The 461,373-nt window shown below is 26.2% G+C and carries 566 protein-coding genes, 11 pseudogenes, 2 riboswitches and 1 other annotated feature (2 of these 580 cut by a window edge); of the genes and pseudogenes, 311 read left to right on the top strand and 266 right to left on the bottom strand.

What is annotated here, in order from left to right; genetic code table 4:
- The 7 genes in view from ACFEL4_RS07735 to ACFEL4_RS07705 are tightly spaced (at most 35 nt apart) and all read left to right on the top strand, a layout consistent with a single transcriptional unit that may run on beyond the window.
- A protein-coding gene (locus ACFEL4_RS07735; RefSeq protein ID WP_375317283.1) for a hypothetical protein crosses the window boundary here: on the top strand, positions 1 to 255 show its 3' end. It extends 531 nt beyond the left edge of the window; 255 of the gene's 786 nt are visible here — the last part of the coding sequence; the start codon falls outside the window, past its left edge; the stop codon is at positions 253 to 255.
- Positions 189 to 4,289, top strand: a complete 4,101-nt coding sequence (locus ACFEL4_RS07730) for an ABC transporter permease (protein WP_375317282.1) — start codon at positions 189 to 191, stop codon at positions 4,287 to 4,289. Before ACFEL4_RS07735 ends, ACFEL4_RS07730 begins: the two co-directional genes overlap by 67 nt.
- 15 nt (positions 4,290 to 4,304) lie before the next feature.
- Entirely contained in the window at positions 4,305 to 5,243 is a 939-nt protein-coding gene (locus ACFEL4_RS07725) for a hypothetical protein (RefSeq protein ID WP_375317281.1), read from the top strand.
- 27 nt (positions 5,244 to 5,270) lie between these two features.
- The gene (locus tag ACFEL4_RS07720) at positions 5,271 to 6,809 is read left to right on the top strand and encodes a lipoprotein (protein WP_375317280.1); all 1,539 of its coding nucleotides are present in this window, start codon (positions 5,271 to 5,273) and stop codon (positions 6,807 to 6,809) included.
- Between the two features lie 35 nt (positions 6,810 to 6,844).
- Positions 6,845 to 7,255 carry a hypothetical protein gene (locus tag ACFEL4_RS07715; RefSeq protein ID WP_375317279.1) on the top strand — a complete coding sequence of 137 codons (411 nt, stop codon included), beginning with the start codon at positions 6,845 to 6,847 and terminating at the stop codon, positions 7,253 to 7,255.
- On the top strand, positions 7,227 to 7,523 hold the full coding sequence (locus ACFEL4_RS07710; RefSeq protein ID WP_375317278.1) for a transposase: 297 nt from the start codon (positions 7,227 to 7,229) through the stop codon (positions 7,521 to 7,523). The genes ACFEL4_RS07715 and ACFEL4_RS07710 overlap by 29 nt, the downstream gene beginning before the upstream one ends.
- Before the next feature lie 5 nt (positions 7,524 to 7,528).
- Positions 7,529 to 7,714, top strand: coding sequence for a hypothetical protein (locus ACFEL4_RS07705; RefSeq protein ID WP_375317277.1), 186 nt, complete (start codon positions 7,529 to 7,531; stop codon positions 7,712 to 7,714).
- A gap of 933 nt (positions 7,715 to 8,647) precedes the next feature.
- Here the strand turns inward: ACFEL4_RS07705 and ACFEL4_RS07700 are convergent.
- Positions 8,648 to 8,932, bottom strand: a complete 285-nt coding sequence (locus tag ACFEL4_RS07700) for a hypothetical protein (protein ID WP_375317276.1) — start codon at positions 8,930 to 8,932, stop codon at positions 8,648 to 8,650.
- A 271-nt stretch (positions 8,933 to 9,203) separates the two neighbouring features.
- Here ACFEL4_RS07700 and ACFEL4_RS07695 point away from each other — a divergent pair, with 271 nt between their 5' ends.
- From ACFEL4_RS07695 to phoU, 6 genes are all read left to right on the top strand, one after another.
- Positions 9,204 to 9,608: a hypothetical protein gene (locus ACFEL4_RS07695; RefSeq protein ID WP_375317275.1), complete on the top strand. Its 405-nt coding sequence runs from the start codon at positions 9,204 to 9,206 to the stop codon at positions 9,606 to 9,608.
- Between the two features lie 133 nt (positions 9,609 to 9,741).
- Entirely contained in the window at positions 9,742 to 9,933 is a 192-nt protein-coding gene (rpmB, locus tag ACFEL4_RS07690) for a 50S ribosomal protein L28 (protein WP_308149722.1), read from the top strand.
- A gap of 259 nt (positions 9,934 to 10,192) precedes the next feature.
- Positions 10,193 to 11,167 (top strand): PstS family phosphate ABC transporter substrate-binding protein, encoded by a 975-nt coding sequence (locus ACFEL4_RS07685; protein ID WP_375317274.1) that lies wholly within the window; start codon positions 10,193 to 10,195, stop codon positions 11,165 to 11,167.
- A 3-nt stretch (positions 11,168 to 11,170) separates the two neighbouring features.
- Entirely contained in the window at positions 11,171 to 13,219 is a 2,049-nt protein-coding gene (gene pstC, locus ACFEL4_RS07680; protein ID WP_375317273.1) for a phosphate ABC transporter permease subunit PstC, read from the top strand.
- 59 nt (positions 13,220 to 13,278) lie between these two features.
- Positions 13,279 to 14,133: a phosphate ABC transporter ATP-binding protein PstB gene (gene pstB, locus ACFEL4_RS07675; protein WP_375318375.1), complete on the top strand. Its 855-nt coding sequence runs from the start codon at positions 13,279 to 13,281 to the stop codon at positions 14,131 to 14,133.
- Between the two features lie 42 nt (positions 14,134 to 14,175).
- A complete protein-coding gene (phoU, locus tag ACFEL4_RS07670; protein ID WP_375317272.1) occupies positions 14,176 to 14,868 on the top strand; it encodes a phosphate signaling complex protein PhoU in 693 nt (230 codons plus the stop codon).
- A gap of 51 nt (positions 14,869 to 14,919) precedes the next feature.
- Here phoU and ACFEL4_RS07665 read toward each other — a convergent pair whose 3' ends face one another.
- Positions 14,920 to 15,786 carry a DegV family protein gene (locus tag ACFEL4_RS07665; RefSeq protein WP_308149726.1) on the bottom strand — a complete coding sequence of 289 codons (867 nt, stop codon included), beginning with the start codon at positions 15,784 to 15,786 and terminating at the stop codon, positions 14,920 to 14,922.
- A gap of 624 nt (positions 15,787 to 16,410) precedes the next feature.
- Entirely contained in the window at positions 16,411 to 16,710 is a 300-nt protein-coding gene (locus ACFEL4_RS07660) for a hypothetical protein (protein WP_375317271.1), read from the bottom strand.
- On the opposite strand from ACFEL4_RS07660, the gene ACFEL4_RS07655 reads away from it, so the two are divergent.
- Both ACFEL4_RS07655 and ACFEL4_RS07650 read left to right on the top strand, forming a co-directional pair.
- Positions 16,710 to 17,246, top strand: a complete 537-nt coding sequence (locus ACFEL4_RS07655; RefSeq protein ID WP_375317270.1) for a hypothetical protein — start codon at positions 16,710 to 16,712, stop codon at positions 17,244 to 17,246. The genes ACFEL4_RS07660 and ACFEL4_RS07655 overlap by 1 nt on opposite strands.
- The gene (locus ACFEL4_RS07650) at positions 17,141 to 17,677 is read left to right on the top strand and encodes an IS1595 family transposase (protein ID WP_375317269.1); all 537 of its coding nucleotides are present in this window, start codon (positions 17,141 to 17,143) and stop codon (positions 17,675 to 17,677) included. The genes ACFEL4_RS07655 and ACFEL4_RS07650 overlap by 106 nt, the downstream gene beginning before the upstream one ends.
- A gap of 270 nt (positions 17,678 to 17,947) precedes the next feature.
- Here ACFEL4_RS07650 and ACFEL4_RS07645 read toward each other — a convergent pair whose 3' ends face one another.
- The 4 genes from ACFEL4_RS07645 to ACFEL4_RS07630 form a co-directional block, all read right to left on the bottom strand.
- Positions 17,948 to 18,160 carry a hypothetical protein gene (locus ACFEL4_RS07645; RefSeq protein ID WP_375317268.1) on the bottom strand — a complete coding sequence of 71 codons (213 nt, stop codon included), beginning with the start codon at positions 18,158 to 18,160 and terminating at the stop codon, positions 17,948 to 17,950.
- 258 nt (positions 18,161 to 18,418) lie between these two features.
- On the bottom strand, positions 18,419 to 18,703 hold the full coding sequence (locus tag ACFEL4_RS07640; protein WP_375317267.1) for a hypothetical protein: 285 nt from the start codon (positions 18,701 to 18,703) through the stop codon (positions 18,419 to 18,421).
- Between the two features lie 8 nt (positions 18,704 to 18,711).
- Positions 18,712 to 19,026, bottom strand: coding sequence for a hypothetical protein (locus tag ACFEL4_RS07635; protein ID WP_375317266.1), 315 nt, complete (start codon positions 19,024 to 19,026; stop codon positions 18,712 to 18,714).
- A gap of 144 nt (positions 19,027 to 19,170) precedes the next feature.
- Positions 19,171 to 19,410 carry a hypothetical protein gene (locus ACFEL4_RS07630; protein ID WP_375317265.1) on the bottom strand — a complete coding sequence of 80 codons (240 nt, stop codon included), beginning with the start codon at positions 19,408 to 19,410 and terminating at the stop codon, positions 19,171 to 19,173.
- An 18-nt stretch (positions 19,411 to 19,428) separates the two neighbouring features.
- Here ACFEL4_RS07630 and ACFEL4_RS07625 point away from each other — a divergent pair, with 18 nt between their 5' ends.
- The 5 genes from ACFEL4_RS07625 to ACFEL4_RS07605 all read left to right on the top strand — a co-directional run bounded on the left by ACFEL4_RS07625 (position 19,429) and on the right by ACFEL4_RS07605 (position 25,484).
- Positions 19,429 to 20,250 (top strand): IS1595 family transposase, encoded by an 822-nt coding sequence (locus ACFEL4_RS07625; RefSeq protein WP_375317264.1) that lies wholly within the window; start codon positions 19,429 to 19,431, stop codon positions 20,248 to 20,250.
- A 396-nt stretch (positions 20,251 to 20,646) separates the two neighbouring features.
- The gene (locus ACFEL4_RS07620) at positions 20,647 to 21,366 is read left to right on the top strand and encodes an ATP-binding cassette domain-containing protein (RefSeq protein ID WP_375317263.1); all 720 of its coding nucleotides are present in this window, start codon (positions 20,647 to 20,649) and stop codon (positions 21,364 to 21,366) included.
- Positions 21,350 to 22,348 carry a hypothetical protein gene (locus ACFEL4_RS07615; RefSeq protein WP_375317262.1) on the top strand — a complete coding sequence of 333 codons (999 nt, stop codon included), beginning with the start codon at positions 21,350 to 21,352 and terminating at the stop codon, positions 22,346 to 22,348. Before ACFEL4_RS07620 ends, ACFEL4_RS07615 begins: the two co-directional genes overlap by 17 nt.
- Positions 22,349 to 22,353: 5 nt before the next feature.
- Entirely contained in the window at positions 22,354 to 24,885 is a 2,532-nt protein-coding gene (locus ACFEL4_RS07610; protein ID WP_375317261.1) for an endo-beta-N-acetylglucosaminidase, read from the top strand.
- Between the two features lie 125 nt (positions 24,886 to 25,010).
- A complete protein-coding gene (locus tag ACFEL4_RS07605; protein ID WP_375317260.1) occupies positions 25,011 to 25,484 on the top strand; it encodes a hypothetical protein in 474 nt (157 codons plus the stop codon).
- 656 nt (positions 25,485 to 26,140) lie between these two features.
- On the opposite strand, the gene ACFEL4_RS07600 is transcribed toward ACFEL4_RS07605, so the two are convergent.
- Positions 26,141 to 26,530, bottom strand: a complete 390-nt coding sequence (locus ACFEL4_RS07600) for an IS1595 family transposase (protein ID WP_375316929.1) — start codon at positions 26,528 to 26,530, stop codon at positions 26,141 to 26,143.
- Positions 26,425 to 26,961: a hypothetical protein gene (locus ACFEL4_RS07595; RefSeq protein WP_375317259.1), complete on the bottom strand. Its 537-nt coding sequence runs from the start codon at positions 26,959 to 26,961 to the stop codon at positions 26,425 to 26,427. The genes ACFEL4_RS07600 and ACFEL4_RS07595 overlap by 106 nt, the downstream gene beginning before the upstream one ends.
- A gap of 104 nt (positions 26,962 to 27,065) precedes the next feature.
- Between ACFEL4_RS07595 and ACFEL4_RS07590 the strand changes: the two genes are divergently transcribed.
- From ACFEL4_RS07590 to ACFEL4_RS07505, 18 genes are all read left to right on the top strand, one after another.
- Complete coding sequence (locus ACFEL4_RS07590; protein ID WP_375317258.1) at positions 27,066 to 27,755, top strand: hypothetical protein; 690 nt, start codon at positions 27,066 to 27,068, stop codon at positions 27,753 to 27,755.
- Between the two features lie 202 nt (positions 27,756 to 27,957).
- On the top strand, positions 27,958 to 28,104 hold the full coding sequence (locus ACFEL4_RS07585; protein ID WP_375317257.1) for a hypothetical protein: 147 nt from the start codon (positions 27,958 to 27,960) through the stop codon (positions 28,102 to 28,104).
- A gap of 183 nt (positions 28,105 to 28,287) precedes the next feature.
- The gene (locus tag ACFEL4_RS07580) at positions 28,288 to 28,719 is read left to right on the top strand and encodes a hypothetical protein (RefSeq protein WP_375317256.1); all 432 of its coding nucleotides are present in this window, start codon (positions 28,288 to 28,290) and stop codon (positions 28,717 to 28,719) included.
- An 879-nt stretch (positions 28,720 to 29,598) separates the two neighbouring features.
- Positions 29,599 to 30,012 carry a hypothetical protein gene (locus ACFEL4_RS07575; RefSeq protein WP_375317255.1) on the top strand — a complete coding sequence of 138 codons (414 nt, stop codon included), beginning with the start codon at positions 29,599 to 29,601 and terminating at the stop codon, positions 30,010 to 30,012.
- 16 nt (positions 30,013 to 30,028) lie between these two features.
- Positions 30,029 to 30,451, top strand: coding sequence for a hypothetical protein (locus tag ACFEL4_RS07570; protein WP_375317084.1), 423 nt, complete (start codon positions 30,029 to 30,031; stop codon positions 30,449 to 30,451).
- Between the two features lie 4 nt (positions 30,452 to 30,455).
- Positions 30,456 to 30,749, top strand: coding sequence for a hypothetical protein (locus ACFEL4_RS07565; protein ID WP_375317254.1), 294 nt, complete (start codon positions 30,456 to 30,458; stop codon positions 30,747 to 30,749).
- Between the two features lie 2 nt (positions 30,750 to 30,751).
- A complete protein-coding gene (locus ACFEL4_RS07560) occupies positions 30,752 to 30,985 on the top strand; it encodes a hypothetical protein (protein WP_375317253.1) in 234 nt (77 codons plus the stop codon).
- Positions 30,986 to 31,020: 35 nt separating this feature from the next.
- The gene (locus ACFEL4_RS07555) at positions 31,021 to 31,173 is read left to right on the top strand and encodes a hypothetical protein (protein WP_375317252.1); all 153 of its coding nucleotides are present in this window, start codon (positions 31,021 to 31,023) and stop codon (positions 31,171 to 31,173) included.
- 8 nt (positions 31,174 to 31,181) lie between these two features.
- Positions 31,182 to 31,460, top strand: a complete 279-nt coding sequence (locus ACFEL4_RS07550) for a hypothetical protein (protein WP_375317251.1) — start codon at positions 31,182 to 31,184, stop codon at positions 31,458 to 31,460.
- Between the two features lie 185 nt (positions 31,461 to 31,645).
- A complete protein-coding gene (locus tag ACFEL4_RS07545; protein ID WP_375317250.1) occupies positions 31,646 to 32,053 on the top strand; it encodes a hypothetical protein in 408 nt (135 codons plus the stop codon).
- A 212-nt stretch (positions 32,054 to 32,265) separates the two neighbouring features.
- Positions 32,266 to 32,946 carry a hypothetical protein gene (locus ACFEL4_RS07540; protein WP_375317249.1) on the top strand — a complete coding sequence of 227 codons (681 nt, stop codon included), beginning with the start codon at positions 32,266 to 32,268 and terminating at the stop codon, positions 32,944 to 32,946.
- Between the two features lie 171 nt (positions 32,947 to 33,117).
- Entirely contained in the window at positions 33,118 to 33,342 is a 225-nt protein-coding gene (locus ACFEL4_RS07535) for a hypothetical protein (RefSeq protein WP_375317248.1), read from the top strand.
- On the top strand, positions 33,332 to 33,577 hold the full coding sequence (locus ACFEL4_RS07530) for a hypothetical protein (RefSeq protein WP_375317076.1): 246 nt from the start codon (positions 33,332 to 33,334) through the stop codon (positions 33,575 to 33,577). Before ACFEL4_RS07535 ends, ACFEL4_RS07530 begins: the two co-directional genes overlap by 11 nt.
- Positions 33,578 to 33,589: 12 nt before the next feature.
- The gene (locus ACFEL4_RS07525) at positions 33,590 to 33,973 is read left to right on the top strand and encodes a hypothetical protein (protein WP_375317005.1); all 384 of its coding nucleotides are present in this window, start codon (positions 33,590 to 33,592) and stop codon (positions 33,971 to 33,973) included.
- A gap of 15 nt (positions 33,974 to 33,988) precedes the next feature.
- A complete protein-coding gene (locus ACFEL4_RS07520; protein ID WP_375317247.1) occupies positions 33,989 to 35,188 on the top strand; it encodes a hypothetical protein in 1,200 nt (399 codons plus the stop codon).
- Between the two features lie 14 nt (positions 35,189 to 35,202).
- Entirely contained in the window at positions 35,203 to 36,555 is a 1,353-nt protein-coding gene (locus ACFEL4_RS07515) for a hypothetical protein (RefSeq protein ID WP_375317246.1), read from the top strand.
- The gene (locus tag ACFEL4_RS07510; RefSeq protein ID WP_375317245.1) at positions 36,549 to 36,896 is read left to right on the top strand and encodes a hypothetical protein; all 348 of its coding nucleotides are present in this window, start codon (positions 36,549 to 36,551) and stop codon (positions 36,894 to 36,896) included. The genes ACFEL4_RS07515 and ACFEL4_RS07510 overlap by 7 nt, the downstream gene beginning before the upstream one ends.
- Before the next feature lies 1 nt (position 36,897).
- Entirely contained in the window at positions 36,898 to 38,589 is a 1,692-nt protein-coding gene (locus tag ACFEL4_RS07505; RefSeq protein WP_375317244.1) for a hypothetical protein, read from the top strand.
- 40 nt (positions 38,590 to 38,629) lie between these two features.
- Here ACFEL4_RS07505 and ACFEL4_RS07500 read toward each other — a convergent pair whose 3' ends face one another.
- The 4 genes from ACFEL4_RS07500 to ACFEL4_RS07485 all read right to left on the bottom strand — a co-directional run bounded on the left by ACFEL4_RS07500 (position 38,630) and on the right by ACFEL4_RS07485 (position 40,365).
- Positions 38,630 to 39,019, bottom strand: coding sequence for a transposase (locus tag ACFEL4_RS07500; RefSeq protein ID WP_375316919.1), 390 nt, complete (start codon positions 39,017 to 39,019; stop codon positions 38,630 to 38,632).
- A complete protein-coding gene (locus tag ACFEL4_RS07495) occupies positions 38,914 to 39,450 on the bottom strand; it encodes a hypothetical protein (protein WP_375316920.1) in 537 nt (178 codons plus the stop codon). Before ACFEL4_RS07495 ends, ACFEL4_RS07500 begins: the two co-directional genes overlap by 106 nt.
- A 94-nt stretch (positions 39,451 to 39,544) precedes the next feature.
- Entirely contained in the window at positions 39,545 to 40,081 is a 537-nt protein-coding gene (locus ACFEL4_RS07490; protein WP_375317243.1) for an IS1595 family transposase, read from the bottom strand.
- Entirely contained in the window at positions 39,994 to 40,365 is a 372-nt protein-coding gene (locus tag ACFEL4_RS07485; RefSeq protein ID WP_375317242.1) for a hypothetical protein, read from the bottom strand. The genes ACFEL4_RS07490 and ACFEL4_RS07485 overlap by 88 nt, the downstream gene beginning before the upstream one ends.
- Positions 40,366 to 40,383: 18 nt before the next feature.
- On the opposite strand from ACFEL4_RS07485, the gene ACFEL4_RS07480 reads away from it, so the two are divergent.
- From ACFEL4_RS07480 to ACFEL4_RS07470, 3 genes are all read left to right on the top strand, one after another.
- Entirely contained in the window at positions 40,384 to 41,403 is a 1,020-nt protein-coding gene (locus ACFEL4_RS07480) for a hypothetical protein (protein ID WP_375317241.1), read from the top strand.
- 138 nt (positions 41,404 to 41,541) lie between these two features.
- Complete coding sequence (locus ACFEL4_RS07475) at positions 41,542 to 42,753, top strand: hypothetical protein (protein WP_375317240.1); 1,212 nt, start codon at positions 41,542 to 41,544, stop codon at positions 42,751 to 42,753.
- Complete coding sequence (locus ACFEL4_RS07470; RefSeq protein WP_375317239.1) at positions 42,725 to 43,252, top strand: hypothetical protein; 528 nt, start codon at positions 42,725 to 42,727, stop codon at positions 43,250 to 43,252. Before ACFEL4_RS07475 ends, ACFEL4_RS07470 begins: the two co-directional genes overlap by 29 nt.
- Before the next feature lie 18 nt (positions 43,253 to 43,270).
- On the opposite strand, the gene ACFEL4_RS07465 is transcribed toward ACFEL4_RS07470, so the two are convergent.
- Together ACFEL4_RS07465 and ACFEL4_RS07460 are read right to left on the bottom strand one after the other, a co-directional pair.
- Positions 43,271 to 43,681 (bottom strand): IS1595 family transposase, encoded by a 411-nt coding sequence (locus ACFEL4_RS07465; protein ID WP_375317080.1) that lies wholly within the window; start codon positions 43,679 to 43,681, stop codon positions 43,271 to 43,273.
- Positions 43,576 to 44,112 (bottom strand): hypothetical protein, encoded by a 537-nt coding sequence (locus tag ACFEL4_RS07460; protein ID WP_375317079.1) that lies wholly within the window; start codon positions 44,110 to 44,112, stop codon positions 43,576 to 43,578. Before ACFEL4_RS07460 ends, ACFEL4_RS07465 begins: the two co-directional genes overlap by 106 nt.
- Positions 44,113 to 44,130: 18 nt before the next feature.
- Here ACFEL4_RS07460 and ACFEL4_RS07455 point away from each other — a divergent pair, with 18 nt between their 5' ends.
- Positions 44,131 to 45,678: a hypothetical protein gene (locus ACFEL4_RS07455; protein ID WP_375317238.1), complete on the top strand. Its 1,548-nt coding sequence runs from the start codon at positions 44,131 to 44,133 to the stop codon at positions 45,676 to 45,678.
- A gap of 1 nt (position 45,679) precedes the next feature.
- On the opposite strand, the gene ACFEL4_RS07450 is transcribed toward ACFEL4_RS07455, so the two are convergent.
- Entirely contained in the window at positions 45,680 to 45,880 is a 201-nt protein-coding gene (locus ACFEL4_RS07450; RefSeq protein ID WP_375317237.1) for a hypothetical protein, read from the bottom strand.
- A gap of 95 nt (positions 45,881 to 45,975) precedes the next feature.
- Positions 45,976 to 46,551, bottom strand: a complete 576-nt coding sequence (locus ACFEL4_RS07445; protein ID WP_375317236.1) for a hypothetical protein — start codon at positions 46,549 to 46,551, stop codon at positions 45,976 to 45,978.
- Between the two features lie 314 nt (positions 46,552 to 46,865).
- Here ACFEL4_RS07445 and ACFEL4_RS07440 point away from each other — a divergent pair, with 314 nt between their 5' ends.
- A complete protein-coding gene (locus ACFEL4_RS07440) occupies positions 46,866 to 47,903 on the top strand; it encodes an Mbov_0401 family ICE element transposase-like protein (RefSeq protein ID WP_375317235.1) in 1,038 nt (345 codons plus the stop codon).
- 335 nt (positions 47,904 to 48,238) lie between these two features.
- Here the strand turns inward: ACFEL4_RS07440 and ACFEL4_RS07435 are convergent, their stop codons facing one another.
- Together ACFEL4_RS07435 and ACFEL4_RS07430 are read right to left on the bottom strand one after the other, a co-directional pair.
- Positions 48,239 to 48,655, bottom strand: a complete 417-nt coding sequence (locus ACFEL4_RS07435) for an IS1595 family transposase (protein WP_375317234.1) — start codon at positions 48,653 to 48,655, stop codon at positions 48,239 to 48,241.
- A gap of 3 nt (positions 48,656 to 48,658) precedes the next feature.
- Complete coding sequence (locus ACFEL4_RS07430) at positions 48,659 to 48,964, bottom strand: hypothetical protein (protein WP_375317233.1); 306 nt, start codon at positions 48,962 to 48,964, stop codon at positions 48,659 to 48,661.
- A gap of 18 nt (positions 48,965 to 48,982) precedes the next feature.
- Here ACFEL4_RS07430 and ACFEL4_RS07425 point away from each other — a divergent pair, with 18 nt between their 5' ends.
- Positions 48,983 to 49,126 (top strand): hypothetical protein, encoded by a 144-nt coding sequence (locus ACFEL4_RS07425; RefSeq protein WP_375317232.1) that lies wholly within the window; start codon positions 48,983 to 48,985, stop codon positions 49,124 to 49,126.
- Positions 49,127 to 49,459: 333 nt separating this feature from the next.
- On the opposite strand, the gene ACFEL4_RS07420 is transcribed toward ACFEL4_RS07425, so the two are convergent.
- Entirely contained in the window at positions 49,460 to 50,602 is a 1,143-nt protein-coding gene (locus ACFEL4_RS07420) for an Mbov_0401 family ICE element transposase-like protein (protein WP_375317231.1), read from the bottom strand.
- A 124-nt stretch (positions 50,603 to 50,726) separates the two neighbouring features.
- On the opposite strand from ACFEL4_RS07420, the gene ACFEL4_RS07415 reads away from it, so the two are divergent.
- The 13 genes from ACFEL4_RS07415 (at position 50,727) to ACFEL4_RS07355 (ending at position 63,903) form a co-directional block, all read left to right on the top strand.
- Positions 50,727 to 51,092 (top strand): hypothetical protein, encoded by a 366-nt coding sequence (locus ACFEL4_RS07415; protein WP_375316878.1) that lies wholly within the window; start codon positions 50,727 to 50,729, stop codon positions 51,090 to 51,092.
- Between the two features lie 138 nt (positions 51,093 to 51,230).
- Positions 51,231 to 51,761: a hypothetical protein gene (locus tag ACFEL4_RS07410; protein WP_375316879.1), complete on the top strand. Its 531-nt coding sequence runs from the start codon at positions 51,231 to 51,233 to the stop codon at positions 51,759 to 51,761.
- Positions 51,762 to 51,773: 12 nt separating this feature from the next.
- Positions 51,774 to 53,093 (top strand): hypothetical protein, encoded by a 1,320-nt coding sequence (locus tag ACFEL4_RS07405; protein WP_375317230.1) that lies wholly within the window; start codon positions 51,774 to 51,776, stop codon positions 53,091 to 53,093.
- Between the two features lie 2 nt (positions 53,094 to 53,095).
- Positions 53,096 to 53,377 carry a hypothetical protein gene (locus ACFEL4_RS07400; RefSeq protein ID WP_375317229.1) on the top strand — a complete coding sequence of 94 codons (282 nt, stop codon included), beginning with the start codon at positions 53,096 to 53,098 and terminating at the stop codon, positions 53,375 to 53,377.
- Positions 53,346 to 53,513 (top strand): hypothetical protein, encoded by a 168-nt coding sequence (locus tag ACFEL4_RS07395; protein WP_375317228.1) that lies wholly within the window; start codon positions 53,346 to 53,348, stop codon positions 53,511 to 53,513. The genes ACFEL4_RS07400 and ACFEL4_RS07395 overlap by 32 nt, the downstream gene beginning before the upstream one ends.
- A gap of 221 nt (positions 53,514 to 53,734) precedes the next feature.
- Complete coding sequence (locus ACFEL4_RS07390) at positions 53,735 to 54,166, top strand: hypothetical protein (protein ID WP_375317227.1); 432 nt, start codon at positions 53,735 to 53,737, stop codon at positions 54,164 to 54,166.
- Positions 54,166 to 55,071, top strand: a complete 906-nt coding sequence (locus tag ACFEL4_RS07385) for a hypothetical protein (RefSeq protein WP_375317226.1) — start codon at positions 54,166 to 54,168, stop codon at positions 55,069 to 55,071. Before ACFEL4_RS07390 ends, ACFEL4_RS07385 begins: the two co-directional genes overlap by 1 nt.
- Complete coding sequence (locus ACFEL4_RS07380; protein ID WP_375317225.1) at positions 55,072 to 55,641, top strand: hypothetical protein; 570 nt, start codon at positions 55,072 to 55,074, stop codon at positions 55,639 to 55,641.
- Positions 55,589 to 55,930, top strand: coding sequence for a hypothetical protein (locus tag ACFEL4_RS07375; protein ID WP_375317224.1), 342 nt, complete (start codon positions 55,589 to 55,591; stop codon positions 55,928 to 55,930). Before ACFEL4_RS07380 ends, ACFEL4_RS07375 begins: the two co-directional genes overlap by 53 nt.
- A gap of 41 nt (positions 55,931 to 55,971) precedes the next feature.
- Positions 55,972 to 58,185 (top strand): hypothetical protein, encoded by a 2,214-nt coding sequence (locus ACFEL4_RS07370; protein WP_375316886.1) that lies wholly within the window; start codon positions 55,972 to 55,974, stop codon positions 58,183 to 58,185.
- Between the two features lie 4 nt (positions 58,186 to 58,189).
- Positions 58,190 to 59,662 carry a hypothetical protein gene (locus tag ACFEL4_RS07365; protein ID WP_375317223.1) on the top strand — a complete coding sequence of 491 codons (1,473 nt, stop codon included), beginning with the start codon at positions 58,190 to 58,192 and terminating at the stop codon, positions 59,660 to 59,662.
- Position 59,663: 1 nt separating this feature from the next.
- Complete coding sequence (locus tag ACFEL4_RS07360; protein ID WP_375317222.1) at positions 59,664 to 61,019, top strand: hypothetical protein; 1,356 nt, start codon at positions 59,664 to 59,666, stop codon at positions 61,017 to 61,019.
- A complete protein-coding gene (locus tag ACFEL4_RS07355) occupies positions 60,973 to 63,903 on the top strand; it encodes a hypothetical protein (protein ID WP_375317221.1) in 2,931 nt (976 codons plus the stop codon). The genes ACFEL4_RS07360 and ACFEL4_RS07355 overlap by 47 nt, the downstream gene beginning before the upstream one ends.
- A 485-nt stretch (positions 63,904 to 64,388) precedes the next feature.
- Here ACFEL4_RS07355 and ACFEL4_RS07350 read toward each other — a convergent pair whose 3' ends face one another.
- From ACFEL4_RS07350 to alsS (ACFEL4_RS07270), 17 genes and pseudogenes are all read right to left on the bottom strand, one after another.
- Positions 64,389 to 65,012 carry a hypothetical protein gene (locus ACFEL4_RS07350; RefSeq protein WP_375317220.1) on the bottom strand — a complete coding sequence of 208 codons (624 nt, stop codon included), beginning with the start codon at positions 65,010 to 65,012 and terminating at the stop codon, positions 64,389 to 64,391.
- Between the two features lie 114 nt (positions 65,013 to 65,126).
- On the bottom strand, positions 65,127 to 65,321 hold the full coding sequence (locus tag ACFEL4_RS07345) for a hypothetical protein (protein ID WP_375317219.1): 195 nt from the start codon (positions 65,319 to 65,321) through the stop codon (positions 65,127 to 65,129).
- A gap of 3 nt (positions 65,322 to 65,324) precedes the next feature.
- The gene (locus ACFEL4_RS07340) at positions 65,325 to 65,519 is read right to left on the bottom strand and encodes a hypothetical protein (protein WP_375317218.1); all 195 of its coding nucleotides are present in this window, start codon (positions 65,517 to 65,519) and stop codon (positions 65,325 to 65,327) included.
- An 11-nt stretch (positions 65,520 to 65,530) separates the two neighbouring features.
- Positions 65,531 to 65,692, bottom strand: a complete 162-nt coding sequence (locus ACFEL4_RS07335; protein WP_375317217.1) for a hypothetical protein — start codon at positions 65,690 to 65,692, stop codon at positions 65,531 to 65,533.
- A gap of 19 nt (positions 65,693 to 65,711) precedes the next feature.
- Positions 65,712 to 65,930 (bottom strand): hypothetical protein, encoded by a 219-nt coding sequence (locus tag ACFEL4_RS07330; protein WP_375317216.1) that lies wholly within the window; start codon positions 65,928 to 65,930, stop codon positions 65,712 to 65,714.
- Positions 65,930 to 66,217 (bottom strand): hypothetical protein, encoded by a 288-nt coding sequence (locus ACFEL4_RS07325; RefSeq protein ID WP_375317215.1) that lies wholly within the window; start codon positions 66,215 to 66,217, stop codon positions 65,930 to 65,932. Before ACFEL4_RS07325 ends, ACFEL4_RS07330 begins: the two co-directional genes overlap by 1 nt.
- A gap of 314 nt (positions 66,218 to 66,531) precedes the next feature.
- Positions 66,532 to 67,371, bottom strand: a complete 840-nt coding sequence (locus tag ACFEL4_RS07320; RefSeq protein ID WP_375317214.1) for a recombinase RecT — start codon at positions 67,369 to 67,371, stop codon at positions 66,532 to 66,534.
- Entirely contained in the window at positions 67,349 to 68,020 is a 672-nt protein-coding gene (locus ACFEL4_RS07315; protein WP_375317213.1) for a PD-(D/E)XK nuclease family protein, read from the bottom strand. Before ACFEL4_RS07315 ends, ACFEL4_RS07320 begins: the two co-directional genes overlap by 23 nt.
- Complete coding sequence (locus ACFEL4_RS07310) at positions 67,998 to 68,168, bottom strand: hypothetical protein (RefSeq protein ID WP_375316903.1); 171 nt, start codon at positions 68,166 to 68,168, stop codon at positions 67,998 to 68,000. The genes ACFEL4_RS07315 and ACFEL4_RS07310 overlap by 23 nt, the downstream gene beginning before the upstream one ends.
- Positions 68,169 to 68,257: 89 nt before the next feature.
- On the bottom strand, positions 68,258 to 68,479 hold the full coding sequence (locus tag ACFEL4_RS07305; protein WP_375316904.1) for a hypothetical protein: 222 nt from the start codon (positions 68,477 to 68,479) through the stop codon (positions 68,258 to 68,260).
- Positions 68,480 to 68,499: 20 nt separating this feature from the next.
- A complete protein-coding gene (locus tag ACFEL4_RS07300; RefSeq protein ID WP_375316822.1) occupies positions 68,500 to 68,691 on the bottom strand; it encodes a hypothetical protein in 192 nt (63 codons plus the stop codon).
- An 11-nt stretch (positions 68,692 to 68,702) separates the two neighbouring features.
- Positions 68,703 to 68,876 carry a hypothetical protein gene (locus tag ACFEL4_RS07295; RefSeq protein ID WP_375316906.1) on the bottom strand — a complete coding sequence of 58 codons (174 nt, stop codon included), beginning with the start codon at positions 68,874 to 68,876 and terminating at the stop codon, positions 68,703 to 68,705.
- Positions 68,866 to 69,033, bottom strand: a complete 168-nt coding sequence (locus ACFEL4_RS07290) for a hypothetical protein (RefSeq protein WP_375317212.1) — start codon at positions 69,031 to 69,033, stop codon at positions 68,866 to 68,868. Before ACFEL4_RS07290 ends, ACFEL4_RS07295 begins: the two co-directional genes overlap by 11 nt.
- Positions 69,034 to 69,039: 6 nt before the next feature.
- Positions 69,040 to 69,528, bottom strand: coding sequence for a hypothetical protein (locus ACFEL4_RS07285; protein ID WP_375316908.1), 489 nt, complete (start codon positions 69,526 to 69,528; stop codon positions 69,040 to 69,042).
- Between the two features lie 408 nt (positions 69,529 to 69,936).
- Positions 69,937 to 70,164: a hypothetical protein gene (locus ACFEL4_RS07280; protein WP_375317211.1), complete on the bottom strand. Its 228-nt coding sequence runs from the start codon at positions 70,162 to 70,164 to the stop codon at positions 69,937 to 69,939.
- Positions 70,165 to 70,377: 213 nt separating this feature from the next.
- A complete protein-coding gene (gene budA / locus ACFEL4_RS07275) occupies positions 70,378 to 71,100 on the bottom strand; it encodes an acetolactate decarboxylase (RefSeq protein ID WP_375317210.1) in 723 nt (240 codons plus the stop codon).
- A 19-nt stretch (positions 71,101 to 71,119) separates the two neighbouring features.
- Positions 71,120 to 72,785, bottom strand: a pseudogene (gene alsS / locus ACFEL4_RS07270) (acetolactate synthase AlsS).
- A 171-nt stretch (positions 72,786 to 72,956) separates the two neighbouring features.
- On the opposite strand from alsS (ACFEL4_RS07270), the gene ACFEL4_RS07265 reads away from it, so the two are divergent.
- The 3 genes from ACFEL4_RS07265 to ACFEL4_RS07255 all read left to right on the top strand — a co-directional run bounded on the left by ACFEL4_RS07265 (position 72,957) and on the right by ACFEL4_RS07255 (position 75,955).
- Complete coding sequence (locus ACFEL4_RS07265) at positions 72,957 to 73,763, top strand: ABC transporter ATP-binding protein (RefSeq protein WP_375317209.1); 807 nt, start codon at positions 72,957 to 72,959, stop codon at positions 73,761 to 73,763.
- Complete coding sequence (locus ACFEL4_RS07260) at positions 73,714 to 74,490, top strand: hypothetical protein (protein ID WP_375317208.1); 777 nt, start codon at positions 73,714 to 73,716, stop codon at positions 74,488 to 74,490. The genes ACFEL4_RS07265 and ACFEL4_RS07260 overlap by 50 nt, the downstream gene beginning before the upstream one ends.
- Before the next feature lie 124 nt (positions 74,491 to 74,614).
- The gene (locus ACFEL4_RS07255) at positions 74,615 to 75,955 is read left to right on the top strand and encodes a DUF2130 domain-containing protein (protein WP_375317207.1); all 1,341 of its coding nucleotides are present in this window, start codon (positions 74,615 to 74,617) and stop codon (positions 75,953 to 75,955) included.
- A gap of 494 nt (positions 75,956 to 76,449) precedes the next feature.
- On the opposite strand, the gene ACFEL4_RS07250 is transcribed toward ACFEL4_RS07255, so the two are convergent.
- A complete protein-coding gene (locus ACFEL4_RS07250; RefSeq protein WP_375316929.1) occupies positions 76,450 to 76,839 on the bottom strand; it encodes an IS1595 family transposase in 390 nt (129 codons plus the stop codon).
- A gap of 58 nt (positions 76,840 to 76,897) precedes the next feature.
- Positions 76,898 to 77,269, bottom strand: coding sequence for a hypothetical protein (locus tag ACFEL4_RS07245; RefSeq protein ID WP_375317206.1), 372 nt, complete (start codon positions 77,267 to 77,269; stop codon positions 76,898 to 76,900).
- Between ACFEL4_RS07245 and ACFEL4_RS07240 the strand changes: the two genes are divergently transcribed.
- A complete protein-coding gene (locus ACFEL4_RS07240; protein WP_375317205.1) occupies positions 77,269 to 78,786 on the top strand; it encodes a hypothetical protein in 1,518 nt (505 codons plus the stop codon). The two genes, ACFEL4_RS07245 and ACFEL4_RS07240, sit on opposite strands and share 1 nt — an antisense overlap.
- A 346-nt stretch (positions 78,787 to 79,132) precedes the next feature.
- Positions 79,133 to 79,942 carry a hypothetical protein gene (locus ACFEL4_RS07235; RefSeq protein WP_375316922.1) on the top strand — a complete coding sequence of 270 codons (810 nt, stop codon included), beginning with the start codon at positions 79,133 to 79,135 and terminating at the stop codon, positions 79,940 to 79,942.
- Here ACFEL4_RS07235 and ACFEL4_RS07230 read toward each other — a convergent pair.
- Complete coding sequence (locus ACFEL4_RS07230; protein WP_375317204.1) at positions 79,848 to 80,417, bottom strand: recombinase RecT; 570 nt, start codon at positions 80,415 to 80,417, stop codon at positions 79,848 to 79,850. The two genes, ACFEL4_RS07235 and ACFEL4_RS07230, sit on opposite strands and share 95 nt — an antisense overlap.
- A 417-nt stretch (positions 80,418 to 80,834) precedes the next feature.
- Positions 80,835 to 81,527 (bottom strand): superoxide dismutase, encoded by a 693-nt coding sequence (locus ACFEL4_RS07225; RefSeq protein WP_375317203.1) that lies wholly within the window; start codon positions 81,525 to 81,527, stop codon positions 80,835 to 80,837.
- A 157-nt stretch (positions 81,528 to 81,684) separates the two neighbouring features.
- Here ACFEL4_RS07225 and ACFEL4_RS07220 point away from each other — a divergent pair, with 157 nt between their 5' ends.
- Genes ACFEL4_RS07220 through ACFEL4_RS07205 form a run of 4 tightly spaced genes read left to right on the top strand, consistent with a single transcriptional unit; the run spans position 81,685 to position 86,442 of the window.
- Entirely contained in the window at positions 81,685 to 82,770 is a 1,086-nt protein-coding gene (locus tag ACFEL4_RS07220) for a CPBP family glutamic-type intramembrane protease (protein WP_375317202.1), read from the top strand.
- A 23-nt stretch (positions 82,771 to 82,793) separates the two neighbouring features.
- Positions 82,794 to 83,723, top strand: a complete 930-nt coding sequence (locus tag ACFEL4_RS07215; RefSeq protein ID WP_375317201.1) for an RluA family pseudouridine synthase — start codon at positions 82,794 to 82,796, stop codon at positions 83,721 to 83,723.
- A 37-nt stretch (positions 83,724 to 83,760) separates the two neighbouring features.
- The gene (locus ACFEL4_RS07210) at positions 83,761 to 85,683 is read left to right on the top strand and encodes a hypothetical protein (RefSeq protein WP_375317200.1); all 1,923 of its coding nucleotides are present in this window, start codon (positions 83,761 to 83,763) and stop codon (positions 85,681 to 85,683) included.
- 21 nt (positions 85,684 to 85,704) lie between these two features.
- On the top strand, positions 85,705 to 86,442 hold the full coding sequence (locus tag ACFEL4_RS07205; protein WP_375317199.1) for an Abi family protein: 738 nt from the start codon (positions 85,705 to 85,707) through the stop codon (positions 86,440 to 86,442).
- 111 nt (positions 86,443 to 86,553) lie between these two features.
- On the opposite strand, the gene ACFEL4_RS07200 is transcribed toward ACFEL4_RS07205, so the two are convergent.
- From ACFEL4_RS07200 to ACFEL4_RS07190, 3 genes are all read right to left on the bottom strand, one after another.
- Positions 86,554 to 86,961 carry a hypothetical protein gene (locus ACFEL4_RS07200; RefSeq protein ID WP_375317198.1) on the bottom strand — a complete coding sequence of 136 codons (408 nt, stop codon included), beginning with the start codon at positions 86,959 to 86,961 and terminating at the stop codon, positions 86,554 to 86,556.
- Between the two features lie 207 nt (positions 86,962 to 87,168).
- Positions 87,169 to 87,504 carry a transposase gene (locus tag ACFEL4_RS07195; protein WP_375317197.1) on the bottom strand — a complete coding sequence of 112 codons (336 nt, stop codon included), beginning with the start codon at positions 87,502 to 87,504 and terminating at the stop codon, positions 87,169 to 87,171.
- On the bottom strand, positions 87,476 to 87,991 hold the full coding sequence (locus tag ACFEL4_RS07190) for a hypothetical protein (RefSeq protein WP_375317196.1): 516 nt from the start codon (positions 87,989 to 87,991) through the stop codon (positions 87,476 to 87,478). Before ACFEL4_RS07190 ends, ACFEL4_RS07195 begins: the two co-directional genes overlap by 29 nt.
- A 224-nt stretch (positions 87,992 to 88,215) precedes the next feature.
- Here ACFEL4_RS07190 and ACFEL4_RS07185 point away from each other — a divergent pair, with 224 nt between their 5' ends.
- From ACFEL4_RS07185 to ACFEL4_RS07175, 3 genes are all read left to right on the top strand, one after another.
- Positions 88,216 to 88,944 (top strand): hypothetical protein, encoded by a 729-nt coding sequence (locus ACFEL4_RS07185; RefSeq protein WP_375317195.1) that lies wholly within the window; start codon positions 88,216 to 88,218, stop codon positions 88,942 to 88,944.
- A gap of 699 nt (positions 88,945 to 89,643) precedes the next feature.
- Complete coding sequence (locus ACFEL4_RS07180) at positions 89,644 to 89,988, top strand: hypothetical protein (protein WP_375317194.1); 345 nt, start codon at positions 89,644 to 89,646, stop codon at positions 89,986 to 89,988.
- 178 nt (positions 89,989 to 90,166) lie between these two features.
- Positions 90,167 to 90,466 carry a transposase gene (locus ACFEL4_RS07175; protein ID WP_375318374.1) on the top strand — a complete coding sequence of 100 codons (300 nt, stop codon included), beginning with the start codon at positions 90,167 to 90,169 and terminating at the stop codon, positions 90,464 to 90,466.
- Between the two features lie 144 nt (positions 90,467 to 90,610).
- On the opposite strand, the gene ACFEL4_RS07170 is transcribed toward ACFEL4_RS07175, so the two are convergent.
- The 4 genes from ACFEL4_RS07170 to ACFEL4_RS07155 form a co-directional block, all read right to left on the bottom strand.
- Positions 90,611 to 90,892, bottom strand: a complete 282-nt coding sequence (locus ACFEL4_RS07170; protein WP_375317193.1) for a hypothetical protein — start codon at positions 90,890 to 90,892, stop codon at positions 90,611 to 90,613.
- Positions 90,893 to 90,911: 19 nt separating this feature from the next.
- Complete coding sequence (locus ACFEL4_RS07165; protein ID WP_375317192.1) at positions 90,912 to 91,271, bottom strand: hypothetical protein; 360 nt, start codon at positions 91,269 to 91,271, stop codon at positions 90,912 to 90,914.
- A gap of 169 nt (positions 91,272 to 91,440) precedes the next feature.
- Complete coding sequence (locus tag ACFEL4_RS07160) at positions 91,441 to 91,812, bottom strand: hypothetical protein (protein ID WP_375317191.1); 372 nt, start codon at positions 91,810 to 91,812, stop codon at positions 91,441 to 91,443.
- A gap of 156 nt (positions 91,813 to 91,968) precedes the next feature.
- Positions 91,969 to 92,709: a hypothetical protein gene (locus ACFEL4_RS07155; RefSeq protein WP_375317190.1), complete on the bottom strand. Its 741-nt coding sequence runs from the start codon at positions 92,707 to 92,709 to the stop codon at positions 91,969 to 91,971.
- A 458-nt stretch (positions 92,710 to 93,167) separates the two neighbouring features.
- On the opposite strand from ACFEL4_RS07155, the gene ACFEL4_RS07150 reads away from it, so the two are divergent.
- The gene (locus ACFEL4_RS07150; RefSeq protein WP_375317189.1) at positions 93,168 to 93,875 is read left to right on the top strand and encodes a hypothetical protein; all 708 of its coding nucleotides are present in this window, start codon (positions 93,168 to 93,170) and stop codon (positions 93,873 to 93,875) included.
- Between the two features lie 71 nt (positions 93,876 to 93,946).
- Here the strand turns inward: ACFEL4_RS07150 and ACFEL4_RS07145 are convergent, their stop codons facing one another.
- Positions 93,947 to 94,750 carry an IS1595 family transposase gene (locus tag ACFEL4_RS07145; RefSeq protein WP_375317188.1) on the bottom strand — a complete coding sequence of 268 codons (804 nt, stop codon included), beginning with the start codon at positions 94,748 to 94,750 and terminating at the stop codon, positions 93,947 to 93,949.
- Positions 94,751 to 95,358: 608 nt separating this feature from the next.
- Complete coding sequence (locus ACFEL4_RS07140; RefSeq protein WP_375317184.1) at positions 95,359 to 95,673, bottom strand: transposase; 315 nt, start codon at positions 95,671 to 95,673, stop codon at positions 95,359 to 95,361.
- 814 nt (positions 95,674 to 96,487) lie between these two features.
- On the opposite strand from ACFEL4_RS07140, the gene ACFEL4_RS07135 reads away from it, so the two are divergent.
- Positions 96,488 to 96,907, top strand: a complete 420-nt coding sequence (locus tag ACFEL4_RS07135) for a TIR domain-containing protein (RefSeq protein ID WP_375317187.1) — start codon at positions 96,488 to 96,490, stop codon at positions 96,905 to 96,907.
- 172 nt (positions 96,908 to 97,079) lie between these two features.
- Positions 97,080 to 97,406, top strand: a complete 327-nt coding sequence (locus tag ACFEL4_RS07130) for a hypothetical protein (RefSeq protein WP_375317182.1) — start codon at positions 97,080 to 97,082, stop codon at positions 97,404 to 97,406.
- 107 nt (positions 97,407 to 97,513) lie between these two features.
- Here the strand turns inward: ACFEL4_RS07130 and ACFEL4_RS07125 are convergent, their stop codons facing one another.
- A complete protein-coding gene (locus ACFEL4_RS07125) occupies positions 97,514 to 97,873 on the bottom strand; it encodes a DHH family phosphoesterase (RefSeq protein ID WP_375318386.1) in 360 nt (119 codons plus the stop codon).
- Between ACFEL4_RS07125 and ACFEL4_RS07120 the strand changes: the two are divergent.
- From ACFEL4_RS07120 to ACFEL4_RS07110, 3 genes and pseudogenes are all read left to right on the top strand, one after another.
- A pseudogene (locus ACFEL4_RS07120) lies at positions 97,852 to 98,229 on the top strand (ATP-binding cassette domain-containing protein); the annotation flags it as partial. The gene ACFEL4_RS07125 and the pseudogene ACFEL4_RS07120 sit on opposite strands and share 22 nt — an antisense overlap.
- Positions 98,169 to 98,705 carry a hypothetical protein gene (locus ACFEL4_RS07115; RefSeq protein WP_375317181.1) on the top strand — a complete coding sequence of 179 codons (537 nt, stop codon included), beginning with the start codon at positions 98,169 to 98,171 and terminating at the stop codon, positions 98,703 to 98,705. The pseudogene ACFEL4_RS07120 and the gene ACFEL4_RS07115, both read left to right, overlap by 61 nt.
- Positions 98,600 to 98,989 (top strand): IS1595 family transposase, encoded by a 390-nt coding sequence (locus tag ACFEL4_RS07110; RefSeq protein WP_375316929.1) that lies wholly within the window; start codon positions 98,600 to 98,602, stop codon positions 98,987 to 98,989. Before ACFEL4_RS07115 ends, ACFEL4_RS07110 begins: the two co-directional genes overlap by 106 nt.
- A 513-nt stretch (positions 98,990 to 99,502) precedes the next feature.
- On the opposite strand, the gene ACFEL4_RS07105 is transcribed toward ACFEL4_RS07110, so the two are convergent.
- From ACFEL4_RS07105 to ACFEL4_RS07095, 3 genes are all read right to left on the bottom strand, one after another.
- On the bottom strand, positions 99,503 to 99,742 hold the full coding sequence (locus tag ACFEL4_RS07105) for a hypothetical protein (RefSeq protein ID WP_375317180.1): 240 nt from the start codon (positions 99,740 to 99,742) through the stop codon (positions 99,503 to 99,505).
- A 170-nt stretch (positions 99,743 to 99,912) separates the two neighbouring features.
- Positions 99,913 to 100,284: a hypothetical protein gene (locus tag ACFEL4_RS07100; protein WP_375317179.1), complete on the bottom strand. Its 372-nt coding sequence runs from the start codon at positions 100,282 to 100,284 to the stop codon at positions 99,913 to 99,915.
- Positions 100,285 to 100,595: 311 nt separating this feature from the next.
- On the bottom strand, positions 100,596 to 101,006 hold the full coding sequence (locus ACFEL4_RS07095) for a hypothetical protein (RefSeq protein ID WP_375317186.1): 411 nt from the start codon (positions 101,004 to 101,006) through the stop codon (positions 100,596 to 100,598).
- Positions 101,007 to 101,637: 631 nt separating this feature from the next.
- Here ACFEL4_RS07095 and ACFEL4_RS07090 point away from each other — a divergent pair.
- The gene (locus ACFEL4_RS07090; protein ID WP_375317185.1) at positions 101,638 to 102,366 is read left to right on the top strand and encodes a hypothetical protein; all 729 of its coding nucleotides are present in this window, start codon (positions 101,638 to 101,640) and stop codon (positions 102,364 to 102,366) included.
- A 514-nt stretch (positions 102,367 to 102,880) separates the two neighbouring features.
- On the opposite strand, the gene ACFEL4_RS07085 is transcribed toward ACFEL4_RS07090, so the two are convergent.
- Positions 102,881 to 103,195: a transposase gene (locus ACFEL4_RS07085; RefSeq protein WP_375317184.1), complete on the bottom strand. Its 315-nt coding sequence runs from the start codon at positions 103,193 to 103,195 to the stop codon at positions 102,881 to 102,883.
- Between the two features lie 814 nt (positions 103,196 to 104,009).
- Between ACFEL4_RS07085 and ACFEL4_RS07080 the strand changes: the two genes are divergently transcribed.
- Entirely contained in the window at positions 104,010 to 104,429 is a 420-nt protein-coding gene (locus ACFEL4_RS07080) for a TIR domain-containing protein (protein WP_375317183.1), read from the top strand.
- 172 nt (positions 104,430 to 104,601) lie between these two features.
- On the top strand, positions 104,602 to 104,928 hold the full coding sequence (locus ACFEL4_RS07075; RefSeq protein WP_375317182.1) for a hypothetical protein: 327 nt from the start codon (positions 104,602 to 104,604) through the stop codon (positions 104,926 to 104,928).
- A 107-nt stretch (positions 104,929 to 105,035) separates the two neighbouring features.
- Here ACFEL4_RS07075 and ACFEL4_RS07070 read toward each other — a convergent pair whose 3' ends face one another.
- Positions 105,036 to 105,395 carry a DHH family phosphoesterase gene (locus tag ACFEL4_RS07070; protein WP_375318386.1) on the bottom strand — a complete coding sequence of 120 codons (360 nt, stop codon included), beginning with the start codon at positions 105,393 to 105,395 and terminating at the stop codon, positions 105,036 to 105,038.
- Here ACFEL4_RS07070 and ACFEL4_RS07065 point away from each other — a divergent pair.
- From ACFEL4_RS07065 to ACFEL4_RS07055, 3 genes and pseudogenes are all read left to right on the top strand, one after another.
- A pseudogene (locus ACFEL4_RS07065) lies at positions 105,374 to 105,751 on the top strand (ATP-binding cassette domain-containing protein); the annotation flags it as partial. The gene ACFEL4_RS07070 and the pseudogene ACFEL4_RS07065 sit on opposite strands and share 22 nt — an antisense overlap.
- Positions 105,691 to 106,227 (top strand): hypothetical protein, encoded by a 537-nt coding sequence (locus tag ACFEL4_RS07060; protein WP_375317181.1) that lies wholly within the window; start codon positions 105,691 to 105,693, stop codon positions 106,225 to 106,227. The pseudogene ACFEL4_RS07065 and the gene ACFEL4_RS07060, both read left to right, overlap by 61 nt.
- The gene (locus ACFEL4_RS07055; protein ID WP_375316929.1) at positions 106,122 to 106,511 is read left to right on the top strand and encodes an IS1595 family transposase; all 390 of its coding nucleotides are present in this window, start codon (positions 106,122 to 106,124) and stop codon (positions 106,509 to 106,511) included. Before ACFEL4_RS07060 ends, ACFEL4_RS07055 begins: the two co-directional genes overlap by 106 nt.
- A gap of 578 nt (positions 106,512 to 107,089) precedes the next feature.
- Here the strand turns inward: ACFEL4_RS07055 and ACFEL4_RS07050 are convergent.
- From ACFEL4_RS07050 to ACFEL4_RS07040, 3 genes are all read right to left on the bottom strand, one after another.
- The gene (locus ACFEL4_RS07050) at positions 107,090 to 107,329 is read right to left on the bottom strand and encodes a hypothetical protein (RefSeq protein ID WP_375317180.1); all 240 of its coding nucleotides are present in this window, start codon (positions 107,327 to 107,329) and stop codon (positions 107,090 to 107,092) included.
- Positions 107,330 to 107,499: 170 nt separating this feature from the next.
- Positions 107,500 to 107,871 carry a hypothetical protein gene (locus ACFEL4_RS07045; protein WP_375317179.1) on the bottom strand — a complete coding sequence of 124 codons (372 nt, stop codon included), beginning with the start codon at positions 107,869 to 107,871 and terminating at the stop codon, positions 107,500 to 107,502.
- A 509-nt stretch (positions 107,872 to 108,380) separates the two neighbouring features.
- Positions 108,381 to 108,593 carry a hypothetical protein gene (locus ACFEL4_RS07040; protein ID WP_375317178.1) on the bottom strand — a complete coding sequence of 71 codons (213 nt, stop codon included), beginning with the start codon at positions 108,591 to 108,593 and terminating at the stop codon, positions 108,381 to 108,383.
- A 631-nt stretch (positions 108,594 to 109,224) separates the two neighbouring features.
- Here ACFEL4_RS07040 and ACFEL4_RS07035 point away from each other — a divergent pair.
- Positions 109,225 to 109,953 carry a hypothetical protein gene (locus ACFEL4_RS07035; RefSeq protein ID WP_375317177.1) on the top strand — a complete coding sequence of 243 codons (729 nt, stop codon included), beginning with the start codon at positions 109,225 to 109,227 and terminating at the stop codon, positions 109,951 to 109,953.
- A gap of 514 nt (positions 109,954 to 110,467) precedes the next feature.
- Here ACFEL4_RS07035 and ACFEL4_RS07030 read toward each other — a convergent pair.
- A complete protein-coding gene (locus tag ACFEL4_RS07030) occupies positions 110,468 to 110,782 on the bottom strand; it encodes a transposase (RefSeq protein WP_375317176.1) in 315 nt (104 codons plus the stop codon).
- A 614-nt stretch (positions 110,783 to 111,396) separates the two neighbouring features.
- Here ACFEL4_RS07030 and ACFEL4_RS07025 point away from each other — a divergent pair.
- The 3 genes from ACFEL4_RS07025 to ACFEL4_RS07015 all read left to right on the top strand — a co-directional run bounded on the left by ACFEL4_RS07025 (position 111,397) and on the right by ACFEL4_RS07015 (position 114,035).
- Entirely contained in the window at positions 111,397 to 111,915 is a 519-nt protein-coding gene (locus tag ACFEL4_RS07025) for a hypothetical protein (RefSeq protein ID WP_375317175.1), read from the top strand.
- A gap of 194 nt (positions 111,916 to 112,109) precedes the next feature.
- A complete protein-coding gene (locus tag ACFEL4_RS07020; RefSeq protein ID WP_375317173.1) occupies positions 112,110 to 112,931 on the top strand; it encodes an IS1595 family transposase in 822 nt (273 codons plus the stop codon).
- A 165-nt stretch (positions 112,932 to 113,096) separates the two neighbouring features.
- On the top strand, positions 113,097 to 114,035 hold the full coding sequence (locus ACFEL4_RS07015; protein ID WP_375317174.1) for a TIR domain-containing protein: 939 nt from the start codon (positions 113,097 to 113,099) through the stop codon (positions 114,033 to 114,035).
- Positions 114,036 to 114,684: 649 nt separating this feature from the next.
- Here the strand turns inward: ACFEL4_RS07015 and ACFEL4_RS07010 are convergent.
- Positions 114,685 to 115,506 carry an IS1595 family transposase gene (locus tag ACFEL4_RS07010; protein WP_375317173.1) on the bottom strand — a complete coding sequence of 274 codons (822 nt, stop codon included), beginning with the start codon at positions 115,504 to 115,506 and terminating at the stop codon, positions 114,685 to 114,687.
- Here ACFEL4_RS07010 and ACFEL4_RS07005 point away from each other — a divergent pair.
- The gene (locus ACFEL4_RS07005) at positions 115,487 to 115,708 is read left to right on the top strand and encodes a hypothetical protein (protein ID WP_375317172.1); all 222 of its coding nucleotides are present in this window, start codon (positions 115,487 to 115,489) and stop codon (positions 115,706 to 115,708) included. The genes ACFEL4_RS07010 and ACFEL4_RS07005 overlap by 20 nt on opposite strands.
- A 25-nt stretch (positions 115,709 to 115,733) precedes the next feature.
- Positions 115,734 to 116,072: a hypothetical protein gene (locus ACFEL4_RS07000; protein ID WP_375317171.1), complete on the top strand. Its 339-nt coding sequence runs from the start codon at positions 115,734 to 115,736 to the stop codon at positions 116,070 to 116,072.
- A gap of 172 nt (positions 116,073 to 116,244) precedes the next feature.
- Here the strand turns inward: ACFEL4_RS07000 and ACFEL4_RS06995 are convergent, their stop codons facing one another.
- The gene (locus ACFEL4_RS06995) at positions 116,245 to 116,946 is read right to left on the bottom strand and encodes a UPF0236 family transposase-like protein (protein ID WP_375317170.1); all 702 of its coding nucleotides are present in this window, start codon (positions 116,944 to 116,946) and stop codon (positions 116,245 to 116,247) included.
- Between the two features lie 124 nt (positions 116,947 to 117,070).
- Here ACFEL4_RS06995 and ACFEL4_RS06990 point away from each other — a divergent pair, with 124 nt between their 5' ends.
- The 6 genes from ACFEL4_RS06990 to ACFEL4_RS06965 all read left to right on the top strand — a co-directional run bounded on the left by ACFEL4_RS06990 (position 117,071) and on the right by ACFEL4_RS06965 (position 120,348).
- Positions 117,071 to 117,436, top strand: a complete 366-nt coding sequence (locus ACFEL4_RS06990) for a hypothetical protein (RefSeq protein ID WP_375317169.1) — start codon at positions 117,071 to 117,073, stop codon at positions 117,434 to 117,436.
- Positions 117,437 to 117,808: 372 nt separating this feature from the next.
- On the top strand, positions 117,809 to 118,105 hold the full coding sequence (locus tag ACFEL4_RS06985; protein ID WP_375317168.1) for a hypothetical protein: 297 nt from the start codon (positions 117,809 to 117,811) through the stop codon (positions 118,103 to 118,105).
- Between the two features lie 12 nt (positions 118,106 to 118,117).
- Positions 118,118 to 118,654, top strand: coding sequence for a hypothetical protein (locus tag ACFEL4_RS06980; RefSeq protein ID WP_375317167.1), 537 nt, complete (start codon positions 118,118 to 118,120; stop codon positions 118,652 to 118,654).
- Positions 118,623 to 119,450, top strand: coding sequence for a hypothetical protein (locus ACFEL4_RS06975; RefSeq protein WP_375317166.1), 828 nt, complete (start codon positions 118,623 to 118,625; stop codon positions 119,448 to 119,450). Before ACFEL4_RS06980 ends, ACFEL4_RS06975 begins: the two co-directional genes overlap by 32 nt.
- Positions 119,450 to 119,869: a hypothetical protein gene (locus ACFEL4_RS06970; RefSeq protein ID WP_375317165.1), complete on the top strand. Its 420-nt coding sequence runs from the start codon at positions 119,450 to 119,452 to the stop codon at positions 119,867 to 119,869. The genes ACFEL4_RS06975 and ACFEL4_RS06970 overlap by 1 nt, the downstream gene beginning before the upstream one ends.
- A gap of 98 nt (positions 119,870 to 119,967) precedes the next feature.
- Positions 119,968 to 120,348 (top strand): hypothetical protein, encoded by a 381-nt coding sequence (locus ACFEL4_RS06965; protein WP_375317164.1) that lies wholly within the window; start codon positions 119,968 to 119,970, stop codon positions 120,346 to 120,348.
- 40 nt (positions 120,349 to 120,388) lie between these two features.
- Here ACFEL4_RS06965 and ACFEL4_RS06960 read toward each other — a convergent pair whose 3' ends face one another.
- Positions 120,389 to 121,210, bottom strand: a complete 822-nt coding sequence (locus tag ACFEL4_RS06960) for an IS1595 family transposase (RefSeq protein ID WP_375316797.1) — start codon at positions 121,208 to 121,210, stop codon at positions 120,389 to 120,391.
- A 93-nt stretch (positions 121,211 to 121,303) separates the two neighbouring features.
- Between ACFEL4_RS06960 and ACFEL4_RS06955 the strand changes: the two genes are divergently transcribed.
- From ACFEL4_RS06955 to ACFEL4_RS06945, 3 genes are all read left to right on the top strand, one after another.
- Positions 121,304 to 121,570, top strand: coding sequence for a hypothetical protein (locus ACFEL4_RS06955; protein ID WP_375317163.1), 267 nt, complete (start codon positions 121,304 to 121,306; stop codon positions 121,568 to 121,570).
- A gap of 263 nt (positions 121,571 to 121,833) precedes the next feature.
- Positions 121,834 to 122,175 carry a hypothetical protein gene (locus ACFEL4_RS06950; RefSeq protein WP_375317162.1) on the top strand — a complete coding sequence of 114 codons (342 nt, stop codon included), beginning with the start codon at positions 121,834 to 121,836 and terminating at the stop codon, positions 122,173 to 122,175.
- 105 nt (positions 122,176 to 122,280) lie between these two features.
- Positions 122,281 to 122,565, top strand: coding sequence for a hypothetical protein (locus tag ACFEL4_RS06945; RefSeq protein ID WP_375317161.1), 285 nt, complete (start codon positions 122,281 to 122,283; stop codon positions 122,563 to 122,565).
- On the opposite strand, the gene ACFEL4_RS06940 is transcribed toward ACFEL4_RS06945, so the two are convergent.
- Entirely contained in the window at positions 122,562 to 122,951 is a 390-nt protein-coding gene (locus ACFEL4_RS06940; RefSeq protein WP_375317160.1) for an IS1595 family transposase, read from the bottom strand. The two genes, ACFEL4_RS06945 and ACFEL4_RS06940, sit on opposite strands and share 4 nt — an antisense overlap.
- Positions 122,846 to 123,382 carry a hypothetical protein gene (locus tag ACFEL4_RS06935; protein ID WP_375317159.1) on the bottom strand — a complete coding sequence of 179 codons (537 nt, stop codon included), beginning with the start codon at positions 123,380 to 123,382 and terminating at the stop codon, positions 122,846 to 122,848. Before ACFEL4_RS06935 ends, ACFEL4_RS06940 begins: the two co-directional genes overlap by 106 nt.
- Between ACFEL4_RS06935 and ACFEL4_RS06930 the strand changes: the two genes are divergently transcribed.
- The 8 genes from ACFEL4_RS06930 to ACFEL4_RS06895 all read left to right on the top strand — a co-directional run bounded on the left by ACFEL4_RS06930 (position 123,382) and on the right by ACFEL4_RS06895 (position 127,682).
- On the top strand, positions 123,382 to 124,263 hold the full coding sequence (locus tag ACFEL4_RS06930; protein WP_375317158.1) for a hypothetical protein: 882 nt from the start codon (positions 123,382 to 123,384) through the stop codon (positions 124,261 to 124,263). The genes ACFEL4_RS06935 and ACFEL4_RS06930 overlap by 1 nt on opposite strands.
- A gap of 89 nt (positions 124,264 to 124,352) precedes the next feature.
- Positions 124,353 to 124,889, top strand: coding sequence for a hypothetical protein (locus ACFEL4_RS06925; RefSeq protein WP_375317157.1), 537 nt, complete (start codon positions 124,353 to 124,355; stop codon positions 124,887 to 124,889).
- Positions 124,890 to 124,968: 79 nt separating this feature from the next.
- Entirely contained in the window at positions 124,969 to 125,565 is a 597-nt protein-coding gene (locus tag ACFEL4_RS06920) for a hypothetical protein (RefSeq protein ID WP_375317156.1), read from the top strand.
- Positions 125,565 to 125,741 (top strand): hypothetical protein, encoded by a 177-nt coding sequence (locus ACFEL4_RS06915; protein WP_375317155.1) that lies wholly within the window; start codon positions 125,565 to 125,567, stop codon positions 125,739 to 125,741. Before ACFEL4_RS06920 ends, ACFEL4_RS06915 begins: the two co-directional genes overlap by 1 nt.
- Position 125,742: 1 nt before the next feature.
- Positions 125,743 to 126,735 (top strand): hypothetical protein, encoded by a 993-nt coding sequence (locus ACFEL4_RS06910; RefSeq protein WP_375317154.1) that lies wholly within the window; start codon positions 125,743 to 125,745, stop codon positions 126,733 to 126,735.
- The gene (locus ACFEL4_RS06905; RefSeq protein WP_375317153.1) at positions 126,690 to 127,097 is read left to right on the top strand and encodes a hypothetical protein; all 408 of its coding nucleotides are present in this window, start codon (positions 126,690 to 126,692) and stop codon (positions 127,095 to 127,097) included. Before ACFEL4_RS06910 ends, ACFEL4_RS06905 begins: the two co-directional genes overlap by 46 nt.
- On the top strand, positions 127,051 to 127,293 hold the full coding sequence (locus ACFEL4_RS06900; protein ID WP_375317152.1) for a hypothetical protein: 243 nt from the start codon (positions 127,051 to 127,053) through the stop codon (positions 127,291 to 127,293). The genes ACFEL4_RS06905 and ACFEL4_RS06900 overlap by 47 nt, the downstream gene beginning before the upstream one ends.
- A 176-nt stretch (positions 127,294 to 127,469) precedes the next feature.
- Entirely contained in the window at positions 127,470 to 127,682 is a 213-nt protein-coding gene (locus ACFEL4_RS06895; RefSeq protein WP_375317151.1) for a hypothetical protein, read from the top strand.
- Positions 127,683 to 127,980: 298 nt separating this feature from the next.
- Here ACFEL4_RS06895 and alaS read toward each other — a convergent pair whose 3' ends face one another.
- Entirely contained in the window at positions 127,981 to 130,707 is a 2,727-nt protein-coding gene (gene alaS / locus ACFEL4_RS06890; protein ID WP_375317150.1) for an alanine--tRNA ligase, read from the bottom strand.
- Positions 130,708 to 131,211: 504 nt separating this feature from the next.
- Positions 131,212 to 131,973, bottom strand: a complete 762-nt coding sequence (locus tag ACFEL4_RS06885; protein ID WP_375317149.1) for an IS1595 family transposase — start codon at positions 131,971 to 131,973, stop codon at positions 131,212 to 131,214.
- On the opposite strand from ACFEL4_RS06885, the gene ACFEL4_RS06880 reads away from it, so the two are divergent.
- Complete coding sequence (locus tag ACFEL4_RS06880; RefSeq protein WP_375317148.1) at positions 131,954 to 132,079, top strand: hypothetical protein; 126 nt, start codon at positions 131,954 to 131,956, stop codon at positions 132,077 to 132,079. The two genes, ACFEL4_RS06885 and ACFEL4_RS06880, sit on opposite strands and share 20 nt — an antisense overlap.
- Positions 132,080 to 132,813: 734 nt before the next feature.
- Entirely contained in the window at positions 132,814 to 133,023 is a 210-nt protein-coding gene (locus tag ACFEL4_RS06875) for a hypothetical protein (protein ID WP_375317147.1), read from the top strand.
- A gap of 783 nt (positions 133,024 to 133,806) precedes the next feature.
- Here ACFEL4_RS06875 and ACFEL4_RS06870 read toward each other — a convergent pair.
- Both ACFEL4_RS06870 and ACFEL4_RS06865 read right to left on the bottom strand, forming a co-directional pair.
- A complete protein-coding gene (locus ACFEL4_RS06870) occupies positions 133,807 to 134,172 on the bottom strand; it encodes an IS1595 family transposase (RefSeq protein ID WP_375317146.1) in 366 nt (121 codons plus the stop codon).
- Entirely contained in the window at positions 134,067 to 134,537 is a 471-nt protein-coding gene (locus ACFEL4_RS06865) for a hypothetical protein (RefSeq protein ID WP_375317145.1), read from the bottom strand. The genes ACFEL4_RS06870 and ACFEL4_RS06865 overlap by 106 nt, the downstream gene beginning before the upstream one ends.
- Positions 134,538 to 134,601: 64 nt before the next feature.
- On the opposite strand from ACFEL4_RS06865, the gene ACFEL4_RS06860 reads away from it, so the two are divergent.
- From ACFEL4_RS06860 to ACFEL4_RS06830, 7 genes are all read left to right on the top strand, one after another.
- Positions 134,602 to 134,778, top strand: coding sequence for a hypothetical protein (locus ACFEL4_RS06860; protein WP_375317144.1), 177 nt, complete (start codon positions 134,602 to 134,604; stop codon positions 134,776 to 134,778).
- Positions 134,765 to 134,935, top strand: coding sequence for a hypothetical protein (locus ACFEL4_RS06855; protein WP_375317143.1), 171 nt, complete (start codon positions 134,765 to 134,767; stop codon positions 134,933 to 134,935). Before ACFEL4_RS06860 ends, ACFEL4_RS06855 begins: the two co-directional genes overlap by 14 nt.
- Before the next feature lie 6 nt (positions 134,936 to 134,941).
- Positions 134,942 to 135,145, top strand: a complete 204-nt coding sequence (locus tag ACFEL4_RS06850) for a hypothetical protein (protein ID WP_375316826.1) — start codon at positions 134,942 to 134,944, stop codon at positions 135,143 to 135,145.
- Positions 135,146 to 135,160: 15 nt separating this feature from the next.
- Entirely contained in the window at positions 135,161 to 135,943 is a 783-nt protein-coding gene (locus ACFEL4_RS06845; protein WP_308149493.1) for a recombinase RecT, read from the top strand.
- 192 nt (positions 135,944 to 136,135) lie between these two features.
- Positions 136,136 to 136,651 carry a hypothetical protein gene (locus ACFEL4_RS06840; protein ID WP_375317142.1) on the top strand — a complete coding sequence of 172 codons (516 nt, stop codon included), beginning with the start codon at positions 136,136 to 136,138 and terminating at the stop codon, positions 136,649 to 136,651.
- A gap of 474 nt (positions 136,652 to 137,125) precedes the next feature.
- The gene (locus ACFEL4_RS06835) at positions 137,126 to 137,383 is read left to right on the top strand and encodes a hypothetical protein (protein WP_375317141.1); all 258 of its coding nucleotides are present in this window, start codon (positions 137,126 to 137,128) and stop codon (positions 137,381 to 137,383) included.
- Positions 137,384 to 137,385: 2 nt separating this feature from the next.
- Positions 137,386 to 138,207, top strand: a complete 822-nt coding sequence (locus ACFEL4_RS06830) for a hypothetical protein (protein WP_375317140.1) — start codon at positions 137,386 to 137,388, stop codon at positions 138,205 to 138,207.
- A 27-nt stretch (positions 138,208 to 138,234) separates the two neighbouring features.
- Here ACFEL4_RS06830 and ACFEL4_RS06825 read toward each other — a convergent pair whose 3' ends face one another.
- Entirely contained in the window at positions 138,235 to 138,423 is a 189-nt protein-coding gene (locus ACFEL4_RS06825; RefSeq protein ID WP_375317139.1) for a hypothetical protein, read from the bottom strand.
- Between the two features lie 552 nt (positions 138,424 to 138,975).
- Between ACFEL4_RS06825 and ACFEL4_RS06820 the strand changes: the two genes are divergently transcribed.
- From ACFEL4_RS06820 to ACFEL4_RS06795, 6 genes are all read left to right on the top strand, one after another.
- Positions 138,976 to 139,608 carry a hypothetical protein gene (locus ACFEL4_RS06820; RefSeq protein WP_375317138.1) on the top strand — a complete coding sequence of 211 codons (633 nt, stop codon included), beginning with the start codon at positions 138,976 to 138,978 and terminating at the stop codon, positions 139,606 to 139,608.
- Positions 139,608 to 139,733 carry a hypothetical protein gene (locus tag ACFEL4_RS06815; protein ID WP_375317137.1) on the top strand — a complete coding sequence of 42 codons (126 nt, stop codon included), beginning with the start codon at positions 139,608 to 139,610 and terminating at the stop codon, positions 139,731 to 139,733. Before ACFEL4_RS06820 ends, ACFEL4_RS06815 begins: the two co-directional genes overlap by 1 nt.
- Positions 139,734 to 139,988: 255 nt before the next feature.
- Positions 139,989 to 140,129 (top strand): hypothetical protein, encoded by a 141-nt coding sequence (locus tag ACFEL4_RS06810; RefSeq protein ID WP_375317136.1) that lies wholly within the window; start codon positions 139,989 to 139,991, stop codon positions 140,127 to 140,129.
- Positions 140,130 to 140,197: 68 nt separating this feature from the next.
- On the top strand, positions 140,198 to 140,455 hold the full coding sequence (locus ACFEL4_RS06805; RefSeq protein WP_375316817.1) for a hypothetical protein: 258 nt from the start codon (positions 140,198 to 140,200) through the stop codon (positions 140,453 to 140,455).
- A 15-nt stretch (positions 140,456 to 140,470) separates the two neighbouring features.
- A complete protein-coding gene (locus ACFEL4_RS06800) occupies positions 140,471 to 140,632 on the top strand; it encodes a hypothetical protein (RefSeq protein WP_375316816.1) in 162 nt (53 codons plus the stop codon).
- Positions 140,633 to 140,739: 107 nt separating this feature from the next.
- Complete coding sequence (locus ACFEL4_RS06795; RefSeq protein ID WP_375317135.1) at positions 140,740 to 141,114, top strand: hypothetical protein; 375 nt, start codon at positions 140,740 to 140,742, stop codon at positions 141,112 to 141,114.
- 370 nt (positions 141,115 to 141,484) lie between these two features.
- Here the strand turns inward: ACFEL4_RS06795 and ACFEL4_RS06790 are convergent, their stop codons facing one another.
- Entirely contained in the window at positions 141,485 to 141,871 is a 387-nt protein-coding gene (locus ACFEL4_RS06790) for a hypothetical protein (protein ID WP_375317134.1), read from the bottom strand.
- On the opposite strand from ACFEL4_RS06790, the gene ACFEL4_RS06785 reads away from it, so the two are divergent.
- The 3 genes and pseudogenes from ACFEL4_RS06785 to ACFEL4_RS06775 all read left to right on the top strand — a co-directional run.
- A complete protein-coding gene (locus tag ACFEL4_RS06785; RefSeq protein ID WP_375317133.1) occupies positions 141,871 to 142,281 on the top strand; it encodes a hypothetical protein in 411 nt (136 codons plus the stop codon). The two genes, ACFEL4_RS06790 and ACFEL4_RS06785, sit on opposite strands and share 1 nt — an antisense overlap.
- Positions 142,253 to 142,690: an IS1595 family transposase gene (locus ACFEL4_RS06780; protein WP_375317132.1), complete on the top strand. Its 438-nt coding sequence runs from the start codon at positions 142,253 to 142,255 to the stop codon at positions 142,688 to 142,690. The genes ACFEL4_RS06785 and ACFEL4_RS06780 overlap by 29 nt, the downstream gene beginning before the upstream one ends.
- A gap of 85 nt (positions 142,691 to 142,775) precedes the next feature.
- A pseudogene (locus tag ACFEL4_RS06775) lies at positions 142,776 to 143,021 on the top strand (alanine--tRNA ligase-related protein); the annotation flags it as partial.
- A 637-nt stretch (positions 143,022 to 143,658) separates the two neighbouring features.
- On the opposite strand, the gene ACFEL4_RS06770 reads toward ACFEL4_RS06775, so the two are convergent.
- From ACFEL4_RS06770 to ACFEL4_RS06760, 3 genes are all read right to left on the bottom strand, one after another.
- The gene (locus ACFEL4_RS06770; protein WP_375317131.1) at positions 143,659 to 144,282 is read right to left on the bottom strand and encodes a hypothetical protein; all 624 of its coding nucleotides are present in this window, start codon (positions 144,280 to 144,282) and stop codon (positions 143,659 to 143,661) included.
- Entirely contained in the window at positions 144,254 to 144,553 is a 300-nt protein-coding gene (locus ACFEL4_RS06765; RefSeq protein ID WP_375317130.1) for a hypothetical protein, read from the bottom strand. The genes ACFEL4_RS06770 and ACFEL4_RS06765 overlap by 29 nt, the downstream gene beginning before the upstream one ends.
- An 85-nt stretch (positions 144,554 to 144,638) precedes the next feature.
- Positions 144,639 to 144,833 carry a hypothetical protein gene (locus tag ACFEL4_RS06760; RefSeq protein WP_375317129.1) on the bottom strand — a complete coding sequence of 65 codons (195 nt, stop codon included), beginning with the start codon at positions 144,831 to 144,833 and terminating at the stop codon, positions 144,639 to 144,641.
- Between the two features lie 253 nt (positions 144,834 to 145,086).
- Here ACFEL4_RS06760 and ACFEL4_RS06755 point away from each other — a divergent pair, with 253 nt between their 5' ends.
- Complete coding sequence (locus ACFEL4_RS06755) at positions 145,087 to 145,245, top strand: hypothetical protein (RefSeq protein ID WP_375317128.1); 159 nt, start codon at positions 145,087 to 145,089, stop codon at positions 145,243 to 145,245.
- 189 nt (positions 145,246 to 145,434) lie between these two features.
- Here ACFEL4_RS06755 and rpoC read toward each other — a convergent pair whose 3' ends face one another.
- The 4 genes from rpoC to rplJ all read right to left on the bottom strand — a co-directional run bounded on the left by rpoC (position 145,435) and on the right by rplJ (position 154,025).
- Positions 145,435 to 149,187 carry a DNA-directed RNA polymerase subunit beta' gene (gene rpoC / locus ACFEL4_RS06750; RefSeq protein WP_375317127.1) on the bottom strand — a complete coding sequence of 1,251 codons (3,753 nt, stop codon included), beginning with the start codon at positions 149,185 to 149,187 and terminating at the stop codon, positions 145,435 to 145,437.
- A 17-nt stretch (positions 149,188 to 149,204) separates the two neighbouring features.
- Positions 149,205 to 152,915 (bottom strand): DNA-directed RNA polymerase subunit beta, encoded by a 3,711-nt coding sequence (locus ACFEL4_RS06745; RefSeq protein WP_375317126.1) that lies wholly within the window; start codon positions 152,913 to 152,915, stop codon positions 149,205 to 149,207.
- Positions 152,916 to 153,104: 189 nt separating this feature from the next.
- Entirely contained in the window at positions 153,105 to 153,485 is a 381-nt protein-coding gene (locus tag ACFEL4_RS06740; RefSeq protein WP_375317125.1) for a ribosomal protein L7/L12, read from the bottom strand.
- A 48-nt stretch (positions 153,486 to 153,533) separates the two neighbouring features.
- Entirely contained in the window at positions 153,534 to 154,025 is a 492-nt protein-coding gene (rplJ, locus tag ACFEL4_RS06735) for a 50S ribosomal protein L10 (RefSeq protein WP_375317124.1), read from the bottom strand.
- A 37-nt stretch (positions 154,026 to 154,062) separates the two neighbouring features.
- Positions 154,063 to 154,194 (bottom strand) — a sequence feature (ribosomal protein L10 leader region).
- A gap of 463 nt (positions 154,195 to 154,657) precedes the next feature.
- Here rplJ and ACFEL4_RS06730 point away from each other — a divergent pair.
- The 8 genes from ACFEL4_RS06730 to ACFEL4_RS06695 all read left to right on the top strand — a co-directional run bounded on the left by ACFEL4_RS06730 (position 154,658) and on the right by ACFEL4_RS06695 (position 158,044).
- Positions 154,658 to 154,816: a hypothetical protein gene (locus tag ACFEL4_RS06730; protein ID WP_375317123.1), complete on the top strand. Its 159-nt coding sequence runs from the start codon at positions 154,658 to 154,660 to the stop codon at positions 154,814 to 154,816.
- Positions 154,817 to 154,880: 64 nt separating this feature from the next.
- Complete coding sequence (locus ACFEL4_RS06725) at positions 154,881 to 155,048, top strand: hypothetical protein (protein ID WP_375317122.1); 168 nt, start codon at positions 154,881 to 154,883, stop codon at positions 155,046 to 155,048.
- Positions 155,049 to 155,307: 259 nt separating this feature from the next.
- Complete coding sequence (locus tag ACFEL4_RS06720) at positions 155,308 to 155,607, top strand: SemiSWEET family sugar transporter (RefSeq protein ID WP_375317121.1); 300 nt, start codon at positions 155,308 to 155,310, stop codon at positions 155,605 to 155,607.
- A complete protein-coding gene (locus ACFEL4_RS06715) occupies positions 155,600 to 155,794 on the top strand; it encodes a PQ-loop domain-containing transporter (protein WP_308149359.1) in 195 nt (64 codons plus the stop codon). The genes ACFEL4_RS06720 and ACFEL4_RS06715 overlap by 8 nt, the downstream gene beginning before the upstream one ends.
- 114 nt (positions 155,795 to 155,908) lie before the next feature.
- The gene (locus ACFEL4_RS06710; RefSeq protein WP_375317120.1) at positions 155,909 to 156,394 is read left to right on the top strand and encodes a DUF1905 domain-containing protein; all 486 of its coding nucleotides are present in this window, start codon (positions 155,909 to 155,911) and stop codon (positions 156,392 to 156,394) included.
- A 7-nt stretch (positions 156,395 to 156,401) separates the two neighbouring features.
- Entirely contained in the window at positions 156,402 to 157,124 is a 723-nt protein-coding gene (gene plsY / locus ACFEL4_RS06705; protein ID WP_375317119.1) for a glycerol-3-phosphate 1-O-acyltransferase PlsY, read from the top strand.
- Positions 157,125 to 157,261: 137 nt separating this feature from the next.
- Positions 157,262 to 157,528 (top strand): 30S ribosomal protein S15, encoded by a 267-nt coding sequence (rpsO, locus tag ACFEL4_RS06700; protein ID WP_375317118.1) that lies wholly within the window; start codon positions 157,262 to 157,264, stop codon positions 157,526 to 157,528.
- A gap of 273 nt (positions 157,529 to 157,801) precedes the next feature.
- A complete protein-coding gene (locus ACFEL4_RS06695) occupies positions 157,802 to 158,044 on the top strand; it encodes a hypothetical protein (protein WP_375317117.1) in 243 nt (80 codons plus the stop codon).
- A gap of 227 nt (positions 158,045 to 158,271) precedes the next feature.
- On the opposite strand, the gene ACFEL4_RS06690 is transcribed toward ACFEL4_RS06695, so the two are convergent.
- The 9 genes from ACFEL4_RS06690 to ACFEL4_RS06650 form a co-directional block, all read right to left on the bottom strand.
- Positions 158,272 to 158,505: a YneF family protein gene (locus ACFEL4_RS06690; protein WP_375318373.1), complete on the bottom strand. Its 234-nt coding sequence runs from the start codon at positions 158,503 to 158,505 to the stop codon at positions 158,272 to 158,274.
- A gap of 2 nt (positions 158,506 to 158,507) precedes the next feature.
- On the bottom strand, positions 158,508 to 160,529 hold the full coding sequence (gene tkt / locus ACFEL4_RS06685) for a transketolase (RefSeq protein WP_375317116.1): 2,022 nt from the start codon (positions 160,527 to 160,529) through the stop codon (positions 158,508 to 158,510).
- Positions 160,530 to 160,679: 150 nt separating this feature from the next.
- Positions 160,680 to 162,605, bottom strand: a complete 1,926-nt coding sequence (locus ACFEL4_RS06680; protein WP_375317115.1) for a hypothetical protein — start codon at positions 162,603 to 162,605, stop codon at positions 160,680 to 160,682.
- 283 nt (positions 162,606 to 162,888) lie between these two features.
- A complete protein-coding gene (locus ACFEL4_RS06675; protein WP_375317114.1) occupies positions 162,889 to 164,280 on the bottom strand; it encodes an MFS transporter in 1,392 nt (463 codons plus the stop codon).
- 719 nt (positions 164,281 to 164,999) lie between these two features.
- Positions 165,000 to 166,148 (bottom strand): hypothetical protein, encoded by a 1,149-nt coding sequence (locus ACFEL4_RS06670; RefSeq protein WP_375317113.1) that lies wholly within the window; start codon positions 166,146 to 166,148, stop codon positions 165,000 to 165,002.
- A gap of 170 nt (positions 166,149 to 166,318) precedes the next feature.
- On the bottom strand, positions 166,319 to 167,056 hold the full coding sequence (locus tag ACFEL4_RS06665; protein ID WP_375317112.1) for a pseudouridine synthase: 738 nt from the start codon (positions 167,054 to 167,056) through the stop codon (positions 166,319 to 166,321).
- Positions 167,049 to 167,627, bottom strand: a complete 579-nt coding sequence (gene scpB, locus ACFEL4_RS06660; RefSeq protein ID WP_375317111.1) for an SMC-Scp complex subunit ScpB — start codon at positions 167,625 to 167,627, stop codon at positions 167,049 to 167,051. The genes ACFEL4_RS06665 and scpB overlap by 8 nt, the downstream gene beginning before the upstream one ends.
- Entirely contained in the window at positions 167,620 to 168,324 is a 705-nt protein-coding gene (locus ACFEL4_RS06655; protein ID WP_375317110.1) for a segregation/condensation protein A, read from the bottom strand. The genes scpB and ACFEL4_RS06655 overlap by 8 nt, the downstream gene beginning before the upstream one ends.
- Before the next feature lie 83 nt (positions 168,325 to 168,407).
- A complete protein-coding gene (locus ACFEL4_RS06650) occupies positions 168,408 to 168,560 on the bottom strand; it encodes a hypothetical protein (protein ID WP_375317109.1) in 153 nt (50 codons plus the stop codon).
- Here ACFEL4_RS06650 and ACFEL4_RS06645 point away from each other — a divergent pair.
- The gene (locus tag ACFEL4_RS06645) at positions 168,560 to 169,132 is read left to right on the top strand and encodes a hypothetical protein (protein ID WP_375317108.1); all 573 of its coding nucleotides are present in this window, start codon (positions 168,560 to 168,562) and stop codon (positions 169,130 to 169,132) included. The genes ACFEL4_RS06650 and ACFEL4_RS06645 overlap by 1 nt on opposite strands.
- Positions 169,133 to 169,380: 248 nt before the next feature.
- Here the strand turns inward: ACFEL4_RS06645 and ACFEL4_RS06640 are convergent, their stop codons facing one another.
- The 3 genes from ACFEL4_RS06640 to acpS form a co-directional block, all read right to left on the bottom strand.
- Positions 169,381 to 170,610 (bottom strand): hypothetical protein, encoded by a 1,230-nt coding sequence (locus tag ACFEL4_RS06640; protein WP_375317107.1) that lies wholly within the window; start codon positions 170,608 to 170,610, stop codon positions 169,381 to 169,383.
- A 71-nt stretch (positions 170,611 to 170,681) separates the two neighbouring features.
- On the bottom strand, positions 170,682 to 171,983 hold the full coding sequence (locus ACFEL4_RS06635) for a thymidine phosphorylase (RefSeq protein WP_375317106.1): 1,302 nt from the start codon (positions 171,981 to 171,983) through the stop codon (positions 170,682 to 170,684).
- Positions 171,984 to 172,103: 120 nt separating this feature from the next.
- Positions 172,104 to 172,424 carry a holo-ACP synthase gene (acpS, locus tag ACFEL4_RS06630; protein WP_308149774.1) on the bottom strand — a complete coding sequence of 107 codons (321 nt, stop codon included), beginning with the start codon at positions 172,422 to 172,424 and terminating at the stop codon, positions 172,104 to 172,106.
- Between the two features lie 129 nt (positions 172,425 to 172,553).
- On the opposite strand from acpS, the gene ACFEL4_RS06625 reads away from it, so the two are divergent.
- The 5 genes and pseudogenes from ACFEL4_RS06625 (at position 172,554) to ACFEL4_RS06605 (ending at position 176,931) form a co-directional block, all read left to right on the top strand.
- Positions 172,554 to 173,447, top strand: a complete 894-nt coding sequence (locus ACFEL4_RS06625) for a hypothetical protein (protein ID WP_375317105.1) — start codon at positions 172,554 to 172,556, stop codon at positions 173,445 to 173,447.
- Between the two features lie 282 nt (positions 173,448 to 173,729).
- Positions 173,730 to 174,551: an IS1595 family transposase gene (locus ACFEL4_RS06620; RefSeq protein WP_375317104.1), complete on the top strand. Its 822-nt coding sequence runs from the start codon at positions 173,730 to 173,732 to the stop codon at positions 174,549 to 174,551.
- Positions 174,552 to 174,686: 135 nt separating this feature from the next.
- Positions 174,687 to 175,637 (top strand): annotated as a pseudogene (locus ACFEL4_RS06615) (L-lactate dehydrogenase).
- Positions 175,638 to 175,796: 159 nt separating this feature from the next.
- Positions 175,797 to 176,516: a formate/nitrite transporter family protein gene (locus ACFEL4_RS06610; protein WP_375317103.1), complete on the top strand. Its 720-nt coding sequence runs from the start codon at positions 175,797 to 175,799 to the stop codon at positions 176,514 to 176,516.
- A 103-nt stretch (positions 176,517 to 176,619) separates the two neighbouring features.
- Positions 176,620 to 176,931: a single-stranded DNA-binding protein gene (locus ACFEL4_RS06605; protein WP_308149770.1), complete on the top strand. Its 312-nt coding sequence runs from the start codon at positions 176,620 to 176,622 to the stop codon at positions 176,929 to 176,931.
- A gap of 182 nt (positions 176,932 to 177,113) precedes the next feature.
- Here the strand turns inward: ACFEL4_RS06605 and ACFEL4_RS06600 are convergent, their stop codons facing one another.
- The gene (locus tag ACFEL4_RS06600; protein WP_375317102.1) at positions 177,114 to 177,620 is read right to left on the bottom strand and encodes a hypothetical protein; all 507 of its coding nucleotides are present in this window, start codon (positions 177,618 to 177,620) and stop codon (positions 177,114 to 177,116) included.
- On the opposite strand from ACFEL4_RS06600, the gene ACFEL4_RS06595 reads away from it, so the two are divergent.
- Positions 177,601 to 178,422 carry an IS1595 family transposase gene (locus ACFEL4_RS06595; RefSeq protein ID WP_375317101.1) on the top strand — a complete coding sequence of 274 codons (822 nt, stop codon included), beginning with the start codon at positions 177,601 to 177,603 and terminating at the stop codon, positions 178,420 to 178,422. The two genes, ACFEL4_RS06600 and ACFEL4_RS06595, sit on opposite strands and share 20 nt — an antisense overlap.
- A 190-nt stretch (positions 178,423 to 178,612) precedes the next feature.
- Here the strand turns inward: ACFEL4_RS06595 and ACFEL4_RS06590 are convergent, their stop codons facing one another.
- Positions 178,613 to 179,167 carry an inorganic diphosphatase gene (locus ACFEL4_RS06590; RefSeq protein ID WP_375317100.1) on the bottom strand — a complete coding sequence of 185 codons (555 nt, stop codon included), beginning with the start codon at positions 179,165 to 179,167 and terminating at the stop codon, positions 178,613 to 178,615.
- 98 nt (positions 179,168 to 179,265) lie between these two features.
- On the opposite strand from ACFEL4_RS06590, the gene ACFEL4_RS06585 reads away from it, so the two are divergent.
- From ACFEL4_RS06585 to ACFEL4_RS06575, 3 genes are all read left to right on the top strand, one after another.
- Positions 179,266 to 179,901, top strand: a complete 636-nt coding sequence (locus ACFEL4_RS06585) for an ECF transporter S component (RefSeq protein ID WP_375317099.1) — start codon at positions 179,266 to 179,268, stop codon at positions 179,899 to 179,901.
- Between the two features lie 281 nt (positions 179,902 to 180,182).
- Positions 180,183 to 181,241 (top strand): IS256 family transposase, encoded by a 1,059-nt coding sequence (locus ACFEL4_RS06580; protein ID WP_375318372.1) that lies wholly within the window; start codon positions 180,183 to 180,185, stop codon positions 181,239 to 181,241.
- Between the two features lie 62 nt (positions 181,242 to 181,303).
- The gene (locus ACFEL4_RS06575; protein WP_375317098.1) at positions 181,304 to 181,456 is read left to right on the top strand and encodes a hypothetical protein; all 153 of its coding nucleotides are present in this window, start codon (positions 181,304 to 181,306) and stop codon (positions 181,454 to 181,456) included.
- Here the strand turns inward: ACFEL4_RS06575 and ACFEL4_RS06570 are convergent.
- From ACFEL4_RS06570 to ACFEL4_RS06560, 3 genes are all read right to left on the bottom strand, one after another.
- Positions 181,422 to 182,114, bottom strand: coding sequence for an IS1595 family transposase (locus ACFEL4_RS06570; RefSeq protein ID WP_375317097.1), 693 nt, complete (start codon positions 182,112 to 182,114; stop codon positions 181,422 to 181,424). The genes ACFEL4_RS06575 and ACFEL4_RS06570 overlap by 35 nt on opposite strands.
- 93 nt (positions 182,115 to 182,207) lie before the next feature.
- Complete coding sequence (locus ACFEL4_RS06565) at positions 182,208 to 182,597, bottom strand: IS1595 family transposase (protein WP_375316929.1); 390 nt, start codon at positions 182,595 to 182,597, stop codon at positions 182,208 to 182,210.
- Positions 182,492 to 183,028, bottom strand: coding sequence for a hypothetical protein (locus tag ACFEL4_RS06560; RefSeq protein WP_375317096.1), 537 nt, complete (start codon positions 183,026 to 183,028; stop codon positions 182,492 to 182,494). The genes ACFEL4_RS06565 and ACFEL4_RS06560 overlap by 106 nt, the downstream gene beginning before the upstream one ends.
- Positions 183,029 to 183,223: 195 nt before the next feature.
- Between ACFEL4_RS06560 and ACFEL4_RS06555 the strand changes: the two genes are divergently transcribed.
- On the top strand, positions 183,224 to 183,901 hold the full coding sequence (locus ACFEL4_RS06555) for a hypothetical protein (RefSeq protein WP_375317095.1): 678 nt from the start codon (positions 183,224 to 183,226) through the stop codon (positions 183,899 to 183,901).
- A 79-nt stretch (positions 183,902 to 183,980) separates the two neighbouring features.
- Here ACFEL4_RS06555 and ACFEL4_RS06550 read toward each other — a convergent pair whose 3' ends face one another.
- Together ACFEL4_RS06550 and asnS are read right to left on the bottom strand one after the other, a co-directional pair.
- Positions 183,981 to 184,229 carry a hypothetical protein gene (locus tag ACFEL4_RS06550; RefSeq protein WP_375317094.1) on the bottom strand — a complete coding sequence of 83 codons (249 nt, stop codon included), beginning with the start codon at positions 184,227 to 184,229 and terminating at the stop codon, positions 183,981 to 183,983.
- A gap of 12 nt (positions 184,230 to 184,241) precedes the next feature.
- Positions 184,242 to 185,657, bottom strand: a complete 1,416-nt coding sequence (gene asnS, locus ACFEL4_RS06545; protein ID WP_375317093.1) for an asparagine--tRNA ligase — start codon at positions 185,655 to 185,657, stop codon at positions 184,242 to 184,244.
- Positions 185,658 to 185,853: 196 nt separating this feature from the next.
- Between asnS and ACFEL4_RS06540 the strand changes: the two genes are divergently transcribed.
- Positions 185,854 to 186,414, top strand: a complete 561-nt coding sequence (locus ACFEL4_RS06540) for a hypothetical protein (protein ID WP_375317092.1) — start codon at positions 185,854 to 185,856, stop codon at positions 186,412 to 186,414.
- A gap of 40 nt (positions 186,415 to 186,454) precedes the next feature.
- Here the strand turns inward: ACFEL4_RS06540 and ACFEL4_RS06535 are convergent, their stop codons facing one another.
- Complete coding sequence (locus tag ACFEL4_RS06535; protein ID WP_375317091.1) at positions 186,455 to 187,276, bottom strand: IS1595 family transposase; 822 nt, start codon at positions 187,274 to 187,276, stop codon at positions 186,455 to 186,457.
- 79 nt (positions 187,277 to 187,355) lie between these two features.
- Here ACFEL4_RS06535 and pnuC point away from each other — a divergent pair, with 79 nt between their 5' ends.
- The 3 genes from pnuC (at position 187,356) to ACFEL4_RS06520 (ending at position 189,552) form a co-directional block, all read left to right on the top strand.
- Entirely contained in the window at positions 187,356 to 188,264 is a 909-nt protein-coding gene (gene pnuC / locus ACFEL4_RS06530; protein WP_375317090.1) for a nicotinamide riboside transporter PnuC, read from the top strand.
- Positions 188,265 to 188,288: 24 nt separating this feature from the next.
- On the top strand, positions 188,289 to 188,789 hold the full coding sequence (tsaE, locus tag ACFEL4_RS06525; protein ID WP_308149318.1) for a tRNA (adenosine(37)-N6)-threonylcarbamoyltransferase complex ATPase subunit type 1 TsaE: 501 nt from the start codon (positions 188,289 to 188,291) through the stop codon (positions 188,787 to 188,789).
- A gap of 112 nt (positions 188,790 to 188,901) precedes the next feature.
- Positions 188,902 to 189,552, top strand: coding sequence for a hypothetical protein (locus ACFEL4_RS06520; protein ID WP_375317089.1), 651 nt, complete (start codon positions 188,902 to 188,904; stop codon positions 189,550 to 189,552).
- A 76-nt stretch (positions 189,553 to 189,628) separates the two neighbouring features.
- Here the strand turns inward: ACFEL4_RS06520 and ACFEL4_RS06515 are convergent, their stop codons facing one another.
- The 5 genes from ACFEL4_RS06515 to ACFEL4_RS06495 all read right to left on the bottom strand — a co-directional run bounded on the left by ACFEL4_RS06515 (position 189,629) and on the right by ACFEL4_RS06495 (position 196,705).
- Positions 189,629 to 190,990: a hypothetical protein gene (locus ACFEL4_RS06515; RefSeq protein WP_375317088.1), complete on the bottom strand. Its 1,362-nt coding sequence runs from the start codon at positions 190,988 to 190,990 to the stop codon at positions 189,629 to 189,631.
- Positions 190,990 to 191,916, bottom strand: coding sequence for an RluA family pseudouridine synthase (locus tag ACFEL4_RS06510; RefSeq protein WP_375318371.1), 927 nt, complete (start codon positions 191,914 to 191,916; stop codon positions 190,990 to 190,992). The genes ACFEL4_RS06515 and ACFEL4_RS06510 overlap by 1 nt, the downstream gene beginning before the upstream one ends.
- The gene (lspA, locus tag ACFEL4_RS06505; protein WP_375317087.1) at positions 191,798 to 192,502 is read right to left on the bottom strand and encodes a signal peptidase II; all 705 of its coding nucleotides are present in this window, start codon (positions 192,500 to 192,502) and stop codon (positions 191,798 to 191,800) included. The genes ACFEL4_RS06510 and lspA overlap by 119 nt, the downstream gene beginning before the upstream one ends.
- Before the next feature lie 12 nt (positions 192,503 to 192,514).
- A complete protein-coding gene (gene ileS, locus ACFEL4_RS06500; protein ID WP_375317086.1) occupies positions 192,515 to 195,289 on the bottom strand; it encodes an isoleucine--tRNA ligase in 2,775 nt (924 codons plus the stop codon).
- 1,200 nt (positions 195,290 to 196,489) lie between these two features.
- Complete coding sequence (locus ACFEL4_RS06495; RefSeq protein WP_375317085.1) at positions 196,490 to 196,705, bottom strand: hypothetical protein; 216 nt, start codon at positions 196,703 to 196,705, stop codon at positions 196,490 to 196,492.
- A 199-nt stretch (positions 196,706 to 196,904) separates the two neighbouring features.
- Here ACFEL4_RS06495 and ACFEL4_RS06490 point away from each other — a divergent pair, with 199 nt between their 5' ends.
- The 4 genes from ACFEL4_RS06490 to ACFEL4_RS06475 are packed head-to-tail and all read left to right on the top strand — an operon-like array spanning position 196,905 to position 198,266.
- On the top strand, positions 196,905 to 197,327 hold the full coding sequence (locus ACFEL4_RS06490; protein WP_375317084.1) for a hypothetical protein: 423 nt from the start codon (positions 196,905 to 196,907) through the stop codon (positions 197,325 to 197,327).
- Between the two features lie 4 nt (positions 197,328 to 197,331).
- Entirely contained in the window at positions 197,332 to 197,625 is a 294-nt protein-coding gene (locus ACFEL4_RS06485) for a hypothetical protein (protein ID WP_375317083.1), read from the top strand.
- Between the two features lie 2 nt (positions 197,626 to 197,627).
- On the top strand, positions 197,628 to 197,864 hold the full coding sequence (locus ACFEL4_RS06480; RefSeq protein WP_375317082.1) for a hypothetical protein: 237 nt from the start codon (positions 197,628 to 197,630) through the stop codon (positions 197,862 to 197,864).
- Positions 197,865 to 197,879: 15 nt separating this feature from the next.
- A complete protein-coding gene (locus ACFEL4_RS06475) occupies positions 197,880 to 198,266 on the top strand; it encodes a hypothetical protein (protein ID WP_375317081.1) in 387 nt (128 codons plus the stop codon).
- Here ACFEL4_RS06475 and ACFEL4_RS06470 read toward each other — a convergent pair.
- Both ACFEL4_RS06470 and ACFEL4_RS06465 read right to left on the bottom strand, forming a co-directional pair.
- Positions 198,241 to 198,651, bottom strand: coding sequence for an IS1595 family transposase (locus tag ACFEL4_RS06470; protein ID WP_375317080.1), 411 nt, complete (start codon positions 198,649 to 198,651; stop codon positions 198,241 to 198,243). The two genes, ACFEL4_RS06475 and ACFEL4_RS06470, sit on opposite strands and share 26 nt — an antisense overlap.
- Positions 198,546 to 199,082 (bottom strand): hypothetical protein, encoded by a 537-nt coding sequence (locus tag ACFEL4_RS06465; RefSeq protein WP_375317079.1) that lies wholly within the window; start codon positions 199,080 to 199,082, stop codon positions 198,546 to 198,548. Before ACFEL4_RS06465 ends, ACFEL4_RS06470 begins: the two co-directional genes overlap by 106 nt.
- Between ACFEL4_RS06465 and ACFEL4_RS06460 the strand changes: the two genes are divergently transcribed.
- The 10 genes from ACFEL4_RS06460 (at position 199,082) to ACFEL4_RS06415 (ending at position 209,386) form a co-directional block, all read left to right on the top strand.
- Entirely contained in the window at positions 199,082 to 199,678 is a 597-nt protein-coding gene (locus tag ACFEL4_RS06460) for a hypothetical protein (RefSeq protein ID WP_375317078.1), read from the top strand. The genes ACFEL4_RS06465 and ACFEL4_RS06460 overlap by 1 nt on opposite strands.
- Before the next feature lie 18 nt (positions 199,679 to 199,696).
- Complete coding sequence (locus tag ACFEL4_RS06455; RefSeq protein ID WP_375317077.1) at positions 199,697 to 199,909, top strand: hypothetical protein; 213 nt, start codon at positions 199,697 to 199,699, stop codon at positions 199,907 to 199,909.
- A gap of 2 nt (positions 199,910 to 199,911) precedes the next feature.
- Entirely contained in the window at positions 199,912 to 200,157 is a 246-nt protein-coding gene (locus tag ACFEL4_RS06450) for a hypothetical protein (RefSeq protein WP_375317076.1), read from the top strand.
- A 12-nt stretch (positions 200,158 to 200,169) separates the two neighbouring features.
- Entirely contained in the window at positions 200,170 to 200,553 is a 384-nt protein-coding gene (locus ACFEL4_RS06445) for a hypothetical protein (RefSeq protein WP_375317005.1), read from the top strand.
- 16 nt (positions 200,554 to 200,569) lie between these two features.
- Positions 200,570 to 201,769: a hypothetical protein gene (locus ACFEL4_RS06440; RefSeq protein ID WP_375317075.1), complete on the top strand. Its 1,200-nt coding sequence runs from the start codon at positions 200,570 to 200,572 to the stop codon at positions 201,767 to 201,769.
- Between the two features lie 14 nt (positions 201,770 to 201,783).
- Entirely contained in the window at positions 201,784 to 202,911 is a 1,128-nt protein-coding gene (locus ACFEL4_RS06435) for a hypothetical protein (protein WP_375317074.1), read from the top strand.
- A 23-nt stretch (positions 202,912 to 202,934) separates the two neighbouring features.
- Positions 202,935 to 203,477 (top strand): hypothetical protein, encoded by a 543-nt coding sequence (locus ACFEL4_RS06430; RefSeq protein ID WP_375317073.1) that lies wholly within the window; start codon positions 202,935 to 202,937, stop codon positions 203,475 to 203,477.
- A 1-nt stretch (position 203,478) separates the two neighbouring features.
- The gene (locus tag ACFEL4_RS06425; RefSeq protein WP_375317072.1) at positions 203,479 to 206,058 is read left to right on the top strand and encodes a hypothetical protein; all 2,580 of its coding nucleotides are present in this window, start codon (positions 203,479 to 203,481) and stop codon (positions 206,056 to 206,058) included.
- Between the two features lie 138 nt (positions 206,059 to 206,196).
- Positions 206,197 to 207,405, top strand: a complete 1,209-nt coding sequence (locus ACFEL4_RS06420) for a hypothetical protein (protein ID WP_375317071.1) — start codon at positions 206,197 to 206,199, stop codon at positions 207,403 to 207,405.
- Positions 207,380 to 209,386 carry a hypothetical protein gene (locus ACFEL4_RS06415; RefSeq protein WP_375317070.1) on the top strand — a complete coding sequence of 669 codons (2,007 nt, stop codon included), beginning with the start codon at positions 207,380 to 207,382 and terminating at the stop codon, positions 209,384 to 209,386. Before ACFEL4_RS06420 ends, ACFEL4_RS06415 begins: the two co-directional genes overlap by 26 nt.
- Positions 209,387 to 209,429: 43 nt before the next feature.
- On the opposite strand, the gene ACFEL4_RS06410 is transcribed toward ACFEL4_RS06415, so the two are convergent.
- The 3 genes from ACFEL4_RS06410 to ACFEL4_RS06400 all read right to left on the bottom strand — a co-directional run bounded on the left by ACFEL4_RS06410 (position 209,430) and on the right by ACFEL4_RS06400 (position 211,823).
- Positions 209,430 to 209,684, bottom strand: coding sequence for a hypothetical protein (locus ACFEL4_RS06410; RefSeq protein ID WP_375317069.1), 255 nt, complete (start codon positions 209,682 to 209,684; stop codon positions 209,430 to 209,432).
- A 26-nt stretch (positions 209,685 to 209,710) separates the two neighbouring features.
- On the bottom strand, positions 209,711 to 209,968 hold the full coding sequence (locus tag ACFEL4_RS06405; RefSeq protein WP_375317068.1) for a hypothetical protein: 258 nt from the start codon (positions 209,966 to 209,968) through the stop codon (positions 209,711 to 209,713).
- Between the two features lie 148 nt (positions 209,969 to 210,116).
- Positions 210,117 to 211,823, bottom strand: a complete 1,707-nt coding sequence (locus ACFEL4_RS06400) for a hypothetical protein (RefSeq protein ID WP_375317067.1) — start codon at positions 211,821 to 211,823, stop codon at positions 210,117 to 210,119.
- A gap of 74 nt (positions 211,824 to 211,897) precedes the next feature.
- On the opposite strand from ACFEL4_RS06400, the gene ACFEL4_RS06395 reads away from it, so the two are divergent.
- Together ACFEL4_RS06395 and ACFEL4_RS06390 are read left to right on the top strand one after the other, a co-directional pair.
- The gene (locus ACFEL4_RS06395; RefSeq protein ID WP_375317066.1) at positions 211,898 to 213,058 is read left to right on the top strand and encodes an Mbov_0401 family ICE element transposase-like protein; all 1,161 of its coding nucleotides are present in this window, start codon (positions 211,898 to 211,900) and stop codon (positions 213,056 to 213,058) included.
- 308 nt (positions 213,059 to 213,366) lie between these two features.
- Positions 213,367 to 213,588 carry a hypothetical protein gene (locus tag ACFEL4_RS06390; RefSeq protein ID WP_375317065.1) on the top strand — a complete coding sequence of 74 codons (222 nt, stop codon included), beginning with the start codon at positions 213,367 to 213,369 and terminating at the stop codon, positions 213,586 to 213,588.
- Positions 213,589 to 213,628: 40 nt separating this feature from the next.
- Here the strand turns inward: ACFEL4_RS06390 and ACFEL4_RS06385 are convergent, their stop codons facing one another.
- Positions 213,629 to 214,450 (bottom strand): IS1595 family transposase, encoded by an 822-nt coding sequence (locus ACFEL4_RS06385; RefSeq protein WP_375316797.1) that lies wholly within the window; start codon positions 214,448 to 214,450, stop codon positions 213,629 to 213,631.
- Positions 214,451 to 214,538: 88 nt separating this feature from the next.
- On the opposite strand from ACFEL4_RS06385, the gene ACFEL4_RS06380 reads away from it, so the two are divergent.
- Together ACFEL4_RS06380 and ACFEL4_RS06375 are read left to right on the top strand one after the other, a co-directional pair.
- Positions 214,539 to 214,685 (top strand): hypothetical protein, encoded by a 147-nt coding sequence (locus tag ACFEL4_RS06380; RefSeq protein WP_375316824.1) that lies wholly within the window; start codon positions 214,539 to 214,541, stop codon positions 214,683 to 214,685.
- A 641-nt stretch (positions 214,686 to 215,326) separates the two neighbouring features.
- On the top strand, positions 215,327 to 215,557 hold the full coding sequence (locus ACFEL4_RS06375; RefSeq protein ID WP_375317064.1) for a hypothetical protein: 231 nt from the start codon (positions 215,327 to 215,329) through the stop codon (positions 215,555 to 215,557).
- A gap of 546 nt (positions 215,558 to 216,103) precedes the next feature.
- Here ACFEL4_RS06375 and greA read toward each other — a convergent pair.
- Positions 216,104 to 216,625, bottom strand: coding sequence for a transcription elongation factor GreA (greA, locus tag ACFEL4_RS06370; RefSeq protein WP_375317063.1), 522 nt, complete (start codon positions 216,623 to 216,625; stop codon positions 216,104 to 216,106).
- Between the two features lie 123 nt (positions 216,626 to 216,748).
- Positions 216,749 to 217,132 carry an HPr family phosphocarrier protein gene (locus ACFEL4_RS06365; protein ID WP_308149330.1) on the bottom strand — a complete coding sequence of 128 codons (384 nt, stop codon included), beginning with the start codon at positions 217,130 to 217,132 and terminating at the stop codon, positions 216,749 to 216,751.
- A gap of 282 nt (positions 217,133 to 217,414) precedes the next feature.
- Here ACFEL4_RS06365 and ACFEL4_RS06360 point away from each other — a divergent pair, with 282 nt between their 5' ends.
- From ACFEL4_RS06360 to typA, 3 genes are all read left to right on the top strand, one after another.
- Entirely contained in the window at positions 217,415 to 217,786 is a 372-nt protein-coding gene (locus tag ACFEL4_RS06360; RefSeq protein WP_375317062.1) for a hypothetical protein, read from the top strand.
- 58 nt (positions 217,787 to 217,844) lie between these two features.
- Complete coding sequence (locus tag ACFEL4_RS06355) at positions 217,845 to 218,234, top strand: IS1595 family transposase (protein WP_375317061.1); 390 nt, start codon at positions 217,845 to 217,847, stop codon at positions 218,232 to 218,234.
- A 244-nt stretch (positions 218,235 to 218,478) separates the two neighbouring features.
- Positions 218,479 to 220,323 carry a translational GTPase TypA gene (typA, locus tag ACFEL4_RS06350; RefSeq protein ID WP_375317060.1) on the top strand — a complete coding sequence of 615 codons (1,845 nt, stop codon included), beginning with the start codon at positions 218,479 to 218,481 and terminating at the stop codon, positions 220,321 to 220,323.
- 80 nt (positions 220,324 to 220,403) lie between these two features.
- On the opposite strand, the gene ACFEL4_RS06345 is transcribed toward typA, so the two are convergent.
- Entirely contained in the window at positions 220,404 to 220,931 is a 528-nt protein-coding gene (locus ACFEL4_RS06345; RefSeq protein ID WP_375317059.1) for a hypothetical protein, read from the bottom strand.
- Between the two features lie 135 nt (positions 220,932 to 221,066).
- On the bottom strand, positions 221,067 to 221,273 hold the full coding sequence (locus ACFEL4_RS06340; RefSeq protein ID WP_375317058.1) for a hypothetical protein: 207 nt from the start codon (positions 221,271 to 221,273) through the stop codon (positions 221,067 to 221,069).
- A gap of 80 nt (positions 221,274 to 221,353) precedes the next feature.
- Here ACFEL4_RS06340 and ACFEL4_RS06335 point away from each other — a divergent pair, with 80 nt between their 5' ends.
- The gene (locus ACFEL4_RS06335; RefSeq protein ID WP_375317057.1) at positions 221,354 to 221,890 is read left to right on the top strand and encodes a hypothetical protein; all 537 of its coding nucleotides are present in this window, start codon (positions 221,354 to 221,356) and stop codon (positions 221,888 to 221,890) included.
- On the top strand, positions 221,785 to 222,174 hold the full coding sequence (locus tag ACFEL4_RS06330) for an IS1595 family transposase (protein WP_375317056.1): 390 nt from the start codon (positions 221,785 to 221,787) through the stop codon (positions 222,172 to 222,174). The genes ACFEL4_RS06335 and ACFEL4_RS06330 overlap by 106 nt, the downstream gene beginning before the upstream one ends.
- Here ACFEL4_RS06330 and ACFEL4_RS06325 read toward each other — a convergent pair.
- Entirely contained in the window at positions 222,171 to 222,326 is a 156-nt protein-coding gene (locus tag ACFEL4_RS06325; protein ID WP_375317055.1) for a hypothetical protein, read from the bottom strand. The two genes, ACFEL4_RS06330 and ACFEL4_RS06325, sit on opposite strands and share 4 nt — an antisense overlap.
- 381 nt (positions 222,327 to 222,707) lie before the next feature.
- Here ACFEL4_RS06325 and ACFEL4_RS06320 point away from each other — a divergent pair, with 381 nt between their 5' ends.
- From ACFEL4_RS06320 to ACFEL4_RS06310, 3 genes are all read left to right on the top strand, one after another.
- Entirely contained in the window at positions 222,708 to 223,967 is a 1,260-nt protein-coding gene (locus tag ACFEL4_RS06320; protein ID WP_375317049.1) for a DEAD/DEAH box helicase, read from the top strand.
- 121 nt (positions 223,968 to 224,088) lie between these two features.
- Positions 224,089 to 224,910, top strand: coding sequence for an IS1595 family transposase (locus tag ACFEL4_RS06315; protein WP_375317054.1), 822 nt, complete (start codon positions 224,089 to 224,091; stop codon positions 224,908 to 224,910).
- A gap of 143 nt (positions 224,911 to 225,053) precedes the next feature.
- Entirely contained in the window at positions 225,054 to 225,407 is a 354-nt protein-coding gene (locus tag ACFEL4_RS06310) for a hypothetical protein (RefSeq protein ID WP_375317053.1), read from the top strand.
- Between the two features lie 3 nt (positions 225,408 to 225,410).
- Here ACFEL4_RS06310 and ACFEL4_RS06305 read toward each other — a convergent pair whose 3' ends face one another.
- Together ACFEL4_RS06305 and leuS (ACFEL4_RS06300) are read right to left on the bottom strand one after the other, a co-directional pair.
- Positions 225,411 to 226,124: a sugar phosphate nucleotidyltransferase gene (locus ACFEL4_RS06305; RefSeq protein ID WP_375317052.1), complete on the bottom strand. Its 714-nt coding sequence runs from the start codon at positions 226,122 to 226,124 to the stop codon at positions 225,411 to 225,413.
- Positions 226,125 to 226,137: 13 nt separating this feature from the next.
- Complete coding sequence (leuS, locus tag ACFEL4_RS06300) at positions 226,138 to 228,576, bottom strand: leucine--tRNA ligase (RefSeq protein ID WP_375317051.1); 2,439 nt, start codon at positions 228,574 to 228,576, stop codon at positions 226,138 to 226,140.
- A gap of 243 nt (positions 228,577 to 228,819) precedes the next feature.
- Here leuS (ACFEL4_RS06300) and ACFEL4_RS06295 point away from each other — a divergent pair, with 243 nt between their 5' ends.
- The 4 genes from ACFEL4_RS06295 to ACFEL4_RS06280 all read left to right on the top strand — a co-directional run bounded on the left by ACFEL4_RS06295 (position 228,820) and on the right by ACFEL4_RS06280 (position 232,612).
- Entirely contained in the window at positions 228,820 to 229,587 is a 768-nt protein-coding gene (locus ACFEL4_RS06295) for an IS1595 family transposase (RefSeq protein ID WP_375317050.1), read from the top strand.
- A 550-nt stretch (positions 229,588 to 230,137) separates the two neighbouring features.
- Positions 230,138 to 231,397, top strand: a complete 1,260-nt coding sequence (locus ACFEL4_RS06290; RefSeq protein ID WP_375317049.1) for a DEAD/DEAH box helicase — start codon at positions 230,138 to 230,140, stop codon at positions 231,395 to 231,397.
- A gap of 121 nt (positions 231,398 to 231,518) precedes the next feature.
- Complete coding sequence (locus tag ACFEL4_RS06285; RefSeq protein WP_375317048.1) at positions 231,519 to 232,340, top strand: IS1595 family transposase; 822 nt, start codon at positions 231,519 to 231,521, stop codon at positions 232,338 to 232,340.
- Between the two features lie 143 nt (positions 232,341 to 232,483).
- The gene (locus ACFEL4_RS06280; protein WP_375317047.1) at positions 232,484 to 232,612 is read left to right on the top strand and encodes a hypothetical protein; all 129 of its coding nucleotides are present in this window, start codon (positions 232,484 to 232,486) and stop codon (positions 232,610 to 232,612) included.
- A gap of 242 nt (positions 232,613 to 232,854) precedes the next feature.
- On the opposite strand, the gene ACFEL4_RS06275 is transcribed toward ACFEL4_RS06280, so the two are convergent.
- Positions 232,855 to 233,568, bottom strand: a complete 714-nt coding sequence (locus tag ACFEL4_RS06275; RefSeq protein WP_375317046.1) for a sugar phosphate nucleotidyltransferase — start codon at positions 233,566 to 233,568, stop codon at positions 232,855 to 232,857.
- 71 nt (positions 233,569 to 233,639) lie between these two features.
- On the opposite strand from ACFEL4_RS06275, the gene ACFEL4_RS06270 reads away from it, so the two are divergent.
- Positions 233,640 to 233,774, top strand: a complete 135-nt coding sequence (locus ACFEL4_RS06270) for a hypothetical protein (protein WP_375317045.1) — start codon at positions 233,640 to 233,642, stop codon at positions 233,772 to 233,774.
- Positions 233,775 to 233,777: 3 nt separating this feature from the next.
- On the opposite strand, the gene leuS (ACFEL4_RS06265) is transcribed toward ACFEL4_RS06270, so the two are convergent.
- Positions 233,778 to 235,478 carry a leucine--tRNA ligase gene (gene leuS, locus ACFEL4_RS06265; RefSeq protein ID WP_375317044.1) on the bottom strand — a complete coding sequence of 567 codons (1,701 nt, stop codon included), beginning with the start codon at positions 235,476 to 235,478 and terminating at the stop codon, positions 233,778 to 233,780.
- Between leuS (ACFEL4_RS06265) and ACFEL4_RS06260 the strand changes: the two genes are divergently transcribed.
- Complete coding sequence (locus ACFEL4_RS06260) at positions 235,459 to 235,995, top strand: hypothetical protein (protein ID WP_375317043.1); 537 nt, start codon at positions 235,459 to 235,461, stop codon at positions 235,993 to 235,995. The genes leuS (ACFEL4_RS06265) and ACFEL4_RS06260 overlap by 20 nt on opposite strands.
- Positions 235,890 to 236,234 carry a transposase gene (locus tag ACFEL4_RS06255; protein WP_375317042.1) on the top strand — a complete coding sequence of 115 codons (345 nt, stop codon included), beginning with the start codon at positions 235,890 to 235,892 and terminating at the stop codon, positions 236,232 to 236,234. Before ACFEL4_RS06260 ends, ACFEL4_RS06255 begins: the two co-directional genes overlap by 106 nt.
- 82 nt (positions 236,235 to 236,316) lie before the next feature.
- On the opposite strand, the gene ACFEL4_RS06250 is transcribed toward ACFEL4_RS06255, so the two are convergent.
- From ACFEL4_RS06250 to ACFEL4_RS06215, 8 genes are all read right to left on the bottom strand, one after another.
- The gene (locus ACFEL4_RS06250) at positions 236,317 to 236,790 is read right to left on the bottom strand and encodes a hypothetical protein (RefSeq protein WP_375317041.1); all 474 of its coding nucleotides are present in this window, start codon (positions 236,788 to 236,790) and stop codon (positions 236,317 to 236,319) included.
- A 14-nt stretch (positions 236,791 to 236,804) separates the two neighbouring features.
- A complete protein-coding gene (locus ACFEL4_RS06245; RefSeq protein WP_375317040.1) occupies positions 236,805 to 237,149 on the bottom strand; it encodes a hypothetical protein in 345 nt (114 codons plus the stop codon).
- Between the two features lie 69 nt (positions 237,150 to 237,218).
- Entirely contained in the window at positions 237,219 to 237,374 is a 156-nt protein-coding gene (locus tag ACFEL4_RS06240) for a hypothetical protein (protein ID WP_375317039.1), read from the bottom strand.
- A gap of 33 nt (positions 237,375 to 237,407) precedes the next feature.
- On the bottom strand, positions 237,408 to 237,887 hold the full coding sequence (locus tag ACFEL4_RS06235; protein WP_375317038.1) for a hypothetical protein: 480 nt from the start codon (positions 237,885 to 237,887) through the stop codon (positions 237,408 to 237,410).
- Between the two features lie 168 nt (positions 237,888 to 238,055).
- Positions 238,056 to 238,529 carry a hypothetical protein gene (locus tag ACFEL4_RS06230; RefSeq protein WP_375317037.1) on the bottom strand — a complete coding sequence of 158 codons (474 nt, stop codon included), beginning with the start codon at positions 238,527 to 238,529 and terminating at the stop codon, positions 238,056 to 238,058.
- 119 nt (positions 238,530 to 238,648) lie between these two features.
- Positions 238,649 to 238,876 carry a hypothetical protein gene (locus ACFEL4_RS06225; RefSeq protein ID WP_375317036.1) on the bottom strand — a complete coding sequence of 76 codons (228 nt, stop codon included), beginning with the start codon at positions 238,874 to 238,876 and terminating at the stop codon, positions 238,649 to 238,651.
- A 38-nt stretch (positions 238,877 to 238,914) separates the two neighbouring features.
- Positions 238,915 to 239,073, bottom strand: coding sequence for a hypothetical protein (locus tag ACFEL4_RS06220; RefSeq protein ID WP_375317035.1), 159 nt, complete (start codon positions 239,071 to 239,073; stop codon positions 238,915 to 238,917).
- A 15-nt stretch (positions 239,074 to 239,088) separates the two neighbouring features.
- Positions 239,089 to 239,325: a hypothetical protein gene (locus ACFEL4_RS06215; protein WP_375317034.1), complete on the bottom strand. Its 237-nt coding sequence runs from the start codon at positions 239,323 to 239,325 to the stop codon at positions 239,089 to 239,091.
- Positions 239,326 to 239,791: 466 nt separating this feature from the next.
- On the opposite strand from ACFEL4_RS06215, the gene ACFEL4_RS06210 reads away from it, so the two are divergent.
- Positions 239,792 to 240,547, top strand: coding sequence for an IS1595 family transposase (locus ACFEL4_RS06210; RefSeq protein ID WP_375317033.1), 756 nt, complete (start codon positions 239,792 to 239,794; stop codon positions 240,545 to 240,547).
- 54 nt (positions 240,548 to 240,601) lie between these two features.
- Here the strand turns inward: ACFEL4_RS06210 and ACFEL4_RS06205 are convergent, their stop codons facing one another.
- Entirely contained in the window at positions 240,602 to 240,997 is a 396-nt protein-coding gene (locus tag ACFEL4_RS06205) for a hypothetical protein (RefSeq protein ID WP_375317032.1), read from the bottom strand.
- Between the two features lie 240 nt (positions 240,998 to 241,237).
- Positions 241,238 to 241,522: a hypothetical protein gene (locus tag ACFEL4_RS06200; RefSeq protein ID WP_375317031.1), complete on the bottom strand. Its 285-nt coding sequence runs from the start codon at positions 241,520 to 241,522 to the stop codon at positions 241,238 to 241,240.
- Positions 241,523 to 241,619: 97 nt separating this feature from the next.
- Here ACFEL4_RS06200 and ACFEL4_RS06195 point away from each other — a divergent pair, with 97 nt between their 5' ends.
- Positions 241,620 to 241,871, top strand: coding sequence for a hypothetical protein (locus ACFEL4_RS06195; RefSeq protein WP_375317030.1), 252 nt, complete (start codon positions 241,620 to 241,622; stop codon positions 241,869 to 241,871).
- On the opposite strand, the gene ACFEL4_RS06190 is transcribed toward ACFEL4_RS06195, so the two are convergent.
- Positions 241,795 to 241,953, bottom strand: a complete 159-nt coding sequence (locus tag ACFEL4_RS06190) for a hypothetical protein (RefSeq protein ID WP_375317029.1) — start codon at positions 241,951 to 241,953, stop codon at positions 241,795 to 241,797. The two genes, ACFEL4_RS06195 and ACFEL4_RS06190, sit on opposite strands and share 77 nt — an antisense overlap.
- A gap of 43 nt (positions 241,954 to 241,996) precedes the next feature.
- Here ACFEL4_RS06190 and ACFEL4_RS06185 point away from each other — a divergent pair, with 43 nt between their 5' ends.
- The 3 genes from ACFEL4_RS06185 (at position 241,997) to udk (ending at position 244,624) form a co-directional block, all read left to right on the top strand.
- Positions 241,997 to 242,440, top strand: coding sequence for an IS1595 family transposase (locus tag ACFEL4_RS06185; RefSeq protein ID WP_375318370.1), 444 nt, complete (start codon positions 241,997 to 241,999; stop codon positions 242,438 to 242,440).
- A 1,117-nt stretch (positions 242,441 to 243,557) separates the two neighbouring features.
- Positions 243,558 to 243,989 (top strand): Holliday junction resolvase RuvX, encoded by a 432-nt coding sequence (ruvX, locus tag ACFEL4_RS06180; RefSeq protein ID WP_375317028.1) that lies wholly within the window; start codon positions 243,558 to 243,560, stop codon positions 243,987 to 243,989.
- Between the two features lie 11 nt (positions 243,990 to 244,000).
- On the top strand, positions 244,001 to 244,624 hold the full coding sequence (udk, locus tag ACFEL4_RS06175) for a uridine kinase (protein WP_375317027.1): 624 nt from the start codon (positions 244,001 to 244,003) through the stop codon (positions 244,622 to 244,624).
- A 14-nt stretch (positions 244,625 to 244,638) separates the two neighbouring features.
- On the opposite strand, the gene ACFEL4_RS06170 is transcribed toward udk, so the two are convergent.
- Positions 244,639 to 245,349: a hypothetical protein gene (locus tag ACFEL4_RS06170; protein ID WP_375317026.1), complete on the bottom strand. Its 711-nt coding sequence runs from the start codon at positions 245,347 to 245,349 to the stop codon at positions 244,639 to 244,641.
- Positions 245,350 to 245,611: 262 nt separating this feature from the next.
- Here ACFEL4_RS06170 and ACFEL4_RS06165 point away from each other — a divergent pair, with 262 nt between their 5' ends.
- On the top strand, positions 245,612 to 246,433 hold the full coding sequence (locus ACFEL4_RS06165; protein WP_375317025.1) for an IS1595 family transposase: 822 nt from the start codon (positions 245,612 to 245,614) through the stop codon (positions 246,431 to 246,433).
- Positions 246,434 to 246,559: 126 nt separating this feature from the next.
- On the opposite strand, the gene ACFEL4_RS06160 is transcribed toward ACFEL4_RS06165, so the two are convergent.
- The gene (locus ACFEL4_RS06160) at positions 246,560 to 249,628 is read right to left on the bottom strand and encodes a DNA polymerase III subunit alpha (protein WP_375317024.1); all 3,069 of its coding nucleotides are present in this window, start codon (positions 249,626 to 249,628) and stop codon (positions 246,560 to 246,562) included.
- A gap of 459 nt (positions 249,629 to 250,087) precedes the next feature.
- A complete protein-coding gene (locus ACFEL4_RS06155; protein ID WP_375317023.1) occupies positions 250,088 to 250,267 on the bottom strand; it encodes a hypothetical protein in 180 nt (59 codons plus the stop codon).
- Positions 250,268 to 250,285: 18 nt separating this feature from the next.
- On the opposite strand from ACFEL4_RS06155, the gene ACFEL4_RS06150 reads away from it, so the two are divergent.
- From ACFEL4_RS06150 to ACFEL4_RS06140, 3 genes are read left to right on the top strand one after another with little or no spacing between them, the layout of a single operon-like run.
- On the top strand, positions 250,286 to 250,489 hold the full coding sequence (locus tag ACFEL4_RS06150) for a hypothetical protein (protein ID WP_375317022.1): 204 nt from the start codon (positions 250,286 to 250,288) through the stop codon (positions 250,487 to 250,489).
- Positions 250,420 to 250,821, top strand: coding sequence for a hypothetical protein (locus tag ACFEL4_RS06145; RefSeq protein ID WP_375317021.1), 402 nt, complete (start codon positions 250,420 to 250,422; stop codon positions 250,819 to 250,821). Before ACFEL4_RS06150 ends, ACFEL4_RS06145 begins: the two co-directional genes overlap by 70 nt.
- The gene (locus ACFEL4_RS06140; protein WP_375317020.1) at positions 250,716 to 251,105 is read left to right on the top strand and encodes an IS1595 family transposase; all 390 of its coding nucleotides are present in this window, start codon (positions 250,716 to 250,718) and stop codon (positions 251,103 to 251,105) included. The genes ACFEL4_RS06145 and ACFEL4_RS06140 overlap by 106 nt, the downstream gene beginning before the upstream one ends.
- Positions 251,106 to 251,236: 131 nt before the next feature.
- On the opposite strand, the gene ACFEL4_RS06135 is transcribed toward ACFEL4_RS06140, so the two are convergent.
- From ACFEL4_RS06135 to ACFEL4_RS06110, 6 genes are all read right to left on the bottom strand, one after another.
- The gene (locus ACFEL4_RS06135; protein WP_375317019.1) at positions 251,237 to 251,365 is read right to left on the bottom strand and encodes a hypothetical protein; all 129 of its coding nucleotides are present in this window, start codon (positions 251,363 to 251,365) and stop codon (positions 251,237 to 251,239) included.
- Between the two features lie 43 nt (positions 251,366 to 251,408).
- Entirely contained in the window at positions 251,409 to 252,587 is a 1,179-nt protein-coding gene (thiI, locus tag ACFEL4_RS06130) for a tRNA uracil 4-sulfurtransferase ThiI (protein ID WP_375317018.1), read from the bottom strand.
- 21 nt (positions 252,588 to 252,608) lie between these two features.
- A complete protein-coding gene (locus ACFEL4_RS06125) occupies positions 252,609 to 254,270 on the bottom strand; it encodes a hypothetical protein (RefSeq protein WP_375317017.1) in 1,662 nt (553 codons plus the stop codon).
- Between the two features lie 104 nt (positions 254,271 to 254,374).
- A complete protein-coding gene (locus tag ACFEL4_RS06120; protein ID WP_375317016.1) occupies positions 254,375 to 255,118 on the bottom strand; it encodes a type III pantothenate kinase in 744 nt (247 codons plus the stop codon).
- 14 nt (positions 255,119 to 255,132) lie between these two features.
- Complete coding sequence (locus ACFEL4_RS06115) at positions 255,133 to 255,810, bottom strand: diadenylate cyclase (protein ID WP_375317015.1); 678 nt, start codon at positions 255,808 to 255,810, stop codon at positions 255,133 to 255,135.
- A gap of 176 nt (positions 255,811 to 255,986) precedes the next feature.
- Positions 255,987 to 256,670 carry a hypothetical protein gene (locus tag ACFEL4_RS06110; protein ID WP_375317014.1) on the bottom strand — a complete coding sequence of 228 codons (684 nt, stop codon included), beginning with the start codon at positions 256,668 to 256,670 and terminating at the stop codon, positions 255,987 to 255,989.
- Between the two features lie 18 nt (positions 256,671 to 256,688).
- On the opposite strand from ACFEL4_RS06110, the gene ACFEL4_RS06105 reads away from it, so the two are divergent.
- Positions 256,689 to 257,225 carry a hypothetical protein gene (locus ACFEL4_RS06105; RefSeq protein ID WP_375317013.1) on the top strand — a complete coding sequence of 179 codons (537 nt, stop codon included), beginning with the start codon at positions 256,689 to 256,691 and terminating at the stop codon, positions 257,223 to 257,225.
- Positions 257,120 to 257,509 carry an IS1595 family transposase gene (locus ACFEL4_RS06100; RefSeq protein WP_375317012.1) on the top strand — a complete coding sequence of 130 codons (390 nt, stop codon included), beginning with the start codon at positions 257,120 to 257,122 and terminating at the stop codon, positions 257,507 to 257,509. The genes ACFEL4_RS06105 and ACFEL4_RS06100 overlap by 106 nt, the downstream gene beginning before the upstream one ends.
- A gap of 83 nt (positions 257,510 to 257,592) precedes the next feature.
- Here the strand turns inward: ACFEL4_RS06100 and gmk are convergent, their stop codons facing one another.
- Positions 257,593 to 258,165, bottom strand: coding sequence for a guanylate kinase (gene gmk / locus ACFEL4_RS06095; protein WP_375317011.1), 573 nt, complete (start codon positions 258,163 to 258,165; stop codon positions 257,593 to 257,595).
- An 82-nt stretch (positions 258,166 to 258,247) separates the two neighbouring features.
- Complete coding sequence (locus ACFEL4_RS06090) at positions 258,248 to 258,520, bottom strand: RsmD family RNA methyltransferase (protein WP_375317010.1); 273 nt, start codon at positions 258,518 to 258,520, stop codon at positions 258,248 to 258,250.
- A gap of 270 nt (positions 258,521 to 258,790) precedes the next feature.
- Here ACFEL4_RS06090 and def point away from each other — a divergent pair, with 270 nt between their 5' ends.
- The 9 genes from def to ACFEL4_RS06045 all read left to right on the top strand — a co-directional run bounded on the left by def (position 258,791) and on the right by ACFEL4_RS06045 (position 268,320).
- Positions 258,791 to 259,381 carry a peptide deformylase gene (gene def, locus ACFEL4_RS06085; RefSeq protein ID WP_308149351.1) on the top strand — a complete coding sequence of 197 codons (591 nt, stop codon included), beginning with the start codon at positions 258,791 to 258,793 and terminating at the stop codon, positions 259,379 to 259,381.
- A gap of 167 nt (positions 259,382 to 259,548) precedes the next feature.
- Positions 259,549 to 261,264, top strand: a complete 1,716-nt coding sequence (locus tag ACFEL4_RS06080; RefSeq protein WP_375317009.1) for a ribonuclease J — start codon at positions 259,549 to 259,551, stop codon at positions 261,262 to 261,264.
- 1,169 nt (positions 261,265 to 262,433) lie between these two features.
- Entirely contained in the window at positions 262,434 to 262,856 is a 423-nt protein-coding gene (locus tag ACFEL4_RS06075) for a hypothetical protein (RefSeq protein ID WP_375317008.1), read from the top strand.
- A gap of 3 nt (positions 262,857 to 262,859) precedes the next feature.
- Positions 262,860 to 263,186, top strand: a complete 327-nt coding sequence (locus ACFEL4_RS06070; protein WP_375317007.1) for a hypothetical protein — start codon at positions 262,860 to 262,862, stop codon at positions 263,184 to 263,186.
- Positions 263,155 to 263,613: a hypothetical protein gene (locus ACFEL4_RS06065; protein ID WP_375317006.1), complete on the top strand. Its 459-nt coding sequence runs from the start codon at positions 263,155 to 263,157 to the stop codon at positions 263,611 to 263,613. Before ACFEL4_RS06070 ends, ACFEL4_RS06065 begins: the two co-directional genes overlap by 32 nt.
- Before the next feature lie 2 nt (positions 263,614 to 263,615).
- Positions 263,616 to 263,999: a hypothetical protein gene (locus ACFEL4_RS06060; RefSeq protein WP_375317005.1), complete on the top strand. Its 384-nt coding sequence runs from the start codon at positions 263,616 to 263,618 to the stop codon at positions 263,997 to 263,999.
- 15 nt (positions 264,000 to 264,014) lie between these two features.
- Positions 264,015 to 265,214, top strand: a complete 1,200-nt coding sequence (locus ACFEL4_RS06055) for a hypothetical protein (protein ID WP_375317004.1) — start codon at positions 264,015 to 264,017, stop codon at positions 265,212 to 265,214.
- A gap of 14 nt (positions 265,215 to 265,228) precedes the next feature.
- Complete coding sequence (locus ACFEL4_RS06050; RefSeq protein WP_375317003.1) at positions 265,229 to 266,164, top strand: hypothetical protein; 936 nt, start codon at positions 265,229 to 265,231, stop codon at positions 266,162 to 266,164.
- Positions 266,165 to 266,262: 98 nt separating this feature from the next.
- Positions 266,263 to 268,320, top strand: coding sequence for a hypothetical protein (locus tag ACFEL4_RS06045; protein WP_375317002.1), 2,058 nt, complete (start codon positions 266,263 to 266,265; stop codon positions 268,318 to 268,320).
- Here the strand turns inward: ACFEL4_RS06045 and ACFEL4_RS06040 are convergent.
- The gene (locus ACFEL4_RS06040; protein WP_375317001.1) at positions 268,317 to 268,754 is read right to left on the bottom strand and encodes an IS1595 family transposase; all 438 of its coding nucleotides are present in this window, start codon (positions 268,752 to 268,754) and stop codon (positions 268,317 to 268,319) included. The genes ACFEL4_RS06045 and ACFEL4_RS06040 overlap by 4 nt on opposite strands.
- Positions 268,726 to 269,136: a hypothetical protein gene (locus ACFEL4_RS06035; protein WP_375317000.1), complete on the bottom strand. Its 411-nt coding sequence runs from the start codon at positions 269,134 to 269,136 to the stop codon at positions 268,726 to 268,728. Before ACFEL4_RS06035 ends, ACFEL4_RS06040 begins: the two co-directional genes overlap by 29 nt.
- On the opposite strand from ACFEL4_RS06035, the gene ACFEL4_RS06030 reads away from it, so the two are divergent.
- From ACFEL4_RS06030 to ACFEL4_RS06010, 5 genes are all read left to right on the top strand, one after another.
- Entirely contained in the window at positions 269,136 to 269,543 is a 408-nt protein-coding gene (locus ACFEL4_RS06030) for a hypothetical protein (RefSeq protein ID WP_375316999.1), read from the top strand. The two genes, ACFEL4_RS06035 and ACFEL4_RS06030, sit on opposite strands and share 1 nt — an antisense overlap.
- Positions 269,544 to 269,681: 138 nt before the next feature.
- The gene (locus ACFEL4_RS06025) at positions 269,682 to 270,890 is read left to right on the top strand and encodes a hypothetical protein (protein WP_375316998.1); all 1,209 of its coding nucleotides are present in this window, start codon (positions 269,682 to 269,684) and stop codon (positions 270,888 to 270,890) included.
- Complete coding sequence (locus ACFEL4_RS06020; protein WP_375316997.1) at positions 270,865 to 271,131, top strand: hypothetical protein; 267 nt, start codon at positions 270,865 to 270,867, stop codon at positions 271,129 to 271,131. The genes ACFEL4_RS06025 and ACFEL4_RS06020 overlap by 26 nt, the downstream gene beginning before the upstream one ends.
- Positions 271,132 to 271,173: 42 nt before the next feature.
- Positions 271,174 to 272,469: a hypothetical protein gene (locus ACFEL4_RS06015; RefSeq protein ID WP_375316996.1), complete on the top strand. Its 1,296-nt coding sequence runs from the start codon at positions 271,174 to 271,176 to the stop codon at positions 272,467 to 272,469.
- Positions 272,447 to 273,268, top strand: coding sequence for an IS1595 family transposase (locus ACFEL4_RS06010; protein ID WP_375316995.1), 822 nt, complete (start codon positions 272,447 to 272,449; stop codon positions 273,266 to 273,268). Before ACFEL4_RS06015 ends, ACFEL4_RS06010 begins: the two co-directional genes overlap by 23 nt.
- A 510-nt stretch (positions 273,269 to 273,778) precedes the next feature.
- On the opposite strand, the gene ACFEL4_RS06005 is transcribed toward ACFEL4_RS06010, so the two are convergent.
- Positions 273,779 to 274,027 (bottom strand): hypothetical protein, encoded by a 249-nt coding sequence (locus tag ACFEL4_RS06005; RefSeq protein ID WP_375316994.1) that lies wholly within the window; start codon positions 274,025 to 274,027, stop codon positions 273,779 to 273,781.
- A gap of 182 nt (positions 274,028 to 274,209) precedes the next feature.
- On the bottom strand, positions 274,210 to 275,136 hold the full coding sequence (locus ACFEL4_RS06000; RefSeq protein ID WP_375316993.1) for a hypothetical protein: 927 nt from the start codon (positions 275,134 to 275,136) through the stop codon (positions 274,210 to 274,212).
- 600 nt (positions 275,137 to 275,736) lie between these two features.
- Between ACFEL4_RS06000 and ACFEL4_RS05995 the strand changes: the two genes are divergently transcribed.
- Positions 275,737 to 277,653, top strand: coding sequence for a hypothetical protein (locus ACFEL4_RS05995; RefSeq protein WP_375316992.1), 1,917 nt, complete (start codon positions 275,737 to 275,739; stop codon positions 277,651 to 277,653).
- A 92-nt stretch (positions 277,654 to 277,745) separates the two neighbouring features.
- On the opposite strand, the gene ACFEL4_RS05990 is transcribed toward ACFEL4_RS05995, so the two are convergent.
- On the bottom strand, positions 277,746 to 278,024 hold the full coding sequence (locus tag ACFEL4_RS05990; protein WP_375318369.1) for a transposase: 279 nt from the start codon (positions 278,022 to 278,024) through the stop codon (positions 277,746 to 277,748).
- A gap of 15 nt (positions 278,025 to 278,039) precedes the next feature.
- Complete coding sequence (locus ACFEL4_RS05985) at positions 278,040 to 278,567, bottom strand: hypothetical protein (RefSeq protein WP_375316991.1); 528 nt, start codon at positions 278,565 to 278,567, stop codon at positions 278,040 to 278,042.
- Positions 278,568 to 278,741: 174 nt separating this feature from the next.
- On the opposite strand from ACFEL4_RS05985, the gene ACFEL4_RS05980 reads away from it, so the two are divergent.
- Entirely contained in the window at positions 278,742 to 279,023 is a 282-nt protein-coding gene (locus tag ACFEL4_RS05980) for a hypothetical protein (RefSeq protein WP_308150224.1), read from the top strand.
- A gap of 65 nt (positions 279,024 to 279,088) precedes the next feature.
- Here the strand turns inward: ACFEL4_RS05980 and ACFEL4_RS05975 are convergent, their stop codons facing one another.
- The 6 genes from ACFEL4_RS05975 to ACFEL4_RS05950 form a co-directional block, all read right to left on the bottom strand.
- Positions 279,089 to 279,985 carry a hypothetical protein gene (locus tag ACFEL4_RS05975; protein WP_375316990.1) on the bottom strand — a complete coding sequence of 299 codons (897 nt, stop codon included), beginning with the start codon at positions 279,983 to 279,985 and terminating at the stop codon, positions 279,089 to 279,091.
- Positions 279,964 to 280,527, bottom strand: coding sequence for a hypothetical protein (locus ACFEL4_RS05970; protein ID WP_375316989.1), 564 nt, complete (start codon positions 280,525 to 280,527; stop codon positions 279,964 to 279,966). The genes ACFEL4_RS05975 and ACFEL4_RS05970 overlap by 22 nt, the downstream gene beginning before the upstream one ends.
- Positions 280,528 to 280,758: 231 nt before the next feature.
- Positions 280,759 to 281,226 (bottom strand): IS1595 family transposase, encoded by a 468-nt coding sequence (locus ACFEL4_RS05965; protein WP_375318368.1) that lies wholly within the window; start codon positions 281,224 to 281,226, stop codon positions 280,759 to 280,761.
- On the bottom strand, positions 281,207 to 281,578 hold the full coding sequence (locus tag ACFEL4_RS05960) for a hypothetical protein (protein WP_375316988.1): 372 nt from the start codon (positions 281,576 to 281,578) through the stop codon (positions 281,207 to 281,209). The genes ACFEL4_RS05965 and ACFEL4_RS05960 overlap by 20 nt, the downstream gene beginning before the upstream one ends.
- A 65-nt stretch (positions 281,579 to 281,643) precedes the next feature.
- Positions 281,644 to 283,179 carry an ABC-F family ATP-binding cassette domain-containing protein gene (locus ACFEL4_RS05955; RefSeq protein WP_375316987.1) on the bottom strand — a complete coding sequence of 512 codons (1,536 nt, stop codon included), beginning with the start codon at positions 283,177 to 283,179 and terminating at the stop codon, positions 281,644 to 281,646.
- A 631-nt stretch (positions 283,180 to 283,810) separates the two neighbouring features.
- Positions 283,811 to 284,632, bottom strand: a complete 822-nt coding sequence (locus tag ACFEL4_RS05950; protein ID WP_375316797.1) for an IS1595 family transposase — start codon at positions 284,630 to 284,632, stop codon at positions 283,811 to 283,813.
- On the opposite strand from ACFEL4_RS05950, the gene ACFEL4_RS05945 reads away from it, so the two are divergent.
- Entirely contained in the window at positions 284,632 to 284,814 is a 183-nt protein-coding gene (locus ACFEL4_RS05945; protein ID WP_375316986.1) for a hypothetical protein, read from the top strand. The genes ACFEL4_RS05950 and ACFEL4_RS05945 overlap by 1 nt on opposite strands.
- A 139-nt stretch (positions 284,815 to 284,953) precedes the next feature.
- Positions 284,954 to 287,581 carry a DNA polymerase I gene (gene polA, locus ACFEL4_RS05940; RefSeq protein WP_375316985.1) on the top strand — a complete coding sequence of 876 codons (2,628 nt, stop codon included), beginning with the start codon at positions 284,954 to 284,956 and terminating at the stop codon, positions 287,579 to 287,581.
- A gap of 5 nt (positions 287,582 to 287,586) precedes the next feature.
- On the opposite strand, the gene ACFEL4_RS05935 is transcribed toward polA, so the two are convergent.
- Complete coding sequence (locus tag ACFEL4_RS05935) at positions 287,587 to 287,892, bottom strand: hypothetical protein (protein WP_375316984.1); 306 nt, start codon at positions 287,890 to 287,892, stop codon at positions 287,587 to 287,589.
- 182 nt (positions 287,893 to 288,074) lie between these two features.
- Entirely contained in the window at positions 288,075 to 288,896 is an 822-nt protein-coding gene (locus ACFEL4_RS05930; RefSeq protein ID WP_375316797.1) for an IS1595 family transposase, read from the bottom strand.
- Here ACFEL4_RS05930 and ACFEL4_RS05925 point away from each other — a divergent pair.
- The 9 genes from ACFEL4_RS05925 to ACFEL4_RS05885 all read left to right on the top strand — a co-directional run bounded on the left by ACFEL4_RS05925 (position 288,877) and on the right by ACFEL4_RS05885 (position 296,207).
- Positions 288,877 to 288,999, top strand: a complete 123-nt coding sequence (locus ACFEL4_RS05925) for a hypothetical protein (RefSeq protein WP_375316983.1) — start codon at positions 288,877 to 288,879, stop codon at positions 288,997 to 288,999. The genes ACFEL4_RS05930 and ACFEL4_RS05925 overlap by 20 nt on opposite strands.
- Positions 289,000 to 289,103: 104 nt before the next feature.
- Positions 289,104 to 289,934, top strand: coding sequence for a DNA-formamidopyrimidine glycosylase (gene mutM / locus ACFEL4_RS05920; RefSeq protein WP_375316982.1), 831 nt, complete (start codon positions 289,104 to 289,106; stop codon positions 289,932 to 289,934).
- 176 nt (positions 289,935 to 290,110) lie between these two features.
- Entirely contained in the window at positions 290,111 to 291,220 is a 1,110-nt protein-coding gene (locus ACFEL4_RS05915) for a DnaD domain protein (RefSeq protein WP_375316981.1), read from the top strand.
- 43 nt (positions 291,221 to 291,263) lie between these two features.
- Positions 291,264 to 292,184 (top strand): ATP-binding protein, encoded by a 921-nt coding sequence (locus ACFEL4_RS05910; protein ID WP_375316980.1) that lies wholly within the window; start codon positions 291,264 to 291,266, stop codon positions 292,182 to 292,184.
- A gap of 153 nt (positions 292,185 to 292,337) precedes the next feature.
- Positions 292,338 to 292,874 carry a hypothetical protein gene (locus ACFEL4_RS05905; protein ID WP_375316979.1) on the top strand — a complete coding sequence of 179 codons (537 nt, stop codon included), beginning with the start codon at positions 292,338 to 292,340 and terminating at the stop codon, positions 292,872 to 292,874.
- Positions 292,769 to 293,158: an IS1595 family transposase gene (locus ACFEL4_RS05900; protein WP_375316978.1), complete on the top strand. Its 390-nt coding sequence runs from the start codon at positions 292,769 to 292,771 to the stop codon at positions 293,156 to 293,158. The genes ACFEL4_RS05905 and ACFEL4_RS05900 overlap by 106 nt, the downstream gene beginning before the upstream one ends.
- 397 nt (positions 293,159 to 293,555) lie before the next feature.
- Positions 293,556 to 293,696, top strand: coding sequence for a hypothetical protein (locus tag ACFEL4_RS05895; RefSeq protein WP_375316977.1), 141 nt, complete (start codon positions 293,556 to 293,558; stop codon positions 293,694 to 293,696).
- Positions 293,697 to 293,859: 163 nt separating this feature from the next.
- Positions 293,860 to 294,867, top strand: coding sequence for a type I glyceraldehyde-3-phosphate dehydrogenase (gap, locus tag ACFEL4_RS05890; protein WP_375316976.1), 1,008 nt, complete (start codon positions 293,860 to 293,862; stop codon positions 294,865 to 294,867).
- 149 nt (positions 294,868 to 295,016) lie between these two features.
- Entirely contained in the window at positions 295,017 to 296,207 is a 1,191-nt protein-coding gene (locus ACFEL4_RS05885) for a phosphoglycerate kinase (RefSeq protein ID WP_375316975.1), read from the top strand.
- Here the strand turns inward: ACFEL4_RS05885 and ACFEL4_RS05880 are convergent.
- A complete protein-coding gene (locus tag ACFEL4_RS05880) occupies positions 296,191 to 296,343 on the bottom strand; it encodes a hypothetical protein (protein WP_375316974.1) in 153 nt (50 codons plus the stop codon). The genes ACFEL4_RS05885 and ACFEL4_RS05880 overlap by 17 nt on opposite strands.
- 18 nt (positions 296,344 to 296,361) lie before the next feature.
- On the opposite strand from ACFEL4_RS05880, the gene ACFEL4_RS05875 reads away from it, so the two are divergent.
- Together ACFEL4_RS05875 and ACFEL4_RS05870 are read left to right on the top strand one after the other, a co-directional pair.
- Positions 296,362 to 296,547, top strand: coding sequence for a hypothetical protein (locus ACFEL4_RS05875; RefSeq protein ID WP_375316973.1), 186 nt, complete (start codon positions 296,362 to 296,364; stop codon positions 296,545 to 296,547).
- 15 nt (positions 296,548 to 296,562) lie between these two features.
- Positions 296,563 to 297,183 (top strand): IS1595 family transposase, encoded by a 621-nt coding sequence (locus ACFEL4_RS05870; RefSeq protein WP_375318367.1) that lies wholly within the window; start codon positions 296,563 to 296,565, stop codon positions 297,181 to 297,183.
- 983 nt (positions 297,184 to 298,166) lie between these two features.
- Here ACFEL4_RS05870 and ACFEL4_RS05865 read toward each other — a convergent pair.
- A pseudogene (locus ACFEL4_RS05865) lies at positions 298,167 to 299,225 on the bottom strand (IS256 family transposase).
- A 280-nt stretch (positions 299,226 to 299,505) separates the two neighbouring features.
- Positions 299,506 to 299,679 carry a hypothetical protein gene (locus ACFEL4_RS05860; RefSeq protein ID WP_375316972.1) on the bottom strand — a complete coding sequence of 58 codons (174 nt, stop codon included), beginning with the start codon at positions 299,677 to 299,679 and terminating at the stop codon, positions 299,506 to 299,508.
- Between the two features lie 99 nt (positions 299,680 to 299,778).
- Here ACFEL4_RS05860 and ACFEL4_RS05855 point away from each other — a divergent pair, with 99 nt between their 5' ends.
- The gene (locus tag ACFEL4_RS05855) at positions 299,779 to 299,910 is read left to right on the top strand and encodes a hypothetical protein (RefSeq protein ID WP_375316971.1); all 132 of its coding nucleotides are present in this window, start codon (positions 299,779 to 299,781) and stop codon (positions 299,908 to 299,910) included.
- On the opposite strand, the gene ACFEL4_RS05850 is transcribed toward ACFEL4_RS05855, so the two are convergent.
- Together ACFEL4_RS05850 and ACFEL4_RS05845 are read right to left on the bottom strand one after the other, a co-directional pair.
- Complete coding sequence (locus ACFEL4_RS05850) at positions 299,907 to 300,296, bottom strand: IS1595 family transposase (RefSeq protein ID WP_375316970.1); 390 nt, start codon at positions 300,294 to 300,296, stop codon at positions 299,907 to 299,909. The genes ACFEL4_RS05855 and ACFEL4_RS05850 overlap by 4 nt on opposite strands.
- Positions 300,191 to 300,727 (bottom strand): hypothetical protein, encoded by a 537-nt coding sequence (locus ACFEL4_RS05845; protein WP_375316969.1) that lies wholly within the window; start codon positions 300,725 to 300,727, stop codon positions 300,191 to 300,193. Before ACFEL4_RS05845 ends, ACFEL4_RS05850 begins: the two co-directional genes overlap by 106 nt.
- Here ACFEL4_RS05845 and ACFEL4_RS05840 point away from each other — a divergent pair.
- Positions 300,708 to 300,923 (top strand): hypothetical protein, encoded by a 216-nt coding sequence (locus ACFEL4_RS05840; protein WP_375316968.1) that lies wholly within the window; start codon positions 300,708 to 300,710, stop codon positions 300,921 to 300,923. The genes ACFEL4_RS05845 and ACFEL4_RS05840 overlap by 20 nt on opposite strands.
- Here the strand turns inward: ACFEL4_RS05840 and arcC are convergent.
- From arcC to ACFEL4_RS05825, 3 genes and pseudogenes are all read right to left on the bottom strand, one after another.
- Positions 300,885 to 301,824, bottom strand: a pseudogene (gene arcC / locus ACFEL4_RS05835) (carbamate kinase). The gene ACFEL4_RS05840 and the pseudogene arcC overlap by 39 nt on opposite strands.
- 28 nt (positions 301,825 to 301,852) lie before the next feature.
- Positions 301,853 to 303,010 (bottom strand): YfcC family protein, encoded by a 1,158-nt coding sequence (locus tag ACFEL4_RS05830; protein ID WP_375318366.1) that lies wholly within the window; start codon positions 303,008 to 303,010, stop codon positions 301,853 to 301,855.
- Positions 303,011 to 303,112: 102 nt separating this feature from the next.
- The gene (locus ACFEL4_RS05825; protein WP_375316967.1) at positions 303,113 to 303,934 is read right to left on the bottom strand and encodes an IS1595 family transposase; all 822 of its coding nucleotides are present in this window, start codon (positions 303,932 to 303,934) and stop codon (positions 303,113 to 303,115) included.
- On the opposite strand from ACFEL4_RS05825, the gene ACFEL4_RS05820 reads away from it, so the two are divergent.
- Positions 303,915 to 304,136, top strand: a complete 222-nt coding sequence (locus ACFEL4_RS05820) for a hypothetical protein (RefSeq protein ID WP_375316966.1) — start codon at positions 303,915 to 303,917, stop codon at positions 304,134 to 304,136. The two genes, ACFEL4_RS05825 and ACFEL4_RS05820, sit on opposite strands and share 20 nt — an antisense overlap.
- Before the next feature lie 168 nt (positions 304,137 to 304,304).
- Here ACFEL4_RS05820 and ACFEL4_RS05815 read toward each other — a convergent pair whose 3' ends face one another.
- The 4 genes from ACFEL4_RS05815 to ACFEL4_RS05800 form a co-directional block, all read right to left on the bottom strand.
- The gene (locus ACFEL4_RS05815) at positions 304,305 to 304,649 is read right to left on the bottom strand and encodes a hypothetical protein (RefSeq protein WP_375316965.1); all 345 of its coding nucleotides are present in this window, start codon (positions 304,647 to 304,649) and stop codon (positions 304,305 to 304,307) included.
- 172 nt (positions 304,650 to 304,821) lie between these two features.
- Positions 304,822 to 305,637, bottom strand: coding sequence for a hypothetical protein (locus ACFEL4_RS05810; RefSeq protein WP_375316964.1), 816 nt, complete (start codon positions 305,635 to 305,637; stop codon positions 304,822 to 304,824).
- A gap of 54 nt (positions 305,638 to 305,691) precedes the next feature.
- Positions 305,692 to 307,347 (bottom strand): DAK2 domain-containing protein, encoded by a 1,656-nt coding sequence (locus ACFEL4_RS05805; RefSeq protein WP_375316963.1) that lies wholly within the window; start codon positions 307,345 to 307,347, stop codon positions 305,692 to 305,694.
- Between the two features lie 21 nt (positions 307,348 to 307,368).
- On the bottom strand, positions 307,369 to 307,704 hold the full coding sequence (locus ACFEL4_RS05800) for a hypothetical protein (RefSeq protein WP_375316962.1): 336 nt from the start codon (positions 307,702 to 307,704) through the stop codon (positions 307,369 to 307,371).
- A gap of 761 nt (positions 307,705 to 308,465) precedes the next feature.
- On the opposite strand from ACFEL4_RS05800, the gene ACFEL4_RS05795 reads away from it, so the two are divergent.
- The 5 genes and pseudogenes from ACFEL4_RS05795 (at position 308,466) to ACFEL4_RS05775 (ending at position 310,743) form a co-directional block, all read left to right on the top strand.
- Positions 308,466 to 308,885: an NfeD family protein gene (locus tag ACFEL4_RS05795; RefSeq protein WP_375316961.1), complete on the top strand. Its 420-nt coding sequence runs from the start codon at positions 308,466 to 308,468 to the stop codon at positions 308,883 to 308,885.
- 15 nt (positions 308,886 to 308,900) lie between these two features.
- A pseudogene (locus ACFEL4_RS05790) lies at positions 308,901 to 309,816 on the top strand (SPFH domain-containing protein).
- A gap of 107 nt (positions 309,817 to 309,923) precedes the next feature.
- Positions 309,924 to 310,046, top strand: coding sequence for a hypothetical protein (locus ACFEL4_RS05785; protein ID WP_375316960.1), 123 nt, complete (start codon positions 309,924 to 309,926; stop codon positions 310,044 to 310,046).
- A 5-nt stretch (positions 310,047 to 310,051) separates the two neighbouring features.
- Positions 310,052 to 310,459 (top strand): hypothetical protein, encoded by a 408-nt coding sequence (locus ACFEL4_RS05780; RefSeq protein WP_375316959.1) that lies wholly within the window; start codon positions 310,052 to 310,054, stop codon positions 310,457 to 310,459.
- A complete protein-coding gene (locus ACFEL4_RS05775; protein WP_375316929.1) occupies positions 310,354 to 310,743 on the top strand; it encodes an IS1595 family transposase in 390 nt (129 codons plus the stop codon). Before ACFEL4_RS05780 ends, ACFEL4_RS05775 begins: the two co-directional genes overlap by 106 nt.
- Before the next feature lie 231 nt (positions 310,744 to 310,974).
- Here the strand turns inward: ACFEL4_RS05775 and hpf are convergent, their stop codons facing one another.
- Both hpf and ACFEL4_RS05765 read right to left on the bottom strand, forming a co-directional pair.
- Entirely contained in the window at positions 310,975 to 311,379 is a 405-nt protein-coding gene (gene hpf, locus ACFEL4_RS05770) for a ribosome hibernation-promoting factor, HPF/YfiA family (RefSeq protein WP_375316958.1), read from the bottom strand.
- 137 nt (positions 311,380 to 311,516) lie between these two features.
- The gene (locus tag ACFEL4_RS05765) at positions 311,517 to 313,442 is read right to left on the bottom strand and encodes a hypothetical protein (RefSeq protein ID WP_375316957.1); all 1,926 of its coding nucleotides are present in this window, start codon (positions 313,440 to 313,442) and stop codon (positions 311,517 to 311,519) included.
- A gap of 258 nt (positions 313,443 to 313,700) precedes the next feature.
- Between ACFEL4_RS05765 and ACFEL4_RS05760 the strand changes: the two genes are divergently transcribed.
- Together ACFEL4_RS05760 and ACFEL4_RS05755 are read left to right on the top strand one after the other, a co-directional pair.
- Positions 313,701 to 314,093 (top strand): hypothetical protein, encoded by a 393-nt coding sequence (locus ACFEL4_RS05760; protein WP_375316956.1) that lies wholly within the window; start codon positions 313,701 to 313,703, stop codon positions 314,091 to 314,093.
- A gap of 172 nt (positions 314,094 to 314,265) precedes the next feature.
- Complete coding sequence (locus tag ACFEL4_RS05755; protein ID WP_375316955.1) at positions 314,266 to 315,159, top strand: hypothetical protein; 894 nt, start codon at positions 314,266 to 314,268, stop codon at positions 315,157 to 315,159.
- 457 nt (positions 315,160 to 315,616) lie between these two features.
- Here the strand turns inward: ACFEL4_RS05755 and ACFEL4_RS05750 are convergent, their stop codons facing one another.
- The gene (locus ACFEL4_RS05750) at positions 315,617 to 315,739 is read right to left on the bottom strand and encodes a hypothetical protein (RefSeq protein WP_375316954.1); all 123 of its coding nucleotides are present in this window, start codon (positions 315,737 to 315,739) and stop codon (positions 315,617 to 315,619) included.
- An 18-nt stretch (positions 315,740 to 315,757) separates the two neighbouring features.
- On the opposite strand from ACFEL4_RS05750, the gene ACFEL4_RS05745 reads away from it, so the two are divergent.
- The gene (locus ACFEL4_RS05745; protein ID WP_375316953.1) at positions 315,758 to 316,579 is read left to right on the top strand and encodes an IS1595 family transposase; all 822 of its coding nucleotides are present in this window, start codon (positions 315,758 to 315,760) and stop codon (positions 316,577 to 316,579) included.
- 216 nt (positions 316,580 to 316,795) lie between these two features.
- Here ACFEL4_RS05745 and ribF read toward each other — a convergent pair whose 3' ends face one another.
- The 7 genes from ribF to ACFEL4_RS05710 form a co-directional block, all read right to left on the bottom strand.
- Positions 316,796 to 317,701, bottom strand: coding sequence for a riboflavin biosynthesis protein RibF (ribF, locus tag ACFEL4_RS05740; protein WP_375316952.1), 906 nt, complete (start codon positions 317,699 to 317,701; stop codon positions 316,796 to 316,798).
- Positions 317,664 to 318,611 (bottom strand): tRNA pseudouridine(55) synthase TruB, encoded by a 948-nt coding sequence (truB, locus tag ACFEL4_RS05735; RefSeq protein ID WP_375316951.1) that lies wholly within the window; start codon positions 318,609 to 318,611, stop codon positions 317,664 to 317,666. The genes ribF and truB overlap by 38 nt, the downstream gene beginning before the upstream one ends.
- A 17-nt stretch (positions 318,612 to 318,628) precedes the next feature.
- Entirely contained in the window at positions 318,629 to 320,578 is a 1,950-nt protein-coding gene (gene topA, locus ACFEL4_RS05730; protein WP_375316950.1) for a type I DNA topoisomerase, read from the bottom strand.
- A 341-nt stretch (positions 320,579 to 320,919) separates the two neighbouring features.
- Complete coding sequence (locus ACFEL4_RS05725; protein ID WP_375316949.1) at positions 320,920 to 321,957, bottom strand: MSC_0882 family membrane protein; 1,038 nt, start codon at positions 321,955 to 321,957, stop codon at positions 320,920 to 320,922.
- A gap of 19 nt (positions 321,958 to 321,976) precedes the next feature.
- Complete coding sequence (locus ACFEL4_RS05720) at positions 321,977 to 322,282, bottom strand: hypothetical protein (RefSeq protein WP_375316948.1); 306 nt, start codon at positions 322,280 to 322,282, stop codon at positions 321,977 to 321,979.
- A gap of 141 nt (positions 322,283 to 322,423) precedes the next feature.
- Positions 322,424 to 323,629, bottom strand: a complete 1,206-nt coding sequence (locus ACFEL4_RS05715) for a prolipoprotein diacylglyceryl transferase (protein WP_375316947.1) — start codon at positions 323,627 to 323,629, stop codon at positions 322,424 to 322,426.
- Between the two features lie 311 nt (positions 323,630 to 323,940).
- A complete protein-coding gene (locus ACFEL4_RS05710) occupies positions 323,941 to 324,762 on the bottom strand; it encodes an IS1595 family transposase (protein WP_375316946.1) in 822 nt (273 codons plus the stop codon).
- Between ACFEL4_RS05710 and ACFEL4_RS05705 the strand changes: the two genes are divergently transcribed.
- Entirely contained in the window at positions 324,762 to 324,926 is a 165-nt protein-coding gene (locus tag ACFEL4_RS05705; protein WP_375316945.1) for a hypothetical protein, read from the top strand. The two genes, ACFEL4_RS05710 and ACFEL4_RS05705, sit on opposite strands and share 1 nt — an antisense overlap.
- Before the next feature lie 544 nt (positions 324,927 to 325,470).
- Positions 325,471 to 325,719 carry a hypothetical protein gene (locus ACFEL4_RS05700; RefSeq protein ID WP_375316944.1) on the top strand — a complete coding sequence of 83 codons (249 nt, stop codon included), beginning with the start codon at positions 325,471 to 325,473 and terminating at the stop codon, positions 325,717 to 325,719.
- Positions 325,720 to 325,745: 26 nt separating this feature from the next.
- Here ACFEL4_RS05700 and lepA read toward each other — a convergent pair whose 3' ends face one another.
- The gene (lepA, locus tag ACFEL4_RS05695; protein ID WP_375316943.1) at positions 325,746 to 327,557 is read right to left on the bottom strand and encodes a translation elongation factor 4; all 1,812 of its coding nucleotides are present in this window, start codon (positions 327,555 to 327,557) and stop codon (positions 325,746 to 325,748) included.
- Between the two features lie 187 nt (positions 327,558 to 327,744).
- Here lepA and ACFEL4_RS05690 point away from each other — a divergent pair, with 187 nt between their 5' ends.
- Positions 327,745 to 328,407, top strand: a complete 663-nt coding sequence (locus ACFEL4_RS05690) for an IS1595 family transposase (protein WP_375316942.1) — start codon at positions 327,745 to 327,747, stop codon at positions 328,405 to 328,407.
- Positions 328,320 to 328,565 carry a transposase gene (locus tag ACFEL4_RS05685; protein ID WP_375316941.1) on the top strand — a complete coding sequence of 82 codons (246 nt, stop codon included), beginning with the start codon at positions 328,320 to 328,322 and terminating at the stop codon, positions 328,563 to 328,565. The genes ACFEL4_RS05690 and ACFEL4_RS05685 overlap by 88 nt, the downstream gene beginning before the upstream one ends.
- Before the next feature lie 92 nt (positions 328,566 to 328,657).
- Here ACFEL4_RS05685 and ACFEL4_RS05680 read toward each other — a convergent pair whose 3' ends face one another.
- From ACFEL4_RS05680 to ACFEL4_RS05660, 5 genes are all read right to left on the bottom strand, one after another.
- Positions 328,658 to 329,200 (bottom strand): hypothetical protein, encoded by a 543-nt coding sequence (locus ACFEL4_RS05680; protein ID WP_375316940.1) that lies wholly within the window; start codon positions 329,198 to 329,200, stop codon positions 328,658 to 328,660.
- 90 nt (positions 329,201 to 329,290) lie between these two features.
- Positions 329,291 to 330,238 (bottom strand): methionyl-tRNA formyltransferase, encoded by a 948-nt coding sequence (gene fmt, locus ACFEL4_RS05675; protein WP_375316939.1) that lies wholly within the window; start codon positions 330,236 to 330,238, stop codon positions 329,291 to 329,293.
- Between the two features lie 439 nt (positions 330,239 to 330,677).
- Positions 330,678 to 332,441, bottom strand: coding sequence for a DUF2779 domain-containing protein (locus ACFEL4_RS05670; protein WP_375316938.1), 1,764 nt, complete (start codon positions 332,439 to 332,441; stop codon positions 330,678 to 330,680).
- 27 nt (positions 332,442 to 332,468) lie between these two features.
- A complete protein-coding gene (locus tag ACFEL4_RS05665; RefSeq protein ID WP_375316937.1) occupies positions 332,469 to 333,080 on the bottom strand; it encodes a hypothetical protein in 612 nt (203 codons plus the stop codon).
- 18 nt (positions 333,081 to 333,098) lie between these two features.
- Positions 333,099 to 333,380 carry a hypothetical protein gene (locus tag ACFEL4_RS05660; RefSeq protein ID WP_375316936.1) on the bottom strand — a complete coding sequence of 94 codons (282 nt, stop codon included), beginning with the start codon at positions 333,378 to 333,380 and terminating at the stop codon, positions 333,099 to 333,101.
- Positions 333,381 to 333,549: 169 nt separating this feature from the next.
- Between ACFEL4_RS05660 and rpsT the strand changes: the two genes are divergently transcribed.
- Positions 333,550 to 333,810, top strand: coding sequence for a 30S ribosomal protein S20 (rpsT, locus tag ACFEL4_RS05655; protein ID WP_375316935.1), 261 nt, complete (start codon positions 333,550 to 333,552; stop codon positions 333,808 to 333,810).
- Positions 333,811 to 334,174: 364 nt separating this feature from the next.
- Here rpsT and ACFEL4_RS05650 read toward each other — a convergent pair whose 3' ends face one another.
- From ACFEL4_RS05650 to ACFEL4_RS05595, 12 genes and pseudogenes are all read right to left on the bottom strand, one after another.
- Complete coding sequence (locus tag ACFEL4_RS05650; protein ID WP_375316934.1) at positions 334,175 to 337,729, bottom strand: ABC transporter permease; 3,555 nt, start codon at positions 337,727 to 337,729, stop codon at positions 334,175 to 334,177.
- 119 nt (positions 337,730 to 337,848) lie between these two features.
- Positions 337,849 to 338,544 (bottom strand): ribonuclease III, encoded by a 696-nt coding sequence (gene rnc / locus ACFEL4_RS05645; RefSeq protein ID WP_375316933.1) that lies wholly within the window; start codon positions 338,542 to 338,544, stop codon positions 337,849 to 337,851.
- 20 nt (positions 338,545 to 338,564) lie between these two features.
- Positions 338,565 to 339,596: a phosphate acyltransferase PlsX gene (gene plsX / locus ACFEL4_RS05640; protein WP_375316932.1), complete on the bottom strand. Its 1,032-nt coding sequence runs from the start codon at positions 339,594 to 339,596 to the stop codon at positions 338,565 to 338,567.
- A gap of 609 nt (positions 339,597 to 340,205) precedes the next feature.
- Complete coding sequence (locus tag ACFEL4_RS05635; protein ID WP_375316931.1) at positions 340,206 to 340,454, bottom strand: hypothetical protein; 249 nt, start codon at positions 340,452 to 340,454, stop codon at positions 340,206 to 340,208.
- 69 nt (positions 340,455 to 340,523) lie between these two features.
- Positions 340,524 to 341,573 carry an energy-coupled thiamine transporter ThiT gene (locus tag ACFEL4_RS05630; protein ID WP_375316930.1) on the bottom strand — a complete coding sequence of 350 codons (1,050 nt, stop codon included), beginning with the start codon at positions 341,571 to 341,573 and terminating at the stop codon, positions 340,524 to 340,526.
- 64 nt (positions 341,574 to 341,637) lie between these two features.
- A riboswitch (TPP riboswitch) is annotated at positions 341,638 to 341,726 on the bottom strand.
- A 178-nt stretch (positions 341,727 to 341,904) separates the two neighbouring features.
- The gene (locus tag ACFEL4_RS05625) at positions 341,905 to 342,294 is read right to left on the bottom strand and encodes an IS1595 family transposase (RefSeq protein WP_375316929.1); all 390 of its coding nucleotides are present in this window, start codon (positions 342,292 to 342,294) and stop codon (positions 341,905 to 341,907) included.
- Positions 342,189 to 342,446, bottom strand: coding sequence for a hypothetical protein (locus tag ACFEL4_RS05620; protein WP_375316928.1), 258 nt, complete (start codon positions 342,444 to 342,446; stop codon positions 342,189 to 342,191). Before ACFEL4_RS05620 ends, ACFEL4_RS05625 begins: the two co-directional genes overlap by 106 nt.
- Before the next feature lie 87 nt (positions 342,447 to 342,533).
- The gene (locus ACFEL4_RS05615) at positions 342,534 to 342,725 is read right to left on the bottom strand and encodes a hypothetical protein (RefSeq protein ID WP_375316927.1); all 192 of its coding nucleotides are present in this window, start codon (positions 342,723 to 342,725) and stop codon (positions 342,534 to 342,536) included.
- Positions 342,726 to 342,811: 86 nt separating this feature from the next.
- The gene (locus ACFEL4_RS05610; RefSeq protein WP_375316926.1) at positions 342,812 to 343,879 is read right to left on the bottom strand and encodes a hypothetical protein; all 1,068 of its coding nucleotides are present in this window, start codon (positions 343,877 to 343,879) and stop codon (positions 342,812 to 342,814) included.
- Positions 343,880 to 343,932: 53 nt separating this feature from the next.
- Positions 343,933 to 344,517: a DUF2130 domain-containing protein gene (locus ACFEL4_RS05605; RefSeq protein WP_375316925.1), complete on the bottom strand. Its 585-nt coding sequence runs from the start codon at positions 344,515 to 344,517 to the stop codon at positions 343,933 to 343,935.
- Between the two features lie 130 nt (positions 344,518 to 344,647).
- Complete coding sequence (locus ACFEL4_RS05600; RefSeq protein ID WP_375318385.1) at positions 344,648 to 344,788, bottom strand: hypothetical protein; 141 nt, start codon at positions 344,786 to 344,788, stop codon at positions 344,648 to 344,650.
- A 23-nt stretch (positions 344,789 to 344,811) separates the two neighbouring features.
- Positions 344,812 to 345,057, bottom strand: a pseudogene (locus ACFEL4_RS05595) (ATP-binding cassette domain-containing protein); the annotation flags it as partial.
- 123 nt (positions 345,058 to 345,180) lie between these two features.
- On the opposite strand from ACFEL4_RS05595, the gene alsS (ACFEL4_RS05590) reads away from it, so the two are divergent.
- From alsS (ACFEL4_RS05590) to ACFEL4_RS05580, 3 genes and pseudogenes are all read left to right on the top strand, one after another.
- Positions 345,181 to 346,845, top strand: coding sequence for an acetolactate synthase AlsS (alsS, locus tag ACFEL4_RS05590; protein WP_375316924.1), 1,665 nt, complete (start codon positions 345,181 to 345,183; stop codon positions 346,843 to 346,845).
- A gap of 19 nt (positions 346,846 to 346,864) precedes the next feature.
- Positions 346,865 to 347,617: pseudogene (budA, locus tag ACFEL4_RS05585) on the top strand (acetolactate decarboxylase).
- Between the two features lie 315 nt (positions 347,618 to 347,932).
- The gene (locus ACFEL4_RS05580) at positions 347,933 to 348,502 is read left to right on the top strand and encodes a recombinase RecT (protein WP_375316923.1); all 570 of its coding nucleotides are present in this window, start codon (positions 347,933 to 347,935) and stop codon (positions 348,500 to 348,502) included.
- Here the strand turns inward: ACFEL4_RS05580 and ACFEL4_RS05575 are convergent.
- Complete coding sequence (locus tag ACFEL4_RS05575; protein WP_375316922.1) at positions 348,408 to 349,217, bottom strand: hypothetical protein; 810 nt, start codon at positions 349,215 to 349,217, stop codon at positions 348,408 to 348,410. The two genes, ACFEL4_RS05580 and ACFEL4_RS05575, sit on opposite strands and share 95 nt — an antisense overlap.
- Before the next feature lie 346 nt (positions 349,218 to 349,563).
- The gene (locus tag ACFEL4_RS05570) at positions 349,564 to 351,081 is read right to left on the bottom strand and encodes a hypothetical protein (protein WP_375316921.1); all 1,518 of its coding nucleotides are present in this window, start codon (positions 351,079 to 351,081) and stop codon (positions 349,564 to 349,566) included.
- Between ACFEL4_RS05570 and ACFEL4_RS05565 the strand changes: the two genes are divergently transcribed.
- Entirely contained in the window at positions 351,081 to 351,617 is a 537-nt protein-coding gene (locus ACFEL4_RS05565) for a hypothetical protein (protein ID WP_375316920.1), read from the top strand. The genes ACFEL4_RS05570 and ACFEL4_RS05565 overlap by 1 nt on opposite strands.
- Positions 351,512 to 351,901, top strand: coding sequence for a transposase (locus ACFEL4_RS05560; protein WP_375316919.1), 390 nt, complete (start codon positions 351,512 to 351,514; stop codon positions 351,899 to 351,901). The genes ACFEL4_RS05565 and ACFEL4_RS05560 overlap by 106 nt, the downstream gene beginning before the upstream one ends.
- Positions 351,902 to 352,536: 635 nt before the next feature.
- Here ACFEL4_RS05560 and ACFEL4_RS05555 read toward each other — a convergent pair.
- Entirely contained in the window at positions 352,537 to 352,743 is a 207-nt protein-coding gene (locus tag ACFEL4_RS05555; protein ID WP_375316918.1) for a hypothetical protein, read from the bottom strand.
- Positions 352,744 to 353,053: 310 nt separating this feature from the next.
- A complete protein-coding gene (locus ACFEL4_RS05550; RefSeq protein WP_375316917.1) occupies positions 353,054 to 355,126 on the bottom strand; it encodes a hypothetical protein in 2,073 nt (690 codons plus the stop codon).
- Between the two features lie 192 nt (positions 355,127 to 355,318).
- On the opposite strand from ACFEL4_RS05550, the gene ACFEL4_RS05545 reads away from it, so the two are divergent.
- The 4 genes from ACFEL4_RS05545 to ACFEL4_RS05530 all read left to right on the top strand — a co-directional run bounded on the left by ACFEL4_RS05545 (position 355,319) and on the right by ACFEL4_RS05530 (position 359,968).
- On the top strand, positions 355,319 to 356,203 hold the full coding sequence (locus ACFEL4_RS05545) for a hypothetical protein (RefSeq protein WP_375316916.1): 885 nt from the start codon (positions 355,319 to 355,321) through the stop codon (positions 356,201 to 356,203).
- Between the two features lie 12 nt (positions 356,204 to 356,215).
- Positions 356,216 to 357,334 (top strand): YitT family protein, encoded by a 1,119-nt coding sequence (locus ACFEL4_RS05540; RefSeq protein ID WP_375316915.1) that lies wholly within the window; start codon positions 356,216 to 356,218, stop codon positions 357,332 to 357,334.
- 238 nt (positions 357,335 to 357,572) lie between these two features.
- The gene (locus tag ACFEL4_RS05535; protein WP_375316914.1) at positions 357,573 to 359,099 is read left to right on the top strand and encodes a TrkH family potassium uptake protein; all 1,527 of its coding nucleotides are present in this window, start codon (positions 357,573 to 357,575) and stop codon (positions 359,097 to 359,099) included.
- 20 nt (positions 359,100 to 359,119) lie between these two features.
- Positions 359,120 to 359,968, top strand: coding sequence for a bifunctional 5,10-methylenetetrahydrofolate dehydrogenase/5,10-methenyltetrahydrofolate cyclohydrolase (locus ACFEL4_RS05530; RefSeq protein WP_375316913.1), 849 nt, complete (start codon positions 359,120 to 359,122; stop codon positions 359,966 to 359,968).
- Between the two features lie 30 nt (positions 359,969 to 359,998).
- Here the strand turns inward: ACFEL4_RS05530 and ACFEL4_RS05525 are convergent, their stop codons facing one another.
- Positions 359,999 to 360,577 (bottom strand): hypothetical protein, encoded by a 579-nt coding sequence (locus ACFEL4_RS05525; RefSeq protein ID WP_375316912.1) that lies wholly within the window; start codon positions 360,575 to 360,577, stop codon positions 359,999 to 360,001.
- On the opposite strand from ACFEL4_RS05525, the gene ACFEL4_RS05520 reads away from it, so the two are divergent.
- Positions 360,558 to 361,094, top strand: coding sequence for a hypothetical protein (locus ACFEL4_RS05520; RefSeq protein ID WP_375316911.1), 537 nt, complete (start codon positions 360,558 to 360,560; stop codon positions 361,092 to 361,094). The genes ACFEL4_RS05525 and ACFEL4_RS05520 overlap by 20 nt on opposite strands.
- Complete coding sequence (locus tag ACFEL4_RS05515) at positions 360,989 to 361,378, top strand: IS1595 family transposase (protein ID WP_375316910.1); 390 nt, start codon at positions 360,989 to 360,991, stop codon at positions 361,376 to 361,378. The genes ACFEL4_RS05520 and ACFEL4_RS05515 overlap by 106 nt, the downstream gene beginning before the upstream one ends.
- Before the next feature lie 54 nt (positions 361,379 to 361,432).
- On the opposite strand, the gene ACFEL4_RS05510 is transcribed toward ACFEL4_RS05515, so the two are convergent.
- Positions 361,433 to 361,714, bottom strand: a complete 282-nt coding sequence (locus ACFEL4_RS05510) for a hypothetical protein (protein WP_375316909.1) — start codon at positions 361,712 to 361,714, stop codon at positions 361,433 to 361,435.
- A 673-nt stretch (positions 361,715 to 362,387) separates the two neighbouring features.
- Between ACFEL4_RS05510 and ACFEL4_RS05505 the strand changes: the two genes are divergently transcribed.
- From ACFEL4_RS05505 to ACFEL4_RS05430, 16 genes are all read left to right on the top strand, one after another.
- On the top strand, positions 362,388 to 362,876 hold the full coding sequence (locus tag ACFEL4_RS05505) for a hypothetical protein (RefSeq protein ID WP_375316908.1): 489 nt from the start codon (positions 362,388 to 362,390) through the stop codon (positions 362,874 to 362,876).
- Positions 362,877 to 362,894: 18 nt separating this feature from the next.
- The gene (locus ACFEL4_RS05500) at positions 362,895 to 363,059 is read left to right on the top strand and encodes a hypothetical protein (RefSeq protein ID WP_375316907.1); all 165 of its coding nucleotides are present in this window, start codon (positions 362,895 to 362,897) and stop codon (positions 363,057 to 363,059) included.
- Positions 363,040 to 363,213 carry a hypothetical protein gene (locus tag ACFEL4_RS05495; RefSeq protein WP_375316906.1) on the top strand — a complete coding sequence of 58 codons (174 nt, stop codon included), beginning with the start codon at positions 363,040 to 363,042 and terminating at the stop codon, positions 363,211 to 363,213. Before ACFEL4_RS05500 ends, ACFEL4_RS05495 begins: the two co-directional genes overlap by 20 nt.
- 11 nt (positions 363,214 to 363,224) lie before the next feature.
- Positions 363,225 to 363,410: a hypothetical protein gene (locus tag ACFEL4_RS05490; RefSeq protein ID WP_375316905.1), complete on the top strand. Its 186-nt coding sequence runs from the start codon at positions 363,225 to 363,227 to the stop codon at positions 363,408 to 363,410.
- 20 nt (positions 363,411 to 363,430) lie between these two features.
- Positions 363,431 to 363,652, top strand: coding sequence for a hypothetical protein (locus ACFEL4_RS05485; RefSeq protein WP_375316904.1), 222 nt, complete (start codon positions 363,431 to 363,433; stop codon positions 363,650 to 363,652).
- A gap of 89 nt (positions 363,653 to 363,741) precedes the next feature.
- Positions 363,742 to 363,912, top strand: coding sequence for a hypothetical protein (locus ACFEL4_RS05480; RefSeq protein ID WP_375316903.1), 171 nt, complete (start codon positions 363,742 to 363,744; stop codon positions 363,910 to 363,912).
- Complete coding sequence (locus ACFEL4_RS05475; protein WP_375316902.1) at positions 363,890 to 364,561, top strand: PD-(D/E)XK nuclease family protein; 672 nt, start codon at positions 363,890 to 363,892, stop codon at positions 364,559 to 364,561. The genes ACFEL4_RS05480 and ACFEL4_RS05475 overlap by 23 nt, the downstream gene beginning before the upstream one ends.
- A complete protein-coding gene (locus tag ACFEL4_RS05470) occupies positions 364,539 to 364,877 on the top strand; it encodes a recombinase RecT (protein ID WP_375316901.1) in 339 nt (112 codons plus the stop codon). Before ACFEL4_RS05475 ends, ACFEL4_RS05470 begins: the two co-directional genes overlap by 23 nt.
- Positions 364,878 to 364,929: 52 nt before the next feature.
- Entirely contained in the window at positions 364,930 to 365,292 is a 363-nt protein-coding gene (locus ACFEL4_RS05465; protein ID WP_375316900.1) for a recombinase RecT, read from the top strand.
- Positions 365,285 to 365,419: a hypothetical protein gene (locus ACFEL4_RS05460; RefSeq protein ID WP_375316899.1), complete on the top strand. Its 135-nt coding sequence runs from the start codon at positions 365,285 to 365,287 to the stop codon at positions 365,417 to 365,419. The genes ACFEL4_RS05465 and ACFEL4_RS05460 overlap by 8 nt, the downstream gene beginning before the upstream one ends.
- Complete coding sequence (locus tag ACFEL4_RS05455) at positions 365,412 to 366,065, top strand: hypothetical protein (RefSeq protein ID WP_375316898.1); 654 nt, start codon at positions 365,412 to 365,414, stop codon at positions 366,063 to 366,065. Before ACFEL4_RS05460 ends, ACFEL4_RS05455 begins: the two co-directional genes overlap by 8 nt.
- Positions 366,065 to 366,226: a hypothetical protein gene (locus ACFEL4_RS05450; protein ID WP_375316897.1), complete on the top strand. Its 162-nt coding sequence runs from the start codon at positions 366,065 to 366,067 to the stop codon at positions 366,224 to 366,226. Before ACFEL4_RS05455 ends, ACFEL4_RS05450 begins: the two co-directional genes overlap by 1 nt.
- Positions 366,227 to 366,237: 11 nt before the next feature.
- A complete protein-coding gene (locus ACFEL4_RS05445; RefSeq protein ID WP_375316818.1) occupies positions 366,238 to 366,444 on the top strand; it encodes a hypothetical protein in 207 nt (68 codons plus the stop codon).
- A gap of 3 nt (positions 366,445 to 366,447) precedes the next feature.
- Positions 366,448 to 366,705, top strand: coding sequence for a hypothetical protein (locus ACFEL4_RS05440; RefSeq protein ID WP_375316896.1), 258 nt, complete (start codon positions 366,448 to 366,450; stop codon positions 366,703 to 366,705).
- Between the two features lie 332 nt (positions 366,706 to 367,037).
- Complete coding sequence (locus ACFEL4_RS05435; RefSeq protein WP_375316895.1) at positions 367,038 to 367,232, top strand: hypothetical protein; 195 nt, start codon at positions 367,038 to 367,040, stop codon at positions 367,230 to 367,232.
- Positions 367,233 to 367,351: 119 nt separating this feature from the next.
- On the top strand, positions 367,352 to 367,747 hold the full coding sequence (locus tag ACFEL4_RS05430) for a hypothetical protein (protein WP_375316894.1): 396 nt from the start codon (positions 367,352 to 367,354) through the stop codon (positions 367,745 to 367,747).
- A gap of 30 nt (positions 367,748 to 367,777) precedes the next feature.
- Here ACFEL4_RS05430 and ACFEL4_RS05425 read toward each other — a convergent pair whose 3' ends face one another.
- The 16 genes from ACFEL4_RS05425 to ACFEL4_RS05350 form a co-directional block, all read right to left on the bottom strand.
- Positions 367,778 to 368,089 carry a hypothetical protein gene (locus ACFEL4_RS05425; protein WP_375316893.1) on the bottom strand — a complete coding sequence of 104 codons (312 nt, stop codon included), beginning with the start codon at positions 368,087 to 368,089 and terminating at the stop codon, positions 367,778 to 367,780.
- A 53-nt stretch (positions 368,090 to 368,142) separates the two neighbouring features.
- Positions 368,143 to 370,338 carry a hypothetical protein gene (locus tag ACFEL4_RS05420; RefSeq protein ID WP_375316892.1) on the bottom strand — a complete coding sequence of 732 codons (2,196 nt, stop codon included), beginning with the start codon at positions 370,336 to 370,338 and terminating at the stop codon, positions 368,143 to 368,145.
- 17 nt (positions 370,339 to 370,355) lie between these two features.
- Positions 370,356 to 370,481 carry a hypothetical protein gene (locus tag ACFEL4_RS05415; RefSeq protein WP_375316891.1) on the bottom strand — a complete coding sequence of 42 codons (126 nt, stop codon included), beginning with the start codon at positions 370,479 to 370,481 and terminating at the stop codon, positions 370,356 to 370,358.
- A gap of 109 nt (positions 370,482 to 370,590) precedes the next feature.
- Positions 370,591 to 371,064: a hypothetical protein gene (locus ACFEL4_RS05410; RefSeq protein ID WP_375316890.1), complete on the bottom strand. Its 474-nt coding sequence runs from the start codon at positions 371,062 to 371,064 to the stop codon at positions 370,591 to 370,593.
- 147 nt (positions 371,065 to 371,211) lie between these two features.
- A complete protein-coding gene (locus ACFEL4_RS05405; protein WP_375316889.1) occupies positions 371,212 to 372,033 on the bottom strand; it encodes an IS1595 family transposase in 822 nt (273 codons plus the stop codon).
- Positions 371,973 to 373,322, bottom strand: a complete 1,350-nt coding sequence (locus ACFEL4_RS05400; protein WP_375316888.1) for a hypothetical protein — start codon at positions 373,320 to 373,322, stop codon at positions 371,973 to 371,975. Before ACFEL4_RS05400 ends, ACFEL4_RS05405 begins: the two co-directional genes overlap by 61 nt.
- A 1-nt stretch (position 373,323) precedes the next feature.
- Positions 373,324 to 374,796 carry a hypothetical protein gene (locus tag ACFEL4_RS05395; protein ID WP_375316887.1) on the bottom strand — a complete coding sequence of 491 codons (1,473 nt, stop codon included), beginning with the start codon at positions 374,794 to 374,796 and terminating at the stop codon, positions 373,324 to 373,326.
- 4 nt (positions 374,797 to 374,800) lie between these two features.
- Positions 374,801 to 377,014 (bottom strand): hypothetical protein, encoded by a 2,214-nt coding sequence (locus tag ACFEL4_RS05390; RefSeq protein ID WP_375316886.1) that lies wholly within the window; start codon positions 377,012 to 377,014, stop codon positions 374,801 to 374,803.
- A 41-nt stretch (positions 377,015 to 377,055) separates the two neighbouring features.
- Positions 377,056 to 377,397: a hypothetical protein gene (locus ACFEL4_RS05385; RefSeq protein ID WP_375316885.1), complete on the bottom strand. Its 342-nt coding sequence runs from the start codon at positions 377,395 to 377,397 to the stop codon at positions 377,056 to 377,058.
- A 3-nt stretch (positions 377,398 to 377,400) separates the two neighbouring features.
- The gene (locus tag ACFEL4_RS05380) at positions 377,401 to 377,925 is read right to left on the bottom strand and encodes a hypothetical protein (protein ID WP_375316884.1); all 525 of its coding nucleotides are present in this window, start codon (positions 377,923 to 377,925) and stop codon (positions 377,401 to 377,403) included.
- On the bottom strand, positions 377,926 to 378,810 hold the full coding sequence (locus tag ACFEL4_RS05375) for a hypothetical protein (RefSeq protein ID WP_375316883.1): 885 nt from the start codon (positions 378,808 to 378,810) through the stop codon (positions 377,926 to 377,928). It lies immediately after the preceding gene.
- Positions 378,810 to 379,637 (bottom strand): hypothetical protein, encoded by an 828-nt coding sequence (locus tag ACFEL4_RS05370; RefSeq protein WP_375316882.1) that lies wholly within the window; start codon positions 379,635 to 379,637, stop codon positions 378,810 to 378,812. Before ACFEL4_RS05370 ends, ACFEL4_RS05375 begins: the two co-directional genes overlap by 1 nt.
- Positions 379,606 to 379,887, bottom strand: a complete 282-nt coding sequence (locus ACFEL4_RS05365; RefSeq protein WP_375316881.1) for a hypothetical protein — start codon at positions 379,885 to 379,887, stop codon at positions 379,606 to 379,608. Before ACFEL4_RS05365 ends, ACFEL4_RS05370 begins: the two co-directional genes overlap by 32 nt.
- A gap of 2 nt (positions 379,888 to 379,889) precedes the next feature.
- On the bottom strand, positions 379,890 to 381,209 hold the full coding sequence (locus ACFEL4_RS05360) for a hypothetical protein (protein ID WP_375316880.1): 1,320 nt from the start codon (positions 381,207 to 381,209) through the stop codon (positions 379,890 to 379,892).
- 12 nt (positions 381,210 to 381,221) lie between these two features.
- Positions 381,222 to 381,752, bottom strand: a complete 531-nt coding sequence (locus ACFEL4_RS05355; RefSeq protein WP_375316879.1) for a hypothetical protein — start codon at positions 381,750 to 381,752, stop codon at positions 381,222 to 381,224.
- Positions 381,753 to 381,890: 138 nt separating this feature from the next.
- Positions 381,891 to 382,256 (bottom strand): hypothetical protein, encoded by a 366-nt coding sequence (locus ACFEL4_RS05350; RefSeq protein ID WP_375316878.1) that lies wholly within the window; start codon positions 382,254 to 382,256, stop codon positions 381,891 to 381,893.
- Positions 382,257 to 382,381: 125 nt separating this feature from the next.
- On the opposite strand from ACFEL4_RS05350, the gene ACFEL4_RS05345 reads away from it, so the two are divergent.
- On the top strand, positions 382,382 to 383,524 hold the full coding sequence (locus tag ACFEL4_RS05345; protein WP_375316877.1) for an Mbov_0401 family ICE element transposase-like protein: 1,143 nt from the start codon (positions 382,382 to 382,384) through the stop codon (positions 383,522 to 383,524).
- Positions 383,525 to 383,667: 143 nt separating this feature from the next.
- Here ACFEL4_RS05345 and ACFEL4_RS05340 read toward each other — a convergent pair whose 3' ends face one another.
- The 4 genes from ACFEL4_RS05340 to ACFEL4_RS05325 form a co-directional block, all read right to left on the bottom strand.
- Positions 383,668 to 384,162, bottom strand: a complete 495-nt coding sequence (locus tag ACFEL4_RS05340) for an AAA family ATPase (RefSeq protein ID WP_375316876.1) — start codon at positions 384,160 to 384,162, stop codon at positions 383,668 to 383,670.
- On the bottom strand, positions 384,093 to 384,398 hold the full coding sequence (locus ACFEL4_RS05335; protein ID WP_375316875.1) for an ATP-binding cassette domain-containing protein: 306 nt from the start codon (positions 384,396 to 384,398) through the stop codon (positions 384,093 to 384,095). Before ACFEL4_RS05335 ends, ACFEL4_RS05340 begins: the two co-directional genes overlap by 70 nt.
- A gap of 164 nt (positions 384,399 to 384,562) precedes the next feature.
- Positions 384,563 to 385,009 carry a hypothetical protein gene (locus tag ACFEL4_RS05330; protein ID WP_375316874.1) on the bottom strand — a complete coding sequence of 149 codons (447 nt, stop codon included), beginning with the start codon at positions 385,007 to 385,009 and terminating at the stop codon, positions 384,563 to 384,565.
- 265 nt (positions 385,010 to 385,274) lie between these two features.
- Entirely contained in the window at positions 385,275 to 385,505 is a 231-nt protein-coding gene (locus tag ACFEL4_RS05325) for an HNH endonuclease signature motif containing protein (RefSeq protein WP_375316873.1), read from the bottom strand.
- Between the two features lie 18 nt (positions 385,506 to 385,523).
- On the opposite strand from ACFEL4_RS05325, the gene ACFEL4_RS05320 reads away from it, so the two are divergent.
- Positions 385,524 to 386,060, top strand: coding sequence for a hypothetical protein (locus tag ACFEL4_RS05320; RefSeq protein WP_375316872.1), 537 nt, complete (start codon positions 385,524 to 385,526; stop codon positions 386,058 to 386,060).
- Positions 385,955 to 386,344 (top strand): IS1595 family transposase, encoded by a 390-nt coding sequence (locus ACFEL4_RS05315; protein WP_375316871.1) that lies wholly within the window; start codon positions 385,955 to 385,957, stop codon positions 386,342 to 386,344. The genes ACFEL4_RS05320 and ACFEL4_RS05315 overlap by 106 nt, the downstream gene beginning before the upstream one ends.
- Positions 386,345 to 386,595: 251 nt before the next feature.
- On the opposite strand, the gene ACFEL4_RS05310 is transcribed toward ACFEL4_RS05315, so the two are convergent.
- From ACFEL4_RS05310 to ACFEL4_RS05290, 5 genes are all read right to left on the bottom strand, one after another.
- Positions 386,596 to 388,962, bottom strand: a complete 2,367-nt coding sequence (locus ACFEL4_RS05310) for an extracellular solute-binding protein (protein ID WP_375316870.1) — start codon at positions 388,960 to 388,962, stop codon at positions 386,596 to 386,598.
- On the bottom strand, positions 388,962 to 389,594 hold the full coding sequence (locus ACFEL4_RS05305) for an ABC transporter permease (RefSeq protein WP_375316869.1): 633 nt from the start codon (positions 389,592 to 389,594) through the stop codon (positions 388,962 to 388,964). Before ACFEL4_RS05305 ends, ACFEL4_RS05310 begins: the two co-directional genes overlap by 1 nt.
- 164 nt (positions 389,595 to 389,758) lie before the next feature.
- On the bottom strand, positions 389,759 to 390,085 hold the full coding sequence (locus ACFEL4_RS05300) for a hypothetical protein (RefSeq protein ID WP_375316868.1): 327 nt from the start codon (positions 390,083 to 390,085) through the stop codon (positions 389,759 to 389,761).
- A gap of 1 nt (position 390,086) precedes the next feature.
- On the bottom strand, positions 390,087 to 391,139 hold the full coding sequence (potA, locus tag ACFEL4_RS05295) for a spermidine/putrescine ABC transporter ATP-binding protein (RefSeq protein WP_375316867.1): 1,053 nt from the start codon (positions 391,137 to 391,139) through the stop codon (positions 390,087 to 390,089).
- Between the two features lie 21 nt (positions 391,140 to 391,160).
- Positions 391,161 to 391,694, bottom strand: coding sequence for a helix-turn-helix domain-containing protein (locus ACFEL4_RS05290; RefSeq protein WP_375316866.1), 534 nt, complete (start codon positions 391,692 to 391,694; stop codon positions 391,161 to 391,163).
- 469 nt (positions 391,695 to 392,163) lie between these two features.
- Between ACFEL4_RS05290 and ACFEL4_RS05285 the strand changes: the two genes are divergently transcribed.
- Positions 392,164 to 392,286, top strand: coding sequence for a hypothetical protein (locus ACFEL4_RS05285; RefSeq protein ID WP_375316865.1), 123 nt, complete (start codon positions 392,164 to 392,166; stop codon positions 392,284 to 392,286).
- Here ACFEL4_RS05285 and ACFEL4_RS05280 read toward each other — a convergent pair.
- Positions 392,283 to 393,104 (bottom strand): IS1595 family transposase, encoded by an 822-nt coding sequence (locus ACFEL4_RS05280; RefSeq protein ID WP_375316864.1) that lies wholly within the window; start codon positions 393,102 to 393,104, stop codon positions 392,283 to 392,285. The genes ACFEL4_RS05285 and ACFEL4_RS05280 overlap by 4 nt on opposite strands.
- Between ACFEL4_RS05280 and ACFEL4_RS05275 the strand changes: the two genes are divergently transcribed.
- From ACFEL4_RS05275 to ACFEL4_RS05260, 4 genes are all read left to right on the top strand, one after another.
- A complete protein-coding gene (locus tag ACFEL4_RS05275; RefSeq protein ID WP_375316863.1) occupies positions 393,085 to 393,249 on the top strand; it encodes a hypothetical protein in 165 nt (54 codons plus the stop codon). The genes ACFEL4_RS05280 and ACFEL4_RS05275 overlap by 20 nt on opposite strands.
- Positions 393,203 to 393,454, top strand: a complete 252-nt coding sequence (locus ACFEL4_RS05270) for a hypothetical protein (protein ID WP_375316862.1) — start codon at positions 393,203 to 393,205, stop codon at positions 393,452 to 393,454. The genes ACFEL4_RS05275 and ACFEL4_RS05270 overlap by 47 nt, the downstream gene beginning before the upstream one ends.
- A complete protein-coding gene (locus ACFEL4_RS05265) occupies positions 393,394 to 395,565 on the top strand; it encodes a hypothetical protein (protein WP_375316861.1) in 2,172 nt (723 codons plus the stop codon). The genes ACFEL4_RS05270 and ACFEL4_RS05265 overlap by 61 nt, the downstream gene beginning before the upstream one ends.
- A 323-nt stretch (positions 395,566 to 395,888) precedes the next feature.
- Positions 395,889 to 396,572 carry a hypothetical protein gene (locus ACFEL4_RS05260; RefSeq protein WP_375316860.1) on the top strand — a complete coding sequence of 228 codons (684 nt, stop codon included), beginning with the start codon at positions 395,889 to 395,891 and terminating at the stop codon, positions 396,570 to 396,572.
- A gap of 18 nt (positions 396,573 to 396,590) precedes the next feature.
- On the opposite strand, the gene ACFEL4_RS05255 is transcribed toward ACFEL4_RS05260, so the two are convergent.
- Both ACFEL4_RS05255 and ACFEL4_RS05250 read right to left on the bottom strand, forming a co-directional pair.
- Positions 396,591 to 397,001, bottom strand: coding sequence for an IS1595 family transposase (locus ACFEL4_RS05255; RefSeq protein ID WP_375316859.1), 411 nt, complete (start codon positions 396,999 to 397,001; stop codon positions 396,591 to 396,593).
- Positions 397,002 to 397,059: 58 nt separating this feature from the next.
- Positions 397,060 to 397,431: a hypothetical protein gene (locus tag ACFEL4_RS05250; protein WP_375316858.1), complete on the bottom strand. Its 372-nt coding sequence runs from the start codon at positions 397,429 to 397,431 to the stop codon at positions 397,060 to 397,062.
- Here ACFEL4_RS05250 and ACFEL4_RS05245 point away from each other — a divergent pair.
- Complete coding sequence (locus ACFEL4_RS05245) at positions 397,412 to 397,612, top strand: hypothetical protein (RefSeq protein ID WP_375316857.1); 201 nt, start codon at positions 397,412 to 397,414, stop codon at positions 397,610 to 397,612. The two genes, ACFEL4_RS05250 and ACFEL4_RS05245, sit on opposite strands and share 20 nt — an antisense overlap.
- A 278-nt stretch (positions 397,613 to 397,890) precedes the next feature.
- On the opposite strand, the gene ACFEL4_RS05240 is transcribed toward ACFEL4_RS05245, so the two are convergent.
- Positions 397,891 to 398,331, bottom strand: coding sequence for a hypothetical protein (locus ACFEL4_RS05240; protein WP_375316856.1), 441 nt, complete (start codon positions 398,329 to 398,331; stop codon positions 397,891 to 397,893).
- 305 nt (positions 398,332 to 398,636) lie between these two features.
- Between ACFEL4_RS05240 and ACFEL4_RS05235 the strand changes: the two genes are divergently transcribed.
- Complete coding sequence (locus ACFEL4_RS05235) at positions 398,637 to 400,328, top strand: hypothetical protein (protein ID WP_375316855.1); 1,692 nt, start codon at positions 398,637 to 398,639, stop codon at positions 400,326 to 400,328.
- A gap of 176 nt (positions 400,329 to 400,504) precedes the next feature.
- On the opposite strand, the gene ACFEL4_RS05230 is transcribed toward ACFEL4_RS05235, so the two are convergent.
- Positions 400,505 to 400,927: a hypothetical protein gene (locus tag ACFEL4_RS05230; RefSeq protein WP_375316854.1), complete on the bottom strand. Its 423-nt coding sequence runs from the start codon at positions 400,925 to 400,927 to the stop codon at positions 400,505 to 400,507.
- 112 nt (positions 400,928 to 401,039) lie between these two features.
- On the opposite strand from ACFEL4_RS05230, the gene ACFEL4_RS05225 reads away from it, so the two are divergent.
- From ACFEL4_RS05225 to ACFEL4_RS05215, 3 genes are read left to right on the top strand one after another with little or no spacing between them, the layout of a single operon-like run.
- Positions 401,040 to 401,576, top strand: coding sequence for a hypothetical protein (locus ACFEL4_RS05225; RefSeq protein ID WP_375316853.1), 537 nt, complete (start codon positions 401,040 to 401,042; stop codon positions 401,574 to 401,576).
- Positions 401,471 to 401,860 carry an IS1595 family transposase gene (locus ACFEL4_RS05220; RefSeq protein ID WP_375316852.1) on the top strand — a complete coding sequence of 130 codons (390 nt, stop codon included), beginning with the start codon at positions 401,471 to 401,473 and terminating at the stop codon, positions 401,858 to 401,860. The genes ACFEL4_RS05225 and ACFEL4_RS05220 overlap by 106 nt, the downstream gene beginning before the upstream one ends.
- A 2-nt stretch (positions 401,861 to 401,862) precedes the next feature.
- The gene (locus ACFEL4_RS05215; protein ID WP_375316851.1) at positions 401,863 to 402,069 is read left to right on the top strand and encodes a hypothetical protein; all 207 of its coding nucleotides are present in this window, start codon (positions 401,863 to 401,865) and stop codon (positions 402,067 to 402,069) included.
- A 15-nt stretch (positions 402,070 to 402,084) separates the two neighbouring features.
- Here ACFEL4_RS05215 and tpx read toward each other — a convergent pair whose 3' ends face one another.
- Positions 402,085 to 402,591 carry a thiol peroxidase gene (gene tpx, locus ACFEL4_RS05210; protein ID WP_308149573.1) on the bottom strand — a complete coding sequence of 169 codons (507 nt, stop codon included), beginning with the start codon at positions 402,589 to 402,591 and terminating at the stop codon, positions 402,085 to 402,087.
- Positions 402,592 to 402,680: 89 nt separating this feature from the next.
- Between tpx and ACFEL4_RS05205 the strand changes: the two genes are divergently transcribed.
- From ACFEL4_RS05205 to ACFEL4_RS05185, 5 genes are all read left to right on the top strand, one after another.
- A complete protein-coding gene (locus ACFEL4_RS05205; RefSeq protein WP_375316850.1) occupies positions 402,681 to 404,312 on the top strand; it encodes a YhgE/Pip family protein in 1,632 nt (543 codons plus the stop codon).
- A 120-nt stretch (positions 404,313 to 404,432) separates the two neighbouring features.
- Positions 404,433 to 405,185, top strand: coding sequence for a hypothetical protein (locus ACFEL4_RS05200; protein WP_375316849.1), 753 nt, complete (start codon positions 404,433 to 404,435; stop codon positions 405,183 to 405,185).
- A gap of 88 nt (positions 405,186 to 405,273) precedes the next feature.
- Positions 405,274 to 406,287 (top strand): glycosyltransferase family A protein, encoded by a 1,014-nt coding sequence (locus ACFEL4_RS05195; RefSeq protein WP_375316848.1) that lies wholly within the window; start codon positions 405,274 to 405,276, stop codon positions 406,285 to 406,287.
- 6 nt (positions 406,288 to 406,293) lie between these two features.
- Complete coding sequence (locus tag ACFEL4_RS05190; RefSeq protein ID WP_375316847.1) at positions 406,294 to 406,986, top strand: RDD family protein; 693 nt, start codon at positions 406,294 to 406,296, stop codon at positions 406,984 to 406,986.
- 36 nt (positions 406,987 to 407,022) lie between these two features.
- Positions 407,023 to 409,209, top strand: a complete 2,187-nt coding sequence (locus ACFEL4_RS05185; protein ID WP_375316846.1) for an ATP-dependent helicase — start codon at positions 407,023 to 407,025, stop codon at positions 409,207 to 409,209.
- A 92-nt stretch (positions 409,210 to 409,301) separates the two neighbouring features.
- Here the strand turns inward: ACFEL4_RS05185 and ACFEL4_RS05180 are convergent, their stop codons facing one another.
- Both ACFEL4_RS05180 and ACFEL4_RS05175 read right to left on the bottom strand, forming a co-directional pair.
- On the bottom strand, positions 409,302 to 409,517 hold the full coding sequence (locus ACFEL4_RS05180) for a hypothetical protein (protein ID WP_375316845.1): 216 nt from the start codon (positions 409,515 to 409,517) through the stop codon (positions 409,302 to 409,304).
- Positions 409,518 to 410,214: 697 nt separating this feature from the next.
- Positions 410,215 to 411,036: an IS1595 family transposase gene (locus ACFEL4_RS05175; protein WP_375316844.1), complete on the bottom strand. Its 822-nt coding sequence runs from the start codon at positions 411,034 to 411,036 to the stop codon at positions 410,215 to 410,217.
- Between the two features lie 119 nt (positions 411,037 to 411,155).
- Here ACFEL4_RS05175 and ACFEL4_RS05170 point away from each other — a divergent pair, with 119 nt between their 5' ends.
- Both ACFEL4_RS05170 and ACFEL4_RS05165 read left to right on the top strand, forming a co-directional pair.
- Positions 411,156 to 411,548: a hypothetical protein gene (locus tag ACFEL4_RS05170; RefSeq protein ID WP_375316843.1), complete on the top strand. Its 393-nt coding sequence runs from the start codon at positions 411,156 to 411,158 to the stop codon at positions 411,546 to 411,548.
- A gap of 57 nt (positions 411,549 to 411,605) precedes the next feature.
- A pseudogene (locus tag ACFEL4_RS05165) lies at positions 411,606 to 412,626 on the top strand (IS256 family transposase).
- Positions 412,627 to 412,683: 57 nt separating this feature from the next.
- On the opposite strand, the gene ACFEL4_RS05160 reads toward ACFEL4_RS05165, so the two are convergent.
- The 5 genes from ACFEL4_RS05160 to ACFEL4_RS05140 form a co-directional block, all read right to left on the bottom strand.
- On the bottom strand, positions 412,684 to 414,042 hold the full coding sequence (locus tag ACFEL4_RS05160; RefSeq protein ID WP_375316842.1) for a Sapep family Mn(2+)-dependent dipeptidase: 1,359 nt from the start codon (positions 414,040 to 414,042) through the stop codon (positions 412,684 to 412,686).
- Between the two features lie 61 nt (positions 414,043 to 414,103).
- Positions 414,104 to 415,093, bottom strand: coding sequence for a hypothetical protein (locus tag ACFEL4_RS05155; protein ID WP_375316841.1), 990 nt, complete (start codon positions 415,091 to 415,093; stop codon positions 414,104 to 414,106).
- 102 nt (positions 415,094 to 415,195) lie between these two features.
- Entirely contained in the window at positions 415,196 to 415,474 is a 279-nt protein-coding gene (locus tag ACFEL4_RS05150; RefSeq protein WP_375316840.1) for a hypothetical protein, read from the bottom strand.
- A gap of 15 nt (positions 415,475 to 415,489) precedes the next feature.
- A complete protein-coding gene (locus ACFEL4_RS05145; RefSeq protein ID WP_375316839.1) occupies positions 415,490 to 415,699 on the bottom strand; it encodes a hypothetical protein in 210 nt (69 codons plus the stop codon).
- 53 nt (positions 415,700 to 415,752) lie between these two features.
- Positions 415,753 to 415,911, bottom strand: coding sequence for a hypothetical protein (locus tag ACFEL4_RS05140; RefSeq protein ID WP_375316838.1), 159 nt, complete (start codon positions 415,909 to 415,911; stop codon positions 415,753 to 415,755).
- Positions 415,912 to 416,414: 503 nt separating this feature from the next.
- On the opposite strand from ACFEL4_RS05140, the gene ACFEL4_RS05135 reads away from it, so the two are divergent.
- On the top strand, positions 416,415 to 416,735 hold the full coding sequence (locus tag ACFEL4_RS05135; protein WP_375316837.1) for a hypothetical protein: 321 nt from the start codon (positions 416,415 to 416,417) through the stop codon (positions 416,733 to 416,735).
- A 71-nt stretch (positions 416,736 to 416,806) separates the two neighbouring features.
- On the opposite strand, the gene ACFEL4_RS05130 is transcribed toward ACFEL4_RS05135, so the two are convergent.
- From ACFEL4_RS05130 to nusA, 6 genes are all read right to left on the bottom strand, one after another.
- Positions 416,807 to 417,610, bottom strand: coding sequence for an IS1595 family transposase (locus ACFEL4_RS05130; protein WP_375316836.1), 804 nt, complete (start codon positions 417,608 to 417,610; stop codon positions 416,807 to 416,809).
- A 559-nt stretch (positions 417,611 to 418,169) separates the two neighbouring features.
- Positions 418,170 to 418,508 carry a hypothetical protein gene (locus tag ACFEL4_RS05125; protein ID WP_375316835.1) on the bottom strand — a complete coding sequence of 113 codons (339 nt, stop codon included), beginning with the start codon at positions 418,506 to 418,508 and terminating at the stop codon, positions 418,170 to 418,172.
- A gap of 123 nt (positions 418,509 to 418,631) precedes the next feature.
- Positions 418,632 to 418,991, bottom strand: a complete 360-nt coding sequence (gene rbfA, locus ACFEL4_RS05120) for a 30S ribosome-binding factor RbfA (RefSeq protein WP_375316834.1) — start codon at positions 418,989 to 418,991, stop codon at positions 418,632 to 418,634.
- Position 418,992: 1 nt separating this feature from the next.
- Positions 418,993 to 420,825, bottom strand: coding sequence for a translation initiation factor IF-2 (gene infB, locus ACFEL4_RS05115; protein ID WP_375316833.1), 1,833 nt, complete (start codon positions 420,823 to 420,825; stop codon positions 418,993 to 418,995).
- A gap of 27 nt (positions 420,826 to 420,852) precedes the next feature.
- Positions 420,853 to 421,143 carry an RNase P modulator RnpM gene (gene rnpM, locus ACFEL4_RS05110; RefSeq protein WP_308150027.1) on the bottom strand — a complete coding sequence of 97 codons (291 nt, stop codon included), beginning with the start codon at positions 421,141 to 421,143 and terminating at the stop codon, positions 420,853 to 420,855.
- Between the two features lie 16 nt (positions 421,144 to 421,159).
- Positions 421,160 to 422,341 (bottom strand): transcription termination factor NusA, encoded by a 1,182-nt coding sequence (gene nusA / locus ACFEL4_RS05105; protein ID WP_375316832.1) that lies wholly within the window; start codon positions 422,339 to 422,341, stop codon positions 421,160 to 421,162.
- A 389-nt stretch (positions 422,342 to 422,730) separates the two neighbouring features.
- On the opposite strand from nusA, the gene ACFEL4_RS05100 reads away from it, so the two are divergent.
- A complete protein-coding gene (locus ACFEL4_RS05100; protein ID WP_375316831.1) occupies positions 422,731 to 423,039 on the top strand; it encodes a hypothetical protein in 309 nt (102 codons plus the stop codon).
- Here ACFEL4_RS05100 and ACFEL4_RS05095 read toward each other — a convergent pair.
- Both ACFEL4_RS05095 and ACFEL4_RS05090 read right to left on the bottom strand, forming a co-directional pair.
- Positions 423,036 to 423,857, bottom strand: a complete 822-nt coding sequence (locus tag ACFEL4_RS05095) for an IS1595 family transposase (protein ID WP_375316830.1) — start codon at positions 423,855 to 423,857, stop codon at positions 423,036 to 423,038. The genes ACFEL4_RS05100 and ACFEL4_RS05095 overlap by 4 nt on opposite strands.
- Before the next feature lie 39 nt (positions 423,858 to 423,896).
- Positions 423,897 to 427,184, bottom strand: a complete 3,288-nt coding sequence (locus ACFEL4_RS05090; RefSeq protein ID WP_375316829.1) for a DEAD/DEAH box helicase — start codon at positions 427,182 to 427,184, stop codon at positions 423,897 to 423,899.
- A gap of 225 nt (positions 427,185 to 427,409) precedes the next feature.
- Here ACFEL4_RS05090 and ACFEL4_RS05085 point away from each other — a divergent pair, with 225 nt between their 5' ends.
- Complete coding sequence (locus tag ACFEL4_RS05085) at positions 427,410 to 427,670, top strand: hypothetical protein (RefSeq protein WP_375316828.1); 261 nt, start codon at positions 427,410 to 427,412, stop codon at positions 427,668 to 427,670.
- On the opposite strand, the gene ACFEL4_RS05080 is transcribed toward ACFEL4_RS05085, so the two are convergent.
- The 7 genes from ACFEL4_RS05080 to ACFEL4_RS05050 all read right to left on the bottom strand — a co-directional run bounded on the left by ACFEL4_RS05080 (position 427,585) and on the right by ACFEL4_RS05050 (position 430,860).
- Complete coding sequence (locus ACFEL4_RS05080; RefSeq protein WP_375316827.1) at positions 427,585 to 428,340, bottom strand: recombinase RecT; 756 nt, start codon at positions 428,338 to 428,340, stop codon at positions 427,585 to 427,587. The two genes, ACFEL4_RS05085 and ACFEL4_RS05080, sit on opposite strands and share 86 nt — an antisense overlap.
- Before the next feature lie 15 nt (positions 428,341 to 428,355).
- Positions 428,356 to 428,559 (bottom strand): hypothetical protein, encoded by a 204-nt coding sequence (locus ACFEL4_RS05075; protein WP_375316826.1) that lies wholly within the window; start codon positions 428,557 to 428,559, stop codon positions 428,356 to 428,358.
- Between the two features lie 6 nt (positions 428,560 to 428,565).
- The gene (locus ACFEL4_RS05070) at positions 428,566 to 428,724 is read right to left on the bottom strand and encodes a hypothetical protein (RefSeq protein WP_375316825.1); all 159 of its coding nucleotides are present in this window, start codon (positions 428,722 to 428,724) and stop codon (positions 428,566 to 428,568) included.
- Positions 428,725 to 429,358: 634 nt separating this feature from the next.
- Positions 429,359 to 429,505 carry a hypothetical protein gene (locus ACFEL4_RS05065; protein ID WP_375316824.1) on the bottom strand — a complete coding sequence of 49 codons (147 nt, stop codon included), beginning with the start codon at positions 429,503 to 429,505 and terminating at the stop codon, positions 429,359 to 429,361.
- Between the two features lie 13 nt (positions 429,506 to 429,518).
- Complete coding sequence (locus ACFEL4_RS05060) at positions 429,519 to 429,767, bottom strand: hypothetical protein (RefSeq protein ID WP_375316823.1); 249 nt, start codon at positions 429,765 to 429,767, stop codon at positions 429,519 to 429,521.
- A complete protein-coding gene (locus ACFEL4_RS05055; protein ID WP_375316822.1) occupies positions 429,746 to 429,937 on the bottom strand; it encodes a hypothetical protein in 192 nt (63 codons plus the stop codon). The genes ACFEL4_RS05060 and ACFEL4_RS05055 overlap by 22 nt, the downstream gene beginning before the upstream one ends.
- Positions 429,938 to 430,383: 446 nt before the next feature.
- Positions 430,384 to 430,860, bottom strand: a complete 477-nt coding sequence (locus ACFEL4_RS05050; RefSeq protein ID WP_375316821.1) for a hypothetical protein — start codon at positions 430,858 to 430,860, stop codon at positions 430,384 to 430,386.
- A 452-nt stretch (positions 430,861 to 431,312) separates the two neighbouring features.
- Positions 431,313 to 431,482: riboswitch (M-box (ykoK) riboswitch) on the top strand.
- Between the two features lie 108 nt (positions 431,483 to 431,590).
- On the opposite strand from ACFEL4_RS05050, the gene mgtA reads away from it, so the two are divergent.
- The 6 genes from mgtA to ACFEL4_RS05020 all read left to right on the top strand — a co-directional run bounded on the left by mgtA (position 431,591) and on the right by ACFEL4_RS05020 (position 436,624).
- Entirely contained in the window at positions 431,591 to 434,308 is a 2,718-nt protein-coding gene (gene mgtA / locus ACFEL4_RS05045; protein WP_375316820.1) for a magnesium-translocating P-type ATPase, read from the top strand.
- An 880-nt stretch (positions 434,309 to 435,188) separates the two neighbouring features.
- The gene (locus tag ACFEL4_RS05040; RefSeq protein ID WP_375316819.1) at positions 435,189 to 435,599 is read left to right on the top strand and encodes a hypothetical protein; all 411 of its coding nucleotides are present in this window, start codon (positions 435,189 to 435,191) and stop codon (positions 435,597 to 435,599) included.
- Positions 435,599 to 435,724: a hypothetical protein gene (locus ACFEL4_RS05035; RefSeq protein ID WP_342218012.1), complete on the top strand. Its 126-nt coding sequence runs from the start codon at positions 435,599 to 435,601 to the stop codon at positions 435,722 to 435,724. Before ACFEL4_RS05040 ends, ACFEL4_RS05035 begins: the two co-directional genes overlap by 1 nt.
- Positions 435,725 to 435,979: 255 nt before the next feature.
- A complete protein-coding gene (locus ACFEL4_RS05030) occupies positions 435,980 to 436,186 on the top strand; it encodes a hypothetical protein (protein ID WP_375316818.1) in 207 nt (68 codons plus the stop codon).
- Positions 436,187 to 436,189: 3 nt separating this feature from the next.
- Positions 436,190 to 436,447: a hypothetical protein gene (locus ACFEL4_RS05025; RefSeq protein WP_375316817.1), complete on the top strand. Its 258-nt coding sequence runs from the start codon at positions 436,190 to 436,192 to the stop codon at positions 436,445 to 436,447.
- A gap of 15 nt (positions 436,448 to 436,462) precedes the next feature.
- On the top strand, positions 436,463 to 436,624 hold the full coding sequence (locus ACFEL4_RS05020) for a hypothetical protein (protein WP_375316816.1): 162 nt from the start codon (positions 436,463 to 436,465) through the stop codon (positions 436,622 to 436,624).
- Positions 436,625 to 436,733: 109 nt separating this feature from the next.
- Here the strand turns inward: ACFEL4_RS05020 and ACFEL4_RS05015 are convergent, their stop codons facing one another.
- Positions 436,734 to 437,537, bottom strand: coding sequence for an IS1595 family transposase (locus ACFEL4_RS05015; protein WP_375316815.1), 804 nt, complete (start codon positions 437,535 to 437,537; stop codon positions 436,734 to 436,736).
- Here ACFEL4_RS05015 and ACFEL4_RS05010 point away from each other — a divergent pair.
- Both ACFEL4_RS05010 and ACFEL4_RS05005 read left to right on the top strand, forming a co-directional pair.
- Positions 437,518 to 437,655 (top strand): hypothetical protein, encoded by a 138-nt coding sequence (locus tag ACFEL4_RS05010; RefSeq protein WP_375316814.1) that lies wholly within the window; start codon positions 437,518 to 437,520, stop codon positions 437,653 to 437,655. The genes ACFEL4_RS05015 and ACFEL4_RS05010 overlap by 20 nt on opposite strands.
- A gap of 43 nt (positions 437,656 to 437,698) precedes the next feature.
- Positions 437,699 to 438,226, top strand: a complete 528-nt coding sequence (locus tag ACFEL4_RS05005; RefSeq protein WP_375316813.1) for a hypothetical protein — start codon at positions 437,699 to 437,701, stop codon at positions 438,224 to 438,226.
- A gap of 239 nt (positions 438,227 to 438,465) precedes the next feature.
- Here the strand turns inward: ACFEL4_RS05005 and ACFEL4_RS05000 are convergent, their stop codons facing one another.
- The 8 genes from ACFEL4_RS05000 to ACFEL4_RS04965 all read right to left on the bottom strand — a co-directional run bounded on the left by ACFEL4_RS05000 (position 438,466) and on the right by ACFEL4_RS04965 (position 443,439).
- Positions 438,466 to 438,633 carry a hypothetical protein gene (locus ACFEL4_RS05000; RefSeq protein WP_375316812.1) on the bottom strand — a complete coding sequence of 56 codons (168 nt, stop codon included), beginning with the start codon at positions 438,631 to 438,633 and terminating at the stop codon, positions 438,466 to 438,468.
- A 50-nt stretch (positions 438,634 to 438,683) separates the two neighbouring features.
- Positions 438,684 to 439,928, bottom strand: coding sequence for a hypothetical protein (locus tag ACFEL4_RS04995; RefSeq protein ID WP_375316811.1), 1,245 nt, complete (start codon positions 439,926 to 439,928; stop codon positions 438,684 to 438,686).
- A gap of 27 nt (positions 439,929 to 439,955) precedes the next feature.
- Positions 439,956 to 440,237 (bottom strand): hypothetical protein, encoded by a 282-nt coding sequence (locus ACFEL4_RS04990; protein WP_375316810.1) that lies wholly within the window; start codon positions 440,235 to 440,237, stop codon positions 439,956 to 439,958.
- A gap of 109 nt (positions 440,238 to 440,346) precedes the next feature.
- Positions 440,347 to 440,628, bottom strand: a complete 282-nt coding sequence (locus tag ACFEL4_RS04985) for a hypothetical protein (protein ID WP_375316809.1) — start codon at positions 440,626 to 440,628, stop codon at positions 440,347 to 440,349.
- A complete protein-coding gene (locus ACFEL4_RS04980) occupies positions 440,571 to 440,819 on the bottom strand; it encodes a hypothetical protein (protein ID WP_375316808.1) in 249 nt (82 codons plus the stop codon). The genes ACFEL4_RS04985 and ACFEL4_RS04980 overlap by 58 nt, the downstream gene beginning before the upstream one ends.
- Complete coding sequence (locus ACFEL4_RS04975; RefSeq protein WP_375316807.1) at positions 440,773 to 441,165, bottom strand: hypothetical protein; 393 nt, start codon at positions 441,163 to 441,165, stop codon at positions 440,773 to 440,775. Before ACFEL4_RS04975 ends, ACFEL4_RS04980 begins: the two co-directional genes overlap by 47 nt.
- Positions 441,166 to 441,267: 102 nt before the next feature.
- Positions 441,268 to 442,113, bottom strand: a complete 846-nt coding sequence (locus tag ACFEL4_RS04970) for a hypothetical protein (protein WP_375316806.1) — start codon at positions 442,111 to 442,113, stop codon at positions 441,268 to 441,270.
- A gap of 480 nt (positions 442,114 to 442,593) precedes the next feature.
- Positions 442,594 to 443,439, bottom strand: a complete 846-nt coding sequence (locus ACFEL4_RS04965) for a hypothetical protein (protein ID WP_375316805.1) — start codon at positions 443,437 to 443,439, stop codon at positions 442,594 to 442,596.
- Between ACFEL4_RS04965 and ACFEL4_RS04960 the strand changes: the two genes are divergently transcribed.
- On the top strand, positions 443,439 to 444,260 hold the full coding sequence (locus ACFEL4_RS04960; protein WP_375316797.1) for an IS1595 family transposase: 822 nt from the start codon (positions 443,439 to 443,441) through the stop codon (positions 444,258 to 444,260). The genes ACFEL4_RS04965 and ACFEL4_RS04960 overlap by 1 nt on opposite strands.
- Here ACFEL4_RS04960 and ACFEL4_RS04955 read toward each other — a convergent pair.
- Positions 444,257 to 444,427 (bottom strand): hypothetical protein, encoded by a 171-nt coding sequence (locus ACFEL4_RS04955; protein WP_375316804.1) that lies wholly within the window; start codon positions 444,425 to 444,427, stop codon positions 444,257 to 444,259. The two genes, ACFEL4_RS04960 and ACFEL4_RS04955, sit on opposite strands and share 4 nt — an antisense overlap.
- Before the next feature lie 78 nt (positions 444,428 to 444,505).
- Positions 444,506 to 445,603 (bottom strand): Mbov_0401 family ICE element transposase-like protein, encoded by a 1,098-nt coding sequence (locus ACFEL4_RS04950; protein WP_375316803.1) that lies wholly within the window; start codon positions 445,601 to 445,603, stop codon positions 444,506 to 444,508.
- A 744-nt stretch (positions 445,604 to 446,347) separates the two neighbouring features.
- Between ACFEL4_RS04950 and ACFEL4_RS04945 the strand changes: the two genes are divergently transcribed.
- The 5 genes from ACFEL4_RS04945 to ACFEL4_RS04925 all read left to right on the top strand — a co-directional run bounded on the left by ACFEL4_RS04945 (position 446,348) and on the right by ACFEL4_RS04925 (position 450,576).
- Positions 446,348 to 446,737, top strand: coding sequence for a terminase small subunit (locus tag ACFEL4_RS04945; protein WP_375316802.1), 390 nt, complete (start codon positions 446,348 to 446,350; stop codon positions 446,735 to 446,737).
- On the top strand, positions 446,731 to 448,089 hold the full coding sequence (locus ACFEL4_RS04940; RefSeq protein ID WP_375316801.1) for a phage terminase large subunit: 1,359 nt from the start codon (positions 446,731 to 446,733) through the stop codon (positions 448,087 to 448,089). The genes ACFEL4_RS04945 and ACFEL4_RS04940 overlap by 7 nt, the downstream gene beginning before the upstream one ends.
- A 3-nt stretch (positions 448,090 to 448,092) precedes the next feature.
- On the top strand, positions 448,093 to 448,569 hold the full coding sequence (locus tag ACFEL4_RS04935) for a hypothetical protein (RefSeq protein WP_375316800.1): 477 nt from the start codon (positions 448,093 to 448,095) through the stop codon (positions 448,567 to 448,569).
- Between the two features lie 181 nt (positions 448,570 to 448,750).
- A complete protein-coding gene (locus ACFEL4_RS04930) occupies positions 448,751 to 449,455 on the top strand; it encodes a hypothetical protein (RefSeq protein ID WP_375316799.1) in 705 nt (234 codons plus the stop codon).
- Between the two features lie 152 nt (positions 449,456 to 449,607).
- Positions 449,608 to 450,576: a hypothetical protein gene (locus ACFEL4_RS04925; RefSeq protein WP_375316798.1), complete on the top strand. Its 969-nt coding sequence runs from the start codon at positions 449,608 to 449,610 to the stop codon at positions 450,574 to 450,576.
- Here ACFEL4_RS04925 and ACFEL4_RS04920 read toward each other — a convergent pair.
- The gene (locus ACFEL4_RS04920; RefSeq protein ID WP_375316797.1) at positions 450,573 to 451,394 is read right to left on the bottom strand and encodes an IS1595 family transposase; all 822 of its coding nucleotides are present in this window, start codon (positions 451,392 to 451,394) and stop codon (positions 450,573 to 450,575) included. The two genes, ACFEL4_RS04925 and ACFEL4_RS04920, sit on opposite strands and share 4 nt — an antisense overlap.
- Here ACFEL4_RS04920 and ACFEL4_RS04915 point away from each other — a divergent pair.
- The 8 genes from ACFEL4_RS04915 to ACFEL4_RS04880 all read left to right on the top strand — a co-directional run bounded on the left by ACFEL4_RS04915 (position 451,394) and on the right by ACFEL4_RS04880 (position 456,921).
- Positions 451,394 to 451,567 carry a hypothetical protein gene (locus ACFEL4_RS04915; protein WP_375316796.1) on the top strand — a complete coding sequence of 58 codons (174 nt, stop codon included), beginning with the start codon at positions 451,394 to 451,396 and terminating at the stop codon, positions 451,565 to 451,567. The two genes, ACFEL4_RS04920 and ACFEL4_RS04915, sit on opposite strands and share 1 nt — an antisense overlap.
- An 18-nt stretch (positions 451,568 to 451,585) precedes the next feature.
- Positions 451,586 to 452,029 (top strand): hypothetical protein, encoded by a 444-nt coding sequence (locus tag ACFEL4_RS04910; protein ID WP_375316795.1) that lies wholly within the window; start codon positions 451,586 to 451,588, stop codon positions 452,027 to 452,029.
- Positions 452,030 to 452,033: 4 nt separating this feature from the next.
- Positions 452,034 to 452,666, top strand: coding sequence for a hypothetical protein (locus ACFEL4_RS04905; protein WP_375316794.1), 633 nt, complete (start codon positions 452,034 to 452,036; stop codon positions 452,664 to 452,666).
- A gap of 386 nt (positions 452,667 to 453,052) precedes the next feature.
- Entirely contained in the window at positions 453,053 to 453,223 is a 171-nt protein-coding gene (locus tag ACFEL4_RS04900) for a hypothetical protein (protein WP_375316793.1), read from the top strand.
- A 5-nt stretch (positions 453,224 to 453,228) separates the two neighbouring features.
- On the top strand, positions 453,229 to 453,963 hold the full coding sequence (locus tag ACFEL4_RS04895) for a hypothetical protein (RefSeq protein WP_375316792.1): 735 nt from the start codon (positions 453,229 to 453,231) through the stop codon (positions 453,961 to 453,963).
- 31 nt (positions 453,964 to 453,994) lie between these two features.
- Positions 453,995 to 456,106, top strand: coding sequence for a hypothetical protein (locus ACFEL4_RS04890; protein ID WP_375316791.1), 2,112 nt, complete (start codon positions 453,995 to 453,997; stop codon positions 456,104 to 456,106).
- Positions 456,107 to 456,162: 56 nt separating this feature from the next.
- Positions 456,163 to 456,594 carry a hypothetical protein gene (locus ACFEL4_RS04885; RefSeq protein ID WP_375316790.1) on the top strand — a complete coding sequence of 144 codons (432 nt, stop codon included), beginning with the start codon at positions 456,163 to 456,165 and terminating at the stop codon, positions 456,592 to 456,594.
- Positions 456,595 to 456,696: 102 nt separating this feature from the next.
- Positions 456,697 to 456,921 (top strand): hypothetical protein, encoded by a 225-nt coding sequence (locus ACFEL4_RS04880; protein WP_375316789.1) that lies wholly within the window; start codon positions 456,697 to 456,699, stop codon positions 456,919 to 456,921.
- A 90-nt stretch (positions 456,922 to 457,011) separates the two neighbouring features.
- Here ACFEL4_RS04880 and ACFEL4_RS04875 read toward each other — a convergent pair whose 3' ends face one another.
- Entirely contained in the window at positions 457,012 to 457,614 is a 603-nt protein-coding gene (locus ACFEL4_RS04875) for an FMN-dependent NADH-azoreductase (RefSeq protein ID WP_375316788.1), read from the bottom strand.
- Between the two features lie 244 nt (positions 457,615 to 457,858).
- Between ACFEL4_RS04875 and ACFEL4_RS04870 the strand changes: the two genes are divergently transcribed.
- The 4 genes from ACFEL4_RS04870 to ptsP form a co-directional block, all read left to right on the top strand.
- Complete coding sequence (locus ACFEL4_RS04870; RefSeq protein ID WP_375316787.1) at positions 457,859 to 458,146, top strand: hypothetical protein; 288 nt, start codon at positions 457,859 to 457,861, stop codon at positions 458,144 to 458,146.
- Positions 458,147 to 458,197: 51 nt separating this feature from the next.
- Positions 458,198 to 459,019 (top strand): IS1595 family transposase, encoded by an 822-nt coding sequence (locus ACFEL4_RS04865; RefSeq protein ID WP_375316786.1) that lies wholly within the window; start codon positions 458,198 to 458,200, stop codon positions 459,017 to 459,019.
- A gap of 101 nt (positions 459,020 to 459,120) precedes the next feature.
- Positions 459,121 to 460,089: an ankyrin repeat domain-containing protein gene (locus ACFEL4_RS04860; protein WP_375316785.1), complete on the top strand. Its 969-nt coding sequence runs from the start codon at positions 459,121 to 459,123 to the stop codon at positions 460,087 to 460,089.
- A 136-nt stretch (positions 460,090 to 460,225) separates the two neighbouring features.
- A protein-coding gene (gene ptsP / locus ACFEL4_RS04855) for a phosphoenolpyruvate--protein phosphotransferase (protein ID WP_375318365.1) crosses the window boundary here: on the top strand, positions 460,226 to 461,373 show its 5' portion. It continues 574 nt past the right edge of the window; the window shows 1,148 of its 1,722 coding nt (coding positions 1-1,148); the start codon lies at positions 460,226 to 460,228; its stop codon lies beyond the right edge, outside the window.

Raw genomic sequence — 461,373 nt, 5'->3', positions numbered from 1 at the left:
TTTAATTTAAAATCATTTACTTTAAAATTATTGATTAATTTCAAGGTAAATTATATTTTAGTCAATGCTTTACAATGATTAGAAATTTTTCGTAAATCACAAAAATTAAATAATACTAAAAAGGCTTGTGCACCTGGTATTATCCCTGTTTTTAACAGTCCAATCGTTTTTAAAATAGGGAGAAGTATATGATTAAAATTAAATTGTTATTTAAAAATAACTTTAAAAATACAACCAAAAATAAAATTCAACTAGTTAGTTTAGTTATTTTAGTTTTTTTATCTTCACTAGTTTTTAGTATTATTGAAACTTCTAAAACGCGTGTTACTAATAGTTATAATGATTTTATTGCTGCTGAGCAAAGTAATCAACACGATTTTATTGTTGATTTTTCTAACACTAGTTATGTTGTTGATGGGAAAGATAACTTTACTAATGTCAGTAATTTAGAAGAACGTCAAAATGCCGTGCTTGATGATATTAATCAAAAATTAAAAACAAATAATACCATAGATAGTTTTACTTATGGCCGAGTAGAAGCAAGAACTTTTTATGCTGGTAATAATAATCAAAAAATTTTAAAAGCTGTTACTTTAAATCCAGAACAACAAACTGATAAGTTTATTGTGACGCAAGGCATGCCTTTAAGTTTATGAAGTAAGTACCAACAAGCTGTTAATCGTTATTCAGAACGATGAGTTTATTTGAATTCTAAATTTGCTGCTAATAATAACATTAAGATTAATGATATTATTAGGTTACAAAGTGATAATTATGGTCATGCCATTCTAGTTAAAAATGATCTCGATATTAGTAAATATCAAAAACAAGATATTAATCAATGATTACCTAATTCCCCTTATGCCAGTGCCAATTGATTTCGTGTTGTTGGATTTGGCGCTTCAGCTGATTTAATAACACCAATTATTGATGCTACTCATCCGATTCCTGATATGAAAAATCAAGGTTTAGTTTATCTTGATCCAATTTTGTTTGGATTAGAACAAAAAACTATTACTTTACCTGATAATTCTAAAGTTAATATTATTAGCACTAATCATAATCAACAATTAGTAACATCAAGTTCTAGTGATCGTGAAGTTTATTATGTTGGTAAGTTTTACGATAATAAAAATCCAGTAGTAGCAAGTACTAGAATTAATCAATTTCTTAATTCAAATGTTGAAATTGACAAAATTAAATTAGGTTCACATTTTGTGAAAATTGGTGACGCTAATCATCCTTTAGCGACATATAAAGATGATCATAAATATTCTTTAGCAAGTCGAATTACCTTTTTAGAAACAACTTTAAAAACTTTTTTTTTAGGTTCATATTTAATTATTAGTACAACTTTATTATTATCAGTTTTTGCTTTAGTGCTGGTATTAAAAAAACAAATTGAAAATACAAGAATTCAAAATGGGATTTTAAGAAGTCTTGGTTATCATAAACATAATATTATTTTAAGTTATTTTAGTTATCCGTTAATGATTGCTTTAATTGGAGGAATTAGTGGGTATGTAATTGGTTTAGCATCACAGCAGTTTGTTATGATGTTCTTTCAAAATTATTTTAATTTTGTTTTTCAACCATTTGCCTTTACTATAACTTCGCTAATGGTTTGTGTTTTTGCTATCTTTATTTTATTAAGTTTAGTTACTACGATTACTTGTGCGATCATGATGTTGAAAAATCCAGTAGTAATGATTAATGGTGATATGATTAATGCTACCTTTATGATTAAACAAAAAATTAAAAAGAAAATAACTTTTAAAAATAATTTTAATAGTCGTTTTAAAGCTGCTTTATTTAGTAATTCAATTGGAAAAATGACAGGAGTATCATTAACAATGATTGTTGTTACTGCTTTAATAGCAGCAACCACCACGATTCCCATGATTTTACAAGATAATTTGAAATATTCATATATAGGTGATAATTATCAAACCAAGATTGAATATTATAATCCTACCTATAATATTCCAACTAGCTTTTATAAAACCTATGATCCATCACAACCAGCATGAACTACTAATGATAATAGTTATTATATGCACTTTGCAGATGGTAATACCAACATGATTGATAATTTAGATCAATTAATGAATCAATATCAAACAGGAAAAATTAATAGTGAAACTTACAGTCCCACTTTTAATGCTACTGATTTAACTAGTCTATTATATAAAAACATTAGCAAACAATATTTAACAAGTAATAAAATTACGATTCCCCAAACATCACAAATCCTAACACCAATCATTATTAGTAGCATTTGAAGTGATTATCATAGCATGGGTTTAGATAATTTTAATAATAAATCATCAGTTGAAACAATTGTTGGAACTTATCCAGATGCTCAAAAAAATGTTAAACAATTAGATTTATTAAGAAGTTTTTATTTAAAATATCGTACTACTATTGGTTTAGACCTCCAAAATCCAAAGTACTTCTCTTCTGATAAAAGTGCCATTAAAATTAATGATAATCCTGATGATTTTTTTACAAGTCTTGAATATCTTAATAAAGGTATTCTACCTGGTAATGATTTAACAGATGGTCATTTAACAGATGAAAAAAATGTTTATACACCTTTTAGCCAAATTGTTAATGACCCAGTTACTGGTTATGATACAGTAGAAAAGTTAACATATGATATTTGTAATTGATACAAGGCTTATTTCATTGATAATATTGAACAAGGATTTATGCAAGGGATTTACAGCCAAGCCCCCGACAGTTTACGAGCAACAATTGCGCAGAATTTTAAAAATCCCAATGCTAATTACAATATTTTATTTGGTGTTGTTCCTTATAATCCTGTTAACGATGATTTAGGCACTTACTTTAATGCTAGTTATAGTAACCAAAATTTTAAAGTTTACGGTATTAAACAAAATAGTAAAACTCAAAAATTAACTAACAATAGTAGTGATGACTTATTATCACAACTATATAATAGTGATGATAATGGCATTATTCTTAATGCTAGTTTAGCCAAATTATTAAATGTTGCCGTTGGTCAAACTATTACTTTAAACCAATCGCGTAATGTTTTAAAACAAAACAATCAAATAATTAATCCAAATAGCTGGGATACGAGAGAATTAAGTGCAAGTGACCCGCTAGGTAATGATAGTTACACTAATAGTAAATACTTATATAGCACTTTATCAGGGAGTCATCTTAACGATAATGTCAATTGAATTAATAAAGATATTGTTAATAATAATCAAGATTTTGTTTTAAAATCAAATATTAATCCAACTAATCCAACTCCAGTAACAGCTACTTCAGTAGAAAAAGATGCTTCATCAGGTTCTTTAATCATTAATAGTGAAAAAGTACTTGCTAATAGCACTTATGTTGTGAAAGGAATTACTAATCAGTATGGTGATAATAAAGCTTGAGTTAAAGAAACACAAGCAGAAAAAGTAGCAGGTTATAACGAAATTAAACCTACTTTATTTCAAACATTCTTAAAAGAATGAACTAAACCATACGATGTTAATGCTTCACAAACCGTCAAATCTCAAGTCCAAGTTTTAAATAGTAGTGGTTTTGCAACTAATAATCTAGTTTATTATCAAGCAAAATATAATGATTTCATAAGTAAATCAGTTAATGATCCCATTATTAACATATGACAACAAATCTTTAATAACGAATATCCTGTTTTTAATTATAAATTATCACAATCTAATGTCATTGATGATTTAACTAATGGTATTAGTACTAGTCAAGTTTATGGTGATTACTCAGTTAATGGTTTAGTTGGTGGCAGTGATATTAGTGGTAACCAATATAATGCTTATAAAATTATTAGTGTTAATAATTTATTACCCATCATAACAGCACAAGGAATCTTACAACATATTTATCAAATTATTAATACTATCTTATTTGTTGCAATTATTATTGCTTGTTTGCTTGCTTTATTAATAATTATTTTAACAAGTAATGTCATTATTGCTGAGAATTTAAAAGTTATTTCCACAATGAAAGTTTTAGGATATAGTAATAAATCTATTACTAAATTAGTATTAGGAATTTACTTTCCAATTGTTGTTTTAAAAACCATTATTGGTTTTCTTTTCGGATGAGGTTTATTATTATTTGGTACCAGTTTCTTATTGCATCATGCTATTGTTATTCCTTTAATTATGAAATGGTGATTACCACTTATTTCTATTGTTATTAGTTATTTATTATATTCTTTAGCTTATTTAATGAGTTGAAAAATTATGACTAAAGTTAATAGTTTAGACGTTATTACTGCGATTTAAAGGAGGATATAATTAATGAAAAAATTAATAAAATTACTAGCAATATTTATTGCTAGCACTCCTGTTATGTTAAATGTTACAGCATGTAGTAATGAACCAAATTGAAATAACATTCCAATTCCACCACCTCAAATTCCAATTGAAGTTACTGGATTTCAAGGTGTTGACTTTGCTACTATGAACATTAAAGATTATGATACTGTTGCTAGTTTATTTTCAGCAATTAAAAATAAATTACAAGATAGTCCCTGAAAAGATAAAACAGCCACTACTTGAACAGGAACTAAAGATGGAAAGGTAATTGCTGATTTAAATGCTTCTGATTTAAAACGTAATGCGCAATATACGTTTGAAATTAAATCAAACATTACTCTACCAGGTGACGCTAAATTTATCATTACCATTACTAGTTCTCATCATATTGCTGATAATATAAGTGTCACTAACTTAAATCAAATTGATGATACTAATGATAAAACTATCTTAATTGCTTGTGTTTTTAAAAATATGAACTTAGTAAGTAAAATTAATGAAATTGCTGATGAATATTTAAATCATATTGCCATTAAAACTGATGGCAAGCCTAATTATGATAGACCAGTTACTGGTACAGCAACTTTAACTAATCCTACTAGCGCTAAGCAAGAACCTTACTTTTATGGTTCAATTACCGTTAATTTTACTGTTAAACTAAAAAAATCACCAAAAAACCCAACTGACCTTAAGTCAGTAATCAAAGTTCCAGACTTAGGAATTATTCCTGATAATCGGCCATATACAATATTAATGTACGTTATTATTAAGAATTTCGTTACTCAACTTGACTTATTAGCAGAAATTGTTAATAATTTAAACATTACTAATCCAACAAAAGACAGCGCTGAACTTAGTGGTGTTAAAGATTCGGAATATTATAGTGGTCATATTACACTAAAATTCCAAATTTCAAAATAGATTTTAAATATAAGGGAGAAAACAATTATGAGAAAATTATTAAGCCTTTTAGGTGTACTAACTTTAGGAAGCATAACAACAACAAATGTGGTTGCATGTTCTAATAAACCACAAGTAGATCCAACAAACCTTGCAGATCAAAGTAAATTACCATTTTTATACCATGAAGTTAAAGTTACTAACTTAGGTGATGTTAAAAATGATGCTCGTGATATCTTAACTGCTTTTCAAAACCAGAATTCTAATATTAAAGATGATACATTAAAAGTAACAGATATTACTAATAAAACAGCTACTATTAATGTTGACCAATATGATACTCATTTTAAAAAAGGAACATTACATGTTACTTTTAATAGTATTGAATCAAAAGATTTAACAAAATTAATTACAGTAAAAAATGTCTATGCTAATAGAAATCTAGAAGGATTATATCCTGTACCTACAAAAATTAAGGAACAGGATGTTTTAGATGGAGTTAATGCTTTAAATGGTTTAAATTTAACTTTACAAGATGTTACAGTTACATTGCATAATCAAGATAATAATCCTGCAACATCAGCTACAATTACAGCAAAAGGGTCACAATATCAAGGAACAGACATTCCAGTAATTTTAAATAAAAATCTTGATATTGCTCAAATTTTTACTAATACCTATATTGGTGATGTTTATTTACCACAAGAACTAATAGGTAAAATTAAAGAAGAAGGTTCTGCAATAGCAATTAAAGCATTTTTAACTGAATTTATTGGTGATGCTAATCCTTTATTACAAGAATTTACTGACTTAGTTGCAGGAGTTCAATTTGTAGACGGTGTAATAACTTTTGATAAAAATCAATTAACTATTGATGCTAATGTTAATCCCACAGATAATACTTTACATAAAGTTTTTACTAATAAAGTAACTTTTAATTTTAATATTAATGTTGATAATCGTCTAAGTATTGATAAGGCAATTAAAACTATTGATTTGAAAAAACCTGCAAGCACTAATTTAGTAACAATCAAACAAGCAATTATTGACCAAAATCAAGATCAATTAAAATCATTTAGTAGTGAAGAAGTAAATAATTATTTAATTGTTACACTGCCTGATAAAACTAATAGTGCATCAGTTAATGTTAGTTGATTACCTGGTTCAAAAAACTTTTTAGGTCATGATCCACTTGCTGCTGCTATTTCTGGTGTAACTAACATGCCACCACTAAATATTAATGTTTATTTTGGAATTATTAAAAACGATTTTGTTATTCAAAATGCAGCTACAGGAAAAACAATTTTTGATAATCTTCATAGTTATTTAAAAAATACTTATCAATTAAGCAATGATGATAGTGCTGCTGCCATTGCTGATTTTGCGGTATGATACGATGGTGAAGAAATTAGTAATGATGATAAAACACAAATAAGTACTGAAGGTAATAAACCAGTAACAATTAAAATTACTTTAAAAACAAATGTTGATGATAAGTATAAAACAGATTTACAAAAATTAATTGACAATGGATTTACTGTTGGAAAGACTTATGTTAGCAATACTGATGTAACTGATAAAAAATAACGGACTTCTCCCCACATGTACTTGTGGAGGAAACAATGAAATTGAATGAGTTCAATAATACTTTTCAAACTGAAAAACAATGTCTTGCATATATAGCAAGTTTGAAACAAAGCAAATGTATTAGGTGTTCTAGTTTTAATTTGAATACTTCTAATTTAAGAAAAATGAGATGTTTGAAATGTCATCAAACATTCAGTATTCTCACGGGCACTATATTTTCAAAGTCACAAACACCTTTAATATCTTGGTTTTATCTCATCTTTAGATGAATAAACACCAAACATGGAATTCCATCAACTGATGTTGCAAAAGAATTGGGAGTGACCTTGAAAACAGCTTGAAGAATGGGTCATAAAATCCGAAGTGCCATTGCTAAACAAGAACCTCAATTCATTGTTGAGGGCATAGTGCAAATGGATGAAATGTATCTTTCACATATGGGTTAAAAAACAAGGAAGATCCTTGTTGAACAAAACCTTGATTATCGGTATTTATGAACAAACAACCAACAATCTGATTGTGAAAGTATTGAAAAACGCAAACAGTAAAAATCTTTTGCAGTTTGCAATAAACCACATTTCTTCAAAGTGTGATGTACATACTGATTCTTGAAAAGGATATCGCGATTTGAAATCGGTTTTCACTAAGCATGAAACAGTTAACCATCAAGATGGCTATGTTTCAAAAACTGGTGTAAATACCAACCAAATTTAGTCAGTATGAAAACATATACGAAGAACATTAAAACACATATCAAAGTTGCAAAACATCATATTAATTTATATGCAAAAGAAGCTGCATATAAATTCAATAACATACCTAGTTTTGAAACTGTAATGCTATGTTTAATTTCAAAATGTGGGGAGAAGTCCGTAGATAGGCTTTTCTCAGCATTTATGTGATAAAATTTAAAAATAGTACATAAAGGGAGAAAAGCCAAATTAATTTTAGTAATACTTATCATGCTATTAGTAATCCTAAAATTTGAACTTCAACAACCATGTATATTGCTATATTTGTGTTTTTATTCGTATCTTTTTTTGATACTACCGGTACTTTATATTCAATTTCTCATCAAATTAGTGACAAAACTGGTATTAATTATCAATTGGGTGAATAAAGTTAATAGTTATAATTTAATTTTCTTTAAATAAAAGACAACATTAAACTATTTAATTGTTGCTATAATTATATCATATTATAGTTAATAAACAAGTATTTTAATGTTTTATTTTATTATTTTATAACAAAAATTCCTAACTATTTAGGTTTAAGATTTATTAAGTTTTTAAAATAGGCTTAAATTTTATTGGATTAGTAGTAGATTTGATTATTATTAAGAATAAATGTGATAATTTAATAAAAGAAATAGGGCATGATAAATTTAAAATAAATTTTTACAAGTTTAAATTCAAAAGAAAATCTAAAAAAAATACTATTACCCCACAATCTTAAATATTAATGTATAATTTAAGTAATCTATTAGAATAGATAAATAGATTAAATTTAAGGTTAAAAAGTTATCATAAAGATAACTTTTTTTAATCTTTATCATGATATGGTATATATTTTTAAATATGTTAATATTTAAACATACTAGTTAATTAGATACTATGTTAATTCAAAAATTACATAGAATAAATATTATTTGTTTTTCATTTTGTGGACAAGCATGTTGAACCTCATAATACACGCACAGTTGCTCTATATAATGATGGTCTTTCATATATAACATCACTAATATTTATATAACTAGCGTAGCGAAAGCAATATCCATATTTGTATCTAGATATGGTCTATAAATTTTAATTAAAACACTTAATAAAATAAGTGTTTTTTTATATAGAATATTTTTCAATTAAGTAATTATCAACATTATTGTCATTTATTAAATTTATATTATTTTCAGTAAAAAATAATTTTTTAAATTTTTCTTCTATTTCTTTTCTTAAATCTTCTGAAAGTCTAGCATATTTATAACTATTTTCATTATATTCAAGTGCAGGCTTTATTATTTTATTTATATGTATTCTTTGAATATTATTTAATTTAGCACGATTTTCTTTTTTATTTAATAAAAATTTAACATCACTTCAATGTTCTTTTTCGATTTTAGTTGTCAATAGTATTATTATTGCATTATTCCCTATAATATATAAAACTATAATAGGACGTGGTTTTCATTTGTTGCTATCAATATAATGAATATTAGCAATATAAATACTTCATTTATATATTATTAATTTATTTTCGGACTTCTCCCCACATGTACTTGTGGAGAGAAGTCCGATATTTTATTAAATCTAACTATTAACTTGATACACCCAACCCATTGTTTGTTTTTTAAGCATTGGATTTTAGTTTTTAAGATTTAAAAGAAAGAGATAATTATATATGCCAAACAGTAATCAAAATGAATCAAATAACTTTAATATAAAATTACTAGTGTATAGTGGAGTAATTGGTGCAGCAGTAGGAGGAATGTCTGGATATTTATTAGCAGATAATATTCCTAATCAAATTATAGGTAACACAAACTTAGACAAAACATTTTTTTCTGCCATAGGAGGATGGTTTTTCGGAAGTTTAGTAGGCAGTTGTTTAAATTTATGCAACTTATTAATTTATAAATTTTGTCATAATGAAGTAAATAATCAAAATAATAATAGATTTGCAAACCAAAGAATCATCATTATTGATAATGATAGTGGTCATGGTTCTGATTTTGATATAGAAGCAGTAAATCAATTTAATGATGAAGTACATGAAAATGTTGGACTTATTAGAAATGTTGTCTAATCAAAAATAAAAAACGAAAAGACATGTTTTAAGATACAGGAATTTTAAAAAGAAATTTATTTATTTTTTTTACTAAATTATAAATAAATATGATATTATTTATTAGTTAAAACATTAATAAGGAGAAAAAACTATGTCAAGAAAATGTGCATTAAGTGGCATTGGCCCACTTTCTGGAAATACGCGTTCACACGCAATGAACTCTTCTAAAAGAAAATGAAACCCAAACTTACAACCAGTAAAAATTGGTGGAAAAACTTTAATGATTAGTGCTCGTACTTTAAAAACTTTAAAGAGAAATAATGCTTTAGGTAATAGTAAATAATAATTGCTTTTAGTCTTTAGAATTATGTGAGGATAAAAATGTTAGGAATTAGTTCCTAACATTTTTTAATTATCACCAAGAATTGAAAGCATAGTTTATTTTATCATTGATATTTCTGCTACAATTTATTTTATATAAAATCATACTCTTTATTGATTAATGAGTTTAAAATTGTAATATTTTTTTTAATTTTTGTTAATTATCTTGTTATAATACGTTTATATAATAATTAAAGTTCAAAGCTTAGGTGAATGTATATATGTGACAAAAACGAATCTTAGGTTCATTATGAATTATGACAATGCTTATTATTTTTATTGTCACATTTGTTAATAATAAACCTTATTTTATTATGGGTGGTTCAACTTCTGTTTCACCATTAATGCACACTTTAATGGATGGTTATCCAGAAAATCATAAAGATGCTGATTTTACATATAATAGTTTGGGTTCTGATGCAGCTATTATTCCCGTTGATAAAGGCATGTTTGGTATTGGATGATTATCAAAAGAATATACTACTAGTAATCCAAACCAAATTAGTTTTGTATTGTCACTTGATGGGATGATTTTAGTTTATAATTTACCACCATCTGAACTGGGGAATGATAATCCATTGAACTTTAACCAAGAAATTGTTAAAAAAATGTATTTAACAAATGGTAATGTTTATTGAAAAGATTTATTTCCCCAAGACCCTGCTCATCCAAATGAAGGATGGGTTAAGCCAACTTCAACTTTAAAAGTTACAACTTATACGCGCGAAAATGGTTCGGGAACCCGTGATGTTTTTAATGAAAAAGTATTAGGTGATAAAACAGCATATTATCCGCAAGCCACAACTGTCAATTCAAGTACCCAAATGTTTAGTATGGCACCTGGTGGTATTGGTTATAGTTCTTATTCTGACAAAAAACAGTTAGATAGTAATCCTTCGTTTGCTAATGTTTATATGGGTAATTGAGAACATACTATTCCAACACTAGATAATATTAGTCACAAAAGATATGGATTAGCACGACCCTTTACTGGAGTAATTAATGAAAAATATAAACAAATCAATACATTAGTTAAATTTTTAAAGTTCTTGTTTTACCCATCTGATCCCAATCATCATATTGTTGATGCTGCTTTTAGTGAAGCTAACTATGCCCAAGCAGCAGTACCATTAGATGATCATAGTGGTGTGAATAATAAATTAGATACATGATTAAAGAATTTTCCAGAGGTATAGTAAATGAAACCCAAGTCTTTTCAAAACTTTTGACACAAAATAACATTCAATCGTTTTAATAAAAATTATGAAGTAAAAAATGTTGTCATTAGTGAACAAAAAAAACATATTCAAGATTTAATTGTTAAAATTACGATTTTAGGTTTATCATCATTAGCTTTATTTGCTCTGGCTTTATTAATTGGTTTTGTTGTTGGTCAAACATTTAGCGATATGAGTTTTTTAACTTGATTAAAAATGTTGGGCAGCAGCAAATGGTTACCTAGCGGCAATAGTTTTGGTGTAATTGCCTTTGTGGTCGCAACATTTTGAGTAGCATTAATTTCGATGTTAATTGCTGTACCATTAAGTTTATTAACATCATTATTTATTTGTGAGTTTTTACCACGACGACTAAAAAAGGTAACTTTAACATTAGTTGAGTTATTATCAGGTATTCCTTCTGTTGTCTTTGGTGCGTTTGGATTAATGACCATTGGTCCCATTTTTGTCAAAATGGGTGCTCCCACTAAAGAAAATATGATGACTGCTAGTTTTATCTTATCAATGATGGCACTACCAACTATTATTTCTTTATCTGTGAATACGATTAATAGTGTTCCTAAGTCGTATCGTTACGCATCATTAGCTTTAGGTATTAGTCATACTCATACTAGTTTTAAAGTTGTTTTTAAAGCAGCACTTCTGAAAATTATTGGAGCAGTTATCTTTGGTTTTGGGCGCGTAATTGGTGAAACGATGGCTGTTGTTATGATTGCTGGTAATAGTACTTTAGTTCCTAATTTTAAAGATGGTCCTTTAGGATTTATTTTCAGTTCCGTCTCCACATTAGCAGGGGTAATCGGACTAGAAATTGGTGAAGCTGTTAGTTCTCAACAAATATCAGCATTATATGGCATTGGTTTATTTTTATTTATTATCGTTTCAGTTATTAATGTAGTAGTATTATTAATTTATAAACGTACAGAAAAGAAATTCAAAGGTCATCATAAACCACGTAACTATTATTTAAAAACTTTAAAGTTATCTAATCAACAAATGACTAATAGCATTCATGAAAAGAGTATTAAAAATCGTCAGTGAAAACAGTTTAAAGATTATGTTCGACTTTTTTTCATGAGTATTTCTTGTTTTATTACTATGGGTTTAATTGTTTGAATTATTGGTGATATTATTATTAATGGGATATTTAATATTAGTGGTACTGCTGGTAGTGGTGCTTTCAATTTTAATTTTCTGGCATTATTCCAAACAACGGGTGATGAGGGATATTTATCAATTGTCGCTATGACGTGCTTATTAGTCTTAACAGCAATTACCATTGCCATGCCATTGGGCATTATTGGTGCCATTTACTTACATGAATATGCTAAAGATAATAAATTTGGAGGGATTTTACGATTTGTTTTAAACACTTTAGCATCAACGCCATCCATTATTTTTGGAATGTTTGGTTTTAGTTTATTTATTGTTTTTTTAGGAATGAGTTTTAGTGCCATTACGGCAGGTTTAACGTTGACAATTGTTGTGTTACCACTTATTATTAGAGCAGTAGAAGATACGCTAAAATCAGTACCTGTGGAATATCGTGAAGCTTCATTAGCATTAGGTGCTAGTAAGTTTGAAACCATTAGAAAAGTAGTAATTCCGAATGCGATTGGTGGGATTGTTACGAGTATGATTTTATCAATGGGAAGAATTGTTGGAGAATCAGCACCAGTATATTTAACATTAGGAAGTACAGTTGGATTTCCTAACAAAGGATTTCTAAGTTCGGGTCAAACTTTAACGACTCATATTTTACTAATTAATAAAGAATCAAATGACCCTAATAAACTAGGAATGATGTACCAAACTGCGTTAATAACGGTGGCCTTAATATTTATTTTAAATTTCTTAGCAAAACATTTTGAAAAAAGTTTAACAACAGGAGTGGGGGTGAAAACAAAATGTTCGATGGAACTAATCAAGGAAAAAATAACAGCAATGAAGAACAAACACCACAACAAACGTCAGACCAAAAAACAACTCAAAAGTGAAATGAAAAAGTAATTGTTAAAATTAAAAACTGATTCAAAAAAATTAAAAACATCTTTAAACAACAAAACCTAATGCCAGTAGTTATTGAACAACCACCAATAGTTACTAATAGTGCCATCATAAAAACTAAATCTTCAATCAAAAAAGAAAAAGAACTATTGCCAGAAAGTTATGTTTTTAATATCAACAATTTAAATTTCTTCTATAATAATGGTCAAAAACAAGCGTTATTTAACATTAATTTAAATATCATTCGTCACCAAGTTACAGCCTTTATTGGACCAAGTGGTTGTGGAAAATCAACATTACTACGAACATTAAATCGGATGAATGATTTAATTGATGGTATTAAAATTAATGGTGAAGTTATCTTTAATAACCAAAACATTTATGAAAATAAAAAAAAAATTATTTTATTACGCACTAAAGTCGGAATGGTTTTTCAAAAACCAAATCCTTTTCCAATGTCAATTTATGATAATGTTGCGTATGGTCCTAGAAACCAAGGTATTAGAAATAAGAAAATCTTAAATCAAATTGTTGAGGACTCATTAAAAAAAGCAGCCTTATGAGATGAAGTAGCCAAGAATTTATATGACTCAGCGTTATCATTATCAGGTGGTCAACAACAGCGTTTATGTATTGCTCGTGCTATTGCTCTAAAACCTGAGGTGTTACTAATGGATGAACCAACCTCGGCGCTAGATCCCATTGCTGCTGCTAAAATTGAAGATTTAATGAATGATTTAAAAAATGATTTTACTATTATTATTGTTACCCATTCCATGCAGCAAGCAGCACGGATTTCTGACAAGACTGCTTTCTTTTTAAACGGTGAAGTAATAGAATATAATGATACAAAAAAAATCTTTTCACGTCCTAAAGATAAAAGAACTGAGGATTATATTACTGGTAGATTTGGTTAAAACAAACTATAATTAAATTGTGTATTGCAAAGGGGGAAAATAATGAATATTATTAATCGACGATTTGATTTAGATATTGAAAATTTAAAACAAAATTTATTAAGTTTATTAACAGAAGTTAAAAAAGAGCATGAAGATGCCCTTGTGGCTATGGAAAATAGTGATTATGATTTTTCTAAAAAAATCATTCAAACTGACAAAGAAATTAGAAATATTGCTGAAAGTTTAACGATTACTGCTGTGTGAAATATTGCTCAACAAAATCCTTTTGCTCGTGATTTAAGAACTATTATTGGATATATTAATATCATTCGCGATTTAGAACGTATCTCTAACTATGCGAAAAATATATCGGTTTTTAATGTTAAATATCGACCTGAAACAAAGTTAACTTCACAATTAGCGGGATTGATGAAAAAAACCTTTACGATGATGGATTTAATTGCGCAAGCGATTGATACGAATGATATTAAAAAAGCATATGAAGCAGCTGAGTTTGATGCATATATTGATGTTCATTTTCGTGAATCAATAAACAATATTGTTAGTATGTTTAAAAAAAATAAAAATGAAGAACAGTTTTCGCAATATACATCAGCTATGCAACAACTAAAGTATATTGAACGGCTAGGTGACCATTTAGTTAATATTTGCGAAACTATTGTTTATATTATTAAAGGTAAATTTTATGATTTATCAACAACTTTATATGTGCCACCTGTTAAAAAGGGATAGTGGGGTATTTAAAAACAGAAAGTTAAACTTTCTGTTTTTAATATATGTGGTTTATACTTCTGTTATTCATTGATTAGGAAGTAAGGTGAAACCAATTGTATTATTACCAGTATGAGTTTTTAAAATATTACATAGTGGTTCAATCTTATATTTAGTAAATCCTAATTGTTGCACTTTACTAATAGCAATTTCAAGAACTTTTTTATCACATCAACCATCAATAATATAAATAGTTTCTTTGGTTGCATTTTTGATATTAACAATAGTTTCTAGTATTTTATCCATGGCGCCACTTAAGGTTCTAACGGTTTTAGCCATGATGATTTGTTCTTTGCATTTCAAAATAGGTTTAAATTTTAGAATATTTCCCATCAGCGCTTTTGTTTTTGGTAATCTACCACCGCGAGATAAAAATTTCAAGTCATTAGGGGCAATGAAACATTCATAATTTTTACGAAATTCAGTTAATGCACTTAAAATGTCATCAATGCTTTTTTGTTCTTTGGCTAATTTTAGGGCGATTAGTGACATATATTTTAGTGGCATCATAGCAGCACCAGTTTCTAAAACATGAACTTTATCTTTAAAATTATCTTCTGTTTGTAACACCATAGCACTTTTATATTGACCTGAAGCGTTATCAGCAATTGGTAAAAATAAAATTTTATCGTATTTAGTTAGCGCTTGTTCTCAATATTGAGCAAGGACAGCACGGTTAGTTTGACTAGTTTTTAAATGAGCGTGTTCTTTAATCATTTTTTGAAATATAGAGTCACTGTCAATTTCTTGATTATCATCTTCATAAACTATACCTTTAGGGTCACTGATAATTAACGGAACAACTGTTAGTTCAGGATATTTTTTCATTTCTTCAAGTGAAAATCCAGTTGATGAATCTGTTATTATACCAATCTTCATATTTTTACTCCTAACATTTTTCAAAATAAATTATAATAAAATTATAGCAAATTTATTAATCAATATATTATTTTGTTTATATTACTGTAATAGGTTTATTGTATAACTTAAATTAAAAATTACTTATAAAAAATGATTTTAAATAAAGAGCAATTAACTTACTATTTATCAGTTAGTGTTGGTAAAATATTGCTATAAGATAAATTACAAATTTTATTACAAGAATATTAAATTTTTGAGGTAATGTAAGTGAAACTTTTGTTGATTTTAAATAAGATTACTCATAAAGAAACACAAATCATTAAACAGTTAAACCCTGAACTAAAACATTTAACTTTAAAATTAACATTTAGTTCATTTTAGAATGAATTGCCTTACCAAATATATCTTTTTCTAATAATATTAGTTATAAAGGAACTATTGAAATAAAAAGCATAATTTATAATTATGAATTAAGTGGTTGAATTGGCATTAACTCCTCTATATAGGGTGATAAGTTTATAAACGAAAATGAAAAAACATATAGTAAATTTTATAATCCTAGTCAGTTAAGACTGTACATACGAAATAAGTTAGCTGTTGAAAATATTTTACCTAAAATAAAAATACACCAGTTTTTGCAAATTATATTGAAGCTGAAATATTTTTTAATATACTAGATGATAATAATTTAGAAGATATAACAACATCTAATAGACAAGACATAGATGAAAATGATGTAAGAGTTATAAAATTAGTAGAAATTGTAAAAGTAATAGTTAACCAATTAATTAAAGACCGCGTTAATATAGGTAATCAAATCAAAACTACAGAAGAAAAAATTAAAGAATCGATAGAAACTAAAAATAAAACAGAATTAATAAAATCAGCAAAACACAATAATTTTAACGGACTTCTCCCCACATGTACTTGTGGAGGAAACAATGAAATTGAATGAGTTCAATAATACTTTTCAAACTGAAAAACAATGTCTTGCATATATAGCAAGTTTGAAACAAAGCAAATGTATTAGGTGTTCTAGTTTTAATTTGAATACTTCTAATTTAAGAAAAATGAGATGTTTGAAATGTCATCAAACATTAATTATTCTCACGGGCACTATGTTTTCAAAGTCACAAACACCTTTAATATCTTGGTTTTATCTCATCTTTAGATGAATAAACACCAAACATGGAATTCCATCAACTGATGTTGCAAAAGAATTGGGAGTGGCCTTGAAAACAGCTTGAAGAATGGGTCATAAAATCCGAAGTGCCATTGCTAAACAAGAACCTCAATTCATTGTTGAGGGCATAGTGCAAATGGATGAAATGTATCTTTCACATATGGGTTTAAAAAACAAGGAAGATCCTTGTTGAACAAAACCTTGATTGTTGGTATTTATGAAAAAACAACCAACAATCTGATTGTGAAAGTATTGAAAAACGCAAACAGTAAAAATCTTTTGCAGTTTGCAATAAACCACATTTCTTCAAAGTGTGATGTACATACTGATTCTTGAAAAGGATATCGCGATTTGAAATCGGTTTTCACTAAGCATGAAACAGTTAACCATCAAGATGGCTATGTTTCAAAAACTGGTGTAAATACCAACCAAATTGAGTCAGTATGAAAACATATACGAAGAACATTTAAAACACATATCAAAGTTGCAAAACATCATATTCATTTATATGCAAAAGAAGCTGCATATAAATTCAATAACATACCTAGTTTTGAAACTGTAATGCTATGTTTAATTAAAAATGTGGGGAGAAGTCCGTTAAAAAATATGCAATTAATCAAAAAACTAGATAGTATTGAAAAATGAGAAAACGTAGATAAAACAATTATTGATCTATGGAATAAACATTTTAATAGTAAAATTCAACCAATTGAAAAACAAGAATAATTTATAATTCAAAACAAATAATAAAATGAAAACCCCTTAATTTTAAGGGGTTTTCCAGTAGATTTTAAAAGTCTAAGTTATTCAATGAATGATCCTAATGGATCTGCCTCTTTGCTAAATAAATTTTCTTACTTTCGTAAGTAATACTCCTTGCAGGTACAACTCACCTCTTAATTAACTAAGAGCATCATTTTCATGATATGTAAATTATAAAATGAGTTAAATATTTGTCAATAGCTATTAGTTATCTTTAACCTAGGGTAAATAAAGTTATGTTTTTTCTTTAGCATAATTTTCTGTACCATTATAAGAAATTGCTGTTTTTCATTTAGGATAATCAGTTCCTTTTTTAATAGCATTATTAACGTTTAATGGTTTAAGATTGGCTAACATTTTGGTTCCCCCATTAATAAGAGGTTTTTCATAAACAATTGTTCAATTAAAACTTTTAATGTTACCATCGCTATTTTCAATACTATTCACAAATGCTTTTTTAAAAATAAGTGCTCCTGCATAATCTTTACGGTATAATTGTGGATTAAATTGTGAAACAATTTCCCCTTTTTCTCATATTTCTTCAATTTGTTCTTTTGTTCAAATTGTAAGTTTAGTGGGGTCAACGGGTAATAACGCTGCTACTGTGGTTTAAGTTTGTTTATTATTTACTTGTGCTTTTATTTTCATTGTTGAAAATGGATTAGATTTTGATTTTGCATTAAGTTCATTAACATTAACAGTTAATTAGAGTTCTGCATTATCTGAATTAACAAATGGATTTTTGGTTTCAATGATAAAAGGTTCTTCAATTTTTATGATTTTATCATCAGTTTTTGATTTTAAAAAAATATGAACTAAAAGTCAAAAACAATTTAATAGTAAAAAAATAGCATAAATTATTTCTAAAATTCAAGGAATAACAAATATTGCCAAACTGTTAAAAGAATAATTAGTGATATATTCTACTAAACCTTTTCGAATAATAATGAAAAACATAATTGAACCAAAAATCATAGTTAATCCAATCATTAATCCAATTATACCCAGAAAAATAGCTTTAACATTCTTTTTTTCAAAAATAAAAAGGGTATAGAAATCGAAAATATATTAATAGTAGCAAAAATTAATACACCAATTGTTAATTCTTGAAATTCAAACTTAAAATTTAAATTTTTATTAATAACACTTAAAATATTATTAATATCATTACGATATAAATCAATTCAAATAATTCAGGATACTAATAAACTAACAGAAATTAAAAAAGAACTAATAATTAAACCAAAACGATTACGAATGTTGATATCTATAAATTTATTTTTATTTTTTAATTCAATGTCTTCTTGGTTCATGAAAAACTCCAGTTCACTTTTTTCTCTACTCTATAAATATTAATAACTGTTTTTTTAGTTTTTCTAGAGAGTTAATAAATTCCTCATAACCGTTACCTATAATTAAATTGACATGAGGAATTGTGTTTTTATTAAAATGATATTTTATTTAGGTCATGTACTATCATCATTGTCATTAGTAATAGTTAATTGCGTTATATTAGTATAACCATTATTGCTAAAATAAAAGTTAAAACCATTAATATTAATATTAGTAAAAATTGGTCGTCCTCCATAAAAAGTTGTATAAAAACTATTCTTGTTGTATATTGAAGAAAGTTTTTTATCTAAGATTTTTTCATCACCGCCAACAATACCAAATTTGAATCGGACTTCTCCCCACATGTACTTGTGGAGGAAACAATGAAATTGAATGAGTTCAATAATACTTTTCAAACTGAAAAACAATGTCTTGCATATATAGCAAGTTTGAAACAAAGCAAATGTATTAGGTGTTCTAGTTTTAATTTGAATACTTCTAATTTAAGAAAAATGAGATGTTTGAAATGTCATCAAACATTCAGTATTCTCACGGGCACTATATTTTCAAAGTCACAAACACCTTTAATATCTTGGTTTTATCTCATCTTTAGATGAATAAACACCAAACATGGAATTCCATCAACTGATGTTGCAAAAGAATTGGGAGTGACTTTGAAAACAGCTTGAAGAATGGGTCATAAAATCCGAAGTGCCATTGCTAAACAAGAACCTCAATTCATTGTTGAGGGCATAGTGCAAATGGATGAAATGTATCTTTCACATATGGGTTTTAAAAAACAAGGAAGATCCTTGTTTTTTAAAACCTTGATTGTTGGTATTTATGAAAAAACAACCAACAATCTGATTGTGAAAGTATTGAAAAACGCAAACAGTAAAAATCTTTTGCAGTTTGCAATAAACCACATTTCTTCAAAGTGTGATGTACATACTGATTCTTGAAAAGGATATCGCGATTTGAAATCGGTTTTCACTAAGCATGAAACAGTTAACCATCAAGATGGCTATGTTTCAAAAACTGGTGTAAATACCAACCAAATTGAGTCAGTATGAAAACATATACGAAGAACATTTAAAACACATATCAAAGTTGCAAAACATCATATTCATTTATATGCAAAAGAAGCTGCATATAAATTCAATAACATACCTAGTTTTGAAACTGTAATGCTATGTTTAATTTAAAAATGCGGGGAGAAGTCCGTTATATATATAATTATTAAGTTCAGTCTTTAATATTAGGAAATAGGAGATTATGATTGCTTATGGAAACTGTTAGTAATTCTTTTAGTAACAAAGCAAGTTGATTTAGACTATTTAAGTTTATTTTAATCAAAATTACTCATTCTTTTATCGCGGTATTTTTATTGTTATTATCTTTATTTGTAACAATTGTTATAAATATCGTTTTATTACTATTAGATTTAGAGCCTAATTATTTATTAAAATCTTTTGTTTTTATTTCTAAAAAGTTATATTAGGTCATTATCATAAGATAAAACGACACACTTAGCTATTAAAATACAATTTCAAAATTAATTATTTGTATTTTTATATATTTTACGTATAATAATACTCATTATGAAAAAGATAATTGAAATTTCCAACCTAACTAAACGCATTAGAAAATTAGTCATCATTAATAATATTAACCTTGATATTTTTCGTGGTGAACGAATTGCTATTCTTGGTGCCAATGGTTCTGGTAAAACCACACTTATTGAATTAATTTCTAATATAACTATACTCAGCACAGGTACTATTAAAATCTTTAGCGATCAAGAAAAATTAAAACGCATTGGTCTGCAATTTCAAGAAGGATATTGACCGAAAGGTGTAACTCCTAAATCAATCATTAAATATTATGTGGGACGAAAAGTTTGAAAGACCCAACCTATCACTGATCTTATTAATATTTTTGATATTGCTAGCATTATCAATAAAGATTTAAATAATTTATCAGGTGGCGAAAAACAACGTTTTAATGCCATGCTGTCTATTATTAATGCTCCTGAAATTTTAATCTTAGATGAGTTAATTACTGGTTTAGATTTGAAAATGCAAGTTAAATTAATTAATTTTTTCAAAACTTACTTGCAAGATAATAATAAAACCTTACTAATGATTTCCCATATTCCTGAAGAAGTTGAAGCATTATGTCAACGTGTAATTTTACTAGAAAAAGGTAACATCATCCATGATAAGTCCCTAATAGAAATTCGAAAAGAATTTGGTACCGTTCGTAAGTTTATGCGTACATATTACGAGATGCAGGAGGTTGACAATGAAAATACTCAATAAATTTAAAAAATCTAAACCAGAAATTAATAGCCAACAAGTGAATGGCAGTAATAATTCAGATATTAAAACCAAAAAATTTACTTTGTCTGCCTTAAGTTGACCAAAGTTCAAAAAAGATTATAAAGAATTTAATATTTTCTTAGGTAAAAACTTAACCCTGCTATTGGCTTCCATTTTTAAAAATTTACGAACATATATTTATGTTTATGTAATTCCTATTACTTTATTATTAATTATTTACACTTTCCAATCATTTGGTGGTATTAATAAGTTGTTGCCTCCCATTGTTGCTGGTTATTTGTTAATTCCTGGGTTTGGCATTACCATCTTGCTTAATACTTTAATTTCAGAATGAAAAGCTTCTATTTTTCTAAAGCGAATTCATGTTATTGGAACAAGTAAATATCAATTTATTTTATCAATTTGAATTGTTGGGTATTTACTCGGAATGTCTTCAATATTTTTAGGTTCATGTTTGTTGCTAGGAATAGCACCTTTAATTAATAGTACTAGTAATGTTTTTCTAGAAACTTTTAGTTTTTTTAGTTATGGTAGTGCTAGTGAAGTTTTTGTGTCATGATTTGGTTTTTTTATTGCTGCTAGTATTATTACTTTGTCAGGAATTGGAATTGCTACTTTAATTGCTGGCGCTTTTAAAAGTTTATCATTGTGTCAAAGCTTAACCATTTTAATAATCTGTGGTTGTATTATGTTATCAGATTTATTTTTAAGTCCCACAATTACTTCTAAGTCTTCATTTGTGGTTTATATTAGTTATTTAATTCCGCAAAAATATGGTGCATGGACAGTGTTTTATAGTTCTGCAGCAGGTAATATTAATTATTTTATTGATAACCCTACTTCCAAGTTAGCAACTATTAGTTTTGCAAATATTTATGGTCCATTATTTGGTGGCATAACTTATTGCATTGGTTTATACGTTGCTTCATTATTCACGTTTAATTGAAACAATCGAGGTTAGAAATTATGAAGAAGAAAATTTATGCTTTATTAGGAGTTAGCATTTTCTCTCCGCTTACGATGATGACTATTAGTTGTTCTTTTAATTTCTTAGGGATTGATGTAAAAAATTTACCTAATTATGACTGAAGTGCAGAAGAACCTTACGGTTCTAGTTACCAAAAAGTTAATGATATTGCTAATGTCACTAATATGGGTAATGTTAATATTAAACATAATCAACGTTATCTTGATTATCATAATTTTAATACTGGATACAAAAATGATGTTGGTATTAAAAAACAAGCAGTTACTGGTATCCCATTAAACTCAGCATTTTTACCTAACGGTAACGAGCGAAGAGATTTCGGTGAAACTGATAAAAATAAAATGTTTGAATCGATTAATAGTATTCTCGATTGAAATCCTGCTATTGATCATGATGCTAAATATAATCAAAGTGATGTTCCATTACTTGCAACAAAAAAAGTTGCTGTCAAATGAGTTAATAGTCAAAATGAAAACCTTAAAACCCTTGATTTAGGGCTAAGCGTTAAAGCAACTAGTGGTACTAATACTATAGTGGGTACGAAACGTACTTTTGATTATAACTTTAATAATTGACAATATGTTGATACTTTTGTTGCATGATCTGGTGCTATTAGTGAAGGAATTATTGTTCCACCTGCTGCTGCTGATATTAATCAAGCTCATATTAATGGTACAAGAATTTTAGGTACCATTTTTCTAGATGGCTTTCATGGTTTAAGTAAAAGTGATTTAAGAGATTATGTTAAAACTGACAAAGATGGTAATTATTTAATTGTTGATGTGTTAATTAACATGGCTAAATATATGGGATTTGATGGTTGAATTTATAATAATGAACCTAATGGTGGTTCACCTAATGGTTTAGTTATGGATAGTCAAAATTCAATAAACATTGTTCAGCAGTTTACTAACAAAACCAAAAATAGTAGTGATGAGTCAATTAAAAACTTACAAATGATTACTTATAAGAATGATGGTAACTTAAAATACCTATCTAATGGTAAGCTTTTAGATAATGAAGCTGATAGTTTATCAAAAGCTGCTGATGGTCGTTTTTTACAAGATTTTTATACTTATCCTAATGATAGTGCCCAATGAAATGCTAATCATCAGCAATATAATAAGTTTGATACGTACAACTTATACAATCTTGGTGGTTGAGTAGGTGGTCAAGTTTTTTACAATGAAACGCGAATGGGAACGCGTAATATTAATGAGTTAACACAAGAACATTTTGACAGTTTTGGTAATCGTTATCACGACCCGATTCAAGAACAAAATGATTATCAAAATAATAAATGAACATTTAGTGGTCAAGATATTAATTCCATAAGTATGTTTGCTTCGACAACTCCTGTTGATTTGGCACGGATGTATTTAGAAAACTTAGATCATCCCATTACGATTACTGATGATACATATGCGACAGTTTATGCTAACTATCTTGATGATATGGTCTATACTGGTCACAATCGTCATTTAAATGATGATGATAAAGGTACTACGTCATGATTACCAGAAACTGATGTTAGTGGTTTAAGTTATGGCATTGGAGATAAGGAATTAGAAAATACCGTTTTATTTGATAATGATGTCCATGCATTACAACAATTTAAAACTAATTTTTCGACAGGTAACGGTCAAATTTTTGTGAACAATGATGGTCAACAAATTAATAATTATCCTTGAAACAATCGTCGGATTGCTGATACGACACTTACTTACAAATGAGATATTAAAGATAGTACTACTAATGATAATGATAAAAACATCTTTGGTTTTTATGATTACTATCATGCTTATCGCAAAGGTAATGCTTTAGCATTAGGTAGTGGTTTTGATAAGAGTGGTAAAATTTTACCTGTTAAATTTAATAGTGAAAAACAATGAAATATTATGGGTACTAACTATAGTAATAATGATAAAATTATTAATTGAAAATACAAAGTTAGTGATAATCATAATTGTGATTTTGATGTTAATTTAGGAGTTACTTTTGATGATGGTACTTATCATTCATTAGCACCTGTTAATAGTGATGGAGGTAATGGTTGAGTTAGTATGACTGTCAACTTAGATTCTTTAACAATCCCTGCTAATACAAAGATTGCTAAATTAGGATTAGATATTAAACCACATAATAATATTAAAGCAACACCTGTTACTTTTGATATTGGTGAGTTACGAATTAATTATCCTTGTAGTGTTAATAATAGTAAAGATGACATTATCCCACCAATTAATAAACTTATTAGTGAGTATGCCATCACTCGTGATAATTTAACGAGTATTAGATTAAACTGAGATGTTAACCCCATTAAGAAAGAAAATATTGATTATTATGAAATTTATTTACAACAAGGTGGTAATTACTACCGTTTAGGTGAAACTACTAATTGTAATTATTATGTTAAAAATTTAACACTAAATAGTAGTAAAATTATTATTAAAAGTGTTAATAAATATAATAACAATAATGATATTTATCAAAGTTGAAATATTGTTTAATTATCGTTGCAATTGTATTAATGACCTGTCATATTGTTGTTATTTCCTATTATTAGTGTTTTAAATTAATCAATTTATGCTATACTTAATTAAATTACATAACAGACAGATTGGAAGATTTAAAGATGAAAAATTTAATACGAATACTACCAACACTATTTTTATTAACACCAGGTTTAACAGTAAATACTAACAATACGCAAATTAATATTAATGCTAATGACAACCAATTTCATGCTATGACTGGTACAAATGAACTTATTATTACTTTAACAAGTGATAAAGAAGGTAATATTTATGCTGGTACTTATTTACATGTTTATAAATGTTTAGCTGGTGAAAATGATTTTAAAGTTATTAGTAATCTAAACTATGCTAATGATTTAACTTCTGATAGCTATGGTAATATCTATGCTGCTACAAGAAGTGGTGTCTTCGAATGTTTAGCAGTAAGTTCTGAATTTAACTTAGTAGCAAATTTTACTAACTATGCAACAAAACTAACAATTGACACAAATAACACACTTTATGTTGCAACTAATGATGGTGGGCGTATCAAGTTAATGGTTAGATTTAATAAAAATATAAATGAGAGATAATACTCTCATTTATAATAAAAGTAGTTTAGTATTTATTGGTGATGGTGCACCTTGAATTAAAACTTCTGCTAAAAAAGAAAACATTCCTTATGTAATTGATAGACACCATGTTTTTAAAGCACTAAAAAAAGTATTTATTTTTAATAGAAAAGTATGGATGGTCTAATTTTCGCCATCACACTAAATACATAGAATGAATTTTTCTTAATTTTTTCTGATAAATTTTTAGTGTTAATTTATGAATTATTTAACACTTTATTATTTATCAATACTTTTGTTATAAATTAAACTCTATTTTTCTTATCATTTTCTTTTTTTCAAACTACATCCATAATTTTTCCTTAATTTATATTTTAAATTACTCAAGATAATAATGTTATATCATATATGAATATAGAATTAATGGAACTAAAAAACATAATTTTTACCTTACTAAATATGAGATAAAATACTAAAAAATAAAAATTAATTGTTGATAGACAATAAATAAAAACACTAAAACACGTATTATATCAAATATACATTATGATTTTTAAAATTTGTTAAAGTTTATTCATAAACTAAATATAGTTGGCTTTTCTCCCTTTATGTACTATTTTTAAATTTTATCACATAAATGCTGAGAAAAGCCTATCTACGGACTTCTCCCCACATTTTTAAATTAAACATAGCATTACAGTTTCAAAACTAGGTATGTTATTGAATTTATATGCAGCTTCTTTTGCATATAAATGAATATGATGTTTTGCAACTTTGATATGTGTTTTAAATGTTCTTCGTATATGTTTTCATACTGACTCAATTTGGTTGGTATTTACACCAGTTTTTGAAACATAGCCATCTTGATGGTTAACTGTTTCATGCTTAGTGAAAACCGATTTCAAATCGCGATATCCTTTTCAAGAATCAGTATGTACATCACACTTTGAAGAAATGTGGTTTATTGCAAACTGCAAAAGATTTTTACTGTTTGCGTTTTTCAATACTTTCACAATCAGATTGTTGGTTGTTTTTTCATAAATACCAACAATCAAGGTTTTGTTCAACAAGGATCTTCCTTGTTTTTTAAACCCATATGTGAAAGATACATTTCATCCATTTGCACTATGCCCTCAACAATGAATTGAGGTTCTTGTTTAGCAATGGCACTTCGGATTTTATGACCCATTCTTCAAGCTGTTTTCAAGGTCGCTCCCAATTCTTTTGCAACATCAGTTGATGGAATTCCATGTTTGGTGTTTATTCATCTAAAGATGAGATAAAACCAAGATATTAAAGGTGTTTGTGACTTTGAAAATATAGTGCCCGTGAGAATACTGAATGTTTGGTGACATTTCAAACATCTCATTTTTCTTAAATTAGAAGTATTAAAATTAAAACTAGAACACCTAATACATTTGCTTTGTTTCAAACTTGCTATATATGCAAGACATTGTTTTTCAGTTTGAAAAGTATTATTGAACTCATTCAATTTCATTGTTTCCTCCACAAGTACATGTGGGGAGAAGTCCGATATAGTTTTTAACCCATTACTTTATTTTTTGAAGTAAATGGGTTTTATTTTGAAAAGGAGTGAAAAATATGCCTTTATTTAATGATGAAGAAACATTAAAAATAGAAATTGAAAATTTAGAAGAAAAAAATAAAGAATTAGATAAAAATATTTTTGTTTTTGATAAGGAAATTGACAATCTAATTGAACAAATTCAAAGCATAGAATATAAAATTAATAACTTAAGAGAACAAAAAAAGCAAGATGATTGACAACTAACCTTCTTAAATGTTATTTCTATAGGATTATTTAAATTTTTCAGAAATAAAAATATTAATTCACAAATTAAAAGTTTAAAAACTAAAGTCAGAACTTTAAAAATAAAAATAAAAGAAAATGAAGAAAATAAACAACCTCTGAAAGATTTAAAAATATCAATTTTAGAAAGGATTAAAAATTCTTGAAAAACATTATTTCTGAAAAATGAAAAACAAAGAATGAAAAAAATTTCTGAAAAATTAGATTTAATTTTAGAAAATCAAAAAAATAAAAAAGTACCTACCCGTAGTATTGACTATCCACCAAGTAAAAATTCATTTGAAGAAGAATTTTCTTCTACAGTATTAACCAACAGTAGTGTTAGTGATTTACCCTTTGATAATAACAATAACTACTATCCAAATCCTTTAAATCCTTTTTCAGAAACAGATGAAGAAAATAAAATTGCAATAATTAATGAATTTGAAGAAAAAAAATGTGATTTAAGAAATCAATTATAAAATAACAGTCCTGATAAAGGGTTCGATACTATTTCAATAAATAGTGATAGTGAAGAAAGTATTGAGGTACTAAGTCGTACTAGTTCACAACAAAGTATTTTACAGTAATTATAAAAATTAATAGGGATAATTCACGACTTTTATCTTTTTTCAAAATCTATGTTCTATGTTGTAAAATTATAGAAAAGGATTTGATGCTAAAATGAAATACACCTACACATGAGCTAAGATGGTTAGCGACAATAATATGAATTATGAAATATTACAACCAGGAAAAATAATTTCTTCTAAAATTTCTGATGATAAAAAATTAGCAAGAAATAAAGTATTAGTTAGAAGAAGAGAATAAAGAGTTTAGAAAAGAAGTTCAAAACTTAAAAGTGAATAATGAATTTATAAAAAAGCGCATACGATCATGATTGAAACCAGACAAGAACAAGGAATAGTTAATCATGATCTTAAAACTACTTTAAATTTAAGAAAATTAAGTTACAAAATAAAATTATAATGCAAAAAATTATATCTCGAATTTATGGGTAAAATTAAACAAAAAATCATGCTTAAATACCTACCTATTACCAAACCTACGTTTTCAAAATTAAAGGGTAATGACCATGGTAGCAAAACCCCAATCAAAATCAATCCCTTTGAGTTAAAAATTAAAGAAGAAATTCTTAAATTAGCACTAACGCCAACTGTAGGTAAAAACGTTGGCAAAAGTTTTTTAAGCATTCTAAAACTATTAATTGCTTTAAGGAGTAAAGAAATATACGTTTCTTATTATCCTATTAAACAAATTTTTATTGAAAATAACATTACTAACACAATTAGAAAATCTAAAAAATATAACTCTGATAATAAACCTACTGAAGAATCAAATTTTCCTGATTTAATTAAAGAGTACAAAGAGGAAAAAATAAGGCTTTTCTCCCTTTATGTACTATCTTTAAATTTTATCACATAAATGCTGAGAAAAGCCTATCTACGGACTTCTCCCCACATTTTTAAATTAAACATAGCATTACAGTTTCAAAACTAGGTATGTTATTGAATTTATATGCAGCTTCTTTTGCATATAAATGAATATGATGTTTTGCAACTTTGATATGTGTTTTAAATGTTCTTCGTATATGTTTGGGCGCTTGTCAAATTTACTAAATAATTAATTACTACATTGATAACTTATTTCTAAATGAATTATTATTGAAAAATAATGAACATTAGACAAAATTATTCTCTTAACCCTTAAATTTATATTCGACATATTTTTATAAATTAAAATTAGTAAGGAAAAAGACAAGAAATAATCTTGTCTTTTTTTGTAATTGTAAAATTTGCAAATTTTATAACCGTCTTTACCACTATTATCAACACGTGTTAGGGACATAAAACAGTGAACCATAACACAGTTGTTCAAAATAGTGGCTAGCATGTGGACTTGCATGTAAAAATAAAAAGTGGAGTGATACCTAACAAAATATACTAACCATGAATAATGGTAATCCTTGGGGTGGCAGCGGATTGGCAACTAGTGTATATAATACCCGCTAGGGGACGTATTGTAATTAATTCTTTATTCAACAGCACTGCCACTTTCAGTGAGCAGTTGCTGATTTATTTTTTTTCAAAATTTTACAATTTATTTACGAGCCCACTTTTTCTAGAAAATATTAATTATATTAGTGTTAATAAAATATATATCCTTTACGCTGTATGCGACAGGATATATAAAAAAAGAAATGATTTTAAAATGCAAATAGAATTTCAAAAATAACAAATTACTGAAAAATCAAATTCTATTTTGATTAATTATGGCGAATATAAATTGTCGGTTCCAAATTGAATGATTAAAAACAATAGTTTTATGGTTGATGATAAATATACATATTGAGTTTTTAATTTAGAAAATGTTAAAAGGGAAATGAATGGGCAAGAGTTATTAAATTTATTACAACCATTTCTTGCTAAGCAAAAAATAACGGTTAATAAACCCCCTGCTAAAAAAGAATATTATATTAATGAAACTAAATTAGAAGAACTTACATTTTACGAAGAACATAATGGGTGATTTATTGGAGAAATAAAAGACCCAAAAACAAACATTATTAATCCATGTTTTAAATACAATGTTAAATGAGTTGAAAATAATAAATCATACAAGATTATTGAATACAATCATAATGATTTACCCACTAATTACTTAATTACTACATATAAACATATTTCAACTCATAATGAAGAATTATTTTTGTTATAAAGGAATCAATAATGAAATGCAATATGACTTAATTATCGGAATTGACCCCGCAGGAATTGGTAATAATGGAATTGTTATATATTCAAGCGAAACTAATAATATTATTTTTAATGAAACATTTAAAACAAAAACTGTTCTAGAAAGTAAAAATCTATTTAAAGAATACTTTTTAATAATTAAACAACATTTTGAAAATAAAAAAATCTTAGTTATTGTAGAAAATTTCTTTTTAAATTCAAAACAATTATTAACTAATCCCCTAGCAACACCGAAAATTATTGGTGCTTTAATGGTATTAATTCAAGATGTAATGAATTGAGATTATCAAGAAAGTGAACCAAAAAACAAAAATAAAATAGAAAATTATAATGGAAATATAAAATTTACAAAACATGAACAAGATGCTTATAAGCACATTCAATATTATTTAAGGAACTAAAAAAATGAAAGATAAAGTGAATTACATTAAATTAACAGTAAAACTTAGTAACACTATAGAAGCAAAATATCATGAGAAAGTTAATAAAGAATTATATTATACTGTTCGTGCTCAATGAAATGGATTAAACTATGTTACCTTAATTTTTAATAATCCCAAATTTTATAAACGATGTATTTTATTAAACAAAAATGATGAAATTATGGTAACTGGACAAATCTTTAATACTTTAAATATTCCAAAAAATCGTGCATTTTGTTCCATTAATGTTAAATGATTTAAAAAATGAAAGGAATAAATATGATTATACTACCTACTTTATTTGGAGATAAAGATGAGATTGAAATATTATCACCATCTCCGCAGGCACTTCATACACATAATGATATTAGAGCAATTATCCTGATGAAATATCCTAATGTTAAATCAAAACATATAGTTATTTCTGACCCCGAAGATAATGTTGCTTTAATAGTTGGTGATAATGAAGTCTATCAAGGATGAGTCAAAGTTTGAATTAAAAAACAAACTTAAATAATACAGAAAAATAGGAATGGGAGGTTAAAAATATGGATAATTATATAATGCATGAATTACTTAGTCAAATTGATTTAGTAAGAAAATCATTAATTATTATTAATGATGAAAATTTAAAAAAATTAGATGTAGAAGATTTATTAATTGAATTATTAATGAAATTAAAATTAAAAGAAAATTTTTAAATTTAATTATGAATAAAGAAAATGACTATATTTTTACATATAAAGAATGTCAATTATTAGAAGAGAAATATAAATTAGATTTTCTTTATTATGTTAGTAATAAATTAAGAAGTGAATGTGATGAGTGTAAAGATATTACTGATAATGATGTATTAGATTTAATTAATGAAGAAATGGCAAAAGTTAAAAATTTATTAAAAAAATATAAAAATAAAAAAATGTTAAAAGGTTATTATTTAGGATTAGAAACTGCAAAATCTTATTTTGTTTGTAGAGAGGGGCAATAATTATGAATAACTACTTATTATCGGTAGACCCAAGTATGAAAAATACTGGGTTTACATTATGAGAAAAAAATATAAGTAAAGATTGAAAAAAAATCAAGATAATACACCATATGAATATCGAAAACCAATATTAATTAGTAGTTGTAGTTTTAAAAAAAAATTCTATTGATAATTTTTATAGAGATATGCATTATGTTATATATGGTACTTTAGAATTAAAAAATGAATTAACTAATTCTAAAAATAATTTTGATTTAATTATTGAACGTGGTACTTTTCATAGTAAAAATGGTATTGGTTATGAAACTCAAGACCATTTACGTGGTTTTATTGCTGGACAATTTAATAAATTATTAACAAAAGATATGTTAATTAGTAGTAGTGAATGAAGAAAATGATATAAAGAAAAACAAGAATTACTATTACCAATATATACAAGTTATTCTAAAATTAAAAAATGAGATAAAGATTTTAGTATTATGTTTGCAACTAGTTTAATTAAGAAAAATAATTGAAATATAGAAATTAAAGACCATGACCAAGCAGAAAGTTTATTAATTGGTTGATATTATTTGAATAAGGAAGTGAAATAAAATGACAGTATATTGATGTAATGAATGTGAAACTGACTATATACATTGTGAATGTAGAAACTCTAAAAATTGAGAAAAATTAGACTAAAGGAAAAAAGAAAATGAAAACTAAATTAAAATGTATAGTTAAAAATTGAAAAAAATAAAAGAAGAGAAAATAAGGAGTAAATAATGAGAAATATGAAATTTAAATTTATAAAAGGAGAATAAATATGGAAACAAATAATTATACTTTAACTAAATTAATAAGAACTGGAATTAGTCCAATTTCAGCAATGATAGGTACAAGTGCTTATTATGGACAATTAATAGGTAATCCAATACTTGGCAGTATTAATAGTTTATTATTTGGTAAAAAATTAGGTTTTGATATATGAAATTTAAATCAAAGACCTTCTGCTAAAACTAAACTAATTAATAGTTCTAAAAAAATATTATTAGGTTTAGGAACAATTGGGTTAGCAAATTATACTAAATGAATAGAAAATAATATTAATCCAACTCCTAGTCCATTACCAATTACGACAACTCCAATTCCAACTACTACCACAGAAACACCACCATGACCATTAATGGTGAATGAAAATAATAATCTTAATAATTTAATGGATTGAGATACTTATATTTCATTAAATGCTTATGGTATTTCAAATCTTATAGCAGGAATTACTGAATTAATACCTAATAGATTTGAAACTATTCGTAAAGTAGCAAATATAGCAAATGGTGGATGTTTAATATCAACTGGTGTTGCTATTGGTATTAATAATGGTTTTGATAATGCAAGTGCTATTCCTACTATTATTGCTGGTGCAAGTGAAATTACACATAGTTTATTACCGATAGAAACAAATCATGATAGAGAAATGCAAGAAACATCATTTACTAATTAAACAGCAAGATTAATTAATAATGATATTGATAATAGATTTACCATCAATAGCGAAACAAATAGTCAATATGGTAGTGATAATATGAGTGAAGTACAATTAAACCATGCTGATAATCATTAATTAAATTGAGATTATAATCACATGAGTTTATAACAGAAAGGAAAACATAAAATGAAAGAATTTATCCATGAACTAATTATCATAGGAACATCTGTAGGAACATTAATTTGTAGAGAAATTATTGTAATTTTAAAAAAATATATTACAACTCCAAAACATGTACGTTCTTATAATAAAATGAAAAAACATGAAAATAAGTTAAATAAACAACAAATAAAACTAGAAAAAATTATGCAAAAAGACAAAACAAGGAAGTGAAATAACTATGGAAAATAATGAAATTGGCATGACAACTAACATGAAACAAATTTATTTGTTAATGTATAAAACTAATCAAAGTGATGATATGAAATATAAATCATTTGAAACATTAGAATTAGCAACATTATTTCATTTAGGTTTTAAAGAAGTAGTTACTAAAATCGGCTATCCTAATCGTGAAATTATTCATTATCAAATTTTAGCAATTCCATTTAATTTAGATGAAAGCAAAATGTTAAATTTTAATTAAGGAGGATTAAACATGATTGAAAATGAAACTAATGTAAAAAATGAATTTTTAACTGAAAATAATGCTGAACAAAATCAACCTGATAATGAAATTAATCAAAAAATTAATGAAGCAGAAAATAAGTTAAATAAAATTAATCAAGAACTTAAAGAACAACAAATGATTAATATTTTTAATAAATATCAAATTAAAAAAGAATTTCATGATTATTTAAAGTTTAAAACAAAAGATACTAAAAGTGAAGAAATAGAAAATACTATAAAACAATTTATTAAAGAACAGCCAGTATTAAGAACACCAATGAATACTGGCGGTAATCAACAAACAATTATTAATAATCAAATACCAACAAAAATTAATCCATTATTGGATTATAAAAAGAAAAATTATTTATAGAAAAGGAAAGTTAAAATGGCAGTAAATATTCAAACAAACTTAAATAATACAGAAAAATTAGTAGAAGCTCCTGAATTCATTGAATTTTTTAAACAATCAAATAGTCCATGAGCAAGTTTTTTTCCAATCGAAATGATTAATTCTACTACAATTGAGTTTATTATTAAATTACCAAAAGACCCAAAAATTAAAGTACTTCCATGAATTGATAAAAGTACAAGACTTGATGTTAGTTATGCAGAAACTGATAAAATTCAAAAATTTATTGAAAAATTATATGTTGCAGGTGAAACAATTTCTGCTGTTGATTTATTAGGAGAAAATCGTCAAAATTTATTAGATACAATGCAATATGAAATTGCAAATGATTTAGCAAACAAATTGGCAAGTGATGATACTAATATAATTTCTCAATTTGCTACTAAGGTAATAATCGATAAGGCAACAGAACTCAAAGAGCAAGCAATTAAATATTTAGAAGCAATGTTATCTTCTTGAAATACTTTATTTCAATTAAGAAATGATGTTAATTCTCGTTTCTTTATTACTAATAGTACTTATGATAGTCTTGTTTATTTAGCAGATAATAAAGGATTAATTACTGATAATCAAATAGCACAACAATTAAGATTAAATGGTAATGATTTGTATATAAAAGGTGTATTATGTCAAATTGTAATGGATGATTATATGACCTTTACTAATGATAAAAATGAAAGTGAAATTATGTCTTTTATTTTAGCAACACCAAAAGCAATGAAAAGATATATGGTACAACAAACAATTGTTTATGTTCAAGAAATTGCTGATGATAAAGTTGGTAGAGCATACAAAGTTGGTGGTGAAGTATTAGGTCAATCAATTCCTTATATGTCAAAAAAAGAAACAACATCACGTTGAATGTTATGTGGCATTATTAAAACGGATAAAACTGATTTAAAAACTAAATTAACAACTTTAATAACTGATTTTACTGCTAAAACAGATAAAATAAATAAAGAATTAAGTGAAAATATTATGTATGCAAAAGAAGTTAATGGTTTAAATCCTGGTTTAGTAAATCCTATAATTACTTTTTTTAGTGATGCCCAAGGTAAAAATAATATAACTAGTCAAAAACAAAAAGCAGGTGACTTATATGTAGTTATTAGTACAAGTGTTAATGACTTAAACTATAAAGGCTCAACAAATCCTATTAAAATAATGATTAAATAAATGAAATTAATACCATGCCAATTGGTACTACTAGCACTGCTATAATTTTAAACATAAATAAACCAAAACATACTAGAATAAGTAAACAACAAGAAAATAAAAGTTTATGATTAGAAATTCTAGAAATGCTAAGTGTACAAGTAATAGCAGTTGCCCTTGCTCCTTTTACTGGTGGTTTAAGTGAAGATATAGCACTTACATTAGGTGCAAGTGATTTGCTTGCTAGTATTAGTGCAACAAGTATTGAATTTGCAACTGATTTTACTATTAATCAAGTTTATGATTATTTAAAAGGAAATGTTACAAAATTAAATACTTTCTTTAATGTATTACCAGCGTTTGCTGGACTTAATAAAATTACTCGTGGTTTTCGTACTACTAAATTTATTAAATTAGCACAAAAAACTAAAACATTAGAAAAAATTGGCATTAAAGAAGCAAAAAATTTACAAGATGTTATTAATCAAGTAACAGGTAAAGAAATTTTAACTGATAAAATTATTGGTAAACAACGATATTTATCTAACTATTCAGTTGCACCTAATCGTGAAACAATATTGCAAAACTTAGGTTATATTGCTCAAAGACAATTTCATAATAATTTTAAAAAATTAGAAGAACAAGAGTTAAAAGATTACTTGTTATTACAAAATACATTAATAAAGTTAAGTCCACAATTCACTCCAAAATTTAAAATCAAAGATATAGATAGAGTAAATAACTTTTTAAAACAATATAATATTGAATTTAAAGAAGTATTAAATATGAACCAACATGAATGATTAAATTTAGTTCATACTTTACAAATACAAAATAAGGGTAAAACGTTGATTTTAACTTTAGAACAAATACGTGCTAATGCAATAAAATTTAATTTTAAAAATAGTAATATTCATAAATTTGTTTTAAAAACTAATAAAACTTTTAAATATTTTGACATTAGATTTTATTTAAGAACAGGATTAAATAAATTTTGAAAAAATACACCTTATTTTGAAAAATTACGAGAGAAAATCTATAAAATACAAGAAAGGTTTGAAAAGTTAGAAGAAAAAGCAATAGCAAAAATTAATAAATTAAAAGAAAAAGCAAGTGATTTATTTACTAGTGCTGAGAAAAAAGCAATTAAACATGCACAATTAATACCTTTAAATTCACCAGTATTTATGGGATGTAAAATTCAACCATTATCACTAGATAAATGTGCTATTACTATTTATCACCGTAATCCTAAATATAAGCCATTTGTTGTTATTGATACTTTTATTAAAGCAGAAACTTTCGTTACACAAGTACATCCTTTTCATTGATATCGCTGAAATAGTGGTTGATATATTGGTTATGGAGTTAATACTAATAAATGATAAAAACAATAGCATTTGCGCCACCAGTTGTTCAACAGATTATAAGAGATGCTTTTAAGGTGCATCGCGAAATATTAAGAATAATAAGAACTTATCATAAAGTTATTAATGTTATTAATAATCCGTTAGAAAATGTTACTAAATCTTTTAAAAGTGTTAGTTTAAAATTTGGAGTTTATACATTATTTGGTACTGGTTTATTACATCATGTAGAAAAATTTGCTTATAGTCAAGTTGTTGAAAAAGATAAGAAAAAATTACAAAAAGAAATTATACATATAGCACATAGAAAAACTAAACAACGTACTAAACATTATAAAAAAGCATTTTTTAAGGAATGATAATATGATAAAAGAACTTTGAACTGATATTAGTTTAGAAAATTATAATAAGTGGTATCCATTAACTGGAATAATTAATGATACTCCACAACAATATGTAAATACATGACCAAATGCTAATGAATGATTTACTACATTTGCTATTCGCGCACAAAATGATATTAATGCTTATCTTAATTTTATTTTATATAAATTTCATTTTGATAGTTTTAAAGATAAATTAATTCAAGAAACATTAAGAGATATGGTTTATGTAATGATAGAACATTGAGTATTTAATCGTACTCCAATTGAATTTAATGTTGATGCTAATATTCAATTTAATAATGGTACACAGTTTAGTGCAAGTAGTATTCCAACAATTAATGTTTGAGATTTAGCACCAAGTAGAATGAAAATACTAGCTCAATTAACAAAATTAAAAGAGTTACTAATGAGTTATGATGAACAAGAAATTGATGTTGATAAAATTGATTTAGAAGCATTTTATACAAGAAATCAAGTAGATGAATTAATTGAAAATGAAAAAGAACAAAGAATTAGTGGTGATAAAGATAATCATGATTTTATATTAACTAAACAAATAAAATTATATGATGATGTTGTAAGTGAAAAAGAACATGAAGTATTTCGTGGTGCAGTTACTAAACTTGTAAATAAAAGTTATGTAGCAACTGAATATGACCCTGAAACTGAAACAATGATTTTAAATTGACCAAGTGAAATTGGTACATTACCACCTGAAGCATTACAAAATAATCCACAAGAGGGTGATTTTACTCATGCTCCAACTGCTGATTTTTCTGCTAAACAACAAAAACGGATTACTAGTAATGAAAATAATATTAAGTTAGCAAATACAGAAATTGAAAATATTAAAAATAATTGATTTAATATCGAAACAAGTCCTTTATGGAAACGTATCGATGAGCAAATTCCAATTCCTAATGATGATATTAACAAATGATTTATAGTTTTTTGAGATTATGGATTTCAGAATTATGATGATTTATATCTTGTTAAAAAAACTTCAAAATTTCAATTCGTTAAAAATCAAAATATCTCACCAACAGATGTCATATTAGATAAATTAATCTTAAAAGATAATGTTATTATAACATTATTGCTAAATCTTAAGACAAACATAATTTATTTCAATAGTAATAGTAATAATTATGGCACCAATATTGATAAAATATATAAATATCAAGGCATAGGAAAACCTACTGAACTTATAGCAGAAACTAATAATAATGATAATTATTATAATAAACAAGAAACTAATGAACTATTAGATAAAAAACAAAATATTAGTGACGAAAATTTACAAACAAAAAATAAAACTATTGTTAGTGCTATTAATGAAGTTAAAAATGTTAATGATACACAAGATTTACATATTAGTCAAATTAAGACTGAAGTAACTAATGTACAAGGTGTTTTAGTTTTAAAACAAGATAAATTAATAGCGGGTACTAATATAACTATTGATAAAGAAACTAATACTATTAGTGCTACTGGTGGTAAAACTGATTTAACTGATTATTATAAAAAAGAAGAAACAAATAAATTATTAGATAAAAAACAAGATAAAATAGAGAATTTACAAGATAAAATTTGGCTTTTCTCCCTTTATGTACTATTTTTAAATTGGCTTTTCTCCCTTTATGTACTATTTTTAAATTTTATCACATAAATGCTGAGAAAAGCCTATCTACGGACTTCTCCCCACATTTTTAAATTAAACATAGCATTACAGTTTCAAAACTAGGTATGTTATTGAATTTATATGCAGCTTCTTTTGCATATAAATGAATATGATGTTTTGCAACTTTGATATGTGTTTTAAATGTTCTTCGTATATGTTTTCATACTGACTCAATTTGGTTGGTATTTACACCAGTTTTTGAAACATAGCCATCTTGATGGTTAAATGTTTCATGCTTAGTGAAAACCGATTTCAAATCGCGATATCATTTTCAAGAATCAGTATGTACATCACACTTTGAAGAAATGTGGTTTATTGCAAACTGCAAAAGATTTTTACTGTTTGCGTTTTTCAATACTTTCACAATCAGATTGTTGGTTGTTTTTTCATAAATACCAACAATCAAGGTTTTGTTCAACAAGGATCTTCCTTGTTTTTTAAACCCATATGTGAAAGATACATTTCATCCATTTGCACTATGCCTTCAACAATGAATTGAGGTTCTTGTTTAGCAATGGCACTTCGGATTTTATGACCCATTCTTCAAGCTGTTTTCAAGGTCACTCCCAATTCTTTTGCAACATCAGTTGATGGAATTCCATGTTTGGTGTTTATTCATCTAAAGATGAGATAAAACCAAGATATTAAAGGTGTTTGTGACTTTGAAAATATAGTGCCCGTGAGAATACTGAATGTTTGATGACATTTCAAACATCTCATTTTTCTTAAATTAGAAGTATTACAATTAAAACTAGAACAACTAATACATTTGCTTTGTTTCAAACTTGCTATATATGCAAGACATTGTTTTTCAGTTTGAAAAGTATTATTGAACTCATTCAATTTCATTGTTTCCTCCACAAGTACATGTGGGTAGAAGTCCGTTTAAATTTTATCACATAAATGCTGAGAAAAGCCTATCTACGGACTTCTCCCCACATTTTTAAATTAAACATAGCATTACAGTTTCAAAACTAGGTATGTTATTGAATTTATATGCAGCTTCTTTTGCATATAAATGAATATGATGTTTTGCAACTTTGATATGTGTTTTAAATGTTCTTCGTATATGTTTTCATACTGACTCAATTTGGTTGGTATTTACACCAGTTTTTGAAACATAGCCATCTTGATGGTTAACTGTTTCATGCTTAGTGAAAACCGATTTCAAATCGCGATATCCTTTTCAAGAATCAGTATGTACATCACACTTTGAAGAAATGTGGTTTATTGCAAACTGCAAAAGATTTTTACTGTTTGCGTTTTTCAATACTTTCACAATCAGATTGTTGGTTGTTTTTTCATAAATACCAACAATCAAGGTTTTGTTCAACAAGGATCTTCCTTGTTTTTTAAAACCCATATGTGAAAGATACATTTCATCCATTTGCACTATGCCATCAACAATGAATTGAGGTTCTTGTTTAGCAATGGCACTTCGGATTTTATGACCCATTCTTCAAGCTGTTTTCAAGGTCACTCCAATTCTTTTGCAACATCAGTTGATGGAATTCCATGTTTGGTGTTTATTCATCTAAAGATGAGATAAAACCAAGATATTAAAGGTGTTTGTGACTTTGAAAATATAGTGCCCGTGAGAATACTGAATGTTTGATGACATTTCAAACATCTCATTTTTCTTAAATTAGAAGTATTCAAATTAAAACTAGAACACCTAATACATTTGCTTTGTTTCAAACTTGCTATATATGCAAGACATTGTTTTTCAGTTTGAAAAGTATTATTGAACTCATTCAATTTCATTGTTTCCTCCACAAGTACATGTGGGGAGAAGTCCGTAAAATTTTTAATAATAAAGATGATAAAGATAGTACTACAAGATTAGTTAATGATGTTATAAATGTTGGAAATAGAACATTAATTTATAAAAATAAAAGTGGTCCTTCAGTAACAGATGATAATGATATTCCAAATAAAAAATATGTTGATGAAAAAATAAAATCTTTAAATGTTATTAAATGAAAAAATGTTGGTACAAAAGAAAGTAACATTAAAATTAATTATGATTTTAAAGTAAATACTTTATATAGAGTTGGTTATTGTTGAAAAAATGTAGAAAAAAGTCCAATTATATATATATATATATATATATATATATATATGCAATTTTTATGACAAGGTGAAGGTGCTGTATTAGCTAGTTTTTTTAAAGGTATTTCTGGAAAAAGAATTACTGAAGCTTATGTTGATTTAGTAGTTATTTCAAATGCTATTGCAATGGATAGATTTAATGATGATGAAGGTAAAATATATTCATTAGAAGAAGAAATAAAAGAAAATACTTATAAAATCACTAGTAATACATTAGATATTACTTCACCAAGTATAATTAATATAGATAAACCAATTAAAATTAATTCAAAAAGTTTAGAAACTAATGAAATAGAAGACAATTGTTGAGATATTGAATTAAAAGATAATCCAACACCAAATCCTAATCCTAATCCAAGTATTCCAAAATGAAAAGAAGTAGGAACAAGGATAACAAAAAACCAAATTAATTATAAATTTTTTTCCGGGAAAAAATATAGAGTTACTTATATATGGGATGGAGATACGCAACCTATTGCTTATTCTATAAGTAAAGAATTTAATAAATTATTATCAAATAAATATGATTGTGTATATATATTAGATAGTTGTGTAAGAAATTGAAATCTAAATTCAGGTTTAAAAATTGAATTATTAAGATTAGAAGTTATGGATAATATAATTATAATAGTTATTGCAACTAGTGTATATAAAGGTAATATTTTAAAATTAGAAGAATTACAGGAATAATATTATGTTTAAAATATTAAAAATAATTTTAAGTATATTAGGTATTTTGATTAGTTGTTCATTTGTTGGTTTAATGTTGTTTATTATTTATAAAGTTATACTAATAGTTAATAAAGTATTATAGAAAGGTAAATTATTATGAAAATATTTAAAAGAAAAGAAAAACTAACTGAAAATGATAATACAAAGTTATTTAGTTTAAGTAAAGAAAAAACAATACATGCTTCTATATTAGATTTTTTTGGATTTAATAGTTTTAATCATGAAACTCATTTTACTGATTTTGTAGCAGAAAATAATGCTAATTTATATAATGCACCATTAGAAATTAATAACGATAAAATTAAACAATATTTAATTAATCAAGACTATTATCGTAAAAATTGAAATTCTATTTTTAAATTAAGTAAATTAGGAATTAGCGGATATTTAATTTATATTGCGAACGATAATCTATATTTTCAATTAGTAGATATACAACAAAGAAATTATGATATTACTGGTAAATTAATTCAATGTACTATTTTTTATGAGAATTATCAAAAAAATGCTCAAACAGTAAGATTATTTGAAATTTATACTTTAAATAATGAACAAGTAACTATTAATCGTGCCATTTATAGTATTAGTGATAATAAAAAACAATTTGTATTAGATTATAAAACATTTAATAACAATCCTAACTTAGAACAAGAACAAGTATTAAATATTAATTATATACCAATAGCAATTATGCGTAATCGTGCTAATGAAGAACCTGATTGTAATAAAGTAATGGATAAAATTAAAGCATTAGATATTTTCTTTGAACAAATCATTTTAGATGTCATTTTAAACTCACCTAAATTTGTTTTTAATAATATTTATGGTAATAATCAACAATTAATTGATGATGCGATAAGAAAATTAATTGCTAAAAACTATTTATTTACTGATAAAAGTCCTAATGATGCTCCTAATGGTTTAGTAACTATTATTCAAGGGAATTTTAAAGGTAAAACATTAAGCGATGTTTATGATTGATTAATTAATGAAATATCTAAGCGTTGTGGTTTACATATACCAAGTCAAAAGAAATCAGCACAACAATCAGTTCCTGAAAGTACCGCAGTAAATATTTCAACAGTTAATTATATTGAAAAAAAACTATGACAATTTAATATTGATACTCTTAAATTTATTCAATTATTAGTACGTATTGATAAAGATTTATTAGATAGTCAAACATTTGAAATTAAAGATGAACAAGCAATTGAAAATTTAACTGTTAAATTAAATTTATTTAATCCAGTAAATAACCAATTAGTAGGAGAAAATGACAATGGACAACAACAACAAACCACAAACTAAGTTTCCACAAAAACAAACGAAAATTAATCAAGCAGAAAATGATTATTTAATAGATAATATACCTTATGATTTTACTAACCTTATGGATAGTAAAGGTGACCCAGATATTAAAAGAGCATATAGTGAATTTCATCAAAGAACAATCTATATTTATGAAATTGAACGTTTATTCAAAAATAATGAGAATAATACTTTAAAATTCTCACCTAATACTATTAAGATTGGTTTTGTTGATATTGAGAAAGTATTAACTACTAATGCTGTTGAAACATCAGACTTTAATATGCAACTAAACCAAAGGGCAAGCACTAATATTAATGATAATGCCATTGAATATAGTATGACTGATATTAAAAATTTAATCTTTCAAGAAATAGATTTATTAAATCAATTTAAGTTATATGCTGTATCTATTAATGAAGTTTTAACTGAAAATAATATTGATAATTTATATAGGCTTTTCTCCCTTTATGTACTATTTTTAAATTTTATCACATAAATGCTGAGAAAAGCCTATCTACGGACTTCTCCCCACATTTTTAATTAAACATAGCATTACAGTTTCAAAACTAGGTATGTTATTGAATTTATATGCAGCTTCTTTTGCATATAAATGAATATGATGTTTTGCAACTTTGATATGTGTTTTAAATGTTCTTCGTATATGTTTTCATACTGACTCAATTTGGTTGGTATTTACACCAGTTTTTGAAACATAGCCATCTTGATGGTTAACTGTTTCATGCTTAGTGAAAACCGATTTCAAATCGCGATATCCTTTTCAAGAATCAGTATGTACATCACACTTTGAAGAAATGTGGTTTATTGCAAACTGCAAAAGATTTTTACTGTTTGCGTTTTTCAATACTTTCACAATCAGATTGTTGGTTGTTTTTTCATAAATACCAACAATCAAGGTTTTGTTCAACAAGGATCTTCCTTGTTTTTTAAACCCATATGTGAAAGATACATTTCATCCATTTGCACTATGCCCTCAACAATGAATTGAGGTTCTTGTTTAGCAATGGCACTTCGGATTTTATGACCCATTCTTCAAGCTGTTTTCAAGGTCACTCCAAATTCTTTTGCAACATCAGTTGATGGAATTCCATGTTTGGTGTTTATTCATCTAAAGATGAGATAAAACCAAGATATTAAAGGTGTTTGTGACTTTGAAAATATAGTGCCCGTGAGAATACTGAATGTTTGATGACATTTCAAACATCTCATTTTTCTTAAATTAGAAGTATTCAAATTAAAACTAGAACACCTAATACATTTGCTTTGTTTCAAACTTGCTATATATGCAAGACATTGTTTTTCAGTTTGAAAAGTATTATTGAACTCATTCAATTTCATTGTTTCCTCCACAAGTACATGTGGGGAGAAGTCCGTTTATATATTATTAATAGTTATTCCCAACCTTATCAAAATCCAAAAACAAGAAGTACGAAAAGTATTACTATAATAAAAATTAAAGATTTTAAAACAAGAGATGGTTATACAATTATTATTAAATTACAAAAACCATTAGATAAAGATACAAAAGTTATTGGTTTAAAAATTAAAGCACCTAGAAGCATGCTCTTTGGCAATATAAAGGTGCTTGGTGAAGTTGATAATATGGAAGTATACCCTAAGTTATTTTTTAAAGATAAGATAGCATTTCCACTATTATCAATGCCAATTGAAACTCAACCAAAAGTTAGAATACTAGAACAATGATTTAGTGAACAAATCTTACCTTGAAATCTTGCAAAACAATTTATAGAACAAGAAAAGTCAGTTTTAGATTTAATTGCTATTGGTGATGGCAAAGAAACAAGAAAAGAAGTTATTAATAATGCAATAGTTACTAATGCTTGATTAGGTTATTCTACTACATCTTCGATATGACCATTAAATGAAGAAAAGCAATTAAAAGATAAAGAATTATGAGAATTTGGTGCTGTTGGAACCCATGATTTTGCATGTATATCTACAGATAATAAATTTCATGATGTTGAACTAGAAATTAAAGACGCACCAACAATTGACAGTTTACAGAAATTATTATTAGATATGTTAACTTATACATATAATTATAATAGAAACTTTGACGGATTTTTACCAAGTGATTTAACTTCTAAAATCGCTGAATTACGTGCTAAATTTGAAAATCAAAAACCTGATGAAGTAATTAGTAATTTATTTAAACAATGAAAATTAGATTATCCAAATTATATTAATTTAGAACAAGTAAAAATATTTAAACAATTAATAATTATGTTATCAAACAATATTTATTCTAATATGTCAATAAATAAAGGTTTAAATGATGATAATAAAATATTATTACCTTATTATTTTGAATTAAAATCTAATCCAATACACCCTACTATTAAAGATATTTGACAATTCAAAAATGCAAAAGTAATATTAAAATCTAATTATTTTGATTTTACAGATATAAATAATATTAAATTAAAAAATAATGATATTAGTCAAAATAAATTATTTAAACTTGATGATAATCAATTTAATTGATTATCTATAACAAACGAATTAGAAACTAATAACATACCTTCATTAATTCCTGCTGATTGAACATTAGGAAATGGAGAATATGGAAAATACTTTACAAGAACAATTATTAATAATAATAAAATTGAAAATGCTTTAAATTTATATGGTTCAAATAAATCTCAATTACTTTCTAAATTAGAATTTTATAAAGAAATATCAAAAATTGATAATAATAGTGAATTTGAATTGCAAATTGAAAATCCGATTAATAACTTAAATCGGATTGAAATTAGTGGTATATTTGGTGCTGGTAATTATGATTTAATTTTAATAACAGATAAACAAGAAATAAATTTAACTAATATTAATTTGTTTGATAAATATAATGAAAATATTTCTTATATTAACTTAGAAATTTAGATTAATCATTAAAATATCCATCAGGATAATTACCATCTCATTTAGTATCACCTTGATGTTTTGATTTAATACCAAAATACAAATCTATTTTATGATAATCATCTCTTGGATGTTCTCAGATAGTCGCCCCTCCACCACCAGAAGTTTTCATATAATCATAATTTAAAAATGATAATTCATTTTTACTTTCATGGGTAAGCACCCCCCATGATTAATCCTATTGTTCCGGTTGTTGCACCAGTTAGTGCTAATGCTAATGTTAGTTTACTTAAATTTGTTTTTATTCATGTTTTCATATTAAATTACTTCTACCTGAATTTTTAATTTATATTGATTAGTTGATGCTTGATTTTGTAAATCAATTGAATTTATTTCATCTTTAAAATATTCAAAAACATCAATTCCTTGTTCGATATTATTTTTTGTAATTTTTTCATTGATATTTTTAAAATAATTATGTTTTCAATTTTCATATTCTTTTTTCTGATTATGAGACTTAAAATTATTAATGATAATCTGTTGTTTTTGATTTTGGCTTGAATGTTTAATAAAATAATTATATTCATTAATTATTCTTTCTTTTAAATTTAAGTCAAAATATCAATAATTTAAAGATTGATTAAAATAACTAATATATTCTCGTCAGCATTTTGTTACAATAATATGATCAAGTTCTTCAAAATCAAAATTTAAAATATTTGTATTTAATTCTTCTTTTAAAGCAGTAAGAAATTGTATATCTCGAATTAAGTCTTTTTCATAATTAATATTTTCTTTTAATAAAGTTTTATAAGTTGCTAATTCAATAATATTTTTTTGCCAATCATCATTTATAATATTTATTAATTGATTATTATTAACTATTATTTTCATATTAAATTACTCCTTTTTCTTAATTTTACTATAAATTATACTTAATTTTATTAAATTTTGCAAATATGCTTTAAACGTTAAAATAACGCCAAATACAAGGCGTTAATTTTGTGATACCTATACTATTACTAGTATTGTTTTCGTTGGTTATATGACATAAGAAAAAACACTTATTTTAGTAGAAGCATTATTTTTTACCCCTAATTATATTTTTAAGATGATATAGTACATAAATAAAGTATGATTGGGGGCATATTTAAAATAAATAAATTAGGTAGTTATTAAAGTTTAAAAATAGATAGGAGAAATTAAAAATGGAATTTAATTATAAATGAAATTTTAGAGAACAATATGCTAAAATTGATAAATGAAATTTAGAATATTTAACAAAGAAATGAGAAAAAATAGACAGAAGAATAAAAAATACAAGAGATAAAAAGAAATATAAAATTGTTGATTATCAATATCGAACAAGAAAAATAATATATGGAATGGTAACTTATAAAAGAAGAATATATGAATATTTTGATGAAAAATTACAAAAATGAATTCGTGTTTGTTTAGTTGATGAAATACTAGAATTGACAAAATATAAAAGAATTGGTGAAGATATCAAACAAACTGCTATTGAATATTTTGCTGATGGGAAAAGATATCGTGATATTTGTGATATTTTAAAAAAATCAGATATTAGTCTTAGTACTGTTCATAGATTTTTTAAACATTTAATAGTAGTTGAAGAAAATGGAAAAAAAGTTAAATTAGAACCAAATCAACCTATTTTTGTAGTTATTGATGATGGACATCGAAAGTTTTGAACGTTTAAACGTAAAGCTGGTAAATATTCTATGAGACTAGTAACATGATATACAGATAATATTAATCACAAATTAGTTAATAAAAGAGTGAAAACTATTATCAGACCAAATAAAACAAAAATCGGAGTTAAAAAAACTGCTGAATTTATTAAAGAATACGGTAAAATTTTTTTTGAAAATTTTGAACAAGCAAAAATCATTATTTGTGGTGATAGTGCAGGATGAATTAAAGATGTTGCATATTTTTTTGGTGCTGAGTTTGTTTTAGATAAATTTCATTTAATTAGAACACTATATCTTGGAATAATGGCTGGAAATAAAGACAAATATTTACAAGAATATATTAATTGTAAAAAATTAATTGCTAATGGTCAATATAATGAATTAATTGACTATTTATATAACCAATTAGATAATCATAAAAAATTAAAGAAAAAATATTTTAAAAACAATAGAAAAGGAATTGTTAACCAAGGTGCAAAGTGAAATATTGGTTGTTTTGCTGAAAGTAATATTTGACATATTTTAAAATAAATGCTCGGAAATATAACATATAATATTAATATTTACATTAAAATGGTTATTTTTAAATGTAATAAAATAAATATGGAAATACAGTTATTATAAAATCAAAATATAAATTAAAAAATACCTAAAAAACTGAAAATAACATAAAACTTATGAAAGGAAACTTTAATAAGAATTTTTGTGATGTATTTATGTAAATTAATTTACATAAATTATTTTATTTTTTTAAAAATAAGTATTTTAGTTGCAATTATTTAAAAAAAATATATTATTTACTTACAATTACATAAAAAATCCAATTATTTCTTGTCTAAAAGTATAATAAGATAATGTTGAAATAATTAATTCCGGATTTTTGAAAACCGTCCTATATGTTTTCATACTGACTCAATTTGGTTGGTATTTACACCAGTTTTTGAAACATAGCCATCTTGATGGTTAACTGTTTCATGCTTAGTGAAAACCGATTTCAAATCGCGATATCCTTTTCAAGAATCAGTATGTACATCACACTTTGAAGAAATGTGGTTTATTGCAAACTGCAAAAGATTTTTACTGTTTGCGTTTTTCAATACTTTCACAATCAGATTGTTGGTTGTTTTTTCATAAATACCAACAATCAAGGTTTTGTTCAACAAGGATCTTCCTTGTTTTTTAAAACCCATATGTGAAAGATACATTTCATCCATTTGCACTATGCCCTCAACAATGAATTGAGGTTCTTGCTTAGCAATGGCACTTCGGATTTTATGACCCATTCTTTAAGCTGTTTTCAAGGTCACTCCCAATTCTTTTGCAACATCAGTTGATGGAATTCCATGTTTGGTGTTTATTCATCTAAAGATGAGATAAAACCAAGATATTAAAGGTGTTTGTGACTTTGAAAATATAGTGCCCGTGAGAATACTTAATGTTTGATGACATTTCAAACATCTCATTTTTCTTAAATTAGAAGTATTCAAATTAAAACTAGAACACCTAATACATTTGCTTTGTTTCAAACTTGCTATATATGCAAGACATTGTTTTTCAGTTTGAAAAGTATTATTGAACTCATTCAATTTCATTGTTTCCTCCACAAGTACATGTGGGGAGAAGTCCGTAATTTTGAAACAATTGAAGATTTTATTGTTTGTATGGAAGAGTATATTGCTTATAAAAATAACAAAGATATTAAAATTAGGACAAAACAAACTCCAGTAGAGAATATTATGCTATTATTAAATTAACAATTTTAGAAACATAGAAAACGAAAAAAGTAAAAAATCAGAAAACATGCCTATTGAACATTTCACAGAAACATTGGAAAAATTTATTAATTGATGAAACAATGATAGAATAATATTACGATTGAAAATGTCTCCGAATCGTTTATTGGGTGAATAAAGTTAATAGTTATAATTTAATTTTCTTTAAATAAAAGACAACATTAAACTATTTAATTGTTGCTATAATTATATCATATTTTGTTAAATAAACAAAGTATTTTAATGTTTTATTTTATTATTTTATAACAAAAATTGCTAACTATTTAGGTAAAGATTTATTAAGTTTTTAAAATATTAAAGTAAAAGATTTAATTTATTAATTCTTGCTGAATTAATTAAAAGCATATTATTAAGTACTTTATCATTATAAATTTTAGCACCATAACCTTTTAATGATTTCACTAAATGTGAAACATCACTTTCAGCACAAACTCCTTGATTTCAATTTTCTTTTTGATTAATAATACCTTCTTTATTATTTTTAAAATATTTATATATTTTTTCATCAATATTATTTACTTTTAAAAAATCTAATAATAAATAATATTTACCATTAATAAATAAGTTATATGCATTTGTTAATTTTTTATTATCTACTTTTCTATTAAAAATAAATCCTTTTTTCAATGCTTTAAATGCATGATGTCTATCAATTACATAAGGAATGTTTTCTTTTTTAGCAGAAGTTTTAATTCAAGGTGCACCATCACCAATAAATACTAAACTACTTTTATTATAAATAAATTGTAAATCAAGAAATTCATAAATTTTATCAATTAATTCTTGTCTTTTAATTCTTTCACCATTTTTAGTTTTCATATAAGTTATTTTTTTATCTTTTAAAACATTTCTACTTTTAGTAGATTTTTCTAAATCTGTACCTTTATTTGCACTAATTGTACGAATACGATTTTTTTGTTTTTTATTATTAAATAATGAAGAAATAAAACAATCATCTATATTTACAAATAATTTTTCATTTGGTAATACTATCTTTTTCTCTTTTATTTTTTCAACACCTATTACTGCATTTTTCATTACATTAGTCATATATGTTTTAGAAAATTTAGCATTTTTTACTATATCTTGTACATCAGATTGTCTTTTACCATTACCTGAATTTTTTATTATTATATGTTCTAAATTAGTTAAGGTTCTTTTTCTTTTTTTAATTTTTATATAATTATCTAAAGGATAATAATATTCATTAGTTTCTAATATTAAATAACATCTACGATAAAAATTATCTATTTTACCATATTGAGTATTTGGGCTTCTTGGAGCAGTTTTAACATATTTATATTTACTTTTATCATATTTATTTTTATGTCAAAAATCATCATATGCTAATCATATATTTCTGAAATAATTAATATCATTTTTATTAATTTCTTTATCACATTCTTCATAATCAAGTTCATCAGTAAGAAAATTCATAATATTTAATTCCTTTCTTAATTTATGAATTTGATTATAATAGTAATTAAAAAGAAAATGTTGTAATAATATTTTTGACACTAATGTATAATTAATATAAGAAATAATAAATAAGGTGAATAATATGCCCGCACAAAGAAAATATTTAGGAAATTATGAGGTTACAATTAGTAATTATTTACGAACAAAAAATAAAATATTAACACCACAAGGATTAAATAATGCACTTGGAATTGATAGAAAATATATATTTGATTGCCGACGCAGAAGCAGTCCATGACAACGTAATTTTTTAAAAAGTTATGATAAAGCACGTAGTATTATTTCAACTCATATGTTAGAAAAAGCATTAGTAAAACCAGAAATAATTTATCAACATTGATTAAAATCTCATCCAAATGAATTTGATATTAATGAAGAAGATAATAACACACAAAGTAATATAATTATTAATATTATTGAACCTAGAAAAATAGAAAATAATGACTAGAAACCTATAATAAATATAGGTTTTTTTCTTTATTTTAAAGGGTAAAAATGATATAATATATTAAAGTGAATATGTTAAATAACATATATTAAAGTGATGTATTAATATAATAAAAATTCATAAAGGGAGATTAAAGGTATGAGTAATTTTACTTTTGATGAAAAAGAGAATTATAGTTTAGATGATGTTAAAGGTTTACTAAAACAACATAGAAATGTAGTATATGCTGAAAGTAAAAAAGATATTGAACCTAAATTAAGTGAATATGAAACTAAATTAAAAGAATATGAAAATAAAGTTAATAGTTATGAAGAGCAACAATTATTTTCTAATATTAAAGATACTAAAAAAGTAAATTTAATTAAAAATTTAATGAGTACTGATAATTATAAATCTTTATCTAAACAAGAAGCATTTAATAAAATAAATGAAGATTATAAAGAATTTCTTATTGATAAAACATCAGAATCTATTAAACAAGAAAATAAACCTAATTCAAATGATTTTAATCCTAAAACTCTTTTAGATTTACATACAAATAGTATTAATCCAGAAGAATTAGAAAGAAAATTAAATGAAAAAGCTAAAACTACAGGTATTACTGACCCTAACGAATTAGAAAAACTTGTAAATTTAGCAAGAGGAACTGCACTTAAATCTATTAAATAGAAAGAGGATAAAATGGCAATTCCAAAAATTCCAGAAGCATTTATTATTGGTGGTAATTCCCCTACTGAAAATGCTGTTTTAAGTGTACTTGAAGCCCAAGTTCGTGGTGAATTAACTGCTGAATTAAGTACTTTATTTATGAGAAATACTGTTACTGCTGACCAAATAGCAAATATTAGTGGTGTAGCAATGGCAATATATAGAGCAACAGTACGGGTATTATGAGGCTCAACATGAGATGAATTTACAGGTACTAAAAGACAAAAAGGAACAGTTAAAACAACAACATTAATTATTGATAAAGAATTAACAATTGATTTTAATATTCCAGAATTTGATATTGAAAGATTTATGACTTCACCAGCAAATGTAGCAACTCAAATTGTTTCAAATTGAACAAGTTCATTTATGAGAAATTTAAGAGAAAATTTTGAATTAATATTTTTACAAGGTACAAAAGATTATGCAATTGCTAAATCATTAGTATTACCTTTAAATTTAAATAATATGACTAAAGAACAAGCATTAAATGCTTATTATACAATTGGAGAAAGAAATAATAAATTAATTAAAAAAGTAGATGATATTACAGTTGGTATAAATAAAGCAGATTTAACGGGTGCTTGTGGTATTGATAGTAGTTTTAATTTAGCAAAAGCATTTACATTATTAAATTATGGTCAAATTGCAGCTAATACTTTAGCAACTGGTAAAAGATATACAAATCAAATTATGGGTATGGAATTTTATGAAAGCTTTTATTTAGAACAAGATTTTATTCATGATACTGTTTCTGGTATGCATTTAGAAAAAGATTATAAATTATTAGATTTATTTGGTGTAGTTTATAACAGATATATGTGAGGTATGCCTATTTCATTTACAAAAGTAAGAAATAAATTAGATAATGCAACAGATAATATTCGTATTATTGGAAAAGCATTATATGCATTACCAAGTGCAATTAGACCAGATTTAATGTATATTATTCAAGAAAAAATGCCAACAGTTGATGAAATTAAAACAGCAAGAGCAAAAAATTATAAAGTTGATGCAACTAATGTTAATGCAACTTATCAATCAACAGATTATGATAATATGAATATTTTAGATTTACAAAATATAATTTATTATAAAAATTTAGGAAAAATTACTATGGCTGGTGCAATACCTACTAATGATGAATTAGAAACTATAATAGTAAATATTGGTAATAATGGTTATGAAAAAGGTAAAACAACATTTAGTAATATTACAGCAACAAGTGCTACTATTTCTGGTAATAATAAAGAATATTATGGAACAGTAAAATTAGAATTTACTAAAAAATAATTATGGAATATATTTATAAATATTTTGATGAAAAAGCACATATTACTATTTATTCAGCCAAACCAGAAGATTTAACTACATCTAATGATATAAGAGCAATTTTATTAGATGAATATCCTAAATTAAGAAATGATTATTTTATAGTAAGTGATGTTCATGATAATTTTGCTATATGTGTTGGAGATAATATAAATTGTCAAGGAACAGTTAGAATTCAAGTTAAAAAACCAACTAATTTAAAGGATGTTAAAAATGCCACATGTTGAGAATATACAATCAAATAACTATACTTTAACTAAATTAATAAGAACTGGAATTAGTCCAATTTTAGCAATGATTGGAACTAGTGCTTATTATGGTCAATTAATAGGTAATCCAATATTAGGTTCAATTAATAGTTTATTATTTGGTAAAAATTAGGTTTAGATATTTGAAATTTAAATCAAAGACCTTCTGCTAAAACTAAACTAATTAATAGTTCTAAAAAAATATTATTAGGTTTAGGAACAATTGGCTTAGTAAATTATGCAAAATTTACTAATACAAATATCAATCCAAATCCAACTGAAAATCCAATAACTACAACAACAGTAGACCCATTTCCAGATAATGTATTATTAGTTAATAATGATAATAATTTAATGGATTGAGATACTTATATTTCATTAAATGCTTATGGTATTTCAAATCTTATAGCAGGAATTACTGAATTAATACCTAATAGATTTGAAACTATTCGTAAAGTAGCAAATATGGCAAATGGTGGATGTTTGATTTCAAGTGGTGTTGCTATTGGTATTAATAATGATTTTAATAATGCTTATGCAGTACCTACCATAGTTGCTGGTGCTTCTGAAATTATCCATAATTTACTACCTATTGAAACTACACATCATAACCAAGAAATGCAAGAAACACCATTTAATAATGAAACTGCAAGATTAATTAATGATAATAGATTTACTATTAATAGTGAAACATCTAGTCAATATGGTAGTGATAATATGAGTGAAGTACCATTAAATCATGATAATGCTTCATTAAATTGAGATTATAACCATATGAGTTTATAATGTTACCTTTAATTATTAGACTTATATACTCAGCATTAGCAAGTGATGATATTCGTGTATTAATTGTTAGTTTATTAAAAAATTATAGTAAAGATACAGGATTAAAAACAGTTTTAGATAGTGAAAATGTTAGTGAAGAAGAACTTGACCAACCATATTCAACTTTTAATCCAAATATTGCTAAAAAATTATTATCTATATTAAAATCTAATGAATTAACTATTTTAAAAAATGAATTAAATAAATTATTTGTTAATCCTGCTAAAAAAATTAATAATTTATTAAAAGATAATACTAAAGATTTAAATGATAAAGATATAGAAGAAGCTAATAATAAAGATGAAAAAGGTTGAGTAGTATTATCTAGTTCATGATTAAAAAAAGGTAATTTTTATAAATCTAATAAATCATTAAAATTAGGTTTATTACAAGTATTAATACAAAGTGATACAAGTAAAAATAAACGTTGATATGGACCATATACTTATCCTAATGTAAGTGAAGAAACCTGAAACTTAATGAAAGTTCAAAAAGGTAAAAATGGTAGTGGTGCTGGAACAATATTTTGAAGATATTTTTTAAGGGATTTTTTACCATCACAGATACGTAAATATGTTAAGAAACAACTTAAAGAACAGAAAGGTATTAGTAAAGGTAAACAACGTTATAATGTGCTTAAATCAACGAATATTAATGTATTAAAAACAACTGCATTTATTAATAGATTAGAACGTGGATTTTTTAAACTTAAAGAATTTAAAACTTTACCAAAAACTGAATTAGGTAGTAGAGCATGAAGAGTAGAAAGAAAAGAATATTTAACTTTTCATAAAACTAATAATTTAAATAAAAATATTGGCATTTCTATTTATAAAAATAAAAGTAAATATAAAACGTGAAAGTAGGTGGTAATTATTATTGAATTAGATAAACCAATTAAACCAATTGGTATATGAAATACTATTAATCCAATATCAAAAGATAATAAAGAATATAAAAGATTAAATAAAATTTGATTTAATAAAAATAGTACTCATATTGATAAAATAAAAATTTTAATATCAAATATTTTAAAAATAACTAGTCATATTATTGGTATATTAATAACATTATTTTTTACAATAACACCATGATTAATACCTAAAATACCAATAGAAATGGGAATAGGTAATTATACTACTCAATATAATTTTAGTTGACCAGATCATGTAGCATTAACTTTATTTCCAATGTTTAGTCATATAGGATTAAATGTTATTACTAAATTAGGTAATTATGGAAAATTAATTAAATATGGATTAATTACTATACCAATTATTATTACAAGTACTTATTTAATTTATCAATATCAACAAATTAAAAAACATAAAAAAGAATGTAATTTATGTAAACAACATTCAAATAGAAAAGGTGGAATAAATCATGAATTTAACAGTATATTTATTAAGTGGAATTATAGGAGGAGCAGTTACTAGTGGGGTTATTATTACTTTTTTATTATCTATTATTTCAAAAAAAATTAAAAAAAATAAACAAGATATAGTTGCAAAAGAACTTAAAATTAATAAATTAATTGAATATATTATTTTAAATACTAAACAATTAAATGATAAATTACAATTAACAGAAACTCCTATTGCACAAAAATTAGATGCTTTTGATGTTGATGAAAAAGATTTTGAAGATTTTATTATTGCTCAAAAAGCAAAACGTCAAGAATTAACAAATAAAGATAAGAAAAAAGTAACTAAAATTAAAATTTAAAGGGTTTAAATACCCTTTATTTTTACATTAAGGAGTAAATTATGGCTATTAAAGACCCAATTTTATTTATAACAGTTGAAGAATTTAAAAATTCTAAATATTTTAATGAATTATTATTTGATAAAGTTACTACTCCAGATAATGAAATTTGATTTGCAATATCTGTAGCTAGTAGTAATATTGATTATTTAAGTGGTTTTACTATTAGTAAAAAATGACCAGAAATAACACCAACAGATTTTACAGATAATATTCAAACAGCAACTACTAATTATGTTAGATTTTTATTAACTAAAGATGTAGATTATTTACGTGGTCAAGGTTCAATTAGTCAAGGTGGATTAACTTATAGTGAAACTAATCCAGATGACCCTTATTTTATCCCACCAGAAGTATTTAATTATTTAAGAAAAATTAAAGAATATCCAAATATTAAAGGTTTTGATTTAAAAGGAATAGAACCACAAAAAAATAATTATTTTAATAAATTTATTTCAAATTGTGGTGAAGATAGTCCTTTAAATGAATATATTCCTTATACTAATTTAGAATCATCAGATACTAGAACTAAAATCACTATTACTCATCCACAAAATAGATCAAGACCGGTTATTAATATTGATACTAGAGGTATTAATACATCTACTACAGTACCTGAATTTAAAAGTCCAAAAGAAACTATTGATATTAAATATGATAAAGAAACTCATATAGTTAATAGTGATGTTAGTGATAAAGTAATTTATTTTGATGACCTTGATGATAGAAAAAATGCTATTGAAATTTTAAAACATACTTTAGTACCTAATTTTATATATAAATGAGTTGCTTATAAAAATTTTGATCCTTTTACAGAAGATTACTCAAGTTATTTAAATGGAACTTTAATTCCTAAAAAATATGCAGATGATAAATTACAAAATAAGTTAATTGCTGGTACTAATATAACTATTGATAAAGATAATAAAATTAGTGCTACTGGTGGTAAAACTGATTTAACTGATTATTATAAAAAAGAAGAAACTAATGAACTATTAGATAAAAAACAAGATAAAACTGATAATGCATTAATAACAACAGATAAAACTATTACTGGTGCTATTAATGAAGTTAAAAATGTTAATGATACACAAGATTTACATATTAGTCAAATTAAGACTGAAGTAACTAATGTACAAGGTGTTTTAGTTTTAAAACAAGATAAATTAACAGCTGGTACTAATATAACTATTAAAGATAATGTTATTAGTGCTACTGGTGGTAGTTCAGTTGATGAAAATAGAATATTTAATAATAAAAATGATAAAGATAATACAACAAGATTAGTTAATGATATTATTAAAACTAATGTTGGTGGTAAAACTTTAATTTATAGAAATAATCCAGTTATAACTGATGATTTAGATATTCCAAATAAAAAATATGTTGATGAAAGAATAAAATCTTTAAATGTTATTAAATGAAAAAATATTGGTACAAAAGAAAGTAACATTAAAATTAATTATGATTTTAAAGTAAATACTTTATATAGAGTTGGTTATTGTTGAAAAAATGTAGAAAAAAGTCCAATTATATATATGCAATTTTTATGACAAGGTGAAGGTGCTGTATTAGCTAGTTTTTTTAAAGGAATTAGTGGTAAAAGAATTACTGAATCTTATGTTGATTTAGTAGTTATTTCAAATGCTATTGCAATGGATAGATTTAATGATGATGAAGGTAAAATATATTCATTAGAAGAAGAATTAAAAGAAAATACTTATAAAATCACTAGTAATACATTAGATATTACTTCACCAAGTATAATTAATATAGATAAACCAATTAAAATTAATTCAAAAAGTTTAGAAACTAATGAAATAGAAGACAATTGTTGAGATATTGAATTAAAAGATAATCCAACACCAAATCCTCCTAACCCAAGTGTTCCACAATGAAAAGAAGTAGGAACAAGGATAACAAAAAACCAAATTAATTATAAATTTTTTTCCGGGAAAAAATATAGAGTTACTTATATATGGGATGGAGATACGCAACCTATTGCTTATTCTATAAGTAAAGAATTTAATAAATTATTATCAAATAAATATGATTGTGTATATATATTAGATAGTTGTGTAAGAAATTGAAATCTAAATTCAGGTTTAAAAATTGAATTATTAAGATTAGAAGTTATGGATAATATAATTAGAATAGTTACTGCAACTAGTGTATATAAAGGTAATATTTTAAAATTAGAAGAATTACAGGAATAATATTATGAATAAAGAATTTACTTATCTTAATGAAATTAGTTATTGATTATTAAATAAAAGTGATTTTACTCATAGTGAATATAATCTTAGTGGTTCACGATATAGTAGTAAAACATATAGTATTGCAGAAGAATTAGCAATATTAATAGCTATTTCAATTAAAGTTAATAAATCAATTGCTATATATTGTTTTAGAAAATTAAATAAAGATATTAATGATTTAGTAAAAGAAATATATAATGCTTTAATAACAATATGTTTAAATGATTATAAAGATTTTACTTTAAAATACCCTAATAAGCAAGCAGACTTTCGTTTTAAAGGCTCTAAATCATTTATAAGAGTAATGGGTGTATATAGTAATTCAAATGATAGAATACCTTTAAAAGGGCTTTCTCGTAGTGAAATAAAAGGTTTTGATTTAGCAATTGAATGATGTGAAGAAGCAAATGAATTTACTCAGCAAGAATTTCAAGCAATAACATTTGCATTAGGTAATGCTAAAAAAAGAATAAAAATAAAAAGTTGTAATCCAGATAATATTTATCAATATTATATTGAATATATGAATAAAATTGTACCTTTTAATTTAGAAATAATGAAAGAAAAAAATGAACAAATTAAATCAATATTTGATAATAATATTTTTAAATTATTTCATTATAGTAATTGAAAAGTAAATGCTCATAATCTTACATTAGATATGATTAATGATTTAGAAGAATTAAAAGTATTAGATCCAATTAAAGCACAATCTTGATATTATGGTGTACCAAGTATTCTTACTGGTGCTATATTTGCAAGATATCTTGATAAAGTTGGTACTAAATTAGATTTTCAAGTACAAAGATTAACTGGTGGTTTAGATATAGGTATGGCAACAAGTCCAAGTGGTCATCCTACAAGTGCTAGTTTATGATTTATTGGTGAAAATGATAATGGTAGAAGAGCACATAAAGAAAGTGAATTTTATCATAGTAATGTAACAATGCAATATAAAGATACTGATACATTAGCAAATGATATTATTAATTATTATATAAATGAAAGTAAACGTTATATAGCAATGTTATTTGGTTTTACTTGTTATGTTGATTATGGTAATGGTGGATTAGTATTTATTGATGTTTTAAAAAGTTGAGTTAAAAAACGTAATATAACATGATTAAAATTTATAGCAGTAGATAAATCAACTTTATATTTAAATGATAGAATTGATTTTACAACAATTTGTATGCTTAAAAATATTATTAGTTTTAATTGAGAAAGATGTCCAGAAACTAAAAGACAATATAATTTAATGCAATGATTATCTAAAGTAAAAATAGATAATGCTAATAATACTCCGCAAATGTTAGATTTACATGATGATACTTGAGATAGTGATATGTATGCTTTAATGCATGAAATGAAATGATTAATTAATGGTATTAATAATAAATTATTAATTAATAAAAATAATTTTGGTGGTGATTAATATGATAAATACAATGGAATATTTAAGTTGTGATAAATCAAAATGATATATTGATATACCAATGATTATTGCTCAAAAATCAACTAAATTATGATTAGGTAAAGGTTTTTTATTTAATTCAAGTAAAAAAGAAATATTAGATTATCTTAATGATATGAATTTAAAAGATAAATGATTAGAAAAATTTTATAAATTTGGTTTACAAAATTCACTAATGGGTAAAGTATTTATTATGATTATAATTAATGAAGATAATAGTAAATCACTTAAAATATTACCTAATAGTTTTTGTGGTAGAGTTGCTAAATATAATGAACAAGAACAATCAGCAGAATTTTATTTTATTAATGAACAAGCAGATAGTGCTACTTTAACTTGAGTAACAATACAAAATGGAAAAGTTAAATATGAAACATATAAAGATAATAATAAAGATATTATTTTAGGTTCTACAAGAACAAAATTAAAACCAAATATAACACCATTAAAAACTTATGAAATTAAAAATCCATTTAATTATATTCCTATTTTTGAAATAACTAATTTACCAATTATAAATTTATATGGTAATACAACTACTTTAAATGCATATCCAGATTGTACAGCAGTATGAGATTTAATATATGATTTAAATCGTGTTATTAGACAAAAAAGATTAGAAAGAGAATTAAATGTTACTACTTTATTTGCTTCATTAGATAATGAAACAGCAAAAGAAATGCAAGAAAATGGTAATATTATTGAAAATCCTAAAAAAGATATGATAGTTAATGTTGGTAGTGCTGGATATGATAAAAATGGTAATGGTGGTATGCAAATTATACAAGGTAATCCTAAATTTAGTGAATATTGATTAGATTATAATGGTACTGCTAAAGTAATATTTAATGGTGCAGGTTATGATTATGATGAACATGGTAATGATGTTTATACTAATAAAACACAAAGTATGTTTAATAATAAATTTGATATGGAAACAACAGAAATTAAAATAGCATTTTATAGTGCTTATTTTTATCGTATATTTGATTTACTTCTTATTAGTGAAAATTTATGAAATGGTATTGGTGAAAGACCTTATTCATTTAAATTTATACCTATAGCAATGACTGACCAAATTATACAAGACCAAATTATTAATTCAAGATTAAATAATAGCACAATGACAGTAACTGAAGCCATTGGTGAATATGATAATATTGACCAACTTATGGCTGAAAATAAATTAGAAACTATTATTACAGAAAATAAAAAATTAAATAAAGAATTAGGAGATAATGAAAATGAGCAATCATCAACGAATTCAATTAATGAAACACGCACATCTACATCTAAAGAGACAACAAGCAATAATTAAACGTTTAAGTCATTGAAAAATATTTCCATTTATAATTAATAATGGAGCAATACCTTTAACTGAAACTGGTTATAAACCTATTAATAGTAAAATTAGTGATTTTGGTCAATATGAATTAATACTTTCTGGTAATACTCCAGTTGTATGTATTTGAAAAAAAAGTACTAATATATATCAAAAAAATAAAGGTATAACAGACCCAGTAACACATAAAACAACAGGCCAAGATGAATTTTATACTAAACAATATAAAATTGGTGATTATTGAAATGCTTATTTAATTGATGATACAAGTGGTGTAGATTTTGGTGGTTTACCTAATAATAGTTTATTTAAAACAATTTCTACCACAAGACAATATACATTAGTTATGTTTGAAGAACAAATTACAGTAGATGATTATTTACAATTTTTTTGTGTATTTAATGATAAAAATGAAAATATTGGTGGTAATACAGGTAAAAATCAAGATAGACAATTATTATATATTTCAAATGTAACTAATTATTATAGTCCTTATAATGGTGAATTTAGTATGCAAGTATTAACTTTTAGTTCAGTTAATGATAGAGCAGTAGCAAGTGGTCAAAATACACTTGATTATGTACAATATGCAAGCCCAGGTAGTGGTTATGCTTTCCCTACTATTCAAGAAGGAGAAGTAACGTTAAATCGTACTTTAATGCGTGATATTGGAGTTAGATATAGTCATAGACAAAGTTATGGATTAGAATTATTATCTAGTTGTTATTATTATGGTAGACCAATTATTCAAGGTCAAGCACCAATACAACAAGAAAATAAAGAAATATTTGAACAAAAAGTATTTGCTTCAAGAAGATTATTTATTGCTGGTAATAATGAAAAATCTACAACAGGTACGAAAACTAATGGTGGTTTACTTGCTGGTATAAATGATAAAATAACTACTAATAGTCATCCAGAAACTACATTTTATAATTTAATGGATGCTAAACCTACTGGATTTACTAATTTTAAAAATTTTACAGAATGATTAAAAACTTCATTAAATTTTCAAGATAATTTATTTGTTACAAAAGATTTTAAAGGTATGTTAGCATTTGATAAAACAAAAGCAACTAATAGTAATGGTACAGCAATTGGAGAAGCTAAATTCTTTTGAGATAGTGAATGAAATATTAATAATTTAACTGGTAGCTATAATGTAGATATGTCTAGTAATTTTAAATATAAAGACCCAGATACTAATTTAATTATTGGTTCACCAACTGTAGATTATTCAAAAATAAGTCAAAAATATATGTCAGCAATATTAAATTTTAATTCAGTAGTATTTAGTAGTTTAATACAAATGCCTTATGATAGTGTACAATGATTACCATTTGCTTTAAGTGATATACCTTTAATTGGTAAATTATTAAATACTTTAACTTTAGGTATTTGAAGTAGTTGAGTTATTAATCAAAATAATCAACAATATAAAAAAATGTTATATTTTAATGGTTTTATGTCTGCATTTTTTACAAGTAATTTAGAAAATATTATCGGTAATGGTGGTTTAATTCCATTAAATGTATTTACAAATGAAAATGATTTTGCTATTGGTAAATTATTAGGTGCAAATGTTAGTACAACTGCTATGACTATGAAATTAAGTGATAGAGTTAGTGTTTATCCATGAGACCCTACTACTGGGAAGAAATTAAGTGTAAAAGAGCAAATATCAACTGTTGATTTATCACAAAAGAAAAATAATAAAGTTTATATTTTAGCAGAAGATACAGAGTTTTTAGATATAGCTTCACCATTTACAAATGAAGATAAAGATTGTCAATGAAATCCTACCCCTAATGGAGTTAGTGATGGTTCAAATTATGCTTATATTATTGATACAATTGTTACACAAAGTTTACATCAAGGAGAAGAAAGACATACCTTTTATAGTGATAATCCATTTACTTATCAAGGCGATTATAATGAACTTTCAGTTGCTCAATTTAGATATAAAAATAAAGGTGCTTTAACTAATAATGCTTTTAATTGAACTACTTTATATAAATTAAATCATGATGAATATAAAGAAACTGAAGAAACTACCTTTAGTTATCCAGCAGAAATATTACCACCAAGTCCACAAAATATAGCAAAATCAATAATTATTAATACCAGTTTAAGTATTAACTTAAATACAGAAAATATTAACTTAATTAATGATGATGCTACAAGTAATGTTATAGAATGGTCAAACAAAAATAATAGGAAAGTTATTAACTTTAATATTGATTTAAAATCATTATTAGACCCAACATTATTAATTAATACTTTTAATGATTTACAAAGATATTATAAAAGTATAACTATATATTATGATTATGATATTGAAACAACACAAAATTCAAAAAGTGCGGATGCTGGCTCAACTAAAATAAATATTAATAGCGAAAGTTTTAATCCAGCAAAAACAGAAAATACAAGTAAAACTATTGATTTAAAAGATTTAAATATTAATAATGGTAATTATCCACCGCATTCTGAAGATTTTATTGGTAAATTTTATACAATACCATATAATAATGTAGATAATTTAGCGTTAGCATATTATAATTATCATCATGATTGAAAATATTATAAATTAGTTGAAACTGAATTTAATTTAAAAATCGAATATACTCAACCTATTGGTTCATCTTATTTTTATGAACAAAACATTAATAGTTATTATCCAATAAATTTAAGTATAATAAATAATAATAATTTAAATTGAACATTTTATTTAGAAACTAATTTATCAAAAATAGAGTTTAAAAATCATACTCCAAGAGACCAAGATAAAAGTTCAGCATATAGATTTATTAATAATATAAAATCAAACGTATATAAAATAATTTTAAATGCAAGATAATTTGTTAGAATTAAAATATAATTAAATTTTAGGAAGTGATTAAAATATGTATTTTTTAAACAATAATAGAAATGTTGATTGGCCATGATTAAGAGAATTTATACATTCCCCTTATACAATTTCAATTGGCATGTCTATGACTTTTCTTATTTTTATGTTTTTATCTTATAAATTATTTAATTTTTTATGTGAAAATAAGAATTTTAAAAATCATATATATATATATATATGATTAAGTATTTTATTTATAAGTCCAATTTTAATTTATCTTTATGATAATAATTTAAATATAAAACAACTTTATTACATTTATATTATTTTTGGATTTATTGAGTTATTATTTTTTTATTTTATTCCAATAATTTTAAAATTAATTCATAAATTTCCAAAATTAAAATCTATTTTTAATTTCAAAAGAAAACCTAAAAATAATATTCCCCCCCAATCTAATTAAAAAGTTACCTTAATTGGTAACTTTTTTTATTTTATGAAATTGTACATTTCATTGAAATTATTTCTATCATAGTTTCATCAAAAAAATCAGCAATAGTTTTTTCATTTTGAGAATTATTTATTTCTTGAATTAATGATTGGTTCTGTATTTCATCACTAGTATTAATTAATAAAAACTTATTTTCGTTTAATCTTGGTTGTGAATTTATTAATAATGGTGTATTTTCATTTATTTCTTGAGAAGTACTTGGTTGTGATTTAAAAATTTTATTTTTCATTTTCATTTCCTTTCAAAATAAAAAATTATTTTCGTTTAATCTTGGTTGTGAATTTATTAATAATGGTGTATTTTCATTTATTTCTTGAGAAGTACTTGGTTGTGATTTAAAAATTTTATTTTTCATTTTCATTTCCTTTCAAAATAAAAAATTATTTTCGTTTAATCTTGGTTGTGAATTTATTAATAATGGTGTATTTTCATTTATTTCTTGAGAAGTACTTGGTTGTGATTTAAAAATTTTATTTTTCATTTTCATTTCCTTTCAAAATAAAAAATTATTTTCGTTTAATCTTGGTTGTGAATTTATTAATAATGGTGTATTTTCATTTATTTCTTGAGAAGTACTTGGTTGTGATTTAAAAATTTTATTTTTCATTTTCATTTCCTTTCAAAATAAAAAATTATTTACTTAAAACAAAGCAATGAGTTAAAAACTTATATTAAGTTTATATTATTTTTATATCATAAATATTTATTAAATATACATAATTTAATTATTAAGTGCTTTTAATTTAAGTAATTCTAATTGTAAATCTGTATTTTCTTTTTCTTGCATAACGCCACAATGATATTTTTTCTCCATTATTTGTTTTAATATTTTTATTGAATTATTATCATTTTTATTATTATCTAAAATATTAATTAAATCTTCTAGAAGAATAGCAATAAGTATTTTATTTTCCATTATTTACTCCTTATTATCATAATATTCTTTTATTTCTTTTACTTTATTATTAAAATCTAATTGATGTTTTTTACACATTTTAAAAAATTGAATAGAAGTATTTTCTAAATCTGTAGATTGTAATTTAATTAATACTTTTTTATTACAATCTTTAACAATACATTTTAATAATACTTTTTCTTGTTTTGGTTTTTGCATTATTTCACTTCCTAACTAATAACTACTTTTAATGTTTGTTCATTATCTTGTAAATCATATTCAATTTTATTAATATTTTTATTACCATTTTTATGTTCTTTACTATAAATTACAATTTGTCTTTCATATTTATTTATTAATTCAAATCTTGTTACTTTTTTTAAATCTTTCATTATTTATTCTCCTTAATTTTTAATAAACTCATGCTTCAAAATCATCTTTAAATAATTCTTTTTTATATTTTTTATAATATTCAATATAAGCAAAAAACATAAGTTTTTGTAATTTCATATTATTACAATTTTCAACATTATTATATAAATATCGTGCAACAGTCATATAATCTAATTCTGGTTTATCATCTTCAATAATATTATGTTTTTTACATAATTTACAATTAATACATTTCATTATTTATTCTCCTTATTTATATAATATCAACCAATTAATAAACTTTCTGCTTCATCATGATTTGATATTGTTATATTTCAACATTGTTCTTTAATTATTTGTTTTGCTAATTTAATTGATATTTCTTTAGTTCATTTAATTAAAAAATTATCGTCAATATTAAAATTGAATCTATATCAACTTTTTCATTCACTACTACTAATTAACATATCTTTAGTTAATAATTTATTAAATTGTCCAGCAATAAAACCTCTTAAATGGTCTAAAGTTTCTTTACCACGACCCATTTTTGGATTAAATATACCACGTTCAATAATTAAAGTTAATTTACTCAGTATATTATCAATATCACTTTGTTGTAAAAAAGTTTTTTTTTAACAGTTAACATTGAAAAAATAAAATCATTAATTAAATCATTAAAATTATTTGTAATAAAAGAATTAACTTCACTTTTCTTATTAAAACTATAACTTTCTATTAATATTGGTTTTCAATATTCATATGGTGTATTATCTTGATTTTTTTTCAATCTTTACTTATATTTTTTTCTCATAATGTAAACCCAGTATTTTTCATACTTGGGTCTACTGATAATAAGTATTTATTCATTACTAAATACCAACTTATCTAAATTATTTATATTATTTTGTATTTGTTCATAATTAATATTTATTTCTTCTTTTGTTTCTTCAATTTCTTTTAATTTAATTTCTTTATTATCATTATTTGGATTATCAATATATATTTTTTCAGTTTCAGTAATAATTGCTTGGTCACTTTCATATGCTATTTGCATTTCAGTACTCATAATTCCTCATTTTCTTAATAATTGAGTTAATACAGTTTTTAATGCCATACTATCAAAATCACTAACAATAAATTCTTTATTTTTAGCATAAGTTTTAGAATATTTTAAAAAATGTTTTTCTATTTGTTCTTTTGACATATATAAAGTTTTTTCAAAACCATTTATTAATTGAAAATATGCTACATAACCAATAATAGGTTGTTTTAATCTTTCTAAATCATTTTGTATTCAATTAAATTCAATTCCTTTAAGTCTATCTACTTTTTCAATTTCTGTTAATCTAACATCACTTACATTAATTTCTTTATATTGTTGACTACGTAATGATAATTGAATATAACCTTTATAACCCATTTGAAATTGAGCATTATTAATTTTTTCTTTATTATCTCAATAAGGTACAACATAACAATAACCAAAGTTTTTGTCTAATGGTAAATTTAATAATACTGCTTGATAACAACTATTAATAATAGTTTCTGGATGTGCTTTATCTAAACCATATTGATTTGAAATTGCTAATACATTACTTTTAAATTTTTGTATTTCTAAATTATTAATAATTCCTTTATTTTTAATATATTTTTCTACATTACCATTATTAATATTTTTAATTATTAATTCATTTGCCATATTTATCTTCCTTTCAAAGGGCAATTGCCATTTCTCATTCATGTAATAATTCATCTGTTATTTCTACTAATATTTTTTCTACTTTATCTTTTTGAATTCAATAAATATAATGTATATTTGATAAATTAAAACCATTATTTTTTAATATTCAATAATAAGCAATTAATTGTAATATTGATTTTTCTTTATTTTCTTTATACATATTTGATAATGTTTTAAAATCAATTATTGTATATAAATTATTTTCTTCATAAATTAAATCAGGTGTTCCAGCAACAATATCATAAGTAAATACTTGTTCACATATATATTTAGTATTTACTTTAAATTCTTGTAAATTATTTAATAAATTTTCACAATATTGTAAATAATTTTCATTAAATAAATATTTAATATTATTTATTAATTTATCTTTTATATTATTAATATTAATATTTTTAAAATATAATTCTGCTACTTTATGAACAGTTTCTCCTCTTAATCTAGCATTTTCTAATCTATCAAAAGGTACATTTTCATAAGGATTTTTATTACTATATAAATAATATTGAATAATTTTAGATACTGATATTTTTTCTTGATTATTTAAAAAATATTGATGTGTATCTTTTTTAAAAATTAAATTATTATTTTGATTGTTTAATTGCATTTTTAATTAAATTCCTTACAAAATTAGTAATTGACATATTATTATTTTCTAAGCAAAGTTTTTTTAATTCATAATGTTCTTCTTTAGTTAATCTAACAAAAATTTGTTTATTAATTAAATCTTCTATTTTTTTCTTATGTGCTGGCATTAAAATCACCATCCTCTATATCTTTTAATAAATCTTTAATATTAATATATTCTTTCACTGTAAGTTGTAATTCTAAATAATTTCTTAATTTATCCATTATTATTCACTCCTTTAATATCTAATTCCATTACTAATATTTCATAATTTGTAATAAATGCTTTTGTAGTAACTATTCTTTCATAAGTATCATTTAATATAGGATGTTTATAATTTTTATGAAAATTAATAGCATTTTCAATTTTAGTAAATACTTTATATTTTATTTCATCAGTATAATTAACTTTATATTTTAATAAATAAGCATATTGCATTATCTTTTCTCCTTTCTTAATTATTTTAAAAATAACAATCAATCTTTAACTAATTGTGGCATTTCATTAATTATTTTTTTATAATCATTAATTGCTTCTTCTAATATGTTAATTTCAGTAAATTTAAAACAATTCTCAATATGTAAATCAAAATCTCTATCAATTTTGATATCATGTTTTCTATATTTTTCATTAAATTCATTTCTAGTCATTTTATTTCTCCTTAAAAATTTTCTAATTGTAATTCATTAATATAATAGTTATATAAACTATCAGAATTATCACTTGTTAAATGTATATCTTCTTCAATCATTTCATTAATATCTTTATTACAATAATAAGAATTATCTATTTCACTAATTCAAATATATTTTTCATTATGAATATTACATTTCATTATTTTCACCCATTAATTTATAAAAACATTTATTACAAGTTCTATTAGCAAATGAAGATTGTTTATGACAAATATCACAACTATGAGTAATAATATTATTTAAATAAGTTTTTTTATATTCAAGGTTTTCTTTTCATAAATACATATAGATATTCATTCCTTTCTAATATTTTAAATAAAATATTTTTTCATTATGAGTTAATATATCTTTCATTGGTGTTACTATATAATTTATGAATAAATCATTATGATTATATGGATTATTTATTTTAAAACTTTTTCTATCTTGTTCTCATGTAATGTTATATTTAAAACATTCTTCTTCTTTATCATTTTTAAAAATATAATAACCATTATATTGTTCATAAAATTCACAAGATATTAATTCATTTTCATTAGCAGTAACATTTGGTATATTTTTTACATATTTTAAAATTTCACTACCTTTAATACTAGAAATATCATTTGTAATAGATTTTTTACCTAATTTATAATTTCAATCTTCAAATATTTTTATTAATATTTTTTTATTTTTATTATCAATAGTAGTATATTGTGTAGAAAATCATGTTTCATATTCACCAATTTCTAATAATATACCTTTCTCTGTTTCTCTAACTTTACTTTTTAATTCTAAATTAATAGTTGTCATATATATTTCCTTTCTATTACGTATAAGCCTTATCACTTACAGTGATAATAGGCTTATATACTAAATACTTATATCTTCTACTACTACGTAAGGCTTATGCTACTGTAAGTAGCATAAGCCAAGGGTAGGGGGTTGTAGGGGGAAGGGAACCAAAATTTCTTAAATTTTTAAAGAGCATGACAAAAATTACTATTAGTTATATCTGCACTATAGCCTTTAATAATTTTTTATTTAGTTATGTAATAATTAATTACTTTCATAAAGTACAGATTTATCAAAATAATTAATTATAATTGTTTAACAATTAAAAATGAGAGTATTATCTCTCATTTAAGTTCTTATTAATCTAACCATTAACTTGATACGCCCTCGTTTATTACAGATTCAGAAACAAAATATTCAACTTAACTAAGTCATGCCGTCTGTTTGTTTTGTCTTTTTTAGTAATAGATTGTGGAATTCTATTTGTTGTTGGTCATTGTTGGTCATTAGTTGTTGAACTACTAAATGCATTAGCAACTTTCTCTCTTCTCGCTTGTTCGTTAATTTTCCTCATGTTTCATTTGTTTTTCTGGTATGTTCTGCATATGCTTTTTTATCTGCTTCACTTAAATCTGAAAATGGTTTTCATGGCATATCTTTACTTCCTTCCCTAATTATTTTTGAGATTGTTTTTTAAAATAGAAGAAGGTAAATAATGTTTTAATGAATACACTATGTGTGATGATAGAGGATTATTCAAAAGTAACAAAACATGCTTGTTGTACAAGCGAAATAACTAGTACAAACAAAAAAGAGTAAGCATTTTAATTAAATCTTAGGGGTTCAGTCTATCTATCTTTATTTTTCTTATTTTCTTTGTGATTCTGCTTGCTTAATTGCATCTTGTAAATTATTTTCAACAATCTCATATTGTAAATAACTATTACTTGTTGGTAATTGTAATTCCATATTATTTAAGTAACTAATTTCGACATGAATTTTGTTACTAATAACATTAAAAACATGACCACCTTGCATTTTATCATTACTAATAAAATGACTATGAAAACCAGCAACACCGATGGTACTAGCAAATTTAGGAGTTCAAAATCCCACAATATCACCACTGACATTATTAATTGTCATTACTGCTTGGTCTTTAGTTGCTGCTAGTAATGATGGGAAGGGGATTGTTTGTTTTGTAACTGTTCTGACCATAACTTGTTGAAAATTACCAGTAATTTTATAAGCATAAAAAAGATTAGGTGATGGTAATAATTGTGTTATTTTAGTTTCCAATTGTTCATATGTAAGATTATCACAAGCAATTTTGATATTACTTTTGAATCATGTTAATGATGCAAAAGGTGATGTCATATCATTAGTTACTGTTTTCACTTGCCCTGAATTTAACATTTGATAAGCTTTACCTTCTAAGACAATTAATTCACCATCAATACTATCAAAAGTACCAATGCCAAAATCACCCTTTGTTAATAATTCTTTAAAACTAATTGATCCATAAAAATCCTTACTCATGAGTGCAGAAATAGTGGAATATTGATAAAAATTATGATATTTTTTTTCCATAACTAATAATTCTTTCCTTCTAATAAATTTGATTTTCTAACATGGTTTGTCCCAAATTAATATTATCACTATAATCAATGATAACATCAATAATGACTGGTGTTTGATAATTTAATGCTTGTTTTAAAACATCTGCTAATTGTTCTTGTCTTTCAACGCGTAAACCAATAGCACCAAAACTTTCAGCATATTTAACAAAATCAACAGGACCTAAATCAACACCTGATGTTCGTTTATATTTCATAATTTGTTGAAACGCCACCATATCATATGTCCCATCATTTCAAATTAAATGGACAATTGGTAATTTTAATCGTACTGCTGTTTCTAATTCCATGGCTGAAAATAAAAATCCACCATCCCCTGACATTGATACCACTCGTTGATTTGGTCGTACTAGTGCTGCGCCAATGGCTCACGGCAATGCTACCCCTAAGGTTTGCATACCATTAGAAAATAATAATGTTCGTGGTTTATAACTACGGAAATAGCGAGCCATTCAAATATAATGAGAACCAACATCACAAGTAACAGTAACACTATCATCAATTATACTGCGTAAGGTATTAATTAAAAATAAGGGATGAACCTTAGCGTCTTTTTTTAAACGTTATTTGTTGATTATCGCTTAATTTAGCTTGTAATTTATTTAAAAATAATAATTTTTCTTTACTTAGTTTTAAACCTTTAAATTGTTCGTTAAATGTTTTTAATGTTAAACTAATATTACCAATAATTTCTAATACTGGTTGATAAAAATTATCAATATCACTAATTACTTCATCAATGTTAATCACTGGTGTTAAATTTTTATTTCAAATGCGTGGATAGTATTCAATAGGATCATAACCGATGGTTATGATTAAGTCAGCGGCATTTAATAAATCATCACCTGGTTGATTTTTAAATAAACCTAACCGTCCATAGAAATTGCTTTCTAATTCACGCGTGATGATTCCTGCTGCTTGAAATGTTTCAACCACTGGAAAACTATGGTTACGTAAAATGTTACCAATTTCTGTTGTGACACTAGTACTAGAAGCTCGCATTCCTAATAAAAAGACAGGTAACTTAGCAGCGTTTATTTTGTTAATCAATGCTTTAATTGTTTCATTAGTAGGAATTCCTAATTTAGGTTCATTAGTAACTGCAGCAACTGCTTGCACTGCTACTGGTGAGGTAATAATATCAGCAGGTAATGAAACAAAACTAGCACCAGGTATTCCATTTTCAGCACTACGAAAAGCATTAGTGATAGTTTCTAAAATATTATCTTGATGAATAACTTCTTTTGAAAACTTAGTAATTGGTGCAAATAAAGCAGCATTGTTCATTGATTGATGTGTACGTTTTAAACGGTCTTGTCGTTGCACATTTCCAGCAATGGCAACAATGGGATCGCCTTCAGCATTAGCTGTTACTAACCCTGTAGCTAAATTAGAAGCACCAGGCCCTGAGGTTACTAACACAACTCCCGCCTTACCGGTAATTCTACCCATGGCTGTTGCCATAAAAGCAGCATTTTGTTCATGCCTTGCCACAATTAATTGTGGACCACGATCATTTAAAACATCAAACACTTTATCAATTTTAGCACCAGGAATTCCAAAAATATATTTAACCCCTTGATTAATTAACGTGTCAACAACTAAATCAGCACCAGTTTTTATGAAATCTTTTTTCATATGTTGTTTCTCCTTATATATCTACATCTTCTTTTACTAATAAAATCTTAACACCAAATAAATCATTCTTATAAAAAATATCAAAAACCAATTGTAAAAGGATTAAGAATTTAGCTAATAATTATGATAATATTTATAAAGATTTATTCATTTAGAAAGGAACATTCACCTATGACTAAAAATGAAAAAAATAATGTTGAAATCATTAATGTTTCTAAAAGCTATAACAAAAATGTGGTAATTAAAAACATTAGTTTAGACGTTCCCATTGGTTCACGAATTGGGATTGTTGGCCCAAATGGAACAGGAAAAACTACAATTTGTGAAATGATTTCGCAATTACGAGCACCTACTAGTGGTACTATTAATATAAAAGATGATTTAAAAATTGGAATGCAATTACAAGAAACTAAATATCCGCGTGGTTTTACTGGTTGAGATATGGCACAATTTTATTTGCGTGCTTATCGTTTAAACAAATCAATTCAAGATATTCAAAAATTATTATATTATTTAGATGCTGAAGCATTTATTAATAAACCGATTATTACATTATCAGGAGGACAGCAACAAAAGATTAATATTTTATTAGCATTAATTGTTGAACCAGAATTATTAATATTAGATGAATTAGCCACTGGATTAGATTTGGAAGTTCGCGAACGAATTTATGAACTACTAGAAAAAGAAGTTTTTATTAAACCTGATTTATCAGTTTTAATTGTTTCACACAATATGCAAGAAATTGAGCGTTTCTGTCAACAGGTTATTTTTATGTTTGAAGGTGCAATTACTAGTGTTAATGATGTTAAAACTATTGTTGAAGAATATGGTAGTGTTGAAGAATATGTTAAAACTAAATTTAAAGAATATAAAATTGGTATGTATGATACTGAAGAATTAGCAAAACGTTTAGGAGGTGGAAGTAATGAAAAATGAGCTAAGTCATGAAAAAAACATCTTAAAAAACAAAATTAATGATTGAGCAGTTATTAATTTATTTATTAGCTATTTAAAAAGTAATCGTTCGATTATTTTATTTTCCGTTTTAATTTCACCATTAATTTTTATTGCCGCTTCAATTTGAGGTAATAATTTGGTGTTAGCATCACCTAGTGGCAAAAGTATTGGACGAATTGTATTAATGATTATTTGATTAACACAAACTGCTTCATTGTCAATTCAAACTTTTTTAGCAATTTTATTAGATTTAAAACAGAGTGTTGTTTATCGTCGCATTGGATTAACACGGATTAGTAGAACTAAATTTATTATTATGTCCTCATTATTCAACTTAGCACTAATTTTAATTTCTGATATCATTATTTTTATTGGAGTAATCATTGTGGGGTATGCTGTTCCTTTATCACCAATGTTATCATCAATCCTTAGCTGACAAATATTAATCATTATCTTATTTACGTTAGTATTATCAATTACTATTACTGGTGTGGCCTTGTTAATGTCAGTGCTTATTAAAAGTCGTACTGGACAAGCGATTGCTAGTTTATTTACTAGTTTATTAATTGTTGCTCCTTTAATTGTTTTAACTTATTTTTTAAGTGGCATTGTTAGTTCTAATTTTATTAGTATGATTGGTATCGGTGGTGTTATTGGTATTTTTGTTGGTGCCTTTCTCGTTATTACTGTAATAAGCTGTGTTATTTATTTCTTAACATGAAAGTTATTTAAATGATTTGATTAAATTATTAATGTAATAACACTACTTTATTTAAAATTTTCCTTAATTTTTCCTTTATATACTGTACACTTATAATTATTACGTTCAATTTAGAAAGGAAAATAACTAATTTATGGCATTTAAAATTATGTGTCCTCATTGTCACAAACCAATTACCGAAAAAGATTTTCAAGAAAATGAACAAGCGATTGCTCATTTACAAGAATTTTTTAATAGTCAAGAAGCAAAATATCAACAAACATTAACAGATAAATTGCATAGTCAGTGATTAACACAACAAAAAGCGATTTTAGAAGCACAACTAAAAACCCAAGAAACACAATTAACAAAAGACCAACAAAAAGTTGTTCAACAATTAAATACCGAAAAACAAAAAGAATTAAATAATCTTAATAATAAAATCCAAGAATTAGAAGTAATAAATCAAACTAATGAACAAAAAATTAAAGCAGCACTTAGTGAAAAAGAAGTAATATTAAATAAACAACATCAACTAGAAATTGATCAATTACAATCACAACTCAACGCTTTACTAACAGAAAGTAAAATTACTACTGAAAAAATTCAAACAGCAGTTAAAGAAACTACTTTACAATTAAATGCTGAAAAACAAAAAGAGTTAAATAACCTTAATAATAAAATCCAAGAATTAGAAGTAATAAATAAAAACTTCGAATCCGAACTAAAAGCCCAACTAACTGCAAAAGAATTATCTGTTGTAAAAGAGAAACAAACAATAATTGATACTATTAAAGACCAAACTATTAAAAAAGAAAGTGAATTAAATTTAAAAATTACTGAACTAACATTAAAACTAGAACAAGGACGTAGTATTAAAAGTGGTATTTTAGGTTCTAATTTAGAAAACGATTTTGAACGAACAATGAACACTTTTTACTTAAGCGATAACTTTGAAAAAACAACAAAAGCTATTAATGGTCGCAAACCTGATTTTATGTTAGGCATTACTAATCCACGCAATGAAAAAAAAGAAATGGGAAAAATCTTATTTGAATTAAAAAATCAAGAGAAATTAGCACTTAGTGATGTTGAAGACAAGTTAGCCAAAGAATTAAAAGAATGAAATGGTGACTTTGGACTAATTATTTGAACATATGCTCATGCCCCATTTACGCATTCTAAAACACACAATAATATTTTCATTGTTAATACTGATTTTGAAATTTTAGTATTAATAGTTAATGTTTTAAAAATGTTAATCAACAAGCGTTTTACCTTAGAAAACCAACAACAAATTAAAAACCAAGATGAAAAAATGATGGAAAAATTTAAATCATGAATGGAAAATGACTTTAATAAACTAATTGGAAAAGTTATGGGTGAATTTGATAAATTTGATAAAAGTATTTCCGATTTAGGAAAAACAACTACTAATTTAACAAAAATTAAAGATAATTTAAAAATAATTCTAACTGAAAAAATCGAGAATAAACTAAAAACTTTCTAAACTTTTGTGATATGTTATAATTATTTAACAAGTCACTGGTGGGGGTAGAGGAAATGAAAAAGATTCTTAGATTTTTCACGTTTTTTAGTAGCTTATTGATAGTTACTATTAACAGTTTACTAGTAACAGGGTGTTCATTATTTGTTCATGATTTTAACCGTAATGACAATGTTAGTATGGGGTGAATAAAGTTAATAGTTATAATTTAATTTTCTTTAAATAAAAGACAACATTAAACTATTTAATTGTTGCTATAATTATATCATATTTTGTTAAATAAACAAAGTATTTTAATGTTTTATTTTATTATTTTATAACAAAAATTCCTAACTATTTAGGTAAAGATTTATTAAGTTTTTAAAATATTAAAGTAAAAGATTTAATTTATTAATTCTTGCTGAATTAATTAAGGCTTTTCTCCCTTTATGTACTATTTTTAAATTTTATCACATAAATGCTGAGAAAAGCCTATCTACGGACTTCTCCCCACATTTTTAAATTAAACATAGCATTACAGTTTCAAAACTAGGTATGTTATTGAATTTATATGCAGCTTCTTTTGCATATAAATGAATATGATGTTTTGCAACTTTGATATGTGTTTTAAATGTTCTTCGTATATGTTTTCATACTGACTCAATTTGGTTGGTATTTACACCAGTTTTTGAAACATAGCCATCTTGATGGTTAACTGTTTCATGCTTAGTGAAAACCGATTTCAAATCGCGATATCCTTTTCAAGAATCAGTATGTACATCACACTTTGAAGAAATGTGGTTTATTGCAAACTGCAAAAGATTTTTACTGTTTGCGTTTTTCAATACTTTCACAATCAGATTGTTGGTTGTTTTTTCATAAATACCAACAATCAAGGTTTTGTTCAACAAGGATCTTCCTTGTTTTTTAAACCCATATGTGAAAGATACATTTCATCCATTTGCACTATGCCCTCAACAATGAATTGAGGTTCTTGTTGAGCAATGGCACTTCGGATTTATGACCCATTCTTCAAGCTGTTTTCAAGGTCACTCCCAATTCTTTTGCAACATCAGTTGATGGAATTCCATGTTTGGTGTTTATTCATCTAAAGATGAGATAAAACCAAGATATTAAAGGTGTTTGTGACTTTGAAAATATAGTGCCCGTGAGAATACTGAATGTTTGATGACATTTCAAACATATCATTTTTCTTAAATTAGAAGTATTCCAATTAAAACTAGAACACCTAATACATTTGCTTTGTTTCAAACTTGCTATATATGCAAGACATTGTTTTTCAGTTTGAAAAGTATTATTGAACTCATTCAATTTCATTGTTTCCTCCACAAGTACATGTGGGTAGAAGTCCGAATAATTATTTTAATAAATTTATTTCAAATTGTGGTGAAGATAGTCCTTTAAATAAATATATTCCTTATACTAATTTAGAATCATCAGATACTAGAACTAAAATCACTATTACTCATCCACAAAATAGATCAAGACCGGTTATTAATATTGATACTAGAGGTATTAATACATCTACTACAGTACCTGAATTTAAAAGTCCAAAAGAAACTATTGATATTAAATATGATAAAGAAACTCATATAGTTAATAGTGATGTTAGTGATAAAGTAATTTATTTTGATGACCTTGATGATAGAAAAAATGCTATTGAAATTTTAAAACATACTTTAGTACCTAATTTTATATATAAATGAGTTGCTTATAAAAATTTTGATCCTTTTACAGAAGATTACTCAAGTTATTTAAATGGAACTTTAATTCCTAAAAAATATGCAGATGATAAATTACAAAATAAGTTAATTGCTGGTACTAATATAACTATTGATAAAGAAACTAATACTATTAGTGCTACTGGTGGTAGTTCAGCTGATGAAAATAGAATATTTAATAATAAAAATGATAAAGATAATACAACAAGATTAGTTAATGATGTTATAAATGTTGGAAATAGAACATTAATTTATAAAAATAAAAGTGGTCCTTCAGTAACAGATGATAATGATATTACAAATAAAAAATATGTTGATGAAAAAATAAAATCTTTAAATGTTATTAAATGAAAAAATGTTGGTACAAAAGAAAGTAACATTAAAATTAATTATGATTTTAAAGTAAATACTTTATATAGAGTTGGTTATTGTTGAAAAAATGTAGAAAAAAGTCCAATTATATATATGCAATTTTTATGACAAGGTGAAGGTGCTGTATTAGCTAGTTTTTTTAAAGGTATTTCTGGAAAAAGAATTACTGAAGCTTATGTTGATTTAGTAGTTATTTCAAATGCTATTGCAATGGATAGATTTAATGATGATGAAGGTAAAATATATTCATTAGAAGAAGAAATAAAAGAAAATACTTATAAAATCACTAGTAATACATTAGATATTACTTCACCAAGTATAATTAATATAGATAAACCAATTAAAATTAATTCAAAAAGTTTAGAAACTAATGAAATAGAAGACAATTGTTGAGATATTGAATTAAAAGATAATCCAACACCAAATCCTAACCCAAGTGTTCCACAATGAAAAGAAGTAGCAGTTAGTACTGATTTAGTAACAATTAATTATAATTTAAAAAATAAAAATTATTATCGAGTATTCTATAATGGACGTACTAGAGATTTAATTACTAATATTGAGAAAGGTACACATGAAATAAAAGAATTTTATTATCAAGATAATGAAAATGCTTTTATGTTAGGTATTTTTAATATGATGTTAACTGGAATGCCTATGTATATTAAAAATAATGGAGTTAGTTTATATGCTGAAGCACGGATGTGTAATTTATGAAAATTAGAAGAATTACAGGAATAATATTACGAATAAAGAATTTACTTATCTTAATGAAATTAGTTATTGATTATTAAATAAAAGTGATTTTACTCATAGTGAATATAATCTTAGTGGTTCACGATATAGTAGTAAAACATATAGTATTGCAGAAGAATTAGCAATATTAATAGCTATTTCAATTAAAGTTAATAAATCAATCGCTATATATTGTTTTAGAAAATTAAATAAAGATACTAATGATTTAGTAAAAGAAATATATAATGCTTTAATAACAATAGGTTTAAATGATTATAAAGATTTTACTTTAAAATACCCTAATAAGCAAGCAGACTTTCGTTTTAAAGGCTCTAAATCATTTATAAGAGTAATGGGTGTATATAGTAATTCAAATGATAGAATACCTTTAAAAGGTCTTTCTCGTAGTGAAATAAAAGGTTTTGATTTATCAATTGAATGATGTGAAGAAGCAAATGAATTTACTCAGCAAGAATTTCAAACAATAACATTTGCATTAGGTAATGCTAAAAAAAGAATAAAAATAATTTTGGTGGTGATTAATATGATAAATACAATGGAATATTTAAGTTGTGATAAATCAAAATGATATATTGATATACCAATGATTATTGCTCAAAAATCAACTAAATTATGATTAGGTAAAGGTTTTTTATTTAATTCAAGTAAAAAAGAAATATTAGATTATCTTAATGATATGAATTTAAAAGATAAATGATTAGAAAAATTTTATAAATTTGGTTTACAAAATTCACTAATGGGTAAAGTATTTATTATGATTATAATTAATGAAGATAATAGTAAATCCCTTAAAATATTACCTAATAGTTTTTGTGGTAGAGTTGCTAAATATAATGAACAAGAACAATCAGCAGAATTTTATTTTATTAATGAACAAGCAGATAGTGCTACTTTAACATGAGTAACAATACAAAATGGAAAAGTTAAATATGAAACATATAAAGATAATAATAAAGATATTATTTTAGGTTCTACAAGAACAAAATTAAAACCAAATATAACACCATTAAAAACTTATGAAATTAAAAATCCATTTAATTATATACCTATTTTAAAAAATGTTTTTCTATTTGTTCTTTTGACATATATAAAGTTTTTTCAAAACCATTTACTAATTGAAAATATGCTACATAACCAATAATAGGTTGTTTTAATCTTTCTAAATCATTTTGTATTCAATTAAATTCAATTCCTTTAAGTCTATCTACTTTTTCAATTTCTGTTAATCTAACATCACTAACATTAATTTCTTTATATTGTTGACTACGTAATGATAATTGAATATAACCTTTATATCCCATTTGAAATTGAGCATTATTAATTTTTACTTTATTATCTCAATAAGGTACAACATAACAATAACCAAAGTTTTTTTCTAATGGTAAATTTAATAATACTGCTTGATAACAACTATTAATAATAGTTTCTGGATGTGCTTCATCTAAACCATATTGATTTGAAATTGCTAATACATTACTTTTAAATTTTTGTATTTCTAAATTATCAATAGTAGTATATTGTGTAGAAAATCATGTTTCATATTCACAAATTTCTAATAATATACCTTTCTCTGTTTCTCTAACTTTACTTTTTAATTCTAAATTAATAGTTGTCATATATATTTCCTTTCTATTCTACGTATAAGCCTTATCACTTACAGTGATAATAAGCTTATATACTAATACTTATATCTTCTACTACGTAAGGCTTTGCTACTGTAAGTAGCAAAGCCAAGGGTAGGGGGTTGTAGAGGGAAGGGAACCAAAATTTCTTAAATTTTAAAAGAACATGACAAAAATTACTATTAGTTATATCTGCACTATAGCCTTTAATAATTTTTTATTTAGTTATGTAATAATTAATTACTTTCATAAAGTACAGATTTATCAAAATAATTAATTATAATTGTTTAACAATTAAAAATGAGAGTATTATCTCTCATTTAAGTTCTTATTAAATCTAACTATTAACTTGATACGCCCCACTTTTTTTAAGAGAACTTCTTGTAAAGTTGCTAATCACACGCAAGAGTATTATTTAACATTCTTTAATTTTAAATAATTTTGATAGTACTCCTCTACTTTTTCTCAATTAATAACTTGTAATAATGCTTTTAAATATTCTTCACGATTATCTTTATATTGTAAATAATAAGCGTGCTCTCAAATATCTAAAGCAATAATAGGTGTCATATTTAAAAATCACGGATTATCTTGATTAAATGTTTTATATAATCTTAACTTTCCAATATTATCAATAACTAATCATGCCCAACCGCTACCAAAAATTTCCAGGGCTGTATTAATTATTCCTTCACTAAATTTCTCATAAGAATCAAAACGAGCAATAATCTCTTTTCCAATTCGTGATTCACTGTTAAATGGTTTATCCTTTCCTAAAATTGAAAAGAAAAAATTATGGTTTATTAACCCGCCCCCAAATTGGCGAATATTACTTTGTAATTTCTTCACATTACAATTTTCTTTATTTTCACATGTATCTTCTAATTTACAATAGTTACTTAATAAATGATTTAACTCACCCTTAGCTTCACAATTATAACTAGTAAAAACTTTTGGATGTTTACCTAGAACCTTTTTTAAAGACGTTAAATAACCACGATGATATTTATCATAGTGATATTTCATCGTTTCTTTTGAAATATAAGGTTCTAGGGCATCATAACTATACGGTAATTCGATAATATCTATTTCATATTTAGGCATTTTGTGCTCTTTCTCCTTCTTTATACATTTCATGTTTCATTTTGTATTTATACTAAAATAATACAATAATAACAAGTTTATTACCAAGATTTAATACTATATGTTATACTAGAAATTAATGAACTAATTAATTTCAAATAACAAAGGAGTGATTTTCTTGAAACAAAGTTTATATGGTTTTAATAAAAAATCTATTCAAATTAATGTTTCTCAAAACAATAATATCACACGTAAAATTAATGTAAATGAAACTGATAAGATTAATGAATATAATTTGCAAAAAACATTAAAAAAGGTTACTTTTATTGATAAATTTACCTCAAAAGCACTTACAAGTGATGAAAATTACAGTTTTAACTTTAAAACTGCCAAATGAAGTTTAACTATTATTTATATCGTTTCCTTTATCGCCATTCCCATTTTATATAGTATTATTAAATCCTATGCTTTTCATAATAAAAGCAATGATTTTCTTGATATTTTTATTTACTATCTATTACCAATTTTGGGTCTTATTGTTTCATTAGCAATTGATAACCAAACAATGATAAGAAAAGGGGGGTGAGCTGCATATACTCATTGTATTTTCGGTTTCATTAGTATGATTTTTGCTTCCATTTTCCTAATAAGTACTAAACTTATTTCAGGAAAAAGTGATGATGTTAATTCAATAGCAACCATGTTCTTAATTCAACAATTATTCCAACTAATAGGTTCGATTTTAGTGATTACATTTTGTAAATCATTACGTGCAAGAATCATAGCAACAATTAAAGGTGCTAAACTTGATTTAATCACATGAATTACAATCTTTCTTGTGATAGGTACAGTTCTTAATGTATTAATAAATTTAATCCCCCAATTTACTAGTACTAATCTTTTAACTGACAATGATACTTCAAAAAATCAAGATAATTTAAATTTATTAATGAAAACACCATATGGCATTTTTAGTTTAATTCTTGGTACAATCTTTATTGCTCCTTTAAATGAAGAAATATCATACCGCCATGGTACATTCACAATTGTTCGTTATCGTTGATTAGGATACGTTGCTTCATTAATTTACTTTCCATCAATGCATGTAATGGATGGTGGCGATTGAAATCATATTGTAGGATACTTAGCAATTGGTGCTTTATTACCACTGCTATTTGTTATGACACGCGGTAATGTTACATACACTATTGGCTTACATGCCTTTTCCAACATCTTAGCCACTGCTACTGGTTTTATTAAATAACCCCCTCAAAGGAGAGATAACACATGACAACACTAATAATCACTGCTAATGATGCAGAACAAACTTTAATCAACTATTTAAAAAAGGTTTTTAAAACTTTACCTCTCTCGCAAATTTATCGTTTATTTAGAACCAAAAAAATTCGTGTCAATGGTAAACAAATTACTGACTTTAAATTTCGTTTAACTGAAAATGATAAAATTGATATTTATGAAAGCAATTTATTAGTTAACTATAAACCAGAAAAACTGCCCAAAGAACCACCTATTGATTTAGTATATGAAGATGATAACTTCTTAATCGTTGATAAACCTCATAACTTAGTAGTTCACCAACCATATGGTTCTAATCTTGATACCATGGTTCGTTACTACTTACAGCAAAAAAATCCTAAAGCTGCAAGAGAACAAACTTTTACTATTAGTCATCAATATCGGTTAGATAAACTAACAAAAGGATTAATTATTTATCCTAAACACAAAATAACTCAAAATGCTTTTTATGAAGCTAACCAAAATGGTAGTATTATAAAAAAATATCTTGCCATTTGCAAAGGGCAACTAACAAAAACATTAGACATTTCTGGTTTTATTACTCATGTTGAAGATGAAATGAAAATGATTTTTAGCATGGAATCTTATGAACAAAGCAAAAGTTGTACTACTATTTTTACTCCCTTATTTATGACAAAAAACTTTACTTTAATTGAATGTCAACTAATAACAGGACGAAAACACCAAATTCGTGCTACTTTACAATTTTTAAACTTACCAATTGTTGGTGATACTAAATACGGTTCGACAATTACCTCTCCCCAAAAGATTGCATTATATGCCTATTATTTAGGTTTTAATAATTTAACAGGAACCTTATCGTATTTAAATGAAAAAGAATTTATCTTAAAAGAATTAATTCCTAATTTAATTAACCAGATGAAACTAGAAAAATGATAAAATTACTTTATACTAAGATGCAGATTGGGTGAAGGTAATGTCAACTAAAAAAGGTGTTTTTAATACAGTCATTGGAGTTATCATGACAATTATCATTTCAATTCTCCAGTTGACTTTCCTTTATATCACTGCCAACACCTATGGCGCACAAATTAACGGATTGATCCGTGTTATTATTTCCTTCTTGACATATTTAAGTTTAACAGAAGGTGGACTTGGTTTAATTACCATTTTTTCTTTATACCGTCCTTTACAAAATGACGACTATGAAACTGTTAATGATATTATCAATACAACAAGAAAAAACTACCAACACTCAGGAAAAATTTATTTAATTATTCTTGTTAGTGCCGGATTTTTATTAGGTCTTTCTAGTCAGTATCTTCCTAATTTAGGTTTAAAAATGGATATTCCCTTCTGACAAATCGCATTAATTATCATTTCTTTAGGTTCTCGTGAACTAACATTTTTTTATTTTAGTGGTGCTTATCAAAATTTAATTCAAGCTGACCAAAAAGGTTATCTAAATCGCTTAATTTTTATTTTTTCAGAAATTATTATGTACATTTTAATTATTATATTAATGGTTATTAGAACACCAAATAATGAACCAATTAGTATGTACATCCCGTTTTTTGCCTATTTTATTTGTGGATTACTAAAAGTGCTTGTCACTTATCTAGTAGTTAAAATTGAATACCCATGATTACAGCATAAAAAATGAACACAACAACGACGCATGCTAAAACAATCATGATGAATAGCGTTAAACCGTTTACCTGAAATGATTATTTCCAATATTGATATTATTCTTATTACTTTATTTTTATCACTAACCACAACATCGATTTATGCTATTTATTTAATTATTGCCACAACCATGCGTTCCATTGCTTTAATTCTAATTAGTTCCTTTCGGGAAGTGTTTGGTTATTGAATTGCCAAAAGTGGACGAATTCGGTGAACTGTCTATACCAAATTTGAACTATATGCTTACATGGTTGCTGGTTTCTTATTTATTAACCAGTTCATTATTACTCCTTATTTAGTATCAACGTTAGGAGTAGCCAATAGTATCAATATTGCTCATGCTACTGAGTTTAAATCATCAGAAAGGTTATTTACTAACTTATTTCTAAACCAACCATGATTTATCTTATTATTTTCTTTAAAAAATACAATTCAAGTGGCAACAGAGCCAGGAAAAGTTATTGTTAATACCACTGTTAAACACAAAGAAACGATTTGAGGTTCTTATATCCAAGCTATTATTAATGTTAGTTTAGGTGTTATTTTAGGTTGAACATTATCAAGCTACGGTAATCGTGGTCATGATTATCAACTTTTAGCTCTGGCACTATATATGATTATTTTAGCTAGTTGTCTTGGATGAATTTATCGTTTAATTTCAATTTGGGTTTATGTATGAAAACACTTAACTTACAATAGTGATTTACGATTTATTATTCAAAATACCTTAGTTTTAATTTTACCAATTTTAACAGTTGTCTTATTTGGTATCATTTATTTTTTTAAACTGCACCCACCAAATATTGATTTCCGCGATGTTAAGTTTACACTAAAAGTCACTGGTTATTCATTACTTTACTCAGCACTACTAATTTTGGTTCTGTCCATGACCATTAACTTCCGGCAATTTTGATCAATTTTTAACTTTAAAAAGTTTTTTAAAAATCTCTTTGCTCGCAAACGAAAACAAAAACATTTTATGGATCAAGAAATCCAAGAATTTTTCAAGGATACTAACAAAAATAAAAATGCTTTTACTAACAAAACTTTTGACTGAACAGCAACTTACCAAAATACCAATATTAACATTGATGATTTTATTGAAAAAGAACTACTACGAAAACAAGAACTAAAAAATGATACTAACAAAGAAAAAACTAAAGAACAAGAAGACACACTACGCGTTGGTGTTTATAAAATTAGAGGTTAATTGAATTTAAGGAGCAAACACATGACATTGAATGAATCATGAATCATAGAACATATCGTTGAAGAAAAATACTTAGATTTACTAAAACGCAATTATCCTCAACATGATTTACAAAATTTATTACTTTTAAATATTGATTTACGTTTATTATATTTAAAACATATTCTAATGATTGAAAATTCATTAAAATATGCACTATTACAGCAATTACTAAGCGATAATATTCAAAATGCTAACAATAATACCTACTTGAATCCTGAGCATTTAGAACAAATGAAAACTGCTTTACATTTAATTCGCGCTGGTTATAATAAATATGGACGCAGTGGTGTTTTAAAATCACGCACCATTCGTAGTTTATTAGAAGTCATGTCTTTTGAATGAACTATGAGTTTACTTCAAACTTTAAATCAGAAAAGCATTGCTAAAATTGCTCATTATTTTGGAGTTAAAGATTTCAATGACCGTAATATTTTACTAGAACAACTAGAATATATTAAAGATGTTCGTAACTATTTATCTCATAATTTTAAAGTTTTAGGTATTCAGTTTAAACATAAAGAACGTTTTGCTTATTATGACCAAACCTTAAATGCTACTAATGAACACCATTATTTACATTTATTGATTGACCGTTTTTCAAGTAAAAACGAACTATTACCAAGATTCAATAGTGATTATGAAAAGTTGTTTAAAAACTATGAAGTGAAAATTCACGATTGTGTTAAAGAACAAACAGATACAAGAATTCAATCTTAATAACAATTTTTTTTCATTTATCTACTCATAAACTATTAGCAGTTATTAATTTGTTTGTGTTTTTTCTTTTCACAAATCTTTATCTTTTAACGCTGAATTTTCTTTTTGTAATTATTTATTTCAAGTTAATAATTTCTGTAGTTTTTCTTTTAATTTCTTATTTTCTAGATAGGGGTCATTTTCATAAGTAAAAGAAATAAACTTAGCAATTAATTCAATTTGTTCTTCACTTTTTAAAACATATGTTCTATAAGTACTAAAATCTACTCATGAATCTTTTAAATTATTAGTATAAACTCTTTCTATACCACTTGAGTAAAAATATGTATCAATGCCATTTAAACTTATTATTAAGGCTTTTTCTTTAGTTTTTAAATCACATTTATGAGTTCCTACTCAAATTAATGATTTTTGATTTTTATATTTTAATAAAATTGCAGGTCTTCCTTCTTTGTGATCTAATAACTCAGAGCGATGTAACTTATAAATATGCATTCTTTTAAAAATTAGTTTATTCATTTATTTTTTCTCTTTTCTTTTTCTTGACATTAAGTATAGATAATATATAATTGAAACATACCGATATGGCAAAGTAGTAATGTGCGATGTCTTGCCTGGTAACCAAACCTGGTAAATATTATAGGCTTTTCTCCCTTTATGTACTATTTTTAAATTTTATCACATAAATGCTGAGAAAAGCCTATCTACGGACTTCTCCCCACATTTTTAAATTAAACATAGCATTACAGTTTCAAAACTAGGTATGTTATTGAATTTATATGCAGCTTCTTTGGCATATAAATGAATATGATGTTTTGCAACTTTGATATGTGTTTTAAATGTTCTTCGTATATGTTTTCATACTGACTCAATTTGGTTGGTATTTACACCAGTTTTTGAAACATAGCCATCTTGATGGTTAACTGTTTCATGCTTAGTGAAAACCGATTTCAAATCGCGATATCCTTTTCAAGAATCAGTATGTACATCACACTTTGAAGAAATGTGGTTTATTGCAAACTGCAAAAGATTTTTACTGTTTGCGTTTTTCAATACTTTCACAATCAGATTGTTGGTTGTTTTTTAATAAATACCAACAATCAAGGTTTTGTTCAACAAGGATCTTCCTTGTTTTTTTAAAACCCATATGTGAAAGATACATTTCATCCATTTGCACTATGCCCTCAACAATGAATTGAGGTTCTTGTTTAGCAATGGCACTTCGGATTTTATGACCCATTCTTCAAGCTGTTTTCAAGGTCACTCCCAATTCTTTTGCAACATCAGTTGATGGAATTCCATGTTTGGTGTTTATTCATCTAAAGATGAGATAAAACCAAGATATTAAAGGTGTTTGTGACTTTGAAAATATAGTGCCCGTGAGAATACTGAATGTTTGATGACATTTCAAACATATCATTTTTCTTAAATTAGAAGTATTCAAATTAAAACTAGAACACCTAATACATTTGCTTTGTTTCAAACTTGCTATATATGCAAGACATTGTTTTTCAGTTTGAAAAGTATTATTGAACTCATTCAATTTCATTGTTTCCTCCACAAGTACATGTGGGGAGAAGTCCGTTATAAATATTGCAAGTAAAACTATTAAAAAGGAATAATAAAAACAAGGGTATAATCAGCATTTTTAACATCTATCAAATAAAAAATCAAATTTATACTTATAAAAATATTAATATATGATAAAATTTTAATACTACTTGATGAATTGAAAGAAAATTTTAAATAACCACAAGAAAGAGGAATAGTAAAATGAGTGAACACGACATCCTGAATTGAATAGGTGCTGTTGCTAGTGTTAGTATACTTGTTTTTCTATTATTATTTTTAATAATAGTATTTTCATTAAACTATAAGAATAAAAGTAAAGTTAAAAAAACACTTTGTTCAAATGATTTTAATAAACTTATAGGAACAGAAAAGCAGCTAACAATAGGTATAGAGAAATATTTTCAAGAAATTTTTATCAAAGATGTCGATAGAACTTTATTTAAAAAACTTTTCAAAACAGAAACTGGATTTGGTAAAAGACCAACTAAAATTGCTTGAGATTTTTTTATAATTTTGATTACTTCAGTTTTAGCAAATACTTCCGAAGGAAAAGTTTCTGAAGCAGTTAACAGTCTTAAAAATATTTTTGATGAAAGTAAAAAACTACTACTAAGTTCTAGTAATGGTAATTTAATAACAGATATTATTCTAAAAATTATTAATTTAAAAATCAGACCAATTTTAGTTAATAGTAGATTATTAGCAAAAAAAGATGCTAATGATAACTTTACTATTAATGATGAAAATTTAGATGAAAACACCATTAAAGATTTTTGAAATCAAGTTAATAAACTTAGAAAAGAGTTAGTAGAAAATAAGTATTTATATTTTATTTCCGTACTTTCACTCTCAGGTCACACTAATGAACAAATTAATAATTTAGTAAGCTATCCAAATGAACATAAAATAACTGAAAATAAAATTGATTAGAACTAAAGAAATTAGTTAAATTTAACTTCTTGGAAGTGATATTCTTACAAAGGTATACAAACTAAAATTAAGATTTCTAATATCAATAAGTTGTTGATTATTTTAAATAATTGTACCAAATCTATTAATATCTATAGTTCTATAGTGTTTCAATTTCGTATATCATTTTAAAATCTTAAAATATTTCCGTATTCATTTCAATTAACAAGGAATACCATTAACTAATGTTTCAGCAATTCTAGGAAATAAATAATGAAAACGTAAACTTTCTGATGTAGAAAAAATAACTGTTGTTAATATATTTCTAAGATTCATTTATATTACCCGTATTATGAGATATTAATCTATTAATGAACTACTAACTATTGAATTTCATTTAATGCTAGGGGGGATTAAGTTTATTGAGTCTTACTCCGTTATTTCCTGAATAACCTCCACCAACTAGTATATTTTTTTACTTCAGAAAGATTTTCTTGTGCATTTTTAATCATTGTTATAGCACCATTACGATCAGTTATATTTGCTGTTGTACATAAATTGTATGTGGTAAACCTTGAGTATCAACTGCAATATGACAATATTTAAACAATTAATAATTATGTTATCAAACAATATTTATTCTAATATGTCAATAAATAAAGGTTTAAATGATGATAATAAAATACAGACTTCTCCCCACATGTACTTGTGGAGGAAACAATGAAATTGAATGAGTTCAATAATACTTTTCAAACTGAAAAACAATGTCTTGCATATATAGCAAGTTTGAAACAAAGCAAATGTATTAGGTGTTCTAGTTTTAATTTGAATACTTCTAATTTAAGAAAAATGAGATGTTTGAAATGTCATCAAACATTCAGTATTCTCACGGGCACTATATTTTCAAAGTCACAAACACCTTTAATATCTTGGTTTTATCTCATCTTTAGATGAATAAACACCAAACATGGAATTCCATCAACTGATGTTGCAAAAGAATTGGGAGTGACCTTGAAAACAGCTTGAAGAATGGGTCATAAAATCCGAAGTGCCATTGCTAAATAAGAACCTCAATTCATTGTTGAGGGCATAGTGCAAATGGATGAAATGTATCTTTCACATATGGGTTTTAAAAAAACAAGGAAGATCCTTGTTGAACAAAACCTTGATTGTTGGTATTTATTAAAAAACAACCAACAATCTGATTGTGAAAGTATTGAAAAACGCAAACAGTAAAAATCTTTTGCAGTTTGCAATAAACCACATTTCTTCAAAGTGTGATGTACATACTGATTCTTGAAAAGGATATCGCGATTTGAAATCGGTTTTCACTAAGCATGAAACAGTTAACCATCAAGATGGCTATGTTTCAAAAACTGGTGTAAATACCAACCAAATTGAGTCAGTATGAAAACATATACGAAGAACATTTAAAACACATATCAAAGTTGCAAAACATCATATTCATTTATATGCAAAAGAAGCTGCATATAAATTCAATAACATACCTAGTTTTGAAACTGTAATGCTATGTTTAATTTAAAAATGTGGGGAGAAGTCCGTAGATAGGCTTTTCTCAGCATTTATGTGATAAAATTTAAAAATAGTACATAAAGGGAGAAAAGCCTTATTTAAAAAAAATATATTATTTACTTACAATTACATAAAAAATCCAATTATTTCTTGTCTAAAAGTATAATAAGATAATGTTGAAATAATTAATTCCGGATTTTTGAAAACCGTCCTTAAATTTTTGTTTTAAATTGAAAATCGTCCTTTTAAAATATTTTATATTTTTATTTTGTTCAATAATTGCATCTTTAATGTTTTCTATTTCTTCATTAGAATAATTATTTTTATTAATAGTAATTTCATCTAAAATTTCATTATTTCTTTCATATAATTTTATTGTATTTAAAATTTTTTCTGTAATAATATTTAAATTTTCTAAAATCGTTTTTTTCTCCATATCTAAATATTTTTTATACTTATAATGATTGAATATCAATTTTTAAATCATTTTTATCGTTATTATTTTGTGAATTTCTATTTATATTAATGATTTCTTTTTTTCAATGAATTGATTTTAAATTTTCAACATTTATCTTCTGTTGTTGACATGCAATATCTGCTAATAGTTCTAAATTTTCAACATTTATCTTCTGTTGTTGACATGCAATATCTGCTAATAGTTCTAAATTTTCTAAATTTTCTTGTTTATTTAATCATTCTTTTACCTTGTCAAAAGAATTTAATTTTGATTGTTCTTTTTCAAAAAAATAAAGTAATTTATTAAACTTTTTATTAATAATTCTTTTTTTAATTATTTTTTTCTTTTTATCTTTCATACAAACTATCCTTTCGAAATAAAGTCATGGGTTAAAAACTATATTAAGTTCATATATAGTATATAAATTAAAAGTTAATTTGTAAATAAAAAAGTTTCTAAATAAAATTAGAAACTAAATTTTTAACGTTTATTTGGCATTTGTGTTTATATTTTGATATCTCATTTTTTTATCTTTGATTTATTTTTTTATTTTTTTTCATCTGCTTTCTTTCTTGTCTTAGGTCTTTTCTTGCTCTTGCAACTCCGTTATATTTAGGATTTGTACGTGAACGAATTACTCATGCAATTGCAACTACAACTAATAATAAAGGAATAGCAATACCAAATCCCATTGCTAATTGTCAACCATAAAATTTTATATTTGCTTGACTTTGCAATCAATCATGGTAACTTTGTCCATCAGCAAAATTATCTATTTCGCTTTTTGTTTGTGGTTTAGATTTGTCATTTAAAAGTTTATCAATACTATATCCATGTAAATTAAATCCACTTTCAGCATTTTTAATTGCTTGTTGATATGATGTATTTATGTCTTTCATATTTGTATTTACTCAATTAATAGTGTCGCTTTTTAATTGCTCTAATTTAATATATTGTTGATAATCATTGCTTGTAGCTTTTAATAAACTGTTATCTTCTCAAACAATTTCTTCTAAATATTTTTCAAAATCTAAACTAAGGATATGACTTGAAATTTAATTTTCTTGTTCTTTTCTTGCAAAACCACGAGAAGCTATTTTTACAATGTCATTTATTCATTTGTCTTTGTTATTATTTATGAATGTATCATAACCTTTTATTCAATTTGTATAACTATCTAATGTTTCTTTATTTACTACATTTGATGTTCTTACATGTAGATTTTTAGGTAACAAATCTAAACCTTTATTTAATTTTTGCTCAGCAATTTTAATGATTTCATCATTCAATTTTGTTTGATTTATAGCATACTGAGTTTTACTATCAACATAAGTAATATGATCTAAAAATGACTTATAATCACCTTTTAAATCGTTATCAATTGTGATATTAAAACCTTTACCTTTGGTTGAAACTGCAACATTAAAAGTACTATCAGCAATATTTTTATAATTATCTAATCAACCATTAATTTCTTGTTTTAAATCTTGACTTGCAGAATGACCATCAATTGTCACATTTAATTTATTGGCTTTATCATTTAATGCTTGATCATCAAAAGTATCAGTAAGTTTTCAATTGCTTTCACCAAGTTCTAAATAACTATCATATTGATTACCTACTGTATCTTCTAAATGTAAATGATATATGCCATCTGTTGTGATTGATAAATTTTTAGAAAATGATGGGTCACCATTAGGAACTAGTGAAGAGCTTGCTAAAACATGGTGGTCATACTTTTTAAAAAAATTTAGTCATGTTGTTCTTACTTTATCTGTTGTTCATTTTGTATTCATAATTTCCTCCTGAAAATAATAAAAAACGTTCCTTATTATTTAGGAACGTTTAATTTTGAACGCGGTACCATCCTAATTCATTTATTAACTTAATAATAAATTCTCTTAATTGTTTATTAAATATGAAAAATTAGGAGCTTCCCATTAATGTTAGTTAAGTGCTTACACTGTCCACTCTCGCTGTTATATAACTAATGATAATAATGGTACTTATCTAATTTAAGATTAATATTTTACATATTAATTTCTGTACTAATATTATCTACAAATTATAAATATTGCAAGTAAAACTATTAAAAAGGAATAATAAAAACAAGGGTATAATAAGCATTTTTAACATCTATCAAATAAAAAATCAAATTTATACTTATAAAAATATTAATATATGATAAAATTTTAATACTACTTGATGAATTGAAAGAAAATTTTAAATAACCACAAGAAAGAGGAATAGTAAAATGAGTGAACACGACATCCTGAATTGAATAGGTGCTGTTGCTAGTGTTAGTATACTTGTTTTTCTATTATTATTTTTAATAATAGTATTTTCATTAAACTATAAGAATAAAAGTAAAGTTAAAAAAACACTTTGTTCAAATGATTTTAATAAACTTATAGGAACAGAAAAGCAACTAACAATAGGTATAGAGAAATATTTTCAAGAAATTTTTATCAAAGATGTCGATAGAACTTTATTTAAAAAACTTTTCAAAACAGAAACTGGATTTGGTAAAAGACCAACTAAAATTGCTTGAGATTTTTTTATAATTTTGATTACTTCAGTTTTAGCAAATACTTCCGAAGGAAAAGTTTCTGAAGCAGTTAACAGTCTTAAAAATATTTTTGATGAAAGTAAAAAACTACTACTAAGTTCTAGTAATGGTAATTTAATAACAGATATTATTCTAAAAATTATTAATTTAAAAATCAGACCAATTTTAGTTAATAGTAGATTATTAGCAAAAAAAGATGCTAATGATAACTTTACTATTAATGATGAAAATTTAGATGAAAACGCCATTAAAGATTTTTGAAATCAAGTTAATAAACTTAGAAAAGAGTTAGTAGAAAATAAGTATTTATATTTTATTTCCGTACTTTCACTCTCAGGTCACACTAATGAACAAATTAATAATGGCTTTTCTCCCTTTATGTACTATTTTTAAATTTTATCACATAAATGCTGAGAAAAGCCTATCTACGGACTTCTCCCCACATTTTTAAATTAAACATAGCATTACAGTTTCAAAACTAGGTATGTTATTGAATTTATATGCAGCTTCTTTTGCATATAAATGAATATGATGTTTTGCAACTTTGATATGTGTTTTAATGTTCTTCGTATATGTTTTCATACTGACTCAATTTGGTTGGTATTTACACCAGTTTTTGAAACATAGCCATCTTGATGGTTAACTGTTTCATGCTTAGTGAAAACCGATTTCAAATCGCGATATCCTTTTCAAGAATCAGTATGTACATCACACTTTGAAGAAATGTGGTTTATTGCAAACTGCAAAAGATTTTTACTGTTTGCGTTTTTCAATACTTTCACAATCAGATTGTTGGTTGTTTGTTCATAAATACCAACAATCAAGGTTTTGTTCAACAAGGATCTTCCTTGTTTTTTAAAACCCATATGTGAAAGATACATTTCATCCATTTGCACTATGCCCTCAACAATGAATTGAGGTTCTTGTTTAGCAATGGCACTTCGGATTTTATGACCCATTCTTCAAGCTGTTTTCAAGGTCACTCCCAATTCTTTTGCAACATCAGTTGATGGAATTCCATGTTTGGTGTTTATTCATCTAAAGATGAGATAAAACCAAGATATTAAAGGTGTTTGTGACTTTGAAAATATAGTGCCCGTGAGAATACTGAATGTTTGATGACATTTCAAACATCTCATTTTTCTTAAATTAGAAGTATTCAAATTAAAACTAGAACACCTAATACATTTGCTTTGTTTAAAACTTGCTATATATGCAAGACATTGTTTTTCAGTTTGAAAAGTATTATTGAACTCATTCAATTTCATTGTTTCCTCCACAAGTACATGCGGGGAGAAGTCCGTTAATAATTTAGTAAGATATCCAAATGAACATAAAATAACTGAAAATAAAATTGATTAGAACTAAAGAAATTAGTTAAATTTAACTTCTTGGAAGTGATATTCTTACAAAGGTATACAAACTAAAATTAAGATTTCTGATATCAATAAGTTGTTGATTATTTTAAATAATTGTACCAAATCTATTAATATCTATAGTTCTATAGTGTTTCAATTTCGTATATCATTTTAAAATCTTAAAATATTTCCGTATTCATTTCCATTAACAAGGAATACTATTAACTAATGTTTCAGCAATTCTAGGAAATAAATAATGAAAACGTAAACTTTCTGATGTAGAAAAAATAACTGTTGTTAATATATTTCTAAGATTCACTTATATTACTCGTATTATGAGATATTAATCTATTAATGAACTACTAACTATTGAATTTCATTTAATGCTAGGGGGGATTAAGTTTATTGAGTCTTACTCCGTTATTTCCTGAATAAACTCCACCAACTAGTATATTTTTTTACTTCAGAAAGATTTTCTTGTGCATTTTTAATCATTGTTATAGCACCATTACGATCAGTTATATTTGCTGTTGTACATAAATTGTATGTGGTAAACCTTGAGTATCAACTGCAATATGACACTTTATTCCTTTTATTTTTTTATCAGCACCATAACCTTTTTCTTCGGCAGTATCTGTGTTTTTTACACTTTGAGAATCAATGATACAGAAACTAGTTTTTTCTTTCCTACCATTGTTTAAACGAGCCTTTTCAATCATTTTTTTAAAATCAGTTCTAATAAACTTGATTTTGTTTTTTCTACCATTTTCTAAAATTGGTTTGATTTCTTCAAATTTTTCTTTGTTGATATTATTAGGATAATTTTTTTGCACATAGAATAGATACACCTCTTTTTTAAATAAAACTATATCTATTTTACCCTTACTTTTAAAAGATTCTAAACAGGTTCTTAGTATAACTTTTTATATAATACTATATGTGTTATATTAATATTAGAAATGTGGTAAAATTATGATATTAAATAAGTTAGAAGAAAAAAATAAACAATTAAAACACTATTCATTGAGTGTTTTATTGCATTGACCTGACCATATTAAGTTAATTGAATAGAGTAAAAATTATTGAACGATAGAAATATCGTTCTTTATATTTAAAGACATAATACATATTTAAGTTTATTAAACACCTATCAGATTAAAAAAATAAAATTTATGCCTACGAAAATGTTTATATGATAAAATTTCAATACCACTGGGGAAAAGATGAGAAAATTTTTTTAATTTTGTAGAAAAATAGTGATGGAATATTTTTTTCTATCACGTCATATATTTAATTAAAGTTAATTTTTGTTGATTTATAGAACTTTTTTAGTGTTAATTATTAAAATTACTAAAACCTTATTATATATCAATATTTTTGTTATAAATTAAAAGAAAATTTTTAAATAATTAAAGAAAGAAGAAGATTAGATTGAGTGAACACGATATTCTTAATTGAATAGGTGCTGTTGCTAGTGTTAGTATACTTGTTTTTCTATTATTATTTTGGCTTTTCTCCCTTTATGTACTATTTTTAAATTTTATCACATAAATGCTGAGAAAAGCCTTAATAATTTAGTAAGCTATCCAAATGAACATAAAATAACTGAAAATGAAATTAATTAAAGCGAGTTAGAGGAGTTATAACATGCCAAAAATACCAAAAGTTTTTATTTCGTATCATCACAAAAGAGAGCAGAAAAATAAAAATAAATTAGTAGAATTATTTAAAAAACATCATAGTGAACATTTTGAAATCAAAGACACGTCTGTAGGATTAGATGCAATTGATATTAACTTGCTTTATAAAAAACTTATTAAAAAAGAACTTAATAAAGAAAATATTAAAAAAATTAACAAAGAGTTTAAAAAAGAACTTTATAAAAAACTTAATAAAGAAATATTTAAAATTATCAGAGAAAAATATTTAAAAGATTCAAATGTTACTATACTTATTTTAGGAAAACATACAAAATGTAGACAACACATTGATTGAGAAATTGCAACTTCATTAATGTCTTATGGAAGTTTGGATAGAAGAAAGAGAAATGGTATGATAATATTTTAACTGATGATTTTATTAAAAAAGAAAAAATAAATTCTGTTTTTGATGGTAAAAATTATAACTCTTTGATTACTGAAAAAAATTCTGGTTCAAGAATTTATGAAAATGTAGAGAATAATTATGCAAGTGTTGAAAGCTTCTCAAAGATGCTTTCAAATCCTATTAAATTAAAAAAATGATTGATGAATCTCTAACTAACTCTAAAAGAGTTATTAGCCCTAACACTAAAACATTACTTAAAGATAATAATGAAGAAGAATGTCAAAGAAAATGCTTAACAATTTGAACAGAATGTTTTAATTTTCTTTTTTACGATTCAAAAAACCAGATTTCTAAAGAACTATCTTTTAAACAAATTAAAAAAGACGAAATTAATACTGCAACACAAAAAGAAGATGAAATCATTGCGGAATTAGTTTTTGAACAAACTAAAGATGAAATTAATGAACAAATTCAAAGTAATAGCCATAGAACTCCAGATTTACTTAGTGGTTTTTTTTAAATTATTAGTATTATTTAATAGTTTTACAATTATTACTTGTTTCTAAGTACACATTTTCATGTTTATTTATTTTGGTTTGTAGTCTCACAAAATTAATAGGTTTACCACTAATAATTATGAATTTCTTTAACTAATTGATCATATGCTTTAATAATTTCCCTTACTTGTTTCCATGTCTCGAAAGTACCACCAGTAAAATGCACATGCCCACCACCACCAAATTGGTGCGCAACATTATTTACAGGAAATCTATTACTGCGAAAAATACCTGTAATAGGACCATCTACTACTGATTGACTAAACATCATTCAAATTTTAGCATCATCAATATTAGCAAGTAAATCAACTTCTTCATTAGCTTGCGCAGCTGAGATGTTTAATGATTGACAAATTTTAACTTCTAAACAGCATGATAAAACTTTATTATCACTACATTCATATTTACTTAAAATTATTAGATAAAGCATATGTTCGTTGCGGTAACCTTTCTGGTGGTCAACAACAACGTGTGGCGCTAGCGCGAACTTTGACACAACAACCCGATTTAATTATTGCTGATGAACCAGTTTCTGCTTTAGACCCGATTTTAGCTAATCAAGTTATGAATGATTTTAAAAAAATCAATATTAATAACAAGTTAACAGTTATTATTAACATCAATCATGTAGAATTAGATTTAAAATATACTACAAGGATTATAGGTATTAAAAATGGACAAATAATTTTTCGGACTTCTCCCCACATGTACTTGTGGAGGAAACAATGAAATTGAATGAGTTCAATAATACTTTTCAAACTGAAAAACAATGTCTTGCATATATAGCAAGTTTGAAACAAAGCAAATGTATTAGGTGTTCTAGTTTTAATTTGAATACTTCTAATTTAAGAAAAATGAGATGTTTGAAATGTCATCAAACATTCAGTATTCTCACGGGCACTATATTTTCAAAGTCACAAACACCTTTAATATCTTGGTTTTATCTCATCTTTAGATGAATAAACACCAAACATGGAATTCCATCAACTGATGTTGCAAAAGAATTGGGAGTGACCTTGAAAACAGCTTGAAGAATGGGTCATAAAATCCGAAGTGCCATTGCTAAACAAGAACCTCAATTCATTGTTGAGGGCATAGTGCAAATGGATGAAATGCATCTTTCACATATGGGTTTAAAAAACAAGGAAGATCCTTGTTGAACAAAACCTTGATTGTTGGTATTTATGAAAAAACAACCAACAATCTGATTGTGAAAGTATTGAAAAACGCAAACAGTAAAAATCTTTTGCAGTTTGCAATAAACCACATTTCTTCAAAGTGTGATGTACATACTGATTCTTGAAAAGGATATCGCGATTTGAAATCGGTTTTCACTAAGCATGAAACAGTTAACCATCAAGATGGCTATGTTTCAAAAACTGGTGTAAATACCAACCAAATTGAGTCAGTATGAAAACATATACGAAGAACATTTAAAACACATATCAAAGTTGCAAAACATCATATTCATTTATATGCAAAAGAAGCTGCATATAAATTTAATAACATACCTAGTTTTGAAACTGTAATGCTATGTTTAATTTAAAAATGTGGGGAGAAGTCCGTAGATAGGCTTTTCTCAGCATTTATGTGATAAAATTTAAAAATAGTACATAAAGGGAGAAAAGCCTTATTTAAAAAAAATATATTATTTACTTACAATTACATAAAAAATCCAATTATTTCTTGTCTAAAAGTATAATAAGATAATGTTGAAATAATTAATTCCGGATTTTTGAAAACCGTCCTTAAATTTTTGTTTTAAATTGAAAATCGTCCTTTTCAAATATTTTATATTTTTATTTTGTTCAATAATTGCATCTTTAATGTTTTCTATTTCTTCATTAGAATAATTATTTTTATTAATAGTAATTTCATCTAAAATTTCATTATTTCTTTCATATAATTTTATTGTATTTAAATTTTTTTTCTGTAATAATATTTAAATTTTCTAAAATCGTTTTTTTCTCCATATCTAAATATTTTTTATACTTATAATGATTGAATATCAATTTTTAAATCATTTTTATCGTTATTATTTTGTGAATTTCTATTTATATTAATGATTTCTTTTTTTTCAATGAATTGATTTTAAATTTTCAACATTTATCTTCTGTTGTTGACATGCAATATCTGCTAATCGTTCTAAATTTTCTAAATTTTCTTGTTTATTTAATCATTCTTTTACCTTGTCAAAAGAATTTAATTTTGATTGTTCTTTTTCAAAAAAATAAAGTAATTTATTAAACTTTTTATTAATAATTCTTTTTTGAATTATTTTTTTCTTTTTATCTTTCATACAAATTATCCTTTCGAAATAAAGTCATGGGTTAAAAACTATATTAAGTTCATATATAGTATATAAATTAAAAGTTAATTTGTAAATAAAAAAGTTTCTAAATAAAATTAGAAACTAAATTTTTAACGTTTATTTGGCATTTGTGTTTATATTTTGATATCTCATTTTTTTTATCTTTGATTTATTTTTTTATTTTTTTTCATCTGCTTTCTTTCTTGTCTTAGGTCTTTTCTTGCTCTTGCAACTCCGTTATATTTAGGATTTGTACGTGAACGAATTACTCATGCAATTGCAACTACAACTAATAATAAAGGAATAGCAATATCAAATCCCATTGCTAATTGTCAACCATAAAATTTTATATTTGCTTGACTTTGCAATCAATCATGGTAACTTTGTCCATCAGCAAAATTATCTATTTCGCTTTTTGTTTGTGGTTTAGATTTGTCATTTAAAAGTTTATCAATACTATATCCATGTAAATTAAATCCACTTTCAGCATTTTTAATTGCTTGTTGATATGATGTATTTATGTCTTTCATATTTGTATTTACTCAATGAATAGTGTCGCTTTTTAATTGCTCTAATTTAATATATTGTTGATAATCATTGCTTGTAGCTTTTAATAAACTGTTATCTTCTCAAACAATTTCTTCTAAATATTTTTTAAAATCTAAACTAAGGATATGACTTGAAATTTGATTTTCTTGTTCTTTTCTTGCAAAACCACGAGAAGCTATTTTTACAATGTCATTTATTCATTTGTCTTTGTTATTATTTATGAATGTATCATAACCTTTTATTCAATTTGTATAACTATCTAATGTTTCTTTATTTACTACATTTGATGTTCTTACATGTAGATTTTAGGTAACAAATCTAAACCTTTATTTAATTTTTGCTCAGCAATTTTAATGATTTCATCATTCAATTTTGTTTGATTTATAGCATACTGAGTTTTACTATCAACATAAGTAATATGATCTAAAAATGACTTATAATCGCCTTTTAAATTGTTATCAATTGTGATATTAAAACCTTTACCTTTGGTTGAAACTGCAACATTAAAAGTACTATCAGCGATATTTTTATAATTATCTAATCAACCATTAATTTCTTGTTTTAAATCTTGACTTGCAGAATGACCATCAATTGTCACATTTAATTTATTGGATTTATCATTTAATGCTTGATCATCAAAAGTATCAGTAAGTTTTCAATTGCTTTCACCAAGTTCTAAATAACTATCATATTGATTACCCACTGTATCTTCTAAATGTAAATGATATATGCCATCTGTTGTGATTGATAAATTTTTAGAAAATGATGGGTCATCATTAGGAACTAGTGAAGCGCTTGCTAAAACATGGTGGTCATACTTTTAAAAAAATTTAGTCATGTTGTTCTTACTTTATCTGTTGTTCATTTTGTATTCATAATTTCCTCCTGAAAATAATAAAAAACGTTCCTTATTATTTAGGAACGTTTAATTTTGAACGCGGTACCATCCTAATTCATTTATTAACTTAATAATAAATTCTCTTAATTGTTTATTAAATATGAAAAATTAGGAGCTTCCCATTAATGTTAGTTAAGTGCTTACACTGTCCACTCTCGCTGTTATATAACTAATGATAATAATGGTACTTATCTAATTTAAGATTAATATTTTACATATTAATTTCTGTACTAATATTATCTACAAATTATAAATATTGCAAGTAAAACTATTAAAAAGGAATAATAAAAACAAGGGTATAATAAGCATTTTTAACATCTATCAAATAAAAAATCAAATTTATACTTATAAAAATATTAATATATGATAAAATTTTAATACTACTTGATGAATTGAAAGAAAATTTTAAATAACCACAAGAAAGAGGAATAGTAAAATGAGTGAACACGACATCCTGAATTGAATAGGTGCTGTTGCTAGTGTTAGTATACTTGTTTTTATATTATTATTTTTAATAATAGTATTTTCATTAAACTATAAGAATAAAAGTAAAGTTAAAAAAACACTTTGTTCAAATGATTTTAATAAACTTATAGGAACAGAAAAGCAACTAACAATAGGTATAGATAAATATTTTCAAGAAATTTTTATCAAAGATGTCGATAGAACTTTATTTAAAAAACTTTTCAAAACAGAAACTGGATTTGGTAAAAGACCAACTAAAATTGCTTGAGATTTTTTTATAATTTTGATTACTTCAGTTTTAGCAAATACTTCCGAAGGAAAAGTTTCTGAAGCAGTTAACAGTCTTAAAAATATTTTTGATGAAAGTAAAAAACTACTACTAAGTTCTAGTAATGGTAATTTAATAACAGATATTATTCTAAAAATTATTAATTTAAAAATCAGACCAATTTTAGTTAATAGTAGATTATTAGCAAAAAAAGATGCTAATGATAACTTTACTATTAATGATGAAAATTTAGATGAAAACACCATTAAAGATTTTTGAAATCAAGTTAATAAACTTAGAAAAGAGTTAGTAGAAAATAAGTATTTATATTTTATTTCCGTACTTTCACTCTCAGGTCACACTAATGAACAAATTAATAATTTAGTAAGCTATCCAAATGAACATAAAATAACTGAAAATAAAATTGATTAGAACTAAAGAAATTAGTTAAATTTAACTTCTTGGAAGTGATATTCTTACAAAGGTATACAAACTAAAATTAAGATTTCTAATATCAATAAGTTGTTGATTATTTTAAATAATTGTACCAAATCTATTAATATCTATAGTTCTATAGTGTTTCAATTTCGTATATCATTTTAAAATCTTAAAATATTTCCGTATTCATTTCCATTAACAAGGAATACTATTAACTAATGTTTCAGCAATTCTAGGAAATAAATAATGAAAACGTAAACTTTCTGATGTAGAAAAAATAACTGTTGTTAATATATTTCTAAGATTCACTTATATTACTCGTATTATGAGATATTAATCTATTAATGAACTACTAACTATTGAATTTCATTTAATGCTAGGGGGGATTAAGTTTATTGAGTCTTACTCCGTTATTTCCTGAATAAACTCCACCAACTAGTATATTTTTTTACTTCAGAAAGATTTTCTTGTGCATTTTTAATCATTGTTATAGCACCATTACGATCAGTTATATTTGCTGTTGTACATAAATTGTATGTGGTAAACCTTGAGTATCAACTGCAATATGACACTTTATTCCTTTTATTTTTTTATCAGCACCATAACCTTTTTCTTCGGCAGTATCTGTGTTTTTTACACTTTGAGAATCAATGATACAGAAACTAGTTTTTTCTTTCCTACCATTGTTTAAACGAGCCTTTTCAATCATTTTTTTAAAATCAGTTCTAATAAACTTGATTTTGTTTTTTCTACCATTTTCTAAAATTGGTTTGATTTCTTCAAATTTTTCTTTGTTGATATTATTAGGATAATTTTTTTGCACATAGAATAGATACACCTCTTTTTTAAATAAAACTATATCTATTTTACCCTTACTTTTAAAAGATTCTAAACAGGTTCTTAGTATAACTTTTTATATAATACTATATGTGTTATATTAATATTAGAAATGTGGTAAAATTATGATATTAAATAAGTTAGAAGAAAAAAATAAACAATTAAAACACTATTCATTGAGTGTTTTATTGCATTGACCTGACCATATTAAGTTAATTGAATAGAGTAAAAATTATTGAACGATAGAAATATCGTTCTTTATATTTAAAGACATAATACATATTTAAGTTTATTAAACACCTATCAGATTAAAAAAATAAAATTTATGCCTACGAAAATGTTTATATGATAAAATTTCAATACCACTGGGGAAAAGATGAGAAAATTTTTTTAATTTTGTAGAAAAATAGTGATGGAATATTTTTTTCTATCACGTCATATATTTAATTAAAGTTAATTTTTGTTGATTTATAGAACTTTTTTAGTGTTAATTATTAAAATTACTAAAACCTTATTATATATCAATATTTTTGTTATAAATTAAAAGAAAATTTTTAAATAATTAAAGAAAGAAGAAGATTAGATTGAGTGAACACGATATTCTTAATTGAATAGGTGCTGTTGCTAGTGTTAGTATACTTGTTTTTCTATTATTATTTTGGCTTTTCTCCCTTTATGTACTATTTTTAAATTTTATCACATAAATGCTGAGAAAAGCCTTAATAATTTAGTAAGCTATCCAAATGAACATAAAATAACTGAAAATGAAATTAATTAAAGCGAGTTAGAGGAGTTATAACATGCCAAAAATACCAAAAGTTTTTATTTCGTATCATCACAAAAGAGAGCAGAAAAATAAAAATAAATTAGTAGAATTATTTAAAAAACATCATAGTGAACATTTTGAAATCAAAGACACGTCTGTAGGATTAGATGAAATTGATATTAACTTGCTTTATAAAAAACTTATTAAAAAAGAACTTAATAAAGAAAATATTAAAAAAATTAACAAAGAGTTTAAAAAAGAACTTTATAAAAAACTTAATAAAGAAATATTTAAAATTATCAGAGAAAAATATTTAAAAGATTCAAATGTTACTATACTTATTTTAGGAAAACATACAAAATGTAGACAACACATTGATTGAGAAATTGCAACTTCATTAATGTCTTATGGAAGTTTGGATAGAAGAAAGAGAAATGGTATGATAATATTTTAACTGATGATTTTATTAAAAAAGAAAAAATAAATTCTGTTTTTGATGGTAAAAATTATAACTCTTTGATTACTGAAAAAAATTCTGGTTCAAGAATTTATGAAAATGTAGAGAATAATTATGCAAGTGTTGAAAGCTTCTCAAAGATGCTTTCAAATCCTATTAAATTAAAAAAATGATTGATGAATCTCTAACTAACTCTAAAAGAGTTATTAGCCCTAACACTAAAACATTACTTAAAGATAATAATGAAGAAGAATGTCAAAGAAAATGCTTAACAATTTGAACAGAATGTTTTAATTTTCTTTTTTACGATTCAAAAAACCAGATTTCTAAAGAACTATCTTTTAAACAAATTAAAAAAGACGAAATTAATACTGCAACACAAAAAGAAGATGAAATCATTGCGGAATTAGTTTTTGAACAAACTAAAGATGAAATTAATGAACAAATTCAAAGTAATAGCCATAGAACTCCAGATTTACTTAGTGGTTTTTTTTAAATTATTAGTATTATTTAATAGTTTTACAATTATTACTTGTTTCTAAGTACACATTTTCATGTTTATTTATTTTGGTTTGTAGTCTCACAAAATTAATAGGTTTACCACTAATAATTATGAATTTCTTTAACTAATTGATCATATGCTTTAATAATTTCCCTTACTTGTTTCCATGTCTCGAAAGTACCACCAGTAAAATGCACATGCCCACCACCACCAAATTGGTGCGCAACATTATTTACAGGAAATCTATTACTGCGAAAAATACCTGTAATAGGACCATCTACTACTGATTGACTAAACATCATTCAAATTTTAGCATCATCAATATTAGCAAGTAAATCAACTTCTTCATTAGCTTGCGCAGCTGAGATGTTTAATGATTGACAAATTTTAACTTCTAAACAGCATGATAAAACTTTATTATCACTACATTCATATTTACTTAAAATTATTAGATAAAGCATATGTTCGTTGCGGTAACCTTTCTGGTGGTCAACAACAACGTGTGGCGCTAGCGCGAACTTTGACACAACAACCCGATTTAATTATTGCTGATGAACCAGTTTCTGCTTTAGACCCGATTTTAGCTAATCAAGTTATGAATGATTTTAAAAAAATCAATATTAATAACAAGTTAACAGTTATTATTAACATCAATCATGTAGAATTAGATTTAAAATATACTACAAGGATTATAGGTATTAAAAATGGACAAATAATTTTTCGGACTTCTCCCCACATGTACTTGTGGAGGAAACAATGAAATTGAATGAGTTCAATAATACTTTTCAAACTGAAAAACAATGTCTTGCATATATAGCAAGTTTGAAACAAAGCAAATGTATTAGGTGTTCTAGTTTTAATTTGAATACTTCTAATTTAAGAAAAATGAGATGTTTGAAATGTCATCAAACATTCAGTATTCTCACGGGCACTATATTTTCAAAGTCACAAACACCTTTAATATCTTGGTTTTATCTCATCTTTAGATGAATAAACACCAAACATGGAATTCCATCAACTGATGTTGCAAAAGAATTGGGAGTGACCTTGAAAACAGCTTGAAGAATGGGTCATAAAATCCGAAGTGCCATTGCTAAACAAGAACCTCAATTCATTGTTGAGGGCATAGTGCAAATGGATGAAATGCATCTTTCACATATGGGTTTAAAAAACAAGGAAGATCCTTGTTGAACAAAACCTTGATTGTTGGTATTTATGAAAAAACAACCAACAATCTGATTGTGAAAGTATTGAAAAACGCAAACAGTAAAAATCTTTTGCAGTTTGCAATAAACCACATTTCTTCAAAGTGTGATGTACATACTGATTCTTGAAAAGGATATCGCGATTTGAAATCGGTTTTCACTAAGCATGAAACAGTTAACCATCAAGATGGCTATGTTTCAAAAACTGGTGTAAATACCAACCAAATTGAGTCAGTATGAAAACATATACGAAGAACATTTAAAACACATATCAAAGTTGCAAAACATCATATTCATTTATATGCAAAAGAAGCTGCATATAAATTTAATAACATACCTAGTTTTGAAACTGTAATGCTATGTTTAATTTAAAAATGTGGGGAGAAGTCCGTAGATAGGCTTTTCTCAGCATTTATGTGATAAAATTTAAAAATAGTACATAAAGGGATAAAAGCCATATTTAAAATCTTTTTTTGAAAAAATTGATTTTTGTAACATTCTAAATATTCTATTCTTCAATAATTATTTAAACTTTTATCTTTTAATTTGAATTTTGAATAAAATTTATATCAAAATTTATTTATAACTAATTCTAATTTGTAAATATTTTTAATAACTTCACTATTTAAATTATGATGATTAAATTTTTGTTTTAAATTGAAAATCGTCCTTTTCAAATATTTTATATTTTTATTTTGTTCAATAATTGCATCTTTAATGTTTTCTATTTCTTCATTAGAATAATTATTTTTATTAATAGTAATTTCATCTAAAATTTCATTATTTCTTTCATATAATTTTATTGTATTTAAATTTTTTTTCTGTAATAATATTTAAATTTTCTAAAATCGTTTTTTTCTCCATATCTAAATATTTTTTATACTTATAATGATTGAATATCAATTTTTAAATCATTTTTATCGTTATTATTTTGTGAATTTCTATTTATATTAATGATTTCTTTTTTTTCAATGAATTGATTTTAAATTTTCAACATTTATCTTCTGTTGTTGACATGCAATATCTGCTAATCGTTCTAAATTTTCTAAATTTTCTTGTTTATTTAATCATTCTTTTACCTTGTCAAAAGAATTTAATTTTGATTGTTCTTTTTCAAAAAAATAAAGTAATTTATTAAACTTTTTATTAATAATTCTTTTTTGAATTATTTTTTTCTTTTTATCTTTCATACAAATTATCCTTTCGAAATAAAGTCATGGGTTAAAAACTATATTAAGTTCATATATAGTATATAAATTAAAAGTTAATTTGTAAATAAAAAAGTTTCTAAATAAAATTAGAAACTAAATTTTTAACGTTTATTTGGCATTTGTGTTTATATTTTGATATCTCATTTTTTTTATCTTTGATTTATTTTTTTATTTTTTTTCATCTGCTTTCTTTCTTGTCTTAGGTCTTTTCTTGCTCTTGCAACTCCGTTATATTTAGGATTTGTACGTGAACGAATTACTCATGCAATTGCAACTACAACTAATAATAAAGGAATAGCAATATCAAATCCCATTGCTAATTGTCAACCATAAAATTTTATATTTGCTTGACTTTGCAATCAATCATGGTAACTTTGTCCATCAGCAAAATTATCTATTTCGCTTTTTGTTTGTGGTTTAGATTTGTCATTTAAAAGTTTATCAATACTATATCCATGTAAATTAAATCCACTTTCAGCATTTTTAATTGCTTGTTGATATGATGTATTTATGTCTTTCATATTTGTATTTACTCAATGAATAGTGTCGCTTTTTAATTGCTCTAATTTAATATATTGTTGATAATCATTGCTTGTAGCTTTTAATAAACTGTTATCTTCTCAAACAATTTCTTCTAAATATTTTTTAAAATCTAAACTAAGGATATGACTTGAAATTTGATTTTCTTGTTCTTTTCTTGCAAAACCACGAGAAGCTATTTTTACAATGTCATTTATTCATTTGTCTTTGTTATTATTTATGAATGTATCATAACCTTTTATTCAATTTGTATAACTATCTAATGTTTCTTTATTTACTACATTTGATGTTCTTACATGTAGATTTTAGGTAACAAATCTAAACCTTTATTTAATTTTTGCTCAGCAATTTTAATGATTTCATCATTCAATTTTGTTTGATTTATAGCATACTGAGTTTTACTATCAACATAAGTAATATGATCTAAAAATGACTTATAATCGCCTTTTAAATTGTTATCAATTGTGATATTAAAACCTTTACCTTTGGTTTAAACTGCAACATTAAAAGTACTATCAGCGATATTTTTATAATTATCTAATCAACCATTAATTTCTTGTTTTAAATCTTGACTTGCAGAATGACCATCAATTGTCACATTTAATTTATTGGATTTATCATTTAATGCTTGATCATCAAAAGTACCAGTAAGTTTTCAATTGCTTTCACCAAGTTCTAAATAACTATCATATTGATTACCCACTGTATCTTCTAAATGTAAATGATATATGCCATCTGTTGTGATTGATAAATTTTTAGAAAATGATGTGTCATCATTAGGAACTAGTGAAGCGCTTGCTAAAACATGGTGGTCATACTTTTAAAAAAATTTAGTCATGTTGTTCTTACTTTATCTGTTGTTCATTTTGTATTCATAATTTCCTCCTGAAAATAATAAAAAACGTTCCTTATTATTTAGGAACGTTTAATTTTGAACGCGGTACCATCCTAATTCATTTATTAACTTAATAATAAATTCTCTTAATTGTTTATTAAATATGAAAAATTAGGAGCTTCCCATTAATGTTAGTTAAGTGCTTACACTGTCCACTCTCGCTGTTATATAACTAATGATAATAATGGTACTTATCTAATTTAAGATTAATATTTTACATATTAATTTCTGTACTAATATTATCTACAAATTATAAATATTGCAAGTAAAACTATTAAAAAGGAATAATAAAAACAAGGGTATAATAAGCATTTTTAACATCTATCAAATAAAAAATCAAATTTATACTTATAAAAATATTAATATATGATAAAATTTTAATACTACTTGATGAATTGAAAGAAAATTTTAAATAACCACAAGAAAGAGGAATAGTAAAATGAGTGAACACGACATCCTGAATTGAATAGGTGCTGTTGCTAGTGTTAGTATACTTGTTTTTATATTATTATTTTTAATAATAGTATTTTCATTAAACTATAAGAATAAAAGTAAAGTTAAAAAAACACTTTGTTCAAATGATTTTAATAAACTTATAGGAACAGAAAAGCAACTAACAATAGGTATAGAGAAATATTTTCAAGAAATTTTTATCAAAGATGTCGATAGAACTTTATTTAAAAAACTTTTCAAAACAGAAACTGGATTTGGTAAAAGACCAACTAAAATGGCTTGAGATTTTTTTATAATTTTGATTACTTCAGTTTTAGCAAATACTTCCGAAGGAAAAGTTTCTGAAGCAGTTAACAGTCTTAAAAATATTTTTGATGAAAGTAAAAAACTACTACTAAGTTCTAGTAATGGTAATTTAATAACAGATATTATTCTAAAAATTATTAATTTAAAAATCAGACCAATTTTAGTTAATAGTAGATTATTAGCAAAAAAAGATGCTAATGATAACTTTACTATTAATGATGAAAATTTAGATGAAAACACCATTAAAGATTTTTGAAATCAAGTTAATAAACTTAGAAAAGAGTTAGTAGAAAATAAGTATTTATATTTTATTTCCGTACTTTCACTCTCAGGTCACACTAATGAACAAATTAATAATTTAGTAAGCTATCCAAATGAACATAAAATAACTGAAAATAAAATTGATTAGAACTAAAGAAATTAGTTAAATTTAACTTCTTGGAAGTGATATTCTTACAAAGGTATACAAACTAAAATTAAGATTTCTAATATCAATAAGTTGTTGATTATTTTAAATAATTGTACCAAATCTATTAATATCTATAGTTCTATAGTGTTTCAATTTCGTATATCATTTTAAAATCTTAAAATATTTCCGTATTCATTTCAATTAACAAGGAATACCATTAACTAATGTTTCAGCAATTCTAGGAAATAAATAATGAAAACGTAAACTTTCTGATGTAGAAAAAATAACTGTTGTTAATATATTTCTAAGATTCGCTTATATTACCCGTATTATGAGATATTAATCTATTAATGAACTACTAACTATTGAATTTCATTTAATGCTAGGGGGGATTAAGTTTATTGAGTCTTACTCCGTTATTTCCTGAATAAACTCCACCAACTAGTATATTTTTTTACTTCAGAAAGATTTTCTTGTGCATTTTTAATCATTGTTATAGCACCATTACGATCAGTTATATTTGATGTTGTACATAAATTGTATGTGGTAAACCTTGAGTATCAACTGTAATATGACACTTTATTCCTTTTATTTTTTTATCAGCACCATAACATTTTTCTTCGGCAGTATCTATGTTTTTTACACTTTGAGAATCAATGATACAGAAACTAGTTTTTTCTTTCCGACCATTGTTTAAACGAGCCTTTTCAATCATTTTTTTAAAATCAGTTCTAATAAACTTGATTTTGTTTTTTCTACCATTTTCTAAAATTGGTTTGATTTCTTCAAATTTTTCTTTGTTGATATTATTAGGATAATTTTTTTGCACATAGAATAGATACACCTCTTTTTTAAATAAAACTATATCTATTTTACCCTTACTTTTTAAAAGATTCTAAACAGGTTCTTAGTATAACTTTTTATATTATCTTTTTTATATAATACTATATGTGTTATATTAATATTAGAAATGTGGTAAAATTATGATATTAAACAAGTTAGAAGAAAAAAAATAAACAATTAAAACACTATTCATTGAGTGTTTTATTGCATTGACCTGACCATATTAAGTTAATTGAATAGAGTAAAAATTACTGAACGATAGAAATATCGTTCTTTATATTTAAAGACATAATACATATTTAAGTTTATTAAACACCTATCAGATGAAAAAAATAAAATTTATGCCTACGAAAATGTTTATATGATAAAATTTCAATACCACTGGGGAAAAGATGAGAAAATTTTTTTAATTTTGTAGAAAAATAGTGATGGAATATTTTTTTCTATCACGTCATATATTTAATTAAAGTTAATTTTTGTTGATTTATAGAACTTTTTTAGTGTTAATTATTAAAATTACTAAAACCTTATTATATATCAATATTTTTGTTATAAATTAAAAGAAAATTTTTAAATAATTAAAGAAAGAAGAAGATTAGATTGAGTGAACACGATATTCTTAATTGAATAGGTGCTGTTGCTAGTGTTAGTATACTTGTTTTTCTATTATTATTTTTAATAATAGTATTTTCATTAAACTATAAGAATAAAAGTAAAGTTAAAAAAATACTTTGTTCAAATGATTTTAATAAAATTACAGAAACAGAAGCACAATTAGCAGTAGGTATAGAGAAATATTTTCAAGAAATTTTTATAAAAGATGTCGATAGAACTTTGTTTAAAAAGCTTTTTAAAACAGAAACTGGAATTGGCAAAAGACCAACTAAAATGGCTTGAGATTTTTTTATAATTTTAATTACTTCAGTTTTAGCAAATACTTCCGAGAGAAAAGTTTCTGAAGCAGTTAACAGTCTTAAAAATATTTTTGATGAAAGTAAAAAACTACTATTAAGTTCTAGTAATGGTAATTTAATAACAGATATTATTCTAAAAATTATTAACTTAAAAATCAGATCAATTTTAGTTAGTAGTAGATTATTAGCAAAAAAAAGATGCTAATGATAAATTTACTATTAATGATGAAAATTTAGATAAAAACACCATTAAAGATTTTTGAAATCAAGTGAATAAACTTAGAAAAGAGTTAGTAGAAAATAAGTATTTATATTTTATTTCCGTACTTTTACTTTCAGGTCACACTAATGAACAAATTAATAACGGACTTCTCCCCACATGTACTTGTGGAGGAAACAATGAAATTGAATGAGTTCAATAATACTTTTCAAACTGAAAAACAATGTCTTGCATATATAGCAAGTTTGAAACAAAGCAAATGTATTAGGTGTTCTAGTTTTAATTTGAATACTTCTAATTTAAGAAAAATGAGATGTTTGAAATGTCATCAAACATTCAGTATTCTCACGGGCACTATATTTTCAAAGTCACAAACACCTTTAATATCTTGGTTTTATCTCATCTTTAGATGAATAAACACCAAACATGGAATTCCATCAACTGATGTTGCAAAAGAATTGGGAGTGACCTTGAAAACAGCTTGAAGAATGAGTCATAAAATCCGAAGTGCCATTGCTAAACAAGAACCTCAATTCATTGTTGAGGGCATAGTGCAAATGGATGAAATGTATCTTTCACATATGGGTTTTAAAAAACAAGGAAGATCCTTGTTGAACAAAACCTTGATTGTTGGTATTTATGAAAAAACAACCAACAATCTGATTGTGAAAGTATTGAAAAACGCAAACAGTAAAAATCTTTTGCAGTTTGCAATAAACCACATTTCTTCAAAGTGTGATGTACATACTGATTCTTGAAAAGGATATCGCGATTTGAAATCGGTTTTCACTAAGCATGAAACAGTTAACCATCAAGATGGCTATGTTTCAAAAACTGGTGTAAATACCAACCAAATTGAGTCAGTATGAAAACATATACGAAGAACATTTAAAACACATATCAAAGTTGCAAAACATCATATTCATTTATATGCAAAAGAAGCTGCATATAAATTCAATAACATACCTAGTTTTGAAACTGTAATGCTATGTTTAATTTAAAAATGTGGGGAGAAGTCCGTAGATAGGCTTTTCTCAGCATTTATGTGATAAAATTTAAAAATAGTACATAAAGGGAGAAAAGCCTTAATAATTTAGTAAGCTATCCAAATGAACATAAAATAACTGAAAATGAAATTAATTAAAGCGAGTTAGAGGAGTTATAACATGCCAAAAATACCAAAAGTTTTTATTTCGTATCATCACAAAAGAGAGCAGAAAAATAAAAATAAATTAGTAGAATTATTTAAAAAACATCATAGTGAACATTTTGAAATCAAAGACACGTCTGTAGGATTAGATGAAATTGATATTAACTTGCTTTATAAAAAACTTATTAAAAAAGAACTTAATAAAGAAAATATTAAAAAAATTAACAAAGAGTTTAAAAAAGAACTTTATAAAAAACTTAATAAAGAAATATTTAAAATTATCAGAGAAAAATATTTAAAAGATTCAAATGTTACTATACTTATTTTAGGAAAACATACAAAATGTAGACAACACATTGATTGAGAAATTGCAACTTCATTAATGTCTTATGGAAGTTTGGATAGAAGAAAGAGAAATGGTCTGATAATACTTTTAACTGATGATTTTATTAAAAAAGAAAAAATAAATTCTGTTTTTGATGGTAAAAATTATAACTCTTTGATTACTGAAAAAAATTCTGGTTCAAGAATTTATGAAAATGTAGAGAATAATTATGCAAGTGTTGAAAGCTTCTCAAAGATGCTTTCAAATCCTATTAAATTAAAAAAAATGATTGATGAATCTCTAACTAACTCTAAAATAGTTATTAGCCCTAACACTAAAACATTACTTAAAGATAATAATGAAGAAGAATGTCAAAGAAAATGCTTAACAATTTGAACAGAATGTTTTAATTTTCTTTTTTACGATTCAAAAAACCAGATTTCTAAAGAACTATCTTTTAAACAAATTAAAAAAGACGAAATTAATACTGCAACACAAAAAGAAGATGAAATCATTGCGGAATTAGTTTTTGAACAAACTAAAGATGAAATTAATGAACAAATTCAAAGTAATAGCCATAGAACTCCAGATTTACTTAGTGGTTTTTTTTCAATTATTAGTATTATTTAATAGTTTTACAATTATTACTTGTTTCTAAGTACACATTTTCATGTTGATTTATTTTGGTTTGTAGTCTCACAAAATTAATAGGTTTACCACTAATAATTATGAATTTCTTTAACTAATTGATCATATGCTTTAATAATTTCCCTTACTTGTTTCCATGTCTCGAAAGTACCACCAGTAAAATGCACATGCCCACCAAGGGTGAATAAAGTTAATAGTTATAATTTAATTTTCTTTAAATAAAAGACAACATTAAACTATTTAATTGTTGCTATAATTATATCATATTATAGTTAATAAACAAAGTATTTTAATGTTTTATTTTATTATTTTATAACAAAAATTCCTAACTATTTAGGTAAAGATTTATTAAGTTTTTAAAATATTAAAGTAAAAGATTTAATTTATTAATTCTTGCTGAATTAATTAAAAGCATATTATTAAGTACTTTATCATTATAAATTTTAGCACCATAACCTTTTAATGATTTCACTAAATGTGAAACATCACTTTCAGCACAAACTCCTTGATTTCAATTTTCTTTTTGATTAATAATACCTTCTTTATTATTTTTAAAATATTTATATATTTTTTCATCAATATTATTTACTTTTAAAAAATCTAATAATAAATCGGACTTCTCCCCACATTTTTAAATTAAACATAGCATTACAGTTTCAAAACTAGGTATGTTATTGAATTTATATGCAGCTTCTTTTGCATATAAATGAATATGATGTTTTGCAACTTTGATATGTGTTTTAAATGTTCTTCGTATATGTTTTCATACTGACTCAATTTGGTTGGTATTTACACCAGTTTTTGAAACATAGCCATCTTGATGGTTAACTGTTTCATGCTTAGTGAAAACCGATTTCAAATCGCGATATCCTTTTCAAGAATCAGTATGTACATCACACTTTGAAGAAATGTGGTTTATTGCAAACTGCAAAAGATTTTTACTGTTTGCGTTTTTCAATACTTTCACAATCAGATTGTTGGTTGTTTTTTCATAAATACCAACAATCAAGGTTTTGTTCAACAAGGATCTTCCTTGTTTTTTAAAACCCATATGTGAAAGATACATTTCATCCATTTGCACTATGCCCTCAACAATGAATTGAGGTTCTTGTTTAGCAATGGCACTTCGGATTTTATGACTCATTCTTCAAGCTGTTTTCAAGGTCACTCCCAATTCTTTTGCAACATCAGTTGATGGAATTCCATGTTTGGTGTTTATTCATCTAAAGATGAGATAAAACCAAGATATTAAAGGTGTTTGTGACTTTGAAAATATAGTGCCCGTGAGAATACTGAATGTTTGATGACATTTCAAACATCTCATTTTTCTTAAATTAGAAGTATTCAAATTAAAACTAGAACACCTAATACATTTGCTTTGTTTCAAACTTGCTATATATGCAAGACATTGTTTTTCAGTTTGAAAAGTATTATTGAACTCATTCAATTTCATTGTTTCCTCCACAAGTACATGTGGGGAGAAGTCCGATAATAATTTTATTGGTTTATTAATTAAAGATAAAAATTTAGAATGAACTTTTTACTTAGATGTTACAATTGGTAAAATAGAAAGTAAAATTTATAATGCATATGCTGAAAGAAATATTAATAATATTAAATCAAAGATAATTTATGATAATATTTACATATATTAAGTAAACTATTAAGGAGATTTAAAGAATGTATTTAGAAAATGGAGGAATATCACCTTGACTTTTATTAATAATTATTATTAGTTCTTGAATATTATTAGTTGGTTTATTTTTTTTGTTTGTTTTTGGTTTGAGATTATGTGATTATAATCATAATGTTTGGGGAATATTATTATTATTTATAACATTCAATATTGTTGGATTAATAGTAGGCATATTAATAATATCCTATAAAAATAAAAAAGTTTTTGAAAAATTAAAAGAATTAGGCGTTGACTATAAAAATATATCTTTTCAACATAATAAAAAAGATAAAAAAAATATCAGAAAAAATAAGAAAAATACTATTCCCCCACAATCTAATTAAAAAGTTACCTTATTGGTAACTTTTTATATTATATTTTTTATTATCTATTATTCATTTTTTAAATATGTTAATATTTAAACATACTAGTTAATTAGATACTATGTTAATTCAAAAAGGCTTTTCTCAGCATTTATGTTATAAAATTAAAAATAGTACATAAAGGGAGAAAAGCCTAAATAAATTGTAAATCAAGAAATTCATAAATTTTATCAATTAATTCTTGTCTTTTAATTCTTTCACCATTTTTAGTTTTCATATAAGTTATTTTTTTATCTTTTAAAACATTTCTACTTTTAGTAGATTTTTCTAAATCTGTACCTTTATTTGCACTAATTGTACGAATACGATTTTTTTGTTTTTTATTATTAAATAATGAAGAAATAAAACAATCATCCATATTTACAAATAATTTTTCATTTGGTAATACTATCTTTTTATCTTTTATTTTTTCAACACCTATTACTGCATTTTTCATTACATTAGTCATATATGTTTTAGAAAATTTAGCATTTTTTACTATATCTTGTACATCAGATTGTCTTTTACCATTACCTGAATTTTTTATTATTATATGTTCTAAATTAGTTAAGGTTCTTTTTCTTTTTTTAATTTTTATATAATTATCTAAAGGATAATAATATTCATTAGTTTCTAATATTAAATAACATCTACGATAAAAATCATTTATTTTACCATATTTAGTATTTGGGCTTCTTGGAGCAGTTTTAACATATTTATATTTACTTTTATCATATTTATTTTTATGTCAAAAATCATCATATGCTAATCATATATTTCTGAAATAATTAATATCATTTTTATTAATTTCTTTATCACATTCTTCATAATCAAGTTCATCAGTAAGAAAATTCATAATATTTAATTCCTTTCTTAATTTATGAATTTGATTATAATAGTAATTAAAAAGAAAATGTTGTAATAATATTTTTGACACTAATGTATAATTAATATAAGAAATAATAAATAAGGTGAATAATATGCCCGCACAAAGAAAATATTTAGGAAATTATGATGTTACAATTAGTAATTATTTACGCACAAAAAATAAAATATTAACACCACAATGATTAAATAATGCACTTGGAATTGATAGAAAATATATATTTGATTGCCGACGCAGAAGCAGTCCATGACAACGTAATTTTTTAAAAAGTTATGATAAAGCACGTAGTATTATTTCAACTCATATGTTAGAAAAAGCATTAGTAAAACCAGAAATAATTTATCAACATTGATTAAAATCTCATCCAAATGAATTTGATATTAATGAAGAAGATAATAACACACAAAGTAATATAATTATTAATATTATTGAACCTAGAAAAATAGAAAATAATGACTAGAAACCTATAATAAATATAGGTTTTTTTCTTTATTTTAAAGGGTAAAAATGATATAATATATTAAAGTGAATATGTTAAATAACATATATTAAAGTGATGTATTAATATAATAAAAATTCATAAAGGGAGATTAAAGGTATGAGTAATTTTACTTTTGATGAAAAAGAGAATTATAGTTTAGATGATGTTAAAGGTTTACTAAAACAACACAGAAATGTAGTATATGCTGAAAGTAAAAAAGATATTTAACCTAAATTAAGTGAATATGAAACTAAATTAAAAGAATATGAAAATAAAGTTAATAGTTATGAAGAGCAACAATTATTTTCTAATATTAAAGATACTAAAAAAGTAAATTTAATTAAAAATTTAATGAGTACTGATAATTATAAATCTTTATCTAAACAAGAAGCATTTAATAAAATAAATGAAGATTATAAAGAATTTCTTATTGATAAAACATCAGAATCTATTAAACAAGAAAATAAACCTAATTCAAATGATTTTAATCCTAAAACTCTTTTAGATTTACATACAAATAGTATTAATCCAGAAGAATTAGAAAGAAAATTAAATGAAAAAGCTAAAACTACAGGTATTACTGACCCTAACGAATTAGAAAAACTTGTAAATTTAGCAAGAGGAACTGCACTTAAATCTATTAAATAGAAAGAGGATAAAATGGCAATTCCAAAAATTCCAGAAGCATTTATTATTGGTGGTAATTCCCCTACTGAAAATGCTGTTTTAAGTGTACTTGAAGCACAAGTTCGTGGTGAATTAACTGCTGAATTAAGTACTTTATTTATGAGAAATACTGTTACTGCTGACCAAATAGCAAATATTAGTGGTGTAGCAATGGCAATATATAGAGCAACAGTACGGGTATTATGAGGCTCAACATGAGATGAATTTACAGGTACTAAAAGACAAAAAGGAACAGTTAAAACAACAACATTAATTATTGATAAAGAATTAACAATTGATTTTAATATTCCAGAATTTGATATTGAAAGATTTATGACTTCACCAGCAAATGTAGCAACTCAAATTGTTTCAAATTGAACAAGTTCATTTATGAGAAATTTAAGAGAAAATTTTGCTATATGTGTTGGAGATAATATAAATTGTCAAGGAACAGTTAGAATTCAAGTTAAAAAACAAACTAATTTAAAGGATGTTAAAAATGCCACATGTTGAGAATACACAATCAAATAACTATACACTAACTAAATTAATGAGAACTGGTATAAGTCCAATTTCAGCAATGATTGGAACTAGTGCTTATTATGGTCAATTAATAGGTAATCCAATATTAGGTTCAATTAATAGTTTATTATTTGGTAAAAAATTAGGTTTAGATATTTGAAATTTAAATCAAAGACCTTCTGCTAAAACTAAACTAATTAATAGTAGTAAAAAAATATTATTAGGTTTAGGAACAATTGGCTTAGTAAATTATGCAAAATTTACTAATACAAATATCAATCAAAATCCAACTGAAAATCCAATAACTACAACAACAGTAGACCCATTTCCAGATGATTTATTCTTTAGTAATAATACTACTGATAATAATTTAATGGATTGAGATACTTATATTTCATTAAATGCTTATGGTATTTCAAATCTTATAGCAGGAATTACTGAATTAATACCTAATAGTTTTGAAAATATTCGTAGAATAGAAAATATGGCAAATGGTGGATGTTTAATATCAACTGATGTTGCCATGGGTATTAATAATGATTTTAATAATGCTTATACAGTACCTACCATAGTTGCTGGTGCTTCTGAAATTATCCATAATTTACTACCTATTGAAACTACACATCATAACCAAGAAATGCAAGAAACACCATTTAATAATGAAACTTCAAGATTAATTAATGATAATAGATTTACTATTAATAGTGAAACATCTAGTCAATATGGTAGTGATAATATGAGTGAAGTACCATTAAATCATGATAATGCTTCATTAAATTGAGATTATAACCATATGAGTTTATAATGTTACCTTTAATTATTAGACTTATATACTCAGCATTAGCAAGTGATGATATTCGTGTATTAATTGTTAGTTTATTAAAAAATTATAGTAAAGATACAGGATTAAAAGCAGTTTTAGATAGTGAAAATGTTAGTGAAGAAGAACTTGACCAACCATATTCAACTTTTAATCCAAATATTGCTAAAAAATTATTATCTATATTAAAATCTAATGAATTAACTATTTTAAAAAATGAATTAAATAAATTATTTGTTAATCCTGCTAAAAAAATTAATAATTTATTAAAAGATAATACTAAAGATTTAAATGATAAAGATATAGAAGAAACTAATAATAAAGATGAAAAAGGTTGAGTAGTATTATCTAGTTCATGATTAAAAAAAGGTAATTTTTATAAATCTAATAAATCATTAAATTAGGTTTATTACAAGTATTAATACAAAGTGATACAAGTAAAAATAAACGTTGATATGGACCATATACTTATCCTAATGTAAGTGAAGAAACTTGAAACTTAATGAAAGTACAAAAAGGTAAAAATGGTAGTGGTGCTGGAACAATATTTTGAAGATATTTTTTAAGGAGTTTTTTACCATCACAGATACGTAAATATGTTAAGAAACAACTTAAAGAACAGAAAGGTATTAGTAAAGGTAAACAACGTTATAATGTGCTTAAATCAACGAATATTAATGTATTAAAAACAACTGCATTTATTAATAGATTAGAACGTGGATTTTTTAAACTTAAAGAATTTAAAACTTTACCAAAAACTGAATTAGGTAGTAGAGCATGAAGAGTAGAAAGAAAAGAATATTTAACTTTTCATAAAACTAATAATTTAAATAAAAATAGGCTTTTCTCCCTTTATGTACTATTTTTAAATTTTATCACATAAATGCTGAGAAAAGCCTATCTACGGACTTCTCCCCACATTTTTAAATTAAACATAGCATTACAGTTTCAAAACTAGGTATGTTATTGAATTTATATGCAGCTTCTTTTGCATATAAATGAATATGATGTTTTGCAACTTTGATATGTGTTTTAAATGTTCTTCGTATATGTTTTCATACTGACTCAATTTGGTTGGTATTTACACCAGTTTTTGAAACATAGCCATCTTGATGGTTAACTGTTTCATGCTTAGTGAAAACCGATTTCAAATCGCGATATCCTTTTCAAGAATCAGTATGTACATCACACTTTGAAGAAATGTGGTTTATTGCAAACTGCAAAAGATTTTTACTGTTTGCGTTTTTCAATACTTTCACAATCAGATTGTTGGTTGTTTTTTCATAAATACCAACAATCAAGGTTTTGTTCAACAAGGATCTTCCTTGTTTTTTAAAACCCATATGTGAAAGATACATTTCATCCATTTGCACTATGCCCTCAACAATGAATTGAGGTTCTTGTTTAGCAATGGCACTTCGGATTTTATGACCCATTCTTCAAGCTGTTTTCAAGGTCACTCCCAATTCTTTTGCAACATCAGTTGATGGAATTCCATGTTTGGTGTTTATTCATCTAAAGATGAGATAAAACCAAGATATTAAAGGTGTTTGTGACTTTGAAAATATAGTGCCCGTGAGAATACTGAATGTTTGATGACATTTCAAACATCTCATTTTTCTTAAATTAGAAGTATTCAAATTAAAACTAGAACACCTAATACATTTGCTTTGTTTCAAACTTGCTATATATGCAAGACATTGTTTTTCAGTTTGAAAAGTATTATTGAACTCATTCAATTTCATTGTTTCCTCCACAAGTACATGTGGGGAGAAGTCCGTAAAAATATTGGCATTTCTATTTATAAAAATAAAAGTAAATATAAAACATGAAAGTAGGTGGTAATTATTATTGAATTAGATAAACCAATTAAACCAATTGGTATATGAAATACTATTAATCCATTAAGTAAAGATAATAAAGAATATAAAAGATTAAATAAGATTTGATTTAATAAAAATAGTACTCATATTGATAAAATTAAAATTTTAATATCTAATATTTTAAAAATAACTAGTCATATTATTGGTATATTAATCACTGTTTTCTTTACTAGTACACCATGATTAATACCTAAAATAGATATATTAATGGGTATTGTATAATATTCTAATAATACTTTTTATTTTAGTTGACCAGACCATTTTGCATTAACTTTATTTCCAATGTTTAGTCATATAGGATTAAATCTTATTACTAAATTAGGTAATTATGGAAAATTAATTAAATATGGATTAATTACTATACCAATTATTATTACAAGTCCTTATTAATTTATCAATATCAACAAATTAAAAAACATAAAAAAGAATGTAATTTATGTAAACAACATTCAAATAAAATTCAAATAGAAAAGGTGGAATAAATCATGAATTTAACAGTATATTTATTAAGTGGAATTATAGGAGGAGCAGTTACTAGTGGTATTATTATTGCTTTTGTATTATCTATTATTTCAAAAAAAATTAAAAAAAATAAACAAGATATAGTTGCTAAAGAACTTAAAATTAATAAATTAATTGAATATATTATTTTAAATACTAAACAATTAAATGATAAATTACAATTAACAGAAACTCCTATTGCACAAAAATTAGATGCTTTTGATGTTGATGAAAAAGATTTTGAAGATTTTATTATTGCTCAAAAAGTAAAACGTCAAGAATTAACAAATAAAGATAAGAAAAAAGTAACTAAAATTAAAATTTAAAGGGTTTAAATACCCTTTATTTTTACATTAAGGAGTAAATTATGGCTATTAAAGACCCAATTTTATTTATAACAGTTGAAGAATTTAAAAATTCTAAATATTTTAATGAATTATTATTTGATAAAGTTAGATTATTTACGTGGTCAAGTTTCAATTAGTCAAGGTGGATTAACTTATAGTGAAACTAATCCAGATGACCCTTATTTTATCCCACCAGAAGTATTTAATTATTTAAGAAAAATTAAAGAATATCCAAATATTAAAGGTTTTGATTTAAAAGGAATAGAACCACAAAAAAATAAGGCTTTTCTCCCTTTATGTACTATTTTTAAATTTTATCACATAAATGCTGAGAAAAGCCTATCTACGGACTTCTCCCCACATTTTTAAATTAAACATAGCATTACAGTTTCAAAACTAGGTATGTTATTGAATTTATATGCAGCTTCTTTGGCATATAAATGAATATGATGTTTTGCAACTTTGATATGTGTTTTAAATGTTCTTCGTATATGTTTTCATACTGACTCAATTTGGTTGGTATTTACACCAGTTTTTGAAACATAGCCATCTTGATGGTTAACTGTTTCATGCTTAGTGAAAACCGATTTCAAATCGCGATATCCTTTTCAAGAATCAGTATGTACATCACACTTTGAAGAAATGTGGTTTATTGCAAAATGCAAAAGATTTTTACTGTTTGTGTTTTTCAATACTTTCACAATCAGATTGTTGGTTGTTTTTTCATAAATACCAACAATCAAGGTTTTGTTCAACAAGGATCTTCCTTGTTTTTTAAACCCATATGTGAAAGATACATTTCATCCATTTGCACTATGCCCTCAACAATGAATTGAGGTTCTTGTTTAGCAATGGCACTTCGGATTTTATGACCCATTCTTCAAGCTGTTTTCAAGGTCACTCCCAATTCTTTTGCAACATCAGTTGATGGAATTCCATGTTTGGTTTTTATTCATCTAAAGATGAGATAAAACCAAGATATTAAAGGTGTTTGTGACTTTGAAAATATAGTGCCTGTGAGAATACTGAATGTTTGATGACATTTCAAACATCTCATTTTTCTTAAATTAGAAGTATTCAAATTAAAACTAGAACACCTAATACATTTGCTTTGTTTCAAACTTGCTATATATGCAAGACATTGTTTTTCAGTTTGAAAAGTATTATTGAACTCATTCAATTTCATTGTTTCCTCCACAAGTACATGTGGGGAGAAGTCCGAAAAATAATTATTTTAATAAATTTATTTCAAATTGTGGTGAAGATAGTCCTTTAAATGAATATATTCCTTATACTAATTTAGAATCATCAGATACTAGAACTAAAATCACTATTACTCATCCACAAAATAGATCAAGACCGGTTATTAATATTGATACTAGAGGTATTAATACATCTACTACAGTACCTGAATTTAAAAGTCCAAAAGAAACTATTGATATTAAATATTATAAAGAAACTCATATAGTTAATAGTGATGTTAGTGATAAAGTAATTTATTTTGATGACCTTGATGATAGAAAAAATGCTATTGCAATGGATAGATTTAATGATGATGAAGGTAAAATATATTCATTAGAAGAAGAAATAAAAGAAAATACTTATAAAATCACTAGTAATACATTAGATATTACTTCACCAAGTATAATTAATATAGATAAACCAATTAAAATTAATTCAAAAAGTTTAGAAACTAATGAAATAGAAGACAATTGTTGAGATATTGAATTAAAAGATAATCCAACACCAAATCCTAACCCAAGTGTTCCAGAATGAAAAGAAGTAGCAGTTAGTACTGATTTAGTAACAATTAATTATAATTTAAAAAATAAAAATTATTATCGAGTATTCTATAATGGACGTACTAGAGATTTAATTACTAATATTGGGAAAGGTACACATGAAATAAAAGAATTTTATTATCAAGATAATGAAAATGCTTTTATGTTAGGTATTTTTAATATGATGTTAACTGGAATGCCTATGTATATTAAAAATAATGGAGTTAGTTTATATGCTGAAGCACGGATGTGTAATTTATGAAAATTAGAAGAATTACAGGAATAATATTATGAATAAAGAATTTACTTATCTTAATGAAATTAGTTATTGATTATTAAATAAAAGTGATTTTACTCATAGTGAATATAATCTTAGTGGTTCACGATATAGTAGTAAAACATATAGTTATAGCAGAAGAATTAGCAATATTAATAGCTATTTCAATTAAAGTTAATAAATCAATTGCTATATATTGTTTTAGAAAATTAAATAAAGATATTAATTATTTAGTAAAAGAAATATATAATGCTTTAATAACAATAGGTTTAAATGATTATAAAGATTTTACTTTAAAATACCCTAATAAGAAAGCAGACTTTCGTTTTAAAGGCTCTAAATCATTTATAAGAGTAATGGGTGTATATAGTAATTCAAATGATAGAATACCTTTAAAAGGACTTTCTCGTAGTGAAATAAAAGGTTTTGATTTAGCAATTGAATGATGTGAAGAAGCAAATGAATTTACTCAGCAAGAATTTCAAGCAATAACATTTGCATTAGGTAATGCTAAAAAAAGAATAAAAATAAAAAGTTGTAATCCAGATAATATTTATCAATATTATATTGAATATATGAATAAAATTATACCTTTTAATTTAGAAATAATGAAAGAAAAAAAATGAACAAATTAAATCAATATTTGATAATAATATTTTTAAATTATTTCATTATAGTAATTGAAAAGTAAATGCTCATAATCTTACATTAGATATGATTAATGATTTAGAAGAATTAAAAGTATTAGATCCAATTAAAGCACAATCTTGATATTATGGTGTACCAAGTATTCTTACTGGTGCTATATTTGCAAGATATCTTGATAAAGTTGGTACTAAATTAGATTTTCAAGTACAAAGATTATCAGGTGGATTAGATATAGGTATGGCAACAAGTCCAAGTGGTCATCCTACATCTGCTTCATTATGATTTATTGGTGAAAATGATAATGGTAGAAGAGCACATAAAGAAAGTGAATTTTATCATAGTAATGTAACAATGCAATATAAAGATACTGATACATTAGCAAATGATATTATTAATTATTATATAAATGAAAGTAAACGTTATATAGCAATGTTATTTGGTTTTACTTGTTATGTTGATTATGGTAATGGTGGATTAGTATTTATTGATGTTTTAAAAAGTTGAGTTAAAAAACGTAATATAACATGATTAAAATTTATAGCAGTAGATAAATCAACTTTATATTTAAATGATAGAATTGATTTTACAACAATTTGTATGCTTAAAATATTATTAGTTTTAATTGAGAAAGATGTCCAGAAACTAAAAGACAATATAATTTAATGCAATGATTATCTAAAGTAAAAATAGATAATGCTAATAATACTCCGCAAATGTTAGATTTACATGATGATACTTGAGATAGTGATATGTATGCTTTAATGCATGAAATGAAATGATTAATTAATGGTATTAATAATAAATTATTAATTAATAAAAATAATTTTGGTGGTGATTAATATGATAAATACAATGGAATATTTAAGTTGTGATAAATCAAAATGATATATTGATATACCAATGATTATTGCTCAAAAATCAACTAAATTATGATTAGGTAAAGGTTTTTTATTTAATTCAAGTAAAAAAGAAATATTAGATTATCTTAATGATATGAATTTAAAAGATAAATGATTAGAAAAATTTTATAAATTTGGTTTACAAAATTCACTAATGGGTAAAGTATTTATTATGATTATAATTAATGAAGATAATAGTAAATCCCTTAAAATATTACCTAATAGTTTTTGGGGTAGAGTTGCTAAATATAATGAACAAGAACAAGCAGCAGAATTTTATTTTATTAATGAACAAGCAGATAGTGCTACTTTAACATGAGTAACAATACAAAATGGAAAAGTTAAATATGAAACATATAAAGATAATAATAAAGATATTATTTTAGGTTCTACAAGAACAAAATTAAAACCAAATATAACACCATTAAAAACTTATGAAATTAAAAATCCATTTAATTATATTCCTATTTTTGAAATAACTAATTTACCAATTATTAATTTATATGGTAATACAACTACTTTAAATGCTTATCCAGATTGTACAGCAGTATGAGATTTAATATATGATTTAAATCGTGTTATTAGACAAAAAAGATTAGAAAGAGAATTAAATGTTACTACTTTATTTGCTTCATTAGATAATGAAACAGCAAAAGAAATGCAAGAAAATGGTAATATTATTGAAAATCCTAAAAAAGATATGATAGTTAATGTTGGTAGTGCTGGATATGATAAAAATGGTAATGGGGGTATGCAAATTATACAAGGTAATCCTAAATTTAGTGAATATTGATTAGATTATAATGGTACTGCTAAAGTAATATTAATGGTGCAGGTTATGATTATGATGAACATGGTAATGATGTTTATACTAATAAAACACAAAGTATGTTTAATAATAAATTTGATATGGAAACAACAGAAATTAAAATAGCATTTTATAGTGCTTATTTTTATCGTATATTTGATTTACTTCTTATTAGTGAAAATTTATGAAATGGTATTGGTGAAAGACCTTATTCATTTAAATTTATACCTATAGCAATGACTGACCAAATTATACAAGACCGAATTATTAATTCAAGATTAAATAATGGCACAATGACAGTAACTGAAGCCATTGGTGAATATGATAATATTGACCAACTTATGGCTGAAAATAAATTAGAAACTATTATTATAGAAAATAAAAAATTAAATAAAGAATTAGGAGATAATGAAAATGAGCAATCATCAACGAATTCAATTAATGAAACACGCACATCTACATCTAAAGAGACAACAAGCAATAATTAAACGTTTAAGTCATTGAAAAATATTTCCATTTATAATTAATAATGGAGCAATACCTTTAACTGAAACTGGTTATAAACCTATAAATAGTAAAATTAGTGATTTTGGTCAATATGAATTAATACTTTCTGGTAATACTCCAGTTGTATGTATTTGAAAAAATAGTACTAATATATATATCAAAAAAATAAAGGTATAACAGACCCAGTAACACATAAAACAACAGGCCAAGATGAATTTTATACTAAACAATATAAAATTGGTGATTATTGAAATGCTTATTTAATTGATGATACAAGTGGTGTAGATTTTGGTGGTTTACCTAATAATAGTTTATTTAAAACAATTTCTGCTACAAGACAATATACATTAGTTATGTTTGAAGAACAAATTACAGTAGATGATTACTTACAATTTTGTTGTGTATTTAACGATAAAAATGAAAATATTGGTGGTAATACAGGTAAAAATCAAGATAGACAATTATTATATAGGCTTTATTATATACTCTTAATGTTGCATTTGCTAGAAAGTCTGCTCCTTGTAAACAATAATCTTTTTTTAGAATCTTCAAAATTAAAATCCTAAAAAATAATCAAATTTCCTAAATTAAATATGTAATAATATTACTGTTATTGGTTAATGAAAGTTAACCGGTGGGTAACCAAATCTCACTTATATTATCGAGAACCGTTAGGTTCTCTTTTTTTATTAGTTTAATTTAACAGTTAATTCCTTAATAAAAACAAAAAAACGCAAAAATATGTGATACATACTTTGCGTTTATTATAGTTATATACTATTAAATTATAATGTTTTTATGGTCAATAATTAAGAATATTTAGTCTTATAAATGGGTGAGAATCACAAGAGGATAATTTCCTTATTAAACAAATAGTAACATGATTTCATTATCAGTAATAGTTTTATTAATTTTACCTTGTCCTAAAATTGGTGAACCACCACCCTTACCATCATAGGCTTGCAAAATTTTTTGTAAAATTACATTACTATGATATTGTTTATTACTATGTAATTCTTTACTTGATGCCACTAAGATTAAACTTTCTTGCTCATTATTTTTATTAATAAAAATAATGATAATATTTTGGTACTGATTACGATAATGTTCCATTAATTCACGTAGTGTTTTAATATCTAAACCATTAAAATTAGCAATTAACAATTGATATTGTTCTTTAATTACTGGTACTAAATTTAAATGTTGTTTTAAAACCATAGTTCGTTGTAATTCTTGATTATTAATTTGTCACTTTTTAAATAAACTTTGAAGTTCACTAATTAATAATTTACCATTTCGTCAATCACTAAGGCAAGGTTGTAGTTTACTAATAGTTTTAGCAATGCCTTCAATTTTTAAATCTTGATTAGTATTATTTTTTAGATTTTGATATTGATTAAATCAATTAGCACTTTCTGCTTGCATTGTTAATAATTGTTTACTTAAATATTCACTAATAGTTTGATGTGATGTTAAAGCATGGACACGATATGAACCAGAACCCTTTGATTCAATACTAGTAATTAATAACTGTTCTACTTCTTTCGTATTATGACAGTGTGTTCCTCCACAAAGTTCAATTGAAAAATCACCAAATTTAATCACACGCACTGTTTTATCATATTTTTCACCAAAAAATGCTAATGCTCCTAGTTTAATTGCTTCATCATAAGGACAATGAATAACTTCACATTCGGTTTTACTTTTAATTCAAGTTGCGACTTGTGTTTCAATCTGTTCTTGTTGTTCAGGAGTAATGTTTTCATAATGACTAAAATCTAATCGTAAATATTGGTAGTTATTAAAACTTCCTGATTGCATAACGTGTTGTCCTAATACTTTTCGTAGTGCAGCATGTAGTAAATGTGTTCCAGAATGATTTTTACGAATATCCAAGCGATGATTACTATCAATTGATGCTACTACTAAATCAGTAGTTGTTAGTGTCCCTGTTACTGTTACTTGATGGATATGTTGCTTTTGTGGTCCTTGTTGGACATCACTAACATAGGCACTACCATTAACACCTTTAATGACTCCATCATCGGCTGCTTGTCCACCTTTTTCAGCATAAAAAGGTGTTTCTTGTAAAATTAGAAATCCAGTTTCATCTGTTAACTTTGTTACTTCTTTTTCATCTTTAAACATAAAATTAATATTAGTTTTAGTCTGGTCTTGAGTATAACCAATAAAAGTAGAATCAACTTTTAAATTAGTTAATAATGGAGATTGAAATGTCAATGCTTGATGGTGAGAGCGTGCTTTTCTAGTATTATCTTTACTATTTGCTAACAGTTTTTCAAAGCCTTGTAAGTCAACAGTAGCATGCATTTCTTGCGCCATTTCTAAAGTTAATTCAATTGGGTAACCGTAAGTATCAAATAGTTTAAAAGCACTAACTGCATCTACTTTTTTCTGAGTTTTAATAACTTGTAACAACAACTGTTTGCCTGTACTTAATGTTGTTCAAAACTTAAGTTCTTCACTTTTAATAATAGTAGTTACTAAATCAACTTTATCATGTAATTCATAGTAGTGAAAACCCATTACTTTAACAATTACTGGTACTAGTTTGAATAAAAATGGTTCATTAATACCTAACTTTTGACCGTAAACAACTGCTCGTCTAATTAATCGTCTTAATACATAACCACGGTCTTTACTACTTGGAAAGACACCATCACTAATAGCAAAAACTAAGCATCGAATATGGTCAGCAATAATTTTAAAAGCAGTATTAATGGTTTTTTGTTGTGATTCATTAGTAAAATAATTATTAATATCATACCGAGTATTTGTTAGTTTTTCACAACTATGAATAATAGTTTGAAATAAGTCAGTATCAAAGTTAGTAGGAACATCTTGTAAAATAGCTACTAGTCTTTCTAAACCAGCGCCGGTATCAATATTTCTGCGTGGTAAGTCAGAATAATTGTTTTTACCATCATTATTAAATTGTGAAAAAACAATATTTCAAATTTCAATATAACGATCATTTTCCATATCGTCTTGTAATAGTTTAATACCGATATTTTTTTCATCATATTTAATACCACGATCATAATAAATTTCAGTATTAGGGCCACATGGACCTTGTCCCATATCTCAAAAATTAGTAGCTCTTGTTCCTTTAATAATATGGTCTTGTGGTAATTTAATAATATTTAATCATAAATAATATGTTTCATGGTCTTCACTAAAAACTGTTACATAAAGTAAATTAGGGTCTAAGTTTAATCATTTTTCACTTGTTAAGAACTCTCATCCTCAAGTAATAGCTTCCACTTTAAAATAATCACCGATTGAAAAATTACCTAGCATTTCAAAAAAAGTCTGATGTCGTGCTGTAATTCCAATATTTTCAATATCATTAGTTCTAATGGCTTTTTGTGAGTTAACTAGTCGATTTGCAACTGGAGTACTACGACCATCAAAATATGGTTTTAAAGTAGCAACTCCTGAGTTAATTCATAATAATGATGGGTCATCATTAGGAACTAGTGAAGCACTTGCTAAAACATGGTGGTCATACTTTTTAAAAAAATTTAGTCATGTTGTTCTTACTTTATCTGTTGTTCATTTTGTATTCATAATTTTCTCCTGAAAATAATAAAAAACGTTCCTTATTATTTAGGAACGTTTAATTTTGAACGCGGTACCATCCTAATTCATTTATTAACTTAATAATAAATGCTCTTAATTGTTTATTAAATATGAAAAATTAGGAGCTTCCCATTAATTTTAGTTAAGTGCTTACACTGTCCACTCTCGCTGTTATATAACTAATGATAATAATGGTACTTATCTAATTTAATATTAATATTTTACATATTAATTTCTGTACTAATATTATCTACAAATTATAAATATTGCAAGTAAAACTATTAAAAAGGAATAATAAAAACAAGGGTATAAACAGCATTTTTAACATCTATCAAATAAAAAATCAAAGGCTTTTCTCCCTTTATGTACTATTTTTAAATTTTATCACATAAATGCTGAGAAAAGCCTATCTACGGACTTCTCCCCACATTTTTAAATTAAACATAGCATTACAGTTTCAAAACTAGGTATGTTATTGAATTTATATGCAGCTTATTTTGCATATAAATGAATATGATGTTTTGCAACTTTGATATGTGTTTTAAATGTTCTTCGTATATGTTTTCATACTGACTCAATTTGGTTGGTATTTACACCAGTTTTTGAAACATAGCCATCTTGATGGTTAACTGTTTCATGCTTAGTGAAAACCGATTTCAAAGCGCGATATCCTTTTCAAGAATCAGTATGTACATCACACTTTGAAGAAATGTGGTTTATTGCAAACTGCAAAAGATTTTTACTGTTTGCGTTTTTCAATACTTTCACAATCAGATTGTTGGTTGTTTTTTCATAAATACCAACAATCAAGGTTTTGTTCAACAAGGATCTTCCTTGTTTTTTAAAACCCATATGTGAAAGATACATTTCATCCATTTGCACTATGCCCTCAACAATGAATTGAGGTTCTTGTTTAGCAATGGCACTTCGGATTTTATGACCCATTCTTCAAGCTGTTTTCAAGGTCACTCCCAATTCTTTTGCAACATCAGTTGATGGAATTCCATGTTTGGTGTTTATTCATCTAAAGATGAGATAAAACCAAGATATTAAAGGTGTTTGTGACTTTGAAAATATAGTGCCCGTGAGAATACTGAATGTTTGATGACATTTCAAACATCTCATTTTTCTTAAATTAGAAGTATTCAAATTAAAACTAGAACACCTAATACATTTGCTTTGTTTCAAACTTGCTATATATGCAAGACATTGTTTTTCAGTTTGAAAAGTATTATTGAACTCATTAAATTTCATTGTTTCCTCCACAAGTACATGTGGGGAGAAGTCCGAAATCAAATTTATACTTATAAAAATATTAATATATGATAAAATTTTAATACTACTTGATGAATTGAAATAAAATTTTAAATAACCACAAGAAAGAGGAATAGTAAAATGAGTGAACACGACATCCTGAATTGAATAGGTGCTGTTGCTAGTGTTAGTATACTTGTTTTTCTATTATTATTTTTAATAATAGTATTTTCATTAAACTATAAGAATAAAAGTAAAGTTAAAAAAACACTTTGTTCAAATGATTTTAATAAACTTATAGGAACATAAAAACAACTAACAATAGGTATAGAGAAATATTTTCAAGAAATTTTTATAAAAGATGTCGATAGCCTTTGTGGGCGCATAACTTTAACTCATAGATTAAAACTAACAAGAACGATATAACTATCGTTCTTTTTTTGTTAAGAATTAAATCAACTGTCATAGAAGTCAAATTGTGAGTACGAAATGTAAATACTTCTATATCAGGATAAAAGCGTGATTTTAAAATATTAATAGAATTGTTAAATTATCTAATTGAGATTGATTTATATTAGCGCATAGGAAATAGTTTAACCATAAACCCTGTTTTATTTCTATTTTTAAATCATTACACATAAAGGGGGTTATATATTACATACATACCTTATCAATTATATATTAACATAAATTAAATAATTAGTAATATATATTTAATTTATTTAGGTCTTGTCACCACTAGTGAACAAGAACCGCAAACATATACGTATTAATATATTAACCTTTATGCTGTAGGCAACGTTCAATATTAAAAAATAATTAATAAAGGAGAAAAATAACATGAAATATACTTATTTATTAAAATATAAAGTTAATTATACTCATGAAACAAAATATAAAGTATTTACTAAAATTGAAAATGCTATTAATTTTCATAAAAATTATAAACATCCTATATTAAATGATAATACTTATGAAAGAATAGTTACTACAAAAGCATTTATTACAAATTATGAAATATTAGTAATGGAATTAGATATAAATATTTAAAAGGAGAATATATATGTATTTATGAAAATAAAATCTTGAATATAAAAAAACTTATTTAAATAATATTATTACTAATAGTTGTGATATTTGTCGTAAAAAATCATCTATAAATAATAGAACATGTAATAAATGTTTTAAAAGGTTAAGTAATTATGAATAATTTAATTTTTAAAAAGATACACATCAATATTTTTTAGAAGATAAAGAATTAATATCAGTTTCTAGAATTATTGATAATTATTTAGGTTTTGGTTATAGTCATATATCACCAGAAGTTTTAAAAAATGCTGCAGTTCGTGGTAAATGAGTTCATAAACTTAATGAATTATATTTAATTAATATTAATAAAGAAAATATTATTAATGATTTATTAAAAAAATTAAAACCTTTAACAAATGAAATAAATTATTCTTATTGTGAAAAATCATTAATATTTTTAAAAGAAAAATTTAAAGATAAAAATAATTTTGAATTTATTATTGAAAAACCAATTAGTCATAATAATATTGCAGGAACACCAGATTTAGTTTATTTAGATAAATTACAAAATAAGTATTATTTAGTTGATTATAAAACTTATGCTTGTATTGATAAAGATAAATTAAAAAGAATTAAATTACAATTAACTGCTTATTATTGAATATTACAAAATAATGGTATAAGTCTATTTAATAAGGCTTTTCTCCCTTTATGTACTATTTTTAAATTTTATCACATAAATGCTGAGAAAAGCCTATCTACGGACTTCTCCCCACATTTTTAAATTAAACATAGCATTACAGTTTAAAAACTAGGTATGTTATTGAATTTATATGCAGCTTCTTTTGCATATAAATGAATATGATGTTTTGCAACTTTGATATGTGTTTTAAATGTTCTTCGTATATGTTTTCATACTGACTCAATTTGGTTGGTATTTACACCAGTTTTTGAAACATAGCCATCTTGATGGTTAACTGTTTCATGCTTAGTGAAAACCGATTTCAAATCGCGATATCCTTTTCAAGAATCAGTATGTACATCACACTTTGAAGAAATGTGGTTTATTGCAAACTGCAAAAGATTTTTACTGTTTGCGTTTTTCAATACTTTCACAATCAGATTGTTGGTTGTTTTTTCATAAATACCAACAATCAAGGTTTTGTTCAACAAGGATCTTCCTTGTTTTTTAAACCCATATGTGAAAGATACATTTCATCCATTTGCACTATGCCCTCGACAATGAATTGAGGTTCTTGTTTAGCAATGGCACTTCGGATTTTATGACCCATTCTTCAAGCTGTTTTCAAGGTCACTCCCAATTCTTTTGCAACATCAGTTGATGGAATTCCATGTTTGGTGTTTATTCATCTAAAGATGAGATAAAACCAAGATATTAAAGGTGTTTGTGACTTTGAAAATATAGTGCCCGTGAGAATACTGAATGTTTGATGACATTTCAAACATCTCATTTTTCTTAAATTAGAAGTATTCAAATTAAAACTAGAACACCTAATACATTTGCTTTGTTTCAAACTTGCTATATATGCAAGACATTGTTTTTCAGTTTTAAAGTATTATTGAACTCATTCAATTTCATTGTTTCCTCCACAAGTACATGTGGGGAGAAGTCCGTTTAATAAAACTTATGTATATTTAACAAATAAAAATGAACAAAAAGAAATAGAAATTGAAATAACAAATGAATTATTAATTGAATGATTTAATGCAAAAACAAAATATTTTAAAGGAGAAATTAAAAATGAAAATGAATAATTTAAATAAAGAAGAAATAGAACAAATTAAAGAAAAAATTAAATATTTAAATGAATTATTAGAATATGCGCAGGATGAAGTAATTGAATTTGAAATTAGAAAACAAATTAAATATGAATTAAGTTTATTAAAAACAAGGATAAATAAATATGAATAGAAAAGAATGATAAAAATGATTACTGAAAAAACAATTAAAGAAAAAACTATTTATTCTTGTAATTCAATTGAATTTGATAAATTACCTAAAAAATTAGATAGTAATCTAAATAATTGAATTATTATTAATAGTCATTTAGTTATTAATCTAAATAAAAATATTGAAGTACATTTAGATAATAGATTTAAAAAATTTAAAAAATGAAAGTAGAAGGAGAAATAGAAAATGACTAATAATTTAAGTAATATTAATAAAAATCAATTAACTATTGAACAATGATTTACTAATAAAAATCAAGGGAGTATTATTAATGAAAAAGAAATACAAAGATTTAAAAGTAATGTATTAGCAATTAAAAATAATTTAGGTTTAGTAAATGCTAATTTAGGAACTATATTAGAAAGTTGTTATCAAGCAACATTATTAAATTTACCATTAGAAAAAAACTTTGGTTATTGTTGAGTTGTACCTTTTAAAGGTAAAGCACAATTTCAAATGGGTTATAAAGGTTATATTCAATTAGCATTAAGAAGTCAACAATATAAAGAAATTAATGTTAGTGATGTAAGACTTGGTGAAATTAAAAAAATAGATAGATTAAAAGGTATTAAATTTACTTGAATACAAAATGAATTAGAACGTTTAAAAGCACCAGTAATTGGTTATGTTGCTTATTTTAAATTAAAAAATGGTTATGAAAAATATTTATATATGAGTAAAGAAGAAATAGAAAATCATTTTAATACTTATAGTGAAACTTATAAAAAAAATAAAAAATTTATTGTTAGTAGTTTTGAAGCAATGGCACTTAAAACTGTACTAACTCAATTATTAAGAAAATGGGGCATTATGTCAGTTGAATTACAAACTGCTTATGAAAATGACCAAGCAGTTATTACTGAAACTGAAAAAATATATATTGATAATCCAAATACTAATACAAATTATGAAGAAGTATTAAATAAATTAAATGAAGAAGAACAATTAATAGAAAATTTTGAAATTTAATTATGAATAAAGAAAAATTACTTAAATTATTAATGAAAATTTGAATTGTGCTTATACATCATTATTTGATGAATTAAATATTTTATTAGAAAAAATAGAAAATGGAGAATTTGATAATGAATAATCAACAAATAAGAATTACTTGTGAGTATTGTAAAGAAAAAGTTAATAAATGATTTACAATTTATAAAAATGATAATTGCGAAAGTGATTACATTAGAATATGTGATTATTGTTACACATATGGAAAGAAGCATTAATATGACTAATTATTTACTTTCAGTAGACCCAAGTATGAAAAATACTGGATTTACTTTATGAGATGTTAAATGATGTCATGGTGGATGTGGTAAAGAAATATGTCATCACCATACACCAATATTAATTAGTAGTTGTAGTTTTAAAAAAAATTATATTGATAATTTTTATAGAGATATGCATTATGTTATATATGGTACTTTAGAATTAAAAAATGAATTAACTAATTCTAAAAATAATTTAGATTTAGTTATTGAACGTGGTACTTTTCATAGTAAAAATGGTATTGGTTATGAAACTAAAGAACATTTACGTGGTTTTATTGCTGGACAATTTAATAAATTAATAACAAAAGATATGTTAATAAGTCCAAGTGAATGAAAAAAATGATATGTAAAAAAATCATTTAGTCAATTTGAAAAAAACTTTATATGAATAAAAAATACTTAAATACATTTAGCAAATGAATTAATAATTAAACAAGGTTGAAATATAAAAATATCAAATCATGATGAAGCAGATAGTTTATTAATTGGTTGATATTATTTAAATAAGGAAGTGAAATAAAATGACAGTATATTGATGTAATGAATGCGAAATTGCCTATTGTAATGAATAACTATGGTAATAAATGTGAATGTTACCAATGTCTATTAAACATAAAATGGGAGAAGGAGAATAAATAATGCAAAAATATTTATTTATTTGTTCTTGTGATAATGTTTATCTTAGTTTATGAAGAGCAATGTTACATCAAAATTTTCATAAAAGTAAAATTACAGTTTATTTAATAATTTAATAAGAAAAAATTTATAAAAGGAGTAAAAAATGAAAATTAAATGAAAGAAAATGGGTTATAAAAAATTACATAAACATAAATTAAAAATTGAAAGAAATAAAAGAAGAGAAAATAAGGAGTAAATAATGAGAAATATTAAACTTGAATGATTTTATAGTGAAGAAAGTCCAAAAATTATTAAATGTCCTACAGTAGAATTATTAAAAAATAAAGAAGATGCTTTATGTTATTTATTAGCATTACATTTATATCCAAAATTTTATCAACAAGATATTTATTATTCATGAATATTAGAAAATAATCAAACTGGATATTTAATTATTTGTGGTAATAATAGAGATACTATTGGACATATGAAATTTAAATTTATAAAAGGAGAATAAAAATGGAAACAAATAATTATACATTAACTAAATTAATAAGAACTGGAATTAGTCCAATTTCAGCAATGATAGGTACAAGTGCTTATTATGGTAAAATAATAGATAATCCATTATTAGGTTCAATTAATAGTTTATTATTTGGTAAAAAATTAGGTTTTGATATATGAAATTTAAATCAAAGACCTTCTGCTAAAACTAAACTAATTAATAGTTCTAAAAAAATATTATTAGGTTTAGGAACAATTGGGTTAGCAAATTATGCAAAATTTACTAATACAAATATCAATCCAAATCCAACTGAAAATCCAATAACTACAACAACAGTAGACCCATTTCCACCAGATTTATTATTAAGTACTACTAATACTACTGATAATAATTTAATGGATTGAGATACTTATATTTCATTAAATGCTTATGGTATTTCAAATCTTATAGCAGGAATTACTGAATTAATACCTAATAGATTTGAAACTATTCGTAAAGTAGCAAATATGGCAAATGGTGGATGTTTAATATCAACTGGTGTTGCTATTGGTATTAATAATGGTTTTGATAATGCAAGTGCTATTCCTACTATTATTGCTGGTGCAAGTGAAATTACACATAGTTTATTACCGATAGAAACAAATCATGATAGAGAAATGCAAGAAACATCATTTACTAATGAAACAGCAAGATTAATTAATAATGATATTGATAATAGATTTACCATCAATAGCGAAACAAGTAGTCAATATGGTAGTGATAATATGAGTGAAGTACCATTAAACAATGCTGATAATCATTCATTAAATTGAGATTATAATCACATGAGTTTATAAATAAAAATGCCTTTAATAGGCATTTTTTTAATTATTAACAGTATTTAATTTTTCTAATTTTTGTCTTAATTTTAATTCTTTTTTATCTTTTTTAGACATTTTAATTTTATTTTGTTTATCTTTTAAATGTGATTTAAGAGTATGATGTCCACCTAATATTACACCAATAGCCATTAAACAATCACCAATAATTTGTAAAATTTCATGTATTCCCATTTTTATCACCACCTTTCTAAATATGATAATGATAGATTATTAAAAATAATTTTAAGTATATTAGGTATTTTGATTAGTTGTTCATTTGTTGGTTTAATGTTGTTTATGATTTATAAAGTTATATTAATAGTTAATAAAGTATTATAGAAAGGTAAATTATTATGAAAATATTTAAAAGAAAAGAAAAACTAACTGAAAATGATAATACAAAGTTATTTAGTTTAAGTAAAGAAAAAAACAATACATGATTCTATATTAGATTTTTTTGGATTTAATAGTTTTAATCATGAAACTCATTTTACTGATTTTGTAGCAGAAAATAATGCTAATTTATATAATGCACCATTAGAAATTAATAACGAAAATTGGGCGTATCAAGTTAATAGTTAGATTTAATAAGAACTTAAATGAGAGATAATACTCTCATTTTTAATTGTTAAACAATTATAATTAATTATTTTGATAAATCTGTACTTTATTAAAGTAGCAAAAAAAGATAAACAATTAATGAAAATAGTAAAAAGACTAAGTTTAAAGTAAGGAGAAATAATTATGAATAAATACTTACTTTCAGTAGACCCAAGTATGAAAAATACTGGGTTTACATTATGAGAAAAAAATATAAGTAAAGATTGAAAAAAAATTCAAGATAATACACCATATGAATATTGAAAACCAATATTAATAGAAAGTTATAGTTTTAATAAGAAAAGTGAAGTTAATTCTATTATTACAAATAATTTTAATGATTTAATTAATGATTTTATTTTTTCAATGTTAACTGTTAAAAAAAATACTTTTTTACAACAAAGTGATATTGATAATATACTTAGTAAATTAACTTTAATTATTGAACGTGGTATATTTAATCCAAAAATGGGTCGTGGTAAAGAAACTTTAGACCATTTAAGAGGTTTTATTGCTGGACAATTTAATAAATCATTAACAAAAGATATGTTAATAAGTCCAAGTGAATGAAAAAGTGGATGAAGTAAAAGTATTAATGAAGATATTATTAAGTTTGATTGAATAGGAATTGGTCCACGTGCTTGAGATAAAGAATTATCATTAGAAATAGCAAATTGATTAATTAAACAAAATAATTGAAATATAGAAATTCATGACCATGACCAAGCAGAAAGTTTATTAATTGGTTGATATTATATAAATAAGGAGAATAAATAATGATTCGTTATTACTGTAATAAAAAAGCAAGTATTAAATTAAATAATAGAAAATTAAAAGATAAAGATACTAAATTTGAAATGTATTTATGTAATAAATGTTGAAATAATAAAGATTTTGATTAATAGGAGAATAAATAATGAAAAAATATTTATTTATTTGTTCTTGTGATAATGTTTATCTTAGTTTATGAAGAGCAATGTTACATCAAAATTTTCATAAAAGTAAAATTACAGTTTATTTAATAATTTAATAAGAAAAAAATTATAAAAGGAGTAAAAAATGAAAATTAAATGAAAGAAAATGGGTTATAAAAAATTACATAAACATAAATTAAAAATTGAAAGAAATAAAAGAAGAGAAAATAAGGAGAATAATTAATGCAAAAGCCAAAACAAGAAAAAGTATTATTAAAATGTATTGTTAAAGATTGTAATAAAAAAGTATTAATTAAATTACAATCTACAGATTTAGAAAATACTTCTATTCAATTTTTTAAAATGTGTAAAAACATCAATTAGATTTTAATAATAAAGTAAAAGAAATAAAAGAATATTATGATAATAAAATAAAAATTAAGGAGTAAATAATGATAAATTGTACAATAGATGAATTTTTAAATAAATGAAAAAAAGAAAAATATTATAATGTAAGTGTTGGTCATTTTTCAGTTGAACAAGATTTTACTTTAAATTTTAAACAATTACATATTGATAAAAATAATATTGAAGAATTTAAAGAATTGATAAATGATTATGAAATAAATGTAAGAATGTGAAATATAAAAGAAAGATGTAAACAATGTCATCATCATAATTCTCAAATAGAAATTGATGAAGAAGAATAAAATAAGGAGTAAATAATGAATAAAGAAATAGAACAACAAATTAAAGAATTTACTAATCAAATAAATATTAAATTAACTAACACTGAACAAGAAGTATTAAATATAATTATTAATAATTATATAAATATTAGTAAACATTTAATTGACATAAGTGAAAAACATAAAAAAGAACATTAATAATTAAATTATACATATTTAATAAATATTTATGATATAAAAATAATATAAACTTAATAATAGTTTTTAACTTATTACTTTATTTTTAAAGTAAATGAGTTTTTATTTTGAAAGGAGAATTTATGGATAAATTACAAGCACAAATTAAAGCATTAGAAAAAGAGATTGAAATAAAAAATAAAATGATCCTCTTTACTGAGAAAAAAAATAATATTGAAATTAATAAAAAAAATCCAGATAGTAAATTTCTAAAATTTTATAATAATGAAATTGAAAAATATCAAAAAGAAATTTGTGAAATTTATAATGAACTTTATAAATTATGAGAAGAAGAAAATAAATGTAATTTAAATATTTCAGACCAAGTACATGAAGATAAATCAAGTCCATTATTACAAGAACATATATTAAATATAAATAATGAAGAAAATTTATTAAATGCAAATAATCATTCTAATGATAGTCGTTGTACTATTTTATAAATAAAAAAAGTTACCTTAATTGGTAACTTTTTAATTAGATTGGGTGGGAATAGTATTTTGTTTAGATTTTAAGTAAATTATTGTTAATATTAATGAAAAAAATATACTAAATGATAAAAGTACAATTGAAATATAAAATTGTACTATAAAACCAATATAATTATTATAATTAGGTTTTTGATTTACACCATATGACGCATATTTTCATGAAAAAGACATTATTAAAACCCGATAGCAAGACCAAAAGAATAAAATATGGAGGATTTAATGTATTTTTTATTAATTGATTTTATTTTAGTCATTTTATTTTCTCCAAATTAATATTTATTTTTATTTTATTATATCAAACTATCTGGGATTTAACACTATTTTAGATATAATTAATTATACTTCTTGATAAAGAAGTATAAAAATCAGTGTGTCCATATGGTTTATCATGCCAAACCAGTTGGATTTGATTTGTTATAGGGAACATTTGTATTTTTCATTTAAATTCTTTAGTTGAATTATCATAAAAATCTAAATAAGTATGTTTGATATCATTAACATTTGTTGAAAAATTATATCCTCACATATAACCATATAATTCATCACTAGAAATTTCATATAAATTATTAATATTACTTGGAATAGCAGATATTGTAGCTTTGCCTTTATATGATTTTAATTGTACTATTGATTGACTATCATCTTTAATTTCATAATTTTCAAATATTTTTAACGGACTTCTCCCCACATGTACTTGTGGAGGAAACAATGAAATTGAATGAGTTCAATAATACTTTTCAAACTGAAAAACAATATCTTGCATATATAGCAAGTTTGAAACAAAGCAAATGTATTAGGTGTTCTACTTTTAATTTGAATACTTCTAATTTAAGAAAAATGATATGTTTGAAATGTCATCAAACATTCAGTATTCTCACGGGCACTATATTTTCAAAGTCACAAACACCTTTAATATCTTGGTTTTATCTCATCTTTAGATGAATAAACACCAAACATGGAATTCCATCAACTGATGTTGCAAAAGCATTGGGAGTGACCTTGAAAACAGCTTGAAGAATGGGTCATAAAATCCGAAGTGCCATTGCTAAACAAGAACCTCAATTCATTGTTGAGGGCATAGTGCAAATGGATGAAATGTATCTTTCACATATGGGTTAAAAAACAAGGAAGATCCTTGTTGAACAAAACCTTGATTGTTGGTATTTATGAAAAAACAACCAACAATCTGATTGTGAAAGTATTGAAAAACGCAAACAGTAAAAATCTTTTGCAGTTTGCAATAAACCACATTTCTTCAAAGTGTGATGTACATACTGATTCTTGAAAAGGATATCGCGATTTGAAATCGGTTTTCACTAAGCATGAAACAGTTAACCATCAAGATGGCTATGTTTCAAAAACTGGTGTAAATACCAACCAAATTGAGTCAGTATGAAAACATATACGAAGAACATTTAAAACACATATCAAAGTTGCAAAACATCATATTCATTTATATGCCAAAGAAGCTGCATATAAATTCAATAACATACCTAGTTTTGAAACTGTAATGCTATGTTTAATTTAAAAATGTGGGAAGAAGTCCGTAGATAGGCTTTTCTCAGCATTTATGTGATAAAATTAAAAATAGTACATAAAGGGAGAAAAGCCTTATTAAATTACCACAAGACCATATTATTAAAGGAACAAGAGCTACTAATTTTTGAGATATAGGACAAGGTCCATGTGGCCCTAATACTGAAATTTATTATGATCGTGGTATTAAATATGATGAAAAAAATATTGGTATTAAACTATTACAAGACGATATGGAAAATAATCGTTATATTGAAATTTGAAATATTGTTTTTTCACAATTTAATAATGATGGTAAAAACAATTATTCTGATATAAGTAAGTGCTTTTCTGGTTGAAACCAATACTTGCAACCAGAAAAAGAAGAATTTATAAAAGATAGCCTTGTAATTATTAGCGATACTGCTATTTCTGCTAGAATTAATAGTTCATTTTATCTTCTTGCCAAAACCATAATTAAAATTGATCATCATCCAGTGACTGATTTATATGGTAAATTAAACTGAATTGATGAAAAATCATCATCAGCATCACAAATGATTGCCATGTTAAGTTCTCATTTAATTAGATATGGATATTACAACGACAGGTTCCCATAGTTCTGTAATAGCCTAAAAATAGATTCATGCCTTCTATATACCGAATGCCACCTACCCAATAAACAAGTTTCCGGTAGATTTATCCCAGACTAGGCAGAAATATTCTGGTTTTGACATTGTTTTAAAGCTTACGATACTTCATCAAAGGTTCACTTGCGTTCATCTTTCTATTTAACACCTGACACTTTCAATTAGTACCTTTTCCATAACGCTCATAACCTTGGCTCTTTACCAACGCTACTTATGGTGGTGAACCTACTCTTGTAAGTCGATTCAAGGGTTCTACCCTCATCTACTACATAGCTTCGCTATGGCACACTCTGACTTTTTACTTTTTTCGTTTTCTATGGTTCTAAAATTGTTAGTTTAATAATAACATAATATTCTCTGCTGGAATTTGTTTTGTCCTAATTTTAATATCTTTGTTATTTTTATAAGCAATATACTCTTCCATACAAACAATAAAATCTTCAATTGTTTCAAAACTATTACCATAAAATTCAATTAACTCTTTTTTAAATCAACGGTTTAAGAATTCATTAGTTTGATTGCCTTTAAATTGAGATAACGAACTTGAATTTTTAGCATTCATTTCTTGTTCAATGAATTCTGAAACTTCACTACTTAATCCACCAGTTCCTCTATCACGTTGAACTATAAATTCAACATCTTTTAAGTTTAATTCATCAATTTTTGCTTTACATTTTTCTAAAACTGTCATAATATTTTTTTTAGTTTCAGTAGGAATAATTGAAAATCCAAGAATATAATTTGAGTTTCAATTAATGAAAAATATTATCGTAAATTTCTTTAAAACATTACTAATTAACAACTTTAACATAGTACCATCAAAACCAATAACAGGAATTATTTTTTCCTCTTTGTACTCTTTAGTTAAATAAGAAAAATTTGATTCTTCAGTAGGTTTATTATCAGAGTTATATTTTTTAGGTTTTCTAAATTGTGTTAGTAATGTTATTTTCAATAAAAATTTGTTTAATAGGATAATAAGAAGCGGGTATTTCTTTACTCCTTAAAGCAATTAATAGTTTTGGAATGCTTAAAAAACTTTTGCCAACGTTTTTACCCACAGTTGACGTTAGTGCTAATTTAAGAATTTCTTCTTTAATTCTTGAGCTAAAGGGATTGATTTTGATTGGGGTTTTGCTACCATGGTCATTACCCTTTAATTTTGAAAGCGTAGATTTGGTAATAGATAAGTATTTAAGCATGGTTTTTTGTTTAATTTTACCCATAAATTCGAGATATAATTTTTGTATTCTAATTTTATTTTGTAACTTAATTTTCTTAAATTTAAAGTAGTTTTAAGATCATGATTAACTATTCCTTGTTCTTGTCGGGTTTCAATCATGATCGTATGCGCTTTTTTATAAATTCATTATTCACCTTTAAGTTTTGAACTTCTTTTCTAAGTTCTTTATTCTCTTCTTCTAATACTTTAATTCTTGCTAATTTTTTATCATCAGAAATTTTAGAAGAAATTATTTTTCCTGGTTGTAATATTTCATATTTCATATTATTGTAGCTAACCATCTTAGTTCATGTGTAGGTTGTAAGTGTGTTTAGTTACATCTAAACCTAAATCTATAAATATTTTTTTACCTTCTTGTTTGTCTTCAAGGTATCGTTTCACGACTTCTTTTTTAATTTCGTAGGTGTATTTCATTTTAGCATCAAATCATTTTCTATAATTTTACAACATAGAACATGGATTTTGAAAAAAGTTAAAAGTTGTAAATTATCCCCAAATTAGGAGAAGAATTTTTTATTGTTAAAAACTGGTCGAAAATCTTTAAGTTCTATGACTGAACAAAAACGAGAAATAGAATTATTAAATAAACAAGTTAAAAAACTAAAATTGGAGAATGAAATTTTAAAAAAGTTCAATGCTTATATCAAGAAAATAACCAACAAAAAATCAAAATAATTACTGATTTTGTTGCTAAGAATAAAAATTATTCAAAAGAACTAATTATTAAACATCTTGATATAAGTCGAGTAATTCTTTATAGGTGAATTGATAAGTAATCTTAATTTAACCAAGAAAGTTTCATCAATTAAAAAAATGACCAAATTTGGTCATTTTTTATATAAATTGTTTGTAATTATTAAATAATTAATATTCTTCTTCTCTAGCATCTCTACCATTTTCTAGTAACTGTTCTGTTGTCATTAAGCCAGTTCCAGCAGGAATTAAGTTTCCTAAAATAACATTTTCTTTTAGGCCTCTTAAATTATCAGTTTTAGATTTAATAACCGCATTAGTTAATACTCTAGTTGTATCTTGGAATGAAGCTGCTGCTAAGAATGAATCAGATTCTAATGGTGCTTTCTTAATTCCTAAGATTAATGGACGACCAAAGGCAGGTGTTTTACCAGCATAAATAATTTTAGCATTAACTTGTTTGAACTCTTTAATATCAACAATTTCTCCTGGTAATAATGATGAATCACCACCTTCAAAGATGAAGATACGGTTTAACATTTGTTTAACAATGATTTCAATATACTTATCGGAAATTTCAATTCCTTGTAAACGATAAACACGTTGTACTTCTTTTAAGATATATTGTTGTACTTCAATAATACCAGCAACTTCTAATAGTTGAATAATATTAATAGCACCTTCAGTTAATTTTTGGCCAATTTTAACTGTATCACCTGTTTTAATACGTAGTTGTGCATTATATTGTGTTTTATATTCTTTGTAATCAAGTTTTGATTTAACAGCAATCGTATAAATACCTTGTTCTTCACGAATTTCAGTAATTTTACCTTCAAATTCACTAATAATAGCAACTGCACCTTTGGGGTTAGTAACGTCTAATAGTTCCTTAATTCTTGGTAATCCTTGGGTAATATCACTACCACCAGCAACTCCACCAGTATGGAAGGTTCTCATGGTTAGTTGGGTACCTGGTTCACCAATTGATTGCGCAGCAATAATTCCAACTGCTTCACCAATCGCCACAATTTCACCAGTAGTTAAGTTAACACCATAACATTTTTGACAAACACCATATCCAGCTTCACAAGTTAGTACGGAACGAATATTTAATTTTTCAACTTTAGCTTGTAAGATTGCTTCAACTAGTTTTTCCGTGATTAATTCATTGTTTGGGACAATCACATTATTATTAGCATCAACAACATCACCTTGGACATAACGTCCAAATAAACGGTCATGTAATGGCACGATAATATTATTACGTTTTAAGTCAACAATATCACTAATGATGAAGCCATTACCAGTTTTACAATCAAATTCAGTAACAATAATATCTTGCGAAACATCAACTAGTCTTCGTGTTAAGTATCCTGAGTCAGAAGTTTTCAACGCCATATCAGCCATTCCTTTTCGGGCACCATGGGTTGAAATAAAGAATTCTGACACGTTTAATCCTTCACGAAATGAAGATTTAATCGGTAATTCAATAACTTCCCCTTTGGGATTGTTCATTAAACCACGCATCCCTACTAATTGTGTAAAGTTACTAATATTAGTACGAGCACCTGAATCTCACATCATAAAGATTGGATTGTTAATATCTTTTTTTAAGACTGTTTCTAATTCATCTTGAATAATATTTTTAATAGTTCCTCATTTATTAATAATGTGGTAGTGGCGTTCGCGATTAGTTAACATTCCATCTTTGTAAAATTTATTAATATCTTTAACATATTGGTCAGCTTCTGAGAATAGTCGTGTTTTACCTGAGTAAGATACAACGTCACCAGCAGAAATTGTTGTTCCCGAAATTGTTGAGAATTTAAACCCAAGGTTTTTCATTTTATCTAACATTTCAGCTGTTGGTTGTGTTCCAAATATTTTAAAGTATTTATGAATAACATCAGCTAAGTTCTTTTTCTTGAATGGTTCAACAATACTTCTTGTTTTAACAAATTCACGGAAGTCAGCATCGGGCATAACAAGGTCTTCAGTATGAATTTCTGTTAAATTAGTAATGTTAGGGCGGTTAATAAAGGGCATACGACTTGAAAATATTTGGTTAAAAATAATTTTACCAATCGTTGTAATTAAAAACTTGTTTTGATCAACCTCAGCAAATTTATTTTTACCTAAACTTGAGACACGAATCCCAATAATAGCATGTAATGATACTGTTTTAGTGTCATAGGCTTTAACTGCTTCATTAATATCTTTAAAGATTATTCCTTGTCCTAATTCATCCATTTTTTCGATGGTTAAATAGTAGTTACCAAGGACCATATCTTGGGTTGGTGTCACAATCGGTTTTCCATCTTTAGGACTTAAAATATTTTTTGAACCTAACATTAAACTACGAGCTTCAGCTACTGCTTCTTGGGTAATTGGCACGTGAACAGCCATTTGGTCACCATCGAAATCGGCATTGAAAGCAGGAGTAACTAATGGGTGTAAACGAATAGCTTTTCCTTTAACTAGTACTACTTCAAAAGCTTGAATTCCTAGTCTATGTAAGGTTGGAGCACGGTTTAACAAGACAGGGCGATCTTTAACTACTTCTTCTAAAATATCTCAAATTCGTTCATCTTGTACTTCAATTAATTTTTCAGCAATTTTAATATTTAAAGCTAACTCATGATGAACTAATCTTTGAATTACGAATGGTTTGAATAAAATGATAGCCATATCACGAGGAATTCCACATTGGTACATTTTTAATTCTGGACCAACGGCAATAACACTTCTTCCTGAATAGTCAACTCGTTTTCCTAATAAGTTTTGACGGAAACGTCCTTGTTTTCCTTTTAACGTTGAAGTTAAAGATTTTAATGGGCGCTTATCTCTACCAGTTACGGGACGGGCTTTACGTTCATTGTCGAATAAAGCATCAACGGCTTCTTGGAGCATTCTTTTTTCATTATTAATAATTAAAATCGGAGCACCCATTTGTTTTACTTTTTTTAGACGTTCATTACGGATAATGATTCTACGGTACAAGTCATTGATTTCAGATGTTGTAAATCGTCCCCCATCTAATTGGATAATGGGGCGGATATCAGGGGGAATAACAGGAATTGCATGCATTACCATTCATTCTGGTTTGTTGCCAGATTTGGCAAATGAGTCAATCACATCTAAACGACGCATTAATTTTCTACGGTCAGTTTGTGACTTTTTATTTAGTAATTGTTTTTTAATCGCAATGAATTCTTTTTCTAAATTAATATTTTTCAATAAAAATTCAATCGCAGCAGCACCAATCCCAAATTTAGTTCCCGTATGTTTAGTAATAAATTGCGCACATTCATCCATTGAGAACGGACGAGATGTGTCTGATAATGTATCAGTTAACATTTGCGCACGAGTATGGGCAAAAGAATTAGGTTCTAATTGGTCTAAAATTTGGGTAAATACTTTACGTAAACGGTTACGAGTATCAGCTGATGATTTAGCATTTCCTAAATCCATAATCATTTTTTGTTTTAATCCTTTGGCAGTTCCAGGTTCTAAAACAATATAAGAAACAAAATAAGCAACTTCTTCTAAGTCTTTGGCTTTCATATCTAATGCTAATGCAATTCGTGATGGTGATGCTTTTAACATTCAAATGTGCGTTACTGGTTCTTCAAGTTCAATGTGACCTAAACGTTCTCTTCGCACAATGGCTTCCGTAATTTCCACTAAACAGCGTTCACAAACTTTACCTTTGTTTTTGATTTTCTTGTACTTACCACAAGTACATTCATAGTTTTTAGTTGGACCAAAGATTCTGGCATCAAATAATCCATCTTTTTCTGGTTTTAATGATTTGTAATTAATAGTTTCTGGTTTCGTAATTTCTCCATGTGATCAAGAACGGATTTGATCGGCAGAAGCAAGCGAAATTTTAATAGCAGTATAATGTTTTGAATTTTTTTGCATAATTTATTGCTCCATTTCTAATCTTCAAGATAACTTTCAACTTCTTCGTCATAAGTTACTACTTTTTGTTCTTGACCTTTTTCATCAATTAACATAATATTAATTCCTAAACCTTGTAGTTCTTTTGTTAAAACGTTGAATGATTCAGGGATACCAGGCGTTGGAATTTGTTTATTACGTAGGATTGCTTCGTAAGTTTTAATTCTGCCTTTGATATCATCGGATTTAATAGTTAAGATTTCTTGTAATGTATGGGAAGCGCCATAGGCTTCTAAGGCTCAAACTTCCATTTCTCCAAATCTTTGTCCCCCATTTTGGGCTTTTCCACCTAATGGTTGCTGAGTAATTAATGAGTATGGACCAACGTTACGCGCATGTAATTTATCATCAACCATGTGTGATAGTTTTAGCATGTACATAACACCAACTGAGATTTTCTTAGCAAACTTTTCACCAGTTAAGCCATCATACAATGTTAATTTATCAAAGTCATTGTATTTAGCTTCTTTCATGATGTCTAGTAAATCTTGATTTTTAGCACCATCGAAAACAGGAGTTGCAACTTTAATGCCTAAAGTTTTAGCGGCCATTCCTAAATGTAATTCCAGTATTTGGCCAATATTCATCCGTGATGGTACTCCTAGTGGGTTTAACATAATGTCAACTGGTGTTCCATCTTCTAAGAATGGCATGTCTTCTTCTGGTAATACTTTGGAAATAACCCCTTTGTTTCCGTGACGTCCCGCCATTTTATCTCCTTCACGAATTTTACGTTTTTGCACGATAAAGACTTTAACGACTTCTTCAACTTCAGATGGTAGATCAAAGCCATCTTCACGCTTATAACGTTTAATGCATTGCACAATACCAGCGCCACCGTTGGGAACACGTAGTGAGTTGTCTTTAACGTTACGTGATTTTTCTCCGAAAATAGCAGCAAGTAATTTTTCTTCAGCTGTTGATTGCGTTTGTCCTTTTGGTGTGACTTTACCAACTAGGATATCGCCTTCTTTAACTTCAGTTTCAATTAGTACAATTCCTTCATCATCTAAATATCGACGAGATTGTTCGGAAGTATTAGGGATTTCACGAGTGATTTCTTCTTTACCTTGTTTTGTTTTACGACATTCTAGATTATATTCTTCAATGTGAATTGATGTATAAACATCATCTTTAACTAAACGTTCACTAATGATAATGGCATCTTCATAGTTATAACCATGTCAAGTCATGAAAGCAATAATAACGTTTTGTCCTAAAGCAAGTTCACCATCTTTCATTGATGGACCATCAGCTAGGATTTGATTTACTTCAACAACATCACCTGCTTTAACAAGGGGAATATGGGTTACTGAAGTCCCTTGGTTACTACGTTCAAAACGGCTTAGTTCATAAGTTGTAACTTCATCTTTTGATTTAACGATAATTTCATTAGAATCAACATATTGTACAATTCCTGGTAAGTTAGCAACGACAGCTAAACCTGAGTCACGAGCAACTGCATATTCAACACCAGTACCAACAATTGGTGTTTGTGGTTTTAGTAATGGAATCGCTTGACGTTGCATGTTGGCACCCATTAAGGCACGGTTAGCATCATCGTTTTCTAAGAACGGAATACAACTTGTGGCAATAGAAACAATTTGTTTTGGTGACACGTCAATGTATTCAACTTCTTTGGGACCAACAATAATATTTTGACCGTTACTACGAGCAATCACATTATTATTTTTAATAATATTATCAGGAGTTAATTCAATATTAGCTTGAGCAATGATATAGTTTTTTTCTTCACCAGCAGTTAAGTATTTAACTTGGTCTGTAATTTGACCTTTAACTACTTGACGGTATGGTGTTTCAATGAAACCATATTCATTAACACGGGCATAAGTTGCTAAATTGTTAATCAATCCAATGTTAGGTCCTTCTGGAGTTTCAATAGGACAGATTCTTCCATAGTGAGAGTAGTGAACGTCACGTACTTCTAGACTGGCACGGTCACGAGAAAGTCCACCAGGGCCAAGGGCAGTTAAACGACGTTTATTAGCAAGTTCGGCTAATGGATTAGTTTGGTCCATGAACTGTGACAATTGCGATAGATTAAAAAATTCTCCAATAACAGCCGTTAATGGTTTGTTATTAGTAATGTTAGAAGGTTTCATTTTATCACTATCAGTAGTTGACATTTTTTCTTTAACATTTTTTTCAATCCGACCCATACCAATCCGAAATTGATTTTGCAATAGTTCACCGATGGTACGAATACGACGGTTACCTAAGTGGTCAATATCATCAGCGTTACCAATACCATGCACAAAATTTAGGATATAAGATAAAGTAGCTAAAATGTCAGCAAGAGTAATGATTTCTTCTTTACAATTAGGATTAATCCCTACTATGTTAATAGTTTCAACTAGTTTTTCTTTATCACTATATACTGTAATTAATTGCACATAATGTTTTGGGTCAGCATCATTCATTGATGTTTTTAAAGGAACTAAACACGCACCTTGTGCTAATACATTTTTTAAAATTTCTAATTGTGGTTTTTCAATTACTTGTTTTTTCTTTAAAACCACATTACCATCAAGATCTTTAATATCTTGGGCTAATGTATAATTTAAAACACGGTCAGTAATCGATAGTTTTTGCACTAATTTATAACGTCCGGCTTTTGTTAAATCATATTTTTTAGGGTCGAAAAGTAAACCAGTCAAAAATTTAGCAGCACCATCAACAGAAGCAGTTTCTCCAGCTTTAATTTTTTTATAAATTTCTTGGACGGCTAATGGTCAATTTTGGTGTTCATCATATTCATAAGTATTCAATAATACATCATCTTTACCAATAATATTTACTACATCATCTTTACTTAAACCTAAAGCAGTAAGTAAAGTCGTTACGGTAATTTTACGTGACTTTTCAATTTTAACATTAATGATATCTTTGATCGCATTTTTATTACGAACTAATTTATTACGTTTAGCATCAGTTTCAAATTCTAATCAGGTTCCTCTTGAAGGAATTAAATCACCACAAAATTTAGATAAACCAGTTTTTGGGTCAATCTCAATTTTATAATAAGCACCAGGTGAACGAACTAATTGTGAAACGACAACTTTCTCGCTACCATTAATAATAAAGGTTCCTTTTTGTGTCATTAATGGAAAATCTCCTAAGAAAACATCACCTTCACGAGTTAATGTATAATCAATTGTTAAGACATCATCTTCACGAGTTTTAACAGTAACTTCAATCGTTGAAAACTCACTATTAGCGTGATTAGTTTTTTCTTCAAAATAGTACATATTGTCACTAACTTTTGGTTGATTAATATTTTTAATTCCAAATTGTTCTTTAATTCAACGTGTTAAGTAATCTAAAAGAACGTCTTTGGCAGCAATAGTTAAATGACGACTATTTTCATGAATAGATAAAGATAATCTGGCATAAATAGGTGCTTCATAAGTTTTTGACTCATCTTTTGCTTCTTTTAATGTTCGTCTTGGTTTACGAAATTCTCAATCAACTAATGATAAAATAATACGATTATCGTTGTCAGTAATCGGAAATACTTCGTGAAATACTTCTTGGATTCCTTTTTCAATAAAACATTTATAGGTATCACGTTGAATAGAAATTAAATCTGGAAGGTCTAAGTTTCCAGAAACTTTAGTATAGTCACGTCTTTTAGCGTAATGACCAAATTGTTTTGTAGTATATGACATTGGTTCATCTCCAATTTTTTTAATTTTAATAGCATCAAATGATTTGATTTGAAATGGATTAGTAACAATAATAGTTGCTAATCTGATTGATAAAATATTAAGTTTTTTTGGTTATTAATTTTATTTAAATAACAAACAGAAAACCAGTATTAAGTAAAACTGGTTTTCATGTAAAATTATTTATATTAATTACTTAACTTCAGCTATAGCTCCATCTTTTTTTAGAACTGCTTCGAACTCAGCTGCTTTAGTAGCATCAATATTTTCTAATAATTTTTGTGGACCAGTAGCAACAGCATCAACAATTTTTTTAGCAGCGATTAATGATGTATCAGCTCCTAAAATTGTTTTAACTGCTTTAATAACAGCAACTTTGTTATCTCCAACTGCATTTAATATTAGAGATACTGTTGTCGGTTTTGCTTCTACTTCTTGAACAGGAACTGCTGCTGTAGCAACTGCTGCTGTAACTCCGAAAGCTTTTTCGATTGCTGACACTAAGTCTTTTAATTCTAATGCAGTCATTTTTTCAATGCTTTCAATGAACTGTTTTGTTGTAATGTTTTCCATTTTTAATTTCCTCCGTGTAAATTTGTTGATAGTTTTAATAAGTGTTAATTATGCGTTTTCTTTTTGTTCTGCTACTGCTTTAATTGATAAAGCTAAGTTACGAACAGGACCTTGTAAACAAGAAGCTAACATTGAAATTAATTCTAGTTTTGATGGTAGTGAAGCAATTGCTATTAATTCTTTTTTATTAATAACTTTACCTTCAAAAATTCCACCTCTTAAAACTAGTAATTTGTTGATTTTAGCATAATTAGAAACAATTTTAGCAGTTGCTAAGTCATCTTCAAATCCAAAAATAAAAGCGTTAGGTCCAACTAAACTTGCCTCAAGACTAGCATTATCTTTGTTTAAAGCACGGGCAAATAAGTTATTTTTGTAAATACTGAATGTTGCACCTTTTGATTTTAGTTCTTTACGTAGTGTGCTAATTTCTTCAACATTCATTCCTTGATATTGAACAACGATTGTTGTTTTAGCATCACTAATTTGTTTAGTAATTAAATCAATAGTTTTTTGTTTTTCAACCATTGATGGGCGCATAAGTACACCTCCTTATTTATTTAAATATAACTAGTAATAAGCAATAAATAAAACCCGGATACCCTCCGAGTAAAATCACATGCATATATATTATCATGATGGAAATTACCTGGGCAACATAATTAAGGCAAATGCCCGTTGCTGTCTTTGGCTTATTCTAGCCTGTATATTATATGATATATAATTTTTAAAAACAACAGTAATTTTGAAAATTTTTTAATTTGTGTCAATATTTGTCATTACCATAAGATAATCGCGAATAAATAATAGAGAACCAAATAATTTCTGTTACTGGTTAATATTAAAACGAAAAACGAAAAAAGTCAGAAAACATGACCATGTCTCCTGAATATATAACAATTTTAAAAGTGTAAGATAGTTAAAATACATTCAAACATCTAGTATCCTCTCTGAAATCATTTTTTCAAAGATCATAAACACCTTTAACATTTTTGATTTTATCTTATTATTAGATGAATAAACACCAACCATAGGATTTAATTAACGAATGTTACAAAAGTAGAGTGACCTTGAAAATAATTATTCAACCCCCAAAATGTTTTATCATAATCACTATAATAAAATTTGATATAATGAAATAAACATAATAAAAAAGAAGGGAAGTAATCAATATGGGATGATTCGGTAAGAAAAAAGATAAAAGTATGAATATGGACCAAGCCAAATGTGAAGGCTGTGGAAAAATGAATAACGCATCTGAATGTGTTAAATCAGCCGATGGTAAATGTTGATGTAAAGACTGTGCTGCTAATCAAGAAGCAAACAAATAATCAAAAGTTAAATAAGTGTGTTATTTAACACACTTATTTAATATTTTAAAGGGGGACTTCAATCATGGGATGATTCGGTAAGAAAAAAACAAATTCTGAAATTGAAGCATACACTGAAGATAAAATCAGATGTGCTAATTGTGAAAAAATGTTTGATCCACTGGAAATTAATTATGCTACTAATGGCAAAACTTTTTGTAAACCATGTGCTGGTAAATTACAGAAAAGTTAGCAATAAATAATTATTGAACCAAAAAAAGAAACGAAAATAAAAAATATGTCAGCGTGACCTAAAATTTGATTTTATTGATTTTTAGGCTTTTTAATTTTTAACTATCCATTAAATTTTACTCCTCAGGTAACAAAGCCCACTACAATAGATTTTTGATAAAATATTAGAAATTTAAATTTAATTAAAAAAATAAAATATTTATTCATTTTTTTATTATAATATTTATGAATATTTAAATTAAAGGAGGCAATAAAAAAATATGGAAATTTTTACACAAGTATTGGGTTACTTAGCAGCTATTTGTATTCCGCTAGCGTTTTTACCTCAAACCATTAAATTGATTAAAACCAGGAAAACTTCTGGACTTTCATTTTTTTCATATAGTGTCTATCAACTAGGTGGTCTTACATTCCTAATCTTTGGTATTCTACGCAATGATATTCCGATGATTACTTGCCAAAGTATTCCTGCTTTTTTAAACTTTATTATTATTATTATTATTATTAGCAATATTATTAGAAAACAAAAACCACAAATTAAGGAGGTAACTAATGCCTAATATTGTTATTGAAGTTGTCGGGTATGTTGGCGCATTATTGATTTCAATTGCCTTTTTACCTCAAACCATTAAATTAATAAAAGATAAAAATACTAAAGGCTTATCACTTATTTCTTATAGCATTTATCAAGTAGGTTTAATTTTATTTATTATTTATGGTAGTATTACTAAAATTATCCATTACTAGCTGCTAATACCTTTGGAACAGTGGTAAATATCGTATTATTAATACTAATAGTTTATAATTTATATTATATTAAGAAATAAGCAAAATAAGGTTTTTGCAAAAGGGGACTTAACAATGATTCAACAAAAGTTTTATAAATTTAATGCCACAATTATGAATACCTACAATAAAAATGGTCATCTTTATTCTTATATTGAACTACCATTTACCAACTTACAAAATGAATTTGGAAAAAAGGGATTAATTCCTGTACAAATAACTTTTGATAATAGTACAAAAATGGGTAGTATTATTAATAGTAACGACATCATACCAATTATCATTATATCCAATAACATAAAAACCCAAATTCAAAAAGTAGTTGGAGATGATGTTGATATTAATTTACATTATGATAATGAACCTGAAGCCCTTAAGCTACCTAAATATTTGTTAAAGATGCTTTTTAAACAATCATTATTTAATCAATGAAATCAATTAACAATTAAAAATAAAAAAGAATTGATTACTTTGTGAAAATTACAACGTCAACAAACTAATATTGAAGAAACATTACTTATTAATTTAAAAAATAAAATTCTAACAGAAACTTGAGGTTAGATACCATATGCCCCATATTAATTTATTAGGAACTTTTATTTTTATCATTATTGGATATTTAATTGGTTCGATTTCACCTGCTATTATTATTAGTAAAATTAAATTTAAAACTGATGTTCGTAATCATTTTTCTAAAAATGCCGGTGCTACTAATTCAACTAGAGTTATGGGTGCCAAATGGGGAGCTGTTATCTTAATCATTGATGGTTTTAAACCTGCCATTGCCATTATGTTTGCTTATGTTTTAACGTTAATTAATATTACTGACCCTAACTTTCATAATATGTTTAATGAGGGATACTTATATGCAACTGGTCTTGCTGCTGTAATTGGTCATTGCTGACCAATCTTTTACGGATTTCGTGGAGGTAAGGGAGCTGCTGCTTCACTTGGTGTTCTATTAATGATTAATCCTATTTATTGTGTTTTAACGATTGCTATTTGATGATTTATTTTATATTTAAGTCGTATGTCTTCACTATCTTCGATTTTAATGATTGTTCCGGCATTCATTTTATCTTGAATTCCTCATATGCCACTTCATGCATGGTTATGACAACATGATACTCAATATTATTTTGTTAACATTATTATCGGTTTGACTTGATTACTAGTTGTAACAAAACATTGAACTAATGTTAAACGAATTTTTAATGGTACGGAACGAAAAGTAAAACTTTTTGACCGTAAAAAAGATAAAATCGTCGAACCTGTTGTTGCAGAAAAATAATAATTATTTTTTCAATACAACTTGTTTTACCTGAAAAATTAAGGTATTATTATAATTGTGTTGACTTAACATTGTTAATATTCTCTCCGATATTAGCTTTGCTTAAGCCGAATTATTTTATAGGAGAGTGAAAAAATATGGATCAAATTAAATACGAGCAACTGATTAAAGATTTTCGTTTAAATGCTAAAGATACTGGTTCTTCTGCAGTGCAAGTTATTAATTTAACAAAAAGAATTTTAGAATTAACAGAACATCTAAAAGTACAAAAAAAAGATATTACTGCTAAAAGAAGTTTATTGAAAATGGTAGCAACAAGAAAGCGTTTTTTAAGATACTACAAAACTCAAGACCTTACTGCTCATGGTAAGTTATTAACTGCTTTAACATTAAAAGATAACTAATTATTTATTCTAACCTTAGTTAGACATTATTAAAGTGTTAATGATATCATTATTTTTAAGTTTTATATAAAGTAAATTCCATCTAAATTTGTCATAATTAGAATGGATTTTTTTAGAATTAATAAGTAAAATCAATATAGAATATCCAACAGATATTTTGAAATAGCAAGCAAGTGACATGAGACAACTAAAGAAATCCTAGCAAATTCCATAATAAAACCAATTTTCGAATTTACTTTCAAATATATGCGTTTACTTCAGAATAATAACAATATGTTTAGTACAAAAAATACATGAGAAAAAACATATTTTTATCAAGATGAGAATTTAAACTATCCTGATATTAAAAAGGGACTCAATGAAAACATTTTAACAACAATTCATGATTTATTATTTTTTGTAAACACAAATATAAAAGAACTTAAAAGTAAAGATAGTAACCTAGAAGAACATTGTCAACAAATTCAAAGTATTTTAAAAAAAATACATAGAAAATTTTGAAAATATAACTTTTAAAGAAAATCTAATAAATTCTTTAACTACAACTACTTTGGATTTTTATCTTTTAAATCTTAACAACCTTTCATTAAGCTTTAAATCAGAAGCACTCAGTGAAAACACATTAGATTTATAGAAAAAATAAAAAACCTAAAAAATCTTTTTTAAGTAGAATTTTAAATAATTTCTAATAAAATGATAAATCTTCCTAGTGTTTATAGAACTTAGGAAGATTTATCATTTTATTATCGTTTTTTAGTGGTACTTTGTTGACGTTTCATTGCCTGCATAACAGATTTAATCTGTGATTCAGTTGGTTTACGTCCCATTTGTTGATACATGGCACGAATCATATTCTCATTAATTGGCGGGTTTTTTTCTAACTGTTTTTCAAATATTTTTTTAGTAACAATAAAACCAACTAACCCTCCAATTAAAGAAGCACCGATACCTACTAGTAACACTGCTCATCAAGTCATCATTATTTGTTTCCTCCTTGGTTATTTTTTAGAAACTCATTAATTTTAGCACACACTTGGTTTGATGTAAACCCATATTTTTCTAACACAACCTTATCAACTGCTGAAGCACCAAAGGTAGTAATACCAATTACCCAACCATTACTTCCTACGTATTTATATCAACTATCAGGGGTTCCTAATTCAATCGCAACTTTAGCAATATTTTTTGGTAAAATCTTAGATTGATATGATTGGTCTTTTTTATCAAACATAAATGTTGAAGGCATAGAAACAACACGAACATTAACTTTTTTTTCTGCCCATAATTGCTCTTGACTAGCAATCGCTAAACTAACTTCACTACCTGTCGCAATAATAATCACGTCTAAAGGTTTACTATTATTTTCGTTACTAATGATATATCCACCTTTTTGTACTGATTCAATACTACTATTTGCTAATTGTGGTAAGTTTTGTCGCGTAACAATGATAGCATTAGGGTGGTTTTTAGCGTTTAAAGCCATTAAATAAGCACCAATTGTTTCTTTAGTATCAGCAGGACGAATTAAATTAAAGTTAGGGATAGTTCTAATCATTGTTAAATGTTCTACTGGTTCATGAGTAGGACCATCTTCACCAACAGCAATGCTATCATGACTAAAAATAAATAATGATGGAATTTCCATTAATGCTGCTAAACGTAAAGCAGGTTTAATATAATCACTAAATACTAAGAAAGTTGAACCAAAGGGAATTACACCTTGGTGTAAAGTCATACCATTGACCATCGCACCCATGGCAAACTCACGAACTCCATAATGAATATGTCTTCCCGAATGGTCTTGAGGTAAAAAATCTTTATCAGTAACTAAGGCTTTAGTAGAACCAGCAAGGTCAGCACTACCACCAAATAAAGTTGGACAATGATGCGATAACATTTTTAAAACATTACCTGAATCAACTCTCGTTGCTTGGGGATTAGCACCAATAATAGGACTTCAATCAATAGTTTTTAAATTACCAACATTGTTAAAAATCTCACCATTTAAGGCAGATTTAATTTCGTTGTATAATTCTGGATATGTTTTGGCATATTTATCAACTTTTTGTTTTCAATTTGCTTCTAATTGTGGTCCATGTTTAAGACAATTAACAGTAAAATAATCTGTAACTGCACTAGGAACAGTAAAGTCAGTATATTCTCATTTTAAATTTGTTTTAACAGTTTTAATATCATCATTTAATGGTGAACCATGAACACTTGGTGTTCCTTGTTTAGTAGCACCAAAACCAATAATCGTTTTAATTTCAATTAATGTTGGTTTATCACTAGTTTTAGCTTGTTTAATTGCTTGCGCAATGGCTTCGTGGTCTTCACCATTACTAACTTTTAAATAGTTTAATTGACAAGCCTCAACGCGCATTTTTAAGTTTTCTGAATAAACTAAATCAACTTTTGCATCTAATTGGATATCATTAGAGTCAAATAAGATAATTAATTTATTTAGTTTAAAGTGACCAGCAAAACTTAATGCTTCTTGTGAAATTCCTTCTTGTAAGTCACCATCACCAACAATAGCATACGTATAATGATTAATAATATCAAGGTCTTTTTGATTATATTTAGCTGCTAAAAAACTTTCTGTTAATGCCATACCCACAGCATTAGCTAAACCTTGTCCTAAAGGACCAGTAGCAGTTTCTACTCCATAATCAATATGATATTCAGGGTGCCCTGGAGTTTTGCTTGCTCATTGACGAAATTGTTTTAAGTCATTGATAGTATATTTGTATCCTGCATGATGGAGTGTTGAATATAATAAAGCACTACCATGACCTGCTGATAAAATAAAACGATCACGATTAAACCATTTTGGATTCTTAGCATTAAATGACAAATGATTTTTAAATAGTGAAAAAATCATTGGTGCAGCATCTAAAACAATCCCAGGATGACCACTATTAGCAGCGTTAACTGCTTGTACTCCTAACATACGAATTGAGTTGATAGTAAGTTCATCAAGATTAATTTTGTTTTCCATAATTTCTCCTTATATTTTTTAATTATTTTATAAATATAATATAACAATTTTCTTAGTGAAATAGATAATTTTCTATTAAATATTTTAAAAATGTGAATAGTTTCCAATTTACTGAATCATAATTATTACATAAAATTTTATTAGTTGTTTTTATTTACTAAAGGTTGCTGAATATAATTTAACGTTTAACACTCGATCACGCGCACATCACATTGTATCAGCATTACCAGTATAATTAACATAAACTTTTGTGACATCATGTCAAATATGAAGTTGACCATGTAACTCAACATTACCGTGCCAAACACCACCCTGATATGAATAGTCTTCTTGAAACATATTTACATTGCGATCTTCACTGATTTTATTAGTAGCAACATCTAGTTGTGAACCTGTTAATTTTTGATCAGTATAATTATTACAAAAAATACCAAATAATGCATCGTTACCAAAACTTAACTTACTAAATTTAGTAGTAAAACTATTTCAATCAGGAGCATAATTAGTTCAATTGTCTAATATTACTTGGTCAGGACCAGTTCAATCTGTTTTTAACGAAAATGCAATATTAGTTTCAGTATGGTCATAATTAAATCCACTAACACTAATCGTACTGTTATCAACAGTAAAATTAGCAGAAACTGTTCCTCTATATGTAGCATTATCACCTGTAACTACAACTTGATTAGTAGTAATATCACTGTCATCAAATTTAATGGCTTTCATATTTAAATCAGGATTAGCTTTACTAATAGCAGATTTAACTTGTTCAACAACAGGGCGACTAAGACCGTTAGTATTAATCACGTCTAAATCTCGTTTAGTAAAAACACTACTTAAATCTACTGTTGTGTCACAAGTATAATTAATGGTAATTGCATCTTTACTATATAAATTCCCATCACCAGTGACTATGACATTAGTACTTGATGGTGTTCCAATTGTAACATTAGTAATTACTAAATTACGATTAGCTTTACTAATAGCAGATTTAACTTGTTCTAATGTTGGTGAAGTTTTTCCAGGAATAGTAAATTGGGGTAAAGTTGTTGCTAAAACGCTATTTAAATCAATTAATAAATTATTAATTATGACATCAGCACCTGTATAAATTTTTTTATCAGTACTAACAACAGTAGCTGTTTTATTATCGTTTGATAAAGTAACGCTAATGGCATTAACATTTAATGTTGGATATTGCTTTTGTAAAGCTTTCATAACATCATTGGTTGTTATCTGATTGCCAGTAATGGCCACTTTAGGTAAACCATTATTAATAATGGTATTTAAATCAATAGTCTTATCAAGTTGTAACGTTACTGTTACAGTTCCTGTATATTTAGTTTGATCAGTACTAGCAATAATAGCACTTGTTTCTGTAATGTTAGTAATATCAAGAACATTCGTATCTAAATCTGCATACATTGTTTTTAGTTTTGTACTGATTTGTTTAGGTGTTGGAACATCCTTACCAAAGGTAGCAATGGCTAATGGTTTTTTACTATCAATAATAGTATTTAATGCAACACTATTATCGGTTGTAAATATAACATTAACTGTACCATTGTACACAATGTCATCACCTGTAACTGTAGCATTTTTATTATCGTTGACATCAACAATAATATGGCTAATATCAACACTAGGAATTTGACTGCTAATTGCATTTTTTATTTGGTCAGAACTAACTTTACCAGTAGTAGCAATTTTCCCTAAATCTGTTCCTTTAACAATCAAAGTATTAATATTAAGTGTTGTTTCTTTAAAATTAACGGTAATAATATCTTTCGTATAAAAAATACCATCGCCTGTTACATCAACTTTATCAACTTTTTCATTACTTAAGCTAATTTTATTAATATCAAGACTTAAATTTTTATTATGTAAAGTTTCTAATAATTCATCATATGTTGGTTTCTGACCAGGGTTTTTCTCATCAACCACACCTAAATCAATATTATTTAAATCATCTTTTAGATTATGTTTTTTAGATAGGGGTTTAACACATGCAGTAGTGCTAACACTAATAGCACTAGTTAATAAGATAACACTAAATATAGATAATAGTTTTTTCATAGGGGAGCCTCGCTTTAATGATATAAAATTGAATAAAATAATTTTTAAAAATTTATTTTTATAATTATATCATATCTAGGAAAAGAATTTTTTTTACTCTGAAGTTCATTTAATATGAACGACTATTCACATTTAGTAGTAACATTTTTTAAATTTTAATAATTCTTAATTATTGCAATAATATTATCAAAAAAATACTAAATTAAAAGGAATGAGTCCAAAAAATTATCAATTAACTCATTCCCAAACAAATATTAAGTTTATTCTTATGATTTTACTATTTTTATAAAATTTTATTTTTTTCATTTTTTGTTCATAATAATGCTAAAGCAATAATAGCCACAATAATACAACCGTAGAAATAATAGAAAACATTATCTCAATTTCGATTTGGAGCAAGGACTGCAACTACTGGTGCTGAAAAAACAGCATCTCCTAGATATCCAAACAATCCAGTAAAACCTGAAGCAGTAGCAGCTGCCTTTTTATTGGTTAGTTGAATAGCAGCAGCACCAATTAATGTTTTTGGAATATAAATTCCAAACCCAGCAACAAATAAAGCAACTATTAAGAAATCTTCATTGCCATGAGGTGCAAATTGGAACATTATAATACCAATCCCTGCTAAAGCAAGTCCCATTACCATTAATGGTGCTGTACGATTTTGAAAGAATCATTTACAAGAATATGCAGCCAAAATTCCACCAGCTAAACCTGCTCATTCAAATGTTGATCATAAAACTGAACTTTCAGTACTTACAATTTTAACACCATGCACATCAGCAGCCATATTTAACATTCAAGTTGACATTCCTTGTCTAATAACATAAACCCAAATATTGGCAAATGCTAAAATTCATACATATTTATTTTTTAAAATATATTTAGTAAAAATTTCTTTTCAATTTAATTCTTGTTTTTCTTTATCGTTTAATTCCACACCTTTTCATTTTTCAATGCTTGGTAAACGTTGTGATTCAGGATTATCTCGTAAACCCCATCAACAAAATGGTACCATAATTAATGCCAAAATACTAGGAATTCAAAAGTAAAATCCCATTGTTAAACTATCACTAACACTTATTGCTAAAACAATAGGAACTATTATAAATGGTAATAGTGCAGTTCCCATAGCGCCACCTGTATTTCAAATAGCAATTTTTTTAGAACGTTCCTCACTAGTATATCAGTTAGAGAACATTCTGGCTACTGCTGGTCATCCCATTCCTTGAAAAACACCTAGAGCAACCATTAAAATAATCATTGTTATAATTGGACCAATGGTTATTTTAGAACCTGCAGCAACAATCGTACCTCCTAGGGCAATATTAACAATAGCAGCACCTAATAAGCCTAATGTCATAATAGTTCTTCCAGAACTACGGTCAGCAAAGTTACCGATAATAAATTTACTACATCCATAAGTAATAGAAAAGAACATTAGTACCATTGACATTTGTACTTTAGTAGCATATCCATTATCAATAGCAATACCATTGGCTAAAGTAAATGCTTTTCTTGTAAAGTAATATAAAATATAGGTAATAATGGTAACAGCTAAAATTTGATTACGTAAAATAGCATATTTTCGATTAATGACTTTTGAATCTTCGCTAAATAGTTCTTTAGCTGCAGGTGGCTTAAAAATACCTGCAAGTTTATTAAAAGCGTTCATACTCTTATCCTTTCTTAAATGAACATAAAAACTTATGTTCATAATTTTAGTTAATAAAAATTAATAATTTGCTAAATGGAATTTTGTTTTAAAAAACTCCTTTATTTTTGAAACTCATTTTCTCACTCCCCTAACATATAAACTTAAATATAAACTAATAAATTTCTGTTTTCAATAGATTTTAGGAAAAAAATAACTTTTATTTTAACAATAAAAAAGTTCTTATCAAGTGGATATTAAATATCCGATTTAAGAATGATAATTTTTGGTAAAATTAGGTGATTGTTAAACTAAGTACACTTATAATTAAGCATATTTAGAGATAAGATTGAGTTGGAATGTCGTTAGCGATGTTGTATGAACCTCGTTATGAAATCAACATAAAAATTGATAAAGGATTCCTTACTACATGCATGTATGGAGAAAGAAATGAAACTCATTGCATCCAACAACTTAATTATGCTAATATTAAAAAGCACTAAACATCCCATTTTGCAAAAAAATATTTCCTCTATGCACAATGTATATGTAATATATAAGACATACAAATCTAACAAAAACTCTAGTTTGAATTAAATATTCAATATCTATAATAAAACAATATTGTTTATATTGAATTTAAAAATATATGGTTAGGCTTTTCTAAACATTTACTTTATATTGTAAAATTTCAATTATATATAAAGGAAGAAAAGCCTTATTTTGATTAATAAATAAAATTATAGACTTCTAGGAACTGAAGTTGAGGAATTTTGCATAGTATTATTTGTTGTTGATTGAGAATTGACTATATCACTAGGGAATTCATCCCCACCATCATCACCATTATTATTATTATTATTTATATTTTGTTCCTTAGCAAACGATTCTTTTATCTTATTTCATACTATTTTAATACTATCTTTAGCAATTGGATTACAAAACTTATTTCCAAAAGTATCAACACAAATTAACCCAATCATTATCGTAATCATTTCTGGAGCAAAAAATGTTGGTAAAAATTGATCAAGTTTATCAGCAGTATACATAACTAAAGCTGTTTTAATAGCGTTATCAGTAAATGTTGCACTAAGCATTGCGATTGAATATAAAACGATTTTTAATGATATTTTCATAATATGTTTTGCTTTTGATTCTTGATTCATATCTTCAGCCATATCTAAAAATTTTAATTTTTCAAGTAGTTTAGAAATCTTTTCGTTACAACATTTTACTACACTTATTTCACCAAAACTTGTAATTGCTTTTCTTAAAAAATCAGATGTAAATCCTAAAACCTCTGCCCTAATAAATGTTGATGCAATATTTAAACCTGATATTATTTTGTCAATATATACTTGAAAACTTGCTAAGTTTTTCACTGAATACATACTTGATGCAGTTATCATAAAATGATTAGGTACTCAATATCCTAATTTAGCAAATACTAATTTAGCAAATGATTTGATAGTGCTTTCTGGTACTGTTGTTTCTTCACTATTAATTTCTGTATTTAACTCAGATTTGATTGTTTTAATAATATTTGTAAATCCCCATTTTCAAGCATCCATTGCTAAAACACTAATTCCTAGTTGGGGAATAGTTAATACAAACTCCAACATATCTTCAGCAGGATTAATAGTTTTTAATAGTTTGTTTCAATCAATTTCATCTTCACTACTAATCATTACTGTAAATGCTCTTTGCCCTGTTTTTAAAACTACTACTGATGCTAAATAACCAATCCCGATTCCTAATTTTTTTAAATCTCTCATAATTGTTGTATTAGTTCAATTTCTAATTTCTGTGTTTAGTGCAGAACTGTTTCCTTCTAACAATGGTGTGCTTTCATTATTAACTACTACTTGACTTAAGTCGTTATTTAACATGATTTTCTTTCTTCTTTCTCTTTTTAATCTCTTTTTTACTTTTAAACACAAAAAACCTATTAGTAACTGCTGTTACTAACTAGGTATATAACCAATATTTTTTTGTGCTTTAATAGTATTATAACGCTAAATGTTAAAAAAAGTTATTTTTTAAAAAAAATAACAAATATTTATCCTTCCTGACTTAATTGTAACAAAAGTTGTACTTCTTCTGGTTGTAAATAGCGATATTTACCCATCGTTAATCCTTTTAAAGTAATATTACCTACTTGTAAACGCTTTAATTGCACAACCCGACTTCCAACCGATTTCATCATTCGTTTGACTTGTTGATTTTGACCTTCATGAATTGTTAAATGCAACAAAGTTGTTTGTTTACGAATATCAGTTCTAATGATGTCAACAGTGGCAGGTGATGACGTAAACGCACTATCTAATACTACACCTACTTCCAATTGTCTAATGGCATTAGCAGGTAATATACCTTGCGCTAATACTTGATAAATTTTATCAACTTTATAGCGAGGATGAATAATAGCGTTAGTAAATTCACCATCATTAGTCATTAATAATAAACCTGATGTATCAAAATCCAAACGACCAATAGGGTAAATTCGTGTTGTAATATTACGAAAATAGTCCATCACCGTAGCACGATTCTTAGGGTCACTAACAGTTGATAAACAATTAGGAGGTTTATAGAATGCAATGTAAATGTGCTGTGATTGATTAATGACTTGCCCATTAACCTTAATAATATCTTGGGGATTTACTTTAAATCCTAATGTAGTAATAACTTGTTCATTAACAACTACTTGCCCATTAGTAATTAACAACTCAGCTTTTCTGCGTGAACAAATACCAGCAGCAGCTATTACTTTTTGTAAACGTTCAGAACTATTAGTCATTGGTAAAGTTATAAATTTCTTCATCATCTTGGTGATTGAATTGCGGTAGGGCAGGCAATTGTTCTAACGATTCAATATTAAAATGGTCCATAAATTCATCGGTTAAATCATATAAAATCGGTTTTCCTGGTAAATCGCTACGTCCGATTTCAGCAATTAAATTTAAACTTTTTAATTTAAAAATAATGGCATCACAGTTAACACCTCTAATATTTTCAATTTGTGGCTTGGTTACTGGATGCTTATAAGCAACTATTGCTAATGTTTCTAAGGCAGCAGGTGATAAACGTAACAATGGTTGATGATTTAAGCTTTGATAACGTTCGTGATGTTGGGGTTTGGTCGTTAGTTTATAAATATTTCCCATTTTTATAACCATTAAGCCACAACTTTCATCAAGATTTAATTTCGTTTCTAGTTCAGCAATTAATTTTAAAACTACTGCAGTTTTTTTTTCTAATGCTAAATGTGATGCAAGGGTTGCTATGTCAAGACCATCATTACCAGCAATAAAAAGTAATCCTTGTAATACTGCTAACCTTTCATTAGGTTTTCAATTAAGTTTATTCATGATTTTCACCTCGGTAAATTACGGTAATTTCGGAAAATATTGTGGTTTGTACTAAATGTAAGTACTGATGACTAGCTAAGTCTAAAATGGCAATAAATGTAATAATAAAATAATGGAGAGTTAATGTTTTAGTAAAAAAAAGTTGTTCTAATGTAAAGTAGGTTTGGGGATGACTTTTTAGTAGTTTTTTAATTTCTTGGGTACGGTCTTCAGTGGAAATTAAGTTTAGTGCTAAGTTAACTGGTAATTTATTTTCACTTTGTAAACGGGTAAATAAATTAAGCATGGCTTGGGTTAATTTATTAACATTACTTTTTACTAAAGTAGGGACAATATCTGTAGAAAGATAGGATTTAATATCAGTTGGTAATTTTGTTAGCAATTGTGTTCTATTTACAGCTTGTTGTTTAAAATAATTGCTAATTTCTTTAAATTTTTTGTATTCTAGTAAGCGGGTAATTAATTTTTGACGATTTAGTTCATTTTCATAATCACTATCTATTATTACTTCAGGGGAGGGCAATAGTTGTTTTGATTGTAATTCTAGTAAATAAGCAGCAATGGGCAAATATTCGCTCACTAAATCAATATTGTGGGGTAACTGTTGATTAATGAAAGTTACATATTGGGTAATTACATTATTTAAATCTAAATTTAAAATATCAACATTTTTTTCTTTAATTAAATGAAGTAACAAGTCGATGGGACCTTGAAAATCATGAATAGTAATTACAGGCTGTAGCATATAGTAGTCCTTAAATTTTAAGTATATTTTATATATTAATTATATATTAAATAATAATGGCATTCATAATGTTTAATCAATGTAAAACCCACTTTCTTGATAAATAAGAAAATGGGTTTGATTAATAAAGGTTTACAATTATAAATTAAGAACGGACTTCTCCCCACATGTACTTGTGGAGGAAACAATGAAATTGAATGAGTTCAATAATACTTTTCAAACTGAAAAACAATGTCTTGCATATATAGCAAGTTTGAAACAAAGCAAATGTATTAGGTGTTATAGTTTTAATTTGAATACTTCTAATTTAAGAAAAATGAGATGTTTGAAATGTCATCAAACATTCAGTATTCTCACGGGCACTATATTTTCAAAGTCACAAACACCTTTAATATCTTGGTTTTATCTCATCTTTAGATGAATAAACACCAAACATGTAATTCCATCAACTGATGTTGCAAAAGAATTGGGAGTGACCTTGAAAACAGCTTGAAGAATGGGTCATAAAATCCGAAGTGCCATTGCTAAACAAGAACCTCAATTCATTGTTGAGGGCATAGTGCAAATGGATGAAATGTATCTTTCACATATGGGTTTAAAAAACAAGAAAGATCCTTGTTGAACAAAACCTTGATTGTTGGTATTTATGAAAAAACAACCAACAATCTGATTGTGAAAGTATTGAAAAACGCAAACAGTAAAAATCTTTTGCAGTTTGCAATTAACCATCAAGATGGCTATGTTTCAAAAACTGGTGTAAATACCAACCAAATTGAGTCAGTATGAAAACATATACGAAGAACATTTAAAACACATATCAAAGTTGCAAAACATCATATTCATTTATATGCAAAAGAAGCTGCATATAAATTCAATAACATACCTAGTTTTGAAACTGTAATGCTATGTTTAATTTAAAAATGTGGGGAGAAGTCCGTAGATAGGCTTTTCTCAGCATTTATGTGATAAATTAAAAATAGTACATAAAGGGAGAAAAGCCATTAAGAATTATTGTTTCACAGACACAATAACCTTAATATTTTGGGCATCAACAGTAAATTCTGTACCACTATAACTATGCTTAACATTAAAGTTTAATATAAAGTAACCAGTATAATTATCAGTAGAAGTAAATGCGGCAATTGCTTCATTAGTAATACTAATATCAGTTTTTACTATATCTTGATATGATTTACCAATACTGTCCACTGCAGCATCTAATATTTTGTCTTTTAAACCAGTAAAATCTGTAACTTTATCATTTGGTCCTGGTAAAGTACCAGCAAATTGTGATTGATTATAGAAAGCACCACTAACTTGATTGGCAGCATTAGTTTGAGTTTGTATAACTGTAATTTTATCATCTTCTATTTTAAAATTACTATTTGCATCACCAATATTAAAACTAATAGTAATGTTTTTAAGAGTACCAGAAAATTGTAATTTATTAGCAACTACAGTTGGGGTTTTTATTGTAAAGAATGAAGTACTTACTGGGGTTGCATCATAATAGGGCATAATATTAACTGTTACATCTTGATATTGAATTAAATTTTTAATTGCTGTTCTTAAATGTGGAACAATTGAATTATTAAGATTCTGACTAGCAGTTAATCTATTATCTGTAGAATCCTTACTAGGCAATGTTGCTACAACAACAGGTGGAAAATCATTAGAAGTTTTAATTTTATACTCAATAAAATCTTTCATAGCACTAGTTTTGTCTGAAGCCGTAGTTGTGTTATTATTAAACGTTAATTTAATATTTTTAGAAATTGGAGGTAAATTTTTATATGTTACACTTACGTTTACATTTAAATGACCATTAACGATACCATTAAATGTTGGATGGGTACCATCAACATACATAGGTAATTGAAAAGTAGCATCTCCAGCAACACTCCCATTATCTACTACTACTGAAGCATCATCATAATATCATTCTGTTGGATGTTCATTAGTACTTTTTTTAAGCTCATTAGCAAGAATAGTACTAATCTTGCCTTGGATTTCCGATGAAAATGTTTTAAAGTTCTTATCTTTCAAACCTAGTAAATCAGCAGTAGCACCAATTCCTAAATCTGTCATGTTAAATTCACTATCACTCATTAAAGCTAAAGCCGAATTTTGAATATCTCTTGGACTAATATTAGTATCTTCAGTACCACAGGCTACAACTGTTACAACTGGAGTTGTCGTTAGAGCAATTGCTCCAAATAATTTTAATAATGATTTCACAACCAGCACTCCTCATATAATAAATCATTTTTTATAAAATACTACATTATTATAAATGATTTTATTTTAAATTACATTATAATTTCTAAAATAATTGGTTTAATATCTTTTTGAATATCATAAACCGCAAATGTAGTACTTGCTAACTGCTTAAAACTATCATGTAATGTTTCTGATTTATTTGTATGTAACTCCATAATCACACTACCCTTTTCTACTTTTTGACCATGCACTTGTTTTAAATAAATACCTGCCATAGGATCAATAATATCAGCTTTAGTAGTTCTTCCTGCTCCTAAAATTACTGATAATTCACCTAATGCATAGTTATTAATAAAATCTAAGTAACCACTTTTATTAGCAGTAATATTAATAATATGTTTTGTTGGAGGCAAATTATTAATATTTTTTAAATAATTAACATCTCCACCTTGTGCTTTTACAAATTCATAAAAGATTTTTAATGGTTGTTCATTGGCAAACATTAGTTCTGATTGTTTAATTCCTTGCTCTAAACTAGCAACTTTCTTAGCACCCAGCAATGCTAAACCCACTAAATTATTAACTAAAATTTTTAAATCTTCTGGTCCTTGATTTTGTAAACTCAATAGTACTTCTTGTAATTCTAACGCATTACCAATGGCTTTACCCAATGGTTTATTCATGTCACTAATAATTGCATAAACGGTTTTATTAAATGACTTACCAATATGAACCATCAGTTGTGCTAGTTTACGGGCATTTTTAACATCAGCAACAAACGCACCTTTTCCACATTTAATATCTAATAAAATTAAATCAGCACCCATGGCAATTTTTTTTGACATAACACTAGCAGCAATTAAGGGAAAAGAATCAACTGTTCCTGTCACATCACGTAGTGCATACATTTTTTTATCAGCAGGCACTAAATTACCCGTTTGGCTAATAATGCTCATTCCCACTTTATTTACGACTTTAATAAAATCTTTAATGGCCAAATCACATTTAAACTTGGGAATAATTTCTAACTTATCAATTGTTCCACCAGTAATTCCTAACCCACGTCCTGAAATTTTAGCGACTTTTAAACCTAATGCAGCAGTGATTGGTCCAAATACTAAACTAGTTTTATCACCAACACCACCTGTTGAATGTTTATCAATAGTAAAGCCAGTAATTTGTGATAAATCCATAGCTTCACCATTTTCAATCACAGCTTTCGTATAAGCTACTACTTCCTCATTAGACATGCCTTGAAAATAAACAGCCATGGCTCAAGCACTAATTTGATAATCAGGGATCGTACCATTAGCAATTCCAGGTACTAAAAATTTAAATTCTTCAGCAGTTAAACTTTGTCCCAATTTTTTTTTGGTAATTAAATCAATCATATACATATTTATTCGCTACTACTCCTTTTAATTTAAAATTTTATATAATTTTCTTTACTACATTAATAATAACATTAGCCTTCATAATATTATTATAATTATCTTTTTAACTTACTTATACTATATAACAATCGCAATCGCAATCGCACTAGTTTGATTGTGTGATAATGATAAAAGTAACTTATAATCTTTAATTACTACTTCTGGTTGTTGTCACTCATTGTAACTAATATTAATATTATGAAATATTAATTTTTCTTGGGGTAGTGCTTTAAAGATTGCTTCTTTTAATGCTCATCGTCCAGCAAGAAATTCTTGTTGGCGCATTGATGATTGTTCATGATAAAGTTTTATTTCTTCTGGACTTAAAATTCGTTTAACAAATTCTAAGTGATTCTTTACTCTTGTTATTTCAACAATATCTATTCCTACACTATACATTACTAACTCCTAAAATAAAATTAAGGGCTTATCTAATAAAATCTTTGATTTTATTATATAATTAATAGTATAGAATGTGTGATATTAAAATTAAAAAAACACAAATATTTTAAAGATGGTGGTATATTAATGACATTTTATTTAAACGAAGAACAGAAATCATTAATTAAAAAACACTATCAGGGTTTCGAAGTTAGTAATGAAAAAAATAAAAGTGAAAGCCTTTTTAAGTTTCATGATATAACTATTGAATTTTTTAAAGATAAAGTTATATTTCAAGGACCACGTGAAGACATAATCGCTCAATATCGCGATTATTTAAAAAACTTTGATACACATAATTGACCAGTAATTGGTAATGATGAATTTGGTCTTGATAATTACTTTGGGCCAATCGTAGTAGTTAGTTCTTACATTGGTTCTAGCAATTTAGAGAAATTACGATTATTTAATATTGAAAATTATAAAAATTTACCAAAAGATAAGTTTAAAGAATTAGCATTTGATATTATGAAAACAATTATTTTTGAATCAGTAATTATTAATAACCGCAAATACAACCAATGAACAGATGCTGGTTATAGCCACGATATTATTAAAACTTGGGGGCAAAATCAAGCACTAGTAAGAATGTTACAACACAAAGCACCATATGATCGTATCATTATTAACCAATATACTAATGAAAAAAGATATTATGACAATATCAATAATATGGTTGCTAACAAAAATAAAGTTATTAAAGATAAAGTAGAATTTATTAACACAGCTGAAAGTAAATATTTAGCTGTTATGTGTAGTACCATTATTAGTCGTTATTTATTTTTAGAAGAGATTGATAAAATTAGAACTTTTTCTGATTATGACATTCCTTTAGGTTCTGGAACTGATGTTACTAACTATTGTATTAATATCAAAATGAAAATGGGTGCTACTTTTTATAATTTTATGGATCGTCATTGTAAAAGAGATTTTCCTAACACAAAAATAATTATGAATGCTAAAGTTAATCATGATAAGTAGTCTAAACGAAAAATATGGTAATATTCTTGACTTTTTATATATAGTAACACTTATATAATTGATAAACCATGAATTTCTGGCAAATAAAACATTTTTTCGTTTTTATTTTGAAAAAAGTTTTAGAATAAATTTATACATATAAATAATATTAGATAAAAACAAAAAAGTCTAATTTTCTGAGTTGGTTTTTATCTCCGTTTATGTAGTAAAACTTTATTTGCATATTATAAAGAGATAAAAAGTTTTACGGACTTCTCCCCGCATGTACTTGTGGAGGAAACAATGAAATTGAATGAGTTCAATAATACTTTTCAAACTGAAAAACAATGTCTTGCATATATAGCAAGTTTGAAACAAAGCAAATGTATTAGGTGTTCTAGTTTTAATTTGAATACTTCTAATTTAATAAAAATGAGATGTTTGAAATGTCATCAAACATTCAGTATTATCACGGGCACTATATTTTCAAAGTCACAAACACCTTTAATATCTTGGTTTTATCTCATCTTTAGATGAATAAACACCAAACATGGAATTCCATCAACTGATGTTGCAAAAGAATTGGGAGTGACCTTGAAAACAGCTTGAAGAATGGGTCATAAAATCCGAAGTGCCATTGCTAAACAAGAACCTCAATTCATTGTTGAGGGCATAGTGCAAATGGATGAAATGTATCTTTCACATATGGGTTTTAAAAAACAAGGAAGATCCTTGTTGAACAAAACCTTGATTGTTGGTATTTATGAAAAAACAACCAACAATCTGATTGTGAAAGTATTGAAAAACGCAAACAGTAAAAATCTTTTGCAGTTTGCAATAAACCACATTTCTTCAAAGTGTGATGTACATACTGATTCTTGAAAAGGATATCGCGATTTGAAATCGGTTTTCACTAAGCATGAAACAGTTAACCATCAAGATGGCTATGTTTCAAAAACTGGTGTAAATACCAACCAAATTGAGTCAGTATGAAAACATATACGAAGAACATTTAAAACACATATCAAAGTTGCAAAACATCATATTCATTTATATGCAAAAGAAGCTGCATATAAATTCAATAACATACCTAGTTTTGAAACTGTAATGCTATGTTTAATTTAAAAATGTGGGGAGAAGTCCGTAGATAGGCTTTTCTCAGCATTTATGTGATAAAATTTAAAAATAGTACATAAAGGGAGAAAAGCCAAGTTTTATTATTAAAAAATGTATGTATAACAAGCGAAAGGAGGAAACATTATGAAAATTCGTAAAATTGTCTTAGTAGGATGTGGAGCAGTTGGAACTAGTTTTATCTATTCTGCCATTAACCAAGGTTTAGCTCAAGAATATGTATTAATTGATATTTTTAAAGATAGTGCTGAAGGTAACGCTTTAGATCTTTCTGATTGTCAAGCATTACTAAGTGAAACTTTTGTTTCAATCAAAGCAGGAGATTACAAAGACTGTAAGGACGCAGATATTATTGTTATTACTGCTGGAAGACCACAAAAACCAAATGAAACAAGGATTGACATGGTAGTTGATAATGCTCTGATTATCAAAAAAATCGCTTTAGAAATTAAAAAAACTGGATTTAAAGGCATTACTATCATAGCTTCAAATCCAGTCGATATTATAACTGCTATATACCAAAAAATAACTGGGTTTGATGTACATAAAATATTAAGTTCTGGGACATTGTTAGATAGTAGTCGTTTACGCTATTTAATTAGTACAAAACTTGATGTTAATCCTACATCAATTTCTGCTTATGTAATGGGAGAACATGGTGATTCATCAATGGTACCATGAAGTTGTAGTTCTATTATGGGGAAAAGTATGAGTGAATATATTAAAGAGGGTAAAGTCACTAGCAAAGAACTAGATAATATTCATCAGCAAACTGTTGATAGAGCCTATCAAATTATTAAATTAAAAAAAAGTTCTCATTATGGCATTGGAGTATCGTTAGCCTTAATAGTAAAAACTATCATCAACGGTCAAAATAAAATTTTAATGATTGGTGCTTATTTACAAGGAGAGTATGGTGAAACAGGGTTCTATAATGGTGTTCCTGCTGTCATTAACTAACATGGTTGAGACAGAATCGTTACTTTACCTTTAAATAAAGAAGAACGAGAAAAATTTGCTAAATCATGTCAAATAGTAAAATCTACTGTTGATGATGTTTGAAATAAAATAAAATAAGAAAATTTTATAAAAAAGAAAGCAGAAAAATTTAATGGTTGTAAAAAACCAATCTGACAGCACAGATAACGCAGAAACATTAACCAATATCGAAACCTTTATTGAAGTCTATAAATATGCTTTAAAAAAGCAACTAGCCCACTACTAAAAACATTTTTAATGGGTTTAGCAGCTGGATTGTTTATTGGAATTGGCTATATTGGTGCGATATATGCAACTAGAGGTTGAACATCTAGTATACCGGTTGGAATAAAAAATTTAGTTTTTGGAATGGTGTTTACAATTGCCATTACGATGATTATTTTTATGGGTGGTGAACTATTTACTGCTAATTCTATGATGTTTTTAGGTGCTGTCAAAAAGCAAGTAAAAGTTAACAGATTATTACTTAATTTACTAATTGTTTTAATAGGCAATTTTGTTGGTTGCGGTATTATTTCTGGTTTTACTGCTCTTTCAGGTTTTTGTGATGATAAAGATTTTTTAAACAATGCTATCTCGGTTTTTAATCACAAGTTAGAAATGCCTTGGTGACAAACATTTTTTAGTGGTATTATATGTAATTTTTTAGTTGCTGGTTCTGTTTATATTGCTCACTCTACTAAATCATCAACAGCTAAATTTTTATTAATTAGTTTAGTAATTATGGTGTTTGCTTTATCTGGATTTTCTCATGTTGTTGCTAATTCTTATGTTTGATTCTTAGGTCCAATTTTTAATCTTTATGGTCATAATGTATCATTTAGTCAATTTTTACAATTTGGCTATCAAAATCAATTGCCAACTTTATTTGGTAACTTTATTGGTGGTGGTATTTTATTACCTGGCATGTATTATATAATGTACAAAAAGAATTTACCAAATCCGATAACTCTATAAAGTTAAAATAAATATAATCGTAAATTTATATTCTTACACTAAATAACTTTTTAATATCCAACATTTTCCACCTTATAATCAATTAAGGACAGGAGGTGTTACGATGATAAATAATGTCATACTAGTGGGAAAACTCATGAATGAACCAGAAATGGTGCCAACCAGAGACCAAATTCCCAGCAAATGAACAAAATTTGTATTAGCAGTAGAAAGACCATTTAAAAATCGCCAAAATCAATTCGAAATTGACTTTGTTGCCATCAAAACATGAGTTGCTAATACTGATGAACTAAAAACATTGCTTAAAAAGAATGCTATTATCGGAATTAAGGGGCGAATTCAAACCTTTGCTAATAAAGCTAATGATTTCTACTATACGGAAATCATCGCTGATAAGATAACGTATTTGGGATAAATATTTAACAAACAAAGATAATAGTCTTGATTTTATATAATTTGAATTATAAAATTAAATGTAATGCCCTCTATAATCATATTTTCTTAAAATATTTCTTTAGTAATAGATTGCTTGTTTTCTAAGGATTTTATTTTTTGTTCTAAATTAGTAATTTTTTCATTAGCTACTTTTAAAAGTAATTATTTATCTTTTTGTAGAAGTTGTAATTGAAATTTAGTGTTTAATAAATCAATTTTTAGAACATTAATTTCTGGTTCCAAACTTTCATGGTTTTGATTTTGTCGTTCAATTAAATATTCACGCATAATTGAATTAACATTTTTCATAGATAAGTATTGATAAATATTGGTATCTATCTTTTTGTTAATATCATTAGTAATCTCTGGTTCAACAATACTAATTTTATTTTTAAAATGGTCTTGTTTCATAGTGATTAATTGGTAGGATTTAATGATTGATTGTTGACCTAAGTAATTTGTTTTTAATATTACATCTCCTTTATTAGATTTGTAACGGTCACTACGAAAAGATGTTAAAGGTATACCATAGAGATGATTGTTAATAATGTTTGTAACAATAAATGGTCTTAATAAATTAGTTTTACTTTTGTGTGGTACTCCAAAATAAATTACGGACTTCTCCCCACATGTACTTGTGGAGGAAACAATGAAATTGAATGAGTTCAATAATACTTTTCAAACTGAAAAACAATGTCTTGCATATATAGCAAGTTTGAAACAAAGCAAATGTATTAGGTGTTCTAGTTTTAATTTGAATACTTCTAATTTAAGAAAAATGAGATGTTTGAAATGTCATCAAACATTCAGTATTCTCACGGGCACTATATTTTCAAAGTCACAAACACCTTTAATATCTTGGTTTTATCTCATCTTTAGATGAATAAACACCAAACATGGAATTCCATCAACTGATGTTGCAAAAGAATTGGGAGTGACCTTGAAAACAGCTTGAAGAATGGGTCATAAAATCCGAAGTGCCATTGCTAAACAAGAACCTCAATTCATTGTTGAGGGGCATAGTGCAAATGGATGAAATGTATCTTTCACATATGGGTTTAAAAAACAAGGAAGATCCTTGTTGAACAAAACCTTGATTATTGGTATTTATGAAAAAACAACCAACAATCTGATTGTGAAAGTATTGAAAAACGCAAACAGTAAAAATCTTTTGCAGTTTGCAATAAACCACATTTCTTCAAAGTGTGATGTACATACTGATTCTTGAAAAGGATATCGCGATTTGAAATCGGTTTTCACTAAGCATGAAACAGTTAACCATCAAGATGGCTATGTTTCAAAAACTGGTGTAAATACCAACCAAATTGAGTCAGTATGAAAACATATACGAAGAACATTTAAAACACATATCAAAGTTGCAAAACATCATATTCATTTATATGCAAAAGAAGCTGCATATAAATTCAATAACATACCTAGTTTTGAAACTGTAATGCTATGTTTAATTTAAAAATGTGGGGAGAAGTCCGTAGATAGACTTTTCTCAGCATTTATGTGATAAAATTTAAAAATAGTACATAAAGGGAGAAAAGCCATAAATTATTCAATCAGATAAATATAAAAAAATTCACTATCTTTTTAGAAATTGAATAAAATCTTTATGAGATGATTATCATTAAGTTGAACATTCTCTAAAGATGCTATTTCTTATTTAATAATGCTACTAATTGCTCTTTAGATAATTCTAACATTTCCTTTTCATATTTCAAAAACATGTCTTTACATGCTTGTAATTCTTTTATAGCATGTTCTAAGTTACCTCAACCTTCAATAACAACCGTTTTTTTCTGTAATGCTTTGTACTGTAAAAAGAAATTTGTAATCTCATCACGTAAATGTGATGGTACATCCTCTAAAGTTTTAAAATCATTAAAACGAGGATCACTAGCAACAACACCAAACACTTTAGTGTCAATCTCACCACCATCAATCATTTTAATAGTTCCTAAAATTCTCACATCCACCAAACAACCAGGGAAAGTTGGATAAGTAATTAAACTAATAATATCTAAGGGATCACCATCATAATCTAGAGTATTAGTGATATAACCATATTCACCAGGATAGAAGTTAGCACCATATAAAACACGATCTAAAATCATTGTTTTAGTTTTTCAATCAAATTCATATTTATTACTTGAACCCTTCGGAATTTCTACTACCATTTGTACAATGTTATTGTTATTTTTTGCCATTATTTTTTCATCTCCTTTTAAAATTAATTCTATTATATAATAGAAACACGTTTTTTTCCTATATAATTAAAAATAAATATTACCTTTAAGGAGCAACTATGAATTTAAAAAATGAAAATCATATTCAACAAGTAAAAACATATTTTATTAGTGCACTTAAATTAACAACTCACAAAGTAACTATGATTAGCATTTTATTAGCATTAACTACATTAATTAGTTTATTAGAAATTCCTACTTTCTTTGGATTCTTAACTATTGACTTTGGTAGCGCCATTAATTTATTAGCAGTAGTAGTTTTAAAATTACCATATGGTTTATTAATTGGCATTATTATGCCATGATTACGTTTAATTATTCCACACACTGTTCCTGGTAACGTGGTTGGTGAATTATCTTACATGTTAAGTACTATTAGTTTGATATTAATATATTGTAGTTTTCATATGTTGTTTAAGCTATTACCATATTGAAAAAATGAACCTACTAATTGATGAAAGAGATTATTAATAGTTGAATTACCAGTAGTTATTATTACTTGTATTTTAGTGTCATTTGTTAATGTATTTTTTAATTGAGCGTTTATTCTAGATTTATATGGTCAAGGTGATTATAAAAATCAATTGTGAATTGTCTTTTTACCATATAATTTATTTAAGTTTACTTTAGTTTTAGGATTATTTTTATTGCTAATACGATCTGTTCAAATTTTAGGTCAACATTTTAATTATTAAAAGATAATTGTTTGCGAAACATATTTCTCTTATTGGTTAAGTCTAAGATTGTGTGTAAATTTAAAAAAGTAATAAAAAATGAGCCATATACCCCTCCTTATCAAATATAATTAGTTTGAAAATAAAAACTATATAGGATGAGAAATATATGACTCCATTAAATTTTACAATAGATTCTGAAATAATTAAAAAATTTCTTTCAAAAGAGACTAAAAATGAAGGCATAAGATGGCTTATTGAATTATTTTTAATAAACTTTTAAAAATCAATCAGATGATCAAATTGGTGCTAATAATTATGAACGAAATGAAGCAAGAACAGATTGCCGTAACGGTTATTATCAGCGTGATTTAAAATCTGTAAATGGAATTTTGAATTTAAATGTCCCTAGACATCGTAATAAATCTTTTGAAACTGAAATTTTCGAAAAGTTTAAACGTTCAGAACAAGCATTATTATCTACCATGATGCAAATGGTAATTGACGGTGTATCAACAAGGAAAGTTGATAACATAACAAGAGAATTGTGCGGTATTAATTATTCTAAATCTACTGTCTCTAATATTTGTAAAGAATTAACTGAAGGAATAGGCACATGAAAAAACCGTGATTTAAGCGCAAATTCCTATCCTTTTATAATTATTGATGGAGTACATGTTAAGGTTCGAGAAAATAATCAAGTAATCTCTAAAGCAGTTTTTATAGCCCTAGGTATAAATGACCAAGGTCATAGAGATATTTTAGGAATGATGGTTGGTGATTCAGAATCAGAAACTACATGAAGTGAATTCTTTTCTTCATTGAAAGAACGTAACTTAACTGGTCTTGATTTAGTTGTTTCTGATGCCCATAAAGGGTTAGTTAAAGCAGTTCAAAAACATTTTCAAGGCGTGCAATGACAAAGATGTCAAGAACATTTTATGCGTAATATCTTGGATAAAACACCTAAAAAGGATAGAGAAAAAGTCGAAAGAGATGTTAATGCCATTTTCAACGCTAGTAGTATTAAAATGGCTAGAATGATTCTTAAAGAAATGAAAGATAATTATTACCATCTTTTAGACTCGGCATTACGAATTCTTGAAAATGGATTTGATGATGCTTTAGCAATTTTAAGCTTTCCACTGTATTACCATAAAAAATTAAGAACTAGTAATCACATTGAACGCCTAAACCGTGAAATTCGAAGAAGAGAAGGTGTTGTTACCATATTTCATGGAGTTGATAGTGTATATCGAATAATAGGTTCAATTTTAATGGAATTTAATGAAAAATGAATGATAAATCGTGTTCATATTAATATGGACGAATATAATAATTTTAAAATTGAAAAGGCTTAAATTATTGCTTAACTACTTTGTATTAAAATTTTATTCTTTATAAATAACTGCATTTCTTTAAAATGACTTTTTGTTGTGATTATTTAGAAAAAAATAAGGCTTTTCTCTCTTTATGTACTATTTTTAAATTTTATCACATAAATGCTGAGAAAAGCCTATCTACGGACTTCTCCCCACATTTTAAATTAAACATAGCATTACAGTTTCAAAACTAGGTATGTTATTGAATTTATATGCAGCTTCTTTTGCATATAAATGAATATGATGTTTTGCAACTTTGATATGTGTTTTAAATGTTCTTCGTATATGTTTTCATACTGACTCAATTTGGTTGGTATTTACACCAGTTTTTGAAACATAGCCATCTTGATGGTTAACTGTTTCATGCTTAGTGAAAACCGATTTCAAATCGCGATATCCTTTTCAAGAATCAGTATGTACATCACACTTTGAAGAAATGTGGTTTATTGCAAACTGCAAAAGATTTTTACTGTTTACGTTTTTCAATACTTTCACAATCAGATTGTTGGTTGTTTTTTCATAAATACCAACAATCAAGGTTTTGTTCAACAAGGATCTTCCTTGTTTTTTAAAAACCATATGTGAAAGATACATTTCATCCATTTGCACTATGCCCTCAACAATGAATTGAGGTTCTTGTTTAGCAATGGCACTTCGGATTTTATGACCCATTCTTCAAGCTGTTTTCAAGGTCACTCCCAATTCTTTTGCAACATCAGTTGATGGAATTCCATGTTTGGTGTTTATTCATCTAAAGATGAGATAAAACCAAGATATTAAAGGTGTTTGTGACTTTGAAAATATAGTGCCCGTGAGAATACTGAATGTTTGATGACATTTCAAACATCTCATTTTTCTTAAGTCTTTTCTCCCTTTATGTACTATTTTTAAATTTTATCACATAAATGCTGAGAAAAGCCTATCTACGGACTTCTCCCCACATTTTTAAATTAAACATAGCATTACAGTTTCAAAACTAGGTATGTTATTGAATTTATATGCAGCTTCTTTTGCATATAAATGAATATGATGTTTTGCAACTTTGATATGTGTTTTAAATGTTCTTCGTATATGTTTTCATACTGACTCAATTTGGTTGGTATTTACACCAGTTTTTGAAACATAGCCATCTTGATGGTTAACTGTTTCATGCTTAGTGAAAACCGATTTCAAATCGCGATATCCTTTTCAAGAATCAGTATGTACATCACACTTTGAAGAAATGTGGTTTATTGCAAACTGCAAAAGATTTTTACTGTTTGCGTTTTTCAATACTTTCACAATCAGATTGTTGGTTGTTTTTTCATAAATACCAACAATCAAGGTTTTGTTCAACAAGGATCTTCCTTGTTTTTTAAACCCATATGCGAAAGATACATTTCATCCATTTGCACTATGCCCTCAACAATGAATTGAGGTTCTTGTTTAGCAATGGCACTTCGGATTTTATGACCCATTCTTCAAGCTGTTTTCAAGGTCACTCCCAATTCTTTTGCAACATCAGTTGATGTAATTCCATGTTTGGTGTTTATTCATCTAAAGATGAGATAAAACAAAGATATTAAAGGTGTTTGTGACTTTGAAAATATAGTGCCCGTGAGAATACTGAATGTTTGATGACATTTCAAACATCTCATTTTTCTTAAATTAGAAGTATTCAAATTAAAACTAGAACACCTAATACATTTGCTTTGTTTCAAACTTGCTATATATGCAAGACATTGTTTTTCAGTTTGAAAAGTATTATTGAACTCATTCAATTTCATTGTTTCCTCCACAAGTACATGTGGGGAGAAGTCCGATAAAATTTTAATATAAAAAAGTTATCAACCAATCTTAAAAGTTTGATTTATTGAATTTTTGAGATTTTATTTTTTTTTGAATTGTAAATAAAATAACTTGCATTTTTCCTAAATTAATTTATAATTTTTATAAATAAGTATTTAGAAGGAGCAATTATAATGAAAAATAGTATTAATTTAAACCAAACAACCGAATTTAAAAAAAATAAAAAATTAAATTTTAATTCCAAAGTGCAAATGTTTAAAATCACTCTAACTGGAATTTTATTAGGTTTAGCAGTAGCATCATCATTAATTGAGATTCCTGTTCAATTTATGGGGGTAATTTTACCATTACGAGTGTTTGACTCATTAATTATTGCTTTTGCTATTCCCATCATCGGTCTCTACTACACATTAGTGATTGGTATTGTTGAACCATGATTACATTTATTATTAGATGGTGACCATCCACCATTACAAATTTTCTTTGATAATATTGCTAATATTACCTTTATTATTTCTTTTTATTTCATTTACTACTATTTATTTAAATTACGTAATAAAAGTAACAATTTAAAAACTGATGTTATTAAGAAAGTTAGTGCTGGAGTAGTATTAGTACCATTAAATGCAATTGTTGCTGCCTTAGCTTTTGCATTAACATTAGTAGTATTATACTTTAACCCTACCCTATCACGACCAGGTGACTATTCAAACAATATTGTTAACTTTAATAACAATGTTACAAAAATATTCTTTATTTTAATTGGAATTGAAATCTTACGTTTTACTTTTATTTATATTTTATTTAGTTTGATTCAAAGACGAATTGGTCATATTCAACGTTATTACTAATCTTAATGCAATATTAACAAAAACATAACAAATGGTGCATGATTATTCATGGACCATTTGTTAATTAATAATTATAAGGTTAATTAGCTTTTTTTGGTAATTTAACAATATTACTTTTAATTTCCTCAATTTCTTTAACATCAGTAATATTATTAAATAAATGATAAAGCATATAATTTAATTCTTTTGATTTAGTAAAATGACTATTAAAATATAAAACAGTTTCATCAATGGTTTGCATAAGAACCAAAGCATGTTTAGTATTAATACTATAATTATAACCTCAGATTTTATCAAAAAAAATGAGCAACTGCTCATTTTTTGCCACTAATTATAATCTTTAAAACGATAAATTATTAGGTGTTCTTGGAAAGGGAATTACATCTCTAATATTACTAATTCCAGTTATGAACATTAGTAAACGTTCTAGTCCTAAACCAAAACCAGCACTAGGAGCATAACCATACTTACGTAAATCAAAATATCATTGCAAATCATCACCTGCTATTTTAAATTGTTTCTTATTACTTAATAACTGTTCATAATTGTCTTCACGAACTGAACCACCAATTAACTCACCAATTCCAGGTACTAATAAATCCATAGCAGCTACTGTTTTTTGTTCAGGATGGTTAATATCCATAGCATTTAATTTCATATAAAATGCTTTAATGGATTGTGGATAATTAATAACAAATGTTGGTTGTTTGGTAATTTCTTCACATAAATATCTTTCATGTTCAGATTGTAAATCAATTCCTCATTTAATATCTTTAAACTCAAATTCTTTCCCTGCTGTTTGAGCATTAATTAATAAGTCAATGACCTCACTATAAGTAATAACTTTAAAGTCAGATTTTGCACCAGCAACAACTTTTAATTTTTCAATTAATATTTGTCCCTTAGTTACTTGTTTCTGTTCTAATCAAGTTAGTTCTGGTAAACAATTATCTAGCACATCGTTAATCACAATTTTAATTAATTGTTGGGCTAATTTAATATTATCTTGTAAATTGGCAAATGTAAATTCCGGTTCAATCATTCAAAATTCAGCAGCATGACGAGAAGTATTAGAATTCTCAGCACGGAAAGTAGGACCAAAAGTATATACTTTTTGTAATGATTGGGCATAAGCTTCTGCATTTAACTGACCACTAACAGTTAATGACGCTTTTTGACCAAAAAAATCATCTTGATACTTGTTATTAGTAATTGTTGTTACGATAAAGTTTTCACCTGCTCCTTCAGCATCATTGGCTGTAATAATGGGACTGTGTAAATAGACAAAGTTTTGTTCATGGAAAAATTTATGAATAGCTCATGATACTTGGTCACGAATTTTAAACACTGCTAAAAAGGTATTAGTACGACCACGGAGATGGGCATTATCACGTAAAAATTCATTAGTGTGTTCTTTTTTTTGAATAGGATAATTAGTATCAGCAACATTATAAATAATAATATTAGTTATTTGTAATTCAAAGGGTTGACTTTTGCCTGGTGTTAATAATAAGTTACCACTAACACTAACAGCACTTCCAGTAGTAAGACTCGTACATGCTTTTCAATTTTCAAGTTTCATATTATAAACTGCTTGTAAGTTATTAACAGAAGAACCATCGTTTATATCTAAAAATCCAACATTTTTACCATTCCGATTAGAGCGTATTCACCCATTAATAGTTATTTGCTCTGGTAATTTTGTTTTTGATTTTTCATTAGTATTAATAAATAAATTATTAATGGTATAAATCATTGTGCTTCCTCCTTATAATTTTAGATAGTAAAATAATTATATATTAACTATTAAGAATAGTATATTAACTATCCTAATTATTTTTAATAAATGGGGAATTTAATAACACTAAAAGTAATTTTACAAATTACTTTTAGTTTTTTAACAACAAGTTAATGTTATAATTTAGTTAACAATTAAAGGAGGTACATATTTTATGCATAAATTTTTAGAAATAATTAAAAAAGATGGCATGGAAGGAGTTAGTGAACCTTGGTGCGATAATGAAGGTGTAGCTATATTACCATTTGTGTTCCAACATAATCAATATTGATTTTTATTAATTAATGAAAAAAATCCTTTATTTGAAAATAAATTAGAAACAAAATACTGAACTTTAACTGGTGGTTGTAAAAAACAACAAACAGTTTTAAAAACAGTTATGGATGAACTAGTAGAAGAAACAGGTATTGATATTACATCACTTCATAAAGAAAACATTTATGCTGTTGGTAAGTACTATGCTAATAAAACCTCTATAAAATTATGACATCTATATGCCATTGACATTTCTAGTTTAAACTTGGATTTAAAAGAAACTTATCTTGGTCTTGGTGACAATACTGATTATGAGCGCGGTATTAGTGGTAGTTTTGTTAATGAAAAAGAATTTGCTACCGTTAATGATACACTTGCACTAGCAATTTATGCCAAATTATGTTTAAATAAAATAAGGCTTTTCTCCCTTTATGTACTATTTTTAAATTTTATCACATAAATGCTGAGAAAAGCCTATCTACGGACTTCTCCCCACATTTTTAAATTAAACATAGCATTACAGTTTCAAAACTAGGTATGTTATTGAATTTATATGCAGCTTCTTTTGCATATAAATGAATATGATGTTTTGCAACTTTGATATGTGTTTTAAATGTTCTTCGTATATGTTTTCGTACTGACTCAATTTGGTTGGTATTTACACCAGTTTTTGAAACATAGCCATCTTGATGGTTAACTGTTTCATGCTTAGTGAAAACCGATTTCAAATCGCGATATCCTTTTCAAGAATCAGTATGTACATCACACTTTGAAGAAATGTGGTTTATTGCAAACTGCAAAAGATTTTTACTGTTTGCGTTTTTCAATACTTTCACAATCAGATTGTTGGTTGTTTTTTCATAAATACCAACAATCAAGGTTTTGTTCAACAAGGATCTTCCTTGTTTTTTAAAACCCATATGTGAAAGATACATTTCATCCATTTGCACTATGCCCTCAACAATGAATTGAGGTTCTTGTTTAGCAATGGCACTTCGGATTTTATGACCCATTCTTCAAGCTGTTTTCAAGGTCACTCCCAATTCTTTTGCAACATCAGTTGATGGAATTCCATGTTTGGTGTTTATTCATCTAAAGATGAGATAAAACCAAGATATTAAAGGTGTTTGTGACTTTGAAAATATAGTGCCCGTGAGAATACTGAATGTTTGATGACATTTCAAACATCTCATTTTTCTTAAATTAGAAGTATTCAAATTAAAACTAGAACATCTAATACATTTGCTTTGTTTCAAACTTGCTATATATGCAAGACATTGTTTTTCAGTTTGAAAAGTATTATTGAACTCATTCAATTTCATTGTTTCCTCCACAAGTACATGTGGGGAGAAGTCCGTAAAATAATAATCCATCCACAAATTATGTAAAGGTAATAACTAAATGTTTAAAAATAAAAAAACAATAGTAAAACAAAAAGTAAAGAGTATTCAACAATTTTTATTAACTATTCCTCGTGATTTAAAAGCTATTCCTTTTTCGGCGCAAGTAGCCATTATTTGCTTAGGAATATTTATGGTTTGAAATACATTCTTTGATTTTAACCATTTTTTTAACCTTAAACAGTTTCCATCAATTTGGAAAATTATTAATAATAAACAAGCAGCAGTTTGAAAACAAGTATTACTAACGCTAAATGGAATGGCCGCCTTTACTAATATAATTTGTGTCATTTTAGTCGCATTAGGAAAAATATCTAACTATTTTTGAGGATTTATTGCTGTAACTGTATATGGGTTATTTGCTTTAGCGTGAGATTACGTTGGCGATATGCAATTAAATTTATTTTTCTTTTTACCATTCCAATTTATTGGTTATAATTTATGAAAATTTAACTTAGATTCCCAGCAAGACATTATTTCAAAACGTCTTAATTTAAGAACAAGTATGGTAACAATTTATTTTTCCGTTATCTTAACTGTTTTCTTTTATTTTGAAATTCCTGAGTTTTCTCGTGTTGTATTGGGAACTTACGATTTTGAAGGAAAAAGCTGAACCAAATTATTACCACATGTTCTTGATTCTTTAACTAATGGTTTGAGTATTGTTGCCCAAATTTTAATGTTAATACGTTTTCGTGAACAATGAATTTTTTGAATTATTGTTAATATACTACAAATAACAATGTATTCTGGAATTGCTCATAGTACTATAGATATTAATGTATTAATTATGTGAATAGTAGCACTTGGTAACTCATGTTTTGGATGCTACCAATGATACTTTGTTCGTAGTCGTGAGAAATTAGAAACAAAAACTAAAAAGGCATTAAAATATGAAACATCAAAATAATTTGGAAATGATAATATAAAGTTAATGAATAATAATTCTTATTTTTTAAATGATCTAAAAGATACCAAACAATTAGCTACAATAATTGCTAATATTGCCCAACCCAATTTAATCTTATTATTAAACGGAACACTTGGTAGTGGAAAAACGCAATTAACAAAACTAATTAGTGAAATTCTTGGCGTTAGCGATGTTATTACTTCGCCAACCTTCATTATTTGAAATCAATATACAACTAAACATAAATGAAACTTAATTCATATGGATGCTTATCGTTTAAATAATGTGACTCAACTTGATGAATACTATGAAATCATGGCTAATAATTTTATGATTATTGAATGACCTGATAAACTACCTATTAATTGACAACACCATATGCATATAGAAATTAATTTTACAATTACTAGCGCAACAAAAAGAATGATAACTGTTAATACTAATTTACTGACAAATAAAGATAAAAAACAACTAGAATATGACTTAAATTGCTTATTTACTATTAAAAATAGTACTATGTTATAATCTTTTTAGTTTTGAATTTTATTCAAACTAATTTAATATTAAGGGAATACCTCTAAGCGTTTATATAATGCTAGAGGTTTTTTATGTTCAAAAACGAAAAGGAGGAAAAATAATGAATGACATAGAAGAATCATTATTAGATACTAATAATGCAACTAGTTGTTTATCAACTAGTACTGTAAGAAAGTTATCATATGTAACATATACTGTTGGTACAGGACTTATAGTTTATGGCGTAGGTTTTTGCATTTATGGGTTAATTGAAAACAAAGATGATGAAAATAAGAAAACTTTTGATGATTCTAGTTTAAAAGTATTTCTATCTGGAGCTGCAACAATTGTTATAGGTAAAGTATTAGAAGTCTCTGCTAAATTTTGTGATAATAGTAATAGTATTGAAAATAGATTGGATCAACCACTACCAAATGAAGATGCAACATCAGAAAACTCGTTTGAAATTATTGAAAACAACGAAATTCTATCACCATTTAGACATACAAGTAGAAATGATTCACCTACACCATATGAATCACTAAACTTTCCAGATGAATTAATAAGGGCAATAATTATTCAAAGTGAACTATCAACACGTGAAGAAAACTCGTATGAAATTACTAAAAACAATGAAAGAAATACAAATAGAAATGAAACACCTCCACCAACATATAATGAGGCTATTAAAAATAATAGTAATAATGAAAGCAATTTTCCTGGCATTATTATACATTCAGCAACTACAGAAGCATATAAACAATCTCTCTAATCAAACTTTAAACAACAATTAATCATAAACTAAAAGTAGATACATAAATTGCATCTACTTTTTAATATATCTCTTACTATCAATTATAATGGAAAAAATTATTCATAAAACTATTAATAGTATCTTGACTAATTAAACCATACAACTTATACTGTTCTAAAACAGTTCACGTATAATTATTATAATCAACGGCATAATAATTATTTAATAAATATAATAATACAGCAAATAAAAGTACAGCACCCAATGCTACAGGACTAAAAGCATAAAATACTGTCATCTTACGATTATGATAACCAACAATGGAAGCAAATAATCACCCTAAAGCAAATGCCATCATTCAATATAATAATGTTACTACTTGTTGGTCAAAGAAAAATCAGAAGAATAGCATTAAAACAACAGTTATTGCAAAACGACTCATAATTGGTGTTTTAAATAATTTATAATTTCAAATGAAAGGTAGCATGGCTCCTAATGAAATTCAAACAAACACTCAAAATCCAGACATTATGTTATATTGATCAACAACACTTTGTAAAATCCCTGTCACGACCATAGCACCAAATCAAATAATAATTGATTTTCATCATCCGTAAAATCCTTCAACAAATCTTCCGATTCGGTAAAACATTAACAATGAGAAAATCAAATTAATAGGAACACCACCATTATCATTACCAGCAAATGGATAAATTAACCACCTTCAATATTCATGAGCACCAAAAATTAAATTATGATAATTAGCACCAAAAATTAATGCTTGTAAATTAAAGTTAATACTCAATCAAGCATCTTTACTAAAATTAATAATTATTAAAAAAGCCAAGTAAGTAACAATCGGAATAATAAATAAAAATCATGTTGCAGCTAAATTAGCATTATTACATTTCTTTAAAGTATCACTTAAATAACGACGATTTTGAAAATTTACTTTTTTTCATTTTTCACTTAAATTAGAACCGCTACCATCAGTATTTTTATTATCATCACTACTATTATTTTCATTATTACTAATTTCTGATAAATCAACTTTAACTGATTTAGTAACACTTGGATAAAATTTAGCAATTTCATCTACTATTTTATCAGGAGTAGCAATAATTACATCAACAGCAGATGATGAACGATTTTCATTTTCATTATTATCATTTAAAATAATCATTAAAAAGCGAATTTCTTTAATACCATCTTTTTCTAATTTTTTATGTAATACTTCATAAACTTCATCTTTAATTTTAAAATGTTGGGCATTAAAATTATCTTCTTTAATAATTTTAATAATATGGTAAGTATTACTTTCTTTATTTGTTAAATAAACTTCACATTTAATGTAGGGTTTTAATTCCTTAGGAACATTAAATGGAATATATCCTTGCTGACTAATGAAATAATCAACTAATTGTAGGCCTAGATTGTCTAAAATTTTCTCATCCATTATTTAACACTTTCCTTTCGTAGTAATTGTAATTTATTTTCAAAAAAATCGGGTAACTTACAATCAAAAGTCATTTCTTGTTTGGTAGTTGGATGAATGAAAGAAATCGCTTGGGCATGTAAGTATTGTCCAATATTAGCATTTTCCACTTTAAATTTACTATATAAAGGATCATTAACAATGGGGTGACTAATTCATTCAAAGTGGACACGAATTTGGTGTGTTCTTCCTGTTTCTAACTGACATTGCACTAAAGTATAGTTTTTAAATCTTTCAAGCACTTCAAAATGGGTTGTTGCATCTTTACTATTTTGTTCATTAACCATCATTTTTAAACGATTACTAGTACTTCTAGCAATTGGCGCTTTAATAGTTCCTGATCTACCTTTAATTGTACCATGAACTAAGGCAATATAAATTCGTTTAATTTCATGATTTTTCAATTGCTGTGCTAATCGATTATGACTAATATTATTTTTAGCAACGATTAACAAACCTGTTGTTTGTTTATCAATCCTATGAACTATTCCTGGTCGTAAATTATTATCATTCACATCAATCTTTGTTTGAAATAAAAGTCCATTGACTAACGTATTATCTCAGTTACCAGCCCCAGGATGGACAACTAAGTTATTTGGTTTGTTAACAACAATAACGTCATCATCTTCATAAACAATTTCAAAGGCAATTTCTGTTGCTTGTAAACTACTAGGTGTTGCTGTTTTAATGGTAATAGTAATTTCATCATTAAGTTTTAATAATGTTTTAGTGCCAAGCACAATATTATCGTTAATCGTCACTTGTTCATTAGCAATTAAGGTTTGAACAAAACTTCGTGAATAATGGTATTGTTCTAAAGCAGAAGTTAGATACTTGTCAAGTCTGATACTTGATGTTTCGTGATATGTTATTTTTATCACTTGCATGTCCTTGGTTGGTGATGGTTGTGAATCCGTAGTTAGTGATGTCATTGCTTTGTTCTCCATTTTTTTCTTGATAGTAGTGAATTATTGGTTCAATAATTAGTTGTAAAATAATAATGATAATGCCGATAGTAATAAACGTGTCAGCAGTATTAAAAATAGTATAGGGAGGAAATAGTTGTCATCATAAAAAATCGACAACACCACCATTATGAAAAAAGCGATCAATTAGATTACCCAAAGTACCAGCAATAATAAAACTTAGGCCTAGTGTTCTAGTTATTGATTTTGCAAATAACAATCAAATTATACCAGTAATACTAATTAAAAAAGCAAACGTTGTTAAAAAAATACGTTGATTCTGAAAGAAACTAAAAGCTGAACCGTAATTAATAATATATTTGAAATTAATAAATCCTGGTAAGAAACTATATTCTTGTCCTTGTTTCAAATCAGTTTGGACTGCAAGTTTAACCATTTGGTCAGTTACTACTAAGGCAATAATAGCAACTAAACAAATGATTTTGGTTAATCACTTTCAATCACGAGTTTTTAATTTATTTTTAATATTTATGCAAGAGAATTCCATAATTACTTCTTTCTAACAATTACTATTATTTAAGAATAACACTTCATAACAACGATTACAAACATCATCTTTAATTTCATCAACAATTAATCAACAACGGGGACATTTAGTACCGACTTTAGCGCTAATAACAATTGTTCATTCTTTAGTAACATCTGCTGGATGGGGGATAAAGTTCACATCACTAACAATTAACAGTTGTGCCATATCTTTAATCGAAATAGTTGTTAAAATACTATTTTTTTCGAGAAATGAAATAGTAACCATCGTTTCTAAAGCACTTTTTACTACTTTATCTTTTTTAGCTTCTTCAATCGCCTTATTGACATCGTTTTTAAAGGCAATAAAGTATTCTCATTTATCAATGATTCGTGGTTTTAGTTTTCATTCTCAACTCGTAGGAAACGGTTGACTATGCAATGATTGATTAGTAGTTGCTAGTTCTAAATTAAATAATGAATGAAAACTTTCTTCGGTTGTGTGTGGGAGAATGGGAGCTAAGAGTCCCATTAATATTTTTACTAGCAAAAACATTGTCGTTTGAACTTGTTTTCTTCTAATATCATTTTTATGGTTAACATATAAAATATCTTTCGTAAAATCACAATAGAAAGCAGATAAATCATTAGTAATGAAATTCAAAATTAATTGATAAATCGTATTAAATTCATAGTTTTGATAGTAACCATCAATTTTATTAACTAAAACATTTAATTTATTTAAAATGAATTGATCAACTTCACTAAGATTAACAATAAGTTCTTCAGGAATAGTATTATTAATTTTTTTAATATCTAAATCAAAACAGTTACCTAATAAGAACCGTAAAATATTTCTAATCTTACGATAGTTTTCACTAACTTGTTTTAAAATTTCTGTTCCAATTCGGGTATCATCTTGAAAGTCAACACTAGCTACTCATAACCGTAAAATGTCAGCACCATTAGTTTCACAAATTGTTTTAACACTAATAACATTACCGATTGATTTAGACATTTTATTACCTTTAGCATCGGTAACAAAACCGTGAGCTAATAAGTTGTTGTAAGGACTGTGACCATGAGTAATAACACCTGTAATTAAACTAGAATTGAATCAACCACGAAATTGGTCGTTTCCTTCCAAGTATAAATCAACTGGTCATGGTAATTTATGATTTTTAATAACAGCTAAATGAGAAACTCCACTATCATATCAGACGTCCATAATATCTTGTTCTTTATAAAAAATACCATTGGGACTGTCTTTATGTTTATAGTTAGGTGGTAATAAGTCTTTAACATCTTTTTCAAATCAAATATTTGAACCACTTGTTGCAAACAATGTTGCCACATGATTAATTAATTTACAATCCATAATTGGTTGCTTATTTTCACTATAGAAAATCGGAATTGGTAAACCCCAAGCACGTTGACGGGAGATACATCAATCAAAACGATTATTAGTCATTAAGAGCATCCGTTTTTTAGCCCATTCTGGTAAGAAATTAACACTATTAATATTTTTGGTAAGTAATGGCTTAATTTTTTCAATCGCAATAAATCATTGTAAAGTAGCACGATAAATAACTGGTTTTTTCGTTCTTCAGTCATGGGGATATTGATGTTTATATCATTTCATACCGATTAATGAACCATTATCTTTCAATCTTGTAACGACAATTTTATTAGCATCATCATAAAAGTTACCCTCAATTTCAGGGTCATTAATTTCACTAGTAAAGTATCCTTGGTCATTAATCGGGCATAGGATTTTAACATTATATTTTTTTGCTAAATCAAAATCTTCCTCACCAAAACTAGGAGCAATATGAACAACTCCGGTTCCATCACTTGTCGTTACATGTGGTCCATGAACAATTGGGGTTTTACGACCATATAATGGATGTGATGCTGTTAAACCAACTAACTGGCTACCAGTAATGGTTTTGACAATTTCAAAGTCAGTAATATTATTAGTTGTGATAAAACTTGTTATTAAATCTTGAGCAACAATAAATTGATGGTTATTAAACTTTAAAATTGTATATGTAACTTCTTCATTAACTGCTAACATTTGATTAACCGGAATAGTTCATGGGGTTGTGGTTCAAATTACTAGTGATGTAGGTAAAACAAATTGTTTTTTATCATCATTTAATAAAAAAGCAACATAGATAGCAGCACTAGTTTTTGTTAAATATTCAATTTCAGCTTCTGCTAAGGCACTTTCACTAGAAGGTGATCAATATACTGGGTATAAATTACGGTAAACTAAATTCTTTTCCACCATGGTCGCAAAAACTTTAATTTGCTCAGCTTCATAATTTTTATCATAAGTTACATAATAGTCTTGAAAATCAGTTAGTAAACCTAATGTTTTAAATTGACTAATTTGATTAGCAACTTGGATTTGTGCATAGTTTTGACATTGTTTTCGAAAATTACTAACAGTAGTAGTTTTACGGTTAATTCCAGAATTAGTAACTGCTGTTTCAATCGGTAATCCATGGGTATCCCAACCAGGAATGTAGGGAGCATAATAATTATTACTATTGTAATAACGAATAATTATATCTTTTAAGATTTTATTTAAAGCATGACCTAAGTGTAAATCACCATTAGCATAGGGTGGTCCATCATGTAAAATAAAAGTTTTACCAGAATTTTTATTCTTAGTAACTAGATTTTGATAAATGTTTTGTTCTTGTCAAAATTTTTGAAATAGTGGTTCTTTTTCTATTAAGTTAGCACGCATTTCAAAGTTGGTCTGGGGCATTAACAAGGTATCTTTATAATTTTTAGTCATTTATTATTCTCCTTTGAAATAACTAGTTATTATTTAGTGTCAACATTTAAGGTTGTTGATTAGTATTAAATAAATTATTTATAATGCTAATTATACTAATAATTTATTGTAGTTAGTATAATATTTACTTAATAATTTAATAATTTCTATTATGGCATCGGAATGGTTTGAAATATACTAAAACCATTTATAAATTTTTTAGTTTAACAATTAATGCAATTAACTCCATACTGTATTAATCGGACGCATTAATTTAATAGATAGATTTAAAACTAACAAGAACGATATAACTATCGTTCTTTTTTTGTTAAGAATTAAATCCACTGTCGTAGAAGTCAAATTGTGAGTACGAAATGTAAATACTTCTACATCAGGATAAAAGCGTGATTTTAAAATATTAATAGAATTGTTAAATTATCTAATTGAGATTGATTTATATTAGCGCATAGGAAATAGTTTAACCATAAACCCTGTTTTATTTCTATTTTTAAATCATTACACATAAAGGGGGTTATATATTACATACATACCTTATCAATTATATATTAACATAAATTAAATAATTAGTAATATATATTTAATTTATTTAGGTCTTGTCACCACTAGTGAACAAGAACCGCAAACATATACGTATTAATATATTGACCTTTCTGCTGTAGGCAACGGTCAATATTAAAAAAGGAGAAATAAAATGACTAGAAATTAATTTAATGAAAAATATAGAAAACATGATATCAAAATTGATAGAGATTTTGATTTACATATTGAGAATTGTTTTAAATTTACTGAAATTAACATATTAGAAGAAGCAATTAATGATTATAAAAAAATAATGGGAGCGTGGCGAAGATGTCGATAACTACATCATTGCTGGCAATAGATTCCTTTCTAACCCTCATTACAATCTATAGCAAAATTCACAAAAAGACGAGAAATAAGTATCGTCTTTTTTTTGTAATTGTAAAATTTTAAAATTTTTAATAACCTTCTTTAGCACTATTATCAACACGTGCTAGGGACATAAAATAGTGAACCATAACACAGTTGTTCAAAATAGTGGCTAGCATGTGGACTTGCATGTAAAAATAAAAAGTGGAGTGATACCTAATAAAATATACTAACCATGAATAATGGTAATCCTTGGGGTGGGAGCGGATTGGCAACTAGTGTATATAGACCCGTTTTGGGGGACGTACTGTATTAGTTCTTAATTTCACCAACACCAATACCGCCACCCCCAGTGAGCGGTTGTTTGGTAGGTGTTGGTGGTAAATTTAAAAAAATTTTGTGGCCGAGAAAATAATTTTTAAACTTGTAAAAAAAATTAAGCAGGGCTGGTTCAATATAAATATAACTTGCTAAATGCAAGTTATTAAAAATTGAATCAAATGCCTTAATGTTTTTTAAAATTTTCAAATTATTTACGAGGCCAATTTTCCTAGCAAAAATTAATAATATTAGTGTTATAGAATTGAATTTTAATGAAAGGATAATAAATAATGAAAAATTGATTATGCCCATATTGTCAAAATATTTTTCCAAGTGATATTAAAGAACTTAAAGAACATAATAAAAAATGTAAAATAATTGCTGAAAATGATGAATTAGATTAATAATGCAATATGACTTAATTATCGGAATTGACCCCGCAGGAATTGGTAATAATGGAATTGTTATATATTCAAGCGAAACTAATAATATTATTTTTAATGAAACATTTAAAACAAAAACTGTTCTAGAAAGTAAAAATCTATTTAAAGAATACTTTTTAATAATTAAACAACATTTTGAAAATAAAAAAATCTTAGTTATTGTAGAAAATTTCTTTTTAAATTCAAAACAATTATTAACTAATCCCCTAGCAACACCGAAAATTATTGGTGCTTTAATGGTATTAATTCAAGATGTAATGAATTGAGATTATCAAGAAAGTGAACCAAAAAACAAAAATAAAATAGAAAATTATAATGGAAATATAAAATTTACAAAACATGAACAAGATGCTTATAAGCACATTCAATATTATTTAAGGAACTAAAAAAATGAAAGATAAAGTGAATTACATTAAATTAACAGTAAAACTTAGTAACAGTATAGAAGCAAAATATCATGAGAAAGTTAATAAAGAATTATATTATACTGTTCGTGCTCAATGAAATGGATTAAACTATGTTACCTTAATTTTTAATAATCCCAAATTTTATAAACGATGTATTTTATTAAACAAAAATGATGAAATTATGGTAACTGGACAAATCTTTAATACTTTAAATATTCCAAAAAATCGTGCATTTTGTTCCATTAATGTTAAATGATTTAAAAAATGAAAGGAATAAATATGATTATACTACCTACTTTATTTGGAAATAAAGATGAGATTGAAATATTATCACCATCTCCGCAGGCACTTCATACACATAATGATATTAGAGCAATTATCCTGATGAAATATCCTAATGTTAAATCAAAACATATAGTTATTTCTGACCCCGAAGATAATGTTGCTTTAATAGTTGGTGATAATGAAGTCTATCAAGGATGAGTTAAAGTTTGAATTAAAAAACAAGGGAATTAAAAAGGAGTAAAAAACATGCCAAGTATAGAAACTACACAATCAAATAACTATACATTAACTAAATTAATAAGAACTGGAATTAGTCCAATTTCAGCAATGATTGGAACTAGTGATTATTATGGACAATTAATAGGTAATCCAATATTAGGTTCAATTAATAGTTTATTATTTGGTAAAAAATTAGGTTTAGATATATGAAATTTAAATCAAAGACCTTCTTCTAAAACTAAACTAATTAATAGTTCTAAAAAAATATTATTAGGTTTAGGAACAATTGGGTTAGCAAATTATACTAAATGAATAGAAAATAATATGGCTTTTCTCCCTTTATGTACTATTTTTAAATTTTATCACATAAATGCTGAGAAAAGCCTATCTACGGACTTCTCCCCACATTTTTAATTAAACATAGCATTACAGTTTCAAAACTAGGTATGTTATTGAATTTATATGCAGCTTCTTTTGCATATAAATGAATATGATGTTTTGCAACTTTGATATGTGTTTTAAATGTTCTTCGTATATGTTTTCATACTGACTCAATTTGGTTGGTATTTACACCAGTTTTTGAAACATAGCCATCTTGATGGTTAACTGTTTCATGCTTAGTGAAAACCGATTTCAAATCGCGATATCCTTTTCAAGAATCAGTATGTACATCACACTTTGAAGAAATGTGGTTTATTGCAAACTGCAAAAGATTTTTACTGTTTGCGTTTTTCAATACTTTCACAATCAGATTGTTGGTTGTTTTTTCATAAATACCAACAATCAAGGTTTTGTTCAACAAGGATCTTCCTTGTTTTTTAAACCCATATGTGAAAGATACATTTCATCCATTTGCACTATGCCCTCAACAATGAATTGAGGTTCTTGTTTAGCAATGGCACTTCGGATTTTATGACCCATTCTTCAAGCTGTTTTCAAGGTCACTCCAAATTCTTTTGCAACATCAGTTGATGGAATTCCATGTTTGGTGTTTATTCATCTAAAGATGAGATAAAACCAAGATATTAAAGGTGTTTGTGACTTTGAAAATATAGTGCCCGTGAGAATACTGAATGTTTGATGACATTTCAAACATCTCATTTTTCTTAAATTAGAAGTATTCAAATTAAAACTAGAACACCTAATACATTTGCTTTGTTTCAAACTTGCTATATATGCAAGACATTGTTTTTCAGTTTGAAAAGTATTATTGAACTCATTCAATTTCATTGTTTCCTCCACAAGTACATGTGGGGAGAAGTCCGAATAATATTAATCCAACTCCTAGTCCATTACCAATTACGACAACTCCAATTCCAACTACTACCACAGAAACACCACCATGACCATTAATGGTGAATGAAAATAATAATCTTAATAATTTAATGGATTGAGATACTTATATTTCATTAAATACTTATGGTATTTCAAATCTTATAGCAGTAATTACAGAGTTAATACCTAATAAATTTGAAACTATTCGTAAAGTAGCAAATATGGCAAATGGTGGATGTTTAATATCAACTGGTGTTGCTATTGGTATTAATAATGGTTTTGATAATGCAAGTGCTATTCCTACTATTATTGCTGGTGCAAGTGAAATTACACATAGTTTATTACCGATAGAAACAAATCATGATAGAGAAATGCAAGAAACATCATTTACTAATGAAACAGCAAGATTAATTAATAATGATATTAATAATAGATTTACCATTAACAGTGAAACAACTAGTCAATATGGTAGTGATAATATGAGTGAAGTACCATTAAACAATGCTGATAATCATTCATTAAATTGAGATTATAATCACATGAGTTTATAACAGAAAGGAAAACATAAAATGAAAGAATTTATCCATGAACTAATTATCATAGGAACATCTGTAGGAACATTAATTTGTAGAGAAATTATTGTAATTTTAAAAAAATATATTACAACTCCAAAACATGTACGTTCTTATAATAAAATGAAAAAACATGAAAATAAGTTAAATAAACAACAAATAAAACTAGAAAAAATTATGCAAAAAGGACAAAACAAGGAAGTGAAATAACTATGGAAAATAATGAAATTGGCATGACAACTAACATGAAACAAATTTATTTGTTAATGTATAAAACTAATCAAAGTGATGATATGAAATATAAATCATTTGAAACATTAGAATTAGCAACATTATTTCATTTAGGTTTTAAAGAAGTAGTTACTAAAATCGGCTATCCTAATCGTGAAATTATTCATTATCAAATTTTAGCAATTCCATTTAATTTAGATGAAAGCAAAATGTTAAATTTTAATTAAGGAGGATTAAACATGATTGAAAATGAAACTAATGTAAAAAATGAATTTTTAACTGAAAATAATGCTGAACAAAATCAACCTGATAATGAAATTAATCAAAAAATTAATGAAGCAGAAAATAAGTTAAATAAAATTAATCAAGAACTTAAAGAACAACAAATGATTAATATTTTTAATAAATATCAAATTAAAAAAGAATTTCATGATTATTTAAAGTTTAAAACAAAAGATACTAAAAGTGAAGAAATAGAAAATACTATAAAACAATTCATTAAAGAACAGCCAGTATTAAGAACACCAATGAATACTGGCGGTAATCAACAAACAATTATTAATAATCAAATACCAACAAAAATTAATCCATTATTGGATTATAAAAAGAAAAATTATTTATAGAAAAGGAAAGTTAAAAATGGCAGTAAATATTCAAACAAACTTAAATAATACAGAAAAATTAGTAGAAGCTCCTGAATTCATTGAATTTTTTAAACAATCAAATAGTCCATGAGCAAGTTTTTTTCCAATCGAAATGATTAATTCTACTACAATTGAGTTTATTATTAAATTACCAAAAGACCCAAAAATTAAAGTACTTCCATGAATTGATAAAAGTACAAGACTTGATGTTAGTTATGCAGAAACTGATAAAATTCAAAAATTTATTGAAAAATTATATGTTGCAGGTGAAACAATTTCTGCTGTTGATTTATTAGGAGAAAATCGTCAAAATTTATTAGATACAATGCAATATGAAATTGCAAATGATTTAGCAAACAAATTGGCAAGTGATGATACTAATATAATTTCTCAATTTGCTACTAAGGTAATAATCGATAAGGCAACAGAACTCAAAGAGCAAGCAATTAAATATTTAGAAGCAATGTTATCTTCTTGAAATACTTTATTTCAATTAAGAAATGATGCTAATTCTCGTTTCTTTATTACTAATAGTACTTATGATAGTCTTGTTTATTTAGCAGATAATAAAGGATTAATTACTGATAATCAAATAGCACAACAATTAAGATTAAATGGTAATGATTTGTATATAAAAGGTGTATTATGTCAAATTGTAATGGATGATTATATGACCTTTACTAATGATAAAAATGAAAGTGAAATTATGTCTTTTATTTTAGCAACACCAAAAGCAATGAAAAGATATATGGTACAACAAACAATTGTTTATGTTCAAGAAATTGCTGATGATAAAGTTGGTAGAGCATACAAAGTTGGTGGTGAAGTATTAGGTCAATCAATTCCTTATATGTCAAAAAAAGAAACAACATCACGTTGAATGTTATGTGGCATTATTAAAACAGATAAAACTGATTTAAAAACTAAATTAACAACTTTAACAATTGATTTTACTGCTAAAACAGATAAAATAAATAAAGAATTAAGTGAAAATATTATGTATGCAAAAGAAGTTAATGGTTTAAATCCTGGTTTAGTAAATCCTATAATTACTTTTTTTAGTGATGCCCAAGGTAAAAATAATATAACTAGTCAAAAACAAAAAGCAGGTGACTTATATGTAGTTATTAGTACAAGTGTTAATGACTTAAACTATAAAGGCTCAACAAATCCTATTAAAATAATGATTAAATAAAGGAAATTAATACCATGCCAATTGGTACTACTAGCACTGCTATAATTTTAAACATAAATAAACCAAAACATACTAGAATAAGTAAACAACAAGAAAATAAAAGTTTATGATTAGAAATTCTAGAAATGCTAAGTGTACAAGTAATAGCAGTTGCCCTTGCTCCTTTTACTGGTGGTTTAAGTGAATATATAGCACTTACATTAGGTGCAAGTGATTTGCTTGCTAGTATTAGTGCAACAAGTATTGAATTTGCAACTGATTTTACTATTAATCAAGTTTATGATTATTTAAAAGGAAATGTTACAAAATTAAATACTTTCTTTAATGTATTACCAGCGTTTGCTGGACTTAATAAAATTACTCGTGGTTTTCGTACTACTAAATTTATTAAATTAGCACAAAAAACTAAAACATTAGAAAAAATTGGCATTAAAGAAGCAAAAAATTTACAAGATGTTATTAATCAAGTAACAGGTAAAGAAATTTTAACTGATAAAATTATTGGTAAACAACGATATTTATCTAACTATTCAGTTGCACCTAATCGTGAAACAATATTGCAAAACTTAGGTTATATTGCTCAAAGACAATTTCATAATAATTTTAAAAAATTAGAAGAACAAGAGTTAAAAGATTACTTGTTATTACAAAATACATTAATAAAGTTAAGTCCACAATTAACTCCAAAATTTAAAATCAAAGATATAGATAGAGTAAATAACTTTTTAAAACTATATAATACTGAATTTAAAGAAGTATTAAATATGAACCAACATGAATGATTAAATTTAGTTCATACTTTACAAATACAAAATAAGGGTAAAACGTTGATTTTAACTTTAGAACAAATACGTGCTAATGCAATAAAATTTAATTTTAAAAATAGTAATATTCATAAATTTGTTTTAAAAACTAATAAAACTTTTAAATATTTTGACATTAGATTTTATTTAAGAACAGGATTAAATAAATTTTGAAAAGATACACCATATTTTGAAAAATTACGAGAGAAAATCTATAAAATACAAGAAAGATTTGAAAAGTTAGAAGAAAAAGCAATAGCAAAAATTAATAAATTAAAAGAAAAAGCAAGTGATTTATTTACTAGTGCTGAAAAAAAGCAATTAAACATGCACAATTAATACCTTTAAATTCACCAGTATTTATGGGATGTAAAATTCAACCATTATCACTAGATAAATGTGCTATTACTATTTATCACCGTAATCCTAAATATAAGCCATTTGTTGTTATTGATACTATTATTAAAGCAGAAACTTTCGTTACACAAGTACATCCTTTTCATTGATATCGCTGAAATAGTGGTTGATATATTGGTTATGGAGTTAATACTAATAAATGATTGAAAACAATAGCATTTGCGCCACCAGTTGTTCAACAAATTATAAGAGATGCTTTTAAGCTACATCGTGAAATATTAAGAACAATAAGAACTTATCATAAAGTTATTAACGTTATTAATAATCCGGTTGAAAATATTAATAAATCTTTCAAAAGTGTCAGTTTAAAATTTAGCGTTCATACTTTGTTTAGTACTGGGTTATTACATCATTTAGAAAAATTTGCTTATAGTCAAGTGGTTGAAAAAGGTAAGAAGAAATTACAAAAAGAAATTATACATATCGCACATAGAAAAACTAAAAAACGTACTAAACATTATAAAAAAGCATTTTTTAAGGAATGATAATATGATAAAAGAACTTTGAACTGATATTAGTCTAGGAAATTATAATAAGTGATATCCATTAACTGGACCAATTAATGACACTCCACAACAATATGTAAATACATGACCAAATGCTAATGAATGATTTACTACATTTGCTATTCGCGCACAAAATGATATTAATGCTTATCTTAATTTTATTTTATATAAATTTCCTTTTGATAGTTTTAAAGATAAATTAATTCAAGAAACATTAAGAGATATGGTTTATGTAATGATAGAACATTGAGTATTTAATCGTACTCCAATTGAATTTAATGTTGATGCTAATATTCAATTTAATAATGGTACACAGTTTAGTGCAAGTAGTATTCCAACAATTAATGTTTGAGATTTAGCACCAAGTAGAATGAAAATACTAGCTCAATTAACACAATTAAAAGAGTTACTAATGAGTTATGATGAACAAGAAATTGATGTTGATAAAATTGATTTAGAAGCATTTTATACAAGAAATCAAGTAGATGAATTAATTGAAAATGAAAAAGAACAAAGAATTAGTGGTGATAAAGATAATCATGATTTTATATTAACTAAACAAATAAAATTATATGATGATGTTGTAAGTGAAAAAGAACATGAAGTATTTCGTGGTGCAGTTACTAAATTTGTAAATAAAAGTTATGTAGCAACTGAATATGACCCTGAAACTGAAACAATGATTTTAAATTGACCAAGTGAAATTGGTACATTACCACCTGAATCATTACAAAATAATCCACAAGAGGGTGATTTTACTCATGCTCCAACTGCTGATTTTTCTGCTAAACAACAAAAACGAATTACTAGTAATGAAAATAATATTAAGTTAGCAAATACAGAAATTGAAAATATTAAAAATAATTGATTTAATATCGAAACAAGTCCTTTATGGAAACGTATAGATGAGCAAATTCCAATTCCTAATGATGATATTAACAAATGATTTATAGTTTTTTGAGATTATGGATTTCAGAATTATGATGATTTATATCTTGTTAAAAAAACTTCAAAATTTCAATTCGCTAAAAATCAAAATATCTCACCAACAGATGTCATATTAGATAAATTAATCTTAAAAGATAATGTTATTATAACATTATTGCTAAATCTTAAGACAAACATAATTTATTTCAATAGTAATAGTAATAATTATGGCGCCAATATTGATAAAATATATAAATATCAAGGCATAGGAAAACCTACTGAACTTATAGCAGAAACTAATAATAATGATAATTATTATAATAAACAAGAAACTAATGAACTATTAGATAAAAAACAAAATATTAGTGACGAAAATTTACAAACAAAAAATAAAACTATTGTTAGTGCTATTAATGAAGTTAAAAATGTTAATGATACACAAGATTTACATATTAGTCAAATTAAGATTGAAGTAACTAATGTACAAGGTGTTTTAGTTTTAAAACAAAATAAGTTAATTGCTGGTACTAATATAACTATTGATAAAGATAATAAAATTAGTGCTACTGGTGGTAAAACTGATTTAACTGATTATTATAAAAAAGAAGAAACAAATAAATTATTAGATAAAAAACAAGATAAAATAGAGAATTTACAAGATAAAATTTTTAATAATAAGAATGATAAAGATAATACAACAAGATTAGTTAATGATGTTATAAATGTTGGAAATAGAACATTAATTTATAAAAATAAAAGTGGTCCTTCAGTAACAGATGATAATTATATTCCAAATAAAAAATATGTTGATGAAAAAATAAAATCTTTAAATGTTATTAAATGAAAAAATGTTGGTACAAAAGAAAGTAACATTAAAATTAATTATGATTTTAAAGTAAATACTTTATATAGAGTTGGTTATTGTTGAAAAAATGTAGAAAAAAGTCCAATTATATATATGCAATTTTTATGACAAGGTGAAGGTGCTGTATTAGCTAGTTTTTTTAAAGGTATTTCTGGAAAAAGAATTACTGAAGCTTATGTTGATTTAGTAGTTATTTCAAATGCTATTGCAATGGATAGATTTAATGATGATGAAGGTAAAATATATTCATTAGAAGAAGAAATAAAAGAAAATACTTATAAAATCACTAGTAATACATTAGATATTACTTCACCAAGTATAATTAATATAGATAAACCAATTAAAATTAATTCAAAAAGTTTAGAAACTAATGAAATAGAAGACAATTGTTGAGATATTGAATTAAAAGATAATCCAACACCAAATCCTCCTAACCCAAGTGTTCCACAATGAAAAGAAGTAGGAACAAGGATAACAAAAAACCAAATTAATTATAAATTTTTTTCCGGGAAAAAATATAGAGTTACTTATATATGGGATGGAGATACGCAACCTATTGCTTATTCTATAAGTAAAGAATTTAATAAATTATTATCAAATAAATATGATTGTGTATATATATTAGATAGTTGTGTAAGAAATTGAAATCTAAATTCAGGTTTAAAAATTGAATTATTAAGATTAGAAGTTATGGATAATATAATTAAAATAGTTACTGCAACTAGTGTATATAAAGGTAATATTTTAAAATTAGAAGAATTACAGGAATAATATTATGTTTAAAATATTAAAAATAATTTTAAGTATATTAGGTATTTTGATTAGTTGTTCATTTGTTGGTTTGATGTTGTTTATTATTTATAAAGTTATATTAATAGTTAATAAAGTATTATAGAAAGGTAAATTATTATGAAAATATTTAAAAGAAAAGAAAAACTAACTGAAAATGATAATACAAAGTTATTTAGTTTAAGTAAAGAAAAAACAATACATGCTTCTATATTAGATTTTTTTGGATTTAATAGTTTTAATCATGAAACTCATTTTACTGATTTTGTAGCAGAAAATAATGCTAATTTATATAATGCACCATTAGAAATTAATAACGATAAAATTAAACAATATTTAATTAATCAAGACTATTATCGTAAAAATTGAAATTCTATTTTTAAATTAAGTAAATTAGGAATTAGTGGATATTTAATTTATATTGCGAACGATAATCTATATTTTCAATTAGTAGATATACAACAAAGAAATTATGATATTACTGGTAAATTAATTCAATGTACTATTTTTTATGAGAATTATCAAAAAAATGCTCAAACAGTAAGATTATTTGAAATTTATACTTTAAATAATGAACAAGTAACTATTAATCGTGCAATTTATAGTATTAGTGATAATAAAAAACAATTTGTATTAGATTATAAAACATTTAATAACAATCCTAACTTAGAACAAGAACAAGTATTAAATATTAATTATATACCAATAGCAATTATGCGTAATCGTGCTAATGAAGAACCTGATTGTAATAAAGTAATGGATAAAATTAAAGCATTAGATATTTTCTTTGAACAAATCATTTTAGATGTCATTTTAAACTCACCTAAATTTGTTTTTAATAATATTTATGGTAATAATCAACAATTAATTGATGATGCAATAAGAAAATTAATTGCTAAAAACTATTTATTTACTGATAAAAGTCCTAATGATGCTCCTAATGGTTTAGTAACTATTATTCAAGGTAATTTTAAAGGTAAAACATTAAGCGATGTTTATGATTGATTAATTAATGAAATATCTAAGCGTTGTGGTTTACATATACCAAGTCAAAAGAAATCAGCACAACAATCAGTTCCTGAAAGTACCGCAGTAAATATTTCAACAGTTAATTATATTGAACAAAAACTATGACAATTTAATATTGATACTCTTAAATTTATTCGATTATTAGTACGTATTGATAAAGATTTATTAGATAGTAAAACATTTGAAATTAATGATGAACAAGCAATTAAAAATTTAACAGTTAAATTAAATTTATTTAATCCAGTAAATAACCAATTAGTAGGAGAAAATGACAATGGACAACAACAAACCACAAACTAAGTTTCCACAAAAGCAAACTAAACTCAATCAAGCAGAAAATGATTATTTAATAGATAATATACCTTATGATTTTTCAAACCTTATGGGTAATACTAGTGACCCTGATATTAATAGAATATATGATAAATTTAAAAAACGAACAATCTATATTTATGAAATTGAACGTTTATTTAAAGATAGTACAAACAATACTTTAAAATTCTCACCTAATACTATTAAGATTGGTTTTATTGATATTGAGAAAGTATTAACTACTAATGCTGTTGAAACATCAGACTTTAATATGCAATTAAACCAAAGAGCAAGTACTAATATTAATGATAATGCCATTGAATATAGTATGACTGATATTAAAAATTTAATCTTTCAAGAAATAGATTTATTAAATCAATTTAAGTTATATGCTGTTAGTATAAATGAAACTTTAACTGAAAGTAATATTGATAACTTATATATCATTAATAGTTATTCACAACCTTATCAAAATCCAAAAACAAGAAGTACCAAAAGCATTACTATAATAAAAATTAAAGATTTTAAAACAAGAGATGGTTATCCAATTATTATTAAATTACAAAAACCATTAGATAAAGATACAAAAGTTATTGGTTTAAAAATTAAAGCACCTAGAAGCATGCTCTTTGGCAATATAAAGGTACTTGGTGAAGTTGATAATATGGAAGTATACCCTAAGTTATTTGTTAAAGATAAGATAGCATTTCCGCTATTATCAATGCCTATTGAAACTCAACCAAAAGTTAGAATACTAGAACAATGATTTAGTGAACAAATATTACCTTGAAATCTTGCGAAACAATTTATTGGACAAGAAAAATCAGCTTTAGATTTAATTGCTATTGGTGGTGGCAAAGAAACAAGAAAAGAAGTTATTAACAATGCACGTGTTACTAATGCTTGATTAGGTCATGATTTTACTAATAGTCCTGGTTATTGACCATTAAATGATGAAAAACAATTAAACGATAAAGAAATATGAACTTTTCGTATAACAGATATTAGAAGCGAACATATTTCTACTAATGCTAAATTTAGAGATGTTGAACTAGAAATTAAAGACGCACCAACAATTGATAGTTTACAAAAATTATTATTAGATATGTTAACTTATACATATACTTATAATAGAAATTTTGATGGTTTTGACCCATCACATCTTGAACAAAAAATATCAAAATTACGTGCAAAATTTGAAAATCAAAAACCTGACGAAGTAATTAGCAATTTATTTAAACAATGAAAATTAGATTATCCAAATTATATAAAATTACCACAAATACAAATTTTTAAGCAAATAGTAATTATGTTATCAAGTAATATTTATTCTAATATGTCTATTAATAAAGGTTTAAACGATGATAATAAATTATTATTACCTTATTATTTTGAATTAAAATCTAATCCAATTCATAGAAATCCTGATGAAGTTTGAGAGTTTAAAGATGTAAAAGTAATATTGAAATCTGATTATTTTGATTTTACTAATATAAATAATATTAAATTAAAAAATAATGATATTAGCCAAAATCAATTATTTAAGTTAGATGATAATCAATTTAACTGATTATCTATAACGAATGAATTAGAAAGTAATAATATACCATCATTAATTCCTGCTGATTGAACACTAGGTAATGGTGAATATGGAAAATACTTTACACGAGTAATTATTGAAAAAAATAAAACTGAAAATGCTTTAAATTTATATGGTTCAAATAAATCTCAATTATTTTCTAAATTAGAATTTTATAAAGAAATATTAAAAATTGATAATTCCAATGAATTTGAATTACAAATTGAAAATCCGATTAATAATTTAAATCGAATTGAAATTAGTGGTATATTTGGTGCCGGAAATTATGATTTAACTTTAATAACAGATAAACAAGAAATAAATTTACAAAATATTAATCTATTTAATAAATATAATGAAAACATTTCTTATATTAACTTAGAAATTTAATTTTTTTTATTAAAATACCCATCGGGATAAATACCATCTCATTTTACATCACTTTTAGATGCTGAATTAATTGAAATATATAAATATATTTTATGAATATCATCTTTTTTTTCTGACCATATCGTTGTACAATCCCCCCCCAGTGGATATTACCATCATAATCTAAATAATATTGTAAATCATTTGTTTTATGATGTGCTATTGAACCGATAATTAAACCAGTTACTCCACTTACAGCACCAGTTAGTGCTAATGCTAATGTTAGTTTACTTAAATTTGTTTTTATTCAGTTTTTCATATTTAATTGTTCCTTTAATTTTTTATTTAAATTTTTGATAATTTTGATTTATATTCATTTGCTGAATTTTGATTTTGTAAATCAAAATAATTTATTTCATCTTTAAAATAATCAAAAGCATCTATTCCGTTTTCAAGTCCATCAGTTGTTTCTTCATATGTTGGCAATGTTTTTTTATCTTGTTCTAAAACCTCTTGATATGTTGGTGGATTATCAATAATTTTTTGATTTTCAAAATTTCTATTTGTACTTAAAAATAAATGGTAATAACTCATGTGAAACATATTTTTTTCTCCTTTTTTCTGAATTTTACTATTAAATTGTACTTAATTTTATTAAATTTTGCAAATATGCTTTAAACGTTAAAATAACGCCAAATACAAGGCGTTAATTTTGTGATACCTATACTATTACTAGTATTGTTTTCGTTGGTTATATGGCATAAGAAAAAACACTTATTTTAGTAGAAGCATTATTTTTACCTCTAATTATGTTTTTATAGGGATATAGTGCATAAAATAACGCATCATAAGGGTCTTGGTACATAGTTTTATCAGGAATGTTAGTTTTGATTTGGTCATAGCGTAATTCTTCTAAACATTGCGTTGTTTTGCATAAATCATTTTGATTAGCATAAAAATTACCAAAACTCATAATATTACGCATTCATACACAACGGTCAGTTAATCCTGCTTCTTGATTAAGACTTGAAGCATGTTTAATAGCAACTTGACTCATAATTAAGATATTATGTTCATCGGCTAATTTTTGACTTATTCAATCGATAGCGGTTTTTGCTTTATCGTCATAATAATAAATTGCTTGGTCAAAATTTTCAAAATTATCAAGTAATCCACAAACTTCATCAACATAAGCATTAATCTTTTCATTTTCGTTGATAAAATCATTGGGAGTAACTATCAATTCACAAATAATATAAGGGTCATAATAACCACTATTATTATATTCTTTAAATCCAGTTACCATAAGTACGCTATGGTCTTTACTACCTGTTGCTCAATCCACACCAACACTATAAAAATCAAATTTATAAGTATCTTTTTCTTTATTATAGAATTCTTGTAAATTATATGGTTGTCAATATTTTATTGCTTTTAGAAATGGAAAAACAGTTGCATCACTATCTAAATATTCAAATCCATAATAAACAGTATTAAATTCATCAGGATTTTTCTTTTTTAATTCGCAAATCAATTTTTGTGTTACTGGTTCTAATTTTTTTCAAAATGGTAATAAAGTAAATCTTAAAATAAATAATCCAAGTCCACTAAACGCTTCCGTATCTTCATAGTAGACCTTACCAATTTTTTTAAGAGTATCTATAGCTTGCTCATTTAACGGCAAATAGGGGGTACAGTAGAGCAAATAAAAGGGGTGGTATTTATCATAGGGATTACAAGTAAAAGCAATAAAGTGATTTTTATAAAAATAACGAGTAATTTTTTTATTATAAGTTGGACTAAATATATTTCTATCAGTAAATGTTCAACTTCAGTCTTGAATTGGTTCATTAGATACTTTAATACGATTACTACGAAACATTGATAATTTTAAACGCTCATAACGTTGTGTTAATTGTTTTTCACTTAAAGTTTCTTTTTCTTCGGCCATAATAATTTCATCAGTTCTAGAACATAAATAACTAGAACCACCAACTGATTTTCCAAAAATCTTATTACCATTAGCATAACCAATAAAATCTATTTGTTGATTATTAGGAAAGATAATACAACCACCATCCTTAGTAATTTTTCATTTAATACCATGGGGATTATTAGGTCCTAAGTGAATATCATACTTATCTTCTAAATATTGACAAACATCCATTAAAGAACCAATAGTTGTTTCATTATGAGTATTTTCATAACGTCTTACTTCTTGAACAGAACTATCATTAAAATTACAGCACACAAATAAATCAAACGCTAAACAATTTCATGTTTTTCTTGTTAAACGTGCTGTTGGTACAAAACGATAAAAACAATTAGTAGTGAAAAATTCTGCTCATTGTTCACCAACAAACTCTTTAAAAACATCCCAACTAAATCCATAATTATTATCACTAAAATTAAGGTCATATTTTTTATTTAATTGTGCATAACTACTAATAAGTTGCATATTTGACTACCTAACCTTTACTATAAATTAAAATTAAATCATTAACAAACCAAATTCAGAAAGGAACATAAAACATGTTATCATTACCATTTCAAAATCATTTTGATTGAGACAAACATCATTTTAATCAAGATGAATTAAATTTAAAACAAACAGAGGAATTATTTAAAAAAATAGATGACCAATTATGAAATGAATGTGATAAATCTATATATACACCATATAGATTTAGACAACGAAAATTAAAATCAAAAAAAGGTTTATTAACTTATAAACGACGTATTTGTGTATATTATAACCAAAAAATACAAAAAAATGAATATATTTCATTATTAGATTTTTATCTTGGTGTTAAAAAGTATAGTAAACTTGCTCCTGATGTGATTAAACAAATTTTAAAATATTTTACTGATGGTAAAAGATATCGTGATATTTGCGATACTTTTATAGAAGACTTAATAAGTAATAGTACTGTTTGTAGAAAATTTCAAAAATTTCAATTACCAAAAATTAATATTCCTAAAATACCATTAAAATCAAAACAAACTTTATATATAAATATTGATGATGGACATCGAAAATTTAAGTTTAATGATAACCATAATAGTAAAAATTGTAAAAAATGTTCTATGAGATTAATAGCATTTTGTACTGGCAAAAAGAAAAATGGAAAATTAATTAATAAAAGAGCTGCTTGTAAAATCAGATTAACAAAAACAAAAATTGGTGCAGATAAAACTGCACAATTAATTAAAAAATATGGTAATTTATTTTTTGAAAATTTTGACCAAGCAAATTTAATTGTATGTGGAGACAGTGCAAAATGAATTAGAAAAACAGCTGATATTTTAAATGCTAAATTTATTTTAGATAAATTTCATGCTTTTCATGTTTTATATCTTGGAATTATGGCTGGAAGAAGAAAAGATAAAATTGCTAAATTACATTGTGAATATGCACAAAATTTATTTGCAAAAGGTCAATATGATGAATTAATTGATTTTTTACAATCATTGACTGAAAAATATAAAAAAATAAAAGTTGGTTATTTTATTAATGCAAAAGAAGGAGTACTTAATCAAGCGTTAGTTGAAAATATTGGCTGTTTTACTGAAACTAATATTAAACAAATATTAAAACACATGATTGGTAGCAGAACCTATAATATTGATATGTATACAAAAATGGTTGATTTTAAATGTTATAAAATAAATACGGAAATACAGTTATTATAAAATCAAAATATAAATTAAAAAATACCTAAAAAACCGAAAATAACATAAAACTTATGAAAGGAAACTTTAATAAGAATTTTTGATTTGTAAAAGTAAGTATTATTGTTGACTTATATTTTCTAAGTGCTAAGATTAATATACAATTACATAACTTAGTCTCAATTATTCTCGTCTAACTTTATAATTTTAAGGCAACTAATGAATAATTATCGACAACATCGTTATGCTCCCAAAATAATTAATGAAATGCCACAATTAGTTAAAGATTGATTGTTATTTTTAAAATAATTAAGAAAGGAGAAAAGATAATGCAATATGCTTATTTATTAAAATATAAAGTTAATTATACAGATGAAACAAAATATAAAGTATTTACTAAAATTGAAAATGCTATTAATTTTCATAAAAATTATAAACATCCTATATTAAATGATAATACTTATGAAAGAATAGTTACTACAAAAGCATTTATTACAAATTATGAAAGGCTTTTCTCCCTTTATGTACTATTTTTAAATTTTATCACATAAATGCTGAGAAAAGCCTATCTACGGACTTCTCCCCACATTTTTAAATTAAACATAGCATTACAGTTTCAAAACTAGGTATGTTATTGAATTTATATGCAGCTTCTTTTGCATATAAATGAATATGATGTTTTGCAACTTTGATATGTGTTTTAAATGTTCTTCGTATATGTTTTCATACTGACTCAATTTGGTTGGTATTTACACCAGTTTTTGAAACATAGCCATCTTGATGGTTAACTGTTTCATGCTTAGTGAAAACCGATTTCAAATCGCGATATCCTTTTCAAGAATCAGTATGTACATCACACTTTGAAGAAATGTGGTTTATTGCAAACTGCAAAAGATTTTTACTGTTTGCGTTTTTCAATACTTTCACAATCAGATTGTTGGTTGTTTTTTCATAAATACCAACAATCAAGGTTTTGTTCAACAAGGATCTTCCTTGTTTTTTAAAACCCATATGTGAAAGATACATTTCATCCATTTGCACTATGCCCTCAACAATGAATTGAGGTTCTTGTTTAGCAATGGCACTTCGGATTTTATGACCCATTCTTCAAGCTGTTTTCAAGGTCACTCCCAATTCTTTTGCAACATCAGTTGATGGAATTCCATGTTTGGTGTTTATTCATCTAAAGATGAGATAAAACCAAGATATTAAAGGTGTTTGTGACTTTGAAAATATAGTGCCCGTGAGAATACTGAATGTTTGATGACATTTCAAACATCTCATTTTTCTTAAATTAGAAGTATTCAAATTAAAACTAGAACACCTAATACATTTGCTTTGTTTCAAACTTGCTATATATGCAAGACATTGTTTTTCAGTTTGAAAAGTATTATTGAACTCATTCAATTTCATTGTTTCCTCCACAAGTACATGTGGGGAGAAGTCCGTTATGAAATATTAGTAATGGAATTAGATATAAATAGTTAAAAGGAGAATATATATGTATTTATGAAAAGAAAATCTTGAATATAAAAAAACTTATTTAAATAATATTATTACTAATAGTTGTGATATTTGTCGTAAAAAATCATCTATAAATAATAGAACATGTAATAAATGTTTTAAAAGGTTAAGTAATTATGAATAATTTAATTTTTAAAAAGATACACATCAATATTTTTTAGAAGATAAAGAATTAATATCAGTTTCTAGAATTATTGATAATTATTTAGGTTTTGGTTATAGTCATATATCACCAGAAGTTTTAAAAAATGCTGCAGTTCGTGGACAATGAGTTCATAAACTTAATGAATTATATTTAATTAATATTAATAAAGAAAATATTATTAATGATTTATTAAAAAAATTAAAACCTTTAACAAATGAAATAAATTAGGCTTTTCTCCCTTTATGTACTATTTTTAAATTTTATCACATAAATGCTGAGAAAAGCCTTTTTTAATTATATTTTTTATGATTTTTAAAATTTATGGTATAATTTAATTAACAAATATTTAGATTTGCTAGTTTTATTGTTTGAAGTTAGAAAATCTATACGTTAGATTAATTCGTCCAAAAATTCTGAAAGTATTGAAGTTTTAATAACAAATTATTAAAATATAGTATAGTATACCGTAATATAACATTTATATGTATTTAAACATAAAGTAGGTTTATCCCTTTTGTATTTCATTCGTGCGCTGACAATAACAATATAATTTAAAACTTAAACTAAAGGAATAATTTTTAAGATACAAGAGATTAAAATTAATAATCCAATTTTATAAGATGCCATCCAATATTTTACTGGGTACGTTAAAAACTAATACTAATCTTAATATTAACAAAACCATTCTAAATAAAACTACCACCAACTTAGCATATCAATGCTTTCATAGTTATAAAACTCATGATGAAGACTTATGAGATGAAATTGACCAAACATTAACTATTCATGTCGCTAACTTATTTGAACAAAATAAACAAACTGCTAGTGAAACACTACTGTCGTTTGCTTAAAAACATTAAGTGAATTTTTCATTAACAAAGTCCAACAACGATTAATTAAAAACCAAATTCAAGTCTTAACGCAATAAAAAGGAGAGAAACACAATGGTAAATATAATCCCAGTTCCCATATGAACAACACCCTACAAAAAGCAGTAGATTACTTTATTCTATCACTGATTTATTTGGATTTTCTGATAATATTATTGTTAGTGGTGTTAGTGGTAATGAGGATAGTCTTAGTGATATTGAAATTGAAGTTCCTGTTTTATTCATTGGTGACTATTTTAAAAATAAAGTTTAAAAGAATTTGCATGAATGGGCTTTAATTATACAGTTGGAATAGAGTTTATTGATAATTTTGCTTTATTTGCCAATATTTGTTGCTGAAATTTGTGCGTGAGCATTTGCTAAAATGAATAAAATTCACAACTCTGATAATAATGAGTTCAGTCTATACTTTAAAAAACGTAAATATTTTTAATTAGATATTTACGTTTTTTAAATTCAATTTTGTATGCTTCGAAACTAATTTATGAACAAATAAAATAATCAAATTTAACCTTGGTTTTCTACTTGTAAAATTATTACTTTGTAAGATTCTTTAATGCCTTTAACATCAACAGTTTCTCCTGTTGTAGCATTCATAATTGAAATTGCTAAAGGACATTCATTAGAAATTCATCCTTCAAACGGGTTACTTTCAATACTTCCAACAATTTTAAACTTTTGTTGAGTTCCATCAACGGGTTTACCATCTTTACTTTTAGCAATAGTTACTCAACTACCAACACGAACAGCTTTTACGTTAGTGTTTTTACGATTTTGTTGTTCTTCAAGAATAACAGCATTATTAATAATAGCTTCTAATTCTTGGATTCTTGCTTCATTTTTAGCTTGTTCTTCACGAGCACTAGTATAATCAGCATTTTCAGACAAGTCACCATCGGCTCTGGCTGCTTTTAAACGTTCCTTAATTGATTCACGCTCTACTTCGACAATCTTTTTTAGTTCGGCTTTAATTTTTTCTAATCCTTGTTCAGTAACAATGACTTGTTTATTTTTGTTTATTTCACTCATAAAATTCCTCCATTAATTATTAATAAGATAGTATGCTAACAACGTAGTTAATTATATCATAAGGGAATTTGGTTTTTAAAAAAGTATTCTTTATGAATACTTTTTTAAGATAAATTAATTGAATTATTTGATTAATTTTTCTTCAAGTAAAACATTATGAATAGCTTTTTTGACAGCTTCAGAGTCACCATTAATAATAATGAAGGCCATTTTATTAAGGTGTTTAACACCTAATCCAAGTAAACTAAGTACTGATTTAGCGTTACCTTCAACTTCATTACTTAAGTCTTTACCACTAACGAGTTTGCCATTTATGTCAGTTCCTGTAAGTTTACCATTTTCAATAGTAATATTCTTAGTAACATCAGCATTATCATTTAATTTTATAGCTTTTACTGTAGTTTCTTTAAACGCAGCAAGTTTACCAGTAATTTTTGATACTGGTCGTGCATGTAAACCAATCTTTGCTTCGTCAATAATTTGTACAGCATATATAATAGAATTCATTTTTACCTCCAAGGTATGTTTAAAAAATAATTGTAATATAATCACAACTTATTTATAACACATTTTTTGTTTTCTTTTGAAAAAAATTTTATTAAAAAATTTTCTTTGATATTTAAAATATTACTCCTTTAAGAGGAAATAATACTTTCATAGTTAATTATTGAAAAACTTACAATTAAATGTCTTAAATTTTTTAATAATTAATGAAAATTATAATAAATCTAATGACTCATCAGTTTTTAAATTTCGGACTTCTCCCCACATGTACTTGTGGAGGAAACAATGAAATTGAATGAGTTCAATAATACTTTTCAAACTGAAAAACAATGTCTTGCATATATAGCAAGTTTGAAACAAAGCAAATGTATTAGGTGTTCTAGTTTTAATTTGAATACTTCTAATTTAAGAAAAATGAGATGTTTGAAATTTCATCAAACATTCAGTATTCTCACGGGCACTATATTTTCAAAGTCACAAACACCTTTAATATCTTGGTTTTATCTCATCTTTAGATGAATAAACACCAAACATGGAATTCCATCAACTGATGTTGCAAAAGAATTGGGAGTGACCTTGAAAACAGCTTGAAGAATGGGTCATAAATCCGAAGTGCCATTGCTAAACAAGAACCTCAATTCATTGTTGAGGGCATAGTGCAAATAGATGAAATGTATCTTTCACATATGGGTTTAAAAAACAAGGAAGATCCTTGTTGAACAAAACCTTGATTGTTGGTATTTATGAAAAAACAACCAACAATCTGATTGTGAAAGTATTGAAAAACGCAAACAGTAAAAATCTTTTGCAGTTTGCAATAAACCACATTTCTTCAAAGTGTGATGTACATACTGATTATTGAAAAGGATATCGCGATTTGAAATCGGTTTTCACTAAGCATGAAACAGTTAACCATCAAGATGGATATGTTTCAAAAACTGGTGTAAATACCAACCAAATTGAGTCAGTATGAAAACATATACGAAGAACATTTAAAACACATATCAAAGTTGCAAAACATCATATTCATTTATATGCAAAAGAAGCTGCATATAAATTCAATAACATACCTAGTTTTGAAACTGTAATGCTATGTTTAATTTAAAAATGTGGGGAGAAGTCCGTATATAGGCTTTTCTCAGCATTTATGTGATAAAATTTAAAAATAGTACATAAAGGGAGAAAAGCCAAAATAAATTTAAAAGATTAACAAAATTATAAATTAGAGCAGAATAGACCTGATGTATTAATAAAATACATATTAGATTTTAATAATTAATTACGCAATTTATAAAATATTGCGTATAATTTATATAATGTCAAAATTTTAGAACAATGGAGAATGTATAATGTCTGAACAAGAAAAACTAGTTGCTGACCAAAAAATTATTAATATTGCCGTGATTGCTCACGTTGACGTTGGCAAGTCAACATTAGTCGATGCTCTACTAAAACAATCAGGAGTCTTTCGTCAAAACCAAGTTGTTGTTGAACAAGTTATGGATAGTAATGAACAAGAACGAAGACGTGGAATTACTATTTATGCCAAAAACTGTTCTATTATGCACGGTGATGTTAAGATAAATATTGTTGATACACCTGGTCATGCTGACTTTTCATCAGAAGTTGAAAGAATTATGAAAACAGTTGACTGTGTAATTTTGCTAGTTGATAGTGTTGAAGGTCCAATGCCACAAACACGTTTTGTTTTACAAAAAGCCCTCGAACACAATTTGAATCCCATTTTAATGATTAATAAAATTGATAAAAAAGACCAAAGAATTGATGAAGTAAAAGATGAAGTTTTAAACTTATTCATGGAACTAAATGCTAATGATACACAATTAGACTTTCCAACACTGTATGGAATTACAAGACAAGGAATTTGTCAGTATGAGTTAGATAAACCAAGTGATAACTTAGAACCATTATTTGAAACAATTATTAAACATGCTAAAGTTTCTACGCTCATCAAAATTAACAAACCCTTACAAATGCAAATTAGCTCATTAGACTATGATAGTTTTATTGGACGGATCGGAATTGGACGTATTTTTCAAGGTACGATTTCTGAAAACCAAGAAATTGTTGTTGTCGATGATTATGATTTAAAACGGAAAGCACGTATTAAATATCTGTTTGTTTACCAAGGTTTAAAACGTATAGCAGTTAAAACTGCCATCGCTGGTGATATTGTATGTGTAGCTGGAATTGAAAATATTACCATTGGTAATACTATTTGTGATAAAGATAATGTTAACCCCATGGATCCGATTACTATTCAAGCACCAACTATGTCAATGAACTTCTTAGTTAATAATTCACCATTCTGTGGTACAGAAGGAAAACTAGTTACAAGTAATAAAATCCAAGAACGTTTAACGCGCGAATTAGAAACTAACGTCGGATTAAAAGTTGAACAACTTGCTGGCAGCAATGCTGATGGTTTTAAAGTCTTTGGTCGTGGTGAATTACATTTATCAGTTTTAATTGAAAACATGCGTCAAGAAGGTTTTGAATTAGGAATTTCAAAACCAGAAGTTGTCTTTAAAAAAGATGAAAAAGGTCACACTACTGAACCAGTTGAAGAAATTACTCTAAACCATCCAACTGAATATAGTAGTACTATTATTGATAATCTAAATCGTCGTAAAGGTATTATAACTAATATGGACTCTGATAATGTTCGTGATAAAATTGTTTTCCATATTCCAACTAGAGGATTAATTGGATTTGGTCGTCAATATATTAACATTACTCGTGGAACTGGTGTAATGGTTCGTAGTTTCCTAGCTTATGAACCATTAAAAGGTGAAATTGGACATAGTCGTAATGGTGTGTTAGTAAGTATGGTGACAGGAATCACTTTACCTTATGCTTTAAATTCTTTAGAAGAACGTGGAACGCTATTTGTAAAACCGCAAACTAAAGTGTATGAAGGTATGATTATTGGTTTAAGCAGTCGCGATAAAGATTTAGATGTTAACCCATGTAAAGCAAAACAATTAACTAATACTAGAAGTTCAGGTAATGATGAAGCAGTTCGTTTAACACCACCAATATTATTTAGCTTAGAAGAAGCTTTAGAATTTGTTGATAATGATGAACTTGTAGAAGTAACGCCAGAAAATATTCGTATGCGTAAACGTTTCTTAACCGAAAATGAACGTAAAAAAAATAGAAATCGTAAGTAATAACTTACGATTTCTTAATCTAATTATTTATTTTCTATTCTGTGCGTTTATAACGAGGATTTATTTAAAATACTATATTATTAGCATTTAATTAATAAGTTAAAAGTTCCTTGTGCTTCACTTGAAGTAATTGATAAATAAACATATTCTGCTATTAGTGTTTGTGATAAGTCAACATCAGCACCTATTTGAAAACTATTATTAATTTCAACTGCTGTTACTAATTTATGAACATGAATATTTTTTAAGTCTAAATTAGTAACTTTAATAACATAGAATAAGATATCATTATGATATTGATCATTGTTAGTAAACATATCTTTAATTTGGTGACCATAATATGCAAATCCTAAATCAGGTAGTTTGATGTCTGAATTAAACTGATGGTCTGTATGCTCTAACTCTGATTTTTGATAATTAAGGTCAGCTTCTAATCGAAAAGAACCATTATTTAATTGGTATTCATTAAAATTAGTAGTAAATGTATTCATTTCAACCGTTTTGATTTCAGATGTATTTGTTGTATATTTAGCAATAATGTTTACTTTATAATTGCCCTGACCAGCAGCAGTAGTTTGATAAGTTTCGCTTACCACTTTGGCAACCACTACTAATAATATCTTTAACAACATGCATTAATACATTATTTTTGGCAGTTAAAGCTGTTGAAGTTAAAGATAAATCAACATTACTTAAGTCTCAAGTTAATACTCCCAATTCTGCTAATTTATTTTTTGTATTTGTTACAATGATTTCAACAATGTACTAGCAACAGGTTCTGATTGAATTCCTAATGGACTAATTCCACCATATACTTTATCTGTTAATTTAACATCTTGCTTTAATGTTTGCACATTAGCGTTGACATCATGAGTAGTATTAGCAACAATTCCAATACCTGCTGAACTGCTGACTGCTAATACACTTAACATTGATAATAATTTGAACATAATATTTATTCCTCCGTATGGTTAAATTTATTCATAAATTAATTACAGACTTCTCCCCACATGTACTTGTGGAGGAAACAATGAAATTGAATGAGTTCAATAATACTTTTCAAACTGAAAAACAATGTCTTGCATATATAGCAAGTTTGAAACAAAGCAAATGTATTAGGTGTTCTAGTTTTAATTTGAATACTTCTAATTTAAGAAAAATGATATGTTTGAAATGTCATCAAACATTCAGTATTCTCACGGGCACTATATTTTCAAAGTCACAAACACCTTTAATATCTTGGTTTTATCTCATCTTTAGAATAATAAACACCAAACATGGAATTCCATCAACTGATGTTGCAAAAGAATTGGGAGTGACCTTGAAAACAGCTTGAAGAATGGGTCATAAAATCCGAAGTGCCATTGCTAAACAAGAACCTCAATTCATTGTTGAGGGCATAGTGCAAATGGATGAAATGTATCTTTCACATATAGGTTTAAAAAACAAGGAAGATCCTTGTTGCACAAAACCTTGATTGTTGGTATTTATGAAAAAACAACCAACAATCTGATTGTGAAAGTATTGAAAAACGCAAACAGTAAAAATCTTTTGCAGTTTGCAATAAACCACATTTCTTCAAAGTGTGATGTACATACTGATTCTTGAAAAGGATATCGCGATTTGAAATCGGTTTTCACTAAGCATGAAACAGTTAACCATCAAGATGGCTATGTTTCAAAAACTGGTGTAAATACCAACCAAATTGAGTCAGTATGAAAACATATACGAAGAACATTTAAAACACATATCAAAGTTGCAAAACATCATATTCATTTATATGCAAAAGAAGCTGCATATAAATTCAATAACATACCTAGTTTTGAAACTGTAATGCTATGTTTAATTTAAAAATGTGGGGAGAAGTCCGTAGATAGGATTTTCTCAGCATTTATGTGATAAAATTTTAAAATAGTACATAAAGGGAGAAAAGCCTTATTTTTTTGCTTAATTTTTAATTTCGTAGAAAAAAAATAATTTATAACAATTAATACTCATCTCATGCTCCTTACAAAACATAGATTTTAAATAATAATTATTTTGATAATGATTTACTTTTTAAAAAATATAGTGTATCATTAATACGTTGTTGATTAATTCACAATTTTCTTTTAAGATATGATTGATAAAAATTTATCAAAGAGTTGTTAATGATGTCAAAGAAACAAGCAATCAAAATGAAATTACTTGACAACTTTTAATTTTAGAAAAAATTAGATGAATTAATACTTTTAAATATAAGTATATAAAATAATAATTAGTTTAAAACCTAATATTTTTTAGAGTAACCCCTTTTTATTTTTACGAGGTTATTTTTCAAATTATATTTATCACTGTCTTTTCTAAATTTATCCAAAATTTACTTTTTAAGGAGAAAAAAATATATGAGTTTTACAGAACTAAACTTAAGACAAGAACTAACAGCAGCCATTGCTAAATGAGGGTACACAACTCCAACGGCAATTCAAAAGAAAACAATTCCTGTTTCTTTACAAAATAAAGATATCATTGGAAAAAGTCACACTGGAACTGGAAAAACCGCTGCTTTTGTTTTACCAATCTTACATAATTTAGATCTTAAATTATACCGTAACCAAGCAATCATCGTTTGTCCAACAAGAGAACTTGCCATTCAAGTTGCTAAACAAGTAAAGAAATATGCCTACTTTTTAAATGGTGTAAATGTCGCTTTACTATGTGGAGGAGCTAACATCAGAAATCAATTATATGATTTAAGAACAAGTAATATTGTTGTGGGAACACCAGGCCGTATTACTGACCACATTAACCGTGGAAGTTTACGTTTAAACACTATCAAAACCATTGTTTTAGATGAAGCTGATGAAATGTTAAAAATGGGATTCAAAAAAGATATTGATTTCTTGTTTGAAAACTCACCAACTGATATTCAAACTGTGCTTTTCTCAGCTACTATGTCAAAACCAGTTTTAAGAATTGCTGATGACTACCAAAACAATCCAGTAAGTATCAGTGTTGAAGATGAATCATCAAAACTACAACAAGAAAATATTAGTCAATTCTACTTTGACTGTCGTAATACAAATAAAGAAACTGCTTTAGTTGCTTTATACCAAAATCTAAAGCCAGAGTTAAGCATTGTCTTTTCAAATACTAAAGCCTTCACTGCACGAATTGCGAAAGTACTTTCTGATAATGGTATTCAATCTGCAGTTATTAATGGTGATAAAAGTCAAAGAGAACGTTTAGAAGCAATGCGTCAATTCAAAAATGGAACTGTTAAAGTCTTAATTGCTACTGACGTTGTTGCTCGTGGAATTGATGTTAACGGAATCGATTACATATTTAACTATGATATCCCTCGTGAACATGAATATTATACACACCGTATTGGACGTACTGCCCGTGCTGGTGCCAAAGGAACTGCTATTACATTAGTAAGCAACAGAACACAATACAATGAACTTCAAGATATTCAATACTATCAAAAACATGATATTAAATTATTTAATAGCGCTGATTGAGAATTACCAAAAAACATTGTTTTAGCACCTGCTACGCAAAAACCAAGTTTCCTATCACGTGATAGAGGAGACAGAGGAAGAAATGATTTCTCACGTAGTAACAATGGTAACTCTAATTGAAGAAAAAAAGACCGTTACTAAATCTTTTAATTAAAATAAAAGTATGCTATACTTTGAGCATACTAAACTAAATTATATAACACCATTAGGTTCTACTTATTATTTTACGGACTTCTCCCCACATGTACTTGTGGAGGAAACAATGAAATTGAATGAGTTCAATAATACTTTTCAAACCGAAAAACAATGTCTTGCATATATAGCAAGTTTGAAACAAAGCAAATGTATTAGGTGTTCTAGTTTTAATTTGAATACTTCTAATTTAAGAAAAATGAGATGTTTGAAATGTCATCAAACATTCAGTATTCTCACGGGCACTATATTTTCAAAGTCACAAACACCTTTAATATCTTGGTTTTATCTCATCTTTAGATGAATAAACACCAAACATGGAATTCCATCAACTGATGTTGCAAAAGAATTGGGAGTGACCTTGAAAACAGCTTGAAGAATGAGTCATAAAATCCGAAGTGCCATTGCTAAACAAGAATCTCAATTCATTGTTGAGGGCATAGTGCAAATGGATGAAATGTATCTTTCACATATGGGTTTTAAAAAACAAGGAAGATCCTTGTTGAACAAAACCTTGATTGTTGGTATTTATGAAAAAACAACCAACAATCTGATTGTGAAAGTATTGAAAAACGCAAACAGTAAAAATCTTTTGCAGTTTGCAATAAACCACATTTCTTCAAAGTGTGATGTACATACTGATTCTTGAAAAGGATATCGCGATTTGAAATCGGTTTTCACTAAGCATGAAACAGTTAACCATCAAGATGGCTATGTTTCAAAAACTGGTGTAAATACCAACCAAATTGAGTCAGTATGAAAACATATACGAAGAACATTTAAAACACATATCAAAGTTGCAAAACATCATATTCATTTATATGCAAAAGAAGCTGCATATAAATTCAATAACATACCTAGTTTTGAAACTGTAATGCTACGTTTAATTTAAAAATGTGGGGAGAAGTCCGTAGATAGGCTTTTCTCAGCATTTATGTGATAAAATTTAAAAATAGTACATAAAGGGAGAAAAGCCTTATTTTATTAATAATCAGAGCCTAATTTTATTTAAATATTAAGGAGTAGTGAAGCAATATGGCAGATGGAACACAACAAAAACCACAAGAACAACAACCAAACAAAGAGTTGCTTAATAAATTAACTAATGAAGAGCAAGAAAAAAAAATTTCTTCACCAAAATCAAACCAAAAAAATTGATTTTTAAAATTTTTAGTACAAATTTTTTGTTTGCCAATTTATAATTTTTTTATAGTAAAGCCTTTTAATTATTTATACCCATCAAAAAAAGAATCAATTGAAAAAAAACCACCTATAAAATTAAATGTGGAAAATAAAGAAGAAAAAACTGATACAACTCTTGCTCAATCATGTACTCAAGCAGAACAAGAACAAGCTAATAATAATCAACCACCAACACTAACAGCATAACCTCTATTTAAAATACTTATTAGTACGCTCTAAATCTTTAATATTATCAATATCCCAATGACTATTAAAATCTAAAACATAAGATTTTAATATCATATGATGTTTTATACTATTATTAATTAAATACTTACCAACCAGTGTTGTTTTCAACACTAAAACTTGCTCAGGATCATGTAAATCTTGACCAAGTTTTTTTGCTCATAATTTATTAACATATGATCACTCACCTGCTAATAAACTATTAGCATCATGCGACTTAATAATATCAATAATATTACCATCACTACTTAATTCATAAGTTCAATCATCTTTTTTATCATTATCATCACGAGTAACACCAACCATCACATTAGTATCAAACTCATGATTAAAGTGATTAATCGTACTAACCATATCGCCAGAAATAATAAAAATATCACTATTACCATCAAAATACTTTGCTACTAATTTCAAAGCATAACCACTATCATAATCTAAATAATACTTATTATGAACTAAAGTTAAATTAGAATATTTAATAGTTAAATATTTAAAATCATTTTCTAAGTAACCAGTAATTACAATAATTTTTGTCAACTCGGGTACTTGCAATAAATTATTAATCGTATGTTCAATTAATGGTACATCATTAAATTTAATTAATGATTTATGAATCTCGTGAGTTAATGGGCGTAATCTCGTACCACTTCCCGCAGCAAAAATAATAGCAACTTTCATTAAAATACTCCTTTTACTTAATAACAAAATTAATAATTTTATTCATAACGAAAATAGTTTTAATTATTGTTTTGTCGTTTAATCATGGTTTAATTTTCTCATTACTAGTAACGATTTTTACAACATCTGCTTGCGATAAATCAACTGGTAATTGAAAAGTATGTTTAGTTTTACCATTAATTTGAATAGCAACAGTAACTGTTTTAGCCACTAAAAACTTTTCATTATACGTAGGAAACTTACTATGATTAATGCTTGTTTTATTACCTGTAAGTTCCCATAATTCTTCACTTAAATGTGGAGCAAATGGATTTAATAATTTTAAGAAATTAAATAAATATTCTTGATAAATACTGCTTGCTTTGTAACAAGCATTAATAAAAATCATTAACTGGGCAATGGCGGTATTAAAACTTAAATCATTAATGTCACAAGTAACCTTTTTCACAGTTTGATGATAAATAGTATCTAATGTCATATCATTAGTACTACTAATTTTACTTTGGTATTCACTATCAGTGAACAAACGATAAACACGAGTTAAAAATTTATGACTACCAACAAGGCCACTAGCTAATCATGGTAACGATGCTGTTAAAGGTCCCATAAACATTTCATAAAGACGTAATGTATCAGCACCATATTCATTAATAATATCATCTGGATTAACAACATTACCCCGTGATTTCGACATCTTTTCATTGTTTTCACCAAGAATCATACCTTGATTTACTAGTTTTAAAAACGGTTCTGAAGTTGGTACTAATCCTAAATCATATAACACTAAATGTCAAAATCGAGCATACATTAAATGTAAAACAGCATGCTCTTGGCCGCCAATATATAAATCAACTGGTAATCAATGTTTAAACCTGTTCTTAGCAACATTACTATCAAAATCAGCATAAGTACCATCATCATTTTTCATTATATAAGCTAAATAATATCAACAACTACCTGCTCATTGTGGCATCGTATTAACTTCTCTCATACCTGTAACACCATCTGTTCTTGTCACATGTAATCATGATTTACTTGCTTTAATTAAAGGAGCACTACCATCATTTGATGGCTTAATATTGGCCATTTTTGGCAATAATACTGGTAACTCGTGTTCTGACACAGTGCTAATAGTCCCATCTGCTCAATGAATAATCGGAAATGGTTCACCTCAATAACGTTGGCGAGAAAATAATCAATCACGTAGTTTATAAGCAGTATGGGATTTACCTTGTTTTAATTTTATTAATTTATCAACAATTAATTTAGTAGCTTCCGTTATATTTTTACCATTAATAAAATCAGAATTAATATATTCACTAGTACCCGTAAAAGGATGAGTTGTATCAGTGGTTTTCATAATAAATGTAATCAGTAATTTTTTAGTTTGTGCAAATAAAAAATCACGAGCATCATGAGCAGGAACTCCCATAATGGCACCAGAGCCATAATGGTTTAAAACGTAATCTCCTACCCATACTGGGATTTTAATTTTTGTTAAGGGGTGAATAACGTAACTACCCGTAAAGACGCCTGTTTTTGAAGTATCTTCACTTTGACGCATTAAATCAGTTTTACTTTGGGCGTTTCGACAATACTTAGTAACTTCATTGCTGTACTCACTTGTCGTTAAATCATGAACTAATGGATGTTCAGGAGCAATGACTAAAAATGAAACACCAAAAATAGTATCAACACGTGATGTAAATACTGTAATTTTATGTTTAGTATTTTCTACTTGAAAATCAACTAGGGTCCCTACACTTTTGCCAATTCAATTCTTTTGTAATTCTTTAACACTATGTGGTCAATCAAGAGTATCTAAACCTTGTAATAATGGTTCAGCATATTTAGTAATTTTAAAAACTCATTGGCGCATGGGTTTTTTAATAACCGGAAAATTACCACGTTCTGAAACCATTTTACCATCAACATTTAATATTTCTTCATTAGCTAAGACTGTTCCTAATTCTGGGCAGAAGTTAACTTCTACATCTTTTAATTGGGCAAGACCCTTTTCATAAAGTTTAATGAAAATTCATTGTGTTCAACGGTAATATTGGGGTTCAGTTGTATTTACTTCTTTATTATAATCAAAACTTAAACCAATACTTTGTAATTGTTTGCGAAAATTATTAATATTTTGTAAAGTAAAAGTTTTTGGATCATGACCAGTATTTAAAGCATATTGTTCAGCAGGTAATCCAAAAGCATCTCATCCAATGGGATGTAATACATTGTAACCATTCATCATTTTAACTCGTGCTATAACGTCAGTGGCACAATACCCTTTGGGATGGCCAACATGTAAACCAGAACCAGAAGGATAAGGAAACATATCAAGTAAATAAGCTTTGGGTTTACTAGTGTCATCAAGATAGGTTTTGAAAGTTTGATTTTGTAACCAATATTTTTGTCATTTTTTTTCAATTTTTTGATGATTATAATCCATGGTATTACTCCTTTAAATTGATAGTATCAAAACATCATATTAACCATAATACCATAATGAATTAATAAGATGCAATTTTTTTATTGTAAAGAAATAAAATATGAGAAGGTCTTATTTGTAAACATATTCTAATTGATTATTATTGCTTATAATCAGTTCTTTAATTTTATCTTTCGTAGATTTATCAATAAATTCATTAATAATTTTACGGACTTCTCCCCACATGTACTTGTGGAGGAAACAATGAAATTGAATGAGTTCAATAATACTTTTCAAACTGAAAAACAATGTCTTGCATATATAGCAAGTTTGAAACAAAGCAAATGTATTAGGTGTTCTAGTTTTAATTTGAATACTTCTAATTTAAGAAAAATGAGATGTTTGAAATGTCATCAAACATTCAGTATTATCACGGGCACTATATTTTCAAAGTCACAAACACCTTTAATATCTTGGTTTTATCTCATCTTTAGATGAATAAACACCAAACATGGAATTCCATCAACTGATGTTGCAAAAGAATTGGGAGTGACCTTGAAAACAGCTTGAAGAATGGGTCATAAAATCCGAAGTGCCATTGCTAAACAAGAACCTCAATTCATTGTTGAGGGCATAGTGCAAATGGATGAAATGTATCTTTCACATATGGGTTTTAAAAAACAAGGAAGATCCTTGTTGAACAAAACCTTGATTGTGAAAGTATTGAAAAACGCAAACAGTAAAAATATTTTGCAGTTTGCAATAAACCACATTTCTTCAAAGTGTGATGTACATACTGATTCTTGAAAAGGATATCGCGATTTGAAATCGGTTTTCACTAAGCGTGAAACAGTTAACCATCAAGATGGCTATGTTTCAAAAACTGGTGTAAATACCAACCAAATTGAGTCAGTATGAAAACATATACGAAGAACATTAAAACACATATCAAAGTTGCAAAACATCATATTCATTTATATGCAAAATAAGCTTCATATAAATTCAATAACATACCTAGTTTTGAAACTGTAATGCTATGTTTAATTTAAAAATGTGGGGAGAAGTCCGTAGATAGGCTTTTCTCAGCATTTATGTGATAAAATTTAAAAATAGTACATAAAGGGAGAAAAGCCTTATTTTTTTGCTTAATTTTTAATTTCGTAGAAAAAAATTAATTTATAACAATTAATACTCATCTCATGCTCCTTACAAAACATAGATTTTAAATAATAATTATTTTGATAATGATTTACTTTTTAAAAAATATAGTGTATCATTAATACGTTGTTGATTAATTCACAATTTTCTTTTAAGATATGATTGATAAAAATTTATCAAAGAGTTGTTAATGATGTCAAAGAAACAAGCAATCAAAATGAAATTACTTGACAACTTTTAATTTTAGAAAAAATTAGATGAATTAATACTTTTAAATATAAGTATATAAAATAATAATTAATTTAAAACCTAATATTTTTTAGAGTAACCCCTTTTTATTTTTACGAGGTTATTTTTCAAATTATATTTATCACTGTCTTTTCTAAATTTATCCAAAATTTACTTTTTAAGGAGAAAAAAATATATGAGTTTTACAGAACTAAACTTAAGACAAGAACTAACAGCAGCCATTGCTAAATGAGGGTACACAACTCCAACGGCAATTCAAAAGAAAACAATTCCTGTTTCTTTACAAAATAAAGATATCATTGGAAAAAGTCACACTGGAACTGGAAAAACCGCTGCTTTTGTTTTACCAATCTTACATAATTTAGATCTTAAATTATACCGTAACCAAGCAATCATCGTTTGTCCAACAAGAGAACTTGCCATTCAAGTTGCTAAACAAGTAAAGAAATATGCCTACTTTTTAAATGGTGTAAATGTCGCTTTACTATGTGGAGGAGCTAACATCAGAAATCAATTATATGATTTAAGAACAAGTAATATTGTTGTGGGAACACCAGGCCGTATTACTGACCACATTAACCGTGGAAGTTTACGTTTAAACACTATCAAAACCATTGTTTTAGATGAAGCTGATGAAATGTTAAAAATGGGATTCAAAAAAGATATTGATTTCTTGTTTGAAAACTCACCAACTGATATTCAAACTGTGCTTTTCTCAGCTACTATGTCAAAACCAGTTTTAAGAATTGCTGATGACTACCAAAACAATCCAGTAAGTATCAGTGTTGAAGATGAATCATCAAAACTACAACAAGAAAATATTAGTCAATTCTACTTTGACTGTCGTAATACAAATAAAGAAACTGCTTTAGTTGCTTTATACCAAAATCTAAAGCCAGAGTTAAGCATTGTCTTTTCAAATACTAAAGCCTTCACTGCACGAATTGCGAAAGTACTTTCTGATAATGGTATTCAATCTGCAGTTATTAATGGTGATAAAAGTCAAAGAGAACGTTTAGAAGCAATGCGTCAATTCAAAAATGGAACTGTTAAAGTCTTAATTGCTACTGACGTTGTTGCTCGTGGAATTGATGTTAACGGAATCGATTACATATTTAACTATGATATCCCTCGTGAACATGAATATTATACACACCGTATTGGACGTACTGCCCGTGCTGGTGCCAAAGGAACTGCTATTACATTAGTAAGCAACAGAACACAATACAATGAACTTCAAGATATTCAATACTATCAAAAACATGATATTAAATTATTTAATAGCGCTGATTGAGAATTACCAAAAAACATTGTTTTAGCACCTGCTACGCAAAAACCAAGTTTCCTATCACGTGATAGAGGAGACAGAGGAAGAAATGATTTCTCACGTAGTAACAATGGTAACTCTAATTGAAGAAAAAAAGACCGTTACTAAATCTTTTAATTAAAATAAAAGTATGCTATACTTTGAGCATACTAAACTAAATTATATAACACCATTAGGTTCTACTTATTATTTTACGGACTTCTCCCCACATGTACTTGTGGAGGAAACAATGAAATTGAATGAGTTCAATAATACTTTTCAAACTGAAAAACAATGTCTTGCATATATAGCAAGTTTGAAACAAAGCAAATGTATTAGGTGTTCTAGTTTTAATTTGAATACTTCTAATTTAAGAAAAATGAGATGTTTGAAATGTCATCAAACATTCAGTATTCTCACGGGCACTATATTTTCAAAGTCACAAACACCTTTAATATCTTGGTTTTATCTCATCTTTAGATGAATAAACACCAAACATGGAATTCCATCAACTGATGTTGCAAAAGAATTGGGAGTGACCTTGAAAACAGCTTGAAGAATGGGTCATAAAATCCGAAGTGCCATTGCTAAACAAGAATCTCAATTCATTGTTGAGGGCATAGTGCAAATGGATGAAATGTATCTTTCACATATGGGTTTTAAAAAACAAGGAAGATCCTTGTTTTTTAAAACCTTGATTGTTGGTATTTATGAAAAAACAACCAACAATCTGATTGTGAAAGTATTGAAAAACGCAAACAGTAAAAATCTTTGGCAGTTTGCAATAAACCACATTTCTTCAAAGTGTGATGTACATACTGATTCTTGAAAAGGATATCGCGATTTGAAATCGGTTTTCACTAAGCATGAAACAGTTAACCATCAAGATGGCTATGTTTCAAAAACTGGTGTAAATACCAACCAAATTGAGTCAGTATGAAAACATATACGAAGAACATTTAAAACACATATCAAAGTTGCAAAACATCATATTCATTTATATGCAAAAGAAGCTGCATATAAATTCAATAACATACCTAGTTTTGAAACTGTAATGCTACGTTTAATTTAAAAATGTGGGGAGAAGTCCGTAGATAGGCTTTTCTCAGCATTTATGTGATAAAATTTAAAAATAGTACATAAAGGGAGAAAAGCCTTATTTTATTAATAATCAGAGCCTAATTTTATTTAAATATTAAGGAGTAGTGAAGCAATATGGCAGATGGAACACAACAAAAACCACAAGAACAACAACCAAACAAAGAGTTGCTTAATAAATTAACTAACGAAGAGCAAGAAAAAAAATTTCTTCACCAAAATCAAACCAAAAAAATTGATTTTTAAAATTTTTAGTACAAATTTTTTGTTTGCCAATTTATAATTTTTTTATAGTAAAGCCTTTTAATTATTTATACCCATCAAAAAAAGAATCAATTGAAAAAAAACCACCTATAAAATTAAATGTGGAAAATAAAGAAGAAAAAACTGATACAACTCTTGCTCAATCATGTACTAAAGCAGAACAAGAACAAGCTAATAATAATAATAATAATAATAATCAACCACCAACACTAACAGCATAACCTCTATTTAAAATACTTATTAGTACGCTCTAAATCTTTAATATTATCAATATCCCAATGACTATTAAAATCTAAAACATAAGATTTTAATATCATATGATGTTTTATACTATTATTAATTAAATACTTACCAACCAGTGTTGTTTTCAACACTAAAACTTGCTCAGGATCATGTAAATCTTGACCAAGTTTTTTTGCTCATAATTTATTAACATATGATCACTCACCTGCTAATAAACTATTAGCATCATGCGACTTAATAATATCAATAATATTACCATCACTACTTAATTCATAAGTTCAATCATCTTTTTTATCATTATCATCACGAGTAACACCAAACATCACATTAGTATCAAACTCATGATTAAAGTGATTAATCGTACTAACCATATCACCAGAAATAATAAAAATATCACTATTACCATCAAAATACTTTTCTACTAATTTCAAAGCATAACCACTATCATAATCTAAATAATACTTATTATGAACTAAAGTTAAATTAGAATATTTAATAGTTAAATATTTAAAATCATTTTCTAAGTAACCAGTAATTACAATAATTTTTGTCAACTCGGGTACTTGCAATAAATTATTAATCGTATGTTCAATTAATGGTACATCATTAAATTTAATTAATGATTTATGAATCTCGTGAGTTAATGGGCGTAATCTCGTACCACTTCCCGCAGCAAAAATAATAGCAACTTTCATTAAAATACTCCTTTTACTTAATAACAAAATTAATAATTTTATTCATAACGAAAATAGTTTTAATTATTGTTTTGTCGTTTAATCATGGTTTAATTTTCTCATTACTAGTAACGATTTTTACAACATCTGCTTGCGATAAATCAACTGGTAATTGACAAGTATGTTTAGTTTTACCATTAATTTGAATAGCAACAGTAACTGTTTAGCCACTAAAAACTTTTCATTATACGTAGGAAACTTACTATGATTAATGCTTGTTTATTACCTGTAAGTTCCCATAATTCTTCACTTAAATGTGGAGCAAATGGATTTAATAATTTTAAGAAATTAAATAAATATTCTTGATAAATACTGCTTGCTTTGTAACAAGCATTAATAAAAATCATTAACTGGGCAATGGAGGTATTAAAACTTAAATCATTAATGTCACAAGTAACCTTTTTCACAGTTTGATGATAAATAGTATCTAATGTCATATCATTAGTACTACTAATTTTACTTTGGTATTCACTATCAGTGAACAAACGATAAACACGAGTTAAAAATTTATGACTACCAACAAGTCCACTAGCTAATCATGGTAACGATGCTGTTAAAGGTCCCATAAACATTTCATAAAGACGTAATGTATCAGCACCATATTCATTAATAATATCATCTGGATTAACAACATTACCCCGTGATTTCGACATCTTTTCATTGTTTTCACCAAGAATCATACCTTGATTTACTAGTTTTAAAAACGGTTCTGAAGTTGGTACTAATCCTAAATCATATAACACTAAATGTCAAAATCGAGCATACATTAAATGTAAAACAGCATGCTCTTGGCCACCAATATATAAATCAACTGGTAATCAATGTTTAAACCTGTTCTTAGCAACATTACTATCAAAATCAGCATAAGTACCATCATCATTTTTCATTATATAAGCTAAATAATATCAACAACTACCTGCTCATTGTGGCATCGTATTAACTTCTCTCATACCTGTAACACCATCTGTTCTTGTCACATGTAATCATGATTTACTTGCTTTAATTAAAGGAGCACTACCATCATTTGATGGCTTAATATTGGCCATTTTTGGCAATAATACTGGTAACTCGTGTTCTGACACAGTGCTAATAGTCCCATCTGCTCAATGAATAATCGGAAATGGTTCACCTCAATAACGTTGGCGAGAAAATAATCAATCACGTAGTTTATAAGCAGTATGGGATTTACCTTGTTTTAATTTTATTAATTTATCAACAATTAATTTAGTAGCTTCCGTTATATTTTTACCATTAATAAAATCAGAATTAATATATTCACTAGTACCCGTAAAAGGATGAGTTGTATCAGTGGTTTTCATAATAAATGTAATCAGTAATTTTTTAGTTTGTGCAAATAAAAAATCACGAGCATCATGAGCAGGAACTCCCATAATGGCACCAGAGCCATAATGGTTTAAAACGTAATCTCCTACCCATACTGGGATTTTAATTTTTGTTAAGGGGTGAATAACGTAACTACCCGTAAAGACGCCTGTTTTTGAAGTATCTTCACTTTGACGCATTAAATCAGTTTTACTTTGGGCGTTTCGACAATACTTAGTAACTTCATTGCTGTACTCACTTGTCGTTAAATCATTAACTAATGGATGTTCATGAGCAATGACTAAAAATGAAACACCAAAAATAGTATCAACACGTGATGTAAATACTGTAATTTTATGTTTAGTATTTTCTACTTGAAAATCAACTAGGGTCCCTACACTTTTGCCAATTCAATTCTTTTGTAATTCTTTAACACTATGTGGTCAATCAAAAGTATCTAAACCTTGTAATAATTGTTCAGCATATTTAGTAACGGACTTCTCCCTGCATGTACTTGTGGAGGAAACAATGAAATTGAATGAGTTCAATAATACTTTTCAAACTGAAAAACAATGTCTTGCATATATAGCAAGTTTGAAACAAAGCAAATGTATTAGGTGTTCTAGTTTTAATTTGAATACTTCTAATTTAAGAAAAATGAGATGTTTGAAATGTCATAAAACATTCAGTATTTTCACGGGCACTATATTTTCAAAGTCACAAACACCTTTAATATCTTGGTTTTATCTCATCTTTAGATGAATAAACACCAAACATGGAATTCCATCAACTGATGTTGCAAAAGAATTGGGAGTGACCTTGAAAACAGCTTGAAGAATGGGTCATAAAATCCGAAGTGCCATTGCTAAACAAGAACCTCAATTCATTGTTGAGGGCATAGTGCAAATGGATGAAATGTATCTTTCACATATGGGTTTAAAAAACAAGGAAGATCCTTGTTGAACAAAACCTTGATTGTTGGTATTTATGAAAAAACAACCAACAATCTGATTGTGAAAGTATTGAAAAACGCAAACAGTAAAAATCTTTTGCAGTTTGCAATAAACCACATTTCTTCAAAGTGTGATGTACATACTGATTCTTGAAAAGGATATCGCGATTTGAAATCGGTTTTCACTAAGCATGAAACAGTTAACCATCAAGATGGCTATGTTTCAAAAACTGGTGTAAATACCAACCAAATTGAGTCAGTATGAAAACATATACGAAGAACATTTAAAACACATATCAAAGTTGCAAAACATCATATTCAATTATTATGAAATTGTCTTTGAGCAATATAACCTAAGTTTTGCAATATTGTTTCACGATTAGGTGCAACTGAATAGTTAGATAAATATCGTTGTTTACCAATAATTTTATCAGTTAAAATTCTTTACCTGTTACTTGATTAATAACATCTTGTAAATTTTTTGCGTCTTTAATGCCAATTTTTTCTAATGTTTTAGTTTTTTGTGCTAATTTAATAAATTTAGTAGTACGAAAACCACGAGTAATTTTATTAAGTCCAGCAAACGCTGGTAATACATTAAAGAAAGTATTTAATTTTGTAACATTTCCTTTTAAATAATCATAAACTTGATTAATAGTAAAATCAGTTGCAAATTCAATACTTGTTGCACTAATACTAGCAAGCAAATCACTTGCACCTAATGTAAGTGCTATATCTTCACTTAAAACACCAGTAAAAGGAGCAAGGGCAACTGCTATTACTTGTACACTTATCATTTCTAGAATTTCTAATCATAAACTTTTATTTTCTTGTTGTTTACTTATTCTAGTATGTTTTGGTTTATTTATGTTTAAAATTATAGCATTGCTAGTAGTACCAATTGGCATGGTATTATTTTCCTTTATTTAATCATTATTTTAATAGGATTTGTTGAGCCTTTATAGTTTAAGTCATTAACACTTGTACTAATAACTACATATAAGTCACCTGCTTTTTGTTTTTGACTAGTTATATTATTTTTACCTTGGGCATCACTAAAAAAAGTAATTATAGGATTTACTAAACTAGGATTTAAACCATTAACTTCTTTTGCATACATAATATTTTCACTTAATTCTTTATTTATTTTATCTGTTTTAGCATTAAAATCAATTGTTAAAGTTGTTAATTTAGTTTTTAAATCAGTTTTATCTGTTTTAATAATGCCACATAACATTCAACGTGATGTTGTTTCTTTTTTTGACATATAAGGAATTGATTGACCTAATACTTCACCACCAACTTTGTATGCTCTACCAACTTTATCATCAGCAATTTATTGAACATAAACAATTGTTTGTTGTAACATATATATTTTCATTGCTTTTGGTGTTGCTAAAATAAAAGACATAATTTCACTTTCATTTTTATCATTAGTAAAGGTCATATAATCATCCATTACAATTTGACATAATACACCTTTTATATACAAATCATTACCATTTAATCTTAATTGTTGTGCTATTTAATTATCAGTAATTAATCCTTTATTATCTGCTAAATAAACAAGACTATCATAAGTACTATCAGTAATAAAGAAACGAGAATTAGCATCATTTCTTAATTGAAATAAAGTATTTCAAGAAGATAACATTGCTTCTAAATATTTAATTGCTTGCTCTTTGAGTTCTGTTGCCTTATCGATTATTACCTTAGTAGCAAATTGAGAAATTATATTAGTATCATCACTTGCCAATTTGTTTGCTAAATCATTTGCAATTTCATATTGCATTGTATCTAATAAATTTTGACGATTTTCTCCTAATAAATCAACAGCAGAAATTGTTTCACCTGCAACATATAATTTTTCAATAAATTTTTGAATTTTATCAGTTTCTGCATAACTAACATCAAGTCTTGTACTTTTATCAATTCATGGAAGTACTTTAATTTTTGGGTCTTTTGGTAATTTAATAATAAACTCAATTGTAGTAGAATTAATCATGGCTTTTCTCCCTTTATGTACTATTTTTAAATTTTATCACATAAATGCTGAGAAAAGCCTATATTTTTTTAAAATTACAATAATTTCTCTACAAATTAATGTTCCTACAGATGTTCCTATGATAATTAGTTCATGGATAAATTCTTTCATTTTATGTTTTCCTTTCTGTTATAAACTCATGTGATTATAATCTAAATTTAATGAATGATTATCAGCATGGTTTAATGGTACTTCACTCATATTATCACTACCATATTGAATAGTTGTTTCGCTATTGATGGTAAATCTATTATCAATATCATTATTAATTAATCTTGCTGTTTCATTAGTAAATGATGTTTCTTGCATTTCTCTATCATGATTTGTTTCTATCGGTAATAAACTATGTGTAATTTCACTTGCACCAGCAATAATAGTAGGAATAGCACTTGCATTATCAAAACCATTATTAATACCAATAGCAACACCAGTTGATATTAAACATCCACCATTTGCCATATTTGCTACTTTACGAATAGTTTCAAATCTATTAGGTATTAATTCAGTAATTCCTGCTATAAGATTTGAAATACCATAAGCATTTAATGAAATATAAGTATCTCAATCCATTAAATTATTAAGATTATTATTTTCATTCACCATTAATGGTCATGGTGGTGTTTCTGTGGTAGTAGTAGTTGGAATTGGTAATGGACTAGGAGTTGGATTAATATTATTTTCTATTCATTTAGTATAATTTGCTAACCCAATTGTTCCTAAACCTAATAATATTTTTTAGAACTATTAATTAGTTTAGTTTTAGCAGAAGGTCTTTGATTTAAATTTCATATATCAAAACCTAATTTTTTACCAAATAATAAACTATTAATACTGCCAAGTATTGGATTACCTATTAATTGTCCATAATAAGCACTGGTTCCAATCATTGCTGAAATAGGACTTATACCAGTTCTTATTAATTTAGTTAATGTATAATTATTTGTTTCCATTTTTATTCTCCTTGTTTTTATTTTTTTCTTCAATTTCTTTAGTCATTATTTACTCTTTTATTTGCTTTTAACATTTCTCTTACAATATCTAATAAAGTATTTACTTGATATTCAAATAATTCAAATTCATAATTTCTAATTTTAATGTTTTCATATCATTCAATTTTATCAATTTGTTTTTTAGTTTCATTTTTCATTATTTATTTTCCTTTTTAATTCCCTTGTTTTTTAATTCAAACTTTGACTCATCCTTGATAGACTTCATTATCACCAACTATTAAAGCAACATTATCTTCGGGGTCAGAAATAACTATATGTTTTGATTTAACATTAGGATATTTCATCAGGATAATTGCTCTAATATCATTATGTGTATGAAGTGCCTGCGGAGATGGTGATAATATTTCAATCTCATCTTTATCTCCAAATAAAGTAGGTAGTATAATCATATTTATTCCTTTCATTTTTTAAATCATTTAACATTAATGGAACAAAATGCACGATTTTTTGGAATATTTAAAGTATTAAAGATTTGTCCAGTTACCATAATTTCATCATTTTTGTTTAATAAAATACATTGTTTATAAAATTTGGGATTATTAAAAATTAAGGTAACATAGTTTAATCCATTTCATTGAGCACGAACAGTATAATATAATTCTTTATTAACTTTCTCATGATATTTTGCTTATATACTGTTACTAAGTTTTACTGTTAATTTAATGTAATTCACTTTATCTTTCATTTTTTTAGTTCCTTAAATAATATTGAATGTGCTTATAAGCATCTTGTTCATGTTTTGTAAATTTTATATCGGACTTCTCCCCACATGTACTTGTGGAGGAAACAATGAAATTGAATTAGTTCAATAATACTTTTCAAACTGAAAAACAATGTCTTGCATATATAGCAAGTTTGAAACAAAGCAAATGTATTAGGTGTTCTAGTTTTAATTTGAATACTTCTAATTTAAGAAAAATGAGATGTTTGAAATGTCATCAAAAATTCAGTATTCTCACGGGCACTATATTTTCAAAGTCACAAACACCTTTAATATCTTGGTTTTATATCATCTTTAGATGAATAAACACCAAACATGGAATTCCATCAACTGATGTTGCAAAAGAATTGGGAGTGACCTTGAAAACAGATTGAAGAATGGGTCATAAAATCCGAAGTGCTATTGCTAAACAAGAACCTCAATTCATTGTTGAGGGCATAGTGCAAATGGATGAAATGTATCTTTCACATATGGGTTTTAAAAAACAAGGAAGATCCTTGTTGAACAAAACCTTGATTGTTGGTATTTATGAAAAAACAACCAACAATCTGATTGTGAAAGTATTGAAAAACGCAAACAGTAAAAATCTTTTGCAGTTTGCAATAAACCACATTTCTTCAAAGTGTGATGTACATACTGATTCTTGAAAAGGATATCGCGATTTGAAATCGGTTTTCACTAAGCATGAAACAGTTAACCATCAAGATGGCTATGTTTCAAAAACTGGTGTAAATACCAACCAAATTGAGTCAGTATGAAAACATATACGAAGAACATTTAAAACACATATCAAAGTTGCAAAACATCATATTCATTTATATGCCAAAGAAGCTGCATATAAATTCAATAACATACCTAGTTTTGAAACTGTAATGCTATGTTTAATTTAAAAATGTGGGGAGAAGTCCGTAGATAGGCTTTTCTCAGCATTTATGTGATAAAATTTAAAAATAGTACATAAAGGGAGAAAAGCCTTTTATATTTCCATTATAATTTTCTATTTTATTTTTGTTTTTTGGTTCACTTTCTTGATAATCTCAATTCATTACATCTTGAATTAATACCATTAAAGCACCAATAATTTTCGGTGTTGCTAGGGGATTAGTTAATAATTGTTTTGAATTTAAAAAGAAATTTTCTACAATAACTAAGATTTTTTTATTTTCAAAATGTTGTTTAATTATTAAAAAGTATTCTTTAAATAGATTTTTACTTTCTAGAACAGTTTTTGTTTTAAATGTTTCATTAAAAATAATAATATTAGTTTCGCTTGAATATATAACAATTCCATTATTACCAATTCCTGCCGGGTCAATTCCGATAATTAAGTCATATTGCATTTCATTATTGATTCCTTTATAACAAAAATAATTCTTCATTATGAGTTGAAATATGTTTATATGGAGTAATTAAGTAATTAGTAGGTAAATCATTATGATTGTATTCAATAATCTTGTATGATTTATTATTTTCAACTCATTTAACATTGTATTTAAAACATGGATTAATAATGTTTGTTTTTGGGTCTTTTATTTCTCCAATAAATCACCCATTATGTTCTTCGTAAAATGTAAGTTCTTCTAATTTAGTTTCATTAATATAATATTCTTTTTTAGCAGGGGGGGTTTATTAACCGTTATTTTTTGCTTAGCAAGAAATGGTTGTAATAAATTTAATAACTCTTGCCCATTCATTTCCCTTTTAACATTTTCTAAATTAAAAACTCAATATGTATATTTATAATCAACCATAAAACTATTGTTTTTAATCATTCAATTTGGAACCGACAATTTATATTCGCCATAATTAATCAAAATAGAATTTGATTTTTCAGTAATTTGTTCTTTTTGAAATTCTATTTGCATTTTAAAATCCTTTCTTTTTTTATATATCCTGTCGCATACAGCGTAAATGATATATATTTTATCGGACTTCTCCCCACATGTACTTGTGGAGGAAACAATGAAATTGAATGAGTTCAATAATACTTTTCAAACTGAAAAACAATGTCTTGCATATATAGCAAGTTTGAAACAAAGCAAATGTATTAGGTGTTCTAGTTTTAATTTGAATACTTCTAATTTAAGAAAAATGAGATGTTTGAAATGTCATCAAACATTCAGTATTCTCACGGGCACTATATTTTCAAGGTCACTCCCAATTCTTTTGCAACATCAGTTGATGGAATTCCATGTTTGGTGTTTATTCATCTAAAGATGATATAAAACCAAGATATTAAAGGTGTTTGTGACCTTGAAAACAGCTTGAAGAATGGGTCATAAATCCGAAGCGCCATTGCTAAACAAGAACCTCAATTCATTGTTGAGGGCATAGTGCAAATGGATGAAATGTATCTTTCAAATATGGGTTTTAAAAAACAAGGAAGATCCTTGTTGAACAAAACCTTGATTGTTGGTATTTATGAAAAAACAACCAACAATCTGATTGTGAAAGTATTGAAAAACGCAAACAGTAAAAATCTTTTGCAGTTTGCAATAAACCACATTTCTTCAAAGTGTGATGTACATACTGATTCTTGAAAAGGATATCGCTATTTGAAATCGGTTTTCACTAAGCATGAAACAGTTAACCATCAAGATGGCTATGTTTCAAAAACTGGTGTAAATACCAACCAAATTGAGTCAGTATGAAAACATATACGAAGAACATTTAAAACACATATCAAAGTTGCAAAACATCATATTCATTTATATGCAAAAGAAGCTGCATATAAATTCAATAACATACCTAGTTTTGAAACTGTAATGCTATGTTTAATTTAAAAATGTGGGGAGAAGTCCGTAGATAGGCTTTTCTCAGCATTTATGTGATAAAATTTAAAAATAGTACATAAAGGGAGAAAAGCTTTATTTATTTTATTAACACTAATATAATTAATATTCTCTAGAAAAAGTGGGCTCGTAAATAAATTGTAAAATTTTGAAAAAAGCTTAAAGCATTTGATTCAATTTTTAATAACTTGCGTTTAGCAAGTTATATTTATATTGAACCAGCCCCGTTTAATTTTTTTTACAAGTTTTAAAATTTATGTTACTCGCCCAAAAAAATGAAAAAAAATAAATCAGCAACTGCTCACTGGGGGTGGCAGTGCTGTTGAATAAAGAATTAATTACAATATGTCCCCTAGCGGGTCTATATACACTAGTTGCCAATCCGCTCCTACCCCAAGGATTACCATTTTCATGGTTAGTATATTTTGTTAGGTATCACTCCACTTTTTATTTTTACATGCAAGTCCACATGCTAGCCACTATTTTGAACAACTGTGTTATGGTTCACTGTTTTATGTCCCTAACACGTGTTGATAATAGTGCTAAAGACGGTTATAAAATTTGCAAATTTTACAATTACAAAAAAAAGACAAGATTATTTCTCGTCTTTTTGTGAATTTTGCTATAGATTGTAATGAGGGTTAGAAAGGAATCTATTGCCAGCAATGATGTAGTTATCGACATCTTCGCCACGCTCCCATTAAATTACTAGATATAGAAAATTTATTTTCTATTTGCATTAAATATACTAAGCCATCTAAATATTTAAATACATCTTCAGGAATATTTTTATAAAAAATATAAGTATTTAAATATTGATTTAATAATTCTGTTGTACTTATACTTATAAATTTGTTTAAAATACTTTTTTTAATTCATTATTAACTAAAATATCTTCTTTTTTATTTATTAAACTAACAATTATTTCTTTAATACCTATAGAAATAATTAATGTTCCTATTGCCCCAATTATCGATATTGTTATAAATAGTAAATAGAGTTATTCAATAAAAGGATAATTTCATAAAATAATATTTCACTTTGAACCACAGGAATCTATTTTTTGTAAAGTTTAACTTTACTCTTAAATATTGCGTATAATTAAATTATGAAATATTTAGGCATTGATTTAGGCAGTAAAACATTAGGTCTTGCCCGTGGTGAAGGAAAAATTGCTTTTAGTTGAAAAACTTTACGTTTCTATGAACATGACTTTGATGATGCCATAGCACAACTAAACACTGTAATAAAGGAATATCAGCCTGATACTCTTGTTTTTGGTTATCCTTTGAATATGGACGGTTCAATTGGTGCTAGTGCGCAAACTGTAAACAAGTTTATTGAAACATTTAAATCACAACAAAATAATGCTAAACTAAATATTGTCTTACAAGATGAAAGAAGAACAACATACTCTTCGCAACAAATATTGATTAAAGCTGACGTGTCACGCAACAAGCGAAAAATAGTTAAAGACCAACTAGCAGCAGCAATTATTTTACAATCTTATTTTGACAAAATAAATCAACAAATAGTTTAGGTGAAATAAAAATGAAAAACAAAAAAATTAATTTAATCACCATCGCTGGTGGTAGTGCTTCTGGAAAAAGTACGGTTGCTGAAAAAATTGGTGAAGCTTGTGATAAAAAAAATGTTGTTTTTATCGAAATGGATAACTACTATCATGATTTAAGTAAACTGACACTTGAAGAACGAAAACATACTAATTTTGACCATCCTGATGCTTTTGATATGGAATTATTAATTCATGATTTAGAACAATTATTACTTGGTAATGCTATTGAAGAACCTATTTATGACTTTACAATTAATACGCGCAGTAAAGGAACAAAAGTCATTGGTCCTGGTGATGTTGTTATTCTTGATGGGATTTTTGCTTTAGAGAATGCTATTCTTCGTGAATTATCAACTATTAAAATTTTTGTTGATACTGATAGTGATACAAGATTGTTACGACGAATTAAGCGAGATGTTAGTTTCCGTAATCGTAGTCTTGATAGTGTTTTACAACAATATGCTTTAACAGTAAAACCTATGCATGATGCTTTTGTTGAACCAACAAAAAGGTATGCTGATATTATTATTCCTTTTGATTTTCATAATAGTGTGGCAATTGATATCATTGTTACTAAAATTAAATCAATTATTAAATAAATATAGTTAAAATATTATTTATTTGTTATTGTTAAACCAATAGGTATAAAAATGCCACTATCACCACTTGTATCACCAGTTGCATTATACGAAATATAGAAATAAACTTTTACATTAGTTTTAGGGTATTTAAAGAAACCATTTTCAACATAATCTGCATTCTTTGATGTGTTATAAACTTGATCGTAGAAACCTAGTTTTTTAACATCAAATTGTTTTTGCATATCTTTAGATAGTAAAGCAGAAAGCAATTTATCATTATCTTTTTTAAAGATATCTGTTAATTCCTGAACAGCAGTATTATAATTTTCAGTTTTCTTAATAGAAAGTGGTAATGAATTTTCTTCAGTAATAGCATTTTTAATTGCATCTTGAATTTCAGAATCTGAATATTGTTTAACAGTTGTGAAAGTTACGTTAGTAGTTCCATCATATTTACCAATTCCTGCAACACCAGCACTAGTAGTTGTAATATTTGTAATAGTTACATCTTTATCTGTTAAACTAATTTTATCTACTGTATTAATAACATCCATTACTTCAGCTACTGACGGTTTATCACTCTTATAACTACTGGGAACAACAATTTCTTTTAATTCTTTGGTAGTAATAACACTATCAATTTTCTTTAATTGAACAGGATCATTACATGCAACAACTGATAAGGTTGTTGGAACAACTAACACGGTTCCTGCAACTAACATTAATAATTTTTTTAAATTCATATCCTTATATTCCTCCATAAAAACTAATTTATATTTACAACTTGTTTAATAATGAGAAAATAGTTTTAATTATAAATAAACCTCCTTTAATTTCTAAACCTATCATTTTCCCTAAATTTGCACATTAAAAGTCTAAATATATGTTGTAATTATAAAATATAAACTTAATAGTTGCAACTATATTTTAAGAAAAAATAATTTTCGAGTATATTTTAGTATAAAAAATACGGACTTCTCCCCACATGTACTTGTGTAGGAAACAATGAAATTGAATGAGTTCAATAATACTTTTCAAACTGAAAAACAATGTCTTGCATATATAGCAAGTTTGAAACAAAGCAAATGTATTAGGTGTTCTAGTTTTAATTTGAATACTTCTAATTTAAGAAAAATGAGATGTTTGAAATGTCATCAAACATTCAGTATTCTCACGGGCACTATATTTTCAAAGTCACAAACACCTTTAATATCTTGGTTTTATCTCATCTTTAGATGAATAAACACCAAACATGGAATTCCATCAACTGATGTTGCAAAAGAATTGGGAGTGACCTTGAAAACAGCTTGAAGAATGGGTCATAAAATCCGAAGTGCCATTGCTAAACAAGAACCTCAATTCATTGTTGAGGGCATAGTGCAAATGGATGAAATGTATCTTTCACATATGGGTTTTAAAAAACAAGGAAGATCCTTGTTGAACAAAACCTTGATTGTTGGTATTTATGAAAAAACAACCAACAATCTGATTGTGAAAGTATTGAAAAACGCAAACAGTAAAAATCTTTTGCAGTTTGCAATAAACCACATTTCTTCAAAGTGTGATGTACATACTGATTCTTGAAAAGGATATCGCTATTTGAAATCGGTTTTCACTAAGCATGAAACAGTTAACCATCAAGATGGCTATGTTTCAAAAACTGGTGTAAATACCAACCAAATTGAGTCAGTATGAAAACATATACGAAGAACATTTAAAACACATATCAAAGTTGCAAAACATCATATTCATTTATATGCAAAAGAAGCTGCATATAAATTCAATAACATACCTAGTTTTGAAACTGTAATGCTATGTTTAATTTAAAAATGTGGGTAGAAGTCCGTAGATAGGCTTTTCTCAGCATTTATGTGATAAAATTTAAATAGTACATAAAGGGAGAAAAGCCAAAAAATATTTGAAAATTATCTCATTACTTGCTTTCATATGACATTAAATTTTACTTATTACTCTTACTAATACCAAATGCAATTTTCCTTGATAAATTTCAACTTTTGCTTCCATTAAAATTACTTTATTGATTTGGAAATATTCTTGATAAATTTGATAGAGTTTATGAAATACAGTAACTGCAACAATCGTATTTTCATTTTGTAATTCTAAAAATGACATTAGTTTTTGATTTTTAGTTAATATTGTTTTAATATTAATAATAATTCCATATACTCGTACATATTGATTAACATATTTATTAAGGTCTACTAAATCAACAGCTTTATTATTAACGTCTAATTGTTGTTGCCATAATGTTTTTGGATTATATTTTAAATATACTCCTAAGGCACGATATTCATTAATACTATTATTATTTCAATCGTCTTCTCGTTGCAACATTATTGGTTTGGAAATTAAATTAAAGTTAAGAATAGTTTTCTGTGTTGTTTCATCTTTGATTTGCGCCATATTAGCATATTCTAAGGCGGCATTTAAATTTATTAATAACATTGTTCGATTTTGTTCTAAATCATCAAAGGCACCAGCAGCTATTAAGAATTCAATATTTTTACGATTTAAACCAATGAAAATAACTCGGGCACAAAAGTTAAAGAAGTCACGATAAAGTCCATAACTATTACGATCTTTAATAATTAAACTACATGCACCTTGACTCATTTGTTTAATAGCTTGTAAACTATAACGAATAGCCTGGTTATTAACATCAATTAGAAAATCAACACCTGAATACTGCACTGAAGGTGGTAAGATTTTAATGTTATATTTTTGACATTCATTTAAGTATTGCAACATTTTTTGGTCATTACCAATAACACTGCTTAGTAAACAAACCATAAATGGTAATGGATAATTAGCTTTTAAGTACACTAAATAATAGCTAATTAAAGAATAGGCAACAGCATGGGAACGATTAAAACCATAACCGGCAAATTTAGCAATATCATCTCAAATTTGTTTAATAACTTTGTGTTGATAACCGCGAGCAGTAGCACTCTTCATAAATTCAGAAGCTTGTGCTTTCATACTAGCATCATCTTTTTTTCCAATGGCACGACGAATTAAATCAGCTTTGGCTAGTGAGTAACCAGCAATCTTTTGTAAAATTAATAAAATTTGCTCTTGATAAATAACAATCCCATATGTTGATTGTAAAAAAGGAATTAAGTCGGGATGAACATAATTAGGTTTACTCTTGCCTAATTTACAATTAATATAATCTTGAATATAGTCTTGTGGTCCAGGACGAAATAACGATGAAGCTGCAATAATGTCTTCGAAACTATTAGTTTGCATTGCGATTAGAATTTGACGCATACCAGGAGATTCTAGTTGAAAAATACCACTAGTATCACCATTTTTAATAATAGTAAACGTTCTTTCATCATTTAACGGAATTTTTGATAAATTTAAATTAATAGAATAGTGTTCACTTACTTGTTTTAAAATATCTTGTAAAATTGTTAAATTACGTAACCCTAAAATATCCATTTTTACTAGTCCTAAGTTAGCAACAGTTTGCATAGGAAATTGCGTTTGATATATCCCATTAAAACCTAGTTGTAAAGGAACAGTGTCAACTAATGGTGTTTTAGCAATAATAATTCCTGCAGCATGGGTACTTGTTTGACGAGGAAACCCAAGAATTCTTTTGGTTAATGTAAATAATAACGGGTATTTACTAACATATCATTGTAGTTTAGCAGAATTCTTAATCGCAGCTTCAATGTCAAAATTATATTGGATTAGAACAAGTTTACTCATTTCATTAATGTCATCCATACTAATTTGAAAGACACGACCTAAGTCGCGAATGGCCATTTTGCTGGCAATAGTTTGAAATGTAACAATATATGCCACATGTTCTTGTCCATATTTTTGACGAATATATTCAATTATTTCATCACGTCTTGTATCTTCAAAATCAATATCAATATCTGGTAATGAAATTCGTTGGGGATTTAAAAAACGTTCAAAAATTAAATTATAAACAATAGGATCAACATCAGATATTCCAAGGACATATGCTACTAAACTACCAGCAACACTACCTCTTCCTGGTCCCACCATAATATTTTGATTTTTAGCAAATTTAACATAATCATTGACAATTAAAAAATAATCAGCAAAACCCATTTCATTAATAACTTGTAGTTCATATAAAATTCGTTTTACATATACTTGTGAAATTTCTTGACTTTGGAATCGTTTTTCTAACCCTTGTTTACACAATTCTTGTAAATATACAGGACTAGTTAAACCACTAGGACAAGGAAAATTAGGCAAATTTAATTCTTTAGTAATAAGATTAGTTTTAGGAAATTTAATATCACACATTAAAACTAATTTTTCAATGTTTTCGATAATTTCAATGGGATATTCTTGATGTAATTGGTCTTGAGTTTTAAAAATAAATTCCTTACTTTTAACTAAATCTTTTGGTTTTAATTGTTTTTGTTCTTTAATTGCTTTTAAGATTTGATAAGTACTATGTTGGTTTTCTTCTAAATATAAAACTAAATCAATGGGAATAATATTTTTGGTAATCCCTTTTAGTAATTCAATATTAACCATATCAGAGGGTACTAATCCAAAATAAATTAATTGATGGCCAGAAGCATTTAAAATATCATAAATATTTTTAATATAGCGGACATTTTGTTTATCAGCATGAATAATAACAATAATTTCGCGACCTGCAGTCAAGTATCTTTGTACTATTTCATTATTAATTGTTCCATTATTAGTACTAATAATTGTCGAAATAGTCATAAGTTTTTGGTAACCAGAGTAGTTTGTAGCCATTAGTGTTAAGTTTACTTTGATATTAATATTTTCTCAAGTACAATTTAAACCAATTAATGGTTGAATATCATTTTCAACACAAGTAGAATAAAAATCATAGGCACCATAAAGCATGTTTCTATCAACTAGTGATAGTGTTTTAATATTATTTTTTTTAGCAAAGGCAATATATTCTGAAATTTTAATGGTTGATGATAAGAATGAGCAGTTAGAACGAACATTTAAATTAACAGCATATTTCATATTTTTCCCTACATTCTAATATGTTTTATTAATATTCATATTAATTTTAACATTAAATTAAGGTATTATGGTTTCTTAAGTTAAAATTTTTAGTTCAGTAATTCTTGGGATTAGACGTAATTAAAAATGAAGATGACATACAAATTAATAAATCGAAAAAAATATTTATCATAAATAAGTACAAGGTATAAAGAAATGCAGATTTAAAATCTCTTATCCTTAATATTTTTGAATTGATCTTTTAATTTTAAGTTTTTTTCTTGTAAGTTTTTATTTTAATCTAATAAGTCATGATTTTGTTTTTCTAAAGTTGTAATAGTGTTTTTCATTTCTAAAAAATTATTTAAAGATAATGTAATTGCTATATTATAAGGATTGGTTTCAATTATTTGCATTAACTTGCTTCCATAACCAATAATATAGAGTTCATTTTAATTAGGAAAGAGAAGGGGTAGAATTTTAACAGTATTTGTCAGAAGAACTACTATTACATTCTGTATTTGCCATTGTTTTTATGTAATCATTGTTACTTCGTGTTGTAGATTTAACTGCTGTTGATAAAGTTGAAGTTGGTAATTTAACATTTTTTGGCAATTTTTCTATTTTCTCTTTAATTTTATTTCGGACTTCTCCCCACATGTACTTGTGGAGGAAACAATGAAATTGAATGAGTTCAATAATACTTTTCAAACTGAAAAACAATGTCTTGCATATATAGCAAGTTTGAAACAAAGCAAATGTATTAGGTGTTCTAGTTTTAATTTGAATACTTCTAATTTAAGAAAAATGAGATGTTTGAAATGTCATCAAAATTCAGTATTCTCACGGGCACTATATTTTCAAAGTCACAAACACCTTTAATATCTTGGTTTTATCTCATCTTTAGATGAATAAACACCAAAAATGGAATTCCATCAACTGATGTTGCAAAAGAATTGGGAGTGACCTTGAAAACAGCTTGAAGAATGGGTCATAAAATCCGAAGTGCCATTGGTAAACAAGAACCTCAATTCATTGTTGAGGGCATAGTGCAAATGGATGAAATGTATCTTTCACATATGGGTTTAAAAAACAAGGAAGATCCTTGTTGAACAAAACCTTGATTATTGGTATTTATGAACAAACAACCAACAATCTGATTGTGAAAGTATTGAAAAACGCAAACAGTAAAAATCTTTTGCAGTTTGCAATAAACCACATTTCTTCAAAGTGTGATGTACATACTGATTCTTGAAAAGGATATCGCGATTTGAAATCGGTTTTCACTAAGCATGAAACAGTTAACCATCAAGATGGCTATGTTTCAAAAACTGGTGTAAATACCAACCAAATTGAGTCAGTATGAAAACATATACGAAGAACATTTAAAACACATATCAAAGTTGCAAAACATCATATTCATTTATATGCAAAAGAAGCTGCATATAAATTCAATAACATACCTAGTTTTGAAACTGTAATGCTATGTTTAATTTAAAAATGTGGGGAGAAGTCCGTAGATAGGCTTTTCTCAGCATTTATGTGATAAAATTTAAAAATAGTACATAAAGGGAGAAAAGCCTTAATTATATTACAGATTGAAAATTATTTGGAGTAAACTTAGGTAACTTATGCCGTACCAAAAATAAATACTGTAATAATTTTATCATTTATATCCTTTAATTTTGAAATAGAATCAACAATTGTATTAACTAATATCACCACTTTGAATACCATTTTTCCTTTGACAGTTTTCAATTTTGGTCATATTGTATGTCCTTCCATTTTTATCAAAATATAGCTACATTTCTAATTTTTCAATGCTTTCAACAGTATCAAAAACAAGTTGTTCTCAATCAATTAATTGTTTTAATTGGTTTTCTAAATTTTCACATTCGTATAATTTTGGTTGTGTCACTGGATTCTTAGGAACAAACAAAGAACAGCAATCAGCAAATGGTAAAATCGATGTTTCATATGTACCAATTTTCTTAGCAAAGTTAATAATATCAACTTTATCTTCAGTAATTAAACTACGTAAAATTGGTAAGGCAGCAACATTATTAATCACATTAATACTTGCTAAAGTTTGCGATGCTACTTGACCAATAGCTTCACCTGTTGCTAAAGCAGGAAAGTTATGTTGTTCAGCAAAGATATTGGCAATGCGAACAAACATGCGGCGCATTAGTGTAATACGATAACTTTCTTTTTGAATATGGCTAATTTCATTTTGTAAATTAGTGAAATTACAAATATATAATTCTTTACTACCAGCATTATAAGGTGCTAAGATTTCTACTAATTTTTGAACTTTCTTTAACGCAGCAGGTAACGTAAAAGGTGGTGTCGCAAAATGTAAATACTGAACTTGTAAACCACGTTTCATTAATTTATAAGCTGCCACTGGTGAATCAATACCACCACTTAGTAATAACACTACTTTCCCCGAACTACCAACAGGAAATCCCCCAGCACCATTAATTTTATTAGCAAATAAATAAATATCATTTTGATTAATTTTAATATTAATTTTTAAATCAGGATTAGTTACATCAACGGTTAATGACGTTTTATATAAAATGATAGGAGCAATAACTCTTGTAATTTCATCAGAACTCATTTTGAAAGTTTTATCACTACGAGTGACAAATAGTTTAAAGGTTTTGAAATTCTCTCTATCTTGTTGATTTACTAATTCCAGAACTTTAGTTTTTAATTGCGCAATATCTTTTTCAATTCTAAAAGCAGCAGATAGTGAACTAATACCAAATACTTTTGTTAAGATATTAATAATTGGTGATGTTAGGGCTAAATCTAAATCAGTAATTTCCATGCGGTCATGAAAATGAACAATTTTAATATCTTTAAAATCTTGTAAAATAATTTTAATATTGGTTTTTAATTGTTTAATAAAATCAATACGATTTTTACTTTTAGTTGTTAACTCGCCATAGCGAATGATAATAATTGGTATCATTGATAGTCCTCTTTTGTTATTTTATTCCATTAATTGCAATAATAATGTTAATGCTTGGTGATGATGATTGTTGTGCATATTGGTTTCAATATCATCAAATTTTGATTTTATTTGAAAATTAATAGCACGATGACGATTAGAAAATACTAAGGTAGCGTGTGATAATTTATGAATAGTAATTTCCATTTTAATTGATGTATACAATTGAAAAATTTTATTTTGTATATCATTAAACACTAATAATGATTGATTATTAACATCACTAATTTTAAATTTAACAATCGTATCATTAATTAATTGTTGTAATACCATAAAATTTTCATCATACTTTTCAATTAAATAGTAATAGTTTATATTATTTAAAATAGTATCAATTTGCAACATCATAGAATTAATTTTATTAATAATAATCTCGAATTTAATTTTGGGTTTATTTTGTTGGTTTAACAACTTATTATACTCCCTTAAACTATTAAAGACAAGGATACTGTGTTGAAATAATTCATTTAATATCATCAATAATTGATGATAACTAGTGCTTTTAATTGTTTTTTGGCTTTCAACAATTAATAAATTATCAAAATGATTAAAAATAGATAATTGTTTGTTAATAATAGTTGCTAAATCTTGAACCTTTTCATGATTAAAAACTACTTGTTGTGTTTTAGTAATAGCAATAATTTGACGATTAATATCGGCATATATTTCATTGAAATTAAAATTAATTGTTAAAAAATGAGTATAATTTTGTTTAAAAATTTTATAAAACGTTTGTTCTTTATTAATCTCACTATTAAAAATAGCAATTTTTTCTAAAATTTCACTAACTTGAATTTTAGCTTTTTTATATTGTAAATTATTAATTTGATTAATTGTTAATTTTAATTGTTCTTTAATCACAACTTCAAATTCTTGAAATTGTAATAATAAACTATCATCAATGTTAGTAGTTTGACATTTAGCTTTTAAAGTAATCATTTTTTCTTTAATTTCATCATTAACTAGATAATTAAGCTTTGGTAAATTAGCAATGATTTCTGCTAACGTAACGACAGCAAGCGCAATTTCTCCTAATAAACTAATTGTTTTTGGTAAGTTAGCATCACTAATAACTAATTCTAATTGATTAAACATATCATTAATAATTTTAATTACTGCTTGTAGTTGTTCTTCATTTAAATTATTTTGTAAAGTAATTTTAACCGTTTGGTCTTGTAAATAATTAAAGTTTTGTTTGAAAAATAATTGATATTCACGTAACAATTGGTCAATACTAATAAAGTAATCAATTTCTGTCGTTAATAATTGCATTTGATGTTTTAAAGTTTTACTGCGATGGTAAACTTTTTTCATTAATTTAGCTGCTTTTCAATATTGTTTATTTTTTTGTAATTTAATTGTTTGTTGATAATTTTTAAACAGATTTTTTAAATCTTTTTTTAAAAACAGATGATAACGACTAATTCAAATCCCTAACATGGGAGCATACTGTTCATTAGTAACAACCATTTGTTTAATTCGAATTAAGCGTTCTTTAATATTAACATTTTGGATATATTGAAGATTTTTAAAAGTGGAAAATTGTTTATTTTTATAATTACTTAATAACAATAAAAAACATGCTAAAAGGATAATAACAAGACAAAGTAAAATCATAACGGTAATAGTTATAATTTTTGCCACACTTAAATTATTAATATCTATTACCTTTAACATTTTGTTTGCCTCTCTCTTCTCTGCATTACCTTTGTTAAAATTATTACATATTAGTAGTATCTTATATTTTATTATTTATTTGCTAGGAGATGTTGTGAAATAATAAATAAACCATTTAGTAAAACTTGTGGTTCATCATTGTAGTTGAAATCAAAGTATGATTTTATTTCTGCAACCCCACCACCAGTAACAATAACAGGAAGTGTCATTTGTAGCTCTTGATTAATTTGATTAATGATTCCTTTAATCATAGTATTAAAACCATAACCATAACCAATTGATAACGCATGCAATGTCGTTGTTCCTAACATGGAAGCATAATGTTCTATTTTAAAATCACTAAGCAGTGCAGCATTAGCAATTAGGGCATTTTTACTAGCACTAATTCCTGGACCAATGATAACTCCTGCTAAAGTATTATTTTTAATAATAGTATAAGTAGTGGCTGTACCTAAACTAATGACAATAGCACTTTCATATTTAGCAGTAGCACCAATAGCTAGCGCCATTAGGTCACTACCTAATTGTGGATTATTTAATTTAATTTTTAATGGAATGTGAGCAATTAATTGGTAGTTAAGGATTACTGGTTGACAATGAAAAGTTGTTTTTACTAATGCTTTAAGTAATGGTAAACAACTAGGAACAACAGAACTAATGATGGCATTGTCAATGATTAATTTATGATGAGTTTTAAATGCTGTTGTTAGTAACATTTTAGTATCTTTACCTTTAGTGACAATTACTGGCCATTGGTTAATGATTTTGTCATCATCAACAGTGGCAATTTTAATTAAGGTGTTACCAATATCCATCAATAAGGTTTTCATTATTGTAATTGTTGTGCCATTTCTTTAGTTGATGCTAATTCATCATATAAGGTACGAACTAAGTTATTTAGGTTTTCAATTTGCAAAAATTTACCACTACGAGCAATTGAAACTGCCCCTGTTGTTTCACTGACAATCACAGAAACAGCATCTGTTTGTTCAGAAATCCCAATGGCAGCACGGTGACGAGAACCAAATTGCGAAGATATTTTTTTATTAGTTAGTGGAAAGTAAGTAGAAGCACATTCAATACGACCTAAACGAATAATAACTGCTCCATCATGGAGTGGTGAATCTTTAATAAAGATTGATTGTAATAGCTGTGATGTTACTTCGCCATCAATTTTAATACCTAGGTCTGTATATTCATTTAATGAGACATTACGCTCAATAGTTACTAAAGCACCTATCTTTTCTTCTGCAAGTTTAATAATTGCTTCTGATAAGACGCTGGCTAGCATTCTTTTTTCTGAAGTTGCTAGTAATTTCATATATGATTTAGTTCTTGTTGTTCATCATGTTTTTTTACCGCGAATAAAAATAAACATTACTAGTAAAATTAAGATTATCAATAATAATGCAATTGTTACGCCAAATAAAATTCCAATTTCTTCAATTAGTGTTTTATTATCAGGAGTAACTACTGCTGCTAGATTAATAAATATATTTGTAAACATTGACTATAACACCGTGCCTTGCTAAAAATAAGTTTGTTACTATAATTATAAGATAAAAAATTAATTTATGATATTTTTATCATAAATTAATTGTAAATAAAGGTTTTGTTGGTTAGTAGGTTATAACTATGAGTACCTATTTTAGTTAGTTTTGTTTGAATTGGTGCTATTATGGCTTACAAATATCGTCGTAAATAAATGTCTAACAAAAATAAAGTGCTTGGTGATATTGAAGGTAAAGTTTGTTTTGATAAGCTTGTTTTATTAAAGTTATTAACTTCAGATGATTGGAAGTCTTTAGTAAAAGAAGAATCTATATTATCCTCATTTAAATCATTTAGAGACTGTGATTTCTTACCATTAATTAAGGAACAGATAGTTTTTAATGATTCAATTTCAACTTTTAATTCTGTATATTTTTGTTTTAATTCATTATATTTGTCATTAAGTTGTCTAATTGCTTCACTTTCTCACATTCCACATGTAATAAATTTAAGTGGTCAATACCATCATTTCCTTAGAACTTGTTTTTCTTGTTGAAAATTTGATTGAAAATTATTAATTTTTTCATTTAATTCTGCTAAAGTAGTTTGTTTTTGTTTAAATTTTGTTAAATCAGTTAAACTATTAATAAATTCTTTTTTTAGAAAGGTTACAATCTTTGGATTTAATTCATTTTTTTCTATTTTATCTTGAAAAATTTTTAACAACTCTATTATCTTTTGTTCTTTTGATAAATTATCACTATTAATTTCATGCGAAGTATCGCTAATTTCTTTAACAAGACTTTCTTTATTGGTGCTTATTCAATTTTTAACCTCTAAAAATTGTTTTAATATTTTTCGGACTTCTCCCCACATGTACTTGTGGAGGAAACAATGAAATTGAATGAGTTCAATAATACTTTTCAAACTGAAAAACAATGTCTTGCATATATAGCAAGTTTGAAACAAAGCAAATGTATTAGGTGTTCTAGTTTTAATTTGAATACTTCTAATTTAAGAAAAATGAGATGTTTGAAATGTCATCAAACATTCAGTATTCTCACGGGCACTATATTTTCAAAGTCACAAACACCTTTAATATCTTGGTTTTATCTCATCTTTAGATGAATAAACACCAAACATGGAATTCCATCAACTGATGTTGCAAAAGAATTGGGAGTGACCTTGAAAACAGCTTGAAGAATGGGTCATAAAATCCGAAGTGCCATTGCTAAACAAGAACCTCAATTCATTGTTGAGGGCATAGTGCAAATGGATGAAATGTATCTTTCACATATGGGTTTAAAAAACAAGGAAGATCCTTGTTGAACAAAACCTTGATTGTTGGTATTTATGAAAAAAGAACCAACAATCTGATTGTGAAAGTATTGAAAAACGCAAACAGTAAAAATCTTTTGCAGTTTGCAATAAACCACATTTCTTCAAAGTGTGATGTACATACTGATTCTTGAAAAGGATATCGCGATTTGAAATCGGTTTTCACTAAGCATGAAACAGTTAACCATCAAGATGGCTATGTTTCAAAAACTGGTGTAAATACCAACCAAATTGAGTCAGTATGAAAACATATACGAAGAACATTTAAAACACATATCAAAGTTGCAAAACATCATATTCATTTATATGCAAAAGAAGCTGCATATAAATTCAATAACATACCTAGTTTTGAAACTGTAATGCCATGTTTAATTTAAAAATGTGGGGATAAGTCCGTAGATAGGCTTTTCTCAGCATTTATGTGATAAAATTTAAAAATAGTACATAAAGGGAGAAAAGCCTATTTTTTTTTAATAATTTCAGTTATTTCCCATACTGCTACTTCTAAATCATCATTAACAACAACATAATCATACTGATGTTGCACTTTAAACTCTTCTTTAGCTTTATTCAAACGCTTCTCAATAATTTCATCAGACTCACTAGCACGCATCCTAATTCTTTGTTCTAATGCTTGATATGAAGGAGGCATAATAAAAATACTCATAATATCCTTACGATGTTCATAATTTTTTAAAACTTGACTTGCCCCATCAACTTCAATTTCTAAAATCACATTATATCCTTGATTTTGTAAATTTAAAACATAACTCTTGCTAGTACCATAATAATTACCAATAAAATTGGTGTACTCTAAAAAATCATTTTTTTCAATATTCTTCATAAACGTTGTTTTATCAACAAAAAAATAATTAATACCATCTTGCTCTTTATTACGTGGTTGTCTTGTGGTCATGGACACTGAATAGGCTAAATTTAATTTTTTATTTTCAAAGAGTTTGCTAATTATTGCTCCTTTTCCAACACCACTTGGACCAGATAAAATAATTAACTTTCCTTTTTTATGCAACATGGATTATCTACTTTCTATTTTCACAAAATTGAATTATTTTAATATATATTTTACCTTATTTTTTATTAGATAATACTTTAAATTAGAAATTTAATTGTAAATTATCAAGTGGCACATTAGTTTCTAGCATAATAATCGCATTATCATTTAATAAATCATTATTGACAAAATAATCAAGAATTCACTGTTGACAAGTAATATTAGCAAATGGGGGATCAATCAATAAAATATCACACTTACTATTTAAAGTTTTGCTAAATGTTTGGTAATCTAAATTAGTTAATTTACTATCATTTTGTAAATTACAAGCTAATAAATTTTGTTTAATAATTTTATAAGCAGTAATAATTTTCATATTTTCTCCTAATTTTCGTTTTAATTTATAACAAAAGTAAAGTGATACATGATAAAGCATTCTTTATATTAATAATCAATGCAATTAATCAACAAAAATTAGTTAAAATTCACTATATAAATGTGGTGTAACAGCACAAATTGACCTATCACTACTTTTCTGCAAAATTAATAAATTTTCGTTTATAATAACTTTATCATTAAATTTGATAAAATCAAGTTTGGTTTATAATGTGAAAAGAAAAATGGAAAGATAATGAAGGGGAGTAAAATGTTAAAACTATTACAAAACGAAAAACCAGATAGTTCATGAATAACACAAGATACTACTAAAACATTGTTAGACACTTGTACTGAAGTTGTTTTACCGTTAACTAATAACGATAAAGATATTATGAAAAAAATGATTGATTGAGTAAAAGCATCACAAGATGATGAATTTAATGCCAACAATGTCATAATAGAAGCCATCGGAATTGCTGCCCCACAAATTGGGAAAAATGTTAATATGTACTATATATTACTACCAATTTCAAATAAAGATGGAACTATTACTTACTATGAACATGCTTTAATTAATCCGAAGATTATTGGTCGTAGTGAGCAAATTGCTGCTTTAAAAAAAGGTGAAGGATGCCTAAGTGTTACTACCAAACATCATGAAGGATTAGTACCCCGCAGTTATAAAATCAAAGTTACTGGTTTTGATTACTTGAAAAATAAAAAAGTTAATTTAACAATACGAGGGTATGAAGCTATTGTTTTTCAACACGAGCAAGACCATTTAGAAGGGAAACTGTTTTATCACCATATTAATAAGGAAAATCCTTGACATAGTAACGAAGAATGGATTATTATATAAGGTAGGAAAATAATTTAACTTTATTAAAATTTTACTTTAATTATAATTTAACTTAATGAACATATAAATATTAAGCTCATTACTATTTTTATTTTGGTTTATTATTTGCTTGTATACTAATAAATATTTAAAAAGAAAGAACTCTATACAAAAGAGGAGGAATAAAAATGACTGAAGCACTTATTAAACCTACTCCACCATCGCCTAAAAAAGAAATAACTAAAATCTATGCACTTGGTGGTTTAGAAGAAGTTGGAAAAAACACTTATGTTATTGAACAAGGTGAAGAAATAATTATTATTGATGCTGGAGTAAAATTTGCCGATGCTACTATGCCAGGAATTGAAGCTGTGATTCCTGACTATAGTTATTTAAAAGAAAACAGACATAAAATTAAAGGAATTTTTATTACTCATGGTCATGAAGACCACATTGGTGGGATTCCTTATTTATTAAAAGAAATTAATGATATTCCGGTAATTTATGCTCCCAATTTAGCTGCTGCTTTAATTCGTTATAAACTTAAAGATAAAGGTGTTAAATCAAAAGTAAGAATCGAAGTAGTAGATGGAACAAGTAAAATTAAAACTAACCGTTTTATTATTAGTTTCTTTGCTGTTAACCATTCCATTCCTGATGCTTATGGAATTTGTGTGGAAAACTCTAATGGAACTGTTGTCACTACTGGTGACTATAAATTTGACTGGACACCATTAGGTCACAAAGCCGACATTGATAAAATGGCACAGATGGGACAAAAAGGAGTAACTTTATTTTTAGCTGACTCTACTAATGCTGAAGTCCCTGGTTATACTATGACAGAAATGCTAGTAGTAAAACGAATTAGTGAACTATTTGTCAAAGCCAAAGGTCGTATCTTAATTTCTACTTTTGCTTCTAACATCCACCGTTTACAACAAATTATTGAAGTTGCTACTAAACATAATCGTAAAGTTATTGTTGTGGGAAGAAGTTTAGAACGAATTGTTACTGTCATTCGACAAATGGGACATTTAAAAGTCCGTGATAGTTCTTTTATCAAACCAGAAGAAATCAAAAAATATGATAATAACCAAATTGTTATTATTTGTACTGGTTCGCAAGGAGAACCAATGGCAGTCCTTTCAAGAATTGCTAACCGTGAGCACCATCAAATTAAAGTTGTAGCCGGTGATACTGTTATTTTCTCTTCATCTGCTATTCCTGGTAATCGTGCTGATGTGGAACGAGTAGTAAATAAACTAACAAGACTTAGTGCTATTGTTGAAGAAAACTCACCATTAAACTGACTGCATACTTCAGGACATGCTTCACAAGAAGAACAAAAATTAATGTTAAACTTAATTAAACCTTCTTACTTTATGCCTATGCATGGTGACTATCGTATGTTAAAGGTTCATAAAGAAACTGCAGTTTCTATTGGTATGCCTGAAGAAAATGTCTTTATTTGTGCTAATGGTGATCCAATTATTATGGATATGGGTAAATGTCATTTAAGTGATAAACGAATTCCTGCTGATCCCATTTATGTTGATGGTGGTAAAGATATGTCAGGAGTAACTACTGCTGCTGTCATTCGCGACCGTCAAATTTTATCTAAAGATGGATTAATTGCCATTGTCATATCAATTGATTCACAAAATAATAAATTATTAGCACCACCTACTTTTATTTCTCGCGGTTCATTCTATGTTCGGGATGCTGCACCATTAGTATCTGAAGCTATTTCATTAGTAACAAAAGCTATTAATGAAGTATTAAAAAGTGAACGTCCAACTTTTGGTACTATTAAAAATGCTGTTAAATCAACTTTAGCACCTTTTATCTTTAAGAAAAAAAGAAGAAATCCACTAATTATTCCTGTTATTTTAAATAAAAAATAAACTATATTAAAAACTAGTATTTGATAGGATAAATACTAGTTTTTATTTTTTAGATTAAGGATTAAGTTTTATGAAAAAGAATTATTTATTATTAGCTTTTAGGATACATATACGTTAATTAACTGAAGTAATAATGCTCGTGATTGAGATACGTTTACTAAAATATATTCCACATTTAATTTTAATAATAACTCTTATTTAAAATTAACAGTACCAAATCATGATTCTAATATAAATTTTGAATCTTCTAAACAAACAGCTGATATTCAAGATTCTAATAACATCACGTCACTTTATATTATTTATCTTACAGATATAGGTCACTTTGCAGAAATTGATTTAAGGCTTTGACATGATAATACTAATATTTATTTCAAATGATTTTAGGGGGGCGTAACAAACTTCCGTAGTCATTATTCTATTATCAATAATTTATCTTTAAAAGACTCAATTCCTTTTTTATTAAAATACAATTAGCACAAAAGACGAGAAATAAGTATCGTCTTTTTTTGTAATTGTAAGATTTGCAAATTTTATAACCGTCTTTACCACTATTATCAACACGTGCTAGAGACATAAAATAGTGAACCATAACACAGTTGTTCAAAATAGTGGCTAGCATGTGGACTTGCATGTAAAAATAAAAAGTGGAGTGATACCTAATAAAATATACTAACCATGAATAATGGTAATCCTTGGGGTGGGAGCGGATTGGCAACTAGTGTATATAGACCCGTTTTGGGGGACGTACTGTATTAGTTCTTAATTTCACCAACACCAATACCGCCACCCCCAGTGAGCGGTTGTTTGGTAGGTGTTGGTGGTAAATTTAAAAAAATTTTGTGGCCGAGAAAATAATTTTTAAACTTGTAAAAAAATTAAGCAGGGCTGGTTCAATATAAATATAACTTGCTAAATGCAAGTTATTAAAAATTGAATCAAATGCCTTAATGTTTTTTAAAATTTTCAAATTATTTACGAGGCCAATTTTCCTAGCAAAAATTAATAATATTAGTGTTATAGAATTGAATTTTAATGAAAGGATAATAAATAATGAAAAATTGATTATGCTCATATTGTCAAAATATTTTTCCAAGTGATATTAAAGAACTTAAAGAACATAATAAAAAATGTAAAATAATTGCTGAAAATGATGAATTAGATTAATAATGCAATATGACTTAATTATCGGAATTGACCCCGCAGGAATTGGTAATAATGGAATTGTTATATATTCAAGCGAAACTAATAATATTATTTTTAATGAAACATTTGAAGCAAAAACTGTTCTAGAAAGTAAAAATCTATTTAAAAAATACTTTTTAATAATTAAACAACATTTTAAAAATGAAAAAATATTAGTTATTGTAGAAAATTTCTTTTTAAATTCAAAACAATTATTAACTAATCCCCTAGCAACACCGAAAATTATTGGTGCTTTAATGGTATTAATTCAAGATGTAATGGATTGAGATTATCAAGAAAGTGAACCAAAAAATAAAAGTAAGATTTCAAATTATCAAGTAAATATTATTTTAACAAAACATGAACAAGATGCTTATAAGCACATTCAATATTATTTAAGTAACTAAAAAATGAAAGATAAAGCGAATTACATTAAATTAACAGTAAAACTTAGTAACACTATAGAAGCAAAATATCATGAGAAAGTTAATAAAGAATTATATTATACTGTTCGTGCTCAATGAAATGGATTAAACTATGTTACCTTAATTTTTAATAATCCCAAATTTTATAAACGATGTATTTTATTAAACAAAAATGATGAAATTATGGTAACTGGACAAATCTTTAATACTTTAAATATTCCAAAAAATCGTGCATTTTGTTCCATTAATGTTAAATGATTTAAAAATGAAAGGAATAAATATGATTATACTACCTACTTTATTTGGAGATAAAGATGAGATTGAAATATTATCACCATCTCCGCAGGCACTTCATACACATAATGATATTAGAGCAATTATCCTGATGAAATATCCTAATGTTAAATCAAAACATATAGTTATTTCTGACCCCGAAGATAATGTTGCTTTAATAGTTGGTGATAATGAAGTCTATCAAGGATGAGTTAAAGTTTGTTTTGATAAGCTTGTTTTATTAAAGTTATTAACTTCAGATGATTGGAAGTCTTTAGTAAAAGAAGAATCTATATTATCCTCATTTAATAGTTTATTATTTGGTAAAAAATTAGGTTTAGATATATGAAATTTAAATCAAAGACCTTCTTCTAAAACTAAACTAATTAATAGTTCTAAAAAAATATCGGACTTCTCCCCACATGTACTTGTGGGGAGAAGTCCGATTTTAATTAAGGAGGATTAAACATGATTGAAAATGAAACTAATGTAAAAAATGAATTTTTAACTGAAAATAATGCTGAACAAAATCAACCTGATAATGAAATTAATCAAAAAATTAATGAAGCAGAAAATAAGTTAAATAAAATTAATCAAGAACTTAAAGAACAACAAATGATTAATATTTTTAATAAATATCAAATTAAAAAAGAATTTCATGATTATTTAAAGTTTAAAACAAAAGATACTAAAAGTGAAGAAATAGAAAATACTATAAAACAATTCATTAAAGAACAGCCAGTATTAAGAACACCAATGAATACTGGCGGTAATCAACAAACAATTATTAATAATCAAATACCAACAAAAATTAATCCATTATTGGATTATAAAAAGAAAAATTATTTATAGAAAAGGAAAGTTAAAATGGCAGTAAATATTCAAACAAACTTAAATAATACAGAAAAATTAGTAGAAGCTCCTGAATTCATTGAATTTTTTAAACAATCAAATAGTCCATGAGCAAGTTTTTTTCCAATCGAAATGATTAATTCTACTACAATTGAGTTTATTATTAAATTACCAAAAGACCCAAAAATTAAAGTACTTCCATGAATTGATAAAAGTACAAGACTTGATGTTAGTTATGCAGAAAATGATAAAATTCAAAAATTTATTGAAAAATTATATGTTGCAGGTGAAACAATTTCTGCTGTTGATTTATTAGGAAAAAATCGTCAAAATTTATTAGATACAATGCAATATGAAATTACAAATGATTTAGCAAACAAATTGGCAAGTGATTATACTAATATAATTTCTCAATTTGCTACTAAGGTAATAATCGATAAGTCAACAGAACTCAAAGAGCAAGCAATTAAATATTTAGAAGCAACGTTATCTTCTTGAAATACTTTATTTCAATTAAGAAATGATGCTAATTCTCGTTTCTTTATTACTAATAGTACTTATGATAGTCTTGTTTATTTAGCAGATAATAAAGGATTAATTAATGATAATCAAATAGCACAACAATTAAGATTAAATGGTAATGATTTGTATATAAAAGGTGTATTATGTCAAATTGTAATGGATGATTATATGACCTTTACTAATGATAAAAATGAAAGTGAAATTATGTCTTTTATTTTAGCAACACCAAAAGCAATGAAAAGATATATGGTACAACAAACAATTGTTTATGTTCAAGAAATTGCTGATGATAAAGTTGGTAGAGCATACAAAGTTGGTGGTGAAGTATTAGGTCAATCAATTCCTTATATGTCAAAAAAAGAAACAACATCACGTTGAATGTTATGTGGCATTATTAAAACAGATAAAACTGATTTAAAAACTAAATTAACAACTTTAACAACTGATTTTACTGCTAAAACAGATAAAATAAATAAAGAATTAAGTGAAAATATTATGTATGCAAAAGAATTTAATGGTTTAAATCCTGGTTTAGTAAATCCTATAATTACTTTTTTTAGTGATGCTCAAGGTAAAAATAATATAACTAGTCAAAAACAAAAAGCAGGTGACTTATATGTAGTTATTAGTACAAGTGTTAATGACTTAAACTATAAAGGCTCAACAAATCCTATTAAAATAATGATTAAATAAAGGAAATTAATACCATGCCAATTGGTACTACTAGCACTGCTATAATTTTAAACATAAATAAACCAAAACATACTAGAATAAGTAAACAACAAGAAAATAAAAGTTTATGATTAGAAATTCTAGAAATGCTAAGTGTACAAGTAATAGCAGTTGCCCTTGCTCCTTTTACTGGTGGTTTAAGTGAAGATATAGCACTTACATTAGGTGCAAGTGATTTGCTTGCTAGTATTAGTGCAACAAGTATTGAATTTGCAACTGATTTTACTATTAATCAAGTTTATGATTATTTAAAAGGAAATGTTACAAAATTAAATACTTTCTTTAATGTATTACCAGCGTTTGCTGGACTTAATAAAATTACTCGTGGTTTTCGTACTACTAAATTTATTAAATTAGCACAAAAAACTAAAACATTAGAAAAAATTGGCATTAAAGAAGCAAAAAATTTACAAGATGTTATTAATCAAGTAACAGGTAAAGAAATTTTAACTGATAAAATTATTGGTAAACAACGATATTTATCTAACTATTCAGTTGTACCTAATCGTGAAACAATATTGCAAAACTTAGGTTATATTGCTCAAAGACAATTTCATAATAATTTTAAAAAATTAGAAGAACAAGAGTTAAAAGATTACTTGTTATTACAAAATACATTAATAAAGTTAAGTCCACAATTAACTCCAAAATTTAAAATCAAAGATATAGATAGAGTAAATAACTTTTTAAAACAATATAATACTGAATTTAAAGAAGTATTAAATATGAACAAACATGAATGATTAAATTTAGTTCATACTTTACAAATACAAAATAATAGTAAAACGTTGATTTTAACTTTAGAACAAATACGTGCTAATGCAATAAAATTTAATTTTAAAAATAGTAATATTCATAAATTTGTTTTAAAAACTAATAAAACTTTTAAATATTTTGACATTAGATTTTAGGCTTTTCTCAGCATTTATGTGATAAAATTTAAAAATAGTACATAAAGGGAGAAAAGCCTAAATTAATTCAAGAAACATTAAGAGATATGGTTTATGTAATGATAGAACATTGAGTATTTAATCGTACTCCAATTGAATTTAATGTTGATGCTAATATTCAATTTAATAATGGTACACAGTTTAGTGCAAGTAGTATTCCAACAATTAATGTTTGAGATTTAGCACCAAGTAGAATGAAAATACTAGCTCAATTAACACAATTAAAAGAGTTACTAATGAGTTATGATGAACAAGAAATTGATGTTGATAAAATTGATTTAGAAGCATTTTATACAAGAAATAAAGTAGATGAATTAATTGAAAATGAAAAAGAACAAAGAATTAGTGGTGATAAAGATAATCATGATTTTATATTAACTAAACAAATAAAATTATATGATGATGTTGTAAGTGAAAAAGAACATGAATTATTTCGTGGTGCAGTTACTAAACTTGTAAATAAAAGTTATGTAGCAACTGAATATGACCCTGAAACTGAAACAATGATTTTAAATTGACCAAGTGAAATTGGTACATTACCACCTGAATCATTACAAAATAATCCACAAGAGGGTGATTTTACTCATGCTCCAACTGCTGATTTTTCTGCTAAACAACAAAAACGGATTACTAGTAATGAAAATAATATTAAGTTAGCAAATATAGAAATTGAAAATATTAAAAATAATTGATTTAATATCGAAACAAGTCCTTTATGGAAACGTATCGATGAGCAAATTCCAATTCCTAATGATGATATTAACAAATGATTTATAGTTTTTTGAGATTACGGATTTCAGAATTATGATGATTTATATCTTGTTAAAAAAACTTCAAAATTTCAATTCGTTAAAAATCAAAATATCTCACCAACAGATGTCATATTAGATAAATTAATCTTAAAAGATAATGTTATTATAACATTATTGCTAAATCTTAAGACAAACATAATTTATTTCAATAGTAATAGTAATAATTATGGCGCCAATATTGATAAAATATATAAATATCAAGGCATAGGAAAACCTACTGAACTTATAGCAGAAACTAATAATAATGATAATTATTATAATAAACAAGAAACTAATGAACTATTAGATAAAAAACAAAATATTAGTGACGAAAATTTACAAACAAAAAATAAAACTATTGTTAGTGCTATTAATGAAGTTAAAAATGTTAATGATACACAAGATTTACATATTAGTCAAATTAAGACTGAAGTAACTAATGTACAAGGTGTTTTAGTTTTAAAACAAGATAAATTAATAGCGGGTACTAATATAACTATTGATAAAGAAACTAATACTATTAGTGCTACTGGTGGTAAAACTGATTTAACTGATTATTATAAAAAAGAAGAAACAAATAAATTATTAGATAAAAAACAAGATAAAATAGAGAATTTACAAGATAAAATTTTTAATAATAAAGATGATAAAGATAGTACTACAAGATTAGTTAATGATGTTATAAATGTTGGAAATAGAACATTAATTTATAAAAATAAAAGTGGTCCTTCAGTAACAGATGATAATGATATTCCAAATAAAAAATATGTTGATGAAAAAATAAAATCTTTAAATGTTATTAAATGAAAAAATGTTGGTACAAAAGAAAGTAACATTAAAATTAATTATGATTTTAAAGTAAATACTTTATATAGAGTTGGTTATTGTTGAAAAAATGTAGAAAAAAGTCCGATTATATATATGCAATTTTTATGACAAGGTGAAGGTGCTGTATTAGCTAGTTTTTTTAAAGGAATTAGTGGTAAAAGAATTACTGAATCTTATGTTGATTTAGTAGTTATTTCAAATGCTATTGCAATGGATAGATTTAATGATGATGAAGGTAAAATATATTCATTAGAAGAAGAAATAAAAGAAAATACTTATAATCTTACTAGTGATACATTAGATATTACTTCACCAAGTATAATTAATATAGATAAACCAATTAAAATTAGTTCAAAAAGTTTAGAAACTAATGAAATAGAAGAAAATTGTTGAGATATCGAATTAAAAAAGGCTTTTCTCCCTTTATGTACTATTTTTAAATTTTATCACATAAATGCTGAGAAAAGCCTATCTACGGACTTCTCCCCACATTTTTAAATTAAACATAGCATTACAGTTTCAAAACTAGGTATGTTATTGAATTTATATGCAGCTTCTTTTGCATATAAATGAATATGATGTTTTGCAACTTTGATATGTGTTTTAAATGTTCTTCGTATATGTTTTCATACTGACTCAATTTGGTTGGTATTTACACCAGTTTTTGAAACATAGCCATCTTGATGGTTAACTGTTTCATGCTTAGTGAAAACCGATTTCAAATCGCGATATCCTTTTCAAGAATCAGTATGTACATCACACTTTGAAGAAATGTGGTTTATTGCAAACTGCCAAAGATTTTTACTGTTTGCGTTTTTCAATACTTTCACAATTAGATTGTTGGTTGTTTTTTCATAAATACCAACAATCAAGGTTTTGTTCAACAAGGATCTTCCTTGTTTTTTAACCCATATGTGAAAGATACATTTCATCCATTTGCACTATGCCCTCAACAATGAATTGAGGTTCTTGTTTAGCAATGGCACTTCGGATTTTATGACCCATTCTTCAAGCTGTTTTCAAGGTCACTCCCAATTCTTTTGCAACATCAGTTGATGGAATTCCATGTTTGGTGTTTATTCATCTAAAGATGAGATAAAACCAAGATATTAAAGGTGTTTGTGACTTTGAAAATATAGTGCCCGTGAGAATACTGAATGTTTGATGACATTTCAAACATCTCATTTTTCTTAAATTAGAAGTATTCAAATTAAAACTAGAACACCTAATACATTTGCTTGGTTTCAAACTTGCTATATATGCAAGACATTGTTTTTCAGTTTGAAAAGTATTATTGAACTCATTCAATTTCATTGTTTCCTCCACAAGTACATGTGGGGAGAAGTCCGTTAAAAAATAATCCAACACCAAATCCTAATCCTAATCCAAGTATTCCAAAATGAAAAGAAGTAGGAACAAGGATAACAAAAAACCAAATTAATTATAAATTTTTTTCCGGGAAAAAATATAGAGTTACTTATATATGGGATGGAGATACGCAACCTATTGCTTATTCTATAAGTAAAGAATTTAATAAATTATTATCAAATAAATATGATTGTGTATATATATTAGATAGTTGTGTAAGAAATTGAAATCTAAATTCAGGTTTAAAAATTGAATTATTAAGATTAGAAGTTATGGATAATATAATTAGAATAGTTACTGCAACTAGTGTATATAAAGGTAATATTTTAAAATTAGAAGAATTACAGGAATAATATTATGTTTAAAATATTAAAAATAATTTTAAGTATATTAGGTATTTTGATTAGTTGTTCATTTGTTGGGTTAATGTTGTTTATTATTTATAAAGTTATATTAATAGTTAATAAAGTATTATAGAAAGGTAAATTATTATGAAAATATTTAAAAGAAAAGAAAAACTAACTGAAAATGATAATACAAAGTTATTTAGTTTAAGTAAAGAAAAAACAATACATGCTTCTATATTAGATTTTTTTGGATTTAATAGTTTTAATCATGAAACTCATTTTACTGATTTTGTAGCAGAAAATAATGCTAATTTATATAATGCACCATTAGAAATTAATAACGATAAAATTAAACAATATTTAATTAATCAAGAATATTATCGTAAAAATTGAAATTCTATTTTTAAATTCAGTAAATTAGGAATTAGTGGATATTTAATTTATATTGCGAACGATAATCTATATTTTCAATTAGTAGATATACAACAAAGAAATTATGATATTACTGGTAAATTAATTCAATGTACTATTTTTTATGAGAATTATCAAAAAAATGCTCAAACAGTAAGATTATTTGAAATTTATACTTTAAATAATGAACAAGTAACTATTAATCATGCAATTTATAGTATTAGTGATAATAAAAAACAATTTGTATTAGATTATAAAACATTTAATAATAATCCTAATTTAGAACAAGAACAAGTATTAAACATTAATTATATACCAATAGCAATTATGCGTAATCGTGCTAATGAAGAACCTGACTGTAATAAAGTAATGGATAAAATTAAAGCATTAGATATTTTCTTTGAACAAATTATTTTAGATGTAATATTAAACTCACCTAAATTTGTTTTTAATAATATTTATGGTAATAATCAACAATTAATTGATGATGCTATAAGAAAATTAATTGCTAAAAACTATTTATTTACTGATAAAAGTCCTAATGATGCTCCTAATGGTTTAGTAACTATTATTCAAGGTAATTTTAAAGGTAAAACATTAAGCGATGTTTATGATTGATTAATTAATGAAATATCTAAGCGTTGTGGTTTACATATACCAAGTCAAAAGAAATCAGCACAACAATTAGTTCCTGAAAGTACTGCTGTAAATATTTCAACAGTTAATTATATTGAACAAAAACTATGACAATTTAATATTGATACTCTTAAATTTATTCAATTATTAATACGCATTGATAAAGATTTATTAGATAGTAAAACATTTGAAATTAATGATGAAAAAGCAATTGAAAATTTAACTGTTAAATTAACTTTATTTAATCCAGTAAATAACCAATTAGTAGGAGAAAATGACAATGGACAACAACAAACCACAAACTAAGTTTCCACAAAAACAAACTAAACTCAATCAAGCAGAAAATGATTATTTAATAGATAATATACCTTATGATTTTTCAAACCTTATGGGTAATACTAGTGACCCTGATATTAATAGAATATATGATAAATTTAAAAAACGAACAATCTATATTTATGAAATTGAACGTTTATTCAAAAATAATGATAATAATACTTTAAAATTCTCACCTAATACTATTAAGATTGGTTTTATTGATATTTAGAAAGTATTAAATACTAATGCTGTTGAAACATCAGACTTTAATATGCAACTAAATCAAAGAGCAAGCACTAATATTAATGATAATGCCATTGAATATAGTATGACTGATATTAAAAATTTAATCTTTCAAGAAATAGATTTATTAAATCAATTTAAGTTATATGCTGTTAGTATAAATGAAACTTTAACTGAAAGTAATATTGATAACTTATATATTATTAATAGTTATTCCCAACCTTATCAAAATCCAAAAACAAGAAGTACGAAAAGTATTACTATAATAAAAATTAAAGATTTTAAAACAAGAGATGGTTATCCAATTATTATTAAATTACAAAAACCATTAGATAAAGATACAAAAGTTATTGGTTTAAAAATTAAAGCACCTAGAAGCATGCTCTTTGGCAATATAAAGGTACTTGGTGAAGTTGATAATATGGAAGTATACCCTAAGTTATTTGTTAAAGATAAGATAGCATTTCCGCTATTATCAATACCTATTGAAACTCAACCAAAAGTTAGAATACTAGAACAATGATTTAGTGAACAAATATTACCTTGAAATCTTGCGAAACAATTTATTGGACAAGAAAAATCAGCTTTAGATTTAATTGCTATTGGTGGTGGCAAAGAAACAAGAAAAGAAGTTATTAACAATGCACGTGTTATTAATGCTTGATTAGGTCATGATTTTACTAATAGTCCTGGTTATTGACCATTAAATGATGAAAAACAATTAAACGATAAAGAAATATGAACTTTTCGTATAACAGATATTAGAAGCGAACATATTTCTACTAATGCTAAATTTAGAGATGTTGAACTAGAAATTAAAGACGCACCAACTATTGATAGTTTACAACAAGTATTATTAGACATGTTAAGTTATACATATAATTACAATAGGAATTTTGATGGCGCATCACTGACTAATGACCCAACAAAAATTGATAATTTGGATAAAATGCGTGCTAAATTTGAGGGACAAAAATCAAGTGATGTTATTAATAATTTGTTTAAACAGTGAAAACTAGATTATCCAAATTATATAAGTTTACCACAAGTGCAAATATTAAAACAAATAGTAATTATGTTATCAAGTAATATTTATTCTAATATGTCTATTAATAAAGGTTTAAATGATGATAATAAAATACTTTTGACTTATTATTTTGAATTAAAATCAAGTCCAATACATCATGATAAAAATGATAGTTGAAAATATTTAAATGTATGGGTAAAATTAAAATCTCAATATTTTGATTTTACAGATATTAATAACGGACTTCTCCCCACATGTACTTGTGGAGGAAACAATGAAATTGAATGAGTTCAATAATACTTTTCAAACTGAAAAACAATGTCTTGCATATATAGCAAGTTTGAAACCAAGCAAATGTATTAGGTGTTCTAGTTTTAATTTGAATACTTCTAATTTAAGAAAAATGAGATGTTTGAAATGTCATCAAACATTCAGTATTCTCACGGGCACTATATTTTCAAAGTCACAAACACCTTTAATATCTTGGTTTTATCTCATCTTTAGATGAATAAACACCAAACATGGAATTCCATCAACTGATGTTGCAAAAGAATTGGGAGTGACCTTGAAAACAGCTTGAAGAATGGGTCATAAAATCCGAAGTGCCATTGCTAAACAAGAACCTCAATTCATTGTTGAGGGCATAGTGCAAATGGATGAAATGTATCTTTCACATATGGGTTTTAAAAAACAAGGAAGATCCTTGTTGAACAAAACCTTGATTGTTGGTATTTATGAAAAAACAACCAACAATCTGATTGTGAAAGTATTGAAAAACGCAAACAGTAAAAATCTTTGGCAGTTTGCAATAAACCACATTTCTTCAAAGTGTGATGTACATACTGATTCTTGAAAAGGATATCGCGATTTGAAATCGGTTTTCACTAAGCATGAAACAGTTAACCATCAAGATGGCTATGTTTCAAAAACTGGTGTAAATACCAACCAAATTGAGTCAGTATGAAAACATATACGAAGAACATTTAAAACACATATCAAAGTTGCAAAACATCATATTCATTTATATGCAAAAGAATCTGCATATAAATTCAATAACATACCTAGTTTTGAAACTGTAATGCTATGTTTAATTTAAAAATGTGGGGAGAAGTCCGTTAAAATATTCATCAGGATATGTACCATCTCATTTGAATGCATCATCTGTAAATTTATTAATAGCAAAGTATAAGTCCATTATATCTTTACCATTATTTTTTCGTTCTCATATTGTTGAAGTACCAAAAACCATTTGTTTATTATGGTCTAAATAATGTTTAACATTATTACCGAAATTATGGGTAAGTACCCCCCATGATTAATCCTATTGTTCCGGTTGTTGCACCAGTTAGTGCTAATGCTAATGTTATTTTACTTAAATTTGTTTTTATTCATGCTTTCATGTTAAATTACTCCTTTTTTCTCGATTTTACTATTAAATTGTACTTAATTTTTGTATTTTTTGCAAATATACCTTTAAACGTTAAAATAACGCTAAATACAAGGCGTTAATTTTATGATACCTATCCTATTACTAGTATTGTTTTCGTTGGTTATATGGCATAAGAAAAAACACTTATTTTAGTAGACGCATTATTTTTACCCCTAATTATATTTTATAGGGATATAGTGCATAAAATAACGCATCATAAAGGTCTTGATACATAGTTTTATCAGGAATGTTAGTTTTGATTTGGTCATAGCGTAATTCTTCTAAACATTGTGTCGTTTTGCATAAATCATTTTGATTAGCATAAAAATTGCCATAACTCATAATATTACGCATTCATACACAACGGTCAGTTAATCCTGCTTCTTGATTAAGACTTGAAGCATGTTTAATTGCAACTTGACTCATAATTAAGATATTATGTTCATCGGCTAATTTTTGACTTATTCAATCGATAGCGGTTTTTGCTTTATCGTCATAATAATAAATTGCTTGGTCAAAATTTTCAAAATTATCAAGTAATCCACAAATTTCATCAACATAAGCATTAATCTTTTCATTTTCATTAATAAAATCATTGGGAGTAACTATTAATTCACAAATAATATAAGGGTCATAATAACCACTATTATTATATTCTTTAATCCAGTTACCATAAGTACGCTATGGTCTTTACTACCTGTTGCTCAATCCACACCAACACTATAAAAATCAAATTTATAAGCATCTTTTTCTTTATTATAGAATTCTTGTAAATTATATGGTTGTCAATATTTTATTGCTTTTAGAAATGGAAAAACAGTTGCATCACTATCTAAATATTCAAATCCATAATAAACAGTATTAAATTCATCAGGATTTTTCTTTTTTAATTCGCAAATCAATTTTTGTGTTACTGGTTCTATTTTTTTTAAAAATGGCAATAAAGTAAATCTTAAAATAAATAATCCTAGACCTGAAAACGCTTCCGTATCTTCATAGTATACCTTACCAATTTTTTTAAGGGTATCTATAACTTGCTCATTTAATGGCAAATAGGGAGTACAGTAGAGCAAATAAAAGGGGTGGTATTTATCATAGGGATTACAAGTAAAAGCAATAAAGTGATTTTTATAAAAATAACGAGTAATTTTTTTACCATAAGTTGGACTAAATATATTTCTATCAGTAAATGTTCAACTTCAGTCTTGAATTGGTTCATTAGATACTTTAATACGATTACTACGAAACATTAATAATTTTAAACGTTCATAACGTTGTGTTAATTGTTTTTCACTTAAAGTTTCTTTTTCTTCGGCCATAATAATTTCATCAGTTCTAGAACATAAATAACTAGAACCACCAACTGATTTTCTAAAAATCTTATTACCATTAGCATAACCAATAAAATCTATTTGTTGATTATTAGGAAAGATAATACAACCACCATCCTTAGTAATTTTTCATTTAATACCATGGGGATTATTAGGTCCTAAGTGAATATCATACTTATCTTCTAAATATTGACAAACATCCATTAAAGAACCAATAGTTGTTTCATTATGAGTATTTTCATAACGTCTTACTTCTTGAACAGAACTATCATTAAAATTACAGCATACAAATAAATCAAACGCTAAACAATTTCATGTTTTTCTTGTTAAACGTGCTGTTGGTACAAAACGATAAAAACAATTGGTAGTGAAAAATTCTGCTCATTGTTCACCAACAAACTCTTTAAAAACATCCCAACTAAATCCATAAGGCTTTTCTCAGCATTTATGTGATAAAATTAAAAATAGTACATAAAGGGAGAAAAGCCTTATTTATTATTAGGAGTATTATTAAATTACAATTACATAAAAATTCTTAATTATTTCTCGTCTAAATGATAATCAGACAATATTGAATAATTAATTCCGGATTTTTGTTACACTCCCGATTTTTAGCATGAAATCTTTACAATGTACTCAATGTTAATTTAAGTAATGTAGTCTTTTTTAACTATATGAGTTAAAAAAGAGCGTACCCTAAGTAGTTAGTAAACGCAAAATTACGCATCTTTTTAGCAAAATAGATAGTTTAAAACTATCTATTTTGCTATAATGTTGTAATAACAAAGAAAAGGAGTAATAATTATGAGAAAAATATTATCACTAATTGGCATTCTTGCCATGTCTTCAACTACAGTTTTACCAGTAGTAGCATGTAAAACAAAAGATAATGGTAAACCATCAGACAATAACATTGTAGTTAATGACCAAGTCAAAAAATGAGCACAAGAAAGTAGTGTTGTTACTAAAAGTTTACTAACAAGTAAACAACAAAATATTAACACTAACAACTTATTAAATGATACATTAAAAAATAGTGACAATAACATCAAGCATGATACTAGCGAAACTACTGATGGTAATAGTTATCAAGATTTTACCAATGATTGAGGCTATAATAAAACCATTACTGGTAATGTTGGAGATAAGAATTTTGTTGACAATAGCGCAACTACAGACGCTGATAATTTTAATAGCATAAAAGATACTATTAAAACAGTTAAATCTTTTTTACCAATTATTAAAGATGCTAAACCAGAAGATATTGTTAGTTTACTAAATCTAGGAAAATCAGCAATTGAACCAATGCTTCTACAACTGTTTAATGATTCATTAGATATTCCATCATTATTAAGCAGTGTTGGTGATTTATTAGACTCACTAAAAGGTTTTGATCAAACAAAAGATTTAACAGCTAATGGTAAGAACTACTATAATGATGGTCAAGGTGATATTGCTAAAAGTATTCAACTTACTGTTTTAGGTCCAAATGGAAATGATGGTTGACTTACTGCTAGTGGTTATGACAAACAAAGTGAAGCTACATCAGAAAATGTTACAACAAATTTATTTACTAAAGAAAATATTAGTAAAATTACTAGTTGAGATAGTTTCTTTATGGCTAAAACAAGTATTGACATCAATAACTTATACAAAACTACAAGCAATCAATTTCTTGGTAAAGCCTTAAATGAAGCATTGGTTTACAATGAAAGAAACGAACTAGTTGACATTGACACAAATAAACTATTAAAAGTTGTTCTTCCTTTTCTTGCTAACCCTATGAAACTAATTGAAATACTTATTCCTGTTATTAAATGACAAGTACTAGGTTTTCCACAAACAACCACTATCAAAACAATTATTGATGGTACAACAGCAAGTGAACCTGATAAAGGTATTTTAAATATTAACGATGTATTAACAACTGTTAAAAATCTAATCACATCACCAGAAAATTTTGCTACTTTCTTTACTAATTTACTTAGTGCTAACGACAAAAACCAAGGAATTTTTAGTGATGTTGTTATTAATGCAAGTAAAGATAAGAACCCAACAACATTTACGCAAACAATGGAAAGTTCAAAACTATTCCATGATGGTATTAATAATAAACTAAAAGATGCATTTAATATGCTTTCACCATCCTTAGCACAATATAACATTAATGATTGATTAGAGGCTATTATTAAAACCTTTACTAGTGATGATAAACTAAATATTAATTTTATTGACTTTAGTAAAAAAATAAAGGATTTATCTGTTAATAAAGGTTTCAAAGATGCTATAGACTTAATTAAGAGTTCAAATAAAGATAATATTGACAATAATTGAAATGAAATTTTATCAGATTTAGGAGTCAAAGATAAAACTTTTACTACCGATTCACCCTTAGGTATGATTTTAGATTTCCTAAAAACTTATGATTCAACTATTGACACTATCATAACTAATGTTACTTTAACAATTGATACCTACATTCCCTACGTTTATTCACGTGCTGAAAAAACCATTGACTTTAATAAAGATACTAAACTATGAACTACAACTGTATACCATGGCACATACGATGAGCAAACTAACCAATCAACAATTTTCTATACATTAACAAAAGGAACAACAACATACAATATTGTCGTTGTTATTGCTGGAGATGCTAGTCAAAAAATTGGAGATAATAAAAGTCAAATTTGAATTAAAGATATCACACTAAAATCATAAAAAAAATAGGCTTTTCTCCCTTTATGTACTATTTTTAAATTTTATCGCATAAATGCTGAGAAAAGCCTATCTACGGACTTCTCCCCACATTTTTAAATTAAACATAGCATTACAGTTTTAAAACTGGGTATGTTATTGAATTTATATGCAGCTTCTTTTGCATATAAATGAATATGATGTTTTGCAACTTTGATATGTGTTTTAAATGTTCTTCGTATATGTTTTCATACTGACTCAATTTGGTTGGTATTTACACCAGTTTTTGAAACATAGCCATCTTGATGGTTAACTGTTTCATGCTTAGTGAAAACCGATTTCAAATCGCGATATCCTTTTCAAGAATCAGTATGTACATCACACTTTGAAGAAATGTGGTTTATTGCAAACTACAAAAGATTTTTACTGTTTGCGTTTTTCAATACTTTCACAATCAGATTGTTGGTTTTTTTTTCATAAATACCAACAATCAAGGTTTTGTTCAACAAGGATCTTCCTTGTTTTTTAAAACCCATATGTGAAAGATACATTTCATCCATTTGCACTATGCCCTCAACAATGAATTGAGGTTCTTGTTTAGCAATGGCACTTCGGATTTTATGACCCATTCTTCAAGCTGTTTTCAAGGTCACTCCCAATTCTTTTGCAACATCAGTTGATGGAATTCCATGTTTGGTGTTTATTCATCTAAAGATGAGATAAAACCAAGATATTAAAGGTGTTTGTGACTTTGAAAATATAGTGCCCGTGAGAATACTGAATGTTTGATGACATTTCAAACATCTCATTTTTCTTAAATTAGAAGTATTCAAATTAAAACTAGAACACCTAATACATTTGCTTGGTTTCAAACTTGCTATATATGCAAGACATTGTTTTTCAGTTTGAAAAGTATTATTGAACTCATTCAATTTCATTGTTTCCTCCACAAGTACATGTGGGGAGAAGTCCGAAAAAATATATCAAAAATTAATTTTTTATTATACATTCTTTTAATTAATGCTATACTTAATTAAGTGCTTATAATCATATTACATCAGATATTATTATCAGATTTATCAATTAGGCGCCAGAAAGAAGAGGCATTGTTAATGGAAAACAATCAAACAATTGAAGCATTATTAGGCGAAATTAAAGCCTTAAACGAAAAAGTAGTTGAAATTAGTAAAAACTTATCAACACTTGTAAAAATTACCGAAGACCGTGAAAAACGTTTCGCTGAACGTGGAGCAAGACCACAAGGTGGAGACAGAGGCGGAGATCGTGGAAGCTTCAGACCACGTAGCGATCGTGGTGACTCTAGTTGAGGAAACAACACTGGTGGATTTGCTGGACGCGGACGTGACGACCGTAACCGTGGAAACAAAGGATAATTAAAAATAATTCTATTAAAAACTCCCTTACTAAAAGATAAGGGAGTTTTTAATATATATAACTATTAACAATTATGTTGTATTAACTGACATTGTTCTTGACTAGAAGCAGACGATGCATCTTTAAATTCTAAATCTTCCCTAGGAATACTGTTAAATGACTTGTAATTACTATACGCTTTATAAACACCATAAGCGATTGCTCCTCCTACCACCGCACCTATTGCTAGATACGGAACGATAGGTGTACTATCATTTGATTGATTATTGGAAATAAGGTTACCACTACCACTTGTATCATTGGTAATATTTAACACTAAAGACGTGAAATTATGATTAGAAGATATTACAGCTTGTGGAATTGGCATGTCGTTTTCATTACGAAAAACAACTGGGTGAATAATGTTGGTATGAGGAAGTTTATATATATTTTCACAAGATAATTGAATTACTCTATCGGTTCAGGATACTATCCCATAAAATTCAGTTAATTGTGATTCGAAAAATAATATTTTCAACTTATAATTTATTCATTCTTTTGGTAAAGTATCTTTATAAAGATTTATTACGTCAGTTGCAAATTTATTACTTTCAAATAAAAAATCATCAGCACTTTTTCTCATAAAAACTTGTAATCCATCAAATATTTTAGTTTTGAATGACAATTTACTAATTAGTTCAACTAGATTTACTAGTTGGCACTGACCCTCACTCGTTATTGTTGAAATTAGAAGTTTATAGTTACTGGTAGAAACCAAATAATCATTGCTATTTGCACTTATTTGAAATTTTATTTTTCCTACCATAGTTTCAACAATAGTATTAATTTTTTCTCTAAATTTTACTAATTCATCAATATCTTTAACAATTAAATCTTTTTCTTCAGTAACTTGTTGAGAATGATCCCTATCTGATGATAATAGAAAATCGTCTTCAAATGCTACTTTAAAATGAGAAAGCACATTTTTAAACGAACAAAATCTTTTTGTAATACATCAAGTTTTATATTATTTTGATTTTTAATAGAGTTTCGTAATTTTTTTCTCATTTCAAATCATTCCTTATTTAAAATCTTTATTCTGGTTTCAACACTTTCATGTAGTGTTTTTAATACTAATTTCTGACCATCATAATAATAAGTTTGTTTATCCTTACTTATTGAATTTTTTTTAAATCACGTATTAATAGCTGAAATTTTTTTATTTATGTTGTCAATAACCTCGGTTGCTTTCAATTTAGATTCATGTTTTTTAGTAGAACTTGTTAGATTGTTCATAAAATTGTTAACTAATTTTAATGAGTCATCAACAAATGAAATAATAAAGTTACTAGATTTTGGACTTGGTTTGATAGTTAATTGTGGCGTACTTGTTGTTGGCTTTGATCTATTCTTTTTTTTCATTTCGGTACTTTTTGTTCATGTAGATTCTTGATCTGGCATATTGGTATATTGTTTTTCTGATTCTAGAAATGTTGTAAAATGTTGTTCTACTATTTTTTTCAAAATAGGAATGTAATTTTTCTCCTTTTTTTTCTTATTTAAACATAAAGTGCCTAGTAAGTTTATTAAAACTTACTAGGCACTAAATACATTTACCTTAAAATTATAACACAACTTTTTTTAAAAAAACACTTATATAAGTAAAAATAAGTCTTTTCTCCCTTTATGTACTATTTTTAAATTTTATCACATAAATGCTGAGAAAAGCCTATCTACGGACTTCTCCCCACATTTTTAAATTAAACATAGCATTACAGTTTCAAAACTAGGTATGTTATTGAATTTATATGCAGCTTCTTTTGCATATAAATGAATATGATGTTTTGCAACTTTGATATGTGTTTTAAATGTTCTTCGTATATGTTTTCATACTGACTCAATTTGGTTGGTATTTACACCAGTTTTTGAAACATAGCCATCTTGATGATTAACTGTTTCATGCTTAGTGAAAACCGATTTCAAATCGCGATATCCTTTTCAAGAATCAGTATGTACATCACACTTTGAAGAAATGTGGTTTATTGCAAACTGCAAAAGATTTTTACTGTTTGCGTTTTTCAATACTTTCACAATCATATTGTTGGTTGTTTTTTCATAAATACCAACAATCAAGGTTTTGTTTAACAAGGATCTTCCTTGTTTTTTAAACCCATATGTGAAAGATACATTTCATCCATTTGCACTATGCCCTCAACAATGAATTGAGGTTCTTGTTTAGCAATGGCACTTCGGATTTATGACCCATTCTTCAAGCTGTTTTCAAGGTCACTCCCAATTCTTTTGCAACATCAGTTGATGGAATTCCATGTTTGGTGTTTATTCATCTAAAGATGAGATAAAACCAAGATATTAAAGGTGTTTGTGACTTTGAAAATATAGTGCCCGTGAGCATACTGAATGTTTGATGACATTTCAAACATCTCATTTTTCTTAAATTAGAAGTATTCAAATTAAAACTAGAACACCTAATACATTTGCTTTGTTTCAAACTTGCTATATATGCAAGACATTGTTTTTCAGTTTTAAAAGTATTATTGAACTCATTCAATTTCATTGTTTCCTCCACAAGTACATGTGGGGAGAAGTCCGAAAAATAATTAAATATACTTTTAAATCATACTACTCTATTAATTGTTCAAAATCCAATACGCCATCAATTCAACTATTATTAAAATTAGTATCATGAGTAGTAATTAAAACTGTTCCTTCAAAATTTTGTAATGCCTTTAATAATGAATCTTTAGCCAACACATCAATATGATTAGTTGGTTCATCTAATATTAATAAATTACAAGGTTTTAATGCTAAGGCTGCTAATCGTACTTTCGTTTGTTCTCCCCCTGATAATAAGTTCATTGGTTTCATTACTAAATTACTACGTAAACCAAAGTTAGCTAAAAGTTTACGTACTTCACCATCAGACAACTTAATATCTAATTCTTTTAAATAATTAAATGGTGTAACGTTACTCATAACTTCAGTTTGATGGAAATATGCTACCTGCATTTTATCACCAAGATTTATCTTTCCAGAAATAGCAGAAATATTACCAGCTAATGTTTGTAAAAATGTTGTTTTACCAATCCCATTATAACCTTTAACTACTCATTTGCTTCCAGTTCGAATGGTAAATGTTAAAGGTTTAATTAGTGGTTTATCATAACCAATTTCTAGTTTTTCTGCTTGCACAGCAATTAATGATGGTGTTTTGTAATATTTAAAATAAAATTTTGGCGGTGCTTGAATTTGTTGTTTATCCATAACATCCATTTTAGCTAGTTGTTTTCTTCGCGATTCAGCACTTTTAGCAGTTGATGCACGAGCTGCATTTTTACTAATATAAGTTTCTAATTTTTCAATTAATTTCTTTTGATTTGTATATGCTGATTCGTATTGACGGTGATGTAAACTTTTTTGTTCTAAAAATGATTCAAAGTTACCAACATAGCGAGTAATCATACAATTATCAATATCAAAAATAATATTACATGTCATATTAATAAAATTACGATCATGCGATACTAGTAAAAAAGCACTATGATAGGTTTGTAAGAATTTTGCTAACCAATTAATTTGTTCAATATCTAAAAAGTTAGTTGGTTCATCTAATAATAAAAAGTCATCTTCATTCAGCAATAACTTAGCTAATAACACTTTCGCTCTTTGACCACCACTAAGACTACCTAATGTTTGTTCTAATAACTGCACATTAATTCCTAATCCATCAACTAAACGTCCAATTTTTTTACTAATTGTATCAAAACCTTGATTAGTTAATTCATCTTGAATTTTCATAGCTTTATTTAATAGTTCTTCTGTATATTCTTCTGCCATTTTAGCATAAAGGTCTTCCATTTGCTGTTCTCGTGTAAAAAGATGTTGATAACTTTCACGCAAATATTGTAAAACTGTTAATTCTAAATTAACTTCTTGATGTTGGTCTAAATAACCAATTTTAATTTTAGGGTGAATATTTAAATCGATATTATCGGCTGATAGCGTGCCATTAATGATGTTTAACAACGTAGTCTTACCAACACCATTCATACCAACTAGTGCTACGTGTTCGCCTTTATTGACTTGTAGCGACGCATTCTTATATAATGTTTTACCACCATTAGCATGTGTTAAATTTTCAATTGTAATGATACTCATTTTTCTACCTCATTAGTACTTTTTTTTATTATTTCTTAAATAATAATAACATGAATATTAACGTTAACAAAACGAATAGCAAATTTTTATTAATTTTTATTAATAGCTTTTATTTTAAAAACCTATAGTGATTATAGGTTTTTAAAATAAAATATTCAAAATTATAATTTATTTCTAAAAATAAAAACAAATTTCCTTGCATTTTAATTTTTATTTGTTATTATTCTTATAAGGATTTAGATAGCCTAGGTCCTATTAAAGTTAAGATAGTATGTCAACATTACTCAATTATAATATTTTTTAATATAAAAAAAATTCAAAATTAATCTATAACCCCTAATTTAAACTCTATAACCCCAATAACCTTAAGTTTTATTTATAAATATAACCCCCCCTTTTTTTATAAACGACATACTATCTTAATAATAATTCTTGTGTAGACAAGAGCCTTTCGGCTCTTGTTTTTTTATTAAAAAACATTAAATTAAATTATTTTAAGAAACATAACATAAAAGTATATTTTAAGTTTTATAATAAAAATAGGGATGGCTTTTCTCCCTTTATGTACTATTTTTAAATTTTATCACATAAATGCTGAGAAAAGCCTATCTACGGACTTCTCCCCACATTTTTAAATTAAACATAGCATTACAGTTTCAAAACTAGGTATGTTATTGAATTTATATGCAGCTTCTTTTGCATATAAATGAATATGATGTTTTGCAACTTTGATATGTGTTTTAAATGTTCTTCGTATATGTTTTCATACTGACTCAATTTGGTTGGTATTTACACCAGTTTTTGAAACATAGCCATCTTGATGGTTAACTGTTTCATGCTTAGTGAAAACCGATTTCAAATCGCGATATCCTTTTCAAGAATCAGTATGTACATCACACTTTGAAGAAATGTGGTTTATTGCAAACTGCAAAAGATTTTTACTGTTTGCGTTTTTCAATACTTTCACAATCAGATTGTTGGTTGTTTTTTCATAAATACCAACAATCAAGGTTTTGTTCAACAAGGATCTTCCTTGTTTTTTAAAACCCATATGTGAAAGATACATTTCATCCATTTGCACTATGCCCTCAACAATGAATTGAGGTTCTTGTTTAGCAATGGCACTTCGGATTTTATGACCCATTCTTCAAGCTGTTTTCAAGGTCACTCCCAATTCTTTTGCAACATCAGTTGATGGAATTCCATGTTTGGTGTTTATTCATCTAAAGATGAGATAAAACCAAGATATTAAAGGTGTTTGTGACTTTGAAAATATAGTGCCCGTGAGAATACTGAATGTTTGATGACATTTCAAACATCTCATTTTTCTTAAATTAGAAGTATTCAAATTAAAACTAGAACACCTAATACATTTGCTTTGTTTCAAACTTGCTATATATGCAAGACATTGTTTTTCAGTTTGAAAAGTATTATTGAACTCATTCAATTTCATTGTTTCCTCCACAAGTACATGTGGGGAGAAGTCCGATAGGGATTTATAATATATCCTTATCTAACATAATTATTAGCGCTGTAACAAATCACTTATTATTAATATATAATATTTTTAATATAAAATTCTCTATACCCCGAGTTTTATTACCCTCTACATCTGATGAGTTACCCACTACATAATTATTTCTAGCAAGAACCGTACGGTTCTTGCTTTTTTTTTAATTAACTATCCATTATCAAATAAATAAATTATTTTTAATGTCAATTTACTACTACTTATTGCTATAATAAGTCTATATTTGAAAATAGGTGAAACAATATGAAAAAAGCATTAATAATTGACGGTAACAATTTGTTATTTAAAGCATACTATGCTACTGCCTATCAAGGTGTAAATCTTCATTCATTGCAAGGCATTCCAACCAATGCCGTCTATGCATTTATTCGCATGATAACAAAATTTTTGAAAAACAATAACTATGATAGTGTTTTTGTAGCATTCGATGCTGAAAAAAAAACATTCCGTCATCAAATACTAGACACATATAAAAGCAACCGTAGTGCAACGCCCACAGAATTAATCGGACAATTCACACTAGCTAAAACTTTTTTAGATTTAGCACAAATTCCGTGAGGCCAACTCATTAATTACGAAGCTGATGACATTATTGGTACAATTGTTAAAAATAATATCGCTAAAGATTACGAAATTGATATTATGAGTAGTGATAAAGATTTATTACAACTATTAGACAATAATATCAAAATTTTAAATCCCCAAAAAGGAATGAGTGACTTAAAAATTATTACTGCTGCTACCTTTGAGAGCGAATATGAACTACTACCAAGCCAAGTAATTGATTTAAAAGGATTAATGGGCGATGCTTCAGATAACTTGCCTGGCATTAAAGGAATTGGACAAAAAACTGCTACTAATTTATTAAAGGAATATAAAACCTTAGAGAACATTATCAATAATGTTGAAAAATTAAAACCTAATATTAATAAACTAATAAAAGCTAATTTTAATGATGGCATTATTTGTAAACAATTAGCCCAACTTAACTTAGAAACTCCCATTTCTGGTAATCTAAATACTTTTCAGTACAATCTTAATAATTTAAATAGTAACCAACTACAATCATTTTACAATCAATATGATATGAAATCACTAATGATTAGCGATGAAGATGCTAAAGCAAATAAACCCAATACTAATACGCAAATTAAAATTATTACAACATGAGATGAACAATGAAACTGTGATATTAATTATTTATGGTTAGAAGTTTTTGGTGATAATTATAATCGTGATAACTTAATTGGATTTGCGATTAAAAATGATAAAGGAATATTTTATATTAATATTGCCAGTGCTACTAAATGTCAATTTTTTAACAAATTTTTACAAAATAAAATGTTAACTAAAATTACATGAGATTTAAAGAAAGTTATTAATGGTGCTCTAAGGTTTGATTTAACTGTTAATGGTATTATTTTTGACCATATGTTAGCAGCATATTTACTCTATGCAAACGAAAAAATTATTCCAGAAAATATTGCTATTATCCTTGGTTTAAACAATTTAACATCGTTAAATAGCGATGATTTTTATGGCAAAGGTGTTAAAAAAACTATCCCTAAGCAAGAAATGGCAATCGCACAATTCCTTGAATCCAATTTAATTTTTTTACACCAATCATATGTTCTCCTTGTTAACAATTTAAAAACAACTAATAATTGAGAATTATATCAAAACATTGAACTACCTGCGGGATTTGCTTTAGCTGATATGGAACGCAATGGGGTAAATGTTGACCAACAACAACTAACAATTTTAACTGACAAAACATTATTGAAAATTAAAGATTTAGAACTACAAATTAAAACGATGGCAAAAAAAGAATTAAATCCTAATTCGCCAAAACAAATTAGTAATTATTTATTTAAACAACTAAAACTACCTGATTACAAAAAAGGTAGTACTGCCTTTGAAGTATTAGTTTCATTGCAAGATATGCATCCCTTTATTAACATTTTATTAGAATACCGAAAATTACAAAAACTATATTCAACCTATTTATTTGGTTTACAAAAATATATTTTTCACGATGGTAAAATTCATAGCATTTATAATCAAGTACAAGCAAGCACGGGTAGATTATCATCATTAGATCCTAATATGCAAAACATTAGTATTCGTGATGAAGAACAACGAGAAGTTCGTAAAATCTTTATTCCTAATATCAAGGGTAATAAAATTTTATCGTTTGACTACTCACAAATTGAATTACGCATTTTAGCTCATATTAGTAATGATGAAAATTTAATCCAAGCCTTCCTCGAAAATCAAGATATCCATACTGAGACTGCCAGCAAAGTCTTAGGAATTTCCGAGACACAAGTAACGAAAGAACAACGTCAAAATGCTAAGGCTGTAAACTTTGGGATTGTTTATGGCATTTCTGGATTTGGTTTATCACAACAATTAAAAATTAGTGTTAAAGAAGCACAAAACTTTATTAACAAATACTTTATGGTATTCCCTAGAATTAAAACTTATATTGATGATGTTATTAGTTTTTGTGAAACTAATGGTTATGTCCAAACGATTTTTAATCGCAGAAGAGCAGTTACTGAGATTACCAATAACAACAAAAACATTCGTGATTTTGGAAAACGAATTGCGATGAATATGCCTATTCAAGGTAGTACTGCTGATATTTTAAAACTAGCGATGAATAAAATCTACACAGAAATTTTAAACCATAAAATTGAAGCGAGTTTAATTGCTCAAATTCACGATGAACTAATCTTTGAAGTAGCACCAGAAAATATAGAAGCAGTAATTACGAAAGTAACAAATATTATGACTAATATTACTAAATTAAAAGTACCACTAGTAGTAAATAACAGTAGTGGTAATAATTGGTTTGAGTTAAAGTAATGGAATTATAAAGTAAATTTTGGTTCTTGTCCTTGCTGTTTCTTACTTATCTTTTCACTTTCTTTTGCTACTTGAGCTTCTGCTTCATAATTTTGTGGTAATAACTTTTTAGTTTGAGCATGATTTCCACTTTCGCTATCACCAACAAAATTTGATTTAGATGTAGACACGCTATAACGCTTCTTGTCATGCAATAGTGATTCAGATTGTTCTTCACTTGTGCTGGGTATAGTATAATTATCAATTAATTGGTTTTGTTGATATTTTGCAAAATTTTCTATCAATTCTTTTTCTTTTCTTTCTTCTTCCAAACTTAAAAATGCTGTTTTTTCTTGTTCAATTTTCTTGTGTTTTTCAGTTTTTATGTTTGAAATATTACTTCTTATTAGTTGAAATGTATTATTATTTAGGCTTTTCTCCCTTTATGTACTATTTTTAAATTTTATCACATAAATGCTGAGAAAAGCCTATCTACGGACTTCTCCCCACATTTTTAAATTAAACATAGCATTACAGTTTCAAAACTAGGTATGTTATTGAATTTATATGCAGCTTCTTTTGCATATAAATGAATATGATGTTTTGCAACTTTGATATGTGTTTTAAATGTTCTTCGTATATGTTTTCATACTGACTCAATTTGGTTGGTATTTACACCAGTTTTTGAAACATAGCCATCTTGATGGTTAACTGTTTCATGCTTAGTGAAAACCGATTTCAAATCGCGATATCCTTTTCAAGAATCAGTATGTACATCACACTTTGAAGAAATGTGGTTTATTGCAAACTGCAAAAGATTTTTACTGTTTGCGTTTTTCAATACTTTCACAATCAGATTGTTGGTTGTTTTTTCATAAATACCAACAATCAAGGTTTTGTTCAACAAGGATCTTCCTTGTTTTTTAAAACCCATATGTGAAAGATACATTTCATCCATTTGCACTATGCCCTCGACAATGAATTGAGGTTCTTGTTTAGCAATGGCACTTCGGATTTTATGACCCATTCTTCAAGCTGTTTTCAAGGTCACTCCCAATTCTTTTGCAACATCAGTTGATGGAATTCCATGTTTGGTGTTTATTCATCTAAAGATGAGATAAAACCAAGATATTAAAGGTGTTTGTGACTTTGAAAATATAGTGCCCGTGAGAATACTGAATGTTTGATGACATTTCAAACATCTCATTTTTCTTAAATTAGAAGTATTCAAATTAAAACTAGAACACCTAATACATTTGCTTTGTTTCAAACTTGCTATATATGCAAGACATTGTTTTTCAGTTTGAAAAGTATTATTGAACTCATTCAATTTCATTGTTTCCTCCACAAGTACATGTGGGGAGAAGTCCGATTATTTATTACATACTAAACTTAATCACTTACACATAAATATATCTTATCTTAAAAACACACTTTAAAATAATATTATTTTTATTTTATATAAAAATATGAAAAAAAATTATTATTTTATTTATAATAAGAATAAAATGCTTTACAATGTTTTAGTTAGGAGAAAATTAGGATGCCTGAATTACCAGAAGTTGAAACTGTTCGTAAAACTTTATATCCACTTTTACTACATCATAAAATTATTGATGTGCGAGTTTTTATGAACAAAGTTATCAAAACTTCTACACCACAAATCTTTATTAATAAAATTATTGGCCAAACAATTAATGATATTAAACGTGTTGGTAAACTAATAATTTTTGTACTTGATGATTATGTCTTGTTAAGTCATCTGCGTATGGAAGGTAAATACTACTATCAAAAGCAAGATACCCCTACGAATTGAAAACATATTTTATTAGTTTTAGAATTAGAAAATAACTATCAACTTTGCTATCATGACACAAGACAATTTGGAACTTTTCATTTACAACCCCTTAGCACTTACCAAACTCTAAAACCATATACTAATATTGGTCCTGAACCTTTTAACAAAATTGTTACTGCCCAATATTTACAAAATAAATGAAAAAATAAAAAACAAAATATTAAAGCTTCACTATTAGACCAAGGAGTAATGAGTGGATTAGGAAATATTTATGTTGACGAAGTACTTTTTTATGCTAATATTCATCCAGAGAGTATTACTAATCATTTAACATTAGTACAACTACAAACTATTATTGACAAATCGATTATGGTCCTTACTAAAGCCATTAAATTAGGTGGTTCATCTATTAACAGTTACACTTCTAGTCTTGGTGTTAGAGGTTATTACCAAAACTCATTGCAAGTTCATACACGAGTTAACCAATCTTGTTTTGCCTGTACAACTAAAATATTAAAGACTAAAGTTAGCACACGTGGTACTTACTTTTGCCCGCACTGTCAAAGCAAATATTAATGTGGATAACTCCCAAAATTAATGATTATAAAGTATAATTTTATTATTTAAATGTGAGTTTAATGTGGATAACTATGTTACTTAATCATTTCACTTTAAATATATGTTTGATGTGCATATAATTATCATACAATTGTAAAAATTGGTTAGTAAAAGAGAAAGATAGGGAAATAATTATGAATAGGATAATTAATGACAATGATATTTTTAAATTAATTCAACACGAAAACATAAACACTGAAAATTACCAAACTATATTTATGTTATACCAACCAATTATTGGTATTGAAGCGACAAATTTATATTTAACTTTAATTCAAGAAAAAATATTAACAAAAAGAATTAATCTCGATTTTAACCATGGTCGTCTTAAATCTTTATTAAACATTTCTACTACTCAATTATTAGTAGCATTCCAACAATTAGAAGCAACTAAATTAATTAATACTTACTACTATCCTTTAAAATCAACTTTTATCTATGAAATTTTTAGTCCTTTAACAGCTGATGATTTTTTCGCAAATGCCCATTTAAATGAAAAATTACTAAACCAACTAGGGAGAAACGATTATGAACGTCAAAGATTTTATTTCCTAAACAACAATATTGAAATTACTGACAACTATATTAATATTAGTCAAGAAGAAAATACAATTCCGCAGACTGTTTCACTAAAATCTGTCTTAAACAATATTTATTCTGTTCAAAAACAAGAACCAATGCCAACTCCTATTTATTCATTCATGAAACCAGAAACACCAGCAGTTATGAAAGTTAATCTAAATGCGACACCAAATGATTTTATTGCTAAACATAACTCCCGAGAAATCAATGATACTGTTAGTTTAATGCAAACTAAATCACCTGAAGAGTATTTAAAATCATTAACTAAAACTACTATTACTAGCAAGATAAAAATGACATTATCAACATTAAGTCATGATTTTCACTTAAATACTGCTGTCATTAATTGCTTAATTGAATATGTGTGATTTAAAAATAATAAACGTTTAGAACCAAACTATATGATTAAGATTGCTCAAACTTTCAAAGAATATAAAATCACTAATGTTGAAGATGCTTTAAAACATTTAAAAATGGCTTTTGCTCGCAGTAAAAAAACACCTCAACATCAATTCCAACAAGAATCACTATGAACATCACAAATAACAAATTCTAACTTTAAACCAACAACTGAAACACAACAAACCAACAATAACATTAAAACTACAACTATGTCCCAAGAAGAAATTAATAATCTTTTAAAGGAATTTGATGCTCATTAGTATAATATAACAATGAATATTTTATAAAAAGGAAAACATTATCATGAAACTAAAAGCAACGACAATTTTAAAAGAGAATGCCAATAATGTTGAACTTAATGATTTCGTAATAAACCATAAATTAACTAACAGTGCCTTAGAACCTTATGCTCATTTATTAGGTCAATATGTTAATAGTTATAATTTATGTAAGAAACGTGAAACATTAAATAAATGCTTACAAGATGTTAAAGGTTATCGTTATAAATTAGTTTTTCTACCTAATGGTAAAATTAACTTAGCATTAACTGATTGCTTACATTCAATTAACCATTCTGATCAAAAACAAGTTTATAATAACTTTTGAATTAAGTATTATGATGACAAATTATTATCTCTATCATGAAGTAAAAATTTTAATGTTGTTGGTAACGCTCGAATTCAAATTCTCAAATATCTAAATCAATCTTTAAAACATAAAAGTTATCAAGGACTATATTTACATGGTGATACAGGTAGTGGCAAAACTTTTATCTTTATTTTACTAGCTAACAAACTAATTCAAAAAAATCAAACGGTTTGTTTTATTGTCTGACCAGAATTTGTCATGGATATTAAAAAAAGTTTTAAAAACGAAACAAATACTAACCAACAAATTGAACAATTAAAAACTTGTGATTTATTGTTCATTGATGACTTAGGTGGTGAAACAGTTAGTGCTTGAGAACGTGATGAACTATTATTCAGTATTCTTAATGCTCGTGTCTTACCACTAAAAACAACTTTTATTAACTCTAATTACAGTATTAATGATTTATATGAACATTACCATTTACGAAGTAGTAAATCCGAAGAAATTAAAGTTAAACGCTTATTAGAACGAATTCAAACTTTGACTTTACCGATTGAATTAAATCGTGAAAACTTGGAAATTAGTCCTAAAGAAGATAACACTACACAAATAGAAATGGTTAGCACTACATAAAACTTCTTAATTTTTAAGAGGTTTTTTATATTTTGCAAATTTCTTAAAAGTTTGATTTGGAAAAAAATAGTGTTATAATAGTGTTATTCTACTACCAAAAATAATGATATCTTTTTAACGGACTTCTCCCCACATGTACTTGTGGAGGAAACAATGAAATTGAATGAGTTCAATAATACTTTTCAAACTGAAAAACAATGTCTTGCATATATAGCAAGTTTGAAACAAAGCAAATGTATTAGGTGTTCTAGTTTTAATTTTAATACTTCTAATTTAAGAAAAATGAGATGTTTGAAATGTCATCAAACATTCAGTATTCTCACGGGCACTATATTTTCAAAGTCACAAACACCTTTAATATCTTGGTTTTATCTCATCTTTAGATGAATAAACACCAAACATGGAATTCCATCAACTGATGTTGCAAAAGAATTGGGAGTGACCTTGAAAACAGCTTGAAGAATGGGTCATAAAATCCGAAGTGCCATTGCTAAACAAGAACCTCAATTCATTGTCGAGGGCATAGTGCAAATGGATGAAATGTATCTTTCACATATGGGTTTAAAAAACAAGGAAGATCCTTGTTGAACAAAACCTTGATTGTTGGTATTTATGAAAAAACAACCAACAATCTGATTGTGAAAGTATTGAAAAACGCAAACAGTAAAAATCTTTTGCAGTTTGCAATAAACCACATTTCTTCAAAGTGTGATGTACATACTGATTCTTGAAAAGGATATCGCGATTTGAAATCGGTTTTCACTAAGCATGAAACAGTTAACCATCAAGATGGATATGTTTCAAAAACTGGTGTAAATACCAACCAAATTGAGTCAGTATGAAAAAATATACGAAGAACATTTAAAACACATATCAAAGTTGCAAAACATCATATTCATTTATATGCAAAAGAAGCTGCATATAAATTCAATAACATACCTAGTTTTGAAACTGTAATGCTATGTTTAATTTAAAAATGTGGGGAGAAGTCCGTAGATAGGCTTTTCTCAGCATTTATGTGATAAAATTTAAAAATAGTACATAAAGGGAGAAAAGCCATTCTTGATTTTCAAGCACCAGCAACGACATGTAACATTGAATTTTACAATAGTAAAACAAACCAAGTATTAGTTAAGTATAAAATTAAATTACCAACAGCTTTCTTAATATTGCTAATCAAAAGTACATTAAAATAGATGAAAATGATATTAACTATGATTCTATAAACTTTCATAATCTAAATGTTATTGAAACTGGAGATTTTTTGAATAACACAATATCTCTAAAATCTGATAACTTAAGTCAAGATGCAACTAATGCACAAGATTTAGCAAAATACTACACTCTAAAATTACTTTTAAACTTTATAATATGGACAAACAACGTTTAGTAAGAGAACAAGAGTCACTTAACAAAAACACTAATTATGCTATTGGGCTTGAATTAAACGGTATATATGTTAATACAATATTTAGAGTTGGTCAAAGAAATGATCCAATTACAAATAAATAAAATTTTCATTATTAATAAGCGCTTACCACTTAATTACTACTACTTTAATTAAAAAATTTACATATAAAATCTATATTTTATAACAAATATTTATGATTTTAGTTATAATATACCTAGTCATTAATCAATATATGAAAAACGAAGTAGAAGGAGTGATTTTATAATGGCAACAAAAATTGCAATTAATGGTTTCGGTCGTATCGGTCGTCTTGCCTTTCGTCAATTATTTGATAAAAAAGACACTGAAATCATAGCTATTAATGATTTAGGAAACGTGAAAGCTCTAGCGTACTTATTACAATACGACTCAGCTCACGGAACATGAAAACATGGAAAAATTAAATTTGATGAAACTAAAAATACTATTATTGTTGATGGTAAAACGATTAAAGTTTGTCAAGAAAGAGACCCAAAAGCACTACCATGAAAAGAAAATAATATTGATTTAGTTATTGAAGCAACAGGACGTTTTGCTACTAAAGACTTAGCAAAAGCTCATATTGATGCAGGAGCTAAAAAATGTGTTATTTCAGCACCTGCTAAAGGTGATTTAAAAACTATTGTTTACAATGTTAACCATGATATTTTAAAAGCAGGGGATAAGATTATTTCTGGTGCTTCATGTACAACTAACTGTCTTGCTCCTGTTGTAAATACTTTAGAAAAAGAGTTCGGCCTTGTTAAAGGATGAATGACAACTGTTCACGCTGCTACTAATGACCAGCGTTTATTAGACTTAGAACACTCAGACTTCAGAAGAGGTCGTAGTGCTCTATCTAATATTGTCCCTGCTAGTACAGGGGCTGCTGCTGCGATTGGTTTAGTTATTCCTTCAGTTAATGGAAAACTAGATGGTTCAGCTATGCGTGTTCCTATCATTACTGGTTCAATTGTTGACTTAACTGTTGAATTAAAGAAAAATGTTACAGTTGATGAAGTTAATAAAGCTATGAAAAAACATAGTAATGAATCTTTTGGTTACAATGAAGACCAAATCGTTTCAACTGATATTATTGGTTCAAGTTTTGGTTCAATCTTCGATGCTACTTTAACTAAAGTAGTTGAAGTTGATGGAAAACAAATTGTTAAAGTATTTGCTTGATATGACAATGAAATGTCATACGTATCACAATTAGTAAGAACAGTATTACATTTCGCAAAGCTTAAGTAATTTTATCAATAGTTTAATTGCTAAAATTAAACTTCATAAAAATGCATCTTTACTAATTAATAAGATGCATTTTTATTACTGTTAGTGTATTTTTTTACAAAAAGTAATAAAATATCTTAATAAGGAAAAACAAAAAAGGAGATGAAATTATGAATAAAAAAACTTTAAAAAATCTTGATTTTAAAAATAAAAAGGTACTTGTTCGTTTTGATTTTAACGTACCATTAGATAATGGAAAAATTACTGATGACACTAGAATCAATGCTGCAATCGAAACTATTAAATACCTGCAAAAACAAGATGCTAAAATCATTATGTTATCACATCTAGGACGTGTAAAAACTGAAAAAGATAAAGCTAAAAATACATTAGCACCTGTTGCTAAACGCTTAGGTGAAGTGCTAAATGAAAAAGTTGTGTTTATTAACGAAACTCGTGGCGAAAAATTAGAAACTGCTATCAATGCCTTAAAACCTAAACAGTTACTACTAATTGAAAATACTCGTTTTGAAGATTTAAATGGTAACAAAGAGTCTGGTAATGATAAAGAATTAGGAACATATTGAGCTCACCTAGGTGAAGTTTTTGTAAATGATGCTTTTGGTACTGCTCATCGTTCTCATGCTTCTAACGTTGGAATTGCTGCTAACATCAAGCAAAGTTGCGTTGGTTTACTAATTGAAAAAGAATTAACAATGCTAAACAAAATTACTATGCAACCTGAGCACCCATTTGTTGCTGTGATTGGAGGGGCCAAAGTATCAGATAAAATTGATGTTATTAAACAATTATTAACTAAAGCTGATAAAGTGCTTGTTGGTGGTGGTATGGCTTATACCTTCATGAAAGCTTTAGGATTTGAAATTGGTGATTCATTACTAGAAAAAGACAAAATTGATGTTGCTAAAGAAATTATGGTATTAGGAAAAGGGAAATTAATACTACCTGTTGATTTTGTTATAGCTAAAGAATTCAAAGATATTAAAGGTGAAGTAACTACCGACCAAAATATTAAAATTGGTTTTGAAGGAATGGACATTGGTCCTAAAACTTTAGAATTATTTCAAAATAGTTTAAATGGTGCCAAAACTGTATTTTGAAATGGACCACTTGGTGTTTTTGAAATGAGTAATTTTGTTAAAGGAACGAAAGACATTTGTGAAACCATTGCCAACTTAGAAAATGCCTTCACTTTAATTGGTGGTGGGGATAGTGCTGCTGCTGCTGTTAAATTTGGTTATGAATCTAAATTCAGCCATATTTCAACTGGTGGGGGAGCTTCTTTAGAATACTTAGAAGGTAAAAAATTACCTGGCATTGAAGCTATAGAAAACAAGTAATTTTTAATATGTTACAATATGATGAAACAGTTATGATTTTTGTGACCATTAGTCTTTTCTTAGTTACCGTGATTCTTATATGTCAATTAATACAACTTCGCTTTTGACTAATTATTAAACGGACTTCTCCCAACATGTACTTGTGGAGGAAACAATGAAATTGAATGAGTTCAATAATACTTTTCAAACTGAAAAACAATGTCTTGCATATATAGCAAGTTTGAAACAAAGCAAATGTATTAGGTGTTCTAGTTTTAATTTGAATACTTATAATTTAAGAAAAATGAGATGTTTGAAATGTCATCAAACATTCATTATTCTCACGGGCACTATATTTTAAAAGTCACAAACACCTTTAATATCTTGGTTTTATCTCATCTTTAGATGAATAAACACCAAACATGGAATTCCATCAACTGATGTTGCAAAAGAATTGGGAGTGACCTTGAAAACAGCTTGAAGAATGGGTCATAAAATCCGAAGTGCCATTGCTAAACAAGAACCTCAATTCATTGTTGAGGGCATAGTGCAAATGGATGAAATGTATCTTTCACATATGGGTTTTAAAAAACAAGGAAGATCCTTGTTGAACAAAACCTTGATTGTTGGTATTTATGAAAAAACAACCAACAATCTGATTGTGAAAGTATTGAAAAACGCAAACAGTAAAAATCTTTTGCAGTTTGCAATAAACCACATTTCTTCAAAGTGTGATGTACATACTGATTCTTGAAAAGGATATCGCGATTTGAAATCGGTTTTCACTAAGCATGAAACAGTTAACCATCAAGATGGCTATGTTTCAAAAACTGGTGTAAATACCAACCAAATTGAGTCAGTATGAAAACATATACGAAGAACATTTAAAACACATATCAAAGTTGCAAAACATCATATTCATTTATATGCAAAAGAAGCTGCATATAAATTCAATAACATACCTAGTTTTGAAACTGTAATGCTATGTTTAATTTAAAAATGTGGGGAGAAGTCCGTAGATAGGCTTTTCTCAGCATTTATGTGATAAAATTTAAAAATAGTACATAAAGGGAGAAAAGCCTTATTAAATTAAAAACTAAAAACAAAAATAATCTTAAACCTTATTATCAAGAGTTACTAGCAAGTGAAAATCTTAGTTGTCAAGTTGTAAAAAAGAAATTTATTATTAAATACTTTAATTACAATGTTAAAACTAATGTTCTAAAATTAAAGACTAATGATTTCAATGAAACTACAACTTGAAACAAATATCAAACACTATGCAGTGTTTTATGTATAAAATGAAAAAATAAATATCAACCACGAAAAAATCTAAGTTTGCCAATTATTAACTTATGTTTACTAATTGGGATTATTAATACAATTATTTGCACATTATTGTTTTATATTCCAATTTGAACTAACACTAGTAGTGATATTAATCAAGAAGTATTAGCTATTTTTAGTTTTGCTGGATTAATTATCATTACGTTAAGTTGATTATTCTGAACTATGTTTTATGAAAAAATGCGCAAAGAAATTATGAATTTAACTTCTGGTTTAGAGGACCATGAAGTGAAAATTATTAAATATATCACTTTGTTTAAATCATGTTTTCCATTTGCTGATTTGATGTTTTAAATATTAAAAATCTGTTGTCTATTTAGACAACAGATTTTTTTATTACTTTAGTGATATATTTAATAATTTGGTTAAGTCCCGAATCTTGTGTAAATTTATTTTTACAGAGTAATATTTCTCATATCAAATAAATTTAGTTTAATTTATTGTACCATACTTAAAAGTTGGTAGGTTAATCTTATCTAAAATTAATTTTAAAATTCTTATAGTTAATAATTTTACAAAGTTTATAGGTTTATAAATTATTTTTTTCTAAATAATCACAACAAAAAGTCATTTTAAAGAAATGCAGTTATTTATAAAGAATAAAATTTTAATACAAAGTAGTTAAGCAATAATTTAAGCCTTTTCAATTTTAAAATTATTATATTCGTCCATATTAATATGAACACGATTTATCATTCATTTTTCATTAAATTCCATTAAAATTGAACCTATTATTCGATATACACTATCAACTCCATGAAATATGGTAACAACACCTTCTCTTCTTCGAATTTCACGGTTTAGGCGTTCAATGTGATTACTAGTTCTTAATTTTTTATGGTAATACAGTGGAAAGCTTAAAATTGCTAAAGCATCATCAAATCCATTTTCAAGAATTCGTAATGCCGAGTCTAAAAGATGGGAATAATTATCTTTCATTTCTTTAAGAATCATTCTATCCATTTTAATACTACTAGCGTTGAAAATGGCATTAACATCTCTTTCAACTTTTTCTCTATCCTTTTTAGGTGTTTTATCCAAGATATTACGCATAAAATGTGCTTGACATCTTTGTCATTGCACGCCTTGAAAATGTTTTTTAACTGCTTTAACTAACCCTTTATGGGCATCAGAAACAACTAAATCAAGACCAGTTAAGTTACGTTCTTTCAATGAAGAAAAGAATTCACTTCATGTAGTTTCTGATTATGAATCACCAACCATCATTCATAAAATATCTCTATGACCTTGGTCATTTATACCTAGGGCTATAAAAACTGCTTTAGAGATTACTTGATTATTTTCTCGAACCTTAACATGTACTCCATCAATAATTATAAAAGGATAGGAATTTGCGCTTAAATCACGGTTTTTTCATGTGCCTATTACTTCAGTTAATTCTTTACAAATATTATAGACAGTAGATTTAGAATAATTAATACCGCACAATTCTCTTGTTATGTTATCAACTTTCCTTGTTGATACACCGTCAATTACCATTTACATCATGGTAGATAATAATGCTTGTTCTGAACGTTTAAACTTTTCGAAAATTTCAGTTTCAAAAGATTTATTACGATGTCTAGGGACATTTAAATTCAAAATTCCATTTACAGATTTTAAATCACGCTGATAATAACCGTTACGGCAATCTGTTCTTGCTTCATTTCGTTCATAATTATTAGCACCAATTTGATCATCTGATTGATTTTTTAAAAGTTTATTAAAAATAATTCAATAAGCAATATTATGCCTTCATTTTTAGTCTCTTTTGAAAGAAATTTTCTAATTATTTCAGAATCTATTGTAAAATTTAATGGAGTCATATATTTCTCATCCTATCTAGTTTTTATTTTCAAACTAATTATATTTGATAAGGAGGGGTATATGGCTCATTTTTTATTACTTTTTTAAATTTACACACAATCTTAGACTTAACCAATAATTTTTATTAGATATTGTTGAACTTCTGCTACATTGATAATGCGTTTTGGTTATTTTGGAAACTATCAGTGCTTTCTGAATCATTAATTATATTTTCATCATTACAATTATTTGCAATTGTTGAAGTTCAGCCTATAGTTCTTTTTATAGCAGAACTTACTGCTGTTACTGGTACTAACAAAAGATTTTTAATAGCATACATATCACTATCCTTTGCTGTTCATATCTTATAAATACTAACACCAGCAACAGTGGCAACAAGAACTGATAACCCTATTTTAATACTAATAGGTTGTGAAATTTGATTATATGTGATATTTTTTCCTCTTCAATTAAACTTTGCAAGGCTTTTCTCCCTTTATGTACTATTTTTAAATTTTATCACATAAATGCTGAGAAAAGCCTATCTACGGACTTCTCCCCACATTTTTAAATTAAACATAGCATTACAGTTTCAAAACTAGGTATGTTATTGAATTTATATGCAGCTTCTTTTGCATATAAATGAATATGATGTTTTACAACTTTGATATGTGTTTTAAATGTTCTTCGTATATGTTTTCATACTGACTCAATTTGGTTGGTATTTACACCAGTTTTTGAAACATAGCCATCTTGATGGTTAACTGTTTCATGCTTAGTGAAAACCGATTTCAAATCGCGATATCCTTTTCAAGAATCAGTATGTACATCACACTTTGAAGAAATGTGGTTTATTGCAAACTGCAAAAGATTTTTACTGTTTGCGTTTTTCAATACTTTCACAATCAGATTGTTGGTTGTTTTTTCATAAATACCAACAATCAAGGTTTTGTTCAACAAGGATCTTCCTTGTTTTTTAAACCCATATGTGAAAGATAAATTTCATCCATTTGCACTATGCCCTCAACAATGAATTGAGGTTCTTGTTTAGCAATGGCACTTCGGATTTTATGACCCATTCTTCAAGCTGTTTTCAAGGTCACTCCCAATTCTTTTGCAACATCAGTTGATGGAATTCCATGTTTGGTGTTTATTCATCTAAAGATGAGATAAAACCAAGATATTAAAGGTGTTTGTGACTTTGAAAATATAGTGCCCGTGAGAATACTGAATGTTTGATGACATTTCAAACATCTCATTTTTCTTAAATTAGAAGTATTCAAATTAAAACTAGAACACCTAATACATTTGCTTTGTTTCAAACTTGCTATATATGCAAGACATTGTTTTTCAGTTTGAAAAGTATTATTGAACTCATTCAATTTCATTGTTTCCTCCACAAGTACATGTGGGGAGAAGTCCGCTTTGCAATTAAAAACAAAAAATACCCTTCAATGGTACTATAACCTTGAAAAGTATTTTCAACTAATATTTAATTACACTTATATAATACAACTTAATTGCTATAATTACAATACAATTCTCTTACTTATTAGTAATAACAGTCCCTACTTGTTGCAATAACGCTTTTTTTGCTTGATTTAAATTAGCAATTATTGCCACATTATTAGGTTTTGCTTTAACAAAAGCCATGGCTGCTTGAACTTTTGGTAACATACTACCAACAGCAAATTGTTGCTCATCAATATATGTTTGAGCATCATGTAATGACAAACTGTTTAATTTCTTTTCATTTGGTTTACCAAAATTTACACAAACATTATCAACTGCTGTTAAAATTATTAACTTCTGAGCATTAACTTCATTAGCTAACAAGGAACTAGCAAAATCTTTATCAATGACGCCATCAATCCCACTAAATCCATCTTTAGTCTCAATAACAGGAATTCCACCACCCCCAGCAGTAATAACAATCAATATGGCCTTGCTTAATTAAATCTTTAATAATATCTTTTTCAACAATAGCTTTTGGTTTTGGTGAAGCAATTACTCGTCTTCAACCACGATTAGCATCTGACTTAACAGTAAATCCATATTTAATTGCTAATTGTTTTGCTTCTTGCTCATTATAAAAACTACCAATCGGTTTTGTGGGATTACTAAAAGCACTATCATGCTTATCAACCATCACTTGCGTAATAACGGTTACTACTTTTTTGTTAATCTTGCGTTTTTGTAATTCATTACCAATGGCATTTTGTAAATGATAACCGATATATGCCTGACTCATCGCACCACATTCAGGAAATGGCATTACTGGACTTTTACTATCACTTTGATGGGCAATCTCAAAACTATTATTAATCATTCCCGCTTGTGGACCATTACCATGGACAACTACTAGCTCGTTACCAACACTAATAATATCTACTAACATTTGTGCTGTATTTTTAACAATTACTTTTTGTTCACTAGGGTTATTACCAAGTGCGTTACCTCCTAATACAACAACAATTAATGACATATTCTATTTCTTCCTTTCTTTAACAAATTTAAAATCAACTACCACCAGGACTAATCGGCAATAAACTTCCTAAGCTTAATAATACCATTGATAAACCAACTAAGCCCACAACAAATGGTCATGCTACTTTTAAATATTTATTTAATGGTACTTTACTAATACTCAAGGCTGCCATTAAAATAAAACTAGTAGGACTAAACAAGTTAACAATCCCATTAGCAAATGAAAATGTGGTAATAGTTCCTGAAAACAAACCAGGATGAATTAATTCTGCTGTTGGTCCTAAAATTGGCATAACGGCAGCGGCAAATCCTGAAGTTGACGGAATTATTATGGAAATAATTAAGAAAAAACAAAATTCCACAATCACAAATCCTGTTGTTCCTAATGATTTTAAAGGAACTGCTAACGCTTGTACTAACTTATATTGCATGCCAGAATGTTCCATAATTCAACCAATTCCCGCAGCTGTCACAATTACCAAACAAACTGATAAAATATCACTGCTCCCTGCCACAAAAATTTTAACAAATTGTTCTTCACCATTACGTTCAATAAAACCAATAATAATACTAGCAACTAAGAAAATAGCTGCTGCTGCTAATAAACTAAAATTACCAAAAGCATCATAAAATGAAGCAATGTATGGGGCATGCATTTGAATTCACTCATTACTTGTCACAGCACCATTTAGTCCAAAAGCATTTCATGAAATTAAAGAACAAATCATTAGTAAAAATGCTAAACTGAAAATTACTAAAATTATTTTTCGTTTTTTAGTAAATTCTGGTAATGCTTCAGGTATTCCAAAATCTTTAAGATACATTTCACGACTAGCAAATAATGATGATTTATTAGGAGTTTTTTTAATTCTAAGCGCATATCACATCACAAATAAAATCGCAATAACAGTAAAAATTACAAACGCAACTAAACAAAAAACAATACCTGAAGAATCACTAAGACCATAATTTGTAGTATCACTTTCATTAAACGAAAAACCAATAACAGAGGGATTAAGAATGTAACCAAGACATCCAATCCCTGCACCAATTAGAATCGTCATTAATGATGTAATAACATCAAATCCAGCAGCCAACATAACCGGAATTAAAACTGGATATAAAGCAATAGTTTCCTCGCCCATGACATAAGTCGTACCACCAATCGCAAAAAATGTCATTAAAATCAGAATAATTCAAATGGCTTTTCTCCCTTTATGTACTATTTTTAAATTTTATCACATAAATGCTGAGAAAAGCCTATCTACGGACTTCTCCCCACATTTTTAAATTAAACATAGCATTACAGTTTCAAAACTAGGTATGTTATTGAATTTATATACAGCTTCTTTTGCATATAAATGAATATGATGTTTTGCAACTTTGATATGTGTTTTAAATGTTCTTCGTATATGTTTTCATACTGACTCAATTTGGTTGGTATTTACACCAGTTTTTGAAACATAGCCATCTTGATGGTTAACTGTTTCATGCTTAGTGAAAACCGATTTCAAATCGCGATATCCTTTTCAAGAATCAGTATGTACATCACACTTTGAAGAAATGTGGTTTATTGCAAACTGCAAAAGATTTTTACTGTTTGCGTTTTTCAATACTTTCACAATCAGATTGTTGGTTGTTTTTTCATAAATACCAACAATCAAGGTTTTGTTCAAAAAGGATCTTCCTTGTTTTTTAAAACCCATATGTGAAAGATACATTTCATCCATTTGCACTATGCCCTCAACAATGAATTTAGGTTCTTGTTTAGCAATGGCACTTCGGATTTTATGACCCATTCTTCAAGCTGTTTTCAAGGTCACTCCCAATTCTTTTGCAACATCAGTTGATGGAATTCCATGTTTGGTGTTTATTCATCTAAAGATGAGATAAAACCAAGATATTAAAGGTGTTTGTGACTTCGAAAATATAGTGCCCGTGAGAATAATGAATGTTTGATGACATTTCAAACATCTCATTTTTCTTAAATTAGAAGTATTCAAATTAAAACTATAACACCTAATACATTTGCTTTGTTTCAAACTTGCTATATATGCAAGACATTGTTTTTCAGTTTGAAAAGTATTATTGAACTCATTCAATTTCATTGTTTCCTCCACAAGTACATGTGGGGAGAAGTCCGTATTTAAATTAATAACAGCTCCAGATATACATCCAACAGGAACAGTACCATCAAGAACAAATAATGTGTTTGGGTTAGTCGCTACATCTAAATCATTAGGATTAAATCGAGGCATACTGTCACTAATTACGCCTTTTGTGTCATCAGGTTTAACGTTAAAAGAATAAATAGGTGACTTACTATTATCCTTATCATCTTTAAATTGAACATCAAAAGTTCCAGCAAAAACTGTATAGTCTTGTAGTGTTTTATTAACAGTTAATGATACTTTAATATTTGAAAAATGAATTTTAATATTATTAAGTGTTGCAAAGTCAAACACTCCTGTAGCAAAATTATTTCCAGAAATTGGTTTTACTCCTAAAAAAAACTGTTTTAATAAAATCATAACTTTCTGTATTATCAGCCTTATAATTTTGTGTTGAATCAGTTAGCAAAATAGTAGCACTAGCTCCTTGCCCAGGGATAGATCAATATACAGAATCAAGTTTTGCAGTATTATTAATAGTGACCTTTTTCTCTGTTATAGTACCATTATTACTAGTTAATCTTAGCTGATCTGCTACCTTACCATTCATGGTCGCTGTAGGATTTGATGATGGAGTACCACATGCAATTATTGGTAACACAGATAATCCAGTAAAATTAATCGCAGTTAACATTTTTAATATTCTTTTCATAACTATTCCCCCTCTTTAATTATTAATTTTATCATCTAAATTATACATGATAATTAATTTTGAAAGTATTTAAAACATATTATTAGTTTGAATATAGAAATAAAATCAAGTTTATTAAGCACTAAAAAAGTAAGTATTTTTATTGATACTTACTTTTATAATTTTATTTTGATTATTTTTTTTCGCTTTGTATATACATCATAATACGGAATATTAATTGTAATACTTCGTATATTGTTCTAATTAAATAATAAATAAATTTAATTTGGAAAATTCAACCAATAGCACGAATTTCTTTTTCATTTAGAATTCCTACTAGATTGGTGCAAATTTCTTTACGCGATTTAGCATAGAAAACTAATTGCATACTAGCATAAACAATTAAAAAAATACTTCCTAAAATTGATAAAACAATTGATAAGGTGTTAGCGCCACTTGCTGATAAAGTAATTCATGAATTAATCGGTGAAATCGCAAATAATAACGCTAACACAATAGGAATTAAAATAAAGAATAACGTTAACTTACGAGAAAAATCTCATCAAAAAGTATTAAAACGACTACTCTTAGAACTACTTACTGCTCAACTACTCTCCATAGCCATAGCTAATGAGTAAATTGAACGACGATGATAAGTTCAAGGTAGTAATCGTAAAGTAAAATGACCGTTATTAATTAAATATGGTCGTAAATAAAAGAACCTTGGTTCAACAGTGACACCATTAACATTACCAAATCCTTTAAACTTAATTCTTGGAGCATTAATACCATACTTTTGTATATAAGTTTTAGCTAAATCACCACCACTTAAATTAGCACTATTTTCACGATGAAATCATGAATATTTAATTCATGTAATAAATCAAATCATAGTTACTATAAATAAAATAGCACCAACAGTAGCTAGCATACAAGCAACAACAATTAAACTAACTGATCATGTTGATGGATTACCAGGGTCAACAGCACCTAAAAATGAATAATTCATAATTTCATTCCTTTCTAAAAAACTTTATTTTATAACATTGTAACATACAATGTGCTATTCAACAACAAATAAAAAATTATAAATTTCTTGTTCACCATTCACAAATTCATATTCAATATTATAATCTTCATCTAAAATCTTAGTTACATAATTTACTTGTTCTTTAGAAGCGTCCTTACCTTTAAAAATAGTAATAATTTCAGCACCAGTTCAAATTAATTTACTAAATAAACCACGAATGGTAGACAATATGTCTTTATTAGAACTAATAATTTTTACTTTAGTATCTTTACGATTATTAACAGCGCCAAAGAAATGACTCTTTTCAATCGTTACACCATCAATTTCAACATCACGATCAGCAACAGTAATGTAACCAAATGCTACATTTTTTTTAATCTCATTTCACATATTATTGTAATTATCTTTATGATTATCTTCACGATTAAAATTTAAAGCAGCACGCATACCATGGGCAATGTTTTTAGCTGGTAAAACAAAAACTTTTGACTTTTTTTCCAATTTTTTAGCTTGTTCAGCAGTTAAGAATAAATTACCATCATTAGGCAAAATAAAGACAGTTTTAGCATCAACTGATTCAATAGCTTTTAAGAAATCATCAGTTGAGGGATTGACACGTGATGAATACGTAATAATATGGTCAACATTTAATTGTTCTTTAAAAAAGACTTCTACACCTTTACCATTAACTGCAGCAATTAAAGCAAAATCACGAACTAATTTACGAATTGGCTTAATAGTTTGCGTATGGGCTTTAGCTTGTTCAGTCATGTTTTCAATTTTTACTTTTAAAATTTCACCAAATTTTTGAAAGTAATTTAAAATTTGACCAGGTTTCAAAGTATGAACGTGAACTTTAAGTAAGTCCTCGTCATCTACAACAACAATTGATTGACCATCCATTGTTTCTAAATCATTGCGAGTTTTATTTAAGTTAAAATCTGACTTGTTAGTTTTACTTAATTTAACAATTACTTCTGTACAATATCCAAAGTCTTCTTGATTTAATGACATTTCTAATTTAGTGCCATCTTGAGTTAGTCTTTTCTTTGGCATAATAGGTTTACCATTCTTTAAACCATAAACCATGCCTTCAACAATGTATACTAAACCAGCACCCCCTGAATCTACAACACCAACCTTTTTTAAGATTGGTAATAAGTCAGGAGTTCTTTTTAGTGACTCGCTCATACCTTCTAATAACTTTTCAAAAATAAAAAGTGCACTTTTGTTTTTATCAATATTCTCGCTAATGAAATTAGCACCTTCTCTGACAACCGTTAAAATAGTCCCTTCTACGGGTTTCATAACTGCGCGATATGCATATTCTTGAGCGCTCTTTCAAGATTTAATTAAATCTTCATTATCAATCATATTATCTTTATTTTCTTTTGCTATTAACACTTGAAAAAAACCACGAAAAATTTGTGACAAAATAACACCAGAATTACCACGAGCGCCCATAATTAAACCACGTGAAAAAGTAGTACCTAGCTCTTTTAATGTTTCATAATCTTTGCCATTTAATTCTTTAATACCATTCATCATAGTTAAATTCATATTAGTTCCTGTATCACCATCGGGCACTGGAAAAACATTTAATTTATCAACTTCAAAGTGATAATTATAAAGATTATTAGCTCCGCTAATAAGCATAACTTTTAAGGTTTTAATATTCATTTTTCTCATTTAAATCCACCTAATATTTTCTTATTCTTCAATTAAATCACAAGCAACAATATTTAATCTCACGTTATCTTGGTGTTTAATTATTTTTTCTACAACATACGTTAAATTTCTTTGTGCTACCTTCATGACGGTTCAAATATTACTATTAGCAAAGCAAATAATATTAATATCAATACTTCATCCTAAGTCATCTTTAGACACAGTAATTCCCTTAATACCATCTGATTCATAAATACTAGCAACACCTGGCACAGATTTAATGTTATCATATAATGCCTTTTCAATAATCCTCATAACATCTGTAACTGTTTCCACATGCTCACCCCTTAAAGTTAAACTTAAAATTCATCCTTGCAATTTTAAAGTCTCTTAAATTATACCTAATATAATAATACAAGACAATAAATAATAATTTTTGCTCGCTAAAAACAGATAAAACGATTTAACATCGCAAAAACTATTAAATTTAAGATGACCTTAGACTTTTTACATGGTAAATATTAAAGTTTCAAATATTTTTTATTTATCTTTAATTATTATATTACATTGATTGACATTCAAAGATACTTTTAGGTTAATTAACTTAGTATTAATATGAGTCTTAATTTTTTTAGAAGCAATCACATATTGTATAATAAAGTAATAGTTAAAAGAAAGTAAAAAGGAAAAATATTTTTTAAATTATAGATAAATCAAAATTTTAGCAACACTGGGTTATGCCACTGTGTGTGGAATACAAGAACAGTATATACCAACTACTTTACATTCTGCAGGTGCTTTATCTAAAGTTGGAATTATTATAAAATGTACACGAATACAAAAAAACATCATCCTGTCTTTGAGGACATAAATTTAAAAAAACTAGCAAGTAAAAGTATGTTGCCACAAAGAGACTAACATTAATAAAAAAGTAAATTCTATGCAAATCTGCGTGTAAAACTAAATAAAATGTATCAAAGTGATTTTATTTAAGTAATGTTCATAATAATAACAATGTTATTATTTTAAAAATATTGCTTTAATGTTAACTAAAAGTTATTATTATACATAAGGTTTTTAAAACTATACTATAAAGAGGTATCCAATAAATGAACATCGAAACTATTTTATTAATTGTAATGTGGGGATTGCTTGCCATCACCTGTGTTACTATTGAACTACTAACAACCAACCTAATTACCATTTGATTTGCTCTAGGTAGTATTGTTAGCTTAATTGCTGGTGCTTTCGGTGTAATTTGATATTGACAAATTATTAGTTTTCTAACAACAACTATTGTTACACTAGCAATTGGTTATCCATTATTAAAACGATATATTCATAACAAACCAACCTTAAAAACTAACCTTGATGGATTAATTAATCAACAAGCAGAAATGATGAATGATTATCCTAACCACCATAAAGCACCAGGAATTGCCAAATTAGATGGTAAAACATGAACTGTTATTAGTACTACTAACGACAATTTTAAAAAAGGTGAAATAGTTTTAGTTACTTCAATTATTGGTGTCAAACTTGTAATTAAAAAAATATAAGGAGATAAACATAAAATGTTACCAACCAGTACTATTATTGCTATTATTCTAGCTACCATTATTATTGTTTTATTAATCACTATGGTCTGTTTAGCTATCAAAGTAGTTCCGCAATCTAATGCCTATGTAATTGAAAGAATTGGTAAATACCATACCACATGAAATTCTGGTATTCATTTTCGTATTCCATTAATTGATAGAATTGCTAAGCAAATTTCACTAAAAGAACAAGTAGTTAGCTTTACACCCCAAACTGTAATTACTAAAGACAATGTAACTATGGAAATTGATACTGTTTTATTTTTCCAAGTTACTGATACTAAATTATACTCTTACGGTGTTGAACGCCCTATTTTGGCCATTTAAAATAACAGCTACAACTTTAAGAAATGCGATTGGTGATTTAGAATTAGATAAGACCTTAACATCACGTGATGAAATTAATGGTCGTTTACAAATTACTTTAGATGAAGCAACTAACTCATGAGGAATTAAAGTAGTACGTGTGGAAGTTAAAAATATTCAACCACCACGTGAAGTAAAAGAATCAATGGAAAAACAAATGCGTGCTGAACGCGAAAAGCGTGCTGCTATCTTAACTGCTGAAGGTGATAAAGCATCACGTATCTTAATGGTAGAAGGAAAAGCACAAGCGTTACTAGTTCAACAACAAGCATTAGCTTCTTCAATTGATATTTTAAATAAATCAACTCCTAATCAACAAGTACTGTTACTGCGTAGTTTGGAAACTATGGAAAAAGTAGCTGATGGAAATGCTACTAAAATTATTATTCCATCTAATCTCCAAAACTTGGCAGGGGGGGCATTTGCAACACTTGGCGAAGTATTTAAAGAAACAAGTGTTGTTGATAAAAAACAAAAAAATAATAACCTTAAAACTGATGTTATTAGTACTAAACTCAAAAAATAAATATATTTAAGTAAAAATGATAAGTGAGTTTTAAGTTCGCTTATCATTTTTTAAATTCATTAAATTTTATTACGGACTTCTCCCCACATGTACTTGTGGAGGAAACAATGAAATTGAATGAGTTCAATAATACTTTTCAAACTGAAAAACAATGTCTTGCATATATAGCAAGTTTGAAACAAAGCAAATGTATTAGGTGTTCTAGTTTTAATTTGAATACTTCTATTTAAGAAAAATGAGATGTTTGAAATGTCATCAAACATTCAGTATTCTCACGGGCACTATATTTTCAAAGTCACAAACACCTTTAATATCTTGGTTTTATCTCATCTTTAGATGAATAAACACCAAACATGGAATTCCATCAACTGATGTTGCAAAAGAATTGGGAGTGACCTTGAAAACAGCTTGAAGAATGGGTCATAAAATCCGAAGTGCCATTGCTAAACAAGAACCTCAATTCATTGTTGAGGGCATAGTGCAAATGGATGAAATGTATCTTTCACATATGGGTTTAAAAAACAAGGAAGATACTTGTTGAACAAAACCTTGATTGTTGGTATTTATGAAAAAACAACCAACAATCTGATTGTGAAAGTATTGAAAAATGCAAACAGTAAAAATCTTTTGCAGTTTGCAATAAACCACATTTCTTCAAAGTGTGATGTACATACTGATTCTTGAAAAGGATATCGCGATTTGAAATCGGTTTTCACTAAGCATGAAACAGTTAACCATCAAGATGGCTATGTTTCAAAAACTGGTGTAAATACCAACCAAATTGAGTCAGTATGAAAACATATACGAAGAACATTTAAAACACATATCAAAGTTGCAAAACATCATATTCATTTATATGCAAAAGAAGCTGCATATAAATTCAATAACATACCTAGTTTTGAAACTGTAATGCTATGTTTAATTTAAAAATGTGGGGAGAAGTCCGTAGATAGGCTTTTCTCAGCATTTATGTGATAAAATTTAAAAATAGTACATAAAGGGAGAAAAGCCTAACATTATTCATAACCACAGTTATTCTTACAAAAAAATTTAGAAATATTAAGTTTTATCATGTTTATCCCAAACAATTAAGCAGAAATCTTGTATATATGAATAAGTCTATTATATATCTAATAATCTATTACTACAATAGATTATTTAATATTCATCTTCAGATGGAATATCACTAATATCAACAATCACTTCTGTATTTTTAACTGCTGTCTCTTTATCAATAATCAAACCCATACTTTCTTCACCAGTATGTTTAGCATTAGTTTTTAAACGATGCAATTGTTGTTCTAGTGGTACTAATATTTTTCTAATACCCACATATAAATCATAATCTTCTACTGAGCATTGTAAATAATTTTTATTCAGCATTTGAATATGAACTGAAATTTTAAAAGTATTATTGCTATGCCTTTCAATATCAACTTTTGCCACCATATCGTTTTTAATATACTTAGTATATTTTGATTCTAAATGAGCTAAACTTTTCTCAACCGCATTATGAATCACATCTATTATTTTAATATTTTTACCATGAATAATAAGTTGCATAATTTTATTGCTCCCATCTATTTATACATTGTGATTAAATTTAAACTTGTAAAATAATTTATGCCTTATTATTTTCGCATAAATAGTTGTTTTTTAAAAGCATTACTTCAAAAGATATGACAGTTAAAAATATTATTTTAGGTTTTTACTTTACGTAACCTACGCTTACCTTTTCATTTTTTATTTTTAAGAACATTTTGGCGTCCATTAAATGTAATAGTAGTTTGTCATTTAGGATAGTCTTGACCTTTAGCAAGGGCATTAATACAATTTAATGGTCATAAATTACTTGTTTCTTCAGTACCACCGGCTACTAAAGGACGTTGGTAAACAATAGTTCAACTATAACTACGGACATTATTATTTTCTTCAACATTAGGATTAGCAATAAATGAACCTTTAAACATTAAAGCTCCAGCATAATCACTACGATATGCTTCTGCTTCATAAGTCGGAGTTATTAAGCCACGTTCTCAAGCAGTATTGATTTGTTCTTTTGTTCATACTTTTAATGGGAGAGTTGGTTTTTTTGGTAGTTCTAATTCTGGTGGTTGCGGGTTTATTGGCTGTGAAACTTGTGCTTTTAATAATGACATTTCCGTAACACCAATAATTGTAGTTTCTTGATTAACTGAGGGTGGTAATGGAGGTGGTGGTACACCTTGAACAGGTGCTTTTAATGGATAAACATTTTTCACAAACTGTTCATTAGACCATTCTTGCTGGACACTAGGTGGAGAATCACTACTAGATATTTTTAAATTAGCAGTATTATCTGTCGTTATTGATTTTGGTTCTGGTAATTCATGAATTGATATCATCAATGGTGATTGATTAGTTGCAGGAGAAGGATTTATTGAAGAAGGCGCAACTGATTGCGATGTTGAAGTATTACCTTGAAAAGGTGCTGATTGTTTTATAACAACTTGAGTTTGGTTATTAACAGTCATTGCTGGTGCTATCTCATCATTTACAAAAGGAGTTGGTTCTTGATAAATAGGTAATGTTACATCTTTCACATTTAAATTTTTTTCAATTTGATGTAAAGGTTGTGAAACTTGTGCTCTTAATACTGGTGTTTCTGTAACACCAATAATAACTCTTTTGTTACTTGGTAATTCTGGTATTGTTTTTTTTTGGATTTTTATAGCAATTGGTTCACGATTAAACTTAGGCTTATTATCATGTTCATCAAGTTTTTTTTCTGTTTTAGGTTCTATGGGTTCTGAATTCGATGATGTTGGTAAAACAGCAGGTAAAGAATCTGGTTGTACTTGTAAGCGGATGGTTTCTAATGACTGAAAATCTGATTCATCATCATTCTTTTTACGTATGGAATGTTTATTAGGTATAGATCTAGGCACTTCTTGTTGATCAATAGAAGATAATGTAATTGGTTCATTTTCTATTTCTGATAATAATTCATTGTTTTCCATGGTCACAAGTGTGCTGCTATCACTACTATCATGCAAATCATGACTAACTTCTGATTGTTGTTTGATAAGACTCCGTTGATTTAAGAAAATACTTTTTGAATCATTAGAAAAAAAAATAATTATTAATCAACAAGAAAATCCAATAGTACTACCAGAAAAAATGATTGTAAATATTCAAGGGATAACAAAAAATAAAATACTAACAACGCCATTTTTAGTAATATATGCGCGAAAGCCAGCACTAGCAAGACCACCAAAACTAATCATAAAAATTAATAATATTCCACTAACTACTAAACAAGCCACAGCTATCATAATCATAATTGCATTATATTTTTTTAAAAAAATAAAAGGCATAACAAGAATACCCACAAATACTAACATAAATACGTACATTGATAATGTTAAAACTACAAAATTACAGTTAAAACCATTGTTGCTAATTTCAGCCAATAACTCATCAACATTACTACGATAAACACTAGTAAAAAATATTCATGTTATGAAAAGTGTTATTGTTGTCAATCCTCCACTAACTACTAAACCTCAACGATTAAGAAACTTAATGTTTTTTCATTTTGAGTTAAAAGGAGGATTATCATATTTTATTTCTGCTTGTTCTGTCATGTTAAAAACCTCATATCATCTTTAACTTTATATACTAAAATATTAACATAAAAAATATTTTCATACTTGAAATAACTTAAATAAGTTAATGAGAAGGTCATCATCACTAAGTTTTATTCAATTGCACATTGGCTCAATTTCTTAATTCTATTTTGTTAAAAAAGTTTTTCTTTTACAAGTAATTAGTAATATAATAAAAACATGGGAAAAGTGGGATATTTATTATTAATTTAAAACCTTAAGAATGGAGTATAAACAATGCAAACTATAGAGAAAAAACAAGAAAATAAAATATTATCAAAATCATCAGTAGAAAAAATAAAAAGTGAAATTAAATTGGTACCCCAGTGAAAAATTTTCCCTTTTGTAATTAACAATGGAGCGATTGGTTTAAGTGAAACTGGATATAAACCTATTAACAGCAAAATTACTGACTTTGGAAAGTATGAATTAATTATTACTGGTAATTCTCCTGTTGTAGTTATATGGAAAAATAGTACCAAAATTTATCAAAAAAAAAAAAAAAAAAACAAAGGAACAACAGACCCTGAAACAAAAATTACAACTGGTCAAGATAAATTTTATACTAAGTTGGTGATTATATTCTTGAAATTTGGATGGAAAAAAATTAACAACAGTTGAACAAATTAGTACCGTTGACTTATCACAAATCCGCAACGACAAAGTTTATGCTATGGCAGAAGATACAGAGTTTTTAGATATTGCAAGTTCTTTAACAAATAAAGATACTGAAATGTAATGAAATACAACTCCTGATGGTATACCATCAGGAGAAAAATATGCATACATTATTGATTACATCGTGACCCAATCTTTACATCAAGGTGAAGAACGTCATACCTTTTATAGTAATAACCCAATTGCTAATAATGTTAATGATTTCAATGAACTTTCAGTTGCTCAATATCGTTTTAATAATAGTGCATTCTTTACTAGCAATATGTTTAATTGAACAACTCAATATAAAACTAATCATGACGAATATGAAGAAACTGAAGAAACAACCTTTAGTTATCCAGCAAGTATATTACCACCTGATCCGATGAATATTGCTAAACAAATAGTTATTAATCTAAACTTAAACGCAAATAAAATCGCTTATAAACCTACTATTTCTTTGAATAATTTTAGTAATATTAAAAAGCCAACTAATAATACTAGTAAATGATTAGAATTTAATCAAACTATGAGCGAAACAAAAAATATTGATTTAAAATCATTGTTAGACCCAACATTATTAATTTATACTATCAATGATTTAAATAGATACTATAAATCAATTACAATATATTATGATTATGATATAGAAACAGAAGTTTATGTTCAAAATCAATTAACTACTAAATATAGTACTCAAGAAACATTTGCAAATCCTAAAACTATAAGTACATCAAAAGTAATTAACATATTAGATATTATTTTTTCTAATCAACATGAAGAATATACAACTAATAAATTTTGAGATACTATAATTTATGGACTTCCTTATTATCAAGCATGAGCTAATCCTTATTATGATTTTGATAAATCACAATATGTTTTAAACTCTTATCAATTTAAATTTTCAGAAGATTTTATAGAAAGTTATACAACTATAAATAGTAAAGTAGTTTCTTTTGAAATTATTAATTATTTTAGGAGTAATAATTTTAGGTTTTACTACAAATTCAAGTGTGATTGCGTGCAAAAACAATAATATAGAACAATGCGAAATAAACGATAAAGGAGAAATAATATACAATTTCCATGAAAAACAAATGTACATAATATGATATTCATTAAATTACCAAGTATTAGAAAAAAAATTATATACAGAAAATTTGCCTTTAGATATAAGGATAAATACATTTATGGGTAATTATGCAGTTCTTAATATAAATGAAAATAAAGCTTGAGTAGAAAGAGGAGGAATAAAATTAATATATTTAAAATAAGAATAATAGGAGTCATTAAATGAATAATTATGTAAATACTAGTTTTGCAGAAAGTGGCGAAATTGCTATATTAATACTTTCTTTAATTGTTATTCTACCAATTTAAATAACATTAATTTATTTTGGAATAAAAATGTGTAATAAAAATAATGCTATTGGTATGATTTTATTATTTATTTCAATTAATATATTTGGTTTAGTTATTGGTTACGCATTACTTTATAATAGCAAAGATAATTCTATTGCCATGAAAAAGAGAGAAGAAAGATTAAAATTAAAGTTAAAAAAATTACAAGAAACTACAAAATCATAACTAATATTATATCGGACTTCTCCCCACATGTACTTGTGGAGGAAACAATGAAATTGAATGAGTTCAATAATACTTTTCAAACTGAAAAACAATGTCTTGCATATATAGCAAGTTTGAAACAAAGCAAATGTATTAGGTGTTCTAGTTTTAATTTGAATACTTCTAATTTAAGAAAAATGAGATGTTTGAAATGTCATCAAACATTCAGTATTCTCACGGGCACTATATTTTCAAAGTCACAAACACCTTTAATATCTTGGTTTTATCTCATCTTTAGATGAATAAACACCAAACATGGAATTCCATCAACTGATGTTGCAAAAGAATTGGGAGTGACCTTGAAAACAGCTTGAAGAATGGGTCATAAAATCCGAAGTGCCATTGCTAAACAAGAACCTCAATTCATTGTTGAGGGCATAGTGCAAATGGATGAAATGTATCTTTCACATATGGGTTTTAAAAAACAAGGAAGATCCTTGTTGAACAAAACCTTGATTGTTGGTATTTATGAAAAAACAACCAACAATCTGATTGTGAAAGTATTGAAAAACGCAAACAGTAAAAATCTTTTGCAGTTTGCAATAAACCACATTTCTTCAAAGTGTGATGTACATACTGATTCTTGAAAAGGATATCGTGATTTGAAATCGGTTTTCACTAAGCATCAAACAGTTAACCATAAAGATGTCTATGTTTCAAAAACTGGTGTAAATACCAACCAAATTGAGTCAGTATGAAAACATATACGAAGAACATTTAAAACACATATCAAAGTTGCAAAACATCATATTCATTTATATGCAAAAGAAGCTGCATATAAATTCAATAACATACCTAGTTTTGAAACTGTAATGCTATGTTTAATTTAAAAATGTGGGGAGAAGTCCGTAGATAGGCTTTTCTCAGCATTTATGTGATAAAATTTAAAAATAGTACATAAAGGGAGAAAAGCCTATTATATTTTTCATAAATTAAGTGAAAATAAACAGATTCAGTACTTTCGCTATAATATTTTATACTCTTTATTTTTAATACCAAGAATTTGTATTTTTTTATTAAAAGGGTTATTGCTAATTAATATTTTTTTAACTATTATTCTTAAAATAATCAACAGTATCTTCTAAATCTTGTCGTAACTGTACTTTCAAGTCATCTAAACTACTAAATCGTAAATTATCACGTAATCAAGTCAAAAACTTAACCGTGATTACTTTATCATACAAGTTTTGATTAAAATTTAAAAGATAAGTCTCCACCAAAGGTACGTTATTACGCATCATAATGACTGTCATGCTTTGATATCACTTATCATCAACTTGGGTTACTGTTATATACGTAGCAACCCCAGGAAGCGCGTAATTAGTATTTAATTCTAAATTAGCAGTAGGAAACCCAATAGTATGCCCTTCTTTAATCCCGTGCACTACTTTCCCCGTAATATAATACTCATTAGGTGCTAAACATAAGTTAGCATTAATGATATCCTTATTTTGTAATAATTGTTTAACAAGTGTTGATGATACTTTATCATGATTTCCTACAAAAACATCATCGCATAAATAAACTTGTAATGATGATTTATGTAACGTTTTAATCGTTCCTTGACCTTGATATCCAAACCGTACATTACGATTAACAATAACGCTCTTCACACCATATGATATTAATCATGCAATAAATTGTTGTGGTGATGTTCTTGATAATTCTTTAGTAAATTCAATTTCTAAGTAGTAATTAATCCCAAAATCATTAATACGTTTAATTTTATCTTCTTTAGATAATAAAACTTGATTAGCAATTTCATCAGTAACACTTTGCGGTTTTTCATTAAAACTAATAATACACGTTTCATAATTATTAGTTTTAGCAATTGTTATTAGTTTATTAAACAATGTTTGATGACCTTGGTGAATACCATCAAAAAATCCTCAACAAGCAATTAATGGTTTACTACTAAGAAGACTTTGAAAACTCAGATTTTTTATTTTCAAGTTTTGTGTTTTTGATATCTGAATTTTTATTTCTTTCATCGTGATGAAAACCTCGTTGACTAACATATATATTATTATTTTGATAACGATAAATAGCTAAGGGCTGATAATGAGAACTAACTACTAAGATGAATGGATCTTTAATATTACCTTGGACAGTTAAGGGCTTACCATCAAGGATATCTTTGGTATTTTGCGCAATTATAATAGGCATAATTTCTTTAATTCCATCATAAATACTAATACAATTTTTAGCAACAGTTTCATGACTAATATTGTCTAAACTAATTGCATTTGCTAAATCAAAACCTGATTGTTGCGTTCTTCGTAAGTAAGTTAAGGTTGCTGAGGTATGTAAAATACGCGCAATATCACTAATTAAAGTACGAACATAAGTTCCTTTCGAACAAACAACTTCAAATGTAACAATGTCATTATTAATACTAATTAGTTTTAAAGACTTAATATGAATTTTACGTTTTGGTAATTCAACAGCAATATTGTTACGGGCATATTCATAAAGCCGTTTTCCGTCAACTTTAACAGCAGCATAAGAAGGAACAATTTGTTCATAAACACGGTTGTTGTAAAATTCTAAAGCATTAATAATTTCTGTTTCTTTAAACTTAATATGTGGTTTATTTTCAATAATTTTTCCAGTAATGTCACCCGTATCAGTTTTTAAAAATAATTGCATTTTAGCAATATATGTTTTATCACTTTTTAAAATAAAATCACTAAGTTTTGTTGCTTCATTAACAAGCACAACCATTAATCCTGTTGCTAATGGATCTAAAGTTCCAGTATGCCCGATTTTATCTAATTTTAATCTTTTTTTAATGATTGTCAAACAATCTTGTGATGTCATAAATGATGGTTTGTCCACTAATAATAAATAATCTTTTAACATTTTTTCACCTACTTTATTTAATTGTCCGTGGGTTCTTGATATTTTTCTACGTGCTTACAGTCGGGATAATTAGTACACCCCAGAAATTTTCGACTTTGCTTTGATGATTTAACTACCATTCACCCATTAGTACAAATATTACATGGTTTAATTTTAATTTGTTGTTTTTGGATATAACAACATTTAGGAAAGGTAGAACAACCATTAAACTTACCATATCTTCCTGTTCTTTGTACTAATGGTGCCCCACAAAGTGGACAGTCTTGGTCTAATAAAATGGGTTTAATTTTAAACTCAGTCATTTTAGCGAAAGCATCATCAATTTGTGGTTCAAACTTAGAATAGAAATCTTTGACCACTTGATGCATTTCAAAATTACCATGGGCAATTTGGTCTAACTGCATTTCAACTTGCGAAGTGTATGTCTCATTAATAATATCATAAAAAAATTCTTGTAGTTTATCGTTTGTTAACAAACCTTTTTCCGTAGCTTTAAATGCTTTATTTTCAATAATCACATAGCCGCGTTCTTTAATTGTGTGCATAATAGGATTGTAAGTTGATGGACGACCAATTCCTAATTCTTCTAAGGTTTTAATTAACTTAGCTTCACTATATCGGGGCTTGGGTTTAGTAAAGTGTTGCAGTGCATCAACTTTTTCCACTTGAATAATTTGTCCTTGTTCGAATTTTGGTAATTTTAAAATTGTTTCATCATCAAGGCTTACTTCATCAAGTGTTAAAAAACCTTTAAATTTAATTTGTTGACCAGATATTTTAAATTGGTAATTATTATTATTAAATAAAACAGTGGTATTAATTAATTGAGCAGGTGCCATTAATGATGCTACAGCACGAAAGTAAATTAGGCTATAAAGTTTTAATTGGTCACGATTTAAATAAGGAGTAGCAGTTTTAATATCCATAGTTAAATCAGTTGGTCTAATGGCTTCGTGAGCGTCTTGAACATTTTTCTTATTGGTTTGTTCTTTAGTTTGACCAAGATAATCTTGACCATAAGTGCTAATAATCAACTCTTTAGCACTATCAATAAACTTAGGATTTAAACGAATAGAATCAGTACGAGGATAGCTAATGAAACCCGTTAAGTTACCATTAACATTAATTCCTTCATATAATTGTTGAGCAACTAATGTTGTTTTAGCAGTACTAAAATTTAATTGTGTTGAAGCAGCTTGTAATAAAGTACTAGTAGTGAATGGATTTAATGAATTATGTTTGCGATTTTGTTCAGTAATTGCTACTACTTCATAATTAGGTGACAATGCGTTTTTAATTTCTGTTGCTTGTTCTTCATTGTTAATTACTAATGGCTCATTGTTATATTTTTCACAATTTAAAACTAATTGATTTTGATAAGTTGCGGTAATTGTTCAAAATTCTTCACTAACAAAACTAGTAATTTCATGTTCACGAGTAGCAATTAATTTTAATGCTACTGATTGTACTCTTCCAGCACTGCGTGAACCAATTTTCTTTTGTAGTAAATTACTTAAACGAAAGCCAATAATTCTATCAACCATGCGCCGTGCTTCTTGACTACGAACTAATTGTAAATCAATTTCATGGGGAGATTTAAAAGCTTCTAAAATAGCATCTTTGGTAATTTCATTAAATGTTACTCGTGATGATTTACCAGAAGTTAATAAAACTTGGTCTAGATGATAAGCAATTGCTTCTCCTTCGCGGTCGTGGTCAGTTGCTAAATAAACATGATTCATGTTTTTGGATTTGGTTTTTAATTCTTTAACTTTAGGCATTTTTTTACGATCAATTTTATAAATAGGTTCAAAGGTATCTAAGTCAATTCCTAAACCATATTGCCCTTTAATGGCTAAATTACGAATATGCCCATCTGAAGATAATACTAAATAGTCATCACCTAAATATGCTTGTACTGCTTTACTTTTAACTGGAGATTCCATAATTACTAATTTTGATGGCATCTTGTAACCTTCCTCTGTGTTTCACATTAGTTTTATTTAAAATAACTAGTTTGTAATATATATAAGTTTAACCTGAAAGTCAATATTTTTTTCTGAATATGCCTTTTTTATTTGATAATATGCTAATGTCTTTTATGATAATGACAAGTTTCACCTTTAAATCACATTTTCTTTACAACATTAATACATGTTATAATGCTAGTAAGAAAGTATTTTTAAAGTGGAAAAAGATTATGAAAAAAATATTACATATATTTTTGACACTAATTTTTACTACTCCTTGGATAATTATCATAAATCAACAATAGATTTTTAATTTCCTGAATTATATAGATAAGTTATTACGATTTACGTCTACGGCGTTTAACAACAATAATGGGAATAATAATAGCAAATAAAATTAATAAAACAAAACCAATAACTATTCACATACAAATACGATTAACTTTTTTCTTATACTCATTTAGTTCTTGTGGATTAATGATTTCATAACCATAATAACTAATAATATTACGTTTACGAAATTTAAATAATACAAAATTAATGATATGAATAGTAAAAATAACGCCTAAAACAATTGTTAATGTAACAGCATCTTGAGTAAGTTTAGCTACTTGCACAGTTCAAGATTGAACAATAAATGTTAGTTTTTGTCCACTAATTAAAAACATAATACCAATAGCAATTCCTAAACAAATATAACTACTAATACAAACTCAATTTAAAATAATTAAATTAGTATGAATTTTACGGTAATTTCTAATAATAAAATTTGGTGGTAGTAATGAACCTTTTAAAGTTCTTTCAATGTATAAATCAACTTCTCTACGTAATGTTAAAAATTCAATAATATTTATTAAAACAATCGCTGCGCAAATAATGGTTAATGGAATCATAAGCACAGGATGAGGAATATACTTATGCTTAGCATTTCCAAAGAATAACCCAATAAAAGTAGATGTAACAACTAATGAAGCAAAACTAATTAGTAATAATAGTAACTGCTTTAACTTTTCTGATTTAATTTCACGACTAATTGGTTTAGGAATTTTAAAATTATTTTTAAAACTTACTAATGCCATAGTGCTAAATAAATGTGGTGGTTCGTAGTAGTTTGATTTTGGTGTAGTACTAAAACTTTCAGTATTTTTTGATTTTTCTTGTAATGGAACAATATATGAACTAGTTACTTGCAAATGTTTAGGTTCAGAAAAATTATTCACATCAGGTGCATCAATATTATTGTTGTTAATAGAAGGTGGTACAACATTATTAAAATAGGGATTAGCATTAGGCAATTTATCAGACTTATCAGCAGATGATAAATTTTCTTTTTGAATAAATAATTTACTAAATAATTTAGACTTTAATTTTGGCATAAATATCACCTACAAATAACTATTTAAAATATTTTTTTGTGCGTTTGGTTGCATGTTTAGTTGAATAAAACTTACGTTGAATTTTACTAATTTCATGTTCAATTTGCAAAATTTTATCTTCTACTTGATAATCCTTTTCTTCTAGACTTAAGTATCCTTTAATAGTAATTCTTTTACGTAAATACATAATTAATAAAATAGCTAATAAAATTAAAAAAATTATTAACGCCAATCCCCCAGCAACAGCCAAGAAATCTTGTACACGAATTCTAAAACCTAAAAAATTAATAATATTAGGATCATCAGCACTCATTGGTAATAACATTTTTAATCACCTCATATTTGCAATTAATATAACTATTCCATAATATATTATATTAATATTATAACAAAAACCCTTACTCTATTAACTATTATCTATTTAATGCATTATTAAAATTCATTAGTATTGTAAAAAAGAATATGTTTAATATTCTTTCTCATATGTTCAACCGTGTGAACGTAAATATTTAGGAATAACAAATTGAGCAAGTACTGCAATTACTAATCCAAGACAAGCTACTAATAAAATAATTGTATAATCAAGCGCTTGACGATTAATTAAAAATAAATCCTGTGGATCACGTTGTAACTCTAGAATAAAACGAATCATATTTCAACCAAAAAGGTACAATCCAATTTGAAAGCCAGCATACATCATACGATAATGTTGCGGATTATTAATTTCATAAAGTATTTTGCTGACAGCACTACGGTGTTTTATTCTTTGTTTGTAATCATTAAATCAATGACCTGTAGTTTTGAGTTCAGGTATTTCTGCTAATGCTTTAGTAACAACATTCTCAGGAACTTTATTATAGTAATAGACATCATTTCACATTTTAGTTCATGTTAAACGATTAGCATCACGGTTTTTTTTACTTCAATATTTAGGATTAAATGTTGTAACTGTTCAATATTTAAAGTTTTGACCAAAGTTAAAACTATATTTATCTGGCTCAAATTTTCACGGTTTTTTACCAAATCATTTTCCAAGATTAGGAACCATGAAGGTAAGGGCTACTCATAATCCTAAATTACCAAGTGATTCATACAAGAACATAGGTGCACGATAAACAATATGACCACCTAACATTTCTGGACTACCATCAACTAATTTAAAACAGTTATCACGAATAAACGCTGGTAATCACGATAAAGAATCATAACTAACAGCTGAACCTAGTAACTCATGATTAAAAAAATTACCTCAACGACCTAAGATTTGACCTAATAAAATATTAGGGATAATACAGTCACCATAAATTCATAAAGAAATTTTATACCTACGACCAACGATATAAAAAATTACACCTCCAGCAATAATTCCAAATAAAACACCACCATGAATTGACATACCACCATGTCAAAAAGCAAACTTACTTCAGAATGGCATAGGATTATTAGGTTCATCTTTCCCTAAAAAACTAGCACCAAATAAAGCTGCTGGAATAATAAAAACGATTGATCAAGTTAAAGAATCAGTAGGAACACGATAACGACGAAATTTAATTCATGAACCAATTATAGATGCAAAAATACCTGACATAATAGCAAAAGAATAAACATGGAACCATCCACCATACGTATCAGTAATGCCATGGGGTCCAACATAGTCTAGATTAAAAAACACAATATTACCTCATTTTCAAAAAATATTTGTCCTTAATAGAATACCATAACCAATTATCAATCACAAGGTAAATAAAAAACATTAGCATTTATCATACAGAAGGTTTATAATACTTTTATTTATTATAGGTAACTAATATCTTAAAACATTCCATAATAATAGACATAATAAAAATATTGTTTTTTTAATTAAAAGGAGATGCTAATTATGAAATCATTATTAAATATGGCTTTTCTCCCTTTATGTACTATTTTTAAATTTTATCACATAAATGCTGAGAAAAGCCTATCTACGGACTTCTCCCCACATTTTTAAATTAAACATAGCATTACAGTTTCAAAACTAGGTATGTTATTGAATTTATATGCAGCTTCTTTTGCATATAAATGAATATGATGTTTTGCAACTTTGATATGTGTTTTAAATGTTCTTCGTATATGTTTTCATACTGACTCAATTTGGTTGGTATTTACACCAGTTTTTGAAACATAGCCATCTTGATGGTTAACTGTTTCATGCTTAGTGAAAACCGATTTCAAATCGCGATATCCTTTTCAAGAATCAGTATGTACATCACACTTTGAAGAAATGTGGTTTATTGCAAACTGCAAAAGATTTTTACTGTTTGCGTTTTTCAATACTTTCACAATCAGATTGTTGGTTGTTTTTTCATAAATACCAACAATCAAGGTTTTGTTCAACAAGGATCTTCCTTGTTTTTTAAAACCCATATGTGAAAGATACATTTCATCCATTTGCACTATGCCCTCAACAATGAATTGAGGTTCTTGTTTAGCAATGGCACTTCGGATTTTATGACCCATTCTTCAAGCTGTTTTCAAGGTCACTCCCAATTCTTTTGCAACATCAGTTGATGGAATTCCATGTTTGGTGTTTATTCATCTAAAGATGAGATAAAACCAAGATATTAAAGGTGTTTGTGACTTTGAAAATATAGTGCCCGTGAGAATACTGAATGTTTGATAACATTTCAAACATCTCATTTTTCTTAAATTAGAAGTATTCAAATTAAAAATAGAACACCTAATACATTTGCTTTGTTTCAAACTTGCTATATATGCAAGACATTGTTTTTCAGTTTGAAAAGTATTATTGAACTCATTCAATTTCATTGTTTCCTCCACAAGTACATGTGGGGAGAAGTCCGTTAAATATTTTAGCAATTACTATTATTTCTACTAATCTTACTACTTGTTCGTTTAATACCCCCCAAAAAACTACATTTAATAATTCTCATCAGCCAAATCTTAGTGTTACCAATGGGTACTGATGTTAAAACTGGCGATTATACTTGGCATGGTGCTGTCAAAACACAAACGGCACCTGACACCGCAATTGGTGCTGGTGGTGGAGTATTAATCCAAAAAATAATAACCAATGAGTAACAGAAGGTATTGTTAGTCATGGTGTTTATGATTGAGTAGCACCACTCCCTAGTCTTTATACTTTTGTCGGAGCATTTCACAAGTGAATTATAAGTACTATGAATAGCAATTAAATGTTCAAAAATGTTCATATATGAATCTTTTTTACTTGTTAGTTTATCCTTCATCAATTTTCAAGACAACACGGAAAACTTAAAAATACTGTAATTAAAAAAATGATTTGTCTTAAAATTCAATTAATATCACGATGATAACATATTGAGGTTTTAATTTCGTAAATCTCAACAAGATTTTTAAAAGAATGTATAATTAAAAGCATTACATGGACATGTTTAAATAATTACAAAGTTAAAGAAAGGAATTAGAAACTGGTTAATGGTACTAATTTAGGCATATAACATGGTTAACAACTAAGTGAAAAAGGAATTTAAAATTATGAATAACAATATTTCTGAAAAAAATATTATTTTATTAGAAAATATAATTTTAAAAATTATTGGTTTTGGTCTTGGTGGAGTTTTATGTTTATGTGGAATTATTATTATGGCTACTCATATTTATTTAAAGTTACCTTATCCAGACTGATTAATTATAGGTTTAGTTTCTACAATAATTGGATTTATTTTAGTTATGACTCATACAATTTTTAATTTTGTTATTAAATTAATGAAAATTAAAAAGTAATATATGAACTTTTTTGTTCGTTGATTCTATTCTTCATCAATTTTCAAGACAACACGAAAAGCTTCTGGTGGTAACTCGACATTACCAATTGCTTTCATTTTTTTCTTACCTTCTTTTTGTTTTTCTAATAACTTTCGTTTTCTTGTAATATCACCACCATAACATTTAGCAATAACATCTTTTCTTACTGCTTGCACAGTTGTTCGAGCAATAACTTTGTTATTAATAGCAGCTTGAATGGCAACTTCAAAATTTTGTTTAGGAATTAATTTCTTTAATTTTTCACATAAGATACGTCCTCTTTCATAAGCGAAATCTTTATGAACAATAATCGATAAAGCATCAACAATTGTTCCTGCTAATAAAATATCCATTTTTACTAGTTTACTTTCTTGATAACCAATTAATTCATAATCTAATGAAGCATAACCTTTAGAAATTGATTTTAATTTATCAAAGAAATTAATAACAGTTTCGTTTAATGGCAAATTGTATGTTAATGTTCTTCTTAAATTGTCAGTATACTCTAAATCTAAATATACTCCTCTTTTGTCTTGACATAACTGCATAATAGCACCAACATATTGCTCAGGGGTCATGATTTTTACTTTGACGAATGGTTCTTCAATCGATTTAATAGTTTGGGGGACAGGTCATTTTGCTGGATTATCAATAGTTAATTTATTACCATTAGTTAAATTCACTTCATAAATAACTGATGGTGAAGAAGAAATTAATGTTAAGTTGTATTCACGCTCTAAACGTTCCTGAATAACATCCATATGTAGTAATCCCAAGAAACCACAACGAAATCCAAATCCTAACGCTTGTGAAGTTTCGGGAATGAAAATTAATGCAGCATCTGATAATTGAACTTTATATAAAGCATCTTTTAATTCTTGATATTTATTAGTATCAATCGGATATAATCCACAATAAACCATTGGTTTTAGCGTTTTATACCCTGGTAATGGTTCAGAAGCAGGATTAGCCACATTAGTAACAGTATCACCAACATGAACATCACTAATAACCTTAATGGACGCACTAAATCATCCAACCTCACCAGCATATAATACTTGACGCTTCTCTTCTTTGGGTGTACGAACACCAAGCTCAGTAATTTCATACTCAGCATTAGAAGCCATCATACGAATTTTATCACCAATTTTAATCGTACCAGTTTTAATTCTTACAAAAGCCATTACTCCACGATAGGCATCATAAAAAGAATCAAAGATTAAAGCTTTTAAAGGTGCATTATCATCAGCATCTTGAGGATAAGGAATATGAGTAATAATGGCCTCTAAAACATCACGAATATTAATTCCAGTCTTAGCAGAAATTAATGGTGCATCATCAGCAGGTAAACCTAGTACTGATTCAATATCAGATTTTACTTTATCAGGGTCGGCACTTGGCAAATCAATTTTATTAATAACAGGAATGATTTCTAAGTTATTATCAATGGCTAAATAAACATTAGCTAAGGTTTGGGCTTCAATGCCTTGAGCTGCATCAACAACTAAAATTGCTCCTTCACAAGCTGCTAAACTACGTGATACTTCATAAGTAAAATCAACGTGACCTGGAGTATCAATTAAATGAAATAAGTATTCATGGCCGTTTAAGGCTTGATAGTGTAATTGAACACTATTTAACTTAATAGTAATTCCACGTTCGCGTTCTAATTCCATTGAATCTAATAATTGGGCTTTCATATCACGAATCGCAACAGCACCTGTTAATTCCAGAATTCTATCTGCTAACGTTGACTTTCCATGATCAATGTGGGCAATAATGGAAAAATTTCTAATATATTTTTTATCAATACTCATAATATTATGTTTTCACCTATCTTTTTTAAGAATCTTTACTAACAATTAGTATATCAAAAAATATGAGAAAAAGATAAGTTTGTGGAAGCAAATATTTTGAGAAACTCTTATTCATTGACAACCATTGGTTGTGCTTTTTTCAAATAATTAAACGGACTTCTCCCTACATGTACTTGTGGAGGAAACAATGAAATTGAATGAGTTCAATAATACTTTTCAAACTGAAAAACAATGTCTTGCATATATAGCAAGTTTGAAACAAAGCAAATGTATTAGGTGTTCTAGTTTTAATTTGAATACTTCTAATTTAAGAAAAATGAGATGTTTGAAATGTCATCAAACATTCAGTATTCTCACAGGCACTATATTTTCAAAGTCACAAACACCTTTAATATCTTGGTTTTATCTCATCTTTAGATGAATAAACACCAAACATGGAATTCCATCAACTGATGTTGCAAAAGAATTGGGAGTGACCTTGAAAACAGCTTGAAGAATGGGTCATAAAATCCGAAGTGCCATTGCTAAACAAGAAACTCAATTCATTGTTGAGGGCATAGTGCAAATGGATGAAATGTATCTTTCACATATGGGTTTTAAAAAACAAGGAAGATCCTTGTTGAACAAAACCTTGATTGTTGGTATTTATGAAAAAACAACCAACAATCTGATTGTGAAAGTATTGAAAAACGCAAACAGTAAAAATCTTTTGCAGTTTGCAATAAACCACATTTCTTCAAAGTGTGATGTACATACTGATTCTTGAAAAGGATATCGCGATTTGAAATCGGTTTCACTAAGCATGAAACAGTTAACCATCAAGATGGCTATGTTTCAAAAACTGGTGTAAATACCAACCAAATTGAATCAGTATGAAAACATATACGAAGAACATTTAAAACATATATCAAAGTTGCAAAACATCATATTCATTTATATGCAAAAGAAGCTGCATATAAATTCAATAACATACCTAGTTTTGAAACTGTAATGCTATGTTTAATTTAAAAATGTGGGGAGAATTCCGTAGATAGGCTTTTCTCAGCATTTATGTGATAAAATTTAAAAATAGTACATAAAGGTAGAAAAGCCTAATTAAATTATTCATCATTTCATAAAAAATTATTACTACGTGATTTAATGCGACTTAATTGTCAATACAACATAATGCCAATGACATATGATAATCCACATTGCACACAATCAACTAATAATTCAATAATAGCTAATGCTGAGCCATAGACAACTCAAGTATATAAAGGATAAATAATAATGATGGGTAATAATGCTAAAAAGAATGTTCAAAAACAAGAGTATCAATGTTTACTCATAAATATTCTAATAATGATAAACATTAAAATTCTAATAACAACTGTCGCTGGTAGCATAGTAAAAGAAAAATTACTGGCAATCATCAAGTCAGTTAAAAATCCAGCAACAATTCCAGAAATTAAAAGCATTGGTCCTGGGATAAAAGCAGTTAAAGCAACTAATAGTCCATCAAATAATTGAATGATACCGCCGTTTAAAGACATAGCAATTCATTTTCCAACAATTCAGTATGAAGCAAAACCAAAAATAGCTAGTAAAGCACTAACTAATGCTGTTGTGGTACAGTATTTAATGGAACGAAAACGATACATAATAGTTTTCCTTTCTTAGGTTTAATTACTAATTATGACTTTAGTATATCAAAAAATATGAGAAAAAGATAACTCCTTAACTAATGGTTTTTAATTAAATTTTAAACCAATAGCAATAACATTGGTTTTAGAACCAAAATAAAATTTGGCATCTAAGGGATTTTTACCTGCTGGTTGAATTATTTTAATAATAATAATATTAGAAATTGTAGCAACAATAATTCCTGATTTGTTAATTGCAATAATTGTTCCTGCTGGTAGTGTTGATTTTTCATTAGTAACTTCAACTTGGTGAATTTTATAAATAACATCATTCAAAATTGTATAAGCAATTGGTACATCATATAAACCACGGACATGACATGAAATTAAATGAGCACTTTGTTGTCAATTAATTTTTTCATCTTTACGAAGAATATTAAAACCAAAAGTAACTTTATCTTCATCTTGTGGTTTTGGGATTAGGGTATTATTAACAATAGGTAATAAATTAAATACTAACATCTTTTGGGCTATGACAATTAATTTATTAGTTAAAGAGACATACGTATCATCATTAGTAATTGCTACTGAATCTTGGATGTAAATATCACCAGCATCCATTTTGCTAATCATATCCATTAAAGTGATTCCTGTACTAGTTAAACCTTTAATAATGGCTCATTGAATGGGAGCACCACCACGTAATGCTGGTAATAATGAAGCATGGATATTTAAACATTTTTGTTTTGGTAAATTTAAGATAGGTTTGGGTAGAAATTGACCATAAGCACAAGTAATAATTACATCAACATTTAATTGTGTTAATGACTGTAAACTATCAATAATTTTTTCTGGTTGAAAAACGGGAATATTAGCAGATATTGCTAACTGTTTAACGGGTAATTCTACTAAAATTTGTTTACGACCAATCTTACGATCTGGTTGGCAAACAACACCTACCACTTCAACTTCATTATTCATGGTTGTTAATAAAGTTGTTAATATTTTTTGCGAAAAAAAGGTAGTTCCCATAAATAAAACTCTAATTTTTGACATGACTGTTGCTCCTTTATTTATTCTCATAACTTTTATTATCACTATTTATTTGAGTTTTTAACTCTAAGTTTTCTGCTTGTAGTTTTTGATTTAATTCTAATAGTTCATGATTTTGCTTTTCTAAAGTTGTAATTTTATTATAAAATTCTAAGTTTATACTTTGTCAAATATTTCTTTGTACTCCATTTCTATTATTTTTCTAAAAAACACACGATCAGAATTTACAGAAACTATTTTACTCAATCCTAATTTCCTTTCATAATTGACAAAGTATAAAATATGGTATATCATACTCATATATATATATATATATATATATATGAGTATAACTAATGTTATGCAAGGGGGTATAGCCCTCGAGTTCTCCTAATCAAAAATGATTAGGTGTTTTTTATTTAAAATATAATCTTACTAAGAAAGTATTTAGCATCCTTAGATTTTATTTTACAATTAAAACCTCATCATCCAACTGTGTTTGATAATTCTCAATAATAACTTTAATATGTCAAAATAATACTACCATGCCTAATGTATCGCGAGCACAATATTTTAACATATTATCACGAAAGTTATGATTTCAATTAGTTAAACTAATATTATCTTCTACTCGACGACGAAAAGCTTCTGATGCCATATCACCTTTTTTGATAGCTAAATCTTCATATGAAAAAGCAGATTCAAAAGCAGGTAAAGTTTTTTTAATTGATAAAGAACCATAAAATTGTTCTTTATAAATTTTAAATCCTTTGAAAAAATCTTGCAAGTCAATGGTACCATCATGAATTTGTGCTAATTGATGTTTGAATTCAGGATATCAAAATGCTAATTTTTTAATTACTGATTTTTCAAAAGATTGATTATAAGCAACATACGTACCTTGACCATGAATTTTAAGTAAATCATGACATAAGTTCTTGGTTAATAAAAAACGCGGGTCACTATTACCATCAGCTAAAAATTCATAATGAACAATGTTATAATTAGTTTTAAAATCAAAATCAGGGTTTAATAAAACATGGATAGAATATTGAAAAGGAATTTGTTGGTATGGTGTTGAATTTTTAAATTTAGGAATGGCTGATTTCATAGTTTCAAAGTCATACATATAAACTGGATATTGATATTTTTTGTACTCAATTTTTAAATCAGCAAATTTATTGGGGTCAATTAATTTTTCACCATTTTTAATAACATCATATTGACGTAAATGTAAATCAGACTTAGTTATAAATGGTCAAATTCGTTCATCATTAATTGCTAATAGTTGTTCTTCATAATATCATAACGCCTTTTTTGTTTTTCGTAGTCGGTATAATTCAAAAATACTATTATGAATAGGAAAATATTTGAAAATATGAGAGCAAAAAGTTGTATCATTTTCATGGCAATAAGGTGACGTTAAAAATGCTATAATCGTTTCTTTATCATCCATTTCCATGATATTACGTAATTTTTGATATTCTAGTTGTAAATTATATTTTAAAAGTTCATCTTGAATTGAATCATATAAATTAAAATTCTTTTTAGTTTTAGGGCTTTTTTGTCATGTTGTACCATTAGGAATAAATAATTCATCTAAATCCAAAGTTTCTTGACGAACATAATTATTATTAATATACATAATATGGGTATTAGCAATATTAATGCCACATTTAGTTAAGATATCGTATTGATAAAGTAAATCTCACATATGTTCTTCTTTAACCCATGTCACAGCTTTTATTTCAATTAAATCTCAACCATCATTATTACGTTTTAAGATATCACATTTAGTAATACAACCGTCATATTCAAATCGTGGTTCAAATAAGACATCATATGCTTTGTCATTAATAATTTCCATGGTTTTAATATAATCATAATTTTCTAAATTAAAACTAGTAAACTTGCGTTTAAAATAGTCTTGAGCATACTTACCTGTTTCAACTCCATCAGCAATCGTTTCTCCAAGATAAAATTCAGAATCATCTTTTTGGCTATCAAATGATTCTGAGTTATAAAATTGGTTATCTTGAAAGTCAGCAATTGTAATTAAATTTGTATTAAATTTACTACTAGTTTCAGTATGTGTTAATTCTACAAAATTAATAATAGATTTTTCTTCAATTAAACTTTTTGCTAACTTATAATTTTTACCTTTTAAAAACCATGAAAGTTTTTGACAAGTACGAAAGTGTTTATAATCATCTTTGTAAATTTTCATAACTTATTACCTGACAAATCTAATAGTTTATTGTTTTTCTTTTCAACCAGAAAATTTGTCTTGGATAGCAGTTTTTGGTTTTTCAAAATTTTTAGCACGTTTTTTCTCGGCTTTTTCTTGAATTCTTTCTTCAGCTAAAGCAATTTTTACTGCTTCACTTTCCTTTTTAATAGCAATTTTTTCTTCTGCAGTTTTACGTGACATCTTAACTTTTTTACTACGTTTTTTTGATAATTTAATACTTTTAATTGTTTCATCTAAAACTAGTTCGCGGTTTACTTTTCAAATTGTTTCAAATTCTTTTTTTGAAAGTTGTTTCGTAAATCCTTCAACTTCAAAAGCTTTTGTTGCATATAAGTCATTTTTCTTAGAATCATATAACTTCACTATTACATCAAAAACATCACGATAACGGAATTCTTTACTACTACGTGAAACTACTTGCTCAAATTCAATAGTTTTGTGTTGCAATTGCAATTCTTCGCGCATAAAAGTTTTAATAACTTGTTTTACTTCTTTTTGACGACGTGATTTTTCTTCTTTTTTCTTCTTTTTTGATGATATAGTTGTTAGAATAAAAATTATTACAACTACTCCAATTAGAGCTAACATTCATCATGAACTAGCTAATTTATCCATATTTATCACCTTTTTTATTTATAAATTGTCCTCAATAACTGTTAACAGTTTAGTAGGACTCATGGGTGAAATTGTTAAAATTAAATTTGTATCTTTTTTAATTACAAAATAAAGATTTGTTTTATTAACTCTAATATATTTATAACTTCTAGTTTCTTCAATATAATGAGATTCACTGATTAATTTTAAGCAATGCTCACGCACTTGTATCTCAGTTAGGTCTTGCAACTTTAGTCTCGTTCTAATGCGGGCAAAGCCATGATAAGAAAATTGATAAGGGTTACGATAATAGTAACTCATTTTTTACCACCTACTACTACCCTACTAACTTGTTATATTTTCATACAAAAACACTAACATAATAATTATACTGAAAATATTAAAAAAATTATACAACATTTAGTATTTTTGTTATAATTATTTTTGTTGTAATCAATTTATAAATTATTTAAATCATAAGGAGAAAAAAATGGCAAACATTGCATCACAAATCAAACGAATTAAAACTAATGAAAAAAGAAATGAAATTAACAAAAGTTACAAAGCTAAAATTAAAACTGCTTTTTTAAAAGCAGAGGTAGCAATTAAAGATAAAAACAAAACTGCTCCAACTCTTGTTAGTCAAGCATGCAGTTTAATTGATAAAGCTGTTATTAAAGGTATTTATCACATTAACAAAGCCGCTAATAAAAAATCAAAAATTATGTCTAAATTAGCACAAACTAAATAAGGCTTTTCTCCCTTTGTGTACTATTTTTAAATTTTATCACATAAATGCTGAGAAAAGCCTAAATTATTTATATGCTACTTTAACATTAATAAGTATTTAGTTAAATACTAGATATAGAATAAAAGATTGTTTTTTCCAACTTATAAAAATTTCACAACTCATTTTAAGGTGCAAGAATTATAATATAAAATCATATTTACAATTCAGAAAATATAAAGAAGAACGATAGAAATATCGTTCATTTAATGTTTAGTCTATCCAATTATTTTATACACCCAATAAACCATTACCAATCTTGGAAATACCAAATTTAGAGATGACTCTCTCATAAACCCTACTATTAATTATGCAACATTAACATTTATTATTTCGTTAAAGTCATTAACTGTTTATTGTTGATATTTAGTTTTCAGGTAATAACATAGGAAACAAAATAAATAATAATATTAATAAAAACCATAACAGCAAAGTATCACCAACGAAAAACAACAGGAAATACAATCTTAGCAAAACTAGTTAGTAGCGTTGCTAAATTATTAACTAACATTGGAACAATAAAAACCGAAAACAAACTACTAATAACTAATACTGGTATTACAATGAAAAAGAAATTATATGATACTTCAGGTGCAGTATATCCTAAACTACGTAAAATGTTAATTAAAATTAAGTTGTCACGAACAAAAATATTAGTAATAATGATAATAATCATAAATGCTAATATTACACTAAAAACACCAAAAAAAGAAATAACTGCTTGTAAACTATATTGGTTAGTATTCATTACACTACGTAAATTATTAATATCATAAACTAATGATAGTGATGAACTTATACCCTTACTTTCTAAATAACCATTATTAACCACTTGTGATAAATCAATTTTATAATCATTTTTAGTACTAACAATAGGTAAGTAATGTTGTAATTCATTATTAGAAAATTTACTTAATTTGCTATTAGCAAAGGTGCTATTTAAACTATTATTATCTTTAGTACCTAAGATAATACTATTTAATCATTTTTGTGGTAATAAAGCAATATTAGGTTGCAATTTAGAAAAATTATCATAACTAATACCAATAATATATTTAGTTTGTTTATCTAAACCATGAATAGTGTAAATAATGGTTTTACCTAATTTTTCACCACCGTCATATAAATTAGGAATTGATCGCAATGATGAAGTTGCCATCGGAATAAATTGCACAGAACTACTATCAGGATTTTTAATACCCAAACTAGTAATTAATTCGTTACGAATTTTAATAAATTGTTTATCTTGTCAACTCGTTGATGTTTCCATTTTTGACAATGTTAAATTACTGAAAGTATCAAAATTAGTAATAGCAAAATTAGGGTTTAAAAATTGATTTAAACTATCGTTAATACCATAGGCAGTTCGCCATGCTCCTCATAATTTAAATGCATCATCTGATAATTTTTGTGTCTGATTATCATAATAAATATTAGGATATTTATTTAAATCTAATGTATTAGCTTGATCAAATTCAAGTTGTGTATATGGTACTTCTTGATTATTTTCATAAGGAATTACACCAAAACTAACCATTAAATCAGTATTATTTTGGCCATTATTATTAGTTAAATAATTAATTAAAACAATATTATTAGTTCAAAACTGTTGAAAAGTAGGAGGAAATTTATGAAAATTAAGTTCTACTATTTCTCTTCTAATCTTTAATAGTTCACTTCCCATAATATAACCATCACGAAAATCAATAATTGCTGGAGCTTGAGGATCTTTTATCATTTCTTCTAAAACACTTTTAAATTGCGGATAAAGCGAAGATTTATTTTTAATTTCATTAACACTATCAAATTTATACATTAATTTATTATCACTAGTAAAGAAGTTATCCTTAACATCATCAGTAAATTGATATGTATTTTGATAATTAAAATTAACACCTGAAAACTGGGAACCTAACATATCAGTAACTAACCCACTCGCCACTAAAGCAAAAAAAACTAATGTAGCAGCAAATATACTAGTAAAACTCATAATTAATGTTTTACCCAAACTACGCATAGAAGTAGTAATTGCTAATTTATTACGATACGTAAATTTTCTAATCAAAAAATGTGATATGAAACTAAAAATAACACCAATATTTAAATTATATTTTTTGGTTGAAATATTATTAGTAATTAAATCTAATGGTTTTATTCTTAATAAAAATAAAACTAATAAAAAACTAATAATGGTAATGATAGTAATGGGAATAACAATTACTAAAATAGAAATACTAATATTAAAATACCAACCATAGTTGATTAATGCTAAGAAATTAATATTGGTGGTAACAATAAAATGCGCAATGGGAATAGAAATCACAACACCAATAACGGCAAACATAATTAAGGGAACAACAATTGATACAACTAAGGTTAGACTTAATTGCCAACTTTTATATCCTGTTGCTTTTAAAACACCTATCAACTTTTTATTTCGATCAATCATTTTAAAAGTAATAATAAAAATAATAATAACAGTTACCACAAAAATTAAAAATAGAAATATACTAGAAATTTGATTCATTAATGAGATTCTGTTGTTAATAGAGCCTAATCCTGATCATTCAACGTCACCAGAATATGAAAGATAAGAATTTGTTGAAGCAGTTAAACTTTGAATATCAATGCCATTATTAAAATGATAAGTTGTTTTTCCAAACTTTTGATTATATTGCTCATGTAAATAATCATATAACCAACTGTTATTAATAGTACTATCAATATTAGGGGTTCCTAAATCAGGTTTAGAAGGTAAAAAACGGTTTTCTGAAATATAACTAAATTGAGCTAAAGTTTTTTTAACATTAAGCATAGTATTACTATTAGCAAAAGCAACGGTATTATTTTTAAAATCAATAGTAGGAAAGTAATAACCAGGATTAGCAGCCAAAGAACTAGTGACATACCCTCTAATAATAAATGTTTTGCCGGCAATAACATATGTTTGACCAATATGAAGATGATTAAATTTAGCAAATTGTTTATAAATTAAAATCTCATTATTTTGTAGCGGTTTACTATTTAAACTTGCGCCACCTTTTTGAGTAATAATGGGCTGGTTAATAAAATCGGAAGGTTCACTTTGAATAAAAGCAAAATTTTTACCAGTTATTAACAAATCATTGACAACTATTGTTTGCATATATTGAATATTTTTATATAACATACCCATTGTCATAATACTATACAATTTTGCTTCATTATTAATATCCACATCAGTATATGGTTTATTAGCATATGGATATGCTTGTTTATGATATATTTCATCATTATAAGTTTTTAAAGCTTTATCACTAGTAATCATGAAATTAGTTTTATTTTCTAGATTAGTTTTATCTATCTTATTTTTATCATAAACATATTTATCTAATAATGCAACCTCATCTTGTACTTCTTGATCATTAATGCCAATAGTAGGATAATTAAAAGGGATATTAACTTTAAAATCAATATAAGTTTTACTAGTGTTTGTTGCTAAATTTTTGCCAATCGCAAAATATTCAGGACTATTAGTGTCACCACCAGCAAATATAAAGCGATAAGTATGTTTAACACTGTCTAAACGTTGTAACTGAAAAGTAGCATTTTCCAATGTAGATTTAATAACATTATTATTTTTATCATAATATTCCATATTTTCTAAATAAGCATCGTAACTATTTTTACTACTAAACTTTACTTCATCTAGCGTTTTAAAATAAGAATATTGATTAAAATTATTGTGGATAATATCATTACTGTACTGCTTAGAAAGATAAGTGTTAGAAAAATTGATAGCCAGAAATGCCACAATCATAATTACTACTAAAAATCCCAAACCCAATACTTGTAACAAGTTATTTTTCTGTTCACGAATATAATTACGCAATAACTTAAACATTATTAATCCCCTTTTAAATATTATTAACTATAAATGACATTTTACCACAAAAGGTATGAATAAAGTTGGTAGGCTATTAAGATGCTAACACTTAAAATTTTACTATTTTTTATCATTCACTACTGTTGAACTTTTGATAACTTATCCAAGGCAGCTTTAGCAGCTTCTTGCTCAGCTTTCTTTTTATTAGTTCCTTGCCCTTGACCAATTAAAATTTTATTATCTAAATAAACATTGACAACAAAATAAGTCACATTATCTTTTTTAATTTGATCAACAGTTTTGTAGTTAATTGGATCACGTTTTTCAGCTTGAATTAATTCTTGTAATTTAGTTTTATAATCAACAATGGTTTCTAACTGATTATCTTCAATTAAGTGAAATAGTGTTAAATCAAGGATCGATTTAACAGCTTTATCTCCTAAATCTAAATAAACAGCTGCTAAAAATGATTCAAAAATATCTGATAAAATACTTTCACGTTGTTGACCACCAGTATTTTTTTCACCATTTCCTAAAAATAAAAAGTGTTGTAAACCAAGAGCAATGGCTGCAGCAGCAAGTGTTTCTTGACGTACAGCTTTACTGCGTAAATTAGTTAATTGCCCTTCATCTTTTTCGGGAAATAAATGTCAAATATAGATTGAAATATTTTCGCCTAAAATAGAATCACCCAAAAATTCTAATCGTTCATACGAATAATCTAAATTATGTTCATTAGAAAATGAACGGTGTGTAAAAGCTTCGCGATAATTTTTATTATTTTTAATTTTATCTAACAAAGTTGATTTTAAAATATGTTCAATATTAATCATACTTTTTTCTCCTATAATATTTATGATAATGCTTCAATCTGTTTAGTAATTTTATTAGTAACATCTTGTTCAATAGCACGAATTAATAACTTTAATGTACTATAATAAGATTTTTTGTCACTTGAACCATGTGCTTTAAAAGCAATACCATTAATACCAATTAATTGTGCTCCCCCTGTATTTTTATAGTCAAAGTTAGTTTTAATATTTTTAAAAATGTTAAGTGATAATAATCCCACAAGTTTAGTAAAAATATTTTTTTTGTATCCATTTTTAATTAAAGTAAAAAGTAAAGATGCCATACCTTCTACTGACTTTAAAACAATATTACCTGAATATCCGTCACAAATAATAATATCTACTTCACCACTTAAAACATTACGTGGTTCAATATTACCGTGAAAATTTAAAAAACTAAGTTTACCATCTGATTGTGTTAATGCTTTTAATTTAGCATATGTGGCCTTAGTAACTTCTGGTCCTTTATTTTCTTCAGTTCCAATATTTAATAAACCAATTTTGGGTCGAGAAATACTTTGAATAGTTTGGCAGTAAATGTGTGCCATTAAGGCAAAATTTATCAAATCATCAACAGTATTTTCAATACTTGCACCAACATCCAATAATACTACTTGCTGATCTTTTATTAACGTAGGCATAATTGGCATAAAAGCAGGACGCTTAATTCCTTTTATTTCCCCTAATAAAAAATGACAAGTACCAAGGTAGGCAGCTGTGGAACCAGAAGTTAAAATACCATCAGCTTCATTTTTTTTAACTAATTGAATGGCCTGACTCATAGATGAATTAGTCATCCTAATTCCCACTAATGGACCATCATTCATAGTAATAACTTGTGTTGTTCCTTTAATAGTTAATGATAAAGGTATTGGCTTATTTTTTAATAACGTTTGTAAATTCCCTTTAATTTGTGCTTCATCGCCCACTAAAACAATATCTACATTTTTAAATTCATTTACTACTTGTAGTGCAGCAGCAATAGCAGGAAGACTACCGTAATCTGAGCCCATTACATCAAAAGCAACTTTCATAATTCCTCCTATAAATATATTTTAAACAATCGAAACTTAATATAATGATAGTTTAATTATACGTTAATTTTAAAAAAACTTAAAAAAAGATTAATTGTATAAAAGTAATAATAACATTATTAACACTTTTAAAAGTAAATTTTTAACAATATTTTTGATTTTTTATTAATAATTTCTATTATTAGTATAGATAATAGAAATTATAACATCTGAATTATAGCTATGTTTAATAATTATTGCAATTTATTAATCAGCTTAATTTTATAACTTCTTAAGAACGAGATGTTTTTAAACTATTCTTTGAACAAAATATAAAAAATAAATATTTTTAAACGCTATACCCTAAACTTCAAAAATCTATTCATGCTAGGTTACTTGTGAAAATAAAATCCTTACAGAGATAAACAAACTCTATAAGGAATAAACTAATATGAATATAAAATTTATTTTATCATATTTGGCATAATAAACAAAGTGAAAGTTATTTTTTTTCAATTCTTAAATCAAGAAACATATTTTAAATGTATATTAGGTAGTTTACCATTTCATAAATGTCCTAATGAATAAATAGCATTCAAAGGTGCAGTAAAAAAGCACTAAAGCATATAATTATCTTCAAAAATAAACTAAATGTGTTGCTGGTTTTTGACAAAAACAAGTACCTGTTTTAGTTTCTCCTTTTAGTTTAGCATGTGCTTGGAAATGATCGGATCAACCTGTATCAACTGTATGTTGAGCATGTTCTCCTAATTCAATGGCTGCTAAAATAATCTTTTTATCAATTAATGATTTATTCATTAGTTCCATGTTACCATCCATAATAACAATATCTTCTTTAATTATTGATTCTTTTTTCATTTAAATCACCCTTTCACTAAATATTATAACATTAAAATGATAAATTTTAACAATAGAAAAATGTTTATTTTAACGATAACGTTCAACGTAATGACTTACTAAACCACGATAAATAAATGGCACTGTTAATTGCATAACTAGATAAGTAAATAAGAAAATATGAATAAAATTATAAACAAGTGAATAAAAAATTGGGTTAAAACCATTTCATGGTTTAGCACCAAATAGTTTTATTCAAACAAAATATCCTGACATTGTTTGTCACATATAAATAATTAAACAAACAATAAAGCAATGGAATCAATAATTAATATATGTAAATAAAGATTTATCAGCTTTTAAATTAAAGCGTAATAAAGCAATAATGGCTGGCGTTGTCATTGGTAAGAAGTAGTCTAATAAATAACTTCACGGACTAATAATGTTGCCTGCAGGAATAAATAGTAAACTCATTAAAGCGCTAATCATACCTGTTAATCATCCTGCTGCAAATGATACACTAAAACTAATAACCATTAATGGAATATACTTAATAGCGATACCCCCACCATATGGTAAATGTGGTAGTAAATTTTCTTCAATAAAAGCACAAACAATAGTTAAAGCGCTAAAAATTGCAATCATAACATAATCAACAGTAACTCATTTTTTAATACCAAGTGCTGCTTTAATTTTTTTACTTCATTGTGTTCTTAATAAAGCAAACCCTTGCGTTTTTTGTCATTGATAATGCTTAATAAGATTTAGGATTAGTACAATAACATTAATACTGCAAATTGCTAAGAATGAAAATACAAAAATATTTTCATGAATTTTATCAATATTAGCAGTTCAACTAATAATTGCTACTAACACAGCACTAGTTAGCAACAAAACTGATACTATAATTAAGCAAACTTTGCTACTATAAAACTTATATCCTATATCTGGATTAATATGAAAAAAGTTATTAATACGAGAAGCTGATAAAACACTGACTAAAATTAGAATACTTAGTAAAAAAACTAAGCTAATTAATGTAGATATTTTAAACAACATATTAACCATCATATCCTTTTTAATTTTATCATGGTTAATTTTTAATATTTCTGGTTCTTTTTTGATTTTGGTTAATAACATAAAATGATAGCTCCTTTATTTTTTTGAACACGAAGGGGCTATCATTTTTTAATATTATAAAGACAAATTAAAAAATAAAGTCTCCCTCCGCTAGTATTACCTAGATCAGGTTATAGGGTATTTCTCAGGCAAATGCCACCCCTGCTTTATATGGATATTGTTAAATATCAAATTAATTTGATACTTAACAACATTATAGCATTGTTAATTAGTAAATGAGATAAAAAATTATTTTAGATTAAATTATGGATTTTCTACCTTTATGTACTATTTTTAAATTTTATCACATAAATGCTGAGAAAAGCCTATCTACGGACTTCTCCCCACATTTTTAAATTAAACATAGCATTACAGTTTCAAAACTAGGTATGTTATTGAATTTATATGCAGCTTCTTTTGCATATAAATGAATATGATGTTTTGCAACTTTGATATGTGTTTTAAATGTTCTTCGTATATGTTTTCATACTGACTCAATTTGGTTGGTATTTACACCAGTTTTTGAAACATAGCCATCTTGATGGTTAACTGTTTCATGCTTAGTGAAAACCGATTTCAAATCGCGATATCCTTTTCAAGAATCAGTATGTACATCACACTTTGAAGAAATGTGGTTTATTGCAAACTGCAAAAGATTTTTACTGTTTGCGTTTTTCAATACTTTCACAATCAGATTGTTGGTTGTTTTTTCATAAATACCAACAATCAAGGTTTTGTTCAACAAGGATCTTCCTTGTTTTTTAAACCCATATGTGAAAGATACATTTCATCCATTTGCACTATGCCCTCAACAATGAATTGAGGTTCTTGTTTAGCAATGGCACTTCGGATTTTATGACCCATTCTTCAAGCTGTTTTCAAGGTCACTACCAATTCTTTTGCAACATCAGTTGATGGAATTCCATGTTTGGTGTTTATTCATCTAAAGATGAGATAAAACCAAGATATTAAAGGTGTTTGTTACTTTGAAAATATAGTGCCCGTGAGAATACTGAATGTTTGATGACATTTCAAACATCTCATTTTTCTTAAATTAGAAGTATTCAAATTAAAACTAGAACACCTAATACATTTGCTTTGTTTCAAACTTGCTATATATGCAAGACATTGTTTTTCAGTTTGAAAAGTATTATGGAACTCATTCAATTTCATTGTTTCCTCCACAAGTACATGTAGGGAGAAGTCCGTAGATTATTTATTAAACTTATCTAGTTCAGATCTTTTACAAAAACAAATTTTTATTTAAAAGCCTTAGGTAAATAATCCATAAAGAAATCATTTAATAACTCTCAATTTCAATTTCTTTGAACTTCTGGAGTTAATATTCATTCGTTAAATGCTTCAGCAAATAATTCATCTGGAGGAATGTCCATATTTGAATTAACTCAATAACCACGACCGAAATTACTACGTACTACCACTAACGGAAATAATACTTTTTCTAGATCATGAGTAATCACAACATTACTTATTTCGTTTAAATATTGCATAAAATAGTCTACACAATTAGGAATTGAATGTTGTAATTGTGCAGATGAACTATTATTTTTAGGAACAGATGGTACTAAATTACAATTATCATTATTACTATTTACGTTTCAATTATCATTAAAAGTAGCACGTTTGGCATTATCTAAGTTTAAATAAATACCTAGTGCATGACCAAATTCATGAGCAACAATACTAATAATATCATCAGATGCCCATCATCCTTGACGATATTCTTGATCGATAAAACTAGTGTTAAAAGATTGACTATCAAAGCCCATTCTTAAATTATTATAAATAGGATTATAATTTGTTCATGCGACAATGTTATTGTTTAATGGTACTTCAGAAATATTTTGAATCAGTTTTGTTACCACATCTTTACTATATAAGCTACCAATGATGTTGTAAAGACGGAGAATATTTTTTTCTCCTATGGCCTTTTCAGCATTAGTAAGTTTTTCTTGATTAAGCAATTGATCTCAATTAGTTTCACTATAACGTATCCCCATTTTAGTTTTTAATAAGTCTTTTTGTAGACTAGCATAATCTTGTCATATTATTTTTGTTTCGCTAGTAATATTATCATACAAATTATTAAACTTATTAATGCTAGTATCGCTGGCTTTGTTAGCGATTTCAGTTTCATATTTCAAAATAAAATCATGCTCACCAGGAATGTAATATTGTAACATACTAACATTGTCATTACGGTTAAAATCATGAACAAATAATGAACACCCTGTTACTAGTAAACTGTTAATAGTAACTATCAATAAGCTACTAAAAAACGTGAAAAATCTAAGAATCTTTTTCATTTCCTCTACCCCCACCAGTGACTTGTTAAATAATTATAACATATCACAAAAGTTTAGAAAGTTTTTAGTTTATTCTCGATTTTTTCAGTTAGAATTATTTTTAAATTATCTTTAATTTTTGTTAAATTAGTAGTTGTTTTTCCTAAATCGGAAATACTTTTATCAAATTTATCAAATTCACCCATAACTTTTCCAATTAGTTTATTAAAGTCATTTTCCATTCATGATTTAAATTTTTCCATCATTTTTTCATCTTGGTTTTTAATTTGTTGTTGGTTTTCTAAGGTAAAACGCTTGTTGATTAACATTTTTAAAACATTAACTATTAATACTAAAATTTCAAAATCAGTATTAACAATGAAAATATTATTGTGTGTTTTAGAATGCGTAAATGGGGCATGAGCATATGTTCAAATAATTAGTCCAAAGTCACCATTTCATTCTTTTAATTCTTTGGCTAACTTGTCTTCAACATCACTAAGTGCTAATTTCTCTTGATTTTTTAATTCAAATAAGATTTTTCCCATTTCTTTTTTTTCATTGCGTGGATTAGTAATGCCTAACATAAAATCAGGTTTGCGACCATTAATAGCTTTTGTTGTTTTTTCAAAGTTATCGCTTAAGTAAAAAGTGTTCATTGTTCGTTCAAAATCGTTTCCTAAATTAGAACCTAAAATACCACTTTTAATACTACGTCCTTGTTCTAGTTTTAATGTTAGTTCAGTAATTTTTAAAGGCTTTTCTCCCTTTATGTACTATTTTTAAATTTTATCACATAAATGCTGAGAAAAGCCATAATAATTTTTGAATATCTTGAATTGATTTGTTTAAACGATAAGCACGCAAATAAAATTGTGCCATATCTCAACCAGTAACACCACGCGGATATTTAGTTTCTTGTAATTGCATTCCAATTTTAAATCATCTTTTATATTAATAGTACCACTAGTAGGTGCTCGTAATTGCGAAATCATTTCACAAATTGTAGTTTTTCCTGTTCCATTTGGGCCAACAATCCCAATTCGTGAACCAATGGGAACGTCTAAACTAATGTTTTTAATTACCACATTTTTGTTATAGCTTTTAGAAACATTAATGATTTCAACATTATTTTTTTCATTTTTAGTTATAGGTGAATGTTCCTTTCTAAATGAATAAATCTTTATAAATCTTATCATAATTATTAGCTAAATTCTTAATCCTTTTACAATTGGTTTTTGATATTTTTTATAAGAATGATTTATTTGGTGTTAAGATTTTATTAGTAAAAGAAGATGTAGATATATAAGGAGAAACAACATATGAAAAAAGATTTCATAAAAACTGGTGCTGATTTAGTTGTTGACACGTTAATTAATCAAGGGGTTAAATATATTTTTGGAATTCCTGGTGCTAAAATTGATAAAGTGTTTGATGTTTTAAATGATCGTGGTCCACAATTAATTGTGGCAAGGCATGAACAAAATGCTGCTTTTATGGCCACAGCCATGGGTAGAATTACCGGTAAGGCGGGAGTTGTGTTAGTAACCTCAGGGCCTGGTGCTTCTAATTTAGCTACAGGGTTAGTAACAGCTAATGCTGAAGGCGATCCCATTGTTGCCATTGCTGGAAATGTGCAACGACAAGACCGTTTAAAACGTACACATCAATCAATGAACAATGCTGCTTTATTTGCACCAATTACTAAGTTTTCAAAAGAAGTTATTCATCAAGATAATATTTCAGAAACTATCACTAATGCTTTTCGTAGTGCTGAAAATGGAATACCTGGTGCTAGTTTTGTTTCATTACCTGCTGATATTATTACCTCACCAGTAGCAGTGCAAGCAGTTGCTGCAGTTACTAATGAACCTAAATTAGGAATTCCTACTAATGAAACAATTAAAGCATTGATTAACAAAATAAACGCTGCTAATTTACCTGTCTTTTTATTAGGAATGCGAGCTTCTAGTACTAGTGTCACAACAGAAATTGGTAACATTTTACGTAACCATAGTTTTCCAGTGGTCGAAACATTTCAAGCAGCAGGAATCATCACGCGTGAATTAGAAAGCAATTTCTATGGACGGTTAGGTTTATTTAAAAATCAACCAGGTGATGATTTATTAAATGCCGCTGACTTAATCATAACCATCGGTTATGATCCTATTGAATACTATCCACGCATTTGAAATAAAAATTTAACACCAGTGATTAACATTGATGAAGTAATTAGTGATATTGATAATTTTTATCAACCATTATTAGAAATTATTGGTAATATTAGTTTAACATTAAAAACATTTAACGAACAATTTAAAGGTTTAAAACTAAGTAAAGAAAAATTATTATTCTTAAATAAATTACAAGCTAAATTAAGCGATAATCAAAAAATAACGTTTAAAAAAGATGCTAAGGTTCATCCCTTATTTTTAATTAATACCTTACGCAGTATAATTGATGATAGTGTTACTGTTACTTGTGATGTTGGTTCTCATTATATTTGAATGGCTCGCTATTTCCGTAGTTATAAACCACGAACATTATTATTTTCTAATGGTATGCAAACCTTAGGAGTAGCATTGCCGTGAGCCATTGGCGCAGCACTAGTACGACCAAATCAACGAGTGGTATCAATGTCAGGGGATGGTGGATTTTTATTTTCAGCCATGGAATTAGAAACAGCAGTACGATTAAAATTACCAATTGTCCATTTAATTTGAAATGATGGGACATATGATATGGTGGCGTTTCAACAAATTATGAAATATAAACGAACATCAGGTGTTGATTTAGGTCCTGTTGATTTTGTTAAATATGCTGAAAGTTTTGGTGCTATTGGTTTACGCGTTGAAAGACAAGAACAATTAGCAGATGTTTTAAAACAAGCATTAAATTATCAAACACCAGTCATTATTGATGTTATCATTGATTATAGTGATAATATTAATTTGGGACAAACCATGTTAGAAAATCAAATTTATTAGAAGGAAAGAATTATTAGTTATGGAAAAAAAATATCATAATTTTTATCAATATTCCACTATTTCTGCACTCATGGGTAAGGATTTTTATGGATCAATTAGTTTTAAAGAATTATTAACAAAGGGTGATTTTGGCATTGGTACTTTTGATAGTATTGATGGTGAATTAATTGTCTTATAAGGTAAAGCTTATCAAATGTTAAATTCAGGGCAAGTGAAAACAGTAACTAATGATATGACATCACCTTTTGCATCATTAACATGATTCAAAAGTAATATCAAAATTGCTTGTGATAATCTTACATATGAACAATTGGAAACTAAAATAACACAATTATTACCATCACCTAATCTTTTTTATGCTTATAAAATTACTGGTAATTTTCAACAAGTTATGGTCAGAACAGTTACAAAACAAACAATCCCCTTCCCATCATTACTAGCAGCAACTAAAGACCAAGCAGTAATGACAATTAATAATGTCAGTGGTGATATTGTGGGATTTTGAACTCCTAAATTTGCTAGTACCATCGGTGTTGCTGGTTTTCATAGTCATTTTATTAGTGATGATAAAATGCAAGGTGGTCATGTTTTTAATGTTATTAGTAACAAAATTCATGTCGAAATTAGTTACTTAAATAATATGGAATTACAATTACCAACAAGTAATAGTTATTTACAATATGAGATTGTTGAAAATAATTTACAAGATGCAATTAAGCAAGGGCGTATCAAGTTAATAGTTAGATTTAATAAGAACTTAAATGAGAGATAATACTCTCATTTTTAATTGTTAAACAATTATAATTAATTATTTTGATAAATCTGTACTTTATGAAAGTAATTAATTATTACATAACTAAATAAAAAATTATTAAAGGCTATAGTGCAGATATAACTAATAGTAATTTTTGTCATGTTCTTTTAAAATTTAAGAAATTTTGGTTCCCTTCCCTCTACAACCCCCTACCCTTGGCTTTGCTACTTACAGTAGCAAAGCCTTACGTAGTAGAAGATATAAGTATTAGTATATAAGCTTATTATCACTGTAAGTGATAAGGCTTATACGTAGAATAGAAAGGAAATATATATGACAACTATTAATTTAGAATTAAAAAGTAAAGTTAGAGAAACAGAGAAAGGTATATTATTAGAAATTGGTGAATATGAAACATGATTTTCTACACAATATACTACTATTGATAATTTAGAAATACAAAAATTTAAAAGTAATGTATTAGCAATTTCAAATCAATATGGTTTAGATGAAGCACATCCAGAAACTATTATTAATAGTTGTTATCAAGCAGTATTATTAAATTTACCATTAGAAAAAAACTTTGGTTATTGTTATGTTGTACCTTATTGAGATAATAAAGTAAAAATTAATAATGCTCAATTTCAAATGGGATATAAAGGTTATATTCAATTATCATTACGTAGTCAACAATATAAAGAAATTAATGTTAGTGATGTTAGATTAACAGAAATTGAAAAAGTAGATAGACTTAAAGGAATTGAATTTAATTGAATACAAAATGATTTAGAAAGATTAAAACAACCTATTATTGGTTATGTAGCATATTTTCAATTAGTAAATGGTTTTGAAAAAACTTTATATATGTCAAAAGAACAAATAGAAAAACATTTTTTAAAATAGGTATATAATTAAATGGATTTTTAATTTCATAAGTTTTTAATGGTGTTATATTTGGTTTTAATTTTGTTCTTGTAGAACCTAAAATAATATCTTTATTATTATCTTTATATGTTTCATATTTAACTTTTCCATTTTGTATTGTTACTCATGTTAAAGTAGCACTATCTGCTTGTTCATTAATAAAATAAAATTCTGCTGATTGTTCTTGTTCATTATATTTAGCAACTCTACCACAAAAACTATTAGGTAATATTTTAAGGGATTTACTATTATCTTCATTAATTATAATCATAATAAATACTTTACCCATTAGTGAATTTTGTAAACCAAATTTATAAAATTTTTCTAATCATTTATCTTTTAAATTCATATCATTAAGATAATCTAATATTTCTTTTTTACTTGAATTAAATAAAAAACCTTTACCTAATCATAATTTAGTTGATTTTTGAGCAATAATCATTGGTATATCAATATATCATTTTGATTTATCACAACTTAAATATTCCATTGTATTTATCATATTAATCACCACCAAAATTATTTTTATTCTTTTTTTAGCATTACCTAATGCAAATGTTATTGTTTGAAATTCTTGCTGAGTAAATTCATTTGCTTCTTCACATCATTCAATTGATAAATCAAAACCTTTTATTTCACTACGAGAAAGACCTTTTAAAGGTATTCTATCATTTGAATTACTATATACACCCATTACTCTTATAAATGATTTAGAGCCTTTAAAACGAAAGTCTGCTTGCTTATTAGGGTATTTTAAAGTAAAATCTTTATAATCATTTAAACCTATTGTTATTAAAGCATTATATATTTCTTTTACTAAATCATTAATATCTTTATTTAATTTTCTAAAACAATATATAGCGATTGATTTATTAACTTTAATTGAAATAGCTATTAATATTGCTAATTCTTCTGCAATACTATATGTTTTACTACTATATCGTGAACCACTAAGATTATATTCACTATGAGTAAAATCACTTTTATTTAATAATCAATAACTAATTTCATTAAGATAAGTAAATTCTTTATTCGTAATATTATTCCTGTAATTCTTCTAATTTTCATAAATTACACATCCGTGCTTCAGCATATAAACTAACTCCATTATTTTTAATATACATAGGCATTCCAGTTAACATCATATTAAAAATACCTAACATAAAAGCATTTTCATTATCTTGATAATAAAATTCTTTTATTTCATGTGTACCTTTCTCAATATTAGTAATTAAATCTCTAGTACGTCCATTATAGAATACTCGATAATAATTTTTATTTTTTAAATTATAATTAATTGTTACTAAATCAGTACTAACTGCTACTTCTTTTCATTGTGGAACACTTGGGTTAGGATTTGGTGTTGGATTATCTTTTAATTCAATATCTCAACAATTGTCTTCTATTTCATTAGTTTCTAAACTTTTTGAATTAATTTTAATTGGTTTATCTATATTAATTATACTTGGTGAAGTAATATCTAATGTATTACTAGTGATTTTATAAGTATTTTCTTTTATTTCTTCTTCTAATGAATATATTTTACCTTCATCATCATTAAATCTATCCATTGCAATAGCATTTGAAATAACTACTAAATCAACATAAGCTTCAGTAATTCTTTTTCCAGAAATACCTTTAAAAAAACTAGCTAATACAGCACCTTCACCTTGTCATAAAAATTGCATATATATAATTGGACTTTTTTCTACATTTTTTCAACAATAACCAACTCTATATAAAGTATTTACTTTAAAATCATAATTAATTTTAATGTTACTTTCTTTTGTACCAACATTTTTTCATTTAATAACATTTAAAGATTTTATTTTTTCATCAACATATTTTTTATTTGGAATATCATTATCATCTGTTACTGAAGGACCACTTTTATTTTTATAAATTAATGTTCTATTTCCAACATTTATAACATCATTAACTAATCTTGTTGTATTATCTTTATCATTTTTATTATTAAATATTCTATTTTCATCAACTGAACTACCACCAGTAGCACTAATAGTATTAGTTTCTTTATCAATAGTTATATTAGTACCAGCAATTAACTTATTTTGTAATTTATCATCTGCATATTTTTTAGGAATTAAAGTTCCATTTAAATAACTTGAGTAATCTTCTGTAAAAGGATCAAAATTTTTATAAGCAACTCATTTATATATAAAATTAGGTACTAAAGTATGTTTTAAAATTTCAATAGCATTTTTTCTATCATCAAGGTCATCAAAATAAATTACTTTATCACTAACATCACTATTAACTATATGAGTTTCTTTATCATATTTAATATCAATAGTTTCTTTTGGACTTTTAAATTCAGGTACTGTAGTAGATGTATTAATACCTCTAGTATCAATATTAATAACCGGTCTTGATCTATTTTGTGGATGAGTAATAGTGATTTTAGTTCTAGTATCTGATGATTCTAAATTAGTATAAGGAATATATTTATTTAAAGGACTATCTTCACCACAATTTGAAATAAATTTATTAAAATAATTATTCGGACTTCTACCCACATGTACTTGTGGAGGAAACAATGAAATTGAATGAGTTCAATAATACTTTTCAAACTGAAAAACAATGTCTTGCATATATAGCAAGTTTGAAACAAAGCAAATGTATTAGTTGTTCTAGTTTTAATTGTAATACTTCTAATTTAAGAAAAATGAGATGTTTGAAATGTCATCAAACATTCAGTATTCTCACGGGCACTATATTTTCAAAGTCACAAACACCTTTAATATCTTGGTTTTATCTCATCTTTAGATGAATAAACACCAAACATGGAATTCCATCAACTGATGTTGCAAAAGAATTGGGAGTGACCTTGAAAACAGCTTGAAGAATGGGTCATAAAATCCGAAGTGCCATTGCTAAACAAGAACCTCAATTCATTGTTGAAGGCATAGTGCAAATGGATGAAATGTATCTTTCACATATGGGTTTAAAAAACAAGGAAGATCCTTGTTGAACAAAACCTTGATTGTTGGTATTTATGAAAAAACAACCAACAATCTGATTGTGAAAGTATTGAAAAACGCAAACAGTAAAAATCTTTTGCAGTTTGCAATAAACCACATTTCTTCAAAGTGTGATGTACATACTGATTCTTGAAAATGATATCGCGATTTGAAATCGGTTTTCACTAAGCATGAAACATTTAACCATCAAGATGGCTATGTTTCAAAAACTGGTGTAAATACCAACCAAATTGAGTCAGTATGAAAACATATACGAAGAACATTTAAAACACATATCAAAGTTGCAAAACATCATATTCATTTATATGCAAAAGAAGCTGCATATAAATTCAATAACATACCTAGTTTTGAAACTGTAATGCTATGTTTAATTTAAAAATGTGGGGAGAAGTCCGTAGATAGGCTTTTCTCAGCATTTATGTGATAAAATTTAAAAATAGTACATAAAGGGAGAAAAGCCTTAATTAATTCAGCAAGAATTAATAAATTAAATCTTTTACTTTAATATTTTAAAAACTTAATAAATCCTTACCTAAATAGTTAGGAATTTTTGTTATAAAATAATAAAATAAAACATTAAAATACTTTGTTTATTTAACAAAATATGATATAATTATAGAAACAATTAAATAGTTTAATGTTGTCTTTTATTTAAAGAAAATTAAATTATAACTATTAACTTTATTCACCCAAAAAAGTGGTGGTGTTAGATTTTAATAAAGTTAGAGTATGGGAGTAAGTTATGGAATTGAAAAACATGATTTTAAACTACTCAAAGAAATAAAATGCTAGAATCTTAAAAGGTAAATTATTAACAAAAAAATAGAAAAAGACTAAATAGATTAATTTTAAGAATTAAAATTCTTGTAGAAAATGTTTTTTGTTAGTATTAGAAAGTTTAAAATAATTTCTGAAAAATATCATAATTTAGAAATTAGTTAAACTTAGTTCCCTTGAAGTCTAATAAAAATGAAATCTAATAATTAGTATTTATTTTTACAACTCAAGAAACTATTTTGAAATTGTTTTTTTAGTTTCTTCTTTTTTTTCAATTTTAATTTTTGTTACATGTTTCTTAAAACCACAACGATTACAGTTTAATTGAATATTTTTCGCTTCTAAAAAATCAGCAATTAAAATAATTCTTCCACAACGATGGCAAGCAAAAGCATTGTCAGGTTTCTGTGCTAAGCGAACAGAGGCATATGTATCTTTCATATTATTACTCCTAACCTTAATACGAGATATTAGTAGATTTGATAATGATTTTAAAATATTAAAAAATATAATTTAAACACAAAAAAACTATCTAAACTTAAACAAGCTTAAAAAAGTTTTTTCAAAAACAAATATTAAAATAGATATTATTTTTTAATATCATTATAATTATAAAACATTATTGTTAAAAAATGTTTTATTTTTATTTTTTTATCAAAATTTTAGTTTTAACTGAGAATAATTTTGTCAGATTATTTGATAAAACATCATGAATGAAAAACTTTTAATAGTAAATATTACTAAAGTAGTATTAAATAGATTTAAAATCTTTTTTTAAATGTCAATCATATCCTAAAGCAATGATTGCAACAATCGCACCAACACTAAGAAATCCACCAATCACATAGCCAAGAATATTACCACGAATTTCATTGATTTTTCAAGTAACTGCTAAAGTTCGTAACTTATTAATTTCACTGGCCTTCATTGCCAATAATCTAGTTTTTGTATATCCTAATTTAAGGGCGCGATTGAATAAGTTAATACCTTCATCAGATTTTCAAAATTCAGTAATTGGTAAAGTATTATTATGATAAATACTGAAATATTGTGAATTTATTGTATTATCTCAAGATACAGTTTCAACACAATAAGTAAGACTATTACCTCCTACCGATAATTTAAAAGTTACTCCAGGCTGAATAGTTCATGAATTATTTTTATTCATACTATTTTCATCAATCGTAATGATATTAACATATTGAATAGTACTATCATATTTAAAGTTAATAGTAAAACCGTTACTATCATTAGTGCTATTCATATCATATAACTGATTATTTTTAATTCCCACGTATTGGTAACTAGTATTAGCATTATTATTTATGGTTGGTAAACTAGAAAGATTATAAATTAAAACATGGTATATTAATGGTGCACTATCAGTAAAATTAAAGGTGATATTACTAGTACCAATGATCGAAATAGTAGTAGTAACATTACCATAGTTATCAGGATTTAAAAGAATATGACCAGCAATAATAACATTGATTAATTTTTTGTTAGTAACATTTAAAGTTAAAGCACCATTACTAATTCAACTATTAGTTCGGTCAATGAAATTTTGTTTTCCAAAGTTAAGATAGGCATTGATAAAAGTACTATTTTGTTTGATATCAGAATTGGTTCAATTAATAGTATTAATATTTGCAAGTCTTTTATCAGTTTTATCAGTTAGTAGTAATGTTGAAGTATTCGTTGTTAAGAAACCTAAATCATCATTAATAGCTTGAAAATTAGTGGCAGTACCAATTTCAGTAAATTTTAAATTATTATCAAAAAATCATGCTGTTTGGACATCATCAATAAAAACTCCTAAATTATTATGAAGTAAAACAAAATTATTCATTAAATGATTAGTAATTTCAGTAAAGATAATATTCATAGGATCAGTAGCATCAATTAAATAAGGATGACCATAATTGTTACTACTATTTTCAAAACTGATATTTAAGATTCCTTGGTTATGGTTAATTGGCGTAAAAAAGTTAGTGGTAGTACTAGATAGTGATTCACTACCAGGGTTGATAATTAGGGGATATGTACTAATACCGCCACTATTATCAATTGTTAAATATGACAAGTGACCATCTTTATCACGAATAATACCACCATTATTATTAAGTTTAACAAAACATTTTGCAATATTAGGATTTGGTGCTATTATTTGTTTTCCTGCTGTATAATTAATGCTTGTAATCTGTTTATCAATTTTTAATAAGTAACATTTTTGGTCACCACCAACAAATACACCATAATCTTTGTTAATAGCAGTAAAACTTGTTACTCCATACCCGTAATTATAAGGATTATCAACTAAGGTACTAACCAAACCATTATCAGTAATTAAATCAGCTCCAATCCCCATATTAACAACCTTATTGCCCCATTTGGCGAAGGTATTATTAATTGTTTTTAAGGGATTAGAAATAATGTCGCCATCTTTATTGATTAAAAATGATTTATTCAAATAATCGCTACCATCAGCAGCATGGTAATTATTACAAGTAACAATTCCTAAGTTGTCATTAAATTGCATAAAGTTATTAATTTGTAAATTTAAATTATCATAAGTGCCATCGGTGTTTAATAAGTAACTTTGATTAGTAGGTGAAGTAAAAATTCCAGCAATAGTTTTTGCAGTATTCATTGTGTTTCAAGTAAAAAAGCGGCCTTCATCAAAAGCTAATTTTAAAGTTTGATTATTAAAAATATCAGTGTTGGGTTGCGGATATGATTCATTTAAATTGTTATGTTGTGATTTTATAGTACAAGTAGTAGTAAAAATTGATAAAGTTATTGTTAAAAGCAATTGTTTTCACATAATACCAAGTCCTTTTTTCGTTTTATTAAATAATATTATCCATAATTTAAAACTACACTATATTAAATTTTAAAAAATACTATACAATTTATATTATAATAAATTTATTAAACTTATTTTATTTTTGTCATTATTTTTAAAATAATGACGTTTGTGTTACTAAGTATTATAAAAAAGGAAGAATGATTAATTATGAGAAAAATTTTAGCATTAGTAGGAATGTTGACATTAAGTAGTTGTGCTACTTCTCCTATCTTAGCTTGTTCAAATCAAACTCTTGATGGAACTTTAAAAACCATTAGTGGTGGTGATACTAATTATGAAGCATGAGATTTAAACGTTGGCATTAACAAGCCAGCAGGTATCCCAATTAAAGACCATCAACCGATATCAAAACAAGCAATTACTAAAAATAACTTAGTAGTGTTAGCGCAAACCTTAGCCCAAAAGATTATGGATAAAGCAAAAAGTACAACTAATATATCTTGATTTGATGCTAGTCTTAGTGAAGGCACTAAATGTTATAACTTTAGTATTGATAATGGGACAACTGATAACACTACAGGTAATAAAACATGGGATGTTAATGGGACAACTGCTCGTATCGCTGTTGATATTATCTATCAAGTGGGAGTCGTTGCTAAAGATAAAACTTTCCAAAACCAACAACAAGTTAAAGTTACTTTTAATTTAAAATGTGATTATACACAAAGCGACTATATGGTTAATACAACAGTTGCAAGTATTACTGGTATCCAAAATAATTCATTAACAGTTACAATTGAGGATAAAGATAAACCTAAGGTTGGAGCAACTTTTGCTGATTTAAGTACTAATCTTCAAGGATCAATCAAAACAGAATTAGTTAAACAAACAAAAAATAATAATCCATATGTCAATATTGTCGCGACTATTAAACAAGGAATTGCTAATGAAGTAGTATCAGATACACTTACTATTAAAATTACATTCAATGTTCAATTCCAAGATTCTTTTATTAATATGGCTAATAATTCGCCATATGATAATAGTGTCTATCCACAAACAACAGTTAATTTTGTAATTAGTTACAGTTAGGAAGTTTCAAAAATGCCTTCTGATAAAGTAAAACCAAAAAAAGATAAAGAAACACCATTAATTGTTGAAGCTTTTAATTTTAAAAATATTGGTGTAAAACAAGAAATTCATTCCTCATGAAAAAACTTTAATTGAAAAATAATGTCTAAAAATTTAATTTTAATTTTTATGGGTGCTTTTTTAACTACTACTTCTTTTTATTTCCTTATTAACCGCGCTGGTTTGTACACTAATGGATTATCAGCCTTTGCCCAATTTTTTGCCAAGCTTATTGCCGCACCTTATACAGATTTAGGAGAAAAGGAACAAGTGCAAGTGCTTTGATTTTATCCAATGTTTGCAGCTATTAATATTCCCATCATTATTTGAGGATTTTTAAAAGTTGGCCTTCGATTTACTATTTATACTATTATCTATATGGGTTTTCAACTTGGTATTAACTGACTTTTAACTCTTACTCCTGATAGTTTTCAGATTTTAGGTAATCAATCAGAACCTTTAGCACGAACTTTTATTTTTGCTGCGTTAGCAGGATTAATTTATGGTGCTGGTATTGGCATTTTATTTAAAACTGGTGGTTCTAGTGGTGGTATGGATTTTATTAGTACTTATATTTCTATGAAACGTAAATATTCAATTGCTACTATTATTAGAAACACTAATATTATTATTGTGATTGTGGTTTTAATGCTTGATGGTATTTTTATTCAACATAATAGTTTTATTGATAATATTTTAACTAAACCATACTTTATTGCTACTATTGTTTATATTTATGTTTCAGCATTTATTATGAACCGTGTTTATCCAAAATATATGCTGATGACAGTATTTATTATCTCTATTGAATTAGAGCAAATTAGAAATGATATTTATCGTAATAACTATTTACGTGGTGGAAATGTATGAAATGTTAAAGGTTTGTATTCTGCTAATGAATATAAAATGATGATGACAACAATGTCATTATTAGAATATAATTTCTTCAAAAGTAAAATAGTGGAAATTGACCCCAAAGTCTTTATGGTGGTCTTACCTGCTAAATATATGCACGGTGGTAATGCTGGAAAACCACCACAAAATGTGCCAGTTAATATTGCTGAAATTAATGATTTTCTTGAGAAAAATTAATAATAATTTTCCCAATTAACATTTTATTATAGGTATTTTGTGTTTACTATTAAAGAGTTTTACTGTTTATAGAATTTGTCTCACTACAAGAATTAGCATAAACATTCCCATCTGAAGTTGACATCAGCACTTGATGTTGGTTTGTAGAAACTAATAACTATTTTTATAGATTACTAATGATAGTATAGTATAATTAAAGAAAGTATTTGTAGGAGTTTTTTTAATGTTATCTCAGATTATGTCATCATTATCAAAATTAAAAATAACTAATAGTTTTAATTGAAAAAGAAGTTATAATACTATTAAAAAAGTTTTTAAAATAATTTTTGTTGGTAATACCCGCCCGCGACAAATGTTTAATTTATATTTTTATACCTTAATTCTTGGAACGATTCTTTTAATGACTCCCTGAGCCACTACTAAAGGTCAATGGATTTTTTTACAAGCCTTGTTTACAACTGGGAGTGCCTTTTCTGATACAGGTTTAACTGTTAAAAGTACAGCTAATGATTTTACTTTCTTTGGTCAACTTATAATATTAGTTTTAATTAAATTCGGTGGTATTGGTCTAATTACTGTTAAATTAGCAGTGCTTTCGATTTTTCAATTTAATCGTAATCCTAGTTTACGTGAACGATTACTAATGCAAGGTGAACGGGGTTCTAATAAGTTAGGTACAACCATTGATGTCCTTAAAGTAGGAATTATCGTTATGACAATTACCGAATTTTTAGGTGCTATTGTTTTATTTTTGTATTTTTATTTTGTTCCTAATAGTAGCATTGCTTATGGAACAGGAGCAAGTACTCATATGTATCATGAGCATGTATGATTATCACTATGAGGTGGAATTTTCCATTCTGTATCCGCTGTTAATAATGCGGGATTTGATATTGTTGGAACAAATTCTTTAACTCCTTTTCAAAGTGATTATTTTGTGCAGTGAATTTTTGTGATTGAATTTGTAATTGGTGGCATTGGATTTCCTGTTTTTTATGATTTATATCACTGATTTAAAAGTAAAACTCACGGTAAAAAATTTCGTTTTAGTTTATTTACAAAAATTACGGCAACCACTTATATTTTATTAGCCATATTTGGTGTTGGTGGAGTAATGTTTATTGAATACTTTTCTCGTGATGTTAATACTACTAGTGGCATGACACCTATTTTTAAAGACTTATCTACTTCTGATGCCTTAATGGCAGCATTTTTCAATACCATGTCAACACGAAATGCTGGTTTTTATACTGTTGATTTAAATAAATTTCATGTGGCATCGCAAATTATTCAATCACTAATGATGTGGATTGGCTCATCACCAGCAAGTACAGCCGGAGGAATTAGAACTACAACTTTAGCCATTATTATCTTAACTGTTTTCAGTATTGCTCGTGGTAAGAATAACGTTTCTGCTTTTAAACGAAAAATTCCTGATGATACTGTTCGGATGTCGTTTGTTGTTGCCTTTCTTGGTGGTTTTCTTGTATTCTTATCGGTAATGATTATTGCTGTAGAAAATATTTTTATGAAACAAAACAGTTCTATTACCTTTATTCAAATTTTATATGATGTGTCTAGTGCTTTTGGAACGACTGGTTTATCATTATTTGATAATTCTAAATTAGGTGCTTTTAGTCAACTTAGTTTAATCTTGCTAATGTTCGTGGGACAATTGGGTGTATCAACTACAGTATTAGCGTGAAGTGATCGTAAAAGAAAACCAACTATTAGCAGACTTGAAGAAAATGTTTTAATTGGATAAAATTAAGATTGGTGAAAAATATGGCAAAAATCTTAGATGGCAAAATCCTTGCCCAAAAAATCAAATTGGAAATTAAACAACAAGTAGCAAATATTTCCAAAAGAAAACCAAAATTAGCAGTTATTGTTATTGGCGATGATTTAGCTTCGCAAATGTATGTTCGTACTAAAATCAAAGCATGTCAAACATGTGGCATTCAAGGGCAAGTAATTGCTTTAGACAAATCTATTAATCAAACAGAAGTTATTAATCACATTGAGCGTTTAAATAACGATAATACTGTTGATGGAATTTTAGTACAGTTGCCTCTACCAAAACATTTAGACATGTTAGCTGTCATTAATACCATTACTATTAATAAAGATGTTGATGGTCTCACCAATATTAATGCTGGACGATTGTTACAAGGTGATAAACAAACAATGTTGCCTTGCACAGTTAAAGGAATTTTAGAATTATTAACTTATTATCAGATTCTGATTAAAAGACAAAATGTTACTATCATTAATGATAGTAACATTGTTGGTAAACCTTTAGGTTTATTATTAAACAATATGGGGGCAACTATTAGTGTTGTTCATAAATTAACGAAAGATTTATTTACATATACTAAAAATGCTGACATTATTTGTACTGCTACAGGGGTTCATAATATTATTAATAATAAACAAATTAAACCAGGAGCTACTATTATTGATATTGCTATTAATTATACAGGGACTAATAAGAAATTGGTTGGTGATGTAGATTTTATGGAAATGGCGAAAATAGCAGGTGCTATTACACCTGTTCCTGGTGGCGTTGGTCCAATGACAATTGCTATGTTATTAACAAATTTAATGATTTGTTATGAATTAAATAATAAATAGTAAAAAGGTTCACTTAGTGAACCTTTTTATTTAAATTGCTAAGTTTTTATTCTTAAAAAAGATGATACTAAATGTAAATAAAGGTATTGCTAATAAAATGGGGATTGGAAGTTGTCATGATAAACTAATTCAATTAATAATAGTTGGATAATATTGAGATCATTCAGTGGGAGTAATAAATATTTTAATGGGATTACTTTCATCAAATCTTAGTGGATTTTGAATTAAAACTAAAAGCGTAAAATATTTACAAACATATAAAGAATTTTCTTTAATCGGATTTGCAGCGTACATAATATAAAAGATAATAAATAATGCTACTAAAACTGAAACAATACTCAAGGTAATAGTTTGTTTATCCATTAATGATACTAATAATAAAGCAAAAGCAGCAAATAATAAAGAAACTAAACACATACTCATATTAACAGTAAGTAAATATAAAAATGTTTTACTAGTAAAGTCTTGCATTAAACTACCAAAAAGAATTTCTTGGAACGATAAACTTATAACATGAAAAATAAAAATATAAGTAATAACAACAAATAATTTAGCGGACTTCTCCCCACATGTACTTGCGGAGGAAACAATGAAATTGAATGAGTTCAATAATACTTTTCAAACTGAAAAACAATGTCTTGCATATATAGCAAGTTTGAAACAAAGCAAATGTATTAGGTGTTCTAGTTTTAATTTGAATACTTCTAATTTAAGAAAAATGAGATATTTGAAATGTCATCAAACATTCAGTATTCTCACGGGCACTATATTTTCAAAGTCACAAACACCTTTAATATCTTGGTTTTATCTCATCTTTAGATGAATAAACACCAAACATGGAATTCCATCAACTGATGTTGCAAAAGAATTGGGAGTGACCTTGAAAACAGCTTGAAGAATGGGTCATAAAATCCGAAGTGCCATTGCTAAACAAGAACCTCAATTCATTGTTGAGGGCATAGTGCAAATGGATGAAATGTATCTTTCACATATGGTTTTAAAAAACAAGGAAGATCCTTGTTGAACAAAACCTTGATTGTTGGTATTTATGAAAAAACAACCAACAATCTGATTGTGAAAGTATTTAAAAACGCAAACAGTAAAAATCTTTTGCAGTTTGCAATAAACCACATTTCTTCAAAGTGTGATGTACATACTGATTCTTGAAAAGGATATCGCGATTTGAAATCGGTTTTCACTAAGCATGAAACAGTTAACCATCAAGATGGCTATGTTTCAAAAACTGGTGTAAATACCAACCAAATTGAGTCAGTATGAAAACATATACGAAGAACATTTAAAACACATATCAAAGTTGCAAAACATCATATTCATTTATATGCAAAAGAAGCTGCATATAAATTCAATAACATACCTAGTTTTGAAACTGTAATGCTATGTTTAATTTAAAAATGTGGGGAGAAGTCCGTAGATAGGCTTTTCTCAGCATTTATGTGATAAAATTTAAAAATAGTACATAAAGGGAGAAAAGCCTAATTTAGTTACATACACATTAACCTTTGACATTGGCATTACTAATCATGAACCAATATAACTACGGTCAATTTCTTTAATAAATAGTTTATGAATTAAAAGAATTGACAAAATAAAAGATAAAGCCATAGTGCCAGTTACTACTAGTACTGAAAAAAATAATCCAGCACTACCACTGCTGCCTGTTCCATTAGGATAAACATGTGAAAACGGAGAAAATGTTTTTGGACCAATGAGGTCTGGTATTATCATAAAAAGTGTTGCGATAGAAAATAACGTTAATAATATTCAAGTACTTTTCAATTGCACTTTCAAAAATTTAAAATTGATCATTTATTTCACCACCATAAAATTTTAAAAAGTGTTCTTCTAATTTAAATTGTTGTTCTGTGTAAGAATCAATGTTAAATTTAGTTAAATCTTTTAAGAAAGTATTAATTTTTTCTTTTTTGACAAAAACTTTAATTGTATTATTATCAGTTATTTCTGTTTTTCAACTTAATTGTGAAAACTTTATTAAATCTTCATTATTAATAAATTTTATTAAATAAACTTGGGCGTATCAAGTTAATGGTTAGATTAATAAGAACTTAAATGAGAGATAATACTCTCATTTTTAATTGTTAAACAATTATAATTAATTATTTTGATAAATCTGTACTTTATGAAAGTAATTAATTATTACATAACTAAATAAAAAATTATTAAAGGCTATAGTGCAGATATAACTAATAGTAATTTTTGTCATGCTCTTTAAAAATTTAAGAAATTTTGGTTCCCTTCCCCCTACAACCCCCTACCCTTGGCTTTGCTACTTACAGTAGCATAAGCCTTACGTAGTAGTAGAAGATATAAGTATTTAGTATATAAGCCTATTATCACTGTAAGTGATAAGGCTTATACGTAGAATAGAAAGGAAATATATATGACAACTATTAATTTAGAATTAAAAAGTAAAGTTAGAGAAACAGAGAAAGGTATATTATTAGAAATTGGTGAATATGAAACATGATTTTCTACACAATATACTACTATTGATAATAAAAATAAAAAAATATTAATAAAAATATTTGAAGATTGAAATTATAAATTAGGTAAAAAATCTATTACAAATGATATTTCTAGTATTAAAGGTAGTGAAATTTTAAAATATGTAAAAAATATACCAAATGTTACTGCTAATGAAAATGAATTAATATCTTGTGAATTTTATGAACAATATAATGGTTATTATATTTTTAAAAATGATAAAGAAGAAGAATGTTTTAAATATAACATTACATGAGAACAAGATAGAAAAAGTTTTAAAATAAATAATCCATATAATCATAATGATTTATTCATAAATTATATAGTAACACCAATGAAAGATATATTAACTCATAATGAAAAAATATTTTATTTAAAATATTAGAAAGGAATGAATATCTATATGTATTTATGAAAAGAAAACCTTGAATATAAAAAAACTTATTTAAATAATATTATTACTCATAGTTGTGATATTTGTCATAAACAATCTTCATTTGCTAATAGAACATGTAATAAATGTTTTTATAAATTAATGGGTGAAAATAATGAAATGCAATATTCATAATGAAAAATATATTTGAATTAGTGAAATAGATAATTCTTATTATTGTAATAAAGATATTAATGAAATGATTGAAGAAGATATACATTTAACAAGTGATAATTCTGATAGTTTATATAACTATTATATTAATGAATTACAATTAGAAAATTTTTAAGGAGAAATAAAATGACAAGAAATGAATTTAATGAAAAATATAGAAAACATGATATCAGAATTGATAGAGATTTTAATTTACATATTGAGAATTGTTTTAAATTTACTGATATTAACATTTTAGAAGAAACAATTAATGATTATAAAAAATTAATTAATGAAATACCACAATTAGTTAAAGATTGATTATTAGGATAATTAAGAAAGGAGAAAAGATAATGCAATATGCTTATTTATTAAAATATAAAGTTAATTATACTGATGAAATAAAATATAAAGTATTTACTAAAATTGAAAATGCTATTAATTTTCATAAAAATTATAAACATCCTATATTAAATGATACTTATGAAAGAATAGTTACTACAAAAGCATTTATTACAAATTATGAAATATTAGTAATGGAATTAGATATTAAAGGAGTTAATAATAATGGATAAATTAAGAAATTATTTAGAATTACAACTTACAGTGAAAGAATATATTAATATTAAAGATTTATTAAAAGATATAGAGGATGGTGATTTTAATGCCAGCACATAAGAAAAAAATAGAAGATTTAATTAATAAACAAATTTTTGTTAGATTAACTAAAGAAGAACATTATGAATTAAAAAAACTTTGCTTAGAAAATAATAATATGTCAATTACTAATTTTGTAAGGAATTTAATTAAAAATGCAATTAAACAATCAAAATAATAATTTAATTTTTAAAAAAGATACACATCAATATTTTTTAAATAATCAAGAAAAAATATCAGTATCTAAAATTATTCAATATTATTTATATAGTAATAAAAATCCTTATGAAAATGTACCTTTTGATAGATTAGAAAATGCTCGATTAAGAGGAGAAACTGTTCATAAAGTAGCAGAATTATATTTTAAAAATATTAATATTAATAATATAAAAGATAAATTAATAAATAATATTAAATATTTATTTAATGAAAATTATTTACAATATTGTGAAAATTTATTAAATAATTTACAAGAATTTAAAGTAAATACTAAATATATATGTGAACAAGTATTTACTTATGATATTGTTGCTGGAACACCTGATTTAATTTATGAAGAAAATAATTTATATACAATAATTGATTTTAAAACATTATCAAATATGTATAAAGAAAATAAAGAAAAATCAATATTACAATTAACTGCTTATTATTGAATATTAAAAAATAATGGTTTTAATTTATCAAATATACATTATATTTATTGAATTCAAAAAGATAAAGTAGAAAAAATATTAGTAGAAATAACAGATGAATTATTACATGAATGAGAAATGGCAATTGCCCTTTGAAAGGAAGATAAATATGGCAAATTTAACTTTACCTAAAAATATAAATAAATCAAAAATACAACAATTTACTAACTATTATGAATTAACAAAATTAAATGATAAAAAATTATCTACTTTAAATCCACAATCAGTGATTAATACTTTAGCAACTATATTTGAATTAGACCTTTCAAATAATCCAATTAAAAAAGAAATTGCTTTAATTCCTTATGGAAATGAATTACAAGTACAAATTCAAGAAGATGGTTTTTTAACTTTATTACAACGTTCAAATTGTGTTATTGATTTTCAACGAGAAATTATTACTGATAAACATATTTTTAATAAAGAAACTCAACGTTGAGAATTATAACCTAGTAAAATATTTGAAAATAAAATAATAACCAATTAGATTTATTAAAGGTATGACTAAACAAGAATGTGAAGAACATAGAAAAAAATATAGTAAAGCAAATGGTAATAGTCCATGAACTACTAGTTTTAATGCTATGGCACTTAAAACAGTTATTAAAGCAATTATTAGAGATATTAATAAAGACCCTAGTATTAAATTAGAAAATCAAAATATTGTTGATAGAGCAATGCAAATTGATCAAGCAATAGTATTAGATAATGAAAATATAATGTATGTTGATAATCCAAATAATGATAATAAAGAAATTAAATTAAAAGAAATTGAAGAAACAAAAGAAGAAATAAATATTAATTATGAACAAATACAAAATAATATAGATAATTTAGATAAGTTGGAATTTAGTAATGAATAAAGAAAAATTACTTAAATTATTAAATGAAATTATTGATGAAAATTTGAATTGTGCTTATACATCATTATTTGATGAATTAAATATCTTATTAGAAAAAATAGAAAATGGAGAATTTGATAATGAATAAATACTTACTTTCTGTAGACCCAAGTATGAAAAATACTGGGTTTACATTATGAGAAAAAAATATAAGTAAAGATTGAAAAAAAATTCAAGATAATACACCATATGAATATTGAAAACCAATATTAATAGAAAGTTATAGTTTTAATAAGAAAAGTGAAGTTAATTCTTTTATTACAAATAATTTTAATGATTTAATTAATGATTTTATTTTTTCAATGTTAACTGTTAAAAAAAATACTTTTTTACAACAAAGTGATATTGATAATATACTTAGTAAATTAACTTTAATTATTGAACGTGGTATATTTAATCCAAAAATGGGTCGAGGTAAAGAAACTTTAGACCATTTAAGAGGTTTTATTGCTGGACAATTTAATAAATTATTAACTAAAGATATGTTAATTAGTAGTAGTGAATGAAGAAAATGATATTTAAATCAAGAAAATATTATTGATACATTAATCTATAATGAAAATGAAAATATAGGGATTGCAAATCATCCTAATAATAAATGAAATAAAGATTTATCTATAAAAATTGTTAATTATTTAACTATTATAAATAATTGAAATATAAAAATATCAAATCATGATGAAGCAGAAAGTTTATTAATTGGTTGATATTATTTAAATAAGGAGAATAAATAATGAAAGATTTAAAAAAAGTAACAAGATTTGAATTAATAAATAAATATGAAAGACAAATTGTAATTTATAGTAAAGAACATAAAAATGGTAATAAAAATATTAATAAAATTGAATATGATTTACAAGATAATGAACAAACATTAAAAGTATTTATTAGTTAGGAAGTGAAATAATGCAAAAACCAAAACAAGAAAAAGTATTATTAAAATGTATTGTTAAAGATTGTAATAAAAAAGTATTAATTAAATTACAATCTACAGATTTAGAAAATACTTCTATTCAATTTTTTAAAATGTGTAAAAAACATCAATTAGATTTTAATAATAAAGTAAAAGAAATAAAAGAATATTATGATAATAAAATTAAAATTAAGGAGTAAAAAATGAATAATTGTACAATAGATGAATTTTTAAATAAATGAAAAAAAGAAAAATATTATAATGTAAGTGTTGGTCATTTTTCAGTTGAACAAGATTTTACTTTAAATTTTAAACAATTACATATTGATAAAAATAATATTGAAGAATTTAAAGAATTGATAAATGATTATGAAATAAATGTAAGAATGTGAAATATAAAAGAAAGATGTAAACAATGTCATCATCATAATTCTCAAATAGAAATTGATGAAGAAGAATAAAATAAGGAGTAAATAATGAAAAAATATTTATTTATTTGTTCTTGTGATAATGTTTATCTTAGTTTATGAAGAGCAATGTTACATCAAAATTTTCATAAAAGTAAAATTACAGTTTATTTAATAATTTAATAAGAAAAAATTTATAAAAGGAGTAAATAATGACTAAATGAGATTTTGCAAAATGATTAATGGAACAATGATTAGAAGCAAGAAAAAATAATGATAAAGAATATATGCAAGTAATAGAAGATAGTTTTACTGAATTTAATTAAGATTAATAACTAAATTATCTATATTAAATATATAAAATATCATATGAAAGGAAATAAATAATGGAAAATAAAATACTAATTGCTATTACTATAGAAGATTTAGTTAATATTTTAGATAATAATTTAAAAGATAATAATTCAATAAAAATATTAAAAGACATAATTGATAAAAAATATCATTATTGAGTTATGCAAGAAAAAGAAAATACAGATTTACAATTAGAATTACTTAAATTAAAAGCACTTAATAATTAAATTATGTATATTTAATAAATATTTATGATATAAAAATAATATAAACTTAATAATAGTTTTTAACTCATTGCTTTATTTTAAAGTAAATGAGTTTTTATTTTGAAAGGAGTCAATTAAATATGAATAAGAAAATTTTATGTGGAACATTATCAGGAATAATAATTGGAGGTATGGGATTTACCTTTTCATTTTTAAAATTTTTTGAAAAAAATATAGAAATAAGAACAAATAAAAATTTTGATAATGATTTATCTATTATTGCATGTATAGGTTCGTTTGTAGGAGGATTTTCTGGATTTTTAGTTAGTAGCTTAATTTCTGATTGTATAGAGGAACGTTCAGAAAGAGAAGCTTATAGAGAATTTTTTGAAAGTCAAAGAATAGAAAATATTCCAAATCAATTGGTAAACGAATCAACACCATTATTACAAGAACACATATTAAATATAAATAATGAAGAAAATTTATTAAATGCAAATAATCATTCTAATGATAGTCGTTGTACTATTTTATAAATAAAAAAAGTTACCAATTAAGGTAACTTTTTAATTAGATTGTGGGGGAATGTTAGTTTTAGGCTTTACAGTAATAATATTTTCATCATCATTTTCGTTTTTTTCGTTATTAGTTACATTATGTCTACAATTATACAAAATGGCTAATCCTCACATCAAACCAAATATATTTAAAAAAATAAATAAAATTAAAACACCCATTGCGTCATTTTTATAGCATTTTTTTTTACCTTGTATTATTCCTACTACAAAAATAGGTATTATTATAGATAATGAAAGTAAAATTATTAATGCTAAATATGGTGCAGATATACAATTTTGACATGTGGTTATAATATTCATATTTTATCCTTTTTAATTAGTTTTAATAAAATTATATTAAGATAATATCATAATTATCTACTATTTAAAACTATTTTATTAATATTTGCTTTAATATTAGAAATATATCTTTTTGCATAACCCTTATCTGGATATGCATATCACACATCTTCAATCTTTCCTAATGTTGCTTGTAAATAAAAATTTCATTTAAAATCTTTATTATCTACTATACAAAATCCTAATAATTTATTATTTTCATAATTTTGATTTCATCCTCCAATATTTCCATTATCACTTATAGTAAATTTATAACCATTTAATTGATAATTAGTATTTGTAATTCCATAAGCAGAAGATATACCACTTCCGTCTCTTAATTTTGGGTCACCATTCAAATTCGGCATTCAAAAAATAGAATTTAAATCATTATGTGGTGGATTATCTTGAAAAATTAAATCTTTTAAAATTATTTCTTGAAATCCATCATGTTTTTTTGGATTAGAAAAATTTTCAATAGTAGAAAATTTAGTATATCCTACATATGGTAAGCTTGTATCTTTTATTTCTACTTTTGTTTCAATATCATAATCATAATATATAGTTATACTTTTATAATATCTTTGTAAGTCATTAAAAGTATTAATTAATAATGTTTGGTCTAATAAAGATTTTAAATCTATTTCATAGTTCATTAATTTATTTGTGTTAGCATTTAATCACTCAGTAGTATTATTTATTGTTTGAGAACCAGTATTAATAGTTAAATCTATATCGTTTGCTGTCATTTCAATTTTTAAATCTGGAATTATTATAATTGATTTTGCTATATTTTGTGGACTTGGTGGTAATATTTCTGCTGGATAACTAAAGGTAGTTTCTTCAGTTTCTTTATATTCATCATGATTTAATTTATATAAAGTAGTTCAATTAAAAGCATTACTAGTTAAAGCACCTTTATTTTTATATCTAAATTGTGCAACTGAAAGTTCATTATAATCACCTTGATAAGTAAATGGATTATCACTATAAAATGTATGTCTTTCTTCTCCTTGATGTAATGATTGAGTTACAATTGTATCAATAATATAAGCATAATTAGAACCGTCAGATACACCATTAGCAGTTGGATTTCATTGACAATCAGTATCTAAGTTAGTTAATGGACTTGCTATATCTAAAAACTCTGTATCTTCTGCTAAAATATAAACTTTATTATTTTTCTTTTGTGATAAATCAACTGTACTTATTTGCTCTTTTACACTTAATTTCTTCCCAGTAGTAGGGTCTCATGGATAAACACTAACTCTATCACTTAATTTCATAGTCATAGCAGTTGTACTAACATTTGCACCTAATAATTTACCAATAGCAAAATCATTTTCATTTGTAAATACATTTAATGGAATTAAACCACCATTACCAATAATATTTTCTAAATTACTTGTAAAAAATGCAGACATAAAACCATTAAAATATAACATTTTTTTATATTGTTGAACATTTTGAGTAATAACTCAACTACTTCAAATACCTAATGTTAAAGCATTTAATAATTTACCAATTAAAGGAATATCACTTAATGCAAATGGTAATCATTGATTTGAATCATAAGGCATTTGAATTAAACTACTAAATACTACTGAATTAAAATTTAATATAGCACTCATATATTTTTGACTTATTTTAGAATAATCTACAGTTGGTGAACCAATAATTAAATTAGTATCTGGGTCTTTATATTTAAAATTACTAGACATATCTACATTATAGCTACCAGTTAAATTATTAATATTTCATTCACTATCTCAAAAGAATTTAGCTTCTCCAATTGCTGTACCATTACTTAATCTTGCTTTATCTTTATCAAAAGAAAGCATACCTTTAAAATCTTTTGTAACAAATAAATTATCTTGAAAATTTAATGAAGTTTTTAATCATTCTGTAAAATTTTTAAAATTAGTAAATCCAGTAGGTTTTGCATCCATTAAATTATAAAATGTTGTTTCTGGATGACTATTAGTAGTTATTTTATCATTAATACCTGCTAATAAACCACCATTATTTTTAACTGATGTACTTGAATGGTCATTATTACCAGCAATAAATAATCTTCTACTAGCAAATACTTTTTGTTCAAATATTTCTTTATTATCAATTTGATTAGGTGCTTGACCTTGTATTATAGGTCTACCATAATAATAACAACTTGATAATAATTCTAAACCATAAGATTGTCTATGACTATATCTAACTCCAATATCACGCATTAAAGTACGATTTAACGTTACTTCTCCTTCTTGAATAGTAGGGCATAACCACTACCAGGACTTGCATATTGTACATAATCAAGCGTATTTTGACCACTTGCTACTGCTCTATCATTAACTGAACTAAAAGTTAATACCTGCATACTAAATTCACCATTATAAGGACTATAATAATTAGTTACATTTGAAATATATAATAATTGTCTATCTTGATTTTTACCTGTATTACCACCAATATTTTAATTTTTATCATTAAATACACAAAAAAAATTGTAAATAATCATCTACTGTAATTTGTTCTTCAAACATAACTAATGTATATTGTCTTGTAGTAGAAATTGTTTTAAATAAACTATTATTAGGTAAACCACCAAAATCTACACCACTAGTATCATCAATTAAATAAGCATTTCAATAATCACCAATTTTATATTGTTTAGTATAATATTGATTTTGACCTGTTGTTTTATGTGTTACTGGGTCTGTTATACCTTTATTTTTTTGATATATATTAGTACTTTTTTTTCAAATACATACAACTGGAGTATTACCAGAAAGTATTAATTCATATTGACCAAAATCACTAATTTTACTATTTATAGGTTTATAACCAGTTTCAGTTAAAGGTATTGCACCATTATTAATTATAAATGGAAATATTTTTCAATGACTTAAACGTTTAATTATTGCTTGTTGTCTCTTTAGATGTAGATGTGCGTGTTTCATTAATTGAATTCGTTGATGATTGCTCATTTTCATTATCTCCTAATTCTTTATTTAATTTTTTATGGCTTTTCTCCCTTTATGTACTATTTTTAAATTTTATCACATAAATGCTGAGAAAAGCCTATCTACGGACTTCTCCCCACATTTTTAAATTAAACATAGCATTACAGTTTCAAAACTAGGTATGTTCTTGAATTTATATGCAGCTTCTTTGGCATATAAATGAATATGATGTTTTGCAACTTTGATATGTGTTTTAAATGTTCTTCGTATATGTTTTCATACTGACTCAATTTGGTTGTTATTTACACCAGTTTTTGAAACATAGCCATCTTGATGGTTAACTGTTTCATGCTTAGTGAAAACCGATTTCAAATCGCGATATCCTTTTCAAGAATCAGTATGTACATCACACTTTGAAGAAATGTGGTTTATTGCAAACTGCAAAAGATTTTTACTGTTTGCGTTTTTCAATACTTTCACAATCAGATTGTTGGTTGTTTTTTCATAAATACCAACAATCAAGGTTTTGTTCAACAAGGATCTTCCTTGTTTTTTAAAACCCATATGTGAAAGATACATTTCATCCATTTGCACTATGCCCTCAACAATGAATTGAGGTTCTTGTTTAGCAATGGCACTTCGGATTTTATGACCCATTCTTCAAGCTGTTTTCAAGGTCACTCCCAATTCTTTTGCAACATCAGTTGATGGAATTCCATGTTTGGTGTTTATTCATCTAAAGATGAGATAAAACCAAGATATTAAAGGTGTTTGTGACTTTGAAAATATAGTGCCCGTGAGAATACTGAATGTTTGATGACATTTCAAACATCTCATTTTTCTTAAATTAGAAGTATTCAAATTAAAACTAGAACACCTAATACATTTGCTTTGTTTCAAACTTGCTATATATGCAAGACATTGTTTTTCAGTTTGAAAAGTATTATTGAACTCATTCAATTTCATTGTTTCCTCCACAAGTACATGTGGGGAGAAGTCCGTTTTTTATTTTCTGTAATAATATTTTCTAATTTATTTTCTGCCATAAGTTGGTCAATATTATCATATTCACCAATAGCTTCACTTACTGTCATGGTACCATTATTTAATCTTGAATTAATAATTTGGTCTTGTATAATTTGGTCAGTCATTGCTATAGGTATAAATTTAAATGAATAAGGTCTTTCACCAATACCATTTCATAAATTTTCACTAATAAGAAGTAAATCAAATATACGATAAAAATAAGCACTATAAAATGCTATTTTAATTTCTGTTGTTTCCATATCAAATTTATTATTAAACATACTTTGTGTTTTATTTGTATAAACATCATTACCATGTTCATCATAATCATAACCTGCACCATTAAATATGGCTTTAGCAGTACCATTATAATCTAATCAATATTCACTAAATTTAGGGTCACCTTGAATAATTTGCATACCACCATTACCATTTTTATCATAACCTGCACTACCAACATTAACTATCATATCTTTTTTAGGATTTTCAATAATATTACCATTTTCTTGCATTTCTTTTGCTGTTTCATTATCTAATGAAGCAAATAAAGTAGTAACATTTAATTCTCTTTCTAATCTTTTTTGTCTAATAACACGATTTAAATCATATATTAAATCTCATACTGCTGTACAATCTGGATATGCATTTAAAGTAGTTGTATTACCATATAAATTAATAATTGGTAAATTAGTTATTTCAAAAATAGGAATATAATTAAATGGATTTTTAATTTCATAAGTATTTAATGGTGTTATATTTGGTTTTAATTTAGTTCTTGTAGAACCTAAAATAATATCTTTATTATTATCTTTATATGTTTCATATTTAACTTTTCCATTTTGTATTGTTACTCATGTTAAAGTAGCACTATCTGCTTGTTCATTAATAAAATAAAATTCTGCTGATTGTTCTTGTTCATTATATTTAGCAACTCTACCACAAAAACTATTAGGTAATATTTTTAGTGATTTACTATTATCTTCATTAATTATAATCATAATAAATACTTTACCCATTAGTGAATTTTGTAAACCAAATTTATAAAATTTTTCTAATCATTTATCTTTTAAATTCATATCATTAAGATAATCTAATATTTCTTTTTTACTTGAATTAAATAAAAAACCTTTACCTAATCATAATTTAGTTGATTTTTGAGCAATAATCATTGGTATATCAATATATCATTTTGATTTATCACAACTTAAATATTCCATTGTATTTATCATATTAATCACCACCAAAATTATTTTTATTAATTAATAATTTATTATTAATACCATTAATTAATCATTTCATTTCATGCATTAAAGCATACATATCACTATCTCAAGTATCATCATGTAAATCTAACATTTGCGGAGTATTATTAGCATTATCTATTTTTACTTTAGATAATCATTGCATTAAATTATATTGTCTTTTAGTTTCTGGACATCTTTCTCAATTAAAACTAATAATATTTTTAAGCATACAAATTGTTGTAAAATCAATTCTATCATTTAAATATAAAGTTGATTTATCTACTGCTATAAATTTTAATCATGTTATATTACGTTTTTTAACTCAACTTTTTAAAACATCAATAAATACTAATCCACCATTACCATAATCAACATAACAAGTAAAACCAAATAACATTGCTATATAACGTTTACTTTCATTTATATAATAATTAATAATATCATTTGCTAATGTATCAGTATCTTTATATTGCATTGTTACATTACTATGATAAAATTCACTTTCTTTATGTGCTCTTCTACCATTATCATTTTCACCAATAAATCATAAACTAGCAATTGTAGGATGACCACTTGGACTTGTTGCCATACCTATATCTAATCCACCTGATAATCTTTGTACTTGAAAATCTAATTTAGTACCAACTTTATCAAGATATCTTGCAAATATAGCACCAGTAAGAATACTTGGTACACCATAATATCAAGATTGTGCTTTAATTGGATCTAATACTTTTAATTCTTCTAAATCATTAATCATATCTAATGTAAGATTATGAGCATTTACTTTTCAATTACTATAATGAAATAATTTAAAAATATTATTATCAAATATTGATTTAATTTGTTCATTTTTTTCTTTCATTATTTCTAAATTAAAAGGTACAATTTTATTCATATATTCAATATAATATTGATAAATATTATCTGGATTACAACTTTTTATTTTTATTCTTTTTTTAGCATTACCTAATGCAAATGTTATTGCTTGAAATTCTTGCTGAGTAAATTCATTTGCTTCTTCACATCATTCAATTGCTAAATCAAAACCTTTTATTTCACTACGAGAAAGTCCTTTTAAAGGTATTCTATCATTTGAATTACTATATACACCCATTACTCTTATAAATGATTTAGAGCCTTTAAAACGAAAGTCTGCTTGCTTATTAGGGTATTTTAAATTAAAGTCTTTATAATCATTTAAACCTATTGTTATTAAAGCATTATATATTTCTTTTACTAAATCATTAATATCTTTATTTAATTTTCTAAAACAATATATAGCAATTGATTTATTAACTTTAATTGAAATAGCTATTAATATTGCTAATTCTTCTGCAATACTATATGTTTTACTACTATATCGTGAACCACTAAGATTATATTCACTATGAGTAAAATCACTTTTATTTAATAATCAATAACTAATTTCATTAAGATAAGTAAATTCTTTATTCATAATATTATTCCTGTAATTCTTCTAATTTTAAAATATTACCTTTATATACACTAGTTGCAGTAACTATTCTAATTATATTATCCATAACTTCTAATCTTAATAATTCAATTTTTAAACCTGAATTTAGATTTCAATTTCTTACACAACTATCTAATATATATACACAATCATATTTATTTGATAATAATTTATTAAATTCTTTACTTATAGAATAAGCAATAGGTTGCGTATCTCCATCCCATATATAAGTAACTCTATATTTTTTCCCGGAAAAAAATTTATAATTAATTTGGTTTTTTGTTATCCTTGTTCCTACTTCTTTTCATTGTGGAACACTTGGGTTAGGAGGATTTGGTGTTGGATTATCTTTTAATTCAATATCTCAACAATTGTCTTCTATTTCATTAGTTTCTAAACTTTTTGAATTAATTTTAATTGGTTTATCTATATTAATTATACTTGGTGAAGTAATATCTAATGTATTACTAGTGATTTTATAAGTATTTTCTTTTAATTCTTCTTCTAATGAATATATTTTACCTTCATCATCATTAAATCTATCCATTGCAATAGCATTTGAAATAACTACTAAATCAACATAAGATTCAGTAATTCTTTTACCACTAATTCCTTTAAAAAAACTAGCTAATACAGCACCTTCACCTTGTCATAAAAATTGCATATATATAATTGGACTTTTTTCTACATTTTTTCAACAATAACCAACTCTATATAAAGTATTTACTTTAAAATCATAATTAATTTTAATGTTACTTTCTTTTGTACCAATATTTTTTCATTTAATAACATTTAAAGATTTTATTCTTTCATCAACATATTTTTTATTTGGAATATCTAAATCATCAGTTATAACTGGATTATTTCTATAAATTAAAGTTTTACCACCAACATTAGTTTTAATAATATCATTAACTAATCTTGTTGTATTATCTTTATCATTTTTATTATTAAATATTCTATTTTCATCAACTGAACTACCACCAGTAGCACTAATAACATTATCTTTAATAGTTATATTAGTACCAGCTGTTAATTTATCTTGTTTTAAAACTAAAACACCTTGTACATTAGTTACTTCAGTCTTAATTTGACTAATATGTAAATCTTGTGTATCATTAACATTTTTAACTTCATTAATAGCACCAGTAATAGTTTTATCTGTTGTTATTAATGCATTATCAGTTTTATCTTGTTTTTTATCTAATAGTTCATTAGTTTCTTCTTTTTTATAATAATCAGTTAAATCAGTTTTACCACCAGTAGCACTAATTTTATTATCTTTATCAATAGTTATATTAGTACCAGCAATTAACTTATTTTGTAATTTATCATCTGCATATTTTTTAGGAATTAAAGTTCCATTTAAATAACTTGAGTAATCTTCTGTAAAAGGATCAAAATTTTTATAAGCAACTCATTTATATATAAAATTAGGTACTAAAGTATGTTTTAAAATTTCAATAGCATTTTTTCTATCATCAAGGTCATCAAAATAAATTACTTTATCACTAACATCACTATTAACTATATGAGTTTCTTTATCATATTTAATATCAATAGTTTCTTTTGGACTTTTAAATTCAGGTACTGTAGTAGATGTATTAATACCTCTAGTATCAATATTAATAACCGGTCTTGATCTATTTTGTGGATGAGTAATAGTGATTTTAGTTCTAGTATCTGATGATTCTAAATTAGTATAAGGAATATATTCATTTAAAGGACTATCTTCACCACAATTTGAAATAAATTTATTAAAATAATTATTTTTTTGTGGTTCTATTCCTTTTAAATCAAAACCTTTAATATTTGGATATTCTTTAATTTTTCTTAAATAATTAAATACTTCTGGTGGGATAAAATAAGGGTCATCTGGATTAGTTTCACTATAAGTTAATCCACCTTGACTAATTGAACCTTGACCACGTAAATAATCTACATCTTTAGTTAATAAAAATCTAACATAATTAGTAGTTGCTGTTTGAATATTATCTGTAAAATCTGTTGGTGTTATTTCTGGTCATTTTTTACTAATAGTAAAACCACTTAAATAATCAATATTACTACTAGCTACAGATATTGCAAATCAAATTTCATTATCTGGAGTAGTAACTTTATCAAATAATAATTCATTAAAATATTTAGAATTTTTAAATTCTTCAACTGTTATAAATAAAATTGGGTCTTTAATAGCCATAATTTACTCCTTAATGTAAAAATAAAGGGTATTTAAACCCTTTAAATTTTAATTTTAGTTACTTTTTTCTTATCTTTATTTGTTAATTCTTGACGTTTTGCTTTTTGAGCAATAATAAAATCTTCAAAATCTTTTTCATCAACATCAAAAGCATCTAATTTTTGTGCAATAGGAGTTTCTGTTAATTGTAATTTATCATTTAATTGTTTAGTATTTAAAATAATATATTCAATTAATTTATTAATTTTAAGTTCTTTTGCAACTATATCTTGTTTATTTTTTTTAATTTTTTTTGAAATAATAGATAATACAAAAGCAATAATAACCCCACTAGTAACTGCTCCTCCTATAATTCCACTTAATAAATATACTGTTAAATTCATGATTTATTCCACCTTTTCTATTTGAATTTTATTTGAATGTTGTTTACATAAATTACATTCTTTTTTATGTTTTTTAATTTGTTGATATTGATAAATTAAATAAGGACTTGTAATAATAATTGGTATAGTAATTAATCCATATTTAATTAATTTTCCATAATTACCTAATTTAGTAATAACATTTAATCCTATATGACTAAACATTGGAAATAAAGTTAATGCTACATGATCTGGTCAACTAAAATTATATTGAGTAGTATAATTACCTATTCCCATTTCTATTGGTATTTTAGGTATTAATCATGGTGTTATTGTAAAAAATAATGTTATTAATATACCAATAATATGACTAGTTATTTTTAAAATATTTGATATTAAAATTTTTATTTTATCAATATGAGTACTATTTTTATTAAATCAAATCTTATTTAATCTTTTATATTCTTTATTATCTTTTGAAATTGGATTAATAGTATTTCATATACCAATTGGTTTAATTGGTTTATCTAATTCAATAATAATTACCACCTACTTTCATGTTTTATATTTACTTTTATTTTTATAAATAGAAATGCCAATATTTTTATTTAAATTATTAGTTTTATGAAAAGTTAAATATTCTTTTCTTTCTACTCTTCATGCTCTACTACCTAATTCAGTTTTTGGTAATGTTTTAAATTCTTTAAGTTTAAAAAATCCACGTTCTAATCTATTAATAAATGCAGTTGTTTTTAATACATTAATATTCGTTGATTTAAGCACATTATAACGTTGTTTACCTTTACTAATACCTTTCTGTTCTTTAAGTTGTTTCTTAACATATTTACGTATCTGTGAAGGTAAAAAACTCCTTAAAAAATATCTTCAAAATATTGTTCCAGCACCACTACCATTTTTACCTTTTTGTACTTTCATTAAGTTTCAAGTTTCTTCACTTACATTAGGATAGGTATATGGTCCATATCAACGTTTATTTTTACTTGTATCACTTTGTATTAATACTTGTAATAAACCTAATTTTAATGATTTATTAGATTTATAAAAATTACCTTTTTTTAATCATGAACTAGATAATACTACTCAACCTTTTTCATCTTTATTATTAGTTTCTTCTATATCTTTATCATTTAAATCTTTAGTATCTTTAGTTTTATTATCTTTAAATAATTTATTTAATTCAGTTTTTAAAGTAGTTAATTCATTAGGTTTTAATATAGATAATAATTTTTTAGCAATATTTGGATTAAAAGTTGAATATGGTTGGTCAAGTTCTTCTTCACTAACATTTTCACTATCTAAAACTGCTTTTAATCCTGTATCTTTACTATAATTTTTTAATAAACTAACAATTAATACACGAATATCATCACTTGCTAATGCTGAGTATATAAGTCTAATAATTAAAGGTAACATTATAAACTCATATGGTTATAATCTCAATTTAATGAAGCATTATCATGATTTAATGGTACTTCACTCATATTATCACTACCATATTGACTACTTGTTTCACTATTAATTGTAAATCTATTATCATTAATTAATCTTGCAGTTTCATTATTAAATGGTGTTTCTTGCATTTCTTGGTTATGATGTGTAGTTTCAATAGGTAGTAAATTATGGATAATTTCAGAAGCACCAGCAACTATGGTAGGTACTGCATAAGCATTATTAAAATCATTATTAATACCCATTGCAACACCAGTTGATATTAAACATCCACCATTTGCCATATTTGCTATTCTACGAATATTTTCAAAACTATTAGGTATTAATTCTGTAATTCCTGCCATAAGATTTGAAATACCATAAGCATTTAATGAAATATAAGTATCTCAATCCATTAAATTATTATCAGTAGTATTATTACTAAATAATAAATCATCTGGAAATGGGTCTACTGTTGTTGTAGTTATTGGATTTTCAGTTGGATTTGGATTGATATTTGTATTAGTAAATTTTGCATAATTTGCTAACCCAATTGTTCCTAAACCTAATAATATTTTTTTAGAACTATTAATTAGTTTAGTTTTAGCAGAAGGTCTTTGATTTAAATTTCATATATCTAAACCTAATTTTTTACCAAATAATAAACTATTAATTGAACCTAATATTGGATTACCTATTAATTGACCATAATAAGCACTAGTTCCAATCATTGCTGAAATTGGACTTATACCAGTTCTTATTAATTTAGTTAAAGTATAATTATTTGATTGTATATTCTCAACATGTGGCATTTTTAACATCCTTTAAATTAGTTTGTTTTTTAACTTGAATTCTAACTGTTCCTTGACAATTTATATTATCTCCAACACATATAGCAAAATTATCATGAACATCACTTACTATAAAATAATCATTTCTTAATTTAGGATATTCATCTAATAAAATTGCTCTTATATCATTACTTGTAGTTAAATCTTCTGGTTTGGCTGAATAAATAGTAATATGTGCTTTTTCATCAAAATATTTATAAATATATTCCATAATTATTTTTTAGTAAATTCTAATTTTACTGTTCCATAATATTCTTTATTATTACCAGTCATAGTAGCACTTGTTGATGTAATATTACTAAATGTTGCTTTACCTTTTTCATAACCATTATTACCAATATTTACTATTATAGTTTCTAATTCATTATTAGTAGGTATTGCACCAGCCATAGTAATTTTTCCTAAATTTTTATAATAAATTATATTTTGTAAATCTAAAATATTCATATTATCATAATCTGTTGATTGATAAGTTGCATTAATATTAGTTGCATCAACTTTATAATTTTTTGCTCTTGCTGTTTTAATTTCATCAATTGTTGGCATTTTTTCTTGAATAATATACATTAAATCTGGTCTAATTGCACTTGGTAATGCATATAATGCTTTTCCAATAATACGAATATTATCTGTTGCATTATCTAATTTATTTCTTACTTTTGTAAATGAAATAGGCATACCTCACATATATCTGTTATAAACTACACCAAATAAATCTAATAATTTATAATCTTTTTCTAAATGCATACCAGAAACAGTATCATGAATAAAATCTTGTTCTAAATAAAAGCTTTCATAAAATTCCATACCCATAATTTGATTTGTATATCTTTTACCAGTTGCTAAAGTATTAGCTGCAATTTGACCATAATTTAATAATGTAAATGCTTTTGCTAAATTAAAACTACTATCAATACCACAAGCACCCGTTAAATCTGCTTTATTTATACCAACTGTAATATCATCTACTTTTTTAATTAATTTATTATTTCTTTCTCCAATTGTATAATAAGCATTTAATGCTTGTTCTTTAGTCATATTATTTAAATTTAAAGGTAATACTAATGATTTAGCAATTGCATAATCTTTTGTACCTTGTAAAAATATTAATTCAAAATTTTCTCTTAAATTTCTCATAAATGAACTTGTTCAATTTGAAACAATTTGAGTTGCTACATTTGCTGGTGAAGTCATAAATCTTTCAATATCAAATTCTGGAATATTAAAATCAATTGTTAATTCTTTATCAATAATTAATGTTGTTGTTTTAACTGTTCCTTTTTGTCTTTTAGTACCTGTAAATTCATCTCATGTTGAGCCTCATAATACCCGTACTGTTGCTCTATATATTGCCATTGCTACACCACTAATATTTGCTATTTGGTCAGCAGTAACAGTATTTCTCATAAATAAAGTACTTAATTCAGCAGTTAATTCACCACGAACTTGGGCTTCAAGTACACTTAAAACAGCATTTTCAGTAGGGGAATTACCACCAATAATAAATGCTTCTGGAATTTTTGGAATTGCCATTTTATCCTCTTTCTATTTAATAGATTTAAGTGCAGTTCCTCTTGCTAAATTTACAAGTTTTTCTAATTCGTTAGGGTCAGTAATACCTGTAGTTTTAGCTTTTTCATTTAATTTTCTTTCTAATTCTTCTGGATTAATACTATTTGTATGTAAATCTAAAAGAGTTTTAGGATTAAAATCATTTGAATTAGGTTTATTTTCTTGTTTAATAGATTCTGATGTTTTATCAATAAGAAATTCTTTATAATCTTCATTTATTTTATTAAATGCTTCTTGTTTAGATAAAGATTTATAATTATCAGTACTCATTAAATTTTTAATTAAATTTACTTTTTTAGTATCTTTAATATTAGAAAATAATTGTTGCTCTTCATAACTATTAACTTTATTTTCATATTCTTTTAATTTAGTTTCATATTCACTTAATTTAGGTTCAATATCTTTTTTACTTTCAGCATATACTACATTTCTATGTTGTTTTAGTAAACCTTTAACATCATCTAAACTATAATTCTCTTTTTCATCAAAAGTAAAATTACTCATACCTTTAATCTCCCTTTATGAATTTTTATTATATTAATACATCACTTTAATATATGTTATTTAACATATTCACTTTAATATATTATATCATTTTTACCCTTTAAAATAAAGAAAAAAACCTATATTTATTATAGGTTTCTAGTCATTATTTTCTATTTTTCTAGGTTCAATAATATTAATAATTATATTACTTTGTGTGTTATTATCTTCTTCATTAATATCAAATTCATTTGGATGAGATTTTAATCAATGTTGATAAATTATTTCTGGTTTTACTAATGCTTTTTCTAACATATGAGTTGAAATAATACTACGTGCTTTATCATAACTTTTTAAAAAATTACGTTGTCATGGACTGCTTCTGCGTCGGCAATCAAATATATATTTTCTATCAATTCCAAGTGCATTATTTAATCCTTGTGGTGTTAATATTTTATTTTTTGTTCGTAAATAATTACTAATTGTAACCTCATAATTTCCTAAATATTTTCTTTGTGCTGGCATATTATCACCTTAATTTATTATTTCTTATATTAATTATATCATTAGTGTCAGAAATATTATTACAACATTTTCTTTTTAATTACTATTATAATCAAATTCATAAATTAAGAAAGGAATTAAATATTATGAATTTTCTTACTGATGAACTTGATTATGAAGAATGTGATAAAGAAATTAATAAAAATGATATTAATTATTTCAGAAATATATGATTAGCATATGATGATTTTTGACATAAAAATAAATATGATAAAAGTAAATATAAATATGTTAAAACTGCTCCAAGAAGCCCAAATACTAAATATGGTAAAATAAATGATTTTTATCGTAGATGTTATTTAATATTAGAAACTAATGAATATTATTATCCTTTAGATAATTATATAAAAATTAAAAAAAGAAAAAGAACCTTAACTAATTTAGAACATATAATAATAAAAAATTCAGGTAATGGTAAAAGACAATCTGATGTACAAGATATAGTAAAAAATGCTAAATTTTCTAAAACATATATGACTAATGTAATGAAAATTGCAGTAATAGGTGTTGAAAAAATAAAAGAGAAAAAGATAGTATTACCAAATGAAAAATTATTTGTAAATATGGATGATTGTTTTATTTCTTCATTATTTAATAATAAAAAACAAAAAAATCGTATTCGTACAATTAGTGCAAATAAAGGTACAGATTTAGAAAAATCTACTAAAAGTAGAAATGTTTTAAAAGATAAAAAAATAACTTATATGAAAACTAAAAATGGTGAAAGAATTAAAAGACAAGAATTAATTGATAAAATTTATGAATTTCTTGATTTACAATTTATTTATAATAAAAGTAGTTTAGTATTTATTGGTGATGGTGCACCTTGAATTAAAACTTCTGCTAAAAAAGAAAACATTCCTTATGTAATTGATAGACACCATGTTTTTAAAGCACTAAAAAAAGTATTTATTTTTAATAGAAAAGTAGATAATAAAAAATTAACAAATGCATATAACTTATTTATTAATGGTAAATATTATTTATTATTAGATTTTTTAAAAGTAAATAATATTGATGAAAAAATATATAAATATTTTAAAAATAATAAAGAAGGTATTATTAATCAAAAAGAAAATTGAAATCAAGGAGTTTGTGCTGAAAGTGATGTTTCACATTTAGTGAAATCATTAAAGGGTTATGGTGCTAAAATTTATAATGATAAAGTACTTAATAATATGCTTTTAATTAATTCAGCAAGAATTAATAAATTAAATCTTTTACTTTAATATTTTAAAAACTTAATAAATCTTAAACCTAAATAGTTAGGAATTTTTGTTATAAAATAATAAAATAAAACATTAAAATACTTTGTTTATTTAACAAAATATGATATAATTATAGCAACAATTAAATAGTTTAATGTTGTCTTTTATTTAAAGAAAATTAAATTATAACTATTAACTTTATTCACCCAATAAACTTTTTCATATGGTGTTTTAACGTCTTTCATTACAATTTCAGATATAATTTTTCCTGATTTAATAATAGCAATTTTATCAGCAAGCGCTTCAACTTCACTAAAAATATGGGAACTAAAAAAATTGTTGTACCATTTGTTTCTAAAATCTTTAATTATTTTTAAAAACTTTTCTTGCATTAATGGGTCCAAACCTGATGTTGGTTCATCTAAAATTAAAATCTTAGGTTTATGCATACAAGCAGTTATTAAGGCAACTTTTTGTTTCATTCCTTTTGACATTTTCTTAATTTTTACTTTCGGATTAATTTCAAAATAATTAATTAATTTTTCAACATATGTTCATTCCACATTACCTCTAATATCAGAAACAAGTTTTAAATAATTAATAGCTTTCATATAGTCTGGAAGGATATTTTCACCAGGCAGATAACCAAGGATACTCATAATTTCTTTGGATTCATTTCAAGCATCTTTATTATTGATAGTAATATTTCCTTGGTCAGGTTAATAAAACCAACCATTTGTCTAATTGTTGTGGATTTACCAGCGCCATTTGGTCCGATGAATCCATAGATTTCCCCTTTTTTAATTTTAATGTTGATATCAAAAACACCTACTGTTTCAGAATATTTTTTTGTAACATTATTTATTTCAATTTCATAAGAATGCTCATCGCTCATATGTTAATGCACCTTTTTCTAAAATTTTTAAGAATATTTATTAGTTAATAAATTCAAGAATAGTTACTTGAGAAGTTTTTAATGCTTCATGAACAGAACCAGCAGTTCTTGCATAAATGTATGATGAAATAAATAGTGATGTTAATGATTCACTTTCATCATATTTAGCAGTTACTGTCAGGGTAATAGTTGATTTGATGACCTCATCCTTGTCAAACATCATTAGTTTGTGAAAAATCTCATTGTCTAAAAATATCAGTTGCGACATCTTGCTTTAAGTTTAATACAACTTGGTTTAAATAAACAGCTCCATCATAAGTATGCAAAGCAAAGTATACGTTACTAATAATTTGTTGAGAATTCAGAAAAATATACCATGGTTGAACTGTTGCTTTAGTATCTGTTTTTGTGTTTGATTCTTCATGTGTTCCTGTTGCTGGTGTAGCAACATTATGATTAACTTGAACATTGTTTCAAGTTCAATTATTAGAAGTAAAATTACTATTATTACTAAAAGCATTTGATATATTTGGTGAAAACGTTGTTCCTAAAATTACAGCAGTAATAGTTGGTAAAAGTTTTTTTATTTTAATAAACCTCCTAAATATCATTATTCATAGAACAATTATTCTTACAAAAAGTTAAGAATATCTATTTGATGTCCTGTAACTCCCAAAGCAATAAATTATAATAAGAATTCTTGTGAATGAATAACACTATTATATTCCTAATATTTTATTACTACAATAGGTTTTATTGAAATTTAAAAATAAAAAACCTAAAATTTAATAAAATCAAATCTTAGATCTTAATTGGCACCTTTTTTATTTTTCCTCTATTTTTACAAAATTAAGAACATGTTCCTAGTCAATAATGTTAGTCTTTTTTAATATTACATTCTACGTGCATTGGTTGTAGGTTTTGTCAATCGTTATTACTTGGATCGCCATCTATATGGTCAATATTTCAAACAAAGGCTGATGTTGGTTGTTCACCTTGGTATGCACCTTTTATCATTGGTAAGCAACATCATGGACATGGTGCTTGTACATTTAATGTCCAAAAATCAGATAGGCCTTTAAATGAATAACGGACTTCTCCCCACATGTACTTGTGGAGGAAACAATGAAATTTAATGAGTTCAATAATACTTTTCAAACTGAAAAACAATGTCTTGCATATATAGCAAGTTTGAAACAAAGCAAATGTATTAGGTGTTCTAGTTTTAATTTGAATACTTCTAATTTAAGAAAAATGAGATGTTTGAAATGTCATCAAACATTCAGTATTCTCACGGGCACTATATTTTCAAAGTCACAAACACCTTTAATATCTTGGTTTTATCTCATCTTTAGATGAATAAACACCAAACATGGAATTCCATCAACTGATGTTGCAAAAGAATTGGGAGTGACCTTGAAAACAGCTTGAATAATGGGTCATAAAATCCGAAGTGCCATTGCTAAACAAGAACCTCAATTCATTGTTGAGGGCATAGTGCAAATGGATGAAATGTATCTTTCACATATGGGTTTAAAAAACAAGGAAGATCCTTGTTGAACAAAACCTTGATTGTTGGTATTTATGAAAAAACAACCAACAATCTGATTGTGAAAGTATTGAAAAACGCAAACAGTAAAAATCTTTTGCAGTTTGCAATAAACCACATTTCTTCAAAGTGTGATGTACATACTGATTCTTGAAAAGGATATCGCGATTTGAAATCGGTTTTCACTAATCATGAAACAGTTAACCATCAAGATGGCTATGTTTCAAAAACTGGTGTAAATACCAACCAAATTGAGTCAGTATGAAAACATATACGAAGAACATTTAAAACACATATCAAAGTTGCAAAACATCATATTCATTTATATGCAAAAGAAGCTGCATATAAATTCAATAACATACCTAGTTTTGAAACTGTAATGCTATGTTTAATTTAAAAATGTGGGGAGAAGTCCGTAGATAGGCTTTTCTCAGCATTTATGTGATAAAATTTAAAAATAGTACATAAAGGGAGAAAAGCCATGAATAATTCATTTTATCAATGTAATTATTTCATGTTTTTCTCATTTTTTACGACGTATAACTATAAATTAACCCCTTTCGTATTCAATTATATAATAGAATATAAATATATTGCAATATTTTTTATCTTTTTTATATTAACGATTGTATTTATAGATTGTGATAGTTAACGTGCTAATAATCGATTGTAAACAGTTTGCATGTAGGCATCAAAATCACGATGGTATAAACCATTGAAGAATCCTAAAGGGTGATTAGCAGGGTCGGTTTTTTGACCGTCACTAGGAATATATACGTGTTTTCAAATGGCTGGGGGATAAAGTATGCTAACTTCATCCATTGCTTCTTGTAATGGAGAGGTATAACCAAATTCGTTGCTTAAACTTATTTGTTGGTTTTTATTCATAATGTAATTGATAAATTTAAATGCTAAATCTTTGTGAGGTGAATCTTTACTAATAACCATATCATCGTTTCAAATATTAGTTCCCATATAAGGTCTGATTGCTAAATATTTGCCATCTAGAAAAGCAGTGTTATCTCTAATAGCTGATAATAAATCACCATTATACATCATGGCAATATCTCAGTTATTAGGTTTAGCAATTTCATCAACAATACTGTCATTTAGTAGTTTAGTATTACTATTTTTAATAATTGGTGATAATCAATTATTAGCATCATCAATTTCAGTATTACTGTGGGCGTTAATATTGTCATGGAAAATATTATTGATTTGGTTATTATCGCCAGTACCTGTATTTTCTCCTCATTTATTTTTGTAATGTAAATCAGTTAGTGCTGTCATAAATAAGTTGTGCATATCATCATTTAAAATAATACTCTTGTTTAAATTTGCTGCTGTTTGTAAAACATTTCATTGCGCTTGGTCAGGGTCTGTGATACCAAGGTCAGTTAAATTATTAGGATTAGTTGCATTAATAACCATAACCACATCACCTCAGAAGTAAGGTATACTGTAATCATTTAGACCATTAGGACTGATTGTACCATCAATAGTTTTAATTTGATATTTTTGCATGAAATTATATAGTTCAGTGTTAATAACATTTTTGGGTATAAAATCTAATTTACCAGCATATTGCGGGTCATTAAAGTCAATAATACGATCTTCACTTGCTAGTTTTGCTACTAAGTAATCACTAGGAACCATTACATCATAGCTAGTAGTGTATAGTTTTGCGTATAATGATTCATTATCATCATATGTTGTATATTTAACTTTTACTTGATATTCTTTTTCAAATCCATTTAAAACTTCGGGACTAATATATTCACCCCAATTGGCAATTGATAAGTCATAAAAGTTAGTATACATATAAAATGCACCTAGAGCAATGAATCCTGAACCTAATATAATGCTAATCATAATCATTTTTCAAGGTCAAACCAAGAAACGGTATTTATCTCTTCATGCTTTAGAACGTTCTTCTTTTAAAATTTTTTTAGCACTAATTTTGCTTTTTATGTGATTAATCCAAATCATTTCCGTTTCGATTTTGGCTTCTAGTTTTAAAATTTGGGCAATTAATTTTGGGTTTTTAGCAATGCGATTTTCGGCATTGCTAATATCTTGTTCCGTAACTAGTTCAAAATTATTTTCTCGATAAGGTGATTTCCCCTTTTTTAATTTCACTTTTTTGTTATTAAAGTTATTTAATTGTAAATAACATTTAGTTAATAATTTTTCATTTTTAGTTATTTTTTGGTTGTGATAAATGCTTTTAGTTATTTTTTCATTACGTTGTTTAATTTGTTTTTTAACAACCACATAACCATTTCATGAAATGATAGTTAAGGTAATTAAAACAATAATAATGGTTGAAAAGGCGTTAATATATGGTTTAATTCGTTTCAAAGAATAAATAAAAGTTGAAACATTTGAAGTATTACCCCCTGTAAAATAAGAAATTAAAAAATCATCAAAACTCATAGCAAAGGCAATGGCAGCTCCAGCAAAAATTGCTGGTTTAATCGTTGGTAAAACAATTTTTCGTAGTGTATATCAAGGCGAAGCACCTAAATCTTGACTGGCTTCTAATTGTGAAACATTAATTTGTCTAATCTTTGGTAAGACAGTAATAATAACATAAGGGATATTAAAAGAAATGTGAGATAAAATTAGTGTTCCTAAACCAAAACTAAATCCTAAGGCCATGAATAATAACATTAGTGAAACCGCAGTTACAATATCAGCGTTGACTAAAGGAATATTAGTAATTCCCAGAGTTAAATTACGAGTTAGTTTACGGGTTTTACTTAAGCCTAAGGCTGCAAAAGTACCAATAATAACAGCGACAAAGGTTGAAATAAATGCCACAATTAATGTTACACTAACTGATTGTCATAATTGGCTTTGGGCAAATAAATCACCATAAGCATCAAAAGAAAAATAACTTCAACTGCGAACTGAATCACCACCATTAAATGAAAAAGCCATTAACACTAAAATGGGTATGTAAAGCAATAAAAAGATAATAGCTAAATAACTATTTTTGAAAAAAGATTTCATTAGACAATCCCTCCGATTTTTTTACCTGTGGCTCAACGACCAACAACTTTTAATGTAAAAATAATAATTAAGACGATAACTCCAAGAATAACTGAAATAGCAGCACCATAAGCAAAATTAGCACCACGATAAAAATAAGACTCAATAATATTGGCAATTAAAATCGTTTTTCCTTCGCCAATGTATTTAACAACTACTAGTGATGTCATGGCACTTAACATCATTAATGTGAAACCAGAAACAATGCCTGGTATTGAAAAACGAAAGGTAACTTTTCAGAATGTTTTTCAAGGTGAAGCGCCTAAGTCTTGACTAGCTTCTAATAAAGTGTGGTCAGTTTTTTCTAAAGAGTTATAAATAGGTAATATTACAAAGGGCATAAACATGTAAACCATGGCTAAAATAATGCCAATTGGTGTTCCTAATAAAATATTAGGCCCTAAGATACTGAAAATAATTTGTAAACCAATCGTTCGTAATAAAATATTAATTCAAATTGGTAATGTTACTAGCGCTCAAATATTTTTTGAGGCAATTTTTGTTGACATAAAAGCCATTATATAGGCAATCGGATAACCAAATACCACAGCAATTAATGTTGCAACAAATGAGTATCCAATTGAACGTAACAATACCATTACAAAACTATTTTCTTTGAAGAAATCATTGAAGTTGCTAAAAGTAAAACGAAAGATTCAAGCATTGTTAGTCGCTTTAATAATTGAGTATAAAATAACGATTAATAAAGGTAAGACAATTAAAATGACCATTAAGACCAAATAAGGATAAGACAGTGTTACTCAGGATTTAAAACCAAAGTTAACTGATTTGTCTTTAATTTTATTTTTAATATTAAATAATCTTTTTTTGCTATTTTTTCATCATAGAAATGAATTTTTTTTTTAGTAGTTTTAGATTTTTTTTCTTTATGATTTTTTAATTTTGCAGGTTTTGTTGTTTTGATAGTTAATTTTTTAAATTTAAATCAGGATTTAATATTAAGTGTTTTTTGTTTCTGGTTTGGATGACTAACAACTGGTAGTTTGTTGTGTACAATGGGATTAGTTTCAGTAGGTTCAAGAATCGGAGTTGTGGCTTTGTTTTTTTTAAATCACTTTTTCATATTACTCTTCAATTTCCTTTCACATAACATGAATATCTTCGACATTTCATTTTAAACCAACACGATTGCCTACTTCAAAAGTATCAGTAGTATGTACTACTCATTTTCTTTTGTTAGTCGTAATATTAATTTCCCATAATAAACCTTTGAACACTACTGATTTAATAGTGCCATCAAAAAATCCAACGCCAGCATTAACTAAATCAATGTCTTCAGGACGAATAACAATATCGATGTTACGTTCATTTTCACCAAAACCAGTATCAGAACAAGCAAATTTTTTTCCATCAAATCGCACACAATTATCATTAACAAATATACCATTGTCAATCACATTAGAAGTACCAACGAATTGAGCAGTTCATTTATTTTCTGGTTCATTGTAAATATCTTGGGGACTACCAATTTGTTGAATTTGTCCTTGATTTAGAACAACTACTCGGTCTGACATTGTGAAAGCTTCTTCTTGGTCATGGGTAATAAAAATAAAAGTAATGTCAACTTCTTCTTGAATTTTTTTTAATTCTGTTTGCATTTGTTGACGTAATTTTAAATCTAAAGCGGCAAAAGGTTCATCTAATAGTAAAACTTTTGGATTAAGAACTAATGCTCGTGCTACGGCAATTCTTTGTTTTTGACCACCTGATAAATCATTAACATCTTTATCTTCAACTCCAGTCAGTTTTACTAATTCCAAAGCCTTTTTAACTTCTTTTTTAATTTTTTCTTTATCAACTTTACGTAATTTTAAACCATAAGCGATATTGTCAAAAACATTTAAAAGAGGAAATAAAGCATAGTTTTGAAAAATAGTATTAATTTCACGTTTGTGGATAGGGATTTTAGTTAAGTCTTTATTTTTAAATAATAATTGACCATTATTGGGTTGTTCAAACCCAGCAATTATTCTTAGCATGGTGGTTTTACCACAGCCACTGGGGCCTAAAATGGTAAGAAATTCACCTTCATGAATGTTTAAACTAATTCCTTTTAAAACAACCGTACCGTCATATTCTTTAGTAATGTTACGTAATTCTAAAATATTAGTGCTCATATTAACCTCCTTGAAATGCTTTTAAAAAATTGGTGGATTGGAAACCCATAAAATCGTAGCAGAATTTTTGTTAGTATTTTCCAGATAATGTCGTTCATTACCTTTAAGATAAAATGTTTCATTAGTAGTGGCTTTAATTTTGTTACCACCATAATGGACAAAGACCGTACCGTTAAGAACATAACCGAAGATTTGACCTTGAAAGGGAGGAACCTTGTTGGAACTACCAAATGGTTTTAAAATTAAGATGACTGGTTCTAAGGTCAATTTTTGGGCGTTAGGGATAATTCATTTAATTTGGTATTCGCGCTCATCAAGGATGGTAATATCTTGTTCCTTGAAAACTATTTTTTCTTTGGTTTCTTGTTCAAAGAAAGCAGATAATGAATAGTCGAAAACATCAAGAATGTTTTTCAATGTTTCAATACTAGGTGATGCAACATCATGTTCGAGTTGACTAATAAAACCTTTTGATAAATCACAGCGTTTACCTAGTTCTTCCATGGTTAGATTATGTTTTAATCTTAAAGTTTTTAGTTTTCTACCAATTTTCATAGTTATTATTTTCTCCTTTTTTGTTTATTTTTACTAAACTTTAAGTTAAATAATACAAATGAAATTATATAATATTTTTTTGAAAAAACAATTGTTTTCTTTATTAATTTTTTGGTAATAAAATTCCTAATAAAGATGTTAATATGATTAAAATGTGTTAAAAAAATATTGCTTTTTCAAGTTAAAAGTTTTATTATTAATCATAAGGATTTAATTATCCTTATAATTTTAATGAATACGTTTTGAATTTATTTTTTATGTAGGTATTAAAATTATTCAAAAAACTTTATTAAATAACAAGTTTATATATTAATACTAAATGAATTAAAAAGCAAAGGAGTATAAATTGTGAAGCAATCATTAATTATTTTAAGTAGTTTAACTACTTAAACGTTAGCAAGCAATGTAGTGGTGAATGTTGTTAATAGCAACACTACTATTAATAATATTCTTACTAGTAATACTAGCAATGACCAAACCTCAACTTCATTATTTAATAATAAAGGCTTTTCTCCCTTTATGTACTATTTTTAAATTTTATCACATAAATGCTGAGAAAAGCCTATCTACGGACTTCTCCCCACATTTTTAAATTAAACATAGCATTACAGTTTCAAAACTAGGTATGTTATTGAATTTATATGCAGCTTCTTTTGCATATAAATGAATATGATGTTTTGCAACTTTGATATGTGTTTTAAATGTTCTTCGTATATGTTTTCATACTGACTCAATTTGGTTGGTATTTACACCAGTTTTTGAAACATAGCCATCTTGATGGTTAACTGTTTCATGCTTAGTGAAAACCGATTTCAAATCGCGATATCCTTTTCAAGAATCAGTATGTACATCACACTTTGAAGAAATGTGGTTTATTGCAAACTGCCAAAGATTTTTACTGTTTGCGTTTTTCAATACTTTCACAATCAGATTGTTGGTTGTTTTTTCATAAATACCAACAATCAAGGTTTTGTTCAACAAGGATCTTCCTTGTTTTTTAAAACCCATATGTGAAAGATACATTTCATCCATTTGCACTATGCCCTCAAAAATGAATTGAGGTTCTTGTTTAGCAATGGAACTTCGGATTTTATGACCCATTCTTCAAGCTGTTTTCAAGGTCACTCCCAATTCTTTTGCAACATCAGTTGATGGAATTCCATGTTTGGTTTTTATTCATCTAAAGATGAGATAAAACCAAGATATTAAAGGTGTTTGTGACTTTGAAAATATAGTGCCCGTGAGAATACTGAATGTTTGATGACATTTCAAACATCTCATTTTTCTTAAATTAGAAGTATTCAAATTAAAACTAGAACACCTAATACATTTGCTTTGTTTCAAACTTGCTATATATGCAAGACATTGTTTTTCAGTTTGAAAAGTATTATTGAACTCATTCAATTTCATTGTTTCCTCCACAAGTACATGTGGGGAGAAGTCCGTTAAAAAATTAAATAAAGAATTAGGAGATAATGAAAATGAGCAATCATCAACGAATTCAATTAATGAAACACGCACATCTACACCTAAAGAGACAACAAGCAATGATTAAACGTTTAAGTCATTGAAAAATATTTCCATTTATAATTAATAATGGAGCAATACCTTTAACTGAAACTGGTTATAAACCTATAAATAGTAAAATTAGTGATTTTGGTCAATATGAATTAATACTTTCTGGTAATACTCCAGTTGTATGTATTTGAAAAAAAGTACTAATATATATCAAAAAAATAAAGGTATTACAGACCCAGTAACACATAAAACAACAGGTCAAAATCAATATTATACTAAACAATATAAAATTGGTGATTATTGAAATGCTTATTTAATTGATGATACAAGTGGTGTAGATTTTGGTGGTTTACCTAATAATAGTTTATTTAAAACAATTTCTACTACAAGACAATATACATTAGTTATGTTTGAAGAACAAATTACAGTAGATGATTATTTACAATTTTTTTGTGTATTTAATGATAAAAATGAAAATATTGGTGGTAATACAGGTAAAAATCAAGATATACAATTATTATATATTTCAAATGTAACTAATTATTATAGTCCTTATAATGGTGAATTTAGTATGCAAGTATTAACTTTTAGTTCAGTTAATGATAGAGCAGTAGCAAGTGGTCAAAATACACTTGATTATGTACAATATGCAAGTCCATGTAGTGGTTATGCTTTCCCTACTATTCAAGAAGGAGAAGTAACGTTAAATCATACTTTAATGCGTGATATAGGAGTAAGATATTCTCATAGACAAAGTTATGGTTTAGAATTATTATCAAGTTGTTATTATTATGGTAGACCAATAATACAAGGTCAAGCACCAATACAACAAAATAATGAAGAAATATTTGAACAAAAAGTATTTGCTTCAAGAAGATTATTTATTGCTGGTAATAATGACCATTCAAGTACATCAATTAAAAATAATGGTGGTTTACTTGCTGGTATAAATGATAAAATAACTACTAATAGTCATCCAGAAACAACATTTTATAATTTAATGGATGCTAAACCTACTGGTTATCTTAATTTTAAAAATTGAAAAGAATGATTATCAAATAGTTTAAATTTACAAGCAAATTTATTTGTTACAAAAGATTTTAAAGGTATGTTAGCGTTTGATAAAACAAAAGCAACTAATAGTAATGGTACAGCAATTGGAGAAGCAAAATTCTTTTGAGATAGTGAATGAAATATTAATAATATCTCTGGTAGCTATAATGTTGATATGTCTAGTAATTTTAAATATAAAGACCCAGATACTAATTTAATTATTGGTTCACCAACTGTAGATTATTCAAAAATAAGTCAAAAATATATGTCAGCAATATTAAATTTTAATTCAGTAGTATTTAGTAGTTTAATACAAATGCCTTATGATAGTGTACAATGATTACCATTTGCTTTAAGTGATATACCATTAATTGGTAAATTATTAAATGTTTTAAGTTTAGGTATTCCAATTGGTTTTATTATTAATCAAAATAATCAACAATATAAAAAAATGTTATATTTTAATGGTTTTATGTCTGCATTTTTTACAAATAATTTAGAAAATATTATTGGTAATGGTGGTTTAATTCCATTAAATGCTTTTGCTAATGAAAATGATTTTGCTATTGGTAAATTATTAGGAGCAAATGTTTCTACAACTGCTATGACTATGAAATTAAGTGATAGAATATCAGTATATCCATGAGACCCTACTACTGGTCATAAATTAACAACTAAAGAACAAATAAGTACAGTTGATTTATCACAAAAGAAAAATAATAAAGTTTATATTTTAGCAGAAGATACAGAGTTTTTAGATATAGCAAGTCCATTTACTAATGAAGATACAGATTGTCAATGAAATCCAACTGCTAATGGTGTATCTGACGGTTCTAATTATGCTTATATTATTGATACAATTGTAACTCAATCATTACATCAAGGAGAAGAAAGACATACCTTTTATAGTGATAATCCATTTACTTATCAAGGTGATTATAATGAACTTTCAGTTGCACAATTTAGATATAAAAATAAAGGTGCTTTAACTGGTAATGCTTTTAATTGAACTACTTTGTATAAATTAAATCATGATGAATATCAAGAAACTGAAGAAACTACCTTTAGTTATCCAGCAGAAATATTACCACCAAGTCCTCAAAATATAGCAAAAACTATTATAATAATTCCAAAAAATCCAAGTATAGAAGTTAATATACCACAAACACGTATATTTAGTCATACACAAGATAAATTAATATGAGATTATAATTCATGAGTAGAAAATGTAGTACCTAAAATTAAACCATTAGAAATAAATATTAATTTTAAAGATTATTTAGAGACCCAACATTATTAATTAATAATTTTAATGATTTAAAAAGATATTATAAAAGTGTAGATGTATATTTAAATTATGAATATGAAACAAATGAGTTTATTAATCATCAAACAGAAGGTTGTTCTACAACAGAAATTTTTAAACCTTCTAAAACTCAAACTTTTATTTTTTCAAGAGAATTAAAAGAATTGTCAATATAAAATCAACCATTAAAGTTAAAATATTATGAAGAAAATAATATCACATATCATGGATTATATGCGGGATATTATAGGAATGGTAAAATAGGTATAGAAGTTGATAGAAATGAATATAATTTATATAATATTGAAAGTACTTATATGCAAACTAAAATTGAAGATAATATTACTAGACAAAGCATTGAAAACGAAAAAGATACACTATTAGGTTTTTGTGATTTATCTGATAAAGAATTTAAATGAAAAATACAATTATTACCAAATATTATGCAATTAGAACTTGGTATATTTAGTCAAAAAGCAGTTTTAGGAATAATACAATACATAAGATATTATAAATATTATAGTTATGATACAAGTCATGCTATTGGTAATTTAAGTGATGGAACACCAACGAAAAATACTTTTATTGTTGATAGTAATGGAAATCTAACGATTGATTCTAGTTTAAAACTTACTGAGGCTGATAAAAGTATGTTAAATAATATTCAAGCAGAAATGAATAGCCATAAAAAAATAACAAGTGTTAAAGATTTTTATAATCCATATAGTAAAAGTGTTTATAATGATAGTTTCTTTAGCGGTGATAATAGTAATTGAAAATATTTACAAATGGGTGGTGTTGAAAACCATATTGATATTAGTAGTCAACAATTAGCTAATAAAGTAGAACATAGTAATAGTTTGAGTGAAACATTAGGTTTATATTATATTGCTAAAGCAGAACGTATTCCTGGTGGCATTGATAGTACTACTGCTAATAGTTTAGGTAAATATTTTAGGCTTTTCTCCCTTTATGTACTATTTTTAAATTTTATCACATAAATGCTGAGAAAAGCCTATCTACGGACTTCTCCCCACATTTTTAATTAAACATAGCATTACAGTTTCAAAACTAGGTATGTTATTGAATTTATATGCAGCTTCTTTTGCATATAAATGAATATGATGTTTTGCAACTTTGATATGTGTTTTAAATGTTCTTCGTATATGTTTTCATACTGACTCAATTTGGTTGGTATTTACACCAGTTTTTGAAACATAGCCATCTTGATGGTTAACTGTTTCATGCTTAGTGAAAACCGATTTCAAATCGCGATATCCTTTTCAAGAATCAGTATGTACATCACACTTTGAAGAAATGTGGTTTATTGCAAACTGCCAAAGATTTTTACTGTTTGCGTTTTTCAATACTTTCACAATCAGATTGTTGGTTGTTTTTTCATAAATACCAACAATCAAGGTTTTGTTCAACAAGGATCTTCCTTGTTTTTTAAACCCATATGTGAAAGATACATTTCATCCATTTGCACTATGCCCTCAACAATGAATTGAGGTTCTTGTTTAGCAATGGCACTTCGGATTTATGACCCATTCTTCAAGCTGTTTTCAAGGTCACTCCCAATTCTTTTGCAACATCAGTTGATGGAATTCCATGTTTGGTGTTTATTCATCTAAAGATGAGATAAAACCAAGATATTAAAGGTGTTTGTGACTTTGAAAATATAGTGCCCGTGAGAATACTGAATGTTTGATGACATTTCAAACATCTCATTTTTCTTAAATTAGAAGTATTCAAATTAAAACTAGAACACCTAATACATTTGCTTTGTTTCAAACTTGCTATATATGCAAGACATTGTTTTTCAGTTTGAAAAGTATTATTGAACTCATTCAATTTCATTGTTTCCTCCACAAGTACATGTGGGGAGAAATCCGTTTTTAATTGGTTAAATAAACTTACCTATCCAATATTGGTGATGGATTTGAACTATTATTTGAACCATCATTCAAATTTATTGTATTTACGTCTTCTGACTGGAACGGTAATTGATGATTTCCTTCAACTATTGAACTATCATTAGAATTATTAATTTCTGAAGTTGATATTATTAGACTTTCACAATCTTCATTATCAATTGCCAAATGATTTCTAGTTAATAAATTACGTATATTTTAACCATATTTATTTCCAATATAATTTATACCTTGTCATGCTATATTGCTAATATAACATGATTTTTCAAGTATAAAACCACTAGTATATCCACCGATAGTTATTGCTGTAGCTCCAAATATAAAATACGGTTGTAATGATAAACATGGACCTAACTCAGGGTCTTCGTAATCATGATTATACTTATTAATAATTTTTGTCGTTAAAATCAAAACTGAAATTCCACCAACTAAACTTCCTAATTGTAAACAGACATTCTTTTATATTAAAATTGTTATTTTCTTGATTAACTGTTATGTCTTCTAATTTCAAACATTTTTTTCATAATGGGTGCAGTAAAAAGTTCATAGTTCCTAATGAATAACCGATAACTCCTAGCGTAAAACCACTAGTGTATCCGCCAATAGTTAATGCTACACAAGCACCCGCTGTGTAAACTTCTGCTTCATTAATTGAATCACTTATTTGATGCACAGAATCCATAATGAAACTTTCGGTCTTTTTAATATAAGATACAGCAGTAACTACTGCGATGATGCCACCAAAAAAATTACCCAATGTTTTAAATTTATTACTCATGTTCATACTGTAACAATGTAACTTTCCAATTCAGCTAATAAAATTCATTTATTTCTCTCCTTTTCAAAAATAAAAACTCATTTACTTCAAAAAAAGCAATGAGTTAAAAACTATCTTTAGTTCACGAGATATCATATAATAATTTTTCTTTATTATCTATCAACAATGAGTTTAATTATAATAAACTAGTTAAATTTACTTTTAAATAAACTTTTATAAATTCTAAATTAGTTTTCAATTATAATTCATGCCTAATAACCCCTGTATTGGTTACACGACACTATCGTAATATATTTTGATATAATATTATTAAGAGAGTGAATATATACTAGAATAGATTGGGGTCTTTTTTTATGATTGAAGAAACAACTTCTGAATCAATAACATCATCAGTTGGCATAGCAAGTCCTAAAGTGCATCGGGTTGCTTTGTATAATCGGCTAGCAATTATGATTAGCGGGGGATTTATTGCTCTAAGCTTATTAATTGGTTGAGTAGTATGATTAACAGCTTTTCGCACAGGAATTGATTATTATATTACTGTTTTTAATACCATGGCCCCTAATACCTTAAAAATGAGTTTTGAGGAATTAAGCACTATTGTTTTTGCTGTTTCAGCATTTGCAATTAGTTTAGTTGTTATTCCTTTTGTGTTTATTAGAACTAAAAATGGTTTTTCAGCACTATTTAGTTTAATTAGTTTTATTTTTTCAACATTACTAGTTGTGGGATTTATTGTTTTTACCTATATTCGTTTTGATATTGTAAATTTTCTAATTCAAAAAGATACTAATAATCCAATCAATACTATTGGTCTTGTGATTGCTGCTTTTTTACCATGAGCATTAGCAGCATTAGGTGCGCTTTTTTTAGTAGGTAATAGTATTTGATTATTAATTAATATTAGTTCAAAATATAGTTCTAACGCTTTAATAGTACCAGTTGTAAAACCAGAAAAACCAGTTCCCGTTGTTGAAGCAACTCCGATTCCACAAGAAAGTGAGATTTCTATCCCCTTAGCAACAGCGCAAACAGAAACGCTAACTCCTACTAGTCAACAACCTATTACTATTACAGTAACTAATAATAGTGCTTTTCCTGATCAACAATCTAGTGTTCAAAGCCAAGGTAGTTTTGGAGCAACACCTAATATTTCAACAAATGACAAAAATATTCCTGATTCACAAGCAACATCTACTCCTACTTATACAAGAACTACAGCTGAAGCATCTAATAATACAGGTGCCTATGTTTCAGAAGCAGTTGTATCTAACCAAAATCAAACAAGTAATATTCAAAATAATCCAATACGATTAGCAGATCCAATGTTAGAAAATAGTTCAGAACCAGAAGTAACATTAACAGCATCTACAGTAGATACATCAATTTATTCACGAACCAACAATGAAGAATCAATTGCATCATCTAGTGTTTCAAAATATGATGATTTAGCTGATGAAAGTAAAGATTCAACAATTAAAGAACCAGAAATATTGAGCAATGCTCCTAATCCTATAGCAGTTAGTTATGAACCACAAAATCAAGGTGGATTTGATGTGCAAGGTGCAGCGCAAGGACAACCAGATGATTCTAAATTTGGACAAGAAAAACAAGTTGCAAAAAACCATGAGCAAAAAACACAATCAAAATCTAATATGAAGCAAGCATCAACACCTAAATCTACATCTAAATTTAATATTAATCATTGAACATTAGACCAAATTCAAACTGTGTGAGAAAAAGCAGAAACAATTGATGGGGTTAGTGATAAGTTATATCGTAAAGATTATGCAGGAGCCTGAATGTTCCGTGATTCATTTACTAATGATTTATCAGAAGCCAATAATGAGAAAACTTATTCTTGAACTATTGTTTTACACCGACCAGCTAGTCAAAGCGGAACAACTGAACTATATAATTTAGATCCCATGAATATAGTTAATGCCAAAAATAAAGCAGAAAATTACCCACGTTGAACAACTAAGTTATCATCAAAAGGTAATGAAAATGTTATTAAAGAACAAAACTGAAAAGCACGAACTTAAAAAAATAACTATTGAACATTAATTTAATTAATGTTCAATTTGTAAGTAGAACAAAATTTACGACTGAAAATATTTTCGAGTAATTTAGTGTAGATTCAGAAATAAGATATCTAACTAACAGTGCTTTACTAAGTTTTACCGTTAATTTAATGTAATTCACTTTATCTTTCATTTTTTTAGTTCCTTAAATAATATTGAATGTGCTTATAAGCATCTTGTTCATGTTTTATAAATTTTATATTTCCATTATAATTTTCTATTTTATTTTTGTTTTTTGGTTCACTTTCTTGATAATCTCAATTCATTACATCTTGAATTAATACCATTAAAGCACCAATAATTTTCGGTGTTGCTAGGGGATTAGTTAATAATTGTTTTGAATTTAAAAAGAAATTTTCTACAATAACTAAGATTTTTTTATTTTCAAAATGTTGTTTAATTATTAAAAAGTATTCTTTAAATAGATTTTTACTTTCTAGAACAGTTTTTGTTTTAAATGTTTCATTAAAAATAATATTATTAGTTTCGCTTGAATATATAACAATTCCATTATTACCAATTCCTGCCGGGTCAATTCCGATAATTAAGTCATATTGCATTTCATTATCGATTCCTTTATAACAAAAATAATTCTTCATTATGAGTTGAAATATGTTTATATGGAGTAATTAAGTAACGGACTTCTCCCCACATGTACTTGTGGAGGAAACAATGAAATTGAATGAGTTCAATAATACTTTTCAAACTGAAAAACAATGTCTTGCATATATAGCAAGTTTGAAACAAAGCAAATGTATTAGGTGTTCTAGTTTTAATTTGAATACTTCTAATTTAAGAAAAATGAGATGTTTGAAATGTCATCAAACATTCAGTATTCTCACGGGCACTATATTTTCAAAGTCACAAACACCTTTAATATCTTGGTTTTATCTCATCTTTAGATGAATAAACACCAAACATGGAATTCCATCAACTGATGTTGCAAAAGAATTGGGAGTGACCTTGAAAACAGCTTGAAGAATGAGTCATAAAATCCGAAGTGCCATTGCTAAAAAAGAACCTCAATTCATTGTTGAGGGCATAGTGCAAATGGATGAAATGTATCTTTCACATATGGGTTTAAAAAACAAGGAAGATCCTTGTTGAACAAAACCTTGATTGTTGGTATTTATGAAAAAACAACCAACAATCTGATTGTGAAAGTATTGAAAAACGCAAACAGTAAAAATCTTTGGCAGTTTGCAATAAACCACATTTCTTCAAAGTGTGATGTACATACTGATTCTTGAAAAGGATATCGCGATTTGAAATCGGTTTTCACTAAGCATGAAACAGTTAACCATCAAGATGGCTATGTTTCAAAAACTGGTGTAAATACCAACCAAATTGAGTCAGTATGAAAACATATACGAAGAACATTTAAAACACATATCAAAGTTGCAAAACATCATATTCATTTATATGCAAAAGAAGCTGCATATAAATTCAATAACATACCTAGTTTTGAAACTGTAATGCTATGTTTAATTTAAAAATGTGGGGAGAAGTCCGTAAAAATATTAGTAAAGTTAAAAAAGTAATTATCGAAATTAAAGATGAGTATCAAAGATTTAACACTAGATGAGAAGTAATTAAAAAGAAATTATTAGATAACGAAAAGATAATAAGGGAACTTGACATAACTATTAATAAAATAAAAGATAAGCAAGCAAAATTAGAAGATTTTGATTTAGATGAATAAGTTAAGGAAATTTTATTAGTTTAATGTTTTAAGAAACTTTAATATTTGGTCATAATCTGGTTCATCACTTACCTCTTTGACAATTTGTAAATATAAAATTTTATTACTATCATCTAGGACCATAACACTACGTGCTAACAATTGTGTTTCATCAATTAATAAATTAGTCTTATTACTAAAATTATTTTCATTATTACGATAGTCACTTCAAATATGGAAATTACCGTTAAGTTTTAAGTTTTCACAAAATCTGCTTTGCGCAAATGGTAAATCTTTAGAAATTGTAATAACAACTAGTTCTTGTAATTTAGTAGCTTCCGCGTTAAAATATGCAGTTTGTAAAGCACAAGTTTTAGTATCAATACTAGGAACACTAGAAATAATTTTAAAACGATGAGGAAATTGTGTTAAATTCATTTCACGTAGGAGATTATCAACTGCCGTGAAGTTTAAGATATCGCCAACCTTAATCGGATTATTTTTAATATGAACAGGGTTACCCTTAATTGTTAGTTGAATCATAATATTTATTTCTCCTTTTTAGTAAATGTATTTTATAATATTATTATAACTAAAAACTAGTGATAAATAAAAATTAAGGAGAAAAGGTTGTGCAAAAACTTTTAAAATCAATAAAAAATGGTAATCAGGAATTTAAAATTGCTTTTAAAGCAATAGGTTATAATCATGTATATAAAAATCGAAAAACCATTGTTAAAAGTATTTCCTTATGTTTTATTCCTTTCTTATATGCCTTTATTGCCTTGTGAGCATTCTTTAATCCTTTAGGTAATATTAATAAATTACCGATTGCATTAGTTAACGATGATACGTATAGTGACGCTTCTGGTCATGATAACCGTATAATTAACTTACATAATTTAAATTTAGATGGAACTTCACAAAATAAATATGGTGCTTATCAATTTAATATTAATGATTTACAAATTAGTAATGAGAAGAAAACCTTTACCGTTTATTATTATGATAATGATAAAACATACCAAGAACATAAAAATGATAAAACGTTTTTAACAGAAATTATAGTTGATAAAAACTTTACTAACGATTTTAATATTTTTTTTAGTAAAGTTTTAAAAATTGTCGAAGATAATATTACAACTCCTGAAAAGATCTGGAATTTAATTAATAAAATTTCTGAGCGTCCCAAAATTAGTTTAGAAGCTTCATATAAAGTTAATCCCATTTTAGGAGAAATTAATGATTTTGCCTTAAATACTTTAAAAGATAGTATCTTTGGTAAATTCTTACCAGTCGTTATTAGTGACCAAATTTTTGATTATTGATACAATAATGCTATTAATGAACCAGGTCCTGATGGCTATAAAAAGTTTCAACCAATTTTTAAAACTTTGTATAATTTTTTATCAATTGTTGTCCCTGGTCTAGGTCCGCATGCTGATGAGTTTAATGCTCGAATTGGTAGTGTTGATAGCAATGATAAAATTAATGATGTTAAAAACTTAGAACATGCATATTGGATGAATCATGAACTATTAGCACCACTAAATTTTATTGACTTTAATATTAATATTGAAGGACAAGATAAATCACCTTATGGTTTTGGTTTAGGTCCGTACTTCATGTGTATTGGCATGTGAGTAGGAACATTATTATTAACCTTTACTTTTATTCGTGATAAGGATGTAAATAAATCTAAGTTTTGGCCTAATTACTTAGGCAAATCATTATGAATGGTCATATTCGGATTAATACAATCAACAATTTTAACTACTTCATTATTATTGTTATTCCATAGTGCTGATTTTTGAAGTCGTTGTTGACAATTATTATTATATATGTGGTGTATTGGAATAATTTTTGACTTAGTAGTCCAGAGTATTGCTCATATGTTCCGCAATCATGATTTAGGAAGATTTTTAGTTGTTATTTTATTAATTTTACAACTTTCATCATCAAGTGGAACTTTTCCAGTGGAACTAGAACCAGGTTTCTTCCAAGTTATGTATCATGTCTTACCATTTAGTTATGCTATTAAAGGATTAAGGGAAATCCTTATTAATCCTAATGCACTTAATATTTTATGAAGTCTTGGTTGCTTATTACTATTTGTGGTAATCTTAGTACCATTGTCATTATTAGTTAATTGATGATATGATAAACGTGATGCTAAACAGCTGGGAACAAAACTAGAAACTAATAAATCAGAAACTTTACTAATTGAAACGAACAATATATCTTTATTAGAAGAAGGTGAATAAGATTTTATTAGTAACCTTAGATACTTACTTATTATAGTTTATCTTATCACACTATCAGATTATAATTTGATAAAATAATTACTAGATTATGATATAAAGTAAAGATTGGAGCAAATGATTATGAAAAAAAATATTTTAAAAACAAGTATTTGTATTGATGAAATTGAAAAGGTAATTACTAAAAATAAAGACTGAGAAATTATTGAAAAAAAATATGATTTTTATCAACCTTATGTTAGTACTTTTGATAAATTAAATTATGAGACTAAAATTGATTTATACATATCATTTAAAACAAAAACTGATTTTAATCATAAGATTTATTGTTATTTTTTAGATTTTGATGAGGACAATGTTTTTAAAATTTCAGATATTAAATCACAAGAACACCCTCATGGGCAAAAAACAACACGCATTGCTGATTTTAAATATTATAATACCACAGGTAATTTAGGTTTTACTGCCTACCATAGTCCTGTTAAGGGTCAAGAATATAATCTAAGTCATAACTATCAAAGTTTCTTTGATACGATTGTTGCTAAAGAAAAAGATAAGGAATTAAATTATGTTTGTATTTTGCTTAAATATCATAATCATGCGCAAAATAAAAAACTATTACGTTACTATGTTAATTCTTATAAAAAATTCATTAGTAGTTTTTTATTGAAAATAGAAAGATTTGAAACCAAAAAAATACGTGCTTTAGAAAAACAAACAACAAAATTAATTGGTAAAACTAATAGGAAAAAAGTAAAAGAAGAGGATAATTTACCACTAAAATTGAGTAATGGAAAAAAATTAAAGTATAATTTAAATGATGAGAAATTATATTCATCTGTTATCAAAAAACAAGAACGTTTCAACGAAAAATAACACTTTATAACTAACTACTTATTTTGATTTTTATTAAGAAAAAAATAAGTAATGTTATAATTAAAAGAGAAGCTAGAAAGGGAATGTTATGTTGCTAAGTTTTATTTTAAATACAACAGCTATTGAATCAGAAGTTTTAAACGATTGATTGACAAATATCTTCCAACAAAAAAGTTCTGATTTTGAAGTTGTTGTTATTGATGATGGAGTTAACAATGAAAACTTAGAAGTAATGTCTAAGTTTTTTAAATTATATTCAGAGCAACTAGTTCTTATTACTTATTTTCAAAATAGTGGTATTTCTATTGGCCGTAATTTAGGATTAAAGTATGCACGAGGAGAATATGTAATTGTTTTAAATCCGAGTGAAATTCCAAATGTTGATTTTGTATCGTTTATTACACAAATATTAGAAAAAAATCCCAAAATTGATTGTATCGAATATCGTGTTCATTATGAATTAGATGCTAATTCCGTTTTTCATTCAACAATTAGAATTGAAACTAATGAAGTGTATCAACTAAATACGTTTATGGGAAAAAGTGTTTATGCCTTAACATCACCAATTTTAAGTACAAAAGTAATGAAATTAAGTATTATTAGAGAACATGGTATCCAGTTTCGGAAAGAAATCCAATTTGATAGTTTATTTCTTTACTCGTTTTTAGCGCATTGTACAGAATATTATGCTATTATTGATACATTAATTACTTGTAAATTTAACTCTTGTAGATTTAATTCTTTAGAACATGATAATACCTTTGATTTATTAAATCAGTGAGTACATATTTTAAACTATTATAATAACCAAAAAATTAAAAAAGTATTACATGATGAACTAGAATATGCCTTTGTTCGTTATTATTTATACACATTCTTACGTTTTATTAGTATTACCAAAAAACCATTACTAATTCAAAAAGCTTATAATCGTGTTAAAGATACCATTGATTTTCGTTATAAAAATTTTCTTAAAAATCCTTATTTAAAAACTATTAATAAATACGATGTGTTCACGACATATTGCCTTAATTTAAGTAAGTATATTAAAACATATTGCCGTGAAAATAAAATTGTGGATGATTCAAAATATTGAGAGTAAAAAACTATGAACAACAAAACCAAGAAATTAACTGAAACTTATAAAATCGCTCAAACATGAAAGCGTCTTACAGCGCGTATTTTTGATATAATTATTGTTAGTATTATCCCATTAATAATTGGCTTAGGAATCTATTTAGGTGATAAAACTAATCAAGAATGATGAAAAATTGTGATTGTATTTATTATTAATATTGTTATTGTTACTATCTATTTTGTTATTATTCCTTGAAAATGCAATGGTCGAACGTTAGGCAAACTAATTTTACAAATTAAGTTAGTAAATGGTAATAATGAAAACCTAACTTTAAAGCAACTTTTTTATCGAGAAATGTTTTTAGTTTTCATTCCATTAGGTTTAACAATGGGAATAATTTTATTTCTGAGATTGACTTTTAATATAAATATTGTTACTATTAAACCGAATAATACTTTAAATTCTTGAATAAATATTCTTGTTCGTATTGTGGTTAGTTTTGATTTTGCTTGATATTGCGGTATAATGATTGTAACAAAAATTGACAAATATCACCAATTGTTTTATGACCGTCGTGCAAAAACTTATGTTATTAATAAAAACCCAATTATCCAAAAAATAAATGTTAAACAAGAAAAGCATAATGAACCACATATCCACTTATTGTTCTGTCAACCAGGCAATATTAGTGATGACGAATTAGAAAATATTCATAATCTTTAAATGTATCGATATTTACTAATTTAAGGACACCAAAAAATGGACAAAAATAAATTTCTTAACAATCTTAATGACCAACAATTGCAAGCAATTATTAACGTTGATGGACCATGCCGTATTATTGCTGGAGCTGGAGTGGGAAAAACTCGTGTTTTGACTTACAAAATTGCTTATTTAATTAATGTAATAAAAATACCAAGCGAAAAAATCTTAGCTTTAACATTTACAAATAAAGCAGCCAAAGAAATGAAACTTCGCGTAATGCAGTTGTTAGAAAATGATGATATCAAAGTTACTATTGCTACTTATCATGCACTATGTGCTAAAATTTTACGAAAAGATATTCATAATTTAAAAATTAATAATAGTTTTAATATTATTGATCAAGAAGACCAACGAAAAATTTTAAAAGATATTTATCAAAAAGAATTTTCAAATAAAGCTGATTTAGCAGAATTAAGATTATTGAGTAGTAGTATTTCTAATTGAAAAAATCATCATACTACTTATGATGAATTAGTAAACGATTATCAAAATCAAGACCAATGAATTTTACGAGCTAAAGTTTATGAATCATATAAACAATATCAAATTAGTAATTCCTGTTTAGATTTCGATGACTTATTATTGTTAGTACAACGTTTGTTTAACGAATTTCCTTATGTCTTAAAGAAATGACAAGACCAATTTAACTTTATTTTAGTTGATGAGTTTCAAGATACTAATGATATTCAATATAGTTTATTATTATCTCTCTCTACAAATCATAATAATATCACAGTAGTTGGTGACCCAGACCAAACTATTTATAGTTGAAGGGGTGCTAATATTAATTTAATTTTAAATTTTACTAAAAAATTTCCTAATACCCAAACCTTTATTTTAAATGAAAATTATCGAAGTACCACTAAAATTTTAAATACTGCCAATAGTTTAATTAAAAATAATGTCCAACGCATTGATAAATCCTTATTTACTAAAAATGATATGGGTAGTGAAGTAGTTGTTTATCATGCCAGCAGCAGTACGCAAGAGGCACATTGAGTTGCTACAAATATTAAAAAAATTCATTTAAAATATCATTTAGGCTTAAATAATATTGCTATTTTATATCGTAATAACTACTTATCAAAAGATTTAGAACAAGCATTAATTAATAATAATATTAACTATAAAATTTTTGGTGGTTACAAATTTTTCGAGCGTAAAGAAATTAAAGATATTTTAGCATACTTAAAAGTTATTGCTTGAAATGATAATTTATCAATGGTTCGTATTTTAAATGCTACACCAAAAATTGGTCCTAAAGCTATTGACCATTTATTAGAACTAGCTAAACAAAATTCATTAAGTTTAAATGAATATTTATTTCAGTATCAATACAACTTACCAAAAAATTACCGTCAACATTTGCAACCATTAATTAAATTAATTAGTGATATTCAAAGTAATATTGAAGATGTTACTTCATTACATAAATTAACAGAACAAGTATTATCAGAAACTAAGTATTTAAAAACATTAGAAGAAAACTTAGAAACTGAGCGCATTGAAAACCTAAAACAATTATTGGCACAATTATTAGATTTTGATAGTGCTAATGAAACAAAAGGAACTGCTTTGCTTACTGCTTTTTTACAAGAAATAAGTTTATATACTGACTTAGATGAAAACAGTAGTGCAAAAGCTGTTAGTTTGATGACTATTCATAGTGCTAAAGGTTTAGAATTTGAAGTTGTTTTTATTATTGGAATTAACGAAGGTATTTTACCAGGTCATAGTAAAAATAATGATAAAGATAATAAAATTGAAGAAGAACGTCGTTTATTTTATGTTGCTATTACCAGAGCTAAAAAATATTTATTTTTATCAAGTGCTGATGGTTTCTCACATGTTTTAAATACTATGAAACAACCATCGCGTTTCTTAAAAGATTTAGATATTACTCATTTAAAAATAATTAATAATGAACATCAAGAGATAGCAGAAAGTTACCAGAATCGTAGTATTTCAAAATTTAATTATTTTAAATTTGATGCTAACAAAGACAATAACCAAGCTATTAGTAATGATTGAAAAGTTGGAGATATTATTGTTCATGAAATTTTTGGTAAAGGAGTAATCACTAAACTAATTGGTGATAAAATTCAAGTTGCTTTTCATAAAAACAATGGTGGTATGCGAATTCTTAGTGCTAGCCACAATGCTATTAAAAAGTTCGTATAATGTTCCCTTAAATATTAAAAATGCCTATTAATAGGCATTTTTAATTAGCATGTGAGATTCATTTATATATTTCAGCGATCATTAATTTTAAGTTAAATTTGTTTAGTTTTAGTTGTAAAAGTTCTCTTTAGTGAATGAATTTTATTTTTAATAGCAAAACGATAGTTTTTATCAATTCAAAATAAAGCAAATAATAGAATATATAAAATTATTAAAATCTGACTAATAATAATTGTAAAGATAACACCAACTTTAATACCGTTAATATTAGGTGTATTAACCGTAATATTGTCAGGAGCATGGGGCATATTCATTGGTTTACCAAATTCATTTACTAAATGACTTGAAACAAAACTATCACCATGACCTGTTTCTGTTAGTAAATCTGGGAGCGTGGCGAAGATGTCGATAACTCATCATTGCTGGCAATAGATTCCTTTCTAACCCTCATTACAATCTATAGCAAAATTCACAAAAAGACGAGAAATAAGTATCGTCTTTTTTTGTAATTGTAAGATTTGCAAATTTTATAACCGTCTTTACCACTATTATCAACACGTGCTAGGGACATAAAACAGTGAACCATAACACAGTTGTTCAAAATAGTGGCTAGCATGTGGACTTGCATGTAAAAATAAAAAGTGGAGTGATACCTAACAAAATATACTAACCATGAAAATGGTAATCCTTGGGGTGGGAGCGGATTGGCAACTAGTGTATATAGACCCGTTTTGGGGGAAATATTGTAATTAATTCTTTATTCAACAGCACTGCCACCCCCAGTGAGCAGTTGCTGATTTATTTTTTTTCATTTTTTTTGGGCGAGTAACATAAATTTTAAAACTTGTAAAAAAAATTAAACGGGGCTGGTTCAATATAAATATAACTTGCTAAACGCAAGTTATTAAAAATTGAATCAAATGCTTTAAGTTTTTTTCAAAATTTTACAATTTATTTACGATCCCACTTTTTCTAGAAAATATTAAGGCTTTTCTCCCCACATTTTTAAATTAAACATAGCATTACAGTTTCAAAACTAGGTATGTTATTGAATTTATATGCAGCTTCTTTTGCATATAAATGAATATGATGTTTTGCAACTTTGATATGTGTTTTAAATGTTCTTCGTATATGTTTTCATACTGACTCAATTTGGTTGGTATTTACACCAGTTTTTGAAACATAGCCATCTTGATGGTTAACTGTTTCATGCTTAGTGAAAACCGATTTCAAATCGCGATATCCTTTTCAAGAATCAGTATGTACATCACACTTTGAAGAAATGTGGTTTATTGCAAACTGCAAAAGATTTTTACTGTTTGCGTTTTTCAATACTTTCACAATCAGATTGTTGGTTGTTTTTTCATAAATACCAACAATCAAGGTTTTGTTCAACAAGGATCTTCCTTGTTTTTTAAAACCCATATGTGAAAGATACATTTCATCCATTTGCACTATGCCCTCAACAATGAATTGAGGTTCTTGTTTAGCAATGGCACTTCGGATTTTATGACCCATTCTTCAAGCTGTTTTCAAGGTCACTACCAATTCTTTTGCAACATCAGTTGATGGAATTCCATGTTTGGTGTTTATTCATCTAAAGATGAGATAAAACCAAGATATTAAAGGTGTTTGTGACTTTGAAAATATAGTGCCCGTGAGAATACTGAATGTTTGATGACATTTCAAACATCTCATTTTTCTTAAATTAGAAGTATTCAAATTAAAACTAGAACACCTAATACATTTGCTTTGTTTCAAACTTGCTATATATGCAAGACATTGTTTTTCAGTTTGAAAAGTATTATTGAACTCATTCAATTTCATTGTTTCCTCCACAAGTACATGTGGGGAGAAGTCCGAATATTAATTATATTAGTGTTAATAAAATATATATCCTTTACGCTGTATGCGACAGGATATATAAAAAAAGAAAGGATTTTAAAATGCAAATAGAATTTCAAAAAGAACAAATTACTGAAAAATCAAATTCTATTTTGATTAATTATGGCGAATATAAATTGTCGGTTCCAAATTTAATGATTAAAAACAATAGTTTTATGGTTGATGATAAATATAAATATTGAGTTTTTAATTTAGAAAATGTTAAAAGGGAAATGAATGGGCAAGAGTTATTAAATTTATTACAACCATTTCTTGCTAAGCAAAAAATAACGGTTAATAAACTCCCTGCTAAAAAAGAATATTATATTAATAAAACTAAATTAGAAGAACTTACATTTTACGAAAAACATAATGGGTGATTTATTGGAGAAATAAAAGACCCAAAAACAAACATTATGGTAATGTTTAGTAATCTGTGTAACTTACAAAAATAACTATGTTTAATTAATTCTAGTAAATATAATTAAATTACTAGAAAGAGTGAGTTACAGATGGCTAAAAAGCAAAATATTAATAATAATGATCCAATATCAAAAGCAGTAGATTTATTATTAGAAAATACTGAAGATTTAACAACAGTTTTTAAAGAGGGAGGATTGTATAAAGAATTAACAAAAAGATTAGTAGAAAAAATGTTGAATTCTGAGATGCAAAATTATTTAGGATATGATAAGAATCAACATAGTAATAGTGACAATGCTCGTAATGGTATAAGTTCAAAAAAATTAATAACTCAACAAGGTAAAATTGAGATTGATGTACCACGAGATCGCAATAGTAATTTTAATCCTGTAATAGTTGCAAAAAGACAAAGAAGATTTGATGGTTTTGATCAACAAGTTCTTTCTTTATATGCAAAAGGTATGACATTATCAGATATTAGAATGCAATTACAATAGTTATATCATGGTGCTGATAGTAGTGAAAGTACGACAAGATAAAAGGATTATTAATAAATCAGTTTATATAGCTTTAGGAGTTGATTTAGAAGGTAAAAAAGATGTTTTAGGTTTATGAATTAGTGAAAATGAAGGTGCTAAATTTTGATTAGCAAATTTAACAGAAATGAAAAATCGTGGCTTAAATGATATTCTTATTGCCTGCAGTGATAATTTAACAGGCATGTCAGAAGCAATACAATCAGTTTATCTTAAAACAGAACATCAATTATGCATAGTTCATCAAATTAGAAATAGTTTGAAATATGTCTCATATAAGCATAGAAAATCTCTAGTTGCAGATTTAAAAACAATTTATACTGCATGTAGTGAAGAACAAGCAATGCAGGCTTTAGAATACTTTGAAAATAAGTGAAATAAACAATATCATCAAATTGCTAAATCTTGATATAAAAATTGAGATAATTTAATGGTTTTTATTAGTTATCCTGCAGAAATTAAAAGAGTGATTTATACAACAAATGCTATTGAATCTGTAAATAGTCAATTACGAAAAGTTATCAGAAATAAAAAAGTTTTTCCTAATGATATGGCAGTTTTTAAAATATTTTAGGATTTTCTCCCTTTATGTACTATTTTTAAATTTTATCACATAAATGCTGAGAAAAGCCTATTTAAATTTATCTAACATACCTAACGTACTAATAGCACGTACGTAAATTAACATCGACTTTCATAATTCATCAACTTTAACACTTTCATTATACTGGTGTTCAGTTGAAGCAAGATGATCAAAGATAGCGCCAAAGGCAACACAGTTGTCCATGGCACGAGCATATGTTCCGCCACCAATAGCAATGGGAACAGCCTTTTTGTCACCTGTTACTTCATGGTAAATCTTCATTAGTTCCACGACAATAGTTGAATCTTGCGGCATATATAATGGTTTATCATAGTGTTGCTCTTTAATAGTTAAATCATACGGTTTTAAAATCGCCTCTAAACGTTTAATAACAACTACTAAATCAGTTTTAACTGGGATACGAATGTTACATCCTAGCATTGAACTTTTTTTATCAATGTTAACAATTCCAACATTAATAGTGAAACTACCTGATTCATCATCTAAGTCACCGAAGTACTTTGTTAAAGCAGTATCTTCATGTAAAATTTCACCAACGAATTGCACTAAATTATGTTTAATATTTAACTCATGACATATTAACAAACTTTGTAATCCTGCATTAACACCTTCACTAGGACGTGAACCATGAGCAGGTGTTCCATGAATAGTAACTTGTTTATCCTTATTTTCAATTCGATATTTTTTATTTTTTCCTAATTTAACAAAGTTATCAACATCAACACCTGAAATAGTACTTGTTGAACACGTAACATTATAAGCATCACCGGCATTAATGTTAAGCGTATTATGTCCTGTTCCAATAATATCCAAATCGATAATTCCTTTTTCAGCGTAAACTAAAGGAAACATACCATCAGGAGTAAAGCCAAAAGTTGGACTTCCTTCTTGTTTCATATATGTATTAATAGAATCTCATGTTGTTTCTTCAGTTAAACCAAAGATAACACGAATGCGACGAGTTGGAACATAGCCATGGTCTTTTAAATATTTTAAACAATATAAAATAATAATGGTTGGACCTTTATCATCTAGAACACCACGACCATATAAGATACCATCAATAATTTCAGGACTAAAAGGAGGAATTTTTCATTCGTCTAAATTACCTGGTGGTACAACATCAAGGTGACCTAATATGGCAAAAATTTCTTCACCCTCACCAAATTCTAAATATCCATATTTACCTTTAGGGTTGCGAACAGCTTTAAACCCTAAACTTTTACCTAAATCCATAGCAAACGTTAATACTTCAGCAACACCAATCCCATAAGGGACATCTTTAGTGGGAGTTTGGGCAAAAGATTTTATTTTAACAATCTCTTTAATTTTTGATATTGCTTGTGGGAAATAAGTATCTTTTAATAATTTTTCATTGAATTCCATATGTTTCACACTCCTAAATAATTATGCAATATTATACAACAATGTTATAAGTTATTAACTTTTACACAGTACTATTATTTATGATATCAATTATAAGTTCATTTAACAATCCCCAACCAGTATTTGTGCAAAATAATTGTTGATTATTAATGATTATTTGACCATTATCCAATAATCTTGTAATTAATTGTTGGTTATTAACCATATCTTTCTTATTTTTTTTTGTTAATTTAACACCACTTCTTAATAGTAAACCTTGCAATAATTTATTAATAAAACATTGATTACTATCAAAATCAGTAATTGTTTTCTGATAAATAATATCATTGCTATTAGTAATTATCTGCGCTCCCTTATTAGTTTCTATATAAGAAACAGCATCTGGCCCTAATCCATAATAACTTTCTAATAAACAATAACCAATAGTATATTGTGAATAGTTATTACTATTTTTTGCATAACTATAATATTCATAATTATGGTAATTATGAAGTGTTAAAAAATAATTAATTATTTTTTTAAACTGTAAGTTAACATATTCATCAGCATTATCAAAACTAATGTGTGGTGCTTGCAAGAAAATGCACTGTTGTAAATCATATAATAATTGCTGTTTTGTTTGGTTAGGAATATTATAATTTAAATCAAGTGAAAAATTAGTAAAGCCCATCTTAATACTATTATGAATAGTAGCATTGATTGGTTCTTGTTGAAATGTTGTCACTTTTCATACTAAACGGTTAACACTAAATGTTTGTAATAATTTTAGCATATTATCATTAATAGTATTAACACTAGTTTCAAAACTATATTGATTAATATTTTTGACAATAGGTGCTAATAGTGATAATAATCTTTTTAAAAATAACAAAGAAATTGCTTTAGTACTATTAGCAATATAAATTGTTTTTAATGTTAAATCATATTGTTTAATGATAAGTTTTAGCTCATGTGCTATTTTTGTTAAAAACTGTTGTGCACCTTGAAAATCATCATAGTTTAAATCAGGAATATATAAATATAAATGTTGAATTTTAAATGTATGTTTCATAATTAAATAATACTACTTTTATCAAAATATTAATAATAAAATTAGGAAAAATGTCATTAAAATATTAAATAAATTATTCTTAATATTTATAATACACCTACATTACATTACTACTGCATTATATTCATGTGTTGATGATTGACAATGTCAACTATCACTAGTATTTATTACTTCTGTATTAAAACCCTCTCTTGTTTCAATATTATTATATTCATCATTGTTTTCATTAAAGTTTGGTGATACGTTTTCTTTTAAAAAGTAAATTTGAATTTTATTATAAATATCAAACGGACTTCTCCCCACAAGTACATGTGGGGAGAATTCCGTAATATTATTTAAATAAGTTTTTTTATATTCAAGATTTTCTTTTCATAAATACATATATATTCTCCTTTTTTAACTATTTATATCTAATTCCATTACTAATATTTCATAATTTGTAATAAATGCTTTTGTAGTAACTATTCTTTCAAAATTATTATCATTTAATATAGGATGTTTATAATTTTTATGAAAATTAATAGCATTTTCAATTTTAGTAAATACTTTATATTTTGTTTCATCTGTATAATTAACTTTATATTTTAATAAATAAGCATATTGCATTATCTTTCCCCCTTTCTTAATTATTTTAAAAATAACAATCAATCTTTAACTAATTATGGCATTTCATTAATTATTTTTTTATAATCATTAATCGCTTCTTCTAATATGTTAATTTCAGTAAATTTAAAACAATTCTCAATATGTAAATCAAAATCTCTATCAATTTTGATATCATGTTTTCTATATTTTTCATTAAATTCATTTCTAGTCATTTTATTTCTCCTTTTTTAATATTGACCGTTGCCTACAGCAGAAAGGTCAATATATTAATACGTATATGTTTGCGGTTCTTGTTCACTAGTGGTGACAAGACCTAAATAAATTAAATATATATTACTAATTATTTAATTTATGTTAATATATAATTGATAAGCTGTGTATGTAATATATAACCCCCTTTATGTGTAATGATTTAAAAATAGAAATAAAACAGGGTTTATGGTTAAACTATTTCCTATGCGCTAATATAAATCAATCTCAATTAGATAATTTAACAATTCTATTAATATTTTAAAATCACGCTTTTATCCTGATGTAGAAGTATTTACATTTCGTACTCACAATTTGACTTCTACGACAGTGGATTTAATTCTTAACAAAAAAAGAACGATAGTTATATCGTTCTTGTTAGTTTTAAATCTATCTATTAAATTAATGCGCCCTATTATTAGATTTCTATCTTGGTGTTAAAAAGTATAGTAAACTTGCTCCTGATGTGATTAAACAAATTTTAAAATATTTTACTGATGGTAAAAGATATCGTGATATTTGCGATACTTTTATAGAAGACTTAATAAGTAATAGTACTGTTTGTAGAAAATTTCAATTACCAAAAATTAATATTCATAAAATACCATTAAAATCAAAACAAACTTTATATATAAATATTGATGACGGACATCGAAAATTTAAATTTAATGATAACCATAATAGTAAAAATTGTAAAAAATGTTCTATGAGATTAATAGTATTTTGTACTGGCAAAAAGAAAAATGGAAAATTAATTAAGGCTTTTCTCCCTTTATGTACTATTTAAATTTTATCACATAAATGCTGAGAAAAGCCTATCTACGGACTTCTCCCCACATTTTTAAATTAAACATATCATTACAGTTTCAAAACTAGGTATGTTATTGAATTTATATGCAGCTTCTTTTGCATATAAATGAATATGATGTTTTGCAACTTTGATATGTGTTTAAATGTTCTTCGTATATGTTTTCATACTGACTCAATTTGGTTGGTATTTACACCAGTTTTTGAAACATAGCCATCTTGATGGTTAACTGTTTCATGCTTAGTGAAAACCGATTTCAAATCGCGATATCCTTTTCAAGAATCAGTATGTACATCACACTTTGAAGAAATGTGGTTTATTGCAAACTGCCAAAGATTTTTACTGTTTGCGTTTTTCAATACTTTCACAATCAGATTGTTGGTTGTTTTTTCATAAATACCAACAATCAAGGTTTTGTTCAACAAGGATCTTCCTTGTTTTTTAAAACCCATATGCGAAAGATACATTTCATCCATTTGCACTATGCCCTCAACAATGAATTGAGGTTCTTGTTTAGCAATGGAACTTCGGATTTTATGACCCATTCTTCAAGCTGTTTTCAAGGTCACTCCCAATTCTTTTGCAACATCAGTTGATGGAATTCCATGTTTGGTGTTTATTCATCTAAAGATGAGATAAAACCAAGATATTAAAGGTGTTTGTGACTTTGAAAATATAGTGCCCGTGAGCATACTGAATGTTTGATGACATTTCAAACATCTCATTTTTCTTAAATTAGAAGTATTCAAATTAAAACTAGAACACCTAATACATTTGCTTTGTTTCAAACTTGCTATATATGCAAGACATTGTTTTTCAGTTTGAAAAGTATTATTGAACTCATTCAATTTCATTGTTTCCTCCACAAGTACATGTGGAGAGAAGTCCGTTAACATATTAGCAATTGCTGTAATTTTTTGTTGGGCTGGTTTTGCCCCTAGTCTTCAATTATCTGTTCGCTCTGGTCAGACCATTCAACATTGTTGATGATTTAAAATGGGGAACAGCATAAAAATCATCACTGCTGGGTGTTGAATAAATTTTTTGTGCCATTGGTAGCATTCCTTTCTGTGTTGCTACTGAATAGTTCCCTTATTTTATTGATAATTCCTTTTTTTATTATACTGGTAATTTTAAAAATTTGAGTTTAAATTTTAATTATTATTGCAATTGAATTAACATGTTTAAACTAATGATGTATAGTAATAGTAAGGTTGGAGTCATTTGTCCTGACAGTGCGTTTATTATTCAAACCAGGTTTTTAATTAAACAATAAAAAATATCTATTTTTTGTAAAGAATAGATATTTTAGTGTTAATGAAATTTATTTTTAAGATTGACTAGTAATAGAAAAAATAACAAGTCCAACAATATTATTCGCTTGAAAGACAATTTGAACAGCATTAGGATGTATTACATTGTTACTTTAACGTTAGTATCTGGTTTTACCATTAACGTTGCTGCTGCACTATAGAACTCATCTGGTAATCTGTCACCTTGAGTATCAAATTTATAAATAGTATTTAAAACTGGAAAATATGTTCAATCTTTTTGTAAAGAATTATAAGTATTTTCACTTAATAGTAAACTGGCACTAACTAAAAACGGATCTGATGTATTAATAATTAAATTTTGATTTGTTTGGATTTTATCGGTAGTATGTTCATGATTTTGATGAAATAATTGTCCGCTACTAACACCAATCATACTTGCTATTAAAGTTGTTGCTAATATTTTTTTCATAGTTATCACTTTTACTACCATTATAGCAACTATAGTATGAAAATTTCAAAAAATTTAGCCTTTAAAAGTCAGTCTAATTATGGAAATAGACTTGATTTATTGCTTTAATTTAAGTATTAAAATTATTTATTATTATTCATTGTTATTTGAATTTTTTTTAATGTTTGAAAGAATTTCATCAATCTTTTTAACTTTAGTACTAGTTTCATCATATTTAAAACGGAGAATCGGTACTTTATATTTACTACTAGTTTTAGCTAAAGCACTACGACAGAAACCTTTCGCCTTTTCTAAAGCTACACTTACTGCTTTGATATCAATGTTATCAAAGTAAATAGTTCAATAAATGGTTGCATAACTATTATCTTTAGTAATTTTAACATCAGTAATAGTAATATCTTTGAATAAAATATTGTTAGCTTGTGTTTTAAGAATAATGTTTATTTCTTTTTTAAAAGCACTTGCTTGTTGCTCTAATTTTAATAAGGCCATGTTATTTCTCCAATACTTCCTCAACTAAGAATGATTCAATAATATCATTTTCTTTTAAGTCATTATAGTTTTTAATAGTAATTCCACATTGCGTTTCTTTTTTTGCTTCTTTTAAATCATTTTTTTCATGTTTTAAAGTGCTAATATCACCAGTGTAAATTACAACATCATCACGAATGATATGAACTTTACTATTACGTTTAATTAACCCATCAATAACCACACAACCAGCAATTGTTCCTACTTTTGAGAAGTGAAAGGTTTGGATTACTTGTGCTTGACCAAGGACTTTATCTTCAAAAGTTGGCTCTAGTAGTCCTTTAGCGGCTAATTGTAGTTCTTCAGTTACTTTGTAAATAATGTTATGTAACCTGATTTCAACGCCAGCATTTTCTGCTGCGGTGCGAACAACATTATTAGGGCGAACATTGAAACCATAAACAATACTATTTGAAGTTTGGGCTAGTTTAATATCAGATTCACTAATTCCGCCAACATTGGCCCGAATAAATTTAACAGTAATATCATTAACATTAATTTTTTGTACGGCTTGCACAATTGCTTGGACTGAACCTTGCGTGTCAGCACGAATAATAACGTTAATTTGTTTTAATTCACCATCAGATGCATCTTGTACTAAGTTACCTAAAGTAATTTGACGATTATTACGTGATGTATTTGTTTCTTGTGTTTTTCGTGCAAGAGCTACTCTTTGTGCTGTTTTATCATCATTAAAAACAATAAATGATTCACCAGGACTAGGTGCAGTTTCAAAACCTAATACTTGGACAGGCATTGATGGCCCTGCTTTAGTAATTTCTTTTCCTAAATCATTGATTAAGCGTTTAATTTTTCCTTTAACACTACCTGCTACGACAATATCGGTTACTTTTAATGTTCCACCTTGTACTAATAATGTACAAATTGATCCAACGTTTTTATCATGGTGTGATTCAATAACTGTTCCATTAGCAATGCGACTAGGATTAGCTGTTAATTCTTTAAGTTCTGCAACTACTAGTATCACTTCTAACAAGTCATCAATACCTTGATGTTTTAAGGCACTACCATAAACAAAGATAGTATCACCACCTCATTCTTCACTAGTTAATCCACATACTGATAGTTCATTCATAATGCGGTCAGTGTTAACGGTAGGTTTATCCATTTTGTTAACAAAAACAATAATGGAAACGCCAGCTACTTTGGCATGGTCAATAGCTTCACGGGTTTGAGGCATAACACCATCATCAGCAGCTACTACTAATATGACAATATCGGTAATTTTAGAACCACGAGAACGCATTTCTGTAAATGCTTCGTGACCTGGTGTGTCAATAAAAGTAATTAGTTTATTAGTGGCAGTTTTTACTTGATAAGCACCGATGTGTTGGGTAATACCACCATGCTCTTTGTGTGTAATTTTAGAATTACGAATGGTATCTAGTAGTGTTGTTTTGCCGTGGTCAACGTGTCCCATGATGGTTACCACTGGTGGGCGTTCTACTAGTTTTTTCGGGTCATTATCTAATTCTATATTTTCTAATAGGTTTTCATAAGTAATGACTTTGGTTTCTTCAAAGTCAAAACCTCATTCTAAACAGATTTCAGCCATGCTATCTTTGTCCAATACTTTATTTTGATTAAATAGTTGACCTTTTTTCATGAAGTATCGGATGATGTCGGTTACTGGGTGATTTAAACTTTTGGCAAATTCTGATATTGTTAGTGGTTCACTAAATAAGAATGTTCCTTTTTCGTTAATTCGTGATGTTTTTTGTTTTAATTGTTGGTTAATATTTTGTGTTTGTTGAGATACTCGTTTTTTTGCCATGTGCATCTCGCCTTTCGTTTGGGAAAATTAGTCTCAATTTTCTTGGATTTCTTTTATTAGTGCATCATAAAATTCATTGGGAATTTTTGTTTTTAGCGCACGTGCTAATCCCTGATTTTTTTTCAATTGAGGAATTAAATTCAATCTGGGTTGGATGTAAGCACCACGACCAGCATGTTTACCAGAAGTATCAATTAGCAGTGTCCCGTCTTTGGTAACAACAATTCTAATTAGTTCGCGTTTTGGTAAAATAGTGTTAGTAATAACACATTTGCGCATAGAGATTTTTTTGCGTTGGATTAATGGGTGATTTTCCATAAACTCCTCCTTTTATTTAATAACGAACTTTATTATTTCAGTGAGTTTTCTTTTTCAACTCTTTGATAAAATTATCGTACTCGTTTTCTTTAATATTACCATTTCAAGTGAATTTAATATTGTTTTCTTGTGCTTGTTCTAATGAAGAAATATTAATGTTTCAGTGAGTAACTCCAGCTGCTAGTTTTGCTGCCATGCCATTTTTACCAATGGCTAATGATAACTGTTCAGTTGGGACAATAATATTAGCTTGTTTATTTTGTTCGTCAATCGTAATTGAAATAACTTTAGCAGGTGTTAAAGCGTTAATAATATAAGTTTTAATATCAGGGCTTCAAGCAATAATATCAATTTTTTCACCACTTAGTTCAGTAGTAACTAGTTTTGTTCGTTCGCCGTTTTTACCAATACAAGCTCCGATTCCATCAATACTTGGGTCATGACTTAAAATGGCTACTTTAGCACGAATCCCAGGAATGCGGGCCACATCTTTTATTTCAATTACGCCTTGAGCAATTTCTGGTACTTCTAATTCTAGTAAACAACGTAAGAAGTTGGGATGAGTTCTTGATGCTAAGATTTGACCATAGTTTTTATTTTTAATGATGTCCTCAACATAAAATTTAATGTGTTCAGTATTAACAATTGGTGTATCTTTGGTTGGAATTTCATTAGGAATTTGATTTTGACGTGGTAAAAAGGCATAAGCACGTCCAATTTTAATAAGCATGTATGTTTCTTCTCTGCTTTCAACAGTACCAATTAAGATATGGTCTTTTTTGTCAATGAATTCATCGTAAATTGATATTTTTTCAGCTTCACGAATTGATTGTTTGACTACTTGAATAGCTTGAAAAATTGATAAACGTGAAAATTGATCAGTGGGGATTAGTTTGGTATATGTATCACCAATCGTTAAATCTGGATTTAACTTTTTAACAGTTGATAAAGCAATTTCAGTATCAATATCTTCTACCTTTGCTACTACTTTTAAATCTTGATAAATTTTAATTTCGCCTTTTTGCAAAGCAATTTCAACACGGATATTTTCAAGTGTATCACTTTGACTTTGACGTTCATAAGCTTTAATTAACCCTTCCTTTAAAGCTTCGATAATGTCTTCTTCATTAATTTGTTTTTCTTCAGCGATTTCTTTAATTGCTGCTAAAATAACCTCATTGCGTTCTTTTTCGCTCATTTTATCCTCCTTAAAGTTTGGTAAATAAATTATGTTTTTATAATATTTGAAATAGATTTATTTCAAAATGTTTATATATTAATTATTCCCTGATAAAGAAAGATTAATATATTACATTAAAAATAATAAAGACAGCTTGTAGCTGTCTTGCTATAATTCTAATTCATAAATTATTATACAATAATCTTATTGATAAAACAATATTTTCAAACAATAAAATTTATTTTACAGTAACTTTGAACACCTATAATTTAGAAAGAAAGACAAATTTGCTAGTTTTTAATGACTTAGTTACTAAACTTTGTTATGATAAATAGTGTTTAGATATAGATATTAGAAAAACATAAGGTTATATTATTCAATAATAAAAGAATGGTGGATAAGTGTATATGTTTAAAAAAGATGGTGTTATTAGTCTAATTGACTATTTTAATATGACAATTATGGTTAATTATCTTAATTTGGAAAAAACTAAATCACAAAAGAAAATTGATAAGAACTTAAAATTTGAAATTGAAAATGTGATGTTGGATTTGAGAAGTTTATTTTTACAATTAGAAGGCTTAGTAAAAACTATTAATACTAATAAAACGCAAATTATATTTAAAAAGGCTTTTCTCCCTTTATGTACTATTTTTAAATTTTATCACATAAATGCTGAGAAAAGCCTATCTACGGACTTCTCCCCACATTTTTAAATTAAACATAGCATTACAGTTTCAAAACTAGGTATGTTATTGAATTTATATGCAGCTTCTTTTGCATATAAATGAATATGATGTTTTGCAACTTTGATATGTGTTTTAAATGTTCTTCGTATATGTTTTCATACTGACTCAATTTGGTTGGTATTTACACCAGTTTTTGAAACATAGCCATCTTGATGGTTAACTGTTTCATGCTTAGTGAAAACCGATTTCAAATCGCGATATCCTTTTCAAGAATCAGTATGTACATCACACTTTGAAGAAATGTGGTTTATTGCAAACTGCAAAAGATTTTTACTGTTTGCGTTTTTCAATACTTTCACAATCAGATTGTTGGTTGTTTTTTCATAAATACCAACAATCAAGGTTTTGTTCAACAAGGATCTTCCTTGTTTTTTAAAACCCATATGTGAAAGATACATTTCATCCATTTGCACTATGCCCTCAACAATGAATTGAGGTTCTTGTTTAGCAATGGCACTTCGGATTTTATGACCCATTCTTCAAGCTGTTTTCAAGGTCACTCCCAATGCTTTTGCAACATCAGTTGATGGAATTCCATGTTTGGTGTTTATTCATCTAAAGATGAGATAAAACCAAGATATTAAAGGTGTTTGTGACTTTGAAAATATAGTGCCCGTGAGAATACTGAATGTTTGATGACATTTCAAACATCTCATTTTTCTTAAATTAGAAGTATTCAAATTAAAACTAGAACACCTAATACATTTGCTTTGTTTCAAACTTGCTATATATGCAAGACATTGTTTTTCAGTTTGAAAAGTATTATTGAACTCATTCAATTTCATTGTTTCCTCCACAAGTACATGTGGGGAGAAGTCCGAAAATTAATTTAGATCTAGTAGACTTTTTAGTTCAGTTTCACTTAAGTTAGTAATTAGTTGTGCATCATCAGAACTATCAATTACAGAATCAATCATTGCTCGTTTTTTATCTTGAATGGTAATTATTTTTTCTTCAATTGTGCCTTTGGTAATTAGTTTGATGACTTGGACAACTTTTTTTTGTCCAATGCGGTGGGCACGGTCAGTAGCTTGGTTTTCTGTTGATGGATTTCATCATGGATCAAAGTGAATTACAACATCAGCGCTAGTTAAATTAAGACCAACTCCTCCTGCTTTTAAAGAAATTAGAAATACGCTAATATTTTTATCATTATTAAATTCTTCTACCATCGCTAAACGTGATTGGGTTTTAGTGCTACCATCTAAATAAAGAAAGTTAATATTTAATTTTTCACAAATGGGAGCAATATTTTTTAAAACACAAGTAAATTGAGAGAAAATTAAAATTTTATGTCCTAAACCAATTAACTCTGATAGCATGTCTTTTAAAGCATCAATTTTAGAACTTTCATTAGCATAACCTTCATTTAAAATACTAGGGTCACAACAAATTTGACGTAACATTGTTAAGACAGCTAAAATTTTAATTTTGCTTTGGTTAAAACCTTTAGTATCAATGGTAGCATCTAAATCTTTTTTGGCAGCACTCACGTAGGCACTATACATTTTTTTCTGACGGTCAGTCATCTCAATAATAATTTTATTTTCAATTTTATCAGGTAACTCTAAAGTTACATCTTTTTTTAATCTTCGCAAAATAAAAGGTTGTACTTTACTATTTAATTCGTTTAATAACAGTTTATCTTCATTTTTAACAATTGGTGTTTCATATTGTTTTTTAAATTTATGGTGTGATAATAAGAAACCAGGTAATACAAAATCAAAGATTGATCATAGCTCTGTTAAATTGTTTTCAATTGGTGTTCCTGTTAGGGCAAACCGAATTGGAGCATTAATATCTTTAGTAGCTTTGGCATTTAACGAAGTAGGATTTTTAATGTGTTGGGCTTCATCAATAAAGCAATGAGAAAATGATAGAGATTCATATTGAGTAAAATCACGTCGTAATAGTGGATATGAAGTAATTAACACTTGGTAATTTTGATGATCAGATAAGATAGATTTTCTTGTCGCTTTGTCACCAGCAATAACAATAGTTTTTATGTGAGGAGCAAACTTATTGAATTCACTTTCTCAGTTGTAAATAATAGAAGCAGGGCCAATAATTAATATTGGTTTCATGCTGGGATTTTCTTCGTATTCTTGAGCAATATAACTAATAGTTTGTAATGTTTTTCCAAGACCCATTTCATCAGCTAGAATGCCACCAAACCCAATTCCGGCTAAGGTTTTTAATCATTGATGACCTTTGATTTGATAATCACGTAATGTAGCATTAAGGTTTGAATTAATAGTAATTTTATTTTCTGCAAAATTTTTAACTTTTTTAACAAAATCTTTAAAAAATTGATCTTTTTTAATTGACACACCTTTAAATGATTTTAGTTGTTGCTCTAAAAAGAAGGCGTTAAATTTTGGTAATTTTAATTTACCAGGTGCTAGAACATTTACTGGGACATCAAATTTATCAATCAATTTCGCAAATTTTTGTAGTGTTTTATTTTGCAAGTCAATAATCGCACCATCTTCTAAGCGGTGATATTTATTAGTAGATTTCATGGCATTAAAGATTGCTTGTAGTTCTGTAGCAGGGATTTTGCCTAAGGAAAAATCAAATTCTAACAGACTATTTTCTGGGTTTAGACGAACAGCACTAGTAACTAATTTAAACTCAATAAAACGTACTTTTTTAAAATCATCAGTATAATAAATGGTTGAATGTTCTTCTAATGGTGGTAGGAATTGGTCTAGTAATTTCATAATATCATTAATATCACTTAAAAATAGTTGATTATCTTGTTTAACAAATGGTAGTAAATTGATAAAATTATAGTATTTTTTTTCTTTATCATAATCACGGATTACTAGTTTTGTAGGGTGATTACGATTATTATCTATATCAAAAAAGACTTTACTGTAATTAAAAATTGGTTTTAAGATTACTGATTTTCCATCAAAATCAAAGTAACTTTCAATTACTAAACTGTTATTTTCAACATATTCTGGTATTTGTTCATCAATAGTAACAATATCTGTTTCTTGTTTTAAAACAGGAATAATATATTGAAATGCTTCTTGACTACCCTTTTCATCAAATAAAATTTCATTTTTATTTTGCAAGTTCATGGTTTGTAAAATAAACCCACTACTATTAAGATATTTATCTTGTAAAAATGATATTTTATTGTTATCGAAAATGGTTTGTAGGCGGATAGTTAAAAATAAAGGGTTAGTCTTTTCATTTTTAATTAGAATTTTATTATCTTGGAGTTTAACACTTAAATTAACTTGGTAGTATTTTTCAGTTATGGGAACATTAGCATATAAAGTATCTTTTATTACTAAATCAATTCTTTCATTTTTCATAAACTTGAAAAAACGTTCCGTTTGTAACGCTAACATATTAAAACAATTGCTTCTATTTTTATGATAAACATAGTTAAATTGTGCTATTTGGGAATGATTAAACAACTCTGTTTCTTCTTTTAAAAATTTTAATAATCTTAAAAATTTGTTACTATATTGTTCTGATTCAGGAATTAAAGGAATACCATAAAGATTGGCAAAACGTCTTTCTTGCACAAATGTCGGTTTTTCTTTCATTAATAATTCCAAAAATTCATTAATATCTTTTACTTCTTGGAAATTTTTAATTCCGACACTAAATTTTAATGCAGCTTTGTTTTCATTAATAATTTCACATGTAATTTTACAATCAATAGTATCTGTTGTTACAATTTTATTAGATGATTGTTGCATTTTAAAAAAGTTAATTAAATCAGTAGTTGGTTGGAGAAAGCCACTTCATTGTAAAATATCTCCATTTGATTTATAAAAACAATAAAGTAAAGCACCAATAATATGTTTACAATCAGATCGATTAGTTAAAACATACATGCAATTACATGTTACCTTTTCTAACTCAACTTTATTATTAAAATATAAAAAACTAATTCCAACTTTATACTCTTCATTACTTTGTGAAGCTAAACAGGAAAAAATAAAAATCAATTGATTTCTTTCATTACTGATATTAATTATTTCTTTTTTAAGTAATGTTAAATAATTATTTTTATATATGCTTTGACCACGATATAATATTGTAGTTGGTGCTATTTGTTTAATGAATTCAATATTAAAATTTGACATTTTAGTTATTTTTGCTCCTTCAATTTAGTTAAAAGTTATTATATAATTATACCTAAAAGTATATTTTTAAAATATAGAAAAACTAAATATTTTAAAATTATTCCTGTGTCCCAAAATGAGATATTATTATTGTGATCTTAATCTAAATTGTGGATCATTGGGGAATATTAATTTTACTATAATTTTTTTACGGACTTCTCCCCACATGTACTTGTGGAGGAAACAATGAAATTGAATGAGTTCAATAATACTTTTCAAACTGAAAAACAATGTCTTGCATATATAGCAAGTTTGAAACAAAGCAAATGTATTAGGTGTTCTAGTTTTAATTTGAATACTTCTAATTTAAGAAAAATGAGATGTTTGAAATGTCATCAAACATTCAGTATTCTCACGGGCACTATATTTTCAAAGTCACAAACACCTTTAATATCTTGGTTTTATCTCAATTTGGATTATCAATATATATTTTTTCAGTTTCAGTAATGACTGCTTGGTCATTTTCATAAGCAGTTTGTAATTCAACTGACATAATGCCCCATTTTCTTAATAATTGAGTTAGTACAGTTTTAAGTGCCGTTGCTTCAAAACTACTAACAATAAATTTTTTATTTTTTTTATAAGTTTCACTATAAGTATTAAAATGATTTTCTATTTCTTCTTTACTCATATATAAATATTTTTCATAACCATTTTTTAATTTAAAATAAGCAACATAACCAATTACTGGTGCTTTTAAACGTTCTAATTCATTTTGTATTCAAGTAAATTTAATACCTTTTAATCTATCTATTTTTTTAATTTCACCAAGTCTTACATCACTAACGTTAATTTCTTTATATTGTTGACTACGTAATGCTAATTGAATATAACCTTTATAACCCATTTGAAATTGTGCTTTACCTTTAAAAGGTACAACTCAACAATAACCAAAGTTTTTTTCTAATGGTAAATTTAATAATGTTGCTTGATAACAACTTTCTAATATAGTTCCTAAATTAGCATTTACTAAACCTAAATTATTTTTAATTGCTAATACATTACTTTTAAATCTTTGTATTTCTTTTTCATTAATAATACTCCCTTGATTTTTATTAGTAAATCATTGTTCAATAGTTAATTGATTTTTATTAATATTACTTAAATTATTAGTCATTTTTTATTTCTCCTTCTACTTTCATTTTTTAAATTTTTTAAATCTATTATCTAAATGTACTTCAATATTTTTATTTAGATTAATAACTAAATGACTATTAATAATAATTCAATTATTTAGATTACTATCTAATTTTTTAGGTAATTTATCAAATTCAATTGAATTACAAGAATAAATAGTTTTTTCTTTAATTGTTTTTTCAGTAATCATTTTTATCATTCTTTTCTATTCATATTTATTTATCCTTGTTTTTAATAAACTTAATTCATATTTAATTTGTTTTCTAATTTCAAATTCAATTACTTCATCCTGCGCATATTCTAATAATTCATTTAAATATTTAATTTTTTCTATTTCTTCTTTATTTAAATTATTCATTTTCATTTTTAATTTCTCCTTTAAAATATTTTGTTTTTGCATTAAATCATTCAATTAATAATTCATTTGTTATTTCAATTTCTATTTCTTTTTGTTCATTTTTATTTGTTAAATATACATAAGTTTTATTAAATAGACTTATACCATTATTTTGTAATATTCAATAATAAGCAGTTAATTGTAATTTAATTCTTTTTAATTTATCTTTATCAATACAAGCATAAGTTTTATAATCAACTAAATAATACTTATTTTGTAATTTATCTAAATAAACTAAATCTGGTGTTCCGGCAATATCATTATGACTAATTGGTTTTTCAATAATAAATTCAAAATTATTTTTATCTTTAAATTTTTCTTTTAAAAATATTAATGATTTTTCACAATAAGAATAATTTATTTCATTTGTTAAAGGTTTTAATTTTTTTAATAAATCATTAATAATATTTTCTTTATTAATATTAATTAAATATAATTCATTAAGTTTATGAACTCATTTACCACGAACTGCAGCATTTTTTAAAACTTCTGGTGATATATGACTATAACCAAAACCTAAATAATTATCAATAATTCTAGAAACTGATATTAATTCTTTATCTTCTAAAAAATATTGATGTGTATCTTTTTAAAAATTAAATTATTCATAATTACTTAACCTTTTAAAACATTTATTACATGTTCTATTATTTATAGATGATTTTTTACGACAAATATCACAACTATTAGTAATAATATTATTTAAATAAGTTTTTTTATATTCAAGATTTTCTTTTCATAAATACATATATATTCTCCTTTTAACTATTTATATCTAATTCCATTACTAATATTTCATAATTTGTAATAAATGCTTTTGTAGTAACTATTCTTTCATAAGTATCATTTAATATAGGATGTTTATAATTTTTATGAAAATTAATAGCATTTTCAATTTTAGTAAATACTTTATATTTTATTTCATCAGTATAATTAACTTTATATTTTAATAAATAAGCATATTGAATTATCTTTTCTCCTTTCTTAATTATTTTAAAAATAACAATCAATCTTTAACTAATTGTGGCATTTCATTAATTATTTTTTTATAATCATTAATTGCTTCTTCTAATATGTTAATTTCAGTAAATTTAAAACAATTCTCAATATGTAAATCAAAATCTCTATCAATTTTGATATCATGTTTTCTATATTTTTCATTAAATTCATTTCTAGTCATTTTATTTCTCCTTAAAAATTTTTTAATATTGACCGTTGCCTACAGCAGAAAGGTCAATATATTAATACGTATATGTTTGCGGTTCTTGTTCACTAGTGGTGACAAGACCTAAATAAATTAAATATATATTACTAATTATTTAATTTATGTTAATATATAATTGATAAGGTATGTATGTAATATATAACCCCCTTTATGTGTAATGATTTAAAAATAGAAATAAAACAGGGTTTATGGTTAAACTATTTCCTATGCGCTAATATAAATCAATCTCAATTAGATAATTTAACAATTCTATTAATATTTTAAAATCACGCTTTTATCCTGATATAGAAGTATTTACATTTCGTACTCACAATTTGACTTCTATGACAGTTGATTTAATTCTTAACAAAAAAAGAACGATAGTTATATCGTTCTTGTTAGTTTTAATCTATGAGTTAAAGTTATGCGCCCGGTTTAAGATAAACTCCTGATTCTATGTTAACAGCTACTACTACGGGTATATCTGTAGTTACTTCTACTGGTGTTACTATTGTGTTATTGTTTGATGATTCGTAAAGATATTGGGTATAAGTGCTTGTAACATTTTGAATGTGTTTTGTAACGCAAGTAGCAGGGCATAGGTCATAACTTGAGGATAAGTCAACTGCAGGCTGTAAATTTTGTAATTCTTGATTTAAAGTCTCTATTTTATTTTGTAATTCAATTTCTGTTGACAGTCTTTGCTGGTTTTGAATTGTTAATTGTTGGTTTTCTATTTCAAGTTGTGTTAATTTGCTAGTTACTTCTTTAAGCAATGTTTCATTCTTTTTTAGTTTTTCTTGTAATTTACGTTTCTCTTTTTGAGTATTTGAATTTTGAATTTGATTAGTTAATTCTTTGTTTACTTTGACAAGATTATCTTTTTCATTTTTTAACAAGGCTTTTCTCCCTTTATGTACTATTTTAAATTTTATCACATAAATGCTGAGAAAAGCCTTATTTTATTTTCTTTTATCTCTTTTAGAATTGATGTTGTAAAAATATCTTTTGTACTATCTTTTTTTCAAATCTATAGTGTTTTTATTTTTAACTGAAGTTGAAAAGCTTTAACAATATCAAGATTACGGGTAATCATTTCTTCAGTAATTAATTCATAAGATTTAGCCATTTCAATTATTCCTCTCTTATGTTCTTAAATAAAAAATGCAAATCTCTAAACTTGTAAAAAAGTTTAAGGACTTACATTTTTAATATTATAACACGAATATTTTAATAACGTAATATTAATCATCAATATGGGAAATAGATAAAGATTAGGTTAATTATATCAATATTGATTGATGTTTATTTTTAATTCTGTTATAAATAACTTGTATTTTAAAAACTAATAATTATATTCTGTTCAAAAAGGCTCCTTTATAGAAATACGCTACTGCGCCCATCCTATGTCCAAAGACATTTTATGGGTCAACAGCAACAGTCGGATTAAGGCTTTTGCTAATGTAGCTGGTAGTATACCCTAAGCTATATCGTGCTCATTCTGCAACGAGGGAATATTAATGTCCTGCTATTTTTTGTAATTATCACGACTTTATTCTCTTTGAATAAAGTTTTTTTATTTATAGTATACAATTAAAGTAAACAAGTTTAGAACTGGGGTTTTGTGTCATGCGCTTTTGAAAGAAGAAACATAAAGAACTAAAAACAACGACTATGTTTAAAAAATTCTCCCAAATGTCAAAAGAAGAAGCCATCAAAAAATTAAATGGTAATATGAAAGGTTTAAAAATCAATGATGTTGAAGATAGAATCAAAGAATATGGGAAAAATATTTTTTCTCATAAACGTTTTGTCTGATACAAAAAATTAGTTCATAATATTATTAATCCATTTATTATTATATTAACATTAATTGTTATTTATAATTTTATTAGTTATAGTGTGATTGATGATAGCGATGATCGTAATGTCGATTTGTTTAGTGCTATTATTGTGTTAGTGATGATTGTAATGAGCGTATTTATTTCTTATTTTCAAGATTATCGTTCCTATAAATCATCAGAAAAATTAAGACAATTAATTGAAACAACCGCCAGTGTTTTTCGATTTCAGGACAAAAATAAAAATATTGATTTTAATGATTTAAATAGTATTTCAAATTTTACGCAAGAAGTACTAATTGAGAATTTAGTACCTGGTGATATTATTTTCTTATCTTCAGGTGATATGATTCCTGCTGATGTTCGAATTTTAGCATCAACCGATTTATTTATTAATCAAGCAGCCTTAACAGGTGAAACCTTACCAGTAGAGAAACACGCTATTGACCCCACTAACGATGTTAAGAAAAGTAGTATCTTGGAACTACAAAACTTATGTTTTATGGGAACAAGTGTTGTTTCTGGTGGTGCTATTGCTATTGTTATGGCGACAGGTGCTAATACATACTTTGGTTCGATTGCTAGTGCTGTCACAGGAAAACGACCTACTACTAGTTTTAATAAAGGTATCAAAAAAGTAAGTTATATTTTAGTTGGTTTTATGTGTGTGATGGTACCATTAATTTTTATTGTTAATGTCGTTACTAAAGAAAGTATTTTAACTGCGTTAATCTTTTCAATCTCGGTTGCTGTAGGTATTACCCCAGAAATGTTACCAATGATTGTTAGTGCTAATCTAGCACGAGGTGCTGTAAAATTATCACGTAAAAAAGTTATTGTTAAAAATTTAACTAGTATTCAAAATTTCGGCGCCATGGATATTTTATGTACCGATAAAACTGGGACATTAACTGAAGACCGTATTGAGTTAGTTAAACATTTAAATCCTGAAGGTGTTGAATCCGATAAAGTGTTAGCAATGGCTTATTTAAATAGTTCTTTTCAAACAGGATTAAAAAATAATATTGATAAAACAATTGTTGAACATATTAAAGCTCATCATAATAGTGTTACTGATATTCCATATCGTAAAATTGATGAAATTCCTTTTGATTTTGCACGACGTAGAATGTCAGTTGTCGTATCAAAAAATAAAGTAACTAACACTTTAATTTGTAAGGGTGCCGTTGAAGAAATATTAAAAATTTGTACACAAGTTGATATTGGTGGCAAAGTTATTACATTAACTGATAAAATTAAAGATAATGTTTTAAAATTAAGTGTTGATCTGAATAATGATGGCTTACGGGTAATTGCTATTGCCTATAAACCATTTACAAGTGATAAAAAAATCTTTAAAATTAGTGATGAAGAAAAATTAATTTTATCAGGATATATTGGTTTTTTAGATGTACCCAAACCAAGTGCTATTAAAGCAATTAATTCATTAAATCAACATGGGGTAGCAGTTAAAATCTTAACTGGTGATAATGAAATTGTTACTAAAGCCATTTGTAAAAAAGTAGGATTAGAACCAGGTGTTCCATTGTTGGGAACTGATATTGAAAATATGGATGACCAACTTTTACGCACTATTGTTGATAAAACAACTATTTTTGCAAAAATGGATCCACTACAAAAAGCACGTATTATTGATATGCTAAAACTAAATGGTTATACTGTTGGATTTTTAGGTGACGGTATTAATGATGCTGTGGCTTTACACCATGCTGATGTGGGAATTTCTGTTAATAGTGCTACTGATATTGCCAAAGAAGCTTCTGATATTATTTTATTAGAAAAAGATTTAGAAGTTCTAGAACAAGGTGTTGTTAGTGGTCGGATTACCTTTGGTAATATTTTGAAATATATTAAAATTACTATTTCTTCTAATTTTGGTAATTCACTAAGTATTTTAATTGCTTCAATTTGATTACCATTTTTACCAATGATGGCTATTCAATTGTTGTTGCAAAACTTGTTATATGATATTTCACAATTAGCAATTCCTTGAGACCGTGTTGATAATGACTTTGTGGCTAAACCACAAAAGTGAGATACTAAGAGTATTTTACCCTTTGCCTTCTGAAATGGTCCTTTAAGTTCGTTCTTTGACATCACCACCTTCTTATTTTTAGGATACGGTTTACATATTTTTAGCAACTATAATAATTCATCAGGAGCAGATGCCTTATATTGAATATCGTTATTTCAAACAGGATGATTTATCTTAGGAGTTACTAGTCAAACCTTAATTGTTCAGTTATTACGAACTTCAAAAATCCCCTTTTTACAAAGTCGTCCATCATGACAGTTATTCAGTACTACCGTTTTAATTACCGGAATTGGGATTTTAATCCCTTATACAGCATTAGGAACTATTATTGGTTTAACAACAATTTCACCAATCTTTTATGTTTATTTATCAGGAGTAGTAGTAGTATACTTCTTTGCTAGTCAATTGTTAAAAATGATTTATATTAAAGTTAATAAACGGTGATTGTAGGTATAAATAATAAAAATATTTATACCTAAGTGGTATTATATTAATGTTATAAGATGAAAGTTATACAAGGAATAGTTAATGCTTTTTATTTTTTTAATGTATCCAAAATTTTCTTTTATTTCCATCTGAACAAGTTTTATAAAAAATGTACTATATCGATCTAATTCAATAGATTTATTAAATGTGTCTTTTCAAATATCACTAATCTCGTTGAACTTAATTGTTCTAGAATATATAGGTCTTATAAAATTGATATGATTATCATTTTTAATATTAAAATAATCATGATTGCTAGATTCAGTTGTCATTAGTTGTACTTTTACATGACTTGGATAAGACTTAATAACAATGACAGGACGATATTTTTGTTTTCCAGTTTCTTTCTCAATATCATTGATTATTTGAACTCTTATACCACGACCTCTTTGTAATTTTCTTCAATCTCAAGATTTATTGGGAGCATGGCGAAGATGTCGATAACTACATCATTGCTGGCAATAGATTCCTTTCTAACCCTCATTACAATCTATAGCAAAATTCACAAAAAGACGAGAAATAAGTATCGTCTTTTTTTGTAATTGTAAGATTTGCAAATTTTATAACCGTCTTTACCACTATTATCAACACGTGCTAGGGACATAAAATAGTGAACCATAACACAGTTGTTCAAAATAGTGGCTAGCATGTGGACTTGCATGTAAAAATAAAAAGTGGAGTGATACCTAATAAAATATACTAACCATGAATAATGGTAATCCTTGGGGTAGGAGCGGATTGGCAACTAGTGTATATAGACCCGTTTTGGGGGACATATTGTAATTAATTCTTTATTCATCAGCACTGCCACCCCCAGTGAGCAATTAATGATTTTATTTTTTCAATGTTAACTGTTAAAAAAAATACTTTTTTACAACAAAGTGATATTGATAATATACTTAGTAAATTAACTTTAATTATTGAACGTGGTATATTTAATCCAAAAATGGGTCGTGGTAAAGAAACTTTAGACCATTTAAGAGGTTTTATTGCTGGACAATTTAATAAATTATTAACAAAAGATATGTTAATAAGTCCAAGTGAATGAAAAAGTTGATGAAGTAAAAGTATTAATGAAGATATTATTAAGTTTGATTGAATAGGAATTGGTCCACGTGCTTGAGATAAAGAATTATCATTAGAAATAGCAAATTGATTAATTAAACAAAATAATTGAAATATAGAAATTAATGACCATGACCAAGCAGAAAGTTTATTAATTGGTTGATATTATATAAATAAGGAGAATAAATAATGATTTGTTATTACTGTAATAAAAAAGCAAGTATTAAATTAAATAATAGAAAATTAAAAGATAAAGATACTAAATTTGAAATGTATTTATGTAATAAATGTTGAAATAATAAAGATTTTGATTAATAGGAGAATAAATAATGAAAAAATATTTATTTATTTGTTCTTGTGATAATGTTTATCTTAGTTTATGAAGAGCAATGTTACATCAAAATTTTCATAAAAGTAAAATTACAGTTTATTTAATAATTTAATAAGAAAAAATTTATAAAAGGAGTAAAAAATGAAAATTAAATGAAAGAAAATGGGTTATAAAAAATTACATAAACATAAATTAAAAATTGAAAGAAATAAAAGAAGAGAAAATAAGGAGAATAATTAATGCAAAAACCAAAACAAGAAAAAGTATTATTAAAATGTATTGTTAAAGATTGTAATAAAAAAGTATTAATTAAATTACAATCTACAGATTTAGAAAATACTTCTATTCAATTTTTTAAAATGTGTAAAAAACATCAATTAGATTTTAATAATAAAGTAAAAGAAATAAAAGAATATTATGATAATAAAATAAAAATTAAGGAGTAAATAATGATAAATTGTACAATAGATGAATTTTTAAATAAATGAAAAAAAGAAAAATATTATAATGTAAGTGTTGGTCATTTTTCAGTTGAACAAGATTTTACTTTAAATTTTAAACAATTACATATTGATAAAAATAATATTGAAGAATTTAAAGAATTGATAAATGATTATGAAATAAATGTAAGAATGTGAAATATAAAAGAAAGATGTAAACAATGTCATCATCATAATTCTCAAATAGAAATTGATGAAGAAGAATAAAATAAGGAGTAAATAATGAATAAAGAAATAGAACAACAAATTAAAGAATTTACTAATCAAATAAATATTAAATTAACTAACACTGAACAAGAAGTATTAAATATAATTATTAATAATTATATAAATATTAGTAAACATTTAATTGACATAAGTGAAAAACATAAAAAAGAACATTAATAATTAAAGGCTTTTCTCCCTTTATGTACTATTTTTAAATTTTATCACATAAATGCTGAGAAAAGCCTATCTACGGACTTCTCCCCACATTTTTAAATTAAACATAGCATTACAGTTTCAAAACTAGGTATGTTATTGAATTTATATGCAGCTTCTTTTGCATATAAATGAATATGATGTTTTGCAACTTTGATATGTGTTTAAATGTTCTTCGTATATGTTTTCATACTGACTCAATTTGGTTGGTATTTACACCAGTTTTTGAAACATAGCCATCTTGATGGTTAACTGTTTCATGCTTAGTGAAAACCGATTTCAAATCGCGATATCCTTTTCAAGAATCAGTATGTACATCACACTTTGAAGAAATGTGGTTTATTGCAAACTGCAAAAGATTTTTACTGTTTGCGTTTTTCAATACTTTCACAATCAGATTGTTGGTTGTTTTTTCATAAATACCAACAATCAAGGTTTTGTTCAATAAGGATCTTCCTTGTTGAACAAAACCCATATGTGAAAGATACATTTCATCCATTTGCACTATGCCCTCAACAATGAATTGAGGTTCTTGTTTAGCAATGGCACTTCGGATTTTATGACCCATTCTTCAAGCTGTTTTCAAGGTCATTCCCAATTCTTTTGCAACATCAGTTGATGGAATTCCATGTTTGGTGTTTATTCATCTAAAGATGAGATAAAACCAAGATATTAAAGGTGTTTGTGACTTTGAAAATATAGTGCCCGTGAGAATACTGAATGTTTGATGACATTTCAAACATCTCATTTTTCTTAAATTAGAAGTATTAAAATTAAAACTAGAACACCTAATACATTTGCTTTGTTTCAAACTTGCTATATATGCAAGACATTGTTTTTCAGTTTGAAAAGTATTATTGAACTCATTCAATTTCATTGTTTCCTCCACAAGTACATGTGGGGAGAAGTCCGTAATTAAATTATACATATTTAATAAATATTTATGATATAAAAATAATATAAACTTAATAATAGTTTTTAACTCATTATTTTAATAAAAAATAAATGAGTTTTTTAATTTAGATAAGGAGAAAAAAAATGAATTTTTTATTAGAAAAATTATATGAATTGAGAAATATTAAAATTAAAAAATTAACAGTATGAAGTTTAATTGGCGTAGGAACTTTACAATTAAATAATATGTGAAATGTTTTAGCAACAAAAATTAATAGTGGAAAAGAGATTTCTTTTTTTAGTTTTACTTGATGAAAAGAAGAAATTTTGGAATATTCTTTAACTATTAGTGTTATAGGAACTTCTATTGCTGGTATATTTTGAATGAATTTTATTCAAGTTGGTGCTATGAATTGTATTTGAAATAATATAAAAAAATCATTTGGAAAAATTGATAATAATGATGAAAAGAAAATATTAATAAAACGTTTGACAGAATTAGAAGAAAAATATAATAAATTATTATTATTAATAAATACTGATAAAAATTCAAATCCACAGTCAAACAAAAGAACAGTATTATTACAAGAAGACATATTAAATATAAATAATGAAGAAAATTTATTAAATTCAAATAATCATTATAATCGTAATCATGGTGTTACTTTATAAATAAAAAAAGTTACCTTAATTGGTAACTTTTTAATTAGGTGCCAACCTAATGAGACAATGAATTTAACACTTACATAAGTAAGTGTTTTTATTATATATTACTTTTATAGATTTTAAAATAAATTTTGGAAAATAAAAAGTTATCATTTCTGATAACTTTTAACCTTAAACTCAATCTATTTATCTATTCTAATAGATTACTTAAATTATACATTAATATTTAAGATTGTGGGGGAATGTTAGTTTCAAACAGTAAATGAAGCAACTAAAAGAGCAATAACTACCAACAAAACTACTATGGAAACTATAGAAATAGTAATTAAGAAAAATGTATTATTATAAATTTTATCAATAAATTTATCTTTTTTTATTTCATGAATTTTAACATTGTTTTTTTCTGTATTCATAATTTACTCCTTTGTTAATTAACTTAATAATATAAGGCTTTTCTCAGCATTTATGTGATAAAATTTAAAAATAGTACATAAAGGGAGAAAAGCCTTAATTTATATAAAGTAGTTCAATTAAAAGCATTACCAGTTAAAGCACCTTTATTTTTATATCTAAATTGTGCAACTGAAAGTTCATTATAATCACCTTGATAAGTAAATTGATTATCACTATAAAATGTATGTCTTTCTTCACCTTGATGTAATGATTGAGTTACAATTGTATCAATAATATAAGCATAATTTGAACCATCACTAACTCCATTAGGGGTAGGATTTCATTGACAATCTTTATCTTCATTAGTAAATGGACTTGCTATATCTAAAAACTCTGTATCTTCTGCTAAAATATAAACTTTATTATTTTTCTTTTGTGATAAATCAACAGTTGATATTTTCTCTTTTACACTTAATTTCTTCCCAGTAGTAGGGTCTCATGGATAAACACTAACTCTATCACTTAATTTCATAGTCATAGCAGTTGTACTAACATTTGCACCTAATAATTTACCAATAGCAAAATCATTTTCATTTGTAAATACATTTAATGGAATTAAACCACCATTACCGATAATATTTTCTAAATTACTTGTAAAAAATGCAGACATAAAACCATTAAAATATAACATTTTTTTATATTGTTGAATATTTTGAGTAATAACTCAACTACTTCAAATACCTAATGTTAAAGCATTTAATAATTTACCAATTAATGGTATATCACTTAATGCAAATGGTAATCATTGATTTGAATCATAAGGCATTTGAATTAAACTACTAAATACTACTGAATTAAAATTTAATATAGCACTCATATATTTTTGACTTATTTTTGAATAATCTACAGTTGGTGAACCAATAATTAAATTAGTATCTGGGTCTTTATATTTAAAATTACTAGACATATCAACATTATAGCTACCAGAGATATTATTAATATTTCATTCACTATCTCAAAAGAATTTAGCTTCTCCAATTGCTGTACCATTACTATTAGTTGCTTTTGTTTTATCAAATGCTAACATACCTTTAAAATCTTTTGTAACAAATAAATTATCTTGAAAATTTAATGAAGTTTTTAATCATTCTGTAAAATTTTTAAAATTAAGATAACCAGTAGGTTTTGCATCCATTAAATTATAAAATGTAGTTTCTGGATGACTATTAGTAGTTATTTTATCATTAATACCTGCTAATAAACCACCATTATTTTTAATTGATGTACTTGAATGGTCATTATTACCAGCAATCAATAATCTTCTTGAAGCAAATACTTTTTGTTAAAATATTTCTTCATTTTCTTTTTGTATTGGTGCTTGACCTTGAATAATTGGTCTACCATAATAATAACAACTTGATAATAATTCTAAACCATAAGATTGTCTATGACTATATCTAACTCCAATATCGCGCATTAAAGTACAATTTAACGTTACTTCTCCTTCTTGAATAGTAGGGAAAGCATAAACACTACCAGGACTTGCATATTGTACATAATCAAGTGTATTTTGACCACTTGCTACTGCTCTATCATTAACTGAACTAAAAGTTAATACCTGCATACTAAATTCACCATTATAAGGACTATAATAATTAGTTACATTTGAAATATATAATAATTGTCTATCTTGATTTTTACCAGTATTACCACCAATATTTTAATTTTTATCATTAAATACACAAAAAAAATTGTAAATAATCATCTACTGTAATTTGTTCTTCAAACATAACTAATGTATATTGTCTTGTAGTAGAAATTGTTTTAAATAAACTATTATTAGGTAAACCACCAAAATCTACACCACTTGTATCATCAATTAAATAAGCATTTCAATAATCACCAATTTTATATTTTTTAGTATAATATTGATTTTGACCTGTTTTTTTATGAGTAGTTAGGTCTGTAATACCTTTATTTTTTTGATATATATTAGTACTTTTTTTCAAATACATACAACTGGAGTATTACCAGAAAGTATTAATTCATATTGACCAAAATCACTAATTTTACTATTAATAGGTTTATAACCAGTTCCAGTTAAAGGTATTGCTCCATTATTAATTATAAATGGAAATATTTTTCAATGACTTAAACGTTTAATTATTGCTTGTTGTCTCTTTAGATGTAGATGTGCGTGTTTCATTAATTGAATTCGTTGATGATTGCTCATTTTCATTATCTCCTAATTCTTTATTTAATTTTTTATTTTCTATAATAATATTTTCTAATTTATTTTCTGCCATAAGTTGGTCAATATTATCATATTCACCAATGTCTTCACTTACTGTCATAGTACCATTATTTAATCTTGAATTAATAATTTGGTCAGTCATTGCTATAGGTATAAATTTAAATGAATAAGGTCTTTCACCAATACCATTTCATAAATTTTCACTAATAAGAAGTAAATCAAATATACGATAAAAATAAGCACTATAAAATGCTATTTTAATTTCTGTTTTTTCCATATCAAATTTATTATTAAACATACTTTGTGTTTTATTTGTATAAACATCATTACCATGTTCATCATAATCATAACCTGCACCATTAAATATGGCTTTAGCAGTACCATTATAATCTAATCAATATTAACTAAATTTAGGGTCACCTTGAATAATTTGCATACCACCATTACCATTTTTATCATAACCTGCACTACCAACATTAACTATCATATCTTTTTTAGGATTTTCAATAATATTACCATTTTCTTGCATTTCTTTTGCTGTTTCATTATCTAATGAAGCAAATAAAGTAGTAACATTTAATTCTCTTTCTAATCTTTTTTGTCTAATAACACGATTTAAATCATATATTAAATCTCATACTTCTGTACAATCTGGATATGCATTTAAAGTAGTTGTATTACCATATAAATTTATAATTGGTAAATTAGTTATTTCAAAAATAGGAATATAATTAAATGGATTTTTAATTTCATAAGTATTTAATGGTGTTATATTTGGTTTTAATTTAGTTCTTGTAGAACCTAAAATAATATCTTTATTATTATCTTTATATGTTTCATATTTAACTTTTCCATTTTGTATTGTTACTCAAGTTAAAGTTGCACTATCTGCTTGTTCATTAATAAAATAAAATTCTGCTGCTTGTTCTTGTTCATTATATTTAGCAACTCTACCACAAAAACTATTAGGTAATATTTTAAGGGATTTACTATTATATTCATTAATTATAATCATAATAAATACTTTACCCATTAATGAATTTTGTAAACCAAATTTATAAAATTTTTCTAATCATTTATCTTTTAAATTCATATCATTAAGATAATCTAATATTTCTTTTTTACTTGAATTAAATAAAAAACCTTTACCTAATCATAATTTAGTTGATTTTTGAGCAATAATCATTGGTATATCAATATATCATTTTGATTTATCACAACTTAAATATTCCATTGTATTTATCATATTAATCACCACCAAAATTACTTTATCACTAACATCACTATTAACTATATGAGTTTCTTTATCATATTTAATATCAATAGTTTCTTTTGGACTTTTAAATTCAGGTACTGTAGTAGATGTATTAATACCTCTAGTATCAATATTAATAACCGGTCTTGATCTATTTTGTGGATGAGTAATAGTGATTTTAGTTCTAGTATCTGATGATTCTAAATTAGTATAAGGAATATATTCATTTAAAGGACTATCTTCACCACAATTTGAAATAAATTTAGGCTTTTCTCAGCATTTATGTGATAAAATTAAAAATAGTACATAAAGGGAGAAAAGCCTTTTAATTTTATCAATATGAGTACTATTTTTATTAAATCAAATCTTATTTAATATTTTATATTATTTATTATCTTTTGATATTGGATTAATAGTATTTCATATACCAATTGGTTTAATTGGTTTATCTAATTCAATAATAATTACCACCTACTTTCATGTTTTATATTTACTTTTATTTTTATAAATAGAAATGCCAATATTTTTATTTAAATTATTAGTTTTATGAAAAGTTAAATATTCTTTTCTTTCTACTCTTCATGCTCTACTACCTAATTCAGTTTTTGGTAAAGTTTTAAATTCTTTAAGTTTAAAAAATCCACGTTCTAATCTATTAATAAATGCAGTTGTTTTTAATACATTAATATTCGTTGATTTAAGCACATTATAACGTTGTTTACCTTTACTAATACATTTCTGTTCTTTAAGTTGTTTCTTAACATATTTACGTATCTGTGAAGGTAAAAAACTCCTTAAAAAATATCTTCAAAATATTGTTCCAGCACCACTACCATTTTTACCTTTTTGTACTTTTATTAAGTTTCAAGTTTCTTCACTTACATTAGGATAGGTATATGGTCCATATCAACGTTTATTTTTACTTGTATCACTTTGTATTAATACTTGTAATAAACCTAATTTTAATGATTTATTAGATTTATAAAAATTACCTTTTTTTAATCATGAACTAGATAATACTACTCAACCTTTTTCATCTTTATTATTAGTTTCTTCTATATCTTTATCATTTAAATCTTTAGTATCTTTAGTTTTATTATCTTTAAATAATTTATTTAATTCAGTTTTTAAAGTAGTTAATTCATTAGGTTTTAATATAGATAATAATTTTTTCGCAATATTTGGATTAAAAGTTGAATATGGTTGGTCAAGTTCTTCTTCACTAACATTTTCACTATCTAAAACTGCTTTTAATCCTGTATCTTTACTATAATTTTTTAACGGACTTCTCCCCACATGTACTTGTGGAGGAAACAATGAAATTGAATGAGTTCAATAATACTTTTCAAACTGAAAAACAATGTCTTGCATATATAGCAAGTTTGAAACAAAGCAAATGTATTAGGTGTTCTAGTTTTAATTTGAATACTTCTAATTTAAGAAAAATGAGATGTTTGAAATGTCATCAAACATTCAGTATTCTCACGGGCACTATATTTTCAAAGTCACAAACACCTTTAATATCTTGGTTTTATCTCATCTTTAGATGAATAAACACCAAACATGGAATTCCATCAACTGATGTTGCAAAAGAATTGGGAGTGACCTTGAAAACAGCTTGAAGAATGGGTCATAAAATCCGAAGTGCCATTGCTAAACAAGAACCTCAATTCATTGTTGAGGGCATAGTGCAAATGGATGAAATGTATCTTTCACATATGGGTTTTAAAAAACAAGGAAGATCCTTGTTGAACAAAACCTTGATTGTTGGTATTTATGAAAAAACAACCAACAATCTGATTGTGAAAGTATTGAAAAACGCAAACAGTAAAAATCTTTTGCAGTTTGCAATAAACCACATTTCTTCAAAGTGTGATGTACATACTGATTCTTGAAAAGGATATCGCGATTTGAAATCGGTTTTCACTAAGCATGAAACAGTTAACCATCAAGATGGCTATGTTTCAAAAACTGGTGTAAATACCAACCAAATTGAGTCAGTATGAAAACATATACGAAGAACATTTAAAACACATATCAAAGTTGCAAAACATCATATTCATTTATATGCAAAAGAAGCTGCATATAAATTCAATAACATACCTAGTTTTGAAACTGTAATGCTATGTTTAATTTAAAAATGTGGGGAGAAGTCCGTAGATAGGCTTTTCTCAGCATTTATGTGATAAAATTTAAAAATAGTACATAAAGGGAGAAAAGCCTTTTTTAATAAACTAACAATTAATACACGAATATCATCACTTGCTAATGCTGAGTATATAAGTCTAATAATTAAAGGTAACATTATAAACTCATGTGATTATAATCTCAATTTAATGAATGATTATCTAAAATTACATCACTCATATTACTACCGTATTGACTACTTATTAAGCAATGTTGGATAAGCATATATTTTTGCACCTTTTGTTTGAGATTTAACTAAATGTTGAATATCACTTTCAGCACTACAGCCAATATTTCAACTAGCAGGTTGATTAATAATACCTTCTTTATTATTTACAAAAGTCTTTAAAGTATCTTTATTAATATTAGTTTCAATCAAAAATGCTATTAATTCATCATATTGACCTTTACAAAAATATTTTCAAGCAATTAAAAAGTTTTTTAAATTTTCGGGATTAACTTTATTTTTTCTTTTATCAGGTTTATATGCAGTTCATAAAAAATAAAAAGCATGATATTTATCAAATACATAATAAGCACCTAAATATTTTGCTAAATTATATATTCATTTCGCACCATCACCAGATACTACTAATTTAGCAGTTTCAAATTCAAAATATTTTTTTAATCCATTTCAAGTAAAATCAACTGTCGGATTTGCTTGTAAATAATATTCTTTATTACTATATTTATAATCACCCATAAAAGTATATATTTTATATAATAACTTATTTCTATTTTTACCTATTTGTTTTTTACCAGTATTATAACTAATACTACGAATTTTTTGCATTTCTCTTTTATTATTTTTATTTCACACTGGAACAAAACAATCATCAGCATTAATATAAATAAATTCATTATTTTTTACTTTAAATTTTTGTTCTGGTAATTTTTCTTCAATTTTTGCATTTTTATAAATTTTACTAATTGTTACTTTTGAAACATAAGTATATTTTAAAATATCTTGTATATCTTGATAATGTTTTTTTCTGCCAAGATATGATGCTATCTCTTGTTTTAAATCTTTAATAATTCTTGCACGTTTTTCAATATTAAATTCTTCATCAGTAAAATAACGATATCTTTTTTCTATTTTATCTCAATATACTCTTCTATTAAAAGTTGCAAATCCAATTTCAATATTTATTGTTCTATTACATTTTTTAGCAACTTTATATCTATCTTTATCTCTAGTTTGAAAAAAATATTCATCTCAATTTTCGACTTTTTTAACAAATTTTGTTATACTATTATTGATTTCAATTGCTTGAAATTCTTTAAAACTAAACATTTTTCAACATCTTTCTATTTATTTTTAACTCCTAGCATTTTATCAAATTTATTAATTTATTGTTGAAAAAATTTTAAGTTTAAAGAACGATTGAAATAACTAGCAAATCTATTGCAACGTTTAAAGATAACTTTAATTAGTTATCTTTTCTTTTTTAATAAAATAATGTACAATTAAATCAAAAATAGAAAAGAGAATAAAAATGATAGAGCAATGGTTAACAGATATAATAGTACTTTCAGTTATATTTGGAATAATATTTTTAATTTTAATTACATGTAAAGGTCATGATTTATGTCATAAAGAAAAAAAATTGGTATATTATTTTTATTTATATCATTAAATTTTTTTGGTTTATTTTGAGCATGTAAAATATATAAAAAACAACACCCAGAATTTAAATTTTGAAATAGTTTTGGAAATAAGTTTAAGAAAATGTTTAAATTTAAAAAAAGAAATAAAAAAATAGCACAATAAATGCTATTTTTTGACTATTTGTCACAATTAATAAATAAGACTGCTTTATTAAAGTTCCTAGTCGTCATTTATTTTTGTCTTCTGCAAGGGAAAATTCTAACCCTTAATTATAATTTTGTGATATAATATAATTATAAAAATTAAATAAAATATATATGAACTATTTAATAAAGTTTTATAAGTTTTACTACCCAAGTCTAACTTAAAAGTTATATTAAGTATATCATAAATTTTTGTATTTTAAAACAAAATTAAGGAGATTTTTATGTGCAAAATGAAAAATTAAGAACAATTTTTAATGATGCTAAAGTATTAAAACTAGAATTAGTAAATTATTTTACTCATTGTGAAACTAATAAAGAAATTCCTACAAAATTAGGTATGTTAATTTATTTAGATATAACTGAAAGTACTATTAGAAATTGAAAACAAAAGAAAAGAAATACTTTTTTACAACAAATTAATTGAGCGCATTCTCAAATTGAACATTTAAATTTACAAAGATATTTAACTTCAAATGCAAATACTTCATCATGATATTTAGAGAGAGCATATGTTAATAAATATCATTTATCTACAAAAATTGATATAAAAAATAGTGATAATGTCGCCCCTATAGCAATTAGTTTAGAAAATAAAGGTAAAAATAAATGTTAAGTAATTTTGGTTATTTATTAGATATTGCTAAAAGAATGTATTTAAAACAATCTTTAAATATTACTAAAATTAAACAATTAGGTTCACGTAAATCAGGTAAAACATTTAGTGATATTGAATTCTTAGGTATTTTATTAATGTTAGATAATATTAAAATACATGCTTATTTAATTCGTAATATGTCAAAACAATTAAATGATAGTTGACAAGAATTAAAACAAATTATTAAAGCAACATATCCAACAATTAATTTTATTATTAGTGAAACTAAAAAAACTATTGAATTTAATGGTAGTAAAATAACTTGTAAATATTTACATGCACAAGATAATAGTAATGTTAAATTAACTGGTTTAGCCAGTAATTATTTATATGATTATGTAATTATATGAAGTGATGAAAGATATGAAATTACTGAAAATGATTATCAAGATTTAAAAGATGCTATTCGTGGTGCAAATCAATTATTAGAAATTGAAAGTTGTAATCCTTGAAGTATTCTTAATGAATTTATTAAAAAAACTATAAATTCATGCCCTCAAAATGAAAAACAAATAATGAATGAATATGAACAATTTACTATTATTGATAATACTATTTATCATTATCAAAATTGAAAACTTAATAGTTACTTAAAAGATAGTGATAAACAACAATTATTAGAAATAGAAAAATTAGACCCTATTAGTGCAAGAGTTAGAAGTCATGGTTTAGTAGGTTATGAATCTGGTGGTATATATTCACATCTTATTCATAAAGTTAGTAGATTATTACAACCAAGTTATAGATTTAGTGCAGGTTTAGATTATGGTTTTAAAGATGATGCTATGGCATGTGTATTATTAGGATTTGATTATGATTTTAAATTTGTAAATATTATTGATTGTTTAAAAATAGAAAATAAATTAGTACGTTATGATAATAAACAATTAGCAAAATTAGTAGTTGAATTTTATATTAAATTAGCAAAAGATTATAACTTATTATATGAATATGGTTTAACTGTATATTGTGATTTTAGTAATTATACTTTTATTGAAATGTTAAATGATACAGCAATTAAATATAAAGTTCATACATGGCTTTATTTTAAAGATTGTGTGAAATTAAGACTTGAGTTTAGAATTGGTAAAAACATTGCTTTAATGGCAACAGAACGCTTAAATATAAATATAAAATTAAATGCACAATTATTATTAGATGAATTTAGACTTGCTGTTTGAGACCCTAAAAGTATTAAGCAAATACCATTAGCAGGTAATGACCATTTACGTGATGCATTTGATTATGCTATTGAACCATATATTAGAAATTTAAGTGCAAATATAAATCCTTATTTTGAAAGGAAATAACATATGAGTAATACAGAAATATTAACATCAAAGTGATGTATGCTTAATTTAACAGAAATGATTGCTAATCATGCTTCTAAATTACTGTGAGGTAATGGGTATACTTTAACAAGTGAAGATGAAGAATATAAAAGAGCAATTGAAAAATTAAAAGAATGAAATAATTTAGATTCATTATTTTATCAAGATTGTCATATTAAATCTGCTTATGGTTATAGTATTACTCAAATTGATAAAACTAAAACTGGAATAATATCTTTAAATTTTGCTCAACCATATGCTCAATCAAGAGTAGCAAGAGTATTAGAAACTGAATATAGTGCAAGTACATGGTCAATATTACAATATGATGACCAAAGTATATATGTTAAAACAACATATACTCAAAATCAAATCATAAGATATTTTACTAGTGATACAGTTACTTTAGATGGTTTACAAGAAAAAATAAGTAAAGATTTACAATTACCATTAATTTAGTATTGCTTTATGGGGTAGAGATATTGACCATAATCCTGATAATATTAAACAACATAAATTTCAACAATTTCCAACTAAACTATTATTTCCATGACAATATCAATGTTCAACATATGACCCTATAAGTTTTCAAGCATTACCTGAAACAAATTATATATTAACTGTTCAAGGTCAATCAGTTATGGATAGTTATCAAGATTGACAAAAAGTAATTGCTCCAAATTATGATGATGGAGCGCTTAAACATTATGAAGGACATTTAAAAACTAATGTCAATAAAACTAAAAATACTAATAAAGTTGATGTTTCTAAAAGATTAGTAAATTATTGAGATGATAACTTTTTAAATAGTGCAGAAATTGAAGATTATAATTATGCAACAGCAGGTAATCCTTATTTTCAATATTATAATAAAAATACTAAAAAATTTATTGGCAATACTCATTATAATATGAATAATAATAAATTTAAACAATTAAATACTATTAATGCAATGCATTATTTTATATATAATCCTTTAAACGAAATACCTTTAACAGAACGAGAAACAATTAAAATTAATCTTAATACTATACCAATATTTGGGTCATTTATGAATGCTTTTGTGGGTGGTTTAGATATTGGTGCTAAATTATCAAGTAATTTATTAATACCACAATTTCCTTATATTAATGGTTTAATATCTGCTGAATTATATAGTTTTTATACAACTTTACTTTATAGTTCACAAAGTACTAATCCTGCATTAATTCCATTAGATGTATTTAGAAATGATACACCAGATACTATTCAATCAGTATTAGGTACAGCAAGTCATATGACATCATTTACATTTAATTTAACCGATAAAATGACAATGGCAAGGTTTGAAATAGTCAATCATTAATCTCTAATATTGACCAAGAAACAGTTAATTTAGGGCAAATAGAACCTATAAATAAAAATTTAATTAATTTACTTCCAATAGCAGATGTTGACAAACCTTTATTACAAGCACCAGATTTTACAAATAAAAATATAGTAAAATGAGCAATTGATATGATTGATATTAAAGTAGTTGGTAAAAGTAATTTTAAAATAACATTTTATTCAATGCCTGATAATAGAAATGGTGCTGTTAATGATAATTTTGCAATTTGAAGTGGTACTTATCAAACAGTAGGTAAAGCAAGTAATAATAGTAGATTAATTCAAAATACATTTTTATTAGCAAATAATACTTTTAAATTTGATACACCTTTTAATTTTCCACAAGCAATACAACCACCACCATTAATTGAAAGAGCGCACCCAATATTTCTTGATTTAAGCGACCAAAGTAAATATGGGATTGTTAATAATATTCAACCAAGTCATTTTGTTAGTTCAAGTGATGATGTATTTGAAATGAGACCAACTATTATTGAAAATGAAGAAATGGGAAAATTTTACAATAAAATTTCAATAAATGTAAAATCATATGGATATGATAATATTGATAAATTCAAAGAAGATTATGAAAGTATGACATTATCTTTTAATTTTACAATTTCAACAAATATGAATGTTCAATCAGCAGGAAATAATTTTACAAATAATAAAAATTGATTTACACCAATTAGTATTAAATTAAGTGAATTAGGTAGTATTAAACCAAAAAAATGAAGTGCTTTTTTTGCAGTTTTTATGAATGATAATAAATATAATAATAACTCAGGAAATCATAATGATGAATATAATGGGTGAATATTTAATGTAAATAATAAATATAGTGGTGCTGTCCCACCATTACCTAATCAAATTGCTTCTTTAACTCATTCAGAAAGATTAAATGACAATTATGTTAATGATTTATTATGAACAAATGATAGTCCCAGTAGTGGGGCTAAAATATATTCATCAGTTTGATTTAAAATAATGGCATTCAATGAAAAAAATAAGGCTTTTCTCCCTTTATGTACTATTTTTAAATTTTATCACATAAATGCTGAGAAAAGCCTATCTACGGACTTCTCCTCACATTTTTAAATTAAACATAGCATTACAGTTTCAAAACTAGGTATGTTATTGAATTTATATGCAGCTTCTTTGGCATATAAATGAATATGATGTTTTGCAACTTTGATATGTGTTTTAAATGTTCTTCGTATATGTTTTCATACTGACTCAATTTGGTTGGTATTTACACCAGTTTTTGAAACATAGCCATCTTGATGGTTAACTGTTTCATGCTTAGTGAAAACCGATTTCAAATCGCGATATCCTTTTCAAGAATCAGTATGTACATCACACTTTGAAGAAATGTGGTTTATTGCAAACTGCAAAAGATTTTTACTGTTTGCGTTTTTCAATACTTTCACAATCAGATTGTTGGTTGTTTTTTCATAAATACCAACAATCAAGGTTTTGTTCAACAAGGATCTTCCTTGTTTTTTAAAACCCATATGTGAAAGATACATTTCATCCATTTGCACTATGCCCTCAACAATGAATTGAGGTTCTTGTTTAGCAATGGCACTTCGGATTTTATGACCCATTCTTCAAGCTGTTTTCAAGGTCACTCCCAATTCTTTTGCAACATCAGTTGATGGAATTCCATGTTTGGTGTTTATTCATCTAAAGATGAGATAAAACCAAGATATTAAAGGTGTTTGTGACTTTGAAAATATAGTGCCCGTGAGAATACTGAATGTTTGATGACATTTCAAACATCTCATTTTTCTTAAATTAGAAGTATTCAAATTAAAACTAGAACACCTAATACATTTGCTTTGTTTCAAACTTGCTATATATGCAAGACATTGTTTTTCAGTTTGAAAAGTATTATTGAACTCATTCAATTTCATTGTTTCCTCCACAAGTACATGTGGGGAGAAGTCCGAAAAATAATTTAATTAATATTGAATATCAATTTATATCAACTTTTGAATTGATAAGTAAAGGAAGTTCAACTATTTATTCTGCTAATTGAAATTTACAAACTAAGTCATTGGTAATTAATCCAAAAAGTTCAACATAGAAAGGTGGTGATGAATTTATGTTAAATGAAAATGAAAAGAAAGAAGGTATAGATATGGAAGAAGAAACAAAAAAAGAACAAGAAGAAATTCAGAAACTTAAAGAAGAAAAACCTGAAGTAATTGAAGAAACTAAAGAACCAACTTTAGAAGATAAATATAAAGAATTAGAAATAAAGTATAAAGAATTATTTAAAGAAAAAACTGATAAAGATAGAGAAATACGACATACAGAAAGTTATAAAAAATATGATTTATCGCAAGAAAATATTAATTTATTAAAAAAATATCTTGGTGATAAAGAAGATATTGATGAAGAATTATCAAATTTAAATAAAGATTTTCCACATTTATTTAATAAAACTAAAGATACAAATATTAGTAATTCTTTAAATGTTAAAGATAAATTTAAAGAAGATACATCAAATGAAATTGAAACAAATAAATTAGGAATGGTAGGTTAAAAATATGGCAATTATTACAACACAATCAACAACAATTAAAGATGCTAGTACTGTTAGTGGCAAAGCAGATTTAAGTGTTAAATATATTAAAAATTTAAAAGTATTATTATCAAAAAGAGTATCATTAATTAATGCTACAACCGAAAATAGAGAACAATTAGATTCAGGTACTGCTATTTATAATGTTACAAAACGTAATATTACAGATGATTATTCATCAGGTGCAGGTGCAAATGATGTAACAGCAATTAGAACTGTACAAATTCTTTTAGATAAAAGTAAACAAATTGAATTTGAATATGAAACATTAGACATGAAAAGATATGGTGCAAAATTTGAAGAAGGTGCTATTACTATTGCTGATAGTTATGTTAGTGGCTGAATTGATGGAAAAGCAAAATCAGTAGAGATATATTTAGTTGCTAAATTATTAGCATTAGGAGTTAAAACAGCAAAAGAGAATGGCATTATTAATATTGCTTTACCAAGTAATCCAAAAATAGATGATTATAGAATGTTATTATGATTAAAAATATCAAATACATTAGCAACATTAAAAGCACGTATTAATGATGAATATATTGGTACAGATGAAGAAGATTATACTTTATGAGTATCTAGTTTTTTAAACCATTAGTATTATTAGCAACAACTACATTAGGTAGTGATAGTGCAAGTCAAGCATTAAAAGATGGTAAAATTGTAGAAATTGGTGGTATTAAAATTGTAGAATGTCCATGATTAGGTAGAAATTATCCAACAGGAGTAATTGATAAAAAAGAAGGATTTAATTTTTTAGGCTGTGATGCTGTATTAGTACATAAAGAAGCATTAGCATTTCCATTTAATCGTGGTCAAGATAATACTTTTATTTTACAAACTAATGGTAATGTTAGAAATTATCATAAATTTTTAGTAAGTGAAGGGAAAGCATTAAGACCAGATTTAGTTAAAGGATTTACAGTTACTTCAAGTATTGATATTGCAACAGCAATTGAATTTACTAATTTAGGAAAAATTGATATGGCTGGAGCAACACCAACTGCAGATGAAGTAGAAAAAGCAGTTATTACTAAAAATCCAAATTATGTTAAAGGTAATACTAATTATTCTAATTTAACAGTAACAAGTGCTAATGTAGAAGGTAAAACTTTATATGATGGTTTTTTACAAGTAACATTTACAAAGAAGTAATTTAAATGCCTATTATCTTACTTTTAAGAATAATATTAGAAACTGCTGTTAGTGATGTACAAACTGCTGAATATATAGAAAAACTTAAAAAAAATAGTTCATTATTTAATGCTTTTTTAAAAAATCCAGCCGGAATATTAAAAAATCAATTAATGTCAAAAGTATTAGGACATGGGAAATCACAAAAAGAATTAACTGAATTTCAACAAGGTTTACAAAAATTAACAAATTTACCAGTAATTCATAAAAAAATAATGACACATATTACTAATAATAATATTGCTAAATTACAACATATTCAAAAACAATATTTAAATGGTAAGTTATTAATGGATAAAGGTAAAGAAATAATAATGAATTCTTTAACACAAGAAGATTATAACAGTATGATTGGAGTTTATGTAAATCTTTCAAGTTCTGCTCTTGCTGGTGGTATATGAACACCAGTAGTACAACAACAATCTAGTACTTATGGTATTGCTACATTAACATATAGAACTAATTTAAGTAAATCATATGATTATTTTATGATATCAAAAGAAATGTGAATTGATATGTGTAAAGCAACTGGTGCTTATGGTACTGGGGCTAATTCAGTACTGATAAGACAATATTATCATGGTGGATTAGATAAAGAAGATAAAGAATACTTAGCACGTAGAAATTCTAAAAATATAGGTAAAAAAGTAATTCAACAAAAGAAATATAAATCAGTTATTGGTGTAGTTAATAAATCATAAGCAGTACAAGGATATGAAAGGTATAAAGATTATGGAAAACAAAAATAATTGAAATGTAAATTTAAATTATATTATTAAAGATGATTTAAAAACTATATATGGTTTTATTCCAGATGCAGACCAAACTACAACTGATACTAATAAAACTGATTTAACAGTAATGGCAATTGCTATTAGTAGTGAAAGAATTAATACAATTACTGGTAATCAAATTGAATTAACAGAATTTAAAAATCTTAATGAAACTCAAAAACAATTAGTTAAAAGAGCAACAGCAAGATTAACTATTCATTATTTAACTGATGGAATGGGGTTTTTCAGAAGTTCTGTATATATTAGTGGTAATGGTTTATCAAGTAGTATTAGTCCACCAAGTGAACCAGATTACGTTTTAATGGAAGTATATAATTTATTACAACAAGCAAATTTACATACACCAAGAAAAGCAATATCTAGTAATATATCATGTAATAAAGATAATTTTAATACACCTAGTATTTTTGATGAAAGTGATACAAGAGTAATTACTTGAGATTCTGGAAATAAAACATTTTTACGAAAACAAGGAATTATTGCTGGTACTGGTATAACAATTCAAGATGTTAGTGATACTATACCTAAATTAAAAATTAATAGTACTGGTGGTGGTAATTTACCTGAATTTAAAAGTCCAAAAGAAACTATTGATATTACTTATGATAAAGAAACTCATATAGTTAATAGTGATGTAAGTGATAAAATTGAAGAAAGAATATTTACTAATAAATATAATCGTGATATTTCACAAATATTAAATGATATTACTAATCAAAATGTTTTATGAAAACATATTGATTATAGATATGTTAGTGAAGTAGACAAACCACATTGAGCATTTAATTTTGAACAATATACTACTGCTACTTTATTACCTAAAAAATATGCAGATGATAAATTACAAAATAAGTTAATTGCTGGTACTAATATAACTATTGATAAAGATAATAAAATTAGTGCTACTGGTGGTAAAACTGATTTAACTGATTATTATAAAAAAGAAGAAACTAATGAACTATTAGATAAAAAACAAGATAAAACTGATAATGCATTAATAACAACAGATAAAACTATTACTGGTGCTATTAATGAAGTTAAAAATGTTAATGATACACAAGATTTACATATTAGTCAAATTAAGACTGAAGTAACTAATGTACAAGGTGTTTTAGTTTTAAAACAAGATAAATTAACAGCTGGTACTAATATAACTATTAAAGATAATGTTATTAGTGCTACTGGTGGTAGTTCAGTTGATGAAAATAGAATATTTAATAATAAAAATGATAAAGATAATACAACAAGATTAGTTAATGATATTATTAAAACTAATGTTGGTGGTAAAACTTTAATTTATAGAAATAATCCAGTTATAACTGATGATTTAGATATTCCAAATAAAAAATATGTTGATGAAAGAATAAAATCTTTAAATGTTATTAAATGAAAAAATATTGGTATAAAAGAAAGTAACATTAAAATTAATTATGATTTTAAAGTAAATACTTTATATAGAGTTGGTTATTGTTGAAAAAATGTAGAAAAAAGTCCAATTATATATATGCAATTTTTATGACAAGGTGAAGGTGCTGTATTAGCTAGTTTTTTTAAAGGAATTAGTGGTAAAAGAATTACTGAATCTTATGTTGATTTAGTAGTTATTTCAAATGCTATTGCAATGGATAGATTTAATGATGATGAAGGTAAAATATATTCATTAGAAGAAGAATTAAAAGAAAATACTTATAAAATCACTAGTAATACATTAGATATTACTTCACCAAGTATAATTAATATAGATAAACCAATTAAAATTAATTCAAAAAGTTTAGAAACTAATGAAATAGAAGACAATTGTTGAGATATTGAATTAAAAGATAATCCAACACCAAATCCTAATCCTAATCCAAGTATTCCAAAATGAAAAGAAGTAGGAACAAGGATAACAAAAAACCAAATTAATTATAAATTTTTTTCCGGGAAAAAATATAGAGTTACTTATATATGGGATGGAGATACGCAACCTATTGCTTATTCTATAAGTAAAGAATTTAATAAATTATGGCTTTTCTCCCTTTATGTACTATTTTTAAATTTTATCACATAAATGCTGAGAAAAGCCATTACTAATTCTAATTTTTAGGAGCAGTTTCAAAAAATGTTATGACAGGAAGGGAATTATGAGTTAATGGTGCTGGTAAACAAGGTGGTATTTCTGATCCTGGTTTTAATAGTAAATCAGAAGTAATTAGTTCTTTAAAAAATAATAAAGATACTGGCATGAATTATTATAATCAAACTTTTGAAACGTATTTAAATTCATGACAATTTAAATCTTTAATTTCTGTTAATGATTTACCAAATGTTAGCTTAGCATCACAGTATCACATTAATGATTGAAATTATGATAACTTAACTTTATTGCCAGTTACTATTCCAACAGTAATTGTAGAAAATCAAAGCAGAGTGGCAAAAATTGATGATGTTGCTAATAAATATGCTACTATTTTTATGAACAATGGACTTTTGAAAGATAAGTTGTTTATAGGTGATAACAATTCTTTTACATTAACAATGAATAAAACTGATTTTTAAAATTATAAAAATGACGGTAAAACTTTTGGTAATGTTATTGATTATGCTAATGATAAAATTAAAAAATATGCTCTTAACCAGGGTATTTTAGACCCTAATGACTTGTTTCAAACTTATAATAAATATGCTGGTACAGAAAAGGCTGATATACAATTTACTAATCAAATTTTAAATCAACATTTGAAAAGTGCAAATAGTTTTATTATTGAAATAAACAATAATTTATTCCGCTTTGATTTAGAAATTAATGGTTATAACTATGGAATGTTTAGTAGAAATAATATTACTATTAAACAAGGTGATAATGATTCAATTTGACCTGCTTAATCCTAAATTCTATAAAGTTTTAACATTAATAAATGAAATGGAGCTACTAAGAAAACCCTTAGTAACTCCATTTTAAGAAAAGTCTTTATTCTAGAATTCTTTAGCAGCAGATTTAATTTTAGTATCATATTTATCAATTAATTGTTCAGGTGTTAAATCACCTTCTGGCTTAACTTTTGTTCCTGCTACTAATATCGGTTCTACTACTTTTGCCCCAACAAAGTTTCAAGTGCCACGTAAATATTCAGTATGATTTCCTCAAGGATATCAACCAAAGGGTGCACCTTGTGTTGTTAAGATTTGTACTTTTAAGTTATCTAATAAACCAATGGCGTCACCCTTTTTTTGATATTTATAAGAGAAAGTTTTGTTAGCTACTAGAATATGATCTAAGTATATTTTGCCAATAGGACTAATATTAAAATTAATCATCGGTGAAACAAAAATTACTTTTTGGACACTTTTTAATTGGTTAATATAAAAATCTGAGTCAGTCTCATTGAAATATTCATTAAAGTTATGAGTATTAATATTTTTTTTACTCATATCTATTTCATTTAAATCTAATTCAATAATTTCGTCTTCTTGATGAAATTCACGATAATATTTAACAAAACGATTAACTAGTGCTGTTGAATATGATTTTTCTTTGGTAATTGGTGATGATTTGATTACTAATACTTTGTTTGACATTATTTTTCGTTACCTCCTAATATTTTTATAATTATGATTCTATCATTTTTAATAGTTTTGTTTGTATTTAATAAAAATCGCTAAAACATGTCTAATATGAAATTTCAAGATATTTTATTTTCAAATTTTCTCCCACACATGTATGCAAAAATAACAAATAAATATCAATGAATTCTTGGGTATTGCTTGATATTTATGTGATACAACCTTAATTATATATAGGATTAAAAAAAGGAGCAAGGAAATGGAAGAGAAATATTCAATAAATTCTAAAAATATTATTAAAAAAAGAAATGATTTTATAGAAACTTTAGTAAAAGAAAAACTATCTGTTAATTTAGCACATTTAGAAATGAGTAGGGCATCAAAAGAAAATCAAAAAATTGTAAGTGTTTGCTTAGAATTTCAAGAAGAATATGTAGCAACTATTAATGATAGTAATGAAAAACTAGCAGTTGCCAACAATATCAGTAAAACTAAGATTATTTTGGGATTTTATGATTTTTTTTACTACTTTCAAAAAAGCTGCTAGCACTAAAAAAGCATTACGGACTTCTCCCCACATGTACTTGTGGAGGAAACAATGAAATTGAATGAGTTCAATAATACTTTTCAAACTGAAAAACAATGTCTTGCATATATAGCAAGTTTGAAACAAAGCAAATGTATTAGGTGTTCTAGTTTTAATTTGAATACTTCTAATTTAAGAAAAATGAGATGTTTGAAATGTCATCAAACATTCAGTATTCTCACGGGCACTATATTTTCAAAGTCACAAACACCTTTAATATCTTGGTTTTATCTCATCTTTAGATGAATAAACACCAAACATGGAATTCCATCAACTGATGTTGCAAAAGAATTGGGAGTGACCTTGAAAACAGCTTGAAGAATGGGTCATAAAATCCGAAGTGCCATTGCTAAACAAGAACCTCAATTCATTGTTGAGGGCATAGTGCAAATGGATGAAATGTATCTTTCACATATGGGTTTTAAAAAACAAGGAAGATCCTTGTTGAACAAAACCTTGATTGTTGGTATTTATGAACAAACAACCAACAATCTGATTGTGAAAGTATTGAAAAACGCAAACAGTAAAAATCTTTTGCAGTTTGCAATAAACCACATTTCTTCAAAGTGTGATGTACATACTGATTCTTGAAAAGGATATCGCGATTTGAAATCGGTTTTCACTAAGCATGAAACAGTTAACCATCAAGATGGCTATGTTTCAAAAACTGGTGTAAATACCAACCAAATTGAGTCAGTATGAAAACATATACGAAGAACATTTAAAACACATATCAAAGTTGCAAAACATCATATTCATTTATATGCAAAAGAAGCTGCATATAAATTCAATAACATACCTAGTTTTGAAACTGTAATGCTATGTTTAATTTAAAAATGTGGGGAGAAGTCCGTAGATAGGCTTTTCTCAGCATTTATGTGATAAAATTTAAAAATAGTACATAAAGGGAGAAAAGCCTTTTTTTATTAATTGATATGAATATTAAAGTTGGTAAAAATACTAATCAGCTTCGTAAACAATTTACTACTCAAATTAATAAAATGATTTATAAAATAATTTCACTAAATAAAAAATATCATTATTTAAAAATTGAAATGGAAAGTTTTAAAGAGATTTCATTAATCAAATTATTTTATGAGATTGGTGTTGATTTTAACCAATTAATTAATCATGTTATTGCTGAAAAGAATAAAGAAATAAAATATTCACCATTACATTCAGCAGCAAACAGTGGAAATTATGAATTAGTAAGAGCAATTTTATCATGAGGAGTTGATATTAATGTTGTTGATGGATTAGGAGCTAATGCTTTGTTTATTGCTGCTTATCAGGAAAATATTGCCATAGTAAAATATTTATTAGCAAATGGTGCTAATATTAACATTTTAGCTGATGATGTTAGTACTATTGAAATGCTGATTGAGAAAAATAATCATGAAATACTACAGTTATTAACTGATAGTGGTGCTGACGTTAATATTAGAGATAAAAACTATAAAGTGCCTCTTTATATAGCTATTGAAACTAATAACATTAAACTTATTCAATTATTAATTGATAATGGTGCTGATATTACTAATAATAATGCTTTGCTATTAGTCATTACTGCAATGATAAGCACGCCAACTGTTTTAAAACTACTATTGAATAATGGTGTTGATTTAAACATTAGCAGTGATTTAGATAATGATGTATCATTATTGCATACTGTTGTTACTTATAAGAAAAATAATTTTATTAAGTTACTTATTGAAAAAGTAATGAATATTAATAGTAAAGATAATAAATTTGGACATACTCCATTGCATACTGCAATTGTTAATAACAACAAAGAAGTTGCTGAAATATTATCAACACTTGGTGCTAATGTTTATATTAAAGATAGTAAAGGTCAAACCCCATTTTATTTAACACAAAAAAAAGAAAAACTTTGACTTTATTAAGAATGTTAAAAACTAATTTACTATTTAACTATGATATTTATCACAAATAAATAATTTTTTTCACCAATTATAGGAAATATTCATTATAATTTAAATAGATGTTAAACAAATACAAAGAATATAAGGAGTGAATTGAATGCTAAAATTAAAAGGCATTGGCGCTAGTAACGGTATCGCTGTAGCTAAAGCTTTAGTTTTAAAACATGAAGTAATTAAAACTAGTGATAAAAAGGTTAGTGAAAAAGAATTAGCTAATGAAATTAAAAAATTTCATGACGCTTTAGAAGCTGCTGGTAAAGAAATTAAAGTTTTAATTCAAGAAACAACATTAAAGATGGGTGAAGAAAAATCTGCTGTTTTTGAAGCTCATCTTAGTGTCACAACCGACCCTGAACTAGTAGAAGGCGTAGAGGAACTAATTAAATCAGAAATGTTAAATGCAGCACGTGCTACTGAAATTGTTGCTAATAAAACTATTACTACTTTACAAGGAATGGATGATGACTATTTCCGTGAACGTGTTGGGGATGTCATTGATGTTCGTGATCGTATTTTAAGAAAAATCTTAAATATTAAAACTATCGATTTAACAAACATTAAAGAAGAAATAATTATTGTTAGTCATGATTTAACTCCATCAGAAACTAGTCAGTTAAATCCAAAATTTGTCAAAGGATTCTTATGCGATATTGGTGGTAGAACATCACATGCAGCCATTATGGCACGTAGTATTGGCATTCCTGCTGTTCTTGGTTTACAAGATGTGACTATTAAAATCAAAGATAATCAAATTTGTGCTTTAGATGGTAGTGAAGGAACCGTTGAAATTAATTTGGACGGTAGTGAAAAAGCGAAATGGGTTGCTAAACAAACATCATGAGTTAAATTGCAAGCAGAATTACTAGTATTTAAAGGCCAAAAAACTATAACTAAAGATAATCATGAAGTGAAATTAGAAGCTAATATTGGTTCACCAAAAGATATGGATAAAGTATTAGAATTTGATGCGCAAGGTGTAGGATTATTTAGAACTGAATTTTTATACATGGAAAGTAAAGATTTCCCTACGGAAGATTTCCAATTTGAACAATATAAAGCCGTATTGGAAAAAACAAAAAATAAAATTGTTATTAGAACTTTAGATATTGGTGGTGATAAAGAATTATCTTATCTAGATTTACCAAAAGAAATGAATCCATTCCTTGGTTATCGTGCTATTCGTTTATGTTTAGATCGTAAAGATATTTTTAAAACCCAATTACGTGCTTTATTGCGTGCCTCTGT

Origin of the sequence: Spiroplasma endosymbiont of Virgichneumon dumeticola (genome assembly GCF_964264745.1) — a bacterium.
Lineage (GTDB): Bacteria > Bacillota_I > Bacilli_A > Mycoplasmatales > VBWQ01 > Spiroplasma_E.
The sequence above is the reverse complement of the archived record's forward strand: the minus strand, read 5'-3'. Positions and strand labels throughout refer to the sequence as shown.